At 44.1% G+C, this 461,373-nt stretch carries 379 protein-coding genes, 4 tRNA genes and 11 pseudogenes (2 of these 394 cut by a window edge); 223 read left to right on the top strand and 171 right to left on the bottom strand.

Translation table 11 applies throughout. The annotated features are described in order from the left end of the window. Window positions 1–1,627 carry the 5' portion of an acetoacetate--CoA ligase gene (locus tag ViNHUV68_RS17275; RefSeq protein ID WP_391091782.1) on the bottom strand. The gene continues 374 nt to the left of window position 1, outside the view, so the window shows 1,627 of its 2,001 coding nt (coding positions 1–1,627); it begins with the start codon at window positions 1,625–1,627; its stop codon lies beyond the left edge, outside the window. Between the two features lie 225 nt (window positions 1,628–1,852). Between ViNHUV68_RS17275 and phhA the strand changes: the two genes are divergently transcribed. Both phhA and ViNHUV68_RS17285 read left to right on the top strand, forming a co-directional pair. Further along, entirely contained in the window at window positions 1,853–2,644 is a 792-nt protein-coding gene (gene phhA, locus ViNHUV68_RS17280; protein ID WP_391091783.1) for a phenylalanine 4-monooxygenase, read from the top strand. Then, the gene (locus ViNHUV68_RS17285; RefSeq protein WP_391091784.1) at window positions 2,637–2,966 is read left to right on the top strand and encodes a 4a-hydroxytetrahydrobiopterin dehydratase; all 330 of its coding nucleotides are present in this window, start codon (window positions 2,637–2,639) and stop codon (window positions 2,964–2,966) included. Before phhA ends, ViNHUV68_RS17285 begins: the two co-directional genes overlap by 8 nt. A gap of 102 nt (window positions 2,967–3,068) precedes the next feature. On the opposite strand, the gene ViNHUV68_RS17290 is transcribed toward ViNHUV68_RS17285, so the two are convergent. After that, window positions 3,069–3,380, bottom strand: a complete 312-nt coding sequence (locus tag ViNHUV68_RS17290; RefSeq protein ID WP_391091785.1) for a hypothetical protein — start codon at window positions 3,378–3,380, stop codon at window positions 3,069–3,071. Window positions 3,381–3,419: 39 nt separating this feature from the next. Continuing rightward, window positions 3,420–3,983, bottom strand: a complete 564-nt coding sequence (locus tag ViNHUV68_RS17295) for a hypothetical protein (protein WP_391091787.1) — start codon at window positions 3,981–3,983, stop codon at window positions 3,420–3,422. Between the two features lie 55 nt (window positions 3,984–4,038). On the opposite strand from ViNHUV68_RS17295, the gene ViNHUV68_RS17300 reads away from it, so the two are divergent. The 4 genes from ViNHUV68_RS17300 to secF all read left to right on the top strand — a co-directional run bounded on the left by ViNHUV68_RS17300 (window position 4,039) and on the right by secF (window position 8,152). Continuing rightward, window positions 4,039–4,710: a hypothetical protein gene (locus ViNHUV68_RS17300; protein ID WP_391091788.1), complete on the top strand. Its 672-nt coding sequence runs from the start codon at window positions 4,039–4,041 to the stop codon at window positions 4,708–4,710. A 123-nt stretch (window positions 4,711–4,833) separates the two neighbouring features. Next, complete coding sequence (locus tag ViNHUV68_RS17305) at window positions 4,834–5,319, top strand: hypothetical protein (RefSeq protein WP_391091789.1); 486 nt, start codon at window positions 4,834–4,836, stop codon at window positions 5,317–5,319. Between the two features lie 76 nt (window positions 5,320–5,395). Beyond that, on the top strand, window positions 5,396–7,246 hold the full coding sequence (gene secD / locus ViNHUV68_RS17310) for a protein translocase subunit SecD (protein ID WP_391091790.1): 1,851 nt from the start codon (window positions 5,396–5,398) through the stop codon (window positions 7,244–7,246). Between the two features lie 3 nt (window positions 7,247–7,249). After that, window positions 7,250–8,152, top strand: a complete 903-nt coding sequence (secF, locus tag ViNHUV68_RS17315) for a protein translocase subunit SecF (protein ID WP_038177325.1) — start codon at window positions 7,250–7,252, stop codon at window positions 8,150–8,152. Window positions 8,153–8,243: 91 nt separating this feature from the next. Here the strand turns inward: secF and ViNHUV68_RS17320 are convergent, their stop codons facing one another. The 5 genes from ViNHUV68_RS17320 to ViNHUV68_RS17340 form a co-directional block, all read right to left on the bottom strand. Continuing rightward, window positions 8,244–8,975, bottom strand: coding sequence for a dienelactone hydrolase family protein (locus ViNHUV68_RS17320; protein ID WP_391091791.1), 732 nt, complete (start codon window positions 8,973–8,975; stop codon window positions 8,244–8,246). A gap of 104 nt (window positions 8,976–9,079) precedes the next feature. Beyond that, window positions 9,080–10,228, bottom strand: coding sequence for an L-threonine dehydrogenase (gene yiaY, locus ViNHUV68_RS17325; RefSeq protein ID WP_391091792.1), 1,149 nt, complete (start codon window positions 10,226–10,228; stop codon window positions 9,080–9,082). A 331-nt stretch (window positions 10,229–10,559) separates the two neighbouring features. Beyond that, window positions 10,560–11,210: an isoprenoid biosynthesis glyoxalase ElbB gene (gene elbB / locus ViNHUV68_RS17330; protein WP_391091862.1), complete on the bottom strand. Its 651-nt coding sequence runs from the start codon at window positions 11,208–11,210 to the stop codon at window positions 10,560–10,562. Between the two features lie 71 nt (window positions 11,211–11,281). Continuing rightward, window positions 11,282–11,467, bottom strand: a complete 186-nt coding sequence (locus tag ViNHUV68_RS17335; protein ID WP_391091793.1) for a hypothetical protein — start codon at window positions 11,465–11,467, stop codon at window positions 11,282–11,284. A gap of 75 nt (window positions 11,468–11,542) precedes the next feature. Further along, window positions 11,543–12,454: a LysR substrate-binding domain-containing protein gene (locus ViNHUV68_RS17340; RefSeq protein ID WP_391091794.1), complete on the bottom strand. Its 912-nt coding sequence runs from the start codon at window positions 12,452–12,454 to the stop codon at window positions 11,543–11,545. Between the two features lie 95 nt (window positions 12,455–12,549). Between ViNHUV68_RS17340 and yjjG the strand changes: the two genes are divergently transcribed. Continuing rightward, entirely contained in the window at window positions 12,550–13,224 is a 675-nt protein-coding gene (gene yjjG / locus ViNHUV68_RS17345; protein WP_391091795.1) for a pyrimidine 5'-nucleotidase, read from the top strand. 99 nt (window positions 13,225–13,323) lie between these two features. Here the strand turns inward: yjjG and ViNHUV68_RS17350 are convergent, their stop codons facing one another. Continuing rightward, on the bottom strand, window positions 13,324–14,010 hold the full coding sequence (locus ViNHUV68_RS17350) for a WYL domain-containing protein (RefSeq protein WP_391091796.1): 687 nt from the start codon (window positions 14,008–14,010) through the stop codon (window positions 13,324–13,326). Between the two features lie 57 nt (window positions 14,011–14,067). Then, window positions 14,068–14,388 carry a hypothetical protein gene (locus tag ViNHUV68_RS17355; protein ID WP_391091797.1) on the bottom strand — a complete coding sequence of 107 codons (321 nt, stop codon included), beginning with the start codon at window positions 14,386–14,388 and terminating at the stop codon, window positions 14,068–14,070. Between the two features lie 193 nt (window positions 14,389–14,581). Here ViNHUV68_RS17355 and ViNHUV68_RS17360 point away from each other — a divergent pair, with 193 nt between their 5' ends. Beyond that, window positions 14,582–15,172 carry a DUF1294 domain-containing protein gene (locus ViNHUV68_RS17360; protein WP_391091798.1) on the top strand — a complete coding sequence of 197 codons (591 nt, stop codon included), beginning with the start codon at window positions 14,582–14,584 and terminating at the stop codon, window positions 15,170–15,172. A gap of 201 nt (window positions 15,173–15,373) precedes the next feature. Continuing rightward, a complete protein-coding gene (gene phnR / locus ViNHUV68_RS17365; protein WP_391091799.1) occupies window positions 15,374–16,078 on the top strand; it encodes a phosphonate utilization transcriptional regulator PhnR in 705 nt (234 codons plus the stop codon). 69 nt (window positions 16,079–16,147) lie between these two features. Here phnR and ViNHUV68_RS17370 read toward each other — a convergent pair whose 3' ends face one another. After that, the gene (locus tag ViNHUV68_RS17370; RefSeq protein ID WP_038177316.1) at window positions 16,148–17,626 is read right to left on the bottom strand and encodes a peptide MFS transporter; all 1,479 of its coding nucleotides are present in this window, start codon (window positions 17,624–17,626) and stop codon (window positions 16,148–16,150) included. Between the two features lie 278 nt (window positions 17,627–17,904). Between ViNHUV68_RS17370 and ViNHUV68_RS17375 the strand changes: the two genes are divergently transcribed. Further along, window positions 17,905–19,029, top strand: a complete 1,125-nt coding sequence (locus ViNHUV68_RS17375) for a M14-type cytosolic carboxypeptidase (RefSeq protein ID WP_391091800.1) — start codon at window positions 17,905–17,907, stop codon at window positions 19,027–19,029. Window positions 19,030–19,075: 46 nt separating this feature from the next. On the opposite strand, the gene ViNHUV68_RS17380 is transcribed toward ViNHUV68_RS17375, so the two are convergent. Further along, the gene (locus ViNHUV68_RS17380) at window positions 19,076–20,446 is read right to left on the bottom strand and encodes an L-serine ammonia-lyase (RefSeq protein WP_391091801.1); all 1,371 of its coding nucleotides are present in this window, start codon (window positions 20,444–20,446) and stop codon (window positions 19,076–19,078) included. A 176-nt stretch (window positions 20,447–20,622) separates the two neighbouring features. Here ViNHUV68_RS17380 and ViNHUV68_RS17385 point away from each other — a divergent pair, with 176 nt between their 5' ends. Together ViNHUV68_RS17385 and ViNHUV68_RS17390 are read left to right on the top strand one after the other, a co-directional pair. Beyond that, the gene (locus ViNHUV68_RS17385; protein ID WP_391091802.1) at window positions 20,623–21,447 is read left to right on the top strand and encodes an ElyC/SanA/YdcF family protein; all 825 of its coding nucleotides are present in this window, start codon (window positions 20,623–20,625) and stop codon (window positions 21,445–21,447) included. A gap of 239 nt (window positions 21,448–21,686) precedes the next feature. After that, window positions 21,687–22,619: an exopolyphosphatase gene (locus tag ViNHUV68_RS17390; protein ID WP_038177310.1), complete on the top strand. Its 933-nt coding sequence runs from the start codon at window positions 21,687–21,689 to the stop codon at window positions 22,617–22,619. Between the two features lie 55 nt (window positions 22,620–22,674). Here the strand turns inward: ViNHUV68_RS17390 and ViNHUV68_RS17395 are convergent, their stop codons facing one another. Continuing rightward, complete coding sequence (locus ViNHUV68_RS17395; protein WP_038177309.1) at window positions 22,675–23,688, bottom strand: GGDEF domain-containing protein; 1,014 nt, start codon at window positions 23,686–23,688, stop codon at window positions 22,675–22,677. A 174-nt stretch (window positions 23,689–23,862) separates the two neighbouring features. After that, window positions 23,863–24,801, bottom strand: a complete 939-nt coding sequence (locus tag ViNHUV68_RS17400; RefSeq protein ID WP_038177308.1) for a chemotaxis protein — start codon at window positions 24,799–24,801, stop codon at window positions 23,863–23,865. Window positions 24,802–24,994: 193 nt separating this feature from the next. Between ViNHUV68_RS17400 and ppiC the strand changes: the two genes are divergently transcribed. Continuing rightward, window positions 24,995–25,273: a peptidylprolyl isomerase PpiC gene (gene ppiC, locus ViNHUV68_RS17405; RefSeq protein WP_038177557.1), complete on the top strand. Its 279-nt coding sequence runs from the start codon at window positions 24,995–24,997 to the stop codon at window positions 25,271–25,273. A 117-nt stretch (window positions 25,274–25,390) separates the two neighbouring features. Here the strand turns inward: ppiC and ViNHUV68_RS17410 are convergent, their stop codons facing one another. From ViNHUV68_RS17410 to ViNHUV68_RS17425, 4 genes are all read right to left on the bottom strand, one after another. After that, window positions 25,391–26,113: a hypothetical protein gene (locus tag ViNHUV68_RS17410; RefSeq protein WP_038177306.1), complete on the bottom strand. Its 723-nt coding sequence runs from the start codon at window positions 26,111–26,113 to the stop codon at window positions 25,391–25,393. Window positions 26,114–26,447: 334 nt separating this feature from the next. Further along, the gene (locus ViNHUV68_RS17415) at window positions 26,448–26,759 is read right to left on the bottom strand and encodes a c-type cytochrome (RefSeq protein WP_391091863.1); all 312 of its coding nucleotides are present in this window, start codon (window positions 26,757–26,759) and stop codon (window positions 26,448–26,450) included. 81 nt (window positions 26,760–26,840) lie between these two features. Beyond that, complete coding sequence (gene ltaE, locus ViNHUV68_RS17420) at window positions 26,841–27,848, bottom strand: low-specificity L-threonine aldolase (RefSeq protein WP_038177305.1); 1,008 nt, start codon at window positions 27,846–27,848, stop codon at window positions 26,841–26,843. A gap of 13 nt (window positions 27,849–27,861) precedes the next feature. Then, on the bottom strand, window positions 27,862–28,386 hold the full coding sequence (locus tag ViNHUV68_RS17425) for an NUDIX hydrolase (RefSeq protein WP_038177303.1): 525 nt from the start codon (window positions 28,384–28,386) through the stop codon (window positions 27,862–27,864). Window positions 28,387–28,659: 273 nt separating this feature from the next. Between ViNHUV68_RS17425 and ViNHUV68_RS17430 the strand changes: the two genes are divergently transcribed. Together ViNHUV68_RS17430 and viaA are read left to right on the top strand one after the other, a co-directional pair. Further along, window positions 28,660–30,324, top strand: a complete 1,665-nt coding sequence (locus ViNHUV68_RS17430; protein WP_391091803.1) for an ATPase RavA domain-containing protein — start codon at window positions 28,660–28,662, stop codon at window positions 30,322–30,324. Between the two features lie 9 nt (window positions 30,325–30,333). Beyond that, complete coding sequence (viaA, locus tag ViNHUV68_RS17435) at window positions 30,334–31,779, top strand: ATPase RavA stimulator ViaA (RefSeq protein WP_391091804.1); 1,446 nt, start codon at window positions 30,334–30,336, stop codon at window positions 31,777–31,779. Window positions 31,780–31,832: 53 nt separating this feature from the next. On the opposite strand, the gene emrD is transcribed toward viaA, so the two are convergent. The 3 genes from emrD to ViNHUV68_RS17450 all read right to left on the bottom strand — a co-directional run bounded on the left by emrD (window position 31,833) and on the right by ViNHUV68_RS17450 (window position 34,532). Next, window positions 31,833–33,038: a multidrug efflux MFS transporter EmrD gene (gene emrD, locus ViNHUV68_RS17440; RefSeq protein ID WP_391091805.1), complete on the bottom strand. Its 1,206-nt coding sequence runs from the start codon at window positions 33,036–33,038 to the stop codon at window positions 31,833–31,835. A gap of 211 nt (window positions 33,039–33,249) precedes the next feature. Next, on the bottom strand, window positions 33,250–33,558 hold the full coding sequence (locus ViNHUV68_RS17445) for a cysteine-rich CWC family protein (protein WP_084186067.1): 309 nt from the start codon (window positions 33,556–33,558) through the stop codon (window positions 33,250–33,252). Window positions 33,559–33,626: 68 nt separating this feature from the next. Beyond that, window positions 33,627–34,532, bottom strand: a complete 906-nt coding sequence (locus ViNHUV68_RS17450) for a DMT family transporter (protein WP_038177554.1) — start codon at window positions 34,530–34,532, stop codon at window positions 33,627–33,629. A gap of 165 nt (window positions 34,533–34,697) precedes the next feature. Here ViNHUV68_RS17450 and ViNHUV68_RS17455 point away from each other — a divergent pair, with 165 nt between their 5' ends. Further along, the gene (locus ViNHUV68_RS17455; RefSeq protein ID WP_038177298.1) at window positions 34,698–35,168 is read left to right on the top strand and encodes an Lrp/AsnC family transcriptional regulator; all 471 of its coding nucleotides are present in this window, start codon (window positions 34,698–34,700) and stop codon (window positions 35,166–35,168) included. Here ViNHUV68_RS17455 and ViNHUV68_RS17460 read toward each other — a convergent pair. Both ViNHUV68_RS17460 and ViNHUV68_RS17465 read right to left on the bottom strand, forming a co-directional pair. After that, window positions 35,146–36,204: a diguanylate cyclase gene (locus tag ViNHUV68_RS17460; protein WP_391091806.1), complete on the bottom strand. Its 1,059-nt coding sequence runs from the start codon at window positions 36,202–36,204 to the stop codon at window positions 35,146–35,148. The two genes, ViNHUV68_RS17455 and ViNHUV68_RS17460, sit on opposite strands and share 23 nt — an antisense overlap. 67 nt (window positions 36,205–36,271) lie before the next feature. Next, window positions 36,272–36,754 carry a MarR family winged helix-turn-helix transcriptional regulator gene (locus ViNHUV68_RS17465; RefSeq protein ID WP_038177295.1) on the bottom strand — a complete coding sequence of 161 codons (483 nt, stop codon included), beginning with the start codon at window positions 36,752–36,754 and terminating at the stop codon, window positions 36,272–36,274. 379 nt (window positions 36,755–37,133) lie between these two features. Here ViNHUV68_RS17465 and ViNHUV68_RS17470 point away from each other — a divergent pair, with 379 nt between their 5' ends. Beyond that, window positions 37,134–38,705: a BCCT family transporter gene (locus ViNHUV68_RS17470; RefSeq protein ID WP_038177294.1), complete on the top strand. Its 1,572-nt coding sequence runs from the start codon at window positions 37,134–37,136 to the stop codon at window positions 38,703–38,705. A gap of 72 nt (window positions 38,706–38,777) precedes the next feature. Here the strand turns inward: ViNHUV68_RS17470 and ViNHUV68_RS17475 are convergent, their stop codons facing one another. From ViNHUV68_RS17475 to ViNHUV68_RS17495, 5 genes are all read right to left on the bottom strand, one after another. Then, window positions 38,778–39,497 carry a 3'-5' exonuclease gene (locus tag ViNHUV68_RS17475; RefSeq protein ID WP_391091807.1) on the bottom strand — a complete coding sequence of 240 codons (720 nt, stop codon included), beginning with the start codon at window positions 39,495–39,497 and terminating at the stop codon, window positions 38,778–38,780. 7 nt (window positions 39,498–39,504) lie between these two features. Further along, window positions 39,505–41,394 (bottom strand): putative nucleotidyltransferase substrate binding domain-containing protein, encoded by a 1,890-nt coding sequence (locus ViNHUV68_RS17480; protein WP_100752745.1) that lies wholly within the window; start codon window positions 41,392–41,394, stop codon window positions 39,505–39,507. Window positions 41,395–41,527: 133 nt separating this feature from the next. Then, the gene (locus tag ViNHUV68_RS17485; protein ID WP_391091808.1) at window positions 41,528–43,276 is read right to left on the bottom strand and encodes a formate--tetrahydrofolate ligase; all 1,749 of its coding nucleotides are present in this window, start codon (window positions 43,274–43,276) and stop codon (window positions 41,528–41,530) included. A 230-nt stretch (window positions 43,277–43,506) separates the two neighbouring features. Then, a complete protein-coding gene (gene pyk, locus ViNHUV68_RS17490; RefSeq protein WP_391091809.1) occupies window positions 43,507–44,967 on the bottom strand; it encodes a pyruvate kinase in 1,461 nt (486 codons plus the stop codon). Window positions 44,968–45,049: 82 nt separating this feature from the next. Next, on the bottom strand, window positions 45,050–46,426 hold the full coding sequence (locus ViNHUV68_RS17495; protein WP_391091810.1) for an MFS transporter: 1,377 nt from the start codon (window positions 46,424–46,426) through the stop codon (window positions 45,050–45,052). A 284-nt stretch (window positions 46,427–46,710) separates the two neighbouring features. Here ViNHUV68_RS17495 and ViNHUV68_RS17500 point away from each other — a divergent pair, with 284 nt between their 5' ends. From ViNHUV68_RS17500 to ViNHUV68_RS17510, 3 genes are read left to right on the top strand one after another with little or no spacing between them, the layout of a single operon-like run. Beyond that, a complete protein-coding gene (locus ViNHUV68_RS17500) occupies window positions 46,711–48,009 on the top strand; it encodes an ABC transporter substrate-binding protein (protein WP_391091811.1) in 1,299 nt (432 codons plus the stop codon). Continuing rightward, complete coding sequence (locus ViNHUV68_RS17505) at window positions 48,006–50,366, top strand: ATP-binding protein (protein ID WP_391091812.1); 2,361 nt, start codon at window positions 48,006–48,008, stop codon at window positions 50,364–50,366. Before ViNHUV68_RS17500 ends, ViNHUV68_RS17505 begins: the two co-directional genes overlap by 4 nt. Continuing rightward, the gene (locus ViNHUV68_RS17510) at window positions 50,353–51,615 is read left to right on the top strand and encodes a response regulator (RefSeq protein WP_391091813.1); all 1,263 of its coding nucleotides are present in this window, start codon (window positions 50,353–50,355) and stop codon (window positions 51,613–51,615) included. The genes ViNHUV68_RS17505 and ViNHUV68_RS17510 overlap by 14 nt, the downstream gene beginning before the upstream one ends. Before the next feature lie 36 nt (window positions 51,616–51,651). Here the strand turns inward: ViNHUV68_RS17510 and ViNHUV68_RS17515 are convergent, their stop codons facing one another. From ViNHUV68_RS17515 to ViNHUV68_RS17530, 4 genes are all read right to left on the bottom strand, one after another. Beyond that, on the bottom strand, window positions 51,652–51,840 hold the full coding sequence (locus ViNHUV68_RS17515) for a hypothetical protein (RefSeq protein WP_038177283.1): 189 nt from the start codon (window positions 51,838–51,840) through the stop codon (window positions 51,652–51,654). Between the two features lie 39 nt (window positions 51,841–51,879). After that, window positions 51,880–54,237 (bottom strand): fatty acid cis/trans isomerase, encoded by a 2,358-nt coding sequence (locus tag ViNHUV68_RS17520; RefSeq protein ID WP_391091814.1) that lies wholly within the window; start codon window positions 54,235–54,237, stop codon window positions 51,880–51,882. Window positions 54,238–54,306: 69 nt separating this feature from the next. Beyond that, the gene (locus tag ViNHUV68_RS17525; protein WP_038177282.1) at window positions 54,307–55,539 is read right to left on the bottom strand and encodes an OFA family MFS transporter; all 1,233 of its coding nucleotides are present in this window, start codon (window positions 55,537–55,539) and stop codon (window positions 54,307–54,309) included. A 292-nt stretch (window positions 55,540–55,831) separates the two neighbouring features. Continuing rightward, the gene (locus tag ViNHUV68_RS17530) at window positions 55,832–57,490 is read right to left on the bottom strand and encodes a 4Fe-4S dicluster domain-containing protein (RefSeq protein WP_391091816.1); all 1,659 of its coding nucleotides are present in this window, start codon (window positions 57,488–57,490) and stop codon (window positions 55,832–55,834) included. 106 nt (window positions 57,491–57,596) lie between these two features. Between ViNHUV68_RS17530 and ViNHUV68_RS17535 the strand changes: the two genes are divergently transcribed. Together ViNHUV68_RS17535 and ViNHUV68_RS17540 are read left to right on the top strand one after the other, a co-directional pair. Continuing rightward, on the top strand, window positions 57,597–58,349 hold the full coding sequence (locus ViNHUV68_RS17535; RefSeq protein ID WP_391091817.1) for an electron transfer flavoprotein subunit beta/FixA family protein: 753 nt from the start codon (window positions 57,597–57,599) through the stop codon (window positions 58,347–58,349). A gap of 10 nt (window positions 58,350–58,359) precedes the next feature. Beyond that, window positions 58,360–59,313 (top strand): FAD-binding protein, encoded by a 954-nt coding sequence (locus ViNHUV68_RS17540; RefSeq protein WP_391091818.1) that lies wholly within the window; start codon window positions 58,360–58,362, stop codon window positions 59,311–59,313. Window positions 59,314–59,377: 64 nt separating this feature from the next. On the opposite strand, the gene ViNHUV68_RS17545 is transcribed toward ViNHUV68_RS17540, so the two are convergent. The 4 genes from ViNHUV68_RS17545 to ViNHUV68_RS17560 form a co-directional block, all read right to left on the bottom strand. Continuing rightward, window positions 59,378–60,523 carry a 2-oxo acid dehydrogenase subunit E2 gene (locus ViNHUV68_RS17545; RefSeq protein ID WP_391091819.1) on the bottom strand — a complete coding sequence of 382 codons (1,146 nt, stop codon included), beginning with the start codon at window positions 60,521–60,523 and terminating at the stop codon, window positions 59,378–59,380. Then, window positions 60,520–61,503 carry a transketolase C-terminal domain-containing protein gene (locus ViNHUV68_RS17550; RefSeq protein WP_391091820.1) on the bottom strand — a complete coding sequence of 328 codons (984 nt, stop codon included), beginning with the start codon at window positions 61,501–61,503 and terminating at the stop codon, window positions 60,520–60,522. Before ViNHUV68_RS17550 ends, ViNHUV68_RS17545 begins: the two co-directional genes overlap by 4 nt. Then, window positions 61,496–62,602: a pyruvate dehydrogenase (acetyl-transferring) E1 component subunit alpha gene (gene pdhA / locus ViNHUV68_RS17555; RefSeq protein ID WP_038177274.1), complete on the bottom strand. Its 1,107-nt coding sequence runs from the start codon at window positions 62,600–62,602 to the stop codon at window positions 61,496–61,498. Before pdhA ends, ViNHUV68_RS17550 begins: the two co-directional genes overlap by 8 nt. Before the next feature lie 485 nt (window positions 62,603–63,087). Next, a complete protein-coding gene (locus ViNHUV68_RS17560; RefSeq protein WP_038177272.1) occupies window positions 63,088–64,641 on the bottom strand; it encodes a sodium:alanine symporter family protein in 1,554 nt (517 codons plus the stop codon). A 546-nt stretch (window positions 64,642–65,187) separates the two neighbouring features. Between ViNHUV68_RS17560 and ViNHUV68_RS17565 the strand changes: the two genes are divergently transcribed. From ViNHUV68_RS17565 to ViNHUV68_RS17575, 3 genes are all read left to right on the top strand, one after another. Continuing rightward, entirely contained in the window at window positions 65,188–67,188 is a 2,001-nt protein-coding gene (locus tag ViNHUV68_RS17565) for a methyl-accepting chemotaxis protein (protein ID WP_391091821.1), read from the top strand. A gap of 146 nt (window positions 67,189–67,334) precedes the next feature. Continuing rightward, window positions 67,335–68,726: a diguanylate cyclase domain-containing protein gene (locus ViNHUV68_RS17570; RefSeq protein ID WP_391091822.1), complete on the top strand. Its 1,392-nt coding sequence runs from the start codon at window positions 67,335–67,337 to the stop codon at window positions 68,724–68,726. A gap of 101 nt (window positions 68,727–68,827) precedes the next feature. Then, window positions 68,828–68,902, top strand: a tRNA-Gly gene (locus ViNHUV68_RS17575). Window positions 68,903–69,128: 226 nt separating this feature from the next. Here ViNHUV68_RS17575 and ViNHUV68_RS17580 read toward each other — a convergent pair. After that, on the bottom strand, window positions 69,129–69,341 hold the full coding sequence (locus ViNHUV68_RS17580) for a helix-turn-helix domain-containing protein (RefSeq protein WP_391091823.1): 213 nt from the start codon (window positions 69,339–69,341) through the stop codon (window positions 69,129–69,131). A 116-nt stretch (window positions 69,342–69,457) separates the two neighbouring features. Here ViNHUV68_RS17580 and ViNHUV68_RS17585 point away from each other — a divergent pair, with 116 nt between their 5' ends. From ViNHUV68_RS17585 to ViNHUV68_RS17595, 3 genes are all read left to right on the top strand, one after another. Then, entirely contained in the window at window positions 69,458–69,667 is a 210-nt protein-coding gene (locus ViNHUV68_RS17585; RefSeq protein WP_391091824.1) for a hypothetical protein, read from the top strand. Between the two features lie 13 nt (window positions 69,668–69,680). Then, window positions 69,681–70,859 carry an Arm DNA-binding domain-containing protein gene (locus tag ViNHUV68_RS17590; protein WP_391091826.1) on the top strand — a complete coding sequence of 393 codons (1,179 nt, stop codon included), beginning with the start codon at window positions 69,681–69,683 and terminating at the stop codon, window positions 70,857–70,859. Window positions 70,860–71,238: 379 nt separating this feature from the next. Then, a complete protein-coding gene (locus tag ViNHUV68_RS17595) occupies window positions 71,239–71,652 on the top strand; it encodes a YlcI/YnfO family protein (protein WP_391091827.1) in 414 nt (137 codons plus the stop codon). Window positions 71,653–73,382: 1,730 nt separating this feature from the next. Here ViNHUV68_RS17595 and ViNHUV68_RS17600 read toward each other — a convergent pair. After that, window positions 73,383–74,234, bottom strand: a complete 852-nt coding sequence (locus ViNHUV68_RS17600) for a DJ-1/PfpI family protein (RefSeq protein ID WP_391091829.1) — start codon at window positions 74,232–74,234, stop codon at window positions 73,383–73,385. Between the two features lie 110 nt (window positions 74,235–74,344). Continuing rightward, window positions 74,345–75,055 carry a UTRA domain-containing protein gene (locus tag ViNHUV68_RS17605; RefSeq protein ID WP_391091830.1) on the bottom strand — a complete coding sequence of 237 codons (711 nt, stop codon included), beginning with the start codon at window positions 75,053–75,055 and terminating at the stop codon, window positions 74,345–74,347. 186 nt (window positions 75,056–75,241) lie between these two features. On the opposite strand from ViNHUV68_RS17605, the gene ViNHUV68_RS17610 reads away from it, so the two are divergent. The 5 genes from ViNHUV68_RS17610 to ViNHUV68_RS17630 all read left to right on the top strand — a co-directional run bounded on the left by ViNHUV68_RS17610 (window position 75,242) and on the right by ViNHUV68_RS17630 (window position 82,791). Next, entirely contained in the window at window positions 75,242–76,570 is a 1,329-nt protein-coding gene (locus ViNHUV68_RS17610; RefSeq protein ID WP_391091831.1) for a 6-phospho-alpha-glucosidase, read from the top strand. Between the two features lie 55 nt (window positions 76,571–76,625). Further along, entirely contained in the window at window positions 76,626–78,176 is a 1,551-nt protein-coding gene (locus ViNHUV68_RS17615; protein WP_391091832.1) for an alpha-glucoside-specific PTS transporter subunit IIBC, read from the top strand. Between the two features lie 167 nt (window positions 78,177–78,343). Then, window positions 78,344–79,198 (top strand): diguanylate cyclase, encoded by an 855-nt coding sequence (locus ViNHUV68_RS17620; protein WP_391091833.1) that lies wholly within the window; start codon window positions 78,344–78,346, stop codon window positions 79,196–79,198. Window positions 79,199–79,213: 15 nt separating this feature from the next. Beyond that, window positions 79,214–80,710 (top strand): methyl-accepting chemotaxis protein, encoded by a 1,497-nt coding sequence (locus ViNHUV68_RS17625; protein WP_391091834.1) that lies wholly within the window; start codon window positions 79,214–79,216, stop codon window positions 80,708–80,710. Window positions 80,711–80,781: 71 nt separating this feature from the next. After that, window positions 80,782–82,791 (top strand): EAL domain-containing protein, encoded by a 2,010-nt coding sequence (locus ViNHUV68_RS17630; protein ID WP_391091835.1) that lies wholly within the window; start codon window positions 80,782–80,784, stop codon window positions 82,789–82,791. 331 nt (window positions 82,792–83,122) lie between these two features. On the opposite strand, the gene ViNHUV68_RS17635 is transcribed toward ViNHUV68_RS17630, so the two are convergent. After that, window positions 83,123–83,815: a substrate-binding periplasmic protein gene (locus tag ViNHUV68_RS17635; protein WP_391091836.1), complete on the bottom strand. Its 693-nt coding sequence runs from the start codon at window positions 83,813–83,815 to the stop codon at window positions 83,123–83,125. Window positions 83,816–83,828: 13 nt separating this feature from the next. Beyond that, window positions 83,829–85,826 carry an EAL domain-containing protein gene (locus ViNHUV68_RS17640; protein ID WP_391091837.1) on the bottom strand — a complete coding sequence of 666 codons (1,998 nt, stop codon included), beginning with the start codon at window positions 85,824–85,826 and terminating at the stop codon, window positions 83,829–83,831. A gap of 436 nt (window positions 85,827–86,262) precedes the next feature. Between ViNHUV68_RS17640 and ViNHUV68_RS17645 the strand changes: the two genes are divergently transcribed. The 6 genes from ViNHUV68_RS17645 (at window position 86,263) to ViNHUV68_RS17670 (ending at window position 93,672) form a co-directional block, all read left to right on the top strand. Continuing rightward, entirely contained in the window at window positions 86,263–88,299 is a 2,037-nt protein-coding gene (locus ViNHUV68_RS17645) for a Cache 3/Cache 2 fusion domain-containing protein (protein WP_391091838.1), read from the top strand. A 26-nt stretch (window positions 88,300–88,325) separates the two neighbouring features. Continuing rightward, a complete protein-coding gene (locus tag ViNHUV68_RS17650) occupies window positions 88,326–89,237 on the top strand; it encodes a chemotaxis protein CheW (protein ID WP_391091839.1) in 912 nt (303 codons plus the stop codon). 171 nt (window positions 89,238–89,408) lie between these two features. After that, window positions 89,409–91,052: an EAL domain-containing protein gene (locus ViNHUV68_RS17655; RefSeq protein ID WP_391091840.1), complete on the top strand. Its 1,644-nt coding sequence runs from the start codon at window positions 89,409–89,411 to the stop codon at window positions 91,050–91,052. Beyond that, the gene (locus ViNHUV68_RS17660; protein ID WP_391091841.1) at window positions 91,049–91,354 is read left to right on the top strand and encodes a DUF2913 family protein; all 306 of its coding nucleotides are present in this window, start codon (window positions 91,049–91,051) and stop codon (window positions 91,352–91,354) included. The genes ViNHUV68_RS17655 and ViNHUV68_RS17660 overlap by 4 nt, the downstream gene beginning before the upstream one ends. Window positions 91,355–91,421: 67 nt before the next feature. Continuing rightward, window positions 91,422–93,083, top strand: coding sequence for a methyl-accepting chemotaxis protein (locus ViNHUV68_RS17665; protein ID WP_391091842.1), 1,662 nt, complete (start codon window positions 91,422–91,424; stop codon window positions 93,081–93,083). Window positions 93,084–93,144: 61 nt separating this feature from the next. Further along, on the top strand, window positions 93,145–93,672 hold the full coding sequence (locus ViNHUV68_RS17670; RefSeq protein ID WP_391091843.1) for a hypothetical protein: 528 nt from the start codon (window positions 93,145–93,147) through the stop codon (window positions 93,670–93,672). 1,259 nt (window positions 93,673–94,931) lie between these two features. On the opposite strand, the gene ViNHUV68_RS17675 is transcribed toward ViNHUV68_RS17670, so the two are convergent. Then, on the bottom strand, window positions 94,932–96,134 hold the full coding sequence (locus ViNHUV68_RS17675; protein WP_391090343.1) for a diguanylate cyclase: 1,203 nt from the start codon (window positions 96,132–96,134) through the stop codon (window positions 94,932–94,934). A 459-nt stretch (window positions 96,135–96,593) separates the two neighbouring features. Here ViNHUV68_RS17675 and ViNHUV68_RS17680 point away from each other — a divergent pair, with 459 nt between their 5' ends. The 3 genes from ViNHUV68_RS17680 (at window position 96,594) to ViNHUV68_RS17690 (ending at window position 100,184) form a co-directional block, all read left to right on the top strand. Then, complete coding sequence (locus ViNHUV68_RS17680) at window positions 96,594–98,501, top strand: methyl-accepting chemotaxis protein (protein WP_391090345.1); 1,908 nt, start codon at window positions 96,594–96,596, stop codon at window positions 98,499–98,501. Between the two features lie 114 nt (window positions 98,502–98,615). Next, window positions 98,616–98,828, top strand: a complete 213-nt coding sequence (locus ViNHUV68_RS17685) for a hypothetical protein (RefSeq protein WP_391090347.1) — start codon at window positions 98,616–98,618, stop codon at window positions 98,826–98,828. A 6-nt stretch (window positions 98,829–98,834) separates the two neighbouring features. Continuing rightward, a complete protein-coding gene (locus ViNHUV68_RS17690; RefSeq protein ID WP_391090349.1) occupies window positions 98,835–100,184 on the top strand; it encodes a diguanylate cyclase in 1,350 nt (449 codons plus the stop codon). 464 nt (window positions 100,185–100,648) lie between these two features. Here the strand turns inward: ViNHUV68_RS17690 and ViNHUV68_RS17695 are convergent, their stop codons facing one another. Then, window positions 100,649–103,423, bottom strand: coding sequence for a methyl-accepting chemotaxis protein (locus ViNHUV68_RS17695; RefSeq protein ID WP_391090351.1), 2,775 nt, complete (start codon window positions 103,421–103,423; stop codon window positions 100,649–100,651). 1,119 nt (window positions 103,424–104,542) lie between these two features. Here ViNHUV68_RS17695 and iadA point away from each other — a divergent pair. The 4 genes from iadA to ViNHUV68_RS17715 all read left to right on the top strand — a co-directional run bounded on the left by iadA (window position 104,543) and on the right by ViNHUV68_RS17715 (window position 108,219). After that, window positions 104,543–105,685, top strand: coding sequence for a beta-aspartyl-peptidase (gene iadA / locus ViNHUV68_RS17700; RefSeq protein ID WP_391090352.1), 1,143 nt, complete (start codon window positions 104,543–104,545; stop codon window positions 105,683–105,685). A 32-nt stretch (window positions 105,686–105,717) separates the two neighbouring features. Next, window positions 105,718–107,196: a YfcC family protein gene (locus tag ViNHUV68_RS17705; protein WP_391090354.1), complete on the top strand. Its 1,479-nt coding sequence runs from the start codon at window positions 105,718–105,720 to the stop codon at window positions 107,194–107,196. Between the two features lie 71 nt (window positions 107,197–107,267). After that, a complete protein-coding gene (locus ViNHUV68_RS17710; protein ID WP_391090356.1) occupies window positions 107,268–107,573 on the top strand; it encodes a hypothetical protein in 306 nt (101 codons plus the stop codon). Continuing rightward, the gene (locus ViNHUV68_RS17715) at window positions 107,554–108,219 is read left to right on the top strand and encodes a cyanophycinase (protein ID WP_391090358.1); all 666 of its coding nucleotides are present in this window, start codon (window positions 107,554–107,556) and stop codon (window positions 108,217–108,219) included. Before ViNHUV68_RS17710 ends, ViNHUV68_RS17715 begins: the two co-directional genes overlap by 20 nt. On the opposite strand, the pseudogene ViNHUV68_RS17720 reads toward ViNHUV68_RS17715, so the two are convergent. The 4 genes and pseudogenes from ViNHUV68_RS17720 to rbsB (ViNHUV68_RS17735) all read right to left on the bottom strand — a co-directional run. Further along, a pseudogene (locus tag ViNHUV68_RS17720) lies at window positions 108,201–108,305 on the bottom strand (transposase); the annotation flags it as partial. The gene ViNHUV68_RS17715 and the pseudogene ViNHUV68_RS17720 sit on opposite strands and share 19 nt — an antisense overlap. Window positions 108,306–108,441: 136 nt before the next feature. Then, a pseudogene (locus ViNHUV68_RS17725) lies at window positions 108,442–108,574 on the bottom strand (IS30 family transposase); the annotation flags it as partial. A 28-nt stretch (window positions 108,575–108,602) separates the two neighbouring features. Further along, entirely contained in the window at window positions 108,603–110,897 is a 2,295-nt protein-coding gene (locus ViNHUV68_RS17730) for an EAL domain-containing protein (protein WP_391090360.1), read from the bottom strand. A gap of 112 nt (window positions 110,898–111,009) precedes the next feature. Further along, window positions 111,010–111,882 carry a ribose ABC transporter substrate-binding protein RbsB gene (gene rbsB / locus ViNHUV68_RS17735; RefSeq protein ID WP_391090362.1) on the bottom strand — a complete coding sequence of 291 codons (873 nt, stop codon included), beginning with the start codon at window positions 111,880–111,882 and terminating at the stop codon, window positions 111,010–111,012. A 281-nt stretch (window positions 111,883–112,163) separates the two neighbouring features. On the opposite strand from rbsB (ViNHUV68_RS17735), the gene ViNHUV68_RS17740 reads away from it, so the two are divergent. After that, window positions 112,164–114,965 carry a methyl-accepting chemotaxis protein gene (locus tag ViNHUV68_RS17740; RefSeq protein WP_391090364.1) on the top strand — a complete coding sequence of 934 codons (2,802 nt, stop codon included), beginning with the start codon at window positions 112,164–112,166 and terminating at the stop codon, window positions 114,963–114,965. A 177-nt stretch (window positions 114,966–115,142) separates the two neighbouring features. After that, complete coding sequence (locus tag ViNHUV68_RS17745) at window positions 115,143–115,586, top strand: GNAT family N-acetyltransferase (RefSeq protein ID WP_391090366.1); 444 nt, start codon at window positions 115,143–115,145, stop codon at window positions 115,584–115,586. Between the two features lie 125 nt (window positions 115,587–115,711). Here the strand turns inward: ViNHUV68_RS17745 and ViNHUV68_RS17750 are convergent, their stop codons facing one another. Both ViNHUV68_RS17750 and ViNHUV68_RS17755 read right to left on the bottom strand, forming a co-directional pair. Then, window positions 115,712–116,911, bottom strand: a complete 1,200-nt coding sequence (locus tag ViNHUV68_RS17750) for an IS4 family transposase (RefSeq protein ID WP_391090368.1) — start codon at window positions 116,909–116,911, stop codon at window positions 115,712–115,714. A 391-nt stretch (window positions 116,912–117,302) separates the two neighbouring features. Beyond that, window positions 117,303–118,771, bottom strand: a pseudogene (locus ViNHUV68_RS17755) (IS3 family transposase); the annotation flags it as partial. Between the two features lie 559 nt (window positions 118,772–119,330). On the opposite strand from ViNHUV68_RS17755, the gene trpS reads away from it, so the two are divergent. Next, window positions 119,331–120,353 (top strand): tryptophan--tRNA ligase, encoded by a 1,023-nt coding sequence (trpS, locus tag ViNHUV68_RS17760; protein ID WP_391090370.1) that lies wholly within the window; start codon window positions 119,331–119,333, stop codon window positions 120,351–120,353. A gap of 75 nt (window positions 120,354–120,428) precedes the next feature. Here trpS and ViNHUV68_RS17765 read toward each other — a convergent pair whose 3' ends face one another. Then, window positions 120,429–121,361, bottom strand: coding sequence for an alpha/beta fold hydrolase (locus ViNHUV68_RS17765; RefSeq protein WP_391090372.1), 933 nt, complete (start codon window positions 121,359–121,361; stop codon window positions 120,429–120,431). Between the two features lie 171 nt (window positions 121,362–121,532). Between ViNHUV68_RS17765 and ViNHUV68_RS17770 the strand changes: the two genes are divergently transcribed. Continuing rightward, window positions 121,533–122,252: a WYL domain-containing protein gene (locus ViNHUV68_RS17770; RefSeq protein ID WP_391090374.1), complete on the top strand. Its 720-nt coding sequence runs from the start codon at window positions 121,533–121,535 to the stop codon at window positions 122,250–122,252. A gap of 410 nt (window positions 122,253–122,662) precedes the next feature. On the opposite strand, the gene ViNHUV68_RS17775 is transcribed toward ViNHUV68_RS17770, so the two are convergent. Continuing rightward, window positions 122,663–123,400, bottom strand: a complete 738-nt coding sequence (locus ViNHUV68_RS17775) for an NAD(P)H-binding protein (RefSeq protein ID WP_391090376.1) — start codon at window positions 123,398–123,400, stop codon at window positions 122,663–122,665. A gap of 93 nt (window positions 123,401–123,493) precedes the next feature. On the opposite strand from ViNHUV68_RS17775, the gene ViNHUV68_RS17780 reads away from it, so the two are divergent. The 3 genes from ViNHUV68_RS17780 to ViNHUV68_RS17790 all read left to right on the top strand — a co-directional run bounded on the left by ViNHUV68_RS17780 (window position 123,494) and on the right by ViNHUV68_RS17790 (window position 126,559). Then, entirely contained in the window at window positions 123,494–124,396 is a 903-nt protein-coding gene (locus ViNHUV68_RS17780) for a LysR substrate-binding domain-containing protein (protein WP_391090378.1), read from the top strand. Between the two features lie 286 nt (window positions 124,397–124,682). Then, window positions 124,683–125,255, top strand: coding sequence for a YdeI/OmpD-associated family protein (locus tag ViNHUV68_RS17785; protein ID WP_391090379.1), 573 nt, complete (start codon window positions 124,683–124,685; stop codon window positions 125,253–125,255). A 290-nt stretch (window positions 125,256–125,545) separates the two neighbouring features. After that, window positions 125,546–126,559, top strand: a complete 1,014-nt coding sequence (locus ViNHUV68_RS17790) for a helix-turn-helix domain-containing protein (RefSeq protein WP_391090381.1) — start codon at window positions 125,546–125,548, stop codon at window positions 126,557–126,559. A gap of 214 nt (window positions 126,560–126,773) precedes the next feature. Here ViNHUV68_RS17790 and ViNHUV68_RS17795 read toward each other — a convergent pair whose 3' ends face one another. Further along, entirely contained in the window at window positions 126,774–127,343 is a 570-nt protein-coding gene (locus ViNHUV68_RS17795) for an outer membrane protein (RefSeq protein ID WP_038173756.1), read from the bottom strand. A gap of 217 nt (window positions 127,344–127,560) precedes the next feature. Between ViNHUV68_RS17795 and ViNHUV68_RS17800 the strand changes: the two genes are divergently transcribed. The 3 genes from ViNHUV68_RS17800 (at window position 127,561) to ViNHUV68_RS17810 (ending at window position 130,324) form a co-directional block, all read left to right on the top strand. Then, window positions 127,561–128,223: a hypothetical protein gene (locus ViNHUV68_RS17800; RefSeq protein ID WP_391090383.1), complete on the top strand. Its 663-nt coding sequence runs from the start codon at window positions 127,561–127,563 to the stop codon at window positions 128,221–128,223. 229 nt (window positions 128,224–128,452) lie between these two features. Next, window positions 128,453–129,472: an alpha/beta fold hydrolase gene (locus tag ViNHUV68_RS17805; RefSeq protein ID WP_391090385.1), complete on the top strand. Its 1,020-nt coding sequence runs from the start codon at window positions 128,453–128,455 to the stop codon at window positions 129,470–129,472. A gap of 279 nt (window positions 129,473–129,751) precedes the next feature. Continuing rightward, a complete protein-coding gene (locus ViNHUV68_RS17810) occupies window positions 129,752–130,324 on the top strand; it encodes a GNAT family N-acetyltransferase (protein WP_391090387.1) in 573 nt (190 codons plus the stop codon). 50 nt (window positions 130,325–130,374) lie between these two features. On the opposite strand, the pseudogene ViNHUV68_RS17815 reads toward ViNHUV68_RS17810, so the two are convergent. After that, window positions 130,375–131,326, bottom strand: a pseudogene (locus ViNHUV68_RS17815) (IS110 family transposase). A gap of 95 nt (window positions 131,327–131,421) precedes the next feature. Between ViNHUV68_RS17815 and ViNHUV68_RS17820 the strand changes: the two are divergent. Then, complete coding sequence (locus ViNHUV68_RS17820) at window positions 131,422–131,946, top strand: DinB family protein (protein ID WP_391090389.1); 525 nt, start codon at window positions 131,422–131,424, stop codon at window positions 131,944–131,946. A 331-nt stretch (window positions 131,947–132,277) separates the two neighbouring features. Here the strand turns inward: ViNHUV68_RS17820 and ViNHUV68_RS17825 are convergent, their stop codons facing one another. Together ViNHUV68_RS17825 and ViNHUV68_RS17830 are read right to left on the bottom strand one after the other, a co-directional pair. Continuing rightward, a complete protein-coding gene (locus tag ViNHUV68_RS17825) occupies window positions 132,278–132,538 on the bottom strand; it encodes a hypothetical protein (RefSeq protein ID WP_391090391.1) in 261 nt (86 codons plus the stop codon). Window positions 132,539–132,842: 304 nt separating this feature from the next. After that, complete coding sequence (locus ViNHUV68_RS17830) at window positions 132,843–133,871, bottom strand: IS110 family transposase (protein WP_391090392.1); 1,029 nt, start codon at window positions 133,869–133,871, stop codon at window positions 132,843–132,845. A 97-nt stretch (window positions 133,872–133,968) separates the two neighbouring features. Here ViNHUV68_RS17830 and ViNHUV68_RS17835 point away from each other — a divergent pair, with 97 nt between their 5' ends. Continuing rightward, window positions 133,969–134,457 carry a GNAT family N-acetyltransferase gene (locus ViNHUV68_RS17835; protein ID WP_391090394.1) on the top strand — a complete coding sequence of 163 codons (489 nt, stop codon included), beginning with the start codon at window positions 133,969–133,971 and terminating at the stop codon, window positions 134,455–134,457. Window positions 134,458–134,482: 25 nt separating this feature from the next. Here the strand turns inward: ViNHUV68_RS17835 and ViNHUV68_RS17840 are convergent. The 3 genes and pseudogenes from ViNHUV68_RS17840 to rbsB (ViNHUV68_RS17850) all read right to left on the bottom strand — a co-directional run. Then, window positions 134,483–134,615: pseudogene (locus tag ViNHUV68_RS17840) on the bottom strand (IS30 family transposase); the annotation flags it as partial. 28 nt (window positions 134,616–134,643) lie between these two features. Next, window positions 134,644–136,938, bottom strand: a complete 2,295-nt coding sequence (locus ViNHUV68_RS17845; RefSeq protein ID WP_391090396.1) for an EAL domain-containing protein — start codon at window positions 136,936–136,938, stop codon at window positions 134,644–134,646. Between the two features lie 112 nt (window positions 136,939–137,050). Next, window positions 137,051–137,923 (bottom strand): ribose ABC transporter substrate-binding protein RbsB, encoded by an 873-nt coding sequence (gene rbsB, locus ViNHUV68_RS17850; protein ID WP_391090362.1) that lies wholly within the window; start codon window positions 137,921–137,923, stop codon window positions 137,051–137,053. A gap of 281 nt (window positions 137,924–138,204) precedes the next feature. Here rbsB (ViNHUV68_RS17850) and ViNHUV68_RS17855 point away from each other — a divergent pair, with 281 nt between their 5' ends. After that, window positions 138,205–141,006, top strand: coding sequence for a methyl-accepting chemotaxis protein (locus ViNHUV68_RS17855; RefSeq protein ID WP_391090398.1), 2,802 nt, complete (start codon window positions 138,205–138,207; stop codon window positions 141,004–141,006). A 150-nt stretch (window positions 141,007–141,156) separates the two neighbouring features. Here ViNHUV68_RS17855 and ViNHUV68_RS17860 read toward each other — a convergent pair whose 3' ends face one another. Both ViNHUV68_RS17860 and ViNHUV68_RS17865 read right to left on the bottom strand, forming a co-directional pair. Continuing rightward, entirely contained in the window at window positions 141,157–141,687 is a 531-nt protein-coding gene (locus ViNHUV68_RS17860; RefSeq protein ID WP_391090400.1) for a flavodoxin domain-containing protein, read from the bottom strand. A gap of 66 nt (window positions 141,688–141,753) precedes the next feature. Next, window positions 141,754–142,149, bottom strand: a complete 396-nt coding sequence (locus tag ViNHUV68_RS17865) for a DUF4345 domain-containing protein (protein ID WP_061900705.1) — start codon at window positions 142,147–142,149, stop codon at window positions 141,754–141,756. 152 nt (window positions 142,150–142,301) lie between these two features. Between ViNHUV68_RS17865 and ViNHUV68_RS17870 the strand changes: the two genes are divergently transcribed. After that, window positions 142,302–143,270 carry a cupin domain-containing protein gene (locus ViNHUV68_RS17870; RefSeq protein WP_391090402.1) on the top strand — a complete coding sequence of 323 codons (969 nt, stop codon included), beginning with the start codon at window positions 142,302–142,304 and terminating at the stop codon, window positions 143,268–143,270. 93 nt (window positions 143,271–143,363) lie between these two features. Here the strand turns inward: ViNHUV68_RS17870 and ViNHUV68_RS17875 are convergent, their stop codons facing one another. Next, window positions 143,364–144,191, bottom strand: a complete 828-nt coding sequence (locus ViNHUV68_RS17875; protein WP_391090404.1) for an NmrA family NAD(P)-binding protein — start codon at window positions 144,189–144,191, stop codon at window positions 143,364–143,366. Window positions 144,192–144,646: 455 nt separating this feature from the next. On the opposite strand from ViNHUV68_RS17875, the gene ViNHUV68_RS17880 reads away from it, so the two are divergent. From ViNHUV68_RS17880 to ViNHUV68_RS17925, 10 genes and pseudogenes are all read left to right on the top strand, one after another. After that, complete coding sequence (locus ViNHUV68_RS17880; RefSeq protein WP_391090406.1) at window positions 144,647–145,102, top strand: GNAT family N-acetyltransferase; 456 nt, start codon at window positions 144,647–144,649, stop codon at window positions 145,100–145,102. A gap of 108 nt (window positions 145,103–145,210) precedes the next feature. Beyond that, window positions 145,211–146,293, top strand: a complete 1,083-nt coding sequence (locus ViNHUV68_RS17885; protein WP_391091864.1) for an AarF/UbiB family protein — start codon at window positions 145,211–145,213, stop codon at window positions 146,291–146,293. Window positions 146,294–146,587: 294 nt separating this feature from the next. Next, entirely contained in the window at window positions 146,588–148,471 is a 1,884-nt protein-coding gene (locus ViNHUV68_RS17890; protein ID WP_391090408.1) for a methyl-accepting chemotaxis protein, read from the top strand. A 149-nt stretch (window positions 148,472–148,620) separates the two neighbouring features. Then, the gene (locus ViNHUV68_RS17895; RefSeq protein WP_391090410.1) at window positions 148,621–149,508 is read left to right on the top strand and encodes a chemotaxis protein CheW; all 888 of its coding nucleotides are present in this window, start codon (window positions 148,621–148,623) and stop codon (window positions 149,506–149,508) included. 22 nt (window positions 149,509–149,530) lie between these two features. After that, complete coding sequence (locus ViNHUV68_RS17900; RefSeq protein ID WP_391090412.1) at window positions 149,531–150,805, top strand: hypothetical protein; 1,275 nt, start codon at window positions 149,531–149,533, stop codon at window positions 150,803–150,805. A gap of 48 nt (window positions 150,806–150,853) precedes the next feature. Then, the gene (locus tag ViNHUV68_RS17905; RefSeq protein WP_391090414.1) at window positions 150,854–152,494 is read left to right on the top strand and encodes an EAL domain-containing protein; all 1,641 of its coding nucleotides are present in this window, start codon (window positions 150,854–150,856) and stop codon (window positions 152,492–152,494) included. A gap of 18 nt (window positions 152,495–152,512) precedes the next feature. After that, window positions 152,513–152,869 carry a hypothetical protein gene (locus ViNHUV68_RS17910; protein ID WP_391090416.1) on the top strand — a complete coding sequence of 119 codons (357 nt, stop codon included), beginning with the start codon at window positions 152,513–152,515 and terminating at the stop codon, window positions 152,867–152,869. Window positions 152,870–153,426: 557 nt separating this feature from the next. Beyond that, a complete protein-coding gene (locus ViNHUV68_RS17915) occupies window positions 153,427–154,599 on the top strand; it encodes a methyl-accepting chemotaxis protein (RefSeq protein ID WP_391090418.1) in 1,173 nt (390 codons plus the stop codon). Window positions 154,600–154,884: 285 nt separating this feature from the next. After that, a complete protein-coding gene (locus ViNHUV68_RS17920; RefSeq protein WP_391090420.1) occupies window positions 154,885–156,435 on the top strand; it encodes a methyl-accepting chemotaxis protein in 1,551 nt (516 codons plus the stop codon). Between the two features lie 78 nt (window positions 156,436–156,513). Continuing rightward, window positions 156,514–156,830: pseudogene (locus ViNHUV68_RS17925) on the top strand (transposase); the annotation flags it as partial. Between the two features lie 59 nt (window positions 156,831–156,889). Here the strand turns inward: ViNHUV68_RS17925 and ViNHUV68_RS17930 are convergent. After that, a protein-coding gene (locus tag ViNHUV68_RS17930; RefSeq protein WP_391090422.1) for an IS3 family transposase occupies window positions 156,890–158,067 on the bottom strand; the annotation gives its coding sequence in 2 pieces (ribosomal slippage) (window positions 156,890–157,809 and window positions 157,809–158,067; 1,179 coding nt in all). Between the two features lie 107 nt (window positions 158,068–158,174). Between ViNHUV68_RS17930 and ViNHUV68_RS17935 the strand changes: the two genes are divergently transcribed. Then, the gene (locus ViNHUV68_RS17935; protein WP_391090424.1) at window positions 158,175–158,723 is read left to right on the top strand and encodes a LysR substrate-binding domain-containing protein; all 549 of its coding nucleotides are present in this window, start codon (window positions 158,175–158,177) and stop codon (window positions 158,721–158,723) included. Between the two features lie 472 nt (window positions 158,724–159,195). Continuing rightward, on the top strand, window positions 159,196–162,342 hold the full coding sequence (gene ileS / locus ViNHUV68_RS17940) for an isoleucine--tRNA ligase (protein ID WP_391090426.1): 3,147 nt from the start codon (window positions 159,196–159,198) through the stop codon (window positions 162,340–162,342). 435 nt (window positions 162,343–162,777) lie between these two features. Here the strand turns inward: ileS and ViNHUV68_RS17945 are convergent, their stop codons facing one another. Together ViNHUV68_RS17945 and ViNHUV68_RS17950 are read right to left on the bottom strand one after the other, a co-directional pair. Next, window positions 162,778–163,866, bottom strand: coding sequence for a phosphotransferase (locus ViNHUV68_RS17945; protein ID WP_391090428.1), 1,089 nt, complete (start codon window positions 163,864–163,866; stop codon window positions 162,778–162,780). 47 nt (window positions 163,867–163,913) lie between these two features. Beyond that, on the bottom strand, window positions 163,914–164,528 hold the full coding sequence (locus tag ViNHUV68_RS17950; RefSeq protein WP_391090430.1) for a nitroreductase family protein: 615 nt from the start codon (window positions 164,526–164,528) through the stop codon (window positions 163,914–163,916). Between the two features lie 144 nt (window positions 164,529–164,672). Here ViNHUV68_RS17950 and ViNHUV68_RS17955 point away from each other — a divergent pair, with 144 nt between their 5' ends. Genes ViNHUV68_RS17955 through ViNHUV68_RS17965 form a run of 3 tightly spaced genes read left to right on the top strand, consistent with a single transcriptional unit; the run spans window position 164,673 to window position 166,768 of the window. Then, window positions 164,673–165,296: a DsbA family protein gene (locus ViNHUV68_RS17955; RefSeq protein ID WP_391090432.1), complete on the top strand. Its 624-nt coding sequence runs from the start codon at window positions 164,673–164,675 to the stop codon at window positions 165,294–165,296. After that, window positions 165,293–165,865: a class I SAM-dependent methyltransferase gene (locus tag ViNHUV68_RS17960; RefSeq protein WP_391090433.1), complete on the top strand. Its 573-nt coding sequence runs from the start codon at window positions 165,293–165,295 to the stop codon at window positions 165,863–165,865. The genes ViNHUV68_RS17955 and ViNHUV68_RS17960 overlap by 4 nt, the downstream gene beginning before the upstream one ends. A gap of 18 nt (window positions 165,866–165,883) precedes the next feature. After that, window positions 165,884–166,768 (top strand): LysR substrate-binding domain-containing protein, encoded by an 885-nt coding sequence (locus ViNHUV68_RS17965; RefSeq protein WP_391090435.1) that lies wholly within the window; start codon window positions 165,884–165,886, stop codon window positions 166,766–166,768. Here ViNHUV68_RS17965 and ViNHUV68_RS17970 read toward each other — a convergent pair. After that, window positions 166,737–167,612, bottom strand: coding sequence for an EamA family transporter (locus ViNHUV68_RS17970; RefSeq protein ID WP_391090437.1), 876 nt, complete (start codon window positions 167,610–167,612; stop codon window positions 166,737–166,739). The two genes, ViNHUV68_RS17965 and ViNHUV68_RS17970, sit on opposite strands and share 32 nt — an antisense overlap. Before the next feature lie 156 nt (window positions 167,613–167,768). On the opposite strand from ViNHUV68_RS17970, the gene ViNHUV68_RS17975 reads away from it, so the two are divergent. From ViNHUV68_RS17975 to ViNHUV68_RS18000, 6 genes are all read left to right on the top strand, one after another. Then, window positions 167,769–168,575 (top strand): hypothetical protein, encoded by an 807-nt coding sequence (locus tag ViNHUV68_RS17975; RefSeq protein WP_391090439.1) that lies wholly within the window; start codon window positions 167,769–167,771, stop codon window positions 168,573–168,575. A 38-nt stretch (window positions 168,576–168,613) separates the two neighbouring features. Continuing rightward, the gene (locus tag ViNHUV68_RS17980) at window positions 168,614–168,916 is read left to right on the top strand and encodes an antibiotic biosynthesis monooxygenase (RefSeq protein WP_391090441.1); all 303 of its coding nucleotides are present in this window, start codon (window positions 168,614–168,616) and stop codon (window positions 168,914–168,916) included. Window positions 168,917–169,265: 349 nt separating this feature from the next. Continuing rightward, on the top strand, window positions 169,266–170,906 hold the full coding sequence (locus ViNHUV68_RS17985; RefSeq protein WP_391090443.1) for an EAL domain-containing protein: 1,641 nt from the start codon (window positions 169,266–169,268) through the stop codon (window positions 170,904–170,906). 421 nt (window positions 170,907–171,327) lie between these two features. After that, a complete protein-coding gene (locus tag ViNHUV68_RS17990) occupies window positions 171,328–172,980 on the top strand; it encodes a methyl-accepting chemotaxis protein (protein ID WP_391090445.1) in 1,653 nt (550 codons plus the stop codon). A gap of 156 nt (window positions 172,981–173,136) precedes the next feature. Beyond that, on the top strand, window positions 173,137–173,634 hold the full coding sequence (locus ViNHUV68_RS17995; RefSeq protein WP_391090447.1) for an AAA family ATPase: 498 nt from the start codon (window positions 173,137–173,139) through the stop codon (window positions 173,632–173,634). A gap of 148 nt (window positions 173,635–173,782) precedes the next feature. Further along, window positions 173,783–174,235 carry a GNAT family N-acetyltransferase gene (locus ViNHUV68_RS18000; RefSeq protein ID WP_391090449.1) on the top strand — a complete coding sequence of 151 codons (453 nt, stop codon included), beginning with the start codon at window positions 173,783–173,785 and terminating at the stop codon, window positions 174,233–174,235. A gap of 282 nt (window positions 174,236–174,517) precedes the next feature. On the opposite strand, the gene malZ is transcribed toward ViNHUV68_RS18000, so the two are convergent. Further along, window positions 174,518–176,308, bottom strand: a complete 1,791-nt coding sequence (gene malZ, locus ViNHUV68_RS18005) for a maltodextrin glucosidase (protein ID WP_391090451.1) — start codon at window positions 176,306–176,308, stop codon at window positions 174,518–174,520. Between the two features lie 172 nt (window positions 176,309–176,480). On the opposite strand from malZ, the pseudogene ViNHUV68_RS18010 reads away from it, so the two are divergent. The 9 genes and pseudogenes from ViNHUV68_RS18010 to ViNHUV68_RS18050 form a co-directional block, all read left to right on the top strand. Then, window positions 176,481–177,267: pseudogene (locus tag ViNHUV68_RS18010) on the top strand (IS3 family transposase); the annotation flags it as partial. Between the two features lie 87 nt (window positions 177,268–177,354). Next, entirely contained in the window at window positions 177,355–178,374 is a 1,020-nt protein-coding gene (locus ViNHUV68_RS18015; protein ID WP_391090453.1) for an IS110 family transposase, read from the top strand. Between the two features lie 273 nt (window positions 178,375–178,647). Then, window positions 178,648–179,016, top strand: a pseudogene (locus ViNHUV68_RS18020) (IS3 family transposase); the annotation flags it as partial. Between the two features lie 33 nt (window positions 179,017–179,049). After that, a pseudogene (locus ViNHUV68_RS18025) lies at window positions 179,050–179,544 on the top strand (IS3-like element ISVch4 family transposase); the annotation flags it as partial. Then, entirely contained in the window at window positions 179,489–182,059 is a 2,571-nt protein-coding gene (locus tag ViNHUV68_RS18030; protein ID WP_391090455.1) for a 3'-5' exonuclease, read from the top strand. The pseudogene ViNHUV68_RS18025 and the gene ViNHUV68_RS18030, both read left to right, overlap by 56 nt. Before the next feature lie 84 nt (window positions 182,060–182,143). Next, window positions 182,144–182,884 (top strand): multiubiquitin domain-containing protein, encoded by a 741-nt coding sequence (locus ViNHUV68_RS18035; protein ID WP_078531857.1) that lies wholly within the window; start codon window positions 182,144–182,146, stop codon window positions 182,882–182,884. Further along, complete coding sequence (locus tag ViNHUV68_RS18040) at window positions 182,859–184,037, top strand: ThiF family adenylyltransferase (RefSeq protein ID WP_078531858.1); 1,179 nt, start codon at window positions 182,859–182,861, stop codon at window positions 184,035–184,037. Before ViNHUV68_RS18035 ends, ViNHUV68_RS18040 begins: the two co-directional genes overlap by 26 nt. Window positions 184,038–184,110: 73 nt before the next feature. Beyond that, a complete protein-coding gene (locus ViNHUV68_RS18045) occupies window positions 184,111–184,308 on the top strand; it encodes a DUF6527 family protein (RefSeq protein WP_391091865.1) in 198 nt (65 codons plus the stop codon). A gap of 226 nt (window positions 184,309–184,534) precedes the next feature. After that, the gene (locus tag ViNHUV68_RS18050) at window positions 184,535–185,185 is read left to right on the top strand and encodes a hypothetical protein (protein WP_391090457.1); all 651 of its coding nucleotides are present in this window, start codon (window positions 184,535–184,537) and stop codon (window positions 185,183–185,185) included. Window positions 185,186–185,360: 175 nt separating this feature from the next. On the opposite strand, the gene ViNHUV68_RS18055 is transcribed toward ViNHUV68_RS18050, so the two are convergent. Next, window positions 185,361–186,380, bottom strand: a complete 1,020-nt coding sequence (locus tag ViNHUV68_RS18055; protein ID WP_391090453.1) for an IS110 family transposase — start codon at window positions 186,378–186,380, stop codon at window positions 185,361–185,363. A 218-nt stretch (window positions 186,381–186,598) separates the two neighbouring features. Between ViNHUV68_RS18055 and ViNHUV68_RS18060 the strand changes: the two genes are divergently transcribed. The 3 genes from ViNHUV68_RS18060 (at window position 186,599) to ViNHUV68_RS18070 (ending at window position 189,129) form a co-directional block, all read left to right on the top strand. Beyond that, entirely contained in the window at window positions 186,599–187,453 is an 855-nt protein-coding gene (locus ViNHUV68_RS18060) for a TRAP transporter large permease subunit (protein ID WP_391090459.1), read from the top strand. Window positions 187,454–187,556: 103 nt separating this feature from the next. Further along, entirely contained in the window at window positions 187,557–187,823 is a 267-nt protein-coding gene (locus ViNHUV68_RS18065; protein WP_391090461.1) for a glucose PTS transporter subunit EIIB, read from the top strand. A gap of 55 nt (window positions 187,824–187,878) precedes the next feature. Continuing rightward, window positions 187,879–189,129, top strand: a complete 1,251-nt coding sequence (locus tag ViNHUV68_RS18070; RefSeq protein ID WP_391090463.1) for an AGE family epimerase/isomerase — start codon at window positions 187,879–187,881, stop codon at window positions 189,127–189,129. Window positions 189,130–190,376: 1,247 nt separating this feature from the next. Here the strand turns inward: ViNHUV68_RS18070 and ViNHUV68_RS18075 are convergent. From ViNHUV68_RS18075 to ViNHUV68_RS18085, 3 genes are read right to left on the bottom strand one after another with little or no spacing between them, the layout of a single operon-like run. After that, window positions 190,377–193,364 carry a tyrosine-type recombinase/integrase gene (locus tag ViNHUV68_RS18075; RefSeq protein WP_391090465.1) on the bottom strand — a complete coding sequence of 996 codons (2,988 nt, stop codon included), beginning with the start codon at window positions 193,362–193,364 and terminating at the stop codon, window positions 190,377–190,379. Next, window positions 193,357–195,579 (bottom strand): integrase, encoded by a 2,223-nt coding sequence (locus ViNHUV68_RS18080; RefSeq protein ID WP_391090467.1) that lies wholly within the window; start codon window positions 195,577–195,579, stop codon window positions 193,357–193,359. The genes ViNHUV68_RS18075 and ViNHUV68_RS18080 overlap by 8 nt, the downstream gene beginning before the upstream one ends. Beyond that, window positions 195,572–196,150 (bottom strand): hypothetical protein, encoded by a 579-nt coding sequence (locus ViNHUV68_RS18085; RefSeq protein WP_391090469.1) that lies wholly within the window; start codon window positions 196,148–196,150, stop codon window positions 195,572–195,574. The genes ViNHUV68_RS18080 and ViNHUV68_RS18085 overlap by 8 nt, the downstream gene beginning before the upstream one ends. A gap of 589 nt (window positions 196,151–196,739) precedes the next feature. Between ViNHUV68_RS18085 and ViNHUV68_RS18090 the strand changes: the two genes are divergently transcribed. Then, a complete protein-coding gene (locus tag ViNHUV68_RS18090; protein WP_391090471.1) occupies window positions 196,740–197,228 on the top strand; it encodes a deaminase in 489 nt (162 codons plus the stop codon). Between the two features lie 88 nt (window positions 197,229–197,316). Here ViNHUV68_RS18090 and ViNHUV68_RS18095 read toward each other — a convergent pair whose 3' ends face one another. Next, on the bottom strand, window positions 197,317–198,702 hold the full coding sequence (locus ViNHUV68_RS18095) for an ATP-binding protein (RefSeq protein WP_391090473.1): 1,386 nt from the start codon (window positions 198,700–198,702) through the stop codon (window positions 197,317–197,319). Further along, on the bottom strand, window positions 198,680–199,360 hold the full coding sequence (locus ViNHUV68_RS18100) for a response regulator (protein WP_391090475.1): 681 nt from the start codon (window positions 199,358–199,360) through the stop codon (window positions 198,680–198,682). The genes ViNHUV68_RS18095 and ViNHUV68_RS18100 overlap by 23 nt, the downstream gene beginning before the upstream one ends. A 171-nt stretch (window positions 199,361–199,531) precedes the next feature. Here ViNHUV68_RS18100 and ViNHUV68_RS18105 point away from each other — a divergent pair, with 171 nt between their 5' ends. Next, window positions 199,532–200,026, top strand: a complete 495-nt coding sequence (locus ViNHUV68_RS18105; RefSeq protein WP_038176377.1) for a heme-binding protein — start codon at window positions 199,532–199,534, stop codon at window positions 200,024–200,026. Window positions 200,027–200,180: 154 nt separating this feature from the next. On the opposite strand, the gene ViNHUV68_RS18110 is transcribed toward ViNHUV68_RS18105, so the two are convergent. Both ViNHUV68_RS18110 and ViNHUV68_RS18115 read right to left on the bottom strand, forming a co-directional pair. Continuing rightward, window positions 200,181–200,894: a DUF2877 domain-containing protein gene (locus ViNHUV68_RS18110; RefSeq protein WP_169739020.1), complete on the bottom strand. Its 714-nt coding sequence runs from the start codon at window positions 200,892–200,894 to the stop codon at window positions 200,181–200,183. A gap of 161 nt (window positions 200,895–201,055) precedes the next feature. Continuing rightward, entirely contained in the window at window positions 201,056–201,925 is an 870-nt protein-coding gene (locus ViNHUV68_RS18115) for a LysR family transcriptional regulator (protein ID WP_038176378.1), read from the bottom strand. Window positions 201,926–202,308: 383 nt separating this feature from the next. Between ViNHUV68_RS18115 and ViNHUV68_RS18120 the strand changes: the two genes are divergently transcribed. From ViNHUV68_RS18120 to ViNHUV68_RS18145, 6 genes are all read left to right on the top strand, one after another. Beyond that, window positions 202,309–203,355, top strand: a complete 1,047-nt coding sequence (locus tag ViNHUV68_RS18120) for an MFS transporter (RefSeq protein WP_391090478.1) — start codon at window positions 202,309–202,311, stop codon at window positions 203,353–203,355. A 507-nt stretch (window positions 203,356–203,862) separates the two neighbouring features. Next, complete coding sequence (locus ViNHUV68_RS18125) at window positions 203,863–205,422, top strand: xanthine permease (RefSeq protein ID WP_391090480.1); 1,560 nt, start codon at window positions 203,863–203,865, stop codon at window positions 205,420–205,422. Between the two features lie 10 nt (window positions 205,423–205,432). Continuing rightward, window positions 205,433–206,692, top strand: a complete 1,260-nt coding sequence (locus ViNHUV68_RS18130) for an ankyrin repeat domain-containing protein (protein ID WP_391090482.1) — start codon at window positions 205,433–205,435, stop codon at window positions 206,690–206,692. A 122-nt stretch (window positions 206,693–206,814) separates the two neighbouring features. Continuing rightward, the gene (gene fdrA / locus ViNHUV68_RS18135) at window positions 206,815–208,371 is read left to right on the top strand and encodes an acyl-CoA synthetase FdrA (RefSeq protein ID WP_391090483.1); all 1,557 of its coding nucleotides are present in this window, start codon (window positions 206,815–206,817) and stop codon (window positions 208,369–208,371) included. A 2-nt stretch (window positions 208,372–208,373) separates the two neighbouring features. Next, window positions 208,374–209,792 carry a DUF1116 domain-containing protein gene (locus ViNHUV68_RS18140; RefSeq protein WP_038176383.1) on the top strand — a complete coding sequence of 473 codons (1,419 nt, stop codon included), beginning with the start codon at window positions 208,374–208,376 and terminating at the stop codon, window positions 209,790–209,792. 140 nt (window positions 209,793–209,932) lie between these two features. After that, complete coding sequence (locus ViNHUV68_RS18145) at window positions 209,933–210,868, top strand: carbamate kinase (RefSeq protein WP_391090485.1); 936 nt, start codon at window positions 209,933–209,935, stop codon at window positions 210,866–210,868. A gap of 173 nt (window positions 210,869–211,041) precedes the next feature. Here the strand turns inward: ViNHUV68_RS18145 and ViNHUV68_RS18150 are convergent, their stop codons facing one another. The 7 genes from ViNHUV68_RS18150 to ViNHUV68_RS18180 form a co-directional block, all read right to left on the bottom strand. After that, window positions 211,042–212,007, bottom strand: a complete 966-nt coding sequence (locus tag ViNHUV68_RS18150) for a diguanylate cyclase (protein WP_391090487.1) — start codon at window positions 212,005–212,007, stop codon at window positions 211,042–211,044. After that, window positions 212,004–212,987: a response regulator gene (locus tag ViNHUV68_RS18155; protein WP_038176389.1), complete on the bottom strand. Its 984-nt coding sequence runs from the start codon at window positions 212,985–212,987 to the stop codon at window positions 212,004–212,006. Before ViNHUV68_RS18155 ends, ViNHUV68_RS18150 begins: the two co-directional genes overlap by 4 nt. A gap of 180 nt (window positions 212,988–213,167) precedes the next feature. Next, window positions 213,168–214,085, bottom strand: coding sequence for a hydroxymethylglutaryl-CoA lyase (locus tag ViNHUV68_RS18160; RefSeq protein ID WP_038176391.1), 918 nt, complete (start codon window positions 214,083–214,085; stop codon window positions 213,168–213,170). 35 nt (window positions 214,086–214,120) lie between these two features. After that, window positions 214,121–214,921 (bottom strand): enoyl-CoA hydratase-related protein, encoded by an 801-nt coding sequence (locus ViNHUV68_RS18165; protein ID WP_391090489.1) that lies wholly within the window; start codon window positions 214,919–214,921, stop codon window positions 214,121–214,123. Window positions 214,922–214,923: 2 nt separating this feature from the next. Then, window positions 214,924–216,534 (bottom strand): carboxyl transferase domain-containing protein, encoded by a 1,611-nt coding sequence (locus ViNHUV68_RS18170; protein WP_391090491.1) that lies wholly within the window; start codon window positions 216,532–216,534, stop codon window positions 214,924–214,926. 9 nt (window positions 216,535–216,543) lie between these two features. Next, on the bottom strand, window positions 216,544–217,713 hold the full coding sequence (locus ViNHUV68_RS18175; protein WP_391090493.1) for an acyl-CoA dehydrogenase family protein: 1,170 nt from the start codon (window positions 217,711–217,713) through the stop codon (window positions 216,544–216,546). Window positions 217,714–217,776: 63 nt separating this feature from the next. Next, a complete protein-coding gene (locus ViNHUV68_RS18180; RefSeq protein WP_391090495.1) occupies window positions 217,777–218,154 on the bottom strand; it encodes a MerR family transcriptional regulator in 378 nt (125 codons plus the stop codon). Between the two features lie 164 nt (window positions 218,155–218,318). Between ViNHUV68_RS18180 and ViNHUV68_RS18185 the strand changes: the two genes are divergently transcribed. The 12 genes from ViNHUV68_RS18185 to ViNHUV68_RS18240 all read left to right on the top strand — a co-directional run bounded on the left by ViNHUV68_RS18185 (window position 218,319) and on the right by ViNHUV68_RS18240 (window position 227,276). After that, window positions 218,319–219,545: an acetyl-CoA C-acyltransferase gene (locus ViNHUV68_RS18185; protein WP_391091866.1), complete on the top strand. Its 1,227-nt coding sequence runs from the start codon at window positions 218,319–218,321 to the stop codon at window positions 219,543–219,545. A 26-nt stretch (window positions 219,546–219,571) separates the two neighbouring features. After that, window positions 219,572–221,065 (top strand): CoA-acylating methylmalonate-semialdehyde dehydrogenase, encoded by a 1,494-nt coding sequence (locus ViNHUV68_RS18190; protein WP_391090497.1) that lies wholly within the window; start codon window positions 219,572–219,574, stop codon window positions 221,063–221,065. Between the two features lie 9 nt (window positions 221,066–221,074). Continuing rightward, entirely contained in the window at window positions 221,075–222,229 is a 1,155-nt protein-coding gene (locus tag ViNHUV68_RS18195) for an acyl-CoA dehydrogenase family protein (RefSeq protein WP_038176404.1), read from the top strand. Window positions 222,230–222,241: 12 nt separating this feature from the next. Next, window positions 222,242–223,030, top strand: a complete 789-nt coding sequence (locus tag ViNHUV68_RS18200) for an enoyl-CoA hydratase (protein ID WP_391090499.1) — start codon at window positions 222,242–222,244, stop codon at window positions 223,028–223,030. Window positions 223,031–223,047: 17 nt separating this feature from the next. Continuing rightward, window positions 223,048–224,175 (top strand): 3-hydroxyisobutyryl-CoA hydrolase, encoded by a 1,128-nt coding sequence (locus tag ViNHUV68_RS18205; RefSeq protein ID WP_391090501.1) that lies wholly within the window; start codon window positions 223,048–223,050, stop codon window positions 224,173–224,175. A 46-nt stretch (window positions 224,176–224,221) separates the two neighbouring features. Continuing rightward, entirely contained in the window at window positions 224,222–225,124 is a 903-nt protein-coding gene (gene mmsB, locus ViNHUV68_RS18210) for a 3-hydroxyisobutyrate dehydrogenase (RefSeq protein WP_391090503.1), read from the top strand. Between the two features lie 12 nt (window positions 225,125–225,136). After that, window positions 225,137–225,895, top strand: a complete 759-nt coding sequence (locus ViNHUV68_RS18215; RefSeq protein WP_391090504.1) for an SDR family oxidoreductase — start codon at window positions 225,137–225,139, stop codon at window positions 225,893–225,895. 151 nt (window positions 225,896–226,046) lie between these two features. Beyond that, window positions 226,047–226,394 (top strand): HopJ type III effector protein, encoded by a 348-nt coding sequence (locus ViNHUV68_RS18220; RefSeq protein ID WP_391090506.1) that lies wholly within the window; start codon window positions 226,047–226,049, stop codon window positions 226,392–226,394. Between the two features lie 39 nt (window positions 226,395–226,433). Further along, window positions 226,434–226,784, top strand: a complete 351-nt coding sequence (locus ViNHUV68_RS18225; protein ID WP_038176413.1) for an MmcQ/YjbR family DNA-binding protein — start codon at window positions 226,434–226,436, stop codon at window positions 226,782–226,784. 172 nt (window positions 226,785–226,956) lie between these two features. Further along, window positions 226,957–227,030: transfer RNA gene (locus tag ViNHUV68_RS18230), tRNA-Cys, on the top strand. Between the two features lie 62 nt (window positions 227,031–227,092). After that, window positions 227,093–227,179, top strand: a tRNA-Leu gene (locus tag ViNHUV68_RS18235). A gap of 23 nt (window positions 227,180–227,202) precedes the next feature. Further along, window positions 227,203–227,276, top strand: a tRNA-Cys gene (locus tag ViNHUV68_RS18240). A 78-nt stretch (window positions 227,277–227,354) separates the two neighbouring features. Here ViNHUV68_RS18240 and ViNHUV68_RS18245 read toward each other — a convergent pair. Beyond that, window positions 227,355–228,344 (bottom strand): diguanylate cyclase domain-containing protein, encoded by a 990-nt coding sequence (locus ViNHUV68_RS18245; RefSeq protein WP_391090508.1) that lies wholly within the window; start codon window positions 228,342–228,344, stop codon window positions 227,355–227,357. A 326-nt stretch (window positions 228,345–228,670) separates the two neighbouring features. Here ViNHUV68_RS18245 and ViNHUV68_RS18250 point away from each other — a divergent pair, with 326 nt between their 5' ends. The 9 genes from ViNHUV68_RS18250 (at window position 228,671) to nirD (ending at window position 240,149) form a co-directional block, all read left to right on the top strand. Next, window positions 228,671–231,286, top strand: coding sequence for a molybdopterin-dependent oxidoreductase (locus tag ViNHUV68_RS18250; RefSeq protein WP_391090510.1), 2,616 nt, complete (start codon window positions 228,671–228,673; stop codon window positions 231,284–231,286). 16 nt (window positions 231,287–231,302) lie between these two features. Continuing rightward, window positions 231,303–232,181 (top strand): uroporphyrinogen-III C-methyltransferase, encoded by an 879-nt coding sequence (cobA, locus tag ViNHUV68_RS18255; RefSeq protein ID WP_391091867.1) that lies wholly within the window; start codon window positions 231,303–231,305, stop codon window positions 232,179–232,181. Continuing rightward, entirely contained in the window at window positions 232,178–233,137 is a 960-nt protein-coding gene (locus tag ViNHUV68_RS18260; protein WP_391090512.1) for a glycosyl transferase family protein, read from the top strand. The genes cobA and ViNHUV68_RS18260 overlap by 4 nt, the downstream gene beginning before the upstream one ends. A 58-nt stretch (window positions 233,138–233,195) precedes the next feature. Then, a complete protein-coding gene (locus tag ViNHUV68_RS18265) occupies window positions 233,196–233,777 on the top strand; it encodes an ANTAR domain-containing protein (RefSeq protein WP_391090514.1) in 582 nt (193 codons plus the stop codon). A gap of 271 nt (window positions 233,778–234,048) precedes the next feature. Continuing rightward, window positions 234,049–235,422 carry a CmpA/NrtA family ABC transporter substrate-binding protein gene (locus ViNHUV68_RS18270; RefSeq protein WP_038176422.1) on the top strand — a complete coding sequence of 458 codons (1,374 nt, stop codon included), beginning with the start codon at window positions 234,049–234,051 and terminating at the stop codon, window positions 235,420–235,422. Between the two features lie 68 nt (window positions 235,423–235,490). Then, complete coding sequence (locus tag ViNHUV68_RS18275; protein WP_391090516.1) at window positions 235,491–236,459, top strand: ABC transporter permease subunit; 969 nt, start codon at window positions 235,491–235,493, stop codon at window positions 236,457–236,459. 12 nt (window positions 236,460–236,471) lie between these two features. Beyond that, the gene (locus ViNHUV68_RS18280; RefSeq protein ID WP_391090518.1) at window positions 236,472–237,326 is read left to right on the top strand and encodes a nitrate ABC transporter ATP-binding protein; all 855 of its coding nucleotides are present in this window, start codon (window positions 236,472–236,474) and stop codon (window positions 237,324–237,326) included. A gap of 10 nt (window positions 237,327–237,336) precedes the next feature. Next, window positions 237,337–239,820 (top strand): nitrite reductase large subunit NirB, encoded by a 2,484-nt coding sequence (gene nirB, locus ViNHUV68_RS18285; RefSeq protein WP_391090520.1) that lies wholly within the window; start codon window positions 237,337–237,339, stop codon window positions 239,818–239,820. Then, window positions 239,820–240,149, top strand: a complete 330-nt coding sequence (gene nirD, locus ViNHUV68_RS18290; protein ID WP_038176428.1) for a nitrite reductase small subunit NirD — start codon at window positions 239,820–239,822, stop codon at window positions 240,147–240,149. The genes nirB and nirD overlap by 1 nt, the downstream gene beginning before the upstream one ends. Before the next feature lie 51 nt (window positions 240,150–240,200). Here the strand turns inward: nirD and ViNHUV68_RS18295 are convergent, their stop codons facing one another. From ViNHUV68_RS18295 to trxC, 3 genes are all read right to left on the bottom strand, one after another. Further along, a complete protein-coding gene (locus ViNHUV68_RS18295) occupies window positions 240,201–240,638 on the bottom strand; it encodes a DUF4174 domain-containing protein (RefSeq protein WP_391090522.1) in 438 nt (145 codons plus the stop codon). A 217-nt stretch (window positions 240,639–240,855) separates the two neighbouring features. Beyond that, window positions 240,856–242,016, bottom strand: coding sequence for an MFS transporter (locus ViNHUV68_RS18300; protein ID WP_391090524.1), 1,161 nt, complete (start codon window positions 242,014–242,016; stop codon window positions 240,856–240,858). Between the two features lie 198 nt (window positions 242,017–242,214). After that, complete coding sequence (gene trxC / locus ViNHUV68_RS18305; protein WP_391090526.1) at window positions 242,215–242,649, bottom strand: thioredoxin TrxC; 435 nt, start codon at window positions 242,647–242,649, stop codon at window positions 242,215–242,217. Window positions 242,650–242,760: 111 nt separating this feature from the next. On the opposite strand from trxC, the gene ViNHUV68_RS18310 reads away from it, so the two are divergent. The 4 genes from ViNHUV68_RS18310 (at window position 242,761) to ViNHUV68_RS18325 (ending at window position 250,384) form a co-directional block, all read left to right on the top strand. Beyond that, window positions 242,761–243,846, top strand: coding sequence for a beta-ketoacyl-ACP synthase 3 (locus ViNHUV68_RS18310; RefSeq protein ID WP_391090528.1), 1,086 nt, complete (start codon window positions 242,761–242,763; stop codon window positions 243,844–243,846). A 184-nt stretch (window positions 243,847–244,030) separates the two neighbouring features. Further along, the gene (locus tag ViNHUV68_RS18315) at window positions 244,031–245,161 is read left to right on the top strand and encodes an exonuclease SbcCD subunit D (protein WP_038176436.1); all 1,131 of its coding nucleotides are present in this window, start codon (window positions 244,031–244,033) and stop codon (window positions 245,159–245,161) included. Window positions 245,162–245,170: 9 nt separating this feature from the next. Further along, window positions 245,171–248,212, top strand: coding sequence for an AAA family ATPase (locus ViNHUV68_RS18320; RefSeq protein ID WP_391090530.1), 3,042 nt, complete (start codon window positions 245,171–245,173; stop codon window positions 248,210–248,212). A 114-nt stretch (window positions 248,213–248,326) separates the two neighbouring features. Next, entirely contained in the window at window positions 248,327–250,384 is a 2,058-nt protein-coding gene (locus tag ViNHUV68_RS18325; protein WP_391090532.1) for a response regulator, read from the top strand. Between the two features lie 26 nt (window positions 250,385–250,410). Here the strand turns inward: ViNHUV68_RS18325 and cqsA are convergent, their stop codons facing one another. The 6 genes from cqsA to ViNHUV68_RS18355 form a co-directional block, all read right to left on the bottom strand. After that, the gene (gene cqsA, locus ViNHUV68_RS18330) at window positions 250,411–251,592 is read right to left on the bottom strand and encodes an alpha-hydroxyketone-type quorum-sensing autoinducer synthase (protein WP_391090534.1); all 1,182 of its coding nucleotides are present in this window, start codon (window positions 251,590–251,592) and stop codon (window positions 250,411–250,413) included. A 206-nt stretch (window positions 251,593–251,798) separates the two neighbouring features. Next, complete coding sequence (locus tag ViNHUV68_RS18335) at window positions 251,799–252,764, bottom strand: TDT family transporter (protein WP_038176441.1); 966 nt, start codon at window positions 252,762–252,764, stop codon at window positions 251,799–251,801. A gap of 126 nt (window positions 252,765–252,890) precedes the next feature. Next, window positions 252,891–254,291, bottom strand: coding sequence for a H(+)/Cl(-) exchange transporter ClcA (gene clcA, locus ViNHUV68_RS18340; protein ID WP_038176443.1), 1,401 nt, complete (start codon window positions 254,289–254,291; stop codon window positions 252,891–252,893). Window positions 254,292–254,706: 415 nt separating this feature from the next. After that, window positions 254,707–255,678 (bottom strand): GTP-binding protein, encoded by a 972-nt coding sequence (locus ViNHUV68_RS18345; protein ID WP_391090536.1) that lies wholly within the window; start codon window positions 255,676–255,678, stop codon window positions 254,707–254,709. A 122-nt stretch (window positions 255,679–255,800) separates the two neighbouring features. Then, a complete protein-coding gene (ylqF, locus tag ViNHUV68_RS18350; protein ID WP_038176446.1) occupies window positions 255,801–256,736 on the bottom strand; it encodes a ribosome biogenesis GTPase YlqF in 936 nt (311 codons plus the stop codon). A gap of 61 nt (window positions 256,737–256,797) precedes the next feature. Then, a complete protein-coding gene (locus ViNHUV68_RS18355) occupies window positions 256,798–258,345 on the bottom strand; it encodes a diguanylate cyclase domain-containing protein (protein WP_391090538.1) in 1,548 nt (515 codons plus the stop codon). A gap of 299 nt (window positions 258,346–258,644) precedes the next feature. Here ViNHUV68_RS18355 and ViNHUV68_RS18360 point away from each other — a divergent pair, with 299 nt between their 5' ends. After that, window positions 258,645–260,204 (top strand): methyl-accepting chemotaxis protein, encoded by a 1,560-nt coding sequence (locus ViNHUV68_RS18360; RefSeq protein ID WP_391090539.1) that lies wholly within the window; start codon window positions 258,645–258,647, stop codon window positions 260,202–260,204. A gap of 58 nt (window positions 260,205–260,262) precedes the next feature. On the opposite strand, the gene tkt is transcribed toward ViNHUV68_RS18360, so the two are convergent. Next, window positions 260,263–262,254, bottom strand: a complete 1,992-nt coding sequence (gene tkt, locus ViNHUV68_RS18365) for a transketolase (RefSeq protein ID WP_391090540.1) — start codon at window positions 262,252–262,254, stop codon at window positions 260,263–260,265. A 94-nt stretch (window positions 262,255–262,348) separates the two neighbouring features. Continuing rightward, entirely contained in the window at window positions 262,349–263,299 is a 951-nt protein-coding gene (gene tal, locus ViNHUV68_RS18370) for a transaldolase (RefSeq protein ID WP_038176450.1), read from the bottom strand. Window positions 263,300–263,747: 448 nt separating this feature from the next. Between tal and ViNHUV68_RS18375 the strand changes: the two genes are divergently transcribed. The 3 genes from ViNHUV68_RS18375 to ViNHUV68_RS18385 all read left to right on the top strand — a co-directional run bounded on the left by ViNHUV68_RS18375 (window position 263,748) and on the right by ViNHUV68_RS18385 (window position 269,435). Continuing rightward, a complete protein-coding gene (locus ViNHUV68_RS18375) occupies window positions 263,748–264,734 on the top strand; it encodes a sugar-binding transcriptional regulator (RefSeq protein WP_038176452.1) in 987 nt (328 codons plus the stop codon). A 226-nt stretch (window positions 264,735–264,960) separates the two neighbouring features. Further along, complete coding sequence (locus tag ViNHUV68_RS18380; protein WP_391090542.1) at window positions 264,961–267,975, top strand: M6 family metalloprotease domain-containing protein; 3,015 nt, start codon at window positions 264,961–264,963, stop codon at window positions 267,973–267,975. A 554-nt stretch (window positions 267,976–268,529) separates the two neighbouring features. Then, complete coding sequence (locus ViNHUV68_RS18385; RefSeq protein ID WP_391090544.1) at window positions 268,530–269,435, top strand: LysR family transcriptional regulator; 906 nt, start codon at window positions 268,530–268,532, stop codon at window positions 269,433–269,435. Here the strand turns inward: ViNHUV68_RS18385 and ViNHUV68_RS18390 are convergent. After that, entirely contained in the window at window positions 269,432–269,842 is a 411-nt protein-coding gene (locus ViNHUV68_RS18390) for a prepilin peptidase (RefSeq protein WP_391090546.1), read from the bottom strand. The genes ViNHUV68_RS18385 and ViNHUV68_RS18390 overlap by 4 nt on opposite strands. A 245-nt stretch (window positions 269,843–270,087) precedes the next feature. Here ViNHUV68_RS18390 and ViNHUV68_RS18395 point away from each other — a divergent pair, with 245 nt between their 5' ends. From ViNHUV68_RS18395 to ViNHUV68_RS18455, 13 genes are all read left to right on the top strand, one after another. After that, on the top strand, window positions 270,088–270,297 hold the full coding sequence (locus ViNHUV68_RS18395; RefSeq protein WP_391090548.1) for a Flp family type IVb pilin: 210 nt from the start codon (window positions 270,088–270,090) through the stop codon (window positions 270,295–270,297). Window positions 270,298–270,360: 63 nt separating this feature from the next. After that, the gene (locus ViNHUV68_RS18400; RefSeq protein WP_391090550.1) at window positions 270,361–271,137 is read left to right on the top strand and encodes a pilus assembly protein CpaB; all 777 of its coding nucleotides are present in this window, start codon (window positions 270,361–270,363) and stop codon (window positions 271,135–271,137) included. A gap of 1 nt (window position 271,138) precedes the next feature. Next, the gene (locus ViNHUV68_RS18405) at window positions 271,139–272,464 is read left to right on the top strand and encodes a pilus assembly protein N-terminal domain-containing protein (RefSeq protein WP_391090552.1); all 1,326 of its coding nucleotides are present in this window, start codon (window positions 271,139–271,141) and stop codon (window positions 272,462–272,464) included. Next, window positions 272,464–272,925 carry an ATPase gene (locus tag ViNHUV68_RS18410; protein WP_391090553.1) on the top strand — a complete coding sequence of 154 codons (462 nt, stop codon included), beginning with the start codon at window positions 272,464–272,466 and terminating at the stop codon, window positions 272,923–272,925. The genes ViNHUV68_RS18405 and ViNHUV68_RS18410 overlap by 1 nt, the downstream gene beginning before the upstream one ends. 2 nt (window positions 272,926–272,927) lie before the next feature. Then, entirely contained in the window at window positions 272,928–274,121 is a 1,194-nt protein-coding gene (locus ViNHUV68_RS18415; RefSeq protein ID WP_391090555.1) for an AAA family ATPase, read from the top strand. Further along, entirely contained in the window at window positions 274,118–275,383 is a 1,266-nt protein-coding gene (locus tag ViNHUV68_RS18420; RefSeq protein WP_391090557.1) for an ATPase, T2SS/T4P/T4SS family, read from the top strand. The genes ViNHUV68_RS18415 and ViNHUV68_RS18420 overlap by 4 nt, the downstream gene beginning before the upstream one ends. After that, the gene (locus tag ViNHUV68_RS18425; RefSeq protein WP_391090559.1) at window positions 275,380–276,294 is read left to right on the top strand and encodes a type II secretion system F family protein; all 915 of its coding nucleotides are present in this window, start codon (window positions 275,380–275,382) and stop codon (window positions 276,292–276,294) included. The genes ViNHUV68_RS18420 and ViNHUV68_RS18425 overlap by 4 nt, the downstream gene beginning before the upstream one ends. Beyond that, on the top strand, window positions 276,294–277,160 hold the full coding sequence (locus ViNHUV68_RS18430; RefSeq protein WP_391090561.1) for a type II secretion system F family protein: 867 nt from the start codon (window positions 276,294–276,296) through the stop codon (window positions 277,158–277,160). The genes ViNHUV68_RS18425 and ViNHUV68_RS18430 overlap by 1 nt, the downstream gene beginning before the upstream one ends. Further along, on the top strand, window positions 277,157–278,278 hold the full coding sequence (locus ViNHUV68_RS18435) for a tetratricopeptide repeat protein (RefSeq protein ID WP_391090563.1): 1,122 nt from the start codon (window positions 277,157–277,159) through the stop codon (window positions 278,276–278,278). Before ViNHUV68_RS18430 ends, ViNHUV68_RS18435 begins: the two co-directional genes overlap by 4 nt. After that, window positions 278,275–278,805: a TadE/TadG family type IV pilus assembly protein gene (locus ViNHUV68_RS18440; protein ID WP_391090565.1), complete on the top strand. Its 531-nt coding sequence runs from the start codon at window positions 278,275–278,277 to the stop codon at window positions 278,803–278,805. The genes ViNHUV68_RS18435 and ViNHUV68_RS18440 overlap by 4 nt, the downstream gene beginning before the upstream one ends. After that, the gene (gene tadF, locus ViNHUV68_RS18445; protein ID WP_391090567.1) at window positions 278,795–279,379 is read left to right on the top strand and encodes a tight adherence pilus pseudopilin TadF; all 585 of its coding nucleotides are present in this window, start codon (window positions 278,795–278,797) and stop codon (window positions 279,377–279,379) included. Before ViNHUV68_RS18440 ends, tadF begins: the two co-directional genes overlap by 11 nt. 1 nt (window position 279,380) lies before the next feature. Then, complete coding sequence (locus ViNHUV68_RS18450; RefSeq protein ID WP_391090569.1) at window positions 279,381–280,712, top strand: pilus assembly protein TadG; 1,332 nt, start codon at window positions 279,381–279,383, stop codon at window positions 280,710–280,712. A gap of 1 nt (window position 280,713) precedes the next feature. Beyond that, entirely contained in the window at window positions 280,714–281,280 is a 567-nt protein-coding gene (locus tag ViNHUV68_RS18455) for an OmpA family protein (RefSeq protein WP_391090571.1), read from the top strand. Between the two features lie 163 nt (window positions 281,281–281,443). Here ViNHUV68_RS18455 and ViNHUV68_RS18460 read toward each other — a convergent pair whose 3' ends face one another. Then, on the bottom strand, window positions 281,444–282,442 hold the full coding sequence (locus ViNHUV68_RS18460; RefSeq protein WP_038176454.1) for a 2-hydroxyacid dehydrogenase: 999 nt from the start codon (window positions 282,440–282,442) through the stop codon (window positions 281,444–281,446). A gap of 337 nt (window positions 282,443–282,779) precedes the next feature. On the opposite strand from ViNHUV68_RS18460, the gene ViNHUV68_RS18465 reads away from it, so the two are divergent. The 6 genes from ViNHUV68_RS18465 to yejF all read left to right on the top strand — a co-directional run bounded on the left by ViNHUV68_RS18465 (window position 282,780) and on the right by yejF (window position 290,805). Then, the gene (locus tag ViNHUV68_RS18465) at window positions 282,780–284,423 is read left to right on the top strand and encodes a methyl-accepting chemotaxis protein (RefSeq protein WP_391090573.1); all 1,644 of its coding nucleotides are present in this window, start codon (window positions 282,780–282,782) and stop codon (window positions 284,421–284,423) included. Window positions 284,424–284,500: 77 nt separating this feature from the next. After that, window positions 284,501–285,019 (top strand): NUDIX domain-containing protein, encoded by a 519-nt coding sequence (locus tag ViNHUV68_RS18470; protein ID WP_391090575.1) that lies wholly within the window; start codon window positions 284,501–284,503, stop codon window positions 285,017–285,019. A gap of 226 nt (window positions 285,020–285,245) precedes the next feature. After that, window positions 285,246–287,066 (top strand): ABC transporter substrate-binding protein, encoded by a 1,821-nt coding sequence (locus tag ViNHUV68_RS18475; RefSeq protein ID WP_391090577.1) that lies wholly within the window; start codon window positions 285,246–285,248, stop codon window positions 287,064–287,066. 12 nt (window positions 287,067–287,078) lie between these two features. Beyond that, on the top strand, window positions 287,079–288,167 hold the full coding sequence (locus ViNHUV68_RS18480) for a microcin C ABC transporter permease YejB (RefSeq protein ID WP_038176460.1): 1,089 nt from the start codon (window positions 287,079–287,081) through the stop codon (window positions 288,165–288,167). Further along, complete coding sequence (locus tag ViNHUV68_RS18485; protein ID WP_038176461.1) at window positions 288,167–289,207, top strand: ABC transporter permease; 1,041 nt, start codon at window positions 288,167–288,169, stop codon at window positions 289,205–289,207. The genes ViNHUV68_RS18480 and ViNHUV68_RS18485 overlap by 1 nt, the downstream gene beginning before the upstream one ends. 2 nt (window positions 289,208–289,209) lie before the next feature. Beyond that, the gene (yejF, locus tag ViNHUV68_RS18490) at window positions 289,210–290,805 is read left to right on the top strand and encodes a microcin C ABC transporter ATP-binding protein YejF (protein ID WP_391090579.1); all 1,596 of its coding nucleotides are present in this window, start codon (window positions 289,210–289,212) and stop codon (window positions 290,803–290,805) included. Window positions 290,806–290,836: 31 nt separating this feature from the next. Here the strand turns inward: yejF and ViNHUV68_RS18495 are convergent, their stop codons facing one another. The 3 genes from ViNHUV68_RS18495 to ViNHUV68_RS18505 all read right to left on the bottom strand — a co-directional run bounded on the left by ViNHUV68_RS18495 (window position 290,837) and on the right by ViNHUV68_RS18505 (window position 295,192). After that, window positions 290,837–292,120 (bottom strand): insulinase family protein, encoded by a 1,284-nt coding sequence (locus ViNHUV68_RS18495; protein WP_391090581.1) that lies wholly within the window; start codon window positions 292,118–292,120, stop codon window positions 290,837–290,839. Between the two features lie 264 nt (window positions 292,121–292,384). Beyond that, window positions 292,385–294,145: an EAL domain-containing protein gene (locus ViNHUV68_RS18500; RefSeq protein ID WP_391090583.1), complete on the bottom strand. Its 1,761-nt coding sequence runs from the start codon at window positions 294,143–294,145 to the stop codon at window positions 292,385–292,387. Window positions 294,146–294,385: 240 nt separating this feature from the next. Next, the gene (locus ViNHUV68_RS18505) at window positions 294,386–295,192 is read right to left on the bottom strand and encodes a transporter substrate-binding domain-containing protein (protein WP_391090585.1); all 807 of its coding nucleotides are present in this window, start codon (window positions 295,190–295,192) and stop codon (window positions 294,386–294,388) included. 104 nt (window positions 295,193–295,296) lie between these two features. On the opposite strand from ViNHUV68_RS18505, the gene ViNHUV68_RS18510 reads away from it, so the two are divergent. Then, window positions 295,297–295,731: an RNA-binding S4 domain-containing protein gene (locus ViNHUV68_RS18510; protein ID WP_391090587.1), complete on the top strand. Its 435-nt coding sequence runs from the start codon at window positions 295,297–295,299 to the stop codon at window positions 295,729–295,731. 5 nt (window positions 295,732–295,736) lie between these two features. Here the strand turns inward: ViNHUV68_RS18510 and cueR are convergent, their stop codons facing one another. Further along, window positions 295,737–296,123, bottom strand: a complete 387-nt coding sequence (cueR, locus tag ViNHUV68_RS18515) for a Cu(I)-responsive transcriptional regulator (RefSeq protein WP_038176467.1) — start codon at window positions 296,121–296,123, stop codon at window positions 295,737–295,739. Between the two features lie 170 nt (window positions 296,124–296,293). Then, window positions 296,294–296,446, bottom strand: a pseudogene (locus tag ViNHUV68_RS18520) (porin); the annotation flags it as partial. A gap of 238 nt (window positions 296,447–296,684) precedes the next feature. Between ViNHUV68_RS18520 and ViNHUV68_RS18525 the strand changes: the two are divergent. The 7 genes from ViNHUV68_RS18525 to ViNHUV68_RS18555 all read left to right on the top strand — a co-directional run bounded on the left by ViNHUV68_RS18525 (window position 296,685) and on the right by ViNHUV68_RS18555 (window position 304,690). Next, entirely contained in the window at window positions 296,685–297,878 is a 1,194-nt protein-coding gene (locus tag ViNHUV68_RS18525; RefSeq protein ID WP_038176469.1) for an acetate/propionate family kinase, read from the top strand. 291 nt (window positions 297,879–298,169) lie between these two features. Continuing rightward, on the top strand, window positions 298,170–298,676 hold the full coding sequence (locus ViNHUV68_RS18530) for a DUF3087 domain-containing protein (protein ID WP_038176471.1): 507 nt from the start codon (window positions 298,170–298,172) through the stop codon (window positions 298,674–298,676). A 1,011-nt stretch (window positions 298,677–299,687) separates the two neighbouring features. Then, window positions 299,688–300,428, top strand: coding sequence for a 3-oxoacyl-ACP reductase (locus tag ViNHUV68_RS18535; protein ID WP_391090589.1), 741 nt, complete (start codon window positions 299,688–299,690; stop codon window positions 300,426–300,428). Window positions 300,429–300,438: 10 nt separating this feature from the next. Continuing rightward, complete coding sequence (locus tag ViNHUV68_RS18540) at window positions 300,439–301,647, top strand: acetyl-CoA C-acyltransferase (protein WP_391090591.1); 1,209 nt, start codon at window positions 300,439–300,441, stop codon at window positions 301,645–301,647. Window positions 301,648–301,683: 36 nt separating this feature from the next. Continuing rightward, window positions 301,684–302,031, top strand: coding sequence for a phasin family protein (locus tag ViNHUV68_RS18545; protein WP_100753929.1), 348 nt, complete (start codon window positions 301,684–301,686; stop codon window positions 302,029–302,031). Window positions 302,032–302,087: 56 nt separating this feature from the next. Further along, a complete protein-coding gene (gene phaC, locus ViNHUV68_RS18550) occupies window positions 302,088–303,863 on the top strand; it encodes a class I poly(R)-hydroxyalkanoic acid synthase (RefSeq protein ID WP_391090593.1) in 1,776 nt (591 codons plus the stop codon). A 134-nt stretch (window positions 303,864–303,997) separates the two neighbouring features. Continuing rightward, on the top strand, window positions 303,998–304,690 hold the full coding sequence (locus ViNHUV68_RS18555; RefSeq protein WP_038176481.1) for an aspartate/glutamate racemase family protein: 693 nt from the start codon (window positions 303,998–304,000) through the stop codon (window positions 304,688–304,690). A gap of 22 nt (window positions 304,691–304,712) precedes the next feature. Here ViNHUV68_RS18555 and ViNHUV68_RS18560 read toward each other — a convergent pair whose 3' ends face one another. From ViNHUV68_RS18560 to moeA, 4 genes are read right to left on the bottom strand one after another with little or no spacing between them, the layout of a single operon-like run. After that, window positions 304,713–305,543, bottom strand: a complete 831-nt coding sequence (locus tag ViNHUV68_RS18560; protein WP_391091868.1) for a rhodanese-like domain-containing protein — start codon at window positions 305,541–305,543, stop codon at window positions 304,713–304,715. A gap of 11 nt (window positions 305,544–305,554) precedes the next feature. After that, window positions 305,555–305,860: a hypothetical protein gene (locus ViNHUV68_RS18565; RefSeq protein WP_391090595.1), complete on the bottom strand. Its 306-nt coding sequence runs from the start codon at window positions 305,858–305,860 to the stop codon at window positions 305,555–305,557. Between the two features lie 24 nt (window positions 305,861–305,884). Further along, window positions 305,885–306,634 carry a molybdopterin-synthase adenylyltransferase MoeB gene (moeB, locus tag ViNHUV68_RS18570; protein ID WP_391090597.1) on the bottom strand — a complete coding sequence of 250 codons (750 nt, stop codon included), beginning with the start codon at window positions 306,632–306,634 and terminating at the stop codon, window positions 305,885–305,887. Window positions 306,635–306,642: 8 nt separating this feature from the next. Continuing rightward, the gene (moeA, locus tag ViNHUV68_RS18575) at window positions 306,643–307,878 is read right to left on the bottom strand and encodes a molybdopterin molybdotransferase MoeA (protein ID WP_391090599.1); all 1,236 of its coding nucleotides are present in this window, start codon (window positions 307,876–307,878) and stop codon (window positions 306,643–306,645) included. A 155-nt stretch (window positions 307,879–308,033) separates the two neighbouring features. On the opposite strand from moeA, the gene folE reads away from it, so the two are divergent. Beyond that, complete coding sequence (gene folE, locus ViNHUV68_RS18580; RefSeq protein WP_038176488.1) at window positions 308,034–308,687, top strand: GTP cyclohydrolase I FolE; 654 nt, start codon at window positions 308,034–308,036, stop codon at window positions 308,685–308,687. A 142-nt stretch (window positions 308,688–308,829) separates the two neighbouring features. Continuing rightward, window positions 308,830–310,167, top strand: coding sequence for an ATP-dependent RNA helicase DbpA (gene dbpA / locus ViNHUV68_RS18585; protein WP_245609301.1), 1,338 nt, complete (start codon window positions 308,830–308,832; stop codon window positions 310,165–310,167). Window positions 310,168–310,253: 86 nt separating this feature from the next. Here the strand turns inward: dbpA and msrB are convergent, their stop codons facing one another. Together msrB and ViNHUV68_RS18595 are read right to left on the bottom strand one after the other, a co-directional pair. Further along, window positions 310,254–311,390 carry a peptide-methionine (R)-S-oxide reductase MsrB gene (gene msrB / locus ViNHUV68_RS18590; RefSeq protein ID WP_391090601.1) on the bottom strand — a complete coding sequence of 379 codons (1,137 nt, stop codon included), beginning with the start codon at window positions 311,388–311,390 and terminating at the stop codon, window positions 310,254–310,256. Between the two features lie 151 nt (window positions 311,391–311,541). After that, window positions 311,542–312,744 carry an aromatic amino acid transport family protein gene (locus tag ViNHUV68_RS18595; protein ID WP_391090603.1) on the bottom strand — a complete coding sequence of 401 codons (1,203 nt, stop codon included), beginning with the start codon at window positions 312,742–312,744 and terminating at the stop codon, window positions 311,542–311,544. A 576-nt stretch (window positions 312,745–313,320) separates the two neighbouring features. On the opposite strand from ViNHUV68_RS18595, the pseudogene ViNHUV68_RS18600 reads away from it, so the two are divergent. The 3 genes and pseudogenes from ViNHUV68_RS18600 (at window position 313,321) to ViNHUV68_RS18610 (ending at window position 315,763) form a co-directional block, all read left to right on the top strand. Continuing rightward, window positions 313,321–313,895, top strand: a pseudogene (locus ViNHUV68_RS18600) (ACP phosphodiesterase). A 35-nt stretch (window positions 313,896–313,930) separates the two neighbouring features. After that, on the top strand, window positions 313,931–315,190 hold the full coding sequence (locus ViNHUV68_RS18605; protein ID WP_391090605.1) for a DEAD/DEAH box helicase: 1,260 nt from the start codon (window positions 313,931–313,933) through the stop codon (window positions 315,188–315,190). Window positions 315,191–315,256: 66 nt separating this feature from the next. Beyond that, entirely contained in the window at window positions 315,257–315,763 is a 507-nt protein-coding gene (locus ViNHUV68_RS18610; RefSeq protein WP_391090607.1) for a GNAT family N-acetyltransferase, read from the top strand. Between the two features lie 79 nt (window positions 315,764–315,842). On the opposite strand, the gene ViNHUV68_RS18615 is transcribed toward ViNHUV68_RS18610, so the two are convergent. Continuing rightward, on the bottom strand, window positions 315,843–316,970 hold the full coding sequence (locus ViNHUV68_RS18615) for a fatty acid desaturase (RefSeq protein ID WP_391090610.1): 1,128 nt from the start codon (window positions 316,968–316,970) through the stop codon (window positions 315,843–315,845). Between the two features lie 266 nt (window positions 316,971–317,236). Between ViNHUV68_RS18615 and ViNHUV68_RS18620 the strand changes: the two genes are divergently transcribed. From ViNHUV68_RS18620 to ViNHUV68_RS18630, 3 genes are all read left to right on the top strand, one after another. Next, window positions 317,237–317,797, top strand: coding sequence for a GNAT family N-acetyltransferase (locus tag ViNHUV68_RS18620; protein WP_391090612.1), 561 nt, complete (start codon window positions 317,237–317,239; stop codon window positions 317,795–317,797). A gap of 98 nt (window positions 317,798–317,895) precedes the next feature. After that, window positions 317,896–319,011 (top strand): efflux RND transporter periplasmic adaptor subunit, encoded by a 1,116-nt coding sequence (locus ViNHUV68_RS18625; protein WP_391090614.1) that lies wholly within the window; start codon window positions 317,896–317,898, stop codon window positions 319,009–319,011. A 9-nt stretch (window positions 319,012–319,020) separates the two neighbouring features. Beyond that, the gene (locus tag ViNHUV68_RS18630; protein WP_391090616.1) at window positions 319,021–322,173 is read left to right on the top strand and encodes a multidrug efflux RND transporter permease subunit; all 3,153 of its coding nucleotides are present in this window, start codon (window positions 319,021–319,023) and stop codon (window positions 322,171–322,173) included. Between the two features lie 51 nt (window positions 322,174–322,224). On the opposite strand, the gene ViNHUV68_RS18635 is transcribed toward ViNHUV68_RS18630, so the two are convergent. Beyond that, window positions 322,225–323,988 carry a methyl-accepting chemotaxis protein gene (locus tag ViNHUV68_RS18635; protein WP_038176503.1) on the bottom strand — a complete coding sequence of 588 codons (1,764 nt, stop codon included), beginning with the start codon at window positions 323,986–323,988 and terminating at the stop codon, window positions 322,225–322,227. A 144-nt stretch (window positions 323,989–324,132) separates the two neighbouring features. On the opposite strand from ViNHUV68_RS18635, the gene ViNHUV68_RS18640 reads away from it, so the two are divergent. Continuing rightward, a complete protein-coding gene (locus tag ViNHUV68_RS18640; RefSeq protein WP_391091869.1) occupies window positions 324,133–324,735 on the top strand; it encodes a beta-phosphoglucomutase family hydrolase in 603 nt (200 codons plus the stop codon). Window positions 324,736–324,763: 28 nt separating this feature from the next. On the opposite strand, the gene ViNHUV68_RS18645 is transcribed toward ViNHUV68_RS18640, so the two are convergent. Both ViNHUV68_RS18645 and ViNHUV68_RS18650 read right to left on the bottom strand, forming a co-directional pair. Then, entirely contained in the window at window positions 324,764–326,068 is a 1,305-nt protein-coding gene (locus ViNHUV68_RS18645) for an inosine/guanosine kinase (RefSeq protein WP_391090618.1), read from the bottom strand. Between the two features lie 109 nt (window positions 326,069–326,177). Beyond that, window positions 326,178–326,648 carry a CreA family protein gene (locus ViNHUV68_RS18650; RefSeq protein WP_038176508.1) on the bottom strand — a complete coding sequence of 157 codons (471 nt, stop codon included), beginning with the start codon at window positions 326,646–326,648 and terminating at the stop codon, window positions 326,178–326,180. 159 nt (window positions 326,649–326,807) lie between these two features. Between ViNHUV68_RS18650 and ViNHUV68_RS18655 the strand changes: the two genes are divergently transcribed. Then, window positions 326,808–327,317: a flavodoxin gene (locus ViNHUV68_RS18655; RefSeq protein WP_391090620.1), complete on the top strand. Its 510-nt coding sequence runs from the start codon at window positions 326,808–326,810 to the stop codon at window positions 327,315–327,317. A gap of 166 nt (window positions 327,318–327,483) precedes the next feature. Then, window positions 327,484–328,131, top strand: a complete 648-nt coding sequence (locus ViNHUV68_RS18660) for an HAD-IA family hydrolase (protein WP_038176512.1) — start codon at window positions 327,484–327,486, stop codon at window positions 328,129–328,131. A 462-nt stretch (window positions 328,132–328,593) separates the two neighbouring features. On the opposite strand, the gene ViNHUV68_RS18665 is transcribed toward ViNHUV68_RS18660, so the two are convergent. Both ViNHUV68_RS18665 and torT read right to left on the bottom strand, forming a co-directional pair. Beyond that, a complete protein-coding gene (locus ViNHUV68_RS18665) occupies window positions 328,594–329,049 on the bottom strand; it encodes a methylglyoxal synthase (protein WP_038176514.1) in 456 nt (151 codons plus the stop codon). Window positions 329,050–329,061: 12 nt separating this feature from the next. After that, window positions 329,062–330,066 (bottom strand): TMAO reductase system periplasmic protein TorT, encoded by a 1,005-nt coding sequence (gene torT, locus ViNHUV68_RS18670; protein WP_391090623.1) that lies wholly within the window; start codon window positions 330,064–330,066, stop codon window positions 329,062–329,064. A gap of 80 nt (window positions 330,067–330,146) precedes the next feature. Here torT and torS point away from each other — a divergent pair, with 80 nt between their 5' ends. Then, complete coding sequence (torS, locus tag ViNHUV68_RS18675; RefSeq protein WP_391090625.1) at window positions 330,147–333,053, top strand: TMAO reductase system sensor histidine kinase/response regulator TorS; 2,907 nt, start codon at window positions 330,147–330,149, stop codon at window positions 333,051–333,053. Continuing rightward, window positions 333,050–333,571, top strand: coding sequence for a GNAT family N-acetyltransferase (locus ViNHUV68_RS18680; RefSeq protein ID WP_038176517.1), 522 nt, complete (start codon window positions 333,050–333,052; stop codon window positions 333,569–333,571). The genes torS and ViNHUV68_RS18680 overlap by 4 nt, the downstream gene beginning before the upstream one ends. Before the next feature lie 116 nt (window positions 333,572–333,687). Here the strand turns inward: ViNHUV68_RS18680 and ViNHUV68_RS18685 are convergent, their stop codons facing one another. Then, entirely contained in the window at window positions 333,688–334,836 is a 1,149-nt protein-coding gene (locus ViNHUV68_RS18685) for an iron-containing alcohol dehydrogenase (RefSeq protein WP_391090627.1), read from the bottom strand. 143 nt (window positions 334,837–334,979) lie between these two features. Between ViNHUV68_RS18685 and ViNHUV68_RS18690 the strand changes: the two genes are divergently transcribed. After that, complete coding sequence (locus tag ViNHUV68_RS18690) at window positions 334,980–335,864, top strand: AraC family transcriptional regulator (RefSeq protein ID WP_038176519.1); 885 nt, start codon at window positions 334,980–334,982, stop codon at window positions 335,862–335,864. A 373-nt stretch (window positions 335,865–336,237) separates the two neighbouring features. Then, entirely contained in the window at window positions 336,238–339,390 is a 3,153-nt protein-coding gene (locus ViNHUV68_RS18695; RefSeq protein WP_391090629.1) for a chitinase C-terminal domain-containing protein, read from the top strand. Window positions 339,391–339,456: 66 nt separating this feature from the next. Here the strand turns inward: ViNHUV68_RS18695 and glgC are convergent, their stop codons facing one another. The 5 genes from glgC to fruB all read right to left on the bottom strand — a co-directional run bounded on the left by glgC (window position 339,457) and on the right by fruB (window position 346,812). Beyond that, window positions 339,457–340,671 carry a glucose-1-phosphate adenylyltransferase gene (gene glgC, locus ViNHUV68_RS18700; protein ID WP_391090631.1) on the bottom strand — a complete coding sequence of 405 codons (1,215 nt, stop codon included), beginning with the start codon at window positions 340,669–340,671 and terminating at the stop codon, window positions 339,457–339,459. Window positions 340,672–340,829: 158 nt separating this feature from the next. Continuing rightward, on the bottom strand, window positions 340,830–342,731 hold the full coding sequence (locus tag ViNHUV68_RS18705) for a diguanylate cyclase (protein ID WP_391090633.1): 1,902 nt from the start codon (window positions 342,729–342,731) through the stop codon (window positions 340,830–340,832). A gap of 198 nt (window positions 342,732–342,929) precedes the next feature. Beyond that, entirely contained in the window at window positions 342,930–344,669 is a 1,740-nt protein-coding gene (fruA, locus tag ViNHUV68_RS18710; RefSeq protein ID WP_391090635.1) for a PTS fructose transporter subunit IIBC, read from the bottom strand. Between the two features lie 19 nt (window positions 344,670–344,688). Beyond that, window positions 344,689–345,663, bottom strand: coding sequence for a 1-phosphofructokinase (gene pfkB / locus ViNHUV68_RS18715; RefSeq protein WP_391090637.1), 975 nt, complete (start codon window positions 345,661–345,663; stop codon window positions 344,689–344,691). Between the two features lie 9 nt (window positions 345,664–345,672). Beyond that, window positions 345,673–346,812 carry a fused PTS fructose transporter subunit IIA/HPr protein gene (gene fruB / locus ViNHUV68_RS18720; RefSeq protein WP_391090639.1) on the bottom strand — a complete coding sequence of 380 codons (1,140 nt, stop codon included), beginning with the start codon at window positions 346,810–346,812 and terminating at the stop codon, window positions 345,673–345,675. A 363-nt stretch (window positions 346,813–347,175) separates the two neighbouring features. Here fruB and cra point away from each other — a divergent pair, with 363 nt between their 5' ends. Further along, window positions 347,176–348,153 (top strand): catabolite repressor/activator, encoded by a 978-nt coding sequence (gene cra / locus ViNHUV68_RS18725; protein WP_391090641.1) that lies wholly within the window; start codon window positions 347,176–347,178, stop codon window positions 348,151–348,153. Window positions 348,154–348,207: 54 nt separating this feature from the next. Here the strand turns inward: cra and ViNHUV68_RS18730 are convergent, their stop codons facing one another. Beyond that, entirely contained in the window at window positions 348,208–348,726 is a 519-nt protein-coding gene (locus tag ViNHUV68_RS18730; protein ID WP_391090643.1) for a hypothetical protein, read from the bottom strand. 96 nt (window positions 348,727–348,822) lie between these two features. Further along, window positions 348,823–349,191 carry a NirD/YgiW/YdeI family stress tolerance protein gene (locus ViNHUV68_RS18735; protein ID WP_391090645.1) on the bottom strand — a complete coding sequence of 123 codons (369 nt, stop codon included), beginning with the start codon at window positions 349,189–349,191 and terminating at the stop codon, window positions 348,823–348,825. A 172-nt stretch (window positions 349,192–349,363) separates the two neighbouring features. Between ViNHUV68_RS18735 and ViNHUV68_RS18740 the strand changes: the two genes are divergently transcribed. The 4 genes from ViNHUV68_RS18740 to modC are packed head-to-tail and all read left to right on the top strand — an operon-like array spanning window position 349,364 to window position 353,389. Next, a complete protein-coding gene (locus ViNHUV68_RS18740) occupies window positions 349,364–350,815 on the top strand; it encodes a cobyric acid synthase (protein WP_391090647.1) in 1,452 nt (483 codons plus the stop codon). Next, window positions 350,806–351,594 carry a molybdate ABC transporter substrate-binding protein gene (modA, locus tag ViNHUV68_RS18745; protein ID WP_391090649.1) on the top strand — a complete coding sequence of 263 codons (789 nt, stop codon included), beginning with the start codon at window positions 350,806–350,808 and terminating at the stop codon, window positions 351,592–351,594. The genes ViNHUV68_RS18740 and modA overlap by 10 nt, the downstream gene beginning before the upstream one ends. A gap of 29 nt (window positions 351,595–351,623) precedes the next feature. Then, the gene (modB, locus tag ViNHUV68_RS18750; protein ID WP_051686567.1) at window positions 351,624–352,286 is read left to right on the top strand and encodes a molybdate ABC transporter permease subunit; all 663 of its coding nucleotides are present in this window, start codon (window positions 351,624–351,626) and stop codon (window positions 352,284–352,286) included. Beyond that, on the top strand, window positions 352,283–353,389 hold the full coding sequence (gene modC / locus ViNHUV68_RS18755; protein WP_391090651.1) for a molybdenum ABC transporter ATP-binding protein ModC: 1,107 nt from the start codon (window positions 352,283–352,285) through the stop codon (window positions 353,387–353,389). The genes modB and modC overlap by 4 nt, the downstream gene beginning before the upstream one ends. A gap of 69 nt (window positions 353,390–353,458) precedes the next feature. Here the strand turns inward: modC and ViNHUV68_RS18760 are convergent, their stop codons facing one another. Next, a complete protein-coding gene (locus ViNHUV68_RS18760; RefSeq protein WP_038176540.1) occupies window positions 353,459–353,896 on the bottom strand; it encodes a DUF3069 domain-containing protein in 438 nt (145 codons plus the stop codon). A gap of 215 nt (window positions 353,897–354,111) precedes the next feature. Here ViNHUV68_RS18760 and ViNHUV68_RS18765 point away from each other — a divergent pair, with 215 nt between their 5' ends. Beyond that, window positions 354,112–355,041, top strand: a complete 930-nt coding sequence (locus ViNHUV68_RS18765) for a diguanylate cyclase (protein WP_038176541.1) — start codon at window positions 354,112–354,114, stop codon at window positions 355,039–355,041. Window positions 355,042–355,088: 47 nt separating this feature from the next. On the opposite strand, the gene ViNHUV68_RS18770 is transcribed toward ViNHUV68_RS18765, so the two are convergent. Then, complete coding sequence (locus ViNHUV68_RS18770; RefSeq protein WP_038176542.1) at window positions 355,089–356,324, bottom strand: diguanylate cyclase; 1,236 nt, start codon at window positions 356,322–356,324, stop codon at window positions 355,089–355,091. 207 nt (window positions 356,325–356,531) lie between these two features. Here ViNHUV68_RS18770 and ViNHUV68_RS18775 point away from each other — a divergent pair, with 207 nt between their 5' ends. The 9 genes from ViNHUV68_RS18775 (at window position 356,532) to ViNHUV68_RS18815 (ending at window position 365,040) form a co-directional block, all read left to right on the top strand. Then, window positions 356,532–356,897: a late competence development ComFB family protein gene (locus ViNHUV68_RS18775; protein WP_391090654.1), complete on the top strand. Its 366-nt coding sequence runs from the start codon at window positions 356,532–356,534 to the stop codon at window positions 356,895–356,897. 17 nt (window positions 356,898–356,914) lie between these two features. Next, on the top strand, window positions 356,915–357,193 hold the full coding sequence (locus ViNHUV68_RS18780) for an HlyU family transcriptional regulator (RefSeq protein WP_038176545.1): 279 nt from the start codon (window positions 356,915–356,917) through the stop codon (window positions 357,191–357,193). Window positions 357,194–357,490: 297 nt separating this feature from the next. Beyond that, a complete protein-coding gene (locus ViNHUV68_RS18785; protein ID WP_391090656.1) occupies window positions 357,491–359,038 on the top strand; it encodes a Re/Si-specific NAD(P)(+) transhydrogenase subunit alpha in 1,548 nt (515 codons plus the stop codon). Between the two features lie 12 nt (window positions 359,039–359,050). Then, window positions 359,051–360,427: a Re/Si-specific NAD(P)(+) transhydrogenase subunit beta gene (pntB, locus tag ViNHUV68_RS18790; protein ID WP_038176548.1), complete on the top strand. Its 1,377-nt coding sequence runs from the start codon at window positions 359,051–359,053 to the stop codon at window positions 360,425–360,427. 164 nt (window positions 360,428–360,591) lie between these two features. Beyond that, window positions 360,592–362,031, top strand: coding sequence for a sensor histidine kinase VxrA (gene vxrA, locus ViNHUV68_RS18795; RefSeq protein ID WP_391091870.1), 1,440 nt, complete (start codon window positions 360,592–360,594; stop codon window positions 362,029–362,031). Further along, entirely contained in the window at window positions 362,006–362,665 is a 660-nt protein-coding gene (vxrB, locus tag ViNHUV68_RS18800) for a response regulator transcription factor VxrB (RefSeq protein WP_038176550.1), read from the top strand. Before vxrA ends, vxrB begins: the two co-directional genes overlap by 26 nt. Further along, entirely contained in the window at window positions 362,665–363,543 is an 879-nt protein-coding gene (locus ViNHUV68_RS18805) for a DUF2861 family protein (protein WP_391090659.1), read from the top strand. The genes vxrB and ViNHUV68_RS18805 overlap by 1 nt, the downstream gene beginning before the upstream one ends. Before the next feature lie 59 nt (window positions 363,544–363,602). After that, window positions 363,603–364,811, top strand: coding sequence for a conjugal transfer protein TraF (locus tag ViNHUV68_RS18810; RefSeq protein ID WP_391090660.1), 1,209 nt, complete (start codon window positions 363,603–363,605; stop codon window positions 364,809–364,811). An 82-nt stretch (window positions 364,812–364,893) separates the two neighbouring features. After that, window positions 364,894–365,040, top strand: a complete 147-nt coding sequence (locus ViNHUV68_RS18815) for a YoaH family protein (protein WP_084186035.1) — start codon at window positions 364,894–364,896, stop codon at window positions 365,038–365,040. Between the two features lie 629 nt (window positions 365,041–365,669). Here the strand turns inward: ViNHUV68_RS18815 and ViNHUV68_RS18820 are convergent. The 3 genes from ViNHUV68_RS18820 to ViNHUV68_RS18830 form a co-directional block, all read right to left on the bottom strand. Beyond that, window positions 365,670–365,951 (bottom strand): hypothetical protein, encoded by a 282-nt coding sequence (locus ViNHUV68_RS18820; protein WP_391090662.1) that lies wholly within the window; start codon window positions 365,949–365,951, stop codon window positions 365,670–365,672. Window positions 365,952–366,438: 487 nt separating this feature from the next. Next, a complete protein-coding gene (yciH, locus tag ViNHUV68_RS18825; RefSeq protein WP_391090664.1) occupies window positions 366,439–366,750 on the bottom strand; it encodes a stress response translation initiation inhibitor YciH in 312 nt (103 codons plus the stop codon). Window positions 366,751–366,759: 9 nt separating this feature from the next. Continuing rightward, the gene (locus ViNHUV68_RS18830; protein WP_038176804.1) at window positions 366,760–367,137 is read right to left on the bottom strand and encodes a DUF3319 domain-containing protein; all 378 of its coding nucleotides are present in this window, start codon (window positions 367,135–367,137) and stop codon (window positions 366,760–366,762) included. A gap of 99 nt (window positions 367,138–367,236) precedes the next feature. On the opposite strand from ViNHUV68_RS18830, the gene ViNHUV68_RS18835 reads away from it, so the two are divergent. Next, window positions 367,237–368,193, top strand: coding sequence for a tyrosine-type recombinase/integrase (locus ViNHUV68_RS18835; protein WP_391090666.1), 957 nt, complete (start codon window positions 367,237–367,239; stop codon window positions 368,191–368,193). On the opposite strand, the gene ViNHUV68_RS18840 is transcribed toward ViNHUV68_RS18835, so the two are convergent. Both ViNHUV68_RS18840 and ViNHUV68_RS18845 read right to left on the bottom strand, forming a co-directional pair. Further along, window positions 368,190–369,182 (bottom strand): D-alanine--D-alanine ligase, encoded by a 993-nt coding sequence (locus tag ViNHUV68_RS18840; protein WP_391090668.1) that lies wholly within the window; start codon window positions 369,180–369,182, stop codon window positions 368,190–368,192. The two genes, ViNHUV68_RS18835 and ViNHUV68_RS18840, sit on opposite strands and share 4 nt — an antisense overlap. Window positions 369,183–369,333: 151 nt before the next feature. Continuing rightward, a complete protein-coding gene (locus ViNHUV68_RS18845; RefSeq protein WP_391090670.1) occupies window positions 369,334–369,906 on the bottom strand; it encodes an SPOR domain-containing protein in 573 nt (190 codons plus the stop codon). A gap of 218 nt (window positions 369,907–370,124) precedes the next feature. Between ViNHUV68_RS18845 and ViNHUV68_RS18850 the strand changes: the two genes are divergently transcribed. Continuing rightward, on the top strand, window positions 370,125–372,806 hold the full coding sequence (locus ViNHUV68_RS18850) for a GNAT family N-acetyltransferase (protein ID WP_391090672.1): 2,682 nt from the start codon (window positions 370,125–370,127) through the stop codon (window positions 372,804–372,806). A 41-nt stretch (window positions 372,807–372,847) separates the two neighbouring features. Here the strand turns inward: ViNHUV68_RS18850 and ViNHUV68_RS18855 are convergent, their stop codons facing one another. Continuing rightward, on the bottom strand, window positions 372,848–373,744 hold the full coding sequence (locus ViNHUV68_RS18855) for a LysR family transcriptional regulator (protein WP_038176805.1): 897 nt from the start codon (window positions 373,742–373,744) through the stop codon (window positions 372,848–372,850). Between the two features lie 245 nt (window positions 373,745–373,989). Between ViNHUV68_RS18855 and ViNHUV68_RS18860 the strand changes: the two genes are divergently transcribed. Continuing rightward, window positions 373,990–376,122 carry a TonB-dependent hemoglobin/transferrin/lactoferrin family receptor gene (locus ViNHUV68_RS18860; RefSeq protein ID WP_391090673.1) on the top strand — a complete coding sequence of 711 codons (2,133 nt, stop codon included), beginning with the start codon at window positions 373,990–373,992 and terminating at the stop codon, window positions 376,120–376,122. Window positions 376,123–376,567: 445 nt separating this feature from the next. On the opposite strand, the gene ViNHUV68_RS18865 is transcribed toward ViNHUV68_RS18860, so the two are convergent. The 4 genes from ViNHUV68_RS18865 to ViNHUV68_RS18880 all read right to left on the bottom strand — a co-directional run bounded on the left by ViNHUV68_RS18865 (window position 376,568) and on the right by ViNHUV68_RS18880 (window position 379,288). Next, window positions 376,568–376,819 (bottom strand): hypothetical protein, encoded by a 252-nt coding sequence (locus ViNHUV68_RS18865; RefSeq protein ID WP_038176565.1) that lies wholly within the window; start codon window positions 376,817–376,819, stop codon window positions 376,568–376,570. A gap of 14 nt (window positions 376,820–376,833) precedes the next feature. Further along, window positions 376,834–378,528: an SgrR family transcriptional regulator gene (locus tag ViNHUV68_RS18870; RefSeq protein WP_038176567.1), complete on the bottom strand. Its 1,695-nt coding sequence runs from the start codon at window positions 378,526–378,528 to the stop codon at window positions 376,834–376,836. A 77-nt stretch (window positions 378,529–378,605) separates the two neighbouring features. Further along, the gene (locus tag ViNHUV68_RS18875; RefSeq protein ID WP_391090676.1) at window positions 378,606–378,839 is read right to left on the bottom strand and encodes a DUF3389 family protein; all 234 of its coding nucleotides are present in this window, start codon (window positions 378,837–378,839) and stop codon (window positions 378,606–378,608) included. After that, window positions 378,836–379,288 carry a hotdog fold thioesterase gene (locus ViNHUV68_RS18880; RefSeq protein WP_038176569.1) on the bottom strand — a complete coding sequence of 151 codons (453 nt, stop codon included), beginning with the start codon at window positions 379,286–379,288 and terminating at the stop codon, window positions 378,836–378,838. The genes ViNHUV68_RS18875 and ViNHUV68_RS18880 overlap by 4 nt, the downstream gene beginning before the upstream one ends. Before the next feature lie 92 nt (window positions 379,289–379,380). Between ViNHUV68_RS18880 and ViNHUV68_RS18885 the strand changes: the two genes are divergently transcribed. After that, a complete protein-coding gene (locus ViNHUV68_RS18885) occupies window positions 379,381–380,166 on the top strand; it encodes a M48 family metalloprotease (protein WP_391090678.1) in 786 nt (261 codons plus the stop codon). A gap of 63 nt (window positions 380,167–380,229) precedes the next feature. On the opposite strand, the gene ViNHUV68_RS18890 is transcribed toward ViNHUV68_RS18885, so the two are convergent. Then, window positions 380,230–381,312, bottom strand: a complete 1,083-nt coding sequence (locus ViNHUV68_RS18890; RefSeq protein ID WP_391090680.1) for a site-2 protease family protein — start codon at window positions 381,310–381,312, stop codon at window positions 380,230–380,232. 263 nt (window positions 381,313–381,575) lie between these two features. Here ViNHUV68_RS18890 and ViNHUV68_RS18895 point away from each other — a divergent pair, with 263 nt between their 5' ends. After that, window positions 381,576–382,133: a PhnA domain-containing protein gene (locus ViNHUV68_RS18895; protein WP_391090682.1), complete on the top strand. Its 558-nt coding sequence runs from the start codon at window positions 381,576–381,578 to the stop codon at window positions 382,131–382,133. Window positions 382,134–382,207: 74 nt separating this feature from the next. Here the strand turns inward: ViNHUV68_RS18895 and pulA are convergent, their stop codons facing one another. The 4 genes from pulA to ViNHUV68_RS18915 form a co-directional block, all read right to left on the bottom strand. Next, window positions 382,208–388,252, bottom strand: coding sequence for a pullulanase-type alpha-1,6-glucosidase (gene pulA / locus ViNHUV68_RS18900; protein ID WP_391090683.1), 6,045 nt, complete (start codon window positions 388,250–388,252; stop codon window positions 382,208–382,210). A 408-nt stretch (window positions 388,253–388,660) separates the two neighbouring features. Continuing rightward, window positions 388,661–388,852, bottom strand: coding sequence for a hypothetical protein (locus tag ViNHUV68_RS18905; protein ID WP_038176577.1), 192 nt, complete (start codon window positions 388,850–388,852; stop codon window positions 388,661–388,663). A 292-nt stretch (window positions 388,853–389,144) separates the two neighbouring features. After that, the gene (locus tag ViNHUV68_RS18910) at window positions 389,145–390,101 is read right to left on the bottom strand and encodes a TerC/Alx family metal homeostasis membrane protein (protein ID WP_038176578.1); all 957 of its coding nucleotides are present in this window, start codon (window positions 390,099–390,101) and stop codon (window positions 389,145–389,147) included. Between the two features lie 460 nt (window positions 390,102–390,561). Next, window positions 390,562–392,313, bottom strand: coding sequence for a 5'-nucleotidase C-terminal domain-containing protein (locus tag ViNHUV68_RS18915; RefSeq protein WP_391090686.1), 1,752 nt, complete (start codon window positions 392,311–392,313; stop codon window positions 390,562–390,564). A gap of 230 nt (window positions 392,314–392,543) precedes the next feature. On the opposite strand from ViNHUV68_RS18915, the gene ViNHUV68_RS18920 reads away from it, so the two are divergent. Next, the gene (locus ViNHUV68_RS18920; RefSeq protein ID WP_038176580.1) at window positions 392,544–394,175 is read left to right on the top strand and encodes an ATP-dependent endonuclease; all 1,632 of its coding nucleotides are present in this window, start codon (window positions 392,544–392,546) and stop codon (window positions 394,173–394,175) included. A gap of 102 nt (window positions 394,176–394,277) precedes the next feature. Here ViNHUV68_RS18920 and ViNHUV68_RS18925 read toward each other — a convergent pair whose 3' ends face one another. Both ViNHUV68_RS18925 and ViNHUV68_RS18930 read right to left on the bottom strand, forming a co-directional pair. Next, entirely contained in the window at window positions 394,278–394,763 is a 486-nt protein-coding gene (locus ViNHUV68_RS18925) for a DUF1097 domain-containing protein (protein WP_038176581.1), read from the bottom strand. Between the two features lie 174 nt (window positions 394,764–394,937). Next, a complete protein-coding gene (locus ViNHUV68_RS18930) occupies window positions 394,938–395,843 on the bottom strand; it encodes a LysR substrate-binding domain-containing protein (protein ID WP_038176582.1) in 906 nt (301 codons plus the stop codon). A gap of 250 nt (window positions 395,844–396,093) precedes the next feature. On the opposite strand from ViNHUV68_RS18930, the gene focA reads away from it, so the two are divergent. After that, a complete protein-coding gene (focA, locus tag ViNHUV68_RS18935; protein ID WP_391090689.1) occupies window positions 396,094–397,542 on the top strand; it encodes a formate transporter FocA in 1,449 nt (482 codons plus the stop codon). A 102-nt stretch (window positions 397,543–397,644) separates the two neighbouring features. On the opposite strand, the gene ViNHUV68_RS18940 is transcribed toward focA, so the two are convergent. From ViNHUV68_RS18940 to ViNHUV68_RS18950, 3 genes are all read right to left on the bottom strand, one after another. Further along, window positions 397,645–398,214 carry a YceI family protein gene (locus tag ViNHUV68_RS18940; protein WP_038176584.1) on the bottom strand — a complete coding sequence of 190 codons (570 nt, stop codon included), beginning with the start codon at window positions 398,212–398,214 and terminating at the stop codon, window positions 397,645–397,647. After that, complete coding sequence (locus tag ViNHUV68_RS18945) at window positions 398,211–398,750, bottom strand: cytochrome b/b6 domain-containing protein (RefSeq protein ID WP_391090691.1); 540 nt, start codon at window positions 398,748–398,750, stop codon at window positions 398,211–398,213. The genes ViNHUV68_RS18940 and ViNHUV68_RS18945 overlap by 4 nt, the downstream gene beginning before the upstream one ends. Before the next feature lie 138 nt (window positions 398,751–398,888). Further along, entirely contained in the window at window positions 398,889–399,137 is a 249-nt protein-coding gene (locus ViNHUV68_RS18950; protein WP_391090693.1) for a DUF2164 family protein, read from the bottom strand. A gap of 102 nt (window positions 399,138–399,239) precedes the next feature. Between ViNHUV68_RS18950 and ViNHUV68_RS18955 the strand changes: the two genes are divergently transcribed. From ViNHUV68_RS18955 to dcuC, 3 genes are all read left to right on the top strand, one after another. Next, on the top strand, window positions 399,240–399,875 hold the full coding sequence (locus ViNHUV68_RS18955) for a hypothetical protein (RefSeq protein WP_038176589.1): 636 nt from the start codon (window positions 399,240–399,242) through the stop codon (window positions 399,873–399,875). Between the two features lie 322 nt (window positions 399,876–400,197). Beyond that, the gene (locus ViNHUV68_RS18960) at window positions 400,198–401,031 is read left to right on the top strand and encodes an EAL domain-containing protein (RefSeq protein WP_391090695.1); all 834 of its coding nucleotides are present in this window, start codon (window positions 400,198–400,200) and stop codon (window positions 401,029–401,031) included. A 284-nt stretch (window positions 401,032–401,315) separates the two neighbouring features. Further along, the gene (gene dcuC, locus ViNHUV68_RS18965) at window positions 401,316–402,683 is read left to right on the top strand and encodes an anaerobic C4-dicarboxylate transporter DcuC (RefSeq protein WP_038176592.1); all 1,368 of its coding nucleotides are present in this window, start codon (window positions 401,316–401,318) and stop codon (window positions 402,681–402,683) included. 42 nt (window positions 402,684–402,725) lie between these two features. Here the strand turns inward: dcuC and ViNHUV68_RS18970 are convergent, their stop codons facing one another. Continuing rightward, the gene (locus ViNHUV68_RS18970) at window positions 402,726–403,358 is read right to left on the bottom strand and encodes a response regulator (RefSeq protein WP_391090697.1); all 633 of its coding nucleotides are present in this window, start codon (window positions 403,356–403,358) and stop codon (window positions 402,726–402,728) included. After that, on the bottom strand, window positions 403,345–405,030 hold the full coding sequence (narQ, locus tag ViNHUV68_RS18975) for a nitrate/nitrite two-component system sensor histidine kinase NarQ (protein ID WP_391091871.1): 1,686 nt from the start codon (window positions 405,028–405,030) through the stop codon (window positions 403,345–403,347). Before narQ ends, ViNHUV68_RS18970 begins: the two co-directional genes overlap by 14 nt. A gap of 289 nt (window positions 405,031–405,319) precedes the next feature. Here narQ and napF point away from each other — a divergent pair, with 289 nt between their 5' ends. From napF to ViNHUV68_RS19005, 6 genes are all read left to right on the top strand, one after another. Beyond that, window positions 405,320–405,802, top strand: coding sequence for a ferredoxin-type protein NapF (gene napF / locus ViNHUV68_RS18980; protein WP_391090698.1), 483 nt, complete (start codon window positions 405,320–405,322; stop codon window positions 405,800–405,802). A 14-nt stretch (window positions 405,803–405,816) separates the two neighbouring features. Next, a complete protein-coding gene (locus tag ViNHUV68_RS18985) occupies window positions 405,817–406,128 on the top strand; it encodes a chaperone NapD (protein WP_038176596.1) in 312 nt (103 codons plus the stop codon). Next, window positions 406,125–408,614 carry a periplasmic nitrate reductase subunit alpha gene (gene napA, locus ViNHUV68_RS18990; RefSeq protein WP_038176597.1) on the top strand — a complete coding sequence of 830 codons (2,490 nt, stop codon included), beginning with the start codon at window positions 406,125–406,127 and terminating at the stop codon, window positions 408,612–408,614. The genes ViNHUV68_RS18985 and napA overlap by 4 nt, the downstream gene beginning before the upstream one ends. Window positions 408,615–408,685: 71 nt before the next feature. After that, the gene (locus tag ViNHUV68_RS18995; RefSeq protein WP_391090701.1) at window positions 408,686–409,141 is read left to right on the top strand and encodes a nitrate reductase cytochrome c-type subunit; all 456 of its coding nucleotides are present in this window, start codon (window positions 408,686–408,688) and stop codon (window positions 409,139–409,141) included. A 29-nt stretch (window positions 409,142–409,170) separates the two neighbouring features. Continuing rightward, window positions 409,171–409,749: a NapC/NirT family cytochrome c gene (locus tag ViNHUV68_RS19000; protein WP_038176599.1), complete on the top strand. Its 579-nt coding sequence runs from the start codon at window positions 409,171–409,173 to the stop codon at window positions 409,747–409,749. 11 nt (window positions 409,750–409,760) lie between these two features. Then, a complete protein-coding gene (locus ViNHUV68_RS19005; protein ID WP_391090703.1) occupies window positions 409,761–409,895 on the top strand; it encodes a TIGR02808 family protein in 135 nt (44 codons plus the stop codon). Between the two features lie 71 nt (window positions 409,896–409,966). Here ViNHUV68_RS19005 and galE read toward each other — a convergent pair whose 3' ends face one another. Next, the gene (gene galE, locus ViNHUV68_RS19010) at window positions 409,967–410,983 is read right to left on the bottom strand and encodes a UDP-glucose 4-epimerase GalE (protein WP_391090705.1); all 1,017 of its coding nucleotides are present in this window, start codon (window positions 410,981–410,983) and stop codon (window positions 409,967–409,969) included. A 242-nt stretch (window positions 410,984–411,225) separates the two neighbouring features. Between galE and ViNHUV68_RS19015 the strand changes: the two genes are divergently transcribed. The 3 genes from ViNHUV68_RS19015 to ViNHUV68_RS19025 are packed head-to-tail and all read left to right on the top strand — an operon-like array spanning window position 411,226 to window position 413,614. Further along, on the top strand, window positions 411,226–411,981 hold the full coding sequence (locus ViNHUV68_RS19015; RefSeq protein WP_391090707.1) for a 5-oxoprolinase subunit PxpA: 756 nt from the start codon (window positions 411,226–411,228) through the stop codon (window positions 411,979–411,981). Beyond that, complete coding sequence (locus ViNHUV68_RS19020) at window positions 411,978–412,685, top strand: allophanate hydrolase subunit 1 (RefSeq protein ID WP_038176606.1); 708 nt, start codon at window positions 411,978–411,980, stop codon at window positions 412,683–412,685. Before ViNHUV68_RS19015 ends, ViNHUV68_RS19020 begins: the two co-directional genes overlap by 4 nt. Continuing rightward, complete coding sequence (locus ViNHUV68_RS19025) at window positions 412,682–413,614, top strand: biotin-dependent carboxyltransferase family protein (protein WP_038176607.1); 933 nt, start codon at window positions 412,682–412,684, stop codon at window positions 413,612–413,614. Before ViNHUV68_RS19020 ends, ViNHUV68_RS19025 begins: the two co-directional genes overlap by 4 nt. Before the next feature lie 108 nt (window positions 413,615–413,722). On the opposite strand, the gene ViNHUV68_RS19030 is transcribed toward ViNHUV68_RS19025, so the two are convergent. From ViNHUV68_RS19030 to ViNHUV68_RS19050, 5 genes are all read right to left on the bottom strand, one after another. Next, window positions 413,723–415,837 (bottom strand): hypothetical protein, encoded by a 2,115-nt coding sequence (locus ViNHUV68_RS19030; RefSeq protein ID WP_391090709.1) that lies wholly within the window; start codon window positions 415,835–415,837, stop codon window positions 413,723–413,725. Further along, on the bottom strand, window positions 415,837–417,432 hold the full coding sequence (locus ViNHUV68_RS19035; protein WP_391090711.1) for a M91 family zinc metallopeptidase: 1,596 nt from the start codon (window positions 417,430–417,432) through the stop codon (window positions 415,837–415,839). The genes ViNHUV68_RS19030 and ViNHUV68_RS19035 overlap by 1 nt, the downstream gene beginning before the upstream one ends. 337 nt (window positions 417,433–417,769) lie before the next feature. Continuing rightward, entirely contained in the window at window positions 417,770–419,209 is a 1,440-nt protein-coding gene (locus ViNHUV68_RS19040; protein ID WP_391091872.1) for an FAD-dependent oxidoreductase, read from the bottom strand. 288 nt (window positions 419,210–419,497) lie between these two features. After that, the gene (locus ViNHUV68_RS19045) at window positions 419,498–421,945 is read right to left on the bottom strand and encodes an FtsX-like permease family protein (protein WP_391090713.1); all 2,448 of its coding nucleotides are present in this window, start codon (window positions 421,943–421,945) and stop codon (window positions 419,498–419,500) included. Beyond that, window positions 421,945–422,619 (bottom strand): ATP-binding cassette domain-containing protein, encoded by a 675-nt coding sequence (locus tag ViNHUV68_RS19050; RefSeq protein ID WP_391090715.1) that lies wholly within the window; start codon window positions 422,617–422,619, stop codon window positions 421,945–421,947. The genes ViNHUV68_RS19045 and ViNHUV68_RS19050 overlap by 1 nt, the downstream gene beginning before the upstream one ends. Here ViNHUV68_RS19050 and tesA point away from each other — a divergent pair. The 4 genes from tesA to ViNHUV68_RS19070 all read left to right on the top strand — a co-directional run bounded on the left by tesA (window position 422,618) and on the right by ViNHUV68_RS19070 (window position 428,358). Beyond that, window positions 422,618–423,217, top strand: a complete 600-nt coding sequence (tesA, locus tag ViNHUV68_RS19055; protein ID WP_038176613.1) for a multifunctional acyl-CoA thioesterase I/protease I/lysophospholipase L1 — start codon at window positions 422,618–422,620, stop codon at window positions 423,215–423,217. The genes ViNHUV68_RS19050 and tesA overlap by 2 nt on opposite strands. Window positions 423,218–423,293: 76 nt before the next feature. After that, entirely contained in the window at window positions 423,294–424,484 is a 1,191-nt protein-coding gene (fabV, locus tag ViNHUV68_RS19060; RefSeq protein WP_391090717.1) for an enoyl-ACP reductase FabV, read from the top strand. 228 nt (window positions 424,485–424,712) lie between these two features. Beyond that, on the top strand, window positions 424,713–426,623 hold the full coding sequence (locus ViNHUV68_RS19065; protein ID WP_038176615.1) for an EAL domain-containing protein: 1,911 nt from the start codon (window positions 424,713–424,715) through the stop codon (window positions 426,621–426,623). Window positions 426,624–426,702: 79 nt separating this feature from the next. Then, window positions 426,703–428,358, top strand: a complete 1,656-nt coding sequence (locus ViNHUV68_RS19070; protein WP_391090719.1) for a P-loop domain-containing protein — start codon at window positions 426,703–426,705, stop codon at window positions 428,356–428,358. A gap of 63 nt (window positions 428,359–428,421) precedes the next feature. Here ViNHUV68_RS19070 and ViNHUV68_RS19075 read toward each other — a convergent pair whose 3' ends face one another. Both ViNHUV68_RS19075 and ViNHUV68_RS19080 read right to left on the bottom strand, forming a co-directional pair. Continuing rightward, window positions 428,422–429,036, bottom strand: a complete 615-nt coding sequence (locus tag ViNHUV68_RS19075; RefSeq protein ID WP_391090721.1) for a DNA-J related domain-containing protein — start codon at window positions 429,034–429,036, stop codon at window positions 428,422–428,424. Window positions 429,037–429,152: 116 nt separating this feature from the next. After that, complete coding sequence (locus ViNHUV68_RS19080) at window positions 429,153–429,992, bottom strand: isopenicillin N synthase family oxygenase (protein ID WP_038176621.1); 840 nt, start codon at window positions 429,990–429,992, stop codon at window positions 429,153–429,155. Between the two features lie 234 nt (window positions 429,993–430,226). Here ViNHUV68_RS19080 and ViNHUV68_RS19085 point away from each other — a divergent pair, with 234 nt between their 5' ends. Further along, window positions 430,227–430,832, top strand: a complete 606-nt coding sequence (locus ViNHUV68_RS19085) for a DUF2238 domain-containing protein (RefSeq protein WP_038176622.1) — start codon at window positions 430,227–430,229, stop codon at window positions 430,830–430,832. Here ViNHUV68_RS19085 and cutA read toward each other — a convergent pair. Together cutA and helD are read right to left on the bottom strand one after the other, a co-directional pair. Beyond that, window positions 430,796–431,116 carry a divalent-cation tolerance protein CutA gene (gene cutA / locus ViNHUV68_RS19090; protein WP_038176623.1) on the bottom strand — a complete coding sequence of 107 codons (321 nt, stop codon included), beginning with the start codon at window positions 431,114–431,116 and terminating at the stop codon, window positions 430,796–430,798. The two genes, ViNHUV68_RS19085 and cutA, sit on opposite strands and share 37 nt — an antisense overlap. An 11-nt stretch (window positions 431,117–431,127) precedes the next feature. Continuing rightward, window positions 431,128–433,191, bottom strand: coding sequence for a DNA helicase IV (gene helD, locus ViNHUV68_RS19095; protein ID WP_391090724.1), 2,064 nt, complete (start codon window positions 433,189–433,191; stop codon window positions 431,128–431,130). 247 nt (window positions 433,192–433,438) lie between these two features. Between helD and yccS the strand changes: the two genes are divergently transcribed. From yccS to ViNHUV68_RS19115, 4 genes are all read left to right on the top strand, one after another. Continuing rightward, window positions 433,439–435,619 (top strand): YccS family putative transporter, encoded by a 2,181-nt coding sequence (yccS, locus tag ViNHUV68_RS19100; RefSeq protein WP_391090726.1) that lies wholly within the window; start codon window positions 433,439–433,441, stop codon window positions 435,617–435,619. A 113-nt stretch (window positions 435,620–435,732) separates the two neighbouring features. Then, complete coding sequence (locus ViNHUV68_RS19105; protein WP_391091885.1) at window positions 435,733–435,960, top strand: hypothetical protein; 228 nt, start codon at window positions 435,733–435,735, stop codon at window positions 435,958–435,960. A 55-nt stretch (window positions 435,961–436,015) separates the two neighbouring features. Beyond that, window positions 436,016–436,300, top strand: coding sequence for a hypothetical protein (locus ViNHUV68_RS19110; RefSeq protein ID WP_391090728.1), 285 nt, complete (start codon window positions 436,016–436,018; stop codon window positions 436,298–436,300). A 90-nt stretch (window positions 436,301–436,390) separates the two neighbouring features. Continuing rightward, window positions 436,391–437,650, top strand: a complete 1,260-nt coding sequence (locus tag ViNHUV68_RS19115; protein ID WP_391090731.1) for a hydroxymethylglutaryl-CoA reductase — start codon at window positions 436,391–436,393, stop codon at window positions 437,648–437,650. 13 nt (window positions 437,651–437,663) lie between these two features. Here ViNHUV68_RS19115 and luxQ read toward each other — a convergent pair whose 3' ends face one another. From luxQ to ViNHUV68_RS19145, 6 genes are all read right to left on the bottom strand, one after another. Then, window positions 437,664–440,210 (bottom strand): quorum-sensing autoinducer 2 sensor kinase/phosphatase LuxQ, encoded by a 2,547-nt coding sequence (luxQ, locus tag ViNHUV68_RS19120; RefSeq protein WP_391090733.1) that lies wholly within the window; start codon window positions 440,208–440,210, stop codon window positions 437,664–437,666. A 9-nt stretch (window positions 440,211–440,219) separates the two neighbouring features. Continuing rightward, window positions 440,220–441,317, bottom strand: coding sequence for a substrate-binding domain-containing protein (locus tag ViNHUV68_RS19125; protein WP_391090735.1), 1,098 nt, complete (start codon window positions 441,315–441,317; stop codon window positions 440,220–440,222). A gap of 145 nt (window positions 441,318–441,462) precedes the next feature. Beyond that, complete coding sequence (locus tag ViNHUV68_RS19130; protein ID WP_038176635.1) at window positions 441,463–442,620, bottom strand: conjugal transfer protein TraF; 1,158 nt, start codon at window positions 442,618–442,620, stop codon at window positions 441,463–441,465. Window positions 442,621–442,690: 70 nt separating this feature from the next. After that, complete coding sequence (locus tag ViNHUV68_RS19135; RefSeq protein ID WP_245609297.1) at window positions 442,691–442,951, bottom strand: GIY-YIG nuclease family protein; 261 nt, start codon at window positions 442,949–442,951, stop codon at window positions 442,691–442,693. Between the two features lie 53 nt (window positions 442,952–443,004). Further along, window positions 443,005–443,658 (bottom strand): YceH family protein, encoded by a 654-nt coding sequence (locus ViNHUV68_RS19140; protein WP_038176639.1) that lies wholly within the window; start codon window positions 443,656–443,658, stop codon window positions 443,005–443,007. A gap of 27 nt (window positions 443,659–443,685) precedes the next feature. Continuing rightward, complete coding sequence (locus tag ViNHUV68_RS19145; RefSeq protein WP_391090737.1) at window positions 443,686–443,916, bottom strand: hypothetical protein; 231 nt, start codon at window positions 443,914–443,916, stop codon at window positions 443,686–443,688. Between the two features lie 148 nt (window positions 443,917–444,064). Between ViNHUV68_RS19145 and ViNHUV68_RS19150 the strand changes: the two genes are divergently transcribed. Beyond that, entirely contained in the window at window positions 444,065–444,382 is a 318-nt protein-coding gene (locus tag ViNHUV68_RS19150) for a DUF496 family protein (RefSeq protein ID WP_038176640.1), read from the top strand. Between the two features lie 295 nt (window positions 444,383–444,677). Continuing rightward, the gene (locus ViNHUV68_RS19155; protein ID WP_038176642.1) at window positions 444,678–444,923 is read left to right on the top strand and encodes a YgjV family protein; all 246 of its coding nucleotides are present in this window, start codon (window positions 444,678–444,680) and stop codon (window positions 444,921–444,923) included. A gap of 140 nt (window positions 444,924–445,063) precedes the next feature. On the opposite strand, the gene ViNHUV68_RS19160 is transcribed toward ViNHUV68_RS19155, so the two are convergent. Further along, the gene (locus tag ViNHUV68_RS19160; RefSeq protein ID WP_391090739.1) at window positions 445,064–445,681 is read right to left on the bottom strand and encodes an OmpA family protein; all 618 of its coding nucleotides are present in this window, start codon (window positions 445,679–445,681) and stop codon (window positions 445,064–445,066) included. Window positions 445,682–445,949: 268 nt separating this feature from the next. Here ViNHUV68_RS19160 and ViNHUV68_RS19165 point away from each other — a divergent pair, with 268 nt between their 5' ends. Together ViNHUV68_RS19165 and ViNHUV68_RS19170 are read left to right on the top strand one after the other, a co-directional pair. Continuing rightward, entirely contained in the window at window positions 445,950–446,570 is a 621-nt protein-coding gene (locus tag ViNHUV68_RS19165; protein ID WP_038176811.1) for a thiol:disulfide interchange protein DsbA/DsbL, read from the top strand. A 17-nt stretch (window positions 446,571–446,587) separates the two neighbouring features. Then, entirely contained in the window at window positions 446,588–447,061 is a 474-nt protein-coding gene (locus ViNHUV68_RS19170; protein ID WP_391090741.1) for an FKBP-type peptidyl-prolyl cis-trans isomerase, read from the top strand. A 43-nt stretch (window positions 447,062–447,104) separates the two neighbouring features. Here the strand turns inward: ViNHUV68_RS19170 and ViNHUV68_RS19175 are convergent, their stop codons facing one another. The 5 genes from ViNHUV68_RS19175 to nrdD all read right to left on the bottom strand — a co-directional run bounded on the left by ViNHUV68_RS19175 (window position 447,105) and on the right by nrdD (window position 452,528). Continuing rightward, complete coding sequence (locus tag ViNHUV68_RS19175; RefSeq protein WP_038176646.1) at window positions 447,105–447,503, bottom strand: NUDIX hydrolase; 399 nt, start codon at window positions 447,501–447,503, stop codon at window positions 447,105–447,107. Between the two features lie 232 nt (window positions 447,504–447,735). Then, a complete protein-coding gene (locus tag ViNHUV68_RS19180) occupies window positions 447,736–448,437 on the bottom strand; it encodes an ATP-dependent zinc protease (RefSeq protein ID WP_038176647.1) in 702 nt (233 codons plus the stop codon). A 64-nt stretch (window positions 448,438–448,501) separates the two neighbouring features. Continuing rightward, window positions 448,502–449,683, bottom strand: coding sequence for an aromatic amino acid transaminase (locus tag ViNHUV68_RS19185; RefSeq protein WP_391090743.1), 1,182 nt, complete (start codon window positions 449,681–449,683; stop codon window positions 448,502–448,504). Between the two features lie 174 nt (window positions 449,684–449,857). Beyond that, the gene (gene nrdG / locus ViNHUV68_RS19190) at window positions 449,858–450,325 is read right to left on the bottom strand and encodes an anaerobic ribonucleoside-triphosphate reductase-activating protein (RefSeq protein ID WP_038176650.1); all 468 of its coding nucleotides are present in this window, start codon (window positions 450,323–450,325) and stop codon (window positions 449,858–449,860) included. Window positions 450,326–450,407: 82 nt separating this feature from the next. Next, window positions 450,408–452,528, bottom strand: coding sequence for an anaerobic ribonucleoside-triphosphate reductase (gene nrdD, locus ViNHUV68_RS19195; protein WP_391090746.1), 2,121 nt, complete (start codon window positions 452,526–452,528; stop codon window positions 450,408–450,410). A gap of 292 nt (window positions 452,529–452,820) precedes the next feature. On the opposite strand from nrdD, the gene ViNHUV68_RS19200 reads away from it, so the two are divergent. Further along, window positions 452,821–453,708 carry an endonuclease/exonuclease/phosphatase family protein gene (locus tag ViNHUV68_RS19200; RefSeq protein ID WP_038176653.1) on the top strand — a complete coding sequence of 296 codons (888 nt, stop codon included), beginning with the start codon at window positions 452,821–452,823 and terminating at the stop codon, window positions 453,706–453,708. 97 nt (window positions 453,709–453,805) lie between these two features. Here ViNHUV68_RS19200 and ViNHUV68_RS19205 read toward each other — a convergent pair whose 3' ends face one another. From ViNHUV68_RS19205 to ViNHUV68_RS19225, 5 genes are read right to left on the bottom strand one after another with little or no spacing between them, the layout of a single operon-like run. Next, the gene (locus tag ViNHUV68_RS19205; RefSeq protein WP_391090748.1) at window positions 453,806–456,958 is read right to left on the bottom strand and encodes an efflux RND transporter permease subunit; all 3,153 of its coding nucleotides are present in this window, start codon (window positions 456,956–456,958) and stop codon (window positions 453,806–453,808) included. Window positions 456,959–456,960: 2 nt separating this feature from the next. After that, window positions 456,961–457,965: an efflux RND transporter periplasmic adaptor subunit gene (locus ViNHUV68_RS19210; RefSeq protein ID WP_391090750.1), complete on the bottom strand. Its 1,005-nt coding sequence runs from the start codon at window positions 457,963–457,965 to the stop codon at window positions 456,961–456,963. A 43-nt stretch (window positions 457,966–458,008) separates the two neighbouring features. Further along, window positions 458,009–458,467 (bottom strand): DUF6691 family protein, encoded by a 459-nt coding sequence (locus ViNHUV68_RS19215; RefSeq protein ID WP_391090752.1) that lies wholly within the window; start codon window positions 458,465–458,467, stop codon window positions 458,009–458,011. 18 nt (window positions 458,468–458,485) lie between these two features. Then, window positions 458,486–458,905, bottom strand: a complete 420-nt coding sequence (locus ViNHUV68_RS19220) for a YeeE/YedE thiosulfate transporter family protein (protein WP_391090753.1) — start codon at window positions 458,903–458,905, stop codon at window positions 458,486–458,488. A 24-nt stretch (window positions 458,906–458,929) separates the two neighbouring features. Continuing rightward, window positions 458,930–459,238, bottom strand: coding sequence for a metalloregulator ArsR/SmtB family transcription factor (locus tag ViNHUV68_RS19225; RefSeq protein WP_038176661.1), 309 nt, complete (start codon window positions 459,236–459,238; stop codon window positions 458,930–458,932). 164 nt (window positions 459,239–459,402) lie between these two features. Here ViNHUV68_RS19225 and ViNHUV68_RS19230 point away from each other — a divergent pair, with 164 nt between their 5' ends. The 3 genes from ViNHUV68_RS19230 to ViNHUV68_RS19240 form a co-directional block, all read left to right on the top strand. Further along, the gene (locus ViNHUV68_RS19230) at window positions 459,403–459,588 is read left to right on the top strand and encodes a DUF2892 domain-containing protein (RefSeq protein ID WP_038176663.1); all 186 of its coding nucleotides are present in this window, start codon (window positions 459,403–459,405) and stop codon (window positions 459,586–459,588) included. 11 nt (window positions 459,589–459,599) lie between these two features. Further along, window positions 459,600–459,773, top strand: coding sequence for a pyridine nucleotide-disulfide oxidoreductase (locus ViNHUV68_RS19235; RefSeq protein ID WP_391091886.1), 174 nt, complete (start codon window positions 459,600–459,602; stop codon window positions 459,771–459,773). Window positions 459,774–459,851: 78 nt separating this feature from the next. Further along, a protein-coding gene (locus ViNHUV68_RS19240) for an FAD-dependent oxidoreductase (protein ID WP_391090756.1) crosses the window boundary here: on the top strand, window positions 459,852–461,373 show its 5' portion. Its footprint extends 182 nt past the window's final position; the window shows 1,522 of its 1,704 coding nt (coding positions 1–1,522); it begins with the start codon at window positions 459,852–459,854; its stop codon lies off the right edge, out of view.

The raw sequence follows: 461,373 nt of genomic DNA on the forward strand, positions 1-461,373 counted from the left end.
CGCCCGGATTGAGCGTTGTATCGCTTCGGCCATAGAAAATCATCCCGCCGTGTTGGGTCATTTCTACATCGTCACCATGATGCCAAGTATCGTTGAATTTATTCCAATAGGCGTTATGGTAGCGTTCACCATTGTCATGCCAAAAGCCGAGTGGCTGATTGGGGAAACTATTGCGACAGACGAGTTCACCTCGCTGTGCAACGACTTCTTTTCCCTGCTGGTCGAATACCGTTACATCCATTCCTAAACCTGCGCCTTGGCACTCGCCGCGATAAACCGGAGAAATAGGATTACCCAAGACAAAACAACCACAGATATCAGTGCCACCCGCAATTGATGCTAGATGAACATCAACCTTGATTGATGAGTAGACAAAATCGTATTGTTCTGGATAGAGTACCGAGCCTGTTGAGCAGAGGGTTTTGAGCGAATCAAGCGTAAACGAATTGCTTGGAGTAAACTGACTTTTTTGCAGCGCTTCTAGGTATTTTGCCGAAGTACCAAACAGCGTCACTTGCGCTTCTTGTGCCAATTGCCAAAGAACGTTGGGGTTAGGGTACATTGGGCTACCATCAAAAATGACCAAAGTAGCGCCGCTGGCTAGTGCAGATACATGCCAGTTCCACATCATCCAGCCACATGTCGTGTAATAAAACACGCGATCTTTCGGTTGAACGTCACAATGCAATTGATGCTCTTTGAGATGGCTAAGGATAGTGCCCCCAACCGAATGAACAATGCACTTAGGCTTGCCGGTGGTGCCTGATGAATAGAGCACAAACAAGGGGTCGTTAAAACTGATGCGTTCGAAGTTGATCCCGCGCGGTAGAAAGCTGGCTAAGATCGCTTGCCAATCGGAAAAGAAATCGCCGTGGTCGTCTTGAGACAAATCGGTTTGTAGATAGTCAATCTGACAAGTATTAACCAGGCTGGGAAGTGCATCAGAGATTTGACGATTTTTTTCTTCGATATGAAAGGTTTTACCGTTGAAGTCATAGCCGTTACAGCAAAACAGTACTTTAGGGTTGACCTGACCGAATCGCTCTATCACGCTTTCAGTGCCAAAATCGGGCGAGGTTGATGTCCAAATCGCGCCAAGGCTGGTGGTGGCGAGCATCGCGATAACGGTTTCTGGCATATGCGGCAGATAACCCGCGACGACGTCTCCTTTTTCTACGCCATTGTGTTTTAGCCATTGCTGTAATATTGACACTTGATCACACAGATCTTGCCAAGTGAGCTGACGACTTTCACCGCGTTCATTTTTGAACCAAATCGCCGTATCATCGGGGGCTTGAAACGAATAGGCCAGTAGGTTTTCAGCGTAGTTAAGTTGTGATTGTGGGAACCAAATGGTGTCGCGACTTGGATTAAAAGCCCCCCATTTGGCTAGACCTTCACCCAAAATACAGTCGCCTTTGTAGCCGATCACGTCACAAAACTGCCAAATCTCTAACCAAAAATCTTTCTTGTAATCGATAGACCATTGATGCAGTTCTGCATAGCTATCGATAATATCGCCTTGAATATTAACGTGTTTCATAAAATTACTAAGATTGGATGACTCAATTCGGTCACTACTCGGCACCCAAATAGGGTCGGGAAAATTTGGGGCTGGGTTAGTCATGACATCCTCGTCTCATCGCTCTCCGTTATAGAATTAAGTTTTGATGAATTTATAAGCAAAGTCAAACTTAGCCCACGACAACAGATAGCTGAAAAATAAGAAAAAAGCCGTCAAATGTAAACATTATGTTACACAGAGGACTGTAGGCAGAGTACGCCGATAAAATTGTCACCAGCCAGTGGTAGAGATAGTCTGAATGTGAAGGAATTGTTAATGGAGCTAGGTATGGCGCAATATCATTCTAAACCTGTCAATGCTCAGGGCATTGTTGATTGGAGCATAGAAGAAGATCTAATCTGGCGAGATTTGGTCAAACGTCAACATCATTTGGTGGAAGAGCGTGCTTGTAAAGAGTATCTAGCGGGCCTTAAGTTATTGGACTTACCGCTAGAGCGTGCACCACAGATTGTCGATATTAACCAGGTGCTTAAAGAGGCAACGGGTTGGCAAGTCGAGCCTGTACCTGCTTTGATTAACTTTGACCGTTTTTTCGCGCTTTTGGCCGAGAAAAAATTCCCAGTTGCGACCTTCTTACGCAGTCGGCAAGAGTTTGATTACCTACAAGAACCAGACTTCTTTCATGAAATATTTGGTCATTGTGCAATGTTGACCAATCCTGAATTCGCCGAGTTTACTCGCACCTATGGCATGTTGGGCCGCGAAGCATCGGACAAAGAAAGGGTTTATTTGGCACGACTTTACTGGTTTACCGTTGAGTTTGGTTTGGTTAAAGAGGGAGACACGACCAAGATTTATGGTGGAGGGATTTTATCTTCGCCAGGTGAAACGCTCTATTCATTAGACGACCCACAAGCCAAGCGCGAAACGTTTGATATCAATACGGTGTTAAGAACACCGTATCGTATTGATATTATGCAGCCAGAATATTTTGTGCTGGAGGATATCAAACAGCTTTACCAACTAAGTCAGACAGATTTGATGCATCATGTTAAACAGGCAATGAAAGCCGGTTTACTCCCCCCACTATTTGAACCAAAGGAAGTGACTCATGCTTGATGAATTACGCTGCGAAGCTTGCACTAGTAGTGCTGCGGCATTAGGTGCTGAAGAGAGACGATTGCTGCTTACCGAGCTTGAAGGTTGGCAATTACTTGAACGTGATGGTATCCCGCAGTTAGAAAAAGTGTATACGTTTAAGAACTACAAACTAGCATGGGCGTTTGCCAATAAAGTGTCAGAGCTTGCTGAACACGAGTTCCATCATCCGGCGATATTGCTCGAATGGGGTAAAGTAACGGTAACCTGGTGGAGCCATTCTATCAAAGGGTTACACCAGAACGATTTCATCTGCGCAGCGAAGTGTGATCAAATCAATTAACCGAGAAGAACGAAGCATGCCCATGCTTCGTTCTTATGTCTAGATGTTAATATACACACTCTAATACGGGGCGATTCCGGCTTCAGCTCGCGTTGCTATCTCTTAAAGAAGATGGTTGAAACTCAGCTTTTCAGCAACGATACCACTTAACTTATCTTCGGCTTTCAAGCGGGCGAGGACGAACATCATTGAATTCGCATCTTGCTGTTCGAGTCGAGCGACACTGCTACGATTACTGTTTAGTGAGTGTGACATTGTCTCTAATTGCTCGTCGATCTTCTCTGTTTCATAGTGATACACCGAAATGTAGCAGGCCGCTGCAACTGCCGCACCAACCTCCAAATAAGCAACGTATTTTTTTAGAGAAAGAACAAGTTTCAATGTTGAAATGATCAGTAATAATGAAACATGCACTTAATCGTGCCGCCAATTAAATGCAAATGATTATTGATGTCAATTTTTGTCAGGCTGTTGTTTCGCTTGCTCAAGCGCTTCAATTTCGTTTTGATATCTCAGCTGTAAGGCAATGAGTTTAGTGAGTAAGTCTTCAATTTGCTTGCTTAACGCTTTATTAAGCTGTGAGTAGTTGAGGCTCGTTATTGCATTACTTTGATTGTCGACCTGCTGACAGTGTTTACTTATTGCTCGCCAACGTCGCTGTTGGTCAGCCACTTGCTCGATTAAAGGCGCAAGCTCACTCCGTTCTTGTTCGATGCGATTGACCACTGATTGGGACGCGGATATTTGGGCGTTCATACTGGAATGAAAGAGGTGTTTATTGCTTCGCCAAAAGCTGCGAATTTCTTCTCGACTAAACTCTTGGTAGAGGAAAGGTTGTTCGCGATGAAAGGCAAGAAACTGATTGTATCTTCGAGCATGCTGGTTGTACTTGCTATCAAGGGTTTGCTGAAGTTTGAGGGAGCGGTTCCATGAATATTCGTCACAATGGGCTGCACTCAACTGAAAAGGTAAAGTGATTAGCAGGGCTGCCGTTATAATAATGTAGTGCCATTTCATTGCGATAGCTGTTTTGGTCGTCACTCGATAAGTATAGGAAAAGAATGAGACGAATATGAAAAAGGTCATAATGGCGGTTTTACTGTTGCTCGGCGTTGCCTGCGCAGGTGCTGGCTACTACATCTTTTACTACAAGCCGCAGCAAGATGCATTGGCATTGGAGCAAGCACAGGCGCAAGAAGAGCCGGTAGTACCGCTTGTTATTCTTGAAGATGAGCCAGAGCCACCACCACCGCCGCCTCAAACTGATTACTATGTAAATCCAGATAAACTTGGCGTACGTGAGGCTCCAGACTACGACGCGTTTATCGAGAGCGTGGTGTATCGGGGTGATAAGTTACATATTTTAGAGAAAAAAGACGGTTGGGGACGCATTTCTGCTTACTTTGTTTATGAAGAAGGCGGCCCAGAAGTCGCAGAGTGGGTGCCAATGGAAGCGTTACTCGAAGTGCCTCCCACCATTACTAAAAAAGAGCGCATGACAACGCTGAGTGAATATATTGAAGACTCAGATGATTTCAAGCAGCACTTTGAAATGTTTATTAGTACCACCGACCAATTGATCAAAGATGGCACTTGTACGCCATTAGATTTTGAAGAGACCAAAGGGTGGATTCGCTCAGTAACGTTTAGCGAGCAAGAGGCTTACTTTGTTTATTGTGGTGGTCTCAAGCAAGCCAATAAGATTTACTTAAATATTCGTACCGGAAAAATCTTTTATCGTTAGTGACTGTTTATTAGAGCAATAACCGCGTAGACCTAAATACAAACTGAGCTTTTAGAAATTTTTAGTTGCCTGTGTTTTATCTTAGTTCTACTATCACGCTGTTATTGACTATTTGGCGTGTTAATGTTTCAACGGCTTACTTCTATTATTTGGCTATTTATGTTTGCGATGGTGCTTCCAACGCAAGCCTTTGGCTATTTATTGCAAGCCGAATCGGAAGTTTCTGCACGGTTAAATAGTGGCACTAACGCTCAGACTCTCTACACACACCAAGCTGTTCAAGCGCTGTTTGATAAGGTTAAGCAGCAGCCAGAGTCTGAGCCTGTTACTCAATCTGAAGTTTCTCAAGATTGGCTGGCGATTATTCATGGTCACCGATGGCTCAATGGCAACCGTCATTTTGCTGAGGGCGAATCATCATCAAATGGTGACTTGCCTAACGTTGAATCAGCAGCAGTTCCGTTATATCACCTTTACAACAAATTACCGCGCGTCGAGCAGTACTTAGCTCAGGCCGCTCGCTACCCATCTTCTTATCGTATCTCAGGCTGGAAAGAATCCAACGCCTTGTACGTTGCTCTCAATAGCCAATTTACTCCTATTTGTTAACTGACTTTACTGATGGTTTTAGCCATCACTGTGATTTTTAGGCGTAGTTACACCGCGCCCCGTTAAGTTAAGAAATATGAAAAAAATGAATCCTGCGAAACAGGCCAAATCTGCGCGCCTGATGAACCACTATTCTGTTTGGAAGTACGTGGTATTAATTGTCACTGTGGTGATGCTGACCTTAAGTGCTATTCCAACATGGTATGGTGAAAAACCATCGATACAAGTGACAGTGTCACCTGATGCAGAACACTCAGTGTTGAATGATGTCACCGAGCTAAATCATTACCTACAACAACACGATGTCCAAACCAGTCAAATTGAGCAAAAGGGTACTCTGACGACGTTGGTGTTTGACAATGAAACGGACCAAACACAAGCGCGGCAATTGCTTGATACATTGCTGCGGCCAGATGACTCGATTACCTTTTCCTACGTGTCTGTTGCTCCGACATGGCTGTCTGATTTTGGTTTTAGTCCAATTAAGTTGGGTTTAGATTTACGTGGGGGAGTGCAGTTTTTACTCAATGTTGATATCGACAAAGCGTTTGAAGATCAACGTAATAGCTTGACAGAAGAGACGCGAGACTTCCTGCGTCAAGAGCGATTACGCAGTGTACAAATCACGTTAGTCGGTTCTGAAGCATTTGAAATTAAGTCAAATGATCAAAAAGCGCTTAGCCAGGTTACGCAGTTTTTAAACCACAACTATGGCGGTTGGGATATCAAACGTCACTCAGATTCTCTCGTGGTAAAACCAACGGTTGAGAACAAGAGTGAGTTTCAATCGGTCACTTTGCAGCAGAACTTGAAGATCATGCGTGGCCGCATTGAAGAGCTTGGCATTACCGAAGCGTTAGTTCAGCGACAAGGTGAGCACAGCATACGTATTGAGCTGCCGGGTGTTCAAGATCCTTCGCTAGCCAAAAACGTTATAGGAGCGACCGCAAGTTTAGCATTCCATGAAGCACGCACACCGTCTGACAGCAAAGCGTATGGTGATGTGGTGCTAAAGAACAACGAAGGAATGGATGTGACTTTGGCCAAGCGTCCAGTATTAACGGGTGAACACATCATTAATGCGCGCGCTGGGATGGATAAAATGGGCTTTTCTGAGGTGAATATTTCCCTCGACCATGCGGGAGGGAAGATCATGAGTGATTTCTCTGCCGATCATATCGGTAAACCGATGGCGACTGTTTATCGTGAATACACCACCAATGCCCAAGGTGAAACAGAACGTAGTGAACGAGTCATTAGTATTGCAACCATCCAGTCTCAGCTCGGTAGCCAGTTCCGAATCACAGGGGCGGGTTCAATGGAAGATGCACAAAACTTATCGTTGCTGTTGCGTGCAGGTTCACTGACCGCACCTGTTACCATCGTTGAAGAGCGCACCATTGGCGCTTCACTTGGCGCGGAGAATATTCAAAACGGCTTTGCTGCTTTGGCGTTAGGTTTAGCGATGACGTTAACTTTCATGGCGTTATGGTATCGCCGTTTAGGCTGGGTTGCCAATGTTGCGCTGTTAGTGAACATGGCTTGTTTGCTTGGCTTAATTGCCTTGCTGCCTGGCGCTGTACTGACCTTACCTGGTATCGCTGGTTTAGTGTTGACCGTCGGTATGGCAGTCGATACTAATGTTCTGATATTTGAGCGGATTAAAGACAAACTGGCAGAAGGGCGTACATTCGCTCAGTCTATCGATCTTGGCTTTGATAGCGCACTCAGTACCATTTTAGATGCCAACATTACCACTATGATTACGGCTGTGGTGCTCTATTCAATTGGTAATGGCCCGATTCAAGGTTTTGCTTTAACGCTTGGGCTAGGTTTGTTAACCAGCATGTTCAGTGGCTTATTTGCCTCGCGAGCAATCATCAATTTGGTTTGGGGACGCGATGCGCGTCGCGATGTAAGGGTTTAAGTCATGGTCGAATTTTTTAAACAACGTATCCGTCGTATTCGTTACATTACCAGTTTTGTTTCGTTGGCCTTAATGGTTGTTTCGTTAATCGCACTGTCCATCAATGGATTAAATCTAGGGCTTGATTTCACCGGTGGTATGGTCACAGAAGTCAAAGTTGACGATCAACTGACGCACACACAAATGGTTGAGGTTTTGCAACCAGAACTAGGGCCGTTTACTAACGTAACGCACTCTGACCAAGATGGGCGTTGGGTGGTGCGCTATCCCGTTCCTCAGCCGGGCGAGCAGGGTGCGGATTTAACGCAATTGCTCACAACGATCTCTCAACAAGTCGAGGTTATCAGCAATAGTATGGTTGGTTCTCAGGTTGGCGAAGACCTAATAGATCAAGGTGGTCTTGCACTGTTGATTTCGATGTTATCGATCTTAGCTTATCTCTGTTTTCGTTTTGAGTGGCGACTAGCAAGCGGATCTCTACTAGCATTGGTGCACGATGTGGTGTTGGTACTGGGCTTTTTTGCTGCAACACAGATGGAATTCAATTTAACGGTGTTTGCCGCAATACTGGCGATTCTTGGTTACTCCCTCAATGACTCAATAATCATCGCCGATCGGATCCGAGAATTATTGGTGGCGAAGCAGGCGTTACCTACTGAGGAGATCAATGACCAAGCTATATTGGCGACCTTTTCACGAACTATGGTGACGTCGGGTACGACTTTGATGACGGTCTCTGCACTATGGGTTTTAGGGGGTAGTGCCTTACAAGGGTTTGCTATTGCTATGTTTATCGGTATTTTGTCGGGCACTTGGTCTTCGATATCAATTGGTACCGTTTTACCTGAATGGTTAAAGCTTGAACCCAAACATTACTTACCGATAGAAGTCGATAACGCGCCGTAAGCGCAAATAATCATAACAACAAATAATCGCTAAAGCCCCAGGTCTTCAGACTTGGGGCTTTACGTTCTTACCAATATCGCGAAGCGCTATCTTACCGAGTTGTGGCCGTTAAGAACTGGGAAAAGCTTGCCCACGATTTTTCATCGGCATCTTGACGATAACGAGGACTGCCAAAGACGGTAAAGGCGTGTGGTGCGCCGCTGTAGGTTATCATCTCATGGCTGACTTGTGCGGTCTCAAGCTGCTCTGCCAACGAGGCAAAATCTGACATAGAAATCGCGCTGTCAGCGGTGCCGTGCAAGACCATAATTGGTGCTTTGGTCATCTGATAATCTTGCCCTTCAGGTGTACTCAGGCCACCATGAAAAGTAACAAACCCTTTGGCCTGCATTCCAGCTCGCGCAGACTCGAGGACCGCAGCACCACCGAAACAGTATCCCATTACAACGGCGTTGTCGGCATTTGCCCCTAAACTTGCGGCAAAATCTAAGCTACCTTGCATTAGAGCGCGCAATTTGGCTCTGTCTTGGTACAACTCGCCAGTGTGTTGTTTCTTGTCTTTAACTTCAGTCGGACGTACGCCTTTACCAAAAAGATCGGCGGCGAAAACGTTATAACCCATTTCATTGAGCATTTGCGCTCGTTTCACTTCATAGTCAGTCAAGCCGTCCCAATCGTGAATCAACAATACGAGTGGTGCATCATCACTGACTTTCGCCCAGTAACCCTCGTATTCATTACCATTTACATTGTAAACTCTATTTTCACCCGCCCATGTGAGCGATGAAACAGCTAGCAAGCAAAGCCCAAGTATCGATTTCATTGTACACCTCCGTTTGTTGTACAAGTGTAGTACGTAATTTAACGAGGGAAAGTACAAAAAGCCTCCCGAAGGAGGCTAGAACTGCAAGGAAATCGAAAGCACCTCTACATAGCGGCTTGGAAGATCGCGGAGATTTCGTCGCGAGTCGCTTGCTTCGGGTTGGTAAAGCCGCACGCATCTTTGAGTGCGTTATCCGCTAGGGTCGGAATATCTTCAAGTTTTGCACCAAGCTGCTCGATACCATTTGGTATACCGACATCTTTCGCGAGGGTGACAATGGCACTAATGGCGGCATCTGCACCTTGCTCTGGCGTCATTCCCGCGACATTTACCCCCATGGCTTTGGCAACGTCGCGCAGGCGTTCTGGACACACTTGAGCGTTATAGCGCTGAACGTGAGGCAGTAAAATCGCGTTACACACACCGTGTGGTAAGTCATAGAAGCCGCCCAACTGGTGCGCCATGGCGTGGACATAGCCAAGTGACGCGTTGTTAAACGCCATGCCTGCCATAAATTGGGCATAGGCCATTTGCTCGCGCGCTTCAATGTCGTCACCGTTAGCGACGGCAGTGCGAAGGTGAGCTTGGATCAACTCTATCGCCTTAATAGCCACCGCATCGGTAATCGGCGTCGCTGCAATCGAAACATAGGCTTCTATGGCGTGTGTCAATGCATCCATGCCAGTTGCCGCTGTTAACGAAGCGGGTTTGGCCAGCATGAGTTCGGGGTCGTTCACTGAGATAAGTGGCGTGGTATGTTTGTCGACGATGGCCATCTTAATGTGGCGCTCTTCATCGGTAATAATACAAAAGCGCGTCATTTCTGAAGCAGTACCTGCGGTGGTGTTAATCGCAATCAGCGGAAGCATAGGCTTGGCGGACTGATCCACTCCCTCATAATCGCCGATCTGACCACCGTTGGCGGCGACTAGAGCGACCCCTTTAGCGCAGTCATGCGGTGAACCTCCACCCAACGAGATAACAAAATCACACTGGTGTTGCTTAAGTAGTGCAAGGCCAGCGTTGACGTTGCCAATGGTTGGGTTAGGTTGAGTCCCATCGAAGACCACTGTCGATACATCGCGTTCGCTTAGCAAGTCCTGAACTTGCTTAACCACACCGATTTGATTGAGTACGTTGTCGGTCACGATCAGGCCGTTTTTAAAGCCTTGTGCCTGAATACTGTCTGCGGCGTCTTTTAAACAGCCGGCGCCCATGAGGTTAACAGTAGGGATGAAAAATGCACTTGTCATTGGATTGCTCCGTTATCGTTATCGTTATTGTTTGCTTTCTGCAATTAGACTCGCATAAAAATCCGCGCAAGAAATTTGATCTCCGACAAGATTCGATGGCAAATAGGCGAGGGGAGAATCGGAAGTGTGATCCTCATTCATACGGTTAGTTTTAATGAATAAACTTGTTAATAATTAGTGGTTTAGCGCAATCGTTTTCTCAACATATTTAGATAGATAGGCCCGATGAAGCCAAAACTTGGTGGCGAGAAAAAGCAACCCTTTGCTCAAATAACCAAGCAAAGGGCGATAAAAAAGTGAATAAAATTTGTGCTTATTTGTGGTACTTGACTTACGCGAGTTCGACAAGGTGAGTGACGAGTTTGTCGATGCCAGCGGAGGCCTGTGAAATCGTCTCGGCAAGCATATAAGCGGGGCTTGAGAGAACCACATGTTCTGGGTCGAAAATCACGTCTTCTACCGCGCAGTCGACATGCTGCCCCCCGAGTTGATTGAAAGCGGCGGCGATGGCTTGATCCTTGCCAACGGTACCTTTTACTCCGTTAGGGTAAATCATCGGGATAATGATAGGTGCAATGCACAAATAGCCTGCCGGTTTTTTTGCGAGGGCAAAAGCACGACATGCTGAGGCGACATGGGCGTTGATACTGCATTCGGCGCCGTTCACGGCGAAGTCGGTTAGATTTTTGGCGGCGCCAAAACCACCGGGCAGCAAGAGGGCGTCATACTCGTCGACATTGAGCTTGGCGACATCCTCAATGTTGCCGCGGGCGATTCTCGCCGCCTCGATCAACACATTGCGTTTTTCATCCATCTCTTCGCCAGTTTGGTGGTTAATGACGTGTAACTGGTCAATGTTGGGAGCAAAGCAGTGCCAACTTGCGCCGCCCTTTTCTATCGCATGCAGGGCTAATACTGCCTCATGAATTTCTGCGCCATCAAACACACCTGAACCACTTAATATCACAGCGATTTTTTTCATCATTGATTCCCCTTAATTTATTCAGGGGTCGATCCTAGCCAAATTTTTTCGTCAACGATCTGATGAGGCTCTCATTCTTCAGTTTCGTCTTGGTCATGGCCTGAATCAGTTTGTTCAAACTCTTGTTGCCCGAGATCAGCGAGATCTTCGGAGTAGTTTTTTACTAAGAAAGGGGTCAGCATGATGCTTGAGGGGAAAAAGCGTTTCATAATGTTCTCGACTAAGAATTGAATCCGTACCGCTATTGTCGATTGCACTTTGGCTCGGCGAGTTGTTTTAAGTCATTAAATTCAGCGAGTAATAGAATTAAGAGTTGAATTGTGAGCATAGCATCACATCCATTGATCCCAGTAAGGTTCATCAGAGCCTAGTTTGTCGCTGATGAAATCGATAAAAGCCCTCACCTTCAAAGGCATATGTTTACGTTCAGGAAATACCGCATAGACTGCGTGTTCAGGCAGTTGGTAGTTAGGTAGAACGACGTCAATCGCCCCCGCGATAATGTCTTTACCAACGATAAAGGTCGGTAAGTTGCCAATGCCGCTACCAGCGAGTACGGCGCGCCGAATGGCTTCACTATTGTTGACCATCAAACGTCCCTTAGGAATTACACTGTATTGATGATTGGTGGTATTAAGTCGCCATTCATTGCCACCACGGTAATAGCTATACTGCAAGCAGTTGTGCTGGGATAGATCACTAGGCCGCACTGGTGTGCCTTGATGTTTGAGGTAGTCAGGCGAGGCGCACAAGACACTTTTACATGGCGCGAGTCGTTTGGCGACCAAGTTAGACAAAGGGAGATGACCAATGCGGATCCCCAAATCAAACCCTTGCTGGACTAAATCGACCATTTTATCTTCCAATTGAAGATCAATATCGACCTCCGGATACAAAGCCATAAACTCTGCGATTAATGGTGCAATATGCAATACACCAAAAGACATCGGGGCGGTTAATTTTAGGCGGCCACGGGGCTGTCCTTGCAACTCGGTAACCGCGTCGATGCCTTGTTGTGCAAGGCTATAGGCCTGAATGACGTATTGGTAATATCGCTGCCCTGCTTCGGTTAAGCTGAGTTTTCTGGTGGTGCGATTAAGGAGACGTATACCGAGTTCATCTTCTAACTGAGTGATACGTTTACTCACCGCCGATTTGGTGATGTTTAAACGTTGGGCTGCACTAGAAAAACTGCCATTTTCAACCACAGAGATAAATATAGGGATAGACGAGAATGCGTACATTGTTGATTATTAGTAAACAATTAATTCAATTTTTAAAGATTATCATTAAATTGAAAACAATCTACAATAAAGCGATAAAAATGAGGAGAAGATAAATGAAGTACGATTGGATCTTGTTTGACGCTGACGAAACCCTGTTTCATTTTGATGCTTTTAAAGGGATGCAGTTGATGTTTTCACGCAAAGGCGTTGAATTCACCCAACAAGACTTTGCTGACTACCAAACCATTAATAAACCTTTGTGGGTTGACTATCAGGATGGGAAAATTACCGCTGATCAGCTTAAACACAACCGTTTCATCGAATGGGCTGAAAAGCTTCAGACGACGACAGCCGAGCTTAATAGTGCATTTTTAGAAGCGATGGCAGACATTTGTACCTTACTGCCTGGAGCGAGGGAGTTGATGGACGCGGTTCATGGTCGAGCGAAAATGGGGATCATTACCAATGGCTTTACCGAGCTTCAGGCGATTCGTTTAGAACGAACAGAAATGGCGCATTATTTTGAACACGTAATTATTTCTGAGCAGGTGGGGGTTGCCAAACCTGATCAAGCGATATTCAATCATGCATTAGAGAAGATGGGCACACCGTGTAAAAGCAAAGTGTTAATGGTTGGTGATAATCAACATTCCGATATTCTCGGTGGCATTAACTTTGGCATTGAGACGTGTTGGCTTAATCATCAGGGCGTCGAGCAAGATTCAAATATCTCGCCAAATTACACCGTTAGCTCGTTGCACGAGTTAAAAGATATTATTTTGGCATAACTTCCCAATCGACTGGTTGACTGTGCTGTAGCGTAATCTCAGATCAGCATAGGTGTTAGTTGGCGATGAATATTACGCCGACTTTGATAACTTGACTGACTAATTCCTTGGTGTCTTGATGGTGATGTAGTGTTCCAAGTTCTTGTTCTGGGTTGTTTCGAACACTTCATCAAGCAAATTGAGTTTCTCTATTCTGTCGATACGAAAATGTCGATAGTCATCGCGAAGCTCACACCAAGCGACTAGCGTCCAAACTTTCCCCCAAAAAATCTGACCTAACGGCTGGAGTTTACGCTTGGTTCTTTTGTCTTGCAGGTCACGGTAGCTCATTAATATTTTCAATTTGGCATCAGTGGCATGCCTAAGCATTTTACTGCGCATTGCCGTATCCGAGTTAGTGTGTAGATCTGGCACAAACAGTGAGCAATCTTCGACCTGCTTTTTCAATTGATCAGGTAGCACAGAGAGAATTTTGACTGAGGCTGTTTTACTGGCTTGAGCTAACTCGTCATCCGACCAAGCTCGAACCATGCGCATACCTAGTTCCAGTGCGATCATCTCTTTTTCTGTAAACATCAGCGGCGGTAGGTGTGAGCCTCCTTGTAGCATATAACCAACACCTGTTTCACCCTGAATGGGCACACCGGAGTTAAGTAGCGACTGAATGTCTCGGTATATCGTGCGCTCACTCACTTCCATCTGCTCAGCCAATTGGGCGGCAGTTACTGCGAAGCGCTTGGCGCGTAAAAGAGTGAGGAGTTCAAATAATCGTTCAGATTTACTCACAGTTAATCCTAAGTGTGTTGAGAAAGGGGGAGTCAGTTGTGCTCCCCCAGCTCAAAGCTATTGGTATTTGGCAGCTAAGTCAGACATCATTATTGTTTGATGTTGCATTATCACAGATGCAGGGTCAATCAGTGCCATCAGAGGTTGACAGTCTGGGCAGGCAACAAATTGTTCACCCGCCTTTTTGGCATTTTCTATCGAATCCCAATAGACAACATCTGTCCAAGTATTTGAGTCATTATCGAAGCTCAGCGAACGATACTCAAATCCAGGCAGTGTAGATACGAATTTCTGACTTTGTTCACTTGCTGCGATGAGTTTTTCACTGGTGGCATTATCAGCAAGTTTGAAACAGACAATCTCAACAATACTTTTCATTTTTATTTCCCTTTGGTTTGATTTCATGACGACTTTACTACCTGCTTGTGTCAGAAGCTGTCAGTAGTGCTCTAGTTCAAAAAAATGCATTTAATTGTTCAAAATATGCACATAGTTTTGTATGTGTGCTAATGGTTAATTGAGTGAACAATTTAAGATGCTGTAAAAGCACATGGCTAGGTAAGGAAGCAATATGTCTATTCAAGGGACGATTGCGCATTGGGACCAGAGCAAAGGCTATGGTTACATTGCTGTCGACAACCAAGATACCAAAGTTTTTTTTCACGCGAGTGACCTAGAAAATGGAGCAAAAGAGCCTTTTATCAGTGAGCCAGTGATCTTTCGTTTAGGCTCAGATGAAAAGGGAGCAATGTGTGCGGTCGAGGTTGAACGTCCATTGGTGTTTAACTTTTCGTTGGCAATTGCCCTGTGGTTTTGCTGCATTTTACTCGGTAGTGTTGTACTACTCGACTTTCCTTTAATCGCCTGTGTTTTTTACTTGGCAATGAGCACTATTACGTACATTGGATACGCGTTTGATAAGCAGGCGATGCTCGCAGGAGGAACGCGCATACCTGAGAGTGTGTTTCACATGTTGAATATCTTTGGCGGATGGTTAGGCGCTTTATGTGCACAAGTATTTATGCACCACAAATACCACGATCTTGGGTTCAAGTTTCTATTTTGGTTAACGTTGGCGTTGAATATCATCATTTATTGCTGGGCGTTAACTGACCATGGTGCGCAAGTGTTAACGACGACGATTGCTTCTATAACGGTATAAGTTGACCACTCATGATGCAAGCAGCGTTAAAGTGCTTCTTGTGCGGTCTGTTGGATGCAATAATTTCGGTCACGCTCATGACATTCGATCCATTTCAGTTTAATGTAAGTCTGAATTTATTGCGTTAAATCATTGAACTAGGCACTGCTGACTCAATCATTTATCGCTACCACATGGCGTGAGTTGGGAGTCAGACAGACTGTGCAGTATGTGATTATTAAAGATGCTATTGTTGAGCAAATAGAGTCTGGTCTGTTAGCTCCTAGGCAAAAGTTACCCGCCGAGAGAAAGCTGGCTGAGTCGTTCAATACCACTCGAGTGACATTGAGAGAGGCTCTATCATTACTTGAGTCAGAGGGGCGCATCTATCGAGAAGATCGACGCGGATGGTTCATCTCTCCTCAAACACTTAGGTATGATCCTACACAGACCCAAAGTTTCACTGAATTGGCTCAGGCGCAAAATCGCACACCAAAGATTGAGTTAATATCAACCAAGGCTATGGTGGCCAATAAACAGGCTGCGACTTTACTCAATCTTCCGCCATTTTCAGATATCTATCGAGTTGACCGTGTACGCTACCTTGAACAGCGCCCCGTTGCTTATGTCATTAATTACATTCGACCGGAACTGTTTAGGCATTTATTGGATTTAGAATTGTCGAACTCCCTGACTGATATTTATCGCCAGCATTACGATATGGTCTATCAGAAGGTGCGCTATCGAATTAGCACGAGTTCTTTGTTTGGTGATATCAGCCAGGCTTTGAGAGCGACAGCAGGGACACCTGCCATGATTATTGAACGGCTCAATTACAACCAAAATGGCGAACTTATGGATGGTGTCATCGAGTACTGGCGCCACGATGCGATAAGCATTGAGTCGACCACTGAACTAAATCGTTAAGTACCGCTTGCTAAAAAAGATAAACCCAAGCTTTGGCTTGGGTTTATCTGTTAGTGACTTAGGATGTAATTAACTTTTCGTTGCAACCAAATCAACGGGTGGTTCACCTGCGCTTGCTGCTTCTAGCATTTTACGAATGATCAAAGATGAAGCTAGTGCAATCGCAACCATAACTACCGCCAAAATGGTGAGCAGTTGAAAGTATTCACCGTAAACCGTTTGTACGATGTCTTGAGTGATCGCTTGGCCTTTTTCTAACGCAATAGAGGTAGAGAATACCGCCCCGACAATGCCACTTAGCGCCATCGCTACGGAAAAGAGCGACACAGAGAAACCTTCAATATGTTTTGGTGCCACAGACAGAATAAAGGCGACAACCAAACTACCGACAATCACCTCAGCAAAGGCTTGGAAGAAGTGAATTGCCAAGAAGATTTCAGGGCGAATGACCACATCAGTACCGACGTTCATCACTGCCATGGTCAAAATACCAAACGCGATCGCAGTAAAAATAAAGGCAAAGCCGATTTTGGTCGCCGTGGAGAAGTTAATACCTCTCTTTTCAAGTGTCGAGAACGTCACCGCAATAACAGGCCCTGCAACGATACACCACAGTGGGTTCATGGCCATCGACGCTTCAGGTGCAATTGGGATCAGATTAAAAAGATCGCCGCGCATGGTATTAATGGTCACCATTGTCATGGACGTCATCATCTGACCGTAATAAACAAAGAAACAGGTAGTGAGCACTGTCATGATAAGAATAGTGCCCATCTTAAGTGCATCGGGTTTACTGGCTTTAAATATCAAAGAGATGAAGTACAAGATCGCCGCAGCGCCAATCGCATACACAATGTTTTGACCGATATCCATGTTTGAGAACATAAAAAAGACTAACCCAACCATTGCGGCAGAGAGAGTAAGGAAGGCCAACCAGTTCTTTACGCTAACTGGTGCTTGATCGATGTCAGCGGCCGTGCCGACTAATTGTTTGTTAAAGATGACAAGCGTGATGAAGGCGAATGTTGCCATCAATGCGGAAAGCCCAAAGCTGCCGTGAAAGCCAATTGCCAAAACAAACATTGGGAATAAATATTGACCCAATAAAGCGCCAACGTTGTTTACGGAGTAGTTTACCGGATAACCGTTTTCGAAGTCTTCTTCTGAAGAAAAGGTACGTTTATAAAGGCTTGGGTAAGAAGGAGACATTAAGCCACGTGCATAACTGGCAAGCGCTATACCAACCAAGCTAAGAGGAACGTTGTTTGTCGATGCGCCGAGCACTAGCAACACGTAACCCGTCGCGAAAGTACCATAGGCGATGGTTAGTGAGCGATAAGCACCAAGGAACTTGTCAACGATAAAACCGCCAGCGATAGCGAACAGTGGGCCAATGGAAGAAAATGCACCAACGACCATCATGGTTTCTGCTTCACTATAGCCGAGATCTTCTAAGAAGAATCGCGTCAGTATGACCATCACGCCATAAAAGGATAATCCAAACATGGCTTGGCAGAACATCATGGACTTATTGAGCTTGTTCCACATAATAATCTCTCTTAATAATAATGACTTAGCATTAATGTCTACAAATGTCGTCATTATTGGTATGTAATAAATTGAAATAATTATCGCAGAAAGTCATCTTGATGCACCATATTTTCTCAATTTCGCATAATTTTTTACAATGTCCTTGATCTAAACCGTTTGCGTCGGATAAGTAAGGTCGATTTATGCGGCGATGGCAAACTGAACCCGATGTTTTAGCCCTTGCTTTGTGATAGCCTCGGGCATCGAAGTCAATTATGTATAAGGAATGTAACGACATGAAGATATTCAGTAACTTTGATAGCGGCAACATTGAGGTTGTTAGTATTGAAGATAAAGACAACATCCAGTTAAAAATTCCTAATGATAACCAGTCCGAGTTTTATCAATGGTTCCACTTTCGGTTAGAGACGCAAGCAGAGCAAGCACATACCATTTCACTGCTTGATCTTAAAGGTTCTGCTTATCCTGATGGATGGAAAGGCTATGATGTCGTCGCTTCATATGACAGAGAAGAGTGGTTCCGAATTCCGGCTGAGTTTGATGGCGATACGCTCACCTTTACCGCGATCCCGGAGCGTAACTCTATCTATTTCGCTTACTTCGCACCTTATACTTACGATCGTCATTTGGACTTGTTGCATTTGGCTCAAAGTGCTCATCACTGTCAACTCGAAACCTTAGGTCATACTCTTGATGGCAACGACATGTCGTTGCTTACCTTTGGCGAGCCGGAACAAGGGAAGAAGAAAATCTGGATGATCGCCCGTCAACACCCAGGCGAAAGTATGGCTGAGTGGTTCATGGAAGGTTTTATTCAGCGCTTGCTTGATCTCGACGACACCAGTGCGCGTGCGTTGCTTGAAAAAGCGGTACTTTACGTTGTGCCGAATATGAACCCGGATGGTGCAATTCGAGGCCATCTACGTTGCAATGCGCAGGGAGTCAACCTTAACCGTGAGTGGCAAAACCCTTCCATGGAGAAAAGCCCTGAAGTGTTCTTGGTGCGTCAACGTATGCTTGAAACGGGCGTAGATATGTTTTTGGATATTCATGGTGATGAGGCGATCCCATACAACTTTGTCGCAGGCTCTGAAGGTATTCCTTCATACGATGAACGTTTAGCGAGCTTGGAAAATGCGTTTAAACAGGCGCTTTCCATTGCCACCCCAGAATTTCAAGATCATCATGGCTACGACAAAGACGAACCGGGTAAAGCAAATTTGACCGTTGGTTCTAACTGGGTGGGTGAGCAGTTTAAATGCCTATCTTACACTGTCGAAATGCCGTTCAAAGACAACAATGAGTACCCTGATCCGCTTTATGGTTGGTCACCTGAGCGAAGTGTTAAGTTTGGTCAAGATGTGCTGACTGCGACACTCGCAATCGCCGATAAGGTTTAATTGAAGTAATAATTAAAAGGCGTAGCAGTTAGCTACGCCTTTTTTGTTATTCACAAGGTGGTGCCATATGGATCACGGCAAGCCCGCCAAGCGAAGTCTCACGGTATTTTTTATTCATGTCTTTACCCGTTTGATACATGGTTTCAATCACCTTATCTAACGAGATTAAACACTTACTGGTACGTTTTAACGCCATTCTTGAAGCGTTGATGGCCTTCATTGCGCCCATCGCGTTACGCTCAATACACGGCACTTGAACCAGACCTCCGATGGGATCGCAAGTCATGCCAAGCGAGTGCTCCATTGCGATTTCAGCAGCGATACAGATCTGTTCATTACTGCCACCACGAAGCGCGGTCAGCCCAGCGGCGGCCATTGAGGATGAGACGCCTATTTCGCCCTGACAACCTACTTCAGCGCCAGAAATAGAAGCGTTGGTTTTGTACAAAATTCCAATGGCTCCTGCCACCGCCAAAAAGTCTTTCAACTGCTTGTTATCTAACTCTTTGATAAATCGATGGTAGTACATAAGAACTGCCGGAATAACACCAGCGGCTCCATTGGTTGGTGATGTGACAACTTGACCACCAGCGGCATTCTCTTCGCTCACGGCAAAAGCAAACAAATTAATCCAATCTAAAATTTCCATCGGATCGTTTTCAACGGCGGCGTTGGCTTCGAGCTTTTTGAGCAGATTTGGTGCACGGCGAGTCACATTGAGTCCGCCTTCAAGTATGCCTTCTGTGTCAAATCCGCGTTGCATACAAAGTGACATCACTTTCCAAATTTGCTCTGTTTTTCGCGTGATCGTTTCATCATCATGAAACTGCTGTTCGTTGCGTAATATCATGCCACCAAGACTAAAACCATGTTGCTCTGCCATCTCAAGCATTTGTTCTGCATTGGTAAATGGGTAAGGCACCTCGACAGGCGAGATGCCAGAGCCTTCAGTCAACTCTTTAGCAGTAGCAATAAACCCACCACCAATGGAGTAGTAAGTTTCAAAGCAAAGCTGCTCACCGATGTCGTCGTAGGCGGTGATCGTCATACCATTTTCGTGCAGTGGCAAATTGTCTTTATGGAACAAGATATCAGCGTCATAATGAAAGCCGATGTGATGTTCACCGGCTAAAACAAGTTGTTGTTCATCGATGGCTGTTGCAAGGGCTTGCTTGGCACTCGACATTTTGATTGTATCGGGTGTATTACCAAGTAAACCGAGGATCACAGCGCGGTCGGTATGGTGGCCTCGTCCTGTCAGTGACAACGAACCATACAAATCGACTTGGACTCGGTGGACTTGTTGCAGCGTTGGCGATAGCAAGCGTGTAAAATGGTAGCCTGCGATCATTGGGCCATTAGTATGTGAACTTGAAGGTCCAACGCCCACTTTGAAAATATCAAATATTGACAGCATAAACTTACTTCCTGTTGTCGTGGCCTTTGGTTGAGGCTCTTGTAGGGGATCGCAGCGCCACGGGTAATGAATCGCTGCATTTAACAAAATGTTAACCGAGCTTAAGCTAACGGTAAAGTCGATGCTTGTACAGTTTCTCCGTTACTCAGTAGGAATAATTGAGACATGGATAATTAATGAATATAAATAGTGTAGTATTGGTACTCGGCAAACGATTAGTCTCAGACCAGTTGACTGTTGAAGGTCGCTCTCGGGTTGAGGCGCTCGCTAAGCAGATGATGTCACTTAATAGCAAGACGACAGCCATTATTTTTTGTGGGGGAGTCACGCAAGGGCAACTAGTCTCTGAAGCGATGGCGATGCGAGATTATTTACAACAGTTACTGCCGTTGAGCGTTATTGAGTCATATCGCATTCTCCTTGAGGATCAATCGCAAAATACCATTGAGAATCTTGCCAATGCCGCGAGTAAACTAAAACAGAGTCTTACTTCATTTCACCAGCAAACACTCACGCTCACTTTGCTCTCAAACGATTATCACCTTCAGCGTATTTTCCAAGTAGAAACGCTAATGCCCGAGCAAGGTTTGTTGAATGCGATGCGGCATCAATGTCATACGTTAGAGCTCAATATCTCGATAACGAATCAACTGTCGCATCACTTTTCGGTGCCTTATCCTCATGATGGCGCAAGAGCGCACGGGTTTCTATTGCTTGACGAGCTGACGACGTACCGGGTCTATTTAGAGGGCGTCGTTGCATGTGTATTTAAACGGCCGTTGACCGAAGTCAGAGCCCAGCCATATCAGATTGCTCGTCAAGCGATAAAACGTCTAAAAATATTGAGCTTCGATAAACAGATACAACAGTCACTGACACAGATCGAACAGGCCGTTAAAAATACGACCGCAGAGGTAGACACTCAGGTTTGTGTGACATATCTAAAGCAGCTTAACTGGCACTTAACGGATCTTAATCGGCGTATCGACCCAGAGAACTGATACCAAGACTTCAATTGCTATTTTTTTCATGCCCTGTTAGTTGATGGTTTTACTCAGTTGAATATGAAATGGGCAATAATCGAATAATTTCTTTGCCTTAAACTGGTTAAAACATTAGCGCTGTCTAAAATTAAATGAGTTATATGTCAAAGCGATATTGTCATTGTCGTTTTGTTCACAGTTTTCGCTAACTCGGTTTATCGCCGTATTAATAACAAGCTCAAGCATAGGAAGTGCCAATGTCGGATCAAAAACATCGACTCGTCACCCGAAGTGACTTTGATGGTTTAGTGTGTGCTGTACTGTTGAAGCAACTAGACCTTATTGACGATATCAAATTTGTACACCCTAAAGATATGCAAGATGGTGTGATAGATATTACGTCTAATGACATCATAACCAACTTGCCTTACGTAGAACACGCGCACCTTGTCTTTGATCATCACTTGTCAGAGGTTATCCGTAACCAAGACAAGCGTGCCAATCACATTATCGACCCTGATGCACCTTCTGCGGCTCGTGTGGTATGGGAACATTATGGCGGAGAGAGCACTTTTCCATCTCAATGGTTAGAGATGATGAAAGCGGTAGACAAAGGGGATTCGGCGCAATTTAGTCGTGATGAAGTGCTTGATTCAACCGGATGGAACCTACTTAACTTTTTAATGGATGCTCGCACTGGCTTAGGGCGATTTAGAGAGTTTCGCATTTCAAACTACAACTTAATGATGGATCTTATCGAGTATTGTAAACACCATTCGATCGACCAAATACTCGATTTACCAGATGTGCGTGAGCGTATTGATCTGTATCGTGAACATGAAAACTTGTTTAAGCAGCAAATTCAGCGTTGTGCCACAGTATACGACAACCTCGTATTTCTCGACTTAACGGGGGAAGAGGTGATCTATGCGGGTAACCGCTTTATGATTTATGCGCTCTATCCGCAGTGCAATATCTCAATCCATAAAATGTGGGGCTTTCAAAAACAAAACACGGTTTTTGCTACCGGGAAATCAATATTTGATCGCAGCTCTAAAACCAATGTCGGAGAGTTGATGTTGAAATACGGTGGGGGTGGTCATAAAGCGGCGGGAACCTGTCAAATTGATAATGACAAAGCGCAACAAGTTCAGAAAGAGCTGATTGAAACGATAACACGTGACGGTTAAGCTAAATCATAAAGCTCCAATCATTGCATTGGAGCTTTATGATTTGAGCGATGACTTAAATCGGCATGACTCGGTTGCGGCCAAGTTGTTTTGCTTCATAAAGGTATTTGTCAGCGCGCTCAATCAAAGATTCTGCCGACTCGCCAGGCTCAAGCTCAGCGACACCCAAAGAGATAGTGATATTGCCTACTTGCTCCGACGTGCGGCGATCTTTGACCGATAGTTTTTCTACTGAGCGACGTAAAGTTTCACCATATTGTCTTGCAATACGCAAAGATTTATTCGGAACGATAAGAGCAAATTCTTCACCGCCAAAACGATAGGCATGGATGCCATCGCGACAACTTAACTGCAGACGTCTTGCTATGCCTTTGATTACCGTATCACCAAATAGGTGACCATAGGTATCATTAAAGGTTTTAAAATGGTCAATATCAGCCAGTACCAAAGACATTTTTTGTTCAGCGCGGCATAGCGTGTTGATGTCGCTATCAAAAGCTCGACGATTGTATAAGCTAGTTAGGGCATCAAATAAGGCGTCTTGTTGAACAACGGCTAATTGGGTTTTGAGATGATTAATCTCTTTAGCTGCGTTTTCGAGCTGATTGTTTAGAAAGCGCGTAGAGTGGCGAATTTCAGTTGATTCCGAGACTAACTGGCGGATAACCTTCATGACCTCTTCCATCGACATGGCTTCATTTTCAACACGAGCCAAATCAACAAAACTTTTGTCAATCAGTTGCGAGAACTGGGAGGTATCAGAAAGAGTGTCTACCATAGAGTTGGAGACTTCATTGACCAATATCTCTATGTTGGCTCGCAGGTCACGCATGTCTGTTTCAGTGCGACATGCAACATAGTTTTGATACAACTGTTGGCCAGCCGCTGGTGGGCAAATGCCATAGTTGTCAATGACGTCATCTAGATCCCTATTTAACTGGGGAATCGCATTATCTACGTAGGTATACCAAAGGGCATAGTTTGCTGGCGTAGCCGCTACGTGATTTTTCATCATCAGTGGGACAGCTTTTCGTAAATTCGCTGTCGACTTTTTAAAATCGTCTGTCATTTCCTATGAACATTCTATAAGAGACATACTATGAGCTAAGATTACCCGATTTTGCGCATAGATGTTTGATTTAAAGTTAGTTTGCTTTTATCAATTTACCTAGACTTTGTTCAATTGCACATTTAAAGCGTAGAACCAGTCAATTCGTTGAGCAAACTTATGCGTGGCTTTTATTTAGCCTTCGTCAGTGACCACTTCGGGTCTTACATTTCCTTGCTCTAATTTACTGGCGCCGCGCAACATCGCCTGAATTAAATCGGCGGCGTTAAATTTCTCTAGTGCTTCATGAGCACCTACTTGTTGGGCGCGTTCGACACAAATTTCACTTGATAATGACGTATGCAATATTACGTAACTATTGCTCAATTCACGCTCATTTTGTGTTTCGAATGCCAATTCATAGCCATCTAGACCTGGCATTTCAATATCACTCACCAATAAATCGATCGCTTGTCCTTGTGCCGCACATTGTCGCATCAGGGTTAAGGCATCAAGACCGTTATTACAAATTTGGTAGGAAATGTTAATGCTGTCGAGTGCATCCGCGAGTTGTTTACGAGCGATAGAAGAATCATCAACAAGGAGAATTCGTAGTGCTTTTAGGCGCTCGCGCTCAATATCGGTCAACATTGGAATGTTGGTTGATTCATATTGAGGATAAATTTTGGATAGTAACAACTCAACATCAAGCATCTGAACTATCTGGTTATTATAGCGGGTTATGCCAGTAACGAACACATCATTACCCGCCGTTTTAGGCGCCGATTCAATGGTTTTCCAATCACAGTCGATGATTTTTTCGATAGAACGAACCATAAAGGCCACAATCGTTCGCAAACAATCGGTGACGATCAGGTAACAAGAGCTGTATTCCTCTGGTTGAATTGGACGAAAGCCAATTGCCGCAGGCATATTGATCACCGGAATGGTTTTGTTGCGGATCGTTACAGTGCCAATCACGTGGTGGTGAGAGTACGGAATTTGCGTTGTAGGCTGATAGGGTACGATCTCTCGTACTTTTAACGTACCAATTGCAAAAAGTTGTTTACTGTTGGTTAAAGTAAACATCAGCATGCCTTGAGATTGGTTTGCCTTACTTACTGTTTTAGCCATTGAGGTGCTCATTTTTCCGCTTAGTTAGTTAAATGGTAACGGATTTGGGTCGATGATCAATGGAGTAATATCAAAATTGTTGTCAACTGTCAGGAACAAAGGCAAAACAGTGCAATCATCGTACGGTTTGAGTGAACAAATGCCGATGAATCGGGTACAATTCGCGCCGTTAGAAGTTTTACTGAGAAAAATTATGGCGAACACAGCAGCAGCACTGCACATATTGGTTAAACATAAAGAGCAGGCTGAAGACATCATCAAGCAGCTTAAAAAAGGCGCTAAGTTTCAAACGTTGGCGAAAAAGTACTCCACTTGTCCTTCTGGCAAGCGCGGAGGCGATTTGGGCGAGTTTCGTCGCGGTCAAATGGTGCCTCAATTTGACAAGGTTTGTTTCTCGGGCGAGACGCTAGTACCACACCTAGTCAAAACCAAATTTGGCTGGCATGTGGTGAAAGTGCTTTATAGAACATAAACACAAAAAGAGCTGAGAATGTCAGCTCTTTTTATTGGCAGATGAGGATCTGTGTTGTAATAACGCAATAAACGAAGAAATTGCGCGCTCTACCAAAATCCAAATTTAAATTGGGTGTTATGCAGGAGTGCCAAGATCGTGAAGGTCTTTCTCAATTTTTTCTTTCAGTATACTTATCTTGTTTTGGCGAAATGTTAATGCATCGAGTTCAGCTTCACAGTTAGCAGAAACGATCGCATCGTCATACTGCTTATTCACCTTATCCAAGGCATCCAGATCTTCTTGTAGGATCTTTGCGTAAGTAACCTCCGGATTAGGCTCTACTTCAGCAAACATGTACATATTGGATACGACAGTTATCTCTTTATTACCCCACGCATTTTCTGCATTCACAGTCATAGAGTTGCAAGCGTAGTAAACCGCATAGTTTTTATCGTCAGTTACAATATGGTTGAATACCACTTGAAGTTTTTCAGTGGTACTGGAGCTTGTGGCAGCTAGGGCAAGCGTAGACTTAATGACTGAGCCAATGTCTGCAGCCATACCCGCCGCTTTTGTAGGATCTTCATCAGAGGTCAGGTAATCTTGTGCGACTTTCACAATACCATCAACCACATCATCAAGTGCATCTAAGTTAAATTCATCTGAAAACTTTGAGTAAGATTGATTATTCACAGACTCAACTTCTAAAATGCCTTTTGTATGGCTTTGAATATACTCCTTGGCCGTTTCTTCGGTATTTTTTAAAGCCGCTTGTGCTTTAGCTACCGCTTCATTTACCGCTTTCTTCGCCTCTTCACTTTTCTGAATCGCACTTTCTAAACTAGGACCATGACACATGTTATTCTCCAATTTACAGTTTCAAAATAGACGCTTCTAAGAAATAAGCCTTATAACATATATGCCACTAGTTTCATTTCATCAAGTGCGGATAAGAAATAAAATAATGTTAATATTCTTTATAAATCAATTGGATAATTAAAGTGTTTGCTTTCAAAGCAACTTGTTCAAATTTAAAACTTAGCAATGATAAATATTTTTATCTTTTTGTAATCGTTTTTAATATTCAAGATACTTTTGTGGTCCGCAGTGGTCGTGTTCGCACGATTGAACACATTGACTGTTGTCCAAAATCTAATTACAGCCACTGCAGTGAAGGGAATGTCTCGGTCTGTTATTCTTGACTGGCAAAATACGCCGCGACATCTTTTAAATCTTGGTCGTTTAAGCGTGACAGTTGTGCGGCCATCATTTCGGCGAGTGGACCTTGGCGGTCACCTTGTTGATAGGCTTGCATTGATTGGTAAAGGTATTGAGCATTCTGGTTGTTGAGGTTGGGGTAGCTTGGGTTGGTAGCAATACCATTGGTTCCATGACAGAACACACAGCTTGGCGCTTTGATTTTACCCAACTCTGGGTCACCAAACGAGGTATTTGCTAGGGTAGCAAAAGGGATAAAAAATAACAGAACTAGGCTACGAATCATTATCATCTATTCTCAATAAGTCACACTAACCCAACAATAAAGCTTCCCCCTAGGGGAAGCTCAATCCCAATAAGATAGTTTTTAGTTGCAGTACACCGCAAGTTTGCTTAACAGTGTATCGATATCGTTACTGCTGACATCTTTGTGGGTGACAAAACGAATCGGATTTCCCGGAGAAATGGTAATTCCATCTTCTGCCAGTTGCTCTGCGATTTGATTAATGTCGATATGTTGATCAAGTTTGGCAAAGACAATATTGGTTTGCACCAGATCGGGGTTGACCTTGAAGCCATCAATTTGACTAAGACCCAAAGCTAAGCGTTGCGCGTTTTGATGATCGAGTTTCAACTGTTCAACCTGCTCGGTAAGGGCCAGTTTTCCCGCCGCTGCTAGAATGCCGGCTTGGCGCATACCGCCCCCAACCATTTTTCTTAATCGACGTGCTTTGGCAATAAATTCGTGGTTACCTAGCAGCAGTGAACCGATAGGGGCACTTAGCCCTTTCGATAAACATACCGTCATCGAATCAAAATATTGAGCGATCTCTTTAACATCCACATCGAGTGCGGTGGCGGCGTTATAGACGCGTGCACCATCCAAATGCAAAGACAAACCGTGAGTATCGACAAATTCTCGCGCTTCGGCCAAGTAGCTAAGCGGAAGCACTTTGCCATTAATGGTGTTTTCAAGGCTTAAGAGCTTAGTGCGAGCAAAATGACAATCATCGGGTTTGATCGCAGCTTTAAGTTTGGCGAAATCTAAACTACCGTCAGGATTATTTTCGATCGGTTGAGGTTGGATTGAGCCCAAGACCGCTGCGCCGCCTGCCTCGTATTTGTAGTTGTGAGCTTGCTGGCCACAAAGGTATTCGTCACCGCGCTCACAATGCGACATCAGACCAAGTAGGTTGGCTTGTGTTCCTGATGTGGTAAATAAGGCAGCTTCAAAACCGTGACGCTTTGCTGCCCATTGTTCTAACTCGTTAACCGTGGGATCGTCACCATAGACATCATCACCAACAGGGGCTTCAGCCATTGCCTGACGCATTGCCGAAGTTGGTTTAGTTACGGTATCTGAACGAAAATCCATTGTATTTACACTCCTAAATATAGCCGCACAGCTTGGCTTTACTCAAGCAGGCGATGGTTTTGGCATCGGTGATCTCACCGGAGATTATCTTTTGCTCTAAGGTGTCGATGGTAAGAGATAGTACTTCAATCACTTCATCGTCATCACATGAATAGCGTTGTGTACGACTGAGACCTTTGGCGACAAAGAGGTATTGTATTTCGTCGCAAAAGCCTGCCATTGGCGTCACTTGTCCCATTGGGATCAAGCTTTCGGCACTGTAACCAGTCTCTTCTTCTAATTCACGTAGCGCGCACGACTCAATCGGCTCTTGCGCTTCGAGAGTACCCGCGGGCAGTTCAATCAGCCATTTTTTTAATGATGGCCTGAATTGATTGACCACAACAATCTCGCCATTGTGCTTAATCGGTAAGATAACCGCAGCGCCAGGATGAGAGATGGTTGTGTGAGTGATGGTTTTGCCATTGGGCAGAGCCACCGACTCTTCGACAAGTGCGATACGCTTCCATTGATGGAGTGTGGTGATGTTGTTTTCCATATGGTTATTATTTTAGTCCTCACGCTAGACGAGCTTTACCATAACTTTTCGTGTCAGGGAGATAAAGTCAAAATAAGCGTTATTGTTGCATACGGTTGCACTAGTTAGTGATTCACATCTCAAATTTGCAAACAAAGGTTTCATTTGATACCAGCGAAAGTAGTTCTGCTATAAAGAACGGCCAATTTTCAAATTACACTTGTAACAAAGTGATAACAAATGTATAAATTTGTGTCTACATACAAACTTACTTTACGTTAGGAGAGCCGATATATGATGAGTACCAGCCGAGTCTCTCACTCGCAAAAAGCGTTACTCTCTGAACGAATTAATAAGCTTGCTGAAGCGTTATCTGATGGTGTATATGAGCGTGAAGACACGATAAAACTCTGCTTACTTGCCGCGCTTGCGGGAGAAAGTGTTTTCCTTTTGGGCCCTCCTGGCATTGCAAAAAGCTTGATTGCAAAAAGACTGATTCAAGCGTTCGATAATTCCTCCTACTTTGAATACTTAATGACACGCTTCTCGACACCAGAAGAGGTGTTTGGTCCGCTCAGTATTCAAGAGTTGAAAGACAACGGCCGTTATTTACGTCTGACCGAAGGTTATCTGCCAACCGCACAAGTGGTATTTTTAGACGAAATTTGGAAAGCTGGCCCGGCGATTCTTAACACACTACTTACTGTTGTTAATGAAAAAACCTTCAAAAATGGCAGCGATATTGAACGCGTTCCAATGCGTCTACTGGTATCCGCATCAAATGAACTTCCAGATGAAGACAGTGGGCTTGAAGCGCTTTATGATCGAATGTTGGTCCGTGTGTTCGTTAATCGCATCCAAAACAAACAAAATTTTAAATCGATGCTCACTGTCGGGACGTCGCAAGAAGCAACGATTCCACCAGGACTGGCGATTACCGATCAAGAATATCATCAGTGGCAAGCCGAGCTCGACAAGCTCGAACTCTCTGATGAGGTGTTTGAGAAGCTATTTGAACTAAAAAACCTGCTTGAGAATGCAACCACGTCGATAACGGGTATCGATGGCACCAATACCGATATGTATGTGTCTGATCGCCGTTGGAAGAAAGCGGTCAAACTACTGAAAGCCAGCGCCTATTTCAATGGCCGCGACGCGATTAACCCCCTAGATTTACTGCTTCTACAAGACTGCTTATGGAACAGCCCTGAATCACGTGACGTGGTGCGAAATGTGGTGAAAGAGTTCGCGTTACACCACGCCTTCGATCAACAAGATGTCGAACAACAAATCACATTGTGTCGTGAAGAATTGCTCGATATTCAAGATGAATTGGAATCGCAATTTGGCATTACGGTATCGATGGAATCGACGACAGGGCTGCTTAAAAAACAAATCCATAGCTATGATATTTCACAGGCTAAAAGCTATAAAGTCGGCAGCGCGTTCGATTTAGTTAAGTTAGTACTGTTGCAAAGCAATTTATCGGTGTCTGAATCTGAGAAAGGTGATAGCCGCTGGGTGTATATCGCAAAAAATGATCTAGAGCGCGTGATCAAAGATGGCCAAGGTGACGTGTATGGTTACGTTAATCAAAATAGCAATTTGTGTCGACTGCGCTTTGAGCTAGATGCTGAAAGTAACTTAGTGATTAAAGACATTGCTAACCGCGCTGTCTTAGTGTCGTTAGTGACTAATGCTGGCCTTGATGACTCACTTTACCAACAGTGGGTTAGCAAAAGTGAGCAAGCGATGGCCCAGCTAGAAACGGCTGAACATCACCTGAGAAAAGTGCGTGCAAATTTCCACGGCGCTCTACCGCATAGCTTTATTGATCAAGAGCTGCCTCGGATTATGGAAGCAAGTTTACAGCAGCTGCAACAGGTTCTGGAGTCGACTAAAACGGAGTGTGAGCATACCGCCTTTCGCTTTAAAAACCTTAACCAGTTCTTCGCGTAAGGAATCGATATGTTAGGAGCAGATGGTCTAAACCTAGTTTTAGCAATCGCCGATTCCGGCATGCTTGATAGTGCAGTGAATGAACTGATGGCTCGGTCACAAGTGATGATGGTGGCGGAAAACCCGGGCGTCAAGTCATCGGTCAAAAGCCACCTTCTCAAATGGCGTGGTAGCGTTAAAAAACGCATTACTAAAGTGTGTGAGACAGAACGATTTCAACAAGAGATAGCTTTATATCAAGAGGTTATTTATTGGAATGAATCAGAGTTTTTTGAGCGTATTCCTGATGTGATCAGGAAGCTTGAGTGGCACTCTGCCTTTTATCTTCAAGCGAGGCGTTTAATCGAAAAGAACAAAGGGATTAATAACCCAATGTTGCCACACTATTTTTGCGATCAATGGTACCAAAGTTTGTCGGATGCCTTGCGCCAGGCCCAATTGAGTGAGTTAAAAGCGAACCAAGAAAAAGTGCTTAAAGATCTCTATCAGCGGATGGAAACCATGAAAAACATGGATAAAGTCACGCAAGAAGGAGACCAAGCGAGCGTAGGCAGACTGTGGGATATGGCATCGGCAAAATTGAGTAAGAGCGATCTCACGGTGATGAAACGCCATGCAGAATTTTTGGCGAAAAATAAGGGACTACAAGAGATCGCGGAAAAGCTTGGACGTATGGCAGGGCAGGTTGATGATCCCGAGCTTAATCGTGCGCCAGCTGAAGAGTTGCAGATGGTGGAAGAAAAGTCAGATGAAGCGACAGATGATATTGTCGGCGTTCATGAAAGCGATGATCTGAACAAGTTACTGCCTAATGAAACTTTATTCCTTGCTTATCCTGAGTTAGAAGTCGTGTTCTATAAACACTTAGTCGATAAGCGTTTAATGAACTATCGCATGCAAGGAAAGTCGAGAACGCTAAGAAAGATCCGCGCTCAGCAACCAGATAATAAGCAAGTTGATGTTGAGAAAGGACCGTTCATTGTCTGTGTTGATGCATCAGGCTCGATGAGTGGCTTCCCAGAACAGTGTGCAAAGGCGATGGCTTATGCGTTAATGCAAATTGCACTGGCAGAGGATCGAGATTGTTATGTGATGCTGTTTTCTACTGAGCAAATTACTTATGAGTTGACAAGGCAAGATGGTCTTCGTGAGGCGAGTGATTTTTTAAGCTATAGCTTCCATGGCGGAACCGATTTAGAGCCAGTGCTGTTTAAATCCATTGAGTTGATGAGTAGTGGCAAATATAAAAATGCCGATATGGTGGTCATTTCAGACTTTATCGCGCCAAAGCAATCTCAGCAGATGGTTGATAAAGTCGCCGAGCTCAAAAAAGCCAAAAACCGCTTTCATGCGATCAGTTTATCGAAATACGGTAATCCTGAGTTAATGAGCCTATTTGATCATAGCTGGGCCTATCACCCCAATCTTGTTGGGCGCTTGATGAAAAAATGGTAGTCAAACTCAATAATCAAAAATAAAAAGGAGCTCAATGAGCTCCTTTCTTCCATCTATATCGCCAAAGGCATCTCGTTAGACGGGTCGTTTTTGCGGTATACGCGCAGCAAGCCGAGTAGGGCGATGAACGACATGATCAGCATTAATGCGCCTAGCGGCATCTGGTTTGGTGCCGGAATTAATGATGCTGCAAGTGTCGCTAAACCGGCGCCTAAGTTTTGCATACCACCCAACAGTGCACCGCCAGTGCCTGCGTGATAAGGCAAGGGCGATAGCGCGCCAGTCGTAGCGGCTGGAAACAAAATTCCACCACCTAAGAAATAGAGTGTCGCGCCACCAATCAATGTGGGCGCGGTAGTCTCACCCATCAAACCTGGGATCAAGACAATTAGTGCACCAACCATTGTCGCTATAAGCCCAACACTCATCGCACGCTTCTCATCGCATTTAGCCGCAATATAGCTTGAAAGCGCAGCACCGAATAGGTAGCCCGGGATCGGCAATACAAATAATAGGCTAACGGTCGTTGCAGGTAGCTCAAGCACACCTCCCAACAATACGCCTGCTGCCGCTTCGAAGATAGCAATGCCTGAGAAGGTCGCAACTAGGCAGATTAAGTAGCCTTGAAAGCGACGATCAGACAACACAAATTTATAACTATGGCTGACTTTCTCATAGCGGCGTTTTTCACGCGGCAATGTCTCGATAAAACTAGTCATCATCGTAATCACCACTGCAATCGCAAAGAGTGCCAAGAACATATAACTTGAACGCCAGCCAAAGCTTTCGGTTAAGAAACCACCTAATACGGGGGCTAACAGTGGTGAAAAAATCACACACATGCTGATCAAGCTGTTTACTTTATGTAGCTCTGCACCTTCAAACAAATCGCGAGTTAACGTACGTGACATCGCACCACCGCAACCAATGCCTAACCCTTGAACAAAACTGCCTGCCAGAAACCATTCAAAGCTGTGGGCAAATAGAGTTAGCAAAGAACCGACAATATAAATCAACAAGCCAACAATAATAATCGGCTTACGACCCAAGCGATCAGACATTGGGCCGTAGATAAATTGTGAGAAGCCATAAGGGATCAAATAACACGCCATTACCGCTTGAAGAGCGGCAGGCGAGACCAAAAACTCGTTCGCCATATAACCAATTGAAGGTACATACATGGTTTGAGTCATTTGACCCACTGCTGTCAAAATAGCGATAAGGAACACGAGTTTAATCACTTGAGACGACGCTGACATTTTCTACTACACCTAAATTCAAAGCGTAAAAAAGATAGCCTTTGCAAAGCTAGGCTAATGAATTAAATCAAATAGGGAACTATTTAGGCGCGAGATATTAGAGCGAGTTACAGTAACTCGCAATCAAAAAGTGTGATCTTAAACAAGATAAAAATTTTACTTTTCCATTAGATAAACTAATGAAAATAATCATGCAGAATGTGGTGAGTTTTTATGCCAGAGGAAGCGCGGTTAAACACTGTCGACACAAGCAGGCGCTATTCTCAACCAGGCTTGATGTGTCACGCTGTTCTACCTCAAAGCACCAACAAGTGGCCTTACCTTGACTAATATCGCATTGTGCTGGCGCATGGCACGATGGGCATTGATGGGTTGACGTCTGTCGCTGAATATTAGTGATGACCGTATCTCGCTCAGCATCAGAAAAATGACGCCAGTTAACGATTTCATTCATGGTGCGATGGCATCCACTGCAGATACCATGATTATTTTTGCAGGCTGCGATACAAGGCGTTTTCAAATCAGGTGTTCCAAATCAACAAATACCGGCAGGACTATACCTGTATCGCCAACCAACATCAAAGTCGATTAATTTTTAAATGATGGGGGTTGATAGTGCAAAGACGTATCCTTCTTAAGTAAAACATTACTCGAGATTAAACTTCCAAAACAGATTAACCCTAATGCAATCCAACCTAAGTGCGATGGAGACTCAGCAAACACTGGAATAGCAAGCAGGGTCGCGATGGCGGGTGTTGCGGCGCCAAATGCTGCCGTTCGTTCAGCTCCTAACACAGAGATAGCATGAAGGTAGGTAAAAGCGGCAATTAACCCGGCGCCTATCCCTTGTAACATCATATGACCAAATAACTCTTGCCATGGCCAAGCCGACAGAGATTGAGTGACTAGATAGCTATCAATACCACCAGTTAAAACCAGTAAGACTAACGATAGGCTAGAAAGTAATGATACCAGCCCAGAAGCGGCGAGTGGATCGAGGTTAGAGACTCGCGCACAAATGGTAAATGTTGCCCACATGACACTACCAAGCAAAAACAGTAAATGCCCTTGCAGTAAGCCGTCGTTCATATTAGAAAAACTCTGCGATAAAAAAGTGGCTATGCCTGAGATGACTAAGACTAATCCAAAGATTCGGTGAGAACTTAACGGCTGCTTAAACAGTAGTACGGCGATGGCGGAAACGAACAAAGGCAAGGTGCCAGGAACAAGAGCACTGCCGTCAGAAACTGGCGCATATTGCATTCCTGTCCCCGCTACCATTAAATAAGGCAAACCGCTACCAACAAACATACCTAGCAAGTAACGTTTTGGAATCACGGCAATGTTGGCTCGTGCCTTGTAGACAATCGGTAATAAGATCAAACAAGGGATGATAAAGCGAGTTAAAGCGATGTCGCCGGTCATTAATTCCGAATGCGCTCCACTGCGTAACGAAAGAAAAAAACCTGACCAAAGTAGTAATGTGGTAAACATTGCCAAGTAACCAGAAAGCATATCGATCCGTGAGCTAAATTGAATTTGTTAACATTATGGTGCGAAAATGAAGCCGATATCTGGCAATATTAGTCCTGATTTTATGAGTTGTTAGTAGAAAGTCGCGTTTAAAGTGTTATTGGCGCGTGAAAAAGGCGAAAAGAGATGGACCGTATAGATAAACATATCCTAAGACTGCTGCAGCAAGACGCACGTCAAGCCACTGCCGATATTGCCGATAAGGTCGGGTTGTCGGCATCACCTTGTGCAAGGCGTATCAAGCGGCTAGAAGAGTCCGGTATTATTGCCAGTTATCGGGCTTACTTGAATAAAGATCGTATTGGTGTTGGTATGACGGTGTTTGTCGAAGTGAGCTTAAGTAATCACCAAGCCACTAGTATTGATGAGTTTGAGTGCGCGATTCAAGATATGGATGAGGTGATCAGTTGCCATGTGGTTTCGGGGGCATATGATTATTTACTTGAAGTGGTCAGCCATGATCTATTGGGGTATGAAGGATTCACCCGTAAGCTACAGCGACTTGAAAACGTTAAAGACATCCATACTCACTTAGCGATACGTCAGGTTAAAGGTGGTAGCGAATTGCCCATCTTTAATGCGTCTTCGAACTTTTAGCGATTGGATAACACTCTTCTTCAACATCTAATTGGTGTTCAGACCTAGCAACACAGACTTGGTCCCTGCCTGACTGTTTCGCATGATATAACGCTTGGTCTGCCCGTTTCAGCCACTGTTTGGTGCTCTCATCACCAATTGATTGAGCGATGCCACTGCTGATAGTTAGAGGTAAGTTTTGCTCGTTTTGTAATAGACGTACTGCACGAGTGATGGATTGCATGGTGTGATTAACGTCAACTTGGTTTTTGCCTAAAAAAAGTAATAAAAATTCATCACCACCTAAGCGGAAAAGCAATTCCGAATGTTCGGTATGTTGGTTAATAAGATCAACGATCTGCACCAGAGCATTATCGCCGATGTCGTGACCAAATGTATCATTTACGTATTTGAAATTATCCACATCAATGATGGCAATGGTTGAGTATTGATACATATCGCGAGCCGTTACCAAAGACTCTTGCAGTCGATGGCGGTTATAGGCTCCTGTCATCGCATCGGTGACGAGAAGACGTTTGAGCTCGAGTTGTAGTTCGCGCACTGATCTTACGACGATATGAACGATAATCGCGGTAACAATAAGGGCAACAATATAACGAATGGAGATTTCCGAATGTTGGTGCATTAAAGCTGCGAATCCAGAACCTGAAATCAAAATAAAATTGGCGACAATCGCGTCTCGGTGGGGAACAAGAAACACTAGAGCAATCACTACAGGAAATAGCCAATACGTGGCAAGCGTTCCAAATATTCGGACAGCGAGAACGGCGGAGAAAATCAGCAAGATAAGTGGCGGGTAAATACCGAGTAAACGTTTGCGATTGTAGATAATCGCAGTGATCTCGAGCAATAAAGATACTTCGAATGTCAGTAACACGACGCCGAGTATTACTTCGCCGATGAGGATGTTTTTAAGCCCAAGAGGTATAAAAACAGCCAAAGTAATGAAGGCGATAACTTTTAAAACGCGCTTTTGCTGTTTTAAGTCGAGAATCGCCTCGTCGGTTAGTTCAGGTAAGGATTCATGCTTTCCCATCCAGCTCTCTCTACTGACAATTTTATTCAATAAACGTAAGCGTAAAGGGGCGTGAAAGCAAATGTCCTTATTTATATTCTGGTTGTGTGATACTGCCAATTTCCAAAACTGGCGCTACGTCGTATTCTTCTGCATTCATCATCGAAGAAATGCGTTGAACAGACGAAAGCAGAAGCGACTGCTCCCACTCTTCTAAGTGCTGGAATTTAGTAATAAAGCTCTGTTGCAGTGGCATTGGGGCTTGACTGAGTAACACGTTACCTTTCTCGGTAAGGTGAGCATGAACTTTACGTTTGTCTTTGTTACTGCGAACACGTTGAACTAGTCCATTGCGTTCTAAGCGGTCTAGTATCGTTGTCGCGGTTGCTTGGCTCATATTCGTATGATCAGACAGTTGACGAATGGTTACTTCACCCAACTCGCGAATTGAGCGCATTAATATCAACTGAGGGCCTGTTAGTCCCGATTCTTTGCTGAGTTTCTTTGAGTGTAAATCGATCGCACGGATAATTTGGCGAATCGAGATAAGGACTTCTTCATGCTTTTCCAATTCAGATCCTTAAGTACTGTCTTTTATAATGATAATGAAAACAACGCAAAATACCTTAATCGAGCATTGAAAAAAAGCCTCTATTTCAACAAACAGCAGTGGTCGGTCCGATTCCCAGACTTTTTTTTACAGGGCTCATGTTTAGTGTACTAAAATTTACAACAGATAAAGCACTAGTACACTGGTTAAATATTGGTCTTTCGTTATGCTAATTTAAGAAAATATGGTTAAAAAATAGCGCATTACTGGAATTTAACGATAATGTGAGTAAAATAATGAGAGGTGTATCAGATTGTAGTATTGAAATTATCATTTTAACTCTAATGATTTCTGCGTTGGCAATCTGTTGTGCATTTGAAACTAGAGGTAGTGAGGAAAAATGACTAAAGGCATAGATAAGTACAGTATCGATAGTACCGACTATACGGTCGGTCAAGATAATGTACAGAAATGGGGTTTCGATGTGCACAATCCGGTCTTTGGCTGGAGTGCGGGTCTGATTGCAGCGTTTTTAATCGCTGTGTTAATAATGGATGCTGAGTCAGCGAAAGCGACGCTCGATGGCATCAAGTGGCAGATCATTGGCAGTTTTGACTGGTTATTTATCTGGTCTGGCAACATTTTTGTGATCTTCTGCTTGGCGTTAGTGGTGTCACCGTATGGTAAAATCCGTTTGGGGGGGACTGACGCAACCGCCGACTTCTCGTATATTTCTTGGCTATCGATGCTATTTGCAGCAGGCATGGGTATCGGTCTGATGTTCTGGAGTGTGGCAGAACCTGTCGCATACTTCACTGGTTGGTATGAAACGCCGCTGGGCGTAGAAGCGAATACGCCGGAAGCTGCAAGATTAGCGCTTGGCGCGACCATGTTCCACTGGGGCCTTCACCCATGGGCTATCTACGGTGTTGTGGCGCTTTCACTAGCGTTCTTTGCTTACAACAAAGGCTTACCACTCTCAATTCGTTCAATTTTTTACCCGATTTTAGGCGATCGCGCTTGGGGTTGGGCAGGTCATATTGTCGATATTCTCGCGGTATTAGCCACTCTGTTTGGCTTGGCAACATCACTGGGTTTAGGCGCACAACAAGCAGCAAGTGGTATTCACCATGTGTTTGGTCTTGACTCTGGTCTTGGCTTGCAAGTTATCGTTATCACTGTTGTTACCTTACTCGCCGTCGTTTCGGTTGTGCGTGGTATTGACGGTGGTGTGAAAGTGATCAGTAACATCAATATGGTTATCGCCTTCTTGCTACTGATTATGGTTGCCCTGATTGGCTACGCGATTGTACTTGGTAACATCGGTACGACGTTTATGGCATACGTAGAAAACCTAATCCCGCTGAGTAACCCGCATGGTCGTCAAGACGAAGCTTGGTTCCAAGGCTGGACAGTATTCTACTGGGCATGGTGGATTTCATGGTCACCATTCGTGGGCATGTTTATCGCTCGTGTATCAAAAGGTCGTACAGTACGTGAATTCATTACTGCTGTTCTACTGGTTCCAACGGCTGTGACGGTTATTTGGATGTCGACCTTTGGTGGTTTGGCGATTGACCAAGTAATGAACAATGTCGGTGAGCTTGGTACTAACGGTTTAACTGATGTTTCGCTTGCGATGTTCCAGATGTTTGATGTTCTGCCTTATGGCTCAATTCTGTCAATCATTGCCGTCGTGTTGGTGTTGGTGTTCTTTATTACTTCTTCGGACTCTGGCTCGTTGGTTATCGACAGTATCACGGCTGGTGGTAAAGTAGATGCACCAGTCACTCAGCGTATATTCTGGGCCTTCATGGAAGGGGCGATTGCAGTTGCCTTGCTATGGGTTGGTGGTTCTGAAGCGGTTCAAGCGCTGCAGGCAGGGGCAATCTCTACTGCGCTACCATTTACCTTTGTACTCTTGCTGATGTGTGTCAGTTTGATCATGGGTATGAGAACAGAGCGCCGCTAACCGGTTGTGCTAAACATACGAAAAAGGGGGCGATGATGTATCGCCCCCTTTTTTATCTCCACTATTTAAGCATTAAATCCACAACTGTCCAATTGGCACTTTAGCATCGTAATGATGGGCAATTTGCGCCTGAAGTAGTTCAGCAGTTGCTACCGCATCGGTTAAAGCATGATGCGGGGTATAGAGCGGTAAACCATAGCGAGTGCGACTGGCGCCTAGCCGAACCGATTCAGGTTTTCGGCCTCGTATTTTATTGATGATGCCGCCATGATGTTTCTTTTGCACATGTGATTCAATCTGCATTGTATCAATGACTGGAAACTCAATCCCTTCATTAATTCGCGTTAATAACGCATTGGCAAAGAATTCGCGTTCGATGCGCTGGTAGTGGACCACCATGACACGCCCCGACATTTGAGCCAATACATCTTGATAAACTGCAGAGAGGTCGGGTGCATCGAGCACATCCGAATGAGTAATGCCGTGGATAATGACAGACTCTTCTGCCAATTGTCTACGCGGTTTTACTGTCCAATGTTTTGCTTGATTGATAAAGATTCGATTGAGCGTAAATGGCACAGTACCAATGGTAATGATGTCATCTGTAAGCGAGTCTAGGCCTGTGGTTTCAAAGTCCATCGCCAGAAAAGTCACTTCATTTAATGGCGTGCTTGGATCAGGAACTCCCGCTGTGTAGTAACTGCGCAACGCATCATCTTTAATGACTTCAAGTTTCCGCGAGAACTTGGCTTTCCAATCAATCGACGGTGGGGACATGATTTTTCTGATCATCAGTGCCTCACTTAAAGTTTTTGCTGGCAGAGTAACGGAACTTGAGGAAGTTCTGCGCATTGCTCAAAATTTGGAAAGCATCTTTAAGGTTTCGACGCTCAAACTCAGACAGGTGTTCGGGTTCAATATTGTTGTCTGGATCGATCTGATTCTCTACATCGTACGCTTGGTGGCGAATGCGGACCATAGAGATAAACTCCAGCGCGTCACTGAGATCGCGCGCTTTGCCTTTGGGCAAAATTCCGGCATCGTGAATATCGTCTAGGCGTTCAAACGAGTTTTTAGAGCGCGAACCGACGGCTAAAGCATGAACGCGAATAAGATCCGCCAATGGCGCGGTACCGCGGCGCTTCAAATTAATCGAGTTCTTGTGTTGACCATCTTTTTCCATCACAAAGTCTTTAAAGAAACCGAGTGGTGGAGTCCGGTTCATCGCATTTCTTGCTAGACAAGCTAAGAAGCGGTTATTGCGTCGAGCACGGCGAACGATGAATCCATTAAGCTGTTCAGCCCACTTCAGCCGGCCATAGACGCCATCAAGATCGAAAAAGATCGAAGCATTAAGCAACGCTTTAGGGTTAGGGTTGTCGATCCAATCAGCGAAACACTCTTCCCATTCGGTACGGGTCATGCGCCAATCTGGATTTGTGGCCATAATATCGCCAGTACAGTAGCTGTAGCCACATTTGTCTAATCCATCACAGACACGTTTGGCAAGTTCAGCGAAATACGCATCATGCTCTTCCTTGATAAAGGTATTATCAAGAATAATGGCGTTATCTTGGTCGGTGACCAACAACTGTTCATCACGTCCCATCGATCCTAACGCGACAAAACAGTACGGTACGGGTGGCTCGCCAAGTTCTTCTTCACCGAGTTCAATAATACGTTGCTTAAAGCTGCGGCCAATCACTGACATTGCACTGCCAACCATGTGCGAGTTAGCATCTTCGTTAACTAAACGGACAAAGCTATCTTTCACTTGCTCTGCAAGGGTGGCGAGCTCTTCAATAGACTGCTGTTGGAAAATACTACTCACCAGCAATAAAGAGTTCTGCGACTCGTAGCGCACAATGTCAGTGGCTTCGATAATACCGATTGGCTTTTTGTCTTTGAGCACTGGTAGGTGATGGACATTGTAGCGCAGCATGGTTAGCATCGCTTCATACACGTACGCGTTGTAGTCGAGTGAAATGACTTCTGTGGTCATCACGCTCGCGACATCATCACCCGGATCGAGGCCTTGTGCTAACACCCGAGTACAAAGATCTCGGTCAGTTATGATCCCAACAAGCGGGTTATTATCGCTTTCGTCATCATCGGTGATATTGGGGTCAATAATTAGCAGTGATGACACATTCTCATCGGCCATTTTTATTGCCGCGTTTTGAATCGACTCTGTTTTATGGATGAACGGGGCCTCACCGCTGAGTAACGTTCGCAATTTGGATGTGGTTAGGTCATTTCGCTCATTACTATTAGAAACCGTGTTACGCAGGCGAGCGTTGTTTTCAACCTCTACAAAATCGGCAAAGGATTCATGATTTTCATACAGCTCTTGAAACACCGCTTCAGGGATGCAGTAGAGCAAACTATCTTTGATGGCTTTGGCAGGAAAACGTACTTTATTACGGGTTAAAATTCCCATCTGTCCAAATAGCGCGCCTTCATCAAGTCGATTGTATAACTCGCCTTTGCGACGATACAACTCAATAACGCCACTGCGAACAACGTACAAATCGTGGATCTCGTCACCGAAGTGAATGACGGGAGTGTCTTCACGATAATAGGAAATTTCGACATTTTTAGTGATGTAATTAAGTACATCATCTTCCAATTCGTCAAAAGGAGGGTGTTGGGATAGGAAGTTTTTAATTTCCAGTAGCTCTGCTTCCATGAAAACGTCCGATTGTTGAGAGACTGTCATTTCATGGTACACCATCTCACGACTAACTTCATGGAATGGCGATACAAATCAACAGCAAACCAAGTACTTAATGTTGCTTAGTTTGCTGTTAGCATGCGCCAAATTAGCTTAAGCCGATAATATCGCCATTATCATCGATATCGAGATGCATGAAAGCGGGTTTTTCGGGTAAGCCAGGCATTGTCATGACATTACCACACAGAGCATAGACAAACCCTGCACCAGCACAAAGCCTGAGCTCTCGAACGGGGACATCAAAGCCTTTCGGTACCCCTTTGACCGAACCATCGGTTGAAATCGACATCGGTGTTTTGGCCAAACAGACAGCAAGATTATCAAATCCATGATGTTTAAGATCGGCGAGTTGCTGCTTAGCTTTGTCACTAAACGTAATACTGGCTGCACCATAACCACTTTCAGCAACCGCCATCAGTTTTTCCTCCGTGGGCTGAGAAAAGTGATAAAGAGGTTTGAATATCGATGGTTTGGTGCATTGTTGGATGACTTTATCCGCCAGTTCTAACGTGCCATTACCGCCTTGGCTAAAGCCTTGACTAATTGCGACCGCAACATTGTTTGGTAGGGATTCGACCCATTGTTTGAGTAACTGCAATTCATGTTCGCTGTCTTGTGGAAAGCGGTTGATCGCAACTACGGCTGGTACGCCGTACTTATTGACGTTATTAATGTGCCATTTGAGGTTCTCAAACCCTGACTCAAGAGCTTGCTCGTCATCGGCAAATAGGGTGTCAGGAATAGATTGCCCAGGTATTAATTGGTAGTGGCCCGAATTGGCTTTGAGGCCACGCAGGGTCGCAACGATGACCGCACAGTCTGGTGCCTTGGCTGACATTTGCGCTTTAATATTACAGGCTTTTTCAAACCCCATGTCAGAGCCAAAGCCACCTTCAGTGACGGTATAGTCGCATAACCTGGTGGCAATATTGTCGGCAATGATCGAAGAGTTCCCATGGGCGATGTTGGCAAATGGTCCGGCGTGAATTAACGTCGGTACTCCTTCAAGCGTTTGCATTAGCGTTGGTTCAATCGCTTCCTTCATACTGACAGCCATCGCGCCTGCTACCTGAAGATCTTCAGTTGTAACAGGATGGCCTTCGAGGTTATAAGCGACCACAATACGACCAATGCGAGACCGTAAGTCTTTCAAATCACTTGCTAGGGCTAAGATTGCCATCAGTTCGGAGGCTGCCGAAATATCAAAACCATCGAGACGCTCAAAGCCATTAACGGTTTTGTCCGGTTCATTTTGCCCAACCGTGACCATCCGCAGCGCGCGATCATTGTGGTCCATCACGCGCTTCCAAACTACACGCTTGCAATCAATGCGTAATGCTTTCATACCACTGCGCTGCTCGAAGTCTTGATACCCCAAACGTTGTTCATGATAAATGCGGGCATCGATAGCCGCGGCCGCTAGATTGTGCGCGGCAGTCACGGCGTGAATGTCTCCTGTCAAATGGAGGTTGAGCTCTTCCATTGGAGCCACTTGAGAGTAACCACCACCTGCGGCACCGCCTTTGACGCCGAAAATTGGGCCCATAGAAGGTTGTCTGATGCATGCCATCACGGATTGTTGTAACTTAGCCAATCCTTGCGAAAGACCAATGGTTGTTACTGTCTTACCCTCGCCAAGCGGAGTTGGAGTGATAGCGGTGACTAAAACAAGCTTTCCCGTGGGGTGATGTTGCAGACGTTTAAGGGTATCTAATGCAACTTTTGCTTTGTATTTACCTTGGCTATGAAATTCACTATCCCTTAGTCCTGCATTGTGCGCGACTTGGGTAATGGGTTGGAGAATTGTCTTACGACAGATATCGATATCGGACAGCATAAAACCCTCAAAATAAGCACGCTAAAAGTGAGGTAATCGTTTGCGTGCAAATAATAGCGTTAAAACGTGCTTTGTAAAGCGGTGTTTTTAGTATGGATGAGACTTTAACGTAAAAATAGACGTGGCGTGTTGATCACTGTCATAAACAAAAAGGACCTACCCGAAGGTAGGCCAAAATCCCTATAATCCCTGTGGAGCGAGGGTGGGGGAGGGCAAGTTAACTGCCATCGTTAGGCAGCAATGCAGGTGCTTGGTTTGATCTGAACCAGTCGACTGATGTTGATATCACCGACGTTTTCAACCGACTCAAAACGAGAGATAAGCAGTGACGAGATACCACGTTTAGCCAGCTCATTACTCAATAGGGGGATGACGATTAATGCTGCATCTGACGATGAATGAGTTGTGTCGAGATACATAGGCTCTACGCCGCGTAGAATACTCATTCTTGTCAGTAGCTTTTCATCATTGCTCAATGCCCATATCACGGCTTTACTTTGGCAGCGAGACATCAGCAAAGGTGTTTCACCACTTTCTGTGTAGACAGCAACGCCTAGTGCTTGCTCTGAACGTGCCGCAGAAATCATCGATGAGATAGCAAAGCTTTTGCTGCTGTCACTGCACAATTGTTGAATCTGCTCCCAGCAGGCACCCGAACATACGCTTTCAGCTTCAACGCCTTCGGCAATTCTAACCATTGCCTTCACCGTTTCTACAGGGTAGCTTCCCATCGCAGACTCAGCGGACAACATGATTGCATCGGTACCGTCAATGATCGCATTGGCGACATCCATCACCTCAGCGCGGGTTGGTAGAGGATTTTCAATCATTGATTCCATCATTTGGGTGGCAGTGATTACGGGTTTACCTAGGTGCTTCGCTCGTGAAATCAACGCTTTTTGCACCGCAGGTAGACGCGCATCGCCGATCTCGACACCCAGATCGCCACGTGCGACCATGATGATGTCTGAAGCGGCGATCACTTTGTCCATCGAATCTTCATCAGTGACAATTTCCGCACGTTCGATTTTTGCCACTATTTGCGCATTGCATCCGGCTTGAACCGCGATAGAGCGGGCGTAATGTAAGTCGTCTGCATTGCGCGGAAATGAGACCGCCAAGAAATCAGCGTCAATCAGAGTGGCGGTGGTGATGTCTTGTTTATCTTTGTCGGTCAGAGCTGGCGCAGATAAACCGCCACCGAGTAAATTAATTCCTTTGCGATTTGAAAGCTTACCGCCATTGAGTGCGCGGGTTTTGACTTTTTGCATCTTTTTATCAACGGCCAATGTTTCCAACTGTATGCGGCCATCATCAAGTAGCAGAATATTTCCTGGCTCCAGATCCTGAATCAATTGAGGGTAATCAAGACCGACCGCTTGCTGATTACCAGCGTTAGGCGCCAGTTGACCATCTAAGTAAAAAATATCGCCCTGATTAAGATGGATGGCGCCAGCTTCAAAGCATGAAATTCGGATTTTAGGGCCTTGAAGGTCAACCAAAATTCCGACATGTTTACCAAGTTGTCTGGCGATAGTACGAACTTTAAGAGCCGTCGCAATGTGGTCTTGCTGATGACCGTGGGAGAAGTTGAGCCGTACGACATTGACACCAGCTCGAATCATTTCTGCTAACGTTTCGGCATCTTGGCTTGCTGGGCCAAGCGTCGCGACAATTTTAGTTTTATTCATAATATTACCTATAACGACACAAATTAAAAAAAAGGGAGAAAATGAGAGAGAGGAGCCAACGAAGGCCCCTCAATCTGTGTCATTAGCTCGCAGTGCTTGGCTTGAGGTCACTGTGTGATTCGTCAATATCAACGACTTTTTTCGCATTCCAAACCGTTAGCGCGAGTAGTAGAGAAACCACACCAGCGGCTAGCCAGAAGTACTGTGCTTGGGAGAAGTCGTACGTAGTGACACCATCTACTTCAGTAATCTTGATCAGTGATGCAGAGACCATTTCCTGAGCGGATGCCGCCATGTAAGAGAACAAACCGATGAAACCTTTTACCGCGCCTACTGCGTTCTTAGGCATTAGGTCACAAGCAGTCAGACCAGCCAGGAATACCACTAGACCACCAATTGCAAAACCAATTAGACCAAGTGCAACGGCGTCAATAACACGGTTATCAGGACCGAAGAACATCAAACACATACCCGCAATGTTAGCGATACCGTACAGAAGTGTTGGGATGTGGCGGTTAGCGTTAAATACCTTGTCAGAGATGATGCCAGATAGAATCGCGCCAGCTAGACCCGCGATTGGGTAAGTAGACATTGCAAAACCGGCGTCAATCAGTGAGTAACCTTTGGACTCTTGTAGGTAAAGCACAGCCCAAGACGACATGGCGTAGCGAGATACGTACATCGCAGCACACGCAGCAGCAATTAGCCATACGGTTGGTTGCTTAAGAATGAACATTTGCGCACGACGCGTTTCTTTTGGATCGTTCGTCTTCTTGATTTCTGGTTCTTCGTCAAATGCTGTTGCGGCATCTGGTAGACCATAAGTTTGAGGACGGTCTTTAAGAATAAAGAACATGCAAAGTGCTGCGATGATTGCCGCAATACCAGCACCAATGAAACCTGCTTGCCAACCTAGGTAGCTGACTAGTGTTGCTGTCAGGATCCAGGTGATACCTTCACCGATGTTACGTGATCCACCCCAGATAGAGTAACGGCTACCACGTTGCTTTGGTGAGAACCACTGGAACAGAGACACACACGAAGGTGCAGATCCTACCGATTGGAACCAACCGTTTAAGCCCCAAAGCAAAATAAAGAAAAAGGCCGTGGTATTAAGACCCATGAAAATCGCGGTCGCGCCAGACAACAGTAATGAGAACGACATAAAGCGGCCAATGTTGGCATAATCAGAGAGGAAGCCGTTCGAGAATTTACCTATTGCATAAGTAAAGAAGAAGGCTGAACCCATAATACCCAACTCTTCAATGGTAACGATACCAGCATCAAGCATGGGTTTCTTAACCACACCTAAACTCATACGTACCACGTAAAATACCGCGTAACCAAATACTAAACCCAGAAACACTTGCCATTGGTAGCTTTTGAATCGCGCTTGCATGGCGGTTTTGTTGCCGTCGGACAAGGGGGCGTCCGGACGAGTTTTAAAGAAATTAAACATAGTTGTTTACTCCGAATAAATGACGTTAATTGATTTGTCGGGAGCATCATGTCGAGTTGTGATTAGAGCTTCAAAAAGGGACTTTTGAGGCAAAAGTGACTCAAGTGAGTGATTGGCATGGGTTAAATATGGCACTTTAAACCGCGCGATTGGGCGATAAATTGATAGAATTATGCATAGAGAGGGGGAAGCATTGCGTCAGCTTTGACCCAATCATCCATCAAGCCTTTTATCAGCTTGTTGCCAGATTTTGAAATGACGCACATTTTGAGGGACTTTGTGACGTGGCAACCTGTAGTACACGCGCGGTAATCTATGCGGCATGGTTGACGGCGATGGGGCTATTTAGTCCAGTTAGCTTCTCCAGCCAAGAACAACTGGTTATCTTAACCACATTTTCTAGTGATCCCGTTGCTGAGCTTATTGCGGATTATAAACAGCGCTACCCTGATGTGGATATCAAACTGATGCACCGCAGAACTCAATCTGCGATTCAACTGCTAAATAAAAGCTATATTAAAGATGTCGATGTGGTATTGAGCTCATCGCCCTTTCTAATGCAAGAGTTGAATAAACGCCATCAATTGTCACCGGTAACCTTTGCTAACGAATTGCCGGCTTGGTTGAGTCAGTTCGTGTTGCCCGATCAAAGTAAAGTGACCAGTGTTGGTTACTCGGGGGCAGGGTTGGTTTGGAATAACGACTACCTTTCTGCCAACGGTCTCAAGAAACCGAAGCGTTTTATTGATCTCACATCATTTGACTATTTTGGCCATTTGACCATGAGTACGCCTAGCCGCTCGGGGACCACACAAATGATGGTTGAGAGTATCCTAACGCGTTATGGCTGGGATAAAGGTTGGTCAATCCTTCTTAATGTGGGGGCCAATCTAGGTACGATTTCATCACGTAGTTTTGGCGTTAGCGATTATGTTGCCAAAGGTCAGTTTGCGATTGGCCCAACCATTGACAGTTATGCATTGGTGCAGTCAAACCAGTTTAACTATGTCGAATTTGGCTACGATCACGATTTTACGCTTATGCCGACTTACATTGGCGTAATTGAACAGCCCGGAGATAAGGCTGTGACGGAGCAGTTTGTTGAATTGCTGCTATCGAAACAGGTACAAACCACGATGCTCGCCAGCAGCTTTTCGAAGCATGCGATTGCTGATCCGGCGCTGTATAGCAACGATATTCCCCGTTTAGATATTCACTCACTGATGGCACGTGAAAAACTGGTCAATTTGATGTTTGACGAGGCTATCACCAAGCGGTTACCTGAATTGCAAGACGCGTGGTTGAGTTTAATGATGCTTAAACAAGTGGCGTCGGCCAATTCAATCCTCAGCAAAGAACTCGAAGCGTTGCAAGCACAGCTGTTTGATATCCCAATGTCTGAGCAGCAAATCAAACAGTACTCAGACACAATGAATAAAAACATGGCAGATGACATTGAGTCCAGCGGTTTGGAGCGTGCGATGTTGGCTGAGTTTGGCTATCGATTTGGTGCCCAATTTGACGCCAATTTGACTCAAGTCGCCACGCGTATCAGCCAATTGCAACAAGAGCGCAGCCAATGAAAAAGTGGAACACCATTGGTGCTAAGCTGATATTGGCTTTTGCTGGTACTACGTTGCTGCTAACCGTGGTGAGCGTAGTGGCATGGTTAACTTGGAGCAAGCTAGATGGGCAAGTGAGTGAGTTACTTGAACAGAGCGTGCCTAAATATAACACCAGCTACTTACTTGAGAGTCGCAGCAGTGAAATCCGTTACCAAGTGCAACTTTTGCCGACCATTACTAATAAGGTTGAGTTGAACAATCAGGTGGTTACGTTATCCACCTTAATCGAGTCAATCAAGCGTACCTTAAGCAAGCATGAGCAAGATGGCTTGAGCGATATCGACAGTGTCAATTTATCTCAACTCTACCTTGAGCTGGAAAAAACCTTGCGTCATTACAGCGATCTCGTATTACAGCGCGTTGAGCAAACAAGGCAGATCAACAAGCTTAAAGAGCAATTAAATTGGCTACAGCAAGACATTCGTGCCGAACTGACGCCGATTCGTCAAGAGTTACATTGGTTAATCGAACGAGATGACACTGAGGAAAGGCGTAATATCGCTCTTGAACAACTGCGTACTATCCAGCAGGTTCTTGATCTTGAATCGAACGTGTTTGGCATGATTGGCGATGTGATGGAAGCGCAGCAGCTTGGTCAGGTACATAACGCGACCAAAGTTATTCAATATAAATTGGATGAGCTGAGGACGAACAGTAAGGTGATTGTCAATCTACCTTCTGCCATCGCCTATCAGCAGTTAAACGAAGAGCTGTTAGGTTTGCTCGCACCCGATGGACTATTTTATTTGCAGATCTTGGATAAAGTGACGCTCAACCAAAGAATTATTGCTTTGAATCAGAACATCGATCGCCAGCTCAATGAGATTCATCAGCAGATAGGCCAAATCGTTACTCTTGCTGATAAGAGCTTTATTGATGTTAAGAAGCAGACGGCTAGCTTGGTGTCCTATGGTAATCGGGTGCTATTGGTTTGTTTTAGTGTGTCGATCTTGATGTCGCTGTTTTTAACCTACTACTTTATCAATCGTCGTATCGTCGCGCGTTTGACCGCGTTGAGTACCAGTATTGATGCGATTACGCGAGGGGAATTAGGTTATCCAATCCAAGTCGATGGCCAGGACGAAATTGGCCGTTTGAGTGAAAAATTGATCGAATATGGTGAAAGTGTCAAAGAGATACAGCGCACCAATGCGATCAGCCTTATCAATAATACTTCGGCGAGTTTACTGACTTGTGATTTAGCTGGATATGTTGAATCGCAAAACTTAAGCGCACGCCGTCTTCTCTCGACAGAAGCAAGTGCTGAACATAAGCCGATTTGGGAGATCCTCGACCGAGGCAATCAGTTAGAGTTAGCCCGTATCTTTAGCCGTGAAGGAAAGTTGTTCACTCAAGGGCAAGATGAATTAACGCTTAGTGTAGGAAACGCAGAGCCATGTTACTTACACTTTGATTTTCACCAGTTCTCCCATGGACAGCTTAACAAGGTGATTGTCACTATTACCAACGTGACCCAACAAGAGTTGACCGCGCGTGAGCTAGAAAAGTTAGTGGATGAAAAAACCCACGATTTAATCGAAAAGAATCAACATTTGTCACAAGAAGTACTTGAGCGAGAGCGTGCTCAGCGCCACCTCAAGCAAACGCAAGGTGAACTCATTCAAGCTGCGAAAATGGCGGTGGTGGGGCAAACCATGACAAGTCTAGCGCATGAACTTAATCAGCCGTTAAATGCGATGTCGACGTATATTTATAGTGCCAAACTATCCAGTGATGCCAACGAGTTTACAGGTGTGAACAAGGCGTTAACTCAAGTGGAAGCGTTGGCGAGTCGAATGAGTAAGGTAATAGCAAGCTTACGCAGCTTTGCAAAAAAATCGGATGGCGATCAGCCTGCAGAGCTGCTGCAGATGCATGAAGTGGTCGAACAGGCAATGACAATAGTCAACACTAAGGCCAAGCGCCAATTGGTCACGCTTAACAACCATATTGACCCACAGTTACGCATTACCTTTAGTGCATTGGCATTAGAGCAGGTGTTGATTAATTTAATGGTCAATAGTTGTGATGCAATCAGTGAATCAAATGGCGAGTTACGCTGTGTTGCTATTTACCATCTCGACAGTAATGCAAGTCATCACATCATTGCTATTGAAGATAGTGGTGATGGTTTTGAGCCTGAGATTATCACTAAACTCTTCACGCCTTTTACCACTACCAAAGAGGTGGGTCTTGGCCTTGGGTTAAGCATCAGCCGGTCACTGATAGAGAAGTATGCTGGTCACATTTACCTCGCGTCGAGCCTTCGCCGCGGCGCGTTAGTACTTTTGGAATTACCTTATGAACAATCCTAATTACTCTGTCCTATTGGTTGATGACGACCAGGATGTGTTGGACTCTTATATGCATTTGATGGCGTTAGCAGGTTTGACCGCAAAACCTATTGCCGACCCGACTCTTGTCAGTCAGTTTCTTAACCCGGATTGGCCTGGTGTGGTATTGCTCGATATGTATATGCCGCAGATGCATGGTTTGGAACTGCTGCAAAAAATCAAGCAATTGGACGAGCGGATTCCAGTGATTGTTATCACTGGTCATGGCGATATCCCTATGGCTGTCGAGGCGCTCAAAAAAGGCGCATGTGAGTTTGTTGAAAAACCAATTAATCCTGCGCTGTTATTGGAAGTGGTTAAAGAGCAACTCAGTTTTCGCAAAGTATTTATTGAGCAAAAGCGAGCGATGGCCTCAAGCATTGATCGTAGTTTAATTGGTCATTCCGCTCAGTTAGAGCAGATGCGTCATTGTATTTCTCAGTTTGCTTTACTTAAAAATCATGTTGTGGTGTGGGGGGAGACAGGCGCGGGCCGTCATTTAGTGGCGCAATTGATCCACGATCTGGCCGATAACAATCGACAAGATGCGTTCAGGTTGAGTAGCGAGGCCTGCAACGATGGTGAACAACTTGTTCAACAAATAAGCAGCCAAGCCTCCTCCACTTGGCTGATAGACAATATTGAGCTGATGAGCGAAGCTTGCCAACGCACGTTAGCTCAAGCGATCATCGAAAAAGAGAGAAACAACCAGCCGCTGCAGGTGATTGCTATCTTGAACCAAAACCCAGAACAGTTGATTGCTGAGGCTAAGTTAGTTCCCGAGCTCTATTATGTTCTCAATCAAGGCGTGATAGAGATGCCAGCACTGCGTTTTCGTCCTGACGATGTGGCGGTGTTGTTTCATCATTTTCTCAAGTTGAGCTGTATTAAGCTTGGTAAAAGTGTGCCGAAAGTCGATCCAAGTTACTTGTCGATCTTACGGACTCATCATTGGCCGGGAAATGTGCGTGAGCTACGCAATGTGGCGGAACTGTTCGCCGTTGGCATCATAAAGTTGACCGGTAAAGAAAAACTCTACACTCAAGAGGAAGCTTTGCTGCCGCTTGATGAGTTGGTGGGGGATTATGAGAAGGGGGTGATTGAAGATGCGTTATTTCTTCACTCGGGTCGTGTGAGTGACGCGGCCAGTTACCTACAAGTACCGCGAAAAAAGCTGTACTTAAGAATGAAAAAACACGGCATTGATAAAGAATCGTACAAGAGCCGCTAAATAAAACGCCCCAGCTTTTGCTAGGGCGTTGACAATTTAGTACTGATTATCTTCTGGGAAGATGGTCGATTCTGACGCGTTGGGATCGTCATCAAAGGGATGCTCAGCTTTATTGCGTAAGCTGTCCAATTGATGCTCAAGCATATTGACTGTGTCGTAATCTCCTTCAGAGCAAGCGACATAGATCTGTTGTTCCAACGCTCGAATGCTATCGTTAATACCCATGGTTACCTCCATTTGCGTTGTCTGCGCAGTTGAACGGTTCTACCTATTCTCAAATCTATTGTAGTCAAGTAAACCAAATTCGATAGGTTGATTGGTACGATACCATTGATGAACCTTGTCACTAAATGGCCAGAACTTGTCTGAGCTACGACGAACCGCGAACGTATCCAACAACTTAACGTAATCTTCTTCACTTTTAATAGAGCGCAACATTTTTACTAGCTGAGGAATCTGCTGTTCCTTGAGAGATAGATACGCCGAAGGATAGCTGCCGATCACTCCACGAACTAAAGTAAGGTCATCATTTTTTGGGTCTCGATTACTTTCTTCATCAAACAGACTCGAAATGTTGGTATGGGCATTGTTGTGGAGCAAGGTAAACAGTTGCTCATCACCTTGTTGTGATTCAATCATTAACATCATGATTTGTGGCAAATAAAACACCCCTTGGCCTTTGATATTGTCTATCGAACGTAGCAACTCTTCATTCGCTGGGGAGAAGCCAGTTTGTTCAATCTCGTAGCGGTTACTTAGTACGGGGTTAAGCTGGGTTTTAAGAATGTTGTACAGCTCAGCTTTCGGATTATCGCTTTGATAGAGCACCTGTGATGGCTGATTAAACGGTTTTACATTACGAAGTAAAAAGTCACTAAACTGGGTACTTTGATTTTGATACCAACTTGATTGCTCTTGATGGCGCATCTCTTGTGGTAACAAGGCGATGAAATTACTTTCACCTTCAAGACGTAAGAAGTCCATAAACATACGTGTGATCAACTGGTGGCCAAAGTTGCCGTAGACGTCAAAGCCAGCCACGAGTAAATAGTGGATACGCTCGATTAGTGAGTAATCCAAAATCCAAGCGGTTTTAGGCGGCTCACCGACTAAACCTTGCACGACTGAGGCGCTATCAAAGTGTCTGAACACGGTTAGCGCAGCGTTGGGGTTAGTGTCGTTACCTGTCCAGATTATATCGGTAGTCAGGTATTTACCTCCGGCAAACCAGCGATTAACAAACTCAGACTTGGCGTTAAGGTAACGCGCTTGTTGGCGGGAATAGGATACCCAGTGAGTAACAGGTAAAGTGTTACTCTCTAATTCGCTTGGCAGTTTTAAGTTATCGGCTTGTGAGCGATAAAACTCATTAACCTCGGGAATATCGGATTTTTCCGGGTCGAGAAAGAATACCCAAAATCTATCGTTGATTACGTTAAGCGCGAGTTGGCCACGACATACAGGCCCTTTGATAAAGGCATTGATGGTGTTTTGCGCGTTATCGAGCATAAATTCGAATCGGGCTTTGACGGGCAAGTCGATGAAAGCAGTCATTGGATTCGCCGCCACATCGGGTTTATAACCTGGTAATTGCGCAACGGTGTAATCTGCATCAATAAACCACGACTTCCAGTTGTGCATCCGCGCCTGATTTAGGGCAAAGGGCATGTGGGTTTTATCGACAATGGTGCCTTGGACCGGAATCAGACGATAATAGACTCGTTCAACGCCGGGATCATCATACGGACGTCGTGTCGAAATCCGTTTTACGGGTTGACCCGGTGGTGTTTCAGATCGTATTAAACTAAAGAAACGTGGCGTGGTTTCGTTGAGATCAGAAAAGTACAAATGGGATAAAAACAGGTGCTCATAGATATAACGTGCGGTTAACTGAACTTTATGAGTTCCCTTGTTGAGTAACGTTTCATATTGATAAACGAGTTCTGCTTGCTCGGCAGTGAGCGCGATGGGCTTGTTCATCTTCGCGCCGTTTTGCAACCAGTTCATCAAGGTTGCATACTCATTACTTGACAGGTTTGGCATCCCATAAGGCATTCCCCAGGTTGGGTAGTCTTGCAAGTATTGGTCATATTCTTCAATCGTTGGGCAGACTTGCGAGCGATCCACGGCAAAATCAAACCCTTGTAACTGAGTTTGATCAGGTAACGGATGCGACTCTTTTTGTTGCAGCATACGCGCAACCAGCCCAGCTTCTAGGTTCGCGGTTGGGTTTTGTACCCGTTCGTTGAGGACTGGGTGAAAGCCAAGATCTCGCCACTCCTGAGTGGTTTGGGCATCTTCAAAGAGGCGCTGTGGTTTGGTAGCCGTGAGACGAGTACCTTCATAGACCAAATCTTTACTCGCCCCTCGGTCAATGCCTTGCACTGATGACATTTTGAGTTGGCAAGGCGCATCGTAACAGGCATGACATACCACACAGCGATTGTCGATAATCGGTTTGACATCATTTAAGAAAAAATGACTGTCTACACTAGCGGCTTCAGTGTCTCTTTGTTGAACACTGGCAACGCCAAACAACCGATCGTAATTGAATCCTGCATAAGTGGCGCACCCTGCGAAGGTAGAAATCAGAATTAATATAAAAAATGTTCGTAAATTCATCGGCATACTATATTTATACAAAAAAGGCTTAACCTTAAGGTTAAGCCTTTCTATTTCAAAATCAATTAATTAAGCGGTTTTTAGTTGCGCAATCTTAGCTTCAGTCATCGGCTTAGTAATCACGGCAAGAACAATACACACCGCCATCATAACCGCGGAAACGGTATAAGCGAGTGCATAACCTTCGCCGCTAGTCATTGAGAAGCCAACTACAGCTGCGCCGATGGCACCACCGATACCCCATGCAGTGTAGAGCACGCCGTAGTTAGTCCCGTAGTTTTTAAGACCGTAGAATTCTGCGGTTAGAGTAGGGAATACGGCGAGAAGCGTTCCGTAACCAACAGCCGCAATAGCAGTACCGATGATAAGCGTGAACTCTGTATTGAATGTCGCGAACAGAACCATGTTTACGCCTTGTAGCACGAATGCGAGCAGTAGAGTACGCACGCCGCCAATTTTATCAGCCAACATGCCAGCAGCAACACGGCCACCTGAATTAAATACTGCTAAGATAGACGCAAGGTAAACCGCATTGGGTAGGTTTGCTTGAACGCTGGCGATAGTGGTGATATTGCCGATGATCATTAGACCAACCGATGCCGCGAATGCATACATGATCCACAGTGAATAAAACTGCGGCGTTTTTAGCATTGCTTTCCAAGTTAGGTCATCAGACTTTTTAACCACTTTAGGAGCTTGCCCTTGTTTGAGTTTAGGCTCAGCAGGGGTGTAATCCGCTGGTGGATTATTAATAGTGGCGGCTAAAGGAACCGCAATAGCAAGGATACCGATACCAAGAACTAAGAAGCTAGTTTGGATACCCATGCTGTCAATCAAAGCGGAAGTCACTGGCGCCAGATAAATAGCCGCAAGACCAAAACCTGCTGCGATGATGCCGTTAACCATGCCTTTTTTCGACGCATGGAACCATTTCATGGCTGAAGGTGATAGGCAAGCGTAACCAAAACCGATACCTGCACCGGTGATCACGCCAAAGGTGATGTTGAGCATAAGCGGTGAGTTAACAAAACCAGACGCGATCATGCCAAGGCCGGTAAGTACAGTACCTAAGATCAGAATCAGACGTGGACCCATGCGATCTTGCAAGATGCCCGCAACAAGAAGGCAGATAGAAAAGGTGATCGTTGCGGTTGCATAAGGAGCCGATGCTTCAGCGGCACTCCAGCCAGACTCTGTGACTAACGCTTTGTTAAATACACTCCAAGCATACAGGATGCCAAGACAAAGGTTGATACAAAATCCTGCTAGTAGGATTCGCATTGCTTTATCAATCTTGCTCATTATTACTCTCATTTTCCCTCGTTAGCGAGGTTCGGTTAGCTGTCGATTTCTTCAAATTAAGTTTGCGTTTATCAACATAAATCGCAGTGGCGCGAATTATAACCGAATAAAATGTGATTGGAATCTCTTTTTAAATCAATGATGGATTTATTTTGAGATGTTAATAAAGTGATCGATTAAGACGAAAATTAGCAACAATTCGGCAAAAGAGCCAAGCCGGATAACTTAACTCCAACAAAGTAAAAACGTCTTATGTTGTGCTGTTAAATTCACCCTGAGTGCGCGTTATAAGTTACATATTCTGGTAATTAGGCCCGCCACTTTCTGGCGGTGTCCAAGTAATGTTTTGCGAAGGGTCTTTGATGTCACACGCTTTACAGTGCAGACAATTGGCCGAATTGATCTGCAGTTTTTGTTTGCCTTGTGCGTCGATCACTTCATACACCCCGGCGGGGCAATAACGCTGACTTGGTTCGTTAAATAGTGTCATATGTTGCGCTAGGGCGATGTTTAAATCGGTTACCTGTAAGTGACACGGTTGGTTCTCCTCATGGAAAGTAGCAGAGAGATACATTGACGAAGGCTTATCGAAACTTAATACGCCATCAGGTTTATCGTAGTGAATCGGTTTACAGCGAGTTTGTTCATACAAAGCCACATAGTCTGGTTGGGTATCTTTAATATCCCAACTCGATGTACCGGCGGTTAAGCGCTGCCAAATATTTTGTTCAAGCAGTGCCAGTGCCCCGCCAATCAAAGATCCGTATTTGTGGATGGCCCCCGGAAAGTTACGTTGTTGATTGAGTTCACTATAGAGCCAAGAGCGCTCAAACAAGTGTTGATAATTGGCTTGGTTTTTACTGTTTAATAGTGCGTTAAATACAGATTCTGCGGCCAAAAGGCCAGATTTCATGGCTGTGTGACAACCTTTTATTTTCGCTGCATTGAGAGTGCCCGCGTCACAGCCAATCAATAGTCCGCCTGGGAACTGCTGTTTGGGCAGAGAAAAAAGGCCGCCTTTGGCGAGCGCTCTGGCACCGTAGGCGATGCGTTCGGCCCCCGTTAACTGTTCGGCGAATTTGGGGTGATGTTTAAGGCGTTGAAATTCATCAAATGGGCTCAGATACGGGTTGGTGTAGTTGAGATCGGTGATCAGGCCAACCGCAATTAAGTTATCTTCGAGATGATAGAGAAAACCACCGCCTGTGGTTGATGATTCCGATAATGGCCAACCTGTGGTGTGGACGACAAGTCCGGGTTGAAAGCGCGGGTCGTCTTTGCTGAGTTGCCAAATTTCCTTGATGCCTAAAGCGTAATGCTGTGGTTGGCTATCTGCATCAAGCTGAAAACGACTAATAATTTGTTTGCCTAAATGTCCACGTGCGCCCTCGGCAAAAATCGTCTGCTTTGCATTGAGCTTAATACCCGGTTGAAAAGTCGATTTCGCTTGGCCGTCTTTATCAAGTCCCATATCGGCAGTGATAACCCCGCATACTTGACCGTTTTTATCAAAGCAGATCTCTTTGGCTGGAAAGCCGGGAAAAATGTCAACGCCAAGACTTTCTGCTTGCTCTGCCAACCAGCGGCACAGTTTACTCAGGCTGATCACGTATTGGTCTTGTTGATTGCGCATGGCTAACGGTGTCAATAGTTCGGGAACTTGCACGTGGCGTTGTGGGGTAGTGAGGTAGAGCAGTTGCTCGGAGCTAACGGGTGTATTGATTGGGGCTCCACGCTCACGCCAATCGGGGAAAAGCTCGTCGAGTGCGGTAGTCTCAAACACCGCGCCAGAGAGGATATGTGCGCCAACTTCAGCCCCTTTCTCGACGATGCAAATTGATATTGGCCGTTGATTGTCTACCCCAAGTTGCGCAAGTCGGCAAGCGGCTGTTAGCCCGGCAGGGCCAGCTCCGACGATCACTACGTCGAAGTCCATGCTCTCTCGTTCCATCCTACTAAACCTTTGTTGTTATCGCCTATGAGATAAATATAGTTACAGTTGACGTAAACGTAAACTTTACTAAGCTCAAACTATCAACGGTTAGATGGAGCAGATAATGAAAGTACTCGTTGCGATCAAGCGCGTTATCGATCCTTACACCAAAATTCGAGTCAAGCCCGATGGAAGTGGTGTTGAACAAGACAATGTAAAAATGGCAATCAATCCATTTTGTGAAATTGCGGTAGAAGAAGCGGTACGTTTAAAAGAATCAGGTGTGTGTAAAGAGGTGGTGGTGGTTTCGATTGGTGGCGTAAGTTGCCAAGAACAGTTACGTAACGCACTGGCGCTCGGTGCAGACAGAGCGATTCATGTTGACGTTGTCCAGACTTACTCGCCATTAATGACTGCCAAGTTGCTCAATGCGATTGTCCGTCAAGAGCGACCCGATTTGGTATTAATGGGTAAACAGTCAATTGATAACGACAACAATCAAGTTGCGCAGATGCTCGCAGGGATCGCGAGTTGGTCCCAAGCGACGTGTGCGTCAAAGCTTGAAATTGAGGGCGATAAAGCATTGGTCACGCGAGAGGTCGATGGTGGCCTTGAAACGTTACAACTGAATTTGCCCGCTGTGGTCAGTACCGACTTACGCCTGAATGAACCGCGTTACGCCTCATTGCCCAATATAATGAAAGCGAAGCGCAAACCTTTAGAGGTCGTGGCTGCGGATTCGTTGGGCGTTGAGTTAACCAGCCATCATCAAGTGCTCGAAGTCGTGGTGCCGGCAAGCCGCAGCGCTGGTGTTCGAGTTAATAACGTTGCTGAGCTGATTGATAAGCTTAAAAATCAAGCCAAAGTCATAGAGTAAGGGGAAAGTGATGAGTCATTTGAATATACTAGTGCTTGCTCAGCATAATAATCAAAATGTACACGCCGACACTTATTCTGCGTTGACTGCGGCGTTACAATTACGACAGTTAGCTGGCGGTCATATCGACATGTTGGTGATTGGTAGTCAATGTCAACAAGTCGGTCAGAGCTTAAGTCATTGTGCCGATGTCGACAGAGTGCTGATGGTCGACAGACCCATCTATCAAGACGGTCTTGCGGAAAATCATGCCATGGTCTTGCAAGCGCTAGCAAAAAATTACACTCATGTTGTTACTCCTGCAACTAGCTATGGTAAAGACGTCATGCCAAGGTTTGCAGCCCTGCTCGATGTGGATATGTTGTCTGATATTGTCACCATTGAAAGTGCTGATACCGTCATTCGACCTATTTATGCAGGTAATGCGCTTGCACGGGTGAAAACCCAAGATAGCTTGGTTTTGATGACGATTCGTGCGACCGCTTTTGACAAAGCCTCCCCTGCCGATGAGGCTCGCGCAGAGGTGGTGGCACTCGATCTCGACTATCGGCCACAACTGACGCAACTCATTAAGCGTGAGCAGGTGGATCTTGAGCGCCCAGACCTAACACAAGCGCAGGTGGTGATTTCAGGCGGACGCGGGGTTGGAAGTAAAGAGAACTTTGCGATGTTAGAAACATTGGCCGATAAATTGGGCGCTGCAATTGGCGCTTCACGTGCGGCGGTTGATGCCGGTTTTGTCAGTAATGATCTGCAAGTTGGACAAACAGGGAAAATTGTCGCACCTCAGCTTTATATTGCAGTCGGCATCTCGGGAGCGATTCAGCATGTCGCCGGGATGAAAGATTCGAAAGTAATAGTCGCGATTAACAGTGACCCTGATGCGCCCATTTTTGAGATTGCTGATTATGGATTGGTGGGCGATTTATTTGAGATTTTACCAGAGCTTATCGACAAGGTGTAATCAAGCCAGTTGGCAAAAGTAAGCGCACCTAGGTGGTGCGCTTTTGATTGGATGAGATAAGTGATTAACCGCTGGGTTGCTGCAAGTGTTCGACTAATCGCTTGGTAAAACGGGCCGCTTCACCGCCAGTGCAAGCTCGGTGATCGAAGGTGATCGATAATGGCATTACTTTGACGGCAATCGCTTGACCTTGTTGGATGACGACTCGCTCAATAATGCGCCCCGCACCAACAATAGCGACTTGCGGTGGGGAGACCACTGGCGTCGCAAAAATACCCGCGATTGCACCAAAACTCGATAGCGTGATGGTGGCATTTTGCAGGCTTTCTCGGCCAATACGACGATTGCGAATACCTTGTACTGTCTCATCAAGCCAGTGTCGTATTTGCTCACCATTGTATTGTTCGGCATTCTTAAGTACTGGTACATACAAGCCGTGGCTACTATCGACTGCGATACCAATATTGACCTTACTGTGCACGCAGCGAGTCATGGTCTCTGCATCAAACCAAGCGTTCATTGCAGGCTCTTGCTGACAAGCGTGTAATACGGCTTTGACTAAACGCGCTGAAACATCTTCATTGTCGTGCCAATCACCCAGACTTGCCTCTTCAGTTATCGTGACGGCGGCAACGCTGCTGTGCGACTCGGACATAGTCGAGACCATCGTTCGTCTCGCTCCTTTAAGCACCTCAGTACCTGGGCTTTGTTTTCTTGCTTGACGATAAATATCTTCTTCAGTCACCATGCCCTGATTGCCTGAACCATTAACTTGGTTAACATCAACGCCGAGTTTTTTGGCCAGCAGACGTGCCGAGGGCAGTGCGGAGACGGCTTGAGTTGAGGATGAGTTATGAGAGCCACCAACCCAAAAGTTATCGACATCCACATGATGAGTGGTATGAGATACATTGCCCACCACGGTTGCGGCATCGTGTTGATGTGATTTTTTCGCAGCGTCCGCTACCCGTTCAGGTTGTTCTTCGATTTCTAGCAGCAAAGTGCCAATATTAATCACATCACCCGCTTCACCATGTCGGCTAATGACGACCCCTGAATGGGGAGCCGGTACTTCGACTACGGCTTTTGCTGTTTCAACCGTTAATACTACTTGGTCAACTTCAACGCTGTCGCCAACCTTAATGTGCCACTCAATGATCTCCGACTCAGCTAATCCTTCACCGAGATCTGGCAATAAGAATGCTTTCATTTCCAGCCCTCCACGAGCTCGCGTGCCGCCAGCACAATGTCTTGTTCATCAATCATGAAGTAATCTTCGTTCCGGTAGTACGGCATGATGGTGTCCATCCCGGTGACCCGTTTCGGTGGCGCTTTGAGTAAACACATTGCTTGTTCTGCAACCCGAGCTAAAAGCTCAGCGCCAACGCCACAGGTTCGACTCGCTTCATGCACGACTAAGAGACGTCCGGTTCGTTCCAGTGAGCGCAAAATAGTGTCCATGTCGATGGGTTTAATTGAGGCTAAATCGATAACCTCGAGCTCAATGCCTTGTGATGAGAGGGTTTGCGCCGCTTGCAGAGACTCAACCACACACGCTCCCCAAGTCACTAATGTCACATCTCGTCCTTTACGAAGCGTAAAACAGCGATCAAGAGGGAGCGCTTCGCCACTATCAATGACTTCCGATTTGACGGTTCGGTAGATGCGTTTGGGTTCGAAAAACATCACTGGGTCATTGCACCGGATCGATGCTAACAGCAATCCATACGCACGTTGTGGCGAAGAGGGAATGACCACTCTAAAGCCGGGAGTATGAGCGAATAAAGCTTCAACACTTTCTGAATGGTGTTCGGGCGCATGGATACCGCCACCAAAAGGCGCGCGGAATACTGCTGGGCAGGTTAAGCGTCCGCGTGTTCGATTACGTATTCGCGCTGCGTGACAGATTAGATGCTCCATTGCAGGGAAAACAAAGCCTTGGAATTGAAACTCGGCGATTGGACGTAACCCCTGACTCGCCATGCCGATAGCAACACCGCCAATTAGCGCTTCTGCCAAAGGTGAGTCAATAACGCGGCGCAAGCCAAACTTTTCTTTCAGTCCCACAGTTGCACGAAAGACACCGCCGTTATCACCGACATCTTCGCCAAGGAGTACCACACTCTCATCGCGATTCATTTCATGATGCAAGGCAAGGTTGACCGCTTCAACCAGCGTTAATTCAGCCATGTTTGCCTCCTTGCATGCGCATTGCTTTATTAATTAGTGCATCGCGTTGTGGGTTGAGTTCAGCAGGCGTGTGCTCGTAGAGGTAATCAAACGCTGATTCGGGGGCTTGTGGTGCTAGATTGATGTAGTTTTCGACCACTCGTTCAACGTGTTGCTTGCATGTTATTTGCCATTGCTCTTCCTGAGTATTGTCCCAAGCGTGTTGCGCTTCAAGATAGAGTCGTAAGCGTTTAATCGGTTCGAACTGCCACGCTTGGTTGAGTTCCTCATCGCTACGATAACGGCTAGCATCGTCGGCAGTGGTATGATCGCTTAAACGGTAGCTCACAGCCTCGATTAGAGTTGGGCCCTTGCCTTTACGTGCTCGGTCAAGTGCTGCCAACACCGTATCATGCATGGCGACAATGTCGTTGCCATCGACGGTAATCCCCTTGATGCCAGCACCTTTGGCTTTTTCGGACAAGAAATCAGCCGCACACTGCAATGCTCGTGGGACAGAAATCGCCCATTGATTGTTGTTAACAGCGAATACCAGTGGCAGATTCCAAGCCCCAGCGCAGTTGATACTCTCAAGAAAGTCACCTTTAGAAGTCGCACCGTCTCCGCAAGTCACGACAGCCGCGTGATGATGTCCTTCAATTTTTAGCGCCGCGGCAACACCGACTGCGTGAGTACATTGAGTCGCAATAGGCACACAGAAGGGAAGGTCGCGGCAATGTTCTGTAACCCCCCCATCGCTTGGCTCAATATAAAAATCGCTGCCTCGCTCATCGCCTCCCCAATATTGAAGATTTTTCTCCATCGCGATACCGCGCACCCACATTGCGGGCATGTCACGGTAGTAGGGGATAAACACATCTCTCGGATGCATCGCATGGCCAAGACCAACGCCAAATGCCTCTGCCCCAAGATGTGAAGGGTAGGTACCTAGTTTGCCTGTGCGTTGTAGTGCGACCGCTTTGTTGTCGTAGGTTCGAGTAAGAACCATGTCCTTATAGAAGGTGGTTAAGGTGGCAATATCGGCCCAAGCGGGTAGTTGATTTATTGATACACCGTGGTGATCAATGAATCGATGCATGGGAAGTGTCTGAACATTCATCGCTATCTCCTCACTGCTACTCAAAATGGATCGCACGTTGAGCAGCAAACGATGACCCGATAACCATGTTGCGGTCTTGACGAGTCAAGGTAGATATTATTCGTTGATACTTCTTGGTCGTGTTCTAAACATAACCTGCTAACCAGTGACTCACGCTTGCATTAATACGCTAGAAAGTGTTCACAATGCAGAGAACAATGTTGTAGTACGCCGTTAGAGTTAAGTGTAACCAAAATGTTAAAACTTGCGCAATTCGATAGTGTATTGATCAGTAAAGTTAAGCTTACACACTGAGGGAAATTAGTGAAAGGTGTCACTATTTAACGTGCTCTAGGGCTAAAACTAGAAGCATGTACTGGCCGGGCTGTGAATAATGAAATAATACGTGGTGTGACAGCGGTTGGATAAATCTGACAATAAATGATTGGAATTAAAGAAACAGCAGGCCGAGGCCTGCTGTAGGATTAAATCTGCTTAAACGGTGATTACTCTGCCTGTTCAGCAAGCTTCTGCTTGTCTTGCTGTTGAACTTTGTAAACTTTACCAGCATTGAAGCGTTCAAGGTAATCCGCTAAATCACGTTTAACTTCTGGCACTAGGATGTAAAGACCAACAATGTTAACCAGAGCCATTGCAAAGATCATCGCATCAGAGAAGTCAATCACAGGGCCAAGATTCATTGCCGCGCCAATGACTACAAAGATACAGAATTTAACTTTGAAGATAAGCTCAGCGATTTTGCTTTCACCGAATAGGTAAGTCCATGCCTTTAAGCCGTAGTAAGACCAAGAGATCATAGTAGAGAAAGCAAATAGGACAACGGCGATGGCAAGAACATATGGGAACCAGCTGATCGCACTACCGAAGGCTGCTGAAGTGAGTTCAACACCTGCAAGGCCTGTGTCTGTATCAAGATAACCAGTAATGATGATAACCAGTGCTGTCATCGTACAGATAACTACAGTATCGATAAACGGTTCTAGAAGTGAGACAAAACCTTCTGACATCGGTTCTTTGGTTTTAACGGCTGCGTGAGCAATTGCCGCAGAACCAACACCCGCTTCGTTCGAGAACGCCGCTCGTTTGAAACCTTGGATAAGAACACCAATAACACCACCCGCAATACCTTCACCAGTGAATGCACCGTTAAAGATAGCGTAGAAAGCATCATCGATACGGTCGAAGTTCATTAGGATGATGATCAGCGCAGCACCGACGTAGATAGTGGCCATAAATGGAACCACTTTCTCAGTGACTTTCGCGATAGATTTAATACCACCGATGATCACAATACCAACAATCACAGCGAGAATCAGTCCAAACAACCAACCTTTATCAGCCAAGAAAGACGCATCACCACCCGTCACACCGACAACTTGCTTGAACGCTTGGTTCGCTTGGAACATGTTGCCGCCGCCAAGAGATCCACCAATGGCAAATACAGAGAATATGACCGCAAGTGTACGACCAAACGCTGCGTTACCACGCTTAGCTAGACCTTTGCTTAGGTAGTACATTGGACCACCTGATACAGAGCCGTCTGGGTTAGTGTTACGGTATTTAACACCAAGTGCACACTCAACAAACTTGCTCGACATGCCAAGCAAACCCGCTAGGATCATCCAGAACGTCGCGCCAGCGCCACCAATGGAAACAGCAACCGCTACGCCAGCAATGTTACCTAAGCCAACGGTACCTGAAAGAGCGGTAGTGAGCGCTTGAAAGTGTGAAACCTCACCTTCTGCTTTTTCTTTTGGATCAGAAAACTTGCCTGAAACCAGTTGAACTGCGTGTTTAAAACCACGCACGTTGATGAAACCCAAATAGACTGTAAAGAAAGAGGCGGCAACCACCAACCAAAGAACAATCCACGGCACCTGTACGTCAGTAAAAGGGAAAGGAATAGTCGAGAAGATCATTCCTACAAAAGGGTTAACGATAGGTGCAACGACTTCGTTGATTTTTTCATCCAAATTGGATGCTGCAGCGCTACCTGCAAACAAACTTGCCAATAAAGCAAGCGATATACGCTTTGTCATGCTTTTCCTGCCTGTGAATAGGTGTTTATATGAATAATATTTATATGATGCTGTGTTTTGTTACATTTTTGTAACTTTGGTTATTATTCATTTTATTAATACATCCGCAACATCTTTGACCGAAAACATGATCCAGCGAACAATTCTAATTTTTGCTAACTTTAATGGCATAATTTGAACTTATTATCTAGTTTTTGCTAATTAACTGGTTTTATTGGTAAGTTGAACATTAGTGATTTGGTCGGATATCTTGGTATTGGCTCTTATATATAAAACTCTCTGAGTAGATAATGAGCAGCGTGACATGATGAATTCATGTGTATTAGCAGTTGATAATCAAGTTCTATCTGATGAAGTGATGGCCAAACCTTGTGTTTTCGCCAATATCGACTAGCGGCAAACAAACATTAATCGTTACGGGTTTCACGGGTATTTTTTTGTTTTTGGACTAACTCAAACGAAAGTTTAACTATTTGGACTACATATATTTAACAATGAGCGGCAAGAAGCTATAGTGTCGACTGACTATATAATAGGAGTTGAAGGATGAAACTCACGATATCAGGGAAGTTACAGCTGAGTTTTCTGTCACTTGCAGTACTTTTTATCGCATCCGCTTTTTTCATTTATCGCAGTGTTGCTAGCGTCGAAAGCCAGACACAGTCGTTACTGAGCCGAGATCTGCCAACGGTTGATGCGGCACGTACGATACAACAATCAATTCACGCCACGGTGTCTTCACTAAGAGCATACATGTTGCTGGGTGGAGATGAAGCAACTAGCGCGTTCCATCAAGCCAACCTACAGCAAGCAATAGACCATGTTGAGGGAGCTCTACCTCCATTAGAGAATTTGATTGATCCGGAGCAATATCAACAAGTGACCACTGATTGGGCCGCGGTGACTCAATCAATCGACGAAATTACTCTGCTTAGCCATAGTGATGAAAATCTCCCAGCACACTCTTTGTTTATTAATGAAGCAGCACCAATCGCAGAGGTGGCACTGGATCAGTTGCAAGGCCTTATTAACGATGAAGCTGGTAATAAAGAAGGGGGGGAGCGTAAGCGCTTATTTCGCCTTTATGCTGACAGTTATACCTCTTTGGCTAATGCGCTTTCTTCTATGCGAGATTTCCTTTTATACGGTAGACAAGACCATCTGGACAAGTACCAAGATTTCTTAGACTCGCACAACAAATCGGTGCGTGAAATTGAGTCAAAAATCGAGCTGATGTCGAGCAGTGATCAAAGTTTATGGTCGTTATTTAAAGATATGCAGCAACTTTACTTCCCTTTGGCAGAGCAAGTAGTCGCGCTACGTCGTTCAAATGGTTGGAATATAGCGAACCAAAAAATGGCTAATCAACTTGTGCCAGCCGTTGAAACAATAAACGCGAATCTTGAAACTGTGATTAATCAGCAGCAACAGCGCGCCGATCAAAGTGGTCAGGGGATATTCCAATCAGTGGCCGAGGTACTCACACTACTTATCGCATCAATTGCAGTGGTGGTTGGTGTCTCTTTTAGCGTGGCTCATTTTATGGGTAAAAACATTGGTAGACGCGTAGCCACTATTTCTCAACGTGCCGAGTCGATTGCCAATGGTGATATTTCACAGCCAGCATTAGAACTCGGTGGCAGTGACGAGCTAGCAAGTTTGACCCGATCTATTAACAAAATGAATAATGAGTTGGCCAATATTGTTAAAGGTGTGAGTGATAAAGCCAGAAAGGTCGGCAGTAGTATGTCATCGCTACAAGACGCGAGTCATCAGACGGTTTCACAAGTGGAGAGCCAAAAATCCACGATTGATCTTGTTGGACAACAAGTCGCTGAAGTGAGTCACTCCGCCAGTGAAACCGCACTTCAAGCCGAACAATCTTCGGCTAGTTTGGCTGAATCTAAGGCGCACATTGAGCAAGGTTCTAAAGCCCTTGAACACAACAAAACCACCGTGGATCTATTGCATGCAACGATTGAAAAAGCCAGCGTGCAAGTGAATGAACTGAGTAAAGAGAGTGAAGCGATTGGCCGCGTTACCGAAGTGATTGAAAATCTTGCAGGGCAGACAAACTTACTCGCACTTAATGCGGCTATCGAAGCGGCTCGAGCAGGAGAGTACGGGCGAGGGTTTGCAGTGGTCGCCGATGAGGTAAGGTTACTGGCAACTCGTACCACGGAATCAACGTCAGAAATCAATAACATTGTTAATGCGATCCAATCATCGACCGCGGCAGTTGTCAGTGAGATTGATAGCAGTAAAGTGCTTGCACAAGAAGGGGCGGATCATACTCAACACGCTCACGGAACATTAAGTGCCACCACCGAACAGATCGAACGCCTGAGCCAACAAATGCAAGAATTACTCAGTTCTGCTCAGCAACAGTCGAATGCTACTGACGAAATTCAAGGGTTGATGAACCAAGTCATCGCGTCGGTTGATGATGTGGCCAAAATATCGCAGGAATCGGCACAAATATCAAACCAGGTTCAGGGCCAGGTCGGTGAGTTGAATAATGAAATGGCGCAATTTAAAACCAAATAAGTCAGCGGCTTATATTAATAATTGATTTAAGTCTCATAATTGTTTGTCGGTTTCAGCTAGCAACACGAACTTAATCTATACATAATGTATTCTACTGACTTTTTACTCAGAGTAGGTGTATTCTGAGCTAGTAATTAGGAACATTTGTGTATCGGTTGCTTTTAGCTTTGCTGCTGTTGTCTTTTAACACCTTTGCCGATACTTCATCGGCAAATAGCCTTACTATCGCGAATTCAAAAGCGTGGAAACCCTTCTCTTTCATCAATAGTGACGGCGAGCCTGATGGTATCTTAATCGATTACTGGAAGGCCTATGGAAAAAAGAACAATGTTAACATTGAGTTTCTTCTCTTAGATTGGCAGGCGTCACTGGATGCGTTGAAAGATGGCAGAGCAGACATTCACGCAGGTTTATTGTGGTCGGAAGAGCGTGATGCTTACCTCGATTATGCCCCGGCATTAATGAATATCGACACTCATATGTTCATTAGCCAAGATCTTATCGCAACCAACCTTGACCAGTTTCTGCTAGGTGGCCATCAATACCAAGTCGGGGTTGTTGCGGGTGGCTACGAACAAGCATTTACACAGCTGCATTACCCAAATTTGAACTTGCTCAGCTTTTCCAATAATAATCAGATGATTGAGGCGGCGTTTAATGGTGAATTGGATGCATTTGTTGCCGATCTCCAAGTTGCTAACTTTTACTTACTCAGTAGTGGTGAACAAGCTCATCGTTTTGTTGGCGTGCGTCATCTCTATTCCGGTGAACTTCGACCTGCAGTTGTGCAGGGCAACAATCAATTGCTAGAGCAAATAACGTCTGGCCTTGCAGCATTGACCAATGCAGAGAAGAAACAAATCTTAAACCGCTGGATGTATATCAACACTGTTTATCCTGACTATTTATTACCATTATCGATCTTGGTCATCGTTGTCGTGGTTGTGGGTTATATTGTTATGCTCAATGCAACGGTGAAAGCTCGTACCAAAGCGTTAAAACAAGCCAACCAAGAGCTCAAAAAACTATCCGAAACCGATCAGCTCACCAGTTTAAGCAATCGTCGCCATTTTGTTTTAGAGTTTGAGCGTCGGCTCAATAACCCTGGTTCAATTGCAATAATGATCTTTGATATTGACGATTTTAAACGGGTTAATGATGAATATGGTCATCAAGTCGGCGATAGAGTGATTCGAGAGGTAGCCGAGGCGGCAAAAAGTGTATTGTCTGAACCGCATCTTATCGGACGAATTGGCGGTGAAGAGTTCGCGGTCGTCGTCAATGATGAGGGTTTTGCTGATGTGGTGGAGTTGGCCGAGATGATTTGTGATCAGGTCAGAACCATTGGCTTACGCGAAGACATAGCGCGCAAGGTGACAGTCAGTATAGGGTGTGCTTATTATCCTAAAACTTCGACGGCAATTTCTCTTTCCGATGCGGATAAGCTAATGTATCAATCTAAAGTGGCTGGAAAGAATTGTGTTACGGCTCAGAAATTTAAGATTGACGAGCCAATTGGTGCGAAAAGCAGCACTTAATCAACAAAATGGTGATAACTTCAGCAGTCGAACCAAATAGGACAATAAAAGACTTTTCTTTTCAGTCAGATGTGGCATATTAGCCCTGTCTTCAAGACATAGCGTACTTCGTATAATGGCTATTACCTCAGCCTTCCAAGCTGATGATGCGGGTTCGATTCCCGCAGTACGCTCCAATTCTCTTACCTTCAGTAAAACCTAAAAACATTAATCCTATCAAAGCATTAGCACAGCTATAACTCTTCAACCTAAAGCTGTCACTAAAGATTTAAAAACCAATTTCCTTGTACTGAGACCATTTTGAGACCAAATCTAGACCATCGTACTTTCCAAGTAGAGATGGTGTTAACTGATCCTAAATGGCCTAGTTGTCAGCCCACTATTACCCAAGTTAATTCGAAACTAGTCGTTATCATCTGGAACCAATTCTAACAACTCACCCACACTGCACTCCAAGTAGATACACAATTTTTCCAGCGTATCGAAATCTACACGATTGTTTGTTTCATGAAATAGGCGGTTAACAGTACTGCGGTTGATTCCTGTGTCCCTAACAACGTCAGAAATTTTGAGTTTTCGAGCACCCAGTAGAGTGGAAAGATGGCACTTTATCATTCTTTTAAGACCTAAAATGTTACCCTAAAGACACAAAATGGTGTTGACAGGTAGTCTTTTGTGTCTTAATGTTTCTCTAGAGCTACAAAATGTAGCGAATAAGACAGGAAATGATTATGGCATATACCTATCTAACGACGGAAGAGCTTTCTTCTGTCATCAAGTATGACGCACGTGTAATTCGTGAACAACTCAAAGATAACGTGTTGTTTGAGGGGGTTCACTATATTCGACCATTTGGTGGACGGAAAATTCTGTTCATTTGGGAACGCATCGAAGAAGAAATGCTTAACGGTGTGTGCGTAGAGACGATGTTACTGAAATAAAGAGGGGCTTGATATGGGGAGCGTTAACGTAAGACAAGGTCTGTTGTTCTTTGATTTTCGATACAAAGGACAACGTTGTAGAGAGTATACGAAATTGGCTGATAATGCTGTAAACAGGCGCCGTGCGGCGAAGTTGCTGAAGGTGATCGAGGCAGAAATAGTGACTGATCGCTTTGATTATTCGAAGTATTTTCCGAGTAGTAAAAACGCAGCTAAGTTTGAAACCGTGAAGGAAAGACAAAGACAATCGGAGAAGTACTTTGATGCTCCTGATTCACCACTATTCAAAGAGTTTGCCAAGACATGGCTAGCCGAGATGAAAGTCGAATGGAGTCACAGCCACCTAGTGGACGTTGAGGGCGTCTTGAATAAATACCTACTACCGACGTTCGGTAACAAAAGGATCAGCGCCATCAATAAGGCTCAAATCATGCAATTTCGCTCGTTCCTCGCCAAAGTACCGGGACGAAATTCGCAGTTCTTAAGTCCATCACGGATAAATCACATAATGACGCCGCTTAGGATGATTCTTAATGAAGCCGCTGATCGTTATGACTTTACCCCAGCCTGGAAGAATATCAAAGCCTTAAAAGTAGGCCGCACTGAAGTTGACCCATTTTCATTAGATGAAGTGGAGCGGTTCCTTAAGTATGTCGATGAGGAGTATTACGCCTACTACGTTACTCGCTTTTTTACCGGTATGAGAACAGGTGAAGTTGATGGATTGATGTGGGACGGTGTGGATCTGGAGAACAAAACCATCACGGTTAGTCAAAGTATTGTGCGTGGCCGGTTGAAAGGGCTAAAAACCGACGGTTCATATCGTGTGATTCAGCTTACAGATAGAGTGGTGGAAGCCCTTGAAAAGCATTGTCTTAGCGCCGATAAAAAACTGAAATATGTGTTTACTAATGCTCAAAGTCGTCACCTCAATTACGCTGTAGTTGCTCGTACCGTTTGGTATCCGGCTATCGAAAGAGCAGGGTTAAAACGACGTAATCCGTATCAAACCCGTCATACCTTCGCAACGTTACTTTTGGCGGCAGGTGAATCTCCAGAGTGGATCGCGAATCAAATGGGTCACACCACCACTACGATGCTGTTTCGAGTGTACTCTCGGTATGTTCCCAACCTCACGCGTAAAGACGGCAGTGCGTTTGCAAAGTTTTTGAGTAATGGAGCGCAGATATGAACTACTCTCCACTTGCCATCCACTGTGCAAGCCTTTGTTTTGACGTAATTCAAGGTATCAAATTCGAAAAGCTAAATCATGGGGATATCGATAAATTCCATGATGATATCTATTGCCTCATCAAGGAGCGAACTAACCTAGCTCCCCTGCTATCTGAACGAGAACATTTGTTTATATCCTATGTTACCAGTGGTGTCCTCAGCGTTCTTCACCAGTGTCTTAACAATCGAAGTGCTAGAGACTCTGTATGGATTTTGTCGGCGTTAGAGACACGAATTGATCTTTCCATCAAAACTATCCTCCACTAGAAGGCTGTGCGCACATAAATTTCATAATGTGCGCACAACTCTTTCCATGACTAACTAAAAGGTGTGCGCCCATGGAAACTGTCGTTGTTGTCCTAAATAGCAATACCAATAGAAAATCCGCCAAAAAGAATATTCGGTTCGACCACGAGCTCCTGCACGCGATTGACCAAGTTAAACCAGAAAATATGACGTTTTCACAGTGGGTAAAGGCAGCGTGTTGGGATAGAGTTCACGCCTCAAGTCACCCTACACCGAAGGTGTGCACACCAGAGGATGTGGCTTTGATAAGTGGTGTGCGTACAGTTGCTAACAACGACGACAATTGTCCTGACAACAGCTTAAAGGAGCTTGTGTATGCTTTGTATCAAAAGGGGCTCTACTTCCAGCAGATTGCCAATAAATTGAATCAATTAGGTATCCCTTCAATTGAAGGAAAGACCTGGAGCAGGGGCGCAGTAAAAAAACTCGTCGACTCGATGCTTTGAGTTAGCCTTCTAACGTAGCAGTCAAAATCAAAAATGGCTCATTGCTTGTCACGAACTGTATATGGACGTGGCAAATTTGAACGTAAGAATCTCTGCTTTTCTAATACCTAGATACGACAAGAGCCACTTAAAGTGGCTCTATGACGATCTACCTGCGTTCAATATTCTATGAGCGGAAGAGAGCAGGGCTATTGAAAATACGGAGGTCTTTGGTTATCGCGGCGCGGCCTGCGACTGTTCAGAGTAGACATCAATGTACTAAAAAGTCCCGCTATCATTGATAGCACCTAGTCTATACCTAAATGACCACAAAGCAACCTGAGCTTGAACTAGTTTATGGTCCAAGGCATGTTTAGAAACGTATGAAGCCATCATGAAAACTATTATTGGCGACAGCTTGTTTCCATATTGTCCAACAGGCTGTTGGACAAACTCTATTAACCAATTATGCAATAGGGTCTTGCACAATTGCTAAACAGGTTGTTTCGTAAATTACCTTTGCCCCGAAGTGTTTTAAGAAGCATGATTTGCTTGATAAGCCTTGGTAAAGATTTTAGGCCCTGACTAGAATTTGCTAGACTTAGGTAAAGAGCACATCATGGTGGACGAATGAACTACTTTGCAGAGGACCCCTTCTAGGTAATGTAAACCTGGAGGGTAAATGAAAAAACTAAAGCAACAGTACCGAACTCATGCCAAAGCGAAAGGGGATTATCTATGGGATGTGTATCCTAGAGTACGTAGTGGAACTCACAAGCATTTCTCAACCAAGCAGGAGAAGAGTTACTATTTCCTCCACAAAGTCGAGTGTCGTGAATATCCCATCAAGCTGCGAGCAGCTAGAGGAAGATCACTTGCTAATCCGTGGGACGATTACCCAGCATACGTATATGACGTTGCTAAGTGTTGGAAGCATAATTCGAAAAGGCGTCACCAATACTACAAATAAACATCATCAAGCCTCGCCAATGCGAGGCTTATTTTATTGTCAAGACAAACTTTATTGTCCAGCTTGGCTTCTGGTAGGCATGATAGAAAAAAGCTCCGTAAGCAGAAGATTTGCAATCTTATTTGTCCTCCGGAAGTTAAACGGTTTTTGATACCGGCCTTCATTCAAAACGGAGAATCGACCGTACTTCGAGTTAGTTTTTTTGTTCGTGGTCATGTTGGGTTGGTTTTCAGGATACTTGACTTGGCTCTATTACTCTTGGCATTTGAAAAGTTATAGTGTGTTCAAACTAATCAAGTATAACGAACCATGAAGCCCAGAAAAATTCTCCCACTCGCATTAGACCTAGGTGCCAAAGATACAGGCGTGTATGCCGCAGCCTATCCGGCCGGAAGTACTCTAAAAGACTTTTCGACAGACAAGGTCAGTAAATTGGCCTTTGTTGCTACTTCGTACGCACCTGATAAAAGTTGCCCAGAGAGCTCGTGCTTGAGCTGAACTTGAACGAGGATGCGTGCCGCTAATTGCTTTTACTTTCACCATGGAAGTCGTTTAGGTCTCTATGTTCTGTTAGTAGGCGCATACCTAGATATTGGAGTTGGCGCTGTAAGTCTTCTTTCATTGGGCCACTCTATTCTGAATGGCCAAAATGCGCCAAGGCGAGCTGTGGTGCGTAAAATGAAATACTGCTCCAGCGGCCGGTATACTGAGTTGTGTTAAGTGAGAGTTGCGAGGTCTTTGAGTATCAAAGTCTCTCTACCGGCAATTATGGAATCTTTACCTATACCTTCTGTGAAGTTAACTTTTCTACAGCTAGCTTCCCTAGCGCATCCGCCGCTAAAGGGCTGGCTCCTGTAATTAACAATCGGTCACAGCAAACTGTATTGTCAGCCTTAGAATTAGCCAAAACAACACCGAGTTCTTGTAACGTTTGGCTCAACTTCCAAGGTACTTTACCTGGCAAGTAACCAATTATAGGGGCTTGAGAATCGACCGAGTCAGGAAAAACAGCCATTCTGTAACCACGATATAAAAACTCAGTGTTAGTTTGCTTAGTTGACAAGAATGCTGCGGGGCCATGACATATCGAAATTGTGAATACATTATTGTTATATGCCCAGTGAAGAAGGTTTCCCACCGATTGATCTTCAGGTAGGCCTAACATTGCGCCATGGCCTCCAGGAATAAAAATAGCTGCGTAGATTTCCGGGTTTAGGCCGTTGACCACAAGTTCATTCAAGTTAGATGGGGTTTCGAACTGCCCTCTATGTTCAGTATAAATTGAGCTTACACTCTCATCTTTCTGTGGAAACGCCCACATTTCCATGACGGCGGCGTTTCCGTTAGGGGTTGCAATTTCTAGCTCATAGCCAGCCCTACTAAGATGCAACATAGGGACTAGAGTCTCAACCGGATGATTACCTGTTGAAAACAGCTTCCCATTTTGCATCCTCATGTTTTTTTGTTCAGTCATTAAGACTAAAACCTTTTTCTTGGTCCCGCGAACCCGACTGGAATCAATTTGCCTAAAATCTGTTTTATCGCTAGTGGCAAGTTTCAAAGCAATCTTTGACGGTGAGTATGAACCGTCTGATTCTAGTTTTGGGCTTAATCCTAGAAGTTTCCTTAGCAAAATTGGAGTCCTTTAAAAATGAATTAATGAAACTGACTTGAAACATGATGTCCCACGCTAGACAACCTGTATATGAGGTTCAGACTGCAGTCAACGTTGGTACGGTTTACTTATTTATCGCGTGTCGATGTAAAGTCAAAACTATACTGGTTTAGTCTAAAATAGTTGATAGTGTACTCAAAAGGCGTTCCGCACTTGAGGTAGCCTGTTGACTCGACTTTCAAAATGGCTGAATTGACCTTCTCGTTAAGATGATTTGCCATATCTTTGTCAAGTAAGTAGGGTTTGACTGATTGCCTGCTTTTGGAAATAGTCAGTCCCTTCTCAGCTTCGATATAGTCATATTTAGATCCACACATCACGGCCATACTAAGGTCCGGGAAAAGGCTGGCGGGCATATGAGTGATTTCATATATTTCTGGTTCGTCATTAATTAACCGAAGTCTATGTATCTCAAAAGTATCATCCTCAACTTCAAGCTTCAGCCTGTCTGCTACGATTGACGTCGGCTTTTTCAGTTCAAACTTTACCACTCTAGAGCTCGGTGTTTTTCCTTGTCGACTCACCTCTTCAATGAAGCCTAATAGGTGCAGCGCGTCATGCCGCGCTTTGAGGTCATTGATATAAGTGCCGCTCCCACGCGAGCGAGAGATAAGTCCATTATCGACTAATATTTGTAAGCTTTTCCTAATAGTCACTCGACTTACTGAAAACTGCTCTTGCAGAACACTCTCTTTAGGTAGCATTGACTTAGGTGTCAAAATACCTTGCTTAATTTGATTCTCAAGATACTCGGCGATTTCGATATATTTTGGTTTCATAGCACCTCTCAGTTATCCGTGTATCTTATCAGGATTCTGTGACCGCGGGATAAATTTAAGTCTTTAATGAGACAAATTCTGTGACCAACGATCTCTTTGTACAATTAATAACTTTAAAAGTATCTTAAAAGTATTAATACTTAAGACAAACCTAACAACTAAAGTCATTTTACTAGAGGTCTTTCAATGAAACGCCAAAATCTTACTATTGTCGGTGCCGGTAGCACTTACACACTTGGAATGATGAACAGCTTGATTGCTGAGAAAGAAAACTTTCCCCTTAAGAAAGTGGTGTTCTACGATATCGATGCTGAGCGACAACAGTCAAACGCGTTAGCAACTGAAATTTTGTTGCGTGAGCAGTATCCAGAGGTCGAAGAGTTTATCTACACCACGGATAAATCCATCGCTTTTAGCGACTCTGACTTCTTCTTCATTCAGATTCGTACCGGTGGGCTGGCGATGCGTGAGCGCGATGAGCAAATTCCACTTTCAAACTCTTGCGTTGGTCAAGAAACCTGTGGAGCGGGTGGTATGGCTTACGGATTACGCTCAATAGGCGACATGATTGAACTGGTTAACGATATTCGTCAGTATTGCCCCGATGCTTGGATTCTAAATTATACGAACCCTGCTGCAATCGTAGCTGAAGCCCTAAATCGCGAGTTTCCCCACGATAAGAAAATCCTCAATATTTGTGATATGCCTGCTGCGATCATGGTCAGCTATGCGCAATTGCTTGGCTGTGAGATATGGGACTTTGTTCCTGAGTATTTTGGTCTCAATCACTATGGTTGGTTCACCAAAATTCGCAATAAACAAGGCGAAGACTTAACTGGACGAATCAAAAAAATCATCTTAGAGCAGGGGATTAGTGCGGTCGATTCTGAGATTGCTGATGATCCATCTTGGCAGGCGACATTTAAAAATATGCAGGTGATGCTTGAGGATAATCCAGAGTATCTACCCAACACTTACCTTCAATATTATCTCTATCCTGAAAAAATGGTCGCGAAAGAAGACATCAATAATACACGCGCGCGTCAGGTGATTAACGGACGAGAGAAACGTGTATTTGAGTTGAATCAACGTATTATCGATGCGGGTACAACGGCACATGAGACGTTGCATGCTGACATTCATGGTCGCTACATGGTTCGAGTTGCCTCATCGCTTGCCTATAACCTTAATGATGTTTACTTAGTGATTATCCCGAACAATGGTGCAATCTCAAACCTGCAAGCAGACGCAATGGTTGAGGTGCCTGCGGCATTGAGTAATCAAGGACCAAAAGTATTTAGTGTCGGTGCAATACCTACCTTTCAAAAAGCGATGATTGAGAGCCAGCTTGGATATGAAAAGTTGGTCGTTGATGCCTGGTATGAAGGAAACAAACAGAAACTGATTAATGCGCTAACGCTGAATCGAACTGTGGTCAATGTACCCAAAGCAAAAGCCATCACAGAACAATTACTAGAAGAAAATAAAGCCTACCTTCCACAATTTTTTCAATAACACATGGATGACTGGAGCTCAATGAATGGGCTCCTAGTCGCAACAAGAGGTTGACATGAAAGATATTATCCAACGTTTTGGGGCAGCGATGTTTGTCCCCGTACTCTTATTCCCCGCAGCAGGTATGTTGCTTGGTTTGTCTGTCGTACTACTTAATCAGGACGTATTTCCCTGGGCGCAAGAAGGCAGTGCCTGGGTAAAAGTTTCTACCATAATTCTTCAAGCCTCATTGGCTGTTTTTAAGAATATGGCGTTAATTTTTGCGGTAGGCTTACCGATAGCTTTGGCAAACAAAGCCTCTGGCCGAGCGGTTTTGGCTACTCTAGTCTCTTATATCACTTTCAATTACGTTATTGGCGGCATTCTTCAATTCTGGGGACCAAATCTCGGAGTGAACTACGCAGCAGGAGAACGCGGATTGACTGAAGTGGGTGGTATTCTCACATTAGACACCAATTTACTCGGTGCTATTTTAATCGCGAGTATTTCTGTTTGGGTACACAACCGATTTTTTGACAGAAAACTCCCTGATTGGGCCGCTGTCTTTGCAGGTACACCACTAGTGGTGATTATCAGTTTTCCAATAATGATTGCGATGGCTGTTGTCACTTGTTTTATCTGGCCAAGTATTCAGCATGGAATCAATAACCTACAGTCATTCCTAGTTGATGCGGGCTCACTGGGGGTATGGCTGTTTACTTTCCTTGAACGCATTATGATTCCGGCTGGTTTGCATCACTTTGTGTATGGCCCGGTGTTTTATGGTCCAGTCGCTGTTGATGGTGGTACGGTCGCCTATTGGATTGAGAACATGCAGAGCTTTGCTCAAAGTCCTGAAAGCTTGACGAGTCAGTTTCCACAAGGCGGACTCATGCTAACAGGTATGGGTAAAGTGTTTGGCTGTACTGGCATTGCATTAGCACTGTATTCGGTAGCGAAACAAGAAAACAAAAAGATGGTAATGGGCTTAATGTTAGGCGCCGCGATTACCGCTATCCTGACAGGGATAACTGAGCCAATTGAGTTTACCTTCCTGTTTATTGCTCCGGCATTATTCGCATTGCATGCTGTCCTGTCTGCAACAATGGCAACCATCGCTTTTATGCTTGGTGTATCAGGTAACTTTCAGACAGGTTTGATTGATTTTGTTTTCCAGAACTGGTTACCACTTGCGGGTAATCATGCAGGAACGTATGCGCTGCAAATTTTAGTCGGTTTGATTTTCACGGCGATTTACTTTGTTACTTTCCGTACACTCATCTTGAAGTACAACATTTTGACTCCTGGACGTGAAGGCGCTGAAAACAAATTGTATTCAAAAGCCGACTACAAAGAAGGCAAACAACCAGTTGCCCAAGGTTCGGAGACATCGCAGGCGAGTAACTTTATCGAAGGTCTGGGCGGAAAAGAGAACATCGAGCTTTTGACCAACTGTGCTACTCGACTGCGAGTTAAGGTCAAAGACGCAAATTTGGTCAAAGACAACGCGTTTTTTACCTCGCATGGAGCAGTGAACGTGGTGCGCAACAAAGAAAGCTTCCAAATTATTGTGGGCCTAACGGTTCCTCAAGTTCGTGAAGATATGAGTCAACTTATAAAAGCATAACCCCCTATGCTCCTGAAGTTAGACTCGTTGGTGAGGCAGAATCTGCCTCACCCGTTTCAACCTACTACTTATCACAAAAAAATGTCTTTGTAATAAAACTGTCAATATATACTACCTTAGTAGTATGTTACAGTTTTATAAACTTAGTTAGACAATGGAATGTCATCATGATTGAGAAATTATCGTTTCTATTCATATTGGTGATCAGTGTATCACTGAGTCCCTTAGCTCACGCCGATACAGTAACTGTTCGAAAAGTAGAAGGCCTTAAAGAGGAGATTGTCTTCGATATACTCAAGTTGGCACTCAGTAAAACTCGTCCTGATGTTCAGTTCACCACCGCCACTGAAGAGTATAATGAAGCGCGCTTAATGGAGGAGGTAATTGCCGGGAATATTGATGTTATGTGGGCCGGCGCTGCGCCTGATAAGGAAGAAAAAATGCTCACCGTGCGAATCCCTATCTTAAAAGGGCTGCTGGGGCATCGAATCTTTATCATTCGTCAAGAAGACCAAGCAAGGTTTGCTTCTATTCAAACGTTGAGTCAGCTTAAGGCTTTTGATGCGGGACAAGGCACTTTTTGGGGTGATACAAAAGTATTAAAAGCTGCACAGATACCAACGATTACTACCATTAAATACGCCAATCTATTCCCTATGTTAGAAGGTGGACGGTTTGACTATTTCCCGAGAGCAGTACATGAGCCTTGGAGTGAAGTTGACTCTCGTCCAGAGTTAAACCTAACCATCGACAAAAATGTCATGTTGGTTTATCCGTTCGCCATGTACTTTTTTGTCAGCCCCAACAATCAAACGCTGCATGACTATATTTATAATGGATTCGAGATGGCAATTCAAGATGGTAGCTTTGATGTTCTTTTCTTCAACCACCCAATGATTAAGGAAGTGTTAGCAAAAGCTAACTTAAGAGAAAGAACTGTATTTCGTATTCCTAATCCATACATGCACGAGAAGACTCATTTTGACCGAAAAGAATTCTGGCTTGACGTTTCTAAATTGTAATAATCACAGGGAAGAATGATGAACTCTATTAAACAAAAGTCGATGACACTATTGTCACTGGTCACACTGGTCGTCATGACAGTAGCATTTATAGCGACATACTATATCGCGAAGGGCTATTTAGATAAGTCGTTACAAAGTGACATAAAGGACACTAACCAGACGTTAAGTATCGTACTTCAAGAGCCAGTTTTTGCGTATGATCAGGCTCTCATCACCAACATTATCGATTCTTTTGTAGCGTTTCCACATGTCCAAAGTATTCAAGTTTCTGATCACCGAAGTAAAGCATTGGCGACGGCCAGCTCTGAAGAATCGGATTCAAAAACTGTGCTTGAACTTCAAACTGTGGATGTTTTCTGGGGAGGAGATAAGAAGGTCGGTTCTTTGGAGATAGAGTACCGCCTAGACGCGAATGAAACCTTATTGCAGGCATTAAGGATGGTATTGCTGATATTAGGTGGCGCGTTACTCGTTTCACTTCTTGCAACGAGTTGGATAGTCTTATCACAGTTTGTTGTGAAACCGGTCGAGAAGGTCGCGCTGGCGCTTCATGAGATCGCCCAAGGTGGTGGTGATTTGACTAAGCGACTCAATATCACAACAAATGATGAGATTGGTCGACTGGCGACAAGCTTCGATAGTTTTGTCGCCAATCTGCAATCACTCGTTCAAAATATCGTGACATCTACGGATGCTCTGGTGGAGTGTTCAAGCGACATTAAACAAAGTGCACATGTCAACGCTCAATCGATGCAGCGCCAGTCTGCTGATGTAGAGCAAGTAGCAACGGCGCTCAGCGAAATGAGCAGTGCGACAGAGGAGGTCTCTGGCAACGCGGTGCAAACTTCTGAAAAAACGGCTCAATGCAGCAGCTTGGCGAAGTCAGGAAGTGACGTCGTGAGCAAAACAGTGTCTGATGTCAAGGAACTCGGTGTACAGATAGAGCAAACGTCATTGACGATTGGTGAGCTGAGAGAAAAAAGCGCTCATATCAATACTGTACTAGAAGTGATTAAAGAGATAGCCGAACAAACCAATCTTCTAGCGTTGAACGCAGCGATTGAGGCCGCGAGAGCGGGTGAACAAGGTCGAGGCTTTGCTGTCGTCGCTGATGAGGTTCGGGGACTTGCTCAACGCACTCAAAATTCTACAGAAGAAATTGAAGAAATTATTCGAGAGTTACAAACAGCATCCATGCAAGCCGGCGAGCAGATGAACAAAACGAGTGATCGTTTGTCAGGTACGTTGGAAGAGTCAGACAAAGCGCTTGAAGCGTTAGCTGATATTTTGGAAAACATTACGATAATTGCTGATATGAATGCGCAAGTCGCAACGGCAACCGAGGAGCAAAACGCGGTAGCATCTGATGTAAGTGAAAAAGTAGAGAACATCAATACTACTACTCAAGAGGTTACGCAGAATGCGCTTCATGTAGGTGAGCAGACTGAGATGCTAGATAGACTCAGTGGGGAAATTAAGTTGGGTCTCAAGAAGTTCAAAACAGACTAAGAACGCATTTCTAGCCTTAGGAATTCTGTGAAGTATCAGTAAGCTTCATGTGGAATATATGGTACATGTTAATGGAAACCGTTGATACAGCATCTCTGATACTAGATCTATTGGAACGTGATCTATTTATAGGAACTTGGAGTCTGAATATAGATCAGGAGCTTTTCACGTGGAGCAAAGCTACGAGGCAAATATTCGGTATCCGCACGGACGCTACACCTAGCCTTGTTGAGGTTTTAGAGTTATTTTTGCCTCGTTATCAAGCTGACTTGATCTATAGACTGCGCAACATAAATCGTTTCGGTGGTCGGTTTCAATTTGATGCTGAAGTGAAAACTCAGACGGGAAAATTAAGTCGAGTGAGACTTTACGTCGTATATATAGAGCCAAGTAATGAGTATTTTGGCTTGATAAAGGAGGTGAAAGCGTCAGAAAGTAATGAAAGGCTACCAACGTTTCTTGGGCTAGATATTTCGATGTCAACGCTTTCTTCTCAACTGCTCCATCTGATAGAAGAGTCTGTCATACTCTATGATGGGGAAGGAGTGGTAGTCAGCATGAATGAGTCCGCTAGATCGAGTTTGGCATTTTCAGGCACCCACGCCGTTACACTTGATGCTATTCTACCATCACTGGTTTTTGATAAAAGCTGGCGGCAGCCACCTATAGACAACCAGATATATTTTGATACTAGTATTACATTTTTGAATGGTGAGGATACACCTGTCGAGGTTCTACTTACCCGTTTTTCTATTGATAAGTCCGCCCCAAGGATTGCGATAATCAGACCAAAAATTCGATCTGATGCCAATCTTCATGACGATGTTTTGACGGGACTTAAGAGTCGGCATGCTCTTGTTGAGCAACTGAGTACCTATACTGTTGACAACCGAACGGTTTTGGCAATCAACTTGAAGGAATTCGCTAAGGTAAATTTCGTCTTTGGTGACCATGAAGGTGACTCTGTTCTTATTGAAGTTTCTAAGATACTAGTAGAGCACTTTGGACACTGTGGTGTTGTGGTCAGAGACTACGCAGACCGCTTCTTTGTCGTTATGAACGGTTTTGGCTACGGCCACTTAGAAGATGTAAAGTGTCAGGTAAAAACTTTTTTAGAGCGATTCGAGAAGAAAATTAACGGGTACCATGCTGACCATTATGTCACCGCTTATGTTGGGATTGCGATAGTTGATGATTGTTCTCCATTATCAGTACTAGCTAGTGCTCAAAGTGCTTTAATGAATGCGAAATCAAGGGTGGGGAAACACTGTTCTGTATTTAAAAATAGTCAGTTAGAAAACGTCAAAGCGAATTACAATTTGGAGTACGAGTTGCGCGAAGCGCTAGAAAATAACCAGATTGTTTTTTGGATTCAGCCACAATACTCTCCCACTAAAACGGTTATTGGAGGTGAGCTATTATCTCGCTGGGTTGGCAAAGATGGTATGATAAAACACAGTCCGGCAATTTATATGAACATAGCCGAAGAAACGGGGTTAGTACATGGCATCGGGCTGCTTGCGATTGAGTACGCAGCGATATTTTTGAATGAAATCAATGAGAGTTATCCAGACTTTTCACTGTCTATTAATGTTAGCCCCTCACAGATGCTCTCGTCGTCATTCATTCCAAGTATTGAGGACATCTTTTCTGCGTATGGAGCGAGCCTAGCTAACTTAAATGTTGAAGTCACAGAAGAGCTACTTGTGAGCGATGTTAATCAAGTAGAAAAATCAATTCGAGCTTTACGCGCGCGAGGTGTTTCGGTATCGATTGATGACTATGGAACAGGGTATTCAAATATAAGAAGGCTCGTCGATTTGGACGTCACTGAACTCAAGATTGACAAATCATTAATTATACCTCTACCGATTTCCAAACAGTGTAAGGCAGTCGTATCTTCTATCGTGGATATGTCACATAAACTTGGATTCAAGACGGTAGCAGAGGGGGTCGAATCAAATAAACATGCAGAACTATGCAAGACTATGGGATTAGATGTGTTGCAAGGCTTCCACTTTTCCCCAGCGGTTCCCTATCCAGAATTCTATTTGCTCATTGAGAGTAACCGAGGAAAATAGAGTTTTTGTCAGCGGTGAAATTGTGAGCGAGTACTTACCCAAGTGTAATATGATCAATCTAGATAAACTTAACCAAAAGAGTCCATCCATTTCGATAGTCACATAAACAACGATTTAGTCACTACACTAGCCTAAGCTAGTTTTCCACCTCAGTTGAGGTAAGGCAGTTCTACCCCTCAAAGTAGCCTGCCTTTTTTTTTGAAGAGTTAAGAGCTGTATCCGATAAACTCATTCGCTTGACAGTTTTTCATGCAAATAGCGGTTCATTATTTCACTGTTTTTCGGATATGTTTGTATGAGGTGCTCGAGATAGCTCATTTGCTCTAGGTCATCATAGAGCTTTTACCACTTCAGGGGCAGTTGATTTGCTCGTTACCAACCATAAATCCTCGCACAGTTCTGCAATATCGATGACTTTTACAAGCTCCTCGGGATTGTAACCATACTCTTTGAGTCGATAGTAGGCGCTAGCTTCATCCATGGGAGCATAGTCTATCCGTTGACCATGAAGCAGTCTGATTGCTTCTTTGCTTTCACTTACGGGAATGACATTGATGAAGTTGTAGCGTTGAAACAGCTGCTGGAAAGAGCTGCCTGGAGGTGCACTAACTCGAGAGTGGGAGAGATGTTTAATGTCAGTGATTGCTATTTCATTCCTTCCATGAAGCTTAAAAAGTCCTACTTTATAAGGGGAAACTTTAGCGACCCATAGGTAGTCGTTCTTGCGTGCTTGTGTTCTTGAAATGGAAAAAAGTAGTGTATTCTCTTTCTCTCTGACGGTTTTCAATGCGCGTTTCCAAGGAGCAAAATGTACACCTTCAACCTTCATCGAGACTGATTCATTAGCACGTTCAATCGCCTTTTTCACATAGTCAACCACATACCCATGTGGTTCGCCTTTTAGGGTAAACTGGAGCGGCGGGAAATCTTGGGTGTATAAATTGAGCTTTATCGACTGAGCAACACAATTATAGCTAGCGAGCATTAGGAAAAAAACTGAACAAGTTTGAAATCTTAAGGACATGCGATTAACCCCACTAGTGTGTCCTTCTCAACCACGTCAGGAACACTTCAAATGACATTGGCTTAGCAAAATAATAACCTTGCATTTGCTGGATTCCTGCGGTCTGACAATACTCAACAACATCCTGAGTTTCGACACCTTCAGCGGTCAAAGGGAGTGATAAACTGTTCGCCATTAGAACAATCGAATCTACTAAAGCTCTAGATCTGCTAGACCTTTCAAGATCGATTACTAGAGATTTATCAATTTTGATTTCATCAATGTTCAAGTCCAAGATACGTTTGAGATTTGAGTATCCTGTACCAAAATCGTCCAAAGAGATTTTTACGCCTAAAGATTTCAGGCGGGCGATAGTATTAGTTACATCTGCTTCATCATGAAGTAGGAGGTTCTCTGTTACTTCAATAACGAGCTTGCTCAAACTGACATTGTACTTGTTGAAAACATCTTGTAGTTGATCAACAAATTGATGGCTCATAAATTGAGTGGGACTGACATTGACAGAGAGAGTGAGTGCTGGATGAGTGAGCTTCATATCTGAAAGATAGCGGGCGGCAAAGGTGATGGCTTTGTGACCCAAAATAGTGATAAGACCGCTCTCTTCTGCGACGGGAATGAACTCATCAGGGGTAAATGGACTATGGCCACCCGAATCAAACCAACGTATTAGTAGCTCAGCAGATGTGACGTGTGTATGGTGATTAACTTTTGGCTGCAAGTAAAAAGTAATGCTATCGCTTTCAATTGCATGTCGAAGTGCTTGTTCAATAAAATATTGTTGCTTCTGCGTGTCAATATCTGAAGGCTCGTAAATGTGCAGAGGTTCAATTGGAGAAGCTCGCGAGGTTAACAAGGCACTCTCCGCACGGGCAATAGCTTCAGATGCTCGGTCGTCGGAATTAATCGGCGCAATACCCAGTGAAAGCGAGAGGTAATGCAACTTTCCACCAGCTAATGGTGAATTCTGAATTTCGAGTAGCCTTGCAGCCAATTGAAGACCCTCTCTATCCTTCAGTGATTCGGTAGCGGATTGGAGAACAAAAAAGCGATCTGCAAGATCCCTTACTACAAGAGCATTTTTTCCAGCGCGTTGATTCAGCTGTCTTGCAACTTCAAGCAGTACTTTATCACCCTCATCATGCCCACAGGCTAAGTTTATCTTACTAAAGTTGTTAATATTGATAGCGATCAGGTTACGTTCGCTTGCATGTTCGTTTTCCAATTGAGCCATTAGATAGTGCCGGTTGGGTAACCCAGAGAGTTCATCAAAGAATGTTAAACGCTCGATGCGCTTGAGTGTCTCAAGTTCTCCAGAAATGTCTCGAAAGATGGCCATGCAGACATCTGGGTTGTCCGTGGCAGAGGTAATGAGCATGGCAGGGAAAGTCGAGCCATCGGACTTACGTCCTAGAATCTCGTGTTGTTGTTCATCCCCCTGACAACAAGTAAGGTTAGCAATGTGGCTCTGTTCAAAAAGTGACGCTATGTTCAGGCTGAGAAGTTTGCCTTCAGTATAAAGAAAGAGGTCTGTAGTCGCGTTATTAACACTGACGATTCGCCCATCACATTGGTAATGTACGATTGCCTCAATCACATTGTTTAGTGCCCGATCCCTATTTGCCATTAAACCCGTAAGCCGTTCATTTAAAGCCAGCTCTTCAGTGATATCTTGAATTGCTCCGTATAGCATACCTTGATGAGGCTCTGTTTGACCAAACACTTTCACCCACTTTTCTCGCCCTGTGGCTGATACGATTTTTGCGGTAAAAACAAGGGGAGTTTGGTTATGTACAGCGGAGCTGATTTGAGAATGCAGTTCCGCTCTAAACTCAAGCGGGTAAAAGTTGATGGCGCTCTCGAGCTGAGGCTCGTAGTAAGAAGGTACATCATGGATACGCTTAGTATTGGCGCTCCAATGAAGGGTTTGCGAATGGAAGTCTAAGCTCCATGTGCCAACTGTTGTCGTGTTTTCTACAGCTTGGAGCAGGTTAGATTCTTTATTTGCCTTCATAGTACCATAGCCAACTAGTGAGTAGCGATAAACATCATGCCACAAATGTAAACGTTTCCAATTTTGTATTCAATTGTTTAAGCGTTCGTACTTTCTAGTTAATTGTATAGCACAAATATAAGAGCGGTACTATTGATTAGGTTGTCATTGTCTTCTCAGGAGGCGTAATGCTTGTTTTGCAACGAAGAGATATGGAAGTTTTGTCATAAAAAATTCATATAAGCCAAGGTAAAACATTGTTCCTAAAAAGTGACCAAGTCTGGCATATCTTTCTGCTGAGTTCGTGTGAGATAAACAGCTTTGAAATAATAAGTTAGGCAAATATTACCGAACATTTATGTTTACCAAATGAATTGTAATGTTGACCAAGGTCAATTATTTTTGTGTTTCATTGCACTAAATTGCACTGCCTTACCTGTTAATGGAATAAACAAAAATGGAATGGTTACGTCAGAAAGCGTTGGGAACACAACTGAAAATCGTTGTGTTTTGTGTGTTGGGATTAACAAGTCTCACCATGGGTGGGGCGATATACCAACAAGCTGCGCACACCTTAGTTGGGCAAAGTGTCTTTGATGCTCAGCGTCAGTTGTCAATGTTATCCACTCAACTGGGTGACCAGTACCAGGGGTATCTACTCCAAGCAAAGCGATTGAACGACGTTTTACTCGACCGGTATCTCCCCAATATCTCTGTCAGCACTATGAGCAAGCAGTTAGGTCAGAGTCATTATCATGAGCTAATGACAGACGGTCGTTCTATCACCTCTCTTTTTGAGCCTCTTGACCAATTTACGGCGGTAACGGGCGCCGTTGCCACCATATTTGCGCCTACCCGAGATGGCGACTTTGTTCGTATTACGACTTCTCTGAGAAACGAACGCAATGACAGGGCGTTTGCAACGCAATTGGGGCGTGAGCATCCAGCATTTCAATCATTGCAGTCTAAGCAACCCTATCAATCCTTGGTGTCTCTCTTTGGCTCTCGATATCTCACTTACTACTTCCCGATTGTCAAAAACAATCAAGTCATTGCATTGAGCTTTGTAGGCCTCCCGCTTGATGAAGTAATGAGTGAGGTCTTTTCGGGCCTTAGGGATGTGGTTTGGGGGGAAACAGGGTACACCATTGTTCTTGACGCCTCTATCGGTAATGAAGGTCAATATCTATTGCATCCGAAGTTTGACAGTGATGAAAACATTAAAGAGCTAGTCCTACCTGATGGCAGTCGGCCCTTTTCCCATATGTTTAATAAAGACAGTGGTGTCATTTCATACCCATTTGAAATGTCCAATGGAGAGGTTGATGTCAAACACATGGCATTTACTCGCGTACCAAATTGGAACTGGATGGTCATGGGCGGGGCTTTTGAGTTGGAGTTGGGTAAAGAAAGTGCGGTGTTTTTGACCTCTTTGGCGTGGCAGTTTTCAATTGGTGGTGTGGTGTTGTTCGTTGTGCTGACTTGGTACATCAACAAAACCTTTACTCCGTTATCAACGTTGACTTCGACTCTGTCAGATCTCGGTAAGGGGGATTGGACAAAGCGTTTTAACAATGACACGGAGGCTGGGCGCAACGAACTGCGTTTGCTGTCTCAGGCGGCTGAAGCCATGACTGAGTCAGTTCGAGGTATGGTGACATCCGCACAAGTGACCGCACAACAAGGTGTCAAAAGTGCAAATGACATTGATGTTATCGCAAACGATGTAACGGGCCATGTATCGGATGTGAAGACTGAATTGACTCAGATGGTTAGCGCTGTCGCGCAGTTGTCAACATCATCACAGGAAATTGCCACACAGATTGAGCACCTCTCTGGCAGTATTATCGAAGTCGATAGTTTAACCCAAACGGGCATCGGTCATTTAGGCCAAGGCATCGAGACGGTGCACCGGGTCGTAGATGAGCAGCAAAAACTCAATGACAAAGTACAGGGACTCAATCAACAAGCAGACCACATTCGTTCTGTCATTCACATTATTGGTGAGGTCGCTGAGCAAACCAATTTGCTGGCGCTGAATGCGGCTATTGAAGCCGCTCGAGCAGGCGAAGCTGGGCGCGGTTTTGCTGTTGTCGCGGATGAAGTTCGCTCCCTTGCGGCCAAAACCCAAGGCTCTATTGCGGATATCGAAGGTATCGTATCTGCATTGGTCCAAGAGGTGGCGGACACCTCTGGCACGATGCGTTTGGTCACCGAGCAAAGTGAGGCCATGATGGCGCAGTTGTCAAATACTCAGAGAGACATGAGCCATATTGGTGAGTACATGAGTGCTTCGTCGGCTCAAGCGCAGAGCATTGCGGCGACCACCGAAGAGCAAGCGCAAGCAACGGCCAGTTTATCCGAGCAAGCGAGTGTTATTGATGAACTCAGCGAGCAAGTTAATCACGCAGCCAAAGCCTCAACGCGTCATGCGCACGCTTTGGTGGCAGACATCACTAAACTCACTCAAGCTTTGGCGCTGTTTAGAACGTAATCGTATTAAGTTAAGGAATGAATCACATGCCTCATTTTTCAGACCAGTCTCAAAGCGTCCTGATGTTTCGTCTGTGCCAACAAACAACACTCTACGCATTAGGCACGATGAAGATTAAGGAAATCGTCCCTTTTCAGAGACCTACCGCTTTGCCCGCTTGTCATGCTTACGTCATTGGGGCTGTGACCATTCGTGATATCAGCCTGCCTGTGATTGACTTGTCATTGGCCATGGGTGGTCGCGGCGTGCCTTTGTCCAAACGAGAGACGCAAACCCTAATCGTGGCCGATTGTATGCGCATGCAAGTGGCGTTAATGGTGGACAAGGTCGAACACATTGTCTCGTGTGACTGGACATCGGTGACGCCTTTGCCTAAGGCGGTGGGGCAAGACACGTTTGTGTTGGGGAGTACGCGCTATAATGAGCAATTGGTGCAATTACTGGATGTTGAAAGAGTGTTGACTGAAATTTTTCCGGTGGACATTGAAGAAGCGGGTGTTCAGTTGTCACAAGAAGAGTTGGCGTTATTGCAAAAACTCAATGTGTTGGTTGTTGATGACTCCATTATTGCCCGTCGATTGATGTCGGAGCTATTGGACCGCTTTGGTTTGAGGTATCAATTGTGTCGTAGTGGGGATGAAGCGTTGGCACTGCTTCTGGAGAGCGAGGATATGGGAACGAAGTTTGACATGGTCATTAGTGATATCGAAATGCCAGGACTGGATGGTTATGAGCTGGTCTTTGCACTGAACGATAACCCAAGCACACGAGCGATATACACCATTTTACATACCTCACTCTCCAGTGACATAAGTCAAGATCGAGCACTTCAGGTTGGAGCCAGTGAGGCATTGTCAAAATTCAATGCGAAAGATTTGATGAAGGCTATGTTGCGAGGGGCAGAAGTGGCGCTCGCACATACTGGCGAAATCGCGTGACGGTGATTGGGGCGTCTGTGTCTTTGAAGCAATTAGTGATGGAGTGCAGTCAAGTGTCGCTCTCCATGCCCAAGTAGCCCTCGCGAGCGAAAGTTCCGTTGGCCGTTATGATTTGAGTTTTTTGAGTCAAACTCATCATAGGACGAACGACAAGGATTGGTTTGTAACGCAATGAAAAAACATGTTTTCCCAACGTCGGTATTGCAACTCTTTGACACTACCAGTGAAGGTCTTTGGTTCATGACGCGTAATAACGTCGTGGAATTTTATAACACACCGTTTTACGAGCAGTTTGATATGCCCCTCGAGGGGTCGACCTTCGACGACTGGTTGGCTCTGGTGCATCCCAAGGACCGAGAGAGCTTGCAAGGCAAAGTTGATGGTCATCAAAATGAAGCACCATCCACGCACGTCAAAACCCGCTACCGGGTTAAAAACCGATTCGGGCACTATTTGTGGATTGAGGCAATCGGAACCTTGGTGGAACAAGAAGGCGACGTGATGATGGTCGGAACACATAAGAATGTGTCGGAGGAAGTATTTCTCAACCAATACCTTTCCCACATCGCCAATCATGACAGTGAAACGGGGCTGTATAACCGGCATCAGTTTTTAAAAGACATGGTCAGGTTTGATGAAAGAGGGTGGTTGTTTACTTGCTGTTTTACTCAACTTCATGAAGCTCAACGCCGAGTGGGACAGGACGCCACCTCTCGTCTAGTCTCTGCGCTGGTGGCAGTGTTGGATGACGTATTGTCGCTTCAATACGGGCTGTATCGCATTGGCGCCGATACGTTAGTTTTTACGGCCGAGGCACCGCTTAGCGTTCGACAAGCGATGAACTTAATGACGAAAGTTGAAACTCGCTTTCTCAAACAACAGCGAACCCATGACGTGCCTTTGACTTCACAACTCAGCATAGGTGCACTGCGCCGTGAAGATAAAGACTCGACGCGATTGCTGCCGCAAGTGTTCAACGTGTCAGAGTACGCTCGATTAGTTGAGTCGCCAGTCTCGTATGCAGGGCCGTCGAAAGCGGCAATACAGCGCTATTTTGACATAGAAGATGCGTTAGAGGCCGCGATAGCTCACTCGCACATAGACATTGCGCTGCAACCCATCGTGGCGGCTTCCACAGGTGATTTGGTGAGCTACGAAGCTCTGGCTCGTTGGACTCACCCTATATTAGGGGGCATCACACCGGGGGAGTTTATCCCTATGGCGGAAAAACTGGGTTACATACACGCACTTGGGTTGATTGTGCTTGAAAAAGCGTGCCAGTTTTTGCAAGCGTTTGACAAGGTGCATCAGTCGAGACCCAACATTAATGTCAACGTGTCGGCGCAGCAACTGCTTAGACCTTCCTTTGTCGATGATGTGATGGCGGTCGTAGCCGAGACTGCGCTTTCTCCGTCTCGGGTAGTATTGGAAATTACCGAGTCGTACTTACTTGAAAGCACCCAGTCAATGATGAGCACCCTAAACGCCCTTAACCGGCTCGGTTTCAAATTGTCCATTGATGATTTTGGTGCGGGTATGACCGCGATTACGGGGTTGTTCAATTTACCGCTCTATCAGGTCAAGTTGGATAGGGCACTGGTGATAGAAGCGATGCGACTCCCGGCTTGCTTAAAGCTCGTGTCATACTTGTGCGACTATGGCCGAAGTCACGGTATTACGATAGTAGCCGAAGGCGTGGAGACCACCGAGATGTTTGACCAGTTGATGTCAGCAGGCGTCCCGTACCTTCAAGGTTTCTGCTTGTATCGTCCTTGTGAACCAAGCGTTTGGTTAGCCAGTGGGGTAGCAGCATGAGGCAGCCACCCCTCACCAGTGAGCAAGCGCTGTATGACTTGATTTGTCATAGCTTATTGGCATTACTTATGTCAGCGACGTTGACTCAAGGGCGTGTGACCGAATCACAGCGTCGTCAAGTGCTGGTCAAGTTTTATAAACGCGCCCTGACCAACCCAAACTATAAACCGGTTCGTCAAGACATCCGAAAGTTACTGGCCGCGAGTCGTGATGAGAGAGTGGATGTGTACGCCATTCTCAAACAGCTTAATGATGATGCTTTTAAACTTGATACCATCGATAATCCCTCGGCCGTGAACTAGACTTTTATTGACAGTTATATAGGTAGTTGTCACAAGAGACTGTCTTCGACCGGGTAAGGACACCACTATGAATCTTTCTATTCGCAGCCGGCTCTATGTGCTGGCGCTTCTCCCTATGCTGAGCATCATGCTCGGCATGTTAGTCGTCACGTATGTCAAAACCACGGAACTCAATGAGCACCAAGTTGAGGTGACCCGTGAGCGGATGATGGCGATGAAAAAGGAAGAGTTGAAAAACTACATCAAAATGGCGCAAAGCGCTGTAGCGCCTTTGTTGAGTGAAGGTGCGACGTTGGACGAGGCGCTGCCGACCCTCAAATCTCTCAAGTATGGTGACGATGGGTATGTCTTCGGTTACGACTCACAAGGGGTTCGATTGTTACTAGGCGAGAGTGATAAAGGGCTCGGCGAGAGTTTTTGGACGTTAAAAGATAAACAAGGCAATCTGTTTATTCAGTCGTTGGTACGCAACGCGAAGTCTGGGGCGTTTACCACGTACTATTTTCCTAAACCAGGACAAACTCACGCTCTCCCTAAACTCAGCTATTCGGTATACATTCCGCAGTGGGACCTGATACTCGGCACGGGGTTTTATACCGATGATATCGATGCGGTCATTGCGGACTTAGAAGAGGCAACAGGGCAGGCGCTCGCTGATACGTTAACCACGATTGTGGTCGTCTGTTTGCTACTCTCTGGTCTTGTCGCTGTCTTGGCAGTGGTGATTAACCGCTCAATCATGAAGCCTCTAACCCTATTTGATGATTCCATTCGCGCGTTTGCCCATGGTGAAGGGGATTTAACCGCTCGTATGGAGGCGTTTACGGTGCCAGAGTTCGCGAGGTTGAGTCATCATTTCAATGCATTTGTGGCAAACCTGCAAACCATCATCAAAAACGTGAGTGAGGTGGGACAACAAGTGGTCACCGAAACACAAAGTATGGCGCAGCGAGCGACGCAAGTGGACGCATTGGCTGCCGGTCAACGAGAGGAAACTGAACAAGTGGCGACTGCCATGACGGAAATGACCACGACCGCGACAGAAATCTCGAGCAATGCAAGTCAAGCTGCGGAGTCGGCAAAGCAGGCGGATGATAACGCCAAGCAAGCGCAATCTATTGTCGATACGGCGGCGGAGTCTGTGGAGGTGTTGGCCAAAGAAGTTTCGCACGCCAGTGGCGTCATTACGAGATTGGAAGGTGATGTGCAGAATATTTCGGCAGCGCTAGGGGTCATTCAAGATATTGCTGAGCAAACCAACTTGCTTGCTTTAAATGCCGCGATTGAAGCGGCGAGAGCGGGTGAGCAAGGTCGTGGGTTCGCTGTGGTGGCAGATGAAGTCAGAAAGTTGGCCAGTCGCACACAAGAGAGTACCGGCGACATTCATCAAATGATAGAGCGACTAAAAGCGGCGTCCGATGATGCGGTTAGTGCCATGTCTTCGAGTCAGACGAGAGGTGAGGCGACGGTCAGTGAGGCAAAGGCTGCGGCAAAGGCGTTGATAGAAATACAAAGCTTCATTGGTACCATCATGGATATGAACACGCTTATCGCCACGGCGACAGAAGAACAAAGCCTGGTCGGGCAGGAAATATCACAACGCGTTGTGGTAATTTCAGAGCAGAGTTTGCAGTCGGCTGAGTTGGCGAATGAGAACCGGTCGGGAAGTGAGACCTTAACAGGACGCGCAAACGAGTTGTATGACTTGGTGAGTCGATTTAAGGTGTAAAACTAATAGGCTACACGATTTTCAGCAAAAATCTAATTTTCAAAATGTTATGGATGTAAAAATGTCAAGTGGTAATAGTCGTTCTTACACTGCGTGGTGTAACTTTAAAGCATGGAGCTATAGAAATGATACAAACAAAAACTATGTGCATTTTTATTCACTGATAGTTGCTATTTGTGGGCTTGGGATGCTTGCAACATTCGTTCTATATCCGTTGCAACATATTATCCCACAGCTTTGGGCATCGGGTGTTGTAGCATCCATAACTCTTTTTGATTTATTTTGGTATAACTATGAACATCGCAAGGGAACGGAAAAGTATTACTCATGTGAAGAGAAAATATTTCTTGCAATATCCCTCTTTGGGGTTTTGTCCGTAGTTTTTACAGGGGGGTATTATGCAATGCTAGGACGTACATTGCCTAGTGGTTTAGTGTTGTTATTTACCTTAACAACGGTCGTTGGCCTGTTCTTCGTCTATAGAAACTGCAGCAATAGCTTTAAAGAGGCATTTTCTCAAAATACGGTGGTTGTCATTCTCACTGGAATAGGGTTGTTTGTCTCTGGATTGAGTTACTTTTGCAGTTAACTAATCAGGTCGGTAAGTCCTATGCCAAGTTAAGCTTTTGAGGTCACTTTCGGATATCAAACTAAGAAAATGACCATTCTCGATGCGACTCTCGACTAGCACAACCCACTTAATTATAGATAGCAGGTTATTTGAGCGTAGCTGAGTCTGTGTTGCTTAGTTCGCTGCGAAGATATGGTAGCCTCATGCGAATCAGTTTGAGACTATATAATGAGATTTAGGCATACCAAACCATGTAAGCTTGTTCAGTGCTTTGATCATCGCGTAAGTCTCGCCAACCTTAGTATTCAGAGTAGAGTTGCAGTCAGCGAAGCTGGCCAATGATAACCGATCAGGAAGTGAGGCCGTAAAAGGACGCGCTAACGAACTGTATGATTTGGTGGGGCGATTTAAGGTGTAGGAAAGTTGGTTTGTTGGACCGAATGTGACGTGTTTATCTGTCTGTTGTTGATAGGGTTCGGGTCTGGGTTCCAACAGCATACCGTATTGAAATCGGAGTTCAGCGCACGAAAAATAACACCTATGGTGAATGTCTATGTTCGTCAGTGAAATTTTTTATCACAGGGCATGTTCCTCCTTTCTATCTGTGCCACTACTATTTGTGCAGAAAATTATCCGCTTTTGTATCGGATGCGGCTACGTTTATCGATAAGTCCCAGTTCTATCGGGAGAAAGACTTGAACTCATATCCACTTATCACCTTAGTTCTGGCTATCGTTCAGACTTTTGCTCCAGGTGTGGAAGCACAGTCCCTCATGAAATGGATAGTGGTAAGTAGTTCTGGGTGCCCGCTGGACTCCTCGATTTAGTCGGTAATTGTAAAGTACAAACCCTCATTTTTGTGTCTTCAAAAGCATCATGGGATGATATATCGAGCAATGCTCAGCAGTATGAAACGATGCCATCGATAGAGGAACTTAATAGCATACTCAATGAAGATTAGTTCATTTCTAGCGTCTTTAACTTATCTTCATTGTGTGATTTCGAACATCATGCCAGACGTTAAACAAACGCAGTTAGAACTATTGGAACTCATTCGAGATAAACGTCAAAGTCATGGGCGGTTTAATGCGAGTCTTTGAAAGACGAAAGCTTTAGGCGACCGATAAAACAGTCGCTTTAATGTGTTGTTTGTTCAATAGAGCTTAGTTTAAGAAAACTGCAATCTATCTTTGGTCGAAGTGAGTATTAGAAAGCGCAGAGGTTCAATATTACTCCAAACAGCAGAAGCTTGCTTGAAGGGGTATAGACAACACCAGTTATGGTCCATGAACTCGATTTCTACCAGAACGTTTAGCTGAGTATAAGAGCTCATCAGCACGAACAATGCTGTTGTCTAAACTCCTATTAATGCGAGTAAAGCCTATGGAAACGCTGGTTCTAATGCTAGTTTGCCTGTTGACTATATTATCCCTTAGGCGATCAAGTACTTGATGTGCAGCGTATGTCGACTTCGAGTTGAAGAGCAAAAGGAACTCTTCACCGCCATATCGAATTAGGACATCATTTTCACGTAGGCTTTGCTTAAGTAAATACCCTACCTCTCTGAGTACTCTGTCACCTGCATTGTGACCATATTTATCATTGATCGCCTTAAAATGGTCGATGTCAATTAGTGCTAAATGAGCATCCGTATTGCTTTCAAAATCAGACTTCACGACATCTAGGTAATGGCGATTGTGCAATTGAGTTAGATTATCTTTATAGGAACGGACTTTCATTCGTTTCCGATTAGAGTTAACCCTTAAGATCAAAAACGCTAAAAAGGCTATCAGGACAATGCAAGCAGTCAATGCTTGATACAAGGAATCAACTAAAGGGTCATCCTCGTGATAAAAAGTTGCAAACTTGTATGGACCAAACTGCCATGCGAGGAAACTCATGTCAGAGCCTTTATAACTCACGTTTCTTAAGCGCTCATCAGTGTCAATAATCAGACCACTCATTTCTAATGAATACGGGGGGACTTTATCTGTCAGAAAAACGACTCGAGTATGCGTAACCAATGCAGTGCTGATATTGGCGTTTGACGTGTTCCAGAAGTCGTTACTATTGAACCAGATAATACGAGGGTAAGGGCCTTGCTTGAAGACAAGAAATGTTTTCTCGGGTAACACAAAGAAATGTTGATTAGGATGAGACTTGACTTCAGAGCGAATATCCGCAGGACAAGGAGCCGAAGACTTCGGGGCATAATTACAGCGGTGAGCTTCAAATCGACCAAGAATAGGGTTAGAGGCATTGATGAACTCAGTTGAGTTTATCAACAAATAGAGATAATGCATGTGGCTTTGATAAAGCGCTTTTACGGTTTCAAGCTGAGCAGCCTCATACTCTAGTCGCTTCTCAACAAAAACTGAGCGAGGCACATTAACCACAACAAGACTGCCTAACATAAGGCAGATGATTAGTATTTCTCCTTGTACGGGTTTTAACATTCTTTGCCAAAGGATGTGTTTCATTTGTTGCCTAGGTCGTTTGTCCATATTTAATTTAATCGGCTATAAACCAACGAGTCAATCAAAAAAACCACTAACGACCAAGGCTATTAATGTACTCATATGTTAATGACAGCCGTGGATGGTTTCGAGCAGCATTTATCAAGCTCTTAATTGCAAGCAATCTGCGCATGAGGCAAAAAGTTGGATCCAATATTGGAAAATACTGGATACTTTTATTTACTGATCAGTAAACACAACAACTTGTGACGCGTGGATGTAAGATGATTATTCATTGTGTTTTATGAATCGGTGTAATCATCGAAAAGGATCATAAGCTCATGTGTTTGTGTAACAAAAGTGTCACAAAATAAATCTTGAACTAACAATAACCTAACTCTATAAATTTGTAGATAGTACTTGGATGTTCTGATAAAGCGAACGAACCATGGAGTAACACATTTTGATTATGGATGAGAGTAGATGATTAAACAGAGTATTGGGTTTAAAGGCGCTTTGCTTGGGGCGATGGTGGGCCTCTTAACTGCGGCACTTGTCGCCAGTGCTTGGTATGGCTATCGACAAACTCAGAGCATTGTCTCGGGTAAGGTTGAGCAATATTTTTCAGACTACGCTCGCCAGCAAGCTCTCGCGGCGGAAAGCTATTTTGGGCAGAAGACAAGCAGTATTAGTAAAGTAGCCGCACATTACAAGACAAAACCTTTCCCAACAAACTATGTTGAGCAAACAAAAGTTCTTGCCAATGCAATGGACATTGGAAGTGTCGTCATTTCTCTTGACAATGGAGACGCTTACTGGAATCAAACCGCAGATACTTGGCCTGATCATAAGTATAAAGGTGATGTAACAACACGAGAATGGTACCAACTTGCACAGCAAAAAAATGGTGTAGCAGTAACCAAGCCATATGTCGCATCAGATGGAGTAATATGGATTAGTTTCGTCGAAAAAACTTTTGATGGCAGCGTTTCATCCGATTTAACACTTGAGTTTCTCAATGAAATAGTAAATCAAGTTACGGACATACCTGGCGCTGTCGCGATCATGATGGACAGTGAAACAACTATACTAGCATCATCTTCCCCTGCGATAAAAAATGGTGAGAAAGCGATTGATTTAGAGGGATTTGAAGATACTGCTCGAGAGTCAGTGTCTATGAACTCTGGTGTACAGTCTTACGAGCTCAATGGTAGCAAAAAACTGTTTTTTTCTCAGTCTTTTCAAGTTGCTGACAAAACATGGTATCTGGGGATCGGGGTTGATGAAGACGTGGCTTATTCACAGTTAAAGCAACTGGAGCTCGATCTAACACTCGGTGTGATACTTAGTATAGCGCTCTCTCTTCTTGTTTTGTTCCTAGTTTTCCGACGCGTTTATGAACCGGTGTTAGCACTTCGTGATGTTGTTGAAGGTTTAGCAGAAGGGAATGGTGACCTGACGAAACGTCTACCAGTGCGCTCTCGGGACGACTTGGGACGTGTAGCTGAAGGGATTAATGGCTTTATTAGTCAGTTGCAAACAATGATTTTAGAGGTAAAACAACTCTCTAACGAGTTGGAATCGCGAATAGAGTCCCTTTCGAGGCAGTCTATGCAAAGCTCGAAGAGACTCTGCGATCACGCGTCAGAGACGGAGCAAATAGCGGCTGCCATCGATGAGATGAATGCCACCGCAGAGACCGTAGCACAAAGTGCAGCCAAGACAGCTCAGTTAACTCAAAAGGCTGAAGAGTTAGGTTCAGAATCTCAGCTAACTATAGAGAAATCAAAGCAAGCGATAGCATCCTTGAAGCATGAAGTGAGTGTTGCTGACGAGCGAGTTGTGACAATGAACAAACAGTCTCAAGGCATTTCCTCAATCCTGACTGTTATCGGTGAAATTGCAGAGCAGACTAACTTACTCGCTTTGAATGCCGCAATAGAGGCCGCCAGGGCGGGGGAGCAAGGTCGAGGGTTTGCAGTGGTTGCGGATGAGGTCAGGAGTTTGGCAGGGCGAACTAAATCGAGCACTGAAGAGATCGAAGTTGCCCTTAAACATCTACTTTCGAGTAGTCAGTCGATGGTTACAGCGATGAATGAAACACGGTCGTGTTGTGATCAGACAGAAGTGAGTGCGCAGGCTTTAGAGGTAAGTGTTTCAAATGTGTCAGAGTTGGTCACTGATATTAATGATGCCAGTATGCAGATTGCTACATCCGCAGAAGAGCAAAGCAGTGTTACTCAGGAGATCGGACGTAACATCTCCCAAATCAACGAGATCGTGGGTGAGTTGAAAAGGTCAGGTACCGAGATGAGTGATGAAACACACCATTTAGTTGACGCGAACCGACGCTTAAACGTGTTAATGGAGCGCTTTAAAGTCGAGCAGTAAGTATGAATCGGTTTGTCTAGGTGGTCATTTGGTTAGGGCCTAGTTTTGCTTGATGGCACGCACAACAGAAGCGCTGTTGGATGCAAAAGTGACATTGGAAAGGAGTCCTGACTTATGACGAACGGTTTTTTTTATGATGCTAAAGTATTCAAACCGCTAATCGCAGGGCTTCTTACTGTTTGTTGGTTTATTGGCGTGATGTTGTTGTACGGGACCTACAAGGAAGGCATTAGGCTTGAAGTAAAGCGATCGCTGAACGAGAGAGTTGAACTTGTTGAACAGTACCTTGAGGTCACGATACACCTGGTAGAACTGATGCGCAAGTAGATGGAAATGAATATCCATCTGTCGTACGCTCAAAGGCTTGTTCATCCCCATTACGACAATGCTAAAGATCACTTGGGGTACGGTGTGTGGTATTTGGGAAAAGGCTCAAAGAGGGCGCCTTTGCAATCAACTAGCGATGCCAATCCTGTAGCCATCACGTCAGGCTTCGGCTCCATTGGAGATCACTCGGAGCAACTCAAACACGAGCTGCATGCCGCTTTGTCTTTAGTGGTTGATATTGCAACTGCTAGGGAAGACTTGGAATATATTTGGGCATACTATACCTCTTCACAAAAGTTTATACACATCTCACCATTTGTTTCGTTAGACACTTTTCATTTCACCGATGACTTGTTACAAAAACCATTTTGGCTTGCCGCCGTTCCGCAAAATAATCCTGACAAAGAAACAGTCATATCGGAGCTATATGAAGATGCTGCTGGTCAAGGCTTGATGATCTCCATTTCTTCGCCAGTATACGAGAACAACACATTTCGAGGCGTGGTCTCTCTCGACATCGGGCTAAACCGACTTAATGAAACACTAGGTCTCGGCAATGTACCAGGAGAAAGCGTGTTGGTAGACGAGTACGGGCAATATTTGGCAAAAACGTCCCCTTTTATATTAGGAGAGAAGGTTTTTGACTGGAGCACTGGGTTTGGTGTCGATGCCTATTACGAAGAAAAAGACCATGTCAGATATACGATTCCAATTGTACCTGGGGAGGTCTATTTAGTACATCGGATGTCGCGCTGGGACAAAATCATGATGGTAGTGAGACAAATGGCACTTTACATGAGTCTATACAGCTTTTCACTGCTCGTTATTTATTTGCTGGTTTCCTTGAAAATAACGGTAAATCAACTGAAAGAACTGGCTGAAAAAGACTCTTTAACTAGTCTATTAAACAGAAGAACAATTGAGAGGCTGAGTCAGAATTTAATGAAAACACAAAGTACGTTGGTTTCATGTCTTATGATCGATATTGACCATTTCAAGCGTGTCAATGATATCTATGGTCATTATGTGGGAGATAGAGTGATCAAAAGTGTCGCTGATGCTCTATCGAGCAACTGCCAAGATGGTGAACTTATCGGTCGAATCGGGGGAGAAGAGTTTCTTATTGTCTTGCCTTATGCTGACGTGCAACGCGCCAGGAACCTGGCAGAGCAAATCCGACACAAAGTCAGCACTAAGCGCATTGGGGAGCAAGGTATCGAAGTCACTCTATCGATTGGGTGTGCACAAAGACTGAACAGTGAGGACTATGATACATTTATCCGTCGTTCAGATAAGGCTCTTTATCAGGCTAAAAGGCAAGGCCGAAACAGGGTAGTGACGGCCTTTCAAAGTTAGCTACATGTAAACGTTGGTAAGCGATCGATACTCAGAGATTGTGTTTCTCAATAAAGGGTTGTCTAGCTTGTTCACAAATAACTCTTCTTCGATCGAGTTAATCTCTCGGTTTATTATGTTAACAAGATCTACTACAACCTCATTTTGATGTCCTAGATGAACGAGGTTTGTCCTTAGCTTTCTTAAGCTTATACGTAAAACGAGATCATGTTTATGCAATGGGTAGTTTGATTCCATGCATTCGTTGATATCAAAGAAGCAAGACTCGCACACCTCGTTGTCTATCTTGGCCAAGTCTGCTGAAATAGATTTGGCATTAAAAGCCTCTGTGCAAAGTTTGCACGACTTAATGTGTTGTGTTTTTTGAACATCCATAACCATGTAGTAATGTACTTTCCTAGTAAAAAATAACAAATATGTAGCGGTGTACTACGTCTTTAGCGCATTCGTAAGATGGCACATTGTTAGAGAGAGAAGCGTTTTGTTTGTGCCAGCAAACCCTCTGCAGCACGAGCCACCTCTTGACTCGCAGCGGAAAGCTCTTGAGCGCTTACTGAGGTTTCGGTAGAAACCGAACTAATGTGACTAATTCGGCGGTTAATATCATCACTAACGTGTGCTTGCTCTTCGGCCGCTGTTGAGATTTGAGACATCATCTCATCGATTCGTTCAACGGCTTGATTGATGGCTTTGAAGGCACTAACCGTTTCTTGCGACAGCTGATTTGCAGTTTCCGCTTGTGAAACACTTGTATTCATGTTGTCCGATGATTCTTGGGTTGCTTGTTTTACCGAAGTAACGATTTTTTGAATGTCAGTTGTTGATTGCTGGGTTTTAGACGCTAATTGTCTAACTTCATCGGCAACAACGGCAAAGCCTCGACCATTTTCACCGGCACGTGCGGCTTCAATCGCGGCATTCAGTGCTAGCAAATTGGTTTGTTCAGCGATTGTTTGTATCACACTGAGTACTTGATCAATGTGCTGAGTTTCATCCAACAAGTTTTTCATGTTTGAAGAAGTTTTTGTCATTTCACTCATCAGTCCTTTGTTCGCGAGAACACTTTTTTCAAGCAGTGTTACACCATCAAGGCTCTTCTGATGTGCTTCCTTTGTAATCAAAGCGACAGATTCGGTGTTAGACGCCACCTCAGCAACGGTGCTAGACATTTGATTGACGGCAGCCGCGATCATTTCTGTATCAGTTTGTTGATTGGTGACCGCCGTAGTTGTTTGTTCAGAAGCTATAGAGGCTTGTTCTGCTGTTGAGGCCAACTCTTGGCTAGACTGTGTGATATGACCAATAAGTGATGATAAGTTGGCCGACATTGACTGCAAGGATGCATAAACGCTTCCTTCATGTCCCCGATGTTTGAACTGGTAAGAGAGGTCTCCCGATGCAATTCGGTTAGCCAACTCCATCATATCTCTTGGCTCGCCACCTAAGGGTTTGAAAATTAGTCTGGATATAAATAACGCAAACGCCACGGTGATAAGTAGGGTGAAGAACACACCAATGACCAACCAGTAATTTATTTTATCAATGGCACGGAACGCTTCGGCAACATCAATCTCTGCTATAACAGCCCAGCGAGTGTCACCTACTTGTATGGGGGAATAAGACGAAAGGACTTGATTGCCGTTGTAGTCGGTTATTTGTTCGGTTCCTACTCCACCATTTAATGCAGATTGAGAAGCTTTTGTTTGAACGCCATTTTGATCAACGTTGCCTGCAAATGAAGCAGAAACAGAATGACCTGAAGGGTCTAAAAACGAGTCGGAACGCATTTTGAAATCTTCTCCGACTAGATAAGTCTCTCCTGTCTCGCCCATTCCTTCGCGCAATTGCATCATTGTATTGATGGAATCTAATGACAGTTGTAGTGCAACAAAGATGATTGGCTCCTTGTTGCTGTCTAGTACCGGGGTTGCAATAAACGAAGCAGGTGCATCAAAGGATGGAGCATAAGGTTCGAAATCCACGATCTCAAACTGCAATGTTCTGGATACTTTCTGTATAAGTTTGCCTAGGTTTGAGCTTGAGTATCGACCAAATAAAATATTGGTCTGGTAGTCAGACTCTTTTGCTACCGTATAGAAAATATCGCCCTCAGGGTGGATTAGAAACAAATCGTAATAACCATACTCTTTGAGATAATGGTCGTAATATGACTCATTTTGACTCATTGTCGGGACTAAGGCTGCATCGACAGGCATTTCGGTTACTAAGGTCCAATTGACTGAATGTGAAACAGGGACGACCTCCGCAATGATAACTGATAAACTTCCTTGCTGATTGCGGACTATTGTTGGTTGTCCGACTTTGCTTAAGCTGAGCAGATCGTAGGAGACTTGGTAGTTTGGAGACTCTAGCAAAGATGTGAATGGAGTATCAGAACGAAGTCTAGAATCATGTCCAACGAGGTAGCTGTGTGTGCTCGTTTCAGACATAGTGTCTCTAGACATTATCTGGTTGACTCGGCTCAAGGGTAACTGAAGAGCGACATATCCTAGAACCCTTTGCTCTGAGTCAACTACTTTTCTGAGCATGAAAGCCGCATACAGCCCTGTGGGTTGGTGTTGCTCTAAATCGCTGAAAACATTGCCGTCGGAGTGTTGGACTTGCTTGAAAGCTTTTTGGAGGGCGGTGTTCTTCATGTTGTCACTTAGAATACTTAAACCTAAATCTTTGTCTTGCAAGGCTGAGTAAATTATTTCGCCATTAGGCGATATGAGGTATGCGTCATACCAATCAAAAGCTTCTTTGAATGAGTTTACATGGGGACCAAAAATATCTCTATGAATTCTCCAACGAGCATTATTCTCAGTCTCCTGAGCTGGTGAGAAACTGCCATTGAACGCCTTCAAGGCTTCTAATGTGTCGTAGCTTTTTGAGAAAAGTGTGAGTTCACGTTCTATTTGTTGAAAGAGCGATCTTAATGATTTTGCCTTTATTGTCGCCACTTGTGTCAATTGCGCTTGAGACTGTTGGTAGTAGGCATTGATTGCATTGGATAGTACGGTAAGGTCAGCTTCCCTCTCTTCAAAGTAGGTTTCGACCTGCTTAGATTTAATAGAACGAGTTGCATTGAGCTGGCTATAGGCGCTGTCCTCAAGAGCTGACTTTGTCAAAGATGTGAGTAATAATGACATTGAGACCAAAGGGACGATACCAATCAGTAACAATGAGCCTTTAATTAGTCGGGAAAGGGGGATTTTTTTTTGAAGTGTTAATGCCATCTTAAACCTAGCCTTGTAAACGTTTACACATCGTTCTGAAATTGTTCAACATCTTGTAAGTGTTTCATGTTTTTTATTGTGAACAGTATAAAGAGATGAACAGAATTGGTTTTTATATAAGTATTATCAATGATAATTATATAAAACATACAAAAAAGTTGTGACTAATTTCACATTTCATTTGTGTGTAACAATTAAGTAGTAAATCCTAGAATAATTATTCGACTCTGATGTGGTCGAGCTATCTACTCTTTCAAAATACACAGACTAGGTATTGTTGACGAGCGTTACTGTTTTCGGGCGGGAAAATTCGTGACGCACTTTTTTCGAACCGCCTTGGAAGCTAAAGTTGAACAGGACTAGTCTTGACTGTATTTATCAAAAAAATGAAACAACTGCATAACCATCTCTGACAGACAGCTCTATGACGCCTTCGTTCTAAACTTGCTTTTCTGAGGATATTAACCTAGTCACCAAGCTTGCCTTTCACCCCAGCCACATTTCGCTATTGAGCTATTTGATTAGTGAAAGCTCATGTGAAGCCATAATGAACAATCTAAATGTGACCAAATGCAAACATTATGAATGTGTATTAGTAAATATGGCTTCACTAATTATGGATGATTATTGACCTAGATCGGTTTTAGTCTGACTTTCTTGATTACACGATGAATATCAATTCACTATTTAATCCATGATGAGTGAGAGCTGATTGAAATTAAGAATAAAAGGAGTATGTTCTATATTAATCCTATACAACACGCGGAGTAAAAATAGTATGAGTCTGATAGTACAGATTACATTTGACTATAAACATGCTTTGCGTTGCGTATTTTCTACCATTACCGCTTGCACTTTTATCGGTTTCTACAAACTCAGTCGCCATGCTTTAAGTGAATGGTGCAACGAGTAACACTCTTTTTCGTTTTCGAAGTCTTTTCGACGTACTCAATGTCACTTTATCGAGCTTTCTAATTCGTGTGATTCTTCGTGTTTTGGCCACCTGTATTGCATTCAGTTGATATAACTGATGTTGGCTATGTGTGCGTCGTTTTTTTTATCGCTCTAGTGATCTTAGGGTGATTTAGATTTTAGTAACGATATAGGAGTTATATTCTTATGATTCGTCTAATCACGAACGCAAGTCTATACACGCCTGAGTATGTAGGCATTAAACACATATTGATCGCCGGCAACAAAATTGAGGCAATCTATGACCAAGATTACTGTCTTCAAACCCCAGCATTTGTTGAGGTGTTGGACGCAGATGGAAAGTGTATTGTTCCAGGTTTTGTTGATGGCTTAGTTCATTACTGTGGTGGTGGTGGGGAAGGTGGATTTAAAAATAGAACACCAGAGCTCTTCGCACATGAGGCTAAGGAGTGCGGTGTAACCACGCTTGTAGGCGCTCTAGGTACCGACTCGCTCACGCGGACCGTTTCCAACTTGTTAGGAAAAGCCCGCGAATTGCAAGAGCATGGGCTGTCAGCATACTTTTATTCTGGTTCATATCATATCCCACTAAAAACGCTGACCACATCAGTAGAAAGCGATTTGCTTTATATCCCAGAAATTATCGGTGTTGGTGAAGTGGCATTGGCCGATCATAGAGCATCGGTAATCACCTTTAACGACTTGCTAGATATCGCCCGAAAAACGAAAACCGCCGCGTCACTAGCAGGGAAGAAAGGTGTGGTGTTCTGTCATTTGGGGGATAGCCCTGAACAACTGTCTTTGATACGAAATGTTGTAGAACAATCCGATATTTCACATGAACACTTCATCCCCACTCATTGTAATCGGAACCCCCACCTTTTCGAAGACGCTATACGCTACGGCCAAGAAGGCGGGTATATCGATTTTACAACCAGCACTAATGAGGGACTTATTCAGGATGGTGAAGTCATAAGTGCAAAGGCCATAAAGCTTGCAATGGAGGCTGGCGTTGATCCATCACTTATCACTTTGAGCTCTGACGCGAACGCGAGCCTTCCTAGGTTTGATGAGAATGGGCATACCATCGGTGTTGATGTTGGTCGTATTTCCAGCCTTTACGAATCAGTAAAACAAGCGCATTTCGAGTTTGATGTGTCTTTCGATAAAGCACTGGCTTGTATCACCAAGAACCCGGCTAAAGCACTAGGGTTGGTCCAAAAAGGTCATATTTGCGTTAAGGCTGATGCCGATATGGTTATGCTCGCGAACGACACTCTAGATATAGAAGCGGTTTGGGCTCTAGGTCATAAGGTCTACACCCGCTAAAGATCAAATTATGTATATAAAGAGGTTGAGTTATGGAAACAAAAATAATGGATAGCGCGTCGAAAAAGACGTTCAAGATGCCGACGGTATACACCATATTATTTGCCATTATCGCGATGATAGCGGCTTTAACTTGGGTGATTCCAGCAGGGAAATACGATTATAAAACTGCCGATACACAACAGCTTGTCACGGCACAAGAAGCGTTAAGTTATGGAGGAGGAGAGCGACTCCTTCCTATTCCTGGCACTTACACCGAGTTAGAGCCATCACCACAAGGTGCAATTGATGTTCTTATGGCGCCAATCAAAGGCTTCCACAAAGCAGCGGATGTTGCATTGTTTGTTCTGGTCATCGGTGGCTTTTTGGCTGTCACAATGAAAACAGGCGCTATGGATGCGGGGGTTTCTGCCGTCGTCAATAAGTTTGAGGGGCGAGAGCAACTGCTCATCCCCATATTGATGTTTCTTTTTGCGATTGGGGGCTCAACATATGGTATGGCAGAGGAGACGGTTGCATTTTGGGCATTGATTTTACCCGTTATGGCAGCGGCAGGTTATGACCGTATGGTTACCGCTGGCGTTATATTACTTGGGTCGGGTGTCGGTGTGCTGGCCTCTACTGTGAACCCATTTGCGACCGGTATTGCCTCTCGATTTACAGGGCTCCAAATTGGAGACGGGATCATTCTAAGACTTATCATGCTTGCGATCTTCTTTGTCGTTGCAGTTGTATTCGTCATGCGCTATGCCGCTCGCTCAAAAGCAGGTCCCGAAAAGTCAGCACTGAATGGTGTTGAGTTTGATGATGACCTAACCAATGAAGTCCAAGCGTTGGAGTTTACCCCGGCTAGAAAAAAGACTATGGCCGTCTTCTTCGGTACGTTCATGGTGATGGTTTACGGTGTTGTGCCCTGGGAAGATATGGGCATCGATGTTATGCCAACGCTTTGGTGGTGGTTCGATGAGCTGTCAACCCTGTTTTTCTCCGCAGCGATCTTAGTTGCATTGATTAATCGTATGCCTGAGAGTGATTTTATAAAGACTTTTCTTGATGGCGCTAGAGATTTGATTGGGGTTGCGTTAGTCGTTGCAGTAGCACGTGGTATCTATGTTGTCATGGGTGATGGCGCGATTATTGATACCATTTTGCATTGGGCAGAAGGGCTTGTTAGTGGCCTACCGTCCGGTGTATTTGTTGTTGTGACTTATTATGTCCATATTGTCCTTAGCTTTTTCATCCCTTCTACCTCAGGGCTTGCAACCGTTTCAATGCCACTAATGGGGCCGCTTGCTGATTTCTCAAACGTGGGGCGTGATTTAGTGATTACTGCATATCAATCTGCTACGGGTTGGATAAATATGTTTGCACCAACATCGAGTCATCTTATTGCTGGTTTAGCGTTGGCAAGAATCCCTTATGGACGTTTCTTTAAGTGGGTAATGCCATTTATTGGTACGGTATTCGTCATTACTAGCATCATTCTGTTTATTTCTGGGTCAATGTCATAGCCCATTGGCAGTCATTGTTGAGTTGGCGATGGCTGCCTTTTTTCTCCTCATCTCATGAAAAGGAACTTTCAATGAAACAACATGTAATCACTTTGGCACTCGCTTCGATATTAGCACTCCCTGCGACTGCAGAAGAACAGCAGGGGACGCTAGTTATCGCTGGAGGAGCGCTATCTTCAGCGACAATGGACGTTTATGAAGCATTTGTGAACTCGGTCGATAACGACCAGGTGAAAATCGTTGTTGTGCCCGCAGCGACAGGTTCAATAAGCAAAAAGTTTTTTAAGCTACAAGAAATCTTTTCCCAATTTGGTGTCAGTGAAAATCATGTCGTATTGCTACCGCTTGCGGTAAAAGATGACAAAAGATACAGATGAATCAACATGGCTAACCAATGGCAACGATACACTGCTGGCAGATGACGTTAAAAAGTTGAACGCCATATGGTTTGTCGGAGGAGATCAAACCTTAATCACTCAAGTGCTACTCAATAAAGATGGGACGGATACGAAAGTGCTCGGCTCAATTCGAGAAGTGTTCCACAACGGAGGCGTTATTGGGGGAACCAGTGCTGGCGCAGCGATTATGTCAAAAACCATGATCGCTGGTGGAAATAGCACAGGTGCATTGTTTCAAGGCTCTAAGCAGGACTATACGAGTATGGATGAGCAAGAATATGGGCCTGTGGTCACTCGCAGAGGTGCAAACTTTTTCACTTACGGAACTATCGACCAGCATTTTGACCGCAAAGCCCGTTTAGGCCGCTTGATAGTCTCGTTACTGGAAAACGCGGATAGTCAGCCAGGTTATGGCGTAGACGAAGGTACAGCCATGGTTGTCAAGAATGATATTGCTACGGTCGTTGGACGAGGTGGTGTTACAGTCATCAATGTCAATTCGGCGACACACACGAAAGAACAGTATCCACTCAAAGCGTCAAATGTTCGTTTAAGCTATTTACAGCCTGGCGATGAGTACAATCTATCTTCATATACTTATATCCCTCGGCCTCGCTTAAATTGAGTGCCTGAACCAACCGCTGCAATTAACCCAGTGGCGACAATTGGGCCAATACCTGGAACGCTGGATATAAGTTGGCACTTCTCTGACGCAATTGAGGCCTGTTGTAATTGCACACTCATCTCATCAATTTGAACATCTAGATGTTGCCAACGCTCTCGCAAGCGAAACACTAAAGCACGAATAAAGTCAGCATTTAGTATCAAGTTCGAAGTGAGACACTTTCTACAGATGCGCATGAATATCCTCCGTTGGTGTCCTATATCCAAGTCTTTTGCGTGGGCGTGTATTTAATTTGTGTGCAATTTCATTGCAGAGCTTTTGTGTTACGTGTTACATGTGATCGTTTTGGTAAGTGCGAAAACCATTAGGAGTGATGACGCAAGTTACAAGCTAGAAAAATGAGTGCTCTCTATGTAACTCTCTACCTCTTCAATCGGTAGAGGCTGACAGTAGTAATAACCCTGATACACGATACATCCTAATGATTCGAGGTAATCTCGTTGGTATTTCGTTTCGACGCCTTCAGCAACTGAACGCAACCCAAGAATATTGGATAGCGAAATAATCGTCTCAATAATTGATCGGGCGTTTGGCGTCGACTCAAGTTCGCAAATGAAAGACTTGTCAATCTTTAACTGACTAATAGGAAGCTTTTTAAGGTAGCTCAATGATGAGTATCCTGTACCAAAATCATCCAAAGCGAATTCAACACCTAAGGCTTGGACCTCGTTCATGCATTGTATTGCTTGCTCTATGTCATCAATTAACATGGTTTCAGTCAGCTCTAGCTTTAGCTTACCTGCAGGGATGCTATATTTCTCCATTAGCTTTTGAATGACCTTGGGAAAGTTGTTCGAGCGGAACTGCTGGTAGCTGATGTTGACTGAAATCGACAAATGGGATTTGGTCGAGTCACCTTGCCACTTAGCCAACTGCGTGCAAGCCGTTTTGAGTACCCATTCGCCTATAGGCATTATTAATCCTATGCTTTCGGCCAAAGGAATGAAATGATAAGGACTTACTAATCCTTTTAAGGGGTGTCTCCAGCGAATGAGTGCTTCAACACCAATAACGATGTCATCTTCATTCACTTGCGGTTGATAGTAGAGTTCAAACTGCTTCTCTTTTAATGCCGTTCGTAAGTCTCTTTCTAGTTCAAAATTGGAAGAAATCGTCTTTTGCATCTCTGGCTTAAAAAAGCTGATTCTATTTTTACCTGAGCGCTTTGCATTGTACATTGCAATGTCGGCTTGTTTGAGTAACTCGGAGCTTGTTTGAGATGCGCTATTAAACAGTACAACTCCAACACTGACGCTACTACTGTACTCATAATGTTCAAATTTGTAGGCCTCAGAGAGTCTTTGGCGCATCCTTGAAGTAATCGATGCGATTTGTTCTTGAGCAGCAAGTAAGTCCAACTCAAAAGTTGGGAGTAAAATGACGAACTCATCGCCTCCAAAGCGAGTCAGAGAGTCACGCTTTCGTAAATAATGGAGAATACGTTTTGTGGTCTCCTTCAACAGGATGTCACCATGCTCATGCCCATAGGTGTCATTTATTGTTTTAAAGTTGTCTATATCAAGAAACACAATGCCATAGTAATGCCTGCTTTGGGCACTACTTATAATCGCTTGATCGATTTTTTTTACCGCTAAAGAGCGATTACCTAGTCCCGTCAGAGAGTCAAGGTGGGCGAGTTTCATTATCTCATCTTTCTTTTTTTCTTCTGCGTTGGCGACTGATTGAGTGAGTTTAAACATCCAGAGCAAGTAAAGAGCTAAGGGAGCGAGGCTAAGCATCATTCTGTGATAAAACGTCTCTTGGATCATTTGTTTATCAAGTTTCGAGACAAACCAAAAATCCAGGTAACTGTTGTATAGTGCAACTACTTGACGCGAGCTCCCTGAACTGGGGTCGACGAAGTTGAAGGTTGAAACAGCACCACTGCCGTGGAGTTTTTTCATTAACTCACTGTAGTAGTGTTGCTCGATAGGCTGAGTATAAAGAGTGCTTTTATCCGTCGTAAATAAAGGGTAGCGGTCTTTACGGATGATTTCGATGATTTGAGTTTGATTTGTTCGATTGTAGTCTTTAAATAGAGAGGATTTGTCAAGTCTAACCCCCGCCGTCATTACCGCCACGGCCTTGTTTGAGTCGTCCAAATAAATAGCTTTACGAACGGGAATGGCCAATGCCTGACTGTCCAGGGTGTTGATGGTATACGTTGGACCCGTATGCAGCTTATTACTGTCTCTTGCTTCCATGTAAGACACTCTAGTTTGTGCCAGTTCCATTAAGTTGGGTAAATGCTCAAGATCGAAGTTGGAGCTGACCACCAATGCCTTACCATCATAATCTGCCAAGCCTAGACCAATGAATGCGGGATAGGTCTCCATGGCGTTGTCGAGCAGAGAGTCATGTATTGGGCGGGTAGGAAAACCATTTCGATAAATAAGCTGCTTGCCCAACACCTCTAAAAGGGACTCTTGCGTCTTCAGAAAAGACATGACGGAATTATTGAGCAGTCTTACATGGGTTTCCTGTTCTTTTTTCGCGGCTAATACCAGAGATGACCAGTTGTAATAAGAGTAATAAGCAAAGAGCACGATCGAAGACGCTAAAACAACATTAAAAATTACCCAGATGTTGTTGTGACGCCATGCTCTGTTCAGTTTCATTTTTTGGTTACTCGCTGCACTGTGAATCCGTTTTTAAGAGAGTGTCAGTTGTTTAGGTCCCCGTTAACAAAACATGTTGTGACAGGGACCGGTTTTAGGGCTTCACATTACATTATTTCACAGTGATGACTTTCAAAGGGACTGGAATGTAACTATTGACCGTTTCTCCCTGCAAGACTTTATCCGCTATCTCTACGCCCAATGCGCCGATTAACTCAGGTTGTTGTGCGATAGTTGCGGCCATTTCGCCATTGTTGACAGAAGTGATACCTTCATCAGTACCATCAAATCCGACAACTAGAACACTCTTATTAGAGGCTTGAATCGCTTTGATAGCGCCGAGTGCCATCTCATCGTTTTGCGCAAAAACAGCTTGCACTTCCGGGTACGAAGCCAACAAGTTTTCCATCACGTTCAATCCTTTGCTTCGGTCAAAGTCTGCGGGTTGAGAAGAGAGAAGTGTTAATTGCGCTTTGTCTTTGGCATTCATAAAGCCAGCACCTCGTTCACGAGCTGCAGAGGTTCCAGGAATGCCTTCAAGTTGAATGACTGTCGCATTTTTCCCTAGGGCATCCGCTATAAAGTTACCTGCCATTTCGCCACCAGCGACATTGTCTGAAGCGATGTGTGCAGCAACATTTCCTCGTGTTGCTCCTCTGTCTAGTGTAATAACGGGAATGCCAGTACGATTGACCATACGAATAGCATTGGAAACGGCGTCAGAGTCAGTAGGGTTAATCAGTATCGCCTTCACGCCTCGTACCGTTAAATCTTCCATATTAGAGAGCTCTTTGGTCGGGTCGTTCTGAGAGTCTAATGTGATCATGTCATACCCTAATTCGTTTGCCTTTTTCTCGGCGCCATCTTTCATCGATACAAAGAAGGGGTTGTTCAGAGTGGAGACCACTATGGCGAGTGTATCTTTAGCTATCGCTTGGCTACTCATCAAAGTCAATGCGGTCAGGATCAAGCTGGCTGTTTTCATATTCATACCCAGTTATTGTAAAAGTGAATGCTAGCTCGCAAGTTGGATTGTTTTAGAACCTAGCACGTAATCAATGTCACACATAGCGCTATGGCGACTTGACAAGTAAACATCCGTGGTAATTCAGGGTAAAGAAAACGTTTAAATTAGCATTTGTTTATGTAACATGTGTCACATATAAGACAATTGTAATATTACTTTTCTCATAACTTGTGTCAATTTATGAGATGTTTATCGCATCGAAACGTTTCGAAATGAAAATAACTGGATAAGGTTGGATAATGAACAGCACCTTAAATAAGCTTCCCTTATCGACATTGCTCGTCGGTTCTTTATTACTCGTTGGTATCTTGCCAGTGATCATTTCCTCAATATCTTCGCTGTCGACGGCACAACATGCCATGCGCAATAAAGCGTTTAATAATCTCGAGTCGGTGCGCTCTGTGAAGCAAGAGCAGTTGACGGAGTTTTTAGACGATAGAAGGAGTGACATGAGTGTTTTGTCTGAGATGGTGAATTCTTTCTATGATCAGTCGGCTTACAATCTAGATAAAGATGTTCGAGATAAGGCTGGTCGAATTCAGGCTTTAGTGTCTCAATTAGAGACAGAGCTCTCTCTTTTTTCACAGAGCTACGACACGAAAGAAGCGATAAAGGCTTTCAGTCAATCCTTTCAACCGAATGAGGCCGTCAAAGACAATGCTCGATGGAGAATCAATGACAGTATTTTTGGTGCTCATGTTGAGACTTATCGCACCAGCTTTGATTGGCATGATGCGTTACTTCTAAACGTTGATGGTGATATTATCTACTCTGCCGCCAAGTTAAAAGACCTTGGTTTGAACGTTTCGGATTCAACAATCGCCTCATCAGGGTTAAATGAAGCATTTACTAAAGCCCAAAAACAAGGTTCGGGTAACAAAGCATTTTGGGGTGATGTTTCCTATTATCCACCAGCGGATGAGTTCTCTGCTTTCCTGGTTGAAGCCGTGACAGATTCGAACCGACAAGGCAAGTTGCTTGGTTACGTGGCACTGCGTTTGCCAGTAGAAAGGGTCGACCAAAATTTGGTCAGTAGCGATAATGAAGCGTCGGTCAATGAATACACTTTCTTAGTGGGGCCGGATAAAAAGTTAAGGTCAAACGCGCCTTTTTTAACCATGGTAGAGTCACACAAAAACTCAGAGCCCTTAAACATTTACAGTGTTGAAAGCGCTCAAGATGGCTCTGAAGGGATGGCGATTGCACGAAACTATAATAACCAGCTTGTGATGACTCAGTGGAAAACGGTAAGAATTTCTGAAGATTTGAGTTGGATACTGGTGGGTGAGAGAACGATTGAAAGGGCCCTTGTTCCTGTTGATAAGGAAGGAGTTACGTTTTATGAAAGATATGCAAACCTCTATGGCTACTATGATGTTCTACTCGTAGAGCCTCAAGGGGAGATCTTTCACACTGTTGAAAAAGAACAAGACCTCAATACGAATGTCTTTTCTGGACCATATTCGAATTCTAATTTAGCGTCGCTCATCAAACGCGTATCCGAGAGTAAGCGAATAGGCATCGCTGACTTCGCTCGTTACTCGCCTTCTGGTGATGCTCCATCCTCATTCCTAGCAACCCCCATTTATGACCAGAAGGGCGCTATTAAGCTCTATGTGGCGCTTCAGTTGTCCTTAGAGGCAATAAATAACATCATGCATTTAGACGATGGTATGGGGGAAACCTCTGAAACTTATCTAGTAGGAGAGGACTTCAGAATGCGATCGGACTCAATGCGGTCCGCGAGCAGTCACAGTGTCAATGCGTCTTTTGCTGGAACAGTAGAAAAAAATGGAATGAACACAGAAGCGGTTAAGTCGGCGTTGGGTGGTCATGCAGAGACAAGGGAAGTGCTAGGGTACAGAGGGGAAAAGACTCTGTCATCTTTTAACTCAATCCACGTTGATGGGTTCAATTGGGCAATAGTGACAGAAATAGAAAGTAATGAAGCGTTTGCTGATATAGCTAAAATGCAGTTTAACACATGGGTGACACTTGGTATTTCTATTATTTTTATATCCTTTGTAGCCATCTACTTGTCAGGTATTATCAAAAGGCCTTTGGGTGGGGAGCCATTAGAAATGATGGAGCTTGCGAATCAAGTAGCCCAAGGCAAGTTAACCAATACCTTTAGTAACAACACAAGAGAAGGCACAATATATTCGTCACTCAGAGAAATGTCGCTGAACCTTAGGGCATTGATTAAACACATTGTCGAGTCCAGTCAGCTACTTACAACAAGTGCTCAAGACTCCTCTAACGTTGCAGTGCGCACCACCCAGGCGATCAAGCAGCAGCATCAAAACATAGAGCTTGTTGCTACCGCGGTAAATCAAATGAATGTTTCGTTCCAAGAAGTCGCGACGAGCTCTGCATCTGCTTCTCAGTCTTCACGTAATGCTAAAGAGAAAAGCATCGAGGGAATCGAGCTTCTCAATGAAGGAAATCAGCAGATAGAGCAACTCGTTGTTGACATGAGAGACTTGGCAAAAGAAATGGAGCAACTTAAAGTCAGCAGTGCAAACATTGATCAGGTTATTACCGTCATCCATAGCATCAGTGAACAGACAAACCTATTGGCTCTTAACGCTGCGATTGAAGCGGCGAGAGCTGGAGAGCAAGGGCGAGGGTTTGCAGTCGTCGCTGATGAAGTCCGTGTCTTGGCTCAAAAAGCCCAAGACTCTGCAACGGATATTCAAACAATGGTTATGACGCTCCAGCAAGCTGCGAACAAGTCTATCTCAGGAATGGAGAAAAAGGTATTGCAAGTTGAGGAAGTGAGTCAGCGCTCATTGAACACCAGCAAAACATTTGAACAAATTAATGACGCAGTGACGCAAATCGATGAAATGATGGATCAGATTGCCACCGCAACGGAAGAACAGTCTCAGGTAACCGGTGATATCGCTAAACGAATCGAAGAGATTAGCGAGAGCTCTATTGAAACGGCAACAAGTACAAATCAACTAATGCAGACCAGCTCTAGTGTCGCTCAGTCGGCAGAGGAACTCAGTAACCACTCTAAAAAGTTTCAAGTTTAATCGGGTTATCTTTGTCAGTTAAAACATCAGTTTGAAGACATAGAAACAATGCATCAATCACGGTTTGTGAACTGCCCTCAGCAAGCCGCGGTTGATGCTATTGGTGCTTTCCTTATTAAGTGCAGTTTAAAGTAAAGTCATAATTTACTAGTACAATTTAGAGGTGAATGAGGGAAAATGAAAATTTCAAATTTAACTGATTATCCAGATGAGATAAAGACTATCGCCAATTGGTACTTTAACGAATGGGATTGCAAGGATTCGGGAGCTACTCTTGAAAGTGTTATTGAAAAGGTATCTTCTGTTTCGAATAGAATAGCATTTGTAGCTCATCTTGATGGAGAGTTGGCAGGAGCTGGAGAGCTTCAATATCGTGAGTACTCTAGTTATCCGAAGTATAACTATTGGCTCGATGGGATTTATATTCCTATAGAGCAACGTGGAAAAGGTATTTCAAAAGCATTAATCAAATTTGCTAAAAAAAAGGCTGGTGAGTTAAGAGTACCGACAATATATCTTCGCTGTGAAGAGCATCTCGTGAAACTTTATGAGGCTCATGGGTTTCAGGTGGTATGTACAGAAAAAACTAAACTCATAATGGAGCATAAAGTTAACACATAACAGAAGCTTCAAACCGACAAACAACGCGTGACATTTTTAATTTGCGGTGAATTTAGTATTTAAGGTGCAATGCCGCGGCTTTTTTGTGCGTTGTCTGCGGTTTAAGCTGGCGCTGGCGGATCCCCTCATAATTCCCCCAACCCACAGGTATGCGTGAGGCGCTGATATTCCACCATTGCCCAATGATATTGGGACTCTTGTATTCGGTATCTCCGGTGGCAACGCACTTCCTTACCAAGTCTAGGAATGGAGAGCACACGACGATGCTTGATGGTGTTGGCTTGGAAGTCATAATGCCATTTGGCTTGCATGGCGATTAAGCCATTCCACCACATGATGATTTCGGCCATCAATGCCATGAGCAACAAGATATCAATGCGTTTGGTGCAACGTGTTCGGTTATGGCGAAGTGCCAACCCGTAGGCTGGACTTTTTAGATCTCGGAACGACTCTTCAATTTGCATTCTTTTGGCGTACAAACGGGTAATTTTAATGCCGTTAAGTACATGGTTGGGGATGTTGGTGACCAGAAGCCAAGGTTCTTTCGCTCCTTTATGGAACACTTCTCCAGCCGAGTGTTTCTGGCAGGTTCGACTATGGCGATGGGCTTTTCTGCCTTTGGGATGACTCTTGTATAAGTAAGCAAAGCACTTAAGCGGTGAGCGCTTAGCAAGTTGGCTTTCTCCTAAAAACAGCGGCTTATCAGATGCTTGAGGATAAAAGGTTTTATTCCATTGCCAAGAGCCCTCGCCACACTTAATCGAGACTTCGCCCCGAACACGCCCAAGCCAGAACCAACCTTTGTTGGCGACTTGCCTGAACCACGTATTTCTAAAGCCAGCGTCGGAGATAATGATAGGGGTGCAGCCTTGGGGGAGTAGGGATTGAAGCTTATCGAGAAAGTGTTGATGGCTCTTGGGTGAGTTGTAGTTTTTGTACTCAAATGCCTGCTCATAAAGCGTGACGGCGCGACCTTTAACGGATACCGAAGCGCGTAATGTCATATAGCGCAGTTGCTCACGAACATCCGACCAATCAACAAGCACCACAGGAAAAGGATTGGCTCGGGTAATAAAGGACGCATGCCATTTATATATGGACTCTTTTTCACGGTGTAGATTGCGATTACCAAGCAATCGGTCGATACGTTTGATGGCATGTTTCACCGTAGTATCAGTGTCGAGAGCTCGTCCAATTTTAGTGAGGGTGAGATCAGAGCCGTCAAGTACCGTTCTGGTTGCAAGCATCAGAGATCTAAGTCGTTTTTTGTGAATGTCAGGGCATTGGTTTTCGAGTGTTTGCTGTAGAATTTGAACATCGCGCATCGTTAGGGCTGCCTATTAAATCCATTTAATCAGGTGTGTTTTTGGCGAAATTCATTAGATCAGAATGAGCGATGCGCGTCTACTCATTGTTTTATATAGAAATTATGAGGGGATTCGTAAGAAGCTGGCGTTATACGCTTTTAGAACACAATCGGATATGAACACGTTAGTATTTGAAGTTTGTGATGAGATTAGTCCGTATTGGGCAGAACTAGAAAGGTTATTTCAAAGTAAATGGACTGAGTTTTCGTTTGTAGATATCTACAAGGCGAAATCTGAGCTTCCTCCTGTTATTTTTGCTGTAAGAAACTGGTGGTTTAGCTTACTCTCGATGTCAAGAGCTACATGGTAGTTCAGAAGTGGTGTGGGTTAATGCTGTTTATGTTTTACCTGACCAACGTTCTGGTTTTGCTTGGCGATGTGCCATCAACACCTTAGCTCTTTTCTTTAAAATCTCTGTATCCTTTCCACTATGTCGCTCTGAAGGTGTCACGTAATTCAGCCGACTATGTTTATGCTCCGTGTTGTACCAGATTACGAAGCTTTCTACCCAAGAACGGCTTCGTTCAAGGCTTTCGAACCCTTTTGATGGCCAGCTCGGAACATATTTAAGCGTTCGGAACAGTGACTCTACATACGGATTGTCGTCGCTCACTCGAGGACGACTGTAAGATGAAGTAATGCCAAGCTCCTCCATTTTTGCCTTGAACGTCAACGACTTCATTGGCGCACCATTATCTGAGTGCAGCACCAATGCTTGATTGAAGCATTGCTCTCGCATCAGCGTGCGCTGAAGTAGTTGAGATGCCATCTCTCCGCACTCTCGGTCATAGACATCATACCCAACAACTTTTCGACTGTAGATGTCTTCAATGAGGTAAAGGTAATAATGTTGTCCACGAACACCTGAAGGTAGATACGTAATATCCCAAGTAAATACCTGATTTGGACCTGTCGCTGTGTAGCTTGTTGGTGTTGATGATTTTTTACGGCTACGTTGACGGCCTCTACGGTTAAGTTGTCCTGCCGCTTTTAATACACGATAAAAGCTGGCTTCAGAGGCAATATACCGACCTTTATCCAGCAGTGTTGGCACTATTTGGCTTGGCGGCAAACTGGCATACTCGGGCGCATTACTAATATCAATAATATCTTGCCGCTCTTGCTCTGAGAGCTTATTAACAGGCTCAGGTCTTAACGACGTTGGTCGCTCATCAGCTTGTATCTTTCCGCGCTGATACCAGCGACGGTAAGTCCGTAAATCTATCTCAGCTTCATTGCACGCACGCTCTAAGCGACTGCCGCTCTGACATGCCTTATGGATAAGCGTAACGATATTTTGCCTTTCTTCGGTTGAGGTTAGTCGTCCTCTGGCTCTTCCCCGTAAAAGGCCCTCAGCTTTTTTCTTAGCACCAACAAGGCTGTCGTTTCCGCTAATGCTTTCTCTTTAAAGCGAAGCTCTTTTTTTAATTCTTTGATTTCATGCTTATCGGCTTTAGCTTGTTTCTTTGCCTCGGCTTCACGCTCCTTCGATGACATGAACCCCTGCATACATTCGCTGCGCCACTGCTGGACTTCTTCTGGGTACAACCCGTTTTCACGGCAGTACTGGCTTAATTCATTTTCTGTCATAGAAAACGTCGCAGCGACAATGGCTAACTTAGTTTGCGCGGACCAATGCTCTGAAGGAATATGACTGTTTGGCACAACGGCTCCTGATTCTCGAAGTTGTTTGCGCCAATAATACAGCGTCGCATCACTGATGCCTTCTTCTTTTGCTACTTCGGCTACAGAGCGAGAGTGCGGGGGTAACAACTTTTTCAATACAGCTTCTTTTCTTTCTTGTGAGTAACGAGATATATTTCCTCTGTCACCGCCCCTTTAATTGGTTATTTTTTAACAGTGACAACTAGCCTGACACAGGGGGGTTGGCTAGCGGTTGGCATTGAAAGTGAGCCAAACCATAGCGTAATGAGTATCTCACTTAGGACTCAACCACGCGTATAACATGAATAGCCACCGACAGAACATCGGGAGGGGATTCCATGTCATTCGTTAATTGTCAGCGAGACAACGCAGCTAAAGTAGATGATTTCGGGTCAATGTAATTTACAGTTATGTTCGGATCTATTTCTAATTCTAGTTTGCTAAAGTTGTGTTCCATTTTTATTGTTGTGGTTTTGTTTTGCCGTTTCAGACGCGAGTGTACTAGTTGAAAGTATTTACTCTGGGGGTTGAGTTTAGAACCAATTATTGTTAGTTTGCTTGGATGAAACGTAACTCGACACCTTTATCATTTTTCTCTTGGTGGCGCTCTAACTAGAGCGGCACAGGATTTTCACATTCTTAAGCTGCTGGAAGGTAGCTAAGACTGTGTTCTGATTATCTCCAGTAGCGATCTATTTACTAGGAGACGAACATGAACACTAACCACTACTCTGAAAATTCAGAAGTCATCTTAACCGGTGACAGAGCTACGGGCCCATTGCATCTTGGCCACTATATTGGTTCACTGAAGCAGCGTGTTGCTTTACAGCATGCTAACGACCAAACTATCCTTGTTGCTGACATGCAAGGTTTAACAGATAACGCTCACAATCCATCTAAGGTATCTTCCAATATACTTAATGTCGTCGCCGATTATCTGGCGGTAGGCATTGACCCAAGTAAAACGACAATTTGTCTCCAGTCGCAGTTACCCGCATTGGCTGAACTAACGATGTATTACAGCAACCTTGTGACAATAGCGCGTTTAGAGCGAAATCCTACGGTGAAAAGTGAGATTCAAAACAAAGGTTTCAAGCGCTCAATCCCAGCTGGTTTTTTGACATATCCCATTTCTCAAGCTGCTGATATTACGGCTTTCAATGCGACTCTTGTTCCTGTAGGGGATGATCAACTGCCTATGCTTGAACAAACGAATGAAATTGTTAGGAAAATAAACACCCTAGCAGGAAAAACGGTTCTTAAAGAATGTCGTCCGCTACTTAGCAATGCCTCACGTTTGCCTAGCACAGATGGCAAGAATAAAATGTCAAAATCAATGGGGAACGCTATCAATCTTGGCGCTTCCCAGAAGGAGATCAGTGCTGCAGTAAAATCAATGTATACCGACCCAAATCACTTGAGAATAGAGGATGCTGGTTGTGTTGAAGGAAACGTTGTTTTTACCTATCTTGATGCATTTCACCCCGATTCAAACTACATTACTCACCTGAAGGAGCATTATCAACGAGGTGGACTTGGCGATGGAACAACAAAAAAGATCTTGGAAGAATGCCTGCAAGAGCTACTTCGACCTATTCGAGAGAAAAGAGCCGAACTACTCGATGACAAAGCACAGCTAATTAGTATTTTGGCTGAAGGAAGCCAGCTATCTAAAGAGAAAACTGAGAGAGTACTTCTTGATATTAAAGATATATTTGGGCTAAATATTTTCTAAACAGACGTTACTCCGGGAGTGTCAACTCAAATTAATGAGTAATGCTCCCGAAGTGCTCCGCGTTACGTTAATACGTCATTTGTTGAGCCAGTTTAAGATTGCCCGATTTGTTTCTTCTGGTAACTCTTGCTGTATCCAATGACCACAGTCTAAATGAATGACTTGTACATTGGGTACGAATTCTTTCAGATTTTCCGGTTGAGGTATCATGTCTCTATCACCATAAATCATCAGTGTCGGATGCTGGAGTACAGGGTTTACATCTGCTAATTGGTGCCAGTTCCGGTCCAGATTTCTGTACCAGTTGATACTACCGTTAAACCCCGAAGCTCTAAAGGAAGATACATAGACGTCTAATTCGGACTCACTCATCACAGGATTCCCAGAAATCGTTTCCGATTGCGCGAGATTTATCATCATCATGCCGGATTCGACACTTGGGGTGGGAGTATCTTTTCTGTACAAGTTATGAAGAAACTGAAATGTGTTCTCTTCTAATATGGCATCAGCAACCCCGGGTTGTTGATTAAAGTGAACAAAGTAATAATCCGGACCAAGTAGTTGTGACATGAGCTCTATCCAGGGCACCTCACCGCGCTCCTGATAGGGCAAGCTCAGGTTTATTATCTTGCTGACACGTGTGGGGTGTAGTAAAGCGAGCCCCCAGACAACCATTGCTCCCCAATCATGACCAACAAAAATGGCATCGTCGTATCCATAATGATCGAGCAAGGCAACAAGGTCACCAGACAAATGTTCGATATCATACGCCTCTACTTCCTTAGGGCATGAGGACTTTCCATACCCCCGTTGATTAGGAGCGATGACATGGTAGCCTTCAGCTACTAGGGCAGCCATTTGGTAACGCCATGAATAAGCAAGCTCCGGCCAGCCATGGCAAAGTATAATTGGCGTTCCAGCGTGTTGCTGGCCAGCTTCGAACACTTCTAGCTCGATATTATTAACGGAAATTAATTTGGGTGTGGGAAAGTGATTAAAATTTAACATAGTCCTTCTCCTGATTGGTGACATGATTGGTCTTACATTTTGGCTACACGTTTGTTTATTAAGATAATTGTCAGGGGCGAACACAGCATTTGGGTTCACTGACAAACATTGTTAAGTAATGTATAACTTAATGGTGACACTAGTTGGCACTAAATATCAGGAAGCGTAAAAATGAACGTTAGAGTAAGACAAGATGCCATCATTCGTAATCTTCGACGAAATGGAACATTAACTGTCGGGAGGTTGGCTGAAATTGTTAGCGCATCAAGGCGTACAGTATTAAGGGATATCAGTACGTTGAGAGAAGAAGGATTTATTATTCACTCGGAAGCAGGGCCTGGTGGGGGGCTTAGGCTTGAGCCTCAGTCCGTCTTGACCAGCTCTCGAATTTCTGTTGTCGAGGTATTTTCTCTTATCATCAGTGTGACTGCGATGCGATCAACTGGTAGCATGCCTTTTTCATGTGTTGCAGATACAGGTTTAGCAAAAATTGAGGAGTCTTTGTCGTCAGACAAGATTAAAGACCTGCGCCGCTTGTTGGATGGTGTATATATTGGAAAGCTAGCACCAGGTGTTGATACTGCGAACATAAGAGAAATAGATACCAACCTTTTGTCTGTTTTCGAAACAGCTTTTTTACAACGCCAAATCATCCGTTTTAAATACTTTGATGCGAAAGATGTTACTACAAGTCGTGAAGTAGAGCCGCAAGCCGTACTAATTCTATGGCCTCTCTGGTATCTGGTTGCATGGGATCCACTACGAAGTGATTTTCGCCACTTTCGTATGGATAGAATAAAATTACCTGAGCTTGTTGAAGGTAGTAAATTTCGCCAGCGTTATGTACCGTTTGAAGACAATGTTTCTCAATATCGTAACCTGGCTCGTTGACCACCCAATTTTTTTGTTCTAGGCTCAAGTGACAGAGTACTTATTCAAAGTGTTTGCTGGTTGACCATACAGATTTTATGTACTTTTTTAAAGACATAGGTTGCTTTTCTAGTAACCTCTCAGTAGTACGGTGCCGACGCAACAGTATTCGTCAGTACCAAAGCGGTATCACCAGGCTCCAAAGCTTCCATGGCGTTTTGGATGCCTTTCAGTCCGTTTATGAAATAAACTGCTATAGACTCAAACGCTTTTCTAATGGCTTGTTTGCTAGTAACGTTTTACCAGGCTCGACAACTAAGACTGCATCTCTGGTATATAGACATTAAGGTGTATCTATTTACCGCAACTATCGCTTTGTCAGCTCTTTCTATTTGATTGATGATTGGATGACACATGTTCCAACTCCCGTGTCACACATTGATACTCTCCTGGTCGTTATAGAGAACAGGCATTTCATTTTTCCAGATACTCCAGATTTGAGGTGAACAAATCAATTCCACCATAAAACTGGCGACATTGATGCGACTGCTCTCCTTTGACGCAAATATGGGGTCAGAAAGCGGTGAGGGGTGGACAGAAAACTCCGTTTTAAATGGTAGGTCAACTAAGCTATCTGGTCTGACTGCAACCCACTGCAATGGATGTTTGGAGCCGGAAATATTGTATTGCAGGTACTGGGCAGCTTCTTCATTATCCACATGGGGAGGCATGATTTTTCTTAACAATTGAATAACCATTTTATGCATCCATGAAACTGACTCGCCGCTTAGTGAGTTTTGATATCCGGACGTACTCATCAAAACAAATTTTACTGGCTGCAATGGTTTCAGATCTGCAACAGCTCTGCATATCCGCTTTGTGGTGTCTGCGACCAGTTTTCTTGGTTGGCCGTAAATGCCCTTCAGCGTCAAATTGTGCCCAAGGCAGCAAATCACAGCTTCGCAACCTCTGACATGGAAAAGCAATTGCTCCTCAGATAAATCAACTATGCTGGCAACCACTACTTCTACCTGATCGTTGTCAATCAGGTCACTTTCTACTCTATCTAATGATCGCACAATGGCTTTTACGTGGTAACCCCGCGAGATTAGTTCTCTTACGACAAGTCGCCCTGTTGCTCCTGTCGCTCCCAACACTAAAACTGTCATAAATAACCTCAATAAAACAATTGTGCAGATACTATATCTATACATATAGTTAATGGTAATTACTTGAAAGTGTATAGAGGTATACATATTTGTATGAATTGGAAATCAATTTCTTTTGACTGGAATCGGACAAGGGCCTTTTTAGCAGCTGCAGAACTTGGAAGTTTGTCTGCAGCAGCAAAATCTTTATGTGTGACACAACCGACGCTGAGTCGTCAGGTGTCAGCCCTGGAGCACGAGCTTGGAGTTGCTCTTTTTGAGCGCTCAGCCCATAAGCTAAAACTCACTCGCAGTGGTGATGAGTTGCTTAATATCGCGCGCGAAATGGGAGATGTGGCCCATAAATTTTCAATGGCTGCAAATGGCCAGTCGGAAGCTCTGACAGGCGTTGTTGTGATATCAGCTTGTCAGCTTGACGCTGTATATAGGTTGCCACCGGTTCTTAGCAAATTAAGGCGTAAAGAGCCAAATATATCCATAGAGTTGGTTGTCACAAACGACCTAAGTGATTTAAAACGTAGAGATGCCGATATTGCTCTTCGAAGTTTCCAACCTACTCAGCCGACTCTCATTGCAAAGAAGCTGGGTGAAGAGCAAGTCTATTTGTATGGTACCCGAGAGTACCTCCAACCGTTCTTTGATCTAAGAGCCACAAGGGATTTCAGTGATATACAAATTATAGGGTTTGGAAATAACAGAAGAATAATTGAACAGTTTGCTGAGTATGGTTGGCAGCTAGTTGAAGATAATTTCAAGCTTTCTACTGAATTTCAGCCTGCTCAACTAGAGTTATGCAAAAACCATTTAGGGTTGATGTATTTGCCAGAAGACATAGCGAAACAAGAGCCAAAACTTATTCGATCTCCCGAGGATTTCTTTCCGATGATGCAGATACCACTATGGCTTGTATGTCATGAAGAACTTAGAACAAACTTGCGGGTTCGCCGAGTGTTCGATCTATTGGCAGCAGAGCTGGAAGCTCTCGACATTCCCTGATTGGCTGCTTGTTCCGTTGTCAGGAAGCGTCTTCAGATGAGAGCACTGACCGACTGAAATTGAAGTTGAAAAAAACAGAGAAGCTAAAGCTTATACAAGCTTTTCTCCGAACATCGAACATGGGTGTCAAGATGTGTCACCAATGCTTTTTATAATCCTCCTCATCTTAAGTTGAAAAGGGGCGGCGTCTGCATGAGTTGCGGTGAGGTACTCAATTTTAAACCGTTCATTCGTTTAACCTTAAAAAGCGCAAAAACACCAAAGCAAGTACATTTGGAGACAATAAATGTCCGATGTAATATTTTTTAAGAATCAAGAAGAAATGCACGCCTGGTTAGAGTTAAATCATGCTAAGCAAACTGAGGTTTGGGTGGGTTTTTATAAACAAGGCTCTCGAAAGTTAAGCTTTACATGGTCCGAATCAGTTGACATCGCGCTTTGTTTCGGTTGGATAGATGGCATTCGGAAATCAATAGATAAAGAGAGTTATAAAATTCGTTTCTCACCTCGGAAGATAGATAGTGTTTGGAGTGCTGTGAACGTGAAGAAAGTGCAGAATCTTCTAGAAATGGGAAAAATGAGACCGGAGGGCATTTTGTTATTTGACAATCGAAATGACGTGAAAGGCTATTCCTCTGAACAAAGAAATATCCCGCTAGATAAAAAGTATGAAGAGTCACTTAAGGCGAATGCACCCGCCTGGCAATACTTTACTAGTTTAGCGCCTTCGTACAGAAGAGATTCGACATGGTGGGTTATGACTGCTAAGAAAGAGGAAACTCGTGATAAAAGATTGCATGTACTCATTGAATCATCCGCAGCAGGTCAAAAAATACCTATGTTACGTAAACATAAGTAAGAATAGTTCCTACCCACTATGTGCTAATGAAATGATGAGTACGATTAAGTTTTGGTTGGATTCGAAAGGCTAATGGAGAGCAAAAGAGGCCAACTGGTTGAAAGGAATTTCTCAGAAGGGTGATAGACCTTTAAACGTCTATGCTCACAAGCATTTTTATCGATGGGGTTACACCTTTGTATAGCCCTGGTAAATGTTTCTGGTAATCTAGATTGAATGTAAAGGCAAAGTAAGTTGGGAGTCCACCCTAATATGAGCCGGAAATTTTTGGAAAAGAAGGATGTTTGAAGTTGTCAAAAACTGATAATAGTAACCATGTTTCTGTAGCTGCGGCTCTTGACCTTGTTGATGAACTTAACACGGTTAATTTGGAATATAAGGAAGTGAGGTTACAACAGCTGTTAAAGAAGTTCTCTACCCTTGATTTGATCGATCGTTTACCAATCGCTGACTATTTCTACCTTTGGGATGTGATTCGCAAGAATCACACTATTCCTGAGATCGGACTCACTCTCGGGCAAAAGATCAATCCAAGCTCTAAAGGAGTACTAGCTAGCTGGGTTAGTCAAACAAGTTCTCTAGCTGAAGCAGTAGATACCTTCATTGAGAACACTTCTTTAATGAACACTGCAGAACAATGGCAAGTGGATATGAATGGGTTCACTTGCACCTTGAAGCTGACTATTCATAAATGTGATGATTACCCTACGATAGCCGTCGAAAGAAGTATGAGCGCAATGGTTGCTTGGGCTAACTTGTTAAGCGGGAACAAGGTCAAGATATCAAGGGCAAATTTTACTTTTGATGCTCCGGACTACAAGAGTAAGCTCGTACCAATATTTGGAAAGAATATAACCTTTTCATCCGATGTCAATTCACTAGAGTTTCCTTCTACCCTCTTAGAGGAACCAATTCAAACGAGCAGTATGCTCCTTAAAAGTATCGCAGAACAAAAAGCTAAGGAGGTATTAGTAACTATTCGAGGCAGTTCAATTATCAAGGACAAGACAAAGGCGTTAGTCGTTGATTGTTTGAACAATGGTCAAACCCCCTCTATAGATGTGATAGCTAAGCAACAGCACATGAGCAGACAAACACTCTATCGAAGACTTAAAGAAGAAGGATCGAATTTCAAAAAAATTGTTGACCAAGTCCGTAGCGAAAGAGTTCGAAGCTTGATCAGTTCTGGGCAGCATAGTATTACCGAACTATGTTTTGGCCTCGGATTTAAAGAGCCATCAAGCTTTTACAAAGCGTTTAAAAGGTGGTTTGGAGTTACACCAGCACAGTACATCAATGATTAGCTAGATAATTTGTCACTTGCAACACCCAGACTGTAAAACTGGCTCAATAGTTATAGTACTTGCTCATCAAACCGTATGATCATATCTACAAGTTGAGTAACAATTGTATAAATAGCTGAGTCCATATCTAGCTAAAAGGCGTCTAGGACATCAGTGGCGATTCATACCAAGTTAGTTGTTATAGATTTCAATCTAGCTAGATTAAGCAACTTTATTAAAAATGGTATCCGAGCGTCGCTCCCCATCCAAAGCCACCAGCGTCTCTCTTTTCACCGCTCAGCTCCACATCAACACTTGAGTAACGAGCGTCAAGACCCATAGACCACTGGCTGTAAAAGTGAAAGTCGATACCACCCCCAACCCAATAGCCAGTGCCAGTACCGTCATGGGTAGTTTTGGTTCCCGAGTTGATTTCCTCTAGTTCGACCGCTACGAAGCTGACACCACTACCCAAATAAGATGTAAACACATTTGATGTAATTTGGGGCTGATATCTTAGACCGATGTTCATTTCACCTATTGCTGATTCTGTTGTTTTACCAGCTACTTTGTTTTCATAGCTATTGCCATGAAGGTCAAATGCTATACCGAATGGCAGGGCTGCAGGTTGAAAAGTCGAAAGGACAGCAAACGTGTGCATTGAGTTATTTTTGCCCCAGTTTGATTCTAATGTTTTATTACCAACCATTACCTTTATAGAAGTTTGACTATTTGTTGCATTTACAACACCACTAGGTAACAGCACTAAACCAATCGTAGTAATTAAGATGGGGTTCTTCTTCATGTTAAGTCCTTAATTTGTCGTTCTTTATAAGCATGATTCTGTTGATGGAAGTATGTAGTAGAGGGTCAATCTATCAAACAAAGATAACTGCAATGATGTCTACCGGTGACAATTTATTGTCCTTTGGTTTCAGTTCATTTAACTAGCTTGTGTTCAACGCTTATGGTTTAGTATCGTCATAGCTTATGTGGTGTTAGTAGTTGAAGGGAAAGCATAAATGGATAGATTTCAAAAAATTGTAGGTGCTGCAGCTTGGATTGAGGCACTCATTTATGTCTTTGCCTTTGTATACTTTGGTGCTTTTTGGGCATATCCCTCGGAGGGTAGTGCATCAGAAAAAATGACCTATTTAGCAGAAAATCAATTTTCTTTTTCAATGATGTATTTTCTCATGTATGTCGTATTTGGCGTTTTTCTATCCGTACTTGTCGTGGGATTATTTGAAAAACTAGAATCGACAAATGATCCACTTGTTAAAATCGGTTCAGTCTTCGGCTTTGTTTGGGTTGTTCTGGTCATTGCAAGTGGCATGTTGGCGAATATTGGGCTTGTACATGCTGTTGAGCTAATGGACCAATCCGCAGAGAAAGCTTTCGATATGTGGAGAGTGGTTACAGTAATAATAGAAAGTCTTGGAGGAGGAAACGAACTCGTTGGAGGACTTTGGGTTCTGTTACTTAGCCTAGCAGCTTTAAAGGCGACAGTATTTCCACGAGGGCTCAATTACCTTGGCATATCTGTAGGGTGTGCTGGAATCTCGACAATATACCCTGCCGAAGTCTTAAATGAAATTTTTGGTATCACTCAGGTTCTATGGTTTTTCTGGTTAGGTGTGTCCATGTTAGGTCAGCACTCCACCAGTAAATTAGCCGACAGTTAACGCGTGTGGTGATTCATCGCAGGCTGAACGCTAATGGAATTGAATGAACTTTATGAACGTGTGACAGTTCGGTGATGTTAAGTCATAGGGTGAAGAATTTAATTGTTTGCTTTTAAAATAAATTTAATAATTTCAATGCCTTAAGTGTTCTTTCAGGTTGCACTTAGAAAGAGAACAGAGACTAATAGAGTCCTATCTTTACCAACAGGCCTTATTTTAGAGAGAGTATATGTCTGCAGAAATTTTATTCATTAGACTACAGGTGTTTGTTTTTACATTGGTATTGCTATTGGTTCAGGCTCTTGTCTTCCCTATTAACGCGTTTGCCAGTCAATCAGATGATGGTGAAAGCCGTTTTTTCTCACTCAAAGAAATTCAGCTTTCTGAAAAAAAGGAATTAGCGCCTTTGGATTTTATATCGTCAAGCGATGGTGTGCCACTCGCCTTTAGAACTTACCGTTCCAAAAATACTAAAGCTATTCTGATTTTCTATCACGGTGCAGGAGCACATAGTGGGCTTCTATATAATCATATCGGAGTAGGGTTGAGAGACGAGTTTCAAATGACGGTATACATTCCTGATATCAGAGGGCATGGGAGCTCGGGTGGCGCGAGAGGAGATGCGCCCAGTGAAAACCAAGTTTGGCATGATATTACAACAATGATTAATCATATTAGGACTTTACATCCGGCTACACCTATTTTCTTAGGTGGTCATTCAGCGGGTGCGGGACTGGTACTGAATTACTCGAATTGGGAGCCGCGGCACGCCGTAGCAGGTTATGCTCTTATCGCACCATACTTGGGTTTTCGTTCAAAAACAAACCGTGAACCTGACGATGAAGAGTATAGTTTTTCAGAGGTAAATGTAGCTAAATTTGTAGTTAACTCAATAACTAAAGGTCTGCTTTTTGGCCATTCAAAAGCTGTGGAATTTAACTTTCCCGAAGACATTCTCGAGAAAAATCCAGAAATAGTGACTTTTAATACAGTGGTAATGTCCAACGCTGTAACCCCAAATTCTCCAGATATCCAATTGCATCAATTGAAACGATTCGGACTTTGGATTGGCTCTGAGGACGAAGCTTTTGATCCGGATAAGGTCATAGCGTTTGTTGATAATAATACTCATAAACATGCAGATGTAGAAATCGGTGTGCTTGATGGGGAAACGCATTTTTCTATAATTCTCAAAGCAACAGATTTCATAGGCTCATGGGTGTTGCAATTACTCGAACAGGATGTTTAGTGAGTGTGTTCAAAGTTCCACAATGGACAAATTCACCGTACACCACTACTACAGCTTACCTAAAACATTAACTCGCATGATATATGTATGCAAGATAAAGGCTACGGTCAGGGACCTCAATGGCTTGAGAAGGTTGTTGGTTAAGTGTTTTAATATTAATGACTTTTTGGTTTGTGATAATGAGAAATTTTGAGTTTTGACTTACTTACTTTTTAGAATCCGTGTATGTAGACGAGCAACAAGAAACAACACATACTTTTCATTTGATAAGGATTGCCAATGATGCAGATTAAGACCATCGAAACAGGTCGCTTGTTCATTAAACCAATAGAAGAATCGGATATCCCTGCATATGAGAAATACTTTATTGATTATGAAGTAATCCGACATTTGTCTTCAGCAGTACCGTGGCCTTATCCAAATGAAGGCGTGAGAGATTTTATTAAAGATGTGATTATACCGACTCAAGGTAAGAACAGGTGGGTCTGGGGGCTGTATTTAAAAATAAACCCTGATGAACTTATCGGTGCAATTGATCTATGGCGAGATGGAAAGCCAGATAATAGAGGCTTTTGGCTTGGTCGAAAGTTCTGGGGAAAAGGCATAATGACAGAAGCTGCCGCCGTGATCAATGATTATGCTTTCAATGAACTAGGCTTTAAAAAGTTAGTGTTTTCAAATGCTTTAGGGAATATCAGATCTAGAAAAATCAAAGAGAATACTGGAGCAACTCTTATTGGTGTTGAACCAGCTTCATTTGTAGACTCTGCTTACTCGGAGCATGAGATTTGGGAGCTAACCAAATGCGAATGGTTAAAATTCAGAGAACAAAGCCTATTCACTACAACGTAAAGAACAACACAGAAATACAACAGAGTCACGTATACACATCAAGAGACCGGTTATATGATATTCGCAAGTGCTACCGCGGCACGCTTGTAACCTCGTCGCTCAACGAGTTGTTGTAACCATAAACTGTTTCTATCCGTCTTTTCTTTACAGCGGGCAATGACAGCTCTTGTCCCGTTGACTAAAAGCGTGCGGAGGTATTTGTCACCATGCTTGGTAATTCGACCTAACCTTGGTTTACCTCCAGTTGTGTATTGCTTAGGAACCAGACCAAGCCAGGCCGAGAAGTCTCGACTCTTGTCGAACTGAGCGCCATTACCAATTGATGCCAAAATCGCAGTAGCAGTTTGAGGTCCAATGCCACGAACTTTCATGATGCGTTGTACATTATCACTGACCTTTGCGAAGGCTTCGAATGCCTGCTCAGTATCTGCGATACTCTGATTGAGAGCGTTGAGATGCAGATAAGCATCATGCAGCACAACTCTTGCTAGTTGAGGCAGTTCATTGTTGGCGTCTTCAAGCATGAGTAGAACCTGCTTCATTAACGATGAGCGCCCGACAGGGATGACAAGACCAAGCTCGGATAGTAGTGCACGGATGCGATTCATGATAGCAGTGCTCTCGCATGCGGTGTATCGACAGTATAGCTTGTTGCTCGGGAGACTTTATCGGGACGAAGCGAGTCGAAGGACGTTGAACGGCTTCGCAGATAGCGACAGCATCATTGAGGTCATTCTTTCTTTTGGTCCGATAAGGAGTAACATATTTGGCAGCCATGATGCGAGTGTCGTGACCAAGTTTGTTGAGAGTTCTTGCCCAGTAATGCGCTCCACCGTACGCTTGTGAGTATATGCGCACATGCGAAATGTTTGATATGGTAGTGAGCAATTTAGAGAGGCTAACCCACTTGTGCAGAACGACTTTACCTTTTACGTCAACGACATGAATACTAAAGTGATTTTTAGCTAAGTCGATACCGCCAAAATAAGAATAATCAGACATGGTGCCTCCGGTTTAAGCAATGACCACATGAGTGTGGCAGATCCTCTGGAGGGGGAATCCATGTCATTCGTTATGTTTAATTAGGAACTACACAGATGAAACAGCAATTTATTCTAATGTCTGAGTACAATCAATGGATGAATGAGTCACTACTCTCGCATCTAAATAAAGCTATTGAACCTGATATTTACGAGGAAAAAGGCGCGTTTTGGGGCTCAGCTTTCAAAACGATGAGCCATGTCTTCACTTGTGACTTGATGTGGTTACACCGATTTACCAATGTCGATAGTTCCTATGACTTGGCTGAAAGCCTGCGTGAATTTCCACACCCTACTTCTAATAGTACGCATTGCTTCGATACACTAGATGAACTGAGTGCAAGTCGTGGAAAATTAGATCGAGTAATAGCTGACTGGGTAAGCTCAATCAGCGATACTGAGTTTGATTTTAATGTGGTTTATCAAAACTCTTCAGGTACGGAGTTTTCCGAACCCTTCGCATCGGTATTACTGCACTTTTTTAATCACCAAACTAATCATCGAGGTCAAGTTACAACTCTACTTAGTCAAAGTGGTGATAATTCGTATTGTACTGACCTACTCGCTCTAATCCGAAAGTGAAGACATAACAAATTACTAAACAGGGACTCCTAACGCTTGGCGACCTCAGTAGCACTTTCAGCTCCGTGTTTATGGCACAATATTTAAGTTGGGTGATATTGCGTTATCGCCCGTTAGTAAAGCGTTATGCGACTGAGCAATAAATCTTTTTCATCTCTCTTTATCGCTCTCTCTGGCAATCAGTTCTTAGGCGTCGGCAATTCAGCATTGTCTCCCAAAATTCTTGAACCACTCAGGCCGTAAAACATGCCAAAATTCGTGGGTTGCCTAATTGGTTTTAAGAGCTGGTTGGTGGTGAGTGTCGCTGGCGGAAAGTGCGGGAAGGGCAAGTTTATCGGTAGTTCATCTTTGCTGTCTGTTCTGCGCATCGGGTTTCGCGAAGCAAAAGCTTAGTCATGCGCTGAAAGTCACCATTAGTTACTTGTTGGAAGTTGGTCTGTAACATAGTGACTTCGGCTGTTCGGTGAACCACAAAAAGTGCTTGGTTTATCAGTGGTTTTTCGTGTCTAAGGTAATTTTTCACTGCCCAACTTGGCTTATGCAGGCGAATTCGCATAACAAACAGTTCAAGCAGGCCCTCAACGCTCAGCACTTTTGGTTTGCGTCGGGTTTTGTGTTTACGGCGCAATGCGGAAGGTTAGCCAGGGCGTTTCGGGCTACTTAATTGGGCTACATGGACTCCCTCTTTTGTCAACAATAGCTCTCTCTGACAACAGTGAATCGGACAGCAGCTCTACATTCGGTATTTGACAGGCTTTATTGCCATTACCTTGATGATATTCGCTTGGTACCAGCCTCATTCGTTAGACAGTATTTTCTACTTCCCAATTAAACAGGCTTTGGTATCTCGGTCTGACCGTATTGTCATCAGTTGCTATTGTGTTGACTCGGTGGGGTTAACCGTTGATATAGTTAACTTTGTACTCGTTTCCCGAAGTCAGTAACGCCCAGATAATTCGAGCATTTTTAGCAGCTAAAGCGACGGTTGCTCGCTTGTAGCCACGACGTTCAACTAATTGTTGTAACCAGAGACTGTTTCTATCCGTTTTATCTTTGCATCTTGCTATAACAGCTCGTGCACCATGAATGAGTAATGTACGGATGTGTTTGTCGCCTCGTTTGCTTATGCGTCCAAGTTGGACGTGACCACCAGTGGTATATTGTCTCGGAACTAACCCTATCCATGCGGCAAACTGACGACTGGAACGAAATTGTTTTCCATCAGAAACCGTAGCCACAATGGCTGTAGCACTATGTTCTCCTACGCCAGGAATTGTCATGAGCTTTTTAGCCTCTTTCATCTGACTGACGAGCGTATAAATTTTACGGTCGTATCGCAGCACTTCGTCGTTGATATCGTGGATACGATTAACTAAATCATAGAGCAGTTCGCGAGCCAGCATAGGTAGCCCATTTTCAGCATCTTCAAGAATACTGGGAATGGTATTTTGAAGCGGGTATCGACCTTGAGGAACAATAATTCCGAATTCAGAAAGTAACCCACGTAGCTGATTAATGGTGGCGGTGCGATTTTTAATCAGACTATGTCGAATGCGATGCAGGGTAAGAACAGCTTGTTGCTCTGCGCTTTTAATTGCGACAAACCGTGTTTTAGGTCGGCTGACGGCTTCACATATGGCTTCAGCGTCGTTGGCATCGTTCTTTTCATTTTGCCGATAAGGGATAACAAACTTAGAAGCCATAATGCGAGGGGTATGCCCAAGCTTGCTCAGTTCTCTAGCCCAATGATGAGCGCCAGAGCAAGCTTCCATACCGACTAAGCAGGGCGGTAAGTTGGCGAATATCTCTAACAGTTTGTTTCTTTTAACCGTTTTGCGTAGTACACACTTGCCATATGCATCAACGCCATGAATACTGAAGACATTCTTGGCAAGGTCAATGCCAATAGTTTGAATGGTGGACATAGTCACCTCCGTATTATCAACGTGTCATGAGTAACTATGGCACGTGGAGTGTCAGGTAGAGGGAGTCCATATCATTCGTTATGTGTTTGGAGGTGAAATGGTTAGGGAAGCGACAAAAGGTGATAGCGTAAAATTAGCGGCATTGTCCATTAAAGTCTGGCTAGACACATATGCTAGAGAAGGTATCAAAGCTGAATACGCTGAGTATGTCTTGTCTACTTTCACTGCAACCTACTTCTTAGAAATATTGGATAAGATTAATTATCGTGTGTTTGTAAGTGAAGAACAGGAAGTGATCCAAGGCTATGTAATGGTTAATCTTGAATCGCATTATCAAACGTCCAGTGATGGCTTTGAAGTCGAAAAACTATATGTCGATAACACTTTCAAAGGGAAAGGGTTAGGTCGAAAGCTTTTGAATGAAGTCGAAAATCAGTTGGGTAATAAATACTGGCTTTACACTTGGGTTGAAAATGAATCCAATGGATTTTATGAGCATTTAGGGTTGCGTCGAATAGGGCTTCTGACCTTTGAATTTGCAGGGGCTTCAATAGAAAATAACGTGTATCAGTCAGCCCACACTTAGTATCAAGTTCGAAGTGAGACACTTTCTACAGATGCGTATGAATATCCTCCGTTGATGTCCTATACCCAAGTCTTTTGCGTGGGCGTGTATTTAATTTGTGTGCAATTTCATTGCAGAGCTTTTGTTTTACGTGTGACATGTGATCGTTTTGGTAAGTGCGAAAACCATTAGGAGTGATGACGCAAGTTACAAGCTAGAAAAATGAGTGCTCTCTATGTAACTCTCTACCTCTTCAATCGGTAGAGGCTGACAGTAGTAATAACCCTGATACACGATACATCCTAATGATTCGAGGTAATCTCGTTGGTATTTCGTTTCGACGCCTTCAGCAACTGAACGCAACCCAAGAATATTGGATAGCGAAATAATCGTCTCAATAATTGATCGGGCGTTTGGCGTCGACTCAAGTTCGCAAATGAAAGACTTGTCAATCTTTAACTGACTAATAGGAAGCTTTTTAAGGTAGCTCAATGATGAGTATCCTGTACCAAAATCATCCAAAGCGAATTCAACACCTAAGGCTTGGACCTCGTTCATGCATTGTATTGCTTGCTCTATGTCATCAATTAACATGGTTTCAGTCAGCTCTAGCTTTAGCTTACCTGCAGGGATGCTATATTTCTCAATTAGCTTTTGAATGACCTTGGGAAAGTTGTTCGAGCGGAACTGCTGGTAGCTGATGTTGACTGAAATCGACAAATGGGATTTGGTCGAGTCACCTTGCCACTTAGCCAACTGCGTGCAAGCCGTTTTGAGTACCCATTCGCCTATAGGTATTATTAGTCCTATGCTTTCGGCCAAAGGAATGAAATGATAAGGACTTACTAATCCTTTTAAGGGGTGTCTCCAGCGAATGAGTGCTTCAACACCAATAACGATGTCATCTTCATTCACTTGCGGTTGATAGTAGAGTTCAAACTGCTTCTCTTTTAATGCCGTTCGTAAGTCTCTTTCTAGTTCAAAATTGGAAGAAATCGTCTTTTGCATCTCTGGCTTAAAAAAGCTGATTCTATTTTTACCTGAGCGCTTTGCATTGTACATTGCAATGTCGGCTTGTTTGAGTAAGTCGGAGCTTGTTTGAGATGCGTTATTAAACAGTACAACCCCAACACTGACGCTACTACTGTACTCATAATGTTCAAACTTGTAGGCTTCAGAGAGTCCCTGGCGCATCCTTGAAGTAATGGATGCGATTTGTTCTTGAGCAGCAAGTAAATCCAACTCAAAAGTTGGGAGTAAAATGACGAACTCATCGCCTCCAAAGCGAGTGAGAGAGTCACGTTTTCGTAAATGATGGAGAATACGTTGTGAGGTTTCCTTCAGCAGGATGTCACCATGCTCATGTCCATAGGTGTCATTTATGGTTTTAAAGTTATCTATATCAAGAAACAAAATGCCATAGTAATGCCCGCTTTGGGCACTACTTATTATAGCTTGGTCGATCTTTTTCACCGCTAAAGAGCGATTGCCTAGTCCCGTCAAAGAATCAAGGTGGGCTAGTGTCATCAGCTCATTTTCCTTTTTCTTTTCAGCGTTGGCGACTGATTGGGTGAGTTTAAAAATCCAAAGCAAGTAAAGAGCAAAGGGCGCGAGGCTAAGCATCATTCTGTGATAGAAGGTTTCTTGGATTATTTGTTTATCAAGTTTCGATACAAACCAATAATCGAGGTAACTGTTGTATAGTGCAACTACTTGACGCGAGCTCCCTGAACTGGGGTCGACGAAGTTGAAGGTTGAAACAGCACCACTGCCGTGGAGTTTTTTCATTAACTCACTGTAGTAGTGTTGCTCGATAGGCTGAGTATAAAGAGTGCTTTTATCCGTCGTAAATAAAGGGTAGCGGTCTTTACGGATGATTTCGATGATTTGAGTTTGATTTGTTCGATTGTAGTCTTTAAATAGAGAGGATTTGTCAAGTCTAACCCCCGCCGTCATTACCGCCACGGCCTTGTTTGAGTCGTCCAAATAAATAGCTTTACGAACGGGAATGGCCAATGCCTGACTGTCCAGGGTGTTGATGGTATACGTTGGACCCGTATGCAGCTTATCACTGTCTCTTGCTTCCATGTAAGACACTCTAGTTTGTGCCAGTTCCATTAAGTTGGGTAAATGCTCAAGATCGAAGTTGGAGCTGACCACCAATGCCTTACCATCATAATCTGCCAAGCCTAGACCAATGAATGCGTGATAGGTCTCCATGGCGTTGTCGAGCAGAGAGTCATGTATTGGGCGGGTAGGAAAACCATTTTGATAAATAAGCTGCTTGCCCAACACCTCTAAAAGGGACTCTTGCGTCTTCAGAAAAGACATGACGGAATTATTGAGCAGTCTTACATGGGTTTCCTGTTCTTTTTTAGCGGCTAATACCAGAGATGACCAGTTGTAATAAGAGTAATAAGCAAAGAGCACGATCGAAGACGCTAAAACAACATTAAAAATTACCCAGATGTTGTTGTGACGCCATGCTCTGTTCAGTTTCATTTTTTGGTTACTCGCTGCACTGTGAATCCGTTTTTAAGAGAGTGTCAGTTGTTTAGGTCCCCGTTAACAAAACATGTTGTGACAGGGACCGGTTTTAGGGCTTCACATTACATTATTTCACAGTGATGACTTTCAAAGGGACTGGAATGTAACTATTGACCGTTTCTCCCTGCAAGACTTTATCCGCTATCTCTACGCCCAATGCGCCGATTAACTCAGGTTGTTGTGCGATAGTTGCGGCCATTTCGCCATTGTTGACAGAAGTGATACCTTCATCAGTACCATCAAATCCGACAACTAGAACACTCTTATTAGAGGCTTGAATCGCTTTGATAGCGCCGAGTGCCATCTCATCGTTTTGCGCAAAAACAGCTTGCACTTCCGGGTACGAAGCCAACAAGTTTTCCATCACGTTCAATCCTTTGCTTCGGTCAAAGTCTGCGGGTTGAGAAGAGAGAAGTGTTAATTGCGCTTTGTCTTTGGCATTCATAAAGCCAGCACCTCGTTCACGAGCTGCAGAGGTTCCAGGAATGCCTTCAAGTTGAATGACTGTCGCATTTTTCCCTAGGGCATCCGCTATAAAGTTACCTGCCATTTCGCCACCAGCGACATTGTCTGAAGCGATGTGTGCAGCAACATTTCCTCGTGTTGCTCCTCTGTCTAGTGTAATAACGGGAATGCCAGTACGATTGACCATACGAATAGCATTGGAAACGGCGTCAGAGTCAGTAGGGTTAATCAGTATCGCCTTCACGCCTCGTACCGTTAAATCTTCCATATTAGAAAGCTCTTTGGTCGGGTCGTTCTGAGAGTCTAATGTGATCATGTCATACCCTAATTCGTTTGCCTTTTTCTCGGCGCCATCTTTCATCGATACAAAGAAGGGGTTGTTCAGAGTGGAGACCACTATGGCGAGTGTATCTTTAGCTATCGCTTGGCTACTCATCAAAGTCAATGCGGTCAGGATCAAGCTGGCTGTTTTCATATTCATACCCAGTTATTGTAAAAGTGAATGCTAGCTCGCAAGTTGGATTGTTTTAGAACCTAGCACGTAATCAATGTCACACATAGCGCTATGGCGACTTGACAAGTAAACATCCGTGGTAATTCAGGGTAAAGAAAACGTTTAAATTAGCATTTGTTTATGTAACATGTGTCACATATAAGACAATTGTAATATTACTTTTCTCATAACTTGTGTCAATTTATGAGATGTTTATCGCATCGAAACGTTTCGAAATGAAAATAACTGGATAAGGTTGGATAATGAACAGCACCTTAAATAAGCTTCCCTTATCGACATTGCTCGTCGGTTCTTTATTACTCGTTGGTATCTTGCCAGTGATCATTTCCTCAATATCTTCGCTGTCGACGGCACAACATGCCATGCGCAATAAAGCGTTTAATAATCTCGAGTCGGTGCGCTCTGTGAAGCAAGAGCAGTTGACGGAGTTTTTAGACGATAGAAGGAGTGACATGAGTGTTTTGTCTGAGATGGTGAATTCTTTCTATGATCAGTCGGCTTACAATCTAGATAAAGATGTTCGAGATAAGGCTGGTCGAATTCAGGCTTTAGTGTCTCAATTAGAGACAGAGCTCTCTCTTTTTTCACAGAGCTACGACACGAAAGAAGCGATAAAGGCTTTCAGTCAATCCTTTCAACCGAATGAGGCCGTCAAAGACAATGCTCGATGGAGAATCAATGACAGTATTTTTGGTGCTCATGTTGAGACTTATCGCACCAGCTTTGATTGGCATGATGCGTTACTTCTAAACGTTGATGGTGATATTATCTACTCTGCCGCCAAGTTAAAAGACCTTGGTTTGAACGTTTCGGATTCAACAATCGCCTCATCAGGGTTAAATGAAGCATTTACTAAAGCCCAAAAACAAGGTTCGGGTAACAAAGCATTTTGGGGTGATGTTTCCTATTATCCACCAGCGGATGAGTTCTCTGCTTTCCTGGTTGAAGCCGTGACAGATTCGAACCGACAAGGCAAGTTGCTTGGTTACGTGGCACTGCGTTTGCCAGTAGAAAGGGTCGACCAAAATTTGGTCAGTAGCGATAATGAAGCGTCGGTCAATGAATACACTTTCTTAGTGGGGCCGGATAAAAAGTTAAGGTCAAACGCGCCTTTTTTAACCATGGTAGAGTCACACAAAAACTCAGAGCCCTTAAACATTTACAGTGTTGAAAGCGCTCAAGATGGCTCTGAAGGGATGGCGATTGCACGAAACTATAATAACCAGCTTGTGATGACTCAGTGGAAAACGGTAAGAATTTCTGAAGATTTGAGTTGGATACTGGTGGGTGAGAGAACGATTGAAAGGGCCCTTGTTCCTGTTGATAAGGAAGGAGTTACGTTTTATGAAAGATATGCAAACCTCTATGGCTACTATGATGTTCTACTCGTAGAGCCTCAAGGGGAGATCTTTCACACTGTTGAAAAAGAACAAGACCTCAATACGAATGTCTTTTCTGGACCATATTCGAATTCTAATTTAGCGTCGCTCATCAAACGCGTATCCGAGAGTAAGCGAATAGGCATCGCTGACTTCGCTCGTTACTCGCCTTCTGGTGATGCTCCATCCTCATTCCTAGCAACCCCCATTTATGACCAGAAGGGCGCTATTAAGCTCTATGTGGCGCTTCAGTTGTCCTTAGAGGCAATAAATAACATCATGCATTTAGACGATGGTATGGGGGAAACCTCTGAAACTTATCTAGTAGGAGAGGACTTCAGAATGCGATCGGACTCAATGCGGTCCGCGAGCAGTCACAGTGTCAATGCGTCTTTTGCTGGAACAGTAGAAAAAAATGGAATGAACACAGAAGCGGTTAAGTCGGCGTTGGGTGGTCATGCAGAGACAAGGGAAGTGCTAGGGTACAGAGGGGAAAAGACTCTGTCATCTTTTAACTCAATCCACGTTGATGGGTTCAATTGGGCAATAGTGACAGAAATAGAAAGTAATGAAGCGTTTGCTGATATAGCTAAAATGCAGTTTAACACATGGGTGACACTTGGTATTTCTATTATTTTTATATCCTTTGTAGCCATCTACTTGTCAGGTATTATCAAAAGGCCTTTGGGTGGGGAGCCATTAGAAATGATGGAGCTTGCGAATCAAGTAGCCCAAGGCAAGTTAACCAATACCTTTAGTAACAACACAAGAGAAGGCACAATATATTCGTCACTCAGAGAAATGTCGCTGAACCTTAGGGCATTGATTAAACACATTGTCGAGTCCAGTCAGCTACTTACAACAAGTGCTCAAGACTCCTCTAACGTTGCAGTGCGCACCACCCAGGCGATCAAGCAGCAGCATCAAAACATAGAGCTTGTTGCTACCGCGGTAAATCAAATGAATGTTTCGTTCCAAGAAGTCGCGACGAGCTCTGCATCTGCTTCTCAGTCTTCACGTAATGCTAAAGAGAAAAGCATCGAGGGAATCGAGCTTCTCAATGAAGGAAATCAGCAGATAGAGCAACTCGTTGTTGACATGAGAGACTTGGCAAAAGAAATGGAGCAACTTAAAGTCAGCAGTGCAAACATTGATCAGGTTATTACCGTCATCCATAGCATCAGTGAACAGACAAACCTATTGGCTCTTAACGCTGCGATTGAAGCGGCGAGAGCTGGGGAGCAAGGGCGAGGGTTTGCAGTCGTCGCTGATGAAGTCCGTGTCTTGGCTCAAAAAGCCCAAGACTCTGCAACGGATATTCAAACAATGGTTATGACGCTCCAGCAAGCTGCGAACAAGTCTATCTCAGGAATGGAGAAAAATGTATTGCAAGTTGAGGAAGTGAGTCAGCGCTCATTGAACACCAGCAAAACATTTGAACAAATTAATGACGCAGTGACGCAAATCGATGAAATGATGGATCAGATTGCCACCGCGACGGAAGAACAGTCTCAGGTAACCGGTGATATAGCTAAACGAATCGAAGAGATTAGCGAGAGCTCTATTGAAACGGCAACAAGTACAAATCAACTAATGCAGACCAGCTCTAGTGTCGCTCAGTCGGCAGAGGAACTCAGTAACCACTCTAAAAAGTTTCAAGTTTAATCGGGTTATCTTTGTCAGTTAAAACATCAGTTTGAAGACATAGAAACAATGCATCAATCACGGTTTGTGTACTGCCCTCAGCAAGCCGCGGTTGATGCTATTGGTGTTATTGTTGATAACATATGCCTACAGCACCTAGAGTATGTTATGTTACGGAGCGGCTAACGTATGGACAAAGTGGTGAGTCCAGCGTTTTATCATTGCCCAATCTCTATAATCCCCTTCACTCACGCCGTTGCTTTTCGCGATCCACTTGAGGGGAAAACGAAAGTACCAAGGCATTACCTTTAGCTTTAATGTACCAGGAAAACCTGCAACCATAATTGGTTTAACTTGGGTGTTCATGCTAAGCAGTGTGTCATCGTAGACTTGCTTGTCATCAATTGGGTTTGATGTGCCTTGCACAAGAGAAAGACAAGTATAAAAATACGCAACAGGAATCTTTCTGAGTATCGTTTGATGGCGAGTCACATACTGTCTGACGGTGGGTAACCACTTGTCATAACGGATGGGACTTCCCACTATCACCGCTTCACCATCTAGAGGTGCACGCGCATTTTCAGCATTTTGGCACTCAACCTGCAGACCTAATCGAGAAAGCTCGGTTGCCATTGAGCGCGCAATGTCTTCGGTTGAGCCAAATCCCGAGTCGTACACGATGAGCACTTTATTAAAGTTCATGATATGGGTCCTTTCGATGAGTCACTGAAAATTTGAACATGGTTGATATTGAGCGAGAAAAACACGTTATGTGAACGCTTTCGTCTTTCTAAAGGCGACGAAGAGTAAAACCGCAATCGCAATTTCTACCGCTAGCGCGGCCAAAATAGCCTCAGACGGCATACCATCGGTAAGTATTCCTATTACTCTACCCACAGGAAAAGCGAAAAAAACGATTTTTGCAGCAATGATGGAGGTCTTAGATAAGGGATGATAAAAGAGGCCAGCTAGCATTACTGCGCCCAATACAGCGAGATTTGTCCCCGGTCCTCGTAGCTCACTGAGTAGGCTTGGGTCATCCGCGAGCGCAATACCATAGCTTAAGTAAAAAGTATGTGGCTCTAACGCAATAAACCCGCCGATAGTAAAGGCGGTCACCCCGGCTATCCCTAAAACAATACGTTCAAACATAGATACAATCATGGTGCAATCTCCTTCTGGATTTTATGACATCATTGGATTTACTGACTAGAGCCACAAAACTGCGGCAGGCAGTGAACGTTGTTTATTAGACCAAATTGGGCGATGATTTAATTGACAGAAAGTCGCTGAACGTTTGCAGGAAGTACATATTGATGGACGATAGAAGAACACAAGCCATGGCGAAGTTTGAACAAAACAGGCGCCAGGATGAGGAAGTCAGCTCTCCGCTCAGTCAACTGAAAATGAGTAGCGTTTTTTATACTTACTCAACGTTGAAGCAACCTTGGGGGGTGAAGATCCCTGCTATTCCCTCTAGTACAATGTTTCACTTGGTGCTAGAGGGCGAAGCGTCAGTTTCAGCGTATGGGACACGCGTAAAACTGGGGCCTGGTGACTTTATTTTGCTACCACGAGGTACCGGTCATGATATCGTTGACGTCAATAACACACCAGCCAATGACCTGTTTGACAATGATATCGAAAAAATCACCGAACACTATGAGCGTTTAACTACGGCTGGTGAAGGTGCGTTGACGACGACTCTGTGCGGCACGGTCTTGTTTGATAACGAGGTGACGACATCCATCATTCAATCAATGCCAGACTATATTTTGGTGCCGTCACAATCCCCAGCGCACCAAACCATCGAAAGTGTGGTCCAATCGATACACAGAGAAACTGAAAATGAGGATTATGGCGCAGGACTTATTGTCTCTAAGTTGGCGGATGTATTAATCCTTCAATGTATTCGTGCTTGGGTGAATGAACTCTCTGATGAGCATCAAACTTGGCTACTGGCACATACAGATAAGCGTCTTTCTCGTGCGATGAAAAAAATACATGGAGACCCCTCTGCGCATATCGATATTGAGTCTTTAGCTGAGTTATCTGGTATGTCTCGTACCAGCTTCATTGATTATTTTAAGAAAATCGTGGGTCAGACGCCTAAGAAGTACATTACACATTGGCGCTTATCGTTAGCGCGAGAGCGCTTGTTGCATGGCAATGAGCATATTCTCAATATTGCACTCGATGTTGGCTATCAATCTGAAGCCGCGTTCAGCCGTGCATATAAGAGTAAGTATGGAGTGTCACCATCTTATTCTAAGAAAACTGGATAACACTGTTTACCGTTTTATCTAGGGAACGGCGGGCAACCCGATGTAAACTCGGGCTGCCCAATGGTGATGGTTGAATCTCCCGTCCTGAATGCTCTATCCCCAGTAACCTCCTTCAATGGTTTTGGTGACATAGTCTGAGAACTTTGTCGGCTTGGTGCCAGTGGCTTCCTCGACACCATACGCAAGGTTTGAGTTACGCCCGTCAAAGACAACAGTGAAGAGCTCATTAAGAAGCCATTGGTAATCTTCTGGTACGTTTTGCTCTTTGAGGATGTTTAAATAGTCATCGATACTGACCGAGGTAAATTTAATCTCTTTGTTGAGCTGTTTGGAAATCTCATCAACGCAGTCCTGAAAGGTCAGTAACTCAGGACCGGTCACCTCATACAGGCGGTTGCGTTTGCTTGGGTCAACCAGAGTGGCCACCGCTACTTCTGCAATGTCATCCGTGTCAATGAAGGGCTCTGGTGTGTTTCCAGCAGGTAATATTAAGTGGCCGTTCAAGATGCCATCAGCCATAAAGCTTTCGCTAAAGTTTTGTGCAAACCAAGAAGCGCGAACCACATTCCATTCTAGGCCACTGTTGATAAGAACTTGCTCCGCTCTTTCAGCCCTGTCTTCACCTCGCCCTGAAAGCAAGACAACATGCTCAACGCCCTCGGCTTTCGCCACTTCGATAAATGCGCGGATATCACTTTCTGCATTGGGTACGGCAAGGTCGGGCTGATAAGTCACGTACGCTGATTTTGCGCCTTTTAAGGCGCCAGGCCAAGTTGCTCTATTTTCCCAGTCAAAGCAAGTTGAGGTGCTGCGGGAGACTGGGCGAGTCTCAAAGCCAAGTTCAATGAGTCTTTTGTTGACACGAACACCGGTTTTTGCATTTTTTCCGATGATGACAATGGGGGTAGATGGATTGTTCATGATGGATCTCCTCGTGGGATTATGACGTGTTGTTCATCATGTCCTGAGAGTGCCTTTAGTGGAATGACATTAAGTTCGTATTTGTTTGCATAAAGTTCAAAATTTGAGAAAGGGGACGATACATGGGGTTGAGGTTTTAATCACTCGAAATGAAACCTTTGTACATATGTCGTCTTGATGAAAAGCCTTGTGACCTCATGGAGATGACTAGTTCCAACGACAATGTCGCTATTCCTGAACGAAACGTTATAAAAAACGGACTTTCAGTCAAGTGGAGATGGAGCGGTTGAGTATGATGTATCACGATTACGTTAGAAGTCGATGCGTAATGAACGGATTTATCATAAATACTCAGTCCCAGGCGAGGAAGTGTGACGGACTTGGGAATGTCCAAGACCATTGGATGTTAAGGAAAATAATGTTTAGTGATAAGTAAGCGCAATAGGGAGATAGCTATGGTTCGATTTCGTAACGCTCAGCAAGAAGATCTGACGTGCTTAGTGCACTTGCTCGCTGACGATCCGTTGGGTCGTGATAGAGAGGATACGACCCAACCTCTAGATGAACGATATCAGCAAGCGTTTCAAGCTATATTGAGTAATGCGCAAAATCAACTGATTGTCGCGGAACTTGACAATGAGGTTGTTGGAATGTGCCAATTGACGTTCATTCCTTATTTGACCCATAAGGGAGGATGGCGATGCTTGATTGAAGGCGTCAGAGTGAAAGCGACAGTAAGAGGGCTGGGAGTTGGAACCGCACTGATTCACTATGCGCTCGATCTCGCGAAGGCATCAAACTGCATTATGGTCCAGTTAACCAGTGATAAATCTCGTCCTGACGCTATCGCGTTTTATCAACGCTTAGGGTTTAGAGACAGCCACGAAGGTCTCAAACTACTCATCGGATAGTCTATCGTCTACTCCGGTTTCCTACACCTCAATTTTCTGTCGCACAGATGAAGACGAATGAATTCTATTTGGTAGGCTTCAACACTCTAGGATATGAAGGAAAAGAAAATGAATGCTCGTCACGTAAAGCAACAGTTATTTGAAGAAAGTGGTCAGAATCTTATTGTGGGAAGAGTCATTGACTGTCCCATTGAACCTGAACATTTAGCACAAACGACAGCTGATTCCCCTTATGTTATCGAGGCTTTTGATAGCGGTTTGACAGCGGAAGTCTATAGAGTTCGTTTTGACAATAAGGACTTTACTCTAAAGAAGAAGCGTCAAAGTGCAAAGGTGCAAAACTTAGATGGTCAATTTTCTTTTCTTAATGAGGTTCAGCGGCGTCAGGACTTTCAGAAGTTAAAAGCAGAGCGTCGTACTGGTCGGTCTCTTGATGGAATTGTGAATACCGTTTATGCCGACTATCGATTAGGGATCATCTTATCTGAATGGATAGAAGGTGCGCCAATCCAAAACCTAACGACTGAAATACTCCAGCAACTGTTTTCGACTTTGATGATGTGTGAACAAAACGGATTGTTCGAGTGGGACTTATGCTCTGGCAATTTGTTAGTTGACTATCATCAACAACTTAAATTGTTCGATTTTGGTTACATGTATGAGTTTGACCCTAGACGGGCGTTTAATAGTAACGGAACGAACGATCCGCTATTTAACTTCTGTGAAAGGTTTGAGACGCGTTTCTTATCTGGATGGTTACTCGAGAAGGAGTATACCCAGGATAAGGCCCTCATTTTGTTTAGAGAGGTCAAAATGACCGCACTAAAAGCCATAGAGGATAAAATAACTTGGCTTGAGGGGAACGGTGGCGAGTCTTATATCATCGAATACTATCGTTGTATCCAGAGAGAGTTCAGCGAGGCCATTTCTAACCAATCAGTACTTGAGCGGTGTTTCTTAACAACCATGTTCCGCTCTCATGTGCTTGATATTGAGGACGATCTGGAAGGCAAAAGTTGCACAGCCTTAACACTCAAGCGAATTGATGTCGTTCAAGAGATTCTCAATCATCATTTTCCACTGCTTGAAAGTTACGGTGCTCTATTTTATCAGAATGAAGGAGCCACTCAGGAAGAGTTGCGCCTTAGATATGAACAGAAGTGGAAGCTAGCGGAAAGCTACCAGTTGTAAATAGAACGGAAGATATCAGTCTTACCTGATCCCCTAACCGTTAAATTTATCTAATTTTCCTACGTGAGCCGAACGATTTGCAAGATTTCTTGGACTTTTTGTCAACCGTAATATCACTTTTATTAATACTATTGTTCTTATTGTCATTAGTTTTCTTGGCTTCATTTGATCGATTTTTGAATCATTGTCTCATTAGAGCATTTGAATTTTTAATGAGATGCCGATCGACTATTCATTGAAAAAATAAACTAAATGTAGGAATATCCCTAAAGAAAGCGCTTTCACGGAGGGGTTATGGGGCTAAATAAGAAATTATTATTGATTTTTGGGGTGATATTTTTGGCGGTTGTCACTGCGATTAGTGGTTGGGGTTACTTCTCTTTTAAAGCCGAGTCCACGAAGAACTATCAAGAACGCTTAGAAAGAGAAAGCTTGCTTATAGGACGAGCGCTAGAGCAGCGAATCGAACGAAACTTTGATGTGCTGAAGACGGTCTCGAGCGTTATCTCAATATCGAGTGAAGGGATTTTTGATTTAGGCTCTCTAATGGGGCAACTGAACTCAATCGTAGAGCACAATAACGTTATTAATGCTTATGTGGCCCTTGCAGATGGTTCAACATTCTCCACATCGACCAAAGGATTGGTACCCAACTTTAACGCGAAAGAAAAACGACGTGAGTGGTTTGTCCGAGTCTTTTCCGGGGAGGGGCGCGTTGTGACCGCACCCTATCAGAGCGCAGAAGGGGATGCGGTGATGGCGGTCGCCGTCCCTGTCAATAGAGACGGCCGAGTGGTGGCAGCGTTAGTCACCAACATAAAAGTGAACACATTGACGTCCTTCATCTCGCGTTTAACTCCAGAGAACCAAGTTTGGGTGGCGCGTGAAGATGGCTACATTTTAGCTGCAAAACATCCGGAGTTGTTAGGGAAAGACCTGTATCAAGAGCGTCCAAGTTATGCTGCATTTCGTAATGAATCATCAAGCTCCCACTCTTACCAGTTTAACAACCGTGAGTATTACGTGGCATCACAGAAATTGAGCAGCAATGGTTGGACTGTATGGGGATGGGAGCCGTGGGAAAACATTACCGACGCTTCTGAAAGCAATTTGATGACCAGCCTAATGATTTCACTAGTGCTTATCCTCACGGCCCTCGTCATACTTTATCACTGCCTGAAAAAGTTTGTGTACGAACCCTTAGGCGGTGAACCACAGAACATCACTGCACTGATGGGACAGGTAGCGAGTGGTCATTTGAATGTAGGACAGCTCACCGGCGGTGAGACGGGCATTTATGCCTCGGCAATTGGCATGGCCAATAAGTTAAAAGTGATGCTTCAAGAGGTAAAAGATGTGTCGCAGCAAGTGGGTAATATCTCTGGGCAAGTTGACGCTACGGCTTCCAGTGTCAGTTTGAATGCAAATGACCAAATGCAAAACCTTGAGCAGACAGCCACAGCAATGAACGAAATGTCTTCTACCGTTGATGAAGTGGCGAGAAGTGCCGGCAACGCTTCTCAAGCGGCAGAGCAAGCTTACTTGAACGCAAGTGAAGGCATGAATTTGGTGTTAGAAGTCGATAAAGGGATTGATGCTTTAACCCGCGGGATTGCATCCGCACAACAAGCAATTTCGGCGGTTAATAGTGAATCTCAAAGTGTCGGTCAAATAGTGGACGTGATAGAAGATATTGCTGAGCAAACCAACTTACTTGCTTTAAATGCCGCGATTGAAGCCGCGAGAGCAGGAGAGCAAGGTCGAGGTTTCGCCGTTGTGGCGGATGAGGTGCGTAATTTAGCCAGTCGAACTCAAACCAGTACCGCTCAGATTCAGGAATTGATTAGCAAGTTGCAAGAGGAAGCCGCTCGCTCGGTTGAAGTGATGCAAAAGAACGAGAAAGAGTCGAACGATATCTTAGCTTTTTCTAAGCAAGCGACATCGTCACTTGAAACGATACAGTCCTCAGTGTCAGAGATCCAAGATATGAATAGCCAAATCGCGACAGCGGCAGAAGAGCAATCTGTTGTGGCTTCCCAAATTAATGAGTCTGTTTCAGACCTCAATGTGTTAGCTGGACAAACGCAGAAAGGCTCCTCTGAAAATAGAGAGTTAGCAAGTCAACTTAAAGGTAATGCTGAGCGTTTGGAGCAGCAAGTCAATCAATTTAAGTTCTAATTAAGGCAGGGCCTTTGGAGACCCCACGCAGAGCTAAGGGATTGTCTTTTTGCGCTCGGCTCTGCGCAGTGGTGAGTCAACGCTCAATCACTACAATCAAGGATGAAGTTATCTTGACCATCTTATCAGAACAGCCCCAAGGCGCGCTGATGTTTCGTTTACACGCACGCTCTACGCGGTTTGCGCTTGGCACGATTAAAATCAAAGAAATCGTGCCTTATCAGAGACCGACGGTGCTTCCAGCCTGCCACCAATACGTAGTGGGTGCGGTCACCATTCGTGGCACGAGTATGCCCATCGTTGATTTGTCCGCCGTAATGGGAGGACAAGGAGTCCCGGTTGAAGAGAGAGACTCTCAAACACTGATTGTGGCTGATTGCATGCGCATGCTGGTGGCGTTTATGGTGCATAATGTTGAGCATATCGTGCCCTGTGATTGGAAATCTGTTACACCATTGCCAGACACGCTAGGACAAGAAACTTTTATATTGGGCACGACGCGTTATGAGGAGCAACTGGTGCAGTTGCTTGATATCGAGCAGGTGTTAGTGGGTATTTTTCCGGCACAGATTGACGAAGCAGGGGTGAGACTATCTCAAGAAGAAATCGCTCTCCTGCAACAAGTGTCGGTCATGGTGGTTGATGACTCCAGTATTGCTCGCAAGCTTATTTCGGAATTATTAGACCGTTTTGGTGTGTCGTATCAAACCTTTGAAAGTGCCGATGAAGCCTTGTCTGTGCTGAGGGAGAACTCTGCCTCTCGTTCTGCATTCCATGTGTTAGTGAGTGACATAGAAATGCCGAAAATGGATGGGTATGAGTTGGTGTTTGCGGTCAACGATGACCCCAACACTCGAGCACTGTACACCATTTTACACACGTCTTTGTCCAGTGAGATGAGCCAAGGGCGTGCGAAGCAAGTCGGTGCTAAAGAAGCGTTGTCAAAGTTCAATGCGAGAGATTTGATGAACGCTTTGCTACGAGGAGCGAAAGAAAGCGCTGGCTTATCATCAAAACTAAAAGACCCTTTAACGTGATGCGAGATGTGGACGCTTGATAATGCAGACAATCAATAAATCGTCATATAACGGGTCTTGCTCACTTAAAGGCCCGGCGGCCATAGTGACCGGGCGTCGTTATAGTGATGAAGCAAACACAATAGCAGAAAAGGTGGCACAAGCGACCAGGATGAGGCACGCCAAGTGGCTAGTGAATCGTCAGTTTGTACTAGACCAGAGTAATGTCGATGCCTCACTGAGTGAGCAAGCACGGTATTGCGAGAGTGTCATAAACGATGAGCGTGAGAGAGTGACGCGCAATCAACGTCTGCTACTTCAATGTGAACGCGATAGAGTGAAAGACAAGTTACGCCAGCAAGAGGCTAGGCAACGTATTCATGCCGGTGTAGTGGAGGACATACTGGCCGAAACCGAAAGCTTGATGAGTACGCAGCTGTTAGGCATGTCGCCGGTTCAGCTATTTGGTCGCTTTCCCGACTTTGCCTATTTCGCATCTACGGCATACTCCCCTTCTTTAAGTGTGAGTAAGCTGTCTGTGCTGACGACGAATGATGCCTCATTAAATAGTGAAGTATTGTCTCTGATGGAGAATGCAAAGTTTCTTGAGCGGATTAAGCGTCGTCCGATGCCCCTGCAAGATGCAAAAGTCGCTATCGGCGCCTTAGGGCTGGATAACTGTGTTCGTCTTTTCCCCATATTGATGAGTAAGCCTCTTTTAAAGTGGCAAGAGCCCGTGACAAAAAACATCGCTCCAAAGCTTTGGCAATATATGATGGTTACTGCCAACGCCACCTGTCAGCGGCTTCGAGCCGCGGGGTGGCGTACCCCTGAGCAAGGCCTTTTTCTGGGCGTCTTGTTATCACTGGGCGCATTTTCGGTGGTCAACCAATACCCTCGTTTTTTTGAAGAAGCACTGATGACCAAAATGCAACAATACCGTGAGTCGAATGCGCGAGATAAGTATTACGCGTGTGCGGATGTCGCTCTCGATGTCAGCCGGCTCCCTCATGTATTGGCGTCCTTAGCCATCCCGTTGACAAAACATATTGTCAAAACGCTGCACTGGACGATGGCCACGCAGCCTCTCAAAGTCGCTTTGGAAGAAGAGTTAAATCAGGTGCCAGTGCTCGAACGCAGCTTATTAGGTGTCGCTCTGGCGCAAGGTCATGCGTTTTCTATCTATGAAGCATTAGAAAGTAGTGGTGTGTTTATTGAAAAACATAAACCCTTTTGGTTTGCCAATGTACAACTGTCAGCCAAGGATTTATCAATATTGAGCAATGCCCACCTTGGGCGACTTGAATTGTTGTCATGATGACATGGAGCAAAGAAGGTTCGTTCCTTCTTATCAAAGGGAAATAACATGGACAAGCAGGCTTTACCCCAAGCGTTACTCAGCCTTTTTGACACGGCAAGTGAAGGTTTGTGGTTCATGAGTGACGACAATGTCGTTCAGTTCTACAACCATTCCTTCTACCAACAGTTCGCACTCTCAGCAGATTATTCAACGTTGGATGATTGGCTGGCCCTTGTTCATCCTGAAGACCGAGAGCGATTAACGCAAGAAGTGGATGGACACCAAAAAGAGCAAACCTCGACACGTGTCAAAACCCGCTACCGGGTAAAAAACACGGCAGGTCGTTATCTATGGATAGAAGCCACGGGGGTGAGAGTGGAGTATCAAGGTGGGTTTGCCATGGTCGGCTCTCACAAAAACGTGTCAGAAGAAGTGTTCTTGAACCAGTATCTCACGCACATGGCCAACCATGACAGCGAGACGGGGCTGTTGAATCGGCACCAGTTTTTACAAAATGCGCCAAAGTTGAATAAAAACGGCTGGATTCTTGTGTGCTGCTTAACCCAATTGCAGCAGTTTCAACGACGAGTGGGGTATGATGCGACAGGCCAGCTCTCCTCAACTCTGGTGTCGACCTTAGATGACGTCTTGAACTTAAGGTACGGGTTGTATCGAATCAGTGCAGATGTCTTTGTGGTGACGATGGAGCAAGAGCTGGATGATGAGAAGGCGTGTTCATTGATGAGTCAAATCGAAGCGGTGTTTCATCAAGGTCGAATGTGCAGTACAACGCTGACCAGTCGACTCGGTCTTGGAGCACTCCCCGTCAGTGATTTGGATACCACCCACCCTTTAGAACAAATCTTTAATCTTTCTGAGTACACGCGATTGGTCTGCTCCCCGGTCACCTATACGGGGGAGTCACAACGTGACATTGACCGACACTTTGCCATACAAGACGCATTAGAAGTAGCCATTGACACACACCAAATCACGATTGCACTACAGCCAATAGTCGAAGCATCAACAGGAAACCTGATAAGTTTTGAGGCGTTAGCTCGGTGGGAGCACCCTGAGTTGGGTTCGATTTCACCCGCAGAGTTCATTCCCATCGCCGAGCGGTTAGGACATATACATGCATTGGGTTTGTTAGTTCTAGAGTATGCCTGCCAATATTTGGTGATGTTTGACTCCACACACAATGCGAGACCTTTAGTCAATGTCAATGTGTCGGCGCATCAATTACTGAAGGCGAGCTTTGTTGATGATGTGTGTGAGATTGTCGCTCGATTTGGTGTTTCCCCTAGTCGTATTGTGCTCGAAGTGACCGAGTCCTACCTACTTGATGAAGACCCTACCATTACAACAACACTTAATGAGCTGCATATCCACGACTTCAAGCTGTCCATCGATGATTTTGGGGCAGGAATGAGTGCGATTACAAGCTTGTTTAGGCTTCCGTTGTATCAGGTTAAATTGGATAGAGCGTTGATTCACGAAGCGATGCGACGTGATGCCTGCCTAAAGCTCATCACTCACTTGTGTGAGTTTGGTCGTACACACAATATCAGTCTGGTTGCGGAAGGCGTAGAGACCTCGGCGATGTTTAAGACATTAACCGGGGTAGGTGTACCGTACCTTCAGGGGTATTGTCTTTACAAACCTTGCTCGCCTGAAGTGTGGTTGGAAAAGCGCTCGCTGGTTTAAGGTTTAGGGAGGATACTAATGCTAAATTATACCTGCAAGTTATGTACTTTTGAATCAACGGTTGATGTACAAGAAACGGTTCCGTTTCAGATTGAGCATGGAGTCTGCGAGTTTTGTATGGATGATGTCCATCACGCGTTAAAAGTGAGTCATCAGTTCAACAAAGTTGAGCTTCATTTGAGAATCAATTTGCGTAAGCTCAGGTACAACTTACAGCGAGTGACACGCTATGATAAAGAAGTGAGTTCGATGCTTGATATCGTTCAATCAGAGGTGAGTGCCATTGAGCATGAGTTGGGAGAGTTGATATCAGACTATCCTTCGATAGCTGAAGTGTTATCGGAATATCGAAGTTTATTATGCGTGTATAAATAGAGAGCAGGTAGCAACACATGGTCATTGCGGAGTTTCGTTTTATTCATTGTGGCTATTCAGGCTCTTTGAGTGTGAGCGACGCCAACTTAGTCAGCAAGATACAAGAGCATATCAATCAGGGGAGGCGTCGAGAGCTGTTTGGGATGCTTATCGTACTTTTACTTGGAGAGTCTGCGTGGAGAAATGTGGTTAGAAATGCTAACTCTATTTTAATGGAATTGAAAGAGCTATATAAACTGAGCGATAGCTCGGTCAAGTTAAGTAATGGGGTGGACCTGCGAATTGTATAGAACCAAACGATCAGTGGTTATTAATTATGAAGCAGACATTATCATTCGCGATTAAGTCTATGTTATGCGGCTAGTAAGACACATACCACTATTAAACTCAAAGAATTGAAAGGAAATACAATGAAAAGCAACCACTTGATAATCGGTCTAACGACACTGAGTTTAGTTCTGAGTGTTTATTGGGCCGTTTTGCATCCTTTAGGAATCGTATTGTCCCTGTCTGTGATTGCTGTGACTTATCTTAGTTTCAGACATCTGAGGAGTTTGATGCATCAACTTCATCTGTATGAACAGATTATTGACTCCGTGCCGCACCCCTTGTCTGTTACTGATATGGATATGAAATGGACATTTGTAAATAAAGCAGCCACAGGGCCTTTGGGAGTGACTCGTGAAGAAGTGTTAGGTAAACACTGCTCTAACTGGGGGGCGAACATTTGCGGGACGGAAGATTGCGGTGTTCATTGTTTGCGAAATAATAACCCCACAACATTTTTTAACCAATGGGGCAAAGACTTCAAGGTCAGCACTTCATACATTACTGGCATCGACGGACAACATGTTGGCCATGTTGAGCTTGTTCAAGATATTTCAGATAAAGTAGCACTCCAAAATGTATATTATCAAGTTAAAGGATTGAGTGAGAGCCTAACTCTCGGCTCAAGTAATTTGAGCGATGCGAGTAATGCGTTAACGGTGGGTTCGACACAACAAGCTGCGTCGATAACCGAGATTAACCAATCAATTGCTAAGGTCTTAGAGCAATCAAACGGAAATGCGCAACGTGCTGAAGCCGCCTTGTTGATGTCTTCAGATGTAGAAGCTGCAACTCAGCAAATTTCTAGTCAAATCGAAGGGTTGATGAGGGTCATGGAGACTATCGAACAATCCAGTGGTTCTATAAGCCAAATCATCGATGTGATTGGTGATATAGCCTCTCAAACTAACCTATTAGCTTTAAATGCTTCTATAGAGGCAGCCAGAGCAGGAGAGTTAGGACGTGGCTTTGCGGTGGTCGCTGACGAAGTTCGTCAGCTCGCAGAAAGAAGTAATATCGCTGCGAGTGATTCTGCCTCTCACATAGAACACTCAGTCAGTAGCGTTAAGAAAGCAACGGAAATTTGTCAGTTATGTGTCCAAACGCTCGAACAGATAGTTGATCATGTTGACACTAATTCAGAAACGATTCGAGTGATAGATAGTGCCTCCAAAGAGCAAGTAGAAAGTCTTTCTCAAGTGAGTCAAGGAGTCAGCGAAATTGATCAAGTTGTTCATTCAACAGCAGCATCTGCAGAGCAGACATCGTCATCTGCTAATGAACTCAATCAGTTAGCTGAAAAGTTGCGTTATCAGCTAACTGAAATGGAAAAAATTGATGGATTATTTGATCAAACCAATGTGGGTAAAGAAATTGAGCGAATAGATGTCGTACAGCTATAACTAGTTATTGTTATGTCGTTTTTAATCAATGCTATAACGTTGACGTAATGGATGACTCGGCTTGTCATTTTATTGCCGCAAATCTTTTTTGGGGATAAGAATTAGCGCTTTTGTGTCAGTGCCTCTGCTAGTAAATAATGGGAAATGTAATGTTAACCGCCGAGTTGTATAGTACTGATTTGTTATTGATAATTGTCAATATCAAGTGACAGAGTTGATATAGAATGCTTCTAAAATTGAGCAGCTGCTCAGTTTATCTATCTATAACTAAGGGATTCAGACACAATGTCCACGGAAGACGAACGAGTACAATACTCAGAGTACGATAACTTAATTTCGACCACTGCACCGAATAGCCACATTACTTACTGTAATGAAGATTTTTGCCGTGTGGCTGGTTATGAAGAGGAAGAGTTGCTCGGTAAGCCGCATAATGTCATACGTCATGCTGATATGCCCAAAGCGGCATTTGGGCAGTTGTGGAGCTATATTCAGTCTGGAGAGAGCTGGATGGGTTTGGTCAAAAATAGGTGCAAGGAGAGAGGCCATTACTGGGTATCTGCTTTTGTTACGCCTATTATGGACAAAAATGGCAAAGTGTTTGAATACCAATCTGTAAGAACGCAACCAAGCGATGAACAGATATCAAGGGCGGAATCGCTTTACCACAACTTAAAAAATGGTAATTCAAGCTCAAAGCGTATCAAATGGATAAACTTGCTGACATTTTTTTTCGGTCTGCAAAGTGCCCTGCTGCTTTTGCTACTTTCTGAGGTTATCCCTTCCTCACTCGCTTTAGGCGGACTACTTCTGTTTGGGTCCTTACAAGTCATTGCTATTTTCTCTTTACGTAAGCGTATGAACTCGCTGAATGATTTAGCTCTAAACTGTTATGACAATGCTCTAATGGAAAGGCCTTATACCGGATACTGCGATGACCTGTCGCGCATCGAGCTTGCACTTATGATGAAACAGGCGGAGCTCAGAGCCGCAACCGCGAGAGCCACTGATACTACAGAGAATATATTGCAGTCTGCTAGCGAAGACTTGATGAATAGTCAGGCAATAGATAAGGAGCTTCACGATCAACAAGTGGCGACAGACGCCATGGCGGTTTCTTCAGAAGAAATGTTGAGTTCGATTGGTGAAGTGTCCCAAAGCGCAAAACAATCGGTTGAGTTTGTTGATAACGCACGTCGCAGCGCACAGGAAGGCATGCAGACTATTGATGTGGCGGTGGAATCTGTTAGGGATCTGAGTCATCAGATTCATTCGTCGAGCGCTTTGCTTGATAAGCTAAATAACGATGTTCAAAGCATTGAGCTTATTCTAAGCATGATTCAAGAAATATCAGAACAGACGAACTTGCTGGCTCTCAATGCTGCCATTGAAGCAGCGAGAGCGGGAGAGCATGGAAGAGGTTTTGCGGTGGTTGCGGATGAGGTTAGGGCTTTGTCGACAAAAACGAGCTCTTCGGTGAGTGACATACGATTGAAAATTGACAGCTTACACATGGCAGTGGTGGAAACTCGCCAGGTTATGGAACAAGGAATGGAGGCGTCAAGTCAAAATCTTACCCTCTCTCAAAAGAGCAAAGCATCATTTGAAGCGATTGTTAGCGATCTATCGTCTATAGCGGAACAAAGTGCGAGTACTTCTTTGGCTATCGAAGAGCAGGTAGAAGTAACGAAAGGCATGAGTGAGCATGTAGTACGTATGAATGAAGCTATTGTAACCACCAAGGAACTTTCTTCACATTCGGTTAAGAGAACTCATGATTTGGTTGTAAATTTAGAAAGTCTGCAAAGACTGGTTATGCAATTCAGTCAGACATAGGTCAATATTGCTCGTACATAAATGAAGTAAGAATTGTTTATACATCTTTTACTTTAGTAGGTACCGAAGGTCAATTAATTGACCTTCGGTACCTACTATAAACTAACTTTAATCAATCGTAGCTCACTGACATTTTGGATTGATGAGAAAGTCATTCAGTCTTGGAAACAAGTCAAGCAAAGTCAAGGTTGAAGGCCTCGTTTTTAAATGACTTAGCTACTACGACAGATCTGATGGTGAAGCGAGAGTTTTCAATGCTGTGGAGAGGTTTGCAAAGATTCATCAACTTTATTTTTAAGCTCACTCAGCTGCCATTGCCATTGCCATGACCTCATTACTCATGCATTACTAAGCGAGTCAAAATGGTTAACGTCGATTTCAAGACCCAAATTGAATGAACTATCCAGTATCGAGCCATTGATGCGACATGGCTAAACGTCTACAGTTGTAGTGGTCAACTAAAATTGGCCACGGTTTTAGAGTTTTCCCAATATAATCGTTCTGATTCATTGGGAGTTAAACCACCGTTATACTGATGTGGTCTGAGTTGGCAGTAATATCCGATAATGTAACGGGTAACCTCTTGTTGAGCCTCAGTGAAGCTACGATAACCCACAGTTGGCACCCATTCCGTTTTCAGACTTCTAAAGAAGCGCTCCATCGGCGCATTATCCCAACAATTTCCTCGGCGAGATAAACTCTGTTTTATTTGAAAACGCCACAGCAATTGACGGTATTTACGGCTAGTATAATGACTGCCTTGATCGCTATGGAACATAACACCTTTAGGCTTACCACGAGACTCATAAGCCATCGAAAGAGCTTTGCCTGTTAGCTTAGAATCAGGTGATAGAGACATCGACCAACCAATCACTTTTCGGGCAAAAAGATCGATAACAACTGCTAAATACATCCACCGATTACCTGTCCAAATATACGTAACATCACCAGCCCAAACCTCATTTGGGGCGGTAACCGCAAACTGACGACCTAAGTGATTTGGAACTTCAATATGTTCTTGTGAAGCCTTTCTGTAGCGATGCTTTGGCTCTTGGTAACTCACTAAACCAAGCGTTCTCATAAGCTTTGTTGCTCGGTATCGGCTCAGCTTTACACCCTGATTTGTGACTATATCTGCAATGGTTCTCGCGCCCGCAGAGCCATTGCTTGCGGCATGAGCCTCACTGACCAAGCTGCACAATTTTACTGTTTCAGCATTAATTACCGTTGGGCGTTTAAGCCAATAGTGATAACTACTTCGATGAACATTAAAGACTTCGCATAATGTTTTTACGCTGTAGCTCTGCTTGAGTTTCTTGATTATCAAGAATTGTTCAGTGAGTCCGACATCAACAGAGCCGTGGCTTTTTTTAATATTTCATTATGCTCTTCAAGACGAGCCAGCTTCTTTTTTAATTCCCGAATTTCTATTTGTTCAGAGGTCATAGGTGAAGCTTTCGGTGTTTTCCCTTGGCGTTCTTCTCTAAGCTGGCGAACCCATTTATCCATCGTGGATTTCCCCACATTCATGGCTTGGGCCGCTTCAGTTACTGAGTAGTTTTGGTCTAGAACTAACTGCGCTGCTTCTAACTTAAATTCTGCGCTAAATAGTCGTCTTGTACGTTTTGTCATAGTGTCACCTGTTAACTTATGAGGTGATGATATCACCTCTAACTAAGTGACCAAATTCACTATGCCACTACAATGCCATGTATAGGTTGCCACCGATTATTAGCAAGTTGAGACATGAAGAGCCAAATATATCCATAGAGCTGGTCGTTACAAACGATGTGAGTGATTTAAAACGTAGAGATGCCGATATTGCCATTCGAAGTTTTCAACCTACCCAGCCGAGTCTCATTGCAAAGAAGCTAGGAGAAGAGCGAATTTATTTATATCGTACCAGAGAGTACCTCCAACCGTTCGTTAATGTACAGGCCATCGAAGACTACCAGGATCTGCAAATTATAGGTTTTGGAAACAACAGCAGAGTAATTGAACAGTTTGCAGAGCATGGTTGGGGGCTTGTTGAGGATAATTTCAAGCTTTCTACTGAGTTCCAACCTGCTCAACTCGAGTTATGCAAAAACCATTTAGGGTTGATGTATTTGCCTGAAGACATAGCGAAACAAGAGCCAAAACTCATGCGGGCTCCCGAGGACTTCTTTCCGAGGATGCAGATCCCACTCTGGATTGTATGTCATGAAGAACTTAGAACAAACTTGCGGGTTCGCCGGGTGTTTGAGCGATTAGCTGAAGAGCTACAATCCTCGATACTCCCTGATTGACTCATTGTTTCGCTGTAAGGGTTATTACAGTGAAGAAAGAAGAAACTCGTAATCAAAGGTTGTGCGTACCCATTGAATAATCCGCAGCAGGTCAAAAAATACTTTTGCTAGGTAAATGTGACTAAATTATTTCTGCCCGTTATTCGTTGACAAAATGATGAGCACTAGGAAGTCTTTATAACCAAAGGTGGTTAGTAGATGATAATATTTTAAAATCAATGGATTGTATAGGAAAAGTCCTAATTCAATTGAAACAGTCAAAAACGCCAAAACTAAATCCCAATAAAGTGATTGACAAGCTAAACGGTAAGTGTAACCCTGTGTTTATGAATATGAAGCCTAACTTCCAACGAATTATTATCATCATTTCTTAAGAAATGGTGGGATAGTTAGTGCAACTAAATTTTAAAACCCGCCTAAGAGGCGGGTTTTCTTGTACTTACCTCTTAGGATTTTAATTTAAGAGGTAAGTATGAGTTCAAAACATAAACAGGCATCTTCATCCTCAAGTTTTTCTTTTGTGGAGTCGGAACATGAAATACTTCAATTCTGGGAAACGCACAATGTATTCCAGACATCTCTAGAGCAGTCAAAAGATAAACCTAAGTTCGTTTTTTACGATGGTCCTCCCTTTGCAACCGGTTTACCCCATCACGGCCATTTGGTGGCTTCCACTATCAAAGACATCATCCCTCGCTATCAAACCATGCTTGGACATTACGTTGAAAGACGATTTGGCTGGGATTGTCATGGTCTTCCGATCGAGCATGAGATAGACAAATCATTGGGGATGTCTGCTAAAGAAGCGGTAGAGAGATTTGGTATCGCTAAATATAACGACGAATGCCGTGGCATCGTTCAGCGGTATACACAAGAGTGGGAGAAAACAATAACCCGTTTGGGCCGCTGGGTAGATTTCGATAACGACTATCGAACTCTGGAACCTTGGTATATGGAGTCCGTGTGGTGGGTGTTTAAGCAGCTGTGGGATAAAGGCCTGGTATATCAAGGGGAAAAAGTTGTTGCTTATTCCACGGAGCTCGAGACCGTTTTATCTAACTTTGAGGCAACATCGAACTACAAAGATGTTCAAGATCCCGCTATCTCGGTATTGTTTAAACTAGAAGACGAAGATTGCTATTTGGCAGCTTGGACAACGACACCTTGGACTCTACCTTCAAACCTTGCGCTCTGCGTAAATCCTGACTTTGATTACGTTAAGGTGCGCGACCAGTCTGCAGGAAAATCGTTTTGGATTGCTAAAGAGTTACTAGAGAACTTCTCAAAGGGACATTCGGTCGAAGTGCTGGCTACTTCTAAAGGCTCAGAGCTTGCGGGTAAATTCTATACGCCTATCTTTCCTTACTTTGTACAGTACAAAGCTAAAGGTGCGTTTAAAGTCCTCGCGGATACTTTTGTTTCGAAGGAAAGTGGTACGGGTATTGTCCATATGGCCCCTGCGTTTGGGGAGGAAGATCAACGAGTCTGCCGTGAAAACGGTGTTGAGGCGAGAGTGTGTCCACTGGATAGCAAAGGTCGCTTTACTGGTGAAGTGAGTGATTTTGCCGACGTTTATGTGAAAGATGCCGATAAATCGATAATCCAGGCGATTAAGGATCGAGGATTATTGTATCGGCATGACACGTTAATGCACAGTTACCCTTTTTGCCCTCGTTCTGATACGCCAATCATCTATCGAACGGTGCCTTCATGGTATATCGGTGTAACCCAGCTGAGAGACAAACTTGTTGAAAACAACAACCAGATCAAATGGGTGCCAGAGCATATCCAGCAGGGTCGAATGGGCAAATGGCTGGAAAATGCGATCGATTGGGCCGTTTCAAGAAATCGATACTGGGGGACGCCACTGCCTATCTGGATAAACGATGTGACAGATAAGACCTACTGTATAGGGTCTATCGAAGAACTGACTTCTTTAACTGGCACACAAATTGAAGACTTGCATCGGGATCATGTCGACCATTTGACTTTTACTTTAGCCGGAGAGGATGGTGTGTATCGCAGGATTCCGGAAGTCTTTGATTGCTGGTTTGAGTCAGGCTCAATGCCCTATGCGCAGGTTCATTATCCATTCGAGAACAAGCAAGAGTTTGAAGCAAGTTTTCCTGCATCGTTTATCGCCGAAGGGGTGGATCAGACTCGAGGATGGTTCTATACCTTACAAGTGTTGAGCGAGTGCCTGTTCGGTAAACCTGCTTTCACCAATGTCATTGTTAACGGCATTGTGATGGCAGAAGATGGTAAGAAAATGTCTAAGCGGCTAAAAAACTATACGGCTCCGGATATCCTGATGGAGCAGTATGGTGCCGATGCGCTGCGATTGTACCTGATCAATTCTGGTCTGGTAAAAGCCGAGGAACAGAAGTTTTCTGATAAAGGCGTGCAAGAAATGGTCAGGCAGGTGCTGCTGCCTTGGTATAACGGATTTAAGTTCTTTAAAACCTATGCTGATATCGACGGATGGAAAGTTGATGATTCAGCCCCGAGAAGCAACGTACTTGATCAGTGGATTGTTTCTCGTTTAGAAAGTCTGAAAGAAAAAGTGAACGCTGAAATGCAGGATTACCACTTGTATGAAGTGGTACCACCTTTGTTTGAGTTTTTGGAAGATTTAACCAACTGGTATATCCGTCTGAACCGTTCTCGTTACTGGCAACCCGAAATGAATGAGGACAAGGAGAGCGCTTACGCCACACTCTACTATTGTTTAAACACGTTTACGACGTTAATGGCGCCGTTTGCCCCTTTCTTATCCGAGTTCATTTATCAACAGCTCAAAGAGTATGACAAGAATGCAGAAAGACCATTATCGGTGCATTTGTGTCGTTATCCTCAAACAATCGGAGAACTCAAGTTGCCTGAGCTCGAGACAAGTGTTCAGAGTTTTCAACATTTGATCATCATGGGGCGTCAGATGAGAAACGATATCAAAGTTAAGCTCAAAACACCGTTGAGACAGGCAACGATACTCCACCGAGACAAGTCAGTGCTGGATGATATTCAACGCTTGTCTGATTACATCAAAGCGGAACTGAACTTCAAGTCCTTAAGATTTAGTACCGATGAAGGAAAATTTATCGACCTTTACGCGAAGGCAGACTTTCCAGCACTGGGGAAACGCCTGGGTAAGCAAATGAAACGCTATGCGAACTTGATTGCTAACCTTGCACCAGCTGATATTGACCAACTTCAGCAAACAGGGTTTGTGGACATTGATGGAGAACGCTTTTCCGAACATGACATTGTCATCTACAGAAAGGCGAAAGAGGGGGTAAATGCGATTTCTAACCGTTATATCTCTATGGAGTTTGAGCCTAACCTCACAGAAGAGTTGGTTGCAGAAGGGATGATTCGAGAGGTGGTAAGTCGTATACAGAAACTGAGAAAGTCCTCTGGTTTTGAAGTGACGGATAAAATCTCTGTGTCTGTGAATACTTCTGATTCAGTAAAACGATGGGTAGAAAAGCATCTTGATTATGTTCAAACAGAGACTTTAGCGACATCTGTTGATTTTGAGTTACCTGACAATATGGGGGAGCACCATAAGTTAGAAATGGGGGAACTAAATATTACCGTCAAAAAAATAAAAGTCGATTAACGTTTACTGCAACAGGACAATTGCGGCGTGGAAAACTACGCCGCCTTTTTGATAGTCAGTCATTTATGTTTATGAGCACGTGTAGAACGGTATTTGTCGGTATCTTTCTCTAGTCATCAAGAATTTACAAGGACAAAAGTAGAGCCCATTAAAGACCATTGCTTTTGAAATTAATCAGTCCCTGGGTGAAAATTCTCGTCGACAGCTCAATTATATCCGAACTCTTCAGCGATTGAGCTTCAGGGTTTGTCGGTAACCTATTCTCAATGAGTAGTACGCTTAACCCTTTGTAGTTGCGTAGTGAATTTGGCCACTACACATGAAGAACTTAGAACAAACTTGCGGGTTCGCCGGGTGTTTGAGCGATTAGCTGAAGAGCTACAATCCTTGATACTCCCTGATTGACTAATTGTTTCGTTTTTTAAACTCATATGGCTAGATAATCAAATGCTGTTGTGCAAGCTGATACTTTTTTTGGTATGTTTCGAGCAGGTTCTGCTGAGACTTACCAGCGTTTTCGTAAAAAAGACAGTTGTTTGAATTCAAGAACTCGTAGTGATTGGCTATTGAGTCCAAAACATGATCAATTCTTGCTAAGGTTTTTTTTGTACAACTTTTTCCATGCAAGTCGTCTTCTATATCTAGAACATGGGACCTGAATGATTCAGCTCTATATAGCTTCTTTAATGCGTTACTGCTTTTCAAAGCTTCAGACCATTTATTGACAATATTTTGAAAGTGTTGAATAACCTCAGGTGAGGCATTATTTGCATTCAACCATGAGATTTTTTTGTTAAAGACATCTATCGCTACAGATTTTAGGTCGGCAAACAAAGCTATTTTTTCATCTTCACTTAGATTATCTTTACCTAAGAGCCATCCAAAGAAAAATCGGGTTTCGAATCGTTCAACGCTATGAAAAATGGGGTCAGACGTACCATTACTATTTATATCGACTAGAGGGTCAAAAGGATACATATAACCAAAGTCGAATAGAAAAACTTTACCGTCTTTATTAATCAAAATGTTACCTTCGCAAAGGTCCCATTCCATTAGCCCGTATTGCTCACATAGCGATGTGGTTTCTAGTATTTGCTTGAAAATATCTTTGTTTAAATTTTCTAGCGGCTCTCCTTCGATCCACGGGGATAGTATTATACCCAATCGATAGTTAGCGTAAGTCGTATCTACAATGTTGGGTAAGACTTCACCATCATTGTGAGTGGATTTTAATTTGTAAAAATCAGCTCTACGTTGAACTTCATTCAAAAATGAGAATTTGCCATCCAAGTTAGAAACGAGTGCCGAAGCTCTCTTTTTCTTTAAAGTATATTTTTTACCATTAACGGTGAGTTGATAAACTTCAGCGGTCAGGCCTGAATCTATTGATTTTGTGACATAAGCTGAAGTTGCGGTAATGCTTGCTAAGACTGAAGGAGCTAGAGGACAGTTTTCAGGAGTTCCTACTTCGATGTTGGCCCCACTTTCTTCGAACTCCGTTTGTTGCTTTTGCCTAGTGTTCATGTAAATCTCCTGTTCCAAGACGGGGATGAAAAGTCATCCCCCAAAGTTTATGCAATTGTAAGAACTTCTTCAGTGGGTCTTCTGGTCTTCTTCTGCCAGTTACCCTCTGCAGCTTTGCCTACGGTAATTAAAATGGTTGGGATTAGTGAATCACTTAGATTGAATGAGCGCTTAACCATTTCAGGATCGAAGCCTCCGACACTACCCGTATCGTACCCCTTGGCTTCAGCTGCATAAATCAAACTCATTGCTAGTAGAGATGCAGAGCGGATCGCTTCGTCTCTACGGAGTGTTTCACTGTTTTCATGGCTTTGTGCAGCCATGCCAACCCATGCGTCTTTGATAGAGTCTGGTATGATTTCCTCATTGACATCACGTTGAAGAATTCTTTCTAAATTTTTATATCCTTCGCTATCACCACAAACGACATATGTTACTGCAGCATCTTTAGTCTGCGGTTGCCCATATGCTGCTTCACATAATTTCTCTTTAGCGGATTGAGAGTGTACGGCAAGGATATACCAATTTTGCAAGTTGAAAGCTGATGGGCTTTGAAATGCATAGTTGGCAATCTCTTTGACGTCTGAGTTCGATATCACAACATCTGGATCGTATATTCCGGTTGTTTTACGCTCAACAATCAATTCTAGTGCGTCTTTCATTTTCTTCACCTGTAAGTTAGTTGCTTTATTCCGCATCTAAAGCATATCAAATAGATTGTTCACTGTTAGTTAACTGTCAATTCATAAATGAATATAGATTTCTGTTATATAGTGTCTTGGTTTTAATTTTGAGAGGTAACATAAATGAAAGTTGAATTCTTCCATGACGTAGTGTGTGGCTGGTGTTATATACAATCTCCAATTCTAAGAGAGTTGAACCTAAAATATAATGTAGAAGTGGTTCATAGGAATTTTATCTTGCAAAAAAATGATCAAGAAATGATCGCAAGATGGGGTTCGTTAGAAGCTGCAAAAGAGCAAGTATTACAACATTGGGAATCCTGCATGGCATTTGAAGGAAAACCAGAAAGGTTTAATATTGATGGTATGCGTGGATCAAGTTTCAATTATCCCAATGGTATGTTGGCCGCGAAAGCGACTAAGACTGCTGAAATATTAGGTGGACAAACGGCCCATTGGGATATGTTCGATACTTTGCAAAAATTCCACCTCCAAGATTCTAAAAACGTAAGTGATATCAATGTTATAAAAGAAGCCATTAATAGCCAAAGCTATGACGAGAAAAATTTTATTGAGTTGATGAACTCTGAACAAGTAAATAACGAACTAAGTAAAGATGCTTTAATGGCATTTAATTACGGGGTGAAATCTATCCCGACATTGGTTGTAAATAATGAACATGTCATTCGATCGACGACTAAATTACCTGTATTAATGAAAATGTTATCTGACTTGGAGGTGCTATGAACTTCTACAGTTATATGGAACTTTTGGAGCGTATAGGTCTAGAGAATGATGGCTATGAAACTGTTAAAGAGAATAAATATCTTAACATAACTAAAGATACAGGAGTATTTCTCGATATGATGGTTTGTATTATTAAGCCTAGTAAAGTTTTAGAAATTGGTACATCTAATGGGTATTCTACATTATGGTTGGCCAAAAATTTACCTGAAAAAGGTAAGTTGATAACGATCGAAAAGCAGTCTAGCAAAGCCAAAGAGTCAATGTCTCATATAAGAAAAGTTGGATTTGAGAATAAAATAACTAGTGTTGTCGGTACTGTCCAAAACTATCTAGAGTCCAATAATGAATTGTTCGACATGATATTTTTGGACGCTAATAGATTGGAGTATCTAGATTACTACGATAGCTTGATAGCGAGTTTGAGGTGTGGTGGATTGTTGGTTTGTGACAATGCGATATCTCATGAGGAGGAGCTTAAGCCATTTACTTGCAGGGTGGAAGAAGATAAAAGGCTACTTTCTTTCACTCTAAATGTAGGTAAAGGAGAGTTCTTGGTATATAAGTATTAAATGACTTAGGGGGTGGGTATGGATAAAGTTAGAGCTCTTACTGTCTTTAGGCGCATAGTTGAACTTGGTAGCTTTCAAGCCGCTGCTACTGACTTAAAGCTTTCGAAAGCAGCAGTGACGAAAAATATGAATGAGTTAGAGGTATTTCTAGATACTCCACTGATAAATCGTACGACTAGAAAACTGTTTGTTACAGAGGCCGGCTTAGAGTATTACAAAGAGGTCTGTTTGGCTTTAGACACTATCTCAAATGCTGAACAGTCGCTTTTTTTTAATCGAGATCACATTGTAGGAAAGTTAAAAATCGGCGCTCCTTTATCTTTAAGTTTAGTCCTGTTGAATGAACTTATATGTGAGTTCTCTGAGCTTTATCCATCGGTGGCGATCGAGGTTATCATGGATGACCAACAGCAAGACCTAATCGCTCAAGGAGCAGATGTTGCAATTAGAGGTAGTGGGACACTAACTGACTCTACACTTAGATCAAGAAAGCTATTGAAGTTGAAGCGTGTTTTATGTGCCTCCCCTAAGTATATTCAAAGTCATGCACCGATATTGAGCCCATTGGATGTCAAGAGCCACCAATGCCTAATATATAGCTTGGCTACGGTTAACAAATGGAAGTTTATTCGGGGCGATGAGACGGAAGAAGTTGAGCTGGAAAGTTCACACTATATGGTTAACAACAGTTTAGCTTTAGTGAAAGCTTGCCAGCTCGGTAAAGGTGTTATTCTAACTCCAGAGCTCTATGTTCGGTCAATGTTAAAAGATGGTCAATTAATAGAGATACTTCCTGATTGGTCCCCTGAAGAACATTATCTATATGCTGTCTATCCGAGTAGTAGAGCAAAATCAAAATTAGTTCGCAGTTTTATTGATTTTCTTGTTGAGCGTTTATCTTGATTTTGTTTTTACCTGATGAGACTAGTCCATAAAGTGATACTAAGACCAACAATATACCAAAGCCTTGAACTAAACTCATAGACTGGTCTAGCGCCAACCAACCGAGAATTATTGCCGTAATTGGACTCAAAAAACCTAATGGAGTGACAATTCCTAAGGGTAGTTTTTTTATTCCATTAAACCACAATGAATAAGAAATAATTGCCCCAAATACTACTAAATATCCATATCCATATATGTTTTTTAGTTCAATGCTGTCTGGGTATATATCAAAGAATGGAGAAACTAAAAGTAGAACAATACCCCCAAACGTCAACTGATAGCCTGTAAATGCATAAATGTTAATTTGAGTTGACCACTCTCTTGAGAAAAATGTACCAAATGACATAGATAATGCACCTGTAAAGGCTGCTAAAACACCTATGGTGTTTAGTTGCGTTTGAGGTGTTAAGAAAATACAGCACATACCTATAAAAGCAGTTATGAGCATGAGTTTTTTTCTGCTCTCGAGAGTCTCGCCTTTAAATATAAATGCTAGAAAGATTATTATTGCAGGTTGTAGAGACGTAATTAGGGATGCGACACCTCCTGGCAGAGTGTAAGCTGAAATAAAAAGCATGCTCTGGAATAGAGCTATATTCAATACTGATAGTATGAATAGTCTTTTTAACGTTACTGTATCGACTTTTTCTCGAAAGAAAATAAGTAGTACTAACCCAGCAGGTAAACACCTAATAGCCGATGCTAAAAAGGGTTGGTTTGGTGGGAGGAACTCGGTAGTTAAATAGTAAGTAGTGCCCCAAATAACTGGAGCTAAAGCGGTTATAAATATTAATGAAAACATAGGTAGCCTCTAAAAGTAAAAATTCACCAAGTTATTATTGATTGCTGTCTATCTATTTCAATATAAAAAAAGTGAATTGATAGTTTACTAAATTGTCATTATTTTTTTTGAAATGATGAGCTAGGATTGAAATGTAAATAAATTTGGAGGCTGATTATGCTATTTAAAAAAATCATTGTTTCATTGTCATTAGTTATTTTTTCGACTAGTTCGCTAGCGAGCTCGCCCGAAACAAAAGGTATGCTGGAACTATCTTTTAGTGATGGGAGACCGTCTGTTCAAGGAGTAAAGAGTGTCAATAGTTACTTAGAGCGCGTTGGTGTCAAAGTTACACAAGTGAGTATTCCCAAAAAAGTACAACCAATTATTGAAAAGTCTAAGGGAAAGGCACTCAATTCAGATGAAAAGAAGCTTCTAATTCAAGAGTTTTCATTGAATCGAGCTCAATTACTTGAACAAATTGAATTGGCCGGCAGGAAACCAGCTGTTGAACGAGGTGGGTACTTGTCTACCTCAGAGCCAGATGTAGCCCCTTACCCAAAAGTCTACGACATGATGTCCATGTCAGAAGACATTAAGCACTATCTCCAGCATAAATTTGGAAAGCTTCATGTAAATAGTTCAGAGAAAGGTGAGGGTATTGATGAGGTTATGACAATTATTTCAGGAGGACATTGGACTTGGTTTTTTGTACTTGATGATGGGGTTGTTGGTAAGCTAACCCTTGGCTACGTCGATTTGGATAGCAAAGCTTGGCGAATTTCTTACCCTGGACTTGTATCACATGGTGGCTTTTTCGATGCTGATTATGGCCTAGTAGTGGCTCATGCGCATGGTCCAGAGCAGTTTATCATGCGATATGAAGAACCGAGCATCAGTTGGCCGGGAACGCTAAATGGAAACCCTTGGATCGATTTTACAAGTGATGTTCCTGTGCTGCTAAATAAAACCTTAAAATTTTAGATTTCTTATTTGAATCAAAAAGTATATTAGGAGGTAGTATGTTTACCGTTGTCTATGAGTTCGTGATCGACGAAGGTACGGATAAAAAATTCAGGGAAGCTTGGATTGAGCATACAGAGTATGTGTACCAAACGAGGGGAAGCCTTGGTTCAAGGCTACATACAACTGGAGTGGAAAATACGTACGTAGCTTACGCTCAATGGCCTGATAGAGATCGTTGGGCTGAGACTACAGAGTTATTTCGTGACTTACAGCCAAGTACATTGCTAGAAATGAAAAAATACCTAATCAGTTCTTCAGTGTTAAGAGAGCTAACAGTATGTGATGATATATTAAAGTAGATGATATAAATTTCTTTCTGTTATGTTTTTTAAATATAGAGAGTTCGAGGTTTAGGAATTCTCTATATTTATTGAATTGTGAATATGTCAAAGTGGGTTTAACTCAATATTATAAAGTATTATTACTCGAAGACTTAATTCATTGAACGTTATGTTTAAATTCGGTTGTGGCTGATTTTTATCCTCATCGAAATAGAACTATATAAGCGAATGTAGAAATAGCTCTTGGGATGTTAGAAAGACTGTATCTCCTTTTTGTTCGTAAGCAGTACTGAGCTTAGTTGACTCGAATTTTGGGGAATATTTTTTAGAGGCGTGAAGGAGCACACTTTGCAATATAGGGAATAATATGAATAAGCAGACTTTACCAAAGGTATTGCTCAGCCTTTTTGATACTGCAGGCGAAGGGCTTTGGTTTATGAGTGATGACAATGTGGTTCAGTTTTACAACCACTCATTCTACCAGCAGTTTCCACTATTAATGGAAGATTCAACGTTAGATGATTGGTTAGGGCTGGTTCACCCTGAAGATAGGGAAAGGTTAAAGCAAGAAGTGGACAGTCATCAACAAGATCTGTCGTTTGCACGAGTGACCACGCGGTATCGAGTTAAGAATATATCTGGACGTTACCTATGGGTTGAAGCGACTGGTGTGAGAGTAAGATACCAAGATGGACTTGCCATGGTGGGGTCACATAAAAATGTATCTGAAGAGGTATTGCTGAACCAGTATCTGACTCATATGGCTACTCACGACAGTGAAACCGGATTGTTTAACCGGCACAAGTTCCTAGAAAAATTCCCAAGTCTGAATGAAAAAAGTTGGATCCTAGTATGTTGTCTAGCTCAACTGCAACAGCTTCAAAGGCAAGTTGGATATGAAGCAATTGAACACCTTTCCTCGGCACTTGTATCAACATTAGATGACGTTCTGCAAATGAAGTACGGTTTGTATCGAATTAGTGCGGATGTGTTTGTTGTCACGATGGAGCAAGAAATTAACTCAGAGGAGTCTCTTCAGCTGTTGAACAAAATTGAATCGGTATTTCATCAAGTTCGCAAGAGCGACTCGATACTTACAAGTAGATTGGGTCTTGGTGCGATCCCAGTTTGTGCTCTAAGCGTTACAGCTCCTTTGCAGCATATATTCGACTTGTCTGAGTATTCCCGAGCTATCAGTTCGCCTATTACCTACACTGGAGAGTCGCAGCGCAGTATTGATAGATATTTTGCAATTCATGACGCTTTAGAATCAGCTGTTAAAATGCGCCAAATTACTATAGTACTACAACCTATTGTTGAAGCATCGACTGGTAAGCTGATAAGTTTTGAGGCGTTAGCTCGGTGGGAGCACCCTGAGTTGGGCTCGATTTCACCCGCAGAATTTATTCCCATCGCCGAGCGGTTAGGGCATATACATGCATTAGGTTTGTTAGTTCTAGAGCACGCTTGCCAATACTTGGTGATGTTCGATACTAAGCACCATGTGAGACCTTTGGTTAATGTAAATGTGTCGGCGCATCAATTGCTTAGTACTAGCTTTGTCGAGGATGTCTGTGAGGTTGTTGATCGCTTTGGTATTGATTCAACTCGTATTGTGCTCGAAGTTACCGAGTCCTACCTACTTGATGAAAATCCGATGATCACAAAAACTCTCGATGTACTTCACACTCATGGTTTTAAACTCTCACTCGATGATTTCGGCGCAGGAATGAGCGCGATTACTAGTTTATTCAGACTTCCGCTGTATCAAGTCAAACTAGATAAAATATTAATTAACGAAGCGATGAGGCGTGAAGCATGTTTAAAACTCATTGCCCATTTGTACGAGTTTGGGAATACATACAACATAACGCTTGTCGCAGAGGGAATAGAGACGTCGGAAATGTTTAAGACACTAACAGAGGTTGGCGTATCGTATCTTCAGGGGTATTTCTTGCATAGGCCTTGCTCACCGCAAGCATGGCTAGAGATGAATGCCTTAGAGTGACGAGAGCAGGTGGGTGTGTAGGGTCACGTTTAAAGTGAGCTGCCTTTCTATTTCAGCCTGTGCAAGAGATTACACCATTTGTGTTTCAGTGTAGTGCAATTTTCCACAATGCATTCTCCGCTTAGTTAACTGTAAGCGAAAAGGGGTTGGTTTTTAGTAACAGGTTCTTGGGGAGTATGTTGAATTTACTACACTCCTATTTCTATAACTAGATAGTAAATAGTCAATTTACTGTTTTTAAGTTAATGTTATATTTATTTGTGGCTATATTGAAGATATGTTTACTTTTCTTGCTATATATTGTCATCTATGAAGTTGTTTAATCGTGTTTTGTGTTCGATGTGACTGTATTTTATATTGACGTTGTTTATATAAGCTGAGCTAAAGTTAATGTTACACTATATGATTAATAGGCTTCTGTATGAAAATAAAAAGTAAAGTGGTTTATATAAGTACATTATCATTGATATTAGTCTCTGCTATTATAATGGTGATCGAGTTTTATCTTTCCGAAGATAATTTGGATAAATTTGTTGATAGCTATAGAGATGAGCTTATAGAAATAAGAAAGAAAGAGCTAGTAGATATCTTGGATGTTGCTATATCTTCTATAGAAAATGAAGGTGACATTAACACAGTGAGAAAATATCTTGAATCAATAAAATATGAAGGTGACAATTACTTCTTTGGGGTAGATACGACTGGAGTCAGTGTTTTTAACGGCAACAACAAGGAACTAGTTGGTAATAATATTATAGATTTTAAAGATGTAAAAGGTAATTTTGTAGTTAAAGATATAATAGATTCAACTTTGTATGGAGATGGTTTTAGCTATTTCTACTGGCATAAACCTGGTCATGATCAAGAATTCGAGAAAATAGCATTTTCTAGATATGTGGAAAAATTCGATTGGATTGTTAGCACAGGTGTATATGTCGACGATATAGACGAGGCAGTGCTGAGATATTCATCTATGCGTCGAGAAGAACTAATCTATAAAACAAAGTTTTCAATTGCTTTGACGATGATATGTGCGGTTATTGTCGCTATTACCATTTCCTTAATTATGTCAAGAACTCTCAAGTCTCTGATTGATCTAAGGGATAATTTTTCATCGCTGGCATCTGATAATCCTGACTTAGGGTATAGGATTGATATTAAGAGTAACGATGAAGTAGGTAGTATTGCTGAATCTTTTAATTTATTTATAAGCAATATTTCATTAATGATATATAACCTTAATAAGTTCTCAACTGGCCTAAGTAACAAGGTTGATCATTACAAAGCGCAGATAGAGAATATTGAGGTTTTGATTGATGGTTATATACTTGAAAGCGACAAAATTAAAGTACACATAGAAGATATAACTATATCTTCAAAAGAGGTTTCGGAGAATATGAGTGGCACTTCTGATTTAATTTCAATAGCTGATCATCAAGGGGAGGAAGCGTCTAAATTGATCCATGTTTCTGCTAGGAGTATTACTGAGCTAATCCATGAAGTAGAAACATCAATGAGTATATCTGAAAAGATAAAAAGCGAATCTGAAAATGTTGTCAATATATTGTATGTAATTAATGAGATAGCAGATCAAACCAACTTATTAGCACTTAATGCCGCTATTGAAGCGGCTAGAGCAGGAGAGCATGGGCGTGGTTTTTCTGTTGTTGCTGGCGAAGTAAGAGATTTAGCTACCCGAACTAAGGCTAGTACCATAGAAATCGAACATGCTATGCAGTCTCTAATTGATGGTAATCGTAAAATGTATCAATCCATGAAGACTACAAACGACAAAAGTAAAAACAGTGTCGAGAATGCGGAAAATGTTCAAAATAGTCTATTAAATATTGTTGAACTTGTAGCTAAGATAAAGGCAGCAAGCAGCAAAACAGCCCTAGCTAGTCAAAGACAGGAAGTATTGGCATTTGATATTGAAGAGCAGGTCAATGGCATAGAGAATATGTTAATAAAAGTTAAGGAATCAAGCTCGGAACTAACCAATGAAACTTGTAAATTGACGAAAATGAATGGAGAGCTAAAGAGCATGATATCTAAGTTTGGAAATGGATGTTGATTCGGTTGTGAGTGTGTAATTTATTCTCATATATTCATGTCTTTCGTAAGGAGCTAATTGTTATTGAAATGCTTCTCATGGCTGCGTGTTGTCACTAGCCTTATTGGTTCGGTTATTAAAACCGTTACTAGTCACTATTACTAAGGTTTTTTTGCAATGATAATCAAGGGCAAACTTTTTTTCTTTTGTGGAAAGATGGGAGCGGGTAAATCAACTCGATCTAAAGCTGTTGCAACTGAACACAATGCTGTGCTCATTTCTGAAGACGACTGGTTGTCTGCTCATTATCCCTCCCAAATTAACAATTTTGACGACTACTTAAAGTACTCAAGTCTAATTAAGCCTTTCGTTAAAAACCATGTTAAAAGTCTCCTAAATGCCGGAATTGATGTCGTCATGGACTTTCCAGCTAATACCGCTAAGCAAAGAGCTTGGTTTGTATCAATTTGTTTTGAAGTAAACTGCAAACATGAACTGTTTTTTTTGGACTTAACAGATGAACAATGTTTGGCTCAGATAGCTAAACGTCGGATTGAACAACCAGAAAGAGCTTTGTTTGACACAGAGGCTGTGTTTCATCATGTGACCCAGTATTTTGAAGCTCCAACAACGAGTGAAAATCTCAATCTAATACGCATGGAAGGATATGCATAACAAAGTGATTATGGCAGCGTCCGTAACGCTTGGTGTTCTTAGTTTTAACCGGCTTCAATGCCTATGTCACAAAGACCTAGTGTTTGTGGTCGCGTTGTTAACAACTTTGCGAGTGATATGTTTTATTACAAGTGAAATGGTTTAGCAGATGGAAATAGTAAAAGCGAAAATTCAACATATAGACCTCATTTCCCCTCTTTTCGACTCATATCGAGTATTTTACGGTCAGAGTAGTGATCTTGGTGTAGCGCGTGAATTTATAGAGTCACGTCTCATCAACAATGAATCAGTTATCTTTCTAGCACTTGATGAACACGGAAATGGTTTAGGTTTTACACAATTGTATCCAAGTTTTTCTTCTGTTTTGGCGGATAAGATTCTGGTTCTTAACGACTTATTCATTGTAGAGAAGGCAAGAAGGCAAGGAGTTGCAAGGAAACTAATGAATGCAGCAAAAGATTTGGCGCTAAAAGACAATGTTAAAGGACTCGCTTTAGAGACAGCGGAGAGTAATGTCAATGCCCAAAAATTATACGAATCGTTAGGTTATAGAAGACAATCAGGAACGTATCATTATTCCTTAAAGCTGCACACGCAATAAATAATGAGTACCTCCTCCCCCCCAAGAAAATTTACTAAGTTATGTTATTTGTGTGATTTATAGAGATACTTTTAATTTTCTTAGTTGAAGCTAGTGCTGACCCAGTAGATCAATATGTGTAAATGCCGGGTTACATGTAAGAAATAGGTCGATATTATAACATAGTGATAAAGCAAATTAGAGTGTGCCTTCGGGCATCTGACTGACCAACAAAGAGACTCCTTATTGTGAACACCCTTGCTCAGTTTAATGCAGAACAAGGGTGTAGTAATGAACCCTCTGTTAAACGACCAAACTCTGCACGGGGCCAATCAATAGTTTGCTACTCGATAGGTTTAGAAGCTCAGTCTGCTCAGCAGATAGAGACACGTCTTTTTCGACTTGCGAGAGATTAATTCCCACAAGTACCGTATCTTCACTACAGGTTCGAGCAAATACCAAGCACGCCTCATCGCAGTAGAGTTCGATGTAACTGCCATAGCGAAGGGCAGGACGCGTTTTTCTTAGCTCAATCTGCTGCTTAAAAAAGGGCAGAAGCTGTGACTCTTGTAACTTATCCCACTCCATGCATCGGCGATTGTCCGGATCCGCCCCACCTTGCATGCCTATCTCAGTGCCATAATAGAGACAGGGTGTGCCGACATAAGTAAACAAGAAGGTGACGGCGATCTTAAACAGCGCTTGGTTTTGGTCTAACAAAGTAAAGAAGCGCGGGGTATCGTGACTATCTAACTGATTGAGTTGGGCAAGCTGATTATCCCAAGGTATTTTTGCCCTTGCTTCGGCTAGCCAGTCTCTAAACTCAAACATGGTGATGTTGATGGGATCGAGCGCTATATCTTTGTTTGCCAATAGTGCACGCAGTGGATGGGCAAAGCCGTAGTAGTTCATCGAGCCGTCTTCTTGGTCGCCTTGCAGCCACGAAGAGGCTTCAAAAAAGTGCTCACCCAATACATAGCTATTGGGATTGACGGCTTTCGCCGAATCGCGAAATGCCTTCACGTAGTGGGCATTATTTTTCGCGCCCTCTCCCTCGCCCAGCATGTGAATTACATCAAATCGCCAGCCATCGATATTGTAGGGTGGCTTGAGCCAATATTTGATGATTGAATCTTCTGATTGGTAAATGGCATCTCGGACGTCAGCGTTTTCGAAGTTTAATACAGGTAAGCTTCTGATCCCTTTCCAACCAATGTATCGTTGGCTATCACCCTCAAAGAAGTAATAGTCTCGATAGCGTGATTGGCTCGATTGATACGCACCAGTGTCTTGATGCCAACCTAAGCGGTTGAACCAAGGATGCTCGGTTGAGGTGTGATTGAACACAGCGTCCAATACTATCTTCATTCCACGCCGGTGGATGTCATCACACAGCGCGGCGAAGTGTTGATTGTTGCCAAGATGAGGGTCGATATTATAGTAGTCCATCGTGTCGTATCTATGGTTACTTGGCGATGAAAAAATCGGGTTGAGATACAGAGTAGTGATGCCTAACTCTTGTAGATAATCGAGCTTGTGTTCAACGCCGTAAAGGTCACCACCGTAGAATTCGTACCCACCGTTTCCGCTCTGGTTATCGACGGGTTCCCCCCATTGTTTGGCGACTATAGTTTTTCGTTCATCAGCGACTTGATATTCATTGTCTTGAGTACTGATTTCAGGTTTGCCGTTGCAAAAACGGTCCGGGAAAATTTGGTAAAAAACTTGGTGTTTGACCCAGCTTGGAGGCCGCTGGTCTGGGTTGATTTTGAAATGTTTTTCTTGGCCAGGCATACGTTTAGTCACGCCACAGGCGCTCAACCAATACTGCTGCTTCTCAAGGATAAGTTTAAAGGTGTAACTATTGAGTGGTTGGTCATGACGCAGTTCGAACTCACCTTGCCAGTATCGCAAATGCTCGGTCTCTTGGACGACGGACATGGCGGCAAAGTACTCTTCATTGTCCGGTTCGTGACGAATCTGCACTTGATGATACGGCGTGGTTTTATCGGTGGCTAAGGTGAGCGTGAGCTTACGACGCTCAAGGGTAACCCATGGGGTGGTTTGTCCATGATAGAGAAAAGGAAAAGACATGGAAGCTCCTGAAAGTAGCAGATTGGAATGCTGAAAAATTATAGCGTCTGCCTTGGCTTCACTGCGTCAATACCTCTTGATTATGTGCATAGTTTGGCATTTTGTATGGGTGATCCGCACCAGAAGTTTTGGACACTGAGTTAAGTGAGTACAATCACTAACGAGGTGAACAATGACAACTAAGAAAACACGAATTAAACATGCTCCTGAATTTAAAGCCGAAGCGCTTAAGTTAGCAGAGAAAGTCGGTGTCGCTGCCGCCGCACGACAGCTTTCTCTATATGAATCTCAAATTTATGGGTGGCGTAAAGCCGTCAAAAAAGATGCGAAAATCAGCGATAGAGAAGGGAACTAGCCACTGAAAATGCCAAACTCAAACGATTATTGGCAGAGCAAGCTGAAGAGCTAGATATCGTAAAAAAGGCCGCCACCTACTTCGCGAAAAATCTAAAGTAGATTGCTATGAGTTTATGCTCGAACACCTGATGCAGTATAAGGTTGTCCGTATGGCTGAGGTGTTTGGGGTTTCTCGAAGTGGGTTTTATTATTGGATTGATAATCGGCATAAAGTCACCCAACGCAACGAACACCGAAAGCAGCTTGATAGCAAAGTTCGTGAAGTCTTTGATGATAAAAAGGAACGTGATGGTGCAAGGCGCATTCAAAAAGAACTTGAAGAAAATGGTAATAAACACGATGTAAAAACCATCGCCGCGAGCATGAGGCGTCAGGGGTTAGTTGCGAAGGCCGCCCGTAAATTCAAATGTACGACAGACAGTAAGCATAGACTTCCTGTAGCCCCGAATTTGCTTGAGCAAGACTTTAATGCGACAGCACCAAACCAAAAATGGGCTGGAGATATCACTTATCTAGCGACAAGCGAAGGCTGGATGTATTTAGCCGTTGTTATCGACTTGTACTCACGGCAAGTAGTTGGTTGGTCAATGAGTACCAGAATAATGAAATGGACCTACCCTTTTATCCGGCTTCACAATGAGCCATGATGAATTCGTTAACAAAACATCACTATAAGGGCAGGTCCACATATGAAGATTACTACCGTTGGTCTCGATATTGCAAAGTCTGTTTTTCATTTTTATGGCGTGAATCAAGCTGGCAAGCTCGTTAAAAAAAGAGTTTTGAAAAGAAGCCAAGTATTGGATGCGTTTCGACAACTCGAAGCTTGTAGAGTGGTGATGGAGTCCTGCGGCAGCGCCAACCACTGGGCTCGCGAAATACAAAAAATCGGTCACGAGGTCATGTTAATTGCTCCGCAATATGTTGTGCCATACCGACGTAAAAACAAGAACGACTTCAATGACGCGGAGGCCATTGCCGAAGCTTCTCAGCGTGCCAACATGACATTCGTACCGATTAAAAGTATCGAACAGCAAGATATCCAAATGCTCTTGCGCATTCGCTCTCGTATTATTGGCAATCAGATAAAACTGGCCAATCAGATTAGAGGGTTATTGGCCGAATATGGCTTGACGACAGGGATGGGTAAAGCTGCACTGCGTCGTTATCTGCCTGAGGTGCTTGAAGATGCTGAGAACTCACTAACTCACCTCAGCCGTGAGCTAATTGCCGAACTGCAAGAAGAGCTTCTTGAGTTAGATAGAAAAGTCGCCGAGTACGACAAAAAAGTCGCACTATCGATTAAAAACCTTGATATCTGCGAACGGGCACAAACGATTGTAGGAGTCGGCCCAATTACCGCCGCTGCAGTGTACAGTGCGATAGGTAACGGTCAAAACTTTGCAAATGGTCGCCATTTTGCTGCTTGGTGTGGCTTAGTTCCTCGCCAACACTCAACGGGTGGAAAGTCGACATTAGGGGGGATCAGTAAGAGGGGGAATACGTATTTGCGTACCTTACTCGTTCACGGAGCAAGAGCAACCCTAAGGTATACTGAAAAGAAAGATGACAAGCTGAGTCGTTGGGCCGAAAAACTAAAAAAAGAGAAATCCTACAATAAAGCGTGTGTCGCCTTAGCTAACAAGTTGGCGCGAATCGTTTGGGCAGTCATCTCCAGTGATAAAGAGTATGAACTTCAGTACGCTTAATCGATGTCAATCGCCAAAGTAAAAATCAAAGCAAACCGTTAATACACTACTCACCAACAGTTGCGACATGATTTTGAACTGATGATAAACAGTTAGACTGGGCTCCCTAAGAACTTCCTTCGTCATTGGCTCCTAGAAGCCGTCAGAATGATAAGTTAGGGAGCAGCAGATTGCATCAAGGCCAGGGAACAATCCCAGCAAACAGGCCGAATATATGACGGCAATAATTTTGTTTATTACAGCTCGAAATCACTTGCAAACTGGGTGGGTCCATATATGACCGCAACTCTGGTCTGTGATGCGCTATCAATGGCATTGTTCCGCAGAGGCATGCCAGAAGAAGTGATTATCCATAGTGATAGAGGTAGCCAATATTGTTCAAAAGACTACCGCGACTTAATCGCAGCTCATAATCTAAAGCAAAGTATGAGTAGGAAGGGAAATTGCTGGGACAACGCTTGTGTTGAAAGCTTTTTCCACTCAATGAAAGTAGAAACCGTCCAATACGAGCCGATAATGACCCGAGAAGAGATGCGTCAAGCACTCTTTGAATACATCGAAGTTGATTATAATCGAACAAGAAGGCACAGTGCTCTTGGGTATCTAAGCCCAGTTAACTTTGAAAAACAATATGTCGCTTAATGCGGTGTCCAGTCTTACTGGAGCAGATCAGTTGGCGATGTTACGTATATTTGGACGGGTAATCGGTGGATGTATTTAGCGGTCGTTATCGATCTTTTTGCTCGTAAAGTGATCGGTTGGTCGATGTCTTTATCACCTGATACTCGGTTAACAGGTAAAGCTCTTTCGATGGCTTATGAGTCACGTGGTAAGCCTAAAGGTGTCATGTTCCATAGCGATCAAGGTAGTCACTATACCAGTCGTAAATACCGCCAATTACTGTGGCGTTTTCAAATAAAACAGAGTTTATCTCGCAGAGGAAATTGCTGGGATAATGCGCCAATGGAGCGCTTCTTTAGAAGTCTGAAGACTGAATGGGTGCCAACTGTGGGTTATCGTAGCTTCGCTGAGGCTCAACAAGAGATCACCCGCTATATTATCGGATATTACTGCCAACTCAGGCCGCATCAGTATAACGGTGGCCTAACGCCCAATGAATCAGAACGATTATATTGGGAAAACTCTGAAACCGTGGCCAATTTTAGTTGACCACTACACTCGTTTGTTGGAACGGACGGAAGCAGTAGAAGTTTTGGAAGATGAGTTTCCACGGTTAGGCCTAGAATACTTCCGAAATCTTCATGATCCTACAGAACATATTACTAATTTACTATCAGCAATATCGCGAGCTAAGGATGAGGTTGTTGATCATAGAGATTATTTCCGCTTAGCAAAGGCGATGCTTGATTCTGCAGATACAGAAGAAAGTAAAACGGCAGCTTTGAAAGCAAAAGAAGTAGCAACGGTTTATGAAGCTTATGAAAGACTAAAGAAAGCTAGAGGCTGTATTGACTTTGGTGACTTAGTACTGCTACCTGTCAAGTTTCTAGAAAACAATGTTGAGTTGTTCAAGCACTTTCAATCGCTTTACGATCATGTCTTAGTTGATGAGTACCAGGATGTGAATCGAAGTAGTATTCGGTTGCTGATGCTACTGTGTGGAGATGGTGAAAACCTTTGGGCTGTAGGTGATGCAAGACAGTCTATATACCGGTTTAGGGGTGCTTCTTCGGTTAGTATGTCTCGCTACTGTACTCAGGACTTCCCAACAGCATTGCAAGGTCGTTTAAAAATCAACTATCGCTCTTCTGAAGAAATAATTAGAGCATATTCCAAATTTGCTTTCGATATGTCTGCAAACATTGGAAGTCCCGAATTGATAGCTGATAGGGGGGGAACTGGGTGCCTGCCTGAGTTTAAAGTAGTTGAAAAAGCAGACGACCAAGCTGTTGTTCTAGCTGAAACAATTAAGGACATGCAAGAGTCTGGATATTCATATAGAGACCAAGCTGTATTGTGTAGTGGCAATGAGCGACTATCTCAGCTTGCCGAACAACTGGAGCTCTTAGGAGTTCCCGTACTATACCTGGGTAGCCTATTTGAAAGAGAAGAAGTAAAGGATATGTTTTCTTTCTTGTCACTTTTGACAGACTCTTGGGGGAGCGGATTAGTACGTATCGGTCGGTGGCCAGAATTTGAGTTATCTTTAGAAGATTTAGATGTCATTTTGAATCACTTACGCACGGAGCGTTGTGAAGAAAAAGGGTGGTTGCTTGATTCGCAAGATATCACAGGGATATCTAGTTCTGGAAAAGAAGCGTTGTCCAAATTGGGTAGGGCGTTCGAAGGAATTGATAAAACGGATCACCCGTGGAAAATTCTTGCAACGTTAATTTTTGACAAAACTCGCATTGCTGCACGTCTCAGTAGTTCTGAAGTAGTCTCAGACAAAAACCGAAGCATAGCTATTTGGCAGCTAATGAACTTTGTGCGTACAGCAATCTCTGCTGAAACTGCTAGTGGCTTGCCGGTAACAAGATTGCTAGAGCGAGTTCGCCGTTTACTAAGGTTGGGTGATGACAAAGATTTGAGGCAGTTACCTGCTTCGGCACAGAATATTGATGCTGTGCGATTGATGACCATGCATGGTGCTAAAGGGCTTGAGTTTAAAGTTGTTCATTTACCAGGGATGAGCCAAGGTACATTACCGAGAACATATCAGAAGCCAGCATGTGAACCTCCGGTCGGTATGATTACTGGCGAAGATGACACTTCTGTTACGATGTTAAAAGCGGAACATGAAAAAGAGCAAGAGTGCTTGTTTTATGTATCGATGTCACGTGCTCAAGATAAGCTGTTTATGTATGCTCCAACCAAGAAATCTAACAATTCACAATGGAAGCATTCCCCTTTTATCTCGCGTATTCAAGATAAAGTTAGGACGAGTAATGTAGTTGATACTTACAATCTCCCACATATTGACTTAGATACCGATATGAATATCGCGGTTGATCGCGATTTTATCTTTGAGTCAAACCATTTAGGACTCCATCAACAATGTCCAAGGCGTTACCTTTACACCCACCTGCTCAAAACTGGGGGGAAGCGGACTAAAACATCATATGTCAAACTACATGATACAGTTAGGTTTGTGGTTCAGCGTCATATGGAAGAAGGATTTGACGAGTCAGAGCTCAAAAGTGTGGTTGAAAGTGCTTTAGCTATGAATGGATTGAATGAGCATGGGTATATCAAAGAATTCACTGATCTGGCTTGTTCAATGAGTAACTATTTTGTTTCTAGTCGAAAAAGCATGGAAAAAGCTACCATCTCACCTATTACTCTAGTTCTCGGTGGTGAGAAAGTTATCGTTCGACCTGACGATATTTTGAGCGAGCCAAGTGGAAGAAAAGTAGTACGGCGTGTTAGGACAGGGCATGCTCGAAAAAAAGACGACAGTGTGGGTACTGCAGCTTTTATTTTAGCTTCTGAACAAGCATACCCAAGTGCAAAGGTTGAAACGCTGTACCTAGCCGATGAATTGACGTCAGAGAGTAGTTTAACGGCTAAGGTTTTGAGCAACAGAAAGAAAACACTCATAGACATCATTACGAAGATCAGACTGGGTCATTTCCCCGTAAAAAGATCTTCTCGAAGTTGTCCATCTTGTCCCGCATTTTTTATCTGCGGTAAGGTTCCGTCGGGCTCAATAAAAAAAAGTTAAAAAAATTACCGGTTCTACCTGATAGTCGCGATTAAGTAAGTAAGACCAGAATGGTTCTGGCTGAAAACTAAAGGTACTATCAAAATGAAAGATGTAGAACAACATCCACATGATACTAAAGGCCACCACCCTCACGGTGGCCGAGGCTTCCGAATTTTCTTTGCTTTGGATAGCTTGCAGTTTCGCTCTCTTAGTGTACAAGATCCTGTTCCCACGGGACGTCAGTTAATTGAAATAGCAGGGCTTGATTCGTTTGATGATTATAGTCTCTTCGCTATCCTACCATCAGGTGATTTTGAAGATATCCGCTTAAACGAGACAGTTGATCTTAGAGCTCGTGGAGTTGAGCGTTTTATTGCATTCAAAACTGACCGTGACTTCAAATTTAGTTTGAAAGGTCGTCAGATTGTGTGGGGTAAACCTGAGATTGATGGCTCCGATCTTTATTTCCTTGCGGATGTAGCGGATGAGCAGGCTATCTTTTTAGATGTCAGGGGAGGAACTGATAGATTAATTGAGCCCGATGATACGGTAGATTTATCTGAGGCTGGTATTGAGCATTTTGTCGTGGCTGATAAGCCAAAGCCTGATTACATCATAACTGTCAATTCACGAGAACATGTACTTGATGACCCAAATGTAACTTATGAGCAGATTGTATCTTTCGAGTTCCAATATCCGCCTAGTAATCCTAATACCTGTTATTCAATGACTTATCGTCATGCAAAGTCTAAGCCTCACGCTGGCGAGTTAGCTGCTGGTGGTTCTGTAATAGTTAAGAAAAAAGGGACGGTATTCAATGTCACTGCAACTGATAAATCTTAATTCAGATCTTAAGCGCCTTAGAGATGAAGGATATTTCATCCAGGTAAAAAATGGTTTCTTGATCATGCGTGATGTCCCATACGTAAACTCAAATCGACAAGTATGTCGAGGGACAATTATCTCAAGTTTATCTCTTGCTGGTGACAGGACTCGAATTCCTGACACTCATGTAGTTCACTTCGATGGTGATATGCCGTGCAATGCAGAGGGGGAAGCTCTGAATGCTGTGGTACTCCAGAGCTCTATATTCGATTTAGGTCGAGGTATTACTGCTAAGCATATGTTTTCCAGTAAACCTAAGTCAGGGTACACCGATTATTACCATAAAATGACCACATATGCCTCAATTTTGTCAGGCCATGCTGAAGTACTGAATTCAGGCATAAGCCCTAAAGTGTTTTCGACACCAGAAGACGAGGAAGATAGCGTATTTAACTATACAGAGACGGCTTCTGGACGGGTTGGTATTGGGGCGTTAAGCGACCTGCTTGCTGAAGAGTCTGTCGCCATAATTGGTTTGGGGGGCACAGGCTCATATATCCTTGATCTAGTGGCTAAAACACCTGTAAGAGATATTCGTCTTTTTGATAGTGATGAGTTTTTGCAACACAATGCTTTCAGAGCTCCAGGAGCACCAACGCTAGAAGCTCTGCGAGATGCAGAAAAGAAAGTTGAGTATTTCAAAAGCATCTATTCGAATATGCATAAAAGGATCTCTACTAGTTCAACTTACATAGACGAGGAAAATTTAGAGCTGCTGAATGGAGTTACCTTTGCCTTTATTTGTATTGATGCCGGTACCAGTAAAAAGTCTATAGTGCAAAAACTGGAAGAACTTGATATTCCTTTTGTTGATGTAGGTATGGGAGTAGAGCTGACAGATGGTTCTCTAGGAGGAATCTTGAGAGTGACCGCTAGCACGAGCGGTAAGAGACAACACGTCCATGAAGGTAGAGTCTCATTTGGTGGTGGTGAAGGGAATGATGTTTATTCTTCAAATATTCAGGTAGCAGATCTAAACGCTTTAAATGCAGCTCTAGCGGTAATAAAGTGGAAAAAAATACGGGGTTTTTACCGTGATTTGGAGCAGGAGCATCATTCTACGTACACTACGGATGGAAATCTACTACTGAATGGAGAGTCCTATGCTTAAACATACGCACCTAGCGCATAAGTTTGTTCGTTCAATTCCGAAGCGGTTAGACCCTGGCACGTTGTACGTATCGATGGAGTATGCAACAGCTATTCATAGCTGTTGCTGCGGTTGTGGAAATCAAGTAGTAACACCCATAACACCAACAGATTGGCAGCTAATGTTTGATGGTGATTCTATTTCATTATCTCCTTCAATTGGAAATTGGGGATTTAAGTGTCGCTCACATTACTTTATCAGAAAGGGCATGATCGTTGAGGCAGGACAATGAGATAAGAAAACCATAACTGCCGGTCGCGATAACGATAAGCACAATAAAGCCAACTATTATCAAGAAAAACCTAAAGGCGATGATAATACCTATAACAACAGAGTTGGCTTATTTAAGCGAATGTGGCATTGGTTTTTTGGTTAATTATTTTAAATATCATCAGCTTATGCGCAAATGATTACTTTGGCTTATTTGTTAGTGTAGCGTTCTAACTAGGGTTAAATTTATGCTCTTACCAGAATATTTAGAAAATACGGAAATTAATAAGTACCAAGCTTCGGCAGTTGAAAAACCAGATAGACTTCCGTTTGATTTAATGGAACCTTTGATGTTTGAACGTTTTTGTTGTGATTTGATCGAATACATTGTGAGTTACAAATTGCGGCGTTCAATTTTTAAAGTGCTTCCAATTGGCACGGTAGGGCAAAAGCAATACGGAGCTGATATTTTCGTTGAAAACAGTGAAAGTACGAGAAGTACATATTCATTGTACGAAGTGAAAAGAGTAAAAAATTACAACGCTTCTGAATACAAAAGAACAGTGGCTAGGTTCTTAAAGAACTATGAAAACTGGGGTATCCCAATAGATAAATTCAGTCTACTGGTAGCAGAGGACATTTCTGCCGAGGATATTGCTCTGTGGAAAAAAGAAGCGCAGAAGCTTTCAGAGCTAAACATTGAATATGAAATCGTATCTATCAGTGAGCTAAACAAGTGGGTACGTGATTTTCCAGAACTTGTTTTCAAATATTTTCATGAGTCTTGGGTTAAGTCATATATGGACCCACCCAGTTTGCAAGTGATTTCGAGCTGTAATAAACAAAATTATTGCCGTCATATATTCGGCCTGTTTGCTGGGATTGTTCCCTGGCCTTGATGCAATCTGCTGCTCCCTAACTTATCATTCTGACGGCTTCTAGGAGCCAATGACGAAGGAAGTTCTTAGGGAGCCCAGTCTAACTGTTTATCATCAGTTCAAAATCATGTCGCAACTGTTGGTGAGTAGTGTATTAACGGTTTGCTTTGATTTTTACTTTGGCGATTGACATCGATTAAGCGTACTGAAGTTCATACTCTTTATCACTGGAGATGACTGCCCAAACGATTCGCGCCAACTTGTTAGCTAAGGCGACACACGCTTTATTGTAGGATTTCTCTTTTTTTAGTTTTTCGGCCCAACGACTCAGCTTGTCATCTTTCTTTTCAGTATACCTTAGGGTTGCTCTTGCTCCGTGAACGAGTAAGGTACGCAAATACGTATTCCCCCTCTTACTGATCCCCCCTAATGTCGACTTTCCACCCGTTGAGTGTTGGCGAGGAACTAAGCCACACCAAGCAGCAAAATGGCGACCATTTGCAAAGTTTTGACCGTTACCTATCGCACTGTACACTGCAGCGGCGGTAATTGGGCCGACTCCTACAATCGTTTGTGCCCGTTCGCAGATATCAAGGTTTTTAATCGATAGTGCGACTTTTTTGTCGTACTCGGCGACTTTTCTATCTAACTCAAGAAGCTCTTCTTGCAGTTCGGCAATTAGCTCACGGCTGAGGTGAGTTAGTGAGTTCTCAGCATCTTCAAGCACCTCAGGCAGATAACGACGCAGTGCAGCTTTACCCATCCCTGTCGTCAAGCCATATTCGGCCAATAACCCTCTAATCTGATTGGCCAGTTTTATCTGATTGCCAATAATACGAGAGCGAATGCGCAAGAGCATTTGGATATCTTGCTGTTCGATACTTTTAATCGGTACGAATGTCATGTTGGCACGCTGAGAAGCTTCGGCAATGGCCTCCGCGTCATTGAAGTCGTTCTTGTTTTTACGTCGGTATGGCACAACATATTGCGGAGCAATTAACATGACCTCGTGACCGATTTTTTGTATTTCGCGAGCCCAGTGGTTGGCGCTGCCGCAGGACTCCATCACCACTCTACAAGCTTCGAGTTGTCGAAACGCATCCAATACTTGGCTTCTTTTCAAAACTCTTTTTTTAACGAGCTTGCCAGCTTGATTCACGCCATAAAAATGAAAAACAGACTTTGCAATATCGAGACCAACGGTAGTAATCTTCATATGTGGACCTGCCCTTATAGTGATGTTTTGTTAACGAATTCATCATGGCTCATTGTGAAGCCGGATAAAAGGGTGGGTCCATTTCATTATTCTGGCCGCAACCATTTTCGGTGCGCTAACGGGGTCGGCTGTCGCCGCAACGTCAGCGATTGGTGGCATGCTGATCCCTATATAAATATGACACAGGCTATTCAGCGGCACTAACCGCTGCCGCAACGGTGCTAGGTAATATTATTCCACCATCAGGTATCATGTTGTTGTACGCGTTCGTTATGAATACGTCTGTAGCGGCGATGTTCTTAGCGGGTGTCACTCCTGGGATCATATTCTGTATTGGCTTGATGATCATGAACAAATTCCAGATTCGTAAATACCCGAGTGTTCAGCCAATGGAGCGAGCGCCCGCGATGGAGCGTAAGCAAGCCTTCCGTCTGGCACTGCTTCCTTTGATGACTCCAGTGATCATCCTAGGGGGTATCTACGGTGGTATCTTTACACCGACTGAAGCTGCGGCAGTGGCCGTTGCCTACGCGATTGCAGTGTCGCTGTTTATTATCAAAGTGACCAACACCAAAGCGACTTATGCACTTTTTGCCAAAGTAGCAGTTAACGCGGCCTCGATCCTTATCATAGTAGCGGCGGCTAGTGGTTTTGCCTCATTGATCAGTCTGTCTGGCGTATCGAATATGGTCGCTGACTTCATGAACGGCATTACTGATAACCCATACTTGATGTTTGCGATTATCAACGTTCTACTGTTCATTATCGGAATGTTCCTAGATGCTGGCCCTGCGATTCTTATCTTCGCACCAATCTTTGCACCGATCATGATCAGCGCAGGTATCGACCCAGTGCACTTTGGTGTTGTGATGTGTGCCAACTTATCGATTGGCTTGGCGACACCTCCAATGGGATTAGTTCTGTTTGTGGCGTCTGGGGTGTCTAAAGTGCCGGTGTCAGAAATTTCTCGCAAAATTGTTCCTTTCTTGATGGTTGAAATTGCACTGATTTTCGTGATCTCGTGTTTCCCTGAACTGGTTATTGGCCTGCCTAAACTGTTTGGTGTGATGTAGTTGAATGGCAACTCACTGAGCTTTTCATTAAGCACAAATTTGAATTAACACTATCAATCAGGTGAGTCTCCACGCTGCTGACTCATCGTTGAGGAGAGACAGAATGATCAATGATAAAGGCAATTTGCAAGCTAAAGCACACAAGATACTTGGTGCTTTGGGCGGAATTAATAATATCGAAGACGGCAAAATCGACAATTGCGCGACACGACTCAGAATTCAAGTGAAAGATATGGGCGCGGTAGATGAGCAGCTTTTACGTCGTCAAGGCGCACTGGGATTTATTCGCCTACCCGATAATCAAATCCAAGTGGTGTTCTTTGATGTGCACACCTTGGCTGATGAGTTGAGAAAGCAAGCATCAGAATAAATAGATTTACATTTATACAAGATTATAACTAGCTAATTTTTAAGGTAACGTTGAAATGAAATGGATCAATACTCGCTCTCACACAGCATGGTTGGATGCTGAAACTGATCGTATCTTCGAGTTTGGCCGCAACGCTGTTGTTGAAAACGGCTTTGGCTGGATCGGTAATAACGGCAATGTTCGCGAAGAGATGGGCACGCGCCTTTGGATTACAGCTCGCATGTTGCACTGCTATGCGCTAGCCGCACATATGGGTCGCCCTGGGGCTTACGATTTAGTCGAACACGGCATTACCGCGCTTGAAGGTCCTTTAAAGGATAAAGAAAATGGCGGTTGGTTCGCCACAATCGACAACCAAGGCGAGGGGATCATGGACTCCTCTAAGCAAGGATATCAACACGCGTTTGTGTTGCTTGGCGCTGCAAGTGCGGTAACCACAGGTCATCCACGTGCACAAGCCTTGCTAGATGAAGCGATTAACGTCTACGAAAACCACTTCTGGATTGAAGAAAAACAGATGTGTTTTGAGTCTTGGGATCAAGCTTGGACTGAAACCGAAGATTATCGCGGTGGCAACATGGCGATGCACTCAGTCGAAGCTTTTCTAATTGTTTATGATGTGACTAAAGATAAAAAGTGGCTTGATCGCGCGCTTAACATCACTGAATTTATGATTAACAAAACGGCGAAAGGTCTGAATTACCGTGTAAACGAGCACTTCGACTCGGACTTTAATCCGCTGCCAGACTACAACAAAGAGACACCAGCTAGCCACTTCCGTGCCTACGGTGGTACACCTGGTCACTGGATCGAGTGGGGACGCTTAATCTGTCACTTACGTGCCACGTTACAGGAAATTGGCGCTCATTGCCCAGACTGGCTGCTTGAAGATGCGATTGGCCTGTTTGATGCGACAGTTCGCGACGCTTGGCATGTTGATGGTGCCCCTGGCTTTGTTTACTCAGTCGATTGGGAAGGCCAGCCTGTAGTGCGTAAACGTATTCGTTGGGCGCCAGTAGAGGCTATCGGTACCGCTTACGCGCTTTACACAGTAACGGGCGACAAGAAATACGAAGACTGGTACCGCACTTGGTGGGATTACTGCCGCACTTACCTGATCGATTACGAAGGTTGTTCATGGTGGCAAGAACTGGATGTCAACAACCAAGCCGGAACTAGCGTTGTTTGGGATGGTAAACAAGATATCTACCACCTAATGCACTGTTTGGTGATCCCACGTTTGCCTTTGACTCCAGGTCTGGCACCTGCGTTAGCATTAGGTAAGTTGGATATCAGTTTAGCCTAAGACAATATTTGAATAAACTCTTAAACCAAAGCCCGAGCCTTAGTTGAGTTCGGGCTTTTGATTGTTAACACAAGTTATAAGAACGTAGGAGCCGATTCTCTCATACTGGATTCTTCAACTTTCTTTTTTAATGGAATAAGTTATCAACAAATGAGGTGACCTTCCGTCACGATTTGTGCTCATATCCTACTGATCTTAGTTCTGGTTATTTTGATTCAGTTTTGAAATCACTTGCTTCATCAGAATCTCGTGTAACTGTGTTGAGTTAAGGTTGCACATTGATTAATTCCTCTAATTCTTTTCCTAGAATGTCAGCTGGTACTGGGCCAATGCGTCCTTGGATGATTACCGGATGGTCTTTAACCAAAACGCACATTGCATTCAGCATCTAGCCCAATGCAATGTGCGCAACTAAGAAAATCTTTGAATCACGGACGAAGCCTGAAACGTTATTTGTAAAGACCTACAAGTTTGGTCCTTGTCTATCTCTTTCGTCTAACTTCTTATGCGCCCACTCAGAAATCTGAGGGGAATAGATGGTTAGCAGCCCAATTATAGTTCCGGAGACCAGTATTATTATCAATGCAACAGTACTGCTCATGATTCCCCCACCTTTTTATGCTTGATATCGAGTCTTCAGTTCAAAAGACTTACTTTAATGCGCTCGGGTAAAGCCATTTGGTTATTGGAAGTATATCACTGCCCCTATAACTATTAGCACCACAACCAGCAGAGATGTATGTTCGTCGCTACCTTCCGTTTAGGCGCCAAATAATTACGTTCTTTTCGGCGTTTCAAAGCGGACTTGACCACCTGATCTCGCCTAAACAGAGGCTGTCCATGTCGAGTACCTTTTGACTTTTCGCCGCGTTTCACTTGGAAGCCTGCAGTTTTCCATTCGGTGTATGTTTGAAGTTTTCTCATGATGTTGCCTCGCTTGGTTTATTTCAATCGAAGTCATCATCTCACTGAATTTCGATTCTGCAAGCTGACATAGAAATAGGACTAATGCTTGTCATGAAAATGAATGTAAGTTGCTAATATTATGCGAAAAAATGCTTTCTGTTGTTAGCAAAGGTCTATCAAGTCCGCATGAGCGCCATCATATGAAACGTATACATCAAAGCTTTGGAATAGTATTTTGTCGCTGTCTGCAATAACTCAAATCTTCTAATAGTTGTTGCCTATAACTTATTTGTACGTGCGCGGAGACCTGGGATTCTCAATAGGTGTGTCTTTTAGGACGTCTATTCATCCACACTATTTAGATTCATCATCATAATGCCCATCATGTGGAACAAATGCAGCAAAAGTGGGGATGATCGCTTAGTCTTTGACTTGTTTTTAATTCGTGAACTAGGGTGTGCTAATTCTAACCTAATCGCTCCTTGTGCTTTTTTACTACGACCTGATGGATTCCTCTCCTTGTACGTTTTAATACCTTTGAGGGCATCGAGCCATTCCGATCTTTTTATGCTGCTATCGAGGTACTGCGTTGAGGCTCGCCAGTGTGATTTAGGGATAAATAAGTGGGTTGTTTCCAGAAACTTGCTCAACTCGATGGGTGAGTTGAAATGGATACCTGAACGAGAAACACTGGCGTGCTTAAGGGCATACGTAATGGTATCGGCGATAGCATCATGATGTTGCTGGTAGTGTTCTTTCAGATTCTTTATGTATTGATTCTGCATTTTGATTTCTATGGCAGTTTTGAGTGCAGAGGGCAGAAGTTTCGTCGAGCGGGCATTAGAAAAATGGCGGGAGTATTGCTGACCAGCCGACTCCGTGGAAAATGCTTTGATGTGTTTGGCATTGCTAATCCACTTGTCTAATGTTGTTCTGCTGATTTTTAGTCTCGAACAAATATCTTCACGACTAAAGCCTTGTTGGTAATGCTCTAGAGCACTTTGGCAAATGGGAAAGGAACGGACTTCTCTATCTTCTTCAATATTGAGTGTGGGAACAATACCATTGTGTATGTTTGTTGTTAGCTCTTGAATAGCGAGCTTTTTCATCAAGTAGGGCAGGACATATCGTGTGAGTCTTTTTTCTAGTGGGAGTCTTTGAGGCAATAATCCTACTTGGCTCATCGCGCCTTGAGGAAGTGAAAAGTCGATATTTTTCAGTTTTTGAGCAACGATCCAGTCAGAAAAATGGAAATAATGCTCAAATGTCATGCGTGGCGACTCATGACCCGCCATAGCAGCGATGACATCGTAGCCGTTCATCGCCGATTGACCAAACACGATGCCTTTGATTTTCGCGAGCTGGCTTCTATCGTATGGGGATAACTGTTGGGGTAGTGAGCCTAATCCATCGGTTTCCAAGATAAGTTGCAGCCTACTTAGACAGCTATGGCGAAGGTGGTGAAACACAAAATAGTTTAATTGGGAAAGGGACTTGAGCAGTTCTCCAACAAGAATAGATACTCGAAAATTATCGACTGGAAGCTTTGTGTCGGCATCAAGCGAAAAGAAGGGGTGTTTTTGTCCAAGTTGTTGTTCCTGCTTGATATGGTAATAGTCGTTGATGATTTTTGTTTCGTGCTCAAGCAACATTGGGTAGAGCGGTACTTTACGTAAACTCGCCGCGGTTTTGTTTTGACCAAGGTGATTATCTCGAACGGAGAGCCACCCAATTCTGGAAGGCTCTATGTCCTTGATTCGTAACTTGACCAATTCATTGAGTCTGAGGCCGCACCGATAGGAGAGGATACACATCGATTGAAGGCACAGTTTATCGGCTTCATTTAGCCCCCCATAAGAAGATATACCGTCAAGTAGACCTGTGAATAGTGCTTCATCGACAAACGCAGCGCGAGTATGGGCTTGAGTAGGGTCAGTGTGTAAATAGTCACTTGAAATAGGCGTAAGCACATCGGCTTCCACAGCAAAGGCGTGTAAATCTTTGAGCCGACCTGCAAAGTATTTCTTTGATTTGTCTGTCGTGTGGCTGTCGATGGTTTGCTTATAGATTTGTTCCAATTCTTCACTGTTTAGCGAATTCAGTTGATAGCTTTCGCAGAGGTAAAGCCACTTGCGTGTTAGGCTCGAATGGTACGCTTTTAAGGTGCCGACACTGCAAGAGTCTAACTTATGGCGATACCACTGGATGAGTAAGCGTTGGTTTATTGCTTCTTCACCCGATATTTCCGCTATTAACGTTTCTAGGCTTTGCTTGAGCGTTACTTTGCTTACCGGTTTGAGTGTACCCTTGGGACGCAAACAAGCCTTTAGTTTGTCAAAGAGTAAAAGGTGTTGTGATTTTGGTTTCGTATTCTTCGCGCTTAGCTCAGAATCTGAGGAAGCCGAAGCGGGGGTAAAGTCGATATCAATTAATGGATAGACCATTGGGTGAATCAAGCGGGCAAGATTGCTCGTCGGTAGACCGTAAGATTTTGTTTTGCTCAGTTGGTATTCGATGAGTGCCTGGCTGATTGTTAAATCAGATTGGTTTTCTGCTACGTATACCGAGGTTTTGCAAAGTTGACTAAAAGTCAGGTCGCATTGATTTCTTGTCAATATGGTGCCCAACTCGCCTCTATCTCTAGGTGCCTGCCAACTATGGCGCCGCCATCGTTTCCATAAACGCAGTAAGCCAAGTGTAATAGGGTGAAGGTAGCAATGAAATTGGGTGACCTTGTATCCCGCGACATCAACATTGGTGTTAAACCTTCCAGAGTCGATGGTCACACTAATAAAAGGCGAGTAATTCCAATGGTTCACTTTGACGTTTGAATTAACAATTAATCTTTGGAAGGCGTCTACGACATCAGGATTTGCTTGACCGCTATGATAAATGAGCGAAAGGATTAGATTCCGAAAAGCTTGTTCCTTAGATTGAGCGGGGGACTTTATTAGCTCATCGAAGTACCAATGTTGATATAATTCATAGCCTTTCCAAGCTTTCTGCATCCAATCAAGCGCACGTAGTGGTTTAGCTGATTTTTTAGTGACAATGTAACTTGGAGGAGCAATCTTCCAGTTGTGGAGTGTTTGATAAGTCAGAACATTTTTCACTCCGATATTGAAGGCTCGCCTATAGTCTCTAAGTTGCCCAAATGTGTTGGTGATTTCATCGATGAACTTTTCCCATTTTTCATAAAAATGTTCTGGTTTCGGCACTATGACAGGATTGGGGAAATACTTCTCGAACACTTGCTGTGCTTTTAGGTTGACTCGCTCTATTTGGTTCAGTCGATTTTTACGGCGAGCCTCGACGCCTATCTCAGTCATATATGGCCTCCACGCCGATATCTAACAGATGTTGGTTAAGGATGTTTGAGGCCGTCACCATCTGTTGACGGGTGAGAGCGCTAAACTCGTGAAAACTGCGCTTAGACTGATTCATATGCCCCATCCACGCGTTAATAACAGAGATGTCAACACCCTTTGCAGTCAATAATGACCGAACATGATGCCGTGGCCAATTTGCAGGGAGAGGAAAGACTGAGTCAATGAAGAATGTGTAGTTGGATGGTGTGCAAGTTTCACATCGACCATCTCTTAAGTAGAAAAAGAGATGCGTGTCCCCGGTGAGCAATCGCTGATATTCGAGCGATAGTTCCGGTTGAGTGTTGGCGATCTGCAGAAATCGCCGTTTGCAATAGCTCAAATAGTTGTCAAGGATTTTGATCGCGATCTCTGGAAGCTTGATAACACGACTATTATCTCCGATACCGGACTCTTTATCTGAAATCCAATAGTCTCCGGTTTGCAGTGACAAGTGCGTTATTTTTCCAAACCAACCGGTGACGGGGCGATAGCCCGATGCAATAGCAAGAACAAGCTGCGTATAAATAGTAATGTCGTTATGATAACGTTCGTTCGTCTGCTCTTCTTTATTCAAGGTTGTCTTAAGATGGGAGAACAGTGAAGACAAGACATCTGCTTCGATATATAGGGGGGAACCGAGCGCTGAAGGGGCGGGAAATTCATCGAAGAGAGTTAACGCGGATGGTTCTGCTGCTAGCTGTGAGAGAAACTCCAAATAACGGTTGTAAGTTTGAAGGAGGTATTCATTTGATAGTTGCAGGTAAAACAAAGCGGGAATGGTGTTAGTGGGCTCTCCTGCAAGTAAAGCTATGATGGTCGAGTCGATGTTTTCATGTGACAGTTTCTGTCTAAGATACGATGACACTCTCCTCAGTGTTAAATGCGTATCATGTCGTTTGTTGATGTGACTGAGTAATTCTTTCAACTCCTGTTCTTCCAAACCTTTAAAAGAAAGGCTGCTCAACTTTTGACAGACAAGTTTCGGTAACGGCAACCAAAAATCTTCCGCGGTTTGTGTAAGCAGCGGGAGTAGCTCAGCACGCTGCTTTTGAGAAGGCAGCTTGTGCTTTCGGCAAAAGCCTATCAGATTTTTGTTTGAGGAACGCTTACTTTTCAGCTTTATCGCTTGGTGGTAGGTACTACCGCTCAATAGCATAACAAGCAGTAACTTGGCTGCCATCAATGTTTTTGAATTGCGGCTAATTTGTTCCATGCAATAGCGAACCAATGCACCTATTTCATAAGTGGTCGCACTGTCGATATCACAAGCAAGGCTCATGTCTCGCTTTTCAATTCTCGCTTGAATGGCCCGAGCATGCAAGGCGCCGGCCACGTAGCTCTGCTGAGTGGAGGTATAGCTACTGACTATACTTGTCGTTCGACTGCTTTCACCATGATGGTCTTCTTTTTGCCAGCTATAACTTGTTGATTTGGGACCTTCTTTAAACTGTGTTAGCTCAAATAACCCCTCATCTCCATCGTCATCAAGTTTCTTGAGTTCTCCCTGCTGAAGGCGGCCACTTTTTCTGAATTCACTGCTAGTGACATTTCGAGTGTAGCCATCAGAGTAATTTAAAGTGGATTCGTAGGGGCGGCGATAGTGATTAAGTTTGTCGACTACTTGGTTCGGGGGACGATCTTCATTGTCTTCATCAACAAGAGTTTGAAACGCTTTTACAAGTTGGGGAAAACTGAGCTGATCAATGTCTGGCAGGTAAGCTGCCATAGCTTCTCGTTTACCATTGGCAAATAACCTGACGTCATTACAGATTGCTTCGACTTTAGATTGATGCGTGCCAATAAATGAAAGGCGCGCCACGGACAAAAAAGTCAGCGCTTTATATTGGTCAAATTTGTTGTGGTCATAAGAGGTTAGTAGAAGATTGGATGACAGGAAAGCAGGTATATAGTGGACACCGAGCTTCTTACTATCGGAAATTGAAATGACAATGTCGTGCAAATTTGCCGTGGTTGGGGAACGTTGTACTTTTTGGGCTTCTGAAATAAGAAATGGTATTTCGGAAAACTCATCCCTATATTCTTCCCGGATGATTGCACATAGCCGAATGACTTCGGTTGCTATAAGGGCATTGTGATTTTCGTCGAATGGGAAGAGCTGCTTTAGAAAGCGCTCGATATTCTTCTGTTTAAACCGCTCTTTTACGCCTTCAAACATCTCGTTCTTTCTCCTGCAACAGTCGATCAAAAATGGAAGGTTCTCCATTGGATGGCGTTTCTTGGTGTTGTGCTTTTGCGTTTTGCTGAGCGAGAGAACTCCTCGAAGAGTGTGTTATGGCGGAGAGCTGTTTTTGGCTCAATTTATTCTTATCAAAAAGAGACTTAATGATGGTGTTTGGCGCCTGTTGATTAAGAGCTCGACGAAAGTCTTCTGCTGATTTGTTGTCGATTGAAGAAAGCATAGTGCGTAAGACGGCCAACCACGCTCTCTTCTCGACTTCTACATCACTCATCTTGTCGTAAACGAGCACTTCGCAGTCGACGAGCTTCAGTGTTGTTAATGAAAAACTGAATGATTCAAACCCGGAGATGATGGCGATTTTGGTGTTTGATATACGCACTGCCTGAAGCGTGAGACCGACATTAATCTGATCTAATGACGGCTGCTGCATCACCGCTTTATCCACCCAAAATTGCCGAGAATGAAAGAACGAAAAGGCGGATAGGGCAGCACTATGAATCGAAAATTCTAATCGGGTTTTTGAACGATTTGATAAGATGTGCGACATTTCAAACGCTCGTTTAAGTCAAAAAGTGTACAATAACTGTACATTAATTGAGACTCAAAGTTAAAAAAATCGATTAAAAATGTTGAAAAATGGGATTAAAGTTTGATAATGAATTTTATATAAAGTGTTGAAATAAAAGATTATGAAGAGTTACTAGTCGTAAAAATATGAGAGGGTGTAATGCTTCCAAGCTGATGATGCGGGTTCGATTCCCGCAGTACGCTCCAATACTCCTAAAGTTTCTACTCGTCCTAATCTCCTGAAAACATAGTTTTTTTAGTTTGCAATTGCCCCAACGCTTCAGAGCAAAGTAATTTCACCCCATCCAATTTTTTGTCAGTTCTCAAACTTCACTTAGTGTTTTAAACACGTGCTGTTTTCCTTGCGATGATCCGTGGTTTGGTCTTGGGTTTTGTATTTTTTTAACTCGTCATTATCTATTCTGATCGCGATTTCATACACAATGATGAACTCAATTACGGTTGTCTATACCATTAAGGACGACAGCTAACTGCTCAGTCCCCAAAATTGTTTAACAAGAAACGCCTCATTCACCTGAGCAATACAGTGTATTAAACGGAGAAACAGCATGTGTAACACAAAAGAGAACAAATACATGAATAACTACTTCCATTTGGCTTGCGATGCCACTCTCCAAGGCATGAATGAAGGTATGGGTGGCCCATTTGGCGCAACGTTGACACGAAATGGTGAAGTGGTGTGCGCAGTAGGTAATACCGTACTTAAAGATACGGATATTTCCGGCCATGCCGAGATGGTAGCGGTGCGAGAAGCGTGTAAGAAATTAGACACTCTAGACCTATCAGATTGCGTGATGTATGCAACGTGTGAGCCTTGTCCAATGTGTGTAGCGGTGATGATGTGGGCAGGGATCAAAACTTGCTATTACGCTTCCACTCACCGAGACGCAGCAAAGCACGGTTTCTCAGACCAACACCTAAGAGACTACTTAGACGGTACAGATACTTCAACGTTGGATATGATCCATATCGAAGAAGGGCGTGAGGATTGTGTTGAAATTTGGGCTGAGTTCCGTCGTCTGAACCAACAAGCGTAATCAAAATTAATTTGTTATGAGTGCTAGGAGTGCCGATTGCGTTACTCCTAGCACTTCTTTTTCTGTCTTTAGATTCGCGATGCTCTGATTACAATACCACCGTAAAAGTACTTCCCTGACCCAAACATGAGCAGAGCTCTATTCTCCCACCTAGATTATCCACCATTGCGGCTGCGAGCGAGAGCCCTAAACCGTACCCCTCGGTATTGCTGCGGCTGCTATCGACACGATATAAGCGTTCAAAAATGAGTGCGTGCTCGTTGCGGTCAATACCAATGCCACTATCAGTGACTGAAATAGCGACCGAGTTATTTTTCCGGCGTTGTACATCCAACGTAACTTTGCCGTGCTCAGGAGTGAATTTGATGGCGTTGTCCACCAAGTTAACTAATACCTGCGTCAGCTTATCTGGATCAGAGGCGATTGTGACCGGTTCGTCAGAGGTTTTAATAATCAGAGAGATATGTTTTTCCTCCGCTACATCGTCATACCAAGAACTGACGGCTTTCACCACGTTATTGACATCCGTTAGCACCATTTGTTGTACGCGTTTGCCCATTAATTCATCATTTAGCTTCATCAGTGCTGTTAACATATTACTGGCTTGCATGGCATGCTCAGAGCAGTCAGATAGCGCATCTTGCATCATATGAAGATTGTTGCCACCGACCAGTGCTGATTGTGAGGACAGTATGATCCTCGATAATGGGGTGCGAATGTCGTGCGCTATCGCATCTACCGTCGTATTCAGCGTCGTCGTCGTATGTTGCAATCGTGCGATTGCTTCTTGCACGCTGGCGTTAATCACGCTAAGCCCTTCGGGTACTTCATTTGAGGCTTCGTTTGCCTCGGTTTTTCCTTGGCGAAGTCTTTCTAAAAAACGGCCTAATGTCATTAAAGGTGTCATCGCATTACGTAAAATTCTGTGAGTGAATAATGCGGTGATCACCACCATGACCAACATGGCGTAAAACGTCATTCGCCACTTTTCAAAAGCAATATAATCGCGCTGGCGATTGTCTAGAACAAGCCAGAATTGACGAACCTCACCACCCAATTTTAATGTGGTGTAGGGGTTAACAACAAAGGAGTGGAACCAGTTTTTGTCTTCCCCTGTTTGTGCCTCAAGATTGATATCCAAGGGTAGTTGGCTATCTCCGGCGAGCAGTGTCCGTGTCTTCGCCTCATTATCTTCGACCAGAAATGCACTAATATCGTTGTCAATCAATCGGTGAGGGTTGGCCTGCAACACATGAATCAAACGTTGTTCTGAATCATACTTCAGAATCCGTTGATACTCTGACGCCATTGAAGAAAGGATCTTTTTCTCGCTTTGAGAAAGGTCATAAAAAAACAGTGCACCCACGGCAAGTTCCACTAGCAGTAAGCAGCAGAAAAGCAGCGCCATAAAGCGTAGCAAAAGCATTTTTTGAGCTTTGGTCAGTGCTTGTTCAATGCTGAGACTTGAGTACATAGCCCACTCCTCGTAGGGTATGTATCAGTTGGGAGCTAAAATCTTTGTCGACTTTGCTACGTAGTCTGCACACTAATACATCCACAACGTTGGTTTGAGGATCAAACTGATGCCCCCACACCTGCTCTAATATTGCTGTCTTTGAGATCACGGCTTCAGGGCGTTCTAACAGCAATTTCATTAAGGTGAATTCACGCTGATTCAAGTGAATATCGCTATCACCGCGCTTTAGAGTGTGCTTTAGCAGATCCAGTTTAAGTTCGTGATACGTCAACTCTAGCGGTTGAGATACATTTTGTTTGCCACGACGAACAAGCGACTGGCAACGTGCTAACAGTTCTGAAAAAGCAAATGGCTTAACCAAATAGTCATCAGCGCCGGACGTTAGCCCTCGCACACGCTCTTCAACCGAGTGTTTTGCGCTCAGAATGATGATCGGTGTGCGGTGGCCCTCTCCTCTAAATTGTGCGAGCACTTCGAATCCACTTATTTTCGGCAGCATAAGATCTAAAATGATGACGTCATATTCGTTGGTCAATGCCTCGTGGAGTCCATCGACACCGTTGCAAGCATGGTGCACAGCATCGCCTTCTTGCTGAAAACCATTCAACAGAAAGCTCGCGATATAGGTATCGTCTTCAATAAGCAGTATTTTCATTGGTTGTTTGTTCCATCCAGACTTTCGCAATGCGTCTGTGACACTTTAGCAACAATCTTTGCTGTGATGAATAAACATTGCAACTCTGTAATGTTTGAGTAAGTCACCTGCAATAGACCTTCAGTTATAGTTATTGGTGTTGATAGTCACAACAGCCTAAAAGGAATGAACATGAGAAACGTAAAACAAACTGCCCTGATCGCTGCCTTTGGATTTTTCTCTGCAAACGCACTCGCTGCAGATAAAGCCGCCACAGTAAGTATGGAGCAAATTTCGTCGAAGTCGGCATTCACCCTCGCACAAGAAACCGTGAACCAATGTGAAGCGAGTGGCTATAAAGTGTCGGCGACCGTGGTGGATCTATCAGGTTATGTGATTGCCCAATTGCGCTCAGATGGTGCTGGTACTCATACTCTGGATAGCTCACGCCAGAAAGCATTTACCTCTGCGAGCATGAAGCAACCGACAGCTAACCTGATGAAGCTAATTGCGGAAAAACCAATCATGCAACCTTTGCAAAACATGAATGATAATCTTCTGTTCTTAGCGGGCGGTCTACCGATTGAGATTAATGGTAAAGTCGTTGGTGCAATCGGCGTTGGTGGCGCTCCTGGTGGTCACCTTGATGTGGCTTGTGCAGAAAGTGCGATGAAAAAGGTGCTATAACTTAAGTCGCCTTGCACTGATTTTTTCAAGCACAATCTTTCTCGAAGATTGTGCTTGTTTGCGTTTTAAGGTCGCCTAATTGCCCTTTTAATCGGCTGATGTGAAGCAGAGTCTACGTTACAACAAGTCGTTTGCTTATAAAGCAGACAAACACTTAGGTGAAAAATGTCAAGCCAATATAAATACCACATAAGGTATCGTGCCCAGAAGAGTGGCCAATTGCCAATAAGTGGTCGATTTGGTTTTTAATCGGATTGCCATTAAGAACAGCAGCGTATAGGTCGACTATTTCTTGGTTATATTGGTGATCACAAGCTGACCGCAGCATAACGCCGCTCACATCAGTGGTTTTATGTACTGCATTGAGACACGCCGATTGTAAGGTGGCAAAGTAGGGGTGCTCAATCACATCCAATACCGAAAGTAATCCGACAAGCAAGTCGTCGGAAGAAGGCGTCAACCCTGCCCCAAAACCAACAAAGCCATTTAAATCAATGGTTAAAGACTGTTTTTCTAACTCGTCAATAAATGTAATCAATTTAGGGATAAAGTAATCCGACAGCATAGCTGAGTAGTAAGTGACAGTGGATGACATAACTAACTTGTCAGAGAAGCACAGCAAAGGGTAGATACCCATTTCAACCTGATGGGCATATAAATCGTTATAGATGGCCGTCTTTATCTGCGTAGTGAATGCGATTTTATGGCTCAAATAGGGAGAAAACTGGCGCACAGACTGCGGCCTAATGATCAGTTGATTTCGTTTTAGGCCAGACTGCTGTGGATTAAAAATAAGCTCAATCGTCTGATTGACCTGCAGGTCCTTAAACCAATCTGGATCGTTGACCATTAATGCGCGCGGGTTCATTCTTTTCGTTTCATCAATGACGGAAATTAACCCTAATTCACTAGTCAAATTACACGCGGAATTAAATATAGAGTGAACTTGAGCACAAATATAGGGTTTATTTTCTAACTCTTTATAGAGAGGCTGTGAAGTTTGAATAACGTCCATTGTGATTACTGCCGTTATATATACAGTTTACCTGTGTGCGTATATTCAAGTTCAAATAAACGAACCAGCGTCGTAGCTATTTTATGTAAGACGGAACTATGCATATCCGCGATATAAAGTCCTAAATAAAGATCGTCGGCAGGGGCGAGAGATTGAAGCTCTTCAACAACGATATGTTCGTGTGTTTTGCAGGTTCGAGGTAACAACGTCACTCCAAAGCCAATCGCTGATGCAGCCATGATCGCAGACAAGTTACTGCTGCAGTAATTAATTCTATGGCTGTAGCCTAGGCGATCGAGTGAGGTCAGAATATGGTCACGGTATAACGCGCCAGTAGGGAATAGCACCAGTGGAACCACAGGGTTACGAAACGCTGGCGATAAAGCACTATCGAGCCAGAGTAGAGGTTCGTGACGAAAAGCAAAGGCATTACCGAGAATCGACTGTTTGGTAAGCACAATATCGTATTTTCCCGTTAGGTAGGATTGATAAAGGTCGTTACTCAGACCAGATGTGAATTCAAATAAGACATTATCGCTTTGTTGAAAGGGCATTATAGCTCGAGTGACGTCGACAGAAAGATCGTCAGGTACACCAATTTTAATAATCGTTTGTTCGGAAGTAGCGTTTAAGCTGTCTAACATGTTGTTGTTAAGCTCAATAATTCGATGCGCATAGCGCAAAACAAATTCACCTTTCTCTGTTAGTGTGACCTTTTGTGGGGTCCTCACTAGTAAGGCGTCTCCGACTATCGATTCTAGGCGGTTTATTTGTTGGCTAATGGTCGATTGAGAGTTGTGGATCCGGTCTGCTGCGCGGGTAAAACTTCCGGTTTCGCATACTGCGATGTAAGTCATTAACAATTGTGGGTGGATCAATTTCATTTATTCAGTCCTTGTTAGTATCCACGTTTTATCCTCAGCTGCTTGATTTTGATATGGTATCAGATGTGTATCTATTATCGTCGCTGGGGTAAATATTATTATAAAATTATCACTTATTTAAAAAAAGTAAAATATCATTCGATTTATGAATGACTACGATTCGAAAAAATAATTTAATAATCACATGGTCAACACGTAAAATTTCAAGTTTAAATCAATCATTAGAGTACTGTTTTATAATGTGCAGTAAATGTAGTCTTGATATTTTTTCTATAAAGGTTTTTGTTGTAATCATATTGGTTGGGCTAAACTTGCGCCCTTTTTTGGTTGCAATAGGCCCATCGATTGAACAAATTGTACAAGATACCAATTTGGGTTATTCGATGACCTCACTATTGACGTTGATCCCGATGGCGTTGATGGGGGCGGGGGCGCTTATTATCACTCGCCTGCCATTTTTAGCAGAAAAAATCAGTTATTTGTTGTTTGCATTACTGGCGTTATCGGCTGGAAATATGCTGCGACTTTTTGCTTATGACGGTTCTGTTTTGATCCTATCAACTATCATGTGTGGTGGGGCAGTTGCGGTTATACAGTCTTGTGTACCACGCATCATTAAACAATACTTTGCGAAAGAAATGCCTGTCGTCGTCGGTTGTTACTCTGCTTCGTTAATGGTGGGTGGGGCGCTAGGAGCAATTGTCACCCAGTCGCTGATAGGTGACGGTTTATCATGGCGTTTAAGCATGGCTTGGCTCGCGTTACCGTGCTTTTTTGCATTGGTATTGGCAGGGTTGACTTTGCCACGAAGTCCCTTTCCTCAAGGAAGTAGTACTGAATGGAGGTTACTGTTTAAGCAGAGAAATACCTGGGAGTTAGTGCTGATATTTGGTCTAGTTAATGGTGCGTATGCGTCCATCGTGACTTGGCTTCCGCCTTATTATCAGAAATTTGGGTTCACGCCAGAACAGAGTAGCCATATGATCCTTGCATTGTCGCTGGCACAAGCTTGCTGTGCGCTGTTATTACCGGTTGTAATACGAAATCATTTCGAGCGTCGATTGTGGTTGATGCTAATGCTAGCTTCTCTCACTTTAGGGCTATTTGGCCTGATGCTTTGGCCTAAGCTTTTCCCATATACATGGTCAATGCTTTGTGGCGTAGGTTTGGGAGGCGCGTTTTCTATCTGTATGATCTTGGCACTAGAGCGGTACCAAAGTGTAGAACAGTCCAATGCGCTTAGTGTCATCATGCAAGGTGGTGGCTTTTTGTTGGCGTCGTTGTTTCCGCTGATATTTATTGTATTGGTTGAATTGTCTGGGCACTTTCATGTCGGGTGGGCGATGCAAATAATATCGCTATTTCTTGCCGGCACGTTGTGTTCTAGGTTACCAAAGCTTGTAAAAAAGCCCTCTGAAGTCAAAGTATGATTCTGCGTGACAATCGTGCTTTGTTGTTCGATTGTCGAGTTTATAACCAAGCTTCTTGAAGTTGTAGGCACTATCACATCGACATTCCCCCCCCCCCCTTAAAATTATCGATATTTTCCAAATTATTATTTATAAGCCGTAACGTTCATTCACTTGCGGATAATAAATGAGAGTGTCGATTCTAATTTATATTGCTAATTGTGATTATTTGATTACCAAATACTCAAATTATCGCCTCAAATAAAACTTATGTGATTTGCTTCATGAATGTAAATTGAATTTTTTCTATGTGGAAAGGCCGGAATTTAGTGCATTGTCACAGAAAAAACCTCTAATCCCCTAGTTTTGTTAATGGATTGTTTCGATGAGTGAAGTGTATTAGAGGATATTATTTCTTTAGATAGTCATCATCCATTTTATTAATTTATAAAACTTAGTAAATCTTGCTAATTTTCATATGGTTTAAGAGATTTGAATAATGAAATAAATTACATTAGGAAAATAACTATGGATATAACAAAAATATGGCGAAAAGGCGATTGGGCTGCATTCTTTGGCCTGTTTACCAATAACCTAACTAACTTATTAACCATGATGGGCTTGTTGCTCTTTGTGGTTGGTTTACCTAAAGACTTTGTGATGGGGCAAGTGGCGCCTGCATTTGGCTTTGCGGTCATGTGCGCGAGTATTTTTTACGCGTGGTTTGCTTATAAATTGAAAACAGAAACAGGTCGTAACGATGTCACGGCTCTGCCTTCTGGGCCGAGTGCACCTTCTATTTTTACCGTAACCTTTTTGGTGATTATGCCGGTTTACCAAACAACGCAAGATGCACAATTTGCAATTCAAATTGCGCTCGTGTGGTGTTTTGTAGAAGCAATGATCCTACTGGTGGGGTCGTTTTTTGGTGATACGATTCGCCGTATTGTACCGCGTACAGTACTACTGTCCTGTCTTGCCGGCCTTGGTCTGACATTATTGGCGCTAAACCCTATGCTACAAGCGTTCTCTACTCCGGTTGTGTCGTTTGTGGTTCTTGGTTTGATCTTCATCAACTGGTTTGGTTCTAAACCACTGTTCCCTAAAATCCCTACCGGTTTGCTACTGATTATTGTTGGTACAGTGCTCGCCTGGGTATTTGGACTGCAGTCTCCAGAAGCCATCGTAGCTTCACTGTCTGACGCAGGTTTCAACCCACCAGGTCTACACATTGATGACTTTATGGATGGTATCCCTCATGCATTGCCTTACTTGGCATCAGCAGTACCTCTCGGTCTGGCGAACTATGTTTTTGATTTAGAAAACATTGAAAGTGCGGATGCCGCCGGTGATGCCTATCCAACTCGTAAAATCATGATGGTTAACGGTCTGTCTTCAATGGTTGGGGCGTTTTTAGGCAACCCATTCCCAGTGACGGTATATGTTGGCCATGCGGCGTACAAAGAAATGGGGGCAAGCATCGGGTACACCTTGTTTAACGGCGTAATCATGTTTGTGGTGTCACTGCTGGGTCTAGGAGCATTACTACTCAGTTTGATCCCTGGTGCGGCGATTGCTCCAATCCTTGTTTACATCGGTATCGTAACTGCCAACCAAGTGGTACGAGAATCGCCAAAACTTGAAGTTCCAACTATTTTCGTTTGTCTATTTCCTTGGATTGGCTATTGGGCACTGACCATGTTCAAAAACACGTTGGCAACTGCAGGTACCAACGCTTATGAAGTTGGTATCGATGCTCTGGCAGCGAAAGGTATTTACTACCAAGGGATGGTCGGTTTAGGTAATGGTGCACCGCTCGCGAGCTTGCTATGGGGTTGTATGGTGTGTTTCGCCATTAATAACAAACCTTTACGTGCAGTGGTGGCAGCATTGGTTGCGGCTTTGCTATCACTTATCGGCTTTATCCACGCTAGTGGTGTTGGTTTCGCTCAGCCTGAATCGATGATGTATGTCTACTCGTACTTAATGCTAGCTGGTTTGTTTGGTATTAAGCACTACTACAACGTCAAGGAAAGCGTCGCTGAAGCTGAATTAGAAGTAAAGAAATTACAGTCGGAAACGGTGTAGGGGGAACATTATGAATAGCATTATTTCAGTATCACTGCATGACTTAGTCAAAGCAGACTCTCCGAGCGAAGTGATTAGACTGTTAGAGAATAACGCCTCAATTGATGCTCGCGATGACAATGGTTGCACTCCGCTGATGATTGCAGTGCAAAATAACAATATCGCAATGGCTGAGTTACTTTTGAAACAGGGGGCAGATACTAACGCACGCGATATTACTATGCTAACGCCTTATTTGTGCGCGGGTGCGAATGGTTTCCATGAACTGTTGACACTGACACTTAAATACGGTGCTGATGTAACCAGCGTTAACCGTTTTGGTGGTACACCATTGCTGCCATCAAGTGAGAAAGGTTTTTTACGTACAGTGCAAGTCAGCTTAGAGGCGGGAATTCCTGTCAACCACGCGAATAAACTTGGTTGGTCTGCATTATTAGAAGCGGTCATTCTTGGTGACGGTGGCTATCTGTACGGAGACGTTATTGAGGTGCTATTGGACGCAGGTGCTGATCAACATCTTAAAGACCGCAATGGTGTGAGTGCATTGCAACACGCTAAAGCACGTCAGCAAACACGTATCGTTGAGCTGATGAAAAGAGATACGGTGCGCCAGAGCCAAAGTGAAGCCCTACATGCAGTTAAAGCTTGTATCAAAGCGTTTGATTACGAAGGTGCGATGGCGGTGTTAACCGACCGGCCTAGCGAGTTTAGCGATCAAGCTGGTTATCACTACTACCGTGGTTACGTATTGATGGAACTAGGCCGCTATCAAGAAGCGATTGACGCTTATCGCCATGGCTTGCCACTGAGTGAAAACCCAGCGGAGTTCCATCTCTATATTGCTAATAGCTACCGTTTGGCAAAACAGAGCGAGCAAGCATTAACAGAGTTTGATCTCGGTATTGCCGCGAACCCTGAATCACCATTCGTTCGCTATCACAAATCAAACTACCTACGCGAGTTAGGTATGCATGACGTCGCTGTTGATACGATGCGTCAATTGTTAGTGGCGGAGCCAAATCGTTACGACTACTCGTTCCATTTGGCGAATAGTTTGCGTTCATTAGGCAAACATAGTGCAGCGATATGCGCGATCGAAAATGCCATAACTCATGATTACACCAATGCTCTGTATTATTTACACAAAGGAAAATCACTAGAGTTAATGGGAAAAAACAAACAAGCGCTAATACTTGCAAATTATGCGATTGATGTTTGTGATGATAGTAGTGAATTGTTGGAATTCAAACGTAAGCTACTCAATGAATAGATGAAAATCATAACATTGGAATAAATTAAATCTAATTATTCGGTTATTAAAACTTTGTGGCAATGGCGACAAAGCATGGCACGCCATTGCCCAAATAAAGTAAATAAATAAAAGAGGCGAATATGTTCGTTAAAGTAATAGTCAAAAAAAACACCTATTTTGATTCAGTGTCGTTAATGGCGTTGTCTACAAAAGTCAATGAGTTACCAGATGTTGAACAAGCATTTGTCGCCATGGCGACCGACATGAATAAAGGTGTATTAGACAATGTAGGTTTATTAGACGATGAAATTAGTAGTGCGAACAGCGGTGACCTATTTATTGTTATAAAAGCGGTTAGCGAAGAAGCGTGTGAACAGACGCTTGAAGAAGTTGAAAAGCTATTAAAAGGTGGCGATAACGCAACTTCTGGATTAGGTGGTGCACAAGAGCAGAAATTTACCACGCTCAAAAGTGCCTTAAAAAAGCAACCTGAAGCAAACCTTGCCATTATTTCTGTGCCGGGCGAATGTGCGACACGTGAAGCGAAAATCGCGTTGAATAACGATCTGCACGTGTTGATGTTCAGTGACAATGTATCTGTTGCAGATGAAATCGAACTCAAAACCCTCGCTCATGAAAAAGGTCTGATGATGATGGGGCCAGACTGCGGTACGGCGATCATCAATAACGTCGGCCTTTGTTTTGCAAATAAAGTCCGTGCTGGAAATATCGGAATTGTTGGCGCATCAGGCACAGGTAGCCAGGAGGTAGCGGCACGTATCCATGATTTTGGCGGCGGCATTACTCAGCTACTAGGTACTGGTGGCCGTGATTTGAGCGAAGCGGTTGGCGGCATCATGATGCTTGATGGATTACGAGCTCTAGAAGCTGACCCTAGCACCGAAGTAGTATTAATCGTTTCTAAACCGGCAGCGAAAAGCGTCGAAGCCAAAGTGCTTGAGCAAGTGAAATCGATGTCGAAACCTGTTGTCGTTTGTCTACTTGGCGGCGAAGAGGCGCCAGTGGTAGCTGCTGGGGCACATTTTGCCAAAACCACCAAAGAAGCAGCGTTACAAGCGGTTATTCTTGCTGGTATCGATGAAGCCAGCATTAACAAGCGCTCGCTCAACTTGCCTTTGATTGAAGAGATTAAAGCGAAACTCACGCCCGAGCAAAAATACATCCGCGGTCTATTCTGTGGCGGTACGTTATGTGAAGAATCGATGATGTTAGCCAGTGAGTCTTTCTCAGAGGTGTACAGTAATATCGCGAAAAACCCACAACAGCGCTTAGCTGATATTAACGTTAGCCAAGCCCATACCTTCATCGATTTTGGTGATGATGATTTCACTAATGGTCGCCCACACCCGATGATTGACCCATCGTCACGCATCGAACGTTTACTAAAGGAAGCCGACGATCCAGAAGTTGGCGTTATCGTTGTTGACTTCGTGATTGGTTATGGCTCTCACCAAGACCCCGTCGGTGTCACGCTTCCTGCCATTATTGAAGCGAAGCAAAAAGCCGCAGCTCGTGGCCAACATTTAGAAATCCTTGGTTATGTTCTCGGGACGGATTTAGATACTCCAGACATGAATGAGCAAATCGAGAAGTTGGCACAAGCGGGAGTGACTATCTCTAGCAGCAGCCAGAACACCGGATTACTGGCGCGTGGTTTTGTGAGCAAAGGAGAATAACAATGAGCAAAGTAGCACAACTATTTTCAGATCTGAATGTGATCAATGTTGGTTTGGAATTTTTTAAACAGGACATTCAGAAACAACAAGCGCCAGTCACTCAAGTGAGCTGGCAGCCAATTGCTGGTGGTAATAAAGATGTGATTGATGCACTGGATAAATTGGCACAGCCCGACATCAGCGCAAAAATCGAAGCGGCAAACGAAGAAGCGGTACAGCGCATCATTAATTCACACCCTGTATTGATCGGTTACGAACGAGCAATTGATGTGGTTCCGGGTATGACCAAAACCACTATCCTCCACGCAGGCCCTCCGGTTGCTTGGGATGATATGAATGGTCCAATGCGCGGTGCGGTTACCGGTGCACTGATTTTTGAAGGATTAGCGAGCAACCTAGACGAAGCATTCAAACTTGCTGGCTCAGGTGAGATCACCTTCTCGCCATGTCACGAGCACGATTGTGTTGGCTCAATGGCGGGTGTCACTTCTGCATCGATGTACATGCATATAGTGAAAAACCAAACTTACGGTAACATCGCGTACACCAACCTTAGTGAGCAGATGGCAAAAATCTTGCGTATGGGGGCGAACGACGAGAGCGTGGTTGAGCGTCTTGTATGGATGCGTGATGTCCTTGGTCCAATGCTGAAAGCAGCAATGGAAATCGGTGAGCCGATTGACCTACGTCTGATGCTGGCGCAAGCGCTGCACATGGGCGATGAGTGCCACAACCGCAATAACGCGGGCACGGCACTCTTGGCACAGGCTTTGACGCCACGAATTCTACAAACAGATTTCACGACCGAGCAAAAACGCGAAGTCTTCGAGTTTATCGCTTCTAGTGATTACTTTTCTGGTCCTACGTGGATGGCAATGTGTAAGTGTGCACTCGATGCGGGACACGGCATCGAAAACAGCACGCTGGTCACCACGATGGCACGAAATGGTGTGGAGTTTGGTATCCGTGTGAGTGGAATGCCTGGTTTTACTTGGTTCACTGGCCCTGCGCAAAGAGTGGTTGGCCCTTTATTTGCGGGTTACAAGCCAGAAGATTCTGGTCTGGATATCGGGGACAGTGCGATCACTGAAACATACGGAATTGGCGGCTTTGCAATGGCCACTGCACCAGCGATCGTTGCTTTGGTTGGCGGTACTGTAGGAGAAGCGATCGATTACTCAATCCAAATGGATGAAATCACCACCGCGGTTAACCCGAATGTTACGATCCCTCTTCTTAACTTCAAAGGCATCTCATCTGGTATTGATGTACGCAAGGTATTGGAAACGGGGATTCTGCCTATCATCAACACCGCTATTGCTCACAAAGAACCAGGGGTAGGTATGATCGGTTGTGGGATCACTAACCCGCCAATCGAGTGTTTTGAGAAAGCGTTACTCGCCTTCGCCAACAAGCTGTAATTAAAAGAGTGGAAAGGGGCTTAGCCTCATAACGTTCAACGACTGCGCTAGTGGAGGCACTGGCGCAATCCCCAGCGGCTAATTCGAAGAATATGAAACATGTTCTACGTCTTGATGGGGCTTACAATAGAGGGATAACAATGAGAATTGTTTTAGCACTAGGCGGTAACGCGCTATTAGAACGTGGTCAACCATTAACGGCCGATAACCAACGTATCAACATAAGAAAAGCGGCAGCAGCAATAGCGGATATTGCCAAACAACATGAAGTTGTTATTGTTCATGGCAATGGCCCGCAAGTGGGCTTACTTATGGAGCAAAACAGCCAGTACCAACAGCAAAAACCGGAAGTGACGGCGTATCCATTGGATGTGTTAGGCGCACAAACCTGCGGCATGATTGGTTATATGTTACAGCAAGAGTTGTTTAATGCTGATAACCAATTACACATTACCACCATGCTTTCACAAACATGCGTCAACATTGATGACAATGCCTTTGATGACCCGACAAAGTTCGTGGGGCCTGTCTACAGTGATGAAGAGGTAGAATTGTTGCGTCTCGAGAACCCTGCAGCGATCTACAAGAAGGATGGCGATTATTACCGTCGAGTGGTGGCCTCACCACAGCCTAAAAACATTGTTGAATCGGCGCAGATTACACGCTTACTTGAAAGTGGTAACACGGTCATTGCTTGTGGTGGTGGCGGCATTCCAGTATTTGAAGCGCAAGATGGTACGTTGGTCGGTGTCGAATGTGTGATCGATAAAGATCTCACCGCTGAGCTACTGGCCGAGCAAATTTGCGCAGATCTGTTTATCATTCTGACCGATGGCGCTGTCTATCTAAATTATGGCAAACCTGATCAAAAAGCGATTAAAGTGACGAGCCCAGAAGAGTTAGATAAATACTCGTTCCCTCCTGGCTCAATGGGGCCAAAAATCGATGCGGTTTGTAAATTCGTCTCTAAAGGCTTTGGCAATGCCGCCATTGGCGCATTGGATGAACTACCTGACGTGATAGCAGGCCGATCTGGTACCACGATCATTTATCAACCGATAATGGAGTACTATTAGGCTTCTTGACCGGGATAAAACACAGTCTAGCCCGTGGGTTTGACGAAAATTAAGCGCATAATAAGAGCGATCATTTGAATTCGCTCTTATTAATTTCAGTATCGTAAATACTTGTGGTTTTTACGGCCGTAGTGAGGTTTAAAAGCCTACTGGCTCCACAAGGCTGTACAACTCTAGCGAATAAAAGCTGGATCAAACACGGTCGAGCGATTACGGCCCGATTGCTTAGAGAAGTAAAGCGACTTGTCGGCATGTTCTAACCAAGTTAAATGGCAGGTTTGATAGCTAGACAGCTCGCAAACTCCCAAGCTTATCGTATATTTCACCACATGCTGACCCGCTTGAATCACCGATTGTTCGATTCGTTTTCGCAGTCTTTCGGTGAAGTATAGCGCTTGATTAGCACAAGTATCTGGTAGGATTACCGTAAATTCTTCGCCGCCATAACGTCCGCAGATATCAGAGTTGCGTGACGCTTTCTTCAGTTCTTGGGCTGCGTGGCGAATGACTTCGTCCCCAACCGTGTGACCATAAGTATCGTTAACTCGTTTAAAGTGATCGATATCAAAAATCACTAAGGAAGCAGGATTGCCGACCAATTTTTGTTGTTCATATTGGTGGTGTAAGCAACTTTCCCAATGGGCGCGATTAAACAGTTTCGTCAACCCATCAATGCGACTCAGATCAGACAGTTTTTGGTTTGAATCGAGCAAGTGAATTTTGTTTTTGGCGATATCGGTAACGTCGTTAATGATTATGCTGACATGAGAAACGTCACCATTCACAGAGGTCAGTGGCGAAAAGTTAATGTTCTGCCTCATTTCGGTTAGGCTATTGGAAATGGGGCTAAAGTTTTTAAACTTAAACAGGTAAGCTCGGTCTTCCCAGCAGGAAAACCCACGGCTGTTGAGTGTGAATGCCGTATCAACTTTACGTCTTAGCCAAGCATGGGGCAGTTCGGGGACCACATCAAACAAGTTTTTGCCCAGTATCTGGTCTGCAGCAATGCCGCTGTATGATTGCATAAACGCGTTCCAGACACAGACATTGTAATCTCTATCAACCACAATCAATCCGGCGTCGAGATCGCCAAGGATCTGCATTACCCAATGTAAGTCACCGATTTCAGTTGAGTTCATAACACACTCTCCAAAATTGCTTTAATTGCACTGAGCGAGTCGTTGTCGATTAAAAACACGATATCGCAAGCGACATCAAGATTTTCTGCTTTATAGACAAACTCAATGGTGAAAATGTCTTGCTCGTAGTCAGCCAAAAACTGGTTGGAGTTAAGCGCGAGTTGCAAGACTTCTTTCTCTAAAACTATTGGCTGTCTGAGTGAGATATTGATATCTAACTGCTTGCTAAATGAGCCTAAAAACGACGAAACTAATAGATTCGACAGATCCAAAATGATCTCATTGGTCGAACATTCAACCTGCTCACCATTTTGATAAGTTAAATTGCTAAAATCCGTGCCATGCAAACAAACCAAAGCCTCGCCATTAATGCCGTGACCGACGAAACGTTGAGATACCGCGCGCGATTCTGAATTATTAACAATATCTTGCAAGGTCATTTTTAATTCAGACTGATGAAGAGAGGCGACATTAGGTAAAGGCATTTCAATAAAATGGCCGACTTGTTGAGAAATCAGCGCGGCGCTAGAGCCTAACGCAATATTGCTCATCTCACGAATAGCTGCGACCAGATCAACCCTCGTCGACGATGAAATTGAACTATTAAGTTCTGTATTTCGCAGGGGAATGTGGTATTTGTGGAATAGATCGACCAGGTCAGAGGTGGCAAACGGCTTTTCAATAAAGTCTTTTGCGCCCATGTCGGAGCAACGAGATTTTGCCGCTGATTGTATATCGCCCGACACGACAATAACATCAGTAGGGTAATGGTTGACTGGCATGGTGGCTAACACTTCAAAGCCATCCATCACCGGCATTGTTAAGTCAAGAAACAAGACATCAATATTGTGCGAAGCCAAGATATCGAGTGCTTGTTGACCATTTTCGGCTTGGTGAATCGTATTGTGTGTTGAGGGTTCTATCCTGCTAACAATGGATTTGCGAGCGATAATTGAATCATCGCAAACTAATAGGTTCATAGTGTTAGTCGCTAGCCTTGAAAGTGGTGGTTTTGTCTAAATAGCCAACAATCTGATCAGGGTCTTGTGACCTTAGTTCAAATCTGCAAGCCTGCTAGTAAACACCTTTCACAGCACTAACTCACGTATTTTTTAGTTTGAAGGTCGAAAAATTGGAGTCTAAACACATAATTACTCATTTCAATTGCGTTTTAATGCTAATGAAACCTTAGAACTGGGAAGTTTGTTTAATTGGCCACAGATATACCACGCCGCATTCACCACGTTATCAAGGGAAACCCCAGTTGTTATACCTAAACCGTGACAAAGATAGAGCACATCCTCGGTAGCAACGTTACCGGCAGCGCCTTTGGCATATGGGCAGCCTCCGAGTCCAGCGGTGCTAGCGTCAATGACATGAATTCCCATCGTAAGCGCCTGATAAATATTGGTAAGCGCTTGACCATATGTGTCATGAAAGTGTACGGCGATGGCGTCTGGATCTGCGATGTTTAGAACGGCCTCTAGCATGGTCGCAATGCGATGTGGTGTTCCTGTTCCTATCGTGTCGCCGAGTGATACCTGATAACAGCCCATCTCTAACATGGTCTGGCTAAGCTGAGCCACTTTGTCAGGTAGAGTAGCACCATCGTAAGGGCAGTCGATGACACAAGAAAGATACCCGCGCACTGGGATATGATATTGAGACGCCAACGCGATGACGTCCTCAAAGCGCGCTAGACTGGCCTCGACGGAACAATGAATATTGCGTTGGCAAAATCCTTCAGAAGCTGAAGTAAACACTGCAACTTCAGAAACTTGGCTCTCTATCGCAGCCTCCAAGCCTTGCCTATTAGGCGTGAGCGCAGAATAGCGTACCCCTTGTTGGCGCGAAATTCCTTGCAGAACTTGTTTTGAGTCGGCCATTTGCGGTACGCGATGTTTGGCGACAAAGGCACCTGATTCAATATGAGTGAGACCCGCTCGTGATAGTTGATTGATGAACTCGATTTTACTGGCAATAGGCAGGGAACGCTCACCTTGTAATCCATCGCGCGGGCCCACTTCGACAACCGTCACAGAGGATGGAAGGTGCTTACTTGCTAGCGGGTTATTCATGCGTTGCTCCTTAGTCCTTAGTCCTTAGTCGCGCACTACCAATTGGGTGGCCGTTTCTCTAGAAAGGCTGTGAGCCCTTCTTGCCCTTGCTGAGAAACGCGAATCTTGGCGATTAATTCGCTTGTATAGCGCAGTAAGGCGTCATCAATGGGTTGGTGATGGCAATGATCACACAGACGTTTGGTTGTGGCTAAGGCATTTGGACTGTGCTTTATGGTCGACTTCAGCCACGCGTGACTATTTAAAGCAAGGTGTTCGCTCGCGGCTAACTCATGAACTAGATGAATACGCTGCGCCGTTTGGCTGTTGATAGGCTCAGCAGACAACATATAGCGCCGGGCCTGACGAATGCCTATCGCTCGTATCACGTACGGCGCAATAGTGGCAGGGACTAACCCTAGCTTAACTTCACTTAAACAAAACTGACTGTGATCGGCAGCAAAGACCATGTCACAGCAACATATCAAGCCTAATGCACCGCCAAATGCGCAACCTTGCACTGCTGCAACCGTCGGGTGAGGAAATTGGTCAAGTTTTGCCAGAAGTGTTGCCAATTGGTAGGCATCAAGCTGATTGTCTTGTTGACTTTTATTAAGCATAGAGCGCATCCAAGTGATGTCGGCGCCTGCAGAGAAGTGTTTACCATGACCACAAAGCAGCAGTCCACGCACCGCTTTATCACTCGCGAGTTGGTCGATGGCAGAGATGAGTTCGGCGATCATCTGGTCATTAAATGCGTTGGCGTATTGTGGCCGATTTAGTATCAACTGTGCGATACCTTCACCGCTGAGCTGACATTCAATGTGTTGATAATTGGCGTAATGTTTCGCTGTCATGACTACATCCTAAATATGCCAAATTGACTGACTGTCGTATCAGATTGTGCAGTCGCATTCAGAGCTTGAGCCAAGACATTGCGGGTCTCTTTAGGATCGATAATGCCATCATCCCACAGCCTTGCGCTTGCATAGTACGGGTGTCCTTGTTGTTCATATAAGTCGAGGATCTCTTGTCGAAACTGTTGCTGTTCGCTCTCGGGCCATGGCGTCTCTTTGCGTTGCATGACTTGACTCTTTACTTCGGTGAGCACGCCAGCGGCTTGTTCACCTCCCATCACTGAAATGCGTGCATTGGGCCACATCCACATCATGGTAGGATCGTAAGCACGGCCACACATTGCGTAGTTACCCGCTCCATATGAACCGCCAATAACAACCGTAAACTTGGGTACTTCGGCGCACGCCACTGCCATCACCAGCTTAGCGCCGTGTTTAGCAATGCCGCCTTCTTCGACTCTTTTACCCACCATAAATCCGGTGATATTTTGTAAAAAAAGTAACGGGATATGGCGCTTGGCACACAGTTCGATAAAGTGCGCGCCTTTTTGTGCTGATTCAGAAAACAAGATGCCATTGTTCGCTAAGATACCGATTAAGTGTCCGTCAATGCGTGCAAACCCACATACCAGTGTGGTGCCAAACAGCGCTTTGAACTCGTCGAACTCAGAGTCATCAACAAGTCGGGCGATGACTTCCCGAACATCGAATGAAAGCCTTAAGTTGGCGTTAACAATGCCGTATAACTCATCTGCCGGATAGCGAGGTGATGCCACCTTATCAACATCAACGACAGGCTTGCGACTGTCTTGCCCAGTATTGGCGAGAGCTTCACGGGCAAGTGCCATCGCGTGCGCTTCACTTTCTGCATAATAGTCTGCGACGCCAGACTTACGACAATGGACATCTGCGCCACCAAGCTCTTCTTCGCTGACCACTTCGCCTGTGGCAGCTTTGACTAAAGGGGGACCGGCAAGAAAGATGCTCGCTTGTTGTTTGACCATGATGGCAATATCTGACATCGCTGGTATGTACGCGCCGCCTGCAGTGCACAATCCAAGCACGACAGCAATTTGCGGGATGCCTTCACTCGACATCTTGGCTTGATTAAAGAAGATACGGCCGAAATGTTCTTTGTCGGCGAACACCTCGGCTTGATGAGGTAAATTGGCTCCGCCGGAATCGACTAAATACACGCAGGGGATTTTGCAGCGTTGAGCAATCGCTTGAGCACGTAGGTGTTTCTTTACGGTTAAAGGGTAGTAGGTGCCGCCTTTGACGGTCGGATCATTGGCGATCACCATGCAAGGATGGCTATGGACCTGACCAATTCCGGCGACAATGCCCGCACATGGAACCGCTTCAGGGTAAACATTCCAAGCGGCGAATGGGCTGATTTCAAGAAACGGGCTGTGCTGGTCGAGTAACAGAGCAATTCTCTCTCGTACTGGCAGTTTGCCCTTTGCTTTTTGATGTTGCTGAGCGCTTTCACCACCGCCTTGTAAAATAGTGTGGATGTCAGCGTTTAGTGTTGCGACAAGTGCTGACATTGCTGCAACGTTGCTTTGAAAAAGCTCTGAGTCAGGTTTGATTTTGCTTTGAATGATTGGCATCACATGCTCCTATCGAGACTCTTCAAACAGTTCGCGACCAATTAACATACGGCGAATTTCTGACGTGCCGGCACCAATTTCATACAACTTAGCATCACGCAGCAAACGTCCAGCGGGGAATTCGTTGATGTAGCCATTGCCGCCAAGAAGCTGAATGGTATCTAACGCAATTTGGGTTGCGGTTTCGGCGCAGTATAAAATCACTCCAGCGGCGTCTTTGCGTGTCGCGTGACCGTTATCGCAGGCCGCTGCGACCGCATAAAGATAAGCTCTGGCGGCGTTGGTTCGAGTATAGATGTCGGCCATTTTTCCTTGCACCAATTGAAACTCGCCAATTGAGCGGCCAAACTGCTTGCGGTCATGAATGTAGGGCACGACCAAGTCCAAACAGGCTTGCATAATGCCAACTGGGCCAGCGGCAAGGACCACGCGTTCGTAATCAAGGCCGCTCATCAGCACTTCGACGCCATGATTGACCTTACCGAGCACGTTCTCTACTGGAACGGGGCAATTTTCAAACACTAGCTCGCAGGTATTTGAACCGCGCATGCCAAGCTTATCGAGCTTTTGCGCCGCTTGGAAAGGGCTGGTAATTTTGTCGACAATGAATGCCGTAATGCCACGACTCCCATGCTCAGGCGCAGTTTTGGCGTACACCACGACCACATCGGCATCTGGCCCGTTGGTTATCCACATTTTACTGCCATTGAGGAGATAATGATCATCGTTTAACGTTGCTTTAAGCTGCATGCTGACAACATCAGAGCCCGCGTTGGGCTCGCTCATTGCAAGTGCGCCCACCGAGCGACCATCGAGCAATTTGGGTAAGAATGTTGTTTGTTGCTCAGTGGTGCCGTTACGAAAAATTTGGTTGACACACAAATTGGAGTGCGCGCCATAGCTGAGGCCAACCGAGGCGGAAGCTCGGCTTATTTCTTCCATGGCGATGACGTGGGCTAAATACCCCATCTCGGCACCGCCATATTGTTCGCTGACGGTGACGCCGAGTAAGCCCATCTCTCCCATCAAAGGCCAAAGTTGATTGGGAAATGTGTTGGAGCGATCGATCTCTTGAGCAAGGGGCGCAATATGCTGCTGTGCAAATCCATAAACGTGATCACGCAGCATGTTGATAGAGTCATCCAGCCCAAAATTGAGTGGGGTATAGTGAGTAAACATAACGCCTCCGAATGATTGCAAGCCAATCAATCAACCAAACAGACGAAGACGATTCGTTGATGCTTAGTTAAGTTGTGATGACTTAAGTGCCTGCTCACAACGTGCGCGAGCGACAGATAAGTCTTCTAGCATGCTATTTATGTCTTCGAGCTGTCGCATCAGCAACGCTTCTTTCTCATCAATGATTTTCAGCATTTCTTTTAGCTGAGTGTTGCCTTGACGAGTATCATACAGTTCAAATAATTCACGAATCTCCGCCAAAGAAAACCCCAAGCGCTTGCCACGTAAAATGAGCTTGAGTCGGGTTTTATCTCGACGGTTGTACATCCGCATACTGCCTTTTCGCTCAGGCTGAATTAACCCTTCGTCTTCGTAAAAACGGATACTTCGAGTTGTAATATCAAATTCTTTCGCAAGTTCACTTATCTTATATTTTTCCACTGAGCCTTGATTCCTGAGTCCGTCTTTCTTGGGTTACTAATCGGTCACTTTCCATCAACTTGGTAAAGCAAAATAGTTTTTTTGGTTTGTTGACGTTTACGTAAATGTTAGTGCTATGCTTACGTAAACGTCAAGAAATTATCTAGCGGTCAAAGAGAGCTATGATGGAACTGGATGAGATATGGATAGTCGCGGCTAAACGCACACCGATGGGGCGCTTTCAAGGCGAACTCGTGAGCTATTCGGCTCCACAATTAGGTGGGTTTGCTATTCGTGCGGCGATGGAGCAGTCAAATCTTCACGGGGAGCTAATTGATGAGCTATTGATGGGCTGTGTACTTGCTGCCGGATGCGGCCAAGCGCCTGCACGTCAAGCCGCATTGAAAGCCGGCCTGCCTGACAGTGTGCCATGCTCGACCATCAATAAGGTGTGCGGTTCTGGAATGAAAAGCGTAATGTTGGCGTATGATTTGATTCGCAGTGGCTCAATTCGATGCGCGGTTGCTGGTGGAATGGAAAGCATGTCGAATGCCCCTTACTTGCTCAAAGAGTCGCGAGCCGGTATGCGAATGGGGCACAAAACAACGTTTGATCATATGTTTCTTGATGGGCTGCAAGATGCCTATCAAGGTGAGCTGATGGGCGTTTATGGTCAGCGGATCGCCGATACACTTAACTTCTCACGTCAAGAGATGGACAACTGGGCCGAACAGTCGTTGCAAAGAGCGCTAGCCGCGCAGGCACAGGGTATGTTTAGCGCTGAAATGGTGGCAATAGAAAGCGAAAAACAGGGCGAAAGTGCATTAGACTGGTTTGATTTTGATGAACTACCGCCCTCCATTGATGCGACCAAAATCGCCAGACTCAAACCCGCATTCTCACCGCAAGGCTCAATTACTGCCGCCAACTCAAGCGCGATTTCAGACGGCGCAGCGGCATTGATCGTGATGGAGCAAGCCTTCGCCGAGCAAAATGGCGTAGCGCCACTTGCGGTAATTAAAGGCCATGCGACTCATGCCAGATTACCTGAAGAATTTACTGTTGCTCCGGTTTACGCCATTGAAGCCTTGCTGTCAAAACTGGACTGGGACGTTGAAGACGTTGATTTATGGGAAATTAACGAAGCCTTCGCCGTGGTAGCGCAAATCGCGGTAAAGGAGCTTGGTTTAGATTCAAGTAAAGTAAACATCAAAGGTGGAGCATGCGCGTTGGGTCATCCGATTGGTGCCAGCGGAGCAAGAATTATCACCACGCTTATCTACAGTTTACGTCAGCTGCAAGCATATGGAATCGATGGTGATGCCACTCAACGTAAAACCATGAGAGGGATAGCGGCGATATGCATCGGTGGTGGCGAAGCAACCGCGATTGCCGTCGAAATTCCTTTGTAATCGCTTAATCAAATAAGGACATCATCATGACACAGCCAGTCTCTTTATTTATCGGTGGAGAGTTCTGCCAGTCTGAAAGCAATGAGTGGCTTGAAGTTACCAATCCTGCCAATAATCAAATCATCGCGCAGTTACCTTGTGCAACCGCTGAAGAGATCGAACGTGCGATTGAGAGCGCAAGTCAGGCTTTTAGTGTGTGGAAAGAGGTCGCAGTTTCCGATCGCGCTCGATTAATGCTGCGTTATCAGCATTTATTAAAAGAGCATCATGATGAGTTGGCGTGGCTGGTATCAAAAGAGACCGGAAAAACCAATCTTGATGCGAAAGGAGATGTTTGGCGAGGTATCGAAGTAGTCGAGCAAGCGGCTAATATCGCCAGTAATATGATGGGTGAAACGGTTGAAAATGTCGCGGCAGATATCGACAGCTATTCACTTATTCAACCGCTCGGTGTCTGCTGTGGTATCACGCCTTTTAACTTTCCGGCCATGATCCCACTGTGGATGTTTCCATTAGCCATCGCTGCGGGCAACACTTTTATCCTTAAGCCCTCAGAGCAAGTGCCCCTTACCGCGATGAGATTAGCAGAGCTATTTGATCAAGCCGGAGCGCCGCAAGGAGTATTGCAAGTTGTTCATGGCGCTAAAGCTCAAGTGGATTATCTGTTGGCACACCCGCAGATCAAAACCGTCTCATTTGTCGGTTCTGTTCCGGTTGCAAAATACATCTATCACACAGCAACGTCTTACAATAAGCGCGTCCAAGCGTTTGCTGGCGCGAAAAATCATATGGTGATCATGCCTGATGCTAATAAAGTTCAGGTAATCAATAACCTTGTTGGTGCATCGGTGGGCGCGGCGGGTCAGCGCTGTATGGCGATATCGGTTGCGGTATTTGTCGGTGATTCAAGCCAGTGGATCGATGATTTAGCCAGTGAAATGGCCAAGGTGACGCCTGGGGTTTGGGATGATGAGCATGCAGGCTTTGGCCCTTTAATTAGCAGAGAAGCGAAGCTGCGTGTTGTCTCTTTGATAGAGCAAGGTAAAGCTCAGGGCGCCAACTGTTTGCTTGATGGAACTCAGTGCGAGGTAGAGGGGCACCCGGATGGCAACTGGCTTGGCCCGACCTTGTTTAGTGGTGTGAGCACCGAGATGTCGCTATACCAACAAGAGATCTTCGGACCGGTTCTTGTGTGCATTGAGGTACAGAGCCTTGATGAGGCTATCGAGCTAATTAATCGCAATCCTTATGGCAACGGAACGTCATTGTTTACCGCCAGCGGTAGTGCTGCGCGAAAATTCCAACACCAGATTCAGGTCGGCCAAGTTGGTATTAACGTACCGATTCCGGTCCCGCTGCCGTTTTTCTCGTTTACGGGTTGGCGTGGCAGTTTTTATGGCGACTTGCATGCGTATGGCAAACAAGCGGTGCGTTTTTATACCGAGACCAAAACAGTCACTGCGCGTTGGTTTGATGATGATGTGCCAAGTGGCCCAAACATGTCGATTCAGCTGCGTTAAGGAGGCGATATGGACTTCGAACTCAACCAAGATCAGCGCGCTTTTGCTGATACCGCCGCGCAGTTTGCTCGCGATAGTCTCGAACCCAATGCGGCCAAGTGGGATGAAGAGCAGATTTTCCCCAAGTCGGTATTACGCCAGGCAGGGGAGCTGGGTTTTCTGAGCCTTTACACCCCAGAGGAAAAAGGGGGACTGGGTTTGAGCCGCCTTGATGCCTCGATCATTTTTGAACAACTGGCGATGGGCTGCACTTCAACGACCGCTTTTATGACCATCCACAACATGGTGACCTGGATGGTGGCCAGCTTTGCAACCGAACGTGCCGCGACGCAGTTCTGTCCTAAGCTTATTAGTGGCGAGTGGCTTGGTTCTTACTGTTTAACTGAGCCCAACGCAGGATCAGATGCGGCATCGTTGACCACCAGTGCCAAGAAGGTGGCCGATGGTTATCTGCTCAATGGCAGCAAGGTGTTTATTTCAGGGGCCGGAGAAACGGATGTGTTGGTCGTGATGGCACGCACCAGTGATGAGGGAGCCAAGGGAGTGTCTGCGTTTGTCGTTGCGGCCGATAGCCAAGGGATCAGTTATGGGCGTAAAGAGCCGAAAATGGGCTGGAACTCTCAGCCAACCCGCAGTATCAGTTTTGATAATGTCTTGGTGGCGAAAGAAAATTTACTCGGTGAAGAGGGCCAAGGTTTTGTCTTCGCGATGAAAGGATTGGATGGTGGTCGCATTAACATCGCCACCTGTTCGCTCGGCACTGCGCAGCAAGCACTTAATCTTGCTATCGGATATCTCAAAGAGCGAAAGCAGTTTGGTCAACCGCTCGGTCAGTTTCAGGCATTGCAGTTTAAATTGGCCGACATGGCCACCGAGTTGGTGGCGGCGCGGCAGATGGTACGTTTGGCTGCAAGTAAACTCGACAACCAACACCCAGATGCCAGTACGTACTGCGCGATGGCAAAACGTTTTGCAACTGACGTCGGTTTTCGGGTCTGCGACAAGGCCCTACAGCTTTACGGCGGCTATGGCTACATCAAAGAGTACCCGCTTGAGCGCTATTTTCGAGATGTGCGTGTCCACCAAATTTTAGAAGGCACCAACGAAATCATGCGCCTTATCGTCGCCCGAAGATTACTCGCTGATGGCGCTGAGCAACTGTAGAGGGAGAGAGACATGACCAATCAAAAGCAAGGATGCATCGAACACTATATTGATAATCACGTTGCGGTGCTGACCATCAATAATCCTCCTGCAAATACTTGGACGCGCGATAGCTTGACTGAACTCAAGCAACTGATCACCGTACTTAATCAGCAATTAACTGTGTATGCGTTGGTTATTACCGGTCAAGGCGACAAGTTTTTCTCAGCCGGTGCCGATCTTAACCTGTTTTCTTCAGGTGATAAGCAGGTTGCTGCCGATATGGCGCGCGTGTTTGGCGAAGCGTTTGAAACCTTGAGCGCATTTCGCGGAGTCTCTGTCGCAGCAATTAATGGCTATGCGATGGGTGGGGGGCTAGAAGCGGCGCTTGCTTGTGATATTCGCATCGCAGAGCAACAAGCCAAGCTGGCGCTGCCCGAGGCGAAAGTTGGTTTGTTGCCTTGTGCTGGGGGGACGCAAAATCTTACCGCGCTGGTTGGCGAGGGTTGGGCTAAGCGAATTATTTTGTGTGGTGAGCAACTTACCGCGGCCAAGGCTCTTGAGATCGGCTTGGTGGAAGAGGTGGTCGCGCAGGGGGATGCTTTGAAAACGGCCATTCAACTCGCCGAAAAGGTTGCCAATCAAGCCCCGCCGGCTGTCGCTGCGTGTAAAACACTTATTCAACATGCTCGCTCTGGGCCAATTGTTCACGGATTGGAAAAAGAGAGGGAGCGGTTTACTCAACTGTTTGATACCGACGATCAACAAGAGGGTGTCAATGCCTTTCTTGAAAAACGCCCACCACGCTGGAATAACCGCTAGGGCGAAGGAGAACAATCATGAGTGATAGCATTCATTTTTCTGAATTGCCCTGTAGCAATGGGGTGCATAAAGTGGGCGTTGCGACCTTAGACAATACCAAGTCTTTAAACGCGCTAACCTTAGACATGCTGGTGAGTTTGCATCAACAACTTCAGAAGTGGCATGAAGACGACAATCTAGTTTGTGTATTATTAGAAGGTGCGGGTGAAAAAGCCTTTTGCGCTGGAGGTGACGTTCGCACTATGCATAGCGTAATGCGTGACAGCAGTCGTGAGGAAATCCAAGCTTTTTGTGGCCAATTTTTTAACACCGAGTATCAATGTGACTATCTTATCCATACTTACTGCAAGCCGATTATTGCTTGGGGGCAGGGCATTGTCATGGGAGGAGGGATGGGGCTCTACATGGGCTCAAGCCATAAAGTCGTGACTCCTGATTCACGTTTAGCGATGCCGGAAGTCAGTATTGGCCTCTATCCTGATGTCGGTGGAACCTGGTTTCTTAATCGTTTAGACAGCGGCGTTGGCATGTTTTTAGGTATGACCGGCGTGATGGTTAATGCCAGTGATGCCGTTGCCATCCATCTTGCTGATCACATTGCCTTGCCAAGGCATAAACAGCAGTTGATAGAGCAGTTGCAGGTGGCCGATTGGGAGTGTGTCGACGATGTCTATGAAGTGGTCACTGAGCTTCTTGAAGGCTTCGCATTGCAGGTCGACAATCAACCACAAGCGCAAATGGTGCCGTATTTGGGTCAGATTCGTTTAGCCTGTAGTGCCGATAATGTGATTCAAGTGCTCGATAATATCCAAGCGATTCAAGGGAACGATGAATGGCTAGCGGTGGCTAAATCAAATTCGGCATTAGGCAGCCCGATTACCGCCCACTTGTGCTTTCGTCAGATGACGCAATACAGTGACTTATCATTAGCAGATTGCTTTCGCTTAGAACTCACTATGTCGGTTCGCAGTACCTTATTGGGTGAATTCCAAGAAGGGGTGAGAGCTCGATTGGTCGACAAAGATGGTGAGCCTAAATGGCTCTACCCCAATGTTGCAACGGTGGAGACCCAAGTTATCGATGAAATGTGCCGTTCACTGTGGCCTGAAGAAGCTCACCCTTTGGCAACGCTAGGCCACTATTAACGTTAAGTCACTATTAACTTAAGGTCATTATTAAGGAGAAGTGCGCATGGAAACGATAGCATTCATCGGACTGGGAAATATGGGCGCGCCAATGGCCAACAACTTGTTGTCGGCAGGGTTAAAGGTTCAGGTGTTTGATTTGGTCACCGAGTTGGCAAAACCACTTGCTGCCGCTGGCGCAAAGGTGTGTGATTCGATAAAACAGGTAGTGATGGGCGCTGATGCGGTTGTTACCATGTTGCCTGCTGGTGAACATGTCACAGCGGTCTACTTAGGTGGTAATGGCTGCCAAGGTATTGTCAATTATGTTGGTGAGTCGACGGTGTTGATCGACTCTTCAACCATCGATCCTAAGTCTGCACGCTTGGTTGCGGCCAAGGCAAAAGAACGCGGTATTGATTTTGCTGATGCTCCTGTTTCTGGTGGTGTCGCTGGCGCCTCGGCCGGCACGTTAACTTTTATCGTCGGTGGCAGCGAGCAAGCTTTTATACGCGCCGAGCGTGTGTTGAAACACATGGGGAAAAACATCTTTCATGCTGGCGACAGCGGTTGTGGTCAGATGGGGAAAATATGCAACAACCTGATGTTGGGTATTTTAATGGCAGGAACCTGTGAGGCGCTTAACTTAGGTATCGCCAACGGACTTGATCCAAAAGTATTGTCTAACATCATGCTACAAAGTTCAGGGCGAAACTGGGCGCTTGAGCTTTATAATCCGTGTCCCGGTGTGATGGAAAATGCGCCGGCATCCAACCACTATCAGCCAGGCTTTATGAGTAAATTGATGCTCAAAGACTTAGGATTAGGCCTTGAAGCCGCCACGCAAAGTCAATCTTCAGTGCCGATGGGCGCTTTAGCGCGTAATTTGTATGCATTTCACAATATGAACGGCAATCAAGAGCTAGACTTTTCGAGTTTGTTTGAGTTTTATCGCTCACAGCAGCCATGATAGGGAAAGGATATGGATTTAAAGCAAAGCGTAATAGCGATTACAGGCGCAGGGCAAGGGCTTGGGCAAATGATGGCGGTGACGCTGGCTCACGCTGGCGCTGAATTAGCCCTGCTCGACGTCAATCAAAAGGCTCTTGATGATACTAAGCGTCAGTGTTTAATGTTGGGTGTCAAAGCACTGACCTACCAAGTGGATGTAACCCAAGAAGCGCAGGTTGAACAGGTGTTTGGTGACGTTGTCACCGATTTTGGCCAATTGAATGGGTTGGTCAATAACGCTGGGATACTGCGTGATGGACTCTTGGTTAAAGTCAAAGATGGTAAAGTGTCGAAGATGTCGCTTGAGCAGTTTAATGCGGTGATTGACGTTAACCTTACCGGAACGTTTTTGTGTGGTCGGGAAGCGGCAGTGCAAATGATAGAGACTCAGTCTCAAGGGGTGATCATCAATATTTCTAGTGTCGCAAGAGCAGGCAACATCGGTCAAACTAACTACGCGGCGTCAAAAGCGGCAGTCGCAACTTTGGCAACAACTTGGGCGAAAGAGTTAGCACGTTACGGCATTCGAGCAGCGGCAATTGCGCCCGGTGTGATAGAAACACCCATGGCTGCGCAAATGAAACCAGAAGCGATGGCACGCCTTGAAGCAATGATTCCTGTCGGCAGAATGGGAAAAACCGCTGAAATTGCGAACACCGTCAAGTTTATCTTCGAGAATGATTACATCAGCGGTCGGATCTTAGAAATAGACGGCGGGATAAGAATGTAAATCACGCTTTGTACTCTTTAACTAGATTTGGTCTCTATATTGTCAGCTCGCATTGCGGGCTTTTTTCTTTTCTCCAACCCCTGACAAAGTGATAACATCAGACAAATGATAACACTATGATTTACCGATAATTGTAAGGAATAATCACGCAATGGAACTGGATCTTTTTCTCGATAAACTGGCTCAATCTCCGTCTTTAATCCAATTTGAAGAGACTATGGCCGCGATTGACGCATGCTACATCTTTACCCCCACCGCATTTACCAATGGTGATGTCCGTAATGAAGCCAATCAAAACAACGGCTCATGCAAAATTTTTGCTTTTGCTAAGCTCAACGAACTGCCACCAGAGCTAACGTTGGCTTGCTTCGGACAGTACTATCGTCACGATGTATTAGAAAATCCACAAGGGTGTGATCACGCCAATATTCGTAATTTTATGCAATATGGCTGGCAAGGTATTGAGTTTGATGGCCCAGCGTTAGTGGCTAAAGCGTAATAATCTGAGTAGGAGCGTTATGCTCCTTTTGGAGTCACCATGAATAATCAACAATTAGCGACGTTTCTTGATACTTTTACCTGCGCGCAAGCGGATTACCCTTTTGGGCCAGATGCACTGGTTTATAAGGTCAAAGGTAAGATGTTTGCCATTTTGTCACACAGGGAAGGGCGTGAGTATGTCACGGTCAAGGTCGTGCCAGAAGATGGTGAAGTGCTTAGCGCGCAGTTTGCCGATATTACTCCCGGTTATCATACCAACAAGCGCCATTGGGTGACGGTTTATTACCCAGGAGATGTTGAAGATGGCCTGATTGAAGATTTGTGCGAGCGATCTTATCAGCTTGTTGTAAGCAAGTTACCTAAAGCGCAGCGCGCTTTACTGGCTTGAATGGTTTGTTTTTGCTGCTCAAAAAGCGTCAGATTAGATCAAACAAGCAGCATGTTGGTTCAAAACTCAGCAAACAAAATAAAAAGTGATGTTTTTGTTTGACTCTTCTCGCTCAATCCGTAAAGTATGCATCGAACGCAACGGTGAGTAACCTAAAGCGTTGAAAGAAAAGGGCGCGTTGGCAGAGTGGCTATGCAGCGGATTGCAAATCCGTGGACCTCGGTTCGACTCCGGGACGCGCCTCCATTTCTTTATTAAATTTTAGATGGTGTTTATCGTACTAAACGGCATCACAAAGTAATTTGTGTGCCCTGGTGGTGGAATTGGTAGACACAAGGGATTTAAAATCCCTCGGCGTTCGCGCTGTGCCGGTTCAAGTCCGGCCCGGGGCACCATCTATTCGCTCATAGAGCACAAAGGCGCGTTGGCAGAGTGGCTATGCAGCGGATTGCAAATCCGTGGACCTCGGTTCGACTCCGGGACGCGCCTCCATTACTTAACAAAGCCAGTCCTAGTGACTGGCTTTGTTGTCTCTGGACTTTATTGACTGCGCAGTTTGTTTTTTATTGGCTAAGGATTTGGATGTTGCTGCGTTGCGGTTAAGTCGACCACCGCCACTCCGTTTTTGCCATTCTTCTTAATTTTGTACATGGCACTGTCTGCGCGTTGGTAAATGTCTTCAAAACGGTGGTGCGAACCCGAGAAAAGACACACCCCAATACTAAAACCAATCTGAGACTGTGGCGCTGATAGCGTTGTGTGTGGGGAAGCATGCGTTAGGAGCGAGTCGCACAATGCCATTAAATCATCGTGCTGTGAAGCGTGACAAAGGATCACAAACTCATCGCCACCCAGTCTGCCGATTTGTGCCTCATCAGGGCAGAGCGTTTTCAAGCTATCGGCGATATTAATCAGTAATCGATCACCAGCGTGATGGCCAAGTTCATCATTGACCGCTTTAAAGTTATCGATATCAAAAAAGACTAACGCATTAGTGCCGTTATTAAGCTGATCACTGTTACCTTGCAGCTGGTAAAAAGCTTGCTCGATCGCGCTACGATTAAGTAAACCGGTCAATGGATCGCTGTTGGCCAGCTTGGCGAGCTGTTGTTCGTAACGTTTTTCTTGGGTGATGTCGATATGGGTGCCCATCATCCGCAGCGGTTTACCCTCGGCATCATATTCAACAATTCGACCTCGATCCGATACCCAGCTATCACTGCCATCTTTATGTAACATGCGATGAACGACTTGATATAAGTCGGTTTTACCCGCGAGATGATCTTCAAAGGCACCGACAGCAAGATCGTAGTCGTCGGGGTGGAGGTTACTTTTCCAGGTTTCGACCGTCGCCGTTAGCTCGTTGGGCTGATAGCCGAGCATTTTACCCCATTGCATATTGAAAATGGTTAAGGTGCCACTAGGGACGTGCTGCTCCCAGAGACACAGTCCATTGCCATCAAGTGCTACGTTGAGCTTCTCTTGCAAACGTGCATTTTCGCTCTTGAGTTGTTGGTTCTCTTTTTCTAGTCGCGCAATCTTTTCTAAGTACTCTTCCATGTCATTCCCTTACCCTGCGACTTCAGGTTGAGGTCAATATACGCATGTTCGAACTAAATTTCTATTAACTCACTCGACAAGTTCTCGCCAAAAAGTCGCCTTGCAATGCTCAATTTTGCACGCAAATGCAGGAAGCTTGCACATGTTTGGTGCGGTTTATTAACGGCGATTTCTTATTTGTCTGATATATATGAGTTTTTTGTTTGGCACCTAACTTGCTCAGATTGTTCACAGCCCACTTTAATGGGTAACCATAAAATGACTATGTACAGGCAACGAAGCCTCTCCCCCAAAGGAGAGGCTTCGTCGTCATTGAGGAGCGAGAAATGACCAAGGAATGTATTAAAACTGCCTGTCCATATTGCGGTGTTGGATGTGGTGTCGAAGTCAACCAACTGGGCATCACAGGGGACAAAACACATCCTGCCAATCAAGGCGCGCTGTGTGTTAAAGGTTCGGCATTGGCGCAAAGCTTACAAATGCCATCTCGGTTGCTCTATCCGAAATTCAATGGCCAAGAGATCAGCTGGGATAATGCCACCGATATTATTGCCAATGCTTACCACAGCGCTGTGACCGAATATGGTGAAGATTCAACCGCCATGTATGTCTCTGGTCAACTGCTGACAGAGGACTACTATCTGGCCAACAAGTTTATGAAAGGCTTAGTCGGTAGCGCTAATATCGATACTAACTCTCGATTATGTATGTCCTCGGCCGTGGTGGCACATAACCGTGCTTTCGGTGAGGATGTCGTCCCGGTGAACTACAGCGACATTGATAGTGCCGAGTTGATTGTCATTTGTGGCGCAAATACAGCGTGGACGCATCCGGTTTTGTTCCGCCGCATTCAGCAAGCACGAGAGAACAACCCCCAATTAAAGCTGGTGGTGATTGATCCTAGAGAGACGGTTACCGCTCAGCAGGCGGATCTTCATTTGGCTATCAGCAATGATGGTGATTGTGACTTGTTCAATGGTCTAGTGCGTTATTTACGAGACACTAATGGTTTGAATCAGGCATACATCGACGCACATACCACAGGGTTTGATTTGGTGGCGAAGCAAGTGATGTCTGGCCAATACACGTTCAATCAATTGAGTGAAACGTTGCAACTGAGTGTGGAGCAATTGAGAACCTTCTACCGCTGGTTTGCCGATAACAAGCGGGTTATCACCCTGTTTTGTCAGGGCGTCAATCAATCACAGTCTGGATCTGATAAAGCGAATGCGATCATTAATGCCCACTTAGCTACGGGTAAGCTCGGTTATCAGGGCGCCGGGCCGTTTTCAATAACTGGCCAACCGAATGCGATGGGAGGGCGTGAAGTTGGCGGATTGGCAAATCAACTGGCGATTCATCGTGGTTTTGATCCCCAGTCGATTCAACTAATAAGCGACTTTTGGCAAACCTCACGTGTTGCTCGTAAGCCCGGGCTGAAAGCGGTCGATATGTTTGAAGCGGTTGAACGAGGTGACATTAAAGTTATTTGGATTATGGCGACCAACCCGGTTGTCTCTATGCCTGATAATCTGTTCGTCCGTCGGGCATTGGAAAAGTGTCCAATGGTGATTGTTTCTGATATCACGGTTGATTCGGATATCGCCCAATATGCCAACTTGTTATTACCTGCCGCTGGTTGGGGTGAGAAGCAGGGCATGGTAACGAACTCTGATCGGATGTTAACGCGTCAGCGTCAATTTATTGCAGCGCAAGGTGAGGCCAAGTCCGATTGGCGAGCGATAAGTGAAGTTGCTGCAAAATTATCACTGTTGCTCAAGCAGGAAAACGGTTTTGATTTCCAATCTGAAGTGGACGTCTTTCGCGAATATGCGGCCATGACTGGGTTAAACAGTGACAGCGGGTTATTACTCGATTTGTCTCAGTTTGATGCGATCAGCGCGCAGGAGTACCAGGATTGGCAACCTCAACGGTGGGGAGGAGAGCGCCCGTTCGCAGACGGTCAGTTTAGTTACCCTGATGGTAAAGCGCGATTTGTTGTCACTCAAGATCGTGATGAAACACCTCAAGACACATGGTGGCTAAATACGGGACGTCAAAGGGATCAGTGGCACACCATGACTCGCACGGGGCATATTGCCCACTTAGCGGCTAGCGAACCTGAGCCTACCGTGTATTTAAATAGTCGTTGCGCTGCTTATTTAGGCGTTAAAGAAGGCGAAGTTGTCGCGCTTTCTGCTCATGAATCCTTGCATCGCATTGTGACTAAAGTCGCCATCGATACAGGGCTCGGCGACAAACAGCTATTTATGTCGATGCACTGGGCGGGCAAATATGGCCAAAACACTCAGGTTAATGCAATATTAAGCCGCGACGTCGATCCGCACTCAGGTCAGCCGGCGTTTAAGTCTCAAGCGGTTTCCATCGCGCCAATTGATGTCAAATGCTATGGGTTATTTCTCGGAGAGCAATTTAAGCCTGAGCCCAAGCTTTATCAGTCATTCCAAAGTGAGCAGCACACTGGCATCTGGCGTTTTGCCGATACGGCGTACGTTGAGAAAAATGACCATCTAAGTTTGGGCATTAACCAATCACAACGCAGAGTCGTGCTCGATCTTGCAAGTGGATGGCTTGCAGTCGGTATTGATGATGCGGGCGAGCAGCAGATTGTTCGCTCTCTGATGATTGTCTCAACTCAACCTTTGGCGTCGAATGCGTCTCAGCTGGCAGGTTTGATTGGCAGGCCGCTACGTTTTTCTGAACTACTGAGCATCGTCGCACAAGAGGAGACCAGTGAGTTGGTCTGCAGCTGCTTTAGAGTGAGCGATACACAGATACAGCGTGCATTGCAAAGCGGCGATTGTGACAGCGTCAGTCAACTTCAAAATAAGCTGAAATGTGGTTCAAACTGTGGCTCGTGTTTACCTCAAATTAGTGCTTTGGTTAAACAGCACAACCAAGCTCGCGTCGTTAATCAATAGGAATGCGGATATGAAAATGCAACAGCAACAGCTAGATAAAGAAGGCGCTGAAATGAGTTTACGTGGTGCAGGATTCAGTCAACACCACTATGCCTGGCACTCTAACAGTAGTAACCAAGCCCAAACGACAACCAAGCAAGGGCGGGTGTTTCTTGTCGGCGCTGGGCCAAATGATCCTGAACTGCTGACCGTTAAAGCGATGAAGTCGATCCAAGCGGCAGACGCGATTGTCTATGATCGACTGGTTAACCGAGAAATTTTACAACTTGCTGCGCCGGATTGTCAGTTAGTTTATGTTGGCAAACGTTGTGGACAACCTAGCTTAAAGCAAGCGGAAATTAGCCAGATCTTGGTCGAACTGGCATCACTTGGGAAAAACGTGGTGCGCCTTAAAGGTGGCGATCCCTTTATTTTTGGTCGTGGTGGAGAAGAAGGGCTTGAACTTGCCAAACACAATATTGACTTTGAGGTTATCCCAGGCATCACTGCAGCGATTGGTTGTGCGGCATCGTCCTATATACCGCTGACTCATCGAGAGTTGGCACGCAGCGTAACGTTTGTGACGGGGCAAGTGGTAACGGGCGCACTACCTGCGTGGTCTCAGCTTGTTGGTGCTGGGCAGACACTGGTGTTTTACATGGGATTAGAAAAAGCATCGCAAATCGAGTGTGGTTTGATCGAGCATGGTTTAAGATCTGACTTCCCACTGGCGATCATCACACATGGCTGCAGTCGTCAGCAGCAGGTGTATGTATCAACTTTAAGTGAGTTGACCGAAAAAGCGCTGCAACTTAAAGGGGTAAGTCCAGCATTGATTATCTTAGGCGAAGTGGTCAAACTGCGTAAAGAATTGAATAAGACCGTCGAGTCAGTGATTTCACACGAGGTAATATGAGCACAATATTGGATTGCATTCGCACAGTAGGCCGAGGAGAGCGTGGTCGTAAGCCACTAACCTTTGATCAGGCTTATCAAGTTATGGATGAGTATCTCAGCGGTCAATGTGGCGATGATCAAATGGCGATGCTGCTGATGCTGATCCGTGTACAAAATGAGACCAAGCAGGAGATTGCTGGATTTGTAAAAGCCTTTCAGTCACGGGTGCCAAATCTTGGTGCAGATATCGACTGGCCATGTTATGCGGGCAAACGGCGCAGTGCAGGCCAGCCATGGCACTTACTTGCGGCAAAAATTCTTGCTGATGATGGGTTTAAGGTGTTGTTGCACGGCTATCACGATAGACCCGCAGGTCGGTTACATGCCGAAGACTATTTACAGGCGTTAGATATAGAACTAGCCGACTCTGTGCAACACGCTGAGCAACTGCTTAACTCGCATTGTATTGCGTATTTACCACTTGATCGGTTTGCTCCTCAGGCTGAAACCATGATTGGTTGGAAAAATCGTTACGGTTTGCGCACTCCGATCAATACGGTTGTGCGTGCACTTAACCCTGGTGGGGCGCGACTAGGTATTCGCGGTAGTTTCCATCCAGGGTTTCAGCAACTTCATGCTGAAGTTGAAAGTGAGATCGGGTTAACTCAACATGCGGTGGTCTCATTTAAAGGCCAGTCGGGTGAGTCGGAGTACAATCCTAAAGTCAGTCAGACGGTGTGGGTGAGCAGTGCCAACGGGGTTGAGTCGCACTACTGGACTGAGCGCTTGTTAACAGAGATCCCGTTGCCGAAAAGATGTGTGTTTGCAACGGCGATCGAAGAGCAAAAAATGATGGCCAATACGGTGGTTGCAACGATGGCCGCGATTTTGTTTGCTGAGTTTAACGACTATGAGCAGGCCTTTGAGAAAGCTTACTCGTTGTGGACCGGCTACTGCGATTCTTCTGAATTCTAATTGTTGGCACATTCCTTGTTATGTCTCTTGTAGATAGAGAGATAAACAAGGAATGTTAATGAACAACAAACTCTCCAAAAAACCACTGATTATTTGTAGCGACCGTGTAGAAGAGCAGGTTCGCTTAACCACATTGCTTGCGTCAAATTACGACAATTTGCTTACCTGTCATTTTGGACAACTTGAACTGATGTTAAGCCAAGAGCCCTGCGCGATGGTGGTCGCAGGTTGGCTCTCTCCTTGCGCTGAATTGAGAGTGATCATCGAATTATGTGCTTTAAAAAGCCATCCACTGTTGGTGGTGCTTAAACAATTAAAGTCCAATGATATTAATCGTTTACCTGAAGCAATGGATTACGTTTTGTTGCCTGCAGATTCACAGTTTTCGCTTGAGCCTTGGATTGAGCATGCGAGTAATCTTCGCAGCACGGTGGCAAGCTATCAGCAACAGATCAGTAAGCTTAAGCATCAAATCGAAGATCGTAAAGTGATTGAAAAAGCCAAAGGTATGTTGATGAAGATGCAGCAAGTCGATGAAGACACCGCCTACCAAGCCATGCGTAAATCAGCGATGCAATCAAGCCAGTCATTGGCGCAGGTCGCGAAAAATCTGTTACACACCTTACAAGCGTTTAAATAAAGGACTAACACTTTAGGGTTATGAGAAAAAATCCGCATTGGTGCGTGGTGCACTATGAGTAAGCAGGTTAATACAGTAGGGGCATGGGAATTTCATTAAGTTATTGATAAATAAAAGTTAAATAACTTGGCACGTTACTTGGAACAGTCTCTTCAGCAATAAACACAATTTGTTCAAAACCCTACCTGGCATTATCAACGGCGGTAATCAAAGGAAGCAATGGCGCTACGACTCTTAGGAGACGTAGCGCTTTTTTATTTGGAGAAAAGTTATGAAATGGACGTCACTGATAAAACAATCGGCATTGGCCTTAACATTGACCTCGAGCTTGTATGGCCCGTTGTCATGGGCGCAAGTCGGTGAGCCTGAGATCGAAGACTTAACGTTTGGTTTCATTAAGCTGACCGATATGGCGCCGCTAGCGATCGCCTACGAGAAAGGCTTTTTTGAAGATGAAGGTTTATACGTCACCTTAGAATCTCAGGCCAATTGGAAAGTTTTGCTTGATAGAGTGATTGATGGTGAGTTGGATGGTGCACATATGTTATCGGGCCAACCGTTAGGTGCGACGATAGGTATCGGCACCCAAGCTGAGGTGATTACTGCTTTTAGTATGGATTTGAACGGCAACGCGATTACCGTATCAAATAAGACGTGGCAACAAATGAAACCTCATATCGCCAAGCAAGCCGATGGCAAACCCGTTCACCCGATTAAAGCGGATGCGCTTAAACCCGTCGTTGAAGGTTACTTAGATCAAGGTAAGCCTTTCAAAATGGGGATGGTTTTTCCGGTTTCTACCCATAACTACGAGCTGCGTTATTGGTTAGCCGCAGGTGGCATACACCCTGGTTACTATGCCCCACAAGCTGGCGATAATAGTGGTCAACTTAATGCCGATGTACTGCTTAGTGTAACGCCACCACCACAGATGCCTGCGACGATGGAAGCGGGAACGATTGAGGGCTATTGCGTTGGTGAACCATGGAATCAGCAAGCGGTGTTTAAAGGCATTGGCACCCCAGTGGTGACAGATTACGAAATCTGGAAAAACAATCCTGAGAAAGTGTTTGGCGTGTCGAAAAGCTGGGCTGAAAAGTACCCCAACACACATATTCGCGTTGTTAAAGCGCTGATCCGCGCTGCGTACTGGTTGGATGAAAACAACAACGCTAATCGCGCTGAAGCAGTCAAACTACTGGCTAAAAGTGAGTACGTTGGTGCGGATTATGAAGTGATTGCCAACTCAATGACAGGCACGTTTGAATATGAAAAAGGCGACGTTCGCGAAGTGCCAGACTTTAACGTTTTCTTTCGCTACAACGCGACGTTCCCATACTACAGCGATGCGATCTGGTATCTCACTCAAATGCGTCGTTGGGGCCAAATCGCCGAAGAAAAACCGGATGATTGGTACATGAACATCGCCAAACAAGTTTACCGACCAGATATCTATCAGCAAGCGGCTCAAGCTTTGGTTGAAGATGGTGTGCTGAGCGGTAAAGACTTTCCTGACTTTTCGCAGCAAGACGGTTTTCGCGCTCCGCAAACTCACTTTATCGACAATATTGTTTATGACGGACGCACGCCCAACGCTTATTTGAAAAAGTTCGCGATTGGTCTCAAGGGTAAAGATAAGGTTTAACCACTTGGTTAGAGGGACGTTTTGTCCCTCACTGAATTATCACAAACAAGGATGTATGAGGAGTCGTTATGTCGAGTAATGTTATCTCTCTAATACCTACACGCGAGGCAATGGCGAGTAAAAGTAAAGCGATATTATTGCCATTGATCGGAATCTTGGTGTTCCTAATGATGTGGCACTTTAGTGCTCGTCAAGTAGAAACGTCACTGGGAACACTGCCTGGACCGGCACAAACCTATCAACAATTTAGCAATCTGGTTGTGGAGCACTGGGATGAGCGAGCCAAAGGGGTGGCGTTCATTGAGCGTCAAGAAAAACGTAATGCGGCAAAGCTTGCCAAAGATCCAGATGCGCAAGTAAAGCTACGCCCCTATACGGGCAAACCGACCTTTTTCGACCAGATTGTGACCAGCTTAGTCACAGTGGCAAGTGGCTTTGTACTCGCCACTATCATTGCGATTCCGTTGGGCATCATTTTGGGGTTAAATCAAGCTGCATATCAAGCATTTAATCCAATTATTCAACTGCTTAAGCCCGTGTCCCCACTGGCTTGGCTACCGATTGTCACCATGGTCGTTAGCGCAACTTATGTCAGCGATGATCCGATGTTTGCCAAGTCGTTTATTAACTCACTGTTAACGGTTGCCCTATGTAGCTTGTGGCCAACTCTTATTAATACCGCTGTCGGGGTGACCAGTGTCGACAAAGACCTCATCAATGTGAGTAAGGTGCTGCAACTCTCTTGGTGGCGCCACATTAGGATTATTTTGCTGCCTTCTGCAGTACCGATGATTTTCACCGGTTTGCGGTTGTCACTTGGTATCGCTTGGATGGTGTTGATTGCGGCAGAAATGCTGGCGCAAAACCCAGGTCTTGGAAAGTTTGTTTGGGATGAATTTCAAAACGGCAGTTCGGCATCATTGGGGCGGATTATGGTGGCAGTTATCACGATTGGTCTGATTGGTCTGTTGCTCGATCGCGGTATGTTGCAGCTGCAAAAATGGCTTTCTTGGAATAAACAGCAGGCATTGCGCTAAAAGGAGTTCTCTATGTCTAAACCATTACTCGACCTTACCCAATTAGGGATGCGCTTTCCAACCAATAATGGCGAATTTATCGCACTAAAAAATGTCAACTTAGCGATCAATAAAGGCGAGTTCATTTCGTTAATTGGTCACTCTGGTTGTGGGAAGTCGACAGTGCTTAATTTAGTCGCCGGGCTCAATTTACCGACCGATGGCGGTGTCATCGTCGATGGGCGAGAGGTTAGCGGTCCGGGCCCCGAGCGAGCGGTTGTATTTCAAAATCACTCATTACTACCTTGGTTAACCGTGTATCAAAACGTTGAGCTGGCGGTGAAACAGATTGCGGCCAAGCACGCCGGTCAGCAGGAAATGAAAGGTTGGATTCAACACCAAGTGGATCACTACCTCGACTTGATTCAGATGTCTCATGCGGCGGACAAAAAGCCCGATGAAATTTCAGGAGGAATGAAGCAGCGTGTAGGGATTGCACGGGCGTTAGCACTCAAGCCGAAAGTGTTATTGATGGATGAACCGTTTGGTGCACTTGATGCGTTAACGCGCGCACACCTGCAAGATTCTTTAATGAAAATACAGGCAGAGCTAAATAATACCGTGATCATGATTACTCATGATGTAGACGAAGCGGTGCTGCTTTCAGACAAAATAGTGATGATGACCAATGGCCCTGCGGCAACCATCGGCGAAGTATTATCGGTCGATCTGCCAAGGCCACGTGATCGTATCGCGCTTGCGGAAGATTCACGCTATCAGAAGTATCGACAATCGGTATTGCGTTTTTTGTATGAAAAACAGTCGAAGTCGGTGGCACCTGTTGTGAGTCACCAATCCGCAACCGATGAGTCTGCCAAGTTAGCCTAAGGAGAGAACTATGCAACATATTGTAATCGTCGGCAATGGGATGGTTGGTCATCACCTCGTCGCTCAGCTCGTTGAGCGTGGTGCCCACTTAGAAAAAAAGATCACTGTTGTCGGGGAAGAGCGCTTTATTGCTTATGACCGAGTTCAGCTATCTTCACTGTTCGCAGGAAAAAGCCACCAAGATTTAATGCTGAGTAGTGAAGAGTGGTATTCGCGCCATGGCATAGAATTGCTCCTGGGCAGTCAAGTCACGAAAATTGATCGAGCCAATAAGCATTTAATCCTCGATGAAGATAGCGTCATCGGATATGACAAATTGGTACTAGCGACGGGCTCATTTCCTTTTGTTCCGCCGATTGAGGGTAAACAACGCGATAACATCTATGTCTACCGAACCCTCGATGATTTATCCGAAATTAAAACCGCCAGTCAGGGGGCCAAAAGTGGGGCGGTAATTGGTGGCGGATTACTTGGTCTTGAGGCGGCTAACGCACTTAAATTGCTTGGTTTGAAGACGCATGTGATTGAGTTTGCACCACGTCTGATGCCTGTTCAATTGGACGAGGCAGCAGGCCAAGTGCTCAAAGAACAAATCGAGGATTTAGGGCTTTCGGTGCACACCTCAACCGCCACCGAGAGAATCTGCGATGGCGAGACGGCGCGTCACCGAATCGTATTTAAAGACTCACCGGCGTTAGAAGTCGACGTGATTATTTTCTCGGCGGGTATTCGACCGCAAGATGCATTAGCGCGCCAAGCAGAATTGCTCGTTGGCGAGCGAGGGGGCATCGTTATCGATAACCATTGCCAAACCAGCGACAAAGATATTTATGCGATCGGTGAATGTGCCCTTTGGCAGGAGAAGATCTTTGGACTGGTTGCTCCTGGTTACACGATGGCACGCGTCACCGCTGATGGTCTATTAACCGGTGAGAGTAAAGGCTTTACTGGTGCGGACATGAGTACCAAATTAAAGCTCTTGGGCGTAGATGTTGCTTCGATTGGCGACGCACATTCTGTTACCGACGGTGCTCAGGAAATGGTGCTACAAGATTCCGTCAAAGGCATCTACAAGAAGCTGGTGGTCGATGAGACAGGAACTCAGCTATTGGGTGCAATTTTGGTCGGTGATAATAGCGATTATGACGCGTTGCTTCAGTGCTATCTCAATCAAACCTCACTGCCTGATCACGCAGCAAATCTGCTGTTCGATACTTCGATGTTACAAGGCGAAGTGGCGGATACTGCGATCATTTGTTCATGTCACAATGTCACTAAAGGGGACTTAGTCACCGCGATTCAGGCAGGAGTGCATGACTTAGCGACCCTCAAACAACAAACCAAAGCAGGCACAGGTTGTGGTGGCTGTAGCAACATGGTGAAGACGGTACTCGATACTGAACTGAGCGCGATGGGCGTTGAAGTCAATAATCATATTTGTGAACACTTTGAGCTTTCACGCCAAGAATTATTTCATCTGTGTCAGGTCGAGAAGATCAAAGATTTCGAAGCCCTACTTAGCCAACACGGTAAAGGTCACGGTTGCGATTTGTGTAAACCCACGGCAGCGTCGGTGTTTGCGTCATTGTGGAATGAACACATCATGGAACCACAACACAGCTCGTTGCAAGATTCCAATGACGCCTTTATGGCCAATTTACAAAAAGATGGTTCTTATTCCGTGGTTCCGCGCGTTGCAGGAGGCGAGATCACTCCAAATAAACTGATCGCGTTAGGTGAAGTGGCGAAGCAGTATGACTTGTATACCAAAATTACCGGCGGGCAGCGCGTGGATCTGTTTGGGGCTCAGGTTGAGCAGTTACCGCAAATATGGCAGTCATTAATTGATGCCGGATTCGAGACGGGTCACGCCTACGGTAAATCATTAAGAACGGTGAAATCATGTGTTGGCTCAACGTGGTGTCGCTATGGTGTTGATGACTCGGTTGGGTTAGCGATTGAGCTAGAAAATCGCTACAAAGGACTACGTGCGCCGCACAAGCTAAAGTTTGCGGTTTCAGGTTGTACGCGTGAGTGTGCCGAAGCTCAAAGCAAAGACATCGGGGTGATTGCGACAGAAAATGGTTGGAACCTTTATGTTTGTGGCAATGGTGGAATGCGACCAAGGCATGCCGACCTGATTGCCTCCGATTTATCGAAACCAGAGCTGGTTGAGCTGATTGATCGTGTGCTGATGTTCTATGTACGCACTGCTGATCGCTTGCAGCGCACGTCTGTGTGGTTAGAAAATCTTGACGGTGGGCTTGACTACCTAAAACAAGTCGTCATTGATGATTCACTGGGTCTGGCGCAATCATTACAAGCGCAGATGCAACATGTGGTTGATACCTATCAATGTGAATGGAAAAGCACGTTAGAGGATCCGGAGAAATTGGTCAAATTTAAACCCTTTGTCAACACCGATCAGGGCAGTACTGCATTGCCTTATCAACGTGTTCGTCAACAACGTATCCCGGTTAAGGAGGTAGGCTAATGGAAGTACTAGAACGAGTAACGATATGTCAGTTACAGCAGTTAACGCCTTTTGAAGGGCGCGCCGCATTAATAGACGGAGAACAAGTTGCCCTCTTTTATCTGGCGAATTTAGGTGTTTTCGCGATTCAAAACTGGGATCCCATTGGTAAAGCTTACGTATTATGTCGTGGTATTGTTGGTGACGTTCATGGTGAGTTGTGCGTCGCGTCCCCGCTCTATAAGCAGCACTTCAGTTTGCAAAGCGGTCAGTGCATTGAAGATCCCGACATCGTACTCAAAACCTGGCCAGTACAACTAGTCGGTCAAGACGTTGTGTTAATTCACTAACCTAAAACAGAAAGTGGGCCAAGTTGGCTCACTTTATTGTTGTAACCGCGACTAAGCAGAACATGGACTGGCTTTGGTGGCCATCTCGCGTTTTCTCATTGGCATGCGATCAATCACACGTTTGACTTGTTCCCAATCTGTTGCGCTTCCCCAGCGCAATTTTTCATGCCCGTCTTTACCTATCAGCACAGCAGTGTGCGAACCCGGCTCAATATTGTAAACGGCAAACAGTTCATTGAGGTTGAACTCATATTTGACCCACTTAGGTTGGGTAAAACCATCTTCAGTGACGACGAGTGCAATCAAATCTCGGTCTTGTAATTGACACTTATTGATCAGCGTCTCAAGCAAAAACTGTTTAACGTGCTCATCGTTGGTTGGCGCAAAATAGATCACACTTCGATGCGCCCACTGCGATGAGTAGCTAGGAAAGCCCCAACTTGTTGAGCTAAACAGTGTTGTTGCTGCGATCAGCAAGAGTAGTCGCATAACCCTGACTCCTTGACTAACGGTCAAAAAACGTTCTATTCTTTCTTTTACGTTAAGTGTAGGTGTTAAGCTCAGTTTCTAATCACTCAATCAAGAATTTCTATGCAGACCTTGCACACAACGTGGCGCGCTGCATACCAAGTTCAAATCGTCGCAGTAAACAAAAAAGGGATGCAATTTTGCATCCCTTGTTGGTTATTCGCCAGCTACTGGTTGGTTATTCGCCAGCTACTGTTTGTTGTTTGGTTTTGACACTCGCAATCAGCATATAGATACATGTTGCCAGCAAGGCTGCAAACAAGTAACCCATAAGCCCTTGATTCCCGAGCATAAACCAGTCAGCAGCAACCGGGCCCGCTACAGAGCCAATACTGTAGCTAAATAGCATGACTTGTGTCGCCGAGACGATAAAACTCGCGTCCAGTTTGTCACAAGCTAAGTTGATTGCGATAGGATAAAGCGCAAATGTCGCCATACCAAGCAAGAACAGTGAGATACCTAACGCGTCAACGCCACTCACCATCGAGGTGAAACTGATCGCCGCCACGCCGAGCAGACAGAACATCGCCATCAGTAGCGTACGTCCAAAGAACTTCGACAACCATGGCACAATCGGTTGCACAGCCATGCCACCAAGAATGACCACGGCCATCAGGCTACCAATGTCACTATGACTGATGCCGCGCTTTTGTAGCTCGATAGGCATTAAACCGTAAATTGCGCCCAGCGTGAGCCCTGAAACAATACAACCAATAATAGCCGCGTGATTGAGCTTGCTAATTTGCTTGAGTGAAAGCGGTGTACTGTGTTCGCTTTGTGGTTGTTCACACTCTCCAAATAGCAGTACGACCACGGCCATAATTAATAAAGTAATAATAGCAATAAATGGCACACCACCTGACACGCCAATGACGCCAATGCCTAATTGACCTAACGCACTACCGCCGTAGAGTGAGCCCATGTAGAGCCCAAGACGTTTAGCGCGTGCACTTTCATCGCCGTGGAGCAGCCATGATTCAACGATGACAAACACGCCAGCCACTGCCATGCCTGCGACAAATCGCGCAACAATCCAAGTTGCTGAGTAAGGCAGCAAAGGCAGGGCGATGATAGTGGCGATAAACGCGACTAAACACCAAACAAAGGCGTTACGATGGCCCACTTTACTGACTAAAGGCTCGATCATTACCGCACCGATCAGCAGACCGGCGTAAAATACGCTAGCAAGCCAACTGGCGAGAGAAAAGTCCAGGCCATACGTTGGCAGCATGAGGGGAATCAAGCTCATAAGGTAACCCGATGCGACTGCATATAGAGCAAGCGCAATAACTGGTACAGAAATGCGAGCTTTTGAAGTCGTAGCAACCGTGTTTTCCAATGTCTTTGCCTCAGTCAAATAGAATAAGAAATAACTAAAAATCGGCGCGACTATGTGGTTAAAGCAATTGAAGGTAAAGCGAAAGATTTTGCTCATAACGATAAATAATATTTATCGTTATGAGCAGTGCATAATAGATAAAAAAAGTGGCCAAATTATGCAATTTTGACCACTTTAATTGTAATTTTATAGATAAGCTTATTTGGTTAGTGCCTGGTTAAGCCATTGATCAAATTGACTCTTAGGAAGGGCGCCGTTAATGGAGTCGACTCTTTTGCCATTTTTAAACACCATAATGGTTGGAATGCTACGAATTTGATGCTGTGCTGCAAGGTTTTGCTGATTTTCGGTATCAATCTTCACAAATCGAACCATTCCTGAGCGCTCGGCAGCGACGTCGGAAAAAATCGGTGCAAAGCCGACACAAGGATTACACCAAGGAGCCCAAAAATCGACCACGACCGGAACGTCACTAGCCAAAATCGCGTTAAAGTTAAGTTCGGTTCCTTCGATAGGCGCACCGTCGAGAAGCGGAGATTGGCACTTGCCACAATTTGGCGTTTCATTGATGCGCTCTGTTGGAATACGATTGATACCCGAGCAAGATGGGCAGCGTGTATTAAAGGTAGACATGATATTTCTCTCGTTGTTCTTTTCAATTAGGTGACAGTAAATGCCATAGCTAGTTATACTCTGAATCGAACGAGTGATACAAATAACAAATAATGAATTCATAGGCTCAGAATGAAAAATTTCTATGCAGAAATTGTCGGTTGGGGGAAATGCCTACCGCCAACCAAGCTCTCCAACGAGGACTTAAGTACTTTTCTTGATACATCGGATGAGTGGATTCGAACCCGAACTGGGATTGAAAACCGTCGAATCAGCCATGTTGATACTTCAGATATGGCAACCGTCGCGGTCAAGCATGCTTTGGCGTGTGCGGGTAAAACGGCCGATGAAATTGATCTTATTATCATCGCCACCTGCTCACCGGACTCTTTAATCCCTAATATTGCGTCTAAAGTATCGCAAAATCTTGGCATCAAAGCGGCAGCAGCTTTTGATTTAAACGCTGCTTGTACTGGTTTTGTTTATGGTTTGGAAACTGCCACGCGCTTGATGCAGGCAGGTAACTATCAAAATGCGGTTGTTGTTGGCGCGGAGCGATTGTCGTTTTTTATTGACTGGACGATGCGTGATACGGCCGTTTTATTTGGTGATGGTGCTGGCGCCGTGGTTTTGACCCGCACAGAACAACAAGTTGGACTGCAACAAGCACAATTGGGCTGTGATTCAAAAGGGCGAGATATTTTATCAGTGCCGAAATTTGGCACCTCAATGGATCGTTTTGCAGCAGAGAACGGCTACTGGGACTTTAACTTTGTCGGCAAAGAGATCTTTAAGCGCGCCGTGAAAGGGATGGGCGCTGCGGCACATAGCGTGTTAACGCGCAGCGAGTTGTCTACTGATGACGTTGATGTGGTGATTCCCCATCAAGCGAACATCCGCATTATTCAAACCTTATGCGACCTAGCTGGTATTAGCCAAGATAAAGCCTTTGTTAACATCCATAACTACGGCAACACGTCGGCAGCAACCGTGCCGATTGCGCTGTGTGAATCGCTTGAGCAAGGTTTTGTTAAACCTGGCGATAACTTATTGTTGGCAGCCTTTGGTGCGGGTCTTACATGGGGAGCCGGGCACATTAAGTGGGGCGAGCGCGTGACCCCACTAGGCTACAGTGAAGCTAAGTTACCTGAGTGTGATAAATCTGCTCTGGAATTGCTTAGTGAAGCGATTGAATACTGCCAGCGCAAAGGGCAATAATCTTCTACTATAAAGCAAAGTGATCAAACCGCGCGTCAGGCGCGGTTTTTTATTTCTCGAACACGATGTGCGCTCACGCGAGCAAAAACAGTCACTATATTCTGCATTACTCAATTCGCTACAGAAAAATCGTTGAGAAGTCAGTATTATATCGGGCAAAGCATAAGAATGATAAAGGGTTTGCATGAAGTTTCTTCATACCTCTGATTGGCACTTAGGCCGTCAATTTCATAACGTCTCTCTGCTAGAAGACCAAAAAGTGGTGCTTGAGCAGATCATTGATTACCTCAAGGCTAACCGAGTGGATGCGATGGTAATTGCAGGCGACCTGTATGATCGCTCCGTTCCGCCAACAGCTGCGATTGAAGTGATGAATGATTTTGTTGATCGTGTCTGTGGTGAGCTTGGCGTGCCTATCATTCTTATTCCTGGTAATCACGATGGTGCGCAGCGTCTTGGCTTTGGTTCGGGACGTATGAAAACCGCAGGGCTGCATATTATCAGTAATTTTGAGCAGATGTTGCAGCCAGTGGTGATTGAGTCGGATCTCGGTCCAGTTGCCTTTTATGGCATGCCTTATAACGATCCTGAGTTAGTTCGCCATCATTTTAAACAGTCAGTCTCGACGCACGATCAAGCGCATCAATACCTTTCGCAGCAAATTCAACAGCAATTTAAACCTGGACAGCGCAACGTGTTGATCAGTCACTGCTTTGTTGACGGAGCGATTGAATCGGAGTCAGAACGTCCGTTGTCTATCGGCGGCTCAGATCGCGTCAGTCATGAGCATTTCATCCCGTTCGATTACGTCGCGCTCGGGCATCTTCATCAACCGCAGAAAAAAGGCGCAGATTATATCCGTTATTCTGGTTCGCTGATGAAATACAGCTTCTCTGAGCAACATCAGAAAAAGGGCATGACACTAGTTGAGTTTGGTAAAGAGGGTTTTTTAAATGCGACCCACATTGATTTGGTCGCGCCCCATCAAATGCGTATTATCGAAGCGGAACTGGAATCGATTGTTGAACAAGGCAAAACGGACCCAAATAACCACGATTATCTGTTAGTGCGGTTACTTGATAAGCACGCGATTTTAAACCCAATGGAAAAGCTTCGGGTCAGCTACCCCAATGTATTACATCTAGAAAAACCGGGCATGTTGATTGGCGTTGAGCAACAAATGGCGGCGGCTAAACTGGCTCGTAGTGAAGTTGATATGTTCCGTGACTTTTTCCTTGAAGCGCAAGATACACCGCTGAGTGATGAGCAAGAACAAGCCATTCTCGACATCATCAAACAGCTAAATCAGCAATAAGGGCGAGCAATGAAACCGACCAAATTAACCATTCAAGCATTTGGCCCTTTTGCCACGACAGAAGTGATTGATTTTACCCAATTAGGTAGCCATCCGCTGTTTTTGATTAATGGACCAACAGGCTCAGGCAAAACCTCTATTCTCGATGCGATCTGTTTCGCGTTGTACGGTGAAACCACCAGTAATGAGCGGCAAGGTATACAAATGCGCTGCGACCAGGCGGCACTTGATGTCGCAACGGAAGTTGAGCTGGAATTCGAACTCAATAATAAGCACTATCGGGTTAAGCGTGCGCCAGAGCAGCAAGCACCGAAAGCGCGTGGTGAGGGCACCACAACGCGCAAACACACCGCCGCGCTTTATCAGATTGATGGTGAAGAAAAACTTATCACCAGTAAAACAGCGCAGGTAAAAGGGGAAGTGACGGCACTGTTAGGGCTTAACGAAACCCAATTCCGTCAGGTGATGGTGCTTCCTCAAGGCAAGTTTCGCGAACTGTTACTGGCGAGTTCAAAAGAGCGAGAAGCGATATTTGGCCAACTGTTTCAAACAGATGTGTATAAAAAGATTGAATACGCACTGAAAGATAAAGCAAGTGCTATCAGTAAAGCGAAAGATGAGTTTGACAACCAAATTCGCGGCGCGCTGCAGGTGGCTGAAGTAAATAGTGAGCATGCGCTTGCCGAGCGACATACGCAACTAGCTCAAGAGCTCGAAGAGGCCAAAGCAGGCGAGCAGGCCCAAAGAGATAACGTCAATCTTGTTCAGAGTAAGTTGCAAAAAGCGCAAGCAGTAACCGAACAATTTACTAAGCTAGAGGCAAGTAAAGCAAGCTTGCTCTCTCATCAAAGTAATCGTCCTGCCATTGATGCGCTGAGTGGGAAGATTCAGCTCGCCCTTCAAGCCAGAAAGTTGGCTGTAACTTATTCGAGTTTGCAAAGCGCGTTAAAACAGCATGCTGAGTTTAAAAGTAATATCGCCACTATTGAACAACGTCAAACTGAAGCTGAGCAACAACGAAAAAGTAGCCTGCAACAATTAGACATTGCACAGAAAAACGCTGAACAATTGACATCACTGACAGAGCAAGGCTACCAACTTGAGCAAGTGAAAGTAAGATTGGGTGAGAAAGCAGAACTCGAACAGCAAGTTAATCAGTTAGAAGCGAACAAGACTGATTTAGAGAACAAGTTGGTAAAGTATCAAGCGTTAAAAGATCAGTTGACGGTTGATGCTGAAAGTGGTGCCAAGAAACTGGAACAAGCACGTAAAGATGTCACGCAAAAGGCGTCACTTGAAGCCGAACTGATTGGCAATCAACGTGTACTGTCTGACTTGAGCAAACTCGACAAGCTTAAAGTGGAACTCGTTACGCTTGAGTCACAAACCGATAGTAAGCGCACAACATTAGATCAAGCCAGTAAGGCGCTAAACGCTAGTCAGCAACACGCCAATCAACTTGAGATGAACTGGCATAGCGCGCAAGCGTCTATTTTGGCGCAGAAATTACAAGCTGGGCTTGCGTGCCCAGTGTGCGGTAGTTGCGAGCATCCCGCTCCAGCGCCAAGTGTCGATCAACAAATCTCGAAACAAGCAGTGCAGCAGGCACGCGAGCAAGAACGTGCTGCGCTAGATGCGTATAATCGCGCCAGTAATAGCCTTGAACAGCATCAACACGCGATAGCTCAGCAATCTAAATTAATTGCGCAAGCACAACAGGATCTTGGTCAGCATGCGAGTAGTGACATCAAGTCCTTGTCAGAAGCGATCAATCAGCAAAAGCAAAAACTTGAATCTCTGTCGTTAATTGATTTAGACGCCATGGAAAAATTAGTTGTTGAGTTAAACCAACGTTGTATTAACGGCGAAGAGAAAATTAGCCAGCTTAAAGAGCAAGAGTTGGCAAATAACTCTGCACTGACGGTGCAAAAGCAGCAACTGCAAAAGTTAATTTCTAGCTACGATGTTAAGTACACCTCGTTAGAGGTTGTGCAGCAGCATTATCAGCAAAACTACCAGAAAATCGAGCAGCTTAAGCTGGCGTTAGAGACGGCGCAGCAGGCCAGTAAACAAGCGGATCTTGTTATTGCTGACATTGAGAGTCAAGCCAAAACAAATCGTGAACTTCTCGACAAAGCGGCGCATCAGTTGAGCTTAATCGAACAACAGTGGCAGGCAGAACTTGCCGAGTCGACACTCGACAACGAACAACAGTTTATTGAAAGCAAAACGTCAGATGAACAGCTAGAGCAGTGGCAGAAGACGCTTAATGACTATAACCAGCAGACGACCAAGATAGAGCAAACTATCGCAGATCTAGCCGAACAGTTAAAACAGGTCGACAAACCACAATTAGGCGCAATCGAAACAGAGTTGGCCACGGCCAATGCTGAGTACCAAATTTTACGTAACAAGCTTGATAGTGTCTATTCTGAGTATCAACGTGTTGAAAAAGTCCAGCAAGACATTGCACGTTTGCATGACAAGAACAGCCAACTTGAGGCGCAATATAAGGTTTATGGTACTTTATATGATGTGACCAGTGGTAAAACAGGTAGTCGAGTCAGCTTGCATCGATTTGTGCTCGGTGTATTGCTCGATGATGTGCTTATTCAGGCCTCGCAACGTTTGTCATTGATGAGTAAAGGTCGTTATCAACTGGTGCGTAAAACGGATGGATTTAAAGGGGCGGCAGGCCGAGGCCTAGACTTGAGTGTTGAGGATGGTTACACGGGTAAAGCGCGCGATGTCGCCACTTTATCGGGCGGTGAATCTTTTATGGCAGCACTGGCGCTGGCGCTTGGGCTTTCTGATGTGGTGCAGTCATACAGCGGAGGTATTCGCCTTGATACCTTGTTTATAGATGAAGGCTTTGGCAGTTTGGATCCTGAGTCACTGGATCTGGCCATCCAGACGTTGGTCGACTTACAGCAATCTGGAAGAATGATCGGCATCATCTCGCATGTCAGTGAACTTAAAGAGCAGATGTCACAAAGGATCGATGTTTTTTCGAGCCGAGTAGGAAGCACAATTCAGCTAGTGGTCACATAAACAAAGTGTCAATGCTCTACTGAGCGTAGGCTTTAGATAAAATGTGCTAAAACTTAATTAGCACGATGAAATTTAAAATAACCACCGGGGCTGCTTTGCGCGGTAAGGAAGTGAATGGACGCAATTCTAGACTCGATTCGTAAGGTCTATCAATATGCTGAGCCCAACCTCACTTTGGTTGGGTGGATGGGGCTGATTGGTTTTCCTACTTATTATTATATTTGGAGTGAACTTTTTCCTCAGCCGTATGAGAACCTTACCCTGCGTATAGCATGCTCAGTGCTGTTTGCTGGTATTGCTCTGCGACTCTATCTACCTAAATATTTGCAACGGTATTTAGCTGAATATTACTTTGTCTCTATCGGTATTTGCCTACCATTTTTCTTTAGCTTCATGATGTTTATGAATGAATGGTCAACGATTTGGGCAATGTCTTTTATGGCCTCGATCTTCTTACATGTCCTACTGATCCACCAAACACGTTTGATGCTTTCTCAGGCAGTCGTTGCTATAGCCGCTGCCTACTTCATCGTTTATGGTTTTGATCTAGAAGCCGTTCAGCAACAAATGGTTTTGCCCTACATTCCGATTTTTCTGTTTACCTATGTTTTTGGTAATTTATTTTACTTTCGTAATCAAGCGGGTCATGAGGTTAAAGTGTCGCTCGCTAAATCATTTGGTGCGGGTATCGCTCATGAAATGCGCAACCCTCTCAGCGCACTTAAATCTTCTTTAGACGTACTTGACTCATTGCTGCCACCACTGAATAACAGTCATGCTGCGAGTTACAAGTTAACCGAGCAGGAGGTAGCCATTGCGCGAGAAATTCTGACTGATGCCGATGAAGTGATTCGTACTGGTAATGAAACCATTGATTTGCTTCTTACTTCAATTGATGAAAATCGAGTCTCAAGAAATACGTTTAAGAAGCACTCTATTCGTCATGTTGTGGAAGGATCATTGCGAAGTTTTGCGTATAAGAGTGGCAAAGACAAACAGGCCGTTAACTTATTGCCCGGAGATGACTTTGATTTTTTTGGCAGTGATGCGCTAATAAAATATGCGTTGTACAACCTACTCAAAAATGCCTTTTACTACCAAAACGATAGCGGGTTTAAAATATCAGTCGAACTGAGGTGTTTTGAACGGCACAATGAATTGGTGTTTACTGATAATGGTGTTGGCATTGAGCCTGATGTGCTAGACAATGTATTTGAAGATTTCTATACCTTTGGTAAAACAGGCAGTTATGGTTTGGGCTTGCCTTTTTGTCGTAAAGTCATGGTTGCCTTAGGGGGGCAGATATGCTGTCGCTCTGAGCTCGGTCAATGGACGGAGTTTACACTGCGTTTTCCTCTGTACAAATCAAAAGAAGTGGTCAACATTAAAGCCGATATCATGAAATCAAAATCTGTACTTTATATTGGCGGCCAGAGCAAACCATTTCGCCTGATCAACGAAGAGGCTTTTTATCGCGGTTTTCGCCTGCGTCAGTTATCACTGGAAGCAGCGCGCAATAAACAAGAGTATGAATTTGAATTTGACCTCATCATTATCAATCTAGACGAAGCGATAGAGAACCCAGACGCCTTACACGAGCTTGAGAGTAAACTGCATTTCACTGAAGGGCGGATCGTATTTCTGTTTAATCAACAAAATCGCTATCACAATGATATTGAACGCCATTTAACCGTGTATCCAGTTGAGGTCCATACCTTTTTACTAAAAACGGGGGCAATATTAGATGAATTGCTGTTTGAAACTCCGAGCACGAATCGAAATCTTTTACCGCGTAAGCGTGTAGTGACAGGGAAAACCATCTTATTGGCTGACGATAACCACTCACTGAGAACTTACACCGCTATTTTACTCGAGCAACAAGGCTTTGACGTGTTGCAAGCGGAGGATGGACAGCAAGCGCTTAGCGTAATAGCAGATCGCCAAGTGGACTTAATCATCATGGATCTCGAGATGCCTTTAATCGATGGCTTGCAAGCGACTGAGTCAATCCGGCAGTCACAAGCAACGTATTCAAGTATACCCATATTGGCTTATACCGGCGATTCGAGCCCAGAAACGATAGAAAAAATCCAACAAGTCGGTATGAATGACTTTATTGTTAAACCTGCAGATACCAGTTTATTACTTGATAAAATTGCTAACTGGATATAAAAGCCCACCTCGTGGGCTTTTATATATTACAAAATATATAAGTTTTGATTTTTATAAGCCTGGCGGCAAACGTTAATTAACTTATCAGCTTGGTCATCCGTGATCGAACTATTGAGTGAAAAGCGAATAATATTTTTATTGCGCGGTGTTGCCGGGCGACAAAACACCGCTCCAAATATACCATTTGACTCTAAGTAATCTCTCACTTTCTCAGTGTTTCTTTCATCTCCTGTTTCTAATGCAATTATTTGTGAATGACTGCGTACGCTAATGCCAATATCAATTAATTCCGTTTTAATAGAGTGGCTGATTTCTTCTAAGCGCTGACGTTTGTCATCACTGCGTTGTATCACTTCGAGCGTTTTGTCTAGTCTGTCGAGTTCATACGGTAGCATCGCTGAGCTAAATATAGCGGGATAGCCGACAAAGGGGATGCATTTATCGGCTTGATTGTTACACCAAATTGCGCCAGCGCGATAGGCAAACGTCTTGGCTAAACTTGCGGTCATAAAATCAACTAAGTGGGTCAGGTTCTGCTGATGAAGTAATCCGCGTCCTTGTTCCCCGTGAGTGCCAAGTGAATGAGACTCATCAACCAAAATTGCACAACCGTTCTCTTTCGCCACGGCGATAAGATCGGCCAGGGGAGCGATGGTACCTATCGTGCTGTAAATCGAATCTACCAAGACGATTCCAGGGCCATGGCGTTTAATCAGTTTACTTAAATGCTTTACATTATTGTGCATAAAAGGGTGGATATCAGCACCTGCGATTCGAGCCCCTTCCCACAGTGACATATGGGCAAAAAAATCGACATAGATCTGAGTAGAACTGTCACAAATCGTTTGTAGTAATGCCAGATTCGCAGCCCAACCTGATTGGGATAACAAGCAAGACTGGAATCCTGTGTAGTTGGCTAATTGTATCTCGACTTGTGGTTTAGCTGTTTCATTTTGTAAAAAGATCCCAGACATAAACGGGCTATTTTTCCGTTTGCGAATAGCGCTTATGTGGTGTTCTATAATTTCTGGATTATTCGATAAGTCTAAATAGTCATTACTTTGAATGACCAGATCTTTTTCGGTCGGTACCGCACCTAAAACGAGGTGATTTTTATTATTATTTGAGTAAATTAAGTCATTAAGATAATAATTTAATTTATCATTAACGAATCGAGGTAGGGTCGAATAATTATTTAGTTTATTCATCTTCATATATCCTTTTTTGAAGTCAGCGCCATTTGACAGAGAATATATGAATCAGTTTTGATAATATTACGAGTCGATCATTTAGTGTTTGCGTGTATAGTTACAAATAAAAATATCAATGGTGTTCGTGCGTACATTATACCGCTAGGCTTAACCAGCCTTAACTAATTAATATATATATCGTTTTGTATTATTGATGCAATGTTTTATTCGATTGGATTTTGAGTAAAAACCTCCGGCCAGTACATTTTTACGTAGCCTAAGGTTACCCAAATAACTAAACCAGTCGCCACCGACAACTCAAACAAACCAAAGTTATGTAACCAATACCATTGTGGATACTCGTCAGCAAAAAAACTGGTTAGGCGATGCATCGCGATGGCACTGATCACTGAAGGAAAGGTGACCGCTGCGATTGATGGTTGGAATTTAAGTCGCATTAAACGGATATAACATAAGTAGATCAGTAACGTCATGGTAATCGCTATACCTGCCAGCGCACCGGTTAATATAGGATCAGGCTCGGCAAAGTTGACCAAGTAGGTCGCGAGCGTGAGGTTAACGGGGGCGGCCATAATAGCTAATGTCGGCCTGGCTTGTTTAGGTAGCATACCCTCAAAAACCAATCGGTATAGCACCAGAGGCAGCATAAAAAAGTAGATGGTAATACAGACCATGACTAAGGTTTCAGAAAATAACGTATGGCCAAATTGAGTACCAGCCAATGAGCTACTAATAACCCCAACCGGATACAGAAACCAGCTTGGTACAATATTCGACATTTTGAAATTGAGCAGTTGAAAGGTAAAAAATAGCAGCATCATCGACAGGTGCAGTAATAATGCGGCGAACCATATTGGATATGCAATGATCGGGGAGATTATCGCTAAATAGTCACTAAGAATCAGCAGCGCCATACTCATCGGTGCCATTAAGCTGCCCCGAAGCGGGTGACGGATGTCGGTGATAAAGGTACTGTAACTACTAAGGTACTTGACTAGAACGGGTAGCAGCAGAAACGCACCCATTCCGGCCATATAAGGGCGAATAGTTTGACCTATTTCAGGAATATAAAGTGCCCAAGCATGTCCAAGACCAATCATACCAAGCGCTAATCCTGCTTGAGAAGGTGGGACACTCTGAAATTGAGTGAAACGTCGCCAGTTGAACAAGTCTAATCCTTAGCTCATTATTAAACCGACCAATTAAAGTAAAAACTCTATTTTTGATCAGTGCAATCCATTGTCATTAATCGTTTGCACGCGATAATAACAAGCCAATCGGTTGCGTGGCAAATATCATTCTGGATTGCTTGGCAGATCTTTTTTTCTTAGCTTCTCATTTTTCAATGTTCTATGGAGTAATTGACTATAGATAGGCTTACCGCCAAGTAATTGAGCAAAGGTACCAGCGCCTAGACTGGTGATGATCAATGGCAAAATCAGGTAGTAATTGTTGGTCATTTCTATCACTAGTAAGATACCGGTGATAGGTGCGCGCACGGTGGCAACAAAAAGGGCGCCCATTCCAGCAATTGCAAACATACCTGGAGTGATGTCTAACTCGGGAAATAGGCCTTGGGCGATTAACCCAAAGGCGTAGCCGAATAAGGTACCGAGCGCCAGCATTGGGGCGAATATTCCACCGGGAGCGCCAGAACCAAAACAGATCATCGTGGTTACGATACGGGCTAAAAATAGCATAAGCAGTAGCGGGGCACTGTAACCACCGTTGGTGATGGTTGGGATGAGTGAAATACCACCACCGGTCACTTCAGGAAAATAAAGCAGCATTAGACCAAAGCAGCCACCAATCACAGAACCCATCAATAAGTATCGTTTTCTATCATGACGATGGAATCTAACGAACATATCCTGCGACAACGTCACGAGTTGATTAAATAGCACACCAAAAATACCAAATAGTGCACCGAGCAGCAAAAATAACCACAAAGTCGCGAGCTCAGGAGCTTGGTATTGCGGCATGGTAATGACTGCATCCTGACCGTTGATATATCGAAAGACAATATTGGCGGAAACAGCAGAAACGATCACGGCTCGCAGTGAAATAAGTGAATAGCGAAATTGTGGGCGCATTTCTTCAACGACAAACATGATTCCTGCTAACGGGGCGTTAAACGCTGCGGCAAGGCCACCAGCTGCTCCCGAGGCTAATAGAGAGTGGCGCGTATCGTCATTTTTGATCTTAAAGATATCAGTCACCATACGACCTATGGCTCCGCCCATTTGCACTGTAGGACCTTCACGCCCCAAAACCATGCCGGAACCTAACGCTCCCATACCACCAAAGAACTTAACCGGAATCACGCGCCACCAACGTACGGGACGGATGCCATCCATTGCCCCTTCTATCTCGGGAATGCCAGAACCAGAGGCTTCGGGGGCAAATCGGTGTACAAGGAAATAGCCAACAAAAGCGAGCATGGCGCTAATGAGAAACGCGGCAAGCCATAAAGGGAGCAGGGCGCCGATTTCACTTTTTAACCATTCTGTGCGTGTTTGCGAGACAAAGTGAACTGCTATTTCAAAGTAGGTACCGACTAGACCTGCTAACAAGCCGACGATCAAGGACAAGAACAATACGGAAATCGGAGTTTTATCCTTGGAGAGAAATTGATTAATGGCGTCTTTGGGCACCTTAGCCAATAACGATTGTTTTAACTTCTCTCTCTTAGTCATAAAGGAATAAGCTCCATGATATGTGGTTTTGCTTGGGTTTGAAGTCAAAATTATACGCCTGTCTAAAGTGAACTATAGCGATAAGATTGGAATATTGATTTTCAATTATGAGAGAACTAGCAGATCAAGGTTAGTGGGAATTATAGATGTCGGTCACAAAAAAACGCATCAAAAAGTAAGATGCCACCTTGCATATTATTGGTTCTGAACCATAGTTAAAGGGTAAGGCAATCTGAACCGACCCGCATGGAGGATTTATCGTCTTACCTACAATTTGGATGGATTCAAACAACAATTGAAAGCCTCGTTTATTATCAGGTCGATGCCAAATGACATCCTGATTCGCAGACTCACGATTGAGTACGAGGGATAGGGCGCACTTTAAGTGCGCCTCTTGTCGTCTATAGGTTTGTGTCTATTCTAAACTAGCAATCTGCTTCAATATCATTTCCAGTTGATCCCAAGGTAGCAGCTGGCTATCGATCACCTCTAAACGACTTTCAAACCCTTCAAGCGACATCTGGTTGACCGACACTACTTTATTACTGACATTGAAGGCAAAGCAGCCATTGTTGGTATTGAGTACGCCTTTGACTCGTTCTGCGTTAAGATCTGACAACATCGAAAATATGTCATCAAAATCAAAGCTGACTTCTGAACCAAAGATCCAGCCGCAACTGTAATATCCCTGTCCATGATTTTCTTTTCGAATATAGAGTTTGTTTGGTGGCAGTTGAAACTGAGGCTCCATCTCGGCGTGTTGATGCTGGTGTGACAATGATTGTTTAACTTGATGGCGGCCTGGGTTGTCAAGTAATTCGATTGGAAATCGTCCTTGTTTAACCAGTTGACTGTATAGTTTGGCTGGGGTTTGGTCGGTAACCCAATCATTGAAAGCATCAATATCACTGACATGGCACTCATCGACTTTATTTCCAATCACAATATCTGCAATCGCCAATTGGTCGTTAAAATTTTGATTACCTAAGTATTTAGGATTAGACAAGTTACGCGGATCGACCAAGCAGATTGTCGCTTTTAAATCGATGTAGGGCTCAAACTGTGTCGAAGATAGGGTGGCCAGTATTTTGTCAGCATGACCGAGTCCGGTTGGCTCGACGATCAATCGGTCAGGGTTGGTGCGCAGTAATGCCGTTATCGCAACTGACATCGGTACCCCAGCCGCACAGCACATGCAGCCTCCTGGGACCTCTTTAATCAAAGCACCGTGTTCGGTCATCATGGCACCATCAATGCCAATTTCGCCAAATTCATTGACCAACACCGCCCAATTTTGATCGGCTGGCTTTTCTTTCAATAAATTAAGAATTGCGGTGGTTTTACCTGTACCAAGAAAACCTGTGATGATGTTTGTAGGTGTTTTCATACACTTAACCCTGAGATAGTTTGTTACATTATAACAAAACATCCGCTTAAGGCGAAAAATGTCTCGGGGTAAATTGTCTTAGGGTAATAAAAAGGGCGGCCGATGGCCACCCTGTGAATAAACTAGCGTTTATTCCTAAGATAACGCTTACGGCGCTCTTCTTTTTTCTTGATTTTTTGTTCAGCCTTGAGCGTGGCCTCAATTTCGACTTCAATCAGCTCTTGGGTGATCATCTCTGGTACTTCAAGCGTGATTTGGCCTAGGGTGCCATTTCTCAGTTCATGCAATAAGATCTCTGAACATTTATGCAGGTCAACTCGGCCACCAGCGCGTAATGCGCCGCGGCGGCGACCTATTTCTTCCATCAATTCAATGTCACTTTCAGGCAAGGTTTCTATTTCATAGCGTTGTTTTAGGCGCTCTGGGTAAGCCTTAGCGAGATATTCGACGGTGTAAAAGGCGACTTCATCATACTCCATTGCGGTATCTTTTACCGCACCAGTTGCGGCTAAACGAAAGCCACTATGCGGATTTTCTACTTTAGGCCACAAAATTCCCGGGGTGTCTGATAATACGATGCCATTTTGCAGGTTAATGCGCTGCTGACGACGTGTTACTGCAGGTTGGTTACCCGTAACCGCGATGGTTCTGCCCGCGAGTGTATTAATAATTGTTGATTTGCCGACATTAGGAATACCCATGATCATGGTGCGAATGTTCTTACCAATCTCTTCACGGTGAGGGGCAAGTTTACGGCAAAGCTCAAGAATTTTATTAACTTCTTGCACGTTTGATGTCGTGATAGCCATCGCTTTAACATTGCTTTCTTTTTCTAAGTGGTCAATCCAAAGCTGTGTCAATTCAGGGTCGGCAAGATCACGTTTGTTGAGCACTTTGACAACTGGCTTATTGCCGCGAAGTTCAGAAATCATCGGGTTTTCGCTGCTAAACGGAATACGCGCGTCAAGTACTTCTATAATGACATCTACTTGTGGGATTGCTTCTTCAATCTCTTTCCGAGCTTTATGCATGTGACCCGGAAACCATTGGATAGACATAGGACAACCTTGATATACAAATTTGTGTCAATTGTAAGGGGAATTCCCCTAGAGTAAAGCGTTAAACGGCCTTGATGCTAGGTTTAGAATAAATTTCCGCACAGTTACGGCCATTATGTTTGGCCTGATAGAGTGCCTCATCCGCCTGCTGAAAAAGACGAGATAATTCAGAGTACGATTCAATATGAGCGCTTGATGCACCTGCACTGACGGTTACCTTGTTGTCACATGAGGAGTAGAGGTGCTCAATATTGAGCTGACGTACGTTCTCGACCAATAATGATAAGTAAGGCTGCAATTGAACGGGTTTGTCTGCCGCCAAAATGGCGCAGAACTCTTCTCCGCCATAGCGGCCGACTATATGCTCATATTCGGTCACGGTTTGTTGAAGGGCCTGAGCTACTTCTTTGAGCGCACCATCACCTTGCATATGACCATAGTTGTCGTTGAATGGTTTGAAGTGGTCGATATCAATTAAAATAATCGCGACATAACCATATTCTAGGTCATCGACAAAATGCTTAGCTTGATGATATAGAAAACGCCGATTGGCAATTCCGGTGACCACATCGATATTTGACTGCTGCTTGAGTATGGCGCGTTTCTCTTCAAGTTCGACGATAATAGCATTGATTTTATGAGCAAAACTGCGCATTTCTTTGGAAACAAAAGAATCTGCATTTGGCAGTTTATCGCCATTGCGACCAAAGCGTTTTAAGTATCCTTCAGCTTCACGTAAAGGGGCAATAAAAAAGTTAACGACATACAAGTTGACGATGAACATCACGAAGGCAAAAAACGCCAATGCCGCCATTTCCTGCCAAGAGATAAAAGCAGGTAGCTTCTCGTTGTGGTCAATCTTGAACTGGATAACACGATTATCAAGAGTATCTTGTTTGTAGAGGTAATGCTGGTTATCCACCTTGCGAGTATCTGGCTTCTCGATATCGTCGGATGGAGCCACACTTATGTCAACACCAGTTGCAAGTTCGATCTGCGCGACAAACTCAGGTCTAATTTTACGAATGAAGACGAGATAACCAAACCCACAGTCGATAGCATCGCTAGTACATATACGTGCAGAGGCGATCATATAAGCGCTATTTTGATAGGAAGCGTAATCGACGTAAGAAGAAATGGTTGAGATAGTTGAACGACTCGCCTTTGCCAGCAGTCGAGAGACCGTCTGTGCGTTTTCTAAAGCGATAAACGATTGGTTAACGACCTCGGTGCCGTTGAAGTAGCCCGTCCAAACCGGATTATTCTTGTTGTCGAAGATAATAATGCCATCAATGATTTTTGATATAAAGGCGTGTTTACCGATACTCTTTTCGACAAAATCTTGTGTGGGAGAGATGACATAATTGGCCATGGTACTCCATGCGGCGTAGTCTTCGACTGAGGCTCTCAGCTCCAATTCTTCCATCGCAAGGACCGTTTCAACTCGCTCAACTTCAAACAGTTGTCTATCAAGCGAGGCTTGGAGGGCGCGTTCATGACTCCACACGGCTTTAAATCCTAAGTAGCACAGTAAAAACAGCGCCACCGTTAGCGTTGAGCCAATGAAAGCCAGTTGTCTTAAACTGAATTGTTTAAACTTAAGTACCAAGACTTTTTTACCTTTTTAGCGTGCTTTATGAGGTCTTCTACCGACATTATCAGTGTAGGGTCGAATCCGTGCTCTTACCATATTCATCTCATTAATCCTTATATTATAAACGATTGATTTGCGTATGTTGTTAATGAATTTATCCACAATGAGATGAGGAAGTAACTTGTTAGGATTCAAGATATCAGCAAGGAGTGAAATAGCTCAAATAATTGAAAAGCGTATCTATTAATATTTTGTCATAAATCAAATTATTGTTTATATTCGCCGTCATATTACTACTCTAAAGTATTAGAATAATGTCAGTCCAAACCCCCTCTCAACAAGAAACCGTGTTACACGATGAGCAACAGTTGGTGTCCACCACCGACCTGAAAGGTGTTATCACCTACAGTAATGAAGCATTCGCACAAGTTGCAGAATACTCACAACAAGAGTTACTTGGTCAGAATCATAGCATTGTCCGCCATCAGGACATGCCCAAAGCTGCCTTTGCCGATATGTGGCAAAACCTGAAACAAGGCAAAGCTTGGCGCGGAATCGTGAAAAATCGTACTAAGTCAGGTGGTTATTACTGGGTCGATGCTTATGTAACACCAATTTATGAAGACAATGAAGTGGTCGGGTATCAATCTGTTCGGGTGAAACCTAAACGTGAGTGGGTTGATGTTGCCGCCAAAGCTTATTATGGGTTAATGAAAGCAGAGCGTTCTGGGCGTACTTGGTCATTGCAGATCTCAGACACAATACGCTATTCGGTTTTGCTCAGCGCGTTGACGGCACCCGTGATATCCAATGTTATGCCTTTATCAGGTATACCGAGTTTCATACTGAGCATTCTTCCACTTGCGGTTGTTGCAGGACTGTTTCGTCAAGAGTTGTTTGATACACCACGTCAACTCAATAAACTACAAAAGAAATATGACAGCGTCAGCCGCTTGGTTTTTTCAGGTAATAAACAATACTCTATTGCGGATTTTCACCTCAAACTTTTATCCGCGCGAATTCGCACTGTCCTTGGGCGTATGACGGATTCAACCAAGCCTATTCAAGATCTCGCTGACAATTTGAGTGCGACGTCTTACCAAGTTAGTGAAGCATTAGATCAGCAGACTCAAAATATTCGCCAAGTTCGTGAAGCAATACAAGAGGTTGAGCTAAATGCTAACGAGGTGTCTTCAAGTGCGCAAGAAGCGCATCAGATTGTAAATGTTACGCTTAGGACTTGTTCAGGGGCAAAACAAAGTATTAGTCAGACCTATGAGAACCTAGAGAATCTAAGTCTTCAGGCTGAAAAGGCGACGGGTACTACTTATCAGCTAAGTGAACAAGCACAGCAAGTTAGCAATATGATGGAGGAGATAGGCGGTATTGCCGAACAGACCAACTTACTCGCCTTGAATGCGGCTATTGAAGCGGCACGAGCCGGTGAACAAGGAAGAGGCTTTGCAGTTGTCGCAGATGAAGTTCGGGCTTTATCTGGACGAACATCAAACGCCACCACACAGATAAAATCAAGTATCGAAGCAATGCTTGCCACCATCGAAAGTTGGCAAACAGAAATCATTTCTAACCAGAGACATACCGATACCTGTGGTCAGGTAGCTCAACAAAGTGCCGAACAGTTGTCTGAGGTAGAGCATTTAATGCAATCAATGAACAGTTTGATGCAAACAGTAGAAGATTCTGCTCACCAGCAACGTCAATTGTCGAGCGATGTGAACTTGCATATCCAATCAATAGCGTCAACAGCAGAACAAAATCTAGCTGCCGCACAAGTGGTCAAACATCACTCCGGAGATTTAAAACTCCAAGTCAATCAGTTCAATATGCTTGCAAAACGGTTCGAAGAGAAATAAATAAACAGTAAAAAGCCCCGCTCATTGAGCGGGGCTTTTTAATTAAGCGTTGCAGTAATTAAGCTAGAAGCTCTTTTGCTGTGTTTACAACGTTTTCAGTGGTAAAGCCGAACATCTTGAATAGTTCGCCTGCTGGTGCAGATTCGCCAAACGTTGTCATGCCGATGATCTTGCCACCGAAGCCAACGTACTTGTACCAAAAATCAGCGATGCCTGCTTCGATAGCGATACGAGCGGTAACGTCAGATGGCAGTACAGACTCACGGTATTGCGCGTCTTGCTTGTCGAATGCGTCCGTTGCAGGCATTGAAACAACGCGGACCTTTTTGCCTTCAGCGGTTAGCTGCGCGGCTGCTTCAACAGCAAGTTCAACTTCAGAGCCTGTTGCGATAAGAATAAGCTCTGGCTTACCAGCGCAATCTTTAAGGATGTAGCCACCCTTAGCAATGTTGGCGACTTGCTGTGCGTCACGATCTTGCTGGGCTAGGTTTTGACGAGAGAAGATCAGTGCTGAAGGACCATCTTTACGCTCGATAGCCAGTTTCCAAGCCACTGCCGATTCAACTTGGTCACATGGGCGCCATGTGCTCATGTTTGGCGTTAGACGTAGAGATGCGATCTGCTCAACTGGTTGGTGAGTCGGACCATCTTCGCCAAGACCGATAGAGTCGTGCGTGTAAACCTGAATGTTCTGAATTTTCATCAGTGCCGCCATACGCATGGCGTTACGCGCGTATTCCATGAACATCAGGAAGGTTGCGCCGTAAGGTACGAAACCACCGTGTAGCGCAATACCGTTCATGATCGCCGTCATACCGAATTCACGCACACCGTAGTGGATGTAGTTACCAGAGAAGTCATTTGCTGCAAGAGACTTAGAGCCCGACCACATAGTCAGGTTAGACGGTGCTAGGTCAGCAGAGCCGCCCATGAATTCAGGTAGCATAGCGCCGAATGCTTCTAGGGCATTTTGCGATGCTTTACGTGATGCAATGTTGGCAGGGTTAGCTTGAAGATCAGCAATGATTGCCGATGCTTTCTCTTCCCATTGTGCAGGTAGGTCACCATTTACGCGGCGTTTGAATTCAGCGGCAAGTTCAGGATGTGCTGCTTCATAAGCTGCAAGTTTCTCGTTCCACGCTGCTTCCTTAGCTGCGCCCGCTTCTTTCGCATCCCATTCTGAGTAAACTTCTTGCGGAATTTCAAAAGGACCGTGCTCCCAACCTAATTCTTTACGAGTAGCTGCAATTTCTTCAGCGCCTAGTGGTGCACCGTGACAATCGTGCGACCCTGATTTGTTTGGAGAACCAAAACCAATCACTGTTTTAGTACAGATTAGAGTAGGGCGCGGATCCGCTTTAGCAGCGATAATCGCCGCGTTGATTGCGTCAGCATCGTGACCATCAACAGCAGGAATAACATGCCAGCCGTACGCTTCAAAACGCTTAGGTGTGTCGTCAGAGAACCAACCTTCAACGTGACCGTCGATAGAGATGCCATTGTCATCCCAAAATGCGATTAGCTTGCCAAGACCTAGTGTGCCCGCTAGTGAACACGCTTCGTGCGAAATACCTTCCATTAGACAGCCATCACCCATGAACGCATAAGTGTAGTGGTCTACGATATCGAAGTTTTCTGTGTTGAATTGTGCTGCTAGTGCTTTTTCAGCCATTGCCATACCAACAGCGTTGGTGATGCCTTGACCTAGCGGACCAGTCGTTGTTTCGATGCCAGGTGCATAACCATACTCTGGGTGACCAGGAGTCTTAGAGTGCAGCTGACGGAAGTTTTTAAGGTCTTCAATTGAAAGCTCATAACCTGCTAGGTGAAGCAGAGAGTAAATCAGCATTGAGCCGTGACCGTTTGAAAGTACGAAACGGTCGCGGTCAGCCCATTCTGGATTAGATGGGTTGTGGTTTAGGTGAGAGCGCCAAAGCACTTCAGCGATATCAGCCATGCCCATAGGTGCGCCAGGGTGCCCAGAATTTGCTTGTTGAACGCCGTCCATGCTTAGAGCACGGATAGCGTTAGCTAGATGTTTGCGATTCATAATTGCTTCCAAAATAGATTCGAAATGAAAAATTCGTTAGTAGTAGATGTAAGAGAGGAACGAAATTCGTTCCTCTTTAATTATTGGGTAGTGATTACAGCTTAGCTGCGATCATCTCTTCTAGTTTGCCTTGGTCAACAGCGAAGTTACGGATGCCTTCAGCTAGCTTTTCTACAGCCATAGGGTCTTGGTTGTGATCCCACAAGAATTCGGCGTGAGTCATTGCTGCAGGGCGCTCTTTAGTACCGTTAGAGTCAATTAGCTTCTCTACCACTTCGCCTTCTGTTGCTTCTAGTTCTGCAAGAAGTTGAGGCGCGATAGTTAAACGGTCACAGCCAGCAAGTTCTAGGATCTCGCCGATGTTACGGAAGCTTGCGCCCATAACAACGGTCTTGTAACCGTGCTCTTTGTAGTAGTTGTAGATGTTTGCAACAGAGATAACACCAGGATCTTCTTGAGCTTCGAAATCACGGCCTTCTTTCGCTTTGTACCAGTCCATGATACGACCGACAAAAGGAGAGATAAGGAATACGCCAGCTTCAGCACATGCACGCGCCTGAGCGAATGAGAATAGCAGTGTCAGGTTACAGTTGATGCCTTCTTTTTCTAGGATTTCAGCCGCGCGGATACCTTCCCAAGTTGACGCAAGTTTGATCAGAATACGGTCATTGGTGATACCAGCGTCGTTGTACATTTTTACTAATTGACGAGCTTTTGCAACGCTACCTTCGGTGTCGTAAGAAAGACGTGCATCAACTTCAGTTGAGATGCGGCCTGGAATGGTTTTTAGGATTTCTTTACCGATGTTAACCGCTAGCATGTCACAAGTGTCTTGAACTTGTTGTGCTTTGTCACTGCTTTGAGATTTTGCGTATGCGATAGAGGCGTCGATAAGCGGTGCGTACTCTGCAATTTGAGCCGCTTTTAGAATCAGAGATGGGTTAGTGGTTGCGTCTTCTGGTTGGTACTTCTTGATAGCTTCAATTTCACCAGTATCTGCGACTACGGTCGTTAGTTTACGAAGTTGCTCTAATTTGTTGCTCATTTCGATCATCCTATTTAATGGGCTGCACGTGAAAACTGTAGAAGTGCATAGTGCATTTGCAAGCGAGGTAGTTAATCGTCTTGTACAAGTATTAAGCTCAGACGGTCAACTGACCGGAATTCTTCAGCGTGTGAGCATTTGTTGTGAACATTTGCTCTTACGTTGAGTAAATGATGGCTCCATAATTATCTTACTGACGCAAAAAGTCAATCGTAGAAATAAGGTTATAGTGATGTTCATCAACTATTTTTTTGTTCGTCGACGCTAACATACTGAACTAAACGTTTGCCAAGTGATAGCAAGGCTTAGCCCTCGATAGTTAATTGCAAAAGCTTGGCTGAGAAAATGTATCGAAGATGAGCAAATGTTGGCAATCAAACAGGTGATGACATATGCTACGTTGATGAGCATATGTAACGTGCGTAAATTTAGCTGAGACGATAACAGTATGAACAAAACTCAAAACGAAATTTCTGATGACAACGCTGACCTATTGACGGAAATTGCGGTCGCCTACTATCAAGATGGCGCAACGCAAGAAGAGATTTCAAGAAAGTTCGCTGTATCTCGTGCCAAAGTCGGAAGAATGCTTAAGCAGGCTCGTGATGAAGGGATTGTGGAGATAACAGTAAAATATCATCCCGTATTCAGTGCCAAGATAGAACAGAGGCTTGTTGAACGATTTGGAGTGAAGCGCGCGCTAGTAGCACTTGATCAGCCAAGTGAAGAGCAGCAGCGTCTCCAGGTCGCAGGTTTGGTCTCTAAATATATGGCAAGTACATTGCAAAATGGCAGCGTAGTGACGGTTGGCCAAGGGAGGAACGTCTCCGCAGTTGCACATCATACCGGCGTTATCCCTCAACGAGACGTCAAATTTGTTTGTGGCATCGGTGGTATCCATCCCAGAGGAGGCATGTTTAATGCTGATCATATTTGCCGCCAGTTCGCAAAAAGCTACGGTGGTAGTTCAGAGACCCTCTATGCACCTGCGTATGCCGAGAACCGTGAGCAAAAGCTCGCCTTTATGCAAAATGCGACCGTTAAACAGACGTTAGATCTCGCTCGTAAAGCCGATGTTGCCTTAGTCGGTATTGGTGACATGAGTGAAAACAGTTATATGGTTGATCTCGGTTGGTTTACTGCTGAAGAAGTTGTTCAGTCTCGAATGCAACAAGGTGTGGTCGGTGATTTTGCTGGTTACGACTTTTTTGATATTCACGGTAAGTCTGCGGTGACAGTGATGAGTGACAGAGTCATTGGATTGGGGCTAGAAGAGTTCAGACCTATTTCGCAAGTCATTGCGATTGCAGCAGAAAACAGCAAGCCATTGGCGCTGCTTGGTGCACTGAGAACGGGGGTAATTGATGTCATTGCGACCAGTGTCAGTAATGCATTAACGGTGTTGAACCTAGATGAGCAATTGGATGTTAAATAAGGTTAAGTCATTCGTTTTAACAAAATAACCAGTAATACGCATAGTGATAATGAACTCTTATCTCACTATGCATATCTATTATAACTAATTGATTATATAAAGATAACTTATGTCGACAGAACAAAACTTAATTGGTTGACATACAACTCAATTGATAGAGTCCTCTCATCTGTAACCAGCAGATTTGTAAGTAATGCTTATTACATCTGCACAATGGAAATGAATAATGAGGATGAGAAAATTCTATCTAGCTATTGCAGCTACCCTTACGTCAATATCTGTTCACTCTAGCACCCCACCAGCCCCGACTTGGCATACCATGGCTTTATCAGACGGAAGCGTTAAGGAACTACGTCTGATGGGCTCGGAAGAGCTATTTTGGTATCAAGATGCACAGGGAACACTCTATGTTCAAGGCGATGATAAGTTGTGGTATTTCGCTGAGTATCAGTTCGAGAGTAACAATGCAATCATCACATCTACAGGAGTATTAGCAACCAACCATGCTATTCCCCCGCCACAGTCAAACATCGCTAAGGTAAAAATCAAACCTGTTCATTCTGTCGAGCAAGTGTTTAAGCCACGTGCGAATCACAACCTGCTGCAAAAATCACGTGTTGACACTAGAAGCTTGTCACGCATGGCAAATGGAGCCAATGACGTTATTGAGCAACCGTTGCTTGTTGTTCAAGTCAGCTTTACCGATGAAGACATTGAGAATGATTTTTCAACGACTATCTTCGGTCAGAATCAACAAAGTGTACAAGACTACTTTTTGAAAAACAGTTATGGCAAATATAAAGTTGTTCCGGCAAAGGAGACTCAGGGCACCAACGATGATGGCATCATTGATGTCGTTCTCAATATTGCTCACCCAAACTGTCATTCAAAAACGGACAGTAGTTGTCAGGCAAAGCTTAACAACGTCTTTACTAAAGCGTATGAAGCGTTAGACAAAGACTTTAACATGGCGCAGTACGATAACAATAGCAATGGTAGCATTGAGCCCAGAGAACTCTCCGTTATGTTTGTGTTTGCTGGCAATGATAAGTCGAGTGGAACCAGCAAGACACCAACGATATGGCCCCATAAGTACGCCCACTCCACCGTCACGATTGATAGTAAACGTATTAGTTCATACTGTTTATTTGCCGATTATCAACATGATCATCAATCAACGATGGGAGTGATTGCACATGAGTTAGGCCACTTAATGCTCGGCCTTCCTGATCTCTATTCCTACAAACATGATGGCTCTATAGGTCATTGGGGACTTATGGGGGGAGGTAGTTGGGGACGTAAACCGGGCGATCTTTACTCGGGTCAAACGCCCGTTAATATGTTGTCTTGGAGTCGAGAAGCCGCAGGATTTATTAAACCCAACGCCTTGACGCAAAGTGGCCAGGTTCAAGTTGATACAGATAACGGTGAGAGTGTTGTCTACTTAGATCCTTACCTTAAACAGTTTGGTCCAAGACTCTACCTAGAAAACCGCCGTAAAAATGGTTACGACCAAGCATTAAAAGGAGAAGGCTTATTGGTTACCGCTGTCAATATCGATAATCACTTTAATAACGACGGACCAATGCAAGTTCAAGTATTACAAGCGGATGGTGATGGTCTATTGGAAAGTGGCCGCTCATCGGGCGATTCAGGTGATGTCTTTCCAGGGCGAGAAAATGTAACCCTAATTTCAGACACCTCTTCACCTTCGCTGATTAGTGTCACTGCTGGTAGAAATACTCAAATTGAACTCAACAATATTGTTAGCAATACCGATAGTGCATACTTTCAACTGACGATACCAGAAAGTGGTACTAAATCCGCTTGGGTAACTTCATTTGGGCGTACCTATCCAACTTATCGTGCAAATACTGATGTGCTAGGATTCGAGGTTAATATTGCCAATGAGAGAAAGGAACTGATTGGTATACAGTTTTATGCTAAACCAAATACTGTCGCGTTACCGATGTTTTATCGATTATTAAAGTATCCATATCGAGTGCGGTTTGGCCGAGCAACGGTAGAGAAAGATCATGTTGAAGTTCTTGCACGGGGGGTAGCGCCTGATAATGGAGGACAAGTGATACTCGATTCACCGATAAGTTTGGGGTTGGGAACTCATCTTTTAGTGTTAGAGATAGAAAATGGTATTGCTGAGTATTCGACGCAATTTTTAGACGCTTACCTTGGAGATGGTCAACGTAAGCCGCAATATTACGGTTCACTTGCCGATTATACGATCAATGGAATGCAAGACGGCTTCAGCCGCAATTTCCCTTTTGCTGCCTTATTTGAAGAGCACGAAAGTGCAGGGCAAACTGCGGTAGATGATTATTATCAAATCGAAGAAGATTCACCACTCACACTGAGACTTAAAAACAATGATTTAGGTTTATTGGATGGAGAGCAATATTCAGTTGATATTAAGGCACAGCCAAATTTTGGCCAAGTAATAGGCAATATTTACTATCCTAAACGTGACTATCATGGCCAAGATGAATTCACCTACCGGCTTGTAAACAGTCGAGGCGAGGTAACCAATTACGCTAAAGTCATTATTGATATACAGCCCGTTAATGATGCGCCAAGTTTTAGGATTATCAGCAATCATAACCAGATAAATGCTGGTGATAGTGTCATCCTATCGATTCGCGATCTGTTGGATGTCGACTCTTCCAAGCATAATGTGTTCTGGAGCCAAATCTATGGCGAAAAATTATCGTTGTCGGGCGCTAACACATCAAAGTTAATATTTACAACTCCTAGTAATGTCGCTAATGGCTCACGCTTTATCTTTAGAGCCTTTGTGTCCGACGAGCATGGTGGAGTGACAAAACGTGACTATCAATTTACGGTTCAGGACAGTGTTATGACTCCGATCTATGAGAAAGTCACCACACTATACGAACAACGTATTGAATTGTCTCCTGTTACCGATGGTCGTGTTGCGCGTCTTGAGTTAATGGGGCCTCCCACTCATGGTTCTGCGTATGTTGCTGGAAATAAAATCATATACCAAGCGCCAGCATCTCGTACATTGGGCCTTTATGATGAGGTCAACTTTCGAGCAACTTTGAGTGATGGCAATGAAGTTATGGGAAGTTATGAAATTGAAGTTGTGGCTAACCAAAATACAAATAGTGGGTCTCAGCCTGAAAATAAGCAAGGTGATTCAGGCGGAAGCAGTTCACTCGTCATATTGTGTTTATTACTTGCGACCTTAAGGCTCCGTAAATAAATCTTTACAACCTTAAATGAAGTGAGTGACTGGCGATTACTCACTTTTTAAGAAACTCCCCATTCTTCACGACAAGTTTTTACGATCTTGTCGCCATAAGCTCAATACCAGGTGTTAACTAGCTCACATAATTGAGTTTTGTTACATTGAGTATAATGGTCAATTTGTGAACAGAGACAATGTTTGTTTGCGTTTATTTACCCTTAATTCTGTCTACATTAATTTACTATTTACTTAATTGATATATGAGCGGACAGAACTTGCCTTGATAAAGTTAAAATTATCAATAGCTTTCATCCTAAAGTTCATAAGGTCTAGAGCTATAACTTTAGATATTAACCGCATGTCCTATTGTTAGAGTTGTAATTGGTTATGTTACGTTTCTGTATTAATAAAAATATTAACATAAGTGTTACGTTGTATAAGTCATTTTTATACCCTTATAAATAATGATTTTTTGTATCTATATGACACAATTGTTACTTTGACGCTGATTTTTTAAATAACAAAAAAAAAATAAACAAAAAGAGTGCAACATCGAGGTAGTTTCGACTATGAAGACCGTCAATAGATGTATCGACGTTAAGTACCTAAGAACATTTTCGCAGGTTGCTAAACACAAAAGTTTTACTGCAGCTGCTGAGTCTCTATTTATGACACAGCCAGCGGTTTCCCAACACATAAAAAAGATTGAAAATACGATAGGGGCAAGTATTTTCGATAGAAAAGAGGGGTTTGTATTAACTAAACATGGTCAAGTTTTGCTCGAATATGCGGATCAAACCATGTCTATGTATGAACAATTGTTTGAGGACTTAGAAAACGTAGAACTGCGCGGGCAATTCAAGATAGCTATTGCAGAATCATTTTGTCCTGAAACCGTCGACAAGATAATTAACGAATTTCGAGCACTGCACAACACAGATTTATCCATTACCAGTTTCGCCAGTTGTAAGAATTTAGACGTTAATAACTATGATCTCATTTTTTCGATCGACAGGGTCGCCTCTGACATAAACGGGCGATCATATCAGCTCAATACGGTCAACTATGCGATTGCGCATTCCCATATGATGGATCCCAATGAGTGTTATCCGCAGCGCGTAGTCTATTGTCACACGCTCAACCGTGGCTATGTCCAAGATCTATTAAAGCAATATGGTATTGATAGCACGATGGTGACCAGTTGGGTGTCGACAAACTCGTCGCGTCTTATTAAGCACGAGCTAGAAACTAATGGGACTTTGCTGATATTCCCAGAATGGTCACTGAGAAACTTAGACTGCCGCAAACGATTTGTCGATCAAAAGGCCAATATGTATGTGTGGTGCAGCGATGAGGTATCTCAGGAGTTAGAAGAGTTAGGCGTAAAAAGTAAGATTCAAGATATGTTCGAACTGCGCCAAAGTTCACGAGTTGACCACTCAAGATCTTCAGTGGCAATATCTATTAACGCTTAGTAAGCGCTTAAAAAAGAAAGAGATACAAACACAATGCCACTTATCGAAATGGGTATGCCGTAAGGGATGCCCATTTTGAAACGATTTTTCCCGTTTAACAAACTGCCCAATCCCATTATTACTACCTGTCCACCTCCCAGTAGGCCAATTGAAACCAAATATAACGTGAGTAGGCTCGGTTCAATCCCGACAGCAAAGGCGCACAACAGCTTTATATCTCCTGCGCCAATCACATTTAAAAGCCACAAACCAATTAATACAGCAAAGCAAATACCAGTGCTAAATAGTGAGCCAAGACAATAACCGAAGTACATTGCGCCAAGCAGGTTAGCGATAAAAAGCACTTTGCAAATCTGATTGGATATTGTGCGAGATTGGTAATCACTGATGCTGGCTTTAATCGCCAAGTAGGCGTTAACCACTAGCAATGAGATAGGGATTATTAAATTTATGTTCATCGTTTAAAGATATTTAATAGTGCCTCATATAGCAATAATAAAAATTTAATGACTATATAATTATTCTTTATGTAGATAGATAAAAAAACATTATGCGCATATAAAAACTCTTAATTGGAGTATTTAAGTTTTGGTTGGTTAAATAGCAGTTGAAACATTCATTCGGCTTTGGCCAAATACTCTATAGGAACATTATGTACTACAAAACTTTAGCTAAGCTTGCTGAGCTTAAAATGAAATTTTCAGATGATATTCGCGGTGTAACGGCGGTCGAATATGCGATCATTGCTGTTGTGATGTCTGGTGTTGTCCTGGCGGCATTCCAAAATGACGCGCTTAAAGCTGCCATTTCAGGAGCTTTAGCTGATGTAACAGCTGACTTAACTGGCGCACGTGTTGATTAATACTAACAACAAAGATCATTACTAGGGGCTTTTGCCCCTATTTTGTTACTACTTAGGTCTAATATGAATAGAACAATCATTCTTGCCCTTGTTGCTCTAGCCATTTTCTCTACGTTTGTTTTTGTTAATAATAAATATCTATCATCGGAAAATGAACAACAAGAAAATACGACTAAACCAGAGCCAAGAGTTACTGTTCTTGTAGCTAATGGTGATATCAAGAAAGGTCAGATTGCTACTTCTGATATGTATAAATCAAAGAGCTTTTTAATATCAGAAATTGAAGATGAAAATTATACAGAAAAAAATAAAATCAACCTTCAACAAGGTGCTTTGTTCAGGAATTATTTAAAGAAAGGGGATTATGTTTCTCAAGATGAAATATCTAATCCTGGAGATAGAGATTATATGTTTCTGTCTCTAAATGATGGTGAGTTACCTTATTTTTATCATGTTACTGGCTTAGGGATTGTACAAACCTTGTCGCTGTTTCCTGGCGATAAAGTAAGTTTTGTTTCAACTACGTCATCAGAAACTAATTTATTAGAATCTGGTTATGGAGATGTTGGCGGTCTTGTCAGTCGAGTCATAATCAGTGGTGCTAGAGTTGTTCAGGTAATTAAGGCTGATGAAGACCAAGAAGCGCAAGATGCAGAGGATAAGCAATATAGCTTAGTTATAGCGCTTCGGATGCGCGATGTTTTGAAGTTAGAAATGGCGCAAAAAGTAGGTGATGTAAATATCGTTCCTGCAGAAATAGAAAATCGCTATTTATCACTTCGCAGTAGTGACCTCTTAGAAACCCAATTTGGTGTGAGAGAGTTAAGAGGTAAAGAGTAAAATGTTATCAAATATAAATAAATCGGCAGCTCTTTTATCTGTCGTTCTTTCTTGCCCTTTATTCGCCTCTCAATTAATGAGTTTAGATCAAGGCGCAGCAAAAACGATAAACCTAAAGCGTCAAATTGCGACGGTGTTTGTTGCCAATCAAGAGATCGCTGACTACAAAATTATAGATGACAACAAGGTGGTTGTGTATGGCGTTGGCCAAGGTAGCACGTCTGTCATTGTTTATGACCGAGGTGGTAATGAAATTTACAATACAGAGTTAGTAGTTAATAAAAGCTTAAGATTATTAAAACAAACGATAATTGCAAGATTCCCTGATGAAAATATCGTGGTCTCTAATGTCGGTGAACAAGTTGTGCTCGATGGTATTGTTGGTAGTGAAGAAGTTAAGCAGAAAATCTACCGCCTTGTCGGAGAAATGCTTAAAAAAGAGAGACGTAGAACTGTTTATGAACTTCGCGATGCTGACGGCGAAGAGTATGATGAACTCGGTTATACAACCGCATATAGCTATGATGAAGTTATCAATAACCTAAAAGTACTTACTACTGAACAAATTAATGTCAAATTGACTGTTGCAGAAGTATCGAGTTCATTCTTGACTGAACTTGGTGTGACTTATAGTGATAGTGGAGAATCAGGTCGTTTTGTTAATAAAATTTTAGATTTTACCGCGCAAGATATCGTATCAGTCATTTCAGCTAGTGGTGACGACAATATAGGTCAAGTTTTAGCTGAACCCAACTTATCTGTTATTTCTGGGGAGCAAGCGACTTTCCATGCTGGTGGAGAAATACCCATTGCAGTACGCGATGAAGATGGTATTACCATTAGTTACAAAGAGTATGGTGTTAAGCTAGCCATGATTGCTAAGGTAACGGATTCAGAAAATATTCGTTTAACTTTGATGCCAGAAGTAAGCTCGATTGATGAGACGAATAAAACATCTACGGGATTGATTTCTGTTCCAACGCTGAAAACTCGAAAAGCACAAACGACTGTTCACTTGAAAGATGGCCAAAGTTTCGTCTTAGCAGGTCTTTTAACTTCAGAAGAACGTGAAGCGATAAGTAAAATTCCTATCCTTGGTGATATTCCTATTTTAGGTGCACTGTTTAGTCATAGTTCAACGACTCGTTCTAAAACTGAGTTGATCATTGTTGCAACGGTAAACCTAGTTGACCCGGTTGATTCAGAGCAGGTGAAACTGCCAAGCTTTAGAAGAACCAGTGATATTGAACGTTTATTGAAACTCGATCTTTCACAGTTAAATCAACCAGATTTAGAAAATACCATTGAACAAGGAGGGTTTAACTAATGCGATGGTTAATTATTTCAATTATGACGTTTACTTGCATCTCATGTACTCAAGTCACTCCTATCAATACGAGTGTAATTGATCAATTGGAAGAGCGTCTCGAGTTTGATCTAACAAAAGATAATGAATCAATGCAAAGAGCTTTGAGTTTCATTCGCGATGTTAAACGACGCGAACCTAAGGTCCATTTCTTGGTTGAGTATAAAACCGGTGCGAGCGAATTCGTAGCGAATTTGCATGGTACGTTTAAATCAGAAGGCATCGCTAAAGATAGCTATAAAGTTTCGTTAGCTCATGATAAACAAACTAAAAATGTTGTGATCACCGCTCAATACGTCAGGATCAAAAGTAGTGAATGTGGTGTCATGACATTTGCAAATAGAGATAGTTATCGTTTTGGCTGCAGTGTGGAACATAACCGCAATTTGAGTTTAGTTAATCCGATTAAAAGAGTGCGATAACCATGGATCTCGATATCTTATTTAAAAATTCCACTGCTAAATCAAAGTCGAGTATTGAAGCGACTGATCTAATTGTCTCTGATGATGTTTCTTTGATTGAATCAATTAATGATCTCTATGCGATTGAAGGCTACGCAAAACCTATCGAAGTCACTGATTTTGATAATGATGGTGCATGGAATCGCTCGGACATAAAACTCAAACACGTCATTCTAGACTTTCGCCATGCGAGTAATATTGTCGAACAAGTATCTGATATTGCCTCACGTTTAGACGTTAGTATTTCGCTGTTGGTTGTTTGTGATGTTGACTCAATAAAACTGCGTAATCAAGTCCACTCCCTTGGTGCAACATATGTGCTTTGGGATGTGGATCTAGACGGGTTACTTGCGGCAGTAAAGTCAAAGGATGAGCATCAATCGGTCGCTAAACGAACTCGAGTGGCGAAACGTATTCTAGTACTTGGCACCAAAGGCGGTGTTGGCGTCTCGAGCGTTAGTTCGTTACTAGCTCATGCTCTTTCGGGTGAGGTTAACCTTAAAACACTTTTGGTTGATCATGACTCTGGCGCCATGAATAGTGATATCTATTTAGGGGTTAAAGGTCTAAAAGCAAAACAGAATAGTATTGATTTAAATCAGATTGATATTGATGACGCGATTGCCAAAACTTACCTCCATAAGGTCAGTGAGAAACTGGATTACCTCGTTTTGGAAAGAAACGTCGCCTGCTTGGCTGACCATGCCACAACACTTCATAACTTATCTAGTCAACTAATTGATCAATATAACTTCATTATTGATTCCGCTCCTTTGTCTTGTTACGAAGAGATACACGATCAAGAACTAAGCGAGAAATATCATCGTGTTTTTTTAGTCTGCGATCCTTCGGTTTCTTCGTTGCGCTCATATAACCTACTGCAGAAAAAATTGGGCAAGATTGAACACGAGATTGTGTTCAATCTTAATCGTCCAGCGAAAGACTTTATGGTTACTTTGTCAAATGCTAAAGAACGTATTCGCGTGAAAAATAGTGTTGATATTAACTATGAACCTGCTCTAGAGAAAGTACTTATCCAGCGCGGAATGAGTGAGTTTATCAAATCGAAGTCTGCTGCGCCTATTGCACAAATGGTGACCTTACTCACTGGCAAAAAGCTTAAATCTAAATCACGATTTTCACTGTTTAGAAAATGAATCAATTAAAAGACATATACATCCAGCTTCGTGATGAAATCTTTGACGCCTTAGATGCGGCAACATTGGTCGAAATTAGTAATCAGGAACTGGAAGAGCAGCTCAAAGAGTCAGTTAATATATTGATTGATTCTAAACAGCTTCAAGTGAGTTCATTAAAACGAGTCGAGCTGGTTAAAGCCTTACTTGATGAACTGAAGGGTTTAGGCCCTTTGCAAAAACTAGTCGAGAATGACGACATTTCTGACATCATGATTAACGGCCCGTCGGATATTTTTATCGAGATTAACGGTAAAGTTGAAAAATCACCGATCCAGTTTGTTAATGAAAAACAGCTCAATACCATCGCTAAACGTATTGCGTCTAATGTGGGCCGACGTATTGATGAGTCAAGACCGCTCTGTGATGCCCGACTCGCTGATGGAAGCCGCGTAAATATTGTTATCCCTCCACTGGCGATTGATGGTACTTCAATATCGATTCGTAAATTCAAAGAACATAAGATCAAGTTGGAAAACTTGGTCGAGTTTGGGGCGATGTCGGTTGAAATGGCCAAGTTACTCTCTATTGCTAGCCACTGTAAATGCAATATTTTGATTTCCGGCGGAACGGGTTCTGGCAAAACGACGTTACTTAACGCTTTGTCTGGTTTTATCGGTGAGACAGAACGTATTGTCACCATAGAAGATGCGGCTGAATTGCAGCTACAAAAACCGCATATTGTTCGCCTAGAAACACGCCAATCCAGTGTTGAAGGGACGGGAGAGGTTACCGCCCGAGAGCTAGTAATCAACGCACTGCGTATGCGCCCAGATCGTATCATTGTTGGTGAGTGTCGTGGTGGAGAAGCTTTCGAAATGCTGCAAGCGATGAACACTGGCCATGATGGATCAATGTCTACATTGCACGCGAATACGCCAAGAGATGCCATCGCGCGTACCGAAAGTATGGTGATGATGGCAACAGCCAGTTTACCGATTGCGGCTATACGTCGAACAATTGTCAGTGCCGTTGACCTTATTGTTCAAGTTAAGCGACTGCACGATGGTAGTCGTAAAGTTATGTATATCTCCGAGATTATTGGCATGGAAGGCGACAGCGTAGTTATGGAAGATATCTTTCGCTACGAGGCTAATTCTGAGTTCAAAGATGGCAAAGTAGATGGTCAGTTTCGAACCCCTGGTTTATCGACACGTTCAGTTATTTATGAGCGAGCTAAATTTTTTGGTCTTGAAAACACCTTAAAGGAGATATTCACATGATACTGCTATTACTCCTATCTTGGGGGGGATTACTCATCTATTGGTTGTTTGTTCGATCGCGCCAAAATAAGCAACTTAGCAAGCTCATTGATATGGAAGCAGAATTTGAGGGAGTAAAGGGTATACGTTCAGTCATTGACGCACAACAATTTGAAAAGAGCTTTAAAGCAGCGTTAAGGCAAAATTACAGAGAAATAATTAAAGTTTTTCAACCTAATATGTCGTTGAAGCTTGTGCTCTTTTTCTCGATTTCAATGGTCGTGATCTATGTTATCAATGCTAATTTTTTATATCAAAGTTACTTATTTTGCCTAGTTATTTTGGAACCTGTCCTTTTTATTGTGTTTTTTATTAAATTGAAACAGAGACAGGTTGCAAAATTTAAAACTAACTTTCCTGATGCTCTGAACATTCTGAGTGGTGCGATTTCTTCTGGCCAAAGTATTGTTCATGCGTTTGAGTACGTTGGTAAACAACTTGATAATGAGGTTGGCAAAGAGTTTAAGCTAATGGGCGAGCGCCTGTTGATTGGAGAGGATCCTGATGATGTGCTTCAGCGCAGCAGCGTTACTTTCCCCTATTTGGAGTACTTTTTCTTTGCAGCGACTATTCGGATAAACCTTAATCGAGGCGGTCAATTGAAAGAGGTGATTAACCGTATTAACCGATTAATGTTTGACTCTCGAGCGATAGAGAAAAAGAAAAACGCGCTAACTTCAGAGGCTCGTGCTTCTGCCAAGATTATCGCCTGTCTACCAGTAATATTTATTATCATTCTCAAATTTACCAGTCCAGAGAACTATCATTTCGTGATGTTTGAGCCGGGAGGTAAACCAATACTTTATTATGTATTAATCAGTGAATGTATTGGTTTTGCTTGTATCTGGCTTATTCTTCGAGGAGTTAAATAATGTCGGTGACCAGTGTAGCACTTTGGTTTGTGGCTTTTATGCTTTCGATTGGAGTTGCTTCTTTGTTGTTGCGTTTTTGGGATAACTCTCACGCCAATATTGCGACCAGGAAAATTATTGGTTCTACTCGCGAAGAGAAACAACGTAATGATGTGATTAAATCTCTATTACCACAAATTAGCTTTAATAAAGATGAGACACGTAGGAAATTAGTCGCCGCCGGATTTTATAACGAGTTTTTAGCTGATGTTTACTATTTATTAAAAGTTGTGCCATTTGTATTTTGTGTTGTGTGGATAGCGTTTGATTATTTTAATAGTAATGGAGATGAATTCTTTGCGTTGTTATATCTACTTGGTGCAATGGTCACATTTGTTATCGGTCCTGATGCTTTTATTGCTAGCCGAGGTAAAGCAAATATTAAACATATTAGTTCACGCTTACCTTTCTTACTCGATTTGATGAACGTGTGTGTACACACCGGTATGACGGTCGAATCGAGCTTAGATTATTTGTCAAAAGAGCTCGTGACAGTCGATAAACATCTGGCTTATGTAGTTCGCATTACTGTCGAGCGCTCAAGGTTAGTTGGTTTGGAAAAAGCATTAGAAGAATTTCGAGACTTGGTGCCGAGCAGCGAAGCACAAAGTTTTGTAATGACGTTAGTACAAAGTTTGCAATTTGGCTCGTCAGTAGGTCCTGTCTTGGCAACCCTTGCTGCTGATATTCGCGAATTAAATATGATGGATTTGGAAGAGAGGATTGGAAAAATGGGCGCTAAGATGTCTATACCGCTGATCGCTTTCATTATGGTCCCTATCGTGATTTTAATCGCTGCTCCAGGGATTATGAGGATGTTGATGTGATAAAAAAATGTTTGATTTCAGTATTGTTTTTATTATTTCTAGCAGGGTGTAGTTCCACAAATAATGGACTGCAAACGAAAGAAAAATTACTGGTTGGTTCTGGTAACTCTGAACAGCTTACCGAGTTTTACAAGGCGAACTTAAAAGTTGAACCAGCTTATAAAGCAAAGTTGGTGAATTTGTATCTTGATCAAAAAGATATCAAATCAGCCGAGTTGTATCGCAATACCTATAGTGAAAATGAGCTTGAAGAGCCAGAATATATTTTGACTAATGCTCGCTTACATTATCAAAAAAAGAATTTCTCATTAGCCCTTGCTGACCTCGACACATATATAGATGAAGGTGGTGAAGAGTCTCAATTCCACTTGCTAACGGGCAAAATCCTTGCTCAGCAAAAGCGTTTCGATCAAGCGATTGAACAGTTTGAAGAGAGTCGTAAAAAGGGCGCATCTGATAGAGAAGCAGGAAATAATATCGCAGTAGTTTATATGATGCAGGGTGACTATATAAGCGCGACAGACATTTTGTATGACTTATATTTAGCAAGTCCAGGCGATCCTAAAGTGCGCTCTAATCTGATTTTATCCTCTGTCCACTCATCTAGACCAGATATTGCTCTGGAAGTATTAAAGCATAGTAATAGCGACGAACAGGCGAGAAAACAGCTCGCGGCTTTGCTTAATTCATTAACCAAACCGAAAGGGGAGAGCGCCAAAGTGACTGAGTCCGAACTGCAACTTAGGCCTATCAGTAAAAGCACCGCGAGTTTTGTTGCACCAACCGCGACAGTGAGTCAGCTAGTAGGAACTAATGACTACCAACAAGCTAAGAATCATCTCGATGGATCGCAGTTGGATCTTAATAAACTTAAGCCTGGTGCTATGCCAACATACCGTATACAAGTGTTAGCCACTTACACCGTTATTCCATCTGACTTTCTTAACTACCTAAAGACGAATTATGGGCCAGTTTATTCCTATACCCATGGGTTGTGGAAACGTTATTGCATTGGGAATTTTTCAGAGCTTTCTGAAGCGAAGTCATTTTTAGATAATATTGATATTAAAGGCGCCTTTGTTGTTGATTACACAAAGAAAAGGTATGTCAAACTATGAGAATAACTAAGCAAAAAGGTTCTCTTACAATAGAAGCGGCGATGGGAATACCTATATTACTCGCTATCGTTTTTGCTTGGATAGAAATTTGCCTATTGACTTTCAATATGAGCATGACAGATCACGCACTCACCACAGCTGTTATGAGAACCAAAAAAGCGGGCGAGGCAAATAACGATCAAACTGTAAATTATAGTCAAATGATTAAGGATGAGTTAGCTAAAGCTGGCGGGTCACTTTGGGGAAAGGGGGTAAAACCCGGCAGTGTGATCATTAATGTCGATTACTTTAGAGATTTTGGCGGTTTTTTAAAGTGTACAGATGAGTTTGATACTGCAGAGGAATGCCCTGATAGAGGTGAAAAGCCTGAAGATATGGCGTTAGCGGTCTACAACCTGGAATATACCTACAATTCGATCGTTTCAATTTGGTTTCCTGAGATGCGTATTAAACGAGAAGTAATCACTATACAAGAGTATGAGCGTTGCTCTTTCAAAATTGGTAGAGGATCGGGCTGTGCGAGTTAAACAAACAGGCGCTTTCGCCGTAGAGTTAGCGTTAGTGTTAACGCTTCTATCTGTAATGTCTATCTTAGTGATAAATCATATGTTGGCGATAAATAAAAAAGGTCAACTTGATAGAGCAACCTATTCGTTAGTTACGATTTTAGCAGAGCGAAAACAGTTATTTAATAGCAATCTTGATATTTGTGCAGGTGATTGTCGAGAAACAGAACAAGCGACCTATTCAATAGCCACAGCATCACTAAAGCGTATGATTCCGACCTTCGATAAATCAAAATTCGGTATGCGCATTGATGAGATTCGTATCGATGAACAGATGAGTCGTAGAGGAGAAATCGATTGTAAACGAGTGCATACCACACTGACGAAAGGTGCGATTCATGGTTGTAACTTTCCTGACGTGACGGACATGACCAAGGAAAAAACGCTTGAGATGCTGCCAGTTACCTCACGAGGCCGTAGGTTACCGTTATATCAGGTCTCTTTGTGTTATGAAACGCCTGTTGATGTCATCGGTGCGACAACGGGAGAAGTATTCCGCATTGTCAGTACATCATATGCTTTTGCAAGGGTTTAATGTGAAATCTATCAGAAAAAATCGGGGTGTAGCGGGGTTATTGTTTGCTGGCCTATTGCCGTTTATGGTCATCATAATGGCCATTTCTCTGCAGATGTCGCAACAGTTATTGGCTCATTCTCGTTTGCTTGAAGCCGCAGAGGTCGCAAGTTTAGCCTTGATCGCGAGTCCAAAAGAGGATGAAGACGAAAATGTTAAATATGCTCGTCAGTTAGTTGATCGCTACATTGTTAATAATATTAACGATGTGGATGTTGAGGTGTATACCAAAAAGTGCGAGTACAAAAATGGTTGTGTGCAAGCGAGTGGAGAACTCGCTCCGTTTAGTGACTTTGTTGTCGGCGCGACTTCCAAACATAAATCGTGGATTTCCTATGATGGAACGGTGTTGAAGCCGGAGTTTGAAGTCGTGGGTAAATCGGTGACCCGTAAATACCTACCGCAACCTGTGGATGTGTATTTTATTGGTGACTTTAGTGGCTCTATGACGACCAATTGGAAGGGAGGAAAATCAAGGCTAGATGTGGTTAAGCAAACCATACAGCGTGTAGTGGAAGACATTGAAAACTTCCATACCGAAGAGAAAAGTCGTGTCGCACTGCTGGGGTATAACTACCATCATGTTAAGCAAACCGATGATGTTGTTGTCATGAGGCACGCGCAAGGGAAGAAGGAATATAGAAGTGGTCGTTGGCCGAAAAAGACAGTCTATGACTATACGCGCAGCACGCCGAGTAAAACTGTACAAAAGATGTTTGATAAGCCCAAAATACGCTTTCAAACCATGGACTATCACCACGGTATGAGTCGAGATGAAGTTGAAAAAGTGTATGACAACAATCAAAACTACATTGCTGACTACTATAAATTTTATGATATTCCGTTAACCGAAGACTACGATGATTTCAAACAACGTTTGATGAGCAGCGAATTAGGTGCTCAAGGAACGACAGCCTCTTGGAACGGTATTATTGCCGCAGCGCAAGAAGCGAATAGAGCGACCAACATTAACCCAGAGCAAGTGTTTATTGTTCTGTCAGATGGTAAGGATAGTAAAGAAGGGTACTTACAACAGCTAGTTGATAAAGGGTTGTGTAGAGAACTACGTAAAACCATTTCATCGAAACGGAACCGTTTTCAGGGGAAAGGCAGTGCTGCAGGTAAAACCAAAGTAACCATGGGGGTGATTGGTATTAACTATCACGTTGATGAATCCGATGGATTTGGAGACTGTTTTGGCCGCAAAAATATTTATCACGCTAAAGATGGCGATGATGTATATAAATATATTTTAAATCTTATTAATGAAGAAACAGGAAGACTTAAGGATTGATATGAAATACCCAGTTATTATTACTTCACTATTACTATCGCCACTGGGTTATGCGAATTGCCTAGGCAGTGTCGATGAATTCGTGACTTCGACCACTCTAGTCTCTTCTCATATCGTTAAGACACAAGTAATGGGCCAGCTTACTCAACGTGAAGAAAAAGTTGAAAATACACTATTAGGGACTGAACGAGATGTCGTTCATGTTCAAGCGGACGACGAAGTATGTATCTATGATAAAGCGACGCAATCGCTAGTTCTGAATTATGGAATTGATAGATTTCAGCTCTCAGATAATCATAAGCAAGTATTAGAGCAGTATTTGGGTTTAGTAGATAATAAAGCCCAAATTTATATTGAAGGGCATGCTGATAATATTGGTAGTGAAAATTATAATAAAGCCTTATCTGCAAGAAGAGCAAAGAAAGTCGCTGAATACTTGAAAAGCGATTTGAAGCAAGGTAATCGTATTGTTGAACATGCCTACGGTGAAAGTGCCCCGATTTGTAAAGTGTCAGAGAATAAGACAACAGGGTGTAACCGTCGTGTTGTGATTACTATTCAGTCATAATGTGTTGCTTTGTATTTGCATGCTTGTTTATTTTATGGGCTATAGCGATGAGTGGGGTATAAGAGTTTTATTCTGCAAGTCAGCATAAAAAATAGCAATAAAGTGTTTATCCTATAACGGCCCGTGATTAGGGCCGTTTTATTGCTCGATAGAAACAGTCAAACTATAGCTTGATGATTTCGTTTCCTGACGTTTCACCTTTGGCAAAGCTAGAGATATTATCCAGCGTTGTGTCGGCGATATTACCCAATGCCTCATGAGTCAAAAACGCTTGGTGCCCAGTAAACAAAACGTTATGACATGCCGACAAGCGGCGAAAGACATCATCGACAATAATATCGTTGGACTTGTCTTGGAAGAACAGTTCCTTTTCATGCTCATACACATCCAGCCCAAGTGCACCAATGCGTCCTCGTTTAAGGGCCTCAACAGCTGCTGCAGAGTCGAGTAAGCCACCACGGCTGGTGTTGACGATCATTACCCCATCTTGCATTTGGTTAAACGCCGCTTCATCCAGAAGGTGATAGTTTTCATCGGACATTGGGCAGTGAAGGGTAATTACATCACTTTCGTTGAACAAGCGCTCTTTGGTACAATAGGTTGCACCAAGTTCAAGGGCCAACGGGTTTTCAAAAGGGTCATGACACAAAATGTTCATGCCAAGCCCTTTGAGTATTCTCATTGTCGCAATGCCAATTTTTCCGGTCCCGATTACGCCTGCGGTTTTGCCATAAAAGTTGAAGCCAACCAATCCTTCAAGGCTAAAGTTTGCATCGCGAGTACGTTGATAGGCCTTATGAAAGCGTCGGTTTAAGCTCATCATTAAACCTACGGTGTGTTCTGCGACGGATTCGGGAGAATAAGCGGGTACACGAACTACTTGGATATGGTGTTTTTGGGCCGCATCCAGATCAACGCGATCGAAACCTGCACAGCGCATTGCAATAAGTTTAACGCCTTGTTTCGCCAGTTGTTGTAGTACATCAGCATTTAGGTCGTCGTTAACAAACGCGCAGACCGCTTGGCAACCGTGAGCCATTTTTGCTGTTTTACCCGTAAGTGGAAATTCATGGAAATGAAGATTGAGGCCAACCGCCTCATTTGCTTTTATAAACGACGTTTGGTCGTAAGATTTTGAACTAAACACAGCGACATCTATCATAAAACCTCTCAAAGATTTGTTGGGAGAGTAACTGCTCTATTGAATACCTATTTAAACAGAAAATAAACCCTGATTTTAATGTGGCCAGAAGGGCTTTGATAATGCAGCAGAGCCACAAAATAATAGGTCACTTGAAATGCAACCGAGTTGATAATATCAGTGAGTTACGCTGATGTTTTTATCACTACCACCAAAGTGGTGGTTAATTCATGTAATTGCTACTCAAATTGTTCATTTTACTGCTAACTTTATCTATTGGCGTTGCTGAGCGAATTGTGATTAGTTGCTTGTCACTGTGAGTTTGGCCAGTAAGAAATAGATGGCTAGGAATATAAATATGGATATTTTACTGACAAGAATCAAAGAGGTCTCTATTGCCGCGAGGGCATGGTCTATTTTGGGGTTATTTGCGATAGGTTTACTCGCCAATACCTTGCTTAATATTGATAAGTCTCGTGAGCATATGCGTGAAAACTATGAACAAGGTGTCGCGACTATGGTGGAAAGTGCGCTCGGTGTTATTAGTTATTATCACCAGAAAATGCTTAATGGTGAATTGAGTGAGCCCGTCGCTAAAACCAGAGCGCTAGAAACAATCAGCGCAATGAGATTTGATGGTGATAACTATATATTCATCGGTGACAGCAGTGGGGTTCAACTTGCGACGGGCGTGCAGTCTTTACTTGGCGAAAACATCATGAATCTGCAAGACAGTGAAGGGCGCTATTTTGTTAAACAGCTCTACGAAGTTGCGAGAAATGGCGGTGGATTTGTCGATTATTATTGGCAAAATCCCGGTAAACAAACGCTGGATCCTAAAACCAGCTATGCGGCACTGTTTCAGCCTTGGGACTGGATGGTGGGTTCGGGTATGAACATGAAGGCGCTAGAAGCAGACATGTATCGTTCAGAAATTGCTTCGATCACTTATGCAGCAGGGATTCTTCTCGTGCTATCGCTGGTGGTGGCTTATTTCATCAAAACCATTACCACCCCGCTTAAGCGTACATTAAAAGCGATGCAAACCTTGTCTCAAGGTGAGGGGGATTTAACGCAACGATTAGCTGAAGAAGGCAGTAAAGAACTGATTTACTTAGCGCGTTACTTCAATCAGTTCGTCGCATCTATTCAAGCGATTATGCTTAATATCTCAGATTCTGGCACCCAGGTTTCTGCCTCTGCTGCACAGTTGTCAGATTCTGTTCATCATATCGATGATAGCTTGAACCAACAGCAAAACGATGTCGATATGTTAGCAACGGCGATGACACAAATGCTCGCTACGGTTGAGGAGGTGGCAAGCCGGACATCAGAGTCTAATGATGCCAGCCGACAAGCGGCTAAAGAGACGCAAAACAGTCACGTAATTGTCGACAAAAATGTCACCGAAGCAAACGCACTCGCGCAACAAATCAACTCAGCCGTTGCGGTTGTACAGCAATTAGCTGCCGATGCGAACAATGTCGATACTGTGCTTGAGGTGATACGTGGTGTTGCCGAGCAAACCAATTTACTGGCATTAAACGCGGCGATTGAAGCGGCGCGTGCTGGCGAGCAAGGGCGTGGGTTTGCTGTGGTTGCAGACGAGGTGCGAACCTTGTCACAACGAACTCAAGAATCGACAGTAGAGATCCAAAACATCGTTGAGAAGCTGCAGGCAGGGGCGCAAAATGTAGTGGCCGTAATGAATCAAGGGGCAGATAAGGCCAACCAAGCATCACAACTGTCAGTACAAGCAGGATCGTCGCTTAACCTTATCAATCAAGAGGTTCACACTATCGAGGAGATGGCACAACACATTGCGACGGCGGCAGAGCAGCAAACCGTTACGGTGAATGATATTAATCGAAATGTCGTTAGTCTTAGTGATATGGCAACATCGGTTTCCCAAGAGTCTGCGCAGATGGCGAGTTCGGGTAAAGAGTTACGTAGAGTTTCGGAGAACCTGATGGGAATGATTAATCGCTTCAAGTTGGCTTAGATTAGGCAATTACCGATTGGATTCGATGTGGTGGCTAGTGTTAGAATCGCGCTCAAATTCCTAACATAGCCACTGATATGAGACATCTAAAAACAGCGGTCCATCCAGACATTGACCATTTAGACGATAAAAGCATTTTTAAGCGCGATGCGGCGCGAGCAATCGTGGTTGATGGGGAAGATATCCTGCTGCTTTATACTGAGCGTTACCATGATTACACCATTCCAGGAGGTGGTATCGATCAAGGCGAAGATATCATTGCGGCGATGGTGCGCGAATTAGAAGAGGAAACTGGGGCGCAAAATATTCATGGGATTAAACCATTTGGTCTCTATGAAGAGTTTCGGCCGTGGTACAAAGACGATGCGGATGTGGTACATATGATTTCATATTGCTATACCTGCAAAATCTCTCGTCAGTTGGGTGCCACTAACTACGAAGATTACGAAATTAAAAATGGTATGAAAGCGGTATGGATGAATATCCACGCTGCCATTGCGCATAATGAGAAGACGATAGCAGAGAGCCCCAAAAAAGGCTTAAGCATCGAACGAGAAACCTTCCTGCTTCATTTAGTCGCCAAGGAATTGCTTTAAGCGTAAACGCCTGCCATCACGTGCAGGCTTTTTATTGGCTAGGCATATTATTGCGGTTGTTTTTATTTACTTGCCTTATCTTGGTTAGTGGTTTTCGCGGGTCATTTGTGATCTTGCTGGCTTAATCGGTAGATTCGCTTCTATACTTATCCAACTAATTGAATTATTAATATTAATTTGTAGTATAAGATCTCATGGACAAGATTAACGACTGAAGGATTAGGATATGAACAGACTGTCGCGCATCCTGTTGGGTGGGCTTATTGCCTCAAGCGCAAACTTTACGGTTTATGCGCAAGTGATCGAAACCAAAATACTGGTTGGTTTCGGTGTGGCTAAATATAGCGAAGACTTTACCCACTTTGACTATGTTAATCCTGACGCCCCAAAGTATGGCAAAATTGTTTATGGACAGGTAGGTACTTACGATAATTTTAATCGCTTCGCATCGCGCGGTGTACCTGCTGCCGCGAGTGGTGAGCTTTATGACACCTTGATGTACTCTCCGAGTGATGAGGTCGACGCATATTACCCCTTAATTGCAGAAAAAGTTCGCTATTCGGATGATTACACATGGCTTGAAGTCGACATCAACCCGAAAGCGCGCTTTCATGATGGCAAGCCTATCACCGCTTATGATGTAGCATTTACCTTTGATAAATTTATGGCCGAGGGTGTGCCTCAATATCGTGTTTACTATCAAGATATTAAATCTGTAACAGCTAAAAGCGATCTTACGGTCAGAATTGATATGGCGAAGCCAAACCGTGAGAAAATGTTCAGTTTTGCTCAAGGTACTCGCGTTTTACCCAAGCATTTTTGGCAAGATAAAAACCTGTCAGAGCCTTTATCTACACCACCAATAGGCAGTGCGGCATACCAAGTTACAGATTATAAACCAGGTCAAAGTGTGACTTACAGTTTGGCTGATGATTACTGGGCTGCAAATTTGCCAGTTAACGTTGGGCGTAACAATTTTAAGCAAAAACAGTACGACTACTATCGTGATGACACTGTCATGCTTGAAGCCTTTAAAGCTGGGGAATTTGATTTTAGGCTTGAAAACTCAGCTAAATTTTGGGCAAATTCATACACAGGTAGTAATTTCGATAAAGGCTATATCGTCAAACAAGAAATCCCACATCAAAAGCCGGAAAGCACCCAAGCGTTTGTCTTTAATACTAAGCGAGATATATTCAGCAATCCTCAAGTGCGCGAAGCGTTAACGTACGCAATGGATTTTGAATGGATGAACAGCAATATGTTCTATGGCCAGTACTCGCGGACACGTAGTTACTTTCAAAATACCGAGTATGAAGCGAAAGGAACCCCTTCAGGTGACGAACTCGCCATACTAGAACCCTTCAAAGCACAGCTTCCACCACGTCTGTTCAGTGAAGAGTTTCAACCTCCGGTAACCGATGGCTCTGGTCGTATTCGTAGTCAAATGCGAGTGGCGTTTAAGTTACTTAAGCAAGCGGGTTGGGAGCTGAAAAACAAGCAGATGACCAACACTAAGACAGGAGACCCCCTCTCTTTTGAGCTGCTCATCTACAGTCCAACAACGGAACGTATCGCCATTCCATTACAAAAGAACCTTGCCCGAATGGGAATTGAGATGAAGATCCGTACAGTAGACACCACTCAGTACATTAAGCGCTTACGAGATCGTGATTTTGATATGGTGTCGTCAGCCTATTCTGCCAATGCGTATCCAAGCCCAAATTTGATGATTGTTTGGAATTCAAATTTCCTCGACTCTACCTATAACACCGCAGGTGTTACCGATCCTGTGGTCGATCATTTGACTATGGCAATATCAAAGCACCAACAAGATCCCCAAGCGCTTATCTCGCTCGGTCGTGCATTAGATCGCGTGTTGCAATGGAATTTTTATATTATTCCACAATGGTACGTAGGCCAGTATCGTGTTGCTATGTGGGATAAATTCGAACGTCCAGAGATATTACCTAAGTACGATTTAGGCACTGATACTTGGTGGATCTCTGAGCAAAAAGCCCAGTTACTGCCTGAAAAACGCCGCTAGAAAGGAACCTCAATGGCTGCCTATATATTTCGACGTTTGTTATTGGTGATCCCGACCTTGTGGGCGATCATCACGATTAACTTTTTTATCATTCAGATTGCACCAGGTGGACCGGTTGAGCAAGCAATCGCTCAACTTGAAGGCCATAGCTCGGGAATTATGGAACGCTTCGCTGGTGGCGGTAATGAAGTCGATTTGAGTGTTAGCGATGAAACTCAAGCAAGCGGATATAAAGGCTCTCGAGGACTTGATCCTGAAGTCGTTGAGGCAATAAAGATCCAGTTTGGCTTTGATAAGCCTTTGCATGAGCGCTATTTCGACATGCTAAAGAACTACGCGACTTTTAACTTTGGCGAGAGCTTGTTTAAAGGCGGCAATGTTATTGATCTGATTATAGACAGGTTGCCAGTCTCAATTTCTTTAGGTTTGTGGAGCACGTTAATCATTTACTTGATCTCCATACCACTCGGCATTCTTAAAGCGATTCATCACGGCAGTCGTTTTGACATTTGGTCAAGTGCGGTAGTGATTGTCGGTTATGCGATCCCAGGTTTTTTGTTTGCAATCATTTTGATCATCTTGTTTGCAAGTGGCAATTATTTCAGTTGGTTTCCGCTGCGCGGTTTAGTGTCGAGCAACTTTGACCAGTTAGCGTGGCACCAACAGATCATTGATTACTTTTGGCATTTAGCCTTGCCTATTTTCGCGATGGTGATTGGAGGGTTTGCGACATTAAGCATGTTGACGAAAAACTCATTTTTGGATGAAATTAATAAACAATATGTGGTAACAGCGCGAGCGAAAGGGCTCGATGAGCGTGACATTTTGTACAAACATGTCTTTCGCAACGCCATGCTAATTATTATTGCAGGCTTTCCTGCCGCCTTTATTAGTATCTTTTTTACTGGCTCAATGCTGATTGAGGTGATGTTTTCGTTAGAGGGAATAGGCTTGCTTGGTTTTGAGTCAACGATTCAAAGAGATTATCCTGTGGTATTTAGCTCGCTTTATATTATGACGTTACTTGGGCTTATTTTGAGTATCATTTCCGATCTTACCTATACCTGGGTGGACCCAAGAATAGATTTTGAGGCACGTTGATGTTGTTGAGAAAAACACCCCGTAACCCGCTGAATGAAGCCCGATGGTTAAGGTTTAAGGCCAATAAACGCGGTTTTTGGTCTTTGTGGATGTTCTCACTGCTGTTTGTTGTCAGCCTATTCGCTGAAGTGATTGCCAATGATAAACCACTACTTATCCACTTTGATAACCAATGGTTTTTCCCGATTGTAACTCAATACACCGAGACACGTTTTGGCGGCGAGTTCGAAACAGAAGCAGACTACACAGACCCTTATGTCGTCGAACTGATTGAAGAAAAAGGTTCCATCGTTTGGCCGCTAATTCCATTTAGTTACGATACAATAAATTTCAATATTCAGGGGGCGGTTCCTTCCGCGCCGGACAGTGTCAATTGGCTTGGTACAGATGACAAAGGACGCGACGTACTCGCTCGGGTTATCTATGGTTTTCGCATCTCGGTGCTGTTTGGTTTTATTCTTACTCTTGTTTCAAGTGTGATAGGTGTGATTGTTGGGGCGACCCAAGGGTATTATGGTGGATGGTTTGATCTGTTTGGACAACGCTTTATCGAGGTGTGGTCTGGGATGCCGACGCTATTCCTACTGATTATTTTATCTAGCTTTGTTGAGCCAAATTTCTGGTGGTTACTTGGGATCATGGTGGCTTTTAGTTGGATGAGTTTGGTCGGGATTGTACGAGCAGAGTTTTTGCGCTGTCGCAACTTTGACTATGTTCGAGCGGCGCAAGCGATGGGGGTCTCCGACAATCGAATTATGTTAAGACATATGCTGCCCAATGCGATGGTTGCCTCATTAACTATGATGCCGTTTATTCTTTCTGGTTCGGTCACCACCTTAACTTCACTTGATTTTTTAGGCTTTGGTTTGCCCGCCGGTTCGCCATCCTTAGGCGAGTTACTTGCCCAAGGTAAAGCCAATTTACAGGCACCTTGGTTGGGTTTTTCAGCCTTCATTGTGTTATCAATTATGCTGACTTTACTGGTTTTTATTGGTGAAGCGGTTCGTGATGCATTTGACCCTCATCATCAAGGAAGGTAATCATGAACCAGCCTATATTGACCATTAATAATCTCAGTGTTGGTTTTGGTCGCAAAACCAATATTGAAAAAGTCACAGACAACGTTTCATTGACGATCAATCGCGGTGAAACTTTGGCCCTAGTTGGCGAAAGTGGATCCGGCAAGTCAGTCACCGCCAATTCGATTTTAAGATTGCTACCTAAAGGCTCGGCGCATTATCTTAATGGAAGCATTGAGTTTGATGGGCAGGACATTTTGTCATGTTCTGAACGCCAACTCAGAGGCATTCGCGGCGGCAGAATAGGCATGATTTTTCAAGAACCCATGGTGTCGTTAAATCCGCTGCATAAAATTGGTAAACAACTCGTTGAAACACTAGCGATTCACCGAGGTATGCGCCAAAAAGCGGCCGAAACACATGCAGTGGAATGGCTCAATAAAGTGGGCATTCGGAACCCAGAATACAAAGTCTCATCGTATCCGCATGAGTTATCAGGGGGAGAAAGGCAACGGGTGATGATAGCGATGGCGCTGATAAATGAACCCGAATTATTAATTGCCGACGAGCCAACCACCGCTCTTGATGTGTCGGTTCAAGCGCAAATTCTTGATTTACTCAAACAGCTACAACAAGAGCTTGGCATGGCGATGTTGTTTATTACCCACGATTTAAGCATCGTCAAACGAATTGCCGATAGAGTGGCCGTAATGCAACATGGTCAGTTGCTTGAAACTGGCGAGTGTCAGCAGATCTTTACTGCCCCCAGCCATCCTTATACGCAGCAATTGATTGATTCTGACCCTAAAGGCTTGCCCGTTGAAGTGACGTGTCAGCAGTCAACCTTGCTCAATGTGTCTCAGCTCAGAGTCTGGTTTCCAATCACTGGGGGAATCTTCAAACGTGTTGTCTCTCACATCAAGGCCGTGACCAATATGAACTTTGATTTAAAACGGGGTCATTCGATTGGTTTGGTTGGTGAGAGTGGCTCAGGAAAATCAACGACGGGTATGGCGATTCTTCGATTGGTTCATTCAGAAGGGTCAATTACTTATCAATCGAGTGAACTACAAGGATTGGATAGGAAAGCGATGCTGCCTTTTCGCAGCAAAATGCAGGTGGTATTTCAAGATCCTTTCTCTGCGCTTAATCCTCGCATGTCCGTTGCCGAAGTTATCGGTGAAGGTTTACGTGTTCATCAAACGCTTGCGGACTCTGAAGTAGACCACCAAATTTGCACGGTGATGCGAGAAGTCGGTCTTGAACCAGAGACGCGTCATCGTTACCCCAACGAATTTTCTGGAGGTCAGCGTCAACGTATTGCCATCGCTCGGGCATTAATCCTTAAGCCAGAGTTTATTTTGCTCGATGAACCAACGTCATCACTCGATAGAACAGTACAGGTACAGGTGTTGGAATTACTCAAGCATTTACAGCAAAAATACCAGCTGACTTACCTCTTTATAAGCCACGATCTGAACGTCGTTAAATCTTTGTGCCATTATACAATTGTTATGAAGCAAGGCGAGGTGGTTGATCAGGGGGATACCTTAGCGCTATTCCATTCACCTTCCCATCCCTATACCCGTCAATTAATTGAGCTCTCTACAGTGGAATAAAAAAGTCACTCATTTGAGTGACTTTTCTGGCTTAAAGCTGGCGTACTTTGTCTTCGGCCCATATTTGTTCAAAGACGTCACTAATGTCAAATTCATTCATGTGGGCAACATGGAAATTAAGCAGATCTAAATCGTACGATGGGTCAGTGTAAACCATACCTTGATTAATGGCGGCGACAATACGCTCAGCTTGGTCGCGAGTGTAATGGCTATTGTTTAGACGAGTTTCCCCTTGCAGTTGTTCACGCACCTGACTGACGACCATTTCATATTCTGTTTGCGTAAAGCCTGCGGCGACAGCGCGACGAATTTCGTTTTTGACGAGCTGTTGTGCTTTGTCGGCTTCACCTGCTGCAAGACCAGTCACTCGAATTTGGCTGACAAGTTGTTGGCTAAATAGACGTTCATTATCAACGTTTACGCTTGCCGTTGATTGCTCTTGTTCGAGTGCTTTGGCAATGCGTTGTTCAATCAACTTATTAGCAAGTAATGCCGTAAGCATGTCTTTACGCTGTTGTTTACTATCTGCGCCGGAGCCAAGTGGCTTAATCGTCAGTAATGCGAGCGAGTCATCGGCAATGATCTCTTGCGCTTGTGTAAAGGCATTTACTTTTTCAGCTAAGTTAATCGGCTTCACATTGTGGTTAGGCTGCCAGCTTGCAAACTGTTTAGTTATAAGCTGAATAATTTCGCGATTTTTAATGCCACCAGTAATTACCACGCTGATGTTATTTGGCTGGTAGTAACGAGTTTGATAACGATTCAAAGCATCGGTATCTAGGTTATCGGCACTTTGTACATCAAATGCACGCGTTGCTTTTCGCGCTGTTAGCTTATCGCCAGCAATTTGGCTGTTGTCTGTCAGCACTGATTGAGCACGTTCTAGCAATTCTTTGCTATTGAGTGTGATTGATTTGTTCGCTAGAGCGTTTTTTATCGCGGCCACGCTTTGTTCAATTTGAGAGAAATTTGCGTGAGGAAAATCAACACTGAATACTGTTTGATCGGAATCAGTGATTGCGTGCCAGTCAGTACCCGCGACGGTATTAATCGCCAAAGCACGAGCAACTGGCTGCAGCTGAGGCTCTTGATCCACACCAGAGCCGATACGAACACGGATAGAAACTTCGTCAGATGAACGGCTGGTGGGTAAAATTACGTATCGTAGACCATTATCAAGGCTCGCGATGGTCGCGTTTGATGGCATACTGATGTCGGTATTTTCATACCAGGTCGCGGGCCTATCATAGGCAAAGCTTGCAGGTGTAAATAATAGGGTCGCTGAAACAACAGCAGTTAATAGCGATTTAGACACATTTTGCTCCGTAAACATAGATTGATGTTTATTTCCATGTTCATAACTCTCGGTTTATCGAGAGGAGTGTTTGTATCTATCCTTGATTAAGAAGCCCTTGATTAAGAAGCGCGGGCATCGAAACACTCAAAAATATTGCGCGTAGCAATAGAACAGCTTTGAATAATTTGCGCGAATTTTCTACAAATCGAGCCAATTAGTCAACCGGAATTATGGTTGGAATGAATGTATCTTAATAGTGAGACGCGATGCCTTTTCAAAACACTAAACTTTAACGTATCGACTCGCACTTGCGAGAGACAATGGCTTGGCGAACCAATAGCCTTGTAGGTAGGTTACTCCCATATCGGTAAAAGCTCTTTGCATTTCAGCATCTTCGATGCCTTCGATGACAATAGAAATGCCATAGTTGTTACACAAGCTGGTAATAAACGACAGATATTCAAAGGTGACAGGATTTTCTAGCGAGCGCCAAGCCACTGATTTGTCGATCTTGATTTGCGATAGCGGTAAATCGAAAAAGCTGTTGAGTGAGCTATAGCCTGCGCCAAAATCGTCCAATGAAAGGTGAAAGCCGAGTTGCTTTAAGCGATGAATTTGAGCGATTGCATCTTTATTGTTATCAAGAATGATGGTTTCAGTGAGCTCAATCACTATCGAGCTTGCTTTGACTTGATAGGTCTCAAGAAGCAACATTAGCGTATCAGGGAAGTGTTCGGTTAAAAGTTGTAGTACAGAGACATTAATATTCACACGTACCCGATTTTCATGATGGTGTTGATAGCGCTGAATAAACTGACAAGCTTTTTCAAACACTAAGTAACCTAGGTCATTAATTAAACCCTTGCGCTCAGCCACACCAATAAATTCGTCAGGGTAAATTTCACCAAGATCTGCACTTCGCCAACGAACAAGTGTTTCAAAGCTGGCGACTTGTCCTGACTTACAACAAATAATTGGCTGGAATTTGACTGATAACTTGTTGTTGCGAAGTGAGTTTCCAAGTTCTTGCTCAATATAGAAATGACGATCGACTTGTTGTTTGGTGCTACCCACATAGACCTTTACCGTCCCGCCTTGAGCGTTAGCAAATTGACTGGTTTGAGCTGCGATTTTGACCAGTTCGTCAGCGTCAATGGAATCGCAAATATTGGGGTAAATACCAACATTGATGTCGGTTGCATAGAGAAAATCTATGGTTTTAACCGACTCACGGTACGCTTGGCATACACGCTCAGCAAGATCGTGTAATTCATGCTCTTGATACTTACCTCGCACCAGAATGGCAAAGTCATGTGATTGAATTCGGTATAAGTCGATAAATTGATCAGGAAATTTCCCCAGCGCACCAGTGAGGTGTGATAACAGGTTACGCATGATCTGCGAGCCATAAAGTGTTTGATATGAGCGAGTATTGCCAAGCTGAATGTACATTAAATGATGAGGTTGAGTGGCAAGACCTCGAAGGTTATCAATATCCATGGCGAGTTTTTGTTCATTAGACAGACCTGAAGACCCGTCTTTAAACGAGGTTTGCTGGACATAGTTTTCCATCAGCTTTTGATCAGAGATGTCTTTATGACAGCCAATCATAAACGTTTTACCATTGACAGTTTTGGTGATGGCGGTTCCTTCAAGCCACGTATATTGGCCATTAGTACAACGAACTCGGTATTGAACGGTGACACGTAGATCGTCTTCTTCAATATGTTCATCGACGCGTTGCTCTAAAGCTTTTTGATCCATAGGATGGACGAGCGCCAGCCAATTTTTGAGACAAGTGTGACCTGAAGACTCGATACCAAAGCGTTCATAAAACGTAGGGTTGTAGAAACAAACATGTTTGGTATCTGACATATAGAAGATGCCATCACTAAGCACATCAATCATGTGACGGAACTGGTTGTCCATTAGCGCATCAAGTTCGGCTCCTGATAAGCTCGTGGGTGCGCTTTGAGGGACATCGATGTGATCGATTCGCTCGACCTTGGGGTAAGGAGTAATACGGTTAATTGACTGCGACATGAATGTTGTAGCTACCTGCAAGCTTGGCTATACGCAAAGTTATAGTGACAGTATTACATAAAAGATAAACTCATTCATGCAACAGGGCTCTCAGTCCCATCATCTAATTTAAAAAGCTATACAATATAAGTAATTGGTTATATTGGTATAAGTGGCGTTTATAGCAAGTCATTTTGACAGTATGACTGTCTGAATAATTTGAGTGAGAGTGAGTGAAAGGGTTTGACGAGCAGTGAGTGATCAGTTGGTTGGAACTCGATACGCATCCAAAATGTTGTTCATCGTGCCGTCAGTTTTAATTTCTTTTAGTGCTTGATTAAACTGGAGTACAAAATCCTCTTTGAATTGAAAGCGATTGTTTGGATCATGGGTATAACCCAAGTAGCCATGTTCACTGCTAACCGATGTGGCAATCACGGGTGTCCAATCTTGATCTATCATCCCTTCGTCTTTCATCAACTTTAGTTCCCAAAGAATCGATAGGCGATCATTCATATAACAGTCAATACGATGTTTATATAAGTTCGTCATACTTGCTCGATTACTCTTTGCCTCTTTGATCAACATATCGCCTTGTGCAATCGCTTGCCAAAATGCATTACCTCCAAGTGCGTATGATTCGTTCACGCCAATAGTCAAGTCATGATAGTCAGCAGGCCAGTTCTGTGTGCGTCGGTTGGCAATAGTTTCAGGGCGACACATCACCACCACTTCTTCTCTTAAAATCGGCTCTGAATAAGGAGAGATGTATGAGCGCCGGTCTGAATAATAGTAAGGTGGGAAAAGTGCAAACCCTTCGCCGACCTGTAACATTTTTAGTCCTCGTTTCCATGGAAGTGGTTCGATAGTGACCGAATAATGTGGCATACGAGTAAAAGCTGCGGAAAGAATGTCGACATAAATGCCTTTAATTTCCCCTTTTTGAACATAACTGTAGGGTGGGTAAGCATCATCACCATAAATGGTGACATTGACCTTGGGGTTATAGGCAAAGGCACTATTGAGCATAGGGATAGACCATATCAGCAACAGGCTCCATTTTGACATACCGTTCCTCAGCGTTTTTCTACCTTTATTGTTAACTTTAGTTTATTAATCACACTTAAGAGATTAGACTCACGTTTTTGTGAACATTTCATTTAGGGTAAGTTATGTCTGAAGACCATCAACAAGGCGAAGAGATTGAGATCGAAGCGATCGGAATCGAAGTATCATCTCAACCTATTGAATTGTACAAAGTGTTTAAAATTGCCAATTTAGTCGGTGGTGGTGGTGAAGCAAAGCATCTCATTGCGGAAGGATACGTGGCGGTGAACGGCGAGCTTGAAACACGTAAGCGTCGTAAACTTTATGACGGGGACTTTTTCGAGTTCAATCAGGAATACTATGTTGTTGTTTGTGACGTACCAGTGAGTGAGACGAGTGATAAAACTCAAACTTCAACTTCTGTAGAAACACAGCCAACCAAACATGTAGAAACGCAACCAGCCAAACACGAGCCGAAAAATGTGGTTAGCGATGAAGAACCGGCGAGTTCTTTAAACAAAAAGAAAGGCAACGGCCGAGCTTCTATCGACTTTTTCTAGGCGCTTCATTTAGTCAGTTCTTCAATGATAGGACATTGACTACCAGAATCCCCCGGGCATGCAGAAACCCAGCTTTTAAGTTGGGTTTCTATCTCTTTAAGCTGAGCAATTTTGTGTTCAACTTCACGCAGCTTTTCTTTCGCTTTGGCTTTCACTTCGCTACTTTTTCGATTGTGGTTCTGAGCGAGTTGAACCAACTCTTTGCATTCAATTAATGAAAAACCAGCACTCTTAGCACGAGATACCAGCTTGAGTTCAACCACATGTTGTTGTGTGTAAACTCGATAGCCCGACTCGGTGCGTTGCGGGGAAGTGATGATTTGTTTCTCTTCATATAGACGAATCGACTTACTCGACAATCCGGTTAATTTTGCAATGTCACCAATATTCATGGGCTTCGGACTCTATCACGGTTTCTCTAATCGATAATTAGAATATCGATAGATATAACGAAAAACAATGACAATGTTTTTAAGCGGCGTAACAAAAAAGCACGCTCCACTGGCTATAGGAGAGTGCTTGTAGCTAAACGTCTATTTTGGACAGATAGGTTTAGGTTTCTTTATAGGTAGTAACGACCACCGATAGCCCATTTATCGTCTGCATCACGAGCATTGGCATCGTTAAGGTCAAATTGGTAGCCTGCGTAGCCGACGAAGTTTGGTGCAAAGTTGTATTCGACTTGTAATGCCACCTCTTCACGTGCAGTTTCAGTCACTTGTTGATAAGTACAACGGCGTTGTAATCAATACATCAACAACGACTGTTAACACCGTGATTAATTTCACGGGTTGAACTAAATCATCGTTTGCGTTAGATCAACAAAAGTTTGCTTGATTTGTTTAAATGTTCTAATAAAAGTTGAAACATTCAAAAAATATTGAATAATGGTATCAACAAAACAACAGAAGCATTAGCTTCAAAACATTGTCGTCTGAAACAGGAACATACCCATGTCGAACGCGTTTGTGCTGGTTATCAACTCTGGTAGCTCATCGTTAAAATTTGCAGTCATCGATTCACAATCAGGAGAAGCAATTGTGAGCGGCTTAGGTGAATGCTTTGGTTTGCCCGAAGCGGTCATTAGCTGGAAATACCAAGGCGAGAAAACCGAGCAGGCAATAAACGCCCCGGACAATCATCATCAGCACGCCATTAATCGAATCGTCGATTTAATAGCGACGTTAGATTTAACCAAAGATATTGTTGCCGTAGGCCACCGCATCGTTCATGGTGGAGAAAAATTCACCTCCACCGTTCGCATTGATAACGAAGTCTTGGCTGAAATCGAGAGCCTGTCTGACTTAGCGCCGCTGCACAACCCAGCCGGTGCTAAAGGTATTAAAGCCGCTATGCAGGCTTTCCCATCACTACCACAATTTGCCGTGTTCGATACCGCTTTCCACCAGACCATGCCGAAGAAAGCTTTTACTGGGGCGATTGCACAAGAGCTGTACACTGATCTCGGGGTGCGTCGTTACGGTTTCCACGGTACAAGCCACTATTTTGTTAGCCGTGAAGCCGCAAAAATGATCAATAAGCCAATAGAAAAGTCGAGCTTTATCTCTGTCCACCTTGGCAATGGCGCGTCGGTTTGTGCAATTAAAGACGGCCAGAGTATCGATACCTCGATGGGCTTCACTCCGTTGTCTGGTTTAATGATGGGTACACGTTGTGGCGACTTAGACCCTGGTATCATTGAATACCTTCTTAAGAAAGGTTGGTCTCAGGAGAAGGTGTTTAACTCACTCAATAAAGAGTCTGGTTTCTTAGGTGTGTCAGGTTTAACTAGTGATGCCCGCGGTATTCTAGACGCGATGGAACAGGGCCACGAAGGGGCGACGCTGGCGTTCCAAGTATTTACTTACCGTGTTGCCAAATACGTCGCTTCCTATCTTGCGGCATTAGATTCGTTAGATGGCATCATTTTTACCGGTGGTATCGGTGAGAATGCACTGCCAATTCGCCGCGAGATCTTAAACAACCTCAAACTGCTCGGTTTCGTTGAAGATGAGGCAGGAAATGAAGCTGCACGCTTTGGCGCGGCAGGGGTCATCGCAAAATCTGAGATGCTCAACGCGGTAGCGTTAGTTGTCCCGACTAATGAAGAATACGTTATTGCCCAACAGTCGGTAGAATTGCTTTAAGTTATTAATACTAAAATATTTTAAAATGAGACCAAGTGACTTATGCTTGTAAGTTAAGCATGACTAACTTCTTCTTTGAGGCCTTGTTGCATTGCGACAAGGCCTCTTTTTACTGCTCTCGGATAGGCTCGTTCTGGTTTTTGGCACCGAAAATTATTCATGAGCCTTTAATCTAGGTAGCTAATATTGCGTTTGGAATTAGCTCTTATTTGATCTGTGGATAAATGTATAATCGACAGCACTTTAAAACCATCTGAGTAATGTTAATCAACTCATAGCAATGGATTATTGATGAAATTACAAAAAATCGACAAGCAGCTATACCGTTCACGTTTGAATGTCGTCATTGTATCGTGTATCGCCGTTTTTGCGGTATCTAGTCTGGCATTCTCTCAAGCGCTAATTTATGTTTTCCCATCAGAATCTGGTTCTCACTTTCATTGGAACCTACTCGGTGTCGTGGTAAGCGCAATAGGACTGGTGGCGACATTAGTTAAGTTAAAAACACACCCGAAAATGCGTGAAGTATCGTATGTTTGGGATCTAAAACAGGTGTTGAACTTAATTTATCGTAAGAACAGAGTGCTTAAAGCTGCGGCAAAAGCGGGTAATGTCGATGCGATGTTAGCCCTTCAGTTTAGCTATGATGGCTCTCGCCAGCTTTGGCAATTAGACGACAACACCCTGACTTTAAATAGCTTGGAAAGCGCTCAAAGTGAACTCGATGGTTGGGTTCAAGAGCACGGCATTATATTAGATATTTCAGGTTTTCGTTCGGAGATTCTAAAGTCGTTTTAGGCTGTGACAAAGTTGCTTGCATTAGTGTTAGCGGAGTACCAAAACCATTATGTTACATAGCACTAAACGGCGATGTGAGAGTTGCGTTTGGAGTTATTGACGAACTATAAAGCGAGTCTAGATAGGCTCGCTTTATTATTATACATCACTATTTCTGTTGAAGACCAAATCACATATTCTACTTGGTCTGAGCACATGTTCATCCGCTATTTGAAAGCGGTACGCTATCATAGTGTTGTACACGCCCCGGTGTTTCAGTAAACACGCATCACTATCGTTGGTCTCTTCTGCCCACGTTTGTTGCATAAATGGCATCAAACTCGCTGCGCTGTGAGCAAACATAATCATTCGCCACTTTACTTCTACCATGTTCTTGATTGAATTGCTCCGCGAGCTGAGAAATGAGCGCTTCGATTTCACCTACTTAATATCGGTTGTCGCTTGTTGAACTCAATATTAACTAAATAATCAATTAGATGGTAAGTTTAGACTAAAGTCATAATTAATGCTGAACGATAAATAGATAGTTTTTAGTTAGTTCTAAAGATAATGACAATTATAGTATTTAAGTGTGGTGCTACATTAAGACTAAAGTTAAATGCAAAAATAACAGTAAAATTATCCTCATTGACTAAGTTCTCTATTGATAATGATGCTGTTTAAATAGTGATTAGACTTAACTGTTTCTATGCAACACTGTTTTTATCCATAGAAAACAACACTATAGCTTATTACTGATAATAACGATGAACAAGGAAAGTCCTGTAAAAACAGTTGCTTAAGTGAAATTAACATGGTTATAACATTTCATTCCATATGAGATCTTGTTCAACCTTATGCATTTTATTCAATAAAATATTTGAAGTGTAATAAATAAGGTTTAGTTTAAATAATATAAAGACGACGTAAGTCTTAGATGATTATTAATAACGTTTGTTGGTGCTTTGTATCGAGCACTGTTCAATTTATATCAATGAATACATAAATTGCTGTAAGGAATGGAGTCTCTTGATGAAGAAAATCGCTTTGATCACTGGATCAAAAGGCGGAATTGGTTCTGCTATCTCAACGCAACTAGTCGAAGATGGGTATCGCATTATTGCTACTTACTACACGGGTAATTATCAATGCGCACTTGACTGGTTCAACGCTAAGGGTTTTACCGAACAACAGGTACGATTGTTTGAACTTGATGTAACTGATACCGAGCAGTGCGCTCAACGTTTATCTGCATTGCTTGAAGAAGAAGGTACCGTGGATGTTGTGGTAAATAATGCAGGTATCACACGTGATTGTACATTTAAGAAGATGGATGCTTCAGCTTGGAAGGACGTTATCGAGACTAATCTGAACAGTGTTTTCAATGTCACTCAACCATTGTTTGCTGCGATGTGTGAAAAAGGTCATGGACGAGTGATTAATATCTCATCGGTTAACGGCCTCAAGGGGCAGTTTGGGCAAACAAATTACTCGGCGGCAAAGGCTGGCATGATTGGTTTTTCAAAAGCATTGGCTGCTGAAGGTGCTCGCAGTGGAGTTACCGTTAACGTTGTTGCTCCCGGTTACACAGCCACACCAATGGTTGAAGAGATGAACGCCGAAGTTCTTGAATCGATTAAAGCGCAGATTCCGATGCGTCGCTTAGCCACACCTCATGAAATTGCTCAGTCAGTCTCTTTTTTAGTCAGTGAAGCCGGTGCCTACATAACAGGGGAAACGCTCTCTGTAAACGGCGGCTTATACATGCATTAAAGGAATAATCATGGAACGTATTTTTATTGTTGGGGCTAAGCGCACGCCTATCGGTTCTTTTGGTGGCTCATTAAAAGATATCTCTGCTGGAAACTTGGCCTCTATCGCGATTAAAGCCGCGCTATCGGAAAGTGGCGTATCGGTTGATTGCATTGATGAAGTCATTGTTGGCAATGTGATTAGTGCTGGGCAGGGTATGGGGGTTGGACGACAAGCGGCGCTCTTCGCTGGTATTCCACATCAAGTACCTGCGTACTCACTTAACATGGTATGCGGTAGCGGTATGAAAGCGGTGATGGATGCGGCTAGTCATATTAAAGCTGGAGATGCGCAAGTGGTCGTTGCTGCCGGTGTTGAGGTCATGTCACAAATTCCTTTTACTGTGCCAGCGAGTATCCGTGACGGAAACAAGATGGGCAATATGACCCTGACTGATCTGCTTATTAATGATGGGCTGACCGACGCTTACAACCAGTACCATATGGGCGTGACGGCTGAAAACGTAGCTAAACAGGTGGGTATTAGCCGAGAGCAACAAGATGAATACGCACTAGCGAGTCAGCTCAAAGCCGTCTCTGCCATTGAAGCTGGAAAGTTCAAGCAAGAAATTGTGTCGGTGGATGTTAAAAAGCGCCGTGAAATCGTAACTTTTGATACCGATGAATACCCAAAACCAGAGGCAACCATTAGTGGTTTATCTCGACTTCGTCCAGCGTTTGATCGCGATGGAACGGTCACTGCGGGCAACGCGTCTGGAATCAATGACGGTGCCAGTGCCATTGTGATTGCAAGTGAATCGGCACTGAATAAGTACAATCTCACTCCTCTTGCCGAGGTCGTCAGTTACGCTCAATCGGGTTTGGAGCCTGAAATTATGGGTTTAGGACCTGTCGAGGCAGTGACCAAGGCGTTGGCAAAAGCACAGCTCACCACTGACGATATCGATCTCTACGAGCTTAATGAGGCATTCGCTGCGCAAGCGCTGGGTGTGATACACAAACTTGCTGAGACGCATCAGGTGTCAGTTTCATCAATTCTAGACAAAGCAAACTTAAACGGTGGGGCAATTGCATTAGGTCACCCCCTTGGTGCGTCGGGTAACCGAATTTTAGTCTCACTTGTACACGAACTAAATCGCGAAGCGCGTCAATATGGTGTGGCTTCGCTTTGTGTCGGTGGTGGTATGGGTACTGCTGTCGTAATTAAATCAATTAGTTAACTATTCATAAATGGACTTACTTTAGGAGTAACACGCATGTACACAGATTTTTTTAAAACATTTACTGATCAAACAGAACAAACTTTAGCGCCGTATGCGAAATTCAACAAACTTGTGACGAAAAATGTTGAAGTACTGACGGAGCTTCAGCTCAATGCTATTCGTACTTACAGTGAAATGGGTTTAACGCAAATGAAAGCGGCGAGTGAAGTGAGAGACGTGACGTCACTGACTGCGTTTAATAGCCAGCAGTTGAGCGTACTGACTAAGTTATCTCAACAGATGATGGACGATAGCAATAAGTTACAATCGATTGCCAAAGAGTTCAAAGATGATGTTGAGCAGATGACATCGGAAAACCTTAAGACAGTGACTCCTGCATAACACTGACTTGTTTTGCCGCCGAAAGGCGGCATTTTTCCGATCTTAGGAGTAGTATTATGTTACAGCACTTCTTTTCGGACTACCTTGTTAAGCTTCAAGAAACCAATCAAAAATGGTGGGATGATCTCGAGCTCAGCAGGGCAGCCGCAAACACCCCTCTCAATAAAGCAATGCAAGAAGTCAATTTTGAAGATAGCGCCAAACTGTTTGAAAATGCGGCGAATCAACCGGCTGCATTGTTAAAGTTACAAGCCGAATGGTGGCAACAACAGCTGCAAATTTGGCAAAATGTTGTACTAGCAGGCAACACAGAACAAGAGTTCATTTCGGCAGAAAAGGGCGATAAACGTTTTTCTCATCAAGAATGGAAAAACGACCTATTTTATAATTTTATTAAACAGTCCTATTTATTGTTTAGTAAAACTTACCTCGATACGATAGAGAGCATTGAAGGCTTAGATGAAAAAAGCAAAGAAAGGATCAGCTTTTTTTCACGTCAAGCCATTAACGCGCTATCGCCAAGTAACTATATAGCCACCAACCCTGAACTGCTTAAACTGACGTTAGAGCAAAATGGTCAAAACTTACTGATCGGTCTTGAGCAACTTAAGCAAGACGTAGAGTCAAGTGCAGATATCCTTAAGATCCGTATGACGAATAACAATGCGTTCCGCATTGGTGAGGATGTGGCCAATACACCGGGTGATGTGGTTTACCGTAACGAGCTGTTCGAACTTATTCAATATCGTCCGCTGACGGAAACCGTCAATGCAACACCGCTGCTGATTGTTCCGCCATTTGTGAATAAATACTACATCCTTGATTTGCGTGAAAAAAATTCGATGGTGCGCTGGCTTTTGCAACAAGGCCACTGTGTATTTATGATTTCTTGGCGTAATCCAGGTGAAGCGCAGCGTGAGGTAGAATTTGGTGACTATGTTACGGAAGGCGTTGCCAAAGCAGTTTCAGCCATTGAGGACATTACTGGTCAGGAGCAAGTTAACGCTGCAGGGTATTGTATTGGTGGCACCGTGTTGGCAAGCACTATTGCTTACTATGCGGCCAAGCGAATGAAAAAACGCATTAAGAGCGCTACGTTTTTTACCACTCTGCTCGATTTCTCTCAACCTGGAGAGGTGGGTGCTTATATCAACGACACCATCATCAATGCGATTGAACTGCAAAATAACGCCAAAGGCTATATGGATGGTCGTTCTTTAAGCGTCACCTTTAGTCTTCTGCGTGAAAACAGTTTGTACTGGAACTACTACGTTGATAACTACCTTAAAGGGCAAAGCCCAGTAGATTTTGACCTCTTGTACTGGAACAGCGACAGCACCAATGTGGCAGCAGCAACCCACAATTTTATGCTGCGTGAACTTTATCTCAATAACAAGTTGGTCCAAGACAAAGGCGTCAAAATTGGTGGTGTCTGGATTGATCTCAATAAGATCAAAGTTTCCAGTTATTTTGTCTCCACCAAAGAAGACCATATTGCGTTGTGGCAAGGGACTTACCGTGGTGCGCTTAATGTTGGTGGCAATAAAACCTTTGTTCTTGGTGAATCTGGCCATATTGCCGGAATCATAAACCATCCAGACAAAGGCAAATATGGTTACTGGGTTAATGACTCTTTAGACGATAACGCCGATGAATGGCTAGCTAATGCCGCGCACAATGAAGGTTCGTGGTGGACGCATTGGAATCAATGGCTACTTGGATTTAGTCCTGAAGAAAAAGTTGAACCGTGCAGTGTTGGCAGTGAGCAATTTCCGTCACTGGAAGCTGCGCCCGGTGGGTATGTTAAGCAAGTTCTGCCAATTAAAGCTTAATATAATTAAGTCTAGGTCGCGTCATTGAGAGCCTCTAGTTTTTTCTAGGGGCTTTTGTTTGTAATCAAGGACGGGATCTGGTTAATTATCTGAGCAAGAAAAGATCAACTGTTTGGCACGGGTAGGGAAATAGAATGAAAACCATTGGTGTTATTGGTGGAATGAGCTGGGAATCGACCGCAACGTATTATCGTTATCTCAATGAGCAAATCAAACGACGTATGGGTGGATTACATTCAGCCAAAGTGATCATTAATAGCGTTGATTTTGCCGAAATCGAGCAATTACAGCGGTGCGGCGATTGGCAAACCAGTGGCGAGGTCTTGACGCAAGCGGCATTGTCTTTACAACATGCGGGCGCCGATTTTTTTCTTATCGCAACCAACACTATGCATAAAGTCGCGAGTCAAATTGAGCAGTCAGTTTCGATTCCGTTATTGCATATTGCTGACGCAACCGGACAAGAGCTACAGCGTCAAAACATAACTAAGGTAGGGTTACTAGGTACGGCGTTTACCATGGAGCAAGATTTCTATAAACAAAGGCTGATCGACAAATACGCTATAGATGTCGTGGTGCCTAATGGGGCGCAGCGTAAGCGGGTTCATGATGTTATTTACAATGAACTCTGTCTTGGACAAATCCATCGCCATTCGAAAAATGATTACTGCGCGATTATTGAAGATCTTGCCGGCAATGGGGCGCAAGGGGTCATTTTAGGTTGTACAGAAATCGGTTTATTGGTCGAGCAAACTGATAGCCAAGTTCCCTTGTTTGACACGGTACAAATTCATGCTCTGGCCGCCGTTGAACAAGCGCTGAAATAAATGCTTATTTCAGCGTTCGATGCTAGCTGATGGGTAAGTCTAAACTTGCGCCCCATTCAGTCCAAGAACCGTCATAAACCACTAAGTTCTGATAACCACAAATGTGAGCGGCAAGTAAGACAATACAGGCGGTAACGCCTGATCCACAGCTAAAAATAGTTTGTTGTGCTTGATTAGACAAGGTGCTCGATAAAACACGCTCAAGCTCTTGATTCGGCTTGAACTTGTGTCCATCGACCAATTCGGCAAATGGGAGGCAAACTGAATTTGGAATATGGCCACTACGAACGCCCACTCGCGGTTCTTTCACTTTACCGTCAAAGCGTGCACGACCACGAGCGTCCACCGTGAGACTGGCCTGATTGTCGATATTAGCTAATACATACTTGGCATCAACAAAGTAATTAGGATCAAGCTTGCCTGAGAAGTTACCTGCTAGCTTATTCTCTACATAGGATTGGCTAAGTTCTAAGCCTTGCTTCTTCCACTCAGTCAAGCCACCATCAAGCACATAAACCTGTTTATGCCCCATGGCTTTTAGCATCCACCACGCTCGGGGCGACGCGAAAGTGCCGCTGTTATCATAAACGACAATTAGCGAATCAGAATTTAATCCTAATTGGCGTGCAAGTTGATTGAAACGCGCTTCGCTGGGCATCATATGCGGTAATTGAGATTCGGGATCGCAAAAAACCGTGTCATAGTCGAATCGGCGCGCTCCTGGAATAAGGTTGACGCGGTCTTTTTCGACTTCTCCAGGGATCTGAAAATCGATGCTGGCATCAAGTACAACCAATTGCGGGTTGTTGCTCTGCTGCATAAGCCACTGAGGGCTGACTAGAGGTGACATTATTATTCCTTTAATTATCGAGCCTGATTACATTGTACAAGCTGGTAAGTGACAATGTCACTAAACAAGCTTTGCTTTTGTAAGATATATACGTCAGAGCCATCAGGACAATCCGTTTTTGGGTCGACTTGCACAAGCATGAGTTGTTGTTTGGTTTTAATATTCAAAAACAGTCGATGCCCGTCTAAAGACTGAGTTAATGTTTGCGACACAACAATGCCTTCGAAGTGTTCATTGTTCGGTGTTTTTATCCCTAGCAATAACGCAAGTAGCACACAAGCAAGGGCAAGGGCAGCGAGATAGTATTTTGGACTGTTCATCGTTTTACTCTCGCGGCTCCGTAACTATGCACACACTGGGCAAGTTGGCATTTTCATTAAGTTCATTTCACGCCACGACATCGTTAGCGCATCTAACATGAGGATTTTGCCTTTTTTCGCGTTTCCGTAATTAGCGATAACCTTGATGGCTTCCATTGCCTGAACTGCGCCAATAATTCCCACCACAGGTGACATGACGCCAGCTTCCACACAACTTAAAGCGTTGTTACCAAAAAGGGCGCTTAAGCACTGATAACAAGGTTCAGTTGGGTCTTGATAAGTAAAGACGCTCACTTGTCCTTCCATACGAATGGCGGCGCCAGAGACCAGCGAAATTTTATGTGCAAAGCAGATCTTGTTGAGCTGATTGCGTGTCTCGACATTATCCGATGCATCAACGACTAAGCTATGAGCTTGGATTAAGGTGCTAAGTTCATCATCATTCAAACGGCGATCTATGGTCTCTAGCTTAAGGTAGGGATTGAGTTGTTTGAGTGAATGTGCCGCTGACACGACTTTTTTTGTGCCTATATCAGCGTCATGATGCAAAACTTGACGCTGTAGGTTCGATAATTCTACAACGTCATCATCAATTAAAGTCAGCTTACCAATACCGGCAGCAGCCAAGTATTGACTTGACGCGCAGCCTAAGCCTCCAGCGCCAAGGATCAAGATTGAGCTCTGCTTTAACGCTTCCTGGCCGTCAAAATCAAACTGTTTAAGGATGATTTGGCGGTTGTAGCGCAGCATCTCTGGATCAGAAAGAATTTCCACAAACACCTCTAGTAGAGTGTTGCATTGAAAAGTTGAATATTGACGGTTTCGCCCACTTCAACCCGTCCACGCTCGCGTTCTAGCACCACAAAACAATTGGCAAGGCTCATTGAACGAAACGCGCCCGAGCTTTGATTTCCCGTTGTCTCAACAACAAACTGGCCATTTTCAATCGAATAGATGCCACGCTGATAATCGGTGCGACCAGGTGCCTTTTTAAACGCGCTGCGAGTAATCGCAGGGATAGACTGTGGTGCTTTCCACTCGCTGTGTCCGCCAAGTTTAGCCAGTAAAGGTTGAACCAATACGTACATTGTCAGTACCGCCGAAACTGGGTTGCCGGGAAGGCCGCAGAACCAAGCGGTAGACAGTTTACCAAACGCAAATGGCTTACCAGGTTTGATAGCCAGCTTCCAAAATCCAATTTGGCCCAGTTGCTCAAGGATGTCTTTAGTGTAATCGGCTTCACCAACACTTACGCCACCAGAGGTCACCACCACGTCTGCAAGGGTTTGCGCTTTTTCAAACGTCGCTTCGAGCGTTTTAGGGCAATCGGGAATGATGCCGAGATCGATCGCTTCACAGCCAAAATTTTCAATCAATGGCTTAATGCCGTAACGATTACTATCGTATATCTGGCCTTCAATTAAGGGCTCACCGAGCGGCTTGAGTTCGTCACCAGTTGAGAAAAAAGCCACCCGAGGTTTACGCACGACAGTGACATGGCTAATGCCTAAAGTCGCGATCATTGGAATATCACGTGCGGTCAAACGAGCGCCTTTCAGCAATACGACATCGCCTTGTTTAATATCATCACCGGTAGGCCGGATATTGTTGTTTGGCTTTACGTCGATTTGGTTGAATTGAACACCAGCGTCGGTGACCTCGGTATTTTCTTGCATGATGACCGCATCACAACCGAGTGGAATTTTGGCTCCGGTCATAATTCGCACGCAACTCCCTTGTGGCCAATCGCCTTCAAAAGGTTGCCCTGCGAATGACTTACCCGCGACAGGCATGACTTGCTGATTGGCTAAATCGGCAATACGAATCGCATAGCCATCCATCGCTGAATTATCGAATGGCGGCACAAAAATTGGCGACTGAATCTCTTCGGCGAGAACATAACCAATGGCATCGGCAATCGGCAGTTGTAAAGTAGTTTGGATAGGTGTGATTGGCGACAACATCTTTTCCATCGCTTCTTCAATTGGCATCAAGCCTGGTGCGTCACAGCAGCCCATATTTGAATCCTAATTTTGTTCTTTTTTATTGTTGTTAGCCACTTTACCACAATATCAAATCGGCAATAATGACCCCTGTAAAATATGGGTGTAATTATTCAAAAATCCGAGTATCCTTGTCAGCCATCCTAAAGGGGTAATTAAGAGGAAGTGGAATGTCAGGTCTTAGCGAATCCGCAATATTGGTCAAAGATGCGCTAGAAAGCCGTGGATTAGAGACGCCAATGGCGGCTAATCAATTCAGCCGAGAAGAGAAAAAAGAAAAAATTCAGCATCATATGCGTGAAATTCTCTCTTTACTAGAGCTTGACCTAACGGACGATAGCCTTGAAGAAACACCGCAACGTATAGCAAAAATGTACGTTGATGAGATCTTCTCTGGGCTAGACTACGCCAACTTTCCAAAAATCACGGTAATCGAAAACAAGATGAACGTCAGTGAAATGGTTCGTGTAAAAGACATCACGGTAACCAGCACTTGTGAACATCACCTTGTTACTATCGATGGCCGCGCCGCAGTGGCTTATATTCCGCGTGGCAAGATCATCGGTTTGTCGAAGATCAATCGTATTGTTCGTTTCTTCGCTCAGCGCCCTCAGGTGCAAGAACGCATGACACAGCAGATTTTGGTCGCACTACAAACCTTGCTTGAGTCTGACGATGTTGCTGTCACGATTGATGCGACCCATTATTGTGTCAAGTCACGTGGTGTCATGGATGCAACCAGTGAAACGACGACAACTGCTTTAGGTGGTATTTTTAAATCAAATTCCGCGACCCGTCATGAGTTCCTACACGGAATTCGCTAGGGAAACTGCTGCGATTTAACCAATTCAAACCGCTTCATTTTTGAGGCGGTTTTACTTTTTCTGCCAGGACAAGCTTTCTGGCGAGTCCTTAAAGGATACGACAGTGACAACCTCATTTAAAACACTTGGCCTACGACCTGAGATGTTAGAAACGCTCGACAGTTTAGGCTATACAGAAATGACTCCGATTCAACAGCAAGCTTTACCTATGGTACTGCAAGGTAAAGATGTGATTGGCCAAGGTAAAACGGGTTCAGGTAAAACCGCTGCGTTTTCTCTGGGTCTATTGAGCAACTTAAACGTTCAGCGCTTTCGTGTTCAAACCCTAGTACTTTGCCCAACACGTGAACTGGCTGATCAAGTGGCGAAAGAGATCCGAACCTTAGCTCGCGCCATCCACAATATTAAAGTTTTGACGTTATGTGGTGGTATGCCAATGGGGCCGCAAATCGGTTCGCTTGAGCACGGCGCGCATATTTTGGTTGGTACGCCGGGTCGAATTCTCGATCATATGTCAAAAGGGCGCATCAATCTTGATGAACTGAATACATTGGTGCTTGATGAAGCCGACCGCATGCTTGATATGGGCTTTGAAGACGCGATCGATACCATTATTGCCGCTGCGCCGAGTAAACGTCAGACCTTATTGTTCAGTGCCACGTTCCCGGACGATATTGAGTCACTAGCGCAGAAAGTCATGGTTGATCCGCAAATGATCAAGGTTGAATCAACCCATCAGACCACGACGATTGAACAACGCTTCTTTGAGGTGAAGTCAACAGAATCACGTGATGATGCGTTAGAAGCGCTGTTGTTAACGCATAAACCTGAATCTTCTGTTGTTTTTTGTAACACCAAAAAAGAGGTACAGAATGTCACTGATGAGCTTCTTCACCGCGGATTTAGCGTAGTTGAATTGCATGGCGACATGGAACAGCGTGAGCGTGAACAAGCATTGACGATGTTTGCTAACAAAAGTATTTCGATTTTGGTGGCGACTGATGTTGCCGCGCGTGGTCTAGACGTTGATAACCTTGATGCGGTGTTTAACTTTGAATTGTCACGCGACCCAGAAGTGCATGTCCATCGAATTGGTCGTACTGGTCGTGCAGGTTCAAAGGGGATGGCCTTTAGCTTGTACAATGAAAAAGAAGCGTACCGAGTTGCTCGTATTGATGAGTATATGGATATCGCGATTTCGCCGTCTCAACTACCAGAAAAACCACTAGAACGTCCTTTCTATCCTAAAATGCAGACGATCCAAATTTTGGGTGGCAAGAAGCAAAAAGTCCGTGCCGGCGATATTTTGGGTGCGTTGACCAAACAAGCTGGGCTAGATGGCAAAAAGATAGGCAAAATCAATATCCTTTCAATGGTTTCTTATGTTGCCGTTGAGCATGACATCGTCAAGCCTGCGCTTAACCAACTGCAAACGGGAAAAATGAAAGGTCGTAGCTTTAAAGCGCGCGTAATGAAATAATTAATACGCTGACTTTCAACCAGTAAAAAGCCAACTTATGTGAGTTGGCTTTTTATTTGTCCAAGATTTTTAACACCTAGACAGGATTAGCTGTCAAAGAGGTAGAGATAGTCTTGGTAGCCTTGCTCGGCCATCTGTTCTTTGGGTATAAAACGCATCGCCGCTGAGTTCATGCAGTAGCGTAAACCGGTTGGAGCAGGGCCATCTTTGAACACATGACCTAGATGAGAGTCGGCGAAACGGCTTCTCACTTCTGTTCTTTGGTAAAGCAGGTGATTATCGGTTTTGTTGACAATGTAACCTGAGTTAATCGGCTTGGTAAAACTTGGCCAGCCAGTGCCGGATTTGTACTTATCAGTAGATGAGAACAAAGGCTCACCAGACACGATATCAACGTAGATGCCCGCTTGTTTGTTGTCCCAGTATTCGTTACTGAACGCACGCTCAGTGCCTTCTTCCTGAGTGACATAGTATTGCAACTCAGACAAGTTTGCTTTAATCACCTCATCAGAAGGTTTGCTGTATGGTTTGATATCGCGAACTTGTTTTTGTTCATCGATCATCTGGCGCAGAGTCACTGGGTTGTCTTGGCGATCTTCACCGAAGATGTTGTCTAAATACTGATCGCGACCAGAGGCATAACGGTAGTAGTTATAGCGAACCTTATTACGTTTGTAATAATCTTGATGATAGTCTTCTGCGGGCCAAAACTTTTCAAACTCAATCAGTTCGGTTTTAAGTGGCTTTTTATATACGCCCAGTTGATCTATTTCGGCGATAAATTGCTGCGCGATGTCCTTTTGTTGCTCATTGTGGTAGAAAATGGCCGGGCGGTATTGCGGGCCACGATCGACAAATGAGCCTTTGTCATCGGTTGGGTCGATGTGACGAAAGAACTGATCGAGAATTTGTTCGTAGCTGACAACACTGCCATCGTATTTAACTTCAACCACTTCAATATGGCCTGACTTACCGGATGAGACTTGCTTATAGGTCGGGTTTTCTAGGTCTCCGCCTGAATAACCAGAAACCACATCAATCACACCATCAAATTTCTCTAGATCGGACTCCGTGCACCAGAAACATCCTCCGGCTAAGGTGGCAATCTCAATCTCTTTTCCTGCATGGCTTTTCGACAGATGATTGTCTGCTGTACCAAAAAATGACGCCGTTGTGGCAATAAGTGCCAGTGAGAAAAGCGCCGATTTAAACTTTACTTTCATATCAACCTCATCGATTGTTTTCGTTATCGATTAAATAGAACGGTTAAGTGGAAAAAAAATTACACCGCTTGTTAGAATTTTATTGAGGTTGTATCAATAAAGATCAAAAAAAAGCGCTCGAAAGCGCTTTTTATCTATTCAAATTACGTTGTCAGCCCAGAGCAGGGAGAAAGCCCGCGGTGATGAGTAGCTGTGCGCCGACAATTAATACACCGACACCACTGGTGACGGCCAGAGCTAGGTTACCGCCTGCTACCTGATAATGACTCAACTGTGATTGAGCACGTGCTTTGCGCACCATCATGATGGGTAAGAAAATAGCGAGAACCACTAAAGCGATAGCGGCGTAACCTAACGCGGTGATAAAACCTTGAGGGTAAAACAGCGCAAAGCCCATCGGAGGCAAAAATGTAACTAAGCCGACCGCAAGACGAGAACTGCTGACACCGCGTTGCTTCATCGTGTCTCCAAGAAATTCAAACAGCCCCAAGCTAACCCCAAGGAACGAAGTGAGTAAGGCGAGGTCGGCAAAGATACCGATAGTTTGCCCTAGGTTTGATTGATGAACCGTCGTTGCCAAGGTGGAAATGAGTGCGCTTAGTCCTTGATTTTCGATCAAGGTTGCTTGATTGACCACCCCCAAGGTTACTAACTGCCAAAAGACATAGATGATAAGTGGAATGGCAGAACCAATGACAATGGCTTTACGCAAAGACGGCGTGTGGCCATCGAGGTAATTGACAATGGCCGGAATACTGCCATGAAAACCAAATGAGGTAAAAATGACAGGGATAGCGGCAATCACAAGGCCTTGTTCAATAGGCATACTCATCAAGTAAGATTCAGTGACATTTGGCGCGAGAAAAGTCAGCACCACTGCCATCATCAAAACTTTAATGGTGAACAATACACGATTGACTTTATCGACAGTCGCTGTACCAATAATGACGATACCTGCGACCAGCAAAGTAAACAGCAGAGTCGCATTTGTGCCAGAGATTTCGACCCCAGTAAAATTTGCAATGCGTTCGGCGAATTGAGCGCCACCACCGGCGATATAAGCAGCACACAGCGCATAAAATAAGAACATCATCGCGAAACTCGCAAGCCATTTGCCTTTTTTACCCAGGAACTGCTTGGCTAATGTGTGCAGCGTCGCGCTCTTATCAGCATGTTGATGAACTTCTATCATTAAAAGCGCGGTATAAGCCATCAAAGCCCATAAAGTGATCATAATGATAAGAGAGGTTGTAAATCCGATTCCCGCTGACGCGAGAGGCAGGGCGAGCATGCCAGCACCAATTGTGGTGCCTGCAATGATCAAAGTACTACCGAATACCTTTGAATTGTTCATTGTAATTATTTCTTTACACTTTGAGGTTGAGTTTAGACTTTTTGGCTATTAGCTACTCATATTGTGGTGAGTAAGTCTGCTTTATTAGCCATTGTGTAAAACATTGACGATGACATCAAGCAAAATGTACAAATTATTTACCGTGAGTGTATTTATATGTTTACACCAGTTGAGTCATTGGTGTGTGAAAACGTTTGCGTGAGACTTGTCTCAAATCACGCGCAGAATTTTCTTTGCCCTTTCAAAAAACTGTCATATAAGTGGTTTAAAAAGGGAGCGTAGACCCGCATATTTCAAGTATCAGACAACATTAGGGTCTAACAATATTGTTTTACTAAGGAGGTCAGAATGAGTGACCAAATAAAAAGCGAAGAGTGCCTAGAGCTACTAGATGCCATGGAAATTGGCTTGGAACTGTCAGATTATGAGCAGTCAATCGAAGAGCTCGCTGACGTTATCTTTAAATAACGACACGTCATCGCAGTCGCTATTTCGCGTAGCAACCAGAATGAGCCAGTGCAGATGCGCTGGCTTTGTGCTTTCATTAGGGTAAATAATCTCGCTGGTTTTTTTGATGTGAACTTTCTTGCTCATTTACACATTGCCGATCATTGTCAATCCAGCCTGTTGGGCAATTTACTGGGCGACTTTGTCAAAGGTAACCCCGACACTCAATATCCGGCAATGATATCTCAAGGCGTGCGCTTGCACCGATTTGTTGATTCCTATACTGACAGTCACTCGCAAGTCGAGCAAATACGGGCGTTATTTCCAAATGGAGTCAGACGCTATTCAGGAATCGCGCTGGATATGTTTTGGGATCATTGCTTAGCCGTTAATGGAATCAGTTTCATGTTAAACCGCTTAGCGATTTTTGCGCCCAAGCTGAGCGGCAAATTCAAGATGAGGCGATTGTTGAGTTACCTGACCGTTTTGTTCGAACGAATCAAGCGATGTGGCAAGGGCGCTGGCTTGAGTCATATCAGACTTTAGACAATATTGATTTTGCTCTACAACGTATGTCTCAGCGTTCTATGCGGATGACGCGCTTGAACGAGTGCTTCCCTTACTTAGAGCGTAACTATCAACAGTTAAGTGCGGTATTTAGCCGCTTCTACCCCGAGGTACTAACTGCCAGTCGAAGATTCTGATAGAATCGTCCGCCTTGCAATTATAGGTAAACCGCATGTCGACAGAATTCGCCGCGTTAGGGCTATGCACACCAATATTATCAACGATTGAATCTTTAGGTTTTAAACAACCAACAGAGGTTCAAAAACAGGCGGTTCCGCCTCTGCTGGAAGGTAAAGACGTCTTAGCTGGCGCGCAAACTGGTACGGGTAAAACCGCCGCGTTTGGACTGCCGATTCTGCAACATTTGCTTCAGTCACCAAGTAAACGCAATCCGCAAAGCAATGATGTGACAGCTTTGGTGTTGGTACCAACCCGAGAACTCGCGCAGCAAGTCTTCGACAATATCAGTCTGTATGCCCAACAGACTGAGGTTAAAGTCGTCACGGCTTATGGCGGGACCAGTATGAATGTGCAAGTCCGCAATTTACATCAAGGTTGCGATATATTAATCGCAACGCCTGGTCGCTTGCTCGATCATCTGTTTTGCAAGAATATCCGTTTGGCTAAGACGCAGTATCTGGTGTTGGATGAAGCAGACCGAATGCTCGACATGGGCTTTATGCCTGATATTCAACGCATCCTTAAGCAGTGTAATCCCCAGCGTCAGACAATGTTTTTTTCAGCAACCTTTGATAAACGCATCAAAGCTATCGCTTACAAAATGCTCAACGAGCCGGTTGAAGTGCAAGTAACGCCTTCGAATAGTACCGCAGATACCGTCGAGCAGATCGTTTACCCGGTGGACAAAAAACGCAAAGCAGAATTGCTCGCGTATCTGATTGGGTCTCGTAATTGGCAACAAGTGTTGGTGTTTACCAAAACGAAGCAGGGCAGTGATGCCTTGGCGAAAGAACTCAAACTAGATGGAATAAAAGCGGCATCGATTAATGGCGATAAAAGCCAAGGAGCGAGACAAAAGGCGCTGGATGATTTTAAAGCCGGTCGTATACGTGCTTTAATTGCGACGGATGTGGCTGCTCGTGGTTTGGATATTCAACAATTGGAGCAAGTGGTCAACTTTGATATGCCTTATAAAGCGGAAGATTATGTTCACCGTATTGGGCGGACAGGTCGTGCTGGCCAACAAGGCTTCGCGGCATCATTAATGAGTCGTGACGAAGAGTATTTACTTGAAGCGATCGAGCGCTTGCTTGATGCCAAATTGCCACAAGAATGGTTGCAAGGGTTTGAACCAAGTTTGATTGAAGAAATCGAACCAGACAAAAGCCCGCGACGTCGTGGACGTAATGCTGATAAACGTAAAATAAAAGCAAAATTGAAGATCCATGCCGGTCGCGGTAAAAAGAACTAATGAAGAGAAATCGGCTTATATTGATGACTAGTATGAGCCGCTTTTACCTCGATAAAGGAATGATCAGTGAAACTCACGTTAATCAATCTAAACGATGCACAAGCACTGTTAGAGTTTGAGATAACCAATAAACAGTGGTTTGAACAGTTTATCCCACCACGTGAGCAACACTTTTATTCTTTAGTTGGCGTCAAGCAACACATCCGTGAATTCTTGCTTGATTTCAAATGCAACGAAATGATCCCATTGTTAATTAAAAGCGATAATAATAGGATTATCGGTCGCGTCAATATCACCAATATTGATGGCAACAAGCGTATTGCTCATTTGGGCTATCGGGTCGGAAAAAGCGAGATCAAGCAAGGTGTCGCAAAATGGGCGGTTTCCGAAGTGATTGACATGCTGAAGAAACAGAACATTGAACAACTGTATGCGTATGCCGAAATTCGCAATGTTGCTTCCCAGAGCGTATTGAGCGCCAATGGATTTAGCAAAGTGAGACTGGTTAAGAACTTTGCAAAGTTACACGGTCAAGCTATCGACTGCCTAGAATACAAACGTCTGATACCCTAAAAATTAAGATAAGCTCACCGTGGTGTTACATAAAACAGTGAAACGGAAGCGAAGGCTTCCGTTTGGGTTCGAGTAAAATCTAGGAATACTGGGCGACTAACATTTCCCAACTCCGTCGCTGAGCGACAAGGTCTTGTTTCATTTGCTGATAACGCATTTTAAGTAAAGAGCATTCATATTTTTTTGCTAATACGTCTTTCTTTGCTTCCAAAACTTGTTTTTTAACGTCGTAGTAATCAACCATTTTAGTGACAAGATCTTCAAACTCTTGGTTTAATGTCTCGTTAAGCAGTCGTGCATTTGGCAGTTTACGAATGTTTTTTGATGCGGTTAAGAGTGACTGTTTAGCGCGCGCTTTTTCGACCTTGAGCTTGGGAGTGACACGCAATTTAGACGCGAGACCGAACCATGAGCACGACTTAATCAACCACTTCGTTGGATCGTATTGCCACCAATAAATGCCATTACGATAGTCATTTTCGAAAATATGGTGGTAGTTATGATAGCCTTCACCAAAGGTAAATACTGCTAATATAGCGTTATCACGTGCAGTATTTTTGTCTGTATAAGGTTGGCTACCCCAAATATGGGCCAGTGAATTAATGAAGAAGGTTGAGTGATGGCTAACAACCAAACGAAGCACGCCAACAATCAATAACATTCCCCATATGTCGCCATACAACACACCAAGCAATAGTGGGATGCCGACGTTGGTCGCTAACGCAAGTGGGACATAATATTTGTGCTGCCACATGACAATATTGTCTTTTTGTAGATCGCGACAATTGCTGTAGTCACAGTAAGTGTTGGCACTGTATTGACGTAACATCCAACCAATATGAGAGAACCAAAAGCCGCGTTTGGCGGAATAAGGATCTTTATCATTATGATCGACGTGTTTGTGGTGAATTCTATGGTCAGAACTCCAGTGCAGCGCACTGTTCTGAAGGGCAAAAGCGCCCCCTAAAGCAAACAGCCAACGGAGTGACCAATGAGCTTGATAGGTTTTATGTGACCACAAACGGTGGTAACCGGCAGTAATGGATAGGTTACAAAATGAAAATGTCACCACAAACCAGGCAAGGTGCTCAATCGAGTAACCATGCGTGAGGCCATACCAAGGCACAACCAGTGTTGCGACCAAAAATGACGACAAAAAAATCATTATATTTAACCAAATCAGAGGTGGTTTAGGCGAGTCCGACATGGTGAAGTCCTTTCAGCTAACAGTTGTGCGCTAGAATATCAGCGTACATGTGTAAGTCAAACGAAATTCTAATCCTTGTTAGCTAGCTCACGACTCGTTGCTTTGTGTTTTGTAACGAAACGTATCGAATGCAAATAAGCGTTCACTGATATGCATAATAATTCGAGCTAATCGATGGATTACTCTAGAATGTTTGGCTTTTTGTTAAATGTTTTATAGTATGAAGAGATGTAAGAACCCTTACAGGAAGTAATAAGGTACTATAAATGGAATTAAAGTTAGCTGAATATAACGATTATGAACGCATTGCTACTTTGCATGCGCAGAGCTGGAAATTGTTTTATCAAGGGATTCTGGGCTCAGAGTTTCTAAAACACGACGTGTTAGAAGAGCGTTCTACTATTTGGCAAACCCGTCTTATTAATCCTCCGTTCAATCAACATGTCCTGCTTATTGAAGAAGGGGGCCTACTCTGCGGCTTTATCTGTGCCTTCGGCAATCATGATTTCGAGAAAGGCACAATGATCGATGCGTTACATGTTGATCCTGCACACCGCGGAAAAGGCGTCGGCGTTAGGCTATTAGCAGAAATGGCGAAATGGATAGATCAGTACTTTCCCAATAACGGCGTCTATTTGGAAGTCATGAAAGAGAACAAGCAAGCCGTGGACTTTTATCAACACTTAGGTGGCGAGTGTCATCTAGAACGATTATGGAATGCGCCTTGCGGTCATCAGGTTCCTGAGCTTGTCTACGCATGGCAGTCGGGTAACCAACTATTGAAATGTGTTGAACCACACACAAAGCGAAACGTTGTAACGATTTGATACAAATAACACGCCGTTCCTGATATTTCTCGGACATAACTTGATAGACCGTTGGTTAATTTGATAATAAGCCTAATATAAATTTCAGCGGTCTATTCATGAAAAAAACCATACTTTCCAGCGCACTCATAAGTGCGTTATTTCTCGTAGGATGTGGTGAAGCATCTCAAAACTCACAAACTCCTCCAGCTCAACTGGTGGTGGCTCAACAAGTTGAGTCGATTTCTCATCAGCAAAGCAAATCTTATATCGGTCGAGTTGAAGCGGTTGAAGACACAAATATTACTGCCCAAGTCACAGGTTATTTAAAAGGCAGTCACTTTGACGAAGGCCAAATGGTCGAGAAAGACCAATTACTCTATACCATCGAACCTTCTTCCTTTGAGGCTCAACTCGCTAGCGCAAAAGCGGCCAACGCGCAAGCCGAAGCTACGTTGATAAAAGCCCAGCTAGATTTCGCTCGCGGTAAAAACCTATTACCAAAAGGCAGTATTTCACAATCAGAATTTGATCATTTAAATGCAGCATTGCTAGGTGCGAAAGCCCAAGTTGAGTCTGCCAAAGCGCAGATGAGACTTGCTGAGGTAAACCTTTCTTATACAGAAATTCGCGCGCCATTTTCAGGGCGTATTGCACAAAGCACAGTGTCCACCGGCGATCTTGTCTCGCCACAATCGGGTGTGCTAACCACTTTGGTCAGTCTTGACCCTGTACATACTAGTTTCAGTATTAGTGAGCGTGAACGACTAGAACTGGGCATGGACAACATCAAAAGTGAGGGTGAAGCAGAGTCGGTAGAGGTTCAGGTAGTACTCGAAAATGGGCAGCGTTTTGAACATTTAGGTAAGCTCGATTTTTTGGGCAATCGTATTGACTTAAATACCGCGACCATTGCTTTGCGCGCCGTTGTTGCCAACCCTGACTATCGATTGCTGCCTGGACAACACGTTAAGGTCGAACTGCGCGAGAAACATGCCGAGCAAGTGGTGGTAGTGCCGCGCCGCGCCGTGCAAACTGATCTAGAAGGCAATTTCGTCATGATTGTAGCCAATGGTGATATCGCAGAGAGACGAAATGTTGAGCTGGGGCGTCAAATTGAATCGGGTGTAATTGTACGAAGTGGCTTAAGTGTCGAAGATACCGTCATTACTCAAGGGCTTCAACGTATACGTAACGGGGTTCCGGTACGTTTAAAATCAGCTAACGCTGAATAAGGGTCTGACATGTTAAGTCGTTTCTTTATCCAGCGCCCTAAGTTTGCGTTGGTTATCTCGATTATTTTGATGTTGGCAGGTGCTATCTCATTAGCGATTTTGCCAGTTGCAGAATACCCCAAAATCAGTCCACCGTCGGTGAGTGTCAATGCCTATTATACTGGGGCGAGCGCTGAAGTCGTTGAACAGGCAATCGCTGACCCTATAGAAACGTCAGTCAACGGCGTCGAAAACATGATCTACATGTCTTCGAAAAGCGCCAACGATGGTTCTTATAGCCTTAATGTGACGTTTGATGTTGGTACTGACCCTGATATGGCACAAGTCAATGTGCAAAATCGGGTCTCACAAATAGAATCAAAGTTACCACAAGAAGTACGAATGGTTGGGGTTACGGTTAAGAAGCGTTCACCTGACTTGTTAATGGTACTCAATTTTTATTCTCCGCAAGGAAAGTATGACGATCAGTTTTTGATCAATTACATCAACCTTAATGTCAAAGACCAGCTGGCGCGTGTTAAAGGCATCAGTGAAGTGAATGTAATTGGTGGCGGTGAGTATGCGATGCGTGTGTGGTTGGACCCTGAAAAAATGGCCAATCTTAAGTTAACCACATCGGATGTTTACTCAGCACTTGCAGAGCAAAACGTGCAAGTGGCCGCTGGACACGTCGGCGCGGCACCTTACAGTAATGCGCAAGAAGTTCAGTTTAACCTTGTTACTAAAGGGCGTCTTGAGAGCGTTGATGAGTTTGAACGTGTGATATTGCGTGCTAACAGTGATGGCTCTACTGTGTATCTAAAAGATGTTGCTCGTGTAGAACTTGGCAAGAAGTTCTACAGCGGCAGCGGCAAGTTCCGTGGCCAAGACGCATCAATTGTTGCACTTTCTCTTCAATCAGATGCCAATGCACTGGAAAGTGGCCAGGCTGTGATGGATTTACTTGACGGGTTAAGTACTAACTTTCCCCAAGGTATGGCATACGAAACTAGCTATGACACGACAGTGTTTGTTGCTGAGTCGATTAAAGGGGTCGTAAAAACTCTGATAGAAGCGATCCTATTAGTGATTGCGGTGACCTACCTGTTCCTTGGTAACGTTCGTGCCACGTTAATCCCAGTGGTGGCCATTCCGGTTTCGCTGATCGGTACGTTTGCCATCATGCAAATAACGGGGTTTACCATCAATACCGTTACCTTGTTTGGATTGATTCTTGCGATTGGTATTGTGGTTGACGATGCAATCTTGGTGATCGAGAACGTCGATACCACCATGGCCAAAGATCCATCGATGAGTCCGCGCAAAGCAACGTTACTTGCAATGAAGGAAGTTACCGGGCCGATAGTGACCTCAACGTTAGTATTGCTGGCGGTGTTTTTACCCGTTGCAATGTTACCGGGTATCACCGGCATTATGTATCGCCAATTTGCGTTGACTATTTGTATTTCGGTGGTGATTTCTTCGATTAATGCACTGACCCTATCACCAGCACTTTGTTCATTGGTACTCAAACAGGGCGGCGGCAACACCGCGCGTTGGTTCACCGCTTTTAACGCAGGGTTAGAGCGTGTCACAAAAGGCTATGGTCACATTGCTGGATTCTTAATTAAGAAAGCAGTTTTGCTGATTACCTTCTTTATCGTGGCAGTAGCTGCGGTTGCTTTCTTGGCGAAAACCACGTCAACGGCGTTTGTTCCTCAAGAAGATAAAGGCATCTTACTGGTCAATGTTCAATTGCCGGATTCTGCTTCGCTATCACGTACTGAAGCTGTTACCGAACAATTAATTGGGATTGTAGAACAAGAACCCGGTATTGATGGAGTGACTGTCGCAAACGGTTTTGCTTTCATGACCGGAGCGGCTGCGTCAAATGGCGCGTCTTTGTTTATCAAGCTTCATGACTGGGAAACACGAAATCAGTTTTCAGGTGACCACTCGGCTAATGCGATCGCGCAACGAATCAATGGCAAAGCCGCAACTGAGCTACCACAGGCGATTGTTTTTGCCATGGGACCGCCAGCTGTACCTGGAATGGGCTCGGCTTCAGGTTTTGAATTTGTCCTTGAAGACTCTTTGGGGCGCAGTCGCACCGATCTTGCCACGCTGATGGGGCAGGTAATTGAAGAAGCAAACAAGCAGCCAGAAATTGCCTATACCTTTAGTACCTTCCGTGCCAATGTGCCGCATTTTTATGTTGATATAGATCGAGAAAAGGCGCAACAGCTAGGAGTACCATTGTCGAGTGTTTTTCAAACGCTACAGGGTAACTTAGGTTCTCTATACGTTAATGACTTTACGATGTTTGGCAAAAACTTCCGCGTGACGATGCAGGCTGACAGTCAGCATCGCAGCAATATGGAAGATCTTGAACGCTTCCACGTTCGTTCTGCTAGTGGCGAGATGATCCCGCTCAGCACTTTGGTTGGTTATGAGCAAATCTTTGAACCTGATGTCGCGTGGCGATACAACATGTATCGTAGTGCGATCATTCAAGGTCAGCCAGCTCCGGGTTATTCAAGTGGTGATGCCATTGCTGCTATGGAACGAGTGGCGGCCGAAATGTTGCCGCAAGGTTATCAGTATGAATGGACCGGCATGGCATACCAAGAGGTTCTAGCAGGTAGCCAAGCTATCTTCGCATTTGCGTTAGCGCTGATCTTTATCTATCTGTTTATGGTAGCGCAGTACGAAAGTTGGACCATTCCTCTGGCGATTATTCTGGTGGTACCAATCGCGACATTAGGCTCATTTATCGCGCTGAACTTAACTGGGACGCCGCTTAACTTGTATGCACAGATAGGTTTAGTCTTGTTGATTGCTTTGGCGGCGAAAAACGCAATATTGATTGTGGAGTTTGCTAAATTAGAACGTGAAGAGAAAGAAGCCAGTATTGAGGAAGCGGCAGTTCAAGGGGGTAAGTTACGCTTCAGAGCAGTGAACATGACATCATGGTCATTCATTTTAGGTATCTTCCCACTGATCTTCGCCGCTGGGGCAGGTCACATAAGTCAAAACTCACTCGGCATTTCATTGATTGGCGGTTTGTTGTGTGTCCTTCTGGCGGGAACCTTATTGATTCCTGGATTTTACGCACTGGTTCAGCGTCAGCGTGAAAAAGTTCATGGTGGCAGTACTAAATTGATCCCCCTTGATGATGAGTAACTAACAAACAATCCCCTTGTCGAAAGATAAGGGGATTGTTTTTAACGTTGTTTATTTAGACGTTTTGAACTCCGCAACCGCACTGTCCATCTCATTGGCTTGTGCCGAAACCAGATCGACTTCGCTTAAACATTGCTGAGCAGAAGTCATATTACTTTCCGATATTGTGTTTAACTCAGTGATTGAGTCACTGACCTGATTCATCACAATTCCTTGCTCTTCAATGGCAGAAGCAATGCGTTCCGAGTTGGCTTGAATGGTTTCCATATCATTGATGATTTGGCTGAGGCTACTATCCAGGGTACGAGAAGCCGATAGTGTTTGGGCACCTTGCTCATTACATTGGTCAATATTAGTCACGACTTCAGCCATTTGATTCTGGATAGCGGAGACAACTTTAGTAATCTCTTCGGTTGATTGATGAGTTCGGCTCGCAAGCGCGCGTACCTCATCGGCAACCACTGCAAATCCGCGGCCTTGTTCACCAGCACGAGCTGCTTCAATCGCAGCGTTAAGAGCCAATAGGTTAGTTTGCTCGGCAATCTCTTGGATAATATTTACCGCATCGCCAATTTTATCGACATGATTGTTGAGTGAACCAATGGATTCTTGACTACTGCCTAAGATTGAGGAGAGTTGGTCAATGTTGTTTACTGTGGAATCTACAACTTTACGTCCATTTTTAGCATTAATAGACGCTTGTTGTACCCCTTCAACGGCAACTGAAGTGCTTTCAGAAATTTCATTAATGGTCAGTACCATTTCTTGAACCGATGTTGCCATCGTGCCTGTATGATCGGCTTGAACATGGAATTGCTCAATTACGTGTTGTAGCTCGTTATGCATACTAGACGTACTGTGAGTGAGCTGCTTAGACTTTGTTTGTGAACCAGAAATCAACGCTTCAAACTTATCTAATAACATATTGAAATGATTGCCAATAACTGAAAGTTCGTCTTTCTTGGTTAAGTTGGCACGCAATGACACATTGTTGGTTCGAGCAATCTCTTGAATGGCGAGGAGTAGATTCGCCACCTGTTGGTTAATAGTGCGCGAAATTTGGAAGATAAACACAAAAATTATTAAAACCACCAATGATGTGACCGTTATTTTTAGTGTTGCTATTTGAGCACTTGATTCGTTGGTTTGCGCTTCTAACGCCTCGGAAAATGCCTTGAATTGTTCTTCTACGGCATGTGACAAGTTACGCGTATCGCCAAGTAATCCTTCGTTATATTTAAGGCCGATCATTTTCGCCTGAGCGATATAACTTCTGGCTGCGGCGATCAGAGCTGTCGCATTGTTGGGCAACAAGTCAGGTGAGAGCACTCCTTGCGATACAGCGTTATCAAACTGGGACAAATTAACCAGTTCATCGCTCGATAAAGAAGGGCGAAGCGAGTCAAGTGCTTTGTTGTAGGCGCCAACAAGCTTTTCATTGCTAGCCAGTCCCAGCTGTTGATAAGCTTGCACCAGTTTATTAAAACCAGCTTGGTAGGCAGTAATATCGCGGCGCAGCTGTTGGCTAGAGGGGAGGTCTTGTTCTTTTACAATAACAGCGAGTTTTTCTTCAAGATCGAAGAAAGTCTGTATGTTTTTGTTGAATCGATCCAAATATTTTACGTCTTTCCTCAATAAGAAGTCTTTTTCGTTTCGTCGCAAATTCAAAAGCCGAATCTCTAGATCCGCTACTAATAGGCTGGCTTGATGGAGTTGAGAAGTGGTTTGGGCAAATTGCATGGTTGCAAAAACAATGGTTATGACACCAAATATGGCTACAACACCTAATGAATACAGTTTATTCTTGATATTCATAAGATTACCTTAGTTCGTTAATATTATTCATTTATTGGTATTAATCCAGATAGTAGTTGTTATTTATAGATGTATCAATTATCTCGACTCATTCTGCCCATGAATTTAAGTTAAATATCGAACTAGTTCGACTAAGAGAAGTAAATTTTGGAACGCATAGAAAAGTATCACGCATTAATATTTGATATGGATGGCACCTTGATCGACACCATGCCAGCGCATTTGCATGCATGGCGCTCGACCGCCGAGCATTTTAACTTTCCGTTTACTCAGCAGTGGTTACATAGTTTAGGTGGGATGCCGAGTTATAAAATCGCGGCAGAGGTCAATGCGAAGTTCGGCTTAAACTTAGATCCTAAGCAAGTGTCACGTTTCAAAATGGCGGCGTTTGCTGCTATCGAACAACCGGGTGAGTTAATCGCCTGTACGTTGGAGGTCTTTGAGCATTTTTATGGTAACAAGAAATTAGCGGTCGGAACGGGAAGCCAGCGCGATAGTGCGATCAGGTTACTTACTATGAGCAACTTAATCGATAAACTCGATGCGGTTGTAACGGCCACGGATGTTGAACATCATAAGCCTAATCCTGACACATTTTTAGCAGCGGCAGAGCTCATTGGTGTAAAACCGGCGGATTGTGTGGTATTTGAGGATACTAAGCTTGGCTTACAGGCAGCGCATGCGGCTGGAATGGACTGCTTTTTGGTTGAAGCTAACGAGCTAGTGTTTTACCCACTAGAAAAATAATAAGAGCCGCGCAAGCGGCTCTGTATCATTAGCGATCCCAATAGGCCTCTTCAAGGCTATCTTCTCGCTCTGGTAGAGCTCTTGCGAGGCGAGGAGAGTGTTGGGTTAATACTTCATAGCTGACGCGGTTGGCGTACTTACAAATTTGCGACAACGACGAATAAGTCAGATATGGCTGATCGTGTTTCGATGAGTTTGGAACATTAACCTGATGATGGCTGTTGGCCGCCATATCATGCAATAGTGCAGACAGCGCTGCATCGCCCGCGCCATTGGTGTTCTTAATTTCCAAAGGACCACCGAGATACGGGCCAATGTGCGAATACACTTTTACTGGCGTTTGACAGTCAGTTTTGCGCATTGCACGACTAAATTCATATTTATTAAACTCAGGAATATTACCTGGAAGCAGCGGCAGCTCGGTTTCACGTTTGACGCTCTCTTCGGTGTAACCAGCCATGTATAAGCCAACCGCACCTGCAGTACAAAGCACCAGATCAACCCATTCAAGTGCTTTATCCGCAGCAAGTAGAGGATCTTTCTCTCCGGTGAGAGCTTCACTTTCTTCTTCGTTCATGGCAATAATCGAGATATTGTCCTTGATGTAATCTTGCCACCATTTGGCGTTTCCTTCGATCACCCATTTAGTACCTAACGTCAGAACAACAGGTACATTTTTCGCGTTGGCAATCTCAATGGCACGTGCGACCGCTTTCGGCATTGGATCTTCAGGTTTACCACGCATTAGATAAGAAGAAACCACTAAGGCTGAGGCTTTATCAAACACCTCTTCAGGAATGCTCTCAGGATGCAGTTGGTTCATGTGACCTTCGTTAATCGCGAAAGTACGTTCGCCGTTTTCAGAAATCAGGGTGTAGCAACGGCCAATAGACCCTTCAACCATTTGCAAATGGTTAAGGTTCATGCGCGAAGAGGTGCGACATAAATAGCGGTAAGCAAATGAACCCACTTCAATATTACGAGACATGACGCCGAGTAGCACAGACTTGCTATCAGCAAGAACCGAGTAGTTGTGCAAGGTATTTCCAATCGTGTCGCCAGGGTATTGGTGAGTGATTAGCTCGCGCTGAACAAGTTCTTCATATAACGCATCGGCTTTACTTTCTTCAAGAACCAGCGAATGGCCTTTACTCAGTTCATATTTGTTAAGAAATTCATCATCAACACGTGCTTCGATATCAACGATAGTTTGTCCTACACCCACGACGATAGGTCGATAAAGTTTTGGGGTCTGCTTGATCTGATTGACGAGTGGATCACGGGCGTGAGTAGGGAAGTAATGCTTAGATTTGCGCTGTCCGGGAAATTTCATGTTTAGAATAGAGTGAGAAATTTTCCCGGATGATATCACAAAAATGAAATGGTGCTTTCATATTTATTACATCAAAAGATGCCGATTATGTATCGACATCACTAAGATGTTATTTTTCACCTAGATACGAACCGTATGCTTTAGTGCCCCAAAGTGGAACCGTCGACAAGCTGTGTTTGAAGCTGCCAGAGGTCTCTTTAGTAGAGTAAGACAAATACATAATGGTCTGGTTTTCAACATCAAGAATACGGCGAATTTTCATGCTCTTGAAAAAGATACTTTTCGACTTCTTGAAAACCACTTCACCATCGTTTGACTTGTCGATTTTTGCAATCATCTCAGCTGTGATCTCGCCGGTTTGACGACAAGATATTGAGCTATCACTTGGGTCTGCAAAACTGAAATCGGCTTCAATTGATGCCACATGACAAGTTACGCCAGTGACGATTGGGTCTTGCATATGATTGAGCTTGATGTCCTTCATCGTGAAAAGACCTAGGCTGACATCTCCCACTTCGTCGCCTGAACACCCCATTAGCGCGGTTACGAGAGTTGTGGCTATCAATACCTTTTTGAACATGATGGTTTCTCCAGATGATTATGAGCTTTGTTTTGTGCTCACTATATCAGGTTTTAGATACTGATCGACCTATGATGACTAAAAGACTTGTGACCTCAAGTGGTTATCGAGTAAGCTTCCAACACACTTCTTGAATTTGCAACAGGCTTAATTCCTATCATGTCGATACCTAAGATCGCTGAAATCAAAAACCAATGGCTTTATCAGCAAGTGGAGGTTGAATTTCCGACCAAAGAAAGTATCGCAGGAATGGCATTGTACAAAGACGACCTTTCTCACCGTGATTTTGTCGCTTTGTCATCCGATCAACCTTTGAGTAATGAGTTTAATCAGGACGATATTTTCCAAGTGGACTTTCATCGCTTAACCGTGATGTTTGCGTTGCTTCAAGCCAGACGCTGGTCACAAGAGCGTGAACAAGAGCTGATAGTTGAATTCCTTACTCAAATAATCTATTCACCGCCGTGTAATTTGTATATTGGATTCAGACAGGGTGAGCCAGTTGCGGCGGCGATCGTCACTTATGCTGATGAAAGCTTGTTGATCTCTGATCTGATCGTTAGCGCACACAGCGAAACGAGTGAGCAAGGATTTGTTGCGGCGCTGACCGCTAAGTTGTCAGATATTGTCGAGCAGGCTAACCAAGTTTTGCTTGAGGTGAGGCGTTAATCCATTCTCCTGCGAGTGTTGTGCTAAATCGATCCCAGCCAAACAGTGATTTAGCCTAAACTTCTGAGCTTGAAACCGTGGATATCCAACAAACTGTTAAGCACATCATTTCATTGTCTTGTTTGTATCTTATTATTTGCTAACGGCAATAGATAGGATAATACGGATGACTGAGCCTCGGGCTAAATGCGTGATCTTCGATTGTGATGGAACACTGGTCGACAGTGAAAGACTGTGTTGCCTTGCTTTGTGCGCCACATTTAAAAAATTCAACGCCACACTGAGCATGGATGAAGCCATCAAACACTTCGAAGGTGGCAAGTTGGCTGATATTCTTAGTGCGACCAAGCAACGTCTCGCAGTAAACGTCTCTATAGATAAGCTTGAGCCGGTATATCGAGAGATTTTAGATGCGCTATTTGAACAGAAGCTTAAGCCGATGGATGGTGTGTTCGAGCTGCTTGATTATTTGCAGCGCCACGGTATCGAATATTGTGTGGCCTCTAATGGGCCGAAAGTAAAAATTAGACGAAGTTTAGAGCTCACCGGATTATTGCCTTATTTTGAAGACCGGATATTCTCGGCATTTGATACCAACAGTTGGAAACCTGAACCAGATTTAGTGCTATACAGTGCAATGACTATGGGGTTTAGGCTTGAGGAGTGCATCTATATTGATGATACCCCAAAGGGCCTTGAAGCAGGGATCCGAGCGGGTGTGAAAACCGTGCAATTAGTCGGTCTTAACGATAAAGGCCACGACCAAGCGATGCAGACCATCGACAATTTGCGGCAGTTAGAGCAAGTGCTTTAGCAAAACAATCTACACACCTAGTGGCACTGTAGACTGATAAACTTAATAGACTTGGTGCGATGCGTTAATTCAGTCGGTGCAGGGGGGATTTTACTTACGCTTTCAAAGAATGAACCGCATTCTGCACACAACATATTATCGCTTTCCGATAGTAAATATTCTTGGCTACCACATAGCGGGCAGCACAAGGTTGTTTGTTCGGTAGGGTTACCATTCATAGTCAAATTCTCAGCAGCAAGATAATAATAATCTAATCGTTAATTATTTTTAGCTTAGGCGAATCCAATGCCTAGCTTTTAATCATTCTATCTTAGTCTAATCGCATTCTAAAAAGTGCGTTTCACCGAGAATTAACTCAAGAATGGGAAGCAATTCATATATTAAAAAATGCTTATATACGTTACTTTTATGTTAACTGTTAAATCAATCTGCCCGCGATTCACGCGGGCAAAAAAATCGAACTTAAGTACGTTCGGCCAAATACGCCGTGTAGTCGGGGATCTCGATGACCACTTCTTGCTCCATTAAATCCGATTCAATGATGAATTTAGCGGTCGCGCGATTGGTCGCGACAGGAATATTCCATACACTGGCGATGCGCAGTAGTGCTTTTACATCAGGATCGTGCGGAACGGCATTGAGTGGATCCCAAAAGAAAATAAGCGCATCTATTTTACATTCAGAGATCAGCGCACCAATTTGTTGGTCGCCGCCCATCGGACCACTAATCATGCTTTTGATTGCAAGCCCAGTCTCTTTACTCAGCATATGACCAGTTGTGCCAGTTGCGTAAAGAAAGTGCCCCTGAAGCTTATGTTTATTTTCTGTCACCCAGCGCAGTAGCTCAGGTTTGTAATTGTCGTGCGCAACAAGGGCGATATGTTTGTGTGCAGGTAGAGTGCGCGTTGTTTTTTCCATTTATAATTATTCCTAATTGTTTTCGTTATAGACGTAAAAGGTAGGTCGGTACTCTGAAGGTGATAAAGACTCGGAGATCACCTCAGGATTAAGTCGCAGTGGTGTTAGTGGTTCGATAATCGGCGCTGCTTGTTTTTCATATGGCAGGTCGCGTAGGTAATGGACCGCTTGTCGTATTGACAAACGACCTTGCTCAACCATTTTGTCGCTTGGGGCAAATTCTACTCGACCACGCAGTAATCCTCGGTAAACCCCGTGACTTAAGTAGGTTGAGACCAAACCAATCGACCCGCTGTTACCACTGCTTCTCAGTTCGCTGATAGCGGCTTCAATCGCGACGGCACTGCCGACAATGTAGCGTACATTGTTAACATCAATCGCCTGCTGAACAAGGTTACGTTGTAACTCCTTGTCATTGTCAGCCCAGTAAGTATCACTTACCACAATATCGCTGTCTTTAATCGCTGCATAAAAGCCTTGTATCACGGGCTTGGTTCCACCGCTAGATTGTGGTCCGGGCAACAAGACAACAGAGGTAATACCGCTACCAGATGGGTGTTGGCTTTTTAAATACTCACCGGCGTAATAACCCATCCAATACCAATCGACACCAACTTCGCCCTTGACGATGGATCGATTGGATTTATCTGTAATGAGTTTATTCACGGTCGCGAATACGGGAATATCGTTGACCTCTTGACGCAGCGTGGTGGCAAACACATCCGGTGCCACTGTGCCGAGTATGATCGCGTCGGCTTGCCATTGGGTGCACAGTGCGAGTTGTTCTCTCTGTTTATCAATATTGGGGTAGCCACCTGCTTCTAACACGCGCAAATCAACACCTTGCTTACGCGCTTCATCAACCATACCGTAATTAACCGACAACCAATAGGAGTCTTTCAGGTGTGGATAAACGGCGCAGATACGCTCGGCGGCATTTGTTGACACGGCAAAACAGGTCAACAGTAAGGTTGCCATTAGTCGAGTGTATAATTTAGTTGTGAAGATCAAAGGCATGCAGTAATTCGTTGGTAAAGGCAGCATAAACACTGCAAAATATAACCTATTATCGAAAAGTTAAGAAGTGATGAATCTCAATGTTACTCGCTAAAGCCAGTATTGGACGTAAGTTATTACTGGCCTTCCTTGCTATGGCGCTACTGGTGTTAACATCAGCGCTAATTGGTGTGTTTGGCTTTAGTTCGGTGGCGAAAACGGAGCGCAATGTCGTTAACTCGGCTATTCCGTCGATGCTAGAAGCGCGACAGGTATCTGTATTGAGCTCAAAAATCATCTCTTCGGTCCAAACGTTATCTAATGCAAAAACAGAAGTTCAGCGTCAACAATCGGGTAAAGAATTGTTTAACCGATTGGAGTCGCTATTAACGCACATTAAACAACTTGGCTCAGACTCATTCGACTCTGAGTTGCTGGCAAGGCTTGAGAATAACGTACAAGGTGTCATCGATACCTTAGCAAAACTGGGGATCGCAGTAGAGAAACGCTTGGTGTTAAATCAACATCTTGTCGTGAAAACCGAGCAACTACGTGATTTCGCGCAAGAGCTGGAGCAGTTAACTCGCACACAAGTTGCAAATACTTCAACGATTGCGGTTGCCAATGTGACCCATATTTATTCTCTGCTCGAACAGCAAGATGTTGAAGATGTTTATCAAGCGCTCGATGCCTTGGTTGAAGTCGATCTCGACCTTGCAGAACGTTTGCACGAATTTCATCTGTTGGCATTTAAATTACTCAATCATATTGAAGAAACACGCACAGTGTCGGATATCAATCGTATCCGTACTATTGCCGATGAGTTCAAACACAACCTAAAGATTATGAAACGTCGCGTGAACGCGGTTGAAGATCCTACGCGATCGATGCAAATGGTTGATTTACTGGTCAAGCTACAATCACACTCGGACGTGTTTGATCTGCTTGTGCGTCGCGATGAGAATGAGCGCAATGCTCAACAATTAATGCAAGATACCTTGACGCAATTTACCACGCTCAACACAACAGTAAATAAATTGGTTGATGAGTCGAATTTGGCCACAACGCGTGCGGTCGACGAATTAAAAACCACTCTCGACTACGCACAATTAACGCTCACTATTATTACTGTATTAGGCATGGTGATCGTCGTTTTGATCGTTTGGAAGGTCGTCTATGTCTCGGTCGTAAAACGTCTTGCGGAGTATTCCTATGCGCTACTGTCTATTGCCAAAGGTCAGTTGCAAGTTGAGTTAAACATTAAGGGCAACGATGAGCTCGCGCATATGGGCCACGCGATCATCACCGCGCGGAACACCGCGAAAGCACTCAAGGTTGTTGCTGAAAGCGAAACAAAAGCGAAACGAGAGCTCCAAGAGCATAAAGAGCATTTGGAAGAATTGGTTGCAGAGCGAACTCAGCAGCTACAGCTGGCGAATTTACGTTTGAATGAAGAAGTTGAAAATCATGCCCATGCTCGCAGGGCCGCAGAGCAAGCCAGTCGAGCTAAAAGCGCTTTCCTTGCCACCATGAGTCATGAAATCCGAACGCCTATGAATGGTGTGTTGGGCACCGCACAGCTGTTGAAAGATGCCGGTCTCAACCCCCAGCAAAGTTATTATGTTGATGTGATCAATCGTAGCGGAACTCACTTACTGGCCATTCTTAATGATGTGCTGGATTATTCAAAAATCGAAGCTGGTCATTTAGAAATCCGCCCAGTGAATTTTAATTTGTATGCGCTTATTGATGACATTACCCGTCTACATGATGGACGTGCGCAGGAAAAATCGATTGAGCTTAGTAATCTGATAGAAAGCGATGTTGCCAAGTTTTGGCTGGGTGATGTTAATCGAATTAGTCAGGTATTGAACAACCTCGTCGGTAATGCGATTAAGTTTACTGAAGGCGGTCATGTAGATATCTATGTCGCATGTGATCCACAGATGCCGCAAAATATTACGTTTGAAGTAAGCGATACGGGGATAGGTATCGCTGAAGAAGCATTGCCGACGTTGTTTGATGCTTTCACCCAAGCCGGACCGAGCCACGCGATCAAAGGGGGGACGGGACTAGGGCTCGCAATCAGTAAGCGAATTGTAGAGGCGATGGGCGGGCAACTTTATGTTGAGTCAACACGCCACAATGGCAGTCGTTTTTGGTTTACTGTGCCATTACAGTTAGGTGAAGAGGTACGAGAGGTTGAAGCACTCCGTGACTGCAGCATTAAAGCAAAAGTGCTGCTGGTGGAAGATAACCCGGTAAACTGCATGGTCGCAGAAGGTTTTCTTAACAGCATGGGACATGAAGTTAAAACCGCTGTTGATGGTGCCTGTGCGAAAGAGATGTTTGCCCGTGAATCATTTGACATTGCATTGCTTGACATCAATCTGCCAGATTGCAATGGTGTAGAACTGCTTGCAGAACTTAGACAGAATGAGAAGAGTGGGAACATTAACAGGGCAATACCAGTGATTGCACTCTCAGCACATGTTTACAACGAAGAAGTAGCAAGCTATTTATCGGCAGGATTTGATGGTTACCTGGCCAAACCTATTGATAAAAGTGCATTGTGCCAGATGATTCAAAATAGTTTGGATGGCAAAAGCTTACAGTTGGAACAAGATCGTCATCAACCAGTCAATGTAGAGGTGCCAACTGACACTGAGATCATTAACCCCAACGTGGTATTGGCTGATTTACAGGTGTTGGGTGAAGATAAAATGCGTGACCTTATTCAGTTGTTTGAACAAGGGACAACGCAGATCTGCGCCGAGTTACAGTATGCTTACGATAATGGCAATGAACAGCAGGTCATTCAATTGGCGCATAAACTTAAAGGTTCTGCAGGCAGCCTAGGTTTGGGTGCGTTGTTTCAATTGTGTTTGAACATTGAGACGGCGTCACACCCTTTGAAAAGTTACCACGATCAGCAACACAATTTGCGCGAACTTGTTTTTGCCTCTTGTCAGGCTTTACACAAAACATTAAACACAGAGGTTGAATGAATCATTTAGAGTCCAAACAACTGGTAATGAACCCCATCACCGCGAAAGATTGGTCACTGTTCGAAAGACTGCATCAAGATGATGAAGTGATTCGCTATGCTTTTGATAAACCGACGACTGACGAAATTCGTCAGCGTTTTGAATCGCGTTTGCCTGTATGGCGTTGGCCAGACAAACATTGGTTGTGTTTAGTGATTCGCGAGAAGACGACGGGAGAGGCGATTGGTGTGACGGGATTATGTGTTTCTGAACAAAACCAACAGCAAGTGGAAGTCGGCTATCTTTTGCTGCCAGAGTTTCATGGTAAAGGCTATGGGACAGAATCTCTGATCACGCTTATCCAACATGCAGCAAATCAACTACCGATAACAATCGTTAACGCCATTGTCACCGATGGTAATGTCGCTTCATGTAAAGTTCTTGAAAAAGCGGGTTTTTCTCTCAAAGAGCGAGAAAAAAATGCTTATCAGATTGGCGGCAAGTATTACGATGACCTGATTTATTGCTATCAGGTTTAATCAACAATGTCAGACCACGGTTAGGTGAACTTTTATTAACCTATGATCGTATTTTGTTGAGCTAAGATGGTAAAAAAGCAGCGTAAGCTGCTTTTTTACTTAGAGCTGAATTAGTGTTAGCTAATCGCAAGCTCAAGGATTTTGCGACTTTGGGTTAAATCAATCGCTTGATTCTCACCTAAAGCTACCATACCGTGTTGCTCTAATTGCTTAACAACAGTATCAACCGCTTCCTGCTTAGTACCCTGATAACCATTAAACTGAGTATCGACACCAAGCGACAAGTAGAATGCCTCTATTGCTTTAATGGTCTCTTCAGCTAGATTGTCAGAGTCAGCAAAGCCAAAGACATTTTTGCCCATTTGCTCAAGTTTGGCTTGCTTCACGGCAAACTGATTACGCAATAGCGAAGGTTGTACAATAGCCAATGATCTCGCATGGTCGACTGCCCAAAGAGCGGTAAACTCATGGCCGATCATATGCGTTGCCCAGTCTTGCGCAACACCCGAACCGATCAGACCGTTTAGAGCTTGGTTCGCTGTCCACATCAGGTTAGCGCGCCATTGATCGTTATCACGAGCGTCAAATTGTTCACCCAGTGTCTTTAAGTTACGCAATAATGCTTCAGCATAACCGTCTTGAACCATTGCACCGTGGTCAGTGGTCAGGTACTGCTCGCACACGTGTACCCACGCGTCAACGATGCCGTTGATCAACTGCTTTTCAGGCAACGTTTTCATTACATCAGGATCCATCACGGCAAACTTAGGCTGCACATGAGGCGTCATAAACGGAAGTTTATCGTGAGTTTCAGCTTTGGTAACCACCGCACCCATATTCGACTCAGAACCCGTCGCGGGTAGGGTTAGAATTGCGCCAATTGGAATGGCTGCTGTCACTTGGTGTTTGCCAACCATAATGTCCCAGCCGTCACCGTCATATTTTGCGGCAGCGGCGACATATTTTGAACCATCGATAACAGAGCCACCACCAACAGCAAGAATAAAGTCAATGTCTTGTTCTTTGGCGATCGCGACAGCTTTGTCGAGGGTTTCTTTGGTCGGGTTTGGCTCGACACCAGAAAACTCAGACCATTGATGATGAGCAAGTGCTTGGCTGACTTGGTCATAAACGCCATTGCGTTTGATAGAGCCACCACCATAGATCACCAAAACTTTCTGATCGGTTGGAATCACCGATTCAATCGTTTTGATTTGGCCTTGACCGAAATGAATTTGTGTTGGATTTACGTAGGAAAATTGCATGGTAATTTTGCCTCTTGCTTCCGTGTTGGAATGTATTGTTTAACTTCATTATGCATATTAGTCTTGACTTTGGTCTAGATAAAGGTCAATTTCTCTGAATGTTTTGCCTATTTCTATTTTTTAATGAAAGAGAGTATTTACTTATGTCTTTGGCTGATTGGATGAAGCTCTATGTTGAGCAAAAAAATCTATCGAATTTAGAAGGGATCACCACGACGGAAATCGACGGCGTTCATTTCTACCGCAGCAGTCAAGGTAATCAACGTCAGCCTTTCGTTTATCAATCCGGTTTGATTGTTTTGGGCCAAGGGACTAAAAACATCTATCTTGGTAACCAACCTGTACATTATGGCCCCGATGACTATTTAGTGGTCGGTGTACCTATGCCGCTTGAGTGTGAAGCGATCACTGATAATGGTGAACCTTTGCTAGGATTGAGTATTGATATTGACGCACAAGTTTTACATCGGCTAGTTAATAAGCTTGAAACGCGAGGTTGCTACAATCCATGTAAAGACTCAGGAGCTAAGTCAGGTTTAAAATCAGTCGCAATGGACAATGAAATGCTCGATGTGTGTCAACGTTTAATGAAAGCGCTGTGTAACCCTATAGAGGCTTCAATCTTGGGCGATAGCTTAATGGAAGAAGTCACTTTTCGTGCGCTGATGAGTAAAGAAGGACACGTATTGTTTGACTTGGCGCGTCATGAAGGTCATTACGCGCGCGTGGCTAAAGCATTAGATTATCTGCATAGGAACTACACCAATACAGTCACAGTGCAAGATCTTGCCCAAACCGCCAATATGAGTGTTTCCGCGTTTCATCAAGCATTCAGAAGCGTCACATTGGCGTCACCGATTCAATACATTAAAAAAGTTCGTCTCAATAAAGCGCGTGAGTTAATTCAATTAGAAGGTGTAAAGGTGGGAGATGCGGCGCGTTTAGTCGGGTACAACAGCACATCGCAGTTCTCGCGTGAATTCAAACGTCATTTCAACTTAACACCGACCGAAAACAGTGTTGGTTAAAATAGGGAAATGGTTTTTAACACTCTTACTGTGTTTTTTTTCTTTAGTTTGAGTAGCATAAGCAAAGAGAATTATTCTCGTTACCCCTATAGGAGATCTAGTCAATCTTCTAGATATAAGCCTCTTTATGTTGAAATGAAGAGGCTTATTTTTTATCGTTCGAATTAAATCGAATATTAGTTATCGATACAAAATAAGTGTGATGTTGTTGCAAATGAGATCACTCTGTTTGCGAGGCATTTTGGATTGTCACGATTCTTATCGTGTTATTTTCTCGATCTTATCTAATGTTATTTCACGAAGTGTTTTAAGTGTCCAATACGAAATTGAACAAATTTAATATTTCTAAACAATAACTTAAGGATAGAACAAAATGCATAAGTCAAAAGTGAACATGGCTAAGAGAGTTTTTACTCTGAGTACGCTTAGCGCATCGTGTTTGATGGCGTTCAACAGTTACGCAGCGATTGATTGCACCCCATTGGGTGATTGGGACTCAGCAACAATTTACAACACGGGTGATCAGGTCGCACATTCAGGTCAAGCTTACCAAGCGAATTATTGGACGCAAGGAAATGATCCGCTACAAACCTCAGGTGAGTGGGGACACTGGAAGAATCTAGGCAGTTGTGACACAGGGGCGTCAAACCAAGCCCCAACGATCAGTTTGACGGCGCCATTAGCCAACGCTGCTTTTAGCGAAGGTGAGGTAGTGACCCTATCGGCCGATGCGCTAGACACAGATGGCGAGGTGGTTAACGTTGAGTTTTTACTTGATGGAGTGGTGGTTGCACAAGCGAATAGTGCACCTTATGTTTCATCATGGGTTGCTAGCGTGGGCTCGCATCAAATTAGTGCAGTGGCAACCGATGATAAAGGTGCAACCAGTGTACTAAGTAGCGTTGACATTCTTGTTGATAGTGCAACGCCCGGTAACGAAGCTCCGAACGTTGAGCTTACTTTGTCTGCAACAGTTGTTGATGTCGGCAGTGTGGTTACCTTATCGGCCAATGCCGTTGACAGCGATGGCACCATTGATAAGGTTGATTTCTATGTTGCTGGCACACTAGTCGGCAGCGCAGCGGCAGCGCCTTATCGTTTAGACTACACCACCACCAGCTCCGGCACTATGTCTGTTTATGCCAAAGCAACCGACAACGTAGGGGCGAGCACAAACTCGGTATCTGCAAGTCTCAAAGTTAATGGCTTACCAACGGTGTCAAACTGTCGCCCTGATGGCTTGTATCAAACTCAAGGTATTGATGTCCCTTACTGCACTACCTACGATGAAGAAGGTCGCGAATTAATGGGCGCCGATCATCCAAGGCGTGTCATTGGTTACTTCACCAGTTGGCGTTCAGGAGACGATCCTCAAGCGGCATATTTAGTCAAAGATATTCCATGGGAACAGTTAACACACATCAACTATGCCTTTGTTGGCATAGGTTCTGACGGTAAGGTTAACCTAGGTGATGTGAATGATCCGAATAACGCCGCAACGGGTAAAGAGTGGCCAGGGGTAGAGATTGACCCTACATTGGGTTTCAAAGGCCACTTTGGTGCGTTAGCGACCTACAAAAAACGTTTTGACGTCAAGACACTTATTTCTATTGGTGGTTGGGCTGAAACGGGTGGTCACTTTGGTGCAGATGGTAATCGTGTTGTTGATGGCGGCTTCTATACCATGACCACCAATGCTGACGGTTCAATCAACCATGCCGGTATTGAGAAATTTGCCGCATCAGCGGTTGAAATGATGCGCACTTATCAATTTGACGGCTTAGATATCGACTATGAGTATCCGACCTCTATGGCTGGCGCGGGAAATCCATACGATAAAGATTTCATGGAACCTCGTCGTCAATACTTGTGGGCATCTTATCAAGAGTTGATGAAAGTGCTGCGTGAAAAATTGGATGTTGCTTCAGCGCAAGATGGTAACCACTACATGCTGACGATTGCTGCACCATCATCGGGTTATCTGTTACGTGGTATGGAAACATTTGATGTCACGAAGTACCTCGACTACGTCAATATCATGTCTTACGACTTACATGGCGCTTGGAATGATCATGTCGGCCATAACGCAGCATTGTACGATACAGGCGAAGACTCAGAGTTAGCGCAATGGAACGTTTATGGTACGGCTGCATATGGTGGCATTGGTTATCTTAATACTGACTGGGCTTATCACTATTTCCGTGGCTCAATGCCAGCGGGCCGTATTAATATTGGTGTCCCTTACTATACGCGTGGTTGGCAAGGCGTGACGGGTGGCACCAATGGCTTATGGGGACGAGCCGCGCTTCCTGATCAAACTCAGTGTCCACAAGGTACCGGTGAAGGCGAAAAGAACAATTGTGGTAACGGCGCAATAGGCATTGATAACATGTGGCACGATACCGATCCGAAAGGTAACGAAATGGGGGCGGGATCAGGTCCAATGTGGCATGCGAAGAACCTCGAGAACGGTATTTTTGGTTCGTATGCTCAGGCGTATAATCTTGATCCTGTCAATAATGCCGATGATCGTTTAGTGGGGAACTATTCTCGCCACTATGACAGCGTAGCCGTTGCGCCTTGGCTTTGGAACGCAGAGAAGGGGGTATTCCTTTCTACCGAAGATCAAGCATCGGTATCGGTTAAAGCTGACTACGTTATCGACAAAGAAATTGGCGGCATTATGTTCTGGGAGCTGGCGGGCGACTATAACTGTTATGTACTCGATGCGAACGGTCAACGTGGCGCGGTTGATACCACTGAGCAAGCGTGTCAGAGCGGTAACGGTGAATACCACATGGGTAACACCATGACCAAAGCGATGTACGACAAGTTTAAATCAGCAACCCCATATGGCAATAAAGTTGCAACCAATGCGATTGCAAGTGAAACGGTTGATATTGCTGTGGCAATTGGTGGTTTTAAAGTCGGCGATCAAAACTACCCAATCAATCCGAAAGTGACCTTTACTAATAATACTGGTCAAGCAATTCCTGGTGGGACTGAGTTCCAATTTGATATTCCGGTTTCGGCGCCAGACAATGCCAAAGATCAATCCGGAGGCGGGTTGGCTGTCATCGCATCGGGTCATTCACGATCAAATAACGTTGGTGGTTTAGACGGTACGATGCACCGAGTTGCGTTCAGCCTTCCGGCATGGAAAGAGTTACCCGCTGGTGGTAGTTATGAACTCGATATGGTGTATTACTTGCCAATTTCGGGACCGGCCAATTATTCAGTCAATCTCAGCGGAGTCGATTACGCCTTTAAGTTCGAACAACCGGATTTGCCTGTTGCCGATTTATCTGTAGGGAACGGTGATCCTTCAGGCGGTGACAACGGTGGCGATACCGGCGGAGATACTGGCTCTGGTAGTGTGACACCTTGGCAGCCTGGTGTCACTCAAGCGACGAACGGTGAAACCTATTCGTACAACGGTAAGTGTTTTGTCGCGCAAAATAGCCCAGGAACGTGGGAGTCACCGACTCAGTCAAACTGGTTCTGGAATGAGGTTCCTTGCTCGTAACACATTTGCTCGTAACTGGTAAATAAACTGACGGCCTTGGTTTATCCAAGGCCTTTTTTTGCGGTCTTAGAACTGGTAACTCTCAGGGACAACAACAATGCCGCTTTCTGAAATGTGGAAGCGTTTCGCGTCTTCGACTCGATTCAATCCAATTTCTGTGTGCGCTGGGATCTTAACGTGTTTATCAATGATACAGTTAACTAATTTACACCCTTCACCAACGTTGACACTGTCAAATAAAATACTGTCTACGATCGTTGCGCTGTCTTCAATCTGCACGTTGGATGAGATAATTGAGTGTTGTACTGACCCGCCTGAATTAATCACACCACTGGCGATGATCGAGTTAATAAAGATGCCTTCATTCCCCGTCGCCGAAGAAACCGTGCGCGCTGGCGGTAGTTGAGCTTCATAGGTTCGAATCCCCCAATTGGGTTGATACAGATTCATCGGGGGAACGGGTTCAAGTAAATCCATATTGGCTTGATAAAATGAATCTATCGTGCCGACATCGCGCCAATAGCAATCGCGCGCCACACGCCCTCGATCAGAGCAGAAGTTGTAAGCATAAACTTGTTGTTCATCAATTAGTTTTGGAATGACGTCATTGCCAAAATCATGTGACGATTGTTGGTCATTAGCGTCTTGGCGTAGAACCCGGCGCAGGGTGTCCATTTCGAAGATATAAATCCCCATCGACGCTAAACACTTTTCACTATTATTGGGCATAGGTAGAGGTGACTGGGGCTTTTCACTGAAAGTTTCTACCCGATTTTTCTCGTTGATCGACAACACTCCGAATGACGACGCCTCTTTGAGAGGGACGGCCATCGAGGCGATGGTCAGTTTGGCGTCATTTTCAATGTGAGCCTTTAACATTTCGGCGTAATCCATACGATAAATATGATCGCCAGATAGAACAATCACATGTTTCGCCTCACTGCGTTCCAGTAGCCACAGATTGTGATAGATCGCGTCCGCTGTCCCTTCGTACCATTTACCACCACCGCGCATTTGTGGAGGAACAACGGTGACAAACTCCCCGAGCTCTGGATTGAAAATAGACCAGCCATCGCGGAGGTGTTTTTGTAATGAGTGCGATTTGTATTGGGTCAGTACGAGGATTTGGCGTAGCCCTGAGTGAAGGCAGTTAGTAAGGGTAAAATCAATGATGCGATATTTGCCCCCAAATGGAACAGCTGGTTTGGCACGGTCATCAGTTAGGGGGCTTAATCGTGAACCCATACCGCCAGCTAATATAACGGTGAGTACATCTTGCATGAGTATCTCCATATAGCGCGTCGAGGAAGAAATGTAGGTATTAAGCGTAGTTCAAGAATTGAGCCAACAACAAAACGACCTTGGCATAAGGGATAGAGGCAAGCGCAATGAAAGCACTGATACTTTATGGTGCACTCGCCAGTGCAGGCGCACCAAACTTAAGCAATAGTATCGGCTTCGCTGGCTGAAAACACTGAAACTTGATTGCGACCGAGAGATTTTGACTCATACAAAGCGATGTCGGCGCGTTTGTAGGTCTCTTGTGCTGAGGCTGAGATCTCTGTTAGTCCCACACTGATCGTGATGTTGAGTTCACTTTCTAAATTAATGGCGATACGAATACGGTTTAACACCATTTCCGCTTCGTTTAAATCAGTGTGTGGCATAATGATCGCAAATTCCTCGCCACCAATACGAGCGACAAGGTCGGTTTCCCTGAGATGATGTTTTAGGCTAAGGGCTACTTCTTTAATGACCTCGTCACCCTTATCGTGACCATGTTTATCATTGATGCGTTTAAAGTGGTCGATATCAATCAAAGCCAAGGTCGAGGTTTCATGCTTTCTATAGCGTTTAATTCGAGAGACTTGAACTTGCATCTCTGAGTCAAATTTGCGGCGATTCCACAAGGAAGTCATCGAATCTTTCTCACTCAGTTCGCGCAAGCGATCTTCGAGTTCTTTACGATGTGAGATATCAACAAAAGAGGCAACGTAGAACTGAATCGTACCACGGCGGTCTTTAACGGTTTGGATTCTCAATATTTCTGTGATCAGTGAACCGTCACGACGTTTGTTTACCACTTCGCCTTCCCAAAGGCCTTGCTCTTCTAATACTTTCCACATGTTCATGTAGAACTGTTGTTGGTGTTTTCCTGAGGCAAATACGGAGGGTGGCTTGCCTTTGACATCGTTAAGGGTATAACCACTTACGCGAGTAAATTCGCTGTTGACCTGTATGATGCGGTTATTGCGGTCGGTGATAACAACGGCAGACATGCCGTTCATTGCTGCGCGGGCTATCTTACTGTCTAAACTATTTTTAATGTGGTTATGATTCCACGCAACGAATGTAAAACTGAGTAAAAACAAGATAATGAAGATAAAAGTGGCTTGAATGTAAAGATCTCTACTCTCTAAATCGGTGAACGCTTGAGCTTGAGAAAAATCGGTAGTAATGAAAAAAGTCAGTTTGTCGATGTTTTCAATATCGTCAAACATTGCTGTAGTGAAAGAGATCCAATTTTGGCTTGAACGAAAGGTGCCTGAATCACGCTCATTAATCATCTGCCACAGCTTAGGGTATTGCAGTGCTATGTTGGCTTGTTCATTGGCGGCAATTAAGTGGCCCATAATCCCCTGATTATTTGGAGACATAATGTAATAGCCATCTTTGTTGACAATATTAGGAAGATAATCGCTATTGCGTTTATACGCTAACCCGCGGTAAATACGTGTAAGATCAAGGTTCGCGATAAAGTAACCCGTGCGCTTGCCATTGATCGAAAGCGGGTAGATCACCCGATAGGCTGGAGTAAATGGAGTGGTAATCTCCCCATATTCCGACTCAAGATCAATCCCAAATTCACCCACTTCATCATTAGTTAATGTTTGAGCGTATTTAAAAAAGCTTCGATCGCCTTTAAATTGCAACTGTTGTAACGGGACGATTTCATCATCATTTTGGCTACTGTTGACCCGCACAACTTCCATTCCTTGCTCGTCAATAAAACGAAGATGGGAGAAATAACCTTGGGTACGAACAATGAGTAACCAAAAGTCTTGCAGCGCTTGGATGTTCTCTTGGTTTGGTTGTTGTAACACCTTATCTAACATACCGTTATTCGATAGATACTGTAATGAGGTGGAGACTTCTGTCAACGATGTTTGCAGTTCAGCTTTTGAGTACTCGAGCTTGTTACGGTTGAGCTGCTCGACGTATTGCTGCGTTTTAGTATCAAGTTGGTTGAATTGAGTATAAAAATAAAGAAATGGAACAAGTGCCAAAATAGAGAATACGACTAGGAACTGGAAAATGAGTTTGTATTGGCTTTTATTCATTGGGAAATAATCAGTTATTTGGCAGCAATATCAACAATATCTTAACTAAAATAGATTTAGATTGCTGTGAGCACGATTGAATATTGTGCGGTTAACCACGGTGGTTGTTGATTTGTGCCGGTACAGCCCTATTAGAAGTAAAAAAAGAGCACCTTCATAGTAAAGATGCTCAAGCTAACCATCGGGGGACGAGGTCAGTTAAACGGTAGCCGTTGTTGCTTGTTTAGCGTCTGACTTATTCTTCAAGAACGCGTAGCCAAAGCCAGTTAAAGCAGTACCTGCCGCTATCGCAACTAAGTACATGACAACGGGCGTGATTGCATTTGGAATCAACAGAACAAACAAGCCGCCGTGTGGGGCCATTAATTTTGCACCAAATAGCATAGACAGAGCACCAGTTAGTGCGCCACCAGCCATACAGGCAGGGATGACACGCATTGGATCTTTAGCCGCGAATGGGATGGCACCTTCAGAGATAAAACAAAGTCCAAGTACAAACGAGGCTTTACCTGCTTCACGCTCACTTTGTTCAAATTTGTTTTTGGCAATAAATGTCGCCAGTCCCATACCGAGTGCCGGAACCATACCCGCAGCCATAATGGCAGCCATAGGTGCATAAGTTTGAGATGCAAGTAAACCGACGCCAAAGGCATACGCCGCTTTGTTTACCGGACCACCAAGGTCGAAACACATCATTGCGCCAAGCAGCACACCCAACATAACTGCGCTGTCTGAACCCATATTATTAAGGAAGTCAGTTAAACCGTTCATGATGCCAGATACCGGGCCACCAACAACGTAGATCATGACAAGGCCAGTAAATAGGGTTGCAACGAATGGAATGATCAAAATGGGTTTTAATGCTTCCATCGATTGTGGAAGGCTGACTTTTTCCGCCAAGAGTTTTGCCGCATAACCAGCAATGAAACCAGCTGCAATACCACCTAGAAAACCAGCACCTGTTGAGCTCGCTAACATACCGCCAACGAGACCAGGAGCAAGACCTGGGCGATCCGCGATAGAGAAGGCTATGTAACCAGCAAGAACAGGGATCATCAGGGCAAACGCAGAACCACCACCAATCGTCATCAGAGCAGCGGCGAGCGTACCTTCTTCTTTAAAGGCTTCAATACCAAACACAAATGAGAGCGCAATGATCAATCCGCCAGCAACAACAACAGGTAGCATGTGCGAAACGCCGGTCATTAGATGTTTATACGCACCTTTATTCTCTTCGTTAGCGGTTGAACTAGCATTGCCAGTGTGTTCATATACAGTGGCTTGTTCGAATGCTTTGTCCATCTCTTCAGACGTTTTCTTGAGCGCAGGGCCCGTCTTGGTACGGTACATCTTTTTACCGTTAAAACGATCGAGAGGGACGTCGATGTCGGCGGCAATAATCACTAAGTCTGCTTCGGCAATATCTTGATCGCTAAGTTGGTTTTTTGCGCCAACTGAACCGCGAGTCTCGACTTTAATTTGGTGACCTCGACGTTTACCTTCTTCATTTAACGCTTCTGCTGCCATAAAGGTATGGGCAACGCCAGTTGGACATGCGGTGATCGCGACTATCTTTTTGCTACCACTGGTCGTCGAGGCTGGCGTGTTTTCAACGGTAGTAGCTTGCGCTAATACCTGTGCATCTTTGATCGCCTTTTGCAAACATTGGGTTGGGTCGGCGATGACTTTATCAATGCTGACTTGGTATACTTTCTTGCCAACAAAGCGTGATGTATCGACTACACGGTTAGCGGCAATCACGATCACTTCTGCATTATCAATCTCGCTTTGACTTAGCGTATTTTGTGCAACCACAGTCGATTGACATTCAATAGCTGCATTCCAACCAAGGGAAGCAACGGATTTTTCGAGTAAACCTGCAGCTAGGATGCTATTGGCAACCCCGCTAGGGCAGGCCGTAATAATGGCGATATTCATAGTGGTAACCTTTTGTTATCTAATTTCCGTTATGACTTGATGCTTGTCCAAGGTCGAACACTTTGGTTGCAAGCGTTACTTGTTCCAGCTCTTGTTGACTGGTTAGGCCTACACCAACTTGGCTAACTGCGATGGCAGATAGCGCAGTGGCGAAGCGCAGTAATTCGTGTTTTGGCATGTTTTTCATGTGTCCCCAGCACAAGCCAGCGACCAATGTGTCTCCTGCACCAACGGTACTGACCACATCCATACGTGGAGGTTGAGCGCGAATCCATTGCTGTTCATTTAGCCACATCACACCATCAGCACCCATTGAAACCACAATGTTTTCTATACCGCTGGTACTGAGTTGCTCAGCGGCTTTCTGGCATTCTTCCGGGCTAGACAAGTGCTGACCGAGCAGTTCGCTTAGTTCTTCATCATTGGGTTTAATTAGCCAAGGCTGGGCAGCAATTCCTGCGTGCAAAGCGGTTTTACTGCTGTCGAATAACACCTTTTTGCCTTGAGAGCGCAACAACTCGATCCACGCAGCGCATTGTAGAGGAGAGATGCCTTGCGGCAAGCTACCAGCAAAGACAAAATACTCATGTGACTTAGCAAGTTGCAGCAGTTTAGCTTCAAACTTGGCTGCCTCACCAGCTGTGACTTTAACGCCAGGAAAGTTAATGTCACTGACCTGACCACTAGACTCAACCAGTTTGACGTTAATGCGCGTCGCACCTTCAACCTCAATAAAATGATTTGTTGCACCGATTTGGTTAAACAGCTGGTGGAACAGTTCGGGGTTATCCTTGCCTAAAAAGCCGGTTACAGTGACTTGAGCGCCAAGATCGGCAAGAACTTTTGCAACATTGACGCCTTTACCTGCCGCGCGTAAATTGCTTTGGTTGACCAAACTTACTGTGCCCACATTTAGCGACTCAAGGCTACCAGTAAGATCAAGGGCAGGGTTTAGAGTAATAGTGACAACACGCTTAGTGTTTACCATGGTCATATACACCTCTCAACCTTCACCGAGACCAGAATTAATCGCGCAACCAATGGCCTCAAGCGCCTGAGCTGCATCATGCCCTTCTGCAGTAAATTGCAGTTGATGGCCATGTTTAACACCTAGAGCAATGACCTTCATCAGGCTCTTGGCGTTAACCGCTTTGCTATCGCCATCGAGGTTCGCAACGCGAATGTTAGATTCAAATTTCTTGGCTTCTGCGACTAACATCGCGCCAGGGCGAGCATGTAAACCGTGAGCGTTTTTAATTTTGAACGTGGCGATATTGTCAGTTGATTGATCGCTGCTACTGTGTTCAACCACTTCGCCCTTAAGCAGAGCAATTAATTGTTTTGCGTTGGCATCAATTAAGCTTTGCTGCTTTTGTTGGAACACAAGTTCAGTAATCCGTTGGAGAACGTCTAGGTGGGCATTATTGCAGGCAGCAAACGCGATAAGCGCGTGAACTTTTTGCCCTTGGTATTCACAATCATTGATCGTAGAAACAAAAGAGAGACCAGTGCGCAGAACGTGTTGATCACTGCCAATCAGCCATAAGCCCTTGCCAAGGTGAGTGGGCGACTTGGTCACAATGTCAGCAACGAAGGCATTTTCAGCGCAGCCAGTATTTTTAAGTAGGCTGCCGGCAACGGCGCACATTTGCACCATGTCACTGGCAGGGAACTGAAGCTGTATCAATGAAGCATCAAACTCAGCTTCAAATTGAACATCGCCGTTGAGTAGCGCGATAATTTCTTGCTCATTTTTTGCATCGCGTAAGCGCTGTTCGACACCATCGGCGCTAAGAACCTTCGTGAGCTGTTTTAAAATGCCTAAGTGTTCATCTGATTTGGCCGCAATTCCAATTGCAACATAAGCGACATTGCCGTCACCCCAATCAACACCTTGAGGAAAGTGATGAACGGCAACGCCCGTGGTGTTGACCATATTTCGAGTATCAGTGGTGCCATGGGGAATCGCAATGCCATTACCAAGAAAAGTCGAGTTCTGATTTTCACGATTCAACATACCGTCAACATAACCTGATTGGACGAGGTTCTTATCGGTAAGACTGCTTGCTATACGTTTGATGGCATCGAACTTGTTATTGGCGGCTTGCGACAACGTGATATCGCTTGTGTCTAATTTAAGCATGGGACTCTCCAGCTTGGTCAATAGTTATTCTTCTAAGTCTCTGCTCGTTAAGCAGGCTTAACTTCTGCTGTTCGTTCTAATCTTTACTCAGCCGCTAATTAACGGATAAATAGTTGGCTGAATCGATTCAGCAAAAGGCTAAAATATATTGGATTCAGTCGATTGGCGTCCTAATGATTGAACTAGGAGTTGTAAGCTGACTAATCGCGGTTTATTGACTTCGATTAGTGATTCGCTTCACCATTTTGATTCTTGCTGAATCCTTTCAGCTTTAATACTGAATCGTTTCAGCCTATAATTCAACCCAAGCTTGGATCCTAATGTTTGTTCTATGATCCGGCGCACAGAACAAAGGTTGACGATATGACTCTTGATGAAATCGCCAAATTGGCTGGCGTTTCTAAAACGACCGCAAGCTATGTAATTAATGGCAAAGCGCAAAAGTACCGAATTAGTGAAAAGACGCAGCGTAAAGTAATGGCTGTCGTGAACGAATATAATTACCGCCCAGACTTGGCTGCAAGCACGTTACGTGTCGGACAAAGTCGATCATTTGGATTGATTATCCCTGATCTAGAAAACACCAGTTACGCCAGGTTGGCAAAACTCCTAGAGCAAAATTCGCGCTCGGCGGGTTATCAAATCTTAATCGCCTGTTCAGATGATGAACCTGAAACAGAGAAAAACGTTGTCCAGGCATTAGTCAGTCGCAAAGTTGATGCCTTGTTTGTTGCCAGTGTGATTCCCGAAGCGAGCGACTATTACCTTGAGTTACAGAGTCGAGGAACGCCTGTTATCGCACTTGACCGTCCACTTGATGATGAACATTTTTCGTGTGTTATTAGTGAAGATTTTAGCGGGGCGTACGATCTTACTCTCTCGGTGCTTAGTGACACTAAAATGACGGTGGGGCTGATTGGTGCCTTACCTGAATTGAATATTTCCCGAGAACGGGAGCTGGGCTTTAGATCGGCAACGTCAAAGTATGGCGTTAATACTCAGATTCGCTATGGTGAGCACTTTAACCGTGCCGATGGTGAGAAAGTGTTTGAACAGTGGTGTGAGGAAAATACAATGCCTGATGCCATAGTAACGACCTCATACACACTCCTTGAAGGCGTACTTGATGCGCTAGTGAAAAAGCCGGAACTGATGCATGGGCTAAAACTAGCGACTTTTGGTGATAATCGGTTACTCGACTTTTTGCCGACCAAAATTAATTCATTGCCACAGCAATTTGAACTGATTGCTGACAGTGCGATGGAACTGGCGTTGAACGCCGCCGCCAAAAGATATAAACCTGGTATTGAACTGATTCCGCGCAAAATTATTGTTCGCTAAAACAAGCAGCCCCGGCCAATGGTTGGGGCTGCAAATTAGTATATGATGCGCGTGTTAGTACTGAAAGCGGACAGACATCGTGATCTGTGGACCATAAAGGCCATTGTTACGCGTTTCTGCCGACAAAGAGAGTTGCTGCGTTGAATGGAAACGCACGCCAGCATGGACAACAGAAGAATCGTCATTGCGGCCGATACGGCCTGTTAGTTCGACTTGATCTGTAATCCAGATGCGACCACCAATATTAACCTCAGCTTGAGTTTCACTTTCCCCACCAGCTTCTTCAGTAAACTTAACTTGATGGATAAGGAGTTGGCCATAAACGTCGGCAAACTGATTAACAGGGCCATTGAAACCAATCCCCGCCGCTAAATCGTAATCTTTATCGAACTGAGTGTCGGCGCGAACGACAAAGTGTGAATTTTCAGTAAAAAACGTGCTGAATTCTACGCCGGTCATCTCTGGGCCCACTGCGGTGCGAACTTCGAAATAGTTGTAATTAAAGTTATTAGCTTGTGCGCTACCACTGATACCCAAAAATGCTAAGGTACTGGCCAAGATGGTGTTTTTCAAAAGAAGTCTCCGACTCGCAACAATAAATTGACTAAAAAATTTGGCTTGCAATAAGCAAGCCAAATGATAGCGTAATCGGCGAGTGAAAACAGGCTTTTATAACAGTTGAAGTCGATCAACCTCAATTTCTGGTGTATTTCCACCCTCGTACTCACCGAACAAACGCACTTTACTGGTTTGATCTAACGGTTGATCGAGCACAATGTCATCATCAAGTTCTACCTGAATTTCTCCCTTACCGTCCGAGAAAATATAGGTATCCCCTTTGATTTGACGGAGTAAATTGCCTTCCACCACGACATGTTTCTCGCTAAACATACTGGTATCTTCTAATAAAGAAGCCACAGAGCTCACTTCTACCGGACCATTGTATTGTACGCCTTGAGACGCGTGGTCATTCTTTGCCATTGCAAGACCTGGAGCAAGAATGATGCTTACTGCTGTTGCTAATAGAACCTTGTTCATTGTGTTCTCCTTTATTGACTCTAATTCGTGTATCGGGCTGTTTGATGGTGCTATTAGAGCAGGCCATTTGTGAACCAATGCTGAGTGATAAGTTCATATTCCATTCATATTATTGAGTTATTTCGCTCAAATTCGTTATTATGTCGGCCTAAACAATATCGAAGACATTTCCATGAAATCTACTCACCAAGCATTAATGGTTCAAGGCACTACCTCGGATGCCGGCAAAAGCGTGTTAGTCGCAGGCTTATGCCGTGTGCTCGCAAGAAAGGGCGTAAAGGTTGCGCCTTTCAAGCCACAAAACATGGCACTCAACAGTGCAGTGACTGCTGACGGAGGAGAAATAGGTCGTGCCCAGGCGGTACAAGCATTAGCGGCCAACCTCGAACCAAGTGTCCACATGAATCCAGTGCTACTTAAGCCAAACAGTGATATGGGGGCGCAAGTCATTTTTCAAGGTAAAGCGACCACCACGGTTGATGCTATTGGCTATCAAAGTTACAAGCAGGTTGCGATGCCTGTGGTGATGGATTCCTTTAATCAACTTCAGTCTGAGTTTGATTGTATCGTTATTGAAGGCGCAGGCAGTCCAGCAGAAATTAACCTGCGCGAAAACGATATTGCCAATATGGGATTTGCCGAGCAGGCGGATGTCCCGGTGATTATCATCGCGGATATTGATCGTGGTGGAGTCTTCGCTCATCTTTATGGCACCTTAGCCCTGCTATCAGAGCAAGAGCAGCAGCGGGTTAAAGGTTTTGTGATCAATCGATTTCGCGGCGACATTGGCTTGCTTCAATCAGGATTAGACTGGTTAGAGCAAAAAACGGGTATCCCGGTTATTGGTGTCTTACCATATTTGCATGGTTTCGATTTGGAAGCAGAAGACGCGATTAATGCTGCACAAGTGGTTGCTGAGAAAGCAAAACTCAATGTTAAAGTACCAGTGTTGCCAAGAATAAGTAATCACACCGACTTTGATACATTACGCCAAAATCCAGATATCAACCTTACTTATGTCGGTAAAGGCGAGCGCTTAGACGGCGCTGATCTTATTATTTTACCTGGCTCAAAATCGGTTCGTAATGATCTCGATTATCTCCGTAGCCAAGGTTGGGATCGTCAAATAGAGCGCCATTTGCGCTATGGTGGTAAAGTGATGGGAATCTGCGGTGGCTACCAAATGCTGGGCGAGTGGATACATGATCCATTAGCGATAGAAAGCGCGGCGGGCTCGACGCAAGGTTTAGGTTTTCTTAATGCTCATACGACACTCGCCTCAGAGAAAACCTTGACCAATGTATCAGGCACGCTCACTCTGGATGATCAGACGTTGTCGATCAGTGGTTATGAAATTCATGCTGGTATTACCGAAGTAAACGCAAGCCAGCCGATAACACTGAATACCAATACCTTAGATGGTGCGATAAGTGACTGTAATCAAGTATTTGGTACTTATCTACATGGTATTTTTGACGACTCGCGCGCCGTGACGGCGGTGGCTCGATGGGTGGGTATTGATGATATTGCCCAAGTGGATCATCGCCAGAATCAACAAGATGCGATTGATAGAATAGCGGATGCGATAGAGCAGCACCTAGATCTGAACAAACTATGGCCATAACTCGTTTCATTTTAGCCAGCCAAAGCCGGCACATCGTACTAACAGCACTGCTTGCATTAGTGAGCTTTTCTGCCACTGCTAGTGAAAGATTGCGCATATACGCTGCTTCCTCAATGACTAATGCTGTCAACGAGTTAATTACTCAGTATAAACAACAGCACGAGGTTGAGATGACCGCAGTGTATGGCGGTACGTCGTCATTGGCGCGTCAAATTGAACATGGAGCGCCTGCAGATATCTTAATTGCAGCGAACCAGAAGTGGGTTGATTTTCTGATTAATAGTGACGTGATATCAAGTGACGCGGTCACTAATATCGCAACCAATCAATTGGTTGTTATTAGCAAAAATGCCCTGAAACCATTCGACATTAAGCAATCAAGTGCTTGGTTGGAGGCATTACAAGGCCAGCGCTTAGCGATTGGACAACCAGACGCCGTCCCAGCAGGCATTTATGCCAAACAGTCGTTAGAGCATCTTGGTGTCTGGCCTAAGCTTAATGGTCATTTGGCGCCAACTAATAACGTCAGAGTGGCGCTCACTTTGGTTGAACGTGGTGAAACACCTTTAGGCATTGTTTATCAGACGGATGCACTGCAAAGTGACCAGGTAAGAACTGTGGTGCGTTTACCACAAAGCAGCCATAGCACGATTGTTTATCCAATGGTGAAACTAACCAATAACGACGCCACGACTCAGTTTGTACACTTTGTGCAAAGTGATGCTGGGCAAACGATCTTATCTCGCTTTGGCTTTTCTGTTGCTACGGAGTTGAAATAGTGTTGTCAGAATACGAATATCAAGCCTTAATGCTCAGCCTGAAAGTCGCAGGTTATGCGTTGCTGTGGTTGATTCCAATAGGTATTGGTTTTGCTTGGGTGTTAGCACGCAAGCAGTTTATTGGTAAAAGTATTATCGATAGTGTTATTCATCTACCTTTGGTGCTCCCACCGGTGGTTATTGGCTATCTGCTACTCATTTCAATGGGACGCCAAGGCTTTCTAGGAAGCTGGTTGTACGATCAATTTGGGTTGGTGTTTTCTTTTAGTTGGAAGGGAGCGGTACTGGCTTGTATCGTCGTTGCACTGCCACTTATGGTTCGTTCAATTCGTCTCAGCTTAGAAAATGTCGACACTAAACTTGAACAAGCCGCTGCCACTTTGGGGGCATCGCCACTCAAAGTGTTTTTTACCATTACTTTGCCATTAACCCTGCCTGGAATCATTACGGGCAGTATGCTCTCCTTTGCACGCAGTCTTGGTGAGTTTGGCGCAACGATAAGCTTCGTCTCAAATATCCCCGGAGAGACGCAAACAATTCCATTAGCAATGTACAATTTTATCGAAACGCCAGGAGCAGAAGCGCAAGCAATGCGCCTATGCGTTATTTCAATTGTTATTGCGCTCGGTTCGTTGATGCTATCTGAGTGGTTGACTCGCGCAAGCGCCCGTCGATTAGGAGCGCGCTTATGAGCAAACTTACGATTCAGTATCAACAAACACTAGGCACGACACAATTTGATATTGACCTTTGTTTACCTCAACAGGGAATTACCGCGATCTTTGGCCGTTCTGGGGCGGGGAAAACCTCGTTAATTAATGCCGTTGCAGGGTTAGCGACCCCGACAAGTGGGCGAATAACAATAGGTAATGTCACCTTATACGATTCAAGCCAACACGTTAATGTACCAACCTATAAACGCAATATTGGCTATGTATTTCAAGATGCACGTCTATTTCCTCACTTTAACGTCCAAGGCAATTTAACCTATGGAGTTAAACAAGACGATGCACAACATTTTAATGATGTTGTCGAACTGCTCGCGTTAAAGCCACTGTTACAACGATACCCGAGCGAGCTCTCTGGAGGTGAAAAGCAACGTGCTGCTATAGGCAGAGCGCTACTTTCAAAACCACGCATATTGCTCATGGATGAACCGTTAGCCTCATTAGATTTACCTCGCAAGCGTGAGGTGATGCCATTTCTTGAGCAATTGGCTAAAAGCGTACAGATTCCAATCCTTTATGTCTCTCATAGCTTGAACGAAGTGCTGCGCTTGGCAAATCAATTAGTCGTGATTGATGGTGGACAAGTGGTCATTTCCGGCCCAATAGAGCAGGTGTGGTCGTCATCAGCGATGAAGCCTTGGCAGGGATTTTCTGAGCAAAGCACTCTGTTTGACGCCTGTGTTGTTGGTCATAATGACGATTATGCCTTGTCACAAGTAGAATTAGCTCCAGATACCGCGTTATGGGTACAGAAAGTTGAAGGGGAGATTGGTCAACCAATACGCTTGCAGGTGCGTGCCAATGATGTGTCGCTTATGCTCGATAAGCCACAACGAACGTCCATCCGTAACGTTCTAAAAGGGACGATCTCACACATCGAACTTCATAGCCACGGCCACGAGAGACAAAGTGTCGAGGTCCAAATACGATTGGCCGTAGACTGTTATCTCAAAGCGACGATCACACAATGGGCGAAAGACGATCTGCAACTAGACGTAGGGGTAGAGGTTTACGCGCAGATTAAAGGGGTAAGTGTCACCCAACGCGATATGGTTTTAAGCCAATAAAAACGCCGCTGATCAGCGGCGTTGACTATTATTTGTTAAAAGTAAAAACGGGTAAAAGTAAAAACAGTATTACTTGGCAAACACGTCAGTAAAATCACGTTTAAGAATAGGGTCACGACGCGCTTTTTTGATCTGTTTGACCATATCTTTGACACAGTTGTGCAGCACTTGATCAAGTAGTTGGGTACGGTACTCTTCTTTGTCTTGTTCTGACATTTCTTTTGGTAGGTTCAGTGTTGGGAACTCTTCCATCACATTGATACCAGCAAATGCCTGACTCACTGAAATGAGTGCATGAAACTGTTCAAAGTTGTCTAATACATTTTGTGCACTGTTTGGTAACTCATTCCAGGCTTCACGAACGGCTTCTTCCGAAACTTCATGGATTGACGTCACCATGTAGTGCATAGCTTCTGGGACTTCGTCAAATTGAATTACCTGGCGAAGCTCTGCCGAAACCTCTGCTAGATCTACTTTTGTTTGCTCTGTTGGATTAACGTCAGACATGTAAATTTTCTCTTAAAATGTGTATGTATCGGCGCTATCGTAAAAAAACAGCCATAAAAGTCAACCATCGTTGGATGATTATCATAAGGTGGAGTATGCTTTTGAGTGTTGCTTACGTTTAGTTTTGTGTTTGAAAATCAAATTACTAGACGCTTATAGATAGTATATATAACCGAATTCAGGGTAGAGAGCGAGTGGAAATAGCCGGTTCTTCGATGAAAATCTTATTGGTTGATGATGTTCAGATGGAAAGAATCCAGCTGGCAATAAGACTGAAACAGTTAGGGCACTCAGTTGAAATGGCCGAGTCGGGGGAGCGAGCTCTCGCACTCTATCCTCAATTTGAGCCTGACCTTATCCTACTCGATGTGACCATGCCTGATATGGATGGATTTGAAGTGTCGCGCAAAATTCGTCAGCGTTTTCCTGATTGGGTGCCGATTATCTTCCTCAGTGGCCATGATGAACCAACCATGATCGCGACTGCGATTGAAGCGGGCGGTGATGATTACTTGATTAAGCCTGTAGATAAAATTGTTCTCAATTCCAAACTTATCGCGATGCAGCGAATCGCGTTTATGCGTCGTGAACTTAAGCAAAAATCTGCTGAACTGGTCAAAGCCAACGCGGAGCTAGAAAAGTTAGCCCAAGAAGACGGCTTGACCAAAGTAAAAAATCGCCGTTACGTTGACCAGAAGCTGCAAGAAATGATCGCCTTACACGGACGTCATCAATTGCCTTTAAGTATTATTTTGCTCGATGTTGACCGCTTCAAGCTTTATAACGATAGTTATGGTCATATCGAAGGTGACAAGTGCTTGATCGAGATTGCCCAGCTATTAAACACGCTGTTTGTGCGTAGTGGCGAAGTGGTCGGGCGTTATGGTGGCGAAGAGTTTGTTGTATTGTTGGGTCATAGTGATGCAGACAAAGCCAAACAAGACGCTCAGCGAATACAAGATGCCTTAGAGCAAGCTAATATGCCCCATGAATTCAGTGATGTTGCGAGTTTTGTGACAGTGTCACAAGGTGTGTTGACCCTCGCTTCTCCGACGGGTCGAGAGCAGATATCCGATATCTACAAGCAGGTCGATGACAAGCTTTACAAAGCCAAATCCGATGGACGTAATCGTTTTATCGTCTGACTCAAGCTCATTCTTTATTGTGTCAAGATGATCAATGACCAATTACGTTAAGCCAAGCAGACTTGGTTACGTCCTGACTGTTTGGCTTTATAAAGCGCACTGTCGGCACTTTTGAGTACCACAGAGACCTTACGTGATTCACTACTGTCAGCGACACCAATGCTGATGGTGACATTAACGTGGTTGGTATTTTTACCTGCTCCGCGAATTTTACTGCCTTGTTTGTTGCTCTTTGGTCGTTTGTCTTGATTGCGTAAAACCATATCGTAAGACTCGATCGCAGCACGTAATGACTCTAGGTGTTCTTTTGCTTGAGCGGCGGTCTTTCCTTTGAACAAGATGGTGAACTCTTCACCGCCATAACGATACACTTTGGCTTTACCGCTCACTTGTTTCAGTTTGGTCGCGACCAATTTCAACACATCATCACCAGTGTCGTGGCCATAGGTATCGTTAAACGACTTAAAGTGGTCAATATCTAGCATAGCAATGGTAAAGCGTCGGCCAAGGTGTTTTAAATCAGACTCAAGCGCTAAACGGCCCGGAATCTCAGTTAAGGTATCCATAAATGCCAACTCATAGCTTGCTGATAGCAAGTAGATCAGCAGTAATATCCCGATCAAAGAAAATAGAGTGCTTGAAATATAGGCAACGTCGAAGAAGATGAAGGTAGCCGATGACAGTAAAGTGGCAGAATAAACCACGACATCGATAATCTGATTGCGATTGAGCACACAGATAGCAGAGATCAACACCATAGCTAGCGAATAAATGACTAAAATAAAAGGCAGTTTTGAAACCTGCGGCAAAACATAAAGATATGTTTCGTTTATATTGTCGAATCCGCCTTCATAAAAATAGGTCAGGGTGACATAGGACCAAAGCAAGAGCATAACGATGATTGCGCCATAGACGATGAATGAACGCGAGAATAGGTTAGAGTCCTTGTAGGAGTAGACTAAAACCAATGCGATAGGCAAAAGTCCAGCAAGCAAAGAAAGCTCAAGAATGGTAGTTCCTGATGAAAGAGGGCTTTGCAGCCGTGTTTGAATCAGCCAATAGGAAACAAATAATGCGCTTGCTACCATTGCAATACGACTTTGTTTGAAGATATGTCCGAGTAGAATCGCAATCGCCAGTAATACAAACGGAAGATTGCTCACGATGCCCAAGTTGGCACGTGTCAGGTCAATGACGTTGTCGATACCAAGTCCGATAAACGCCATGAGCATTAATGGAAACAGCAAGCGGAACCAATTTGTAATAACGATCGAAAACGACATTAATCCTAGCCTGAGAATACGAACAAATCGTTAAGAATACTTTTATTTGATGAATTTCCAAGCTTTTTACTAAACTTAAGAGTGAAAATTGATGACGTGGGTAATTTGCAGGCAAAATAGTCGTTGAAGTGGTGTCTGCGATGGCTGTATTTATCGATTTGGCAAAAATAATTTTGGAAAAAAGTGTCACTAAAGGAGCAGGTGAATATGCAAATAAGTGTAGACGTTCATAACTATATGGAAACGGTGGTGGGTCAAGAGTTAGCGAAACCTGAGTATGTTGACTTTTTCGACAACGAACAATTAGCCGATTTAGCCTGCTTAGCGTTAAGCCAATTAAGACCTGTATACATTCGTTACGACATTGATTTTCTCTCTGCGCTTCCTGAAGAAAGGTTAGTGACGCTAAAAGAGTACGCAGCCAATGCGATTGATGCTGCCAAAACAATGATTGTTGACGATCGTCGTAAAAGTCGCAAAGATGAAGTGCCTGTTGTATTTAGCCGTCAGGCATTCGATGATGATGTGGAACTTGAATGGTTTGAAAAGCCAATTCTACAGAAGACAAAATAACAATTTAGGAGAAGTACGTGGGACTTTTTTCTCGCTTGTTTGGTAGCAGTAAAACCCAACCCCAACCGCAAGTAGAGCCTGTTGAATATAAGGGCTTTCTGATATATCAAGAGGCGTTGCCTGAAGGCGGTCAATATCGTATTGCGGGTCGCATTACTAAGCAGCTGGGTGAAGAAACAAAAACCCATCGCTTTATTCGTTCTGACGTACTTTCTAGTCAAAGCGATGCCAATGAATTTATGCTAAAAAAAGCACAGATGTATATTGACCAGATGGGTGACAACATTTTTCAATAGATCCTTGTCAAATTGATAGACATCATAATTTTTAGAACCATTAGCCGCTATGCTGATGGTTCTTTTTTATTTTGGACGTAACATAATCTATTGTTTTTACGTAATTTTACCTATACTGGTTTGACCTCCGTTCTGTTAAAAGAGTGTTGTTAGGTAGTGAGTTCAGAAGCACAATAATCGATTACCAATGGTTATAAGTAATGATATTTTGTGTTTTTGTTACAAATTACTTGAAGTATCGGAATACGTTGGATAAAAACAGAACAATCATTGTTGCGAATAGTCAAGGAATAGCTAATGCAAATTGGTGTGCCAAAAGAAATACTTGCGGGTGAAACGCGAGTGGCTGCATCGCCAAAGTCGGTTGAGCAGTTATTAAAATTAGGTTTCGAGGTTAATGTCGAAAGCGGAGCAGGTGAATTAGCAAGTTTTGACGACTCTGCGTTTACTGATGCTGGAGCGAAGATTGTCTCTACGGAAGAAGTTTGGAATTCGGATATTATTCTGAAGGTCAACGCACCACTCTCAAATGAACAACATGATGAGATTGCGTTACTTAAAGATGGTGCTAGCTTAATCAGCTTTATTTGGCCTGCACAAAATCCTGAGTTGATGGAAAAGCTATCAACTAAGAACATCAACGTAATGGCAATGGACGCCGTGCCGCGTATTTCTCGTGCTCAAGCGCTAGATGCGTTGTCTTCAATGGCAAACATTGCAGGTTACCGTGCGGTGGTAGAGGCGGCTCATGAATTCGGTCGTTTCTTCACAGGGCAAATTACTGCAGCAGGTAAAGTACCGCCAGCCAAAGTTTTGGTTGCAGGTGCGGGTGTTGCTGGCCTTGCGGCTATCGGCGCTGCGGGCAGTTTAGGTGCGATTGTTCGCGCATTTGACGTTCGTCCTGAAGTTAAAGAACAAGTTCAGTCAATGGGAGCTGAGTTCTTAGAGGTCGATTTTAAAGAAGAGTCGGGTTCAGGCGATGGTTATGCCAAAGAGATGTCAGATGATTTCAATAAAAAGGCTGCTCAGCTTTATGCTGAGCAAACAAAAGATGTTGATATCATTATTACCACGGCATTGATTCCAGGCCGTCCCGCGCCAACGTTGATCACCAAAGAGATGGTTGACAACATGAAAGCGGGCAGTGTGATTGTTGATTTGGCTGCAGCCAACGGTGGTAACTGTGAATACACGGTTGCTGATAAAGTGATCACCACAAAGAACGGCGTCAAGGTTGTTGGTTACACGGATATGGTTGGTCGTCTGCCGACTCAATCATCTCAACTGTATGCGACCAACATTGTTAACCTACTTAAGTTATTAGCTAAAGAGAAAGACGGTAACATCAACATCGACTTTGAAGATGTCGTTTTGCGCGGCGTTACGGTTATCAAAGAAGGTGAAGTGACTTGGCCTGCGCCACCGATTAAAGTTTCAGCTCAACCAGAGCAAAAACCGGCAGCGAAAGTTAAACCAGAGCCGAAAGTAGAACAACCAACGTCTCCAATTAAAAAAGTGGCAGGTCTTGTCGCAGCGGTGGGCGCCTTTGCTTGGATTGCCTCAGTTGCGCCAGCGGCATTCTTATCACATTTCACCGTATTCGTGCTTGCTTGTGTGGTTGGTTACTACGTTGTATGGAACGTCACTCATGCATTGCATACTCCTTTAATGTCAGTGACCAATGCGATTTCTGGCATTATCGTGGTGGGTGCATTGCTGCAAATTGGTCAAGGTAATGGCGTTGTTTCATTTTTGTCGTTTATTGCCGTGCTAATTGCCAGCATTAATATTTTCGGTGGTTTCACCGTCACCAAGCGTATGCTTGAAATGTTCCGTAAAAACTAGGAGTAACAGGGAATGTCTGCAGGATTAGTACAGGCAGCTTATATTGTTGCTGCTTTATTCTTTATTATGAGCTTAGCGGGTTTGTCTAAGCAAGAGTCTGCTCGGTCGGGTAACTACTACGGCATCGCAGGTATGGCTATCGCATTGATCGCAACGATCTTCGGCCCGGATTCGCAAGGGTTTACTTGGATCATTATTGCGATGGTGATTGGTGGTGGTATTGGTATCCACTACGCCAAAAAAGTTGAAATGACAGAAATGCCAGAGTTAGTGGCAATTTTGCATAGTTTCGTCGGTATGGCTGCGGTGTTAGTGGGCTACAACAGCTATCTTGATGCACCCGTTGCAGCAACACACGCTGAACACGTTATTCACCTTGTTGAAGTTTTCCTTGGCGTTTTCATTGGTGCGGTTACATTTACAGGGTCGATAGTGGCTTTTGGTAAATTGCGCGGCATTATTTCGTCTTCACCAATGAATCTTCCTCATAAACACAAACTTAACTTGGCAGCGATCGTTGTTTCAACGTTGTTGATGCTGCAGTTTGTTAACGCGGATGGCAGTGTATTTGCGTTGATCGTGATGACTCTCATTGCTTTTGCATTCGGTTATCACTTGGTGGCATCGATTGGCGGTGCAGATATGCCAGTGGTCGTTTCAATGTTGAACTCCTATTCAGGTTGGGCAGCAGCGGCAGCAGGTTTCATGCTTGCAAACGACTTGTTGATTGTGACAGGGGCGTTGGTAGGTTCATCAGGTGCGATCCTTTCTTACATTATGTGTAAGGCGATGAACCGCTCATTTATCAGTGTGATTGCTGGTGGCTTTGGTCAAGAAGTGGTGATCTCATCGGATCAAGAGCAGGGTGAACACCGTGAAACATCCGCTGAGGATGTCGCTGAAATGCTTAAGAACTCGACGTCTGTCATCATCACACCAGGATATGGTATGGCCGTAGCTCAAGCGCAATATCCAGTGCATGAAATTACCGAAAAACTACGCTCTCAGGGTATTGAAGTTCGCTTTGGTATTCACCCTGTTGCGGGTCGCTTACCCGGTCATATGAATGTTTTGCTCGCTGAAGCTAAAGTACCTTACGATATCGTACTCGAGATGGATGAGATCAACGATGATTTTCCTAACACAGATACTGTGCTAGTTATTGGTGCGAACGATACTGTTAATCCAGCAGCGCTCGAAGATCCAAATAGCCCTATCGCAGGCATGCCAGTACTGGAAGTTTGGAATGCGAAAAACGTAGTGGTGTTCAAGCGTTCAATGAATACTGGCTACGCTGGTGTACAAAACCCATTATTCTTTAAAGAGAATACACAGATGTTGTTCGGTGATGCAAAAGAGAGCGTAGATGCGATCTCACGTGCTTTGTAACATCAAATAACCTATAAGAAGCCAGCATCTTGCTGGCTTCTTTCATTTCATCTGTTACATTTCTGACATTGATATCACATTCGATTTTATATTTTTGCAATAATGCTTTACTCTAAATCATAACTTACTGATTTAATGAATTTTTGCATTTGACTAAGAAAACGATAATAGCATGGGTATTTGGCTTCGCACTTTTTAGCACCAGTGTCTTAGCTCAATCATTGCCGGAACGTATTGATAAGTTTGTGGATCTTTTTGATCAAGTAGACGCGACGGTCTCTTACGACATCCGTAGTTTACAGTCAGATTATCCCACTCGTCTTCTTACGCCTGAATCTATGTTGCCGCAGACGTCTTCTTATCCGTTAAAAGATATCCAGCGATTGTACAAGCTTGCGCAAAATTGTACTGGTAAGTTGCCTTTAAGTCCGCTGATCACTGAACCATTGGTATTCACTCGCGCGATGTGCAAAGGCAGTAAGTTAAGTGATAAATGGTTTGCACGTAGTGCACTGATTCATCCTGGCGGGGGGACTTACGCAAGCCGTTATGTACAACTTCACCCAGAAAAGCTCGATGATTTACAGCAATATATGCATATAAAAGAGCGATCTTTAGCACCGAATAACACCTTATTGGGTCGGTTGCAGAGAATGAGTGAAGACTCGGTCATTGCTTTAATCTCAGGGTCAAGCATGTTCATCGAAAGCGGTGAACTATGGCTGAGAAAAAACGACAATTACTTGCTCTATCCTGACGCTCAATGGCGGGATAATTTAAAAGCAGCAGGGTTGATGTTTACGCTCAAAAGTGAGTCGAATGCCTGTTTTATTCAGCGTGGCAATTTATGCTGGGATGTAGAAGATCAATCCGATATCTTGCGCATTTCGATGGTAGTCCTAGTCATCGCTAACATATTATTGGTGATTGGCTGGTCAGCATATCGTTGGAATACCAAACGACAAGAGATGAAAAGTCGGATGTTGGTGCTGCAAATTCTCACCCATGAATTGAGAACACCAATTGCCAGTTTGTCGTTAACGGTTGAAGGTTTTCGCCGTGAGTTCGAAAAACTGCCAGAGTCGGTATATGATGAATTTCGACGTTTATGTGAAGATTCCAGACGCTTACGCCAACTCGCTGAAGCAAGTAAAGATTATTTGCAATCGGATAATAAACCACTTGCGACCGCTTGGGTTCCATCGGTAGCAGAGTGGCTTGAATATAAGATGGAACAAGAGTTTGATGACAATGTTAAGTTTGTCATTAATAAAGATAGTGCTGCTAAACTTAATGTTTATTGGCTAGGGACATGCATTGACAACTTAATTAGAAACGCCGTTAAATATGGCGTGGCGCCAATTGTTGTCGATGTAACAACGGAAAAACAAAAAATTACGGTTAAAGTGATGGACCAAGGTGAACTGACGGCCAAAGATTGGCGTCAAGTTCGCAAACCGTTTGTAAGTAAAAGCGGCCTAGGACTTGGCTTAACAATTGTCGAGTCGATGGTCAGTAGGATGGGTGGTAAAATGTCCTTAGTTGGTCCACCGACAACGTTTATTTTGGAGATACCTTGTGAAACAGACACTGCTTCTCGTTGAAGACGATAAAAACTTAGCGGATGGGTTGCTAGTCAGCCTTGAACAAGCGGGATACGAATGTTTCCATGCCGAAAAGATCGCTGATGTTGCGCAATATTGGGATAAGGCCGATTTGGTCATTCTCGATCGTCAATTACCAGATGGCGATTCAGTACAGCACTTAGTCGATTGGAAAAAAATCAAAGACGTCCCTGTTGTACTATTAACCGCTCTAGTGACAGTAAAGGATAAAGTTACCGGACTTGACGCTGGTGCCAATGATTACTTAACTAAACCGTTTGCAGAAGCTGAACTATTTGCTCGAATTCGCGCTCAACTTCGTGCGCCTGAAGGGGAACAAAGTGATGATTCGCGCGTGGTTACCGAGCATTTGGTTATCGACAAGTCTACTCGTGAAGTGTTCTATAACGATGAATCGGTGACATTAACGCGTACCGAATTTGATCTGCTGTTGTTTTTAGCGAGTAATTTGGGTCGAGTATTTACTCGTGATGAGTTACTTGATCACGTCTGGGGCTACAATCACTTCCCAACTACTCGTACGGTTGATACCCACGTATTACAACTTCGCCAAAAGCTGCCCGGTCTTGAGATCGAAACACTTCGTGGCGTTGGCTATAAAATGAAGGCGTAATGATTAAGCCTTATTTATTAATAGGTGCGCTAGTGATTAGCGCGCCAATCAACGCAGAGCAAGTGCCGTGGTTTGATACCAACTCGCCGCTGACTCAAGCGCACAAGCACCTTTTGAACAATGATTTACCCGCTATGTTTGGATCGTTGGTAGAGGTGTGGCAGCTTGAAGATAACCAGACTATTACACCACACCTCAATGATCTTTTTGTTCAATCCCTTGAAGTCGATTGCGGTAAAGGTTTTGCCAATAAACCATTACCACAGTGGTTAAATACGGTCGTGGTTCGGCGTACCGATATTCAAAGTCCAGGCCGAGACGCTTATCGAGCGATAGTCGAAGCGGCTTCAAGTAAAGAGATTACAGACATCAGTTTAACTAAATGGGTGTCAAAAGAGCTTTCAACGGACAACACGTTTACCGTCGCAATTTCACCCAACGACGATGATTTACAAATATACTCCAAGCGATATAACCTAAATAGTCGTGTTGATATGGGGCTTTATCGCATTGACATTACCGCGGCCGATCAAACTTCTTGGAGTTCTTGGCTAGTGCTAGGTGAACCCTTTTCGTCAACAGTCGTTCGATGGAACGCGAAAGCGGAATGGCGCGTTGAACGTAACGCGTTACTCAATCCGCACTGTCCGCTACCTAAACTGGATGTTTCTATCTATGATTATGTCGATGGCAATTACATTCAAGTGGCGAATGAGCGATATGAATCCGACTATCCTACATCAATCGATAAAATCACCATCGATCCTGGTCGTTATGTCCTAGCGGTGTCAATCAACAGCCAACGTTGGCAGGGGCCGATCATCGTTGAGCAGTCGCAAATAATTAGTAAAACGTATGATGTTTCAGTGGAGGAATAACTAAAGATAATAGACAATAGGTCGATATAAGCCCATGGAACCTAAAAGTTTATATCGATATGGAAAATAAAATTAAACTATTAACACTGTCTATTGCGCTAGCGACCACATCAGCGTCTGCAGCTAACTACGCTATCGAAGCACGTGGTGATGCCATGGGTGGTGTTGGTGTAGTATCGGCAAACTTCTTAACCGCCCCATTTTATAACCCTGCCATTACCGCTATTTATCGTCGCAACGATGATGTCGGGATGATCACACCAAGCCTTGGTCTTTCATATAGTGATGAGCATATGATGGTTGATGATCTTGATAAGGCGGCAGGATTGATTGATAGTGCTATCGCTGGTGATTACTCTAATATTTCAGAATTAGAAACGACATTAGCCGCACTTGACGGTGATATCGCCAAGCTAGAATTTGGTGGCGTGATTGCATTTGCAATTCCTAACCGTTTCATCGCTGCAAATCTAGTTGGTAAGGCTTATGCCGAATCTTTCGCACAGACCGACGTTTATTCTGGAGCAAATAGCTCTATAGACGCCGCACTCAACCCTGCAATTAATGCTGAGCTTAGTGGTGTAAAAGCAGTTGGGGTTGGTGTCACCGAAGTTGGCTTATCGCTAGCCAAATACCAAACTTTCCTTGGTCAGCATATTGCGTTTGGTATTACCCCAAAATTGCAGCGTATTTATACTTATGTATATCAAGCCAATATAAATAATTACGACATAAAAGATGTACGCGACAACGGTACTGGTGAAACTATGTTCAACATTGACGCGGGTTTCCTTTGGTTTTATGGGCCACTGCGTGTTGGTATTGCAGCTATGAATATCGTTTCACGTGATATTACGACTCAGTCACTTCCTGGCTCTACGGTTACTTCGCAAATTGATGCCAGTCAAAGCCGTATATTTTCACCTGTTAGTTATGATTATCAAATGCGCCCCCTTTATACCGTGGGTGTGGGGTTAATTGGTGATTACGCTTCGTTAAGTGTCGACTACGATCTGAACGAAGAGGAGCGGTACACCAATTTCAATGACAATACTCAAATGGTAAGAGTCGGTGGCGAGATCGACATTTTGCGCCAGCTCAAATTGCGTGCGGGTTGGAACCGAAACTTAGCCTATGATGATCTCGACGATACGATAACTGCGGGTATCGGTCTTTCTCCGTTAAACCTTTTTCAACTTGATATCGGTGCAAGTTATACCAATGAAAATTCTATGGGTGCTTATATCAACTTCCTAACCAGTTATTAATCTGTGCAGTTAGGTTAGTAAGGCTAGTCATTAGCTAAGATTCGTACTATAGTCGGCTGCTAAATGTTTAGGAGCCTTTTTTATGTTTGACGATTTACCGCAACTCTCTCACCAAGAACAACAAAAAGCCGTTGAAGAAATCCAAAAGTTAATGGCAGAAGGGATGAGTACCGCTCAAGCGATTAAAGTCGTTGCGGAAAAAATTAGAGCGCAAGCCGCTAAACAATAGTAAAGACTAATTCTCGACTAGAAGAGCGCTGCGGTGCTCTTTTTTTATACCTGTCGCCATATAGCGCACTATAACTAAATAGATCTATGACAAAGTGAAAACGCAATAGGTGAGTAGGGCGTAAAAACAAACGTGACACTAACAGATGCAAATTATGTAAGAGTTTTGAAAGTCTCAACAACTAGGTTGCAATGAAAACAAACCCATTCAAATACAGTAACTTATCGCAATATTTTATTCTGCTCAGTTCGTCTTGAGCGCTTGTTATGTAATTTAATTACATAATGGTAACTTCCGATAGCAAGCGCTCACTACATCCCAGATGATTACTCTGCATGGTGATGCGGTAACGAATGTGGGTCACTTGTGTAATGCAATTGTCAAAGAAACAACGCATTTGTTCATATTTAAGTGGAGTCATGCTTACACGGCTGTGTGGGGGAAATTTGGCAGTTTTGAAGTGGGTTATTTACTGCCAGTTTGTCACGTTATAGAGCCAACAAATAATCAGCTTGAACTGGCTAGAGTTAATCAATTGAGACGAAATAGAGTTTAACGCAGATTTACTTTTGAAGACTTAGTACAGAGGTTAGTATAAAGTGATAAACCGCTTAATGTTACAATGTCACCTAAAATGAAATCTGATAACGTAAAGTATCAGGGTTGGCATCTAACCACAAAACACGATCAATATCATGATTTAAAGATTCGAGAATGGTTTCGGCATACCAGCGGTATTCACAGCACATCATATGAACGACTGTTTCTTCAGTTAATGTCGCATTATCGATAAGCGTATAGTGCTTACTACCGTATACGCGCTCAAGAGCATCCCGTGGTGACGCAGCTTCCACTAAATAATAACTTTGCCAATCCGTAACGCTATAGAGGTTAATTTGCTCGTTAGACAAAACTGACTCCTTTATATGCTAGTATCAGCAGCATAACCAAATTTTCATAACGATAAAGCTATTCGGCCATTTCGTATAAAACAATTCGATCGAGACAACATTTTATTTACGTGGTGAATAAGGGTATGCCTAATGATTGGCAACAAACACTTAGATTCATTGATTAATAATCAGCAGCAACAATTAACAATAATTGCATCCTAGTTCAAGACCCATACAAAACGATCGAATCAGCGATGGATATAGCACGAGAAACCCTGGATGTAACCGTGTTCAGAACACCATTTCATTCAACACCTAAGTGCGCATTATGTATATTATGGTAAATGAAGAATTGCAAGTATAGAGCTCAAACGAGCTCTATTACGACTAACACTTCTGACACTTTATCTAGTGGCTATAAACATAGTGATTAAACATAAGTGCATTTACCATAAAATACCTAATAAACAGTTTGATAATCGAAGATTACAAACTCTTGATTAGATTAACCGCCGGCTAATTTGACGGTATAACCTTTCTTTTCTAGCAAGGCTTTGATTTTGTCGCGAGCATCACCCTGAATTTCGATTGCGCCATCTTTGATCGAACCACCACAGCCGCACACTTTTTTAAGTTCTGCGGCTAAAAGTTTTAGTGCAGCGTCTTCAATATCTAACCCAGAGACTATGCAGACCCCTTTACCTTTACGGCCTTTGGTTTGACGTTGGATACGGACGATACCGTCGCCTTTTTCGCGTTGAGGTTTGCTTTCTTCAGGTTTGATGCGGCCTACATCAGTGCTATATACAAGAGTCATATAAATTACTTACTTTTTCTGTTGCTGTTGAGCTTTCTGCTTTGCAACCAAGTATGCCTCTATATGCTTCTGAATGGCAAGTTTTCCACCTTTGATTAGTCGACCATTAAAAAAACAGTACCAAGCGTTAGGCTCACCGCTATCGTTCTTAATCGAATAACCATGAAAGTTTTCTTGTGTCGGCTGACCTTCAGATTTTTGAGTGTTGGCTAATGAGTTGAACTCTTTCGGATCGATAATAGAGGCAGTATCGCAAAACCAATCAATACTTTTCTTTACTGCCGCCATGTTACCAGACAATAAATGATTCTTTATTTGTACTTGCCAGATTTCAGTTGAATTCCCAGCAGTTTTTAGGGTAAACCCTCGATACGTTGCAGCGGCCATAAGCATTATTATCGTTGTTATAAGTTAGTTTAATAGTAATTGTAAATTGCTCATTATCAAGTATATTTATGATATATTTTTTGGTTATAGTGCATGATAATGAGAAAAAGTGTTCGCGTCATCACATCTAAAGAGAATCGTATTCAATTTACAGAGAGATTTAAGCGGCTGATTTCTCTTGAAGATATAAATTTATTAACCGATAGCCAGTATTCTCATAATTCGTTGTTAGCGATGAGAAAAGACTGGAACTTGTTTGTCGACTTCTGTTCATCTAAAGGTGTGTGCCCTTTACCTGCATCAACAACGGCCATCAGGCTTTTTTTGCAACGGGAAGCAAAGCAGCGTAAATATGCCACTCTTAAGCGTTACGGTGTCACCCTTTCGTTGGTTCATAAGTTATTGGCCTACCCGGATCCTACCTCAAGTACGGTAGTGCGAACTTTACTAGCTCAGTTACGAATCGAGAAAAAACAAGATGCTACGGTAACCACCGCTTTTTCTCGCAACCATCTTGAAAAGCTAACTCAGAAATTGAACCATTCGGCCCATCCAGTTGATATTCGAAATTTGGCGATCTACTACTTGATGTTTGAATGTATGCTCAAACGTTCTGAGCTTAAACAACTGTTTTATGATCAGCTTGTCGTCGAGGAGAACACGATACACCTCCAAATGGGTAACGAGCGTTACACCTTGTCAGACAGTGCGTATCAGTTTCTCGACAATTGGTTACAACTACGTGGGGTGTCCTCTGGTGTCCTATTCACTGCCATCGACAAACACGGTAACTTAAGTCGAATGCCGCTCGACGATTCCTCTATTTACCGGATATTGCGCACCGCGAGTGATAAGCTCAAACTCAATGTGCAATTTTCAGGACAATCACTGCGCGTTGGTGCAGTTGCAGATATGGCTGACAAAGGTGTTAAGGTCAAAGACATTCAACATTATGGTCGATGGCAAAGCGCTGCTATGCCCTATCAATATATTGGAAATAGAACACAAGCAGCGGCAGAGCGAATGGTGTTTAAGACATTTAAACCTTGGGATTAAAGTGACCGGCGTACACAGTCGGCAAGAAAATGAGCAAAGTTATGGCCATTGTTCTCTAACATTTTGGGGAACATGGAAATTGGCGTCATTCCTGGGAACGTATTGACTTCGTTAAGGTAAATTTTACCTTCAGGTGTTAGAAAGAAGTCGATACGAGATAAATGTCGCAAACGCATTTGCGTAAAGACTTTTTCAGCACTGATTTGAATGATTTCACGTTGCTGGTCAGTTAAGTGCTCAGCCTCTATTTTGGTTGTCGAATGGCTTGTTGCGCTGTACTTTTCTTCGTAGCTGTAAAATGTGTCTCCCGGTGCGATAACTTCACCTGGCTTACTGATATGAAGCTGACCGTCAAATTCATACGCTGCAACCTCAAGCTCGCGTGGTTTCACTGCCTGTTCGACGAGTACTTGGTCTGAGTAGCCAAATGCATCATCCAATGCACTTTGTAGTTGCTCTATTTTTGTGACCTTGTAACACCCTACTGAAGATCCTTGACGTGCCGCTTTAATAAAAATATGTCCCCATTTTTCAAAGGCTTGCTTAGTTTTCTCTAAAGCTTCAGCATTGTTTTCTGAGAGGAAAATATAAGGAGTATTCGGGATGCCAAGCGCGTCGTACCAAAGCTTTGAGGTGATTTTATTAAAGCTATTAGTGCTCGCCTCTGGTCCGCAGCCAAGGTAAGGAATGCCAGAGAGCTCAAGCATCGATTGGATGTCGCCTGTTTCACCTGGAAAACCATGGATACATGGCACTACAAAGTCGAGTTTCGTTGAATCTTGGTTAGTATTAATTGTGCCTGAGTTAGTGTCGAGATAAGCGAGCTCACCTTCTGCGGTGTACCAACCGTCAGGTTTCATTTCGATGCGTATAACCGTAAATTCAGGAATCAGAGAAAGCTGGGATTGTAGGAAGTTGGCCGAGATAAGAGAGACTTCATGCTCAGAAGAGCCGCCACCGCAAAGAAGCAAGATTGTCGTATTTGTCATTAAGAGATCTTTCCGTGATACAGCAGAAGAAATATTGCGTCAATAATAATAGAAACCGGGATAAGTTTCACGGCTTTGACTGATATATTCCCATAGCCTTGGTCAAGTGGCTAACTATTAGACAACAAAAAGGGGCGTAACGCCCCTTGATTTAATTGAGTTTATTCAATGTTGGATACTGCGAATTCTTGATGTCATCAATACTCTTGACGAAAGGTTTAAGAGATTGGAACTCTGACGGTAACTCACTGATGGCTGCTTTTGCATTAGTGCGTGTCGCGTAATCTCCGTATAACACGGTATACCACTTAGTGCCGTTAACGACTTTGTAGTTTTCCCAAATAGGTTGGTTATCTCGCGGAAGCTTACGTGCAAAGTGGTCAACTTTTGTTTGAGTACCCACTGCTACCACTTGAATGGTAAAACCGTAGCGAGGGTTCATTGCCTTTTGTTTTGCTGTCGGTGGAATGATGGCCACCGCAGGTTTACTCTTTGGTGTCACCTTAGCCATCGGTTGTTGCTCTGAAGACATTTGAACTACCTTTGGCTGAACATTGTCTTCAACGATAACGTTAGTCGTTCCTTGTTGTGATACAACGGGCTGCTCCACCTTCGCTGTTTTGTATTCCTCACGATGACTTTCTGAACTAACGTCTGTGACGTAGTCGCTCGATACACAAGCTGAAAGCACCACTGATAAGCCAACAATCGCTACTCTTTTCATGAAATCTTCAAATGCCTTTACTAGAAATTACTGTAAATCATGCCGTTTGATAGACGGATAATCAACCCGACATTTTAATTATATATCAATACTCTGTGACAGAAGACACAAACTTAAGTGGATCATCAGTGATCTGATTAAAACTACATCGAAATCGGTGAGAATTCTTGTCCAAGGTTGGTTACGATGTTAACCATAAGTCCTACTGGAGCGACTGTATGAGTCAACTCAACCACCTGTTAAGACCACGTTCTGTTGCGGTGATTGGCGCGTCGACTAAGCCAATGCGTGCTGGCAATATTGTGATGAAAAACTTATTGCATGGCGGCTTTGAAGGGGCAATTATGCCAGTCACGCCAAACTATGATGCAGTTTGTGGAGTGCTTGCCTATTCATCGATTGAACACCTCCCTATCATTCCTGATGTCGCGATCTTATGTACTCATGCTAAGTACAATCAAAAGATTTTTGAGCAACTGGCCGATAAGCAGGTTAAAACCGTCATTGTACTTTCTGCTGATATGCATTTTGCTAATGATGATGGTGAAAGTATTCAGTCGGCATGTTTAAAGATTGCTAGGCAAAGCAGCATACGTATTTTAGGCCCCAATAGTTTAGGTTTAATTTTACCTTGGGCCAACTTCAATGCTTCTTTTTCTCCGGTAACGGCAAAGCGCGGCAAAATCGCGTTCATCTCTCAATCGGCCGCGATGTGTACGACGATCCTCGATTGGGCTAATGACAAGAATATCGGTTTTTCTGCTTTTATATCGATCGGTAATGCTCTCGATATTGATTTTGCTGACCTGCTAGATAAATTGAGTACGGATTCTCATACCGAATCGATACTGCTCTATGTAGATACCATCAAAGATGCGCGTCGATTTATGTCTGCCGCGCGTGCAGCATCGCGTAATCGGCGGATTCTGGTGCTAAAAGGTGGACGAACTCACGCCGGTCGCATCGCTGCGCAAGCACATACCGGGGGCGATAATACCCTTGATATTATTTATGACTCAGCGATCCGTAGAACAGGGATGCTACGAGTAAATAACTCTCATGAGCTTTTCGCGGCGGTAGAAACTTTAACCCACTCAGTACCCTTGCGCGGTGAGCGCCTTGCAATTATTACTAATGGTGGTGGGCCTGCGATCATGGCGGTCGATACCCTACTCGACCGCGGTGGTAAATTAGCCAACTTATCTCAAGAGACACTCGATAAATTGAGTGATATTTTGCCGCCCAGTTGGAGCCACAACAATCCGATTGATATGGTTGGAGACGCTGACCATCATCGCTACGTCAATACACTTAATGCCGTCATGGATGCTGATTGCGCCGATGCGATCCTTATCATGCACAGTCCCTCAGCAGTGGCTCACTCACAACAAACCGCACTTTCGATTGTCGAGACCATAAAAGCTCATCCTCGTCACAAGCGCTTCAATTTTCTCACCAATTGGTCAGGCGAACTCACGGCTAAACCTGCACGCGATATCTTTACTCAAGCTGGTATTCCAACATACCGCACACCAGAAAGTGCTGTCGTCGCTTTCATGCACTTGGTCGAGTATCGCCGAAACCAGAAACAACTGATGGAGACTCCAACAACTGCCGAGCCAGTGCATATTGCCGAGCTTAACGAAGCGAAAAGTTGGATAGCAGAAAAATTACTGGATAAAGATACAGTATCTCTTGATACTCATCAAATAGGTCCCTTTTTACGCTATTTCAATTTTCATGTGTTGCCGACGTGGATCGCCTCTGATGCCAGTGAAGCTGTCCATGTTGCAGAACAAATAGGTTATCCGGTGGCGGTAAAGCTACGCTCACCAGACATTGCCCATAAATCGGATGTTCAGGGGGTAATGCTTAATCTTCGCAACAGCCATGAAGTTGCAAATGCCGCACAAGCGATTTTAGATCGAACCAAGCTCTCCTATCCCTCTGCTCATATCCACGGCTTGTTGGTTCAAGGGATGGCCAAGCTTGCCGGCGGTGAAGAAATCCGGATCAAGGTTAAAACTGATGACACGTTTGGCCCGATAATCCTTATTGGCCAAGGTGGTTCTGAATGGGATGAGTCTATTGATGCGGCTTCTGCTTTACCGCCTCTCAATATGGCGCTCGCCCGTTACCTGATTGTCAGAGCGATCAACAACGGTAAAATACGCTTACAAAAGCTACCTGAACCGATGGATATTCATGGCCTATCAGAGTTGTTGGTCAGGATCTCACAAATGGTGGTTGATTGCCCTCAAGTGCACGAGCTGGATATCCATCCAGTACTGGCAAATGGCGCCAGTTTTACCATCCTCGATGCAGATTTGGTGCTAAAACGCTACGAAGGCGATGCACAACAAAGGTTGGCGATTCGCCCCTATCCAGTTGAATACGAAGAAATCATCACTCTACGAGATGGTGAACAGGTATTGTTACGTCCAATACTTCCTGAAGATGAGCCCCACCATGCTGACTTTATTCATAATGTATCGAAGGAAGATCTCTATAAACGCTTTTTTTCGGATGTTGGAGAATTTAATCACGAAGCGTTGGCCAACTTAACTCAAATTGACTATGACCGCGAAATGGCGTTTGTCGCCGTAAGCCAGTCTCGACCTGGTAGTCCGATTATCGGTGTCTCACGTGCGCTGATAAACCACGACAATAGCGACGCAGAATTCGCGATTCTTATTCGTTCAGATTTGAAAGGCAATGGATTAGGCAAGGTATTAATGAATAAGGTCATTCAATACTGTCGACACAAGGGAACAACACAAATGTCGGGAATGACGATGCCAACCAATCGAGGTATGTTAATGCTGGCGCAAAAGCTAGGCTTTACGTTGGATGTTCAGTTTGAAGATGGTGTCGCTGACATGGTTTTGCCACTCAACTAGCGTTTATCTCAAGGGGAGCAAAATGGCTCCCCTTATTTTGATTATATTTTTGCACTCGATTTCCAGTTTTTCATCAAGTATTGAATACACCAAGATTTCGCCTCACCGATTTTATTCCGCTTCCAAGCCAGAATAATATCGATTGGTTGCGGCGCAGTCTCAGTGATGGCGGTGAGTTCACCGGACTCAATCAGCTGTTGTGCTAATTGTTTTGGCAAAGTACCAATGCCTAGGCCAGACTTGAGCGCATCGACTTTGGCAGCGAAGTTAGTCACGGTAAGACGCGGCTGACGTTGCGTTATGTTAACACTGATAGCAGGCTGCTCTCTGGCGGTGTCGGCGATGGCAATAATGCGGTATTTTTCACGCGCTTTATCATCAAAAGCACCGCTGCGTTTATGTACATAATGGTTACTGGCCGCGACCCATATCATCTCCATACTGCCGATCACTTCTGCTTTCACATCTTGCGGTAGCGTATCAAGTTTGGGGCAAACTAATAGATCGGCGCGACCCGTATTGAGCGCTTCCCAACAACCAGCCAATATCTCTTCTTGGAGTTTTATCCGAGTCGAGCTAACGTTACTCAAATCAGCGACTAAGTTAAAAAAGTTAGGCACGGGAATGATGCCATCATAGGCTAATGTAATATCGAGCTCCCAGCCATTAGCCAAAACACTCGCGTCGTTGACCAACTTCTCTGTCGCGACCAAAATACTGCGCCCTCGCTCCAAAATCAGTAGTCCAGCTTCGGTAAAGCTCGCTTTATGGCCAGAGCGGTCAAAAATCATGATATCGAGTTCTTGTTCGAGCTTTTGAATTTGATAACTCAACGATGATGGTGCTCTATCTAACTCACTTGCCGCTGCCGCAAAACTGCCTCTGCGATCGATAGCATCAAGAATATGTAAAGCTTCCAAAGTGATTGGACTTTGCAAACTCATCCCCTTATTCCAAGAAATTATTGTGACAAACATCACATTGATCTTAACGGTTTGGATATCAATCAATGTAACTAAAAAATCTTATCGCATTGAATTTATTAATATTAATGACTAATTCAATCGATAGAGAACCAAAAACAAAACCATTACGCGAATGCAAACGATAGTAATTATCATTAAGATCAAATAGAATGCCGCCTATCCTAATAACAACGACTTATGGATTAAGGCAGCTCATAATGTATAAACGTTCACTATTGTCAGCTTCAATTGTTTTCGCTTTAACGTCAACCGCATACGCACAAGAGTATGCCCTATTTGACGAAGTTGTGGTATCCGCCACACGAACCAATCAACAACTTCGAGATATTGCCGCTTCTGTTGATGTTCTATCTGATGAAGAGATCGAACACAACATGACTACCGGTGTGGAAGACTTATTTAGGTATACCCCAGGCGTAACGGTGCAAACGAACTCACGTCAAGGTATACAAGGTATAAACATCCGAGGAATGGAAGGCAACCGTGTATTAGTACTGGTTGATGGTGTGGCGCAAAGTAATCAATTCTCTCCAAGTGGCGCTCAAGGCTATAACTTTATCAACTCATCCCGGGTTGATCTTGACACTGACATGCTGAAATCTGCTGAAGTGGTAAAGGGGTCTGCCTCTTCACTCTATGGCTCAGATGCAATTGGCGGTATTGTTGCTTTTGAGACAAAAGATCCTGAAGATTTCCTCAAAGGTCGTGAAACTGGTGGACATGCTAAGTTTAATTTTTCCTCCGCAGATAACACATTCTCTGAGTCGGTCGCTGTGGCTAAACGTTTTGGAGAGCTAGAGGCGTTAGTGGCATATACTCGGCGTGATGGCGAGCAAGTTGAAAACTTCGGCCAGCCTGATATCCAAGACTTCGCAAATAACAACCTGTTAGTAAAACTGCAGTATCAGGTAAACCCTGACCATCGCGTCGAATTTACTGGCAATTATCTGCATAACAGTGGAGACACTCAACTCTTAAGTAGCAGTTACACCAATTACACAGGCGAAGACGTTACCGAACAAAGCCAAATTGGCTTCAAGCACATATGGAATATCGACGCGCGATTTGCTGATCTAATTACGTGGCAAGTAGATTGGCTAGACAAAGACGAAAATGGTCTCACGAATCGTACGTCTAAAGGTGGAAGTATGTTTCTTCCGCCAGAAGGTAATGTTCAGAAAAAAGACTATCTATATTCAGACTCTGGTTATCAACTGGATGCGCAGTTTGACAAAGAATTGAGCCTTGGTGCTTTTGAACATTACTTTGTTTATGGTGCTTCGTTCTCTGATAAGGATATTGATAATATCAATACCGAGTATAATTCGATTTCCGCAGACAAAGTGGTTTATTACGTTCCAAGTGCAGCGGAACGAAAATACGGATTATTCCTGCAAGACTCAATAACCTATGACAACTTTACTTTCACGCCTGGATTAAGATTTGACTCTTATGAAACTAAGCCGGGAGATACAAGCAGTAACCCAAGCGGTAATGCGCCAGAAACATACGCGACGTATTCTGACTCTGCGGTGACTGGTCGCCTTGGTGCCACTTATGCCCTCAATGATCAAAACAAGGTCTATGGACAGATCTCTCAAGGGTTCCGAGCGCCTGATTTCCAAGAGCTCTATTATTCATACGGAAACCCAATGCATGGCTACATCAATATACCTAACTCTGATTTGAAGGCAGAAGAAAGTGTTTCGTATGAACTTGGTTGGCGCCACAATAGCGAACTTTCCAGTTCCGAAATATCACTCTTTTATAGCGACTACGATAACTTTATTGAAAGTCAGGTGGTGCGTAATGACGGTGGTCTAGACATCAATCAAAGTGTCAACATTAACAAAGCCAAAATCAAAGGTTTTGAAGTCGGAAATACCTTCTATTGGGACAGTGTTTTACCTATCAACGGCATCAGTACTCGCATTGCTGGGGTTTACACTGAAGGTGAAGACGGTGAAGGAAAAGCACTCAATAGTGTCAATCCATGGAATGCCATTCTAGGGATCAATTATGACGCGCCAAGCGCTAATTGGGGAACCTCGTTGACGCTTAACTACACGGCAAGTAAAAAAGAAAAAGATATCAGTCAAGAGAGTACGACATCGAGCGGTAAATCACTGCCAATTGACAGTGCCACGATTGTCGATTTGACAGCTTACTACTTACCAATGAAGGATTTGACTCTACGAACTGGCTTATTTAATGTCACAGATGAAGAGTATTATCGTTGGAATGATGTTAGAGGAATTACGGGAACCGAAGATAAGAGTTTAACTCAACCAGGCAGAAACTGGGCGGTTACTGTTAAATATGACTTCTAATTTAAGTCTTAGCGTATCAGACCAGCCGAAAGGCTGGTTTTTTTACATTTAATAATAAATAAAGTTAGATTTTAATAGGTTAAATACAAAAAAACTCCAGTTAAGGAGTTTTTTCAAGCACGAATTCATCAAAAAGATTAACAAAAATGGAATGAATAAGTGGATTATTTAGCTGATGCCATCTCTTTCTTTACCATTACAGCTGCTGCAACGATGAAAGTGATGATTAGACCTAGCTCCATTATAAAACCCTTAACGTAAAGTTGGAAAAACCGAAAAGAAACTGCGGATATTCTAGCACTTAAAAAAAACAATGATAGCCTTTAACGAGATTTTTACGTTTTTTATCGACTCAGATCAAATATCGCTATCAGTCGTCCATTTTTAACAATTTCTGTTACGTTATTCCTCAAGGTATTGGTGAGAATTTTATGCTAAAAACACGTCACTTCACTGTCACTTTACCACCAATAATTTTGTAGGCAGGCGTTCCGCGAACCAAGGTATCGCGTGCAAACTCAACCCCACAGTTAGGGCAAAAACAAGTGATTTCTGTGTAGTCTTCGACGATACGTTGTTTAAAACATTTTACTAACGCCCCTTTACCGCCTTTTCGGTATTTAAACAGTTTGGTTTTACATTTTGCGCAGTAAATTTCAACGGTTTTAGTCGGTTGTTTCTTATTCGGCTTAGCCAAAGTCGCTCCAATAATTACTGTTCTGTTGGCTCTGGTTTTACCCAAACCTTGCTAAAATCGAACCAGCCTAGCGCATTGCATTTTGCGTTTTGTAATGAACCACAATGATCTTTACTTACCCCTAACCAACAATGGAACATTGGGATAAGTTGTTTTTTCTCTACTAGTGATTGACCCAACAATTTGGCTGGAAATGGCGCATTTTCTGTTGCTTGCCACTGTTGAACGACTTGAGTCCAATAATTAAAATCTTGTTCACGGCTTAACGCTTCGATGTCACTGTAATTCAATAGCCACCCGGCCAATGCGTCGTCTCGATTGGTGGCAATTCCCATCGGTTTAATCCAAATATCAACCTCTTCAGTGTTCTCTACTGTCAGTTCATATTTAATTAGCTGCACTGTTAATCCGTCTTGTTTCAATAGAGAATCGATCCCCTTGACTAAAGTTGGAAACATAGGATGTTGAGCATGATAAGCCACTGTCACTGTGCGATAGGCAGGTGGTGTCGCAACTCCTTTGCGGATATGGTGATACCAGCCCGGCTTCAATCCAAGTGCAGGCAATACGCCGAGCTCGACGATTTTGTCTTGCGGTAGTTGCTGGTAGAGGTTTAGGGAGTTTAATCGCTGACTAAAATAGTTGGCCCAATCATCTGATGCCGCTAATCCATTTTTTCTGTTCAGCAGCAATAGGGTACTGCCAGGATCAAGCGCTACCTCGTCGCTGTAATTAACAACTTCAGGTTTGATAGGTTTTGTTAAGCTTGGAAAAACCATCGATGAATAGGCTTCATCGATAACCCAAACTTCAACTCGGTCAAGCAGAGGCCTAAAGCCAAAGTAGCCGTCAAATGCTTGCAAAACCAGACGTTTATCGTCGTTTTGTACGACTCTATACGGTCCGGTCCCGACAGGTGATAAATCAAAGTTCTCTGCCCTACGCTCTTCAGGTAGCACGATTTTGGCGCACGACTCTGCCAATAAAAGCGGTAATTTATAATCATCTAGGCTGAGATGAACATCAACAATCAAATGACCGGGAGTGTCGACTCGCTCAATATGGGAAAATAGTCGCTTATGTTTCAATTTACTAAAACAATCAACAATCATCTCTGTTGTAAGCAAGTCTCCATTATGAAAACGGACACTTGGACGAATGTAGAAACGCCACTGACGCGGATTCAACATTTCCCAGGTATGGGCCAGGTCAGGTTGCAGCATTTCTTGCTCATCAAGCTGGGTTAAGCCACTGAAGATCTGTTGGGCAATGTGCAGTTCAGAACGACGCATCTGAATACTTGGGTTGAGGTTAGTTAGCGGTCGATAATAGGGTAACCGTACTACCTGCTGCCCTTCTTGATGAACCACGCCAAGATAACTTTCAACCACTTGCGCTAACTTGGCGCTGTCATTATCAAGTACTTTTAGCGCTTGACCAATTTTACCCTCTTCGAGATAACGACGAGCCAGCGCCTCACTCACATCTGAGCGACTACGCTTAAAAATCAATTGAGAGAGTTTGCCGCGACCTGGCGCTGGGTGCCACTCCAGCCAACCTTCTTCTTCCATTTTATTGAGAACAATGCGTGCGTTACGACGAGTACAAAATAAAATGCCGGTGATATCTTCTAGTTGCACACCACTGTCTTGGCCTTTGTAGTGTTCGAATAGGGTTTCAAATTGGACACGTAAACGGGGACTGCTCATAAAGAGGAAATCTCAATTGATATACTATGAGTTGAATTTTCCCCGTTTAGATGATGTTGATCAAGTGCTGTCGAAGATTATTGTATCTTGAGCCCAATTTGAGTGGCGAGTTCGCTTAATTGCTGTTCATTATCAAGTTTGATCGACCAAGTGGTTTCACTGCCATGGGCAGCAATGACATTGGCGCCACGTCCAATTAGAGATAATGCATCGATTTGAGCTTGTAAAGACACCATGTGTGCACCGTCAAGCTTGATAACGACCTCATGCGCAGAGGCAATCACCTTTCCACCGCTAAATGGAATAATCATACTGCCGCCGCCATTGTAGATGCCGATTTTTTGTGTTTTTTGATTGCGATGGTTAATCGACTGGTGCAGACGAGTCGTCCACGTTCATCTGTGATGTTGATTTGCCACACTTGTGTGGACACGCCCAGATGAATAGGTTTGGCAGTTCCAATTACTTTACCACTGCGCATCGAGCGGACATGGTTGGCATTGATATCAAGTCCTACGCAATAGCTGTCTTTATCGACACAGAAGTTGGCAGCTAAAGACCCCAGCGTTTCAGCCAGTACAACCGATGCTCCACCATGTAACATACCTAGAGGTTGGTGAGTAAACGAACAGACGGGCATGGTAGCCGAAATATAATCGTCACCAACGTCACTGTAGATGATGTTTAGGTGTTCAATAAGGGTATTTTTAGAGGTCTGATTGAGCGCGTCTAAGTCAATCGGTCGTTTCCAAATAGTCATCTTGTTTCTCGTTGCTATCTTCAGTTAACAAGGATTGTAACCTAATGTTATCATTGACCCATTGTCAAATTGCACTGGAAACGGAGAATTCAATGCAAATCTGGTTAAAGATGACCACCATCGCCGCGTCATTGGCGATCGCGGCGTGTACTTCGTCTACTACGGGGCGTCATCAATTATTGTTATTTTCGAACTCCGATATGAACAGTTTAGGCGCGCAATCATTTGAACAGATGAAGCAGCAGCAAGCCGTGAGTCAAGATGAACATAAAAATGCTTATGTACAGTGTGTGGCGCACTCGATCACTCAACATGTGCCTCAGTTACCCGGATTTACGAGTTGGGAAGTGGTGGTTTTTGATAGTGAACAAGTCAATGCGTTTGCGCTGCCCGGTGGCAAAATTGGCGTTTACACGGGGCTTCTTGATGTGGCGGTAAATCAAGACCAACTCGCGACGGTGATTGGGCACGAAATTGCCCATGTTTTAGCGGATCATAGTAATGAGCGCCTATCACAGTCGCAATTGGCCAATGCAGGCTTACAGCTAACCAATATCGCATTAGGGTCTACTGAATATGCACAATATCGTAATGTCACTATGTCTGCGTTGGGGCTTGGTTTGCAATATGGAGTGCTGATGCCATATGGCCGGACGCAAGAGTCAGAAGCGGATATTGTTGGCCTTGAGTTGATGGCTAAGTCGGGCTTCGATCCTAAGCAAAGTATTGAGTTATGGAAGAACATGGCCAAAGCATCAGGCGGAAGTCAGCCCCCAGAACTATTGTCTACTCACCCATCGCACCGAACTCGTATTCAAGACTTATCGGCCAAGATTAACGCGTTGCCAAATTACAACGTACCAAGACCCAAATGCTAAATCAGTTAAAATCAAAAAAGGGAACCGAGGTTCCCTTTTTTACATTCTGCAATTAACTCACGACTAGGTGCCAAGAATTAACAGAGGTAAGCGCAAAAGTTCATCGCCAGTAGAAGCAAAGAACCAAATAATACTAATTAAGCCAGCCACAAGACCGACGTACCAGATTGCTGAAATAATTTGACCATACCTGTCTAAAGGTAATAGATGGCTGTGGTGGCGTCCTCTCCATTCAATGACGACTTCTAACATCCCCATAATCAACAAAAAGCCAAACAGTGTTAAGCCCAATGAATAGCTCAGCACAACGCCGCCTGCCGCCGCTGCGGTGCACAAAGCAATACCAGCAATGCTGTTCATTGAAAAACTAATGCTCTTTAAAATATGGCCCCCATCAAGCGGTAGGATTGGCAATAGATTAAACAGATTGAGAAAGGCATTAAAGACCGCAAGACCGGCAAAGAACATCTCACCAGTGACTAAATAAGCCACCAGCAAAAGGATCGATAAGATCAAACCAAACATCGGGCCCATAATCGAAATAACTACGTCTTGCCAGCGGGTATTTATTTTCTCATCGCTCAGAGCCAATCCGCCCAGAAATGGCACTAAGTAAATTCCTTTCGTTTTCATACCAAAGTATTTCATCGCTCGCACGTGGCCATATTCGTGAAACACCAAACAAGCAATCAATGCTAAGGCAAATTGAAACGAGAATAACCATGAATATGCCGCCAAACTGGCAGAAGCAAGTACCACTTTGATCAGTTTGGCACTTTTAAGCGCTTTCATACCCAGCGAAACCAAACCAATTAGACTGAATTTGCGCTCAGGCGTTGGTGGGTTAAATGGCACTTGTTGCTCGATATCTTTACTGTTTCGCTGCCCAGATAGAATGGTTTCACCGTTGACGGTTGCGACAAATTCTAGTGAGAACGGTTGCCATACTAAGCGCGTCTCTAAACGACAGTTCAGTTCTTTATCACCGCTTAACAATGAAAACTGATGCTCAGTTTGCGCTTGGCGATCTGAATCGGCGTCAAGCTGAGAAACCAATTGGTTATCCCAATAGAGTTGTTGCCAGCCGGCAAGCGAGCCTTCTAAGCGTAATGGCTTGCCTAACAAATCGATGGAGAGTAATTGCAACTTATTGACCTATTAATTTGATATAACAACGCTGCAGATTATGCCTACCAAGTCTAAGCAGGTAAAGTAAATGGTCATTGCGTGACACCGTCACTCTTGTTAACCCTATGAATCGTATGATTTTGTTTGCTTTTTAATCGACGGGTGGATAATAGGCTTTTTTATGCTGTTAATGTGGTGCAAATGAGTAAAGCCCTTTATTTTCGGAAGATAAAGTGCATAATAACCGCCGTTATTAATACCTTAAGAAATGTGAGTCCATTATGTCTTCTGAAGCAACTATGCTAGAACGCTGCCAATCAAAATGTGAACTATGTGCTGCTGAAGCACCATTAACGGCATTTGCTGTTCCTCCGCACAGCCATGTGACAGTAGATTACGCGATTATGGTTTGTGATAAATGTTTGGGCGAGATTGAAGATCCGCAAGACATTAACCATTGGCGCTGCCTTAACGATAGCATGTGGAGCCAAGTACCTGCGGTACAGGTCACGGCTTGGCGCCAACTGACTCGCTTAAACAGTGAAACTTGGGCGCAAGACGCGCTAGACATGATGTACATGGAAGAAGATCAAATGAACTGGGCAATGACGGGGATGTCTGCTGACGACAAACCATTCGATTGCAACGGCGTTGAACTTAAAAAAGGTGACGACGTAACGGTAATCAAAGACCTGCCAGTGAAAGGTACTAACCAAGTTATCAAGCAAGGTACGGTTATCCGTGGTATCAGCATCGGTAATGATCCTAAGTTGGTTTCAGGTAAAGCCAATGGCGGTCAGTCTATGTACGTGATTGCTGAGTTTACTCGTAAGAAGTAACTTCTTGCTGAACTAAATCGAGTATTAAAAAAAGCGCTCAATCAAGAGCGCTTTTTATTTGCTGTTTCATCAGCTTATTTTACCAGTAACAGTCTGCCCGTTATGGCTGGAAGCGAAATCTGGTTACCAGTATCAGTCAGATCAATCACCTCGCCACTGAGCAAATCGACCAGCTGCGTTGTGGTTTTCAAGCGCGATAAATCAATCGCCAATGTGCGTGGTGTATCCGCGGTATTGAGCGCGTAGATAATTTGTTGACTGCTGTTGACCTTTAAGTCGGCGTAAAGCGCGTCATCAAGCCAAAGATTGCGACGTTCACCAGCATAAAGGGCTGGATATTGGCTGCGTATCTCCATCAATTTGCTTAGATAAGCCTTCAATTCCGCTTGTTCCGGACTAAGTGTACTTGTTGTCACCCCCTCGATTTTAGCGCTCGAACGTGCAACGTGATCATCACATAGCCCTTGGTCAACGCAATCAGTACTGACTTTCGCGGCAAAGTTTGCGACTTCGTCACCAATCTCTTCACCGTAGTAAAGTGTAATTGGCCCTGAATAGGCAGCAAGAAAACTATAAGCGGCTTTGTGGCGTTTTGCATAATCACCTAGTTGACCACGTTGAATTAAGTCGCCTAGACGCACTAAGTCATGATTACCGATCATTAGATTTGGCATTGCATGATAAGGCGAATTAGATCGACTATTCCAACTGGCATCTAGCGCACGAGCGTTACCTTTAGCGCCCGACTCTTCAACTGCCAGTGCTTGAACTAATCCATAACGAAGCGGAAAGTTAAACGCCGATGCTAAACCTGGTGCACTATCGCTGCCATATATTGTACGGGTAATTTCGTCAGCGCCGCTCCAAGCCTCACCGACCATATACCCTAGCGTTCCCCACTCTTTACCGGCAACCAAGTTGTCATTTGCAGCCTTTTCTACCGCATTACGAATGTTACGCCAGCTTTCTAGGGGCAATTGATAGGCTTGATCCAGTCGCCACCCATCGATAGCGAACTGCTCAATCCAGTAAGTTGCGACCTCAGTAAAGAAAGCCTCACTGTCTTGGTTGGGATAAGTAACATATTGTCCTGGGTAACCTTGCTTGGATGTTAGTGAAGGTAACTTACCTGTTGGAGAGGCTTTAACACCATTGATATGTGTATGGCCAAACACGCCGTCAAGAAATACGAATAGACCTTTGGCATGGGCTTTATCAATCAGTTCTTTTAACTGCTCGTTGGTGCCAAATTTAGGGTCAACGTTGAAGTAGTCACAAGCAAAGTAGCCTGTTGCATCAAGCTTATCATCAGTCCCTTGACCTGCACATGAATCAAACACTGGCGTTAACCAGAGTGCATTCATATTAAGATTCGCAATATAATCTAAACTGTCGATGACTCCTTGCAAGTCGCCATTGTGGTGCGAATTGCCATAACCAACACCATAATCATGATTAGGGTCACTATCGACGAACGATTCCAACATCACTTGGTAAATGCGTAGGTCACAAGCACGGTTATTATCGGCGTAACAACCATAATCAAGTTGACTATCAACCACTTCTAACCCCAACGATGTTACTTGGTTGGCATCGAGGATAAATTGATAAACGCCCTGATCAGTAATCGTGATCTGGATATTACCGTTACCTGCGTCTTGCATACTTACCATCCCCTGGGTCGTTGCAAATGCAGTAAAGCCTAAGTTGACGCTACTCCAATCCTCTGATGCAAGCTTAAACTCATACGTCCCAGGAGTGAAATAGCCATTAAAGGTATAAAGACCATCACCGCTGTAGACCATCTCATTATCTGTGCTCCAGCCATTCATTGAACCGCGAACATAGACGTTAGTATTGCCGTAGGGTGCAACATCAACTGGTTCTGTGCTGCTAGTTAGCCCCTCACCTTGCGTACCATTTTGCGGTTGTACGAACACGGCTGCCGTTAAGGCTGGTACCGTAAAGGTGCTATTGTTGAATGTTGCCTGCTTAACTTGTGGATCATCTGAATTAAGCTGAGCACTATGCAGTTCAAAACCTTGCGCCCCAGCCACCGTCAATTGTTGCGATGAAGTGTTAGCATTGATGATGACCATGATCGCATCGTTATTGTCATCAAGATCCGCACCGACAGAAACACCATCATTGACTGACATCGCAATCAATCCCGGTAACGCTTGATTGCCAGTGTTGTGGAAACGCACTCGATCAATCACTTCTTGCTCTGTGATCAGCTTTAGTAGAGGTGTCGAGGCACGAACCTGTAACAACGTCTTGAACGCGCTGTCTGTCCACTCGATATCGGCGGCAGAAGCAACGGTGTTAGGGTTTTTGATGACGGATTGGATAGCGCTCCAATTGGCTTGGTCTTTATCCGCTCGTGGTAAACCGATGTTCCAGTTATTGGACTGTTTACTGAAATCGACTTTGTTGTACCAATCTCCGCTGTCATAGCTGTCACGCTCCATCGATTTCGAGCGTAATAACTCAGAGCCCATATGCAAGAAAGGCACCCCTTGGCCAAGCATGACAGTTGATAGACCAACGATCTGCATTCTTGCTCGGTCCGCAGGGCTAACCTCAGCGGCGGCTTTATATTGGTTGAAATCCCACAATGTCTGGTTATCGTGTTTCGATACATAGTTGATCGACTCTTGAGGATCGAGAGTGTAAGCCGCGCCTTGTCCACCATATTGATAGTCTCGGCCATACACAACGCTGCCACTGTAGGTTTCAAGTGGATAGTTTTGTAAATTACCCGCCATACCATAACGGATCAGATCCATTTTCGATTTTAACGCATCATCAAAGCGGTTGCCTGCATTCGCAAAACCTGGAGTTTTCAGCAGCGCATCACCACTGTCGAATGGACCGCCACCACGAACACCATCGCGCAGTCGATCGTTATAGGTACCGATCCCCGTTCCTGCCATTGGCCATTGTGTTGCGTTCTCGCCACGTTGGCCGTTGGCGACTTCACCAAAGTTCCACCCTTCCCCATAAAACCAAGTATCAGGGTCAACCTGTTTGGTTTTTTCGTAGATGTGTAGCATGCTTGATTTCATTAAATGACCCATCAGGTCGAAACGAAAACCATCGATTTTGTAATCTGTCGCCCACATCATGACACTGTCGGCAACCAGTTTCTCGAACATGCGGTTTTCAGAGGCGGTATTGTCACAACAGCTAGAGTTTTCGACCGCGCCTGTGATTGGGTTAAGACGGTGGTAGTAACCCGGAACCGTCTTATCAAGTACCGATTTGTCGTACAGACCTGATGAGTATGTGTGGTTGTATACCACGTCTTGTACTACACGGAATCCCATTTGATGGAGTTTCTGTACCATTTCGCGGTATTCGCGTATGCGGTCAGTACCATCATTTGATACCGCATAGCTTCCCTCTGGCGCACTATAATGGAAAGGATCGTAACCCCAGTTGAAACCGTCTAATGGGCGAATGTCGGCGAGGAGAGCCTGCGCTTCACCCGTGCTTGGGTCCGTCTGCTCTAACAGCTCAATAATAGTCGAGCTGCGGCTGGTTCCGTCACTACATAAGGTCGCTTCAGGGTTGATCGTACAGAGCTTTTCAACGCTATCATGTAAATTGACGGTTTTCGCTTCGTCTTCAGGGACAGATGCTAAGTCGTAACTTGGCAATAAGTGAATCGTAGTTAAGCCTGCCTGACTAAGCGCTTCAAGTTGCTGAACACTTTCTCTTTCTTGCTCCAAGAAGGCACCATACTTACCATCACGTGCCCGCGAACCTTTGCTATCGCTGACACTAAAATCGCGAATATGCAGTTCATAAATAATATTGTCTTCTGGATTATCGAGTTCAGGAATAGGTTGAGTATCCCAACCATGCGGTTTGGTTGGCGCTGAGCTCAGATCAACCAGTTGTGAGTGCAAACTCGATGTACTGAGTGACAAAGAGTACGGGTCGGTTGCCATCATCCACTCAACGTGGTCAGTTTTAGGGTGGTAGGCCTTAACACGATAGCGATAGAAAACATTTTCCAGCTCGCTACTTGCTTGGTAATGCCAGATGCCGGTTTGAGAGTCTCGAGTCATCGCGACTGGTGAGCTTGGCAATAGGCTTTTTTCGTTATCATAGAGATAGAGTTCAACCAGCTGCGCGGTTGGTGCCCACAAAGCAAAATTCGCGGTTTCAGCTTCAATCCAACTGCCGAGTTTGGCTTCGTCAGCGTCGTTTTCTCCCGCCGTGTATAGCTCATCAATGACGCCCGGAATTTGCACGCGAGTTGCAACCAAAGGTTCGCCATCTTGGTCGAGAGCGACGGCAATCAGCTGACCTTGTAGTATCGCTTTTGCTTGTTGTTCGGTGATAGCGAGCGAAAATTGCGTGCGACCATTGAGATGTGGGTATTTAGTGTTGTCGATTTGACCAGCAAGCAACATGTCATACTTAGTGAATTGCTGCGGTTGGTTGATATCACCAGCGCCATCGCGTGTCGACCACAGTTGGTAGCTCGCAGCAGCCGAATGATCGAACCATGCCAATGTATCAGTACTTAGCCAGTGCGCTGCCGCACCTGATAACGTTACAACGCTCTGCTCGTTTGGTGAATATTTGAGTGTTGAATTGCCATGGGTAGTGTAGAGCGTATTGCCTTTAGAGAACTCTATTTTCAGATCGTCCCCTCCAAGAGCCTTATCATTGCCCTTATGGACGATAAAGTTCATACACGAACCATGATTATCTTTTAAAGAGACAACAAATTTGGCGCCAAATTCAGGATCAATTTCTTGAAACGTCAGAGGATTATCCCAAGCAACGTTTTCTAGTGCTTGCTCATCAATGGCATCACAGCTGTCGTTATTCCATAGATGCAATCCCCAATCGGTGTAGTTGCCATCGGCACGTCGATAATAAATCACGGCTTGTTGGTAATGTGGCGCCGGTTGCGTCGAGGTATTATCAGGGCTGCTAGGATTGGGGTCGATAGAGTCAGGAATACCATCACCATCGTCATCACTTGAGGCAAAATCACCGAGCCCATCGCCGTTGGTATCACGACTTTCAAAGCGATCCTTAGGAAAGAGATCAAACTGGTTAATCGCACCATCGCCGTCTATGTCTTGGTCGTCAGCATCGGCAATGCCATCACTGTCGTAATCACTTGGCTGACTCGCTGCGGAGTACGGATCACTGCCTAGTCGCTGCTCATCATCGTTACTCCACCCGTCTCCATCGATATCTTGATCGAGCCGATCGGGGATTTTATCACCGTCTAAGTCGGCCGGCTGGCTATTGGCATCGTATGGACTGGTTCCTTCCGCCCACTCGTTTAAGTCACTAAAGCCATCGTTATCATCATCAAAATCGGCGTGGTCGCCAATGCCGTCGTTATCAGAATCGACTGATTCTTGAAAATTGTGAGGAAAACGGTCGATTTGATTGGCAACGCCGTCACCATCGCTATCGATACCTATGACTGGCTGTCCTGCCTCATCTAAATACAGCGTGATATTATTCAACTGACCCTTTTGACGTTTGATCTCTTTACCCAGTACTTTGATACCCAGCTCCAACCGATTTAGGATCAGTTGGCGGTCTTGCTGTTGATAATCACTGGGTAAAATTTGACTCAATGCTTTTGCGCTCGCGGCAAGGGTCAGATTGTTTTGGGCGAGGTAATCGCTATCCAAGCGCAGCTTGGGTTGGTGTAGATAACGACGCAGTTTGTTGGTTGCGCGTTTCTCACTAAGTCCGCTCGCCATTTGCAATGAAATATAGGTAGTAAAAGGTGTAATCAAAGTGCTATCTGCTGGTGCAAGCATGGCGTAATCACGCGCCGCAGTGACACCCGGAATATCACTGTCGATTGATTGGCCACGCTTAACCTGAGCGATGAGTAATGCTTGACGTTCATCATTGGTTAAACCACTTAAGGAGATGGAAGCATACCCATTTTGATCGGTTATTGCCGATGGCTCTTGATTGCTATAGGTAAAGTCACCATTGATGTCTAACCACACTTGGGCATTATCTATGTACCCATCCATTACTTGGACGTCTAGTTGATCATTACAACCGGCAAGCAATCCTAGCGATGCCATAGCAAGGCTGAGTTTTGTTAGCTTGATGTTCATTATATTAATCCGTTATTAATTCACGTTCTTGTTTATGAGTGAGTCGTAACAACTCAAGCTAACGTTATAAGTTCACTTAGAATGATTACCTCATCCTATCTTTTTGATTCGGAAGGCGTAGAGCGTGGGGATGAGAAAAATAACTTGTATTGAGATCACAATAAGCACACCCATAGCGATCATGAAATTACTAGATTTGGCGCTATTTAGTGAGTTGTGTGACAGTTTGTAGTAGGAGATGAAGGAGAAACTGTAGCAATAGCACAACGTGTCTTATTGATGAGAATTATGACACTGTGCCAAAGTTTAAATCGAACTCAATGGTGAACGTAACCAAAGCGTGGCGACAAATTGCACCTACAAAAAAGCCAGCAACAAGGCTGGCTTTCTAAAATCGTCTATTTGAATTTAACGATACAATCCAATATCTCTTTGCATATGTCCAGATAAATCAGTTGCATAATGTGCACGTGGTTCACTGTTATCAACAAATAGAATATCTAATAAGTGTGCAATCAATCCTTTGAAAGAAACCGAGTAGGTTTTTTTATCCATAGAGATAGGAGCATTGATGCTACCCATTTGCATTGCTTGTGCCATGATTGCCTCTCTATAAACTGTTGTAGTTCGTTTTGATGGGCTAATGATAGGCAATAATTTACTGGTCAAAAAATGACAAATTTTCTTTTTTTAAATTAGAAAAACTAATGAAACAACTCATTAACAGACGTAAGTGCGCTCTATCTAGTAAATCTGCATATTCTTTCATTGTCAGTCATTATTAATGAATAATAATTTTTCAAATTACATGCCTTGCGTTGATTTTTTACACATATTTTACAAGTTAATGTGTCTTGATACGCAAGGCATGATACTAAGACAATACAATTACTTATTCAGCATTAGTCGCGATTTCAGGTGTTTGCTTGCGTTGCTTGATCATCGAAGCAACAACCGCAATGGTCATTGTCGCTAATAACACCATTAGAGACCACAAGGTTGGGATCTCCCAATCACTACCGACCAACATCATTTTGATACCAATAAATACCATAATGAATGACAGCGCCGGCTTAAGGTAAATAAACTTATCCATCATGCCTTGTAAAACAAAGTACAAGGAACGCAAGCCGAGTAGCGCGAATACGTTCGCAGCCAAAACCAGAAACGGCTCGCGTGTAACAGCAAAGATCGCAGGGATGGAATCTAAAGCAAACATCACATCCATAAACGCAATCACTGCAATCACGATGAACATAGGTGTTGCAACACGTCGCCCTTGCTCAATAACAGTGAGCGCATTTCCTGAAAATGACTCACTGACAGGGATCCAACGGCGAATTAACCGCTCCGGTAGCGGGTTTACCGACTCTTCACCTTTGTCACGCGCTAGCTGAATACCCGTCCAAATCAAAAATAGTGCGAATAGATACAGCACCCAGTGGTATTGCGCCAGCAATTGCGCGCCGACCGCAATCATGACTGCACGCAATAACAGCGCGCCAATCACCCCCCATAACAGAGCTCGCGGACGTAAATGCTCTGGCACGAGGTATTGGTGAAAGATGATCGCAAACACAAACAGGTTATCGACGCTGAGTGATTTCTCAAGCAGATAGCCTGTGATAAAAGCAATGCTAGCATTATGTGCGCTATATTCACTGCCTGGTGCATATACATCCCAAAAAAGATAAATGCTTGCAGCAAATAGAAACGCCAATGCAAACCAGATGAGGCTCCAGATTGCCGCTTTTTTGATCGTTACTTTGCCACCACGCGTTTGCCAAATATCAAGGCTAACCAGTGTTAGGGTCAGAAGTGCAAAGCTGATGTAAGTTATTGGGGTCATATGTCCTCCTAAAACGGAGGGATCGCGTTGAAAAAAGATGACGTGTAACGATCCCTACCGCAAACAAAACCTCTACACAGCGAGTAAAGCTGTGCAGTATTTGAATACGTTGGTCTCGTCGAAACACACTGATACCGCCTATCAGTGGTGTTTATACTTACCGGATAGAAACAACGACTATCGAGATGACGATAAGTAAACCATTGGCGACTACTCCCCAAACAGCGCGGATTTTATGCCTCAATTTGGCGTTCGTCTATAATAAAAATCAAAAAAGAGCAAAAAAATGCTCTTTTTTTAGTTGCTAATTAATAGTCAAATTCCGCCAAACGGTACAAAATACACTAAGGCAGTCCAGATCCCTATCCAACTAGCAATCACAGCGATATCTATCCAATCTTTACTCCACATAACTCCCCCCTTGAGTGCGATATCACGCAAGCTTGGACTCATAGAAGTATTAGCAACCTTTATGCCAGCGCTGATTAATGTCAGTTATGTTAACTCGATTGAGCGCCTCTGGCTGGTCAGTCAAAAGGTCGATTAAGCAATCTGCCATCGAGACAGTGGTCACGATCCCCTCGCCCTGCATGTACGTTATTGTTTCATAGCCTTCTTTGCCTTTCATGGTATAGGCAGATGAAGTTCCACAATAAACTTTATTTTCTTCAACAGGTTGCCAAGTTCCGTCACGTTCTAAAAGCATCAGGTTCTTAATACGTTCACCCATTGGGGCATCACATAAATAGTCAAAGCTTAACTGATGGGTATACGGATATGAGCCATCTCCAGTACCAACGACACCATTATTGAGCGCATTGTTAATTGCCCCTTCTAATATTTGGGCAATATAGCGTCCTTCGATATGGTAGATACCAATAGGCACGGCAAAGGGCAATAATTTTCCTGCTATATCAGCAATGGAGATGCTACCCGCACTGAGTGAGTTGCGCACCCCACCGGCATTATGAATGGAAAAATCCACTTGATGGCCGAGTTTACTCATCTTATACATAAAGGACTCAGCCACTAAAGGCGCAATTTCGCTCGGCCCCTGTTCATCAGGAATACGGACATGACGCAATTTACGCTCGCAAACGGCAATAACTTGCTTTTGCAACTGTCGAACTTGGCTGGTGTATTTCTCTTCAAGCAGTGCTTGCAGATCGCGATCTTTTTTACATACCACGACATTGGGGTGATTATCGATGTAGGATCGCGCGACCTGATAAGGGGAATCATTGTGGGTTTCGCTCATATTGGCATCAATAAACAGCCGACGACCAAGCAGTATTTCATTCTTACCGTTAAAGCTAAGTAGTGTCCCATCGGCGGCAAATTCAAGATCGCAGTGACCTAGGCTCAACGCATGTAATCCCGCTTGAACGACGTAGGTTTGCTTCACTTTAACGCCATAATCGTCATCTTTAACTAAACCTAGACCGCTAAAATCACCTTGCAGCCGGTGGCTGTGACCGCCGACCACAACGCTAATGCCATCGACATGATTCGCCAGATCAAGGTCGGCCTCATAGCCCATATGGCTAAGAAGAATAATCTTATCGATGCCACTGGCCTGTATAGCTGCTACGGTGTTTTTCGCCGTTTCAATAGCATTGACGAATGGCGTATCCCAGTCGGGATTCGAGATGTCGGCCATTTTGTCCAGTGCTAATGAAAAAATCGCCAGCTTTTCACCATCGATAGATTTCTCTATCCATTGGGCACGATTTTTTTGCGCATCGAAACTGACAACTTTGCTGTTGTTGCCAAGCTTGATTGGTTTTGCGGCCAATTCATTTGACAGATCCCAGTTACCGGCAAGTAACGGAAATTGAATTCTATTGGCAAAATGTGCCACGGGTTCGTTGCCCATGTCCAATTCGTGATTGCCCAGTGCCATTGCATCAATATTGAGCGCATTTAACATGGTGGCATTGGCTTCGCCTTTAAAGAGCGAAAAATACAGCGTGCCTTGGAAGCAATCCCCGGCATGCAAAAAAATAAAGCCTTGCTGGTTTTGCTCTGCTTGTTGTTTTAGCTGTTTGACGCGAGTCGCGATACGGGCGAAACCACCCGCGCTTACAAACGGGGCAAGTTCGACACCATCGACCGTAATGGCCAGTTGGAGCGATGTAGGTTCAAAGTACGAATGTGTATCGTTGATGTGCGCTAGACGTAGTTTCGTTGTTTTATTGTTTTTATCTGTCATATACCTTCTCTCTGTTCCATTACATCGTACCGCATTCAATATGACAGATTCATTATATTTCACATTAATTATGAAAACTGAATTCAGGCGACATTAAAAACTTTGATCTATTAGCGCTAAAGCGATTTAACCTTGATTACCACTCATATGTCACATTGTGAGCTAAATGTCTGCTATAACACGGTTTTTCTATTATGCTTAAATGAATAACAGCGTAATGGAGTCACTCTATGAAGCTAGAGCGCATTGAGATTTCCGGTTTTCGCGGCATTAAGCGCCTATCAATTGCATTCGATGAACTCACCACATTAATTGGTGAAAACACATGGGGAAAATCTTCGTTACTCGACGCTTTATGTGTCGCTCTCCCACCTGAAGGTGTGCCCTATCAATTTGAAATGACAGACTTTCATGTTGATTATTCCATCGCCCATCCACAGTCTCAGCATTTACAAATCGTGCTCAGTTTAGTCTCAACTGAAAAGCAAGAAATCCATTCTGGGCGCTATCGCAAAATTAAGCCGATTTGGGTTGATGACCCACATAATGGCTATCGTATTATTTATCGTTTGAGCGCTTCACGTGATGGGCACAATATCACCACCCGGTATAGTTTTCTTGATGCAAATGGCAATCCACTTGCTCTTCATCATTCAGAAAAACTGGCGCAAGAGCTAATGTCACTGCATCCGGTCATTCGTCTTAAGGATTCACGTCGCTTTGAACGGCCTATTGTTAGCCATAAAGATGTGAATACTCGGATTGAAAAACGTATCGATAATACCTATCGGCGTTTAATGGCGATTCCAGGACATGTTAATAAAGGCGAAATGCGCAGTAGCATTAGTTCAATGAACGCATTAGTTGAGCACTATTTCTCGTTTAAACCGAGTAGTCGAAAGAATATGCGTAAACAGCGCGATGGTATTTTTTATAATGCGGCTCCGGGGTCTAAAAGTCTCGCCCAAGTTGTTGAAGAAACAAAAGATAAGCAAACCCGACTGCTTTTGATGGGGTTGCTCAATGCCTACCTCCAAGCGAAGGGGCCGAATACCCTGCGCCGCTGTGCACGGCCTTTATTGATCGTGGAAGATCCTGAGGGTAGATTGCACCCAACCCACCTAGCTCGGGCTTGGGGGTTATTACAATTATTACCAATGCAAAAGATCCTTACGACAAATAGTGGCGATCTATTGCGCCAAGTACCGTTATCTAGTATCCGCCGTTTAGTCAGACAGTCTGATCGAACGATTACGACCTATTTATCTGACCAAAAACTCGGTCATGACGAATTACGCCGCATTGGTTTTCATATTCGATTTCATCGTTCAGGCGCCCTGTTCGCTCGCTGTTGGTTATTGGTTGAAGGAGAAACTGAGGTTTGGCTGTTCAACGAACTTGCCAATCAATGTGGGTATAATTTGGCAGCAGAAGGTGTTCAAATTATTGAATTTGCACAGTCTGGTCTTAAATCTTTGATTAAAGTTGCTAAGGCTTTTGGCATTGATTGGCACGTGGTTACTGATGGCGATCCAGCAGGTAAAAAATACGCGGCCACAGTCAAAAGTCAGCTAGGACATGATCAAGAAAGGCATCGCTTAACGGAGTTACCTGATCGTGATATTGAACACTTCCTTTACAACAACGGTTTTGAAGCGTTCTTTAAGCACATGCTTAAGATTCCACTCGATCACCCAATCCCAGCAAAAAAAGTCGTCGTTCGTGTCCTAAAAAAATACGCGAAACCCGATCTCGCATTGGCGATAGTTTCTCATTGCGAAGAAAAAGGCATTGAAGGCATTCCTATCTTACTGCGTTGGACTTTAAAGCGCGTAGTGACAATGGCGAATGGCAACACATAAAAAAGCGGCACCAAACTAGGTGCCGCGTATCAAAACGGTTGATACAAATTAATCGGGGGTATCCCTAACAACATGGAGCCATGTTCAGGAATGCATCACAGACTAAGGGCGAGCTTGCAAACCACCATTTGCCTGAGATTGAGTTGACCGTTGATGTAACCACACTCCGCTTGTTTTCATTAGATATCCAAAAATTCCACCTAAAATCAGCGAAGGAACCACCAGTTTCCAGTTACCCTCTGCAGCAAAGGTTGCACAACAACCGATAAAGGTGCCGGGAATGTAACCGAGCCAGGATTTCTTTGCTTGAATACACATAACGAACGCAACCACTGCCGTAATCACATAACCTGCAATTTCCAATGAAGCGAATTGCGAAGCGTGGATGATCACCATCGCCCAAAAAACACCGCTGATATTGGTCATCAAACTGATTGATAGTCCTTTCAGGCCATCATTAGGTGAGGCAAAGAAACTGGTGCATCCGAGGAAGCCAGCCCAAGAAAGTAACCCCAGTGATACCGCGATCCAACCCCATAAGCCAGAAAGAATGCCAGTAGTAAGTGATATTGCAACGAGAGTGCTCATAACGTCTTGCCTTGTGTGGTTTGACACATCAAATGTACAAGGCACCATGGTAAGCAAAATACCGTCCAACAAATAACGATTCGATCACATTATCAAAGCAACAAGGGTGTATTAATTTCATTAAATTGTGATGCAATCGATATTTCAACAGATATAGGAAATATCAGGTTAGCTCTACAACACGCTTGGTTTGCCTTTCATCATCCTAGCGCCCTCGCGCTTAATGCATTCGACCAGTGGATTTTCAACCATATCAGCACGCCAGATAAATGAGAGTGTTCTCTCCATATTAAGGTCAGGCACATTCAAAGCGATAAGCTTGCCACTATCAATAAAACGTTCAACGTCGAGATAAGGCAAACAAGTGAGATACTGACCATTTTCGACCATGCTGCGAAGCACAGGAACATGGTCGTATTCGCGCCAAACATCAAGGTCTGCAATTAGGTGATGCATTGAACTGTCAAAAATCATTCGTGTCCCACTGCCATGTTCGCGTAACACCCATTTCGCTTGTTGCAGTTGAGCCAAACTAATGGTTTTGTGCTTAGCAAACGGATGGTGTGCGGCGGCAACGACTGTTAGGTGATCACGACACCACACTTCTTGTTCAATCCTATTGTCGTCACAGCGTCCTTCGATGATGCCAAGATCATATTGGTAATCCAAAACACCTTGGATCACGATATCGGTACTCTCGACACTGAGAGCAACTCTCATTTCAGGAAATGAATTATCAATAATACTGATGAGATCAGGAACTAAATGTTCAGCGGGTGTTTGGCTCGCGCCCAGCTTAATGGTGCCGCTTAACAAATGCTGATCATAGAACCCCATTTCTATCTGCTGGGCATCTTGCAATAAGCGTTTAGCTTTAGGCCGTAACCACATTCCCCAGTGCGTTAAGGCCATCTGCTTTCCTTGACGTTCAAACAGAGGTCGACCAAGCATTTTTTCGAGTTGAGCCAACGACATACTGGTCGCCGACTGAGTTAATGCTAATTTATCTGCAGCTTGGCTAACACTGCCTGTATCGGCAACGGTGTCAAAAACCGCAAGCTGTTTTAATGAATAACGCATCGCGTTCCAATCCTTGTGAGTAAGGTGACATTGTCACCAAATAAACTTAACGATTATCAAACTGTTACTCGTCTATAAGCAAGCCGTTTCATTTTACCTAGCTCCGTAACCATATCAATAATTTTGATAAGGTTTTTAAATATTATCAATTTTACCTTTAGCACCTGACATCGTAGTTTAAATGGGCAGTGACGCAGAGTTCACTGTTTAATCAAGGAGTTATTTATGAATTTGATAGTCGGGAGTGCGTATGTCGACAGCGCAAGCGAATAACCAGTGCTTCTCACCCTCAGAAATGATGGCAGAGGCTGAAAAATTCGCCCTAAGTAAAACGAAAAAATCTAGCACCATGACATTAGGTCTTGCCGTGATGGCTGGCGCTTTTATTGGACTCGCTTTTCTGTTTTACATCACAGTGACAACCGGAAATAACGATACAGGCTGGGGTATTAGTCGTCTTGCTGGCGGACTGGCGTTCAGTATGGGATTAATTTTAATCGTGATATGCGGTGGTGAGCTATTTACCAGCTCAGTGCTATCAAGTATTTCTTGGGCGAATAAGCAAATCAGCTTTGGCAAGATGGTTAGCATCTGGGGCAAAGTTTATGTCGGGAACTTTATCGGTGCCATGTTGTTGCTTGCGATCGTCACCGCGGCTGGTTTATACCAAATGGACCATGGCCAATGGGGATTAAACGCTCTCAATATTGCCCAACATAAGTTACACCATACAAGACTGCAAGCATTTGCTTTAGGGGTGTTATGTAACCTTTTGGTATGTCTCGCAATATGGTTAACCTTCAGCAGTACTAACGCACTGACCAAAGCAGCAATGACCATTATGCCAGTGGCGATGTTTGTCTCTAGTGGGTTCGAACACTGCGTCGCCAATATGTTTATGGTGCCACTTGGAATCGTTATTCAAACGTTTGCACCTGACAGTTTTTGGCAACAAGTTGGCGCCAGCGCTGGGCAATATGCAGACTTGAATATTCACCAGTTCATCGTGGCAAATCTCATTCCAGTGACACTCGGCAATATTGTTGGTGGCGCCGTGCTCGTTGGCCTCGCTAACTGGAGTCTTTATCGTCGGCCACAACTTAAATCCGCAAATGTACAAGCAATCACAACAACAACTCAGATAAATACGGCTAAGGAACTTACTATGAACAATAACATCACAGCAAACGACATTATGAACACCCAAACAGTAGTATTGAGCGCGGATACACTGGTTCCAGTTGCCATTGATACGCTACTAGACAATCAACAAGTTAGCGCGCCAGTATGTGATATTGAAGGACGTTTAGTTGGCTTTTTCTCCACGCATGACGTTATGGTTGATCTTTGGTGCCAAGACTATATTCCACAAAAACAACAAAAGGTGGTCGATATTATGTCGCGTGATGTCGTCGCAATTGATGCGCGAGATAAGCTGGTTGATATCGCCGAATTCCTGTGTATCGACAAAGATCAGCTTTATCCAACGACGAGTATGGGTATTGCAACCCATCTGACAACACTCTCTCTGGAAGAACGTGCGAAAGCGATGAAAGTACACAAGCCACATGTTTTGCCAGTACTAGAGAATGGTCGATTAGTCGGTGTGATTGAGCGTAAGAATGTATTACAAGCTTTACGTCCAATCTACGGTGAACGTATTACTGTCGTCAATGAACAACACTTAGAAACGGCGTAACAAAGCTCGTTCATTTGCTAAGGTTTTGGTTAGGAAATAAGTCGCTTGACCAAAAAAGCCCCCAACTTAGGTTGGGGGCTGTTTGCTTTTGATGGGCAGAAATTACTTTTTAATACCTTCAACATGCAGTTCCATGTCTACGTAGCTTGACGCTCCCATCACGGCGATGTTGAAATCAGCAAGCTCAAGACGTGTTGTGCCGTAGAAGCCAGCTCGTTCACCACCCCAAGGGTCTTGGCCTGCACCGATAAACTCAGCATCAATAGTAATTGGCTTAGTGACACCGTGTAGATTCAAGTCGCCATTTACGGCTAACTGACCATTGCCTTTGTCTACCACACTAGTGCTGGTAAAAGTGGCTGTGGCGTATTTGGACGCATCGATAAAATCTGAGCTGCGAATGTGCTTATCACGCTCAGCGTGATTTGAGTCAAGACTGGTTGTGTCAACGTTAACCATAACTTTTGAGGCACTTACATTGGCAGGGTCGTAAGAAAATTGACCGTCAAACTTGTTGAAACGTCCCTTGATGAAACTATAACCGAGATGACTAACTTTAAAGTTAACAGACGCGTGTGCGCCTTTGGTGTCAATCATATAATCTGCTGCGCTTGCGCCAAACGGTAATGCCATTACCATTGCTAATCCGGTAGCGAATAAAGTCTTTTTCATTTTGAAGCTCCTATCATCTTGCGTAGCGTATTGTCTTTGTTAATAAAGTGGTGTTTCAGTGCGGCAACCGCGTGTACGCTTGCCAAAATAATCAGAGTCCATGCTGCGTAGAAATGAATTTCGCCAGATAAATCTGCCTGTCCTTCAAAAAACGCGCCAAGACCAGGAACGGTGAACCAACTAAATACTTCGATTCCCCGACCATCTTCTGTAGAAATCAGATAACCTGAGACAAACAGGATCAAAAGAATCGCGTACATCGCTAAATGCGCTAATTTTGCGCCCAGTACTTCATAGCGTGTACCTTCAATTTTTGGTGACGGTGTAACCAGATTCCAAACCACTCGAAATAACGTCAAGCCAGCTAAAAGAATCCCTATCGATTTGTGCCAGTGAGGTGCAGTGCGATACCATTCACTATAATAAGAAAGGTCAACCATCCACAGTCCAACTCCAAACATACTGATCACCACCAAAGCCGATATCCAATGCATAGAGCGCTTAGGCAAACTGTAGTTTTTTACGTCCGATTTCATTTACTTATCCTGAATTATGATCAGTCTTATTTTTCAGAGTACATCTCATCTCTGTTGTGTAATACAGTATTTACTATTATTTACACAGTCGACAGCGGTTTGACTTGATGAACTCGTTCGAAAAATTTGAAGAAACTTTTAAAACTCACTGATCTGCGATATTTCATCAAACTCATCAATGATATCAAGCATCCTACGCTGCATTACCGCTTGTGCATCGGATAAGCCTTGGTTATAAAAGGCGGGGCCAAATTTACTGACAATGTAATCAAAAAGAAAATCACTATCAAACTGGCCAATTTCTACATCCAATTCGTCTTCTAGGTGACGCTGTAGAGCGCGGCACATCGCCTGTTTTTGTTGTGATGTAAATTCAATCTTAGACATAAACCATTAAAGCTCCGTGATTTTTCTCGATTAAGTGTAACGAATCATAACCAGCGCGTGTTAGTCTTTAACTGCTAATTGCTCATAATGGAGAGATGGATCTTGTTATTGGATGTGCTCGTACAGAGCGTTAATGAATTCCAAGCTGACTGTATGACATTGTGTGAAAAACACTACCCTACCATTCACAACAAAGGAATGACTGAACATCACCTAGGTTTGGCTTTCGCGCGTCGTCTGTCTCGTACACTGAACGAATTCGGTCATGATTATGATTACAAGCCGTTAGACACATCGAGCTCGGTGGAATTGCCGCATCATTACCGAGTCAGCTCTGAAATTGGAACCGTATGGATTCTCACCTCACATTTGGTCAGTGCGGGCTCTTCTTGCCGTAAAAAACTGTTTAGAAATGTCGCCCAATGGCAGCAAGAATATGGTTTCGCCGTTCAACCTAACGATCTGTTGCTTTTATTGACCGATCACTGGATTACCCGCAGCAAACAAAGTCGCGAACTCCTTCATTGGTGGACAGGTCAGCTTCCTGAAGAAGTGGACGAATACAAGGTACAAGGCATTACCCTGTATGAAAGTGAATCATTGTTGGCGCAAACAATGGACAAACATTTCAACCTCAGTCCCTACTTTGTCAAATTTACACACCCGTTGAAACGTGCAACAGACCAACAGTTAGTGCGTAAATACATCCAACTCTATTCGGTGGTTCAACTTAGTTAACTATCTAGCATGTTTTCTGTCTAGCTTATGGCTTTGTTTCGTCGTTGAATCATGTGTAATGTGAGTTAGTGTTCTTACGCCTGGCAACTCACAACGTCTGTTACTCTATGATTAATGGTGAAAAATTGCTCGTTTGTGCGACTTGTGAATAGTCAATGATGAGATCTGGATTCAAAAAAATCACCCCCCATAACTTGCTGTCTTCCAATCCGTAGATTGCTCATATAACTTGAATGATTAATGCAGGTTTACTAACACTTTGTTCAGTTAAACTGATTGTTATATATCGACTATTTTTTAAGCGCTGAGGGCAACACTTGCTATGATACTCTCTACTAAACAGCAGTTCGTTGATTGCTTAGCGATGAATGACCAATCACAATATATTGCTAAGTATAAGAAGCTAGTCTTAAGCAGTGTTTACCAGCCGATATTTGACTCTCGCGGACAAATCATTGGTGTCGAAGCCCTAGTCCGAATTGAAGATATTGAACAGGGGAACGTCCGACCTGATACTTTCTTTCACTCGGATAAATTCGAATTCAATGACAAAATGAATGTCGAACGCCTCAGCCGTGTGATTCATATCCGTAACTTTGCTCGCTCTAAATATCGTCACCTGCAACTTTTTCTCAATGTTCTGCCCTCGTCTGGACAATACCTGTCACTTGATAACATCGACTCGAGTCTACTGTCGCAACGTATCAAGGCGCTCAACCTAAATAACTCTCAGTTAGTTATGGAAGTCGTCGAACTTGAAGTTCCCGATGAACGACAGCTGCAAGTGTCCATGGATAAACTCGCTAAAAGTGGCTTTCATATTGCTATCGACGATTACGGCGTTGACGCATCGAATCGACAGCGTGTCGAACAACTTCAACCATCAATCGTCAAACTTGACCGCTCACTAATGCTTGCCTACATGAAAGGTGAACCATTTCCATTAATGTCAGGTATCCACTTAGCGAGACGAGTAGGCGCCAAAGTGGTTGTAGAAGGCATAGAGACTCAGCCGCAGCTTGATGCGATGCATGCGCTACATATTGATATGTACCAAGGCTATTATTTAGCAACTCCAGAGCCACTTGAGGCCGTTTATAGTGATGATGCCACTGAGTTGGCGGCACTCGGTGATCCAAGCTGTGTTTATCGCTAATTTAGACGACATTATTCGCTTACTGCACATTTTACGATCACGTCGACCTTGCGCCCCACGTTAGTCCCGCCCTCTTTGCTCTGTCATTTCATTACTATCACTTTTAACAACTACAAAACCTCATTAGAACAATGGACTTATCTAATAATGATGAGATTAATGATATTTTGCTCTAGATCATGAGATGTCCAAGTTGCTCTCGTGCTACAAGATAGATTTCTGTACATTACCAGACATAATTTGAAACACTTCTTATAAGATTATTATTATTTCAGGAGATTTCTATGTTGGAGCTCTTAATTGGGTTAGTTGTGACCATTGCGGTTGGATACTTTATTGTAAAAGAATACAAACCGGCAGGGGTATTACTGGCGGCGGGTATCTTGCTGCTAATTCTTACTGGCGTAATGGGACATGCTGTTCTGCCTGCTAAAATTAGTTCGACCGGTAATATGCTGACCGACGCGTTAGAGTATGTGAAGTATATGTTGCAATATCGTGGCGGTGGCTTAGGTATGCAGATCATGTTGCTGTGTGGTTTCGCCGCTTATATGACTCATATTGGTGCGAATAACGTGGTTGTAAAACAGTTCTCTAAACCACTATCAGTTATTAAATCACCTTATGTGTTACTCGTTGCCGCTTATATCGTGGCATGTTTGATGTCATTAGCAGTAAGTTCAGCGACGGGTCTTGGTGTTTTGTTAATGGCTACCCTATTCCCTATGATGACCGCAATGGGTATCTCTCGACCTGCAGCGGTCGCGGTTTGTGCGTCACCGGCGGCGATCATTCTCTCACCGACTTCTGGTGATGTAGTTATTGCCGCGGAAAAGTCTGGGTTGAGCCTTGATGTGTTTGCTGTCCAAACCGTACTACCCGTTTCTATCTGTGCGATTATTGTTATGGCCGCCGCTGCCTTTTTCTGGAACAAATATCTGGATAAAAAAGACAACTCGCCAATGGAACGTGTTGATGTATCAGAGATCGAAGTCAACGCACCTGGATTTTATTCGGTGTTACCATTTTTACCGATTGTTGGCGTGTTCCTTTTTAACGGTCGTACGATTCCAGGTTTAACACTTGATATCTACACTATCGTCGTACTGTCTATCTTCATTAGCGCTATGGTCGATTATGTGGTGAAAAAGTTCGATGGACAAAAAACCCTCGAAGACCTTGAGTCTTGCTATGAAGGTATGGCAGATGCTTTTAAAGGCGTGGTTATGTTGTTGGTGGCCGCGGGTGTGTTTGCACAGGGGTTAATGTCGATCGGAGCGATTGATAACTTACTTCATTTGGCAGAAAGTGCTGGTGCAGGTGGCATGGCGTTAATGCTAATTCTAACCGCTTTAACGGTAGCCGCCGCCATCGCGACTGGTTCAGGTAATGCCCCCTTCTACGCGTTTGTCGAGCTTGCCCCATCACTCGCGGCCAAGATGGGAATCAACCCTGCCTTTCTTATCATTCCGATGCTACAAGCCTCTAACTTAGGCCGTACGATTTCACCAGTATCAGGGGTCGTGGTGGCAACCTCAGGCATGGGTAATATCAGCCCGTTTGAAGTAGTAAAACGTACCTCAGTACCCGTGCTATGCGGTTTGATTACCGTCATTTTAGGCACTGTGGTCTTGGTACCTATGTACGCTTAATACAAGCAAGTGAAAAGCAAAGGGGGCGCACACGCGCCCTTTTTATTTGTTCTCGCCAAATCGCTCAAGGTAGAGCACAGTCGCTGCCGTACGTGAAGGTACTTTAAGCTTTCTCAGCAAACTCTTCATATGGACTTTAACGGTCGACTCAGAAATAAACAACGCATTGGCAACTTGCTTGTTTCTTAGCCCTTTTGCTACCTGCTGCAATATTTGTGTTTCTCTATCCGTTAGCTCATCAAACACGCTAGTTTGATTGCCATAATCAACTAAGAATTGCGCGACTTGTTTACTGTAAGCTTTGTTGCCTTTGAGTGAGGATTTGAGCAAATCAACCAACTCATCAGGCTCTGTATCTTTAAGTAAATAGCCATCTGCGCCAGCTTTGACGATTGCCTCTATATCCGCGGGACTATCAGAAACCGTTAGAATGACAATCGTTGCGTCACACTCGTCAGCACGTAGTGCATTAAGAGTATCAAGGCCCGACATGCCTTTCATGTTCAGGTCTAGCAAGATTAAATCAGGCTCTAGCTCATGATTCAGCGCCACGGCATCAGTGCCGTTGCTCGCTTCAGCGACTACATTAAATTCATCTTCAAAACTAAGAAGTTGCTTAATGCCTCGGCGCATTAAGGGGTGGTCATCGACCAATAATACGTTACATTCTATCAACGTTAGAGTCCTTCAATTTTGGGTATGTTAGATAGACTTCACACCCGGTATCTCGATTAGTGATAATGTTCAATTGCCCATTTAGCCTTTCAGCACGTTCTTGCATAATGCTCAGGCCATAATGGTTGGCTTTTTCGCTCTTGCCATCAAAACCAACACCATCATCTTTAATGACCACGGTTACGTCGTCATCATTTTCAGTACATTCAATTGTAATGGTATTCGCTTGAGCGTGTTTGATGGCGTTGATGGTTGCTTCTCGAATCAATTGCAATAAATGTACTTGTTGGTTTGTTTCAATCGCAATAGATGGAAGCTCATTGCGAAGAGAAATCTTAGCGTCCGTTTGTTCTGAAAGTTGCTCTACCATGCTTTGCAGCGCGTTACCAAAACTGCCCTCTTTGATCGACAATCTAAATGTTGTCAGCAGCTCTCTCAATTGAGTATAGGCGGCACGAAGACCAGTATCTAACTCAAGGATAAGCGGGGCGGTTTTTTCTCGTTCACTACAATCAGGCAGTTTGTCCATACTACGTTTTAGCAAAGACACTTGTATCTTTAAATACGACAAAGATTGGGCGAGTGAGTCATGTAACTCTCTTGCGATCGTGGTGCGTTCTTCCATTACTAACAGTTGCTCTGCTTGTCGCTGAGCTTGATTGTAATAGATCGCGCGTGACAGCATCTGAACAAAGTTATCAATCAACGCTTGGTCTGGGCATGGAAGTGCTGCTTTCCAATATAGCGTTCCTAGGGGAATATCATCAAGAATCAACGGATCTTGATGATAATCATCGGTTAATGAATTCACGATTTGTCCTTCGCTTAACACTAATGCCTTCTCGCCGGGTTGAAGTATTTCTAAGCGCACAGCAACGACGCCTTCAAGGCTCATCATCTGCTTAAGAATCGCCGCAAAGTTATGGGCCGTAATTCTTGCAGCAGTCAGTTCTTGGGACGATCGATATAACACGCTGAGAGAGTGATTGGCGTGTTGGAGTTTATGCGTTTTCTCACTGACAGCTTGCTCGAGGCCTTGGTATAACTGGCCAAGATCACGCGCCATATCATTAAACGCGCGCGCTAAAATACCCATTTCATTGTCACTTTTTGTATCAAGTTCAACATCAAATGAGCGTGATTGAATTTGTTCACTGGCCAACACTAAAGTGTTTAATGGCCCAACGATATGTTTACGGGTGTAATGGACAACAAATATGCTAATCAGTAACACCCCACCGAGCCCTAATCCGCCAACAACGGCAAGCGAGATGAGTTTTTTCTCAGAATAGTCTTGCAACTTATACACAAAAGCATCGATCTGCTGGACAAAACCGGCGACCAAATCAAGATATTGCCGCTTATTGTCACTCATTAATACCTGTGTTAACTCATGCCAGCGCGTAATAATTTGGTAGTAATCGTCGGTGATATCTTGTGGGACAGACCAATGTTGCAGTGCCTTCATCGACGGTGAATACATCGAGCGCTCAAACTGAGTAATATGCAATTTGTATTCGTCTGATTGAGCCAGAATATCATGAGCCAATCGGTAACTTTGCATACGCATTGAGCCTGAAACATTGACAGCTTCAGCATCGTTTAAGCTAGAAGCTAAGGTAAAAATCGCAAAGCCCGTTGTTGCAATAGAAAGCAATAAAATCATCACCATCGCTTTCGCAATTGTGGTAGTGACCGAACTTTTTACCTTTTTTGTTAACAATTTTTAAACCTTAAATAGAAATAATGCCGCTATTGACTAAGCTTAATGTTATTTTACTCGACAATATGTGATCACTCACGTGTAAGTTTATTGATCTGAAACAACTTTAACACTCAATTACCTCCTTGGGGGTATTTATACAATTATGTCAAAAACTAGAATTTCTGTATGCAGAAGTGATAAATAATGAACAGACTCTCAAGCGGTTTCACAATTTTCAATTATTTGAGGTATGAGAGTGGTAGATCTTACCAAGAGAAACTTGTTTTTTAGAAGCAAGTTACAAGATAGCGCAGCGCGATTGCCTTGGTTGAAACAAACCGACTATTTTACCGATTTGTGTACACGCTGCGGTCAATGTGTCGATAACTGCGAAACAAAAATCATCGTTAAAGGTGATGGTGGTTTTCCACAGATTGATTTTTCTCTCGGAGAATGCACGTTTTGCTACCGCTGTGCAAAGTCGTGTCCTGAGCCACTGTTTCTTACACAGCAACAAACACCTTGGAATATAAAGGCCAACATCAGTGAATCGTGTTTGGCTTATAAAAATGTCGAATGCCGCAGTTGCGGCGAACAGTGCGACACCATGGCAATCCAATTTAAATTGGCGATTGGTCAAGTAGCACAACCCAGTATAGAGATAGACGCATGTAACGGATGCGGTGCTTGTGTTTCATCATGCCCTACTTCGTCAATCTCTGTGAGCAATGCAGTTTAGTATGGAAAATATCTATGTCACTTAATGAAGTGCACATCTCTAGTTTAGTCATCCATTGCTCTCCAGAGCACTTGGAAACGATCAAACAACAGATCGAAACGTTCGATGGTGCTGAGATCTACGGCGATAGCCCCAAAGGAAAGATCATCGTCGTGCTAGAAACCGAAAACCAAGGTTTCATCACTGACACAATCGAAGCGATTAATAATTTACCGAATGTTTTAAGTACGGTTTTGGTTTATCACCAAATCGAAACTGGGCTTGATGAAGAAAATACCAATAACAACACTGGAACACAGTATTCCCACATCGAGGGCGAAGTATGAAGATGACAAGACGAGCGTTTGTGAAAGCAAACGCAGCAGCATCAGCCGCCGCAGTCGCAGGTGTTACCCTACCCGCGTCAGCAGCGAACCTGATCGCTAGCTCAGACCAAACAAAAATTACCTGGGACAAAGCGCCTTGTCGTTTCTGTGGTACAGGTTGTTCTGTGCTTGTGGGTACGCAAAACGGAAAAGTTGTGGCGACTCAGGGCGACCCTGAATCGCCAGTAAACAAAGGTTTAAACTGTATTAAAGGCTACTTCCTTTCAAAGATCATGTATGGCAATGACCGTTTAACTCAGCCTTTACTTCGCATGAAAGACGGTAAATACAGTAAAGATGGCGAATTTGCTCCTGTTTCTTGGGATGTTGCTTTCGACACCATGGCTGAAAAATGGAAAGATGCACTCAAAAAACAAGGCCCAACTGGCGTAGGCATGTTTGGCTCAGGTCAATGGACGGTAATGGAAGGTTACGCGGCAGCAAAAATGATGAAAGCTGGTTTCCGTTCTAATAACATAGACCCGAACGCACGCCACTGTATGGCATCAGCTGTAGGTGCATTTATGCGTACCTTCGGCATTGATGAACCTATGGGTTGTTATGATGACTTCGAAAATGCTGATGCTTTTGTCCTTTGGGGCTCAAACATGGCTGAGATGCACCCGGTACTTTGGACACGCATCACCGACCGTCGCTTAAGCCATCCTCATGTTAAAGTGAACGTGCTCTCTACCTACTACCATCGTTCATTCGAACTTGCAGATACTGGTTACATCTTCGAACCACAAACTGACTTGGCTATTGCTAACTTTATTGCTCACTACATCATCGAAAACGATGCGGTAAACTGGGATTTTGTTAACAAACACACTAACTTTAAACAAGCGACCACTGATATCGGTTATGGCTTACGCGACGACGATCCACTGCAAAAAGCCGCGGCTAACCCGAACTCAGGCGCGATGTCTTCAATCAGCTTTGAAGAGTACAAAAAGTCAGTTGCACCTTACACTGTAGAAAAAGCGTCTCAAATGTCAGGGGTATCAGAAGAGAAGCTGATCGAACTTGCAAAACAGTATGCCGATCCAAACATCAAAGTAATGTCCCTTTGGACGATGGGCATGAACCAACATACTCGTGGTGTGTGGATGAACAGCCTTGTCTACAACATTCACTTGTTGACGGGTAAAATTGCTACCCCAGGTAACAGTCCATTCTCATTAACAGGCCAACCATCAGCATGTGGTACGGCTCGCGAAGTGGGCACATTCTCACACCGTCTACCTGCTGACATGGTGGTAGCGAACCCTAAACACCGTAAGATTGCTGAAGGGATTTGGAACATTCCTGACGGCGTGATTCCGCCTAAACCGGGTTATCATGCAGTCGCTCAAGACCGTATGCTGCACGATGGTAAGCTTAATGCTTACTGGGTGATGTGTAATAACAATATGCAAGCAGGCCCTAATATTAATGGCGAGCGTCTGCCAGGTTATCGTAATCCAGACAACTTCATTGTATGTTCAGACCCTTACCCTACTGCCACTGCTCAAGCCGCTGATTTGGTATTACCTACTGCGATGTGGATCGAAAAAGAAGGCGCTTATGGTAATGCAGAGCGTCGTACTCAAGCTTGGTATCAACAGATTGAGACCGTAGGCGAAGCCAAGTCTGACTTATGGCAGGTTATGGAGTTCGCTAAACGCTTTAAAATGGAAGAAGTGTGGACGGAGGAGCAACTGGCCAAAGCCCCTCAATATCGTGGAAAAACCATGTATGACATGCTATTTGCCAATGGTGTTGTTGATAAGTTCCCAGTTGAAGAAGCGCGTGAACTCAACGACGATGCCCATCACTTCGGCTATTACGTGCAAAAGGGTCTGTTTGAAGAGTACGCACAGTTTGGTCGCGGACATGGCCATGATCTTGCGCCATACGATGTTTATCACCAAGTGCGTGGTATGCGTTGGCCTGTCGTTGACGGAAAAGAGACGTTATGGCGCTTTAAAGAAGGTTCAGATCCATACGCAAAAGCAGGATCGGGTTGGGACTTCTACGGTAAGCCGGACGGAAAAGCGCTGATTATTTCTGCCCCTTACGAAGCACCACCTGAATCACCAGATTCTGAATATGATATGTGGCTTTGTACTGGTCGTGTTCTTGAACACTGGCACACAGGCACAATGACTCGTCGCGTGCCTGAGCTTTACAAAGCCGTTCCAGATGCAGTTTGTTACATGCATCCTGCTGACGCCAAAGCAAAAGACGTTCGCCGTGGTGATGAAGTGTTATTGTCCAATAAACGTGGCGAGGTCCGTGTACGCGTTGAAACACGTGGCCGTAACCGTCCACCTGAAGGTTTGGTGTTTGTACCATTCTTTGATGCTCACATTCTAATTAACAAATTGATTCTTGATGCAACGGATCCTTTGTCGAAACAGACCGACTTTAAGAAGTGTCCAATTAAAATTACCAAAATCGCGTAATAAGTTGCTAATGGCTGCCTCTCGAGAGAGGTAGCCAAATCAAGAATTTTGCCTTAGGTGGAGAATGAATAATGAAAAAGATGTTACTTGCACTGTTATCGTTCAGTGCGCTTATTAGCGGTATTGCGTTCGCTGAACTCGACAACCCTGGCGGTATAGGCGGATTAGAGTCACTGCGTGGTAGTGCTCAGTTAGAAGATACACGTCCTGCGGATGAGATGAAAAAATATCCAAAAGATCAAACTGTCGCCACAAACTATGTGTATCAGCCGCCTTTAATACCACATAGCATTCGTAACTATGAAGTGTCGCTGAATGCCAACAAGTGTCTTGCGTGTCACAGTTGGAAAAATGCCAAAGAAATGGGCGCAACTAAGATTAGTGTCACTCACTACGTAAACCGCGAAGACGCCGTATTAGCTGACGTCTCACCACGACGTTACTTCTGTCTGCAGTGTCATGTTCCTCAGGCTGATGCTCAGTCACTAATAGAGAACGAATTCAAAAAAGTGGACTCACTGAAGTAATTCGTGCGTGACTAATTAAGAGGCTATATATGAAATTAATTAAAGCGTTTTGGAAGCGACTAACAACCCCGAGTAAAGCTGCTGTAGGTGTGGTTTTGTTTATGGGTTTTACGGGTGGTCTTCTATTCTGGGGCGCATTTAACACGGGGATGGAAGCAACCAATACCGAAGAGTTTTGTTCTGGTTGTCACGCCCCTATCGTCGCAGAAATTCAAGAGACTATTCACTACTCTAACCGCTCGGGTGTTCGAGCTATTTGTAGTGACTGTCACGTTCCACATGAATGGACAGATAAGATCGTGCGTAAGGTTCAAGCATCGAAAGAACTATTTGCCCACTTCGTGACGAAAACTATTGATACACCTGAGAAATTCCAGGCTCGACGCGCTCATTTAGCGGAACGCGAGTGGCTACGCTTGAAGGGCAATGATTCACTTGAATGTCGTAACTGTCACGAATTTGAATTTATGGACTTTTCTGAGCAAGGCCAACGTAGTGCTAAACAACACTCAACTGCACTCGCATCGGGTGATAAAACGTGTGTTGATTGTCATAAAGGTATCGCTCACAAACTACCTGACATGAAAGATGTCGACGGCTGGCAATAAGGGAGAGCACCATGAGTACGTTAGAATCTGTAATTTGGCATATCCTTGGTTACACTGCCATGCCATTTATTATTTTGTCTGGTTTTGCAGTCGTGGCGGTAATTTCTATGTGGTTACTGTCATTAGGTAAAGATAAACAAGTGTAATTAGTTTAATTACAAACCATCACAATAAAGCCACCGATAATACGGTGGCTTTATTTTATCAAGCGTCCAAGTTAAATATCTGGGTAGCCTTGAGGGTTATTCGACTGCCAACGCCAGGTATCTGTTGTCATATCATCCAAGCTACGTACCGCTTCCCATCCCAATTCTTGCATCGCTTTCGATGGGTCTGCCCAGCACTCTGCAATATCACCAGCACGTCGTGCTACAACTTGATAAGGGACTTGCTTACCACTGGCCGCTTCAAACGCTTTGACCATTTCCAACACACTAGAGCCATTACCCGTTCCAAGATTGTAGATGTGCAAACCCATTTTGGCCCCAACGTTTTCCAGCGCTGCAATATGACCATCAGCCAAATCAACAACATGAATATAGTCACGAACGCCCGTGCCATCTGGGGTTGGGTAATCATTGCCAAAAACGGATAAACAATCACGTCGCCCTACTGCAACTTGTGACACGAACGGCATCAAGTTGTTAGGAATACCTTGTGGATCTTCACCAAGTTCACCACTCGGATGCGAGCCAACGGGGTTAAAGTAACGTAATAAGGTAATACTCCAGTCTGGGTTAGCGTGATGAAAATCTGTTAAACACTCTTCAACCATTAACTTGCTGCGCCCATAAGGGTTGGTCGCGCTAGTTGGAAAATCTTCGGTAATAGGCACAGACGCTGGATCACCATATACGGTTGCAGATGATGAAAAAACTAATGATTTAACGCCTGCTTCTTGCATTGCAGCCACCAAAACTAAGGTTCCATTAACGTTGTTGTCGTAGTATTCAAGCGGCTTTACTACCGATTCACCAACGGCCTTAAGACCTGCAAAATGTATCACCGCATCAATAGCGTGGGTTTTTAACGTCTTGGTTAGCAGTGCTTTGTCGCGAATATCACCTTTTACAAAATCAAGCCGGTGTCCAGTGACTTTTTCTATACGTTGCAACACTGCTTGCTTGCTGTTGTAAAGGTTATCAAAAATAACTGGAGTAATGCCGGCACCCAGCATTTGAATGCAAGTATGGCTGCCAATGTAGCCCATTCCACCAGTGACTAAAACTTTCATATTACGCGCCTTTTTTAGAATATTTTCATCATCATACCTAAGCATAATGAGTCAATACAGAAACATTGTAAATCTTACACAAACAACAAAATGGACTTCACTTAACCTGTCTAGATCACGTCAATGACTTTTCGTTATCGCTAAGCTGAGCACCGATTAAGTAAACAATGAAATTGATCACTGAATATTTAAGTCAATTGAAACATGTTACTGAATAACATGCATAAGGATATGAGTAATTAATGACAAAACGTTCAATCAGTCTTAATTGTGATATGGGTGAAAGCTTTGGCCATTGGGTGATGGGCAACGACGCGCAAGTGATGCCACATATCGACATGGCCAGTATTGCTTGTGGTTTTCATGCTTCTGATCCACAGATAATGAGTAAGACCGTTCAACTTGCGCTTAGCTACGATGTTCAGATCGGCGCTCACCCGAGTTATCCCGATCGACAAGGTTTTGGTCGTCGCAGCATTCCTATGTCGGCAGACGAAATAACCAATATGCTGATCTATCAAATCGGTGCACTAAAAGCGCTGTGCGAAAGTCACAATGCCGAACTGCGTTATGTCAAACCTCATGGCGCCTTATATAATGATATGCAAACTAATCTAACGGTGTTTGAAGCGGTACTTGATGCCGTGTCGAGTTTTGATCTGCCGCTAATGACGCTAGCCATCACCGATAACCAACCTCTGCTTGACCTTGCCGACCGATACGATGTCCCTTTGCTATTTGAAGCCTTTGCTGACCGACGCTATCAAGTAAATGGTCAACTTGCCTCACGCAGCAATTCTGATGCGGTTTTGACAAGTCCTGACGATATATTAAGCCAAGCACAACAAATTGCACTTTACGGCAAAGTGCGCACTATCGATGGCTTCACGATTCCCTTAGAAGTCGACACCATTTGTGTTCATGGTGATAACCCGCAAAGCATCAGCGTCATCGAGCAAATTAAACAACTGTTGACTAAGGAGGGCTCTTTGTCATGAAGCTCAACGCCTCAATCGATCCCGTTGCAGAATGCTCAATATTAATTCGTTTTGATAGTGAACCCAGTGATCACTTGTCATGGGTCATTGGTGAAATCAGCCATTATCTCAGCAATCAATTAGGCGCATGGGTGATGAATGTAACACCTTCATTCAACACCATCTTGGTTGACTACCTGCCTCATCGCATTTCGATATTTGAGTTTGTCCCGTACCTTGAACATTTGGTCACTGAAGCATTAGAAAACATGCCTGAATCTCATCAATCAGAGGTGATCACACTTCCTATTTACTATGATTTATCTGTCGGCCCAGATCTGGCGCTTTACCAATCCGACGGAATCGATATTGACCGTTTTCGTGATCTTCATAGTCAAGTTGAGTATACCGTTGGTGCAATTGGCTTTTCTGCCGGGTTTGCGTTTCTGACTGCGGTTGATCATCAAATCAGGCGTCCGAGAAAAGCGTCGCCACGTGTCACCGTGCCTAAAGGCAGTGTGGGGATCGCGAACAATCAAACGGCGATTTATCCTAGTGAGTCGCCAGGTGGCTGGAATATCATCGGTAACTGTCCAACTCAGCTTTATCATCCAGAGAGAGCAAAAGTATTACCGTTCAGTATCGGGACTAAAGTGCGTTTCGAGTCGATTGATTACGACACGTTTGTTCAGCTTGGTGGCAAGGTAAACAAGGATTGGCAATGACATCAACAAACTTTATTGAAGTAATAAAACCTGGCCAACAGACACTGATTCAAGACTTTGGACGTTTTGGTTTAGCTCATTTTGGTATTACTCAAGGTGGCCCGGTGGATGACTACGCGTACAGTTGGGCAAACCATTTACTTGGTAATACTGTAAATATGGCGGCGCTTGAAATCACTTTAGGTCAGGCAGAGTTTCTCATTCATGCTTCTTGTGAGATGGCGATTGCTGGCGGCGATCTCTGCGCTCGTCTTGATGGACAACTGCTGACTAATTGGTCAACGTTTCGGGCGGTTAAGGGACAAACACTCACCTTTGGCTTACCGAAAAACGGTTTACGTGCCTATTTGGCCATCAAAGGGGGATTTAACGTGATGCCTCATCTTGGTAGTGTCGCCACTGTGACTCGTGATCAATTGGGCGGATTAGCTGGTGGAAACCCTCTATCTTTGGGTGATGTACTTAATTTTACACCACATACGATTCGTGCTCGTCCTGTTCAAACAACATTTCGCTTTAAGCCTGATTACAATTTACCACTAGAGCTGCGGTTTATTGAAGGATACCAAGTTAATGATTTTGATCGTGATGCGGTCGACTCGATATATAGCCAACAGTTTGAGGTCAGCCAGTTAATCAACCGCATGGGTTACCGCCTGTCAGGAAGTCGAATTCAACCGCCAAACAAAGAGTATTTATCAGAAGGCATTGCGCTGGGCGCAGTTCAAGTAACGCCTAGTGGTGAACCAATTGTGTTGCTGAATGACCGACAAACGATTGGTGGCTATCCTAAAATTGGTTGTGTCGCGCGCATCGATCTACCACGTCTTGCTCAAGCGAAACCAGGGCAAAAAGTGTCATTTGTTCGCGGCGACTTACTCGGTCTGCAAGATGTATGGGGACAATGGGCGCGATTTTTCGGCTATTAATATTGTGACTCTGTGGATAGCAATCTGTGGATGGCAATGGGCAGTGACCTCGCCCATTGTTATTCAGAAACTTATTAGCCCGTAATATAAATACGTTAGCCCTAAACACTAACCTTTACTCGCCGCAATTAACGCTTCATTTTCTATCACTTGCGACCATATGTCAGTCAAGATCAAATGGTCGAATGGTCGCCATCTCATCGATGGAATATTCAGAACTGCATAAAGCTGTGCACTGACGTCATGCCAGTATTTGTCACTGAGGTAGACTTGGCGATTTACTGGCTCAGTAAGATAGGTTTGATGGTCTTGCCCCATTTGCAAAAACCAGTCTTCGGGAAACCGCTCATTATAGTGAGGTAAAGTGTGTGCCCAGGTCTGAGACGACAAATACCAGTAAGGCTTGCTTAGGTAGGCATTAAACATAGGACCATAGACAGATTCAGACCAAATGTGCTGCTGCCACGACACAGGTAAAAAATGTAACCTTTGTTGTTGGCGCAGTTCATATTGAAAACGAAACACAAAATCACCGAGTACTGTCCAAGCTTTATGCGTATCCATGGATGAAATAATTTCTCTTATCGATTGATACATATAGGGTAGAGCTTGCTGCGCAGTTAAACTTTCAGGGATCTCTTCAAGTACGTCGATAAGCTGCGGCATATCTTTTTCTATCACCTGCAGCGAGGGATTACCCAAATAAGGTAACGCAAAAAAATGATCCTCATTTCTGTGTTGCCATTGAGTCCATAAGTTAATGTAAGGCTCATCTAATTCAGCTTCAGACCAAGCATGTTGATAATGCTGGGAGAGGTATTCTTGTGTATCGAGTGTGAGTAAAGGCTGGCTTAATCTCGTCAGCAGCGGATCTTTTGTCTCATCGAATAACACTTCTCGCCCTTCGTATACACTGCAGCTATAGAGACCACACACCAACTCACCCTCATCGACTAGAAAACGTCCCGTCTCAAGTTCAATGAAGGTCGCAGGACGCTGCATGATCTGGAGAGAAAAGTTGTTAATAGCAATGTCTCTCGCCCTTTGGTAGAGATTTCGCTGATAAAGGATAAGATCATCGCTTGCGATAACCGATTTAATTGCTTCATCAATCGCGGTTTTCTGCATATTAATTAAAGTCTGTCGCCAATTTGATATATGCTCAATAGCTTGGTCAACCATTTTTTGCTTGTAGGAAAAAAAGTGACTTCTAGCCTGCTCATTTATTTGATGTCTTCCAACACCTATAACCATAAGGTTTGCTATTAACGCTTGGTAACTACATTCTCTAAGGCTCTGGCGTTCATTAGCACTGGTACTTTCATCCGCTTGTAATTTATTCTCAATCAACTGGCGTTCACTGATGCAAGCTCTGTCACCAAAAGGATGAGTTAAGTGCTCCGTCGAATTATAACGGTTGAGCATAAGATGAACGAACTCTGAATCCATTTGTGCGAAGGTCTCATCCAACACCTTTTCGATCTCTAATACTTTTGCACTAAAAGCCGCATCGTAATGCAACATGTGAACACTAATGATCCGTTTAGCAAGCTCATTAGTATGGTTTTTCAGCTGTTGGTACTGATGATAGAGATGAGTCGCTGTAGCTCTATTGACGATGGCTTCCGGATTGTCGTTGACATAAGTGTAACGACCCAGTTTCACAAATTTCTCAAGACGATTAGAGCTATCCATATGAGACAAGGTGTCATAATAACTGACTGCAAAACCTATAAATGGTATTGGTTCTAATGTTACTGCAAGTCTATCTAGAGCACTGGCTGAGTCATCCCACATCGTTCTTACCAATCGGTCGTACCAAGGAAGTAAAGTCATGACATCTGAGCCTGCGGATAAGCCTCCCGCAACTCCATGAAGCAGTTGTCGGCTCAAGGTACGTTGTGCAAGACGCTGAAACTGACTTTTTCTTGAGCCAGAAGCAGTGCCTATTGCTTGAGTATTTTCCTGTAAGGCCAATGCTAAACCAGACCAACCTCGACCTTCTGTAAGGACACTGTCTTGTGGAAAAACCAAACTCGGTATTTGCTCGATAGCAGAGAGAGATTGAGCATTTTGCAAGCTAGATGAGAATTCCGTATCAAGTCGAGAGAGCCAAGCCTCTTCTTGCTCAAGCTGGCTATTAAGTAAATTACACCTTTGTTCTGCTTGGACTTGAAAAAATATAAGGGAGAATGAGATAGCTAAGCAGTATCTAAATTTCATTACAAGAACCAGCATTTTTTGAGTTGAGGAAGAGGTTTTTCTGGAATGAGCGTTACGTCTTGCTGCAATGCAAGTTCGGTCCATGCTTGTTTTAACTGAAATGGATGCATTCTAGCATGTACCGCAAGCTCTCCAGTGTGATTAATCATGAGTGAGGTGCCCTGCCCGGAAATATGCTGAGCTAACCGAATTGCGTTGACTTCATTGTTGGGAGCAAACAAAGCAACATGACGGGCTTGTCGAACACTTGCTAGCCCTTCACCTGTGATTTCACCTGTTCCCATCGACACAAATTTAACCTCTGCATTTGGATTATTAGTGGCGCTGGCAATTGTCTTTTGTTGCAATTCACGAATAAATTTCTTTTTGCCATAAGAAAGGCTTCCAAACTCATCGCCCTCAAGAATAACAATATCGCTGTCTGTGGCGAGAGCGATATCAATAGCATTCTTAGCATCTCGGTTAATCTTTGCAGTTGTGTTATGCCCTCCAAACATACTTGAGGTCATAACAACTAACGGGTTGTCAGACTTATCCAGGTAAGAAGTTGTGGTATAGGTACGTTCAGCCATGGCACTGACTTTACCCGGCCGACGACGAATCATAGAGGTACTTTTACTGCCAAGACTAGGCGAGTCCATATGTCGATAGGGTATCATCCGACTTGGCCAGTACATATCTCGACTTGGTGCTCCTAACTCCTTGGCTAAGTGGTATTCACTCACTGGTTTTTCTTTTTTTAACAATGCAAGATTGGTTTTTACTTCTTTGTATTCATCCTTTGATACACTGCCTTGCTTTTTGGCTTGATACCAAAGATCACCATAGCTCTCACGACGCTCAATTGATCGCTGGCGCGTAACGGTAGGTTTTTTTATCGCTGTAGAAAACTCCTTATTGCGATAAGCAAGCCCTGTTGCTTCGAATTCTTTTCGTGCAAGCTGAAACTCAACGCGATCACCTTGCCTAAAAGCCATCCCTTGCTCACTCACCCCATCAACAGGCGCAACATGTGACACAGTGCGAACTCCTGTAGGTAAACCACCAGAGAGATAATCTCGGGCATGCACCAATTCATGGCCTAGCGCCACAGATGGCTTAATAGTCTCAGTTGACCCCGGAATGACAACCTCTGCATTGGGACTAAAATAAATACGAGAAGGTACACCAAGACCATTTGATTGGTGACCAATGTATGATGGGTCCGCAATTAAAGGCTCAGTGACAAAGTTTTTGTTCGCCGTTGCATCACTTATGACAACATGGATTTTTTTCAGCACGCTTTCAGGTGCAGTTGAATTCGAGTAAGGCAAAGCCCTTGGTTGGCCAGGTAGTGGTAGTGGGTGATAATGTGAGACTTGATTTAAAAGCGCTCTACCACTTGGTGTGCTTTTAATCTCATCTAACAAATTAGCTATATCAGCAATATAATCATGAGACGCACTTTGTACATAAATCCCTTTTTCCATCTTAAACAGATAGCCTTTAGGATCGTTAACATCAATGATGACCTCACCATCGGCAGGACCATAATATATATTGGCTGAGGTATTAACAGCATAAAACAAGAATAAGATGACAAGTAAGCCTCTCATTTTTAACCTCTTTTATTAGCTTATCAATTTATAGTTCAAACAGGAGCCCATTGACCTTTTTATAATCCTGACAATACTCACTTAGTTGCATTTATTTTAAACGTCGAGAGTCTGCAATAAGCGAGTTAAATAAAAAATCATTATGACCAAACTATGCACATTAATGTGATCTGAAACACGAAATGTGGAGGGTATTGATAAATCAAATGCTGTAGGGGCCGCTTAACTTCTCGGAGCGGAATAGAAAGGACGCCATGAAGGCTTGTTGGTTTTGAGATCCAAGAGATCCAAGCTTACGGCGCCAAGTTTAGGTTGAACTTGGCGCCTTATTAGACTTTTATTGACCGTAGTATTGCGCCAACTGAGCAGGATATGACCTCTGCTGAGCTAACTGTTCAGCCCGCAATTCTACATCTTCAGCGCTTAAGCTGTGCATGACAGGATGCAGATCTTCAATCACGTCAGTGTGATATGCGAAAAGTTGCCATTGCTTAACTAGCTTTATCGCCGCTTCTAAAGCCGAAGACCCTTTAACGACTTCGACGCGCGCATAGTGATCGCCTTCAAACGTCACATCAGCCGCACGCAGCGTTTCGTCTTGTCCTGGGATCTGCTGTGCACCAAATAGTGGCGTTCCATATTCGTTGGCATCAACATAACTTGGAATATATTTCGCCATATGTTCAATCGCACGTTGACTACGCTCGACCACAACAGACGAGTCCCAGCCTTTTTGAATCTTGTTAAGCAGTCTCAACGGTAACTTAGGCTGAGACGACCCATGTTCATTGGCGACAAGTCCATCTTCAAATAAAGTGATGTCTTTGGTCATACCGTGCAATTGAAATACCCCATCCGGATAGGGGGTTAACTGAGCCATACCATTTGGGGTCCCACGTTGACCATGGAAAATCACCTCAGGCCACAGTTCATTGCACTGCGACCAACGCGTTACATAGGCCGCTTTGAACTCAACCAGACGCTGACGCGACTTTTTGGCTAAGTCATCAATTGACCCTGTTTCATAGCCACAAGCATTGACAAGATAATCGACCTTGAGACAACTAAGTTTGCCACTGTCGCTGCGGTATTCTATCTTCCAACCATCGTCATACTCTTCAACGCCGACGACTTGCGTATTGGTCATTAACTGGCAATTAGGCATCTGCTCTAAGGCTAAGGTTGCCGATGCCGCAATACGAAAGACACTCCAGCCTGGCTCTTGCACCCCAACAATTGGAAATTGCAAAGCATCGAGATCGGTATGTTTGGCAAAAGGGATCAACCATTCGTCGATTGAATTTGGTTGAGCCGGTTGCTCCTGCATGGCTAACATTTCGATCTCTTCACGAGTGTAGAATTTATAGTACTGAGACGGCTCACCCAATACTTTATTCGCAGGATCTGCCTCAACTAACTCACGATAACAGTTTTGGATAGTGACTAAACGATCTCTGAGCGCATCCGGACTGCCATCATCACTGCATGGTACTGCAATCACGGTTGGGCGGTGGTTTATCGTTTGTGGATAGAGTCGCACCGTATCAATAGACTGTTTAAGTAATTCAACACACTGCTGAGTTGATATCTCTCTGTACAAATTTCCACCAGCATGCAAATGACAGATTGGTGGACCACAGACCAAACTTGCGCTCTTTTCTATTAGAGTGATATTCATACCGAGTTCGGCTAAGTGAACCGCGGCTGTTGCTCCTGCAATACCACCACCGATGATCGCGATTTTTGGGCTGACTGATGTCTGTTGTTCAGATTGCATTAATTTTGCTAATTCATTCATTATCAGAACATTTTACTCGTTATATCGGGCGAAAAAAATCACAATTTTTACAGGGTAAAAATGCGACGTTGAAACGTAAAAAAAATGCAAAAAAAGTCTTGACTTAGATTTGAATAATTCAGAAATGAACAACATTGTGAATAACAGAAATGCCAAGGACTTTACGGCTATTGGGCTATAACAAAATCACCTTAAGAGTCGGGCTGAGTTATCCCAAACTTTATCCACCGTTTTTGTGGATAACTGTAATTCTCAGCCCGTATGATGTTAGCTAACTGCTTTATTTATAGGGGTTAGTAGCCGTTTAATCAAACTATTAACCACTAAAGCAAGTGTGCAAAACGTGCTTATAGGTAGCGCCAACCACAGCATGCCATGCAGCTTAGGTGGTAAATCGAAACCAAACCATACAATCGCAGCAACCACCGCCTCAGAGCCTAATATGGCGATAAAACTGGCGACTAATGCCATCAAACCATACTCTGCCCAGATGGTCTGTTCTACCCGCTTTTTACTTGCCCCTAAGGTGCGATAAAGCTGAATTTCGTCTTGTCGCTGACCTAAGCTTAATCTAAGTAACGTGAATATTAATAACAAGCCTGATAGCACACCAATCCCAGCTAATAACGTAATCGACCAGACTATTTGCTCTAAGAGTTGTTGTATCTTCTCGCCCATCACTCGAATATCCATCAAACTAACCGTCGGGTGTTGCCGTGACAAACGGTTTAACAAGTCACCTTGATTGTCTGCAAGTCTAAAACTGACCAAATATGTGGCGGGTATATTCTCAAGTACATCGGGGGAAAAAATGAAGTAAAAATTCGGCTTCATATCTCGCCACTCGACCGCGCGTATTGAATTTACCTGTGCACTCACCAATTGGCTGTTAATGACAAAATCGAGCGTATCACCAATCGCTAAACCTAAATCTTCAGCCACATCCGATTCGACAGACACACCATTCTTCGCAGTCCAATCGCCTTGCAGCAACTGGTTATGCTCAGGAATGCCTGTCGCGAAGGTAAAGTTAAGCTCTCGCCTTAAAGCGTCACTGGCCTCTTCACCGTTAGCCGCCTGCTTAGCGTCAATGCCATTGACTTGCGTTAAACGTCCGCGAATGATCGGATAAGCCTCTGAACGCTCGATACTATTGTCATCAAGCACCTGCAAATACGCCTGTTTTTCATAAGGTGCAATGTTGAGCGCAAATGCGTTGGGTGCATTTTCAGGTAGAGTACGTTGCCAATCGGATAACAGATCAGTGCGAACTAGCCACATGGTAGAAAGAAGCATTAATGACAGCGCGAGTGCGCCAAACTGTATGCCAGTTGCCGTCATTGAGCGATTGATTCGGCTCAGCGCCAACTTAAATGCCGTATTGAGTGGTGCTTTACCCAGTAATTTGGTTAAACCAATACTGACAATGGCTAAGGCCAAAAACAGCACAATAATGCCACCAAGTACAATCCAAACCAGTAGGTTGTCGTAGTACGCCAGAATCATAGGAAAAATCGGTACCATCACCAACCAATAGTGAGCTCGTTTTTGGTTATGATTCGCTTTTGGCTGCATGACATTGATTGCACTAATGTTGACCAAACCAATAAGGGGAATACCCAGTGCAGGAATCGCGATAAGCGAACTGGTAAGTATGGACACCAGCACAGGTTTTAGTCCATAACTCGGAAGCGGACTGGGTAGTAAATCAACCAAAGGAATACGCAGTAAGTACTCTAATAATACCCCGACGCCAATACCTATTACGACAGCTGTGATGAATAACATTGCCACTTGAATTAGCAACCAATGGCTTATCCAACGTCTGCTCGCCCCTAGGCTTTTCAGCATCGCAATGGTCTTGCGTCGCGTCGAAACGTAGTGCTGGCATGTCAAGACTAGGGTTGTCGCTGCCATGATCACAACAATTGCTACGGTCAGCGATAAATATTGCTGCGTACGTTGAAACACTTCATTAGTGCGACTGGCACTATTTTGATCGCGCCATCGGTCGCTAGGCGTAAGTTCTACCGATTGCTTTAGTTGCTCGATGACCTGTTCGTCACCATTGATATAAACATTAAAACGCACACGGCTGCCTAACTGAACTGCGCCCGTTTTATCAAGATCATTGCTATGAATAAATGCAGATGGCATTTGCTGAAATGGATTGAAGCTCAATCCAGGCTCCTCGTTGATTTTTCCGCTTACGACAAAATCAGCATCACCCACAGTGACAGCGTCACCAATTGAGACTTCAAGTTGAGAAAAGAGTCGCTCATCTAACCACAATTCGCCAGGTTGAACGCTCGACGAGGTATTTTTGCCGTCAAACAAAACCATTTCACCACGCAGTGGGTAACGACTGTCGACCGCTTTAACCGTGATTAACTGCATCGATTTATCACTAAACGCCATAGTGCGAAATCGTGTTTGCTGCGAAGTGATTAAGTCAAGTGATTGAGTCAGTTGATAGAACTGTGAGTCGATCGGATTAGAGGAGACAAAGACCGTATCGGCAGTTAATGCTTGTTTGCCCTGTTTAACAATCACCTGCTCCATACGTTCAGCCAATGCCGTTAATGCAAAGATACAAGCGATGATCAAGGTCAAGGCAATGCTAACGGGCCACAGTTGACCATGTTTTATCTCGTTAAGACTCCAACTCACTAAGCGTTTGTTTTTGTTGAGTCCAATCGGGGTTGCAGCAGACATTATGACTCCTCCAACAGACCAGCTTTCATTGTGAAGGTGCGATCGCAGCGCTGGGCAAGTTTAGGATCATGAGTCACCAACACCAACGTTGTGCCATGTTGTTTATTTAGCTCAAACAGCAATTCAATGATCTTGCCTGCCGTTTGTTGGTCGAGGTTACCCGTTGGTTCATCGGCAAACAGTACACGGGGCTGAATCATAAACGCTCGTGCAAGTGCGACACGTTGCTGCTCTCCCCCAGAAAGCTGCGATGGAGAGTGATGCGTTCTAGTACCAAGCCCTACTGACTCCAACAAATCAATGGCCCGCTGCTTATCTTCTGCATCGCCTTTTAACAAACAAGGAAGCGTCACATTGTCGATAGCACTTAGACTTGGTATTAACAAAAAGCTTTGGAAGACAAAACCCACTGCCTCGCTGCGAATCGCTGCACGTTGCTCGTCATTAAGTTGATGGATGGGCTTTCCTAATAGATGAATCTCACCCGTTGTCGGGGTATCTAGGCCAGCCAATAAAGTCATTAGTGTTGATTTACCCGCTCCTGAGGTGCCGACAATCGCAACACTTTCACCCTCTTTGATATCGAGATTTACATCATCAAGGATTGTTAATTGCTCTTGATTAGTAGAGACTATTTTACACAATGATTGAGCTTTAATAACGGACGTTTGCATGATGCGACTACTTTCCTTTGTCTTAATAATTTTTTGTTTAAACCCAGCCTATGGCAAAACCCTGTTAATTCTCGGTGACAGCTTAAGTGCGGGTTATCAAATGCCGATTGAAAAAGCTTGGCCCTCTCTTATTACGCATGATTTAGCGGAAAAGGGTCAAAACATTCAAGTCATTAACGCAAGTATCTCAGGAGATACGACCGGTAACGGCCTTGCAAGGTTGCCCAACTTACTCAGCCTACATCAACCAGATTACGTCTTGATTGAGCTTGGCGCAAACGATGGTTTACGCGGTTTTCCACCGAGCCTGATTCAAACCAACTTGGTGAATATGATTGAGATGGTACGCAGCGCACAGGCCAAGCCACTTTTGATGCAGATCCACGTATTACCAAATTACGGAAAGCGCTACACTGAAGCCTTCTCTGCTATTTACCCACAAGTTGCTGAAAAACAAAAACTTCCATTGTTACCCTTTTTCTTAGAAGGGGTGGTTATTAAACCAGAATGGATGATGAGCGATGGGTTACATCCTAAAGCAGAAGCGCAAGCTTGGATTGCAAATTTTGTTGCCAATCAATTGATTAATTACCTCTAATTGCCCTAGCTCAATAAACTTTGTAACACTTTACGTTACCTTGTTGAGATGCCTATGGCGGTTGAAGGAATAAACAATGATTATCGAACCTGTTATCCATGGTGTTGTTGCACGCAGCGCTCATCCTCTGGGTTGCCAACAAGCAATTCTAAATCAAATTAACTATGTTAAGTCAGCTCAACCAATCAAGCATGGTCCTAAACGTGTACTGATCCTCGGCGGATCATCAGGATTTGGTTTAGCGTCGCGTATCGCGCTTACCTTCGGTGGTGCAGAGGCTGACACCATTAGTGTTTCATACGAGAAAGCACCGTGTGCTGATAGAACCGCCTCTGCTGGATTTTACAACGATTACTACTTCCAGCAGTTTGCCAATCAACATGGTCGTCAGGCGATTAACATTCACGGCGATGCTTTTTCCGATCAGATCAAGACTGAAGTCATTGAAGCAATAGAGACGTACTTCGAAGGTGAAGTGGATCTGATCATTTACAGTGTCGCCAGTGGCATTCGTCCCGATCCAGAAAGTGACAAAATTTGGCGCTCTTCAATAAAACCGATGACAGAGCCAGTATCTGGCGCGACTTTAGTGCTGGAAAATGATCATTGGCAACAGGCCCATTTAGCAGTAGCGTCCGAGCAAGAAGCGCTCGAAACAATTAAAGTAATGGGTGGAGAAGATTGGGAGCGCTGGATTGATGCTTTAATTAACGCAGAATCAATAGCCACTGATTGCAAAACCGTCGCTTTCTCATACATCGGCCCAGAGATCACTCATCCCATTTATCTTGACGGTACCTTAGGGCGTGCGAAAGTTGATTTGCATCAAACTAGTCACTCACTTAATCTAAAATTGGCCAATTTTGATGGCGGCGCTTATGCGAGTGTTTGTAAGGCTTTAGTGACCAAAGCCAGTGTGTTTATACCCGGACTAAGCCCTTACTTGATTGCACTGTACAAAGTAATGAAGCAGCAAGGCACACATGAAGGCTGCATTGAACAAATGCAACGCCTATTCACAACCAAGCTCTATGGACAAGACAAAGTTCCTGTTGATGGAGAACGCTTGATCCGTATTGATGATCTTGAGTTAGAAACATCGACACAGTTAAAAGTCGCTCAACTGATGGAAAGCTTAAACGCGGACAACTTTCGACACGTTGGCGATTATAACGGGTTCAAGCAAGAGTTTTTGAATCTTAACGGGTTTGGCTTTGAAAATATCGATTATTCTCAAGAGATAGATACTGATATGTTTATTAAATAAACTATCTGTTATAAAAGAAAATCTTAATTTTGAGACAATAGAAATTGAACGTCCCAGAGATTCTCTCTGGGCTTTTTTTTACCATAGCGATAGGGCATTCTGCCTACTAGACAAGAGTGTGGCCGTTTCCCTGACATAAAGTTTACCTGCGAACGTATCACAACGACTATGATTAATTGAAGGTGCAAGGATTGCACCTGTGACCATTTATCGCTCATGGAATATTTTATGTCCAAATTAAACACCAGCAATATGGCTATTCCGGCAGAAATGAGTTCTGCGTGGCAAGGTATTTTAAATCTGCTCGCCGAGATTGTTGCTACACCTGCGGCTCTGGTCATGCGAATTCATCCCCAGCACATTGAAGTGTTCTCAGCAAACAACAACCACCCCCATCCCTATCACATCGGCGATCAAGAATCATTGGGCTGCGGATTGTACTGTGAAACCGTGATCGAGACCAACCAACCGCTTTTGGTTGCTAATGCAATGCACGATAAGCAGTGGTGTCATAACCCAGATATCAAACTCGGGATGATTGCCTATTGTGGCTTACCCTTATTGTGGCCCAATGGTGATGTGTTCGGTACTATTTGTCTCCTAGATGATCAAGAGAATGCGTTTAATCGAACTTACCAACAACTTCTTGCGTCGTTTCGAGATTCCATTGAAGCTCAACTAACGACTCTGTATCAAAATCAGCGCCTTGAACAGGTCAACTCTGAGCTCAAGTCACGCGTAAAAACCCGTACCCAAGACTTAGTTGAGCTGAACTACTCACTCAACCAAGAGATAGACAAACGTCGCGCAGCAGAGCGCAAAGTGCGTTATCAGCAACGGCACGACATTGGCACAGGCTTTCTCAATCGTGCCGCGCTTGAATCAAAAGTCGCTGAAAAAATGAACACACTAGCTGGTAATACACAGCGCAAGATCGCCGCATTACACATTGGTTTTACCAACGGACGTCGCATTCAAGCGAAATATGGCTATGCGGCTTGGGAACAAATTCTGGTCACTTTTCGCCAACGGCTTATTAAGCATGATCAACGTGATGTGATGACAGCACGCCCCTCATCAAACGATCTTGTTTTGGTGTTAGACAGTGAACATTTTGAGCATGACATCAATCTTTTGTGTAGTGAGTTAGTGGCTGTAAGCCAGTCTGAATTTTTCGTCGAAGATCAAACGCTTCATCTACACAGCTATATCGGGGTAGCCAGTTCCGACGATACACAGTGTGGAAAAGACTTAATCAAATATGCGACTGAGGCAATGCAATCGTGTAAAGATTCTGGCCATAAATTCAGTTTCTACAACCAAGATATTGCTGATACACAAAAGAACATCAATCAACTTGAAAGCTACTTATTGCAAGCGGTTCGTAACGATGACTTACTGCTCTACTTCCAACCTAAGGTTGCCCCGCTGACACGAAAATGGATTGGTGCTGAAGCATTACTCCGCTGGCGACATCCGATACTAGGGGATATTTCTAATGAAACCCTTATTCACCTCGCAGAGCAAAATGGGCTGATTTTTGAGGTCGGCAGTTTTGTATTACGCTCGGCGATTGAAAAAGCGTCTGAATGGTTAAACTCTGTCGATGACTTTACCATCAGTATTAATGTTTCAGCAGTACAATTACAGAGCCCACAGTTTGTCAGCCAGCTTAAAGATTTACTCTCTGCTTATCAGCTTCCAGCGTCATACATTGAACTTGAAATCACTGAAAGTGGTTTGATTGCTGACGAAGTTATCGCGCGTAATACACTGACATCATTAAGCAACCTTGGAGTTACACTGTCACTTGATGACTTTGGGACTGGCTACGCTTCATTCAACTATTTAAAAAAATTCCCATTTGACGCGATTAAAATTGATAAGAGTTTCATTCAGCAACTTGAACACAGCGAGCAAGATAAAGAAATCGTTCGCTCGATCATTAATATCGCTAAAAAACTCGACTTGGCAGTCACCGTTGAGGGGATTGAGAATTCTGCGCACGAAACGTTCATATTAGCGGAAGGATGTGACATCGGCCAAGGCTATCTTTATGGTAAACCTATGCCTTGCGATGAGTTTGAATTGAGCTTTCTTAACCAAAATCATTCCCCTAACCGGTACTCATATTCGTAACTCGTCGCTTAGGTCTTTACTCTGCGACGAGCGGTTCCTATAATCCTCGCCCTTATCGTCACTAAATCATGAGTTCAATATGGACCAATTAATCAATACGCTAAAAAAAATCGAAAAACAAAACTATCGTGCCTACCAACAGATCAAAGGCCAGTACGACTTTAGCGATTTTACACTCCATATTGATCACGTTCAGGGCGACCCATACGCTTCAGCATCTCGCCTACGCGCGATCCGTCCTTGGTCGGTGACTGGGCTTAGTTGGTTGCAAGAGCAATCAACCGCTTATCAAGTGGGCGCTCGCGACTATATCGCTCGACGATTCGCTGAATTAGCTAAGCAAGATGCGGCCATTAGTATTGCGCTTACAGGCCAGACTGTAATAGATAGCACCGCCGTCATTTTCACACCACAAGGTATCGAAATTAGATTCCGCGTTAACCTTCCTGCTGAAGGCCGTTCCGTATTAGGCAAAAAATCAACGAACCTACTGACGTTCCATTTACCTAAATTCATTCGTCGTGCCACGATTGAACGAGAGCTTGATCTTGACGACCTAAAACGCCATTGCCAAGTTGTCGAAGACCAAGCGGCACTGCGTACTCAGCTTGCTGAAAACAACCTAGTTGCGTTTATTGGTAACGGCTCCGTACTACCACGCGTGGCTGGAAATTGCGATCTTCCGATGAAAGAAGCGGTCGCATTTGTTGCGCCTAGTTCGTTAGAAGTGACGCTACAAACTCCCAACCAAGGAGCGATTAAAGGCTTGGGTGTCCCGAAAGGCATTACGCTGATTGTGGGCGGTGGTTTCCACGGCAAATCGACCCTACTCAGTGCGATTGAGCGTTCTATTTACGACCACATTCCAGGCGATGGCCGAGAGATGATTGTCACTGATTGCAATGCCGTGAAAATCCGTGCGGAAGATGGTCGCTGTGTCCATAACCTCAATCTGTCTAATTACATCAACCACCTGCCTATGAATAAACAGACTGACAACTTCTCTACTCAAGATGCATCTGGCTCAACTTCGCAAGCTGCTTGGTTACAAGAATCCATTGAAGCTGGTGCGAGTAGTATTTTAATTGATGAAGATACGTCTGCGACTAACTTTATGATTCGAGATGAACGTATGCAGGCACTAGTGAGTAAAGGTGACGAACCGATTACTCCGTTGGTTGATCGCATTGGACAACTCAGAGACGAGCTGGATATTTCAACACTAATTGTTATGGGTGGATCGGGTGATTATCTCGATGTGGCTGATACTGTGATTCAAATGAGCGACTACCAACCTTTGGATGTCACTGAAAAAGCGCAACAGGTGGTTGTACAGCATCCAAGTCAGCGCGAAAATGAATCAGAGTCTAACCTTGCCACCTTCCCGCCACGCCAATTTAACTGTCCAGCATTACAAGCGCTGCTCGTTGACGGAAAATTCCGTGTTGCGGCAAAGGGAATTGATTCGCTACGGTTTGGTAAAGAGTACGCCGATCTATCAGCGCTGGAACAAATCGAATCAAGTAGTGAAGTGCATGCGATTGGTTGGCTGTGGTTTCAGTTTGCTCAGCAACCAGGATGGAGTCAAAACCCAGCCAAAGACTTTGCTAATTTACTCCATGATGAGTGGTTTTCGACGATGCCTAACTACGGTGACTTAGCCAAACCTCGCGTTGTTGACGTTTTAGCCGTTTTAAATCGTATGCGTAAGTCTCAATTTAAATCTGCGCTGTAAGTAGTAGACCGATCACCCTATCTAAAGGCACCGACAGGTGCCTTTATTTTTAAACTGGTTGATTTAACGTAAAACGTTCCACGCTTCACACAGAATTCGAAAACGCTCACTATTTCCAAACTCTCTATCAGGATGCCACTTTAATGCCAGTTTACGCCATGTTCGGCGTATTTCGCTTTGGCTAGAATCAAAGGGTAATTCAAACAACCGAAGCGCTTTTTCACGGTCCATATCCTTGCCATTGTGACTACCAACAAAGTGACGGTATTTAGACCAAAAGTCGTTCAGTAGTCGCTTCACCTCGCCTTCATCCGCTTCATAATTGTGCCATTGAATATAGTAGTCGCGTAAAGGATCTTGATGATCCACCTCGTGGCCAGAGGCATGATGTGACGACATCAAAACAATGTCCATTGCCGCGACTTGCAGCCAATTGTCGGGATAAAGAGTCTCCTGTAACTGATAAAGCGCGTTCATGATGAGGAAGTTACGTTTAAACAAATCTTTTTCAGGCAAAGGATCAAGCAAGGGGATATAGCCAAGATCACCCAAGTGAGACGCCAAAGTGTGCACTTTCCACCCACTGGGCTGCTTCCGTAGTACGTCTAAAATCGGCCACAACAGTGGGTTTTCCATGTACTGTTGAAATTGCGCTGTAACTTGCTGACCTTTTTCCATAAACCAACCTAACTGTTTTTATTTTACTTAAAGCTATTCGCCTTCATTTGTCGAGTCTTGGTCATGACAATTGTCGCCTGAGCCAAAAAAAAGAGCCGCAATTGCGGCTCCGATATCTAGATAACACCTAACTCTCTTAAACGTTCCATCAGGTAGCTGTCTGCGGTGTATCTCTCAGACAAGACCACTTGCGGCTTCGGATGCAGAAACAGTGGCAATGAGATACGTGATTGCTCCTGACGCGCGCCTGTCGGGTTAATCACTCGATGCGTTGTTGATGGGAAGTATCCGCCAGATGCCTCTTGTAGCATGTCACCGATATTGATAATCAGATTGCCGAAATCGCATGGGACATCAAGCCAGTCACCTTCTTTGCTCATCACTTGCAGACCAGGTTCATTTGACGCCGGCAGAACCGTCAGCAAATTAATATCTTCATGAGCCGCAGCTCGGATTGCGCCCGGCTCTTCACTGCCTGTCATTGGTGGATAGTGCAGTATACGTAACAAGGTTTTATCACTGTCTTTGATCATCTCTGATAATGCGACAGAGAACTTTTCTTGAACTTCTACCGGTGCATAGGCTTCAACCCAGCCCAATAGCTCTTCAGCGAACGCATTAGCACGTTGGTAATAATCTAAAATCTGTTCACGCAGTTCATCAGGAATCTGTCCCCAAGGGTAAACGTGAAAGTACTCTTTAATATCTTTAACCGAATGACCTTTCGCCACTTCCGACACAGAAGGTGGAAAATAACCATCTTGAGTTTCAACGTTAAAGTGAAACGCATTTTTACGTTCTGAAGTGAAAAATTGGTACCAGTTTTCATAGATAGATTCAACCAACTCCTTCGGTATAGGATGGTTCTTTAGTACACCAAATCCTGTCTCACGCAGTGATTTTACAAAGTGTTGCGCCGCATCAGGTGCACGATAATCAACGGTTTCCAGTTTCATGACTTTACTATTTTATTTGTTATTAGATTGGGCAAACGATTTTATGTGTGCCATTTTTATAAAGCAATCGTTACACTTGTAAACAAAGTCAAATGCATAAAGAGTGTGCAACGTCGTGTGTTTTCAACAATTATTGTGAATAAGTATAGCGCTTAAAATCTCACACCAATTGAACAATGTTTTATTAAATGCCATCATTAGCGCACTAAAATAACTAAGGATTGGTAACAGCTGATGAAACTTCCAAGAATACTGATGGTACTATCTCTACTCTATAGCATTGTTTTTCTGTTTAGTGTTATAGAACCCGTATCACGTGCTGTTTGGTTCGCGGAGATCATTCCCGTATTGATGATTTTTGGCCTGATTGTTTTTGCCTCAACGCGTTTTCGTTTTTCCAACACTGCCTATATTTTGATGTTCATTTGGCTCTGCTTGCATACCATAGGGGCTAAATACACTTTTGCAGAGGTACCTTTTGAGTGGTTTAACGATCTGATTGGTTCACAACGCAACAATTTTGACCGTCTAGCTCACTTCTCTATCGGTCTTTACGCGTACCCGATTTGCGAATATTTACTACGCCGCCATAACATCAAGCCGACAATTGCCTTCAGTTATGCCTTGTTCGCTCTGATGGCACTGGCCGCAGGCTATGAGATCATTGAATGGTGGTATGCAGAGCTTGCTGGCGGCGATGAAGGCATCGCTTTTTTAGGATCGCAAGGCGACATTTGGGATGCACAAAAAGACATGATGATGGATACGCTAGGCGCACTTACTTCGCTAGCCCTACTTGCGTTTCAGCAACGTGTATTCTCTTCAAGCCAGGTTAGATAAGGGTTAAAGCCTTTTGTAAACGGGATTTGAACAACCTGAGGAACATCATAACTATGTAAGTCGACAATCGTTTGTTCTAACTGTGGGTAACACGATTTTTTAGTTTTGATGATCATCAGTATCTCACTGTCACTACATACTTTCCCCTGCCAAACATAATGGCTTTGAATTGGCATGGTTTGTATACACGCAGCCAAGCCAAGGTGTAAAACCTTGGCGATGATCTCGTCACAGTTTGGCTGGCTATTGGTTGTGGTCAGCGTAATACAGTATTGTCCACTCATAATGATCCCTATTATTTAGCAATGATAACTGGGTAATCTTGTTCGATCAGCTCTTGCACAAAACTGGAACCTGCCCCTGTATAAGCGATCCACACTTTCTTCTTCGCCCGAGTAAGTGCTACGTAAAATAGTCGGCGCTCTTCAGCGTATGGGAAACGGTCGCTTGATTGGGTCAACGCATCACTGACATGCAACGCTTTCACTCGTGCAGGGAACTGGCCTTCGTCAACTCCGAGTACAATGACAAAATCGGCTTCTTTTCCTTTACAAGCGTGACATGTCATAAACTCGATTGATAATAGCGCAAACTGTTTTTGCCAATCAGCCAACAAGTCCGGACGGTGGTAATGGTTGCGACCAAGAAGAAGAACACTTTGAGTCGATTTTGCACTGCGGTTAAGCTGTTCTAGGACTTTCTCTACTCGACTTTGCGCTAACAGCGTCACCGCCTTATTCTTCTGCTCTTTATGGCTGTTGAGTGGTTTACTTAGCTGACGCGGGTTTTGTTGAACGAATCGATTCGCCACCTCACCAATGCGATTATTAAAACGATAAGTCGTATCAAGATAATGAATTGTTGAATGTGGGAAACGCGACGCAAAATCGGTAGTGAGATCGACATCAGATCCAGCAAACTGATAAATCGACTGCCAATCATCACCGACGGCGAATAACACACTGCTTTGTGATTGTTGGCATAACGCTTCAATCAAGGCTAAACGCTGAGGTGAGATATCCTGATATTCGTCTATCATGATGTATTGCCATGGAGAGACGAACTTACCACTTTCGACCAATTTCGTCGCTTTGGTGATCATCAAATTAAAATCTATATGCTGCTGCTCTTTAAGTTGCTGTTGCCAGGCTTGATAACATGGCCACACCAATGAGAGCTCGCTGTTTAAGCGAGTGTAGTCTGGGTGTTCTATTAACTGTTGTTGGAGATCTTTTTTCGTCATGCCCATGGCTGCAAGTTGAGAAAGTTGCTTTTCTAACCAAGCAATCAGTTTCGGATTCTCAACATGACTACCGAGTTCATCATCACCGGCTAAATAGGCAATCGGCCATTTATTGAGGTGTTTTTGCCAACGTTTAAAGTTAGTTGGTGTCATCCAATGTTTCTTTAGCCAATCAATGCACCAGTTAACGCGTTGATTATCTTCAAGTGCCAACGGAGATATCGTCACAGGCTCGTTTTCTATCTGATTGAGGATGTATAAGCCTAATTGATGAAAAGTGTTGACCTTCACTTTTTCTGCGCTCAAACCAACCTTATCATTGAGTCTTTGTTTCATCTCATTGGCCGCATCACGTCCGAAAGCGAGCAACAAGATTTGCTCTGGATGCGCTAAATGGCTTTGCAATAAATACGCAACCCGAGCCGTCAAAACACTGGTCTTGCCTGACCCTGCCCCAGCAAGAACAAGGTTATTATCGTCGTTAAGAAGCACAGCGCGCTTTTGACTGAGGTTAAGAGGGGACGACTCTATCTGCGAAAACAGGACCTGCCAATTTTCAAGCTCCGTTTCCATCCATTGCTGATTGCGTTGATGTAACTGTACATCTTGTTGGGTCATCCATGAATCAATTTGCGACATACGCTGCGGCATTCTTAACTGAGCATCTTCCAATGTCATCCTCATCTCACTCAAATTGTTTTTGACTTCATTTCGCCATTGTTCAAGTTTTGAGTGAGTTAAAAAAGCTGGTTGACGTTCAAACTGTGTCACCGCTTCTTCCCAGCGTGGAAGATACTTAAATAGTTGCTGGCATTGATTTTTATGCCATTGTTGATAACACGCTACGGCACTGCGAGCAAACTCACGACATTTATCCTGTGGTAAACCTTGGACCAACCACGCTCGCTGTTGCTCGTCATCACCATGATGAGAAAAAAACACCAATCCACCCCACAATAGCCCATGCTTAACTTGGATCTGCCCATTCCAAACATTAAACGGAATATGCTCTTCACTCGTTTCACAACCAATAATGAGGGAGTCTGACGCGATTTCTACTTGATAATATTCTTGCTGGATAAAAAACCGTGCAGTCTTGTTTGCTGATAGCTGCATTATTCGAATAAGCCTATAAATTACGTTGTCAGCATGATAACTGAAATGTTGCCTATTTTGCGTGTTCAGCGACAAATTTTGTCATCGTAATGTTGAGATAAACAGCCCGAAAACGAGAAAGCTTTTAAGTCAAGCTTAGGTGGGTTATTTTTCAAACAAACACTATGGTATCTTTATTTAGATCAGGGCGTTACCATATCAGCTCTGTTAATGTACACATTCTCTGTCGGTAATAAGTACAATTTAAGTGAAATATTTCAGTCAACTGCGCCACTTATGGGCCAATCAGACCATTAACTACAGCCTTCTCATCTTCGTGACCTTGCTGGGTGTGGTTATTCCTACTTGGTACCTTAATCTTAACACCTTGATCGTACCGCTTATTTTAGGTGTCATTGCCGCGGCGCTGTCCGAAAGTGACGAAAGTTTTACCGGACGCCTCAAGTCCCAGCTATTGACCTTGATTTGTTTTGCCATTGCCGCCTTCTCGATAGAAATTCTATTCGACACCCCATGGTTATTTGCTGTTGGCCTATTTTGCTCGACGTTCGCATTCATCATGCTCGGTGCAATCGGGCCACGCTATGCGAGTATTGCATTTGGTTCACTATTAATTGCTATTTATGCCATGCTCGGCGCCGACCAAAGCACTAACATTTGGTTTCAGCCACTGATGTTACTGGCCGGTGCCACTTGGTATTACTTAGTTTCGATGATTTGGTATTTAATTGCGCCTATGCAGCCCGTCCAACACAGTCTGGCTGGTGTTTTTGAGCACCTCGCCAACTACCTTGACTCGAAAAGTCAGTTGTTTTATCCCGTGGCCAATTTAACCCCTCAGCCTTATCGACTCGAAGAAGCTCGACTTAACGCAGCAACCGTTAGTGCATTAAACCAATGCAAAGCGACATTTTTAAGCCGTTCAAAACGTGGGCACGTTGATAGTGCCAGTGACCGCTTCCTCAATACCTATTTCTTAGCTCAAGATATTCATGAACGAATTAGTTCAACTCACTATCGTTATCAAGAACTTGCCGAGCATTTCGCTCGCACCGATGTCTTGTTCCGTTTCAAGCATCTACTTGAGTCTCAAGCAAAGTCATGTCGGCAAATCGCTGAAGCTATCCGACTAGGCAATGAGTACCAACACACTGGTGACTCGATTATCGCACTTGATGAGCTGCAAAACTCGCTGCAACACCTTCAGCAGCAGAATCAACCGTCATGGCGCTCATTATTGGCACAGCTCGGTTATCTGTTTAGCAACCTTGCGACAGTAGAAAAGCAACTAAGCAACGTCAACAATCCCGACATCAATAAACTTGAAGAGGGTATGTTAGATGATACTGAAGCTCATGGTCTTAAAGCCATGTGGCGACGTATTTCAGCCAATTTTAATCGCGATTCGATGTTATTTCGTCATGCAGTCAGGATGTCAATTGCACTCACCATCGGCTACGGCGTCATCCAAATGTTTGATATTGAACGTGGATACTGGATATTGTTGACGACACTGTTCGTTTGCCAACCCAACTACAGTGCCACGAGACAAAAACTGGTTGCCCGTGTTATTGGTACTTTTGCTGGCCTACTTGTTGGGGCGCCGCTGTTAGCGATACTGCCTTCTCAAGAAAGCCAGCTAGTTTTGATTGTGATATCAGGGGTCGCCTTTTTCGCTTTTCGCTTAGCCAACTACGGCTACGCCACGGGCTTCATCACTGTATTGGTGTTGTTTTGCTTTAGTCAATTAGGTGAAGGCTTTGACGTTATCTTGCCACGCATTGCTGATACTTTAATCGGCTGTGCCCTTGCCGTAGTTGCCGTTACCACCATTTTTCCCGACTGGCAGTCTAAGCGTTTGCATAAGGTCATGGCCGACGCCATTGCCGCTAATCAATCTTATTTAGCTCATATTATTGGCCAATATCGAATTGGTAAAAATGACAGTCTTAGTTATCGGATTGCTCGACGCAACGCTCATAACCAAGACGCCAATCTTACTTTGGCGATCAGCTCTATGCTTGCCGAACCAGGGCGCTATGTTTCGGCTATTGATGAAAGCTACCGCTTTCTAACGCTCAACCACGCATTGCTAAGTTATATATCAGCGCTAGGCGCACATAGGACCCAAATTGCTGATGACACTACTCACAAACTGATCTTGGATGCACACAGGGTTATCCATCAACACTTGGATATTCTATTTAACCAGTTAAATCAACATAGTGAAGAATGCAACACTTCAAGTATTAGTGACCCTGTCACTGAGACTCGTTTGGCAGAATGGCGTGATGATGATGACAGTTCCGTGCGTATGGTGCTGCAGCAGCTTCATCTAATCTATCGCATGCTTCCTGAGCTGCACTCGTTAGCCAGTAAGTTTGCAGTTCGCGTCAAACCGAATACTCAACAACCAAAATTGCGCTAGTCGACTCGGCTGTCACTTAACAGTTTTCGGACATAATCTGGACAGTATCCCGACACCACTCCATTCGTTTTCGTTTAGTCTATTTATTAATTAATAATATTGACAGGAACAAGATGATGAATGGACATGTCTCTTACCTGTATAAAAATGTAAGACAACCATTTAACGAGCGTATAGACATGACACCGCAACAGTTTGAATTGATGAAATCTCAGCTCAAGACACTGACTCCACAACAACTAAGAGCATTACAAGGTGTGATTAATAGCACACTCAACGGTACACAAAGCTCGCTCATCAGTGACGAAGAGATGCAAATGATTTCGAGTCTGTTTTCCTAGCACAACTTGCTCATAATGCAAACTGATCTTAAACTGTAAATAAGAGAGGTGTTGTATGTCAGTATCATCAATTCAATCCGGTTATCAGATTGTTGATATGTCATCGAAGATGGCGGAAGATGCTGCGGCTGAAATTCAGCGTCAGCAGCAATTGCAATCAATGCCGAAAGACAACAGCTATCAATTTAATCAAGTAGAATTTAAAGCGCCACTCCCTTCTGCTTCCGAAATAGATTCACTAACAAAGCTTTCTAGCGCTGAACGTTATAATCAAATCGGAACTAACGTTATTCAACGCGATCAAGAGATGATTGGATCCCTGCTCGATATCCACATTTAATCAGCGTAAATTGTTGCAGAACTTTAAGCAGTGGTTGAGTTCACGCCAAGTTCGGTTAGAATGCTGGCAAACTTATCGTGTTAACTTGTAATGCCGAAACTAAATATCTCACACCTATCGCGACACCCACTCTTAACCGCAAACGATAATGCCTCAACATTAGAACAAAAGCTCAGCCCAAAATTTCATAGCCCAACGCAGCGGTTAACGCCAAGCCCCTATATTTCCGATAAGGCCATTACAAAACGTTGGCAGAAGCTTAATTCCTACACAGACTCATCTCTGTTGCTTGATCAACAAACAAAGCTTCACGCACAAAGCTACAACAAAAACATTGAGCACTTTATCGGTACGGTCAAAGTACCCGTTGGCATTGCAGGACCACTACGCGTCAATGGTTTATATGCCAATAGTGATTATTTAGTGCCACTCGCCACGACTGAAGCGGCGTTAGTGGCCTCGTATAACCGTGGCGCTCAGTTGATCACCGCAGCAGGAGGCGCCAGTGCTATGCTGATCAATGAAGGTGTGACGCGCACTCCTGCATTCTTATTTGATAGTCTAATTGATGCCGGACAGTTTGTGGCTTGGGTGGTTGGGCAATATGATGCCTTTAAGCAGTTGGCTCAATCAACCACTTCGCACGGCAAGCTTCAAGACATCAATGTCAATATCGAAGGCAATCAGGTTTACTTGATATTTGAATACCACACTGGTGATGCGTCGGGGCAAAACATGGTCACCATTGCGACGAATGAAGTGTTTCAATACATTCTCGATCACTCGCCAATCGTACCGAGAGAAGCGTTTTTAGATGGCAATCTATCAGGCGATAAAAAAGCCAACGCCTATACATTACGGCATGTACGTGGCAGAAAAGTGACGGCTGAAGTGCAACTTTCAAAGCAGTTGGTCGAAAAATACCTTCACACCACACCAGAAAAGATGGTGCGCTTTGGTCAGGTGACGACGACAGGCGCGGCGCTAAGCGGCAGTATTGGCGTCAATGCCCATTATGCCAATGCCCTCGCTGCACTTTATATCGCATGTGGTCAAGATGCCGCTTGTGTTTCTGAGTCGGCAATAGGAATGACGCGTATGGAAATCGCGTCAAGCGGCGATCTTTATGCCAGCGTCACCTTGCCGAATTTAATGGTTGGTACGGTTGGTGGCGGAACAGGACTTCCCAGTCAAAAAGCGTGTTTAGATATTCTGGGCTTATATGGCAGTGGCAATGCGCAGGCTCTGGCTGAAGTGGCCGCGTCACTTTGTCTTGCCGGAGAGCTTTCCATCGTTGGTGCGTTTTGCGCCGGTCATTTTTCTCGCGCGCACCAAAAGCTCGCCAGGTAATATCGGCTGTGAATCAATGATCGACATGGCAATAGCGCTGCTTAAAATGAATCAGCGCTTTGTTAAGAGCCAGTTCTTTGATCGGTTTCACTATTACATAATCTGCACCCGCACGAAGAAACTCTTGTTTGGTTTCTTCCATTCCATCAGCAGTACAAGCGTAGATTGGAATAGCGAGATTGAGCTCATCACGAATAATTTCTGTTGCAGCAATGCCGCCCAAACTTGGCAATTGGTTATCCATCAGGATTAAGTCGACGTTAGGATCTTGCTGTAAATAGTCGATAGCGCTTAGTCCATCCTGAACCCAGGTCACTTTCATGCGATATTTTTCACAAAATGCTTTAGCGATAAAGGCATTAGTATGATTATCCTCGACCAATAAAACATTGACCGTTTGGTCAAATAACAAGTGAGGTTCAATAATTAAGCTATTTGATACTTCAATCAAGTCGCTATGGCTGGTGAGTTTTAGTGGCACGGTTACAATGAAATGAGTTCCTTTATTAACTGCACTGGTTAATGAAATTTGGCCACCAAGAATGGTCACTAAACTATGCACAATCGCCAACCCCAGACCACTACCGCCATATTCTCGTGTTGTCGTTGACTCTGCTTGAACAAATGGTTCAAAGATATCGTCTAAGCGATTTTGCTCGATACCGATCCCCGAATCTTTCACCTCAATGCTTAAGTCGCACTGCTGTTGAGAGGTTTCAGCACTGATCATGACTTCAATCTTCCCTTGATGGGTAAATTTCACTGCATTACTAACCAAATTAAAAATAATTTGGTTAAGTCGAACTTGGTCACTATGCACATAAAGATCGGAAAGATTTCTATGGGCAACGATGAATTCGACCCTTTTGTCATGACACAGCGGCTGAAATATTTTTTCAACGGCAACCGTTAACTCTAACAACTTAAAGGTTGAATGTTCTATATGAAACTTACCTTGCTCAATCTTAGAAAAATCTAGGATGTCGTTGAGTACAGCCAGAAGATGCTCGCCACTGTTGCACAATACGTCCATATGCTCTTTGTCTTGAGCGTTAGTCATGCGGTTTTTAAGTAACTGCGAAACCCCCAAGATTCCGTTGAGTGGTGTTCTTAATTCATGACTCATCTTCGCTAAGAAATCTGCACGAACGCGAGCGGTTTCTTCAGCTTGTAGGCGCGCTGCTTTACTCTGTTTTTGAGCCTCAACAAAGCTTGTTATATCTTGGCCCTGAGCCATCACCTGCTCGACCTTGCCATCACGGAGAATAGGGGAAATATTCCAACGGTAGGTAGATCCATTGATGGTAGTGTTAACACCAGTCAGGGTCGCCCCCTGAGAACATTTGTGGATGTGAGATTTAAGTTTAACGATAAGTTGCTCAGTGGCACATTCTGTGTGAAAACTACTTTCGCTCGCACGATTGAAACGTAATAATTCACCATTAATACTCCAAAGCGTAATTGGCGTAAGAGAATAATTAAACAGATCAGAGAATTGCTGCTCTTGCTCATTAAGTCGTTTAAGTGCGTGATGGAATGAGTGACCAAGTTGATCAAACTCTTTGATTTTTGCCCCATTAAAACGGGTAAGCTCACGCTGCTCGATAATCGAATCCGTGTATTCAATCAACTTATTCAATTCATTAGAAATGCGTTTTGCCAGCCAAACTCGTGTTATGAAGGCGATCGCAAACAACAATAAAATTGTCGCAACCACCCATAAATAGTGACTTCGCACAAAATCAACCACATTGGTATTATCTTGAATGGTATAGATCGACAAAAATGTCGGAACACCATCAATCACGATATCAGTGCGAGAGACCATGTAACGACTTGCATTCAGCGAATTTGAGTATTGCTCCAACCATTCGATATGCTGCATGTCTTTATTTTTTGTGCTGGTGGCAATCACCTGAGTTCCGACCGCAAGTAGAATCGCATCGGCATTCCCTCCTTGAAGCAAGGAGTTGATCAGCGCAAAGTTATTGTTGAGTACAACACCAATAAATAACATGCCAACCACTTCACCACTTTGTTGATCGATGACAGGAGCACGACGCAGCATCAAGTAGCGCATTCCTTGACTTGATGATACCTGCGAGATGTACCAATCGGATCCTATTGCCATTCCGGTTGACAATGTATCGAGTGCTTGGGGCGAGATACCATAAAAACCAACATTAGCATCATCCCAAACCAATTCTGAATCGCGTACGACGAAACGAAAGTCAGGAGAAAGACCAGATGAGACCTGATCGATCCCGTTAAAAAACCGATTCAGTGCAACATTCTCATCGTTGGTTAACGCTTTGAGTAGGTAAGTGTTACGACCATGGCTTTCTTGCTGGATCGCTAATGACTTTAAACGATGATTAAAGATTTCTTGAACTAGGCTTTGTGTCTGCTGTTTACTGCGCGCGATTTCTTGAGAGACAACTTCGCGATTGACCTGATAATTTTGCACCGCGATGACCACAATCAATACGGCAATAATAAGAAACACTGAACGTGTCAGTAATTCTGCTAAGTGGCGTTTTCGCTGGTGTCTATTAATCATGGTATACCGTTATTGATCCGAATAACGAAACGCACGTTGTTTCAACTGTTCTATCTTGCTATTACTGTCTTCGCTGGTGACTAACTCAAAATCTCCTGAATAGACTTGTGGAACATCTTTACCTTCGAGATCCCATTTTATCGCTTCAGCCATCGCAATACCCGTATCATCATTCATACGCATTGCAGTCACTTGTATGGCATCTGTTTTGATTGCGTCTAGCTCTGCCGTACCGCCTCCCCAACCGTTGAGTAGCACCTCTTCCCTGCCGAGTTCTTTTATTGCATCAACAGCGCCAAGCGCGACGTCAGTTGAGCAAGCGTAAAGAAAACTCAGTTCATCATCTTTGTTTAATGCTGACTTTGCGGCTTCATAACCGGACTGACGTGTTGCTTTAGTATAGAACGAAGAAGATAGCTGATAGCGGTCGTTATGACTCATCGCTTCGATAAACGTATCACCACGTGCATCACTGACATACCCTTCAGAAAAATAGAGTACCGAATATTTGCTTCCCTCTGGCGCTACACTCTTATAATAATCGTACAGAAGTTTTGTTCCTATTACATGGTCAAAGCCAACGTACATAAATGGTTGGCGTCCTTCCCATGCTCTGACTGGCGTGGTGATATTTTGTAAAATTAGTTTAGTCTCGGTAGCGCTGAGCACATGTTCAACAAACTTACGGTGCCGAGTCGTGTCCAAAGTAAAGATAAGGTAGTCAGTGTTATTTTGAACCGCATCAAGTAACGACAGGCTTTGCTGTCTAACATCCATATTTGGACGGGTAAACACTTGATTAATACTATAACGGATGCCGAGCTTATCGAGGCGAAGCTCAAACGCTTTGATATTGCGGACCCAATAGTCGGAGACTTGCTGACCGGGGTAGACCACCGAAATAGTGATTGGTTTTTCCTGTTTACCAATTAATGGTGTTGACAGCTCACGAACTGCCTCGCCAAGACGCTCGGTTAAGGTTTTTTGCTTAGGATGAGCATTAAGATAATCATCATATTGCCAGTAACCATTAAGAATTTGAGTCGTATGGGCAAAAGAAGCAGAAGAACAGAAAACAAGCAGCGACAAGAGATATTTTTTAGACATATTGAATTCTCATTAACTAACCAAACCAACGTGAAATTTAACTATTTAGTATCATTATATGTTTAGTATAAAATGGACCGAGTTAATAGAATTACTGCATTAACACACTCATTTAACTCGGCTTTTTCATTATGCCGTATAGCGTTTAGAACGTAAAAGATAAATTACCAGAAAGACCAAATTGATTATCTCCTGCGTAGCTACCCGCAAGATCGATACTCACGAGGTCTCCTGGGCTGATGCCAAGACCAAGGGTAACTTCATCATCTAAGGTGTCTTGAATATCGGCTTGATATCCAGCACGTAACTGAACCCAACCAAAGATATTGCCTTCAACACCGAGACGTAGGAACTGAGTTTCATCCTTAAGGTCAGTGAATCGCTCTTGCTGCGTAACATCCCAATCAACCGTTGCGACAAAGTAATCCATTGCATAACTGCCCGAGAGTGTCACTTGAGTGTTGAGCTTATAACGACTTACTCCACCAATATTCAGGGTATCTATCTCTTGTGAGAACAGATCTTTAACCACAACACCAAGACGGTAATTGTAAATCATCCAAACGGCGCCGAGATCAAGGTTAAAAGCATTCTTGTTCGTTTCGCTCTGGTCATAATCATCAAGATCAAAGTCTTGGACTGAAAGGCTCTGTTTATAAGTACGCAGTTCCTGATATTTAGGCGTGATACCAAACGATACGTCTTGACCAGCGATAGCAAAACGCTTGGCCAAGGCAACTCCATATTCGGAATAACCAAACGCAATCATATCGACATTCGAATTTTCATAACGCGATTGTACCGCTAGAGGGGCATCGCCACCGTTCGCTGCAATTTCAGGAGACGCAACAATCTCGGCGTATCCACGCAGGAAGAAGTTTGCTGATAAGGTATTGATAGGTAGTGCAACCGCAAGCGCTGCGCCACCGGTCACCGCAAGTGCTTTGTTGTCTGACAATTGAGTAAGATAGCTATTGAGCAACGCCGCTTGGGCTGGATCTGTACTGCCGCCATTTTCGAATTGTTTGATGCTATCTTGGAGCGAATCGATGGTATCGAGAGACTCATCCGTATCTCGTAACGTTGCGCCAATCGCTGGCACCAAAATACCAAAGTCATCGCTATCACGGTAGATTGCGGTTAACGCAGGATTATAGAAAGGAGCTAACACGTAATCGGCGCTCGTCACCCCCGTATTCCCCATCCCGTTGCCACGACCATCCGGAACCACGCTGGCCGAATAGGTAACGCTAGAAAAAGCCAAAGCTCCGAACACCGCTGCTATTTTTTTGTATTGATTCATATCCGTATCAACCTTATTTTTATTTATTCATTCTCAAGGTTAATACAAAAACCGTCATCCTGACGGGTTATTAATCAATCAATACCATATCTAATGTGACCGGAGTTTCACTTTGGCAGGAAACTAAGCGCTCTTTTTTTGCTTTGGGGAGTTTTTTGATTCGAGACTCTAATTTAGATGCCTCACTACGACTATGCCCTGCTGGATGAGACCACGCCAAAATGAGCGGCGATTTCCCTTTTAAGGCCTTAGCGCCTCGCCCACTGCAATGCTCGGCAAAGCGTCGCTCTACGTTAGTGGTAATACCGCAGTAGAGCGCGTTATTAGGCATGCGAATCAGGTACACATACCAATTAGTTGTTAAACAACTCGGACTTAGCGACATTATGCTGTCAATTGTTCAACAAGTTCTTTTAATTCAGTAAGGTCTTGTTTAAGTTGAGCAACCTCTTGCTCGAGTATCTCAATACGTTCACTGCCCACAACCGCAGTACTCTCAGGGATATTGGGTATGTCGTTGATATCAACTTCGCCACTAAATAGATGCATATAGCGTGATTCACGCTTACCAGGTTCGCGTGGCAGTTTAACCACGAGCGCACCTTCACTACGCACTGCCATGTGCTCTAACGCGGCTTCAACCTCTTTAACATCCGTAAAATCAGCCAGTCTATTTGTGCGGGTTCTTAATTCTCCCGGAGTCTGAGCGCCACGCAATAACAAACAACAGGCGATCGCCTTTTCCTGTTTAGTTAATTTGAGGTCGCCAAATTCCGTATTGCAAAAACGGTGGCGAAATTTGCTAGTGCGGCTGTTGAAGCCACTTTCATCACTTATGAGTCTTCTTGCAATCAAGTTGTCTACGGCTTGTTGAACGTCAATTTCACTTAAAGACATGACAGGCTCACGATTGCTTTTTTGGTTGCAAGCTGCAGTTAAGCTATTCAGTGACAGTGGGTAATAATCTGGCGTTGTGACTTCTTTTTCAATCAGCGCACCAATAACACGTGTCTCAACTTGGGTTAGTTCAATATTCATACCGTTTCCTTGTTATTCTTTGGTTATTTAGTGCTCAGAGATAATGGCAACTTTTTTAATATTGCCATTTTCATCAATCATGACAATTTTACTACGATTTAACTCTACCTCGGTCACTTCTTGATGAGTTCGCTCATGTTTATAGGCTTTGATCAATCGAGGGGCGCGCTCAGGTTCACTCTCACTCATTGTAGGGACGATAATTTCAGACGTTTGGTGCATACAGGTTTGAACTTGTTTTAACAATAGTCGAATCATATATGGTTACTGAAATTCGCTCAATGACTAGACTCGAGATTGGCGATAAATACATCAAGCTAAAGTAATGATTGATCTAAAGACTGTTATCGCGCCAGATGATGTGATTTAATCATTGTAGTTAATCAAAATATTAGGAATGGGAACTATGAGTGGTGTCTTTGAAATCGTAGCTCAAGCACGTCGTAAGAATAAGTTAAAACGTGAACTTTTAGACAACGAGAAGAAAGTTCGTGACAACCGTAAACGTGTTGACTTGCTTGAAAACCTTCTTGATTACATCAAGCCAGAAATGACCAACGAAGAAATTGTGTCGATCATTAAAAATATGAAAGGCGACTACGAAGATCGTGTTGATGATCACATCATCAAGAGCGCTGAAATTTCAAAAGAGCGTCGCGATATCAGTCGTCGAATTCGTGAACTGACTGAAGAAGACAAAATCATTCAGGGCAAAAAGAAATAATACCTGATAAACAACTCAAAAAGCCTACCTTGCGGTAGGCTTTTTTATGCATCAATGAGTGAAATGATACGCCAACATAATTGGTTATTACAATCTTATAAATAACGTAAAACGTTTGCGTAATCGCTAACCTTCTCCGTTCATATTTTTGGGGCTTTCATCACACATTTAGCCCTGTTATATTTCAAAAAAGTTAATCATTTATAGACCATTCGAGGCACGGAGCTTCCTCAATTATCTCACGATGAGAAGAATTGGTACCGACCTAAGTCGGCAAAATTAAGAGGGTCAAATTATGGATATGGTTGAAATTCTAGGCTACGCAGCTTCTATTATGGTTGCAATCTCATTAACAATGAAAGATATCGTTAAACTGCGCGTGCTTAACTTTATCGGTTGTGCGCTGTTTACGGCCTACGGTCTGATGATCGATGCTTGGCCAGTAGTTGTCACCAATGGCTTCATTGCCTGTGTCAATGTCTACTTTCTTGCAAAAATGCAAATTGAAAAAAAAAGCGAGCAAGTAAAAAACGTCGCATAAGCAGTATAACAGCGAAGACAAGCCCTTGAGCTTTAAACTCAAGGGCTTTTTTATTGAAGAGTTTGATTGTTGAGCCTAGTTGTTGTCTATAATAATCAGCTGGTTGTGGTGATAACTCACTATTTTATTTGTGGCAACTATTAGTTATTTGCAACAATGAACAGCACTTCCACTCGACGGTTGCACGCTTTTCCTGCCTTAGTCTTATTACTACAAGCTGGGACGTACTCGCCATATCCGCGGGTAAAGATCGAATCCATCGCAACATTATTGCTCAGTAACTTCTGTTTGACGGCGCTCGCGCGTTTCATCGATAGGCTGTCATTTAATGTCGGGGCACCAGTACTATCGGCATGACCGTCAATCACGATATCAATGCCCGGCTGAGTCGCGAGATAGCTCCCCATCATATCAAGCCAGTATGCTGAGTCTGTTGAAACACGAGACGATCCGCTATTAAATTTAATCGTGTCTTTAAGCTTAACCATCACGTGATTACCTGGCAGTAATTCGTAATCCACACCATTGCTAAGCAAGAAGCTCTGTAGATCGTTATAACTTTGAGTTCGTTGTTGTCCGAATGGGCCTTTCACGCCCGAGCTCGCTATGGTCGGCGTTGTTCCCCAGTCAGGGTAGCGCACATCAAAGTCAGACTGCGGCGCGGTATCTAGCAGGTCATCACCGAACATAGCCATCTGGTCTTTTAAGCCGCTACATCCAGAAAGTAACAAGATCAGGGGTAATACAAAGCGCTTCATTAGTTCACCGTTGGTTCCTTTTCGATACCATTTCTATATCGGCCGTAACGCCAAGACTTTAGCGTTTTTTGTACTGGTTTGACTTAGTTTTGTTAAAACAATATGGCAACAGACTACACAAACTCATTGAAATACATACTTTGTAATGTCATTTTTTAATTCGAGTGTTTCGCTTCGTTGCCTGAACAAGTAGAATCAAACCATTGTTAATTCACTGATTTAAAATATCTATATCCCATTGTTATCAGTGATGCTAAGAGAGTAAATGATGAAAAAAATAGCGACTCTGCTCTTTATCGCTTTGTCTTCGATTTTGGTCGGTTGTAGCGAAAGTGATGCGCCTAAGCAAGGCGAGCACTACCAGACCCTACCCGCTAATTTGGCAACGTTCAGGCTCCCTGCCGTCACGGAAGTGTTCTCGCTAAACTGTGGCCATTGCCGCAAGATGGAAGACCAGCTTGCCAAAATCGAGAAATTAACGGGGCAAGACATTGGTAAAGTACACGTTACCTTTAACGAAAGTGCTCAAATTGCTGCGATGATCTACTATGCTGCTGAAATGCAATTTGGTAAAAAGCCCGACCATCAAATGATGACGGAGCTGTTTGCCGCAACGCAACTTAGCGATGGTTCAACCTCTGCCGATAAAAAGGCCGCAATTGACCTTGTTTTCCATAGCCGAAATTTTGTCAGTCCTTACGACTTCGATGACACCGAGCAAAAACGTCTGTTTGCCGCGATGCAAATCGCTGATGACATTACAACTACAGGTCAAATCAACTCGGTACCTACCTTTATTGTTAATGGCAAATATCAAGTCATGACGAGTGGACACCGCGATGTTGAAAGCATCGCCGAAACAATCAACTATTTACTACAGCAACCATAATTTAACGGAAAGGATTTATGTCTAAGATTATTTTTCCAATCATTATCTTCGTACTAGCTGGCTTTTTCATCTATCGTACTTGGACAAATCATAAAGCGAGCGAAGAAAACTTTGCCGTAGGACAAGCATTTTTAATCGAAAACGGCAACAAAGAAGACGTCATCACGACAGAAAGTGGCTTACAGTATCAAGTTTTGCATAAAGGCGAAGGCAATACTCATCCGACAGTAAACAACACGGTTAAGGTTCATTACCACGGTATGCTTCTTGATGGCACTGTTTTTGATAGTTCTGTCGAACGCGGCGAGCCAATCAGCTTCAAACTCAATCAAGTCATTAAAGGTTGGCAAGAAGGCCTAACCTACATGTCTGAAGGAGATAAATTTCGCTTGTTTATTCCTAGTACGCTTGGTTATGGAAAAAATGGTACCGGCCCTATTCCACCAGCCGCAACACTGATTTTTGAAGTTGAATTGTTAGAGATTCAATAGAAAGAGTAAAGGCCAATCCGTTGATTGGCCTTTTAACTGTTCGTTAGTCGATAGCAGCCGTTTCTTTTTTGCTATAGCGACTTAGATGTTTATTTATGAAGTCAGTATCTGCCGCATAAAAGTCGTCGAGTGGCAAATCTTTGAACTTAACCCATTCAAATTGATCCGCTTTATCGCTAAGCAATGGCTGGTCTTCCGCGTTAAAGATAGCGTAGTAAATACGTCCACCAAAATCATTAATCCCGCTAAACGTTGCCACATGGCTATCAGCATCAATGCCAGAGATCTCTTGCAACTCTCTTTTTGCTGCATCCGTACCAGTTTCATTATTCTTAACTGCACCACCGGGAAATTCGCGCATTTCTCCTTGTGCAGAGCATCCGCGCTTTTTAAGTAACACCTTGCCATCATTTATCACTATCGCCATAGCTAAGTGCTTCATATTTGACTCCTTTTCTATTTATACTTTATTTCTGGACAGCTTTAGTAGGGTTTTGGCAACACGCGAACGTGAGGCACTTATTAGAGAGCTGTACAGCAGACCGACTTGAGCGGACAAATAGTAACCTAGCCGCTTGAAGTTCGCAGATGAGAAAAGCAAAAATATGATCTAGGAGATAAAAAAGCCAGTAGCTTGTAGTGCTACTGGCTTAGTTTTGTGCGCTAAAACACTATTATTTGTGTTTATCTTGGATGTATTTCTGGCTTACATCGACAACGGCCACATCTTTAAAAAAGCTACGCCCAAGTAGCAATGGATAAGTTAAATGGCTCCTGTCAGCCAAAGTAAAGTCCGTTTTTTCTTTTAGATCACCAACCTGCAGCCACGCTTCAACAACTGCACGATCTTGTGTTCCTTCTGAACTCGATTGACGTATCTTGACCCAACGTTTAACGGGCAATGCAATCTCTTTACTTTTGATATTATCGTGTTCAATTTTGAACTTAACCCAATCTTTACCGTCTCTTTCAAACGGCACAATGTCTACCGCACTGATTGATGAGGTAGTCGCACCGGTGTCAACACGTGCACGAAAGTTTTGTTCAAGGCCAGGAATATAAACCCACTCTTCTTCACCAAGAAGTAGCTTTCCATCAGCGGTCTTTTGAGCCGGTTTTTTTGCCACAGGTGCGGTAGGTTTTACTTCAGGTGTTGGCGTTTTGGGTGCCTCAACCACAGGCTCTTCAGGTTTGACCGTTGGAGGGGTAATTTCAGGAGTGTCCACTTGCGAGTCTTGAGGTTGTTCTATTTTTTCTGATTGCTCTACTTCATCAGTTTGTTGCTTTGGTTCTGTTACTTGCTGGCCAGTCGTTGAACAGGCGACTAAACCACCACTCAACATTAATGGAACGAGTACTTTCCACGTTTTGTTCATTTGCTCACCTAATCATAATCAATCGGATCTAGATGAAACGGGGCTGATAACAACCCCGTTAGTATTAAGCGACGTTCACAATTGCTTGGGCGACGTACGGAATATCTCTTTCCGTCAATCCAGCAACGTTGATTCGACCATCCCCAACACCATAGATCCCGTATTCTTCGCGCAATCGCGCCATCTGGTCTTGGCTAAATCCTAGCACAGTAAACATTCCCTTGTGACTCTCGATAAAGTCGAATTGTGAAGTATTGTAGTTATTTCTCAACTCGTTACACAAGATTTTACGCAGGTTTAACAATCGTTGCTGCATTTCACTTAACTCTTGCTTCCAAATCGCTGTGAGCTCTTGATTTTGCAAGATCGTTTTTACTAATGCAGCGCCATGATCAGGTGGCATCGTGTAGGTTGCACGTGCAAGGGTCATCAGTTTGCCTTTGGCATTATTAACATCATGCTGAGATTTACCCACCACAATCGCTGCCCCTGTACGCTCGCGATATAACCCAAAATTCTTTGAACATGAGGTAGTAATCAACATCTCTTCGACGTTGTCTGCCATATAACGAAGCCCTTGGGCATCTTGTTCAAGCCCGTCACCGAAGCCTTGATAAGCAATATCGACAAAGGGGGTAAAACCATTTTTCTGTGCCAGTTGCGTAATCACCTTCCACGCATCAAAATCGATGTCTGCCCCTGTTGGGTTATGACAGCAACCGTGCAGTAAGACGACATCGTCAGGACCAGCCGTTGATAAATCATCCAGCATACGAGCGACATCAACTTGCTTAGTTTCTGGACTAAAGTAGTGATAATGTTTCACTTTGAGCCCTGCCGCTTCCATTACTGGGCGATGATTAACGTAACTTGGGTTTGAAATCCAAATCGTTGTATTTGGCTGGGCCACCTTCATTAGGTCGCCAAGCATGCGCAATGCACCACTCGCCCCTGGCGTTTGAATACCAGCAACACGATCCATTGCCGAAGTCCCATCAAGCAGTAAGTTAACCATCGACTGGTTGAACTCTTCACAGCCTGCAAGGCCAACGTAGGATTTGGTTTTTTGCGTCGCAACGACGATATCTTGAGCTTGTGAAATCGCCTTCATGACGGGCGTTTCACCTGCGCTGTTTTTATAAACGCCGATGCCAAGGTCAACTTTTTCGCTGCGAGGATCGCTGCGGTAAGCAACAGATAGAGAAAGAATAGGATCCAATATTGGAGTCGGTAATTGAGAGAACATGAAAGTCACAACCCTTTGAAATTCAAGTAATGGGCATCAACTTACCATCTAATTTACAAATCTAGAAATAAAATTTCAGTTCTAAAGAGCAAAACAGGATAAAAGCCCACAAAAATTAACAATACGTTAACCTGACGAGCCGCCATCAGGACCATATCCTGCTATTACACTAATTCACACTGTAAATGTGTGAATTATTTGGTTGGAACTTCCACGCCACTCAAGGTTGAGATCGCGTTTATCTTGTTCATACTTCCCATCAATTAATGTATCGATGAGGTTGACGACGTCACGCTGCTCTTGATTGAGTTCACTCAAACAATACCCTGTCCAGACCCAAATGTCTTTGTCCGGGCACTCTGCGCGAACTCGCTTAACCAGTTGAAGCACACTCGCGACATTAGCAGGATGGAGCGGATCGCCTCCAGACAACGATAGTCCACGTCTTTTAATTCGAGTATCATTAAGATCAGCGATAATGCGGTCTTCGGCCTGTTGAGTAAACGCAATGCCTGAATCAAGCCTTTGCGTTGATTGGTTGTAGCATCCTTTGCATTGATGCACACACCCTGATACAAACAAGGTACAACGTGTTCCGGGCCCGTTGACAACGTCAATTGGATAATATTGATGGTAATTCATCGATGAAGTCTCGAAATAACTCTTTGATGTATCGAAAGAAACAGAGCCCTAAACACAGGGCTCTGACCACACCGCGATTTCATTACAGGTGCTTGACACGTCGTTTAACTTCTTCTTGTTTGCCAAAATTAAACGGTCTCGCATCGGGACTGCCTAAATAGCCACAAACACGTCGTGTTACCGACACCTTAGTTGAATCATGATTGCCACAGCTTGGGCAAGTAAAACCCTTACTGGTGCAATCAAATTCGCCATTGTATCCACATTCGTAACATTCATCGATTGGCGTGTTAGTACCATAGTAAGGCACGCGACTGTAGCTATAATCCCAAACGTTTTCTAACGCTTCAATATTGCGCTGCATATTTGGGAATTCACCGTAACAAATAAACCCGCCACTCGATACTGGTGGGTATGGCATCTCAAAATCAATCTTATCGTACGGATTGACTTTTTTCTCAACGTCTAAGTGAAAGCTGTTGGTGTAATAACCTTTATCAGTTACGCCTTTAATGACACCATACTCTTTGGTATCAATTCGGCAAAAACGACTGCACAAGTTTTCACTCGGTGTACCATACAAGCTATAGCCATAACCAGACTCTTTCGTCCATTGATCAACCTTGCTTTTTAGGTACTTAACGATGTCGATCGCTTTTTGGCGTAATTCAGCATCATCGTAAACGTGCGACTCATTGCCAAACAATGCATTTATGGTTTCATGGATACCAATGTAACCGAGCGAAATCGATGCACGTCCATTTTTAAAGATATTGGCGATCGACTCATCTTCTTTAAGCCGAACACCACACGCGCCTTCCATATACAAAATTGGGGCGACGCGAGCTTTGACGTTTTCTAATCTAGAAACCCGCGTTTCAAGGGCTCGACGTGCTAAGTCTAACTTTTCATCAAGCAGTGTATAAAATGCTTGTTCATCACGGTTAGCAGCCAACGCGATACGTGGCAAGTTGAGACTCACCACCCCTAGGTTATTTCGCCCCTCATGTATTAGCTCACCATTTTCTTCATAAGTACCTAAGAAACTGCGGCATCCCATTGGGGTTTTAAATGATCCGGTGATCTCAACCACTTTGTCATAATTAAGAATGTCTGGGTACATACGTTTAGAAGCACACTCAAGCGCCAGCTGTTTGATGTCGTAATTGGGATCTTTTGGTTTATGATTTAAACCCGCTTTGATGCCAAAAACTAACTTAGGGAACACCGCTGTTTTGCGATTTTTACCTAATCCCGCAATACGGTTTTTCAAGATCGACTGTTGAATTAGACGTGATGCCCAACTGGTACCTAGGCCAAAACCAAAAGTGACAAAAGGCGTTTGCCCGTTCGCGGTATGCAGCGTATTAACTTCATATTCTAAGGATTGGAAAGCATCAAAACACTCTTTCTCGGTGCGAGCCTTTGCAAATGCTTGTGCATTGGGGATATCCCACTCTTGAGCAATACTAAGATGTTTCTCAAAGCTTGACTCTACATAAGGTTCAAGAACTTCATCAATCCGGTTGATGGTCGTTCCGCCATAGATATGGCTAGCAACTTGTGCAATGATTTGCGCCGTTACGGCCGTGGCGGTCGAAATTGATTTAGGTGTGTCAATTTCAGCGTTACCCATCTTAAAACCATGCGTTAGCATTCCCTTCAAATCAATAAGCATGCAGTTAAACATTGGGAAGAACGGCGCGTAGTCTAAATCGTGGTAGTGAATATCACCCAACTCATGCGCTTGGACGATATCACGCGGTAAAATGTGTGTTTTCGCGTAGTGCTTCGCAACGATACCAGCTAACAAGTCACGTTGAGTTGGGATCACTTTGCCATCTTTATTGGCATTTTCATTGATGAGGTCAACATTGCTCTCTTCAATCAAGCCTTCGATTTCGCGCGTCAAAGTACTTTGTTTTTCACGTGCAATATCTCTGTCATGACGGTATTCGATATATGAGCGTGCTAGTGACTTATACGGCCCTTGCATAAGCTCGTTTTCAACCAGAGTTTGGATTTCGATGATGTGTACTTCATCGTGATCTTTTAGCTGCAACTCCACCGCAAGCGCAACATTAAGCGCATAGATTGCGATTTCATTGTCGACGTGCTCAGCTGCAGATTCGACAGCAGCTTGAATGCGATCCCTGCTAAATGGCGCCCTAGAGCCATCACGCTTGATTACGATTGGTTTCACCTTTTCTCCTTACCCCAGCATACTCACAGAGTTATCCACAAACACACTATATAGGGCGATTTATAATTCAACTGACACTATATATTGTGGCGTATTAAACGAAATGACACACAGATTGGTATTGATTTCGATCAATAAAAGGAGAGCCTCGCTCAAGAACAAATCGATCTTAGTGGTACTGATCTCAGATAAAAAGAAATTGATGTAAATTAGAAAAATGCTAGCTATTCCACTTGATTTTTGTAGACATCTTATAAGATAAAGGCTTCAACTCTATTCACGGATTTACCTTATGTTGTGCGTTAGAAAATGGTCGTTCTACTTGGTCTTTTGCTTATTACTGCCTTTTAAAGCGATAGGTTTTAGTTCATTCAATTATTCAACTTGGAACCTAGAGTGGCTCAGTAGTACTCCCTCATCAAAGTTCACGGCTTCACAACGCAGTGATGCCGACTATCAGGCCTTGCGCCATCACTTTCAACGCACTGAAAGTGACATCATTGCTTTTCAAGAAGTTAACGACGCCGAGGCGCTGCGCAGAGTGATCGGTAACGACTATCGTTTATTCTTCTCAGATCGCTCTCATCCTGACAATCGTCACCGTCAATTTACCGATATCAATCAATTTACTGGAATTGCGGTTCGCCATGGAATCAGTGTGAGTGATAAACCAGACCTAAAGCTCGACAAAGAATCCAACAGCCGCTTGCGCTTCGCGGCGTACGTTGTCGTGGCGCCTGAAAGTAACCAGCCGTTACACGTGCTCTCCGTCCATTTAAAGGCGCGTTGTTCGGGGGCTTATAAAGCCAATGCCGCGTGTCGAAAACTAAAGCAACAAGGCCAAGCACTCAATCGGTGGATCCAACAACGTGAAGTCGCCAATCAGCGCTATCTTATACTCGGCGACTTCAATCACAATCTCAGCTATCCAAGTGACTGGTTGTGGCAAGAGATAACGCAAGGCAGCTCTGCGCTATTGGCTACCAAGTCGACCCAAGCAGTATGTAAAGTTCGCTCACGCAAACAACCCAATAAGACACATCAATTTCGTTCACTCATCGATCATGTGATTACCAGTCATCAACTAACCACCAAGAATGTTAGCCAAGTGGCGTATCAAACCCCAGATCTGTTTAAGTATCAACTCAGCGATCACTGCCCGATCCGCTTTACTTTGTAAGCGGTTGGTTTAATAGTTAGGTCATTAATTTAATAGATAAGCAATTGAAAGCATGATTAAAAAGCCCCGTCTCGATTACGGGGCTTTTTATGATTGGCTACAACTCGAAACGCTTACGCATTGCGACATAGTAAAGAATGGGTATCACTAGCAACGTCAGTACGGTGGAGACAAAAATACCGAAGATCAAACTTATGGCTAAGCCATTGAAAATAGGATCATCGAGAATAAACCCTGCGCCAATCATTGCCGCCAGCGCAGTCAACATAATAGGTTTTGCCCGCACTGCGGCCGATTGAATAACCGCTTCAGCAAACTCAACACCCTCGGCAACCTGCTGGTTAATAAAATCTACCAACAAAATCGAGTTGCGCACAATAATACCCGCCAGCGCAATCATGCCGATCATTGATGTGGCGGTAAACTGCGCGCCGAGCAACGCATGCCCTGGCATAACGCCTATAATGGTCAACGGTATTGGCGCCATTATAATCAGTGGCACTAAGTAAGATTTAAATTGTGCGACGACCAACAGATAAATCAGTACCATACCCACTGCATAGGCGATGCCCATATCTCTGAAGGTTTCGTAGGTAATGGTCCACTCCCCATCCCACAAGACCGAAACCCCTTCTAATCCATCGGGCTGATTGATGTAGTACTGCTCGACATCCATCTGACTATCAAGCGCACTGCCGATATTAAACATGCCATACAGTGGGCTATCCACCGAGCCAGACATATCACCAACCACCATGATCATTGGAACCATGTTTTTATGCACGATATAGTCATCCATGCGAGTTTGCCGTACGGTGACCAAGTCAGACAAAGGATAAGCTTGACCAGTTTGGCTGCCTACTTTCATGTTTAATATTTGCTCCAAACGGACTTTGGCACTCTCACTTGCTTGCAGTTGAATCGGTACTGGGTACTTGCTGTGTTCGCTGTGCAGGTAGCTGACTGGTTTACCACCGACTGCCGTCGCCAACGCGTCCACAACCGATGCGTACGAAACTTGTAGGTGCGCAGCTTTACTGCGGTCAATCACCACCTGCCATTTCTGATGAACCTCGGGCAAGTACATATCAACATCAACAATGTCATCAGTTGCTCGAAATATTTGCCGAATCTCGCGTGCAGCTTGGCTGCGAATCTCTGGGGTTGGGCCATACACTTCAGCTAAAATTGGCGACCACACAGGTGGCCCAGGGGGCACTTCAACCACTTTAACTTTGCCGGCAAACTTTTGTGCTACTTGATTGAGCACAGGTCTGATGGCAGCGGCAATCTCATGACTGTCACGCTCACGTTCTTTGCGACTCACAAGATTAACTTGAATATCACCTTGATGAGATTGGTCACGAGTAAAATAGTGACGAACCAAGCCGTTGAAATTGATCGGTGCAGCAGTACCAGCGTAGATTTGATAGTTGGTCACTTCTGGTACTTGGTTTAGCTTAGTACCCATTTCAAATAACACTCGCTGAGTGCGCTCTAACGAGGTCCCTTCGGGCATATCAAGCACCACTTGGAACTCAGATTTATTATCAAATGGCAGCATTTTCAACACCACCGCTTGCATCACAGGCAACATGATCGAGCCTGCAATCAAAGCCAGAACCGCCAGCAGTAACATAAAACGGTTTCGTCCTTGAGCTTTCGCCGTAACAAAGGGCGCCATCATGGTATGAAAAACTGAATTCGCCTGAGTTTGTGGTTTGTGCGGTGATGGCTTCAACAAGTGGCTTGCCAACCAAGGAGAGACGACAAATGCCACGATTAAGGAGATAAGCATCCCCATTGAGGCGTTAATTGGAATAGGACTCATATAAGGCCCCATCAAGCCGCTCACGAAAGCCATTGGTAATAGCGCAGCAATCACAGTGAATGTGGCTAAAATGGTTGGCCCACCCACCTCATCGACCGCGCTAGGAATTAATTCTTTGAGTTTTGCCTTACCAAGCGACATATGTCGGTGGATATTTTCCACCACGACAATCGCATCATCGACCAATATTCCGATAGAGAAGATAAGCGCGAACAACGAAACGCGGTTTAAAGTAAATCCCCATGCCCATGACGCGAAAAGCGTGATCATTAAGGTAACAACAATCGCAAAACCGACCACGAACGCCTCACGCCACCCCATAGTCAGTATCACCAAAATCACCACCGCGGCAGTGGCAAACGCGAGCTTACCAATCAGCGTATTACTTTTATCGGCCGCTGTTTTACCGTAGTCACGGGTGATTTCAATATCGATACCATCAGGGATTAATTGATTTTCCAAATCAAGCAGGCGCGCTTCAATCGCCTTAGCAACATCTACCGCATTTTCACCCGCCTTTTTGGCAATCGCAATCGTCACGGCGGGGTAGATGTTCTGTTTATCACTGGTCCAAACGTTTTGAGTAGGAGTGTTGGCGCCGAGCTTAACCTCAGCAACATCTTGCAAATAAACCGGGGCGTTATTATGCAGACCAACGACCAGCTGGTTGACTTCTGCCACCTGAGTTATAAATTGACCGACTTGCACTGGAAAGGTCTGATTGTCATGAGTAAGGCGCAACATAGGTGAACGGGTATTCGCCGCAGGAAGGTGTTGATTGAGTTGGTCTAAAGTAATGCCAAAGCTGTTCATTTTGACCGGATCAAGCCTAACATCAACAATGGAATTATGACTTCCTATGGTATAGATATCACGCGTACCTTGAATACGTTTAAGTTCGGTTTCTAGCCCGTGAGCCACTTGAGTCAATTGTTGCTGGTCAAGTGCGCCGTTTCTGTCGCTTAAAGTGAGACTGACAATCGGCACATCTTCGATGCCTTTCGGTTTTATGATCGGCTCTCCAACCCCAACACCTTTAGGCATCCAGTCTTTATTTGAATAGAGTTTGTTGTAGATACGCACCACGGCATCGTTACGGCTAACACCCACCTCAAAGATAGCGACAATCATCGCACCGTCAGGCTGGGAGAAAGAGTACAGTTTATCGATACCTTGAATTTCTGAAATGATCTGCTCTGCCGGTGTGGTCACTAAACTTGCTACTTCTTGAGGTGAAGCACCAGGAAAGGGAATATACACATCGGCAAAAGTCACATCGATTTGAGGCTCTTCTTCTTTGGGTGTCACCATCACGGCAAATAAACCCATCAAAAGACCCACTAAGGCCAGTAAAGGCGTCATGGCTGAGTTTTGAAAGGCCGCTGCAATGCGACCCGAGATACCGAGTCGATTGTCCATAATTACTCTCCCTCAACAGTTAGAGCTAGCGTTGCAATAACATCGCCCTCTTCAAGGCCTGAAAGAACTTCGACATATTCGCCATACACCTGACCTAAGCGCACTGGATTCAAAACTTGTGCTTGGTTATCGATTCGATAAACCGAACTTAATTCGCCACGGCGCACCACCGCCGACTCCGGAATCACCAGCGTCTGCTTCACACCATAACGAAAAGCCGTTTTCACCCACATACCCGGTGCCAGTGACTCCATACTCTCGGGTAAAGACAAACGAATTTTAAAGGTATGCGATTGAGGATCGGCGTAACTAAATAGACTGAAATGGGTTGGGGCTATTTCAATACCATCTGCAGAGACAACATCAAATTGATCAATGCTTTGCACTTTGCCTTGATAACGTTGAGGGATCTCGGTTTCGACTCGAAGTAAGTTAAGTCCAAAACCGCTTAATAATGGTGTCCCTGGCGCAACGGTTTCACCCAATTCAACGTGGCGCTTAGTGACAATGCCATCGTAAGGCGCGCTAATATTGGTATAGCCTAAAGACTCCTTCGCTTGAGCAACATTGGCCCCAGCAGATGTCACCGCCGCAGCTGCGCTGCGAGCACGCGCTTGCGCACTGTCCATTTGATCTTGGGAAATGGCCCCTTTAGGAAACAGCTGTTTATAACGCTTTAATTGTGCCTGCGCTTCGTTGTTTTGTGCAACAGCACTTAACAACTGCGCCTCGGCCGCGTCAAGGGACGCTGATTGTTGAACGGCGCTGATTTCTAGTAGTACCGCGCCTTGTTTAACATAGTCATTAACATCGACATACAGACCGACAACTCGGCCTGACGTTTGCGCCGCTACCGTGCCTTGATTCACTGGCTGAACAACACCGTCGAGATGAATAATCTGCGAAAGTGGCTCCAAACTGACGGTGTATCGCTGATCGGTTTGCTGAGCATTGACACTCATTGCCGTCGCACACGCAACGGCAACACTCCAACTTATCATGTTCATTACCACCACTCCCTGTTTCGATTCATTTCATCCATGATAGACACTACGCGGTTTGCGTTTGTGACTTGCGACTATCTTTCATACTAATCAATAAGTTTGTCACTCCGAGACCCACCATCATGCTAGCAAAGAAGATCCAAACCCCAATGTTGCCTAGCGCCAAGCTTGACATTGCAGGTCCAGGACAAATGCCTGCTAATCCCCAACCTAAGCCAAAAATTGCGGCACCGCTGACTAAACGTGCGTCTATACGTGTTTTTTTAGCTAAACAAAACTCATCCGCGACTACTGGTGCTTGTAACGGCTTGATGATAAGAAAATAGGCTGGCATATAGATCAATAACGCCCCGCCCATCACAAAGGCCAAGCTTGGATCCCAAGCGCCTGCGACGTCTAAAAAGCCCAAGACTTTATTAGGGTCAGCCATGCCTGAAATAATCATCCCTAGACCAAACAAAAAACCGGTAAATAAAGCGGTTAAGCGGAAAATTAACTTGTTCATTTGATTTCTCACTACGGGTTAAACTAGGTGAAAACGGACAAATACCGTCATGGCGGCGACTATCATAAAGATCATGGTTGCGATGATGGAGCGATGCGATAAACGTCCTATTCCACAAATACCGTGGCCGCTTGTGCAGCCATTACCTAAACGGGTGCCAATACCAACCAGCAAACCTGCCGCACCGAGTACCCAGACACTGCTATCAAAGCTTGTAGGTATTTCACTAGCAAACACAGACACACCGATAACCCCACCAAGCACCATGCCGAGCGAAAACAATAAACGCCACGCAAAGTCTGAAGTTCTAGGCGTCAATAACCCAGTCATAATGCCGCTAATACCTGCGATCTTACCGTTTAGCAACAACAATAGGGTCGCTGAGACTCCTAATAACATGCCTCCTGCTAATGATTCCCAAGGAATGGTGAAAGCCATAACTACCTCTAACTGAACAAAAATTTAACCACAAAATGTGGACTGTAAATTGTGAATAAGCTGAACGACACGCTCATCGTCCAACGAATAGAAAACTTGCTGCGATTCTTTACGCGATTTGATTAACCCATGCTTGCGCAGTACGGTAAGATGCTGAGAAAACGCCGACTGACTTAACACCGAACTGGTCTGCAAAGCGCCTACCCCAACTTCTCCTTCAGTCAACTGACACAGCACCATCAATCGCTCTGGATGAGCCATTACTTTCAACAAATCAGCTGCTTCGACGGCTTTATTTTGCATCTCCGCAATATTAACTGCCTGATCTTTCATGACTCACCTCAGCTTAAATAGATACATTAGATAATACTAAACAATAAGCTTTAGTCAACTCTAATTTAGCATTAGTGAAATTAGACAAATAAATATTAGACTTTTCTAATTTATAACCCTATAGTGATCAGCAGTAGAGGAAATAGAGACATAAGGAGAACGTTATGACGCTTGAAAATGCAATTCGAGTATTGGCTGGAAGTATGGTACTTATCTCAGTCATTTTGACATTTACCGTGCATAGTAACTTTGTGTGGTTGACTGTTTTTGTTGGCGTTAATCTGATTCAGAGTGCATTCACAGGGATTTGCCCGGCAGTCTATTTTCTTAAAAAGTTAGGTTTCCAATAACGGAGTTATAAATGACTAAGATTGTTATCGTTGGCGGTGTCGCAGGTGGCGCCTCAGCAGCAGCTCGTGCTCGTCGTTTAAGTGAAGACGCGCAAATTATCATGTTCGAACGTGGCCCATTTGTTTCTTTAGTCAACTGCATGATAGACGACATTAAAAATAGTTTAGCACTGCTCTTAATATAATCTTAAAAACAAACAAAAATTCACTTGTTTTCGAGTGTATTATTGTTTGTTTTTTACTCGCTAAGTTGGAGTGTCTATATGACCAAAATTCTCATTGTCGGTGGTGTGGCTGGCGGTGCATCAGCAGCAGCCCGCGCTCGTCGTTTAAGTGAAGATGCAGAAATTATTATGTTCGAACGAGGTAATTTCGTGTCTTTTGCTAACTGTGGCCTTCCCTATCACATCGGTGGCGACATCAAAGATCGCAGTAAATTATTGCTACAAACACCAGAAAGCTTTTTAGCGCGTTTCAACGTTGATGTTCGTGTAATGAATGAAGTGGTATCGATAAGCCGTCAAGACAAAACAGTGACAGTAAAAAATCTTCTTGATGGCTCAGAATACGAAGAGACATACGACTTCCTATTACTTAGCCCAGGTGCAGGCCCTATCGTTCCACCAATCCCTGGTCTGGATAATCCGTTGACTCATTCACTACGTAATATCCCTGATATGGATCGCATCATTAAAACGATCCAGATGAACAAGCCAGAGCACGCCACGGTTGTAGGCGGCGGTTTCATTGGTTTAGAAGTAATGGAAGCCTTCCACCAACTGGGGATTAAAACCACTTTGCTTGAAATGGCAGAGCAAGTCATGACACCTGTTGACCGTGAAATGGCAGGTTTTGCTCACGCAGAAATCCGTGAAAAAGGGATCGACCTGAAGCTTGGGGTGGCGCTTGAATCTGTTCAGTTCTTACCTAACGAGCATATTGCAAGTATCGAGGCTGGTGAAAGCGAAAAGCACCAACACTTAGAAGGTGAACTGGAACTCACTCTGAATAACGGTGAAAAACTCACCACCGATATTTTGATTATGGCAATTGGTGTTCGCCCTGAGACCAAATTGGCAAAAGAAGCTGGCTTAGAAATCGGTGCTCTAGGTGGTATTTATACCAATGAATACATGCAAACTAGCGATCCTTCAATTTACGCTGTTGGTGATGCAGTTGAAGAAAAAGATTTTGTCACTGGCGAGCAGACACTTGTTCCTCTAGCTGGACCAGCAAACCGTCAAGGTCGTATGGCTGCTGATAACATGCTAGGTCGCAAAGAAACTTACCAAGGTACACAAGGTACTGCGATTTGTAAGATCTTCGACCTTGCTGTGGCTTCAACAGGTAAAAATGAGAAACAATTGAAACATGCTGGCGTTGAATACGAAAAAGTTTACGTCCATACCGCAAGCCACGCGAGTTACTATCCTGGTGCTGAAGTCGTTTCATTTAAAATGTTGTTCGATCCAAAATCGGGCAAGATTTTCGGTGCTCAAGCAGTCGGTAAAGACGGTATCGATAAACGCATCGACGTTATGGCCGTGGCTCAACGCGCAGGTATGACGGTAGAGCAACTTCAACATTTAGAATTGACTTACGCGCCACCTTACGGCAGTGCAAAAGATGTGCTCAACCAAGCTGCGTTTGTCGCAAACAACATCATCAAAGGTGACGCGACTGCGATTCATTATGATGAAATCGATAAATTGTCTGAAAACCAGGTCCTTCTTGATGTACGTAATCCAGGTGAACTTGAGTCGGTAGGATATCTTGAAGGTGCAA

This window comes from Vibrio sp. NH-UV-68, assembly GCF_042940635.1.
In the GTDB taxonomy this organism is placed as follows: Bacteria; Pseudomonadota; Gammaproteobacteria; order Enterobacterales; family Vibrionaceae; genus Vibrio; species Vibrio pacinii.

What these genes read in the sequence shown, in the direction of transcription:
- ViNHUV68_RS19210 (WP_391090750.1), bottom strand. Translation starts at nt 457,965, where the DNA reads ATGAACATGATAAGTTGGAGTGTTGCCGTTGCGTGTGCGACGGCAATG.
- ViNHUV68_RS19230 (WP_038176663.1), top strand. Translation starts at nt 459,403, where the DNA reads ATGACGCTTGAAAATGCAATTCGAGTATTGGCTGGAAGTATGGTACTT.
- ViNHUV68_RS17945 (WP_391090428.1), bottom strand. Translation starts at nt 163,866, where the DNA reads ATGAACACTAGGCAAAAGCAACAAACGGAGTTCGAAGAAAGTGGGGCC.
- ViNHUV68_RS18470 (WP_391090575.1), top strand. Translation starts at nt 284,501, where the DNA reads ATGAGACATCTAAAAACAGCGGTCCATCCAGACATTGACCATTTAGAC.
- dbpA (WP_245609301.1), top strand. Translation starts at nt 308,830, where the DNA reads ATGTTAGAAACGCTCGACAGTTTAGGCTATACAGAAATGACTCCGATT.
- glgC (WP_391090631.1), bottom strand. Translation starts at nt 340,671, where the DNA reads ATGCAAGATGTACTCACCGTTATATTAGCTGGCGGTATGGGTTCACGA.
- clcA (WP_038176443.1), bottom strand. Translation starts at nt 254,291, where the DNA reads ATGACTAAGAGAGAGAAGTTAAAACAATCGTTATTGGCTAAGGTGCCC.
- ViNHUV68_RS18315 (WP_038176436.1), top strand. Translation starts at nt 244,031, where the DNA reads ATGAAGTTTCTTCATACCTCTGATTGGCACTTAGGCCGTCAATTTCAT.
- ViNHUV68_RS17540 (WP_391091818.1), top strand. Translation starts at nt 58,360, where the DNA reads ATGAGTCATTTGAATATACTAGTGCTTGCTCAGCATAATAATCAAAAT.
- ViNHUV68_RS18040 (WP_078531858.1), top strand. Translation starts at nt 182,859, where the DNA reads ATGTCACTGCAACTGATAAATCTTAATTCAGATCTTAAGCGCCTTAGA.
- ViNHUV68_RS18345 (WP_391090536.1), bottom strand. Translation starts at nt 255,678, where the DNA reads ATGAAAACACCTACAAACATCATCACAGGTTTTCTTGGTACAGGTAAA.
- tesA (WP_038176613.1), top strand. Translation starts at nt 422,618, where the DNA reads ATGATGCGACTACTTTCCTTTGTCTTAATAATTTTTTGTTTAAACCCA.
- ViNHUV68_RS17485 (WP_391091808.1), bottom strand. Translation starts at nt 43,276, where the DNA reads ATGCTGTCCGATATCGATATCTGTCGTAAGACAATTCTCCAACCCATT.
- ViNHUV68_RS17855 (WP_391090398.1), top strand. Translation starts at nt 138,205, where the DNA reads ATGAACAGCACCTTAAATAAGCTTCCCTTATCGACATTGCTCGTCGGT.
- pntB (WP_038176548.1), top strand. Translation starts at nt 359,051, where the DNA reads ATGTCTGCAGGATTAGTACAGGCAGCTTATATTGTTGCTGCTTTATTC.
- ViNHUV68_RS18840 (WP_391090668.1), bottom strand. Translation starts at nt 369,182, where the DNA reads ATGACAAATACGACAATCTTGCTTCTTTGCGGTGGCGGCTCTTCTGAG.
- ViNHUV68_RS18695 (WP_391090629.1), top strand. Translation starts at nt 336,238, where the DNA reads ATGCATAAGTCAAAAGTGAACATGGCTAAGAGAGTTTTTACTCTGAGT.
- ViNHUV68_RS18655 (WP_391090620.1), top strand. Translation starts at nt 326,808, where the DNA reads ATGTCGATACCTAAGATCGCTGAAATCAAAAACCAATGGCTTTATCAG.
- ViNHUV68_RS17300 (WP_391091788.1), top strand. Translation starts at nt 4,039, where the DNA reads ATGAAAAAGGTCATAATGGCGGTTTTACTGTTGCTCGGCGTTGCCTGC.
- ViNHUV68_RS18220 (WP_391090506.1), top strand. Translation starts at nt 226,047, where the DNA reads ATGGAACTGGATCTTTTTCTCGATAAACTGGCTCAATCTCCGTCTTTA.
- ViNHUV68_RS17990 (WP_391090445.1), top strand. Translation starts at nt 171,328, where the DNA reads ATGAAAATAAAAAGTAAAGTGGTTTATATAAGTACATTATCATTGATA.
- pyk (WP_391091809.1), bottom strand. Translation starts at nt 44,967, where the DNA reads ATGAATAAAACTAAAATTGTCGCGACGCTTGGCCCAGCAAGCCAAGAT.
- ViNHUV68_RS17960 (WP_391090433.1), top strand. Translation starts at nt 165,293, where the DNA reads ATGAACTTCTACAGTTATATGGAACTTTTGGAGCGTATAGGTCTAGAG.
- ViNHUV68_RS18940 (WP_038176584.1), bottom strand. Translation starts at nt 398,214, where the DNA reads ATGAAAAAGACTTTATTCGCTACCGGATTAGCAATGGTAATGGCATTA.
- ViNHUV68_RS17675 (WP_391090343.1), bottom strand. Translation starts at nt 96,134, where the DNA reads ATGAAACACATCCTTTGGCAAAGAATGTTAAAACCCGTACAAGGAGAA.
- mmsB (WP_391090503.1), top strand. Translation starts at nt 224,222, where the DNA reads ATGGAAACGATAGCATTCATCGGACTGGGAAATATGGGCGCGCCAATG.
- ViNHUV68_RS18830 (WP_038176804.1), bottom strand. Translation starts at nt 367,137, where the DNA reads ATGGCCGCTGCAACGTATCGAGGGTTTACCCTAAAAACTGCTGGGAAT.
- ViNHUV68_RS19200 (WP_038176653.1), top strand. Translation starts at nt 452,821, where the DNA reads ATGTTGTGCGTTAGAAAATGGTCGTTCTACTTGGTCTTTTGCTTATTA.
- ViNHUV68_RS19015 (WP_391090707.1), top strand. Translation starts at nt 411,226, where the DNA reads ATGACAAAACGTTCAATCAGTCTTAATTGTGATATGGGTGAAAGCTTT.
- ViNHUV68_RS17795 (WP_038173756.1), bottom strand. Translation starts at nt 127,343, where the DNA reads ATGAAGAAGAACCCCATCTTAATTACTACGATTGGTTTAGTGCTGTTA.
- ppiC (WP_038177557.1), top strand. Translation starts at nt 24,995, where the DNA reads ATGGCGAACACAGCAGCAGCACTGCACATATTGGTTAAACATAAAGAG.
- ViNHUV68_RS19005 (WP_391090703.1), top strand. Translation starts at nt 409,761, where the DNA reads ATGAGTACGTTAGAATCTGTAATTTGGCATATCCTTGGTTACACTGCC.
- ViNHUV68_RS18150 (WP_391090487.1), bottom strand. Translation starts at nt 212,007, where the DNA reads ATGAACTCAACTGAAATCGGTGACTTACATTGGGTAATGCAGATCCTT.
- ViNHUV68_RS18185 (WP_391091866.1), top strand. Translation starts at nt 218,319, where the DNA reads ATGGAACTGGATGAGATATGGATAGTCGCGGCTAAACGCACACCGATG.
- ViNHUV68_RS17835 (WP_391090394.1), top strand. Translation starts at nt 133,969, where the DNA reads ATGGTTAGGGAAGCGACAAAAGGTGATAGCGTAAAATTAGCGGCATTG.
- ViNHUV68_RS18035 (WP_078531857.1), top strand. Translation starts at nt 182,144, where the DNA reads ATGAAAGATGTAGAACAACATCCACATGATACTAAAGGCCACCACCCT.
- ViNHUV68_RS17895 (WP_391090410.1), top strand. Translation starts at nt 148,621, where the DNA reads ATGTTTCGTTTACACGCACGCTCTACGCGGTTTGCGCTTGGCACGATT.
- ViNHUV68_RS18325 (WP_391090532.1), top strand. Translation starts at nt 248,327, where the DNA reads ATGGACGCAATTCTAGACTCGATTCGTAAGGTCTATCAATATGCTGAG.
- modC (WP_391090651.1), top strand. Translation starts at nt 352,283, where the DNA reads ATGAGCAAACTTACGATTCAGTATCAACAAACACTAGGCACGACACAA.
- ViNHUV68_RS17470 (WP_038177294.1), top strand. Translation starts at nt 37,134, where the DNA reads ATGACTAAAGGCATAGATAAGTACAGTATCGATAGTACCGACTATACG.
- ViNHUV68_RS18595 (WP_391090603.1), bottom strand. Translation starts at nt 312,744, where the DNA reads ATGAACAATTCAAAGGTATTCGGTAGTACTTTGATCATTGCAGGCACC.
- trpS (WP_391090370.1), top strand. Translation starts at nt 119,331, where the DNA reads ATGAACACTAACCACTACTCTGAAAATTCAGAAGTCATCTTAACCGGT.
- ViNHUV68_RS17775 (WP_391090376.1), bottom strand. Translation starts at nt 123,400, where the DNA reads ATGACAGTTTTAGTGTTGGGAGCGACAGGAGCAACAGGGCGACTTGTC.
- narQ (WP_391091871.1), bottom strand. Translation starts at nt 405,030, where the DNA reads ATGGTGATGATTTTATTGCTTTCTATTGCAACAACGGGCTTTGCGATT.
- ViNHUV68_RS18395 (WP_391090548.1), top strand. Translation starts at nt 270,088, where the DNA reads ATGTACTACAAAACTTTAGCTAAGCTTGCTGAGCTTAAAATGAAATTT.
- ViNHUV68_RS18095 (WP_391090473.1), bottom strand. Translation starts at nt 198,702, where the DNA reads ATGTACTCAAGTCTCAGCATTGAACAAGCACTGACCAAAGCTCAAAAA.
- ViNHUV68_RS19235 (WP_391091886.1), top strand. Translation starts at nt 459,600, where the DNA reads ATGACTAAGATTGTTATCGTTGGCGGTGTCGCAGGTGGCGCCTCAGCA.
- ViNHUV68_RS19165 (WP_038176811.1), top strand. Translation starts at nt 445,950, where the DNA reads ATGAAAAAAATAGCGACTCTGCTCTTTATCGCTTTGTCTTCGATTTTG.
- ViNHUV68_RS17530 (WP_391091816.1), bottom strand. Translation starts at nt 57,490, where the DNA reads ATGGAACGAGAGAGCATGGACTTCGACGTAGTGATCGTCGGAGCTGGC.
- ViNHUV68_RS18615 (WP_391090610.1), bottom strand. Translation starts at nt 316,970, where the DNA reads ATGTCGGACTCGCCTAAACCACCTCTGATTTGGTTAAATATAATGATT.
- ViNHUV68_RS18380 (WP_391090542.1), top strand. Translation starts at nt 264,961, where the DNA reads ATGAGGATGAGAAAATTCTATCTAGCTATTGCAGCTACCCTTACGTCA.
- iadA (WP_391090352.1), top strand. Translation starts at nt 104,543, where the DNA reads ATGATTCGTCTAATCACGAACGCAAGTCTATACACGCCTGAGTATGTA.
- ViNHUV68_RS18065 (WP_391090461.1), top strand. Translation starts at nt 187,557, where the DNA reads ATGATCAATGATAAAGGCAATTTGCAAGCTAAAGCACACAAGATACTT.
- ViNHUV68_RS18880 (WP_038176569.1), bottom strand. Translation starts at nt 379,288, where the DNA reads ATGACTATTTGGAAACGACCGATTGACTTAGACGCGCTCAATCAGACC.
- ViNHUV68_RS19160 (WP_391090739.1), bottom strand. Translation starts at nt 445,681, where the DNA reads ATGAAGCGCTTTGTATTACCCCTGATCTTGTTACTTTCTGGATGTAGC.
- ViNHUV68_RS17585 (WP_391091824.1), top strand. Translation starts at nt 69,458, where the DNA reads ATGGCATATACCTATCTAACGACGGAAGAGCTTTCTTCTGTCATCAAG.
- ViNHUV68_RS18270 (WP_038176422.1), top strand. Translation starts at nt 234,049, where the DNA reads ATGAAATGGACGTCACTGATAAAACAATCGGCATTGGCCTTAACATTG.
- rbsB (WP_391090362.1), bottom strand. Translation starts at nt 111,882, where the DNA reads ATGAAAACAGCCAGCTTGATCCTGACCGCATTGACTTTGATGAGTAGC.
- ViNHUV68_RS17635 (WP_391091836.1), bottom strand. Translation starts at nt 83,815, where the DNA reads ATGTCCTTAAGATTTCAAACTTGTTCAGTTTTTTTCCTAATGCTCGCT.
- ViNHUV68_RS18145 (WP_391090485.1), top strand. Translation starts at nt 209,933, where the DNA reads ATGAGAATTGTTTTAGCACTAGGCGGTAACGCGCTATTAGAACGTGGT.
- ViNHUV68_RS18140 (WP_038176383.1), top strand. Translation starts at nt 208,374, where the DNA reads ATGAGCAAAGTAGCACAACTATTTTCAGATCTGAATGTGATCAATGTT.
- ViNHUV68_RS19135 (WP_245609297.1), bottom strand. Translation starts at nt 442,951, where the DNA reads ATGCCTAATAACGCGCTCTACTGCGGTATTACCACTAACGTAGAGCGA.
- ViNHUV68_RS18155 (WP_038176389.1), bottom strand. Translation starts at nt 212,987, where the DNA reads ATGAACCTATTAGTTTGCGATGATTCAATTATCGCTCGCAAATCCATT.
- ViNHUV68_RS17955 (WP_391090432.1), top strand. Translation starts at nt 164,673, where the DNA reads ATGAAAGTTGAATTCTTCCATGACGTAGTGTGTGGCTGGTGTTATATA.
- ViNHUV68_RS18775 (WP_391090654.1), top strand. Translation starts at nt 356,532, where the DNA reads ATGCAAATAAGTGTAGACGTTCATAACTATATGGAAACGGTGGTGGGT.
- ViNHUV68_RS18660 (WP_038176512.1), top strand. Translation starts at nt 327,484, where the DNA reads ATGACTGAGCCTCGGGCTAAATGCGTGATCTTCGATTGTGATGGAACA.
- ViNHUV68_RS17785 (WP_391090379.1), top strand. Translation starts at nt 124,683, where the DNA reads ATGTCCGATGTAATATTTTTTAAGAATCAAGAAGAAATGCACGCCTGG.
- ViNHUV68_RS18050 (WP_391090457.1), top strand. Translation starts at nt 184,535, where the DNA reads ATGCTCTTACCAGAATATTTAGAAAATACGGAAATTAATAAGTACCAA.
- ViNHUV68_RS18535 (WP_391090589.1), top strand. Translation starts at nt 299,688, where the DNA reads ATGAAGAAAATCGCTTTGATCACTGGATCAAAAGGCGGAATTGGTTCT.
- ViNHUV68_RS17750 (WP_391090368.1), bottom strand. Translation starts at nt 116,911, where the DNA reads ATGCGCGATGTTCAAATTCTACAGCAAACACTCGAAAACCAATGCCCT.
- ViNHUV68_RS19145 (WP_391090737.1), bottom strand. Translation starts at nt 443,916, where the DNA reads ATGATTCGACTATTGTTAAAACAAGTTCAAACCTGTATGCACCAAACG.
- ileS (WP_391090426.1), top strand. Translation starts at nt 159,196, where the DNA reads ATGAGTTCAAAACATAAACAGGCATCTTCATCCTCAAGTTTTTCTTTT.
- cra (WP_391090641.1), top strand. Translation starts at nt 347,176, where the DNA reads ATGACTCTTGATGAAATCGCCAAATTGGCTGGCGTTTCTAAAACGACC.
- ViNHUV68_RS18015 (WP_391090453.1), top strand. Translation starts at nt 177,355, where the DNA reads ATGAAGATTACTACCGTTGGTCTCGATATTGCAAAGTCTGTTTTTCAT.
- yiaY (WP_391091792.1), bottom strand. Translation starts at nt 10,228, where the DNA reads ATGACAAGTGCATTTTTCATCCCTACTGTTAACCTCATGGGCGCCGGC.
- ViNHUV68_RS19080 (WP_038176621.1), bottom strand. Translation starts at nt 429,992, where the DNA reads ATGAAACTGGAAACCGTTGATTATCGTGCACCTGATGCGGCGCAACAC.
- ViNHUV68_RS17765 (WP_391090372.1), bottom strand. Translation starts at nt 121,361, where the DNA reads ATGTTAAATTTTAATCACTTTCCCACACCCAAATTAATTTCCGTTAAT.
- ViNHUV68_RS17520 (WP_391091814.1), bottom strand. Translation starts at nt 54,237, where the DNA reads ATGAATTTACGAACATTTTTTATATTAATTCTGATTTCTACCTTCGCA.
- ViNHUV68_RS18090 (WP_391090471.1), top strand. Translation starts at nt 196,740, where the DNA reads ATGTGTAACACAAAAGAGAACAAATACATGAATAACTACTTCCATTTG.
- ViNHUV68_RS17905 (WP_391090414.1), top strand. Translation starts at nt 150,854, where the DNA reads ATGGACAAGCAGGCTTTACCCCAAGCGTTACTCAGCCTTTTTGACACG.
- ViNHUV68_RS19065 (WP_038176615.1), top strand. Translation starts at nt 424,713, where the DNA reads ATGTCCAAATTAAACACCAGCAATATGGCTATTCCGGCAGAAATGAGT.
- viaA (WP_391091804.1), top strand. Translation starts at nt 30,334, where the DNA reads ATGTTAGGAGCAGATGGTCTAAACCTAGTTTTAGCAATCGCCGATTCC.
- ViNHUV68_RS19205 (WP_391090748.1), bottom strand. Translation starts at nt 456,958, where the DNA reads ATGGACAATCGACTCGGTATCTCGGGTCGCATTGCAGCGGCCTTTCAA.
- ViNHUV68_RS18510 (WP_391090587.1), top strand. Translation starts at nt 295,297, where the DNA reads ATGTCTGAAGACCATCAACAAGGCGAAGAGATTGAGATCGAAGCGATC.
- ViNHUV68_RS18530 (WP_038176471.1), top strand. Translation starts at nt 298,170, where the DNA reads ATGAAATTACAAAAAATCGACAAGCAGCTATACCGTTCACGTTTGAAT.
- ViNHUV68_RS17455 (WP_038177298.1), top strand. Translation starts at nt 34,698, where the DNA reads ATGGACCGTATAGATAAACATATCCTAAGACTGCTGCAGCAAGACGCA.
- modA (WP_391090649.1), top strand. Translation starts at nt 350,806, where the DNA reads ATGGCCATAACTCGTTTCATTTTAGCCAGCCAAAGCCGGCACATCGTA.
- ViNHUV68_RS18760 (WP_038176540.1), bottom strand. Translation starts at nt 353,896, where the DNA reads ATGTCTGACGTTAATCCAACAGAGCAAACAAAAGTAGATCTAGCAGAG.
- ViNHUV68_RS18740 (WP_391090647.1), top strand. Translation starts at nt 349,364, where the DNA reads ATGAAATCTACTCACCAAGCATTAATGGTTCAAGGCACTACCTCGGAT.
- ViNHUV68_RS19180 (WP_038176647.1), bottom strand. Translation starts at nt 448,437, where the DNA reads ATGAACAAAACGTGGAAAGTACTCGTTCCATTAATGTTGAGTGGTGGT.
- ViNHUV68_RS19070 (WP_391090719.1), top strand. Translation starts at nt 426,703, where the DNA reads ATGGACCAATTAATCAATACGCTAAAAAAAATCGAAAAACAAAACTAT.
- malZ (WP_391090451.1), bottom strand. Translation starts at nt 176,308, where the DNA reads ATGTCTTTTCCTTTTCTCTATCATGGACAAACCACCCCATGGGTTACC.
- ViNHUV68_RS17375 (WP_391091800.1), top strand. Translation starts at nt 17,905, where the DNA reads ATGAAGATATTCAGTAACTTTGATAGCGGCAACATTGAGGTTGTTAGT.
- ViNHUV68_RS17920 (WP_391090420.1), top strand. Translation starts at nt 154,885, where the DNA reads ATGTCCACGGAAGACGAACGAGTACAATACTCAGAGTACGATAACTTA.
- ViNHUV68_RS18620 (WP_391090612.1), top strand. Translation starts at nt 317,237, where the DNA reads ATGGAATTAAAGTTAGCTGAATATAACGATTATGAACGCATTGCTACT.
- phaC (WP_391090593.1), top strand. Translation starts at nt 302,088, where the DNA reads ATGTTACAGCACTTCTTTTCGGACTACCTTGTTAAGCTTCAAGAAACC.
- ViNHUV68_RS17800 (WP_391090383.1), top strand. Translation starts at nt 127,561, where the DNA reads ATGGATAGATTTCAAAAAATTGTAGGTGCTGCAGCTTGGATTGAGGCA.
- ViNHUV68_RS18665 (WP_038176514.1), bottom strand. Translation starts at nt 329,049, where the DNA reads ATGGAAAAAACAACGCGCACTCTACCTGCACACAAACATATCGCCCTT.
- cutA (WP_038176623.1), bottom strand. Translation starts at nt 431,116, where the DNA reads ATGAGTGGACAATACTGTATTACGCTGACCACAACCAATAGCCAGCCA.
- ViNHUV68_RS17660 (WP_391091841.1), top strand. Translation starts at nt 91,049, where the DNA reads ATGAGGCAGCCACCCCTCACCAGTGAGCAAGCGCTGTATGACTTGATT.
- ViNHUV68_RS18070 (WP_391090463.1), top strand. Translation starts at nt 187,879, where the DNA reads ATGAAATGGATCAATACTCGCTCTCACACAGCATGGTTGGATGCTGAA.
- phhA (WP_391091783.1), top strand. Translation starts at nt 1,853, where the DNA reads ATGGCGCAATATCATTCTAAACCTGTCAATGCTCAGGGCATTGTTGAT.
- ViNHUV68_RS17630 (WP_391091835.1), top strand. Translation starts at nt 80,782, where the DNA reads ATGGAAACCGTTGATACAGCATCTCTGATACTAGATCTATTGGAACGT.
- ViNHUV68_RS17650 (WP_391091839.1), top strand. Translation starts at nt 88,326, where the DNA reads ATGCCTCATTTTTCAGACCAGTCTCAAAGCGTCCTGATGTTTCGTCTG.
- ViNHUV68_RS19175 (WP_038176646.1), bottom strand. Translation starts at nt 447,503, where the DNA reads ATGAAGCACTTAGCTATGGCGATAGTGATAAATGATGGCAAGGTGTTA.
- pfkB (WP_391090637.1), bottom strand. Translation starts at nt 345,663, where the DNA reads ATGACCATGGTAAACACTAAGCGTGTTGTCACTATTACTCTAAACCCT.
- ViNHUV68_RS17975 (WP_391090439.1), top strand. Translation starts at nt 167,769, where the DNA reads ATGCTATTTAAAAAAATCATTGTTTCATTGTCATTAGTTATTTTTTCG.
- ViNHUV68_RS18165 (WP_391090489.1), bottom strand. Translation starts at nt 214,921, where the DNA reads ATGACAGCGAAACATTACGCCAATTATCAACACATTGAATGTCAGCTC.
- ViNHUV68_RS17695 (WP_391090351.1), bottom strand. Translation starts at nt 103,423, where the DNA reads ATGGCATTAACACTTCAAAAAAAAATCCCCCTTTCCCGACTAATTAAA.
- ViNHUV68_RS17515 (WP_038177283.1), bottom strand. Translation starts at nt 51,840, where the DNA reads ATGGGTATTAACGATAGCATTCGAGCGTTGGAACAACAGATCTATGTC.
- helD (WP_391090724.1), bottom strand. Translation starts at nt 433,191, where the DNA reads ATGCAGCTATCAGCAAACAAGACTGCACGGTTTTTTATCCAGCAAGAA.
- ViNHUV68_RS18805 (WP_391090659.1), top strand. Translation starts at nt 362,665, where the DNA reads ATGATTAAGCCTTATTTATTAATAGGTGCGCTAGTGATTAGCGCGCCA.
- torT (WP_391090623.1), bottom strand. Translation starts at nt 330,066, where the DNA reads ATGCCTTTGATCTTCACAACTAAATTATACACTCGACTAATGGCAACC.
- ViNHUV68_RS17880 (WP_391090406.1), top strand. Translation starts at nt 144,647, where the DNA reads ATGGTTCGATTTCGTAACGCTCAGCAAGAAGATCTGACGTGCTTAGTG.
- ViNHUV68_RS18375 (WP_038176452.1), top strand. Translation starts at nt 263,748, where the DNA reads ATGAACAAAACTCAAAACGAAATTTCTGATGACAACGCTGACCTATTG.
- ViNHUV68_RS17985 (WP_391090443.1), top strand. Translation starts at nt 169,266, where the DNA reads ATGAATAAGCAGACTTTACCAAAGGTATTGCTCAGCCTTTTTGATACT.
- ViNHUV68_RS18260 (WP_391090512.1), top strand. Translation starts at nt 232,178, where the DNA reads ATGAGCACAATATTGGATTGCATTCGCACAGTAGGCCGAGGAGAGCGT.
- ViNHUV68_RS18455 (WP_391090571.1), top strand. Translation starts at nt 280,714, where the DNA reads ATGAAATACCCAGTTATTATTACTTCACTATTACTATCGCCACTGGGT.
- ViNHUV68_RS17475 (WP_391091807.1), bottom strand. Translation starts at nt 39,497, where the DNA reads ATGATCAGAAAAATCATGTCCCCACCGTCGATTGATTGGAAAGCCAAG.
- ViNHUV68_RS18125 (WP_391090480.1), top strand. Translation starts at nt 203,863, where the DNA reads ATGGATATAACAAAAATATGGCGAAAAGGCGATTGGGCTGCATTCTTT.
- ViNHUV68_RS18440 (WP_391090565.1), top strand. Translation starts at nt 278,275, where the DNA reads ATGAGAATAACTAAGCAAAAAGGTTCTCTTACAATAGAAGCGGCGATG.
- ViNHUV68_RS18690 (WP_038176519.1), top strand. Translation starts at nt 334,980, where the DNA reads ATGTCTTTGGCTGATTGGATGAAGCTCTATGTTGAGCAAAAAAATCTA.
- ViNHUV68_RS18650 (WP_038176508.1), bottom strand. Translation starts at nt 326,648, where the DNA reads ATGTTCAAAAAGGTATTGATAGCCACAACTCTCGTAACCGCGCTAATG.
- ViNHUV68_RS17545 (WP_391091819.1), bottom strand. Translation starts at nt 60,523, where the DNA reads ATGAAAGCATTCTTATTGCCAGATCTCGGTGAAGGATTAGCTGAGTCG.
- ViNHUV68_RS18845 (WP_391090670.1), bottom strand. Translation starts at nt 369,906, where the DNA reads ATGAAAAGAGTAGCGATTGTTGGCTTATCAGTGGTGCTTTCAGCTTGT.
- ViNHUV68_RS18525 (WP_038176469.1), top strand. Translation starts at nt 296,685, where the DNA reads ATGTCGAACGCGTTTGTGCTGGTTATCAACTCTGGTAGCTCATCGTTA.
- ViNHUV68_RS17450 (WP_038177554.1), bottom strand. Translation starts at nt 34,532, where the DNA reads ATGTTTACCACATTACTACTTTGGTCAGGTTTTTTTCTTTCGTTACGC.
- napA (WP_038176597.1), top strand. Translation starts at nt 406,125, where the DNA reads ATGAAGATGACAAGACGAGCGTTTGTGAAAGCAAACGCAGCAGCATCA.
- ViNHUV68_RS17875 (WP_391090404.1), bottom strand. Translation starts at nt 144,191, where the DNA reads ATGAACAATCCATCTACCCCCATTGTCATCATCGGAAAAAATGCAAAA.
- ViNHUV68_RS17870 (WP_391090402.1), top strand. Translation starts at nt 142,302, where the DNA reads ATGGACGATAGAAGAACACAAGCCATGGCGAAGTTTGAACAAAACAGG.
- ViNHUV68_RS18295 (WP_391090522.1), bottom strand. Translation starts at nt 240,638, where the DNA reads ATGCGACTACTCTTGCTGATCGCAGCAACAACACTGTTTAGCTCAACA.
- ViNHUV68_RS19150 (WP_038176640.1), top strand. Translation starts at nt 444,065, where the DNA reads ATGAGTGGTGTCTTTGAAATCGTAGCTCAAGCACGTCGTAAGAATAAG.
- ViNHUV68_RS17355 (WP_391091797.1), bottom strand. Translation starts at nt 14,388, where the DNA reads ATGAAAAGTATTGTTGAGATTGTCTGTTTCAAACTTGCTGATAATGCC.
- ViNHUV68_RS19000 (WP_038176599.1), top strand. Translation starts at nt 409,171, where the DNA reads ATGAAATTAATTAAAGCGTTTTGGAAGCGACTAACAACCCCGAGTAAA.
- ViNHUV68_RS17705 (WP_391090354.1), top strand. Translation starts at nt 105,718, where the DNA reads ATGGAAACAAAAATAATGGATAGCGCGTCGAAAAAGACGTTCAAGATG.
- ViNHUV68_RS18960 (WP_391090695.1), top strand. Translation starts at nt 400,198, where the DNA reads ATGATACTCTCTACTAAACAGCAGTTCGTTGATTGCTTAGCGATGAAT.
- ViNHUV68_RS17380 (WP_391091801.1), bottom strand. Translation starts at nt 20,446, where the DNA reads ATGCTGTCAATATTTGATATTTTCAAAGTGGGCGTTGGACCTTCAAGT.
- ViNHUV68_RS18910 (WP_038176578.1), bottom strand. Translation starts at nt 390,101, where the DNA reads ATGACCCCAATAACTTACATCAGCTTTGCACTTCTGACCCTAACACTG.
- ViNHUV68_RS18915 (WP_391090686.1), bottom strand. Translation starts at nt 392,313, where the DNA reads ATGACAGATAAAAACAATAAAACAACGAAACTACGTCTAGCGCACATC.
- ViNHUV68_RS17770 (WP_391090374.1), top strand. Translation starts at nt 121,533, where the DNA reads ATGAACGTTAGAGTAAGACAAGATGCCATCATTCGTAATCTTCGACGA.
- fabV (WP_391090717.1), top strand. Translation starts at nt 423,294, where the DNA reads ATGATTATCGAACCTGTTATCCATGGTGTTGTTGCACGCAGCGCTCAT.
- ViNHUV68_RS18030 (WP_391090455.1), top strand. Translation starts at nt 179,489, where the DNA reads ATGAATCAGAACGATTATATTGGGAAAACTCTGAAACCGTGGCCAATT.
- ViNHUV68_RS18420 (WP_391090557.1), top strand. Translation starts at nt 274,118, where the DNA reads ATGAATCAATTAAAAGACATATACATCCAGCTTCGTGATGAAATCTTT.
- ViNHUV68_RS18895 (WP_391090682.1), top strand. Translation starts at nt 381,576, where the DNA reads ATGTCTTCTGAAGCAACTATGCTAGAACGCTGCCAATCAAAATGTGAA.
- moeA (WP_391090599.1), bottom strand. Translation starts at nt 307,878, where the DNA reads ATGGGCTGCTGTGACGCACCAGGCTTGATGCCAATTGAAGAAGCGATG.
- ViNHUV68_RS19130 (WP_038176635.1), bottom strand. Translation starts at nt 442,620, where the DNA reads ATGAATCAATACAAAAAAATAGCAGCGGTGTTCGGAGCTTTGGCTTTT.
- ViNHUV68_RS18565 (WP_391090595.1), bottom strand. Translation starts at nt 305,860, where the DNA reads ATGAACAGTCCAAAATACTATCTCGCTGCCCTTGCCCTTGCTTGTGTG.
- ViNHUV68_RS18925 (WP_038176581.1), bottom strand. Translation starts at nt 394,763, where the DNA reads ATGAGCACTCTCGTTGCAATATCACTTACTACTGGCATTCTTTCTGGC.
- ViNHUV68_RS17385 (WP_391091802.1), top strand. Translation starts at nt 20,623, where the DNA reads ATGAATATAAATAGTGTAGTATTGGTACTCGGCAAACGATTAGTCTCA.
- ViNHUV68_RS18110 (WP_169739020.1), bottom strand. Translation starts at nt 200,894, where the DNA reads ATGAACCCGCGCGCATTAATGGTCAACGATCCAGATTGGTTTAAGGAC.
- ViNHUV68_RS17390 (WP_038177310.1), top strand. Translation starts at nt 21,687, where the DNA reads ATGTCGGATCAAAAACATCGACTCGTCACCCGAAGTGACTTTGATGGT.
- ViNHUV68_RS19220 (WP_391090753.1), bottom strand. Translation starts at nt 458,905, where the DNA reads ATGGCTTTCACCATTCCTTGGGAATCATTAGCAGGAGGCATGTTATTA.
- ViNHUV68_RS18735 (WP_391090645.1), bottom strand. Translation starts at nt 349,191, where the DNA reads ATGAACAAGGTTCTATTAGCAACAGCAGTAAGCATCATTCTTGCTCCA.
- ViNHUV68_RS18995 (WP_391090701.1), top strand. Translation starts at nt 408,686, where the DNA reads ATGAAAAAGATGTTACTTGCACTGTTATCGTTCAGTGCGCTTATTAGC.
- ViNHUV68_RS19170 (WP_391090741.1), top strand. Translation starts at nt 446,588, where the DNA reads ATGTCTAAGATTATTTTTCCAATCATTATCTTCGTACTAGCTGGCTTT.
- pdhA (WP_038177274.1), bottom strand. Translation starts at nt 62,602, where the DNA reads ATGAATGTTCAGACACTTCCCATGCATCGATTCATTGATCACCACGGT.
- ViNHUV68_RS18430 (WP_391090561.1), top strand. Translation starts at nt 276,294, where the DNA reads ATGTCGGTGACCAGTGTAGCACTTTGGTTTGTGGCTTTTATGCTTTCG.
- cqsA (WP_391090534.1), bottom strand. Translation starts at nt 251,592, where the DNA reads ATGAATAAACTAAATAATTATTCGACCCTACCTCGATTCGTTAATGAT.
- ViNHUV68_RS19050 (WP_391090715.1), bottom strand. Translation starts at nt 422,619, where the DNA reads ATGCAAACGTCCGTTATTAAAGCTCAATCATTGTGTAAAATAGTCTCT.
- ViNHUV68_RS17995 (WP_391090447.1), top strand. Translation starts at nt 173,137, where the DNA reads ATGATAATCAAGGGCAAACTTTTTTTCTTTTGTGGAAAGATGGGAGCG.
- ViNHUV68_RS17970 (WP_391090437.1), bottom strand. Translation starts at nt 167,612, where the DNA reads ATGTTTTCATTAATATTTATAACCGCTTTAGCTCCAGTTATTTGGGGC.
- ViNHUV68_RS17865 (WP_061900705.1), bottom strand. Translation starts at nt 142,149, where the DNA reads ATGATTGTATCTATGTTTGAACGTATTGTTTTAGGGATAGCCGGGGTG.
- ViNHUV68_RS18785 (WP_391090656.1), top strand. Translation starts at nt 357,491, where the DNA reads ATGCAAATTGGTGTGCCAAAAGAAATACTTGCGGGTGAAACGCGAGTG.
- ViNHUV68_RS17610 (WP_391091831.1), top strand. Translation starts at nt 75,242, where the DNA reads ATGAAACGCCAAAATCTTACTATTGTCGGTGCCGGTAGCACTTACACA.
- ViNHUV68_RS18410 (WP_391090553.1), top strand. Translation starts at nt 272,464, where the DNA reads ATGCGATGGTTAATTATTTCAATTATGACGTTTACTTGCATCTCATGT.
- ViNHUV68_RS17730 (WP_391090360.1), bottom strand. Translation starts at nt 110,897, where the DNA reads ATGAAACTGAACAGAGCATGGCGTCACAACAACATCTGGGTAATTTTT.
- ViNHUV68_RS17495 (WP_391091810.1), bottom strand. Translation starts at nt 46,426, where the DNA reads ATGTTTAATTTCTTTAAAACTCGTCCGGACGCCCCCTTGTCCGACGGC.
- ViNHUV68_RS19110 (WP_391090728.1), top strand. Translation starts at nt 436,016, where the DNA reads ATGTCAGTATCATCAATTCAATCCGGTTATCAGATTGTTGATATGTCA.
- ViNHUV68_RS18055 (WP_391090453.1), bottom strand. Translation starts at nt 186,380, where the DNA reads ATGAAGATTACTACCGTTGGTCTCGATATTGCAAAGTCTGTTTTTCAT.
- ViNHUV68_RS19215 (WP_391090752.1), bottom strand. Translation starts at nt 458,467, where the DNA reads ATGAACAAGTTAATTTTCCGCTTAACCGCTTTATTTACCGGTTTTTTG.
- ViNHUV68_RS18215 (WP_391090504.1), top strand. Translation starts at nt 225,137, where the DNA reads ATGGATTTAAAGCAAAGCGTAATAGCGATTACAGGCGCAGGGCAAGGG.
- ViNHUV68_RS18160 (WP_038176391.1), bottom strand. Translation starts at nt 214,085, where the DNA reads ATGAATAACCCGCTAGCAAGTAAGCACCTTCCATCCTCTGTGACGGTT.
- ViNHUV68_RS18475 (WP_391090577.1), top strand. Translation starts at nt 285,246, where the DNA reads ATGAACAGACTGTCGCGCATCCTGTTGGGTGGGCTTATTGCCTCAAGC.
- ViNHUV68_RS19155 (WP_038176642.1), top strand. Translation starts at nt 444,678, where the DNA reads ATGGATATGGTTGAAATTCTAGGCTACGCAGCTTCTATTATGGTTGCA.
- yjjG (WP_391091795.1), top strand. Translation starts at nt 12,550, where the DNA reads ATGAAGTACGATTGGATCTTGTTTGACGCTGACGAAACCCTGTTTCAT.
- ViNHUV68_RS19185 (WP_391090743.1), bottom strand. Translation starts at nt 449,683, where the DNA reads ATGTTCTCTCAATTACCGACTCCAATATTGGATCCTATTCTTTCTCTA.
- ViNHUV68_RS17670 (WP_391091843.1), top strand. Translation starts at nt 93,145, where the DNA reads ATGTCAAGTGGTAATAGTCGTTCTTACACTGCGTGGTGTAACTTTAAA.
- ViNHUV68_RS18705 (WP_391090633.1), bottom strand. Translation starts at nt 342,731, where the DNA reads ATGAATAAAAGCCAATACAAACTCATTTTCCAGTTCCTAGTCGTATTC.
- ViNHUV68_RS17915 (WP_391090418.1), top strand. Translation starts at nt 153,427, where the DNA reads ATGCATCAACTTCATCTGTATGAACAGATTATTGACTCCGTGCCGCAC.
- ylqF (WP_038176446.1), bottom strand. Translation starts at nt 256,736, where the DNA reads ATGTCTATCCAATGGTTTCCGGGTCACATGCATAAAGCTCGGAAAGAG.
- ViNHUV68_RS18625 (WP_391090614.1), top strand. Translation starts at nt 317,896, where the DNA reads ATGAAAAAAACCATACTTTCCAGCGCACTCATAAGTGCGTTATTTCTC.
- ViNHUV68_RS18400 (WP_391090550.1), top strand. Translation starts at nt 270,361, where the DNA reads ATGAATAGAACAATCATTCTTGCCCTTGTTGCTCTAGCCATTTTCTCT.
- ViNHUV68_RS18280 (WP_391090518.1), top strand. Translation starts at nt 236,472, where the DNA reads ATGTCTAAACCATTACTCGACCTTACCCAATTAGGGATGCGCTTTCCA.
- ViNHUV68_RS18320 (WP_391090530.1), top strand. Translation starts at nt 245,171, where the DNA reads ATGAAACCGACCAAATTAACCATTCAAGCATTTGGCCCTTTTGCCACG.
- ViNHUV68_RS17590 (WP_391091826.1), top strand. Translation starts at nt 69,681, where the DNA reads ATGGGGAGCGTTAACGTAAGACAAGGTCTGTTGTTCTTTGATTTTCGA.
- focA (WP_391090689.1), top strand. Translation starts at nt 396,094, where the DNA reads ATGTCGACAGCGCAAGCGAATAACCAGTGCTTCTCACCCTCAGAAATG.
- ViNHUV68_RS19140 (WP_038176639.1), bottom strand. Translation starts at nt 443,658, where the DNA reads ATGAATATTGAACTAACCCAAGTTGAGACACGTGTTATTGGTGCGCTG.
- ViNHUV68_RS18680 (WP_038176517.1), top strand. Translation starts at nt 333,050, where the DNA reads ATGAATCATTTAGAGTCCAAACAACTGGTAATGAACCCCATCACCGCG.
- ViNHUV68_RS18485 (WP_038176461.1), top strand. Translation starts at nt 288,167, where the DNA reads ATGTTGTTGAGAAAAACACCCCGTAACCCGCTGAATGAAGCCCGATGG.
- ViNHUV68_RS18885 (WP_391090678.1), top strand. Translation starts at nt 379,381, where the DNA reads ATGCAAATCTGGTTAAAGATGACCACCATCGCCGCGTCATTGGCGATC.
- ViNHUV68_RS17685 (WP_391090347.1), top strand. Translation starts at nt 98,616, where the DNA reads ATGACGAACGGTTTTTTTTATGATGCTAAAGTATTCAAACCGCTAATC.
- ViNHUV68_RS17605 (WP_391091830.1), bottom strand. Translation starts at nt 75,055, where the DNA reads ATGAAACCAAAATATATCGAAATCGCCGAGTATCTTGAGAATCAAATT.
- ViNHUV68_RS17810 (WP_391090387.1), top strand. Translation starts at nt 129,752, where the DNA reads ATGATGCAGATTAAGACCATCGAAACAGGTCGCTTGTTCATTAAACCA.
- ViNHUV68_RS18115 (WP_038176378.1), bottom strand. Translation starts at nt 201,925, where the DNA reads ATGAAATTGATCCACCCACAATTGTTAATGACTTACATCGCAGTATGC.
- ViNHUV68_RS17535 (WP_391091817.1), top strand. Translation starts at nt 57,597, where the DNA reads ATGAAAGTACTCGTTGCGATCAAGCGCGTTATCGATCCTTACACCAAA.
- ViNHUV68_RS18075 (WP_391090465.1), bottom strand. Translation starts at nt 193,364, where the DNA reads ATGACTGAGATAGGCGTCGAGGCTCGCCGTAAAAATCGACTGAACCAA.
- trxC (WP_391090526.1), bottom strand. Translation starts at nt 242,649, where the DNA reads ATGTCTACCTTTAATACACGCTGCCCATCTTGCTCGGGTATCAATCGT.
- ViNHUV68_RS17580 (WP_391091823.1), bottom strand. Translation starts at nt 69,341, where the DNA reads ATGATAAAGTGCCATCTTTCCACTCTACTGGGTGCTCGAAAACTCAAA.
- ViNHUV68_RS17655 (WP_391091840.1), top strand. Translation starts at nt 89,409, where the DNA reads ATGAAAAAACATGTTTTCCCAACGTCGGTATTGCAACTCTTTGACACT.
- ViNHUV68_RS18245 (WP_391090508.1), bottom strand. Translation starts at nt 228,344, where the DNA reads ATGGAAGAGTACTTAGAAAAGATTGCGCGACTAGAAAAAGAGAACCAA.
- torS (WP_391090625.1), top strand. Translation starts at nt 330,147, where the DNA reads ATGTTACTCGCTAAAGCCAGTATTGGACGTAAGTTATTACTGGCCTTC.
- ViNHUV68_RS19085 (WP_038176622.1), top strand. Translation starts at nt 430,227, where the DNA reads ATGAAACTTCCAAGAATACTGATGGTACTATCTCTACTCTATAGCATT.
- ViNHUV68_RS18810 (WP_391090660.1), top strand. Translation starts at nt 363,603, where the DNA reads ATGGAAAATAAAATTAAACTATTAACACTGTCTATTGCGCTAGCGACC.
- ViNHUV68_RS18765 (WP_038176541.1), top strand. Translation starts at nt 354,112, where the DNA reads ATGAAAATCTTATTGGTTGATGATGTTCAGATGGAAAGAATCCAGCTG.
- ViNHUV68_RS19075 (WP_391090721.1), bottom strand. Translation starts at nt 429,036, where the DNA reads ATGGAAAAAGGTCAGCAAGTTACAGCGCAATTTCAACAGTACATGGAA.
- ViNHUV68_RS18555 (WP_038176481.1), top strand. Translation starts at nt 303,998, where the DNA reads ATGAAAACCATTGGTGTTATTGGTGGAATGAGCTGGGAATCGACCGCA.
- ViNHUV68_RS18905 (WP_038176577.1), bottom strand. Translation starts at nt 388,852, where the DNA reads ATGGCACAAGCAATGCAAATGGGTAGCATCAATGCTCCTATCTCTATG.
- ViNHUV68_RS17820 (WP_391090389.1), top strand. Translation starts at nt 131,422, where the DNA reads ATGAAACAGCAATTTATTCTAATGTCTGAGTACAATCAATGGATGAAT.
- ViNHUV68_RS17400 (WP_038177308.1), bottom strand. Translation starts at nt 24,801, where the DNA reads ATGGCTAAAACAGTAAGTAAGGCAAACCAATCTCAAGGCATGCTGATG.
- ViNHUV68_RS18045 (WP_391091865.1), top strand. Translation starts at nt 184,111, where the DNA reads ATGGAGTATGCAACAGCTATTCATAGCTGTTGCTGCGGTTGTGGAAAT.
- ViNHUV68_RS19025 (WP_038176607.1), top strand. Translation starts at nt 412,682, where the DNA reads ATGACATCAACAAACTTTATTGAAGTAATAAAACCTGGCCAACAGACA.
- ViNHUV68_RS18170 (WP_391090491.1), bottom strand. Translation starts at nt 216,534, where the DNA reads ATGCCAATCATTCAAAGCAAAATCAAACCTGACTCAGAGCTTTTTCAA.
- ViNHUV68_RS18850 (WP_391090672.1), top strand. Translation starts at nt 370,125, where the DNA reads ATGAGTCAACTCAACCACCTGTTAAGACCACGTTCTGTTGCGGTGATT.
- msrB (WP_391090601.1), bottom strand. Translation starts at nt 311,390, where the DNA reads ATGAAAGTAAAGTTTAAATCGGCGCTTTTCTCACTGGCACTTATTGCC.
- ViNHUV68_RS17560 (WP_038177272.1), bottom strand. Translation starts at nt 64,641, where the DNA reads ATGACAAAGCGTATATCGCTTGCTTTATTGGCAAGTTTGTTTGCAGGT.
- cobA (WP_391091867.1), top strand. Translation starts at nt 231,303, where the DNA reads ATGCAACAGCAACAGCTAGATAAAGAAGGCGCTGAAATGAGTTTACGT.
- ViNHUV68_RS17900 (WP_391090412.1), top strand. Translation starts at nt 149,531, where the DNA reads ATGCAGACAATCAATAAATCGTCATATAACGGGTCTTGCTCACTTAAA.
- ViNHUV68_RS18405 (WP_391090552.1), top strand. Translation starts at nt 271,139, where the DNA reads ATGTTATCAAATATAAATAAATCGGCAGCTCTTTTATCTGTCGTTCTT.
- ViNHUV68_RS18500 (WP_391090583.1), bottom strand. Translation starts at nt 294,145, where the DNA reads ATGTCGCAGTCAATTAACCGTATTACTCCTTACCCCAAGGTCGAGCGA.
- ViNHUV68_RS17950 (WP_391090430.1), bottom strand. Translation starts at nt 164,528, where the DNA reads ATGAAAGACGCACTAGAATTGATTGTTGAGCGTAAAACAACCGGAATA.
- ViNHUV68_RS17965 (WP_391090435.1), top strand. Translation starts at nt 165,884, where the DNA reads ATGGATAAAGTTAGAGCTCTTACTGTCTTTAGGCGCATAGTTGAACTT.
- ViNHUV68_RS18950 (WP_391090693.1), bottom strand. Translation starts at nt 399,137, where the DNA reads ATGTCTAAGATTGAATTTACATCACAACAAAAACAGGCGATGTGCCGC.
- fdrA (WP_391090483.1), top strand. Translation starts at nt 206,815, where the DNA reads ATGTTCGTTAAAGTAATAGTCAAAAAAAACACCTATTTTGATTCAGTG.
- ViNHUV68_RS18100 (WP_391090475.1), bottom strand. Translation starts at nt 199,360, where the DNA reads ATGAAAATACTGCTTATTGAAGACGATACCTATATCGCGAGCTTTCTG.
- ViNHUV68_RS18425 (WP_391090559.1), top strand. Translation starts at nt 275,380, where the DNA reads ATGATACTGCTATTACTCCTATCTTGGGGGGGATTACTCATCTATTGG.
- ViNHUV68_RS17690 (WP_391090349.1), top strand. Translation starts at nt 98,835, where the DNA reads ATGAATATCCATCTGTCGTACGCTCAAAGGCTTGTTCATCCCCATTAC.
- ViNHUV68_RS17595 (WP_391091827.1), top strand. Translation starts at nt 71,239, where the DNA reads ATGGAAACTGTCGTTGTTGTCCTAAATAGCAATACCAATAGAAAATCC.
- ViNHUV68_RS18385 (WP_391090544.1), top strand. Translation starts at nt 268,530, where the DNA reads ATGAAGACCGTCAATAGATGTATCGACGTTAAGTACCTAAGAACATTT.
- ViNHUV68_RS17510 (WP_391091813.1), top strand. Translation starts at nt 50,353, where the DNA reads ATGAACAATCCTAATTACTCTGTCCTATTGGTTGATGACGACCAGGAT.
- nrdG (WP_038176650.1), bottom strand. Translation starts at nt 450,325, where the DNA reads ATGAATTACCATCAATATTATCCAATTGACGTTGTCAACGGGCCCGGA.
- ViNHUV68_RS18415 (WP_391090555.1), top strand. Translation starts at nt 272,928, where the DNA reads ATGGATCTCGATATCTTATTTAAAAATTCCACTGCTAAATCAAAGTCG.
- ViNHUV68_RS18105 (WP_038176377.1), top strand. Translation starts at nt 199,532, where the DNA reads ATGAGAAACGTAAAACAAACTGCCCTGATCGCTGCCTTTGGATTTTTC.
- ViNHUV68_RS19105 (WP_391091885.1), top strand. Translation starts at nt 435,733, where the DNA reads ATGATGAATGGACATGTCTCTTACCTGTATAAAAATGTAAGACAACCA.
- ViNHUV68_RS18635 (WP_038176503.1), bottom strand. Translation starts at nt 323,988, where the DNA reads ATGAATATCAAGAATAAACTGTATTCATTAGGTGTTGTAGCCATATTT.
- ViNHUV68_RS17340 (WP_391091794.1), bottom strand. Translation starts at nt 12,454, where the DNA reads ATGTACGCATTCTCGTCTATCCCTATATTTATCTCTGTGGTTGAAAAT.
- ViNHUV68_RS17460 (WP_391091806.1), bottom strand. Translation starts at nt 36,204, where the DNA reads ATGGGAAAGCATGAATCCTTACCTGAACTAACCGACGAGGCGATTCTC.
- ViNHUV68_RS17740 (WP_391090364.1), top strand. Translation starts at nt 112,164, where the DNA reads ATGAACAGCACCTTAAATAAGCTTCCCTTATCGACATTGCTCGTCGGT.
- ViNHUV68_RS18835 (WP_391090666.1), top strand. Translation starts at nt 367,237, where the DNA reads ATGAGAAAAAGTGTTCGCGTCATCACATCTAAAGAGAATCGTATTCAA.
- ViNHUV68_RS17780 (WP_391090378.1), top strand. Translation starts at nt 123,494, where the DNA reads ATGAATTGGAAATCAATTTCTTTTGACTGGAATCGGACAAGGGCCTTT.
- ViNHUV68_RS18310 (WP_391090528.1), top strand. Translation starts at nt 242,761, where the DNA reads ATGAAAAATTTCTATGCAGAAATTGTCGGTTGGGGGAAATGCCTACCG.
- ViNHUV68_RS17640 (WP_391091837.1), bottom strand. Translation starts at nt 85,826, where the DNA reads ATGAAGGCAAATAAAGAATCTAACCTGCTCCAAGCTGTAGAAAACACG.
- ViNHUV68_RS17910 (WP_391090416.1), top strand. Translation starts at nt 152,513, where the DNA reads ATGCTAAATTATACCTGCAAGTTATGTACTTTTGAATCAACGGTTGAT.
- ViNHUV68_RS18770 (WP_038176542.1), bottom strand. Translation starts at nt 356,324, where the DNA reads ATGTCGTTTTCGATCGTTATTACAAATTGGTTCCGCTTGCTGTTTCCA.
- ViNHUV68_RS18275 (WP_391090516.1), top strand. Translation starts at nt 235,491, where the DNA reads ATGTCGAGTAATGTTATCTCTCTAATACCTACACGCGAGGCAATGGCG.
- secF (WP_038177325.1), top strand. Translation starts at nt 7,250, where the DNA reads ATGGTCGAATTTTTTAAACAACGTATCCGTCGTATTCGTTACATTACC.
- ViNHUV68_RS18085 (WP_391090469.1), bottom strand. Translation starts at nt 196,150, where the DNA reads ATGTCGCACATCTTATCAAATCGTTCAAAAACCCGATTAGAATTTTCG.
- ViNHUV68_RS17830 (WP_391090392.1), bottom strand. Translation starts at nt 133,871, where the DNA reads ATGTCCACCATTCAAACTATTGGCATTGACCTTGCCAAGAATGTCTTC.
- ViNHUV68_RS17615 (WP_391091832.1), top strand. Translation starts at nt 76,626, where the DNA reads ATGAAAGATATTATCCAACGTTTTGGGGCAGCGATGTTTGTCCCCGTA.
- ViNHUV68_RS17710 (WP_391090356.1), top strand. Translation starts at nt 107,268, where the DNA reads ATGAAACAACATGTAATCACTTTGGCACTCGCTTCGATATTAGCACTC.
- ltaE (WP_038177305.1), bottom strand. Translation starts at nt 27,848, where the DNA reads ATGGATTTTCGTTCAGATACCGTAACTAAACCAACTTCGGCAATGCGT.
- ViNHUV68_RS17625 (WP_391091834.1), top strand. Translation starts at nt 79,214, where the DNA reads ATGATGAACTCTATTAAACAAAAGTCGATGACACTATTGTCACTGGTC.
- ViNHUV68_RS19035 (WP_391090711.1), bottom strand. Translation starts at nt 417,432, where the DNA reads ATGAGAGGCTTACTTGTCATCTTATTCTTGTTTTATGCTGTTAATACC.
- ViNHUV68_RS17845 (WP_391090396.1), bottom strand. Translation starts at nt 136,938, where the DNA reads ATGAAACTGAACAGAGCATGGCGTCACAACAACATCTGGGTAATTTTT.
- ViNHUV68_RS17805 (WP_391090385.1), top strand. Translation starts at nt 128,453, where the DNA reads ATGTCTGCAGAAATTTTATTCATTAGACTACAGGTGTTTGTTTTTACA.
- ViNHUV68_RS17505 (WP_391091812.1), top strand. Translation starts at nt 48,006, where the DNA reads ATGAAAAAGTGGAACACCATTGGTGCTAAGCTGATATTGGCTTTTGCT.
- ViNHUV68_RS17480 (WP_100752745.1), bottom strand. Translation starts at nt 41,394, where the DNA reads ATGGAAGCAGAGCTACTGGAAATTAAAAACTTCCTATCCCAACACCCT.
- ViNHUV68_RS17620 (WP_391091833.1), top strand. Translation starts at nt 78,344, where the DNA reads ATGATTGAGAAATTATCGTTTCTATTCATATTGGTGATCAGTGTATCA.
- ViNHUV68_RS18540 (WP_391090591.1), top strand. Translation starts at nt 300,439, where the DNA reads ATGGAACGTATTTTTATTGTTGGGGCTAAGCGCACGCCTATCGGTTCT.
- ViNHUV68_RS19225 (WP_038176661.1), bottom strand. Translation starts at nt 459,238, where the DNA reads ATGAAAGATCAGGCAGTTAATATTGCGGAGATGCAAAATAAAGCCGTC.
- ViNHUV68_RS19040 (WP_391091872.1), bottom strand. Translation starts at nt 419,209, where the DNA reads ATGCAATCTGAACAACAGACATCAGTCAGCCCAAAAATCGCGATCATC.
- ViNHUV68_RS17550 (WP_391091820.1), bottom strand. Translation starts at nt 61,503, where the DNA reads ATGGCTGAATTAACGCTGGTTGAAGCGGTCAACCTTGCCTTGCATCAT.
- ViNHUV68_RS18875 (WP_391090676.1), bottom strand. Translation starts at nt 378,839, where the DNA reads ATGATTATTCCATTTAGCGGTGGAAAGGTGATTGCCTCTGCGCATGAG.
- galE (WP_391090705.1), bottom strand. Translation starts at nt 410,983, where the DNA reads ATGAAAGTTTTAGTCACTGGTGGAATGGGCTACATTGGCAGCCATACT.
- ViNHUV68_RS17665 (WP_391091842.1), top strand. Translation starts at nt 91,422, where the DNA reads ATGAATCTTTCTATTCGCAGCCGGCTCTATGTGCTGGCGCTTCTCCCT.
- ViNHUV68_RS18460 (WP_038176454.1), bottom strand. Translation starts at nt 282,442, where the DNA reads ATGATAGATGTCGCTGTGTTTAGTTCAAAATCTTACGACCAAACGTCG.
- ViNHUV68_RS18465 (WP_391090573.1), top strand. Translation starts at nt 282,780, where the DNA reads ATGGATATTTTACTGACAAGAATCAAAGAGGTCTCTATTGCCGCGAGG.
- ViNHUV68_RS18265 (WP_391090514.1), top strand. Translation starts at nt 233,196, where the DNA reads ATGAACAACAAACTCTCCAAAAAACCACTGATTATTTGTAGCGACCGT.
- ViNHUV68_RS17430 (WP_391091803.1), top strand. Translation starts at nt 28,660, where the DNA reads ATGATGAGTACCAGCCGAGTCTCTCACTCGCAAAAAGCGTTACTCTCT.
- folE (WP_038176488.1), top strand. Translation starts at nt 308,034, where the DNA reads ATGTCAGGTCTTAGCGAATCCGCAATATTGGTCAAAGATGCGCTAGAA.
- yciH (WP_391090664.1), bottom strand. Translation starts at nt 366,750, where the DNA reads ATGACTCTTGTATATAGCACTGATGTAGGCCGCATCAAACCTGAAGAA.
- ViNHUV68_RS18860 (WP_391090673.1), top strand. Translation starts at nt 373,990, where the DNA reads ATGTATAAACGTTCACTATTGTCAGCTTCAATTGTTTTCGCTTTAACG.
- ViNHUV68_RS17885 (WP_391091864.1), top strand. Translation starts at nt 145,211, where the DNA reads ATGAATGCTCGTCACGTAAAGCAACAGTTATTTGAAGAAAGTGGTCAG.
- ViNHUV68_RS18360 (WP_391090539.1), top strand. Translation starts at nt 258,645, where the DNA reads ATGTCAGTCCAAACCCCCTCTCAACAAGAAACCGTGTTACACGATGAG.
- cueR (WP_038176467.1), bottom strand. Translation starts at nt 296,123, where the DNA reads ATGAATATTGGTGACATTGCAAAATTAACCGGATTGTCGAGTAAGTCG.
- ViNHUV68_RS18120 (WP_391090478.1), top strand. Translation starts at nt 202,309, where the DNA reads ATGACCTCACTATTGACGTTGATCCCGATGGCGTTGATGGGGGCGGGG.
- ViNHUV68_RS17295 (WP_391091787.1), bottom strand. Translation starts at nt 3,983, where the DNA reads ATGAAATGGCACTACATTATTATAACGGCAGCCCTGCTAATCACTTTA.
- ViNHUV68_RS18815 (WP_084186035.1), top strand. Translation starts at nt 364,894, where the DNA reads ATGTTTGACGATTTACCGCAACTCTCTCACCAAGAACAACAAAAAGCC.
- ViNHUV68_RS17525 (WP_038177282.1), bottom strand. Translation starts at nt 55,539, where the DNA reads ATGAGCAAGATTGATAAAGCAATGCGAATCCTACTAGCAGGATTTTGT.
- ViNHUV68_RS17320 (WP_391091791.1), bottom strand. Translation starts at nt 8,975, where the DNA reads ATGAAATCGATACTTGGGCTTTGCTTGCTAGCTGTTTCATCGCTCACA.
- ViNHUV68_RS19020 (WP_038176606.1), top strand. Translation starts at nt 411,978, where the DNA reads ATGAAGCTCAACGCCTCAATCGATCCCGTTGCAGAATGCTCAATATTA.
- ViNHUV68_RS17395 (WP_038177309.1), bottom strand. Translation starts at nt 23,688, where the DNA reads ATGACAGACGATTTTAAAAAGTCGACAGCGAATTTACGAAAAGCTGTC.
- ViNHUV68_RS18480 (WP_038176460.1), top strand. Translation starts at nt 287,079, where the DNA reads ATGGCTGCCTATATATTTCGACGTTTGTTATTGGTGATCCCGACCTTG.
- ViNHUV68_RS18225 (WP_038176413.1), top strand. Translation starts at nt 226,434, where the DNA reads ATGAATAATCAACAATTAGCGACGTTTCTTGATACTTTTACCTGCGCG.
- elbB (WP_391091862.1), bottom strand. Translation starts at nt 11,210, where the DNA reads ATGAAAAAAATCGCTGTGATATTAAGTGGTTCAGGTGTGTTTGATGGC.
- ViNHUV68_RS18605 (WP_391090605.1), top strand. Translation starts at nt 313,931, where the DNA reads ATGTCGACAGAATTCGCCGCGTTAGGGCTATGCACACCAATATTATCA.
- ViNHUV68_RS17890 (WP_391090408.1), top strand. Translation starts at nt 146,588, where the DNA reads ATGGGGCTAAATAAGAAATTATTATTGATTTTTGGGGTGATATTTTTG.
- ViNHUV68_RS17285 (WP_391091784.1), top strand. Translation starts at nt 2,637, where the DNA reads ATGCTTGATGAATTACGCTGCGAAGCTTGCACTAGTAGTGCTGCGGCA.
- ViNHUV68_RS17425 (WP_038177303.1), bottom strand. Translation starts at nt 28,386, where the DNA reads ATGGAAAACAACATCACCACACTCCATCAATGGAAGCGTATCGCACTT.
- ViNHUV68_RS18000 (WP_391090449.1), top strand. Translation starts at nt 173,783, where the DNA reads ATGGAAATAGTAAAAGCGAAAATTCAACATATAGACCTCATTTCCCCT.
- ViNHUV68_RS17370 (WP_038177316.1), bottom strand. Translation starts at nt 17,626, where the DNA reads ATGTGGAACAAGCTCAATAAGTCCATGATGTTCTGCCAAGCCATGTTT.
- ViNHUV68_RS17645 (WP_391091838.1), top strand. Translation starts at nt 86,263, where the DNA reads ATGGAATGGTTACGTCAGAAAGCGTTGGGAACACAACTGAAAATCGTT.
- ViNHUV68_RS18250 (WP_391090510.1), top strand. Translation starts at nt 228,671, where the DNA reads ATGACCAAGGAATGTATTAAAACTGCCTGTCCATATTGCGGTGTTGGA.
- secD (WP_391091790.1), top strand. Translation starts at nt 5,396, where the DNA reads ATGAAAAAAATGAATCCTGCGAAACAGGCCAAATCTGCGCGCCTGATG.
- ViNHUV68_RS18870 (WP_038176567.1), bottom strand. Translation starts at nt 378,528, where the DNA reads ATGAGCAGTCCCCGTTTACGTGTCCAATTTGAAACCCTATTCGAACAC.
- ViNHUV68_RS17305 (WP_391091789.1), top strand. Translation starts at nt 4,834, where the DNA reads ATGTTTCAACGGCTTACTTCTATTATTTGGCTATTTATGTTTGCGATG.
- ViNHUV68_RS18930 (WP_038176582.1), bottom strand. Translation starts at nt 395,843, where the DNA reads ATGCGTTATTCATTAAAACAGCTTGCGGTTTTTGACACCGTTGCCGAT.
- ViNHUV68_RS18945 (WP_391090691.1), bottom strand. Translation starts at nt 398,750, where the DNA reads ATGAAATCGGACGTAAAAAACTACAGTTTGCCTAAGCGCTCTATGCAT.
- ViNHUV68_RS19045 (WP_391090713.1), bottom strand. Translation starts at nt 421,945, where the DNA reads ATGTCTGCTGCAACCCCGATTGGACTCAACAAAAACAAACGCTTAGTG.
- ViNHUV68_RS18205 (WP_391090501.1), top strand. Translation starts at nt 223,048, where the DNA reads ATGAGTGATAGCATTCATTTTTCTGAATTGCCCTGTAGCAATGGGGTG.
- fruA (WP_391090635.1), bottom strand. Translation starts at nt 344,669, where the DNA reads ATGAATATCGCCATTATTACGGCCTGCCCTAGCGGGGTTGCCAATAGC.
- yejF (WP_391090579.1), top strand. Translation starts at nt 289,210, where the DNA reads ATGAACCAGCCTATATTGACCATTAATAATCTCAGTGTTGGTTTTGGT.
- ViNHUV68_RS17860 (WP_391090400.1), bottom strand. Translation starts at nt 141,687, where the DNA reads ATGAACTTTAATAAAGTGCTCATCGTGTACGACTCGGGATTTGGCTCA.
- ViNHUV68_RS18645 (WP_391090618.1), bottom strand. Translation starts at nt 326,068, where the DNA reads ATGAAATTTCCCGGACAGCGCAAATCTAAGCATTACTTCCCTACTCAC.
- tkt (WP_391090540.1), bottom strand. Translation starts at nt 262,254, where the DNA reads ATGAATCGCAAACATCTAGCTAACGCTATCCGTGCTCTAAGCATGGAC.
- ViNHUV68_RS17980 (WP_391090441.1), top strand. Translation starts at nt 168,614, where the DNA reads ATGTTTACCGTTGTCTATGAGTTCGTGATCGACGAAGGTACGGATAAA.
- ViNHUV68_RS18130 (WP_391090482.1), top strand. Translation starts at nt 205,433, where the DNA reads ATGAATAGCATTATTTCAGTATCACTGCATGACTTAGTCAAAGCAGAC.
- pulA (WP_391090683.1), bottom strand. Translation starts at nt 388,252, where the DNA reads ATGAACATCAAGCTAACAAAACTCAGCCTTGCTATGGCATCGCTAGGA.
- rbsB (WP_391090362.1), bottom strand. Translation starts at nt 137,923, where the DNA reads ATGAAAACAGCCAGCTTGATCCTGACCGCATTGACTTTGATGAGTAGC.
- ViNHUV68_RS18195 (WP_038176404.1), top strand. Translation starts at nt 221,075, where the DNA reads ATGGACTTCGAACTCAACCAAGATCAGCGCGCTTTTGCTGATACCGCC.
- ViNHUV68_RS18080 (WP_391090467.1), bottom strand. Translation starts at nt 195,579, where the DNA reads ATGTTTGAAGGCGTAAAAGAGCGGTTTAAACAGAAGAATATCGAGCGC.
- ViNHUV68_RS17680 (WP_391090345.1), top strand. Translation starts at nt 96,594, where the DNA reads ATGATTAAACAGAGTATTGGGTTTAAAGGCGCTTTGCTTGGGGCGATG.
- ViNHUV68_RS18200 (WP_391090499.1), top strand. Translation starts at nt 222,242, where the DNA reads ATGACCAATCAAAAGCAAGGATGCATCGAACACTATATTGATAATCAC.
- ViNHUV68_RS19030 (WP_391090709.1), bottom strand. Translation starts at nt 415,837, where the DNA reads ATGAAATTTAGATACTGCTTAGCTATCTCATTCTCCCTTATATTTTTT.
- ViNHUV68_RS18190 (WP_391090497.1), top strand. Translation starts at nt 219,572, where the DNA reads ATGACACAGCCAGTCTCTTTATTTATCGGTGGAGAGTTCTGCCAGTCT.
- ViNHUV68_RS19125 (WP_391090735.1), bottom strand. Translation starts at nt 441,317, where the DNA reads ATGTCTAAAAAATATCTCTTGTCGCTGCTTGTTTTCTGTTCTTCTGCT.
- tal (WP_038176450.1), bottom strand. Translation starts at nt 263,299, where the DNA reads ATGAGCAACAAATTAGAGCAACTTCGTAAACTAACGACCGTAGTCGCA.
- ViNHUV68_RS18630 (WP_391090616.1), top strand. Translation starts at nt 319,021, where the DNA reads ATGTTAAGTCGTTTCTTTATCCAGCGCCCTAAGTTTGCGTTGGTTATC.
- ViNHUV68_RS17565 (WP_391091821.1), top strand. Translation starts at nt 65,188, where the DNA reads ATGAAACTCACGATATCAGGGAAGTTACAGCTGAGTTTTCTGTCACTT.
- ViNHUV68_RS18920 (WP_038176580.1), top strand. Translation starts at nt 392,544, where the DNA reads ATGAAGCTAGAGCGCATTGAGATTTCCGGTTTTCGCGGCATTAAGCGC.
- luxQ (WP_391090733.1), bottom strand. Translation starts at nt 440,210, where the DNA reads ATGATTAATAGACACCAGCGAAAACGCCACTTAGCAGAATTACTGACA.
- modB (WP_051686567.1), top strand. Translation starts at nt 351,624, where the DNA reads ATGCTCAGCCTGAAAGTCGCAGGTTATGCGTTGCTGTGGTTGATTCCA.
- ViNHUV68_RS17410 (WP_038177306.1), bottom strand. Translation starts at nt 26,113, where the DNA reads ATGTGTCATGGTCCTAGTTTAGAAAGTGCGATTCAGAAAAGTGAAGAG.
- dcuC (WP_038176592.1), top strand. Translation starts at nt 401,316, where the DNA reads ATGTTGGAGCTCTTAATTGGGTTAGTTGTGACCATTGCGGTTGGATAC.
- ViNHUV68_RS18545 (WP_100753929.1), top strand. Translation starts at nt 301,684, where the DNA reads ATGTACACAGATTTTTTTAAAACATTTACTGATCAAACAGAACAAACT.
- ViNHUV68_RS18505 (WP_391090585.1), bottom strand. Translation starts at nt 295,192, where the DNA reads ATGTCAAAATGGAGCCTGTTGCTGATATGGTCTATCCCTATGCTCAAT.
- emrD (WP_391091805.1), bottom strand. Translation starts at nt 33,038, where the DNA reads ATGTCAGCGTCGTCTCAAGTGATTAAACTCGTGTTCCTTATCGCTATT.
- ViNHUV68_RS17360 (WP_391091798.1), top strand. Translation starts at nt 14,582, where the DNA reads ATGTCTATTCAAGGGACGATTGCGCATTGGGACCAGAGCAAAGGCTAT.
- ViNHUV68_RS18985 (WP_038176596.1), top strand. Translation starts at nt 405,817, where the DNA reads ATGTCACTTAATGAAGTGCACATCTCTAGTTTAGTCATCCATTGCTCT.
- ViNHUV68_RS18685 (WP_391090627.1), bottom strand. Translation starts at nt 334,836, where the DNA reads ATGCAATTTTCCTACGTAAATCCAACACAAATTCATTTCGGTCAAGGC.
- ViNHUV68_RS17715 (WP_391090358.1), top strand. Translation starts at nt 107,554, where the DNA reads ATGACAAAAGATACAGATGAATCAACATGGCTAACCAATGGCAACGAT.
- ViNHUV68_RS19115 (WP_391090731.1), top strand. Translation starts at nt 436,391, where the DNA reads ATGCCGAAACTAAATATCTCACACCTATCGCGACACCCACTCTTAACC.
- ViNHUV68_RS17745 (WP_391090366.1), top strand. Translation starts at nt 115,143, where the DNA reads ATGAAAATTTCAAATTTAACTGATTATCCAGATGAGATAAAGACTATC.
- ViNHUV68_RS17415 (WP_391091863.1), bottom strand. Translation starts at nt 26,759, where the DNA reads ATGATTCGTAGCCTAGTTCTGTTATTTTTTATCCCTTTTGCTACCCTA.
- ViNHUV68_RS18175 (WP_391090493.1), bottom strand. Translation starts at nt 217,713, where the DNA reads ATGTTTACTCACTATACCCCACTCAATTTTGGGCTGGATGACTCTATC.
- nirB (WP_391090520.1), top strand. Translation starts at nt 237,337, where the DNA reads ATGCAACATATTGTAATCGTCGGCAATGGGATGGTTGGTCATCACCTC.
- fruB (WP_391090639.1), bottom strand. Translation starts at nt 346,812, where the DNA reads ATGCTTAAATTAGACACAAGCGATATCACGTTGTCGCAAGCCGCCAAT.
- nirD (WP_038176428.1), top strand. Translation starts at nt 239,820, where the DNA reads ATGGAAGTACTAGAACGAGTAACGATATGTCAGTTACAGCAGTTAACG.